Source organism: Bradyrhizobium sp. IC3123 (genome assembly GCF_020193625.1).
Lineage (GTDB): Bacteria > Pseudomonadota > Alphaproteobacteria > Rhizobiales > Xanthobacteraceae > Bradyrhizobium > Bradyrhizobium yuanmingense.
In genome coordinates, this window is sequence record NZ_JADYVF010000004.1 from 168,570 (window position 1) to 612,797 (window position 444,228).

The 444,228-nt window shown below is 64.8% G+C and carries 449 protein-coding genes, 4 tRNA genes, 1 other RNA gene, 4 pseudogenes and 1 riboswitch (1 of these 459 cut by a window edge); of the genes and pseudogenes, 218 read left to right on the forward strand and 240 right to left on the reverse strand.

The window, feature by feature from the left end; translation table 11 throughout:
* Positions 1-72 precede the first annotated feature (72 nt).
* The 7 genes from I6F20_RS15045 to I6F20_RS15075 form a co-directional block, all read right to left on the reverse strand.
* On the reverse strand, positions 73-537 hold the full coding sequence (locus I6F20_RS15045) for a GNAT family N-acetyltransferase (protein WP_225126794.1): 465 nt from the start codon (positions 535-537) through the stop codon (positions 73-75).
* Positions 538-555: 18 nt separating this feature from the next.
* Entirely contained in the window at positions 556-1,146 is a 591-nt protein-coding gene (locus I6F20_RS15050; protein WP_225126796.1) for a glutathione S-transferase family protein, read from the reverse strand.
* Between the two features lie 68 nt (positions 1,147-1,214).
* Positions 1,215-2,102 carry an outer membrane protein gene (locus I6F20_RS15055; protein ID WP_036009512.1) on the reverse strand — a complete coding sequence of 296 codons (888 nt, stop codon included), beginning with the start codon at positions 2,100-2,102 and terminating at the stop codon, positions 1,215-1,217.
* Positions 2,103-2,268: 166 nt separating this feature from the next.
* Complete coding sequence (locus I6F20_RS15060) at positions 2,269-3,099, reverse strand: outer membrane protein (protein WP_036009511.1); 831 nt, start codon at positions 3,097-3,099, stop codon at positions 2,269-2,271.
* A gap of 237 nt (positions 3,100-3,336) precedes the next feature.
* Positions 3,337-4,581, reverse strand: a complete 1,245-nt coding sequence (locus I6F20_RS15065) for an MFS transporter (protein ID WP_275945382.1) — start codon at positions 4,579-4,581, stop codon at positions 3,337-3,339.
* A 247-nt stretch (positions 4,582-4,828) separates the two neighbouring features.
* A complete protein-coding gene (gene glmM / locus I6F20_RS15070; RefSeq protein WP_157286558.1) occupies positions 4,829-6,172 on the reverse strand; it encodes a phosphoglucosamine mutase in 1,344 nt (447 codons plus the stop codon).
* A 221-nt stretch (positions 6,173-6,393) separates the two neighbouring features.
* Positions 6,394-6,561 carry a hypothetical protein gene (locus I6F20_RS15075; RefSeq protein WP_167361667.1) on the reverse strand — a complete coding sequence of 56 codons (168 nt, stop codon included), beginning with the start codon at positions 6,559-6,561 and terminating at the stop codon, positions 6,394-6,396.
* Between the two features lie 129 nt (positions 6,562-6,690).
* On the opposite strand from I6F20_RS15075, the gene I6F20_RS15080 reads away from it, so the two are divergent.
* Positions 6,691-7,827: an alpha-hydroxy acid oxidase gene (locus I6F20_RS15080; protein WP_036009502.1), complete on the forward strand. Its 1,137-nt coding sequence runs from the start codon at positions 6,691-6,693 to the stop codon at positions 7,825-7,827.
* 228 nt (positions 7,828-8,055) lie between these two features.
* Here I6F20_RS15080 and I6F20_RS15085 read toward each other — a convergent pair whose 3' ends face one another.
* The 7 genes from I6F20_RS15085 to I6F20_RS15115 form a co-directional block, all read right to left on the reverse strand.
* Positions 8,056-8,682, reverse strand: coding sequence for a hypothetical protein (locus tag I6F20_RS15085; RefSeq protein ID WP_225126798.1), 627 nt, complete (start codon positions 8,680-8,682; stop codon positions 8,056-8,058).
* A gap of 57 nt (positions 8,683-8,739) precedes the next feature.
* A complete protein-coding gene (locus tag I6F20_RS15090) occupies positions 8,740-9,579 on the reverse strand; it encodes a shikimate dehydrogenase (RefSeq protein ID WP_225126799.1) in 840 nt (279 codons plus the stop codon).
* A gap of 66 nt (positions 9,580-9,645) precedes the next feature.
* Positions 9,646-11,388 (reverse strand): SulP family inorganic anion transporter, encoded by a 1,743-nt coding sequence (locus I6F20_RS15095; protein WP_225126800.1) that lies wholly within the window; start codon positions 11,386-11,388, stop codon positions 9,646-9,648.
* Between the two features lie 105 nt (positions 11,389-11,493).
* Positions 11,494-11,766, reverse strand: coding sequence for a helix-turn-helix domain-containing protein (locus I6F20_RS15100; RefSeq protein ID WP_008566993.1), 273 nt, complete (start codon positions 11,764-11,766; stop codon positions 11,494-11,496).
* Between the two features lie 268 nt (positions 11,767-12,034).
* On the reverse strand, positions 12,035-14,083 hold the full coding sequence (locus I6F20_RS15105; RefSeq protein ID WP_225126801.1) for an elongation factor G: 2,049 nt from the start codon (positions 14,081-14,083) through the stop codon (positions 12,035-12,037).
* A gap of 155 nt (positions 14,084-14,238) precedes the next feature.
* A complete protein-coding gene (locus tag I6F20_RS15110) occupies positions 14,239-14,718 on the reverse strand; it encodes a DUF992 domain-containing protein (protein WP_036030909.1) in 480 nt (159 codons plus the stop codon).
* Between the two features lie 385 nt (positions 14,719-15,103).
* On the reverse strand, positions 15,104-16,306 hold the full coding sequence (locus I6F20_RS15115; protein ID WP_225126802.1) for a pyridoxal phosphate-dependent aminotransferase: 1,203 nt from the start codon (positions 16,304-16,306) through the stop codon (positions 15,104-15,106).
* 592 nt (positions 16,307-16,898) lie between these two features.
* On the opposite strand from I6F20_RS15115, the gene I6F20_RS15120 reads away from it, so the two are divergent.
* The 5 genes from I6F20_RS15120 to I6F20_RS15140 all read left to right on the forward strand — a co-directional run bounded on the left by I6F20_RS15120 (position 16,899) and on the right by I6F20_RS15140 (position 19,687).
* Entirely contained in the window at positions 16,899-17,549 is a 651-nt protein-coding gene (locus tag I6F20_RS15120) for a glutathione S-transferase family protein (RefSeq protein WP_025032208.1), read from the forward strand.
* Positions 17,550-17,703: 154 nt separating this feature from the next.
* Complete coding sequence (locus tag I6F20_RS15125; protein ID WP_162832045.1) at positions 17,704-17,880, forward strand: hypothetical protein; 177 nt, start codon at positions 17,704-17,706, stop codon at positions 17,878-17,880.
* Between the two features lie 73 nt (positions 17,881-17,953).
* Positions 17,954-18,103 carry a hypothetical protein gene (locus tag I6F20_RS15130; protein WP_036009463.1) on the forward strand — a complete coding sequence of 50 codons (150 nt, stop codon included), beginning with the start codon at positions 17,954-17,956 and terminating at the stop codon, positions 18,101-18,103.
* 229 nt (positions 18,104-18,332) lie between these two features.
* Positions 18,333-19,145, forward strand: coding sequence for a PAS-domain containing protein (locus I6F20_RS15135; RefSeq protein WP_225126803.1), 813 nt, complete (start codon positions 18,333-18,335; stop codon positions 19,143-19,145).
* 86 nt (positions 19,146-19,231) lie between these two features.
* Positions 19,232-19,687, forward strand: coding sequence for a GNAT family N-acetyltransferase (locus tag I6F20_RS15140; RefSeq protein ID WP_109145980.1), 456 nt, complete (start codon positions 19,232-19,234; stop codon positions 19,685-19,687).
* Between the two features lie 177 nt (positions 19,688-19,864).
* Here I6F20_RS15140 and hmuQ read toward each other — a convergent pair whose 3' ends face one another.
* Entirely contained in the window at positions 19,865-20,188 is a 324-nt protein-coding gene (hmuQ, locus tag I6F20_RS15145; RefSeq protein WP_036009456.1) for a heme-degrading protein HmuQ, read from the reverse strand.
* Between the two features lie 85 nt (positions 20,189-20,273).
* Complete coding sequence (locus I6F20_RS15150; RefSeq protein ID WP_225127167.1) at positions 20,274-20,480, reverse strand: hypothetical protein; 207 nt, start codon at positions 20,478-20,480, stop codon at positions 20,274-20,276.
* A gap of 30 nt (positions 20,481-20,510) precedes the next feature.
* Here I6F20_RS15150 and I6F20_RS15155 point away from each other — a divergent pair, with 30 nt between their 5' ends.
* Both I6F20_RS15155 and I6F20_RS15160 read left to right on the forward strand, forming a co-directional pair.
* Positions 20,511-20,720, forward strand: coding sequence for a cysteine-rich CWC family protein (locus I6F20_RS15155; RefSeq protein ID WP_225126804.1), 210 nt, complete (start codon positions 20,511-20,513; stop codon positions 20,718-20,720).
* Positions 20,721-20,909: 189 nt separating this feature from the next.
* Positions 20,910-21,971 carry a hypothetical protein gene (locus I6F20_RS15160; RefSeq protein ID WP_225126805.1) on the forward strand — a complete coding sequence of 354 codons (1,062 nt, stop codon included), beginning with the start codon at positions 20,910-20,912 and terminating at the stop codon, positions 21,969-21,971.
* Between the two features lie 18 nt (positions 21,972-21,989).
* Here I6F20_RS15160 and I6F20_RS15165 read toward each other — a convergent pair.
* A pseudogene (locus tag I6F20_RS15165) lies at positions 21,990-22,151 on the reverse strand (glutathione S-transferase family protein); the annotation flags it as partial.
* Positions 22,152-22,233: 82 nt separating this feature from the next.
* On the opposite strand from I6F20_RS15165, the gene I6F20_RS15170 reads away from it, so the two are divergent.
* Both I6F20_RS15170 and I6F20_RS15175 read left to right on the forward strand, forming a co-directional pair.
* Positions 22,234-22,821, forward strand: coding sequence for a hypothetical protein (locus I6F20_RS15170; protein WP_225126807.1), 588 nt, complete (start codon positions 22,234-22,236; stop codon positions 22,819-22,821).
* 187 nt (positions 22,822-23,008) lie between these two features.
* A complete protein-coding gene (locus I6F20_RS15175) occupies positions 23,009-23,539 on the forward strand; it encodes a HEPN domain-containing protein (protein ID WP_225126809.1) in 531 nt (176 codons plus the stop codon).
* A gap of 6 nt (positions 23,540-23,545) precedes the next feature.
* Here I6F20_RS15175 and I6F20_RS15180 read toward each other — a convergent pair whose 3' ends face one another.
* The 3 genes from I6F20_RS15180 to I6F20_RS15190 form a co-directional block, all read right to left on the reverse strand.
* Positions 23,546-24,244 carry a glutathione S-transferase family protein gene (locus tag I6F20_RS15180; RefSeq protein WP_225126811.1) on the reverse strand — a complete coding sequence of 233 codons (699 nt, stop codon included), beginning with the start codon at positions 24,242-24,244 and terminating at the stop codon, positions 23,546-23,548.
* A gap of 115 nt (positions 24,245-24,359) precedes the next feature.
* Entirely contained in the window at positions 24,360-24,590 is a 231-nt protein-coding gene (locus tag I6F20_RS15185) for a hypothetical protein (protein ID WP_225126813.1), read from the reverse strand.
* Positions 24,587-25,366, reverse strand: a complete 780-nt coding sequence (locus I6F20_RS15190) for a TSUP family transporter (protein WP_225126815.1) — start codon at positions 25,364-25,366, stop codon at positions 24,587-24,589. The genes I6F20_RS15185 and I6F20_RS15190 overlap by 4 nt, the downstream gene beginning before the upstream one ends.
* A gap of 189 nt (positions 25,367-25,555) precedes the next feature.
* On the opposite strand from I6F20_RS15190, the gene I6F20_RS15195 reads away from it, so the two are divergent.
* The 4 genes from I6F20_RS15195 to uvrB all read left to right on the forward strand — a co-directional run bounded on the left by I6F20_RS15195 (position 25,556) and on the right by uvrB (position 30,128).
* Positions 25,556-26,470, forward strand: a complete 915-nt coding sequence (locus I6F20_RS15195) for a LysR substrate-binding domain-containing protein (RefSeq protein ID WP_225126816.1) — start codon at positions 25,556-25,558, stop codon at positions 26,468-26,470.
* Between the two features lie 100 nt (positions 26,471-26,570).
* Positions 26,571-26,792: a hypothetical protein gene (locus I6F20_RS15200; RefSeq protein WP_225126817.1), complete on the forward strand. Its 222-nt coding sequence runs from the start codon at positions 26,571-26,573 to the stop codon at positions 26,790-26,792.
* 57 nt (positions 26,793-26,849) lie between these two features.
* Positions 26,850-27,077, forward strand: coding sequence for a hypothetical protein (locus tag I6F20_RS15205; RefSeq protein ID WP_225114102.1), 228 nt, complete (start codon positions 26,850-26,852; stop codon positions 27,075-27,077).
* 93 nt (positions 27,078-27,170) lie between these two features.
* Entirely contained in the window at positions 27,171-30,128 is a 2,958-nt protein-coding gene (uvrB, locus tag I6F20_RS15210; protein ID WP_225126818.1) for an excinuclease ABC subunit UvrB, read from the forward strand.
* 38 nt (positions 30,129-30,166) lie between these two features.
* Here the strand turns inward: uvrB and I6F20_RS15215 are convergent, their stop codons facing one another.
* Entirely contained in the window at positions 30,167-30,553 is a 387-nt protein-coding gene (locus tag I6F20_RS15215) for a hypothetical protein (RefSeq protein ID WP_225126819.1), read from the reverse strand.
* A gap of 479 nt (positions 30,554-31,032) precedes the next feature.
* On the opposite strand from I6F20_RS15215, the gene I6F20_RS15220 reads away from it, so the two are divergent.
* From I6F20_RS15220 to I6F20_RS15240, 5 genes are all read left to right on the forward strand, one after another.
* On the forward strand, positions 31,033-31,473 hold the full coding sequence (locus I6F20_RS15220) for a nuclear transport factor 2 family protein (protein WP_057027692.1): 441 nt from the start codon (positions 31,033-31,035) through the stop codon (positions 31,471-31,473).
* Between the two features lie 200 nt (positions 31,474-31,673).
* A complete protein-coding gene (locus tag I6F20_RS15225) occupies positions 31,674-32,114 on the forward strand; it encodes a nuclear transport factor 2 family protein (protein WP_109145308.1) in 441 nt (146 codons plus the stop codon).
* Positions 32,115-32,486: 372 nt separating this feature from the next.
* On the forward strand, positions 32,487-33,395 hold the full coding sequence (locus I6F20_RS15230; RefSeq protein WP_225126820.1) for a hypothetical protein: 909 nt from the start codon (positions 32,487-32,489) through the stop codon (positions 33,393-33,395).
* A 216-nt stretch (positions 33,396-33,611) separates the two neighbouring features.
* Complete coding sequence (locus tag I6F20_RS15235) at positions 33,612-34,034, forward strand: hypothetical protein (protein ID WP_036009414.1); 423 nt, start codon at positions 33,612-33,614, stop codon at positions 34,032-34,034.
* A gap of 327 nt (positions 34,035-34,361) precedes the next feature.
* Positions 34,362-34,499, forward strand: a complete 138-nt coding sequence (locus tag I6F20_RS15240; RefSeq protein WP_007614812.1) for a hypothetical protein — start codon at positions 34,362-34,364, stop codon at positions 34,497-34,499.
* A 38-nt stretch (positions 34,500-34,537) separates the two neighbouring features.
* On the opposite strand, the gene I6F20_RS15245 is transcribed toward I6F20_RS15240, so the two are convergent.
* The 3 genes from I6F20_RS15245 to I6F20_RS15255 form a co-directional block, all read right to left on the reverse strand.
* A complete protein-coding gene (locus I6F20_RS15245) occupies positions 34,538-34,684 on the reverse strand; it encodes a hypothetical protein (protein ID WP_036009412.1) in 147 nt (48 codons plus the stop codon).
* A gap of 197 nt (positions 34,685-34,881) precedes the next feature.
* Positions 34,882-35,361: a MaoC family dehydratase gene (locus tag I6F20_RS15250; RefSeq protein ID WP_225126821.1), complete on the reverse strand. Its 480-nt coding sequence runs from the start codon at positions 35,359-35,361 to the stop codon at positions 34,882-34,884.
* A complete protein-coding gene (locus tag I6F20_RS15255; RefSeq protein ID WP_036027191.1) occupies positions 35,361-35,813 on the reverse strand; it encodes a MaoC family dehydratase in 453 nt (150 codons plus the stop codon). The genes I6F20_RS15250 and I6F20_RS15255 overlap by 1 nt, the downstream gene beginning before the upstream one ends.
* 179 nt (positions 35,814-35,992) lie before the next feature.
* Here I6F20_RS15255 and I6F20_RS15260 point away from each other — a divergent pair, with 179 nt between their 5' ends.
* Positions 35,993-36,289, forward strand: coding sequence for a DUF4282 domain-containing protein (locus tag I6F20_RS15260; protein WP_028134403.1), 297 nt, complete (start codon positions 35,993-35,995; stop codon positions 36,287-36,289).
* Positions 36,290-36,403: 114 nt separating this feature from the next.
* On the opposite strand, the gene ychF is transcribed toward I6F20_RS15260, so the two are convergent.
* From ychF to I6F20_RS15280, 4 genes are all read right to left on the reverse strand, one after another.
* On the reverse strand, positions 36,404-37,501 hold the full coding sequence (gene ychF, locus I6F20_RS15265; RefSeq protein ID WP_225126822.1) for a redox-regulated ATPase YchF: 1,098 nt from the start codon (positions 37,499-37,501) through the stop codon (positions 36,404-36,406).
* A gap of 171 nt (positions 37,502-37,672) precedes the next feature.
* Positions 37,673-38,284 (reverse strand): aminoacyl-tRNA hydrolase, encoded by a 612-nt coding sequence (gene pth, locus I6F20_RS15270; protein WP_225126823.1) that lies wholly within the window; start codon positions 38,282-38,284, stop codon positions 37,673-37,675.
* A 57-nt stretch (positions 38,285-38,341) separates the two neighbouring features.
* A complete protein-coding gene (locus tag I6F20_RS15275; protein WP_057027685.1) occupies positions 38,342-39,058 on the reverse strand; it encodes a 50S ribosomal protein L25/general stress protein Ctc in 717 nt (238 codons plus the stop codon).
* 338 nt (positions 39,059-39,396) lie between these two features.
* Positions 39,397-39,660 (reverse strand): accessory factor UbiK family protein, encoded by a 264-nt coding sequence (locus I6F20_RS15280; RefSeq protein ID WP_057027684.1) that lies wholly within the window; start codon positions 39,658-39,660, stop codon positions 39,397-39,399.
* 198 nt (positions 39,661-39,858) lie between these two features.
* On the opposite strand from I6F20_RS15280, the gene lgt reads away from it, so the two are divergent.
* The 5 genes from lgt to I6F20_RS15305 all read left to right on the forward strand — a co-directional run bounded on the left by lgt (position 39,859) and on the right by I6F20_RS15305 (position 44,558).
* Positions 39,859-40,704, forward strand: coding sequence for a prolipoprotein diacylglyceryl transferase (gene lgt, locus I6F20_RS15285; protein WP_036027175.1), 846 nt, complete (start codon positions 39,859-39,861; stop codon positions 40,702-40,704).
* 20 nt (positions 40,705-40,724) lie between these two features.
* A complete protein-coding gene (locus I6F20_RS15290) occupies positions 40,725-41,843 on the forward strand; it encodes a class I SAM-dependent methyltransferase (protein WP_036009380.1) in 1,119 nt (372 codons plus the stop codon).
* Positions 41,840-42,607: a peptidoglycan editing factor PgeF gene (gene pgeF, locus I6F20_RS15295; protein ID WP_225126825.1), complete on the forward strand. Its 768-nt coding sequence runs from the start codon at positions 41,840-41,842 to the stop codon at positions 42,605-42,607. Before I6F20_RS15290 ends, pgeF begins: the two co-directional genes overlap by 4 nt.
* Before the next feature lie 185 nt (positions 42,608-42,792).
* Positions 42,793-43,410, forward strand: coding sequence for a hypothetical protein (locus I6F20_RS15300; RefSeq protein ID WP_225126827.1), 618 nt, complete (start codon positions 42,793-42,795; stop codon positions 43,408-43,410).
* Between the two features lie 194 nt (positions 43,411-43,604).
* Positions 43,605-44,558: a ribose-phosphate pyrophosphokinase gene (locus I6F20_RS15305; RefSeq protein WP_036009398.1), complete on the forward strand. Its 954-nt coding sequence runs from the start codon at positions 43,605-43,607 to the stop codon at positions 44,556-44,558.
* A gap of 124 nt (positions 44,559-44,682) precedes the next feature.
* On the opposite strand, the gene I6F20_RS15310 is transcribed toward I6F20_RS15305, so the two are convergent.
* Positions 44,683-45,240 (reverse strand): 6,7-dimethyl-8-ribityllumazine synthase, encoded by a 558-nt coding sequence (locus I6F20_RS15310; protein ID WP_036027167.1) that lies wholly within the window; start codon positions 45,238-45,240, stop codon positions 44,683-44,685.
* 77 nt (positions 45,241-45,317) lie between these two features.
* Positions 45,318-45,476: riboswitch (FMN riboswitch) on the reverse strand.
* 432 nt (positions 45,477-45,908) lie between these two features.
* Here I6F20_RS15310 and I6F20_RS15315 point away from each other — a divergent pair.
* From I6F20_RS15315 to I6F20_RS15325, 3 genes are all read left to right on the forward strand, one after another.
* Complete coding sequence (locus I6F20_RS15315; RefSeq protein WP_036009392.1) at positions 45,909-46,409, forward strand: type III secretion system chaperone family protein; 501 nt, start codon at positions 45,909-45,911, stop codon at positions 46,407-46,409.
* A 248-nt stretch (positions 46,410-46,657) separates the two neighbouring features.
* Positions 46,658-47,482 carry a pyrroline-5-carboxylate reductase gene (gene proC / locus I6F20_RS15320; protein ID WP_225126828.1) on the forward strand — a complete coding sequence of 275 codons (825 nt, stop codon included), beginning with the start codon at positions 46,658-46,660 and terminating at the stop codon, positions 47,480-47,482.
* 67 nt (positions 47,483-47,549) lie between these two features.
* On the forward strand, positions 47,550-48,911 hold the full coding sequence (locus tag I6F20_RS15325; protein ID WP_036027138.1) for an NAD(P)H-dependent oxidoreductase: 1,362 nt from the start codon (positions 47,550-47,552) through the stop codon (positions 48,909-48,911).
* An 18-nt stretch (positions 48,912-48,929) separates the two neighbouring features.
* Here I6F20_RS15325 and I6F20_RS15330 read toward each other — a convergent pair whose 3' ends face one another.
* From I6F20_RS15330 to I6F20_RS15350, 5 genes are all read right to left on the reverse strand, one after another.
* Positions 48,930-49,322, reverse strand: coding sequence for a thioesterase family protein (locus tag I6F20_RS15330; protein WP_036009365.1), 393 nt, complete (start codon positions 49,320-49,322; stop codon positions 48,930-48,932).
* A 185-nt stretch (positions 49,323-49,507) separates the two neighbouring features.
* A complete protein-coding gene (locus tag I6F20_RS15335; RefSeq protein ID WP_276477896.1) occupies positions 49,508-49,762 on the reverse strand; it encodes a tautomerase family protein in 255 nt (84 codons plus the stop codon).
* A 67-nt stretch (positions 49,763-49,829) separates the two neighbouring features.
* Positions 49,830-51,350 (reverse strand): histidine--tRNA ligase, encoded by a 1,521-nt coding sequence (gene hisS / locus I6F20_RS15340; RefSeq protein WP_225126829.1) that lies wholly within the window; start codon positions 51,348-51,350, stop codon positions 49,830-49,832.
* Positions 51,351-51,390: 40 nt separating this feature from the next.
* A complete protein-coding gene (locus I6F20_RS15345; protein WP_225126831.1) occupies positions 51,391-51,915 on the reverse strand; it encodes a YegJ family protein in 525 nt (174 codons plus the stop codon).
* A gap of 304 nt (positions 51,916-52,219) precedes the next feature.
* Positions 52,220-53,302, reverse strand: a complete 1,083-nt coding sequence (locus I6F20_RS15350) for a branched-chain amino acid aminotransferase (RefSeq protein WP_225126833.1) — start codon at positions 53,300-53,302, stop codon at positions 52,220-52,222.
* Positions 53,303-53,639: 337 nt separating this feature from the next.
* Between I6F20_RS15350 and I6F20_RS15355 the strand changes: the two genes are divergently transcribed.
* From I6F20_RS15355 to I6F20_RS15365, 3 genes are read left to right on the forward strand one after another with little or no spacing between them, the layout of a single operon-like run.
* Entirely contained in the window at positions 53,640-54,182 is a 543-nt protein-coding gene (locus I6F20_RS15355; protein ID WP_050991840.1) for a MarR family winged helix-turn-helix transcriptional regulator, read from the forward strand.
* A complete protein-coding gene (locus tag I6F20_RS15360; RefSeq protein ID WP_036009315.1) occupies positions 54,179-54,910 on the forward strand; it encodes a response regulator in 732 nt (243 codons plus the stop codon). The genes I6F20_RS15355 and I6F20_RS15360 overlap by 4 nt, the downstream gene beginning before the upstream one ends.
* A 20-nt stretch (positions 54,911-54,930) precedes the next feature.
* On the forward strand, positions 54,931-56,319 hold the full coding sequence (locus I6F20_RS15365) for an ATP-binding protein (RefSeq protein ID WP_036009312.1): 1,389 nt from the start codon (positions 54,931-54,933) through the stop codon (positions 56,317-56,319).
* Between the two features lie 168 nt (positions 56,320-56,487).
* Here the strand turns inward: I6F20_RS15365 and I6F20_RS15370 are convergent, their stop codons facing one another.
* Positions 56,488-57,018, reverse strand: coding sequence for a DUF3617 domain-containing protein (locus I6F20_RS15370; protein ID WP_036009304.1), 531 nt, complete (start codon positions 57,016-57,018; stop codon positions 56,488-56,490).
* Positions 57,019-57,064: 46 nt separating this feature from the next.
* Entirely contained in the window at positions 57,065-57,370 is a 306-nt protein-coding gene (locus I6F20_RS15375; protein WP_036009301.1) for a hypothetical protein, read from the reverse strand.
* A 184-nt stretch (positions 57,371-57,554) separates the two neighbouring features.
* Here I6F20_RS15375 and I6F20_RS15380 point away from each other — a divergent pair, with 184 nt between their 5' ends.
* The 4 genes from I6F20_RS15380 to I6F20_RS15395 all read left to right on the forward strand — a co-directional run bounded on the left by I6F20_RS15380 (position 57,555) and on the right by I6F20_RS15395 (position 60,292).
* Positions 57,555-58,016 (forward strand): hypothetical protein, encoded by a 462-nt coding sequence (locus I6F20_RS15380; RefSeq protein ID WP_128264812.1) that lies wholly within the window; start codon positions 57,555-57,557, stop codon positions 58,014-58,016.
* A gap of 111 nt (positions 58,017-58,127) precedes the next feature.
* The gene (locus tag I6F20_RS15385) at positions 58,128-58,814 is read left to right on the forward strand and encodes a ribonuclease T2 family protein (RefSeq protein WP_225126834.1); all 687 of its coding nucleotides are present in this window, start codon (positions 58,128-58,130) and stop codon (positions 58,812-58,814) included.
* A 123-nt stretch (positions 58,815-58,937) separates the two neighbouring features.
* Positions 58,938-59,798 (forward strand): 23S rRNA (adenine(2030)-N(6))-methyltransferase RlmJ, encoded by an 861-nt coding sequence (locus tag I6F20_RS15390; RefSeq protein WP_225127153.1) that lies wholly within the window; start codon positions 58,938-58,940, stop codon positions 59,796-59,798.
* A 278-nt stretch (positions 59,799-60,076) separates the two neighbouring features.
* A complete protein-coding gene (locus I6F20_RS15395) occupies positions 60,077-60,292 on the forward strand; it encodes a cold-shock protein (RefSeq protein ID WP_008544396.1) in 216 nt (71 codons plus the stop codon).
* A 69-nt stretch (positions 60,293-60,361) separates the two neighbouring features.
* On the opposite strand, the gene I6F20_RS15400 is transcribed toward I6F20_RS15395, so the two are convergent.
* On the reverse strand, positions 60,362-60,985 hold the full coding sequence (locus I6F20_RS15400; protein WP_193760563.1) for an outer membrane protein: 624 nt from the start codon (positions 60,983-60,985) through the stop codon (positions 60,362-60,364).
* 250 nt (positions 60,986-61,235) lie between these two features.
* On the opposite strand from I6F20_RS15400, the gene uvrC reads away from it, so the two are divergent.
* The 7 genes from uvrC (at position 61,236) to I6F20_RS15435 (ending at position 67,502) form a co-directional block, all read left to right on the forward strand.
* Positions 61,236-63,302, forward strand: coding sequence for an excinuclease ABC subunit UvrC (gene uvrC / locus I6F20_RS15405; RefSeq protein WP_036027115.1), 2,067 nt, complete (start codon positions 61,236-61,238; stop codon positions 63,300-63,302).
* Between the two features lie 97 nt (positions 63,303-63,399).
* Complete coding sequence (pgsA, locus tag I6F20_RS15410; RefSeq protein WP_036009286.1) at positions 63,400-64,017, forward strand: CDP-diacylglycerol--glycerol-3-phosphate 3-phosphatidyltransferase; 618 nt, start codon at positions 63,400-63,402, stop codon at positions 64,015-64,017.
* Positions 64,014-64,265, forward strand: a complete 252-nt coding sequence (gene moaD / locus I6F20_RS15415) for a molybdopterin converting factor subunit 1 (RefSeq protein WP_036009285.1) — start codon at positions 64,014-64,016, stop codon at positions 64,263-64,265. The genes pgsA and moaD overlap by 4 nt, the downstream gene beginning before the upstream one ends.
* A gap of 4 nt (positions 64,266-64,269) precedes the next feature.
* A complete protein-coding gene (locus I6F20_RS15420; protein ID WP_225126836.1) occupies positions 64,270-64,737 on the forward strand; it encodes a molybdenum cofactor biosynthesis protein MoaE in 468 nt (155 codons plus the stop codon).
* Positions 64,737-65,696, forward strand: coding sequence for a 50S ribosomal protein L3 N(5)-glutamine methyltransferase (gene prmB / locus I6F20_RS15425; RefSeq protein WP_225126837.1), 960 nt, complete (start codon positions 64,737-64,739; stop codon positions 65,694-65,696). The genes I6F20_RS15420 and prmB overlap by 1 nt, the downstream gene beginning before the upstream one ends.
* A gap of 91 nt (positions 65,697-65,787) precedes the next feature.
* Positions 65,788-66,372: a phage holin family protein gene (locus I6F20_RS15430; RefSeq protein ID WP_057027666.1), complete on the forward strand. Its 585-nt coding sequence runs from the start codon at positions 65,788-65,790 to the stop codon at positions 66,370-66,372.
* Positions 66,372-67,502, forward strand: coding sequence for a YihY/virulence factor BrkB family protein (locus I6F20_RS15435; protein ID WP_036027106.1), 1,131 nt, complete (start codon positions 66,372-66,374; stop codon positions 67,500-67,502). The genes I6F20_RS15430 and I6F20_RS15435 overlap by 1 nt, the downstream gene beginning before the upstream one ends.
* A 47-nt stretch (positions 67,503-67,549) precedes the next feature.
* Here the strand turns inward: I6F20_RS15435 and I6F20_RS15440 are convergent, their stop codons facing one another.
* Positions 67,550-68,389, reverse strand: coding sequence for a class I SAM-dependent methyltransferase (locus tag I6F20_RS15440; RefSeq protein ID WP_225114838.1), 840 nt, complete (start codon positions 68,387-68,389; stop codon positions 67,550-67,552).
* Positions 68,390-68,684: 295 nt separating this feature from the next.
* Between I6F20_RS15440 and I6F20_RS15445 the strand changes: the two genes are divergently transcribed.
* Together I6F20_RS15445 and I6F20_RS15450 are read left to right on the forward strand one after the other, a co-directional pair.
* The gene (locus I6F20_RS15445) at positions 68,685-70,157 is read left to right on the forward strand and encodes an EAL domain-containing protein (RefSeq protein WP_225126840.1); all 1,473 of its coding nucleotides are present in this window, start codon (positions 68,685-68,687) and stop codon (positions 70,155-70,157) included.
* 15 nt (positions 70,158-70,172) lie between these two features.
* Positions 70,173-71,027 (forward strand): TIGR01459 family HAD-type hydrolase, encoded by an 855-nt coding sequence (locus I6F20_RS15450; protein WP_057027662.1) that lies wholly within the window; start codon positions 70,173-70,175, stop codon positions 71,025-71,027.
* A gap of 217 nt (positions 71,028-71,244) precedes the next feature.
* On the opposite strand, the gene I6F20_RS15455 is transcribed toward I6F20_RS15450, so the two are convergent.
* Complete coding sequence (locus tag I6F20_RS15455) at positions 71,245-71,640, reverse strand: response regulator (protein WP_008567674.1); 396 nt, start codon at positions 71,638-71,640, stop codon at positions 71,245-71,247.
* A gap of 224 nt (positions 71,641-71,864) precedes the next feature.
* Here I6F20_RS15455 and I6F20_RS15460 point away from each other — a divergent pair, with 224 nt between their 5' ends.
* The 7 genes from I6F20_RS15460 (at position 71,865) to arfB (ending at position 80,876) form a co-directional block, all read left to right on the forward strand.
* Positions 71,865-72,836, forward strand: coding sequence for a bifunctional riboflavin kinase/FAD synthetase (locus I6F20_RS15460; RefSeq protein WP_036009264.1), 972 nt, complete (start codon positions 71,865-71,867; stop codon positions 72,834-72,836).
* A 201-nt stretch (positions 72,837-73,037) separates the two neighbouring features.
* A complete protein-coding gene (gene ileS, locus I6F20_RS15465) occupies positions 73,038-76,046 on the forward strand; it encodes an isoleucine--tRNA ligase (RefSeq protein ID WP_225126841.1) in 3,009 nt (1,002 codons plus the stop codon).
* A gap of 10 nt (positions 76,047-76,056) precedes the next feature.
* Positions 76,057-76,551 (forward strand): signal peptidase II, encoded by a 495-nt coding sequence (lspA, locus tag I6F20_RS15470; RefSeq protein ID WP_036027098.1) that lies wholly within the window; start codon positions 76,057-76,059, stop codon positions 76,549-76,551.
* 96 nt (positions 76,552-76,647) lie between these two features.
* On the forward strand, positions 76,648-77,376 hold the full coding sequence (locus tag I6F20_RS15475) for a hypothetical protein (RefSeq protein ID WP_225127155.1): 729 nt from the start codon (positions 76,648-76,650) through the stop codon (positions 77,374-77,376).
* Positions 77,377-77,581: 205 nt separating this feature from the next.
* Positions 77,582-78,976: a M16 family metallopeptidase gene (locus tag I6F20_RS15480; protein WP_502696152.1), complete on the forward strand. Its 1,395-nt coding sequence runs from the start codon at positions 77,582-77,584 to the stop codon at positions 78,974-78,976.
* Positions 78,973-80,340, forward strand: a complete 1,368-nt coding sequence (locus tag I6F20_RS15485; protein WP_036009252.1) for a M16 family metallopeptidase — start codon at positions 78,973-78,975, stop codon at positions 80,338-80,340. The genes I6F20_RS15480 and I6F20_RS15485 overlap by 4 nt, the downstream gene beginning before the upstream one ends.
* 119 nt (positions 80,341-80,459) lie before the next feature.
* The gene (arfB, locus tag I6F20_RS15490) at positions 80,460-80,876 is read left to right on the forward strand and encodes an alternative ribosome rescue aminoacyl-tRNA hydrolase ArfB (protein ID WP_027575820.1); all 417 of its coding nucleotides are present in this window, start codon (positions 80,460-80,462) and stop codon (positions 80,874-80,876) included.
* A 56-nt stretch (positions 80,877-80,932) separates the two neighbouring features.
* On the opposite strand, the gene I6F20_RS15495 is transcribed toward arfB, so the two are convergent.
* Positions 80,933-81,241, reverse strand: coding sequence for a hypothetical protein (locus I6F20_RS15495; RefSeq protein WP_225126843.1), 309 nt, complete (start codon positions 81,239-81,241; stop codon positions 80,933-80,935).
* 316 nt (positions 81,242-81,557) lie between these two features.
* Here I6F20_RS15495 and mutL point away from each other — a divergent pair, with 316 nt between their 5' ends.
* A complete protein-coding gene (gene mutL / locus I6F20_RS15500) occupies positions 81,558-83,372 on the forward strand; it encodes a DNA mismatch repair endonuclease MutL (RefSeq protein WP_225126845.1) in 1,815 nt (604 codons plus the stop codon).
* Positions 83,373-83,454: 82 nt separating this feature from the next.
* Here mutL and rsmD read toward each other — a convergent pair whose 3' ends face one another.
* Together rsmD and I6F20_RS15510 are read right to left on the reverse strand one after the other, a co-directional pair.
* On the reverse strand, positions 83,455-84,012 hold the full coding sequence (gene rsmD / locus I6F20_RS15505) for a 16S rRNA (guanine(966)-N(2))-methyltransferase RsmD (protein WP_225147360.1): 558 nt from the start codon (positions 84,010-84,012) through the stop codon (positions 83,455-83,457).
* Between the two features lie 2 nt (positions 84,013-84,014).
* The gene (locus I6F20_RS15510; protein WP_225126849.1) at positions 84,015-86,042 is read right to left on the reverse strand and encodes a pseudouridine synthase; all 2,028 of its coding nucleotides are present in this window, start codon (positions 86,040-86,042) and stop codon (positions 84,015-84,017) included.
* Positions 86,043-86,159: 117 nt separating this feature from the next.
* On the opposite strand from I6F20_RS15510, the gene tadA reads away from it, so the two are divergent.
* Positions 86,160-86,618, forward strand: coding sequence for a tRNA adenosine(34) deaminase TadA (tadA, locus tag I6F20_RS15515; RefSeq protein WP_225126851.1), 459 nt, complete (start codon positions 86,160-86,162; stop codon positions 86,616-86,618).
* Between the two features lie 104 nt (positions 86,619-86,722).
* On the opposite strand, the gene I6F20_RS15520 is transcribed toward tadA, so the two are convergent.
* Complete coding sequence (locus I6F20_RS15520) at positions 86,723-87,625, reverse strand: alpha/beta fold hydrolase (protein WP_225126853.1); 903 nt, start codon at positions 87,623-87,625, stop codon at positions 86,723-86,725.
* Positions 87,626-87,828: 203 nt separating this feature from the next.
* Positions 87,829-89,112, reverse strand: a complete 1,284-nt coding sequence (gene purD / locus I6F20_RS15525; RefSeq protein ID WP_225126855.1) for a phosphoribosylamine--glycine ligase — start codon at positions 89,110-89,112, stop codon at positions 87,829-87,831.
* A gap of 213 nt (positions 89,113-89,325) precedes the next feature.
* On the opposite strand from purD, the gene I6F20_RS15530 reads away from it, so the two are divergent.
* The 4 genes from I6F20_RS15530 (at position 89,326) to I6F20_RS15545 (ending at position 93,332) form a co-directional block, all read left to right on the forward strand.
* The gene (locus tag I6F20_RS15530; RefSeq protein ID WP_225126857.1) at positions 89,326-90,090 is read left to right on the forward strand and encodes an IclR family transcriptional regulator; all 765 of its coding nucleotides are present in this window, start codon (positions 89,326-89,328) and stop codon (positions 90,088-90,090) included.
* A 425-nt stretch (positions 90,091-90,515) separates the two neighbouring features.
* Positions 90,516-91,454, forward strand: coding sequence for a PhnA-like protein (locus tag I6F20_RS15535; RefSeq protein WP_225126858.1), 939 nt, complete (start codon positions 90,516-90,518; stop codon positions 91,452-91,454).
* 455 nt (positions 91,455-91,909) lie between these two features.
* A complete protein-coding gene (locus I6F20_RS15540) occupies positions 91,910-92,683 on the forward strand; it encodes a YsnF/AvaK domain-containing protein (RefSeq protein ID WP_225126859.1) in 774 nt (257 codons plus the stop codon).
* Positions 92,684-93,062: 379 nt separating this feature from the next.
* Positions 93,063-93,332: a nuclear transport factor 2 family protein gene (locus I6F20_RS15545; protein WP_225126860.1), complete on the forward strand. Its 270-nt coding sequence runs from the start codon at positions 93,063-93,065 to the stop codon at positions 93,330-93,332.
* Here the strand turns inward: I6F20_RS15545 and I6F20_RS15550 are convergent.
* The 3 genes from I6F20_RS15550 to I6F20_RS15560 all read right to left on the reverse strand — a co-directional run bounded on the left by I6F20_RS15550 (position 93,329) and on the right by I6F20_RS15560 (position 96,210).
* Positions 93,329-94,084 carry an SDR family NAD(P)-dependent oxidoreductase gene (locus tag I6F20_RS15550; protein ID WP_225126861.1) on the reverse strand — a complete coding sequence of 252 codons (756 nt, stop codon included), beginning with the start codon at positions 94,082-94,084 and terminating at the stop codon, positions 93,329-93,331. The genes I6F20_RS15545 and I6F20_RS15550 overlap by 4 nt on opposite strands.
* A complete protein-coding gene (locus I6F20_RS15555; protein ID WP_518513058.1) occupies positions 94,081-95,322 on the reverse strand; it encodes an ABC transporter substrate-binding protein in 1,242 nt (413 codons plus the stop codon). The genes I6F20_RS15550 and I6F20_RS15555 overlap by 4 nt, the downstream gene beginning before the upstream one ends.
* An 84-nt stretch (positions 95,323-95,406) precedes the next feature.
* Positions 95,407-96,210 (reverse strand): acetoacetate decarboxylase family protein, encoded by an 804-nt coding sequence (locus I6F20_RS15560; RefSeq protein ID WP_225126862.1) that lies wholly within the window; start codon positions 96,208-96,210, stop codon positions 95,407-95,409.
* Between the two features lie 169 nt (positions 96,211-96,379).
* Between I6F20_RS15560 and xseA the strand changes: the two genes are divergently transcribed.
* Complete coding sequence (gene xseA / locus I6F20_RS15565) at positions 96,380-97,999, forward strand: exodeoxyribonuclease VII large subunit (protein WP_225126863.1); 1,620 nt, start codon at positions 96,380-96,382, stop codon at positions 97,997-97,999.
* A 146-nt stretch (positions 98,000-98,145) separates the two neighbouring features.
* On the opposite strand, the gene I6F20_RS15570 is transcribed toward xseA, so the two are convergent.
* Both I6F20_RS15570 and I6F20_RS15575 read right to left on the reverse strand, forming a co-directional pair.
* Positions 98,146-98,289: a hypothetical protein gene (locus I6F20_RS15570; protein WP_204347664.1), complete on the reverse strand. Its 144-nt coding sequence runs from the start codon at positions 98,287-98,289 to the stop codon at positions 98,146-98,148.
* 64 nt (positions 98,290-98,353) lie between these two features.
* A complete protein-coding gene (locus I6F20_RS15575; protein ID WP_225126864.1) occupies positions 98,354-99,148 on the reverse strand; it encodes a dienelactone hydrolase family protein in 795 nt (264 codons plus the stop codon).
* Between the two features lie 192 nt (positions 99,149-99,340).
* Here I6F20_RS15575 and I6F20_RS15580 point away from each other — a divergent pair, with 192 nt between their 5' ends.
* From I6F20_RS15580 to I6F20_RS15600, 5 genes are all read left to right on the forward strand, one after another.
* The gene (locus I6F20_RS15580) at positions 99,341-99,565 is read left to right on the forward strand and encodes a DUF2093 domain-containing protein (protein WP_036009228.1); all 225 of its coding nucleotides are present in this window, start codon (positions 99,341-99,343) and stop codon (positions 99,563-99,565) included.
* Positions 99,566-99,809: 244 nt separating this feature from the next.
* On the forward strand, positions 99,810-101,105 hold the full coding sequence (locus tag I6F20_RS15585) for a TadE/TadG family type IV pilus assembly protein (protein WP_225126865.1): 1,296 nt from the start codon (positions 99,810-99,812) through the stop codon (positions 101,103-101,105).
* A gap of 11 nt (positions 101,106-101,116) precedes the next feature.
* Positions 101,117-101,620: a TadE/TadG family type IV pilus assembly protein gene (locus I6F20_RS15590; protein WP_081494560.1), complete on the forward strand. Its 504-nt coding sequence runs from the start codon at positions 101,117-101,119 to the stop codon at positions 101,618-101,620.
* Positions 101,617-101,994 carry a TadE/TadG family type IV pilus assembly protein gene (locus I6F20_RS15595; protein ID WP_036009226.1) on the forward strand — a complete coding sequence of 126 codons (378 nt, stop codon included), beginning with the start codon at positions 101,617-101,619 and terminating at the stop codon, positions 101,992-101,994. The genes I6F20_RS15590 and I6F20_RS15595 overlap by 4 nt, the downstream gene beginning before the upstream one ends.
* A gap of 352 nt (positions 101,995-102,346) precedes the next feature.
* Positions 102,347-102,532: a hypothetical protein gene (locus tag I6F20_RS15600; protein ID WP_225124433.1), complete on the forward strand. Its 186-nt coding sequence runs from the start codon at positions 102,347-102,349 to the stop codon at positions 102,530-102,532.
* Positions 102,533-102,849: 317 nt separating this feature from the next.
* Here the strand turns inward: I6F20_RS15600 and lpxK are convergent, their stop codons facing one another.
* The 6 genes from lpxK to I6F20_RS15630 form a co-directional block, all read right to left on the reverse strand.
* Positions 102,850-103,866, reverse strand: a complete 1,017-nt coding sequence (gene lpxK / locus I6F20_RS15605; RefSeq protein WP_225126867.1) for a tetraacyldisaccharide 4'-kinase — start codon at positions 103,864-103,866, stop codon at positions 102,850-102,852.
* The gene (locus I6F20_RS15610) at positions 103,859-105,175 is read right to left on the reverse strand and encodes a 3-deoxy-D-manno-octulosonic acid transferase (RefSeq protein WP_036009218.1); all 1,317 of its coding nucleotides are present in this window, start codon (positions 105,173-105,175) and stop codon (positions 103,859-103,861) included. The genes lpxK and I6F20_RS15610 overlap by 8 nt, the downstream gene beginning before the upstream one ends.
* Positions 105,168-105,887 carry a lysophospholipid acyltransferase family protein gene (locus I6F20_RS15615; RefSeq protein WP_036039958.1) on the reverse strand — a complete coding sequence of 240 codons (720 nt, stop codon included), beginning with the start codon at positions 105,885-105,887 and terminating at the stop codon, positions 105,168-105,170. Before I6F20_RS15615 ends, I6F20_RS15610 begins: the two co-directional genes overlap by 8 nt.
* Positions 105,884-106,126: a DUF4170 domain-containing protein gene (locus I6F20_RS15620; protein ID WP_036039955.1), complete on the reverse strand. Its 243-nt coding sequence runs from the start codon at positions 106,124-106,126 to the stop codon at positions 105,884-105,886. Before I6F20_RS15620 ends, I6F20_RS15615 begins: the two co-directional genes overlap by 4 nt.
* Positions 106,127-106,187: 61 nt before the next feature.
* Positions 106,188-107,006: an inositol monophosphatase family protein gene (locus tag I6F20_RS15625; RefSeq protein ID WP_036009209.1), complete on the reverse strand. Its 819-nt coding sequence runs from the start codon at positions 107,004-107,006 to the stop codon at positions 106,188-106,190.
* The gene (locus I6F20_RS15630; RefSeq protein ID WP_225126869.1) at positions 106,993-108,384 is read right to left on the reverse strand and encodes a TldD/PmbA family protein; all 1,392 of its coding nucleotides are present in this window, start codon (positions 108,382-108,384) and stop codon (positions 106,993-106,995) included. Before I6F20_RS15630 ends, I6F20_RS15625 begins: the two co-directional genes overlap by 14 nt.
* A 264-nt stretch (positions 108,385-108,648) precedes the next feature.
* On the opposite strand from I6F20_RS15630, the gene I6F20_RS15635 reads away from it, so the two are divergent.
* Entirely contained in the window at positions 108,649-109,167 is a 519-nt protein-coding gene (locus I6F20_RS15635) for a DUF6101 family protein (RefSeq protein ID WP_225113345.1), read from the forward strand.
* A gap of 118 nt (positions 109,168-109,285) precedes the next feature.
* On the opposite strand, the gene ubiA is transcribed toward I6F20_RS15635, so the two are convergent.
* Both ubiA and I6F20_RS15645 read right to left on the reverse strand, forming a co-directional pair.
* The gene (gene ubiA / locus I6F20_RS15640; RefSeq protein WP_225126871.1) at positions 109,286-110,218 is read right to left on the reverse strand and encodes a 4-hydroxybenzoate octaprenyltransferase; all 933 of its coding nucleotides are present in this window, start codon (positions 110,216-110,218) and stop codon (positions 109,286-109,288) included.
* Entirely contained in the window at positions 110,215-110,877 is a 663-nt protein-coding gene (locus I6F20_RS15645) for a hypothetical protein (RefSeq protein WP_225126873.1), read from the reverse strand. Before I6F20_RS15645 ends, ubiA begins: the two co-directional genes overlap by 4 nt.
* 208 nt (positions 110,878-111,085) lie before the next feature.
* Here I6F20_RS15645 and I6F20_RS15650 point away from each other — a divergent pair, with 208 nt between their 5' ends.
* From I6F20_RS15650 to I6F20_RS15675, 6 genes are all read left to right on the forward strand, one after another.
* Positions 111,086-111,841, forward strand: a complete 756-nt coding sequence (locus tag I6F20_RS15650) for a 16S rRNA (uracil(1498)-N(3))-methyltransferase (RefSeq protein ID WP_225126875.1) — start codon at positions 111,086-111,088, stop codon at positions 111,839-111,841.
* A 236-nt stretch (positions 111,842-112,077) separates the two neighbouring features.
* On the forward strand, positions 112,078-113,229 hold the full coding sequence (locus I6F20_RS15655; protein ID WP_225126878.1) for an ATP phosphoribosyltransferase regulatory subunit: 1,152 nt from the start codon (positions 112,078-112,080) through the stop codon (positions 113,227-113,229).
* Between the two features lie 3 nt (positions 113,230-113,232).
* Complete coding sequence (gene hisG, locus I6F20_RS15660; RefSeq protein WP_128264856.1) at positions 113,233-114,210, forward strand: ATP phosphoribosyltransferase; 978 nt, start codon at positions 113,233-113,235, stop codon at positions 114,208-114,210.
* Between the two features lie 86 nt (positions 114,211-114,296).
* Positions 114,297-115,334: a glycosyltransferase family 2 protein gene (locus I6F20_RS15665; RefSeq protein ID WP_036014274.1), complete on the forward strand. Its 1,038-nt coding sequence runs from the start codon at positions 114,297-114,299 to the stop codon at positions 115,332-115,334.
* The gene (locus I6F20_RS15670; protein ID WP_109145352.1) at positions 115,331-116,176 is read left to right on the forward strand and encodes a ChbG/HpnK family deacetylase; all 846 of its coding nucleotides are present in this window, start codon (positions 115,331-115,333) and stop codon (positions 116,174-116,176) included. Before I6F20_RS15665 ends, I6F20_RS15670 begins: the two co-directional genes overlap by 4 nt.
* A gap of 124 nt (positions 116,177-116,300) precedes the next feature.
* A complete protein-coding gene (locus I6F20_RS15675; RefSeq protein ID WP_036014279.1) occupies positions 116,301-117,116 on the forward strand; it encodes a DUF2076 domain-containing protein in 816 nt (271 codons plus the stop codon).
* A gap of 417 nt (positions 117,117-117,533) precedes the next feature.
* On the opposite strand, the gene I6F20_RS15680 is transcribed toward I6F20_RS15675, so the two are convergent.
* Both I6F20_RS15680 and I6F20_RS15685 read right to left on the reverse strand, forming a co-directional pair.
* Positions 117,534-117,731 (reverse strand): hypothetical protein, encoded by a 198-nt coding sequence (locus tag I6F20_RS15680; protein ID WP_146207773.1) that lies wholly within the window; start codon positions 117,729-117,731, stop codon positions 117,534-117,536.
* 34 nt (positions 117,732-117,765) lie between these two features.
* Complete coding sequence (locus tag I6F20_RS15685; protein ID WP_225113352.1) at positions 117,766-118,596, reverse strand: L,D-transpeptidase; 831 nt, start codon at positions 118,594-118,596, stop codon at positions 117,766-117,768.
* A 316-nt stretch (positions 118,597-118,912) separates the two neighbouring features.
* On the opposite strand from I6F20_RS15685, the gene I6F20_RS15690 reads away from it, so the two are divergent.
* Positions 118,913-119,698 carry a protein phosphatase CheZ gene (locus I6F20_RS15690; protein ID WP_036014285.1) on the forward strand — a complete coding sequence of 262 codons (786 nt, stop codon included), beginning with the start codon at positions 118,913-118,915 and terminating at the stop codon, positions 119,696-119,698.
* A gap of 233 nt (positions 119,699-119,931) precedes the next feature.
* Here I6F20_RS15690 and I6F20_RS15695 read toward each other — a convergent pair whose 3' ends face one another.
* Positions 119,932-120,453: a hypothetical protein gene (locus I6F20_RS15695; RefSeq protein ID WP_036014287.1), complete on the reverse strand. Its 522-nt coding sequence runs from the start codon at positions 120,451-120,453 to the stop codon at positions 119,932-119,934.
* 314 nt (positions 120,454-120,767) lie between these two features.
* Between I6F20_RS15695 and I6F20_RS15700 the strand changes: the two genes are divergently transcribed.
* From I6F20_RS15700 to I6F20_RS15710, 3 genes are all read left to right on the forward strand, one after another.
* A complete protein-coding gene (locus tag I6F20_RS15700; protein WP_008544107.1) occupies positions 120,768-121,064 on the forward strand; it encodes a co-chaperone GroES in 297 nt (98 codons plus the stop codon).
* 118 nt (positions 121,065-121,182) lie between these two features.
* Positions 121,183-122,814 (forward strand): chaperonin GroEL, encoded by a 1,632-nt coding sequence (gene groL, locus I6F20_RS15705; protein ID WP_036014289.1) that lies wholly within the window; start codon positions 121,183-121,185, stop codon positions 122,812-122,814.
* A 197-nt stretch (positions 122,815-123,011) separates the two neighbouring features.
* Positions 123,012-124,217, forward strand: a complete 1,206-nt coding sequence (locus I6F20_RS15710) for a hypothetical protein (protein WP_057027627.1) — start codon at positions 123,012-123,014, stop codon at positions 124,215-124,217.
* A gap of 125 nt (positions 124,218-124,342) precedes the next feature.
* Here the strand turns inward: I6F20_RS15710 and I6F20_RS15715 are convergent, their stop codons facing one another.
* Entirely contained in the window at positions 124,343-124,741 is a 399-nt protein-coding gene (locus I6F20_RS15715) for an META domain-containing protein (protein ID WP_036014293.1), read from the reverse strand.
* Positions 124,742-125,128: 387 nt separating this feature from the next.
* Here I6F20_RS15715 and I6F20_RS15720 point away from each other — a divergent pair, with 387 nt between their 5' ends.
* Positions 125,129-126,880, forward strand: coding sequence for an ABC transporter ATP-binding protein/permease (locus tag I6F20_RS15720; protein ID WP_036027052.1), 1,752 nt, complete (start codon positions 125,129-125,131; stop codon positions 126,878-126,880).
* 141 nt (positions 126,881-127,021) lie between these two features.
* Here I6F20_RS15720 and I6F20_RS15725 read toward each other — a convergent pair whose 3' ends face one another.
* From I6F20_RS15725 to I6F20_RS15740, 4 genes are all read right to left on the reverse strand, one after another.
* Complete coding sequence (locus tag I6F20_RS15725) at positions 127,022-128,035, reverse strand: TorF family putative porin (protein ID WP_225126879.1); 1,014 nt, start codon at positions 128,033-128,035, stop codon at positions 127,022-127,024.
* 438 nt (positions 128,036-128,473) lie between these two features.
* Positions 128,474-128,833 carry a hypothetical protein gene (locus I6F20_RS15730; protein WP_036039910.1) on the reverse strand — a complete coding sequence of 120 codons (360 nt, stop codon included), beginning with the start codon at positions 128,831-128,833 and terminating at the stop codon, positions 128,474-128,476.
* Between the two features lie 85 nt (positions 128,834-128,918).
* Positions 128,919-130,241 carry a glycolate oxidase subunit GlcF gene (gene glcF, locus I6F20_RS15735; RefSeq protein WP_225126881.1) on the reverse strand — a complete coding sequence of 441 codons (1,323 nt, stop codon included), beginning with the start codon at positions 130,239-130,241 and terminating at the stop codon, positions 128,919-128,921.
* Positions 130,241-131,482 (reverse strand): FAD-binding protein, encoded by a 1,242-nt coding sequence (locus I6F20_RS15740; RefSeq protein ID WP_225126883.1) that lies wholly within the window; start codon positions 131,480-131,482, stop codon positions 130,241-130,243. The genes glcF and I6F20_RS15740 overlap by 1 nt, the downstream gene beginning before the upstream one ends.
* 149 nt (positions 131,483-131,631) lie before the next feature.
* Between I6F20_RS15740 and I6F20_RS15745 the strand changes: the two genes are divergently transcribed.
* Positions 131,632-131,967, forward strand: coding sequence for a putative quinol monooxygenase (locus I6F20_RS15745; protein ID WP_225126886.1), 336 nt, complete (start codon positions 131,632-131,634; stop codon positions 131,965-131,967).
* Positions 131,968-132,045: 78 nt separating this feature from the next.
* On the opposite strand, the gene I6F20_RS15750 is transcribed toward I6F20_RS15745, so the two are convergent.
* From I6F20_RS15750 to I6F20_RS15770, 5 genes are all read right to left on the reverse strand, one after another.
* Positions 132,046-132,852, reverse strand: a complete 807-nt coding sequence (locus tag I6F20_RS15750; protein ID WP_225126888.1) for an SDR family NAD(P)-dependent oxidoreductase — start codon at positions 132,850-132,852, stop codon at positions 132,046-132,048.
* A gap of 96 nt (positions 132,853-132,948) precedes the next feature.
* On the reverse strand, positions 132,949-133,362 hold the full coding sequence (locus I6F20_RS15755; RefSeq protein WP_036039902.1) for a DUF1850 domain-containing protein: 414 nt from the start codon (positions 133,360-133,362) through the stop codon (positions 132,949-132,951).
* Positions 133,323-135,443: a TRAP transporter permease gene (locus I6F20_RS15760; RefSeq protein WP_036039900.1), complete on the reverse strand. Its 2,121-nt coding sequence runs from the start codon at positions 135,441-135,443 to the stop codon at positions 133,323-133,325. The genes I6F20_RS15755 and I6F20_RS15760 overlap by 40 nt, the downstream gene beginning before the upstream one ends.
* Positions 135,444-135,605: 162 nt before the next feature.
* On the reverse strand, positions 135,606-136,553 hold the full coding sequence (locus I6F20_RS15765) for a TAXI family TRAP transporter solute-binding subunit (RefSeq protein ID WP_036027036.1): 948 nt from the start codon (positions 136,551-136,553) through the stop codon (positions 135,606-135,608).
* A 349-nt stretch (positions 136,554-136,902) separates the two neighbouring features.
* Positions 136,903-137,382 (reverse strand): hypothetical protein, encoded by a 480-nt coding sequence (locus I6F20_RS15770; RefSeq protein ID WP_036014322.1) that lies wholly within the window; start codon positions 137,380-137,382, stop codon positions 136,903-136,905.
* Positions 137,383-137,575: 193 nt separating this feature from the next.
* Between I6F20_RS15770 and I6F20_RS15775 the strand changes: the two genes are divergently transcribed.
* A complete protein-coding gene (locus I6F20_RS15775; protein WP_036014324.1) occupies positions 137,576-137,881 on the forward strand; it encodes a hypothetical protein in 306 nt (101 codons plus the stop codon).
* Positions 137,882-138,007: 126 nt separating this feature from the next.
* Here I6F20_RS15775 and I6F20_RS15780 read toward each other — a convergent pair whose 3' ends face one another.
* On the reverse strand, positions 138,008-139,225 hold the full coding sequence (locus I6F20_RS15780) for a hypothetical protein (protein WP_225126889.1): 1,218 nt from the start codon (positions 139,223-139,225) through the stop codon (positions 138,008-138,010).
* A gap of 56 nt (positions 139,226-139,281) precedes the next feature.
* The gene (locus I6F20_RS15785; RefSeq protein WP_225113358.1) at positions 139,282-139,908 is read right to left on the reverse strand and encodes an NUDIX hydrolase; all 627 of its coding nucleotides are present in this window, start codon (positions 139,906-139,908) and stop codon (positions 139,282-139,284) included.
* A 70-nt stretch (positions 139,909-139,978) separates the two neighbouring features.
* On the opposite strand from I6F20_RS15785, the gene I6F20_RS15790 reads away from it, so the two are divergent.
* The 5 genes from I6F20_RS15790 (at position 139,979) to I6F20_RS15810 (ending at position 144,586) form a co-directional block, all read left to right on the forward strand.
* On the forward strand, positions 139,979-140,404 hold the full coding sequence (locus I6F20_RS15790) for a PaaI family thioesterase (protein WP_036014328.1): 426 nt from the start codon (positions 139,979-139,981) through the stop codon (positions 140,402-140,404).
* A 297-nt stretch (positions 140,405-140,701) separates the two neighbouring features.
* Positions 140,702-141,712 (forward strand): aldo/keto reductase, encoded by a 1,011-nt coding sequence (locus I6F20_RS15795; protein WP_225126891.1) that lies wholly within the window; start codon positions 140,702-140,704, stop codon positions 141,710-141,712.
* 12 nt (positions 141,713-141,724) lie between these two features.
* On the forward strand, positions 141,725-143,038 hold the full coding sequence (locus I6F20_RS15800) for a tetratricopeptide repeat protein (RefSeq protein ID WP_225126892.1): 1,314 nt from the start codon (positions 141,725-141,727) through the stop codon (positions 143,036-143,038).
* Positions 143,039-143,289: 251 nt separating this feature from the next.
* On the forward strand, positions 143,290-143,868 hold the full coding sequence (locus I6F20_RS15805) for a hypothetical protein (protein WP_225126893.1): 579 nt from the start codon (positions 143,290-143,292) through the stop codon (positions 143,866-143,868).
* A gap of 415 nt (positions 143,869-144,283) precedes the next feature.
* Complete coding sequence (locus tag I6F20_RS15810) at positions 144,284-144,586, forward strand: hypothetical protein (protein WP_036027019.1); 303 nt, start codon at positions 144,284-144,286, stop codon at positions 144,584-144,586.
* A gap of 50 nt (positions 144,587-144,636) precedes the next feature.
* Here I6F20_RS15810 and I6F20_RS15815 read toward each other — a convergent pair whose 3' ends face one another.
* The 9 genes from I6F20_RS15815 to I6F20_RS15855 all read right to left on the reverse strand — a co-directional run bounded on the left by I6F20_RS15815 (position 144,637) and on the right by I6F20_RS15855 (position 154,695).
* The gene (locus tag I6F20_RS15815; RefSeq protein WP_225126894.1) at positions 144,637-145,911 is read right to left on the reverse strand and encodes a flavin monoamine oxidase family protein; all 1,275 of its coding nucleotides are present in this window, start codon (positions 145,909-145,911) and stop codon (positions 144,637-144,639) included.
* 9 nt (positions 145,912-145,920) lie between these two features.
* Entirely contained in the window at positions 145,921-146,628 is a 708-nt protein-coding gene (locus tag I6F20_RS15820; protein ID WP_225126895.1) for a RibD family protein, read from the reverse strand.
* 19 nt (positions 146,629-146,647) lie between these two features.
* Entirely contained in the window at positions 146,648-147,310 is a 663-nt protein-coding gene (locus I6F20_RS15825; RefSeq protein WP_225126896.1) for an FABP family protein, read from the reverse strand.
* A gap of 189 nt (positions 147,311-147,499) precedes the next feature.
* Entirely contained in the window at positions 147,500-147,748 is a 249-nt protein-coding gene (locus tag I6F20_RS15830; RefSeq protein ID WP_225113365.1) for a hypothetical protein, read from the reverse strand.
* Positions 147,749-147,921: 173 nt separating this feature from the next.
* Positions 147,922-150,489, reverse strand: a complete 2,568-nt coding sequence (locus tag I6F20_RS15835; protein WP_225126897.1) for a bifunctional diguanylate cyclase/phosphodiesterase — start codon at positions 150,487-150,489, stop codon at positions 147,922-147,924.
* A gap of 339 nt (positions 150,490-150,828) precedes the next feature.
* Entirely contained in the window at positions 150,829-151,494 is a 666-nt protein-coding gene (locus I6F20_RS15840; protein ID WP_346276082.1) for a DUF2182 domain-containing protein, read from the reverse strand.
* Positions 151,495-151,668: 174 nt separating this feature from the next.
* The gene (locus tag I6F20_RS15845; protein ID WP_225126899.1) at positions 151,669-152,301 is read right to left on the reverse strand and encodes a DUF1326 domain-containing protein; all 633 of its coding nucleotides are present in this window, start codon (positions 152,299-152,301) and stop codon (positions 151,669-151,671) included.
* Positions 152,302-152,787: 486 nt separating this feature from the next.
* A complete protein-coding gene (locus I6F20_RS15850; protein WP_050996003.1) occupies positions 152,788-153,612 on the reverse strand; it encodes an alpha/beta fold hydrolase in 825 nt (274 codons plus the stop codon).
* Positions 153,613-153,675: 63 nt separating this feature from the next.
* Positions 153,676-154,695 (reverse strand): alcohol dehydrogenase catalytic domain-containing protein, encoded by a 1,020-nt coding sequence (locus I6F20_RS15855; RefSeq protein ID WP_225126901.1) that lies wholly within the window; start codon positions 154,693-154,695, stop codon positions 153,676-153,678.
* Positions 154,696-154,842: 147 nt separating this feature from the next.
* Between I6F20_RS15855 and I6F20_RS15860 the strand changes: the two genes are divergently transcribed.
* Positions 154,843-155,784, forward strand: coding sequence for a GlxA family transcriptional regulator (locus I6F20_RS15860; RefSeq protein WP_225126902.1), 942 nt, complete (start codon positions 154,843-154,845; stop codon positions 155,782-155,784).
* Positions 155,785-155,893: 109 nt separating this feature from the next.
* Here the strand turns inward: I6F20_RS15860 and I6F20_RS15865 are convergent, their stop codons facing one another.
* The 13 genes from I6F20_RS15865 to I6F20_RS15925 all read right to left on the reverse strand — a co-directional run bounded on the left by I6F20_RS15865 (position 155,894) and on the right by I6F20_RS15925 (position 165,280).
* On the reverse strand, positions 155,894-156,613 hold the full coding sequence (locus I6F20_RS15865; protein WP_225126903.1) for a hypothetical protein: 720 nt from the start codon (positions 156,611-156,613) through the stop codon (positions 155,894-155,896).
* 239 nt (positions 156,614-156,852) lie between these two features.
* Positions 156,853-156,928, reverse strand: a tRNA-Phe gene (locus tag I6F20_RS15870).
* A gap of 186 nt (positions 156,929-157,114) precedes the next feature.
* Complete coding sequence (gene yacG, locus I6F20_RS15875) at positions 157,115-157,297, reverse strand: DNA gyrase inhibitor YacG (RefSeq protein WP_225126904.1); 183 nt, start codon at positions 157,295-157,297, stop codon at positions 157,115-157,117.
* A 166-nt stretch (positions 157,298-157,463) separates the two neighbouring features.
* Entirely contained in the window at positions 157,464-158,093 is a 630-nt protein-coding gene (locus I6F20_RS15880; protein ID WP_057027605.1) for a Maf-like protein, read from the reverse strand.
* 154 nt (positions 158,094-158,247) lie between these two features.
* On the reverse strand, positions 158,248-158,715 hold the full coding sequence (locus tag I6F20_RS15885; RefSeq protein ID WP_225126905.1) for an arsenate-mycothiol transferase ArsC: 468 nt from the start codon (positions 158,713-158,715) through the stop codon (positions 158,248-158,250).
* A 5-nt stretch (positions 158,716-158,720) separates the two neighbouring features.
* Complete coding sequence (locus I6F20_RS15890) at positions 158,721-159,218, reverse strand: UPF0262 family protein (protein ID WP_225113371.1); 498 nt, start codon at positions 159,216-159,218, stop codon at positions 158,721-158,723.
* Positions 159,215-160,510 (reverse strand): histidinol dehydrogenase, encoded by a 1,296-nt coding sequence (hisD, locus tag I6F20_RS15895; RefSeq protein ID WP_225126906.1) that lies wholly within the window; start codon positions 160,508-160,510, stop codon positions 159,215-159,217. Before hisD ends, I6F20_RS15890 begins: the two co-directional genes overlap by 4 nt.
* 139 nt (positions 160,511-160,649) lie before the next feature.
* A complete protein-coding gene (locus tag I6F20_RS15900) occupies positions 160,650-161,093 on the reverse strand; it encodes a DUF2948 family protein (RefSeq protein ID WP_036014359.1) in 444 nt (147 codons plus the stop codon).
* A gap of 142 nt (positions 161,094-161,235) precedes the next feature.
* Positions 161,236-162,060 carry an alpha/beta fold hydrolase gene (locus I6F20_RS15905; protein ID WP_036026985.1) on the reverse strand — a complete coding sequence of 275 codons (825 nt, stop codon included), beginning with the start codon at positions 162,058-162,060 and terminating at the stop codon, positions 161,236-161,238.
* A gap of 150 nt (positions 162,061-162,210) precedes the next feature.
* On the reverse strand, positions 162,211-162,720 hold the full coding sequence (locus tag I6F20_RS15910; RefSeq protein WP_036014365.1) for a hypothetical protein: 510 nt from the start codon (positions 162,718-162,720) through the stop codon (positions 162,211-162,213).
* A 191-nt stretch (positions 162,721-162,911) separates the two neighbouring features.
* On the reverse strand, positions 162,912-163,220 hold the full coding sequence (locus I6F20_RS15915) for an EthD family reductase (RefSeq protein ID WP_036014366.1): 309 nt from the start codon (positions 163,218-163,220) through the stop codon (positions 162,912-162,914).
* A gap of 126 nt (positions 163,221-163,346) precedes the next feature.
* The gene (locus I6F20_RS15920; protein ID WP_225127159.1) at positions 163,347-165,053 is read right to left on the reverse strand and encodes an FAD-dependent oxidoreductase; all 1,707 of its coding nucleotides are present in this window, start codon (positions 165,051-165,053) and stop codon (positions 163,347-163,349) included.
* A gap of 38 nt (positions 165,054-165,091) precedes the next feature.
* Complete coding sequence (locus I6F20_RS15925) at positions 165,092-165,280, reverse strand: hypothetical protein (RefSeq protein WP_036014369.1); 189 nt, start codon at positions 165,278-165,280, stop codon at positions 165,092-165,094.
* A 317-nt stretch (positions 165,281-165,597) separates the two neighbouring features.
* Here I6F20_RS15925 and I6F20_RS15930 point away from each other — a divergent pair.
* The 3 genes from I6F20_RS15930 to I6F20_RS15940 all read left to right on the forward strand — a co-directional run bounded on the left by I6F20_RS15930 (position 165,598) and on the right by I6F20_RS15940 (position 166,540).
* A tRNA-Thr gene (locus I6F20_RS15930) sits at positions 165,598-165,672 on the forward strand.
* A gap of 94 nt (positions 165,673-165,766) precedes the next feature.
* The gene (locus tag I6F20_RS15935) at positions 165,767-166,117 is read left to right on the forward strand and encodes a RidA family protein (RefSeq protein WP_156446945.1); all 351 of its coding nucleotides are present in this window, start codon (positions 165,767-165,769) and stop codon (positions 166,115-166,117) included.
* A 219-nt stretch (positions 166,118-166,336) separates the two neighbouring features.
* A complete protein-coding gene (locus I6F20_RS15940; RefSeq protein ID WP_036026980.1) occupies positions 166,337-166,540 on the forward strand; it encodes a hypothetical protein in 204 nt (67 codons plus the stop codon).
* Between the two features lie 126 nt (positions 166,541-166,666).
* On the opposite strand, the gene I6F20_RS15945 is transcribed toward I6F20_RS15940, so the two are convergent.
* The 4 genes from I6F20_RS15945 to I6F20_RS15960 form a co-directional block, all read right to left on the reverse strand.
* Positions 166,667-167,143: a cyclic nucleotide-binding domain-containing protein gene (locus tag I6F20_RS15945; protein WP_036014373.1), complete on the reverse strand. Its 477-nt coding sequence runs from the start codon at positions 167,141-167,143 to the stop codon at positions 166,667-166,669.
* 273 nt (positions 167,144-167,416) lie between these two features.
* Complete coding sequence (locus I6F20_RS15950; protein WP_225113375.1) at positions 167,417-168,205, reverse strand: class I SAM-dependent methyltransferase; 789 nt, start codon at positions 168,203-168,205, stop codon at positions 167,417-167,419.
* Between the two features lie 321 nt (positions 168,206-168,526).
* Positions 168,527-169,165, reverse strand: coding sequence for a ferric reductase-like transmembrane domain-containing protein (locus tag I6F20_RS15955; protein WP_225126907.1), 639 nt, complete (start codon positions 169,163-169,165; stop codon positions 168,527-168,529).
* Between the two features lie 13 nt (positions 169,166-169,178).
* Positions 169,179-169,682: a peptidase associated/transthyretin-like domain-containing protein gene (locus I6F20_RS15960; protein ID WP_225126908.1), complete on the reverse strand. Its 504-nt coding sequence runs from the start codon at positions 169,680-169,682 to the stop codon at positions 169,179-169,181.
* Positions 169,683-169,933: 251 nt separating this feature from the next.
* Here I6F20_RS15960 and I6F20_RS15965 point away from each other — a divergent pair, with 251 nt between their 5' ends.
* Complete coding sequence (locus tag I6F20_RS15965) at positions 169,934-170,941, forward strand: LLM class flavin-dependent oxidoreductase (RefSeq protein WP_036014381.1); 1,008 nt, start codon at positions 169,934-169,936, stop codon at positions 170,939-170,941.
* A 187-nt stretch (positions 170,942-171,128) separates the two neighbouring features.
* Here the strand turns inward: I6F20_RS15965 and I6F20_RS15970 are convergent, their stop codons facing one another.
* The 6 genes from I6F20_RS15970 to I6F20_RS15995 are packed head-to-tail and all read right to left on the reverse strand — an operon-like array spanning position 171,129 to position 175,739.
* Positions 171,129-172,004 (reverse strand): amidohydrolase family protein, encoded by an 876-nt coding sequence (locus I6F20_RS15970; RefSeq protein ID WP_036014382.1) that lies wholly within the window; start codon positions 172,002-172,004, stop codon positions 171,129-171,131.
* A 12-nt stretch (positions 172,005-172,016) separates the two neighbouring features.
* A complete protein-coding gene (locus tag I6F20_RS15975) occupies positions 172,017-172,412 on the reverse strand; it encodes a RidA family protein (RefSeq protein WP_225126910.1) in 396 nt (131 codons plus the stop codon).
* 25 nt (positions 172,413-172,437) lie between these two features.
* Positions 172,438-173,241, reverse strand: coding sequence for a 2-oxo-hept-4-ene-1,7-dioate hydratase (gene hpaH, locus I6F20_RS15980; RefSeq protein ID WP_225126912.1), 804 nt, complete (start codon positions 173,239-173,241; stop codon positions 172,438-172,440).
* A gap of 4 nt (positions 173,242-173,245) precedes the next feature.
* The gene (locus I6F20_RS15985; RefSeq protein ID WP_225126914.1) at positions 173,246-174,106 is read right to left on the reverse strand and encodes a fumarylacetoacetate hydrolase family protein; all 861 of its coding nucleotides are present in this window, start codon (positions 174,104-174,106) and stop codon (positions 173,246-173,248) included.
* A gap of 52 nt (positions 174,107-174,158) precedes the next feature.
* Positions 174,159-174,776, reverse strand: coding sequence for a flavin reductase family protein (locus tag I6F20_RS15990; RefSeq protein WP_036026965.1), 618 nt, complete (start codon positions 174,774-174,776; stop codon positions 174,159-174,161).
* Positions 174,777-174,779: 3 nt separating this feature from the next.
* Positions 174,780-175,739 (reverse strand): Bug family tripartite tricarboxylate transporter substrate binding protein, encoded by a 960-nt coding sequence (locus I6F20_RS15995; protein WP_225126916.1) that lies wholly within the window; start codon positions 175,737-175,739, stop codon positions 174,780-174,782.
* Between the two features lie 129 nt (positions 175,740-175,868).
* On the opposite strand from I6F20_RS15995, the gene I6F20_RS16000 reads away from it, so the two are divergent.
* The 4 genes from I6F20_RS16000 to I6F20_RS16015 all read left to right on the forward strand — a co-directional run bounded on the left by I6F20_RS16000 (position 175,869) and on the right by I6F20_RS16015 (position 179,653).
* Complete coding sequence (locus I6F20_RS16000) at positions 175,869-176,669, forward strand: IclR family transcriptional regulator (protein ID WP_036014389.1); 801 nt, start codon at positions 175,869-175,871, stop codon at positions 176,667-176,669.
* 270 nt (positions 176,670-176,939) lie between these two features.
* Positions 176,940-178,235 carry an O-acetylhomoserine aminocarboxypropyltransferase gene (locus I6F20_RS16005; RefSeq protein WP_225126918.1) on the forward strand — a complete coding sequence of 432 codons (1,296 nt, stop codon included), beginning with the start codon at positions 176,940-176,942 and terminating at the stop codon, positions 178,233-178,235.
* 4 nt (positions 178,236-178,239) lie between these two features.
* A complete protein-coding gene (locus I6F20_RS16010) occupies positions 178,240-179,022 on the forward strand; it encodes an alpha/beta fold hydrolase (protein WP_225126919.1) in 783 nt (260 codons plus the stop codon).
* Positions 179,023-179,149: 127 nt separating this feature from the next.
* Complete coding sequence (locus tag I6F20_RS16015) at positions 179,150-179,653, forward strand: DUF6496 domain-containing protein (protein ID WP_109145391.1); 504 nt, start codon at positions 179,150-179,152, stop codon at positions 179,651-179,653.
* A gap of 14 nt (positions 179,654-179,667) precedes the next feature.
* Here I6F20_RS16015 and I6F20_RS16020 read toward each other — a convergent pair whose 3' ends face one another.
* Both I6F20_RS16020 and I6F20_RS16025 read right to left on the reverse strand, forming a co-directional pair.
* Positions 179,668-180,621, reverse strand: coding sequence for an aliphatic sulfonate ABC transporter substrate-binding protein (locus tag I6F20_RS16020; RefSeq protein ID WP_109145392.1), 954 nt, complete (start codon positions 180,619-180,621; stop codon positions 179,668-179,670).
* 22 nt (positions 180,622-180,643) lie between these two features.
* Positions 180,644-180,865 (reverse strand): hypothetical protein, encoded by a 222-nt coding sequence (locus I6F20_RS16025; RefSeq protein ID WP_109145393.1) that lies wholly within the window; start codon positions 180,863-180,865, stop codon positions 180,644-180,646.
* Positions 180,866-181,257: 392 nt separating this feature from the next.
* On the opposite strand from I6F20_RS16025, the gene I6F20_RS16030 reads away from it, so the two are divergent.
* Positions 181,258-181,989 (forward strand): SDR family NAD(P)-dependent oxidoreductase, encoded by a 732-nt coding sequence (locus I6F20_RS16030; protein ID WP_109145989.1) that lies wholly within the window; start codon positions 181,258-181,260, stop codon positions 181,987-181,989.
* A 184-nt stretch (positions 181,990-182,173) separates the two neighbouring features.
* Here I6F20_RS16030 and I6F20_RS16035 read toward each other — a convergent pair whose 3' ends face one another.
* The 9 genes from I6F20_RS16035 to phnG are packed head-to-tail and all read right to left on the reverse strand — an operon-like array spanning position 182,174 to position 189,157.
* Positions 182,174-182,785: a pyridoxamine 5'-phosphate oxidase family protein gene (locus I6F20_RS16035; RefSeq protein ID WP_109145394.1), complete on the reverse strand. Its 612-nt coding sequence runs from the start codon at positions 182,783-182,785 to the stop codon at positions 182,174-182,176.
* Positions 182,786-182,813: 28 nt separating this feature from the next.
* A complete protein-coding gene (phnN, locus tag I6F20_RS16040; protein ID WP_036026943.1) occupies positions 182,814-183,410 on the reverse strand; it encodes a phosphonate metabolism protein/1,5-bisphosphokinase (PRPP-forming) PhnN in 597 nt (198 codons plus the stop codon).
* The gene (locus I6F20_RS16045) at positions 183,407-184,555 is read right to left on the reverse strand and encodes an alpha-D-ribose 1-methylphosphonate 5-triphosphate diphosphatase (RefSeq protein WP_225126921.1); all 1,149 of its coding nucleotides are present in this window, start codon (positions 184,553-184,555) and stop codon (positions 183,407-183,409) included. Before I6F20_RS16045 ends, phnN begins: the two co-directional genes overlap by 4 nt.
* A 12-nt stretch (positions 184,556-184,567) precedes the next feature.
* Positions 184,568-185,266 carry a phosphonate C-P lyase system protein PhnL gene (phnL, locus tag I6F20_RS16050; protein ID WP_057027587.1) on the reverse strand — a complete coding sequence of 233 codons (699 nt, stop codon included), beginning with the start codon at positions 185,264-185,266 and terminating at the stop codon, positions 184,568-184,570.
* A gap of 22 nt (positions 185,267-185,288) precedes the next feature.
* Positions 185,289-186,086: a phosphonate C-P lyase system protein PhnK gene (phnK, locus tag I6F20_RS16055; RefSeq protein WP_036014398.1), complete on the reverse strand. Its 798-nt coding sequence runs from the start codon at positions 186,084-186,086 to the stop codon at positions 185,289-185,291.
* Complete coding sequence (locus I6F20_RS16060; protein WP_036014400.1) at positions 186,079-186,975, reverse strand: alpha-D-ribose 1-methylphosphonate 5-phosphate C-P-lyase PhnJ; 897 nt, start codon at positions 186,973-186,975, stop codon at positions 186,079-186,081. The genes phnK and I6F20_RS16060 overlap by 8 nt, the downstream gene beginning before the upstream one ends.
* Positions 186,972-188,075 carry a carbon-phosphorus lyase complex subunit gene (locus I6F20_RS16065; RefSeq protein WP_225126923.1) on the reverse strand — a complete coding sequence of 368 codons (1,104 nt, stop codon included), beginning with the start codon at positions 188,073-188,075 and terminating at the stop codon, positions 186,972-186,974. The genes I6F20_RS16060 and I6F20_RS16065 overlap by 4 nt, the downstream gene beginning before the upstream one ends.
* 4 nt (positions 188,076-188,079) lie before the next feature.
* The gene (phnH, locus tag I6F20_RS16070; RefSeq protein ID WP_225126925.1) at positions 188,080-188,688 is read right to left on the reverse strand and encodes a phosphonate C-P lyase system protein PhnH; all 609 of its coding nucleotides are present in this window, start codon (positions 188,686-188,688) and stop codon (positions 188,080-188,082) included.
* A 4-nt stretch (positions 188,689-188,692) separates the two neighbouring features.
* Complete coding sequence (gene phnG, locus I6F20_RS16075) at positions 188,693-189,157, reverse strand: phosphonate C-P lyase system protein PhnG (RefSeq protein ID WP_225126927.1); 465 nt, start codon at positions 189,155-189,157, stop codon at positions 188,693-188,695.
* Between the two features lie 119 nt (positions 189,158-189,276).
* On the opposite strand from phnG, the gene phnF reads away from it, so the two are divergent.
* Positions 189,277-190,008 carry a phosphonate metabolism transcriptional regulator PhnF gene (phnF, locus tag I6F20_RS16080; protein ID WP_225126929.1) on the forward strand — a complete coding sequence of 244 codons (732 nt, stop codon included), beginning with the start codon at positions 189,277-189,279 and terminating at the stop codon, positions 190,006-190,008.
* 136 nt (positions 190,009-190,144) lie between these two features.
* On the opposite strand, the gene phnE (I6F20_RS16085) is transcribed toward phnF, so the two are convergent.
* The 4 genes from phnE (I6F20_RS16085) to phnC all read right to left on the reverse strand — a co-directional run bounded on the left by phnE (I6F20_RS16085) (position 190,145) and on the right by phnC (position 193,749).
* Entirely contained in the window at positions 190,145-190,999 is an 855-nt protein-coding gene (gene phnE, locus I6F20_RS16085) for a phosphonate ABC transporter, permease protein PhnE (RefSeq protein WP_225126931.1), read from the reverse strand.
* Positions 190,996-191,883 carry a phosphonate ABC transporter, permease protein PhnE gene (gene phnE, locus I6F20_RS16090; protein ID WP_225127160.1) on the reverse strand — a complete coding sequence of 296 codons (888 nt, stop codon included), beginning with the start codon at positions 191,881-191,883 and terminating at the stop codon, positions 190,996-190,998. Before phnE (I6F20_RS16090) ends, phnE (I6F20_RS16085) begins: the two co-directional genes overlap by 4 nt.
* A gap of 67 nt (positions 191,884-191,950) precedes the next feature.
* Positions 191,951-192,859 (reverse strand): phosphonate ABC transporter substrate-binding protein, encoded by a 909-nt coding sequence (gene phnD, locus I6F20_RS16095; protein ID WP_225126933.1) that lies wholly within the window; start codon positions 192,857-192,859, stop codon positions 191,951-191,953.
* Positions 192,860-192,933: 74 nt separating this feature from the next.
* A complete protein-coding gene (gene phnC, locus I6F20_RS16100; protein WP_225126935.1) occupies positions 192,934-193,749 on the reverse strand; it encodes a phosphonate ABC transporter ATP-binding protein in 816 nt (271 codons plus the stop codon).
* A 174-nt stretch (positions 193,750-193,923) separates the two neighbouring features.
* Here phnC and I6F20_RS16105 point away from each other — a divergent pair, with 174 nt between their 5' ends.
* From I6F20_RS16105 to I6F20_RS16115, 3 genes are read left to right on the forward strand one after another with little or no spacing between them, the layout of a single operon-like run.
* A complete protein-coding gene (locus I6F20_RS16105) occupies positions 193,924-194,595 on the forward strand; it encodes an LbetaH domain-containing protein (protein WP_036014415.1) in 672 nt (223 codons plus the stop codon).
* Positions 194,592-195,785 carry an alpha-D-ribose 1-methylphosphonate 5-triphosphate diphosphatase gene (locus I6F20_RS16110; protein WP_225126937.1) on the forward strand — a complete coding sequence of 398 codons (1,194 nt, stop codon included), beginning with the start codon at positions 194,592-194,594 and terminating at the stop codon, positions 195,783-195,785. The genes I6F20_RS16105 and I6F20_RS16110 overlap by 4 nt, the downstream gene beginning before the upstream one ends.
* A gap of 18 nt (positions 195,786-195,803) precedes the next feature.
* Positions 195,804-196,502, forward strand: a complete 699-nt coding sequence (locus I6F20_RS16115; RefSeq protein WP_225126939.1) for a DUF1045 domain-containing protein — start codon at positions 195,804-195,806, stop codon at positions 196,500-196,502.
* 3 nt (positions 196,503-196,505) lie between these two features.
* Here the strand turns inward: I6F20_RS16115 and I6F20_RS16120 are convergent, their stop codons facing one another.
* The 14 genes from I6F20_RS16120 to I6F20_RS16185 form a co-directional block, all read right to left on the reverse strand.
* On the reverse strand, positions 196,506-197,099 hold the full coding sequence (locus I6F20_RS16120; protein ID WP_085972252.1) for a hypothetical protein: 594 nt from the start codon (positions 197,097-197,099) through the stop codon (positions 196,506-196,508).
* Between the two features lie 83 nt (positions 197,100-197,182).
* On the reverse strand, positions 197,183-198,583 hold the full coding sequence (locus tag I6F20_RS16125) for a selenium-binding protein SBP56-related protein (protein WP_225126941.1): 1,401 nt from the start codon (positions 198,581-198,583) through the stop codon (positions 197,183-197,185).
* A gap of 356 nt (positions 198,584-198,939) precedes the next feature.
* Positions 198,940-199,878 (reverse strand): dihydrodipicolinate synthase family protein, encoded by a 939-nt coding sequence (locus I6F20_RS16130; protein WP_036026912.1) that lies wholly within the window; start codon positions 199,876-199,878, stop codon positions 198,940-198,942.
* A gap of 127 nt (positions 199,879-200,005) precedes the next feature.
* Positions 200,006-202,087, reverse strand: coding sequence for a methyl-accepting chemotaxis protein (locus I6F20_RS16135; protein ID WP_225126943.1), 2,082 nt, complete (start codon positions 202,085-202,087; stop codon positions 200,006-200,008).
* Positions 202,088-202,199: 112 nt separating this feature from the next.
* Positions 202,200-202,970, reverse strand: coding sequence for an enoyl-CoA hydratase (locus I6F20_RS16140; RefSeq protein ID WP_036014430.1), 771 nt, complete (start codon positions 202,968-202,970; stop codon positions 202,200-202,202).
* A 14-nt stretch (positions 202,971-202,984) separates the two neighbouring features.
* Positions 202,985-203,434: a MarR family winged helix-turn-helix transcriptional regulator gene (locus I6F20_RS16145; protein ID WP_225126944.1), complete on the reverse strand. Its 450-nt coding sequence runs from the start codon at positions 203,432-203,434 to the stop codon at positions 202,985-202,987.
* A gap of 49 nt (positions 203,435-203,483) precedes the next feature.
* Positions 203,484-205,145, reverse strand: coding sequence for a tannase/feruloyl esterase family alpha/beta hydrolase (locus tag I6F20_RS16150; RefSeq protein ID WP_225126945.1), 1,662 nt, complete (start codon positions 205,143-205,145; stop codon positions 203,484-203,486).
* 92 nt (positions 205,146-205,237) lie between these two features.
* Positions 205,238-206,692 carry a GntP family permease gene (locus I6F20_RS16155; protein WP_225126946.1) on the reverse strand — a complete coding sequence of 485 codons (1,455 nt, stop codon included), beginning with the start codon at positions 206,690-206,692 and terminating at the stop codon, positions 205,238-205,240.
* Positions 206,693-206,695: 3 nt separating this feature from the next.
* Positions 206,696-207,715 (reverse strand): patatin-like phospholipase family protein, encoded by a 1,020-nt coding sequence (locus I6F20_RS16160; RefSeq protein WP_225126947.1) that lies wholly within the window; start codon positions 207,713-207,715, stop codon positions 206,696-206,698.
* Between the two features lie 108 nt (positions 207,716-207,823).
* On the reverse strand, positions 207,824-209,068 hold the full coding sequence (gene serA / locus I6F20_RS16165) for a phosphoglycerate dehydrogenase (protein ID WP_225126948.1): 1,245 nt from the start codon (positions 209,066-209,068) through the stop codon (positions 207,824-207,826).
* Between the two features lie 125 nt (positions 209,069-209,193).
* Positions 209,194-210,426 (reverse strand): rhodanese-like domain-containing protein, encoded by a 1,233-nt coding sequence (locus tag I6F20_RS16170; RefSeq protein ID WP_225126949.1) that lies wholly within the window; start codon positions 210,424-210,426, stop codon positions 209,194-209,196.
* 76 nt (positions 210,427-210,502) lie between these two features.
* Positions 210,503-211,699, reverse strand: a complete 1,197-nt coding sequence (locus I6F20_RS16175) for a PepSY-associated TM helix domain-containing protein (RefSeq protein ID WP_225126950.1) — start codon at positions 211,697-211,699, stop codon at positions 210,503-210,505.
* A gap of 2 nt (positions 211,700-211,701) precedes the next feature.
* A complete protein-coding gene (locus tag I6F20_RS16180) occupies positions 211,702-214,035 on the reverse strand; it encodes a TonB-dependent siderophore receptor (protein ID WP_225126951.1) in 2,334 nt (777 codons plus the stop codon).
* 192 nt (positions 214,036-214,227) lie between these two features.
* The gene (locus tag I6F20_RS16185) at positions 214,228-215,112 is read right to left on the reverse strand and encodes a dihydrodipicolinate synthase family protein (protein WP_225126952.1); all 885 of its coding nucleotides are present in this window, start codon (positions 215,110-215,112) and stop codon (positions 214,228-214,230) included.
* Between the two features lie 165 nt (positions 215,113-215,277).
* Here I6F20_RS16185 and I6F20_RS16190 point away from each other — a divergent pair, with 165 nt between their 5' ends.
* Together I6F20_RS16190 and I6F20_RS16195 are read left to right on the forward strand one after the other, a co-directional pair.
* On the forward strand, positions 215,278-216,690 hold the full coding sequence (locus I6F20_RS16190) for an FAD-binding oxidoreductase (protein WP_225126953.1): 1,413 nt from the start codon (positions 215,278-215,280) through the stop codon (positions 216,688-216,690).
* Between the two features lie 7 nt (positions 216,691-216,697).
* Positions 216,698-217,363, forward strand: a complete 666-nt coding sequence (locus I6F20_RS16195) for a GntR family transcriptional regulator (protein WP_225126954.1) — start codon at positions 216,698-216,700, stop codon at positions 217,361-217,363.
* A gap of 6 nt (positions 217,364-217,369) precedes the next feature.
* Here the strand turns inward: I6F20_RS16195 and I6F20_RS16200 are convergent, their stop codons facing one another.
* The 6 genes from I6F20_RS16200 to I6F20_RS16225 all read right to left on the reverse strand — a co-directional run bounded on the left by I6F20_RS16200 (position 217,370) and on the right by I6F20_RS16225 (position 223,119).
* Complete coding sequence (locus tag I6F20_RS16200; protein WP_162130853.1) at positions 217,370-217,507, reverse strand: hypothetical protein; 138 nt, start codon at positions 217,505-217,507, stop codon at positions 217,370-217,372.
* A gap of 160 nt (positions 217,508-217,667) precedes the next feature.
* Positions 217,668-219,233 carry an ABC transporter substrate-binding protein gene (locus tag I6F20_RS16205; RefSeq protein ID WP_036026857.1) on the reverse strand — a complete coding sequence of 522 codons (1,566 nt, stop codon included), beginning with the start codon at positions 219,231-219,233 and terminating at the stop codon, positions 217,668-217,670.
* A 25-nt stretch (positions 219,234-219,258) separates the two neighbouring features.
* Complete coding sequence (locus tag I6F20_RS16210; RefSeq protein ID WP_225126955.1) at positions 219,259-220,287, reverse strand: ABC transporter ATP-binding protein; 1,029 nt, start codon at positions 220,285-220,287, stop codon at positions 219,259-219,261.
* Entirely contained in the window at positions 220,284-221,273 is a 990-nt protein-coding gene (locus tag I6F20_RS16215; protein WP_225126957.1) for an ABC transporter ATP-binding protein, read from the reverse strand. Before I6F20_RS16215 ends, I6F20_RS16210 begins: the two co-directional genes overlap by 4 nt.
* Entirely contained in the window at positions 221,270-222,178 is a 909-nt protein-coding gene (locus I6F20_RS16220; RefSeq protein WP_225126959.1) for an ABC transporter permease, read from the reverse strand. The genes I6F20_RS16215 and I6F20_RS16220 overlap by 4 nt, the downstream gene beginning before the upstream one ends.
* Positions 222,178-223,119, reverse strand: coding sequence for an ABC transporter permease (locus tag I6F20_RS16225; protein WP_036014490.1), 942 nt, complete (start codon positions 223,117-223,119; stop codon positions 222,178-222,180). The genes I6F20_RS16220 and I6F20_RS16225 overlap by 1 nt, the downstream gene beginning before the upstream one ends.
* A 202-nt stretch (positions 223,120-223,321) precedes the next feature.
* Here I6F20_RS16225 and I6F20_RS16230 point away from each other — a divergent pair, with 202 nt between their 5' ends.
* From I6F20_RS16230 to I6F20_RS16240, 3 genes are all read left to right on the forward strand, one after another.
* The gene (locus tag I6F20_RS16230; protein ID WP_225113409.1) at positions 223,322-224,356 is read left to right on the forward strand and encodes a LacI family DNA-binding transcriptional regulator; all 1,035 of its coding nucleotides are present in this window, start codon (positions 223,322-223,324) and stop codon (positions 224,354-224,356) included.
* Positions 224,357-224,358: 2 nt separating this feature from the next.
* Positions 224,359-225,771 carry an amidase gene (locus I6F20_RS16235; RefSeq protein ID WP_225126961.1) on the forward strand — a complete coding sequence of 471 codons (1,413 nt, stop codon included), beginning with the start codon at positions 224,359-224,361 and terminating at the stop codon, positions 225,769-225,771.
* A gap of 84 nt (positions 225,772-225,855) precedes the next feature.
* Positions 225,856-227,877: a YgiQ family radical SAM protein gene (locus tag I6F20_RS16240; protein WP_225126964.1), complete on the forward strand. Its 2,022-nt coding sequence runs from the start codon at positions 225,856-225,858 to the stop codon at positions 227,875-227,877.
* 177 nt (positions 227,878-228,054) lie between these two features.
* Here the strand turns inward: I6F20_RS16240 and I6F20_RS16245 are convergent, their stop codons facing one another.
* Entirely contained in the window at positions 228,055-228,222 is a 168-nt protein-coding gene (locus tag I6F20_RS16245; protein ID WP_225126965.1) for a hypothetical protein, read from the reverse strand.
* 10 nt (positions 228,223-228,232) lie between these two features.
* Between I6F20_RS16245 and I6F20_RS16250 the strand changes: the two genes are divergently transcribed.
* From I6F20_RS16250 to I6F20_RS16260, 3 genes are all read left to right on the forward strand, one after another.
* The gene (locus I6F20_RS16250; RefSeq protein ID WP_225126966.1) at positions 228,233-228,448 is read left to right on the forward strand and encodes a hypothetical protein; all 216 of its coding nucleotides are present in this window, start codon (positions 228,233-228,235) and stop codon (positions 228,446-228,448) included.
* A complete protein-coding gene (locus I6F20_RS16255; RefSeq protein WP_225126967.1) occupies positions 228,445-228,777 on the forward strand; it encodes a DUF3325 family protein in 333 nt (110 codons plus the stop codon). The genes I6F20_RS16250 and I6F20_RS16255 overlap by 4 nt, the downstream gene beginning before the upstream one ends.
* 855 nt (positions 228,778-229,632) lie before the next feature.
* Positions 229,633-230,064, forward strand: a complete 432-nt coding sequence (locus I6F20_RS16260) for a hypothetical protein (protein ID WP_141697658.1) — start codon at positions 229,633-229,635, stop codon at positions 230,062-230,064.
* Positions 230,065-230,884: 820 nt separating this feature from the next.
* Here I6F20_RS16260 and I6F20_RS16265 read toward each other — a convergent pair.
* Together I6F20_RS16265 and I6F20_RS16270 are read right to left on the reverse strand one after the other, a co-directional pair.
* Positions 230,885-231,214, reverse strand: coding sequence for a hypothetical protein (locus I6F20_RS16265; RefSeq protein ID WP_162130854.1), 330 nt, complete (start codon positions 231,212-231,214; stop codon positions 230,885-230,887).
* 467 nt (positions 231,215-231,681) lie between these two features.
* On the reverse strand, positions 231,682-233,472 hold the full coding sequence (locus I6F20_RS16270) for an adenylate/guanylate cyclase domain-containing protein (RefSeq protein ID WP_225126968.1): 1,791 nt from the start codon (positions 233,470-233,472) through the stop codon (positions 231,682-231,684).
* 1,105 nt (positions 233,473-234,577) lie between these two features.
* Between I6F20_RS16270 and I6F20_RS16275 the strand changes: the two genes are divergently transcribed.
* The 3 genes from I6F20_RS16275 (at position 234,578) to I6F20_RS16285 (ending at position 238,293) form a co-directional block, all read left to right on the forward strand.
* Entirely contained in the window at positions 234,578-235,573 is a 996-nt protein-coding gene (locus I6F20_RS16275; protein ID WP_057028272.1) for a methyltransferase, read from the forward strand.
* A gap of 321 nt (positions 235,574-235,894) precedes the next feature.
* Entirely contained in the window at positions 235,895-236,893 is a 999-nt protein-coding gene (locus tag I6F20_RS16280) for a glycosyltransferase (RefSeq protein WP_225126969.1), read from the forward strand.
* Between the two features lie 353 nt (positions 236,894-237,246).
* Positions 237,247-238,293, forward strand: coding sequence for a lysozyme family protein (locus I6F20_RS16285; protein ID WP_225126970.1), 1,047 nt, complete (start codon positions 237,247-237,249; stop codon positions 238,291-238,293).
* A 100-nt stretch (positions 238,294-238,393) separates the two neighbouring features.
* Here the strand turns inward: I6F20_RS16285 and I6F20_RS16290 are convergent, their stop codons facing one another.
* Positions 238,394-239,095, reverse strand: coding sequence for a formylglycine-generating enzyme family protein (locus tag I6F20_RS16290; protein WP_225126971.1), 702 nt, complete (start codon positions 239,093-239,095; stop codon positions 238,394-238,396).
* A 72-nt stretch (positions 239,096-239,167) separates the two neighbouring features.
* Positions 239,168-240,217, reverse strand: coding sequence for an aldo/keto reductase (locus tag I6F20_RS16295; protein WP_225126972.1), 1,050 nt, complete (start codon positions 240,215-240,217; stop codon positions 239,168-239,170).
* A 263-nt stretch (positions 240,218-240,480) separates the two neighbouring features.
* Between I6F20_RS16295 and I6F20_RS16300 the strand changes: the two genes are divergently transcribed.
* Positions 240,481-241,356 carry an AraC family transcriptional regulator gene (locus tag I6F20_RS16300; RefSeq protein ID WP_225126974.1) on the forward strand — a complete coding sequence of 292 codons (876 nt, stop codon included), beginning with the start codon at positions 240,481-240,483 and terminating at the stop codon, positions 241,354-241,356.
* Between the two features lie 170 nt (positions 241,357-241,526).
* Here I6F20_RS16300 and I6F20_RS16305 read toward each other — a convergent pair whose 3' ends face one another.
* Positions 241,527-241,820: an NIPSNAP family protein gene (locus I6F20_RS16305; protein ID WP_036014479.1), complete on the reverse strand. Its 294-nt coding sequence runs from the start codon at positions 241,818-241,820 to the stop codon at positions 241,527-241,529.
* A gap of 139 nt (positions 241,821-241,959) precedes the next feature.
* Here I6F20_RS16305 and I6F20_RS16310 point away from each other — a divergent pair, with 139 nt between their 5' ends.
* The 7 genes from I6F20_RS16310 to I6F20_RS16340 all read left to right on the forward strand — a co-directional run bounded on the left by I6F20_RS16310 (position 241,960) and on the right by I6F20_RS16340 (position 249,205).
* Positions 241,960-244,161 carry a LuxR C-terminal-related transcriptional regulator gene (locus I6F20_RS16310; RefSeq protein WP_225126975.1) on the forward strand — a complete coding sequence of 734 codons (2,202 nt, stop codon included), beginning with the start codon at positions 241,960-241,962 and terminating at the stop codon, positions 244,159-244,161.
* Between the two features lie 188 nt (positions 244,162-244,349).
* Entirely contained in the window at positions 244,350-245,213 is an 864-nt protein-coding gene (locus I6F20_RS16315; protein WP_225126976.1) for a L,D-transpeptidase, read from the forward strand.
* A 286-nt stretch (positions 245,214-245,499) separates the two neighbouring features.
* Positions 245,500-245,916: a hypothetical protein gene (locus I6F20_RS16320; protein ID WP_225126977.1), complete on the forward strand. Its 417-nt coding sequence runs from the start codon at positions 245,500-245,502 to the stop codon at positions 245,914-245,916.
* 54 nt (positions 245,917-245,970) lie between these two features.
* Positions 245,971-246,993 carry an LLM class flavin-dependent oxidoreductase gene (locus I6F20_RS16325; protein WP_225126978.1) on the forward strand — a complete coding sequence of 341 codons (1,023 nt, stop codon included), beginning with the start codon at positions 245,971-245,973 and terminating at the stop codon, positions 246,991-246,993.
* Positions 246,994-247,152: 159 nt separating this feature from the next.
* Positions 247,153-247,551: a DUF2846 domain-containing protein gene (locus I6F20_RS16330; protein ID WP_225126979.1), complete on the forward strand. Its 399-nt coding sequence runs from the start codon at positions 247,153-247,155 to the stop codon at positions 247,549-247,551.
* 28 nt (positions 247,552-247,579) lie between these two features.
* Positions 247,580-248,653, forward strand: coding sequence for a M48 family metallopeptidase (locus tag I6F20_RS16335; protein WP_225126980.1), 1,074 nt, complete (start codon positions 247,580-247,582; stop codon positions 248,651-248,653).
* Between the two features lie 153 nt (positions 248,654-248,806).
* A complete protein-coding gene (locus I6F20_RS16340) occupies positions 248,807-249,205 on the forward strand; it encodes a VOC family protein (protein ID WP_225126981.1) in 399 nt (132 codons plus the stop codon).
* Between the two features lie 27 nt (positions 249,206-249,232).
* Here the strand turns inward: I6F20_RS16340 and I6F20_RS16345 are convergent, their stop codons facing one another.
* Entirely contained in the window at positions 249,233-250,552 is a 1,320-nt protein-coding gene (locus I6F20_RS16345; RefSeq protein ID WP_225126982.1) for an aminotransferase class V-fold PLP-dependent enzyme, read from the reverse strand.
* A 490-nt stretch (positions 250,553-251,042) separates the two neighbouring features.
* Here I6F20_RS16345 and I6F20_RS16350 point away from each other — a divergent pair, with 490 nt between their 5' ends.
* The 3 genes from I6F20_RS16350 (at position 251,043) to I6F20_RS16360 (ending at position 252,559) form a co-directional block, all read left to right on the forward strand.
* Positions 251,043-251,387, forward strand: a complete 345-nt coding sequence (locus tag I6F20_RS16350; protein ID WP_036026829.1) for a DUF1236 domain-containing protein — start codon at positions 251,043-251,045, stop codon at positions 251,385-251,387.
* Positions 251,388-251,459: 72 nt separating this feature from the next.
* Positions 251,460-251,852, forward strand: a complete 393-nt coding sequence (locus I6F20_RS16355) for a hypothetical protein (protein ID WP_225126983.1) — start codon at positions 251,460-251,462, stop codon at positions 251,850-251,852.
* 206 nt (positions 251,853-252,058) lie between these two features.
* Entirely contained in the window at positions 252,059-252,559 is a 501-nt protein-coding gene (locus I6F20_RS16360; RefSeq protein WP_057027814.1) for a hypothetical protein, read from the forward strand.
* 112 nt (positions 252,560-252,671) lie between these two features.
* Here the strand turns inward: I6F20_RS16360 and I6F20_RS16365 are convergent, their stop codons facing one another.
* Positions 252,672-252,950: a hypothetical protein gene (locus tag I6F20_RS16365; RefSeq protein ID WP_192893365.1), complete on the reverse strand. Its 279-nt coding sequence runs from the start codon at positions 252,948-252,950 to the stop codon at positions 252,672-252,674.
* Positions 252,951-252,994: 44 nt separating this feature from the next.
* Here I6F20_RS16365 and I6F20_RS16370 point away from each other — a divergent pair, with 44 nt between their 5' ends.
* Positions 252,995-253,423 carry a hypothetical protein gene (locus I6F20_RS16370; protein ID WP_036026530.1) on the forward strand — a complete coding sequence of 143 codons (429 nt, stop codon included), beginning with the start codon at positions 252,995-252,997 and terminating at the stop codon, positions 253,421-253,423.
* Positions 253,424-253,510: 87 nt separating this feature from the next.
* Here the strand turns inward: I6F20_RS16370 and I6F20_RS16375 are convergent, their stop codons facing one another.
* From I6F20_RS16375 to I6F20_RS16405, 7 genes are all read right to left on the reverse strand, one after another.
* A complete protein-coding gene (locus tag I6F20_RS16375; RefSeq protein ID WP_225126984.1) occupies positions 253,511-253,969 on the reverse strand; it encodes a hypothetical protein in 459 nt (152 codons plus the stop codon).
* A gap of 10 nt (positions 253,970-253,979) precedes the next feature.
* Positions 253,980-254,198, reverse strand: a complete 219-nt coding sequence (locus I6F20_RS16380) for a hypothetical protein (RefSeq protein WP_036026528.1) — start codon at positions 254,196-254,198, stop codon at positions 253,980-253,982.
* A 105-nt stretch (positions 254,199-254,303) separates the two neighbouring features.
* Complete coding sequence (locus tag I6F20_RS16385; protein ID WP_225126985.1) at positions 254,304-255,863, reverse strand: hypothetical protein; 1,560 nt, start codon at positions 255,861-255,863, stop codon at positions 254,304-254,306.
* Positions 255,864-255,919: 56 nt separating this feature from the next.
* Positions 255,920-257,083 (reverse strand): glycoside hydrolase family 5 protein, encoded by a 1,164-nt coding sequence (locus I6F20_RS16390; protein WP_225126986.1) that lies wholly within the window; start codon positions 257,081-257,083, stop codon positions 255,920-255,922.
* Positions 257,084-257,085: 2 nt separating this feature from the next.
* The gene (locus I6F20_RS16395) at positions 257,086-259,245 is read right to left on the reverse strand and encodes a GumC family protein (RefSeq protein ID WP_225126988.1); all 2,160 of its coding nucleotides are present in this window, start codon (positions 259,243-259,245) and stop codon (positions 257,086-257,088) included.
* A 199-nt stretch (positions 259,246-259,444) separates the two neighbouring features.
* On the reverse strand, positions 259,445-261,055 hold the full coding sequence (locus tag I6F20_RS16400) for a gamma-glutamyltransferase family protein (protein ID WP_225126989.1): 1,611 nt from the start codon (positions 261,053-261,055) through the stop codon (positions 259,445-259,447).
* Positions 261,056-261,075: 20 nt separating this feature from the next.
* The gene (locus I6F20_RS16405; RefSeq protein WP_225126990.1) at positions 261,076-262,386 is read right to left on the reverse strand and encodes an aspartate aminotransferase family protein; all 1,311 of its coding nucleotides are present in this window, start codon (positions 262,384-262,386) and stop codon (positions 261,076-261,078) included.
* A gap of 101 nt (positions 262,387-262,487) precedes the next feature.
* On the opposite strand from I6F20_RS16405, the gene I6F20_RS16410 reads away from it, so the two are divergent.
* The gene (locus I6F20_RS16410) at positions 262,488-263,351 is read left to right on the forward strand and encodes a LysR family transcriptional regulator (protein WP_225127161.1); all 864 of its coding nucleotides are present in this window, start codon (positions 262,488-262,490) and stop codon (positions 263,349-263,351) included.
* 30 nt (positions 263,352-263,381) lie between these two features.
* On the opposite strand, the gene I6F20_RS16415 is transcribed toward I6F20_RS16410, so the two are convergent.
* Both I6F20_RS16415 and I6F20_RS16420 read right to left on the reverse strand, forming a co-directional pair.
* Complete coding sequence (locus I6F20_RS16415; protein WP_225126991.1) at positions 263,382-264,425, reverse strand: zinc-binding dehydrogenase; 1,044 nt, start codon at positions 264,423-264,425, stop codon at positions 263,382-263,384.
* 15 nt (positions 264,426-264,440) lie between these two features.
* Entirely contained in the window at positions 264,441-265,106 is a 666-nt protein-coding gene (locus tag I6F20_RS16420) for a class I SAM-dependent methyltransferase (protein ID WP_036014038.1), read from the reverse strand.
* A 275-nt stretch (positions 265,107-265,381) separates the two neighbouring features.
* Between I6F20_RS16420 and I6F20_RS16425 the strand changes: the two genes are divergently transcribed.
* Positions 265,382-265,708 carry a hypothetical protein gene (locus I6F20_RS16425; protein WP_036014049.1) on the forward strand — a complete coding sequence of 109 codons (327 nt, stop codon included), beginning with the start codon at positions 265,382-265,384 and terminating at the stop codon, positions 265,706-265,708.
* Positions 265,709-265,892: 184 nt separating this feature from the next.
* Positions 265,893-266,684: a phytanoyl-CoA dioxygenase family protein gene (locus I6F20_RS16430; protein ID WP_225126992.1), complete on the forward strand. Its 792-nt coding sequence runs from the start codon at positions 265,893-265,895 to the stop codon at positions 266,682-266,684.
* 90 nt (positions 266,685-266,774) lie between these two features.
* Here I6F20_RS16430 and I6F20_RS16435 read toward each other — a convergent pair whose 3' ends face one another.
* From I6F20_RS16435 to I6F20_RS16460, 6 genes are all read right to left on the reverse strand, one after another.
* The gene (locus I6F20_RS16435) at positions 266,775-267,416 is read right to left on the reverse strand and encodes a hypothetical protein (protein ID WP_225126993.1); all 642 of its coding nucleotides are present in this window, start codon (positions 267,414-267,416) and stop codon (positions 266,775-266,777) included.
* Between the two features lie 101 nt (positions 267,417-267,517).
* Positions 267,518-268,420 (reverse strand): hypothetical protein, encoded by a 903-nt coding sequence (locus I6F20_RS16440; protein ID WP_225126994.1) that lies wholly within the window; start codon positions 268,418-268,420, stop codon positions 267,518-267,520.
* Between the two features lie 87 nt (positions 268,421-268,507).
* Positions 268,508-270,373 carry a tetratricopeptide repeat protein gene (locus I6F20_RS16445; RefSeq protein ID WP_225126995.1) on the reverse strand — a complete coding sequence of 622 codons (1,866 nt, stop codon included), beginning with the start codon at positions 270,371-270,373 and terminating at the stop codon, positions 268,508-268,510.
* Positions 270,374-270,610: 237 nt separating this feature from the next.
* Positions 270,611-270,967 (reverse strand): 6-carboxytetrahydropterin synthase QueD, encoded by a 357-nt coding sequence (gene queD, locus I6F20_RS16450; RefSeq protein WP_109145451.1) that lies wholly within the window; start codon positions 270,965-270,967, stop codon positions 270,611-270,613.
* An 84-nt stretch (positions 270,968-271,051) separates the two neighbouring features.
* Positions 271,052-271,128 (reverse strand) — tRNA-Arg (locus I6F20_RS16455).
* Positions 271,129-271,424: 296 nt separating this feature from the next.
* On the reverse strand, positions 271,425-272,924 hold the full coding sequence (locus I6F20_RS16460; RefSeq protein ID WP_036014057.1) for a sensor histidine kinase: 1,500 nt from the start codon (positions 272,922-272,924) through the stop codon (positions 271,425-271,427).
* A 350-nt stretch (positions 272,925-273,274) separates the two neighbouring features.
* Between I6F20_RS16460 and rpmH the strand changes: the two genes are divergently transcribed.
* The 11 genes from rpmH to dapE all read left to right on the forward strand — a co-directional run bounded on the left by rpmH (position 273,275) and on the right by dapE (position 282,907).
* Positions 273,275-273,409, forward strand: coding sequence for a 50S ribosomal protein L34 (gene rpmH, locus I6F20_RS16465; protein WP_008542748.1), 135 nt, complete (start codon positions 273,275-273,277; stop codon positions 273,407-273,409).
* 27 nt (positions 273,410-273,436) lie between these two features.
* Positions 273,437-273,823, forward strand: a complete 387-nt coding sequence (gene rnpA, locus I6F20_RS16470; protein WP_225126996.1) for a ribonuclease P protein component — start codon at positions 273,437-273,439, stop codon at positions 273,821-273,823.
* Positions 273,824-273,839: 16 nt separating this feature from the next.
* Positions 273,840-275,690, forward strand: a complete 1,851-nt coding sequence (yidC, locus tag I6F20_RS16475; RefSeq protein ID WP_036041754.1) for a membrane protein insertase YidC — start codon at positions 273,840-273,842, stop codon at positions 275,688-275,690.
* Positions 275,691-275,804: 114 nt separating this feature from the next.
* Entirely contained in the window at positions 275,805-276,458 is a 654-nt protein-coding gene (gene yihA, locus I6F20_RS16480) for a ribosome biogenesis GTP-binding protein YihA/YsxC (protein ID WP_225126998.1), read from the forward strand.
* Complete coding sequence (locus I6F20_RS16485; protein ID WP_225114333.1) at positions 276,458-276,823, forward strand: DUF423 domain-containing protein; 366 nt, start codon at positions 276,458-276,460, stop codon at positions 276,821-276,823. Before yihA ends, I6F20_RS16485 begins: the two co-directional genes overlap by 1 nt.
* 165 nt (positions 276,824-276,988) lie before the next feature.
* Positions 276,989-277,876 (forward strand): acetylglutamate kinase, encoded by an 888-nt coding sequence (gene argB, locus I6F20_RS16490; protein WP_036014067.1) that lies wholly within the window; start codon positions 276,989-276,991, stop codon positions 277,874-277,876.
* A 161-nt stretch (positions 277,877-278,037) separates the two neighbouring features.
* Complete coding sequence (locus I6F20_RS16495; RefSeq protein ID WP_036026517.1) at positions 278,038-279,024, forward strand: DUF1036 domain-containing protein; 987 nt, start codon at positions 278,038-278,040, stop codon at positions 279,022-279,024.
* 194 nt (positions 279,025-279,218) lie between these two features.
* The gene (locus I6F20_RS16500) at positions 279,219-279,908 is read left to right on the forward strand and encodes a pyrimidine 5'-nucleotidase (RefSeq protein ID WP_057027530.1); all 690 of its coding nucleotides are present in this window, start codon (positions 279,219-279,221) and stop codon (positions 279,906-279,908) included.
* A 199-nt stretch (positions 279,909-280,107) separates the two neighbouring features.
* A complete protein-coding gene (gene dapD / locus I6F20_RS16505; protein ID WP_128264986.1) occupies positions 280,108-280,953 on the forward strand; it encodes a 2,3,4,5-tetrahydropyridine-2,6-dicarboxylate N-succinyltransferase in 846 nt (281 codons plus the stop codon).
* Positions 280,954-281,099: 146 nt separating this feature from the next.
* Entirely contained in the window at positions 281,100-281,744 is a 645-nt protein-coding gene (locus I6F20_RS16510; RefSeq protein WP_036014086.1) for a DUF805 domain-containing protein, read from the forward strand.
* Complete coding sequence (gene dapE, locus I6F20_RS16515; RefSeq protein ID WP_109145454.1) at positions 281,741-282,907, forward strand: succinyl-diaminopimelate desuccinylase; 1,167 nt, start codon at positions 281,741-281,743, stop codon at positions 282,905-282,907. Before I6F20_RS16510 ends, dapE begins: the two co-directional genes overlap by 4 nt.
* Before the next feature lie 173 nt (positions 282,908-283,080).
* Here the strand turns inward: dapE and truA are convergent, their stop codons facing one another.
* The 3 genes from truA to def all read right to left on the reverse strand — a co-directional run bounded on the left by truA (position 283,081) and on the right by def (position 285,543).
* Positions 283,081-283,818, reverse strand: a complete 738-nt coding sequence (gene truA, locus I6F20_RS16520) for a tRNA pseudouridine(38-40) synthase TruA (RefSeq protein WP_225127162.1) — start codon at positions 283,816-283,818, stop codon at positions 283,081-283,083.
* A 137-nt stretch (positions 283,819-283,955) separates the two neighbouring features.
* Entirely contained in the window at positions 283,956-284,879 is a 924-nt protein-coding gene (gene fmt / locus I6F20_RS16525) for a methionyl-tRNA formyltransferase (RefSeq protein WP_225127000.1), read from the reverse strand.
* Positions 284,880-285,015: 136 nt separating this feature from the next.
* Positions 285,016-285,543 carry a peptide deformylase gene (def, locus tag I6F20_RS16530; RefSeq protein ID WP_036026503.1) on the reverse strand — a complete coding sequence of 176 codons (528 nt, stop codon included), beginning with the start codon at positions 285,541-285,543 and terminating at the stop codon, positions 285,016-285,018.
* 169 nt (positions 285,544-285,712) lie between these two features.
* On the opposite strand from def, the gene I6F20_RS16535 reads away from it, so the two are divergent.
* The 3 genes and pseudogenes from I6F20_RS16535 (at position 285,713) to I6F20_RS16545 (ending at position 288,898) form a co-directional block, all read left to right on the forward strand.
* Positions 285,713-286,906 carry a DNA recombination protein RmuC gene (locus tag I6F20_RS16535; protein ID WP_225127001.1) on the forward strand — a complete coding sequence of 398 codons (1,194 nt, stop codon included), beginning with the start codon at positions 285,713-285,715 and terminating at the stop codon, positions 286,904-286,906.
* A gap of 133 nt (positions 286,907-287,039) precedes the next feature.
* Positions 287,040-287,341, forward strand: a pseudogene (locus I6F20_RS16540) (GIY-YIG nuclease family protein).
* Between the two features lie 195 nt (positions 287,342-287,536).
* Positions 287,537-288,898, forward strand: coding sequence for an AmpG family muropeptide MFS transporter (locus I6F20_RS16545; protein WP_225127003.1), 1,362 nt, complete (start codon positions 287,537-287,539; stop codon positions 288,896-288,898).
* 133 nt (positions 288,899-289,031) lie between these two features.
* On the opposite strand, the gene I6F20_RS16550 is transcribed toward I6F20_RS16545, so the two are convergent.
* The 5 genes from I6F20_RS16550 to ffs form a co-directional block, all read right to left on the reverse strand.
* Complete coding sequence (locus I6F20_RS16550) at positions 289,032-289,466, reverse strand: hypothetical protein (RefSeq protein ID WP_036041781.1); 435 nt, start codon at positions 289,464-289,466, stop codon at positions 289,032-289,034.
* 88 nt (positions 289,467-289,554) lie between these two features.
* Positions 289,555-290,157 carry a recombination mediator RecR gene (gene recR, locus I6F20_RS16555; RefSeq protein WP_225127005.1) on the reverse strand — a complete coding sequence of 201 codons (603 nt, stop codon included), beginning with the start codon at positions 290,155-290,157 and terminating at the stop codon, positions 289,555-289,557.
* Between the two features lies 1 nt (position 290,158).
* The gene (locus I6F20_RS16560) at positions 290,159-290,479 is read right to left on the reverse strand and encodes a YbaB/EbfC family nucleoid-associated protein (protein ID WP_157283374.1); all 321 of its coding nucleotides are present in this window, start codon (positions 290,477-290,479) and stop codon (positions 290,159-290,161) included.
* Positions 290,480-290,505: 26 nt separating this feature from the next.
* Positions 290,506-292,341, reverse strand: coding sequence for a DNA polymerase III subunit gamma/tau (locus I6F20_RS16565; protein ID WP_225127007.1), 1,836 nt, complete (start codon positions 292,339-292,341; stop codon positions 290,506-290,508).
* Positions 292,342-292,436: 95 nt separating this feature from the next.
* An RNA gene (ffs, locus tag I6F20_RS16570) (signal recognition particle sRNA small type) lies at positions 292,437-292,533 on the reverse strand.
* 197 nt (positions 292,534-292,730) lie between these two features.
* Between ffs and I6F20_RS16575 the strand changes: the two genes are divergently transcribed.
* Genes I6F20_RS16575 through I6F20_RS16590 form a run of 4 tightly spaced genes read left to right on the forward strand, consistent with a single transcriptional unit; the run spans position 292,731 to position 295,642 of the window.
* Positions 292,731-293,150: an HIT domain-containing protein gene (locus I6F20_RS16575; protein WP_225127008.1), complete on the forward strand. Its 420-nt coding sequence runs from the start codon at positions 292,731-292,733 to the stop codon at positions 293,148-293,150.
* 10 nt (positions 293,151-293,160) lie between these two features.
* A complete protein-coding gene (gene nudC, locus I6F20_RS16580) occupies positions 293,161-294,105 on the forward strand; it encodes an NAD(+) diphosphatase (RefSeq protein ID WP_225127009.1) in 945 nt (314 codons plus the stop codon).
* Between the two features lie 12 nt (positions 294,106-294,117).
* A complete protein-coding gene (locus I6F20_RS16585) occupies positions 294,118-295,140 on the forward strand; it encodes a sugar kinase (protein WP_225127010.1) in 1,023 nt (340 codons plus the stop codon).
* Positions 295,133-295,642 (forward strand): Lrp/AsnC family transcriptional regulator, encoded by a 510-nt coding sequence (locus I6F20_RS16590; protein ID WP_025032510.1) that lies wholly within the window; start codon positions 295,133-295,135, stop codon positions 295,640-295,642. Before I6F20_RS16585 ends, I6F20_RS16590 begins: the two co-directional genes overlap by 8 nt.
* A gap of 162 nt (positions 295,643-295,804) precedes the next feature.
* Here the strand turns inward: I6F20_RS16590 and I6F20_RS16595 are convergent, their stop codons facing one another.
* From I6F20_RS16595 to I6F20_RS16610, 4 genes are all read right to left on the reverse strand, one after another.
* The gene (locus tag I6F20_RS16595) at positions 295,805-297,304 is read right to left on the reverse strand and encodes a phosphomannomutase/phosphoglucomutase (protein ID WP_225127011.1); all 1,500 of its coding nucleotides are present in this window, start codon (positions 297,302-297,304) and stop codon (positions 295,805-295,807) included.
* 192 nt (positions 297,305-297,496) lie between these two features.
* Complete coding sequence (locus I6F20_RS16600) at positions 297,497-298,009, reverse strand: TIGR02281 family clan AA aspartic protease (protein WP_157283378.1); 513 nt, start codon at positions 298,007-298,009, stop codon at positions 297,497-297,499.
* Positions 298,010-298,136: 127 nt separating this feature from the next.
* Positions 298,137-300,611 (reverse strand): ATP-dependent helicase HrpB, encoded by a 2,475-nt coding sequence (hrpB, locus tag I6F20_RS16605; RefSeq protein WP_225127012.1) that lies wholly within the window; start codon positions 300,609-300,611, stop codon positions 298,137-298,139.
* A 118-nt stretch (positions 300,612-300,729) separates the two neighbouring features.
* On the reverse strand, positions 300,730-302,046 hold the full coding sequence (locus I6F20_RS16610) for a UDP-glucose dehydrogenase family protein (protein WP_225127013.1): 1,317 nt from the start codon (positions 302,044-302,046) through the stop codon (positions 300,730-300,732).
* A gap of 203 nt (positions 302,047-302,249) precedes the next feature.
* On the opposite strand from I6F20_RS16610, the gene I6F20_RS16615 reads away from it, so the two are divergent.
* The 3 genes from I6F20_RS16615 to I6F20_RS16625 all read left to right on the forward strand — a co-directional run bounded on the left by I6F20_RS16615 (position 302,250) and on the right by I6F20_RS16625 (position 307,499).
* Positions 302,250-303,317, forward strand: a complete 1,068-nt coding sequence (locus tag I6F20_RS16615) for an acyltransferase family protein (RefSeq protein ID WP_225127014.1) — start codon at positions 302,250-302,252, stop codon at positions 303,315-303,317.
* A 195-nt stretch (positions 303,318-303,512) separates the two neighbouring features.
* Positions 303,513-306,593 (forward strand): DNA polymerase I, encoded by a 3,081-nt coding sequence (gene polA / locus I6F20_RS16620; protein WP_225127015.1) that lies wholly within the window; start codon positions 303,513-303,515, stop codon positions 306,591-306,593.
* A gap of 270 nt (positions 306,594-306,863) precedes the next feature.
* Positions 306,864-307,499, forward strand: a complete 636-nt coding sequence (locus I6F20_RS16625; protein WP_225127017.1) for a LysE family translocator — start codon at positions 306,864-306,866, stop codon at positions 307,497-307,499.
* 6 nt (positions 307,500-307,505) lie between these two features.
* Here I6F20_RS16625 and I6F20_RS16630 read toward each other — a convergent pair whose 3' ends face one another.
* Entirely contained in the window at positions 307,506-308,132 is a 627-nt protein-coding gene (locus I6F20_RS16630; protein ID WP_225127019.1) for a glutathione S-transferase family protein, read from the reverse strand.
* A gap of 184 nt (positions 308,133-308,316) precedes the next feature.
* On the opposite strand from I6F20_RS16630, the gene pyrE reads away from it, so the two are divergent.
* On the forward strand, positions 308,317-308,880 hold the full coding sequence (pyrE, locus tag I6F20_RS16635; RefSeq protein WP_036014130.1) for an orotate phosphoribosyltransferase: 564 nt from the start codon (positions 308,317-308,319) through the stop codon (positions 308,878-308,880).
* A 217-nt stretch (positions 308,881-309,097) separates the two neighbouring features.
* Entirely contained in the window at positions 309,098-309,901 is an 804-nt protein-coding gene (locus I6F20_RS16640) for a DUF2865 domain-containing protein (RefSeq protein ID WP_036014132.1), read from the forward strand.
* Between the two features lie 61 nt (positions 309,902-309,962).
* Here I6F20_RS16640 and I6F20_RS16645 read toward each other — a convergent pair whose 3' ends face one another.
* From I6F20_RS16645 to I6F20_RS16675, 7 genes are all read right to left on the reverse strand, one after another.
* On the reverse strand, positions 309,963-310,394 hold the full coding sequence (locus I6F20_RS16645) for a hypothetical protein (protein WP_036026470.1): 432 nt from the start codon (positions 310,392-310,394) through the stop codon (positions 309,963-309,965).
* Between the two features lie 270 nt (positions 310,395-310,664).
* Complete coding sequence (pdeM, locus tag I6F20_RS16650) at positions 310,665-311,336, reverse strand: ligase-associated DNA damage response endonuclease PdeM (RefSeq protein WP_050995974.1); 672 nt, start codon at positions 311,334-311,336, stop codon at positions 310,665-310,667.
* 42 nt (positions 311,337-311,378) lie between these two features.
* Positions 311,379-313,964: a ligase-associated DNA damage response DEXH box helicase gene (locus I6F20_RS16655; protein ID WP_225127020.1), complete on the reverse strand. Its 2,586-nt coding sequence runs from the start codon at positions 313,962-313,964 to the stop codon at positions 311,379-311,381.
* Between the two features lie 250 nt (positions 313,965-314,214).
* Positions 314,215-314,580, reverse strand: coding sequence for a nuclear transport factor 2 family protein (locus tag I6F20_RS16660; protein WP_036026464.1), 366 nt, complete (start codon positions 314,578-314,580; stop codon positions 314,215-314,217).
* A 113-nt stretch (positions 314,581-314,693) separates the two neighbouring features.
* Positions 314,694-315,044 carry a RidA family protein gene (locus I6F20_RS16665; protein WP_025032572.1) on the reverse strand — a complete coding sequence of 117 codons (351 nt, stop codon included), beginning with the start codon at positions 315,042-315,044 and terminating at the stop codon, positions 314,694-314,696.
* A 134-nt stretch (positions 315,045-315,178) separates the two neighbouring features.
* On the reverse strand, positions 315,179-316,096 hold the full coding sequence (locus I6F20_RS16670; protein ID WP_225127022.1) for a CE1 family esterase: 918 nt from the start codon (positions 316,094-316,096) through the stop codon (positions 315,179-315,181).
* 3 nt (positions 316,097-316,099) lie between these two features.
* On the reverse strand, positions 316,100-317,758 hold the full coding sequence (locus I6F20_RS16675; protein ID WP_225127023.1) for an FAD-binding dehydrogenase: 1,659 nt from the start codon (positions 317,756-317,758) through the stop codon (positions 316,100-316,102).
* A gap of 281 nt (positions 317,759-318,039) precedes the next feature.
* Between I6F20_RS16675 and I6F20_RS16680 the strand changes: the two genes are divergently transcribed.
* The 6 genes from I6F20_RS16680 to I6F20_RS16705 all read left to right on the forward strand — a co-directional run bounded on the left by I6F20_RS16680 (position 318,040) and on the right by I6F20_RS16705 (position 322,422).
* Positions 318,040-318,561 carry a Clp protease/crotonase-like domain-containing protein gene (locus tag I6F20_RS16680; RefSeq protein WP_036014153.1) on the forward strand — a complete coding sequence of 174 codons (522 nt, stop codon included), beginning with the start codon at positions 318,040-318,042 and terminating at the stop codon, positions 318,559-318,561.
* Positions 318,562-318,706: 145 nt separating this feature from the next.
* Positions 318,707-318,901, forward strand: a complete 195-nt coding sequence (locus I6F20_RS16685) for a hypothetical protein (RefSeq protein WP_036014155.1) — start codon at positions 318,707-318,709, stop codon at positions 318,899-318,901.
* Between the two features lie 24 nt (positions 318,902-318,925).
* Entirely contained in the window at positions 318,926-319,516 is a 591-nt protein-coding gene (locus I6F20_RS16690) for an SCO family protein (protein ID WP_036014156.1), read from the forward strand.
* An 89-nt stretch (positions 319,517-319,605) separates the two neighbouring features.
* Positions 319,606-320,541, forward strand: coding sequence for a transporter substrate-binding domain-containing protein (locus I6F20_RS16695; RefSeq protein WP_036014158.1), 936 nt, complete (start codon positions 319,606-319,608; stop codon positions 320,539-320,541).
* Between the two features lie 196 nt (positions 320,542-320,737).
* Positions 320,738-321,655 (forward strand): sulfite exporter TauE/SafE family protein, encoded by a 918-nt coding sequence (locus I6F20_RS16700; RefSeq protein WP_074448058.1) that lies wholly within the window; start codon positions 320,738-320,740, stop codon positions 321,653-321,655.
* Positions 321,652-322,422, forward strand: coding sequence for a TIGR02186 family protein (locus tag I6F20_RS16705; RefSeq protein ID WP_036014162.1), 771 nt, complete (start codon positions 321,652-321,654; stop codon positions 322,420-322,422). The genes I6F20_RS16700 and I6F20_RS16705 overlap by 4 nt, the downstream gene beginning before the upstream one ends.
* Positions 322,423-322,537: 115 nt before the next feature.
* On the opposite strand, the gene I6F20_RS16710 is transcribed toward I6F20_RS16705, so the two are convergent.
* Positions 322,538-323,449: a DMT family transporter gene (locus tag I6F20_RS16710; RefSeq protein ID WP_036014164.1), complete on the reverse strand. Its 912-nt coding sequence runs from the start codon at positions 323,447-323,449 to the stop codon at positions 322,538-322,540.
* A 108-nt stretch (positions 323,450-323,557) separates the two neighbouring features.
* Here I6F20_RS16710 and I6F20_RS16715 point away from each other — a divergent pair, with 108 nt between their 5' ends.
* The gene (locus I6F20_RS16715) at positions 323,558-324,421 is read left to right on the forward strand and encodes a LysR family transcriptional regulator (RefSeq protein ID WP_225127163.1); all 864 of its coding nucleotides are present in this window, start codon (positions 323,558-323,560) and stop codon (positions 324,419-324,421) included.
* 23 nt (positions 324,422-324,444) lie between these two features.
* Here I6F20_RS16715 and I6F20_RS16720 read toward each other — a convergent pair whose 3' ends face one another.
* A complete protein-coding gene (locus tag I6F20_RS16720) occupies positions 324,445-324,678 on the reverse strand; it encodes a hypothetical protein (RefSeq protein ID WP_057027807.1) in 234 nt (77 codons plus the stop codon).
* Between the two features lie 203 nt (positions 324,679-324,881).
* On the opposite strand from I6F20_RS16720, the gene I6F20_RS16725 reads away from it, so the two are divergent.
* Together I6F20_RS16725 and I6F20_RS16730 are read left to right on the forward strand one after the other, a co-directional pair.
* A complete protein-coding gene (locus I6F20_RS16725; protein ID WP_225127025.1) occupies positions 324,882-327,398 on the forward strand; it encodes a glycogen/starch/alpha-glucan phosphorylase in 2,517 nt (838 codons plus the stop codon).
* A 225-nt stretch (positions 327,399-327,623) separates the two neighbouring features.
* Complete coding sequence (locus I6F20_RS16730; RefSeq protein ID WP_225127029.1) at positions 327,624-328,439, forward strand: acyl-CoA thioesterase; 816 nt, start codon at positions 327,624-327,626, stop codon at positions 328,437-328,439.
* A 166-nt stretch (positions 328,440-328,605) separates the two neighbouring features.
* Here I6F20_RS16730 and I6F20_RS16735 read toward each other — a convergent pair whose 3' ends face one another.
* The 3 genes from I6F20_RS16735 to I6F20_RS16745 form a co-directional block, all read right to left on the reverse strand.
* Entirely contained in the window at positions 328,606-330,222 is a 1,617-nt protein-coding gene (locus I6F20_RS16735) for a phosphoenolpyruvate carboxykinase (RefSeq protein WP_225114585.1), read from the reverse strand.
* Positions 330,223-330,508: 286 nt separating this feature from the next.
* Positions 330,509-333,097, reverse strand: coding sequence for a CHAT domain-containing tetratricopeptide repeat protein (locus I6F20_RS16740; RefSeq protein WP_225127031.1), 2,589 nt, complete (start codon positions 333,095-333,097; stop codon positions 330,509-330,511).
* A 64-nt stretch (positions 333,098-333,161) separates the two neighbouring features.
* Positions 333,162-333,911, reverse strand: a complete 750-nt coding sequence (locus I6F20_RS16745) for a HugZ family pyridoxamine 5'-phosphate oxidase (protein ID WP_225127033.1) — start codon at positions 333,909-333,911, stop codon at positions 333,162-333,164.
* Between the two features lie 241 nt (positions 333,912-334,152).
* Between I6F20_RS16745 and I6F20_RS16750 the strand changes: the two genes are divergently transcribed.
* The 5 genes from I6F20_RS16750 (at position 334,153) to I6F20_RS16770 (ending at position 338,134) form a co-directional block, all read left to right on the forward strand.
* Complete coding sequence (locus I6F20_RS16750) at positions 334,153-334,854, forward strand: response regulator transcription factor (RefSeq protein ID WP_008542552.1); 702 nt, start codon at positions 334,153-334,155, stop codon at positions 334,852-334,854.
* A 113-nt stretch (positions 334,855-334,967) separates the two neighbouring features.
* Complete coding sequence (locus I6F20_RS16755) at positions 334,968-336,764, forward strand: sensor histidine kinase (RefSeq protein WP_225127034.1); 1,797 nt, start codon at positions 334,968-334,970, stop codon at positions 336,762-336,764.
* The gene (locus I6F20_RS16760; protein ID WP_225127036.1) at positions 336,761-337,285 is read left to right on the forward strand and encodes an HPr kinase/phosphorylase; all 525 of its coding nucleotides are present in this window, start codon (positions 336,761-336,763) and stop codon (positions 337,283-337,285) included. The genes I6F20_RS16755 and I6F20_RS16760 overlap by 4 nt, the downstream gene beginning before the upstream one ends.
* Positions 337,286-337,418: 133 nt before the next feature.
* Positions 337,419-337,820: a PTS sugar transporter subunit IIA gene (locus tag I6F20_RS16765; RefSeq protein WP_007597752.1), complete on the forward strand. Its 402-nt coding sequence runs from the start codon at positions 337,419-337,421 to the stop codon at positions 337,818-337,820.
* The gene (locus tag I6F20_RS16770; protein ID WP_036014186.1) at positions 337,817-338,134 is read left to right on the forward strand and encodes an HPr family phosphocarrier protein; all 318 of its coding nucleotides are present in this window, start codon (positions 337,817-337,819) and stop codon (positions 338,132-338,134) included. The genes I6F20_RS16765 and I6F20_RS16770 overlap by 4 nt, the downstream gene beginning before the upstream one ends.
* A gap of 64 nt (positions 338,135-338,198) precedes the next feature.
* Here I6F20_RS16770 and I6F20_RS16775 read toward each other — a convergent pair whose 3' ends face one another.
* The gene (locus I6F20_RS16775) at positions 338,199-339,824 is read right to left on the reverse strand and encodes a glycosyltransferase family 39 protein (protein WP_225127037.1); all 1,626 of its coding nucleotides are present in this window, start codon (positions 339,822-339,824) and stop codon (positions 338,199-338,201) included.
* Between the two features lie 112 nt (positions 339,825-339,936).
* Here I6F20_RS16775 and lepA point away from each other — a divergent pair, with 112 nt between their 5' ends.
* Positions 339,937-341,748 carry a translation elongation factor 4 gene (gene lepA, locus I6F20_RS16780; protein ID WP_036041840.1) on the forward strand — a complete coding sequence of 604 codons (1,812 nt, stop codon included), beginning with the start codon at positions 339,937-339,939 and terminating at the stop codon, positions 341,746-341,748.
* A 210-nt stretch (positions 341,749-341,958) separates the two neighbouring features.
* Here the strand turns inward: lepA and I6F20_RS16785 are convergent, their stop codons facing one another.
* From I6F20_RS16785 to I6F20_RS16805, 5 genes are read right to left on the reverse strand one after another with little or no spacing between them, the layout of a single operon-like run.
* Positions 341,959-343,194, reverse strand: coding sequence for an efflux RND transporter periplasmic adaptor subunit (locus I6F20_RS16785; protein WP_036014192.1), 1,236 nt, complete (start codon positions 343,192-343,194; stop codon positions 341,959-341,961).
* A 2-nt stretch (positions 343,195-343,196) separates the two neighbouring features.
* The gene (locus I6F20_RS16790) at positions 343,197-345,560 is read right to left on the reverse strand and encodes an ABC transporter permease (RefSeq protein ID WP_036026435.1); all 2,364 of its coding nucleotides are present in this window, start codon (positions 345,558-345,560) and stop codon (positions 343,197-343,199) included.
* Between the two features lie 4 nt (positions 345,561-345,564).
* Complete coding sequence (locus I6F20_RS16795) at positions 345,565-346,272, reverse strand: ABC transporter ATP-binding protein (RefSeq protein WP_036026433.1); 708 nt, start codon at positions 346,270-346,272, stop codon at positions 345,565-345,567.
* 48 nt (positions 346,273-346,320) lie between these two features.
* Positions 346,321-346,995 carry a methyltransferase family protein gene (locus I6F20_RS16800; protein ID WP_036014198.1) on the reverse strand — a complete coding sequence of 225 codons (675 nt, stop codon included), beginning with the start codon at positions 346,993-346,995 and terminating at the stop codon, positions 346,321-346,323.
* On the reverse strand, positions 346,995-347,249 hold the full coding sequence (locus I6F20_RS16805) for a DUF2933 domain-containing protein (protein WP_036014201.1): 255 nt from the start codon (positions 347,247-347,249) through the stop codon (positions 346,995-346,997). Before I6F20_RS16805 ends, I6F20_RS16800 begins: the two co-directional genes overlap by 1 nt.
* A gap of 181 nt (positions 347,250-347,430) precedes the next feature.
* Here I6F20_RS16805 and I6F20_RS16810 point away from each other — a divergent pair, with 181 nt between their 5' ends.
* Positions 347,431-347,676, forward strand: a complete 246-nt coding sequence (locus I6F20_RS16810) for a hypothetical protein (protein WP_036014203.1) — start codon at positions 347,431-347,433, stop codon at positions 347,674-347,676.
* 147 nt (positions 347,677-347,823) lie between these two features.
* Here the strand turns inward: I6F20_RS16810 and I6F20_RS16815 are convergent, their stop codons facing one another.
* The 3 genes from I6F20_RS16815 to I6F20_RS16825 all read right to left on the reverse strand — a co-directional run bounded on the left by I6F20_RS16815 (position 347,824) and on the right by I6F20_RS16825 (position 351,059).
* Positions 347,824-348,237 carry an SRPBCC family protein gene (locus I6F20_RS16815; RefSeq protein WP_036026452.1) on the reverse strand — a complete coding sequence of 138 codons (414 nt, stop codon included), beginning with the start codon at positions 348,235-348,237 and terminating at the stop codon, positions 347,824-347,826.
* 423 nt (positions 348,238-348,660) lie between these two features.
* Entirely contained in the window at positions 348,661-349,614 is a 954-nt protein-coding gene (locus tag I6F20_RS16820) for a tetratricopeptide repeat protein (RefSeq protein ID WP_225127040.1), read from the reverse strand.
* A gap of 143 nt (positions 349,615-349,757) precedes the next feature.
* On the reverse strand, positions 349,758-351,059 hold the full coding sequence (locus tag I6F20_RS16825; RefSeq protein WP_225127042.1) for a serine hydrolase domain-containing protein: 1,302 nt from the start codon (positions 351,057-351,059) through the stop codon (positions 349,758-349,760).
* A gap of 194 nt (positions 351,060-351,253) precedes the next feature.
* Between I6F20_RS16825 and I6F20_RS16830 the strand changes: the two genes are divergently transcribed.
* The 4 genes and pseudogenes from I6F20_RS16830 to I6F20_RS16845 all read left to right on the forward strand — a co-directional run.
* Positions 351,254-352,474 (forward strand): MFS transporter, encoded by a 1,221-nt coding sequence (locus I6F20_RS16830; RefSeq protein ID WP_036026423.1) that lies wholly within the window; start codon positions 351,254-351,256, stop codon positions 352,472-352,474.
* 190 nt (positions 352,475-352,664) lie between these two features.
* Entirely contained in the window at positions 352,665-353,612 is a 948-nt protein-coding gene (locus I6F20_RS16835) for an ABC transporter substrate-binding protein (RefSeq protein ID WP_225127044.1), read from the forward strand.
* An 82-nt stretch (positions 353,613-353,694) separates the two neighbouring features.
* The gene (locus I6F20_RS16840; RefSeq protein WP_225127046.1) at positions 353,695-353,919 is read left to right on the forward strand and encodes a GNAT family N-acetyltransferase; all 225 of its coding nucleotides are present in this window, start codon (positions 353,695-353,697) and stop codon (positions 353,917-353,919) included.
* 18 nt (positions 353,920-353,937) lie between these two features.
* Positions 353,938-354,156 (forward strand): annotated as a pseudogene (locus I6F20_RS16845) (GNAT family N-acetyltransferase); the annotation flags it as partial.
* Between the two features lie 895 nt (positions 354,157-355,051).
* Here the strand turns inward: I6F20_RS16845 and I6F20_RS16850 are convergent.
* On the reverse strand, positions 355,052-355,216 hold the full coding sequence (locus I6F20_RS16850; protein WP_162130849.1) for a helix-turn-helix domain-containing protein: 165 nt from the start codon (positions 355,214-355,216) through the stop codon (positions 355,052-355,054).
* Positions 355,217-355,462: 246 nt separating this feature from the next.
* Entirely contained in the window at positions 355,463-357,628 is a 2,166-nt protein-coding gene (locus I6F20_RS16855) for an EAL domain-containing protein (protein ID WP_225127047.1), read from the reverse strand.
* Positions 357,629-358,080: 452 nt separating this feature from the next.
* Here I6F20_RS16855 and mepA point away from each other — a divergent pair, with 452 nt between their 5' ends.
* The 4 genes from mepA (at position 358,081) to modC (ending at position 361,606) form a co-directional block, all read left to right on the forward strand.
* Positions 358,081-359,025, forward strand: coding sequence for a penicillin-insensitive murein endopeptidase (gene mepA / locus I6F20_RS16860; protein WP_225127048.1), 945 nt, complete (start codon positions 358,081-358,083; stop codon positions 359,023-359,025).
* 367 nt (positions 359,026-359,392) lie between these two features.
* Positions 359,393-360,178: a molybdate ABC transporter substrate-binding protein gene (modA, locus tag I6F20_RS16865; protein ID WP_225127049.1), complete on the forward strand. Its 786-nt coding sequence runs from the start codon at positions 359,393-359,395 to the stop codon at positions 360,176-360,178.
* A gap of 67 nt (positions 360,179-360,245) precedes the next feature.
* Positions 360,246-360,941 carry a molybdate ABC transporter permease subunit gene (modB, locus tag I6F20_RS16870; protein WP_225114603.1) on the forward strand — a complete coding sequence of 232 codons (696 nt, stop codon included), beginning with the start codon at positions 360,246-360,248 and terminating at the stop codon, positions 360,939-360,941.
* A 2-nt stretch (positions 360,942-360,943) separates the two neighbouring features.
* On the forward strand, positions 360,944-361,606 hold the full coding sequence (modC, locus tag I6F20_RS16875) for a molybdenum ABC transporter ATP-binding protein (RefSeq protein ID WP_036014214.1): 663 nt from the start codon (positions 360,944-360,946) through the stop codon (positions 361,604-361,606).
* A gap of 15 nt (positions 361,607-361,621) precedes the next feature.
* On the opposite strand, the gene I6F20_RS16880 is transcribed toward modC, so the two are convergent.
* Entirely contained in the window at positions 361,622-361,882 is a 261-nt protein-coding gene (locus tag I6F20_RS16880; RefSeq protein WP_036014215.1) for a PepSY domain-containing protein, read from the reverse strand.
* A 136-nt stretch (positions 361,883-362,018) separates the two neighbouring features.
* Positions 362,019-363,812 (reverse strand): potassium/proton antiporter, encoded by a 1,794-nt coding sequence (locus tag I6F20_RS16885; protein ID WP_225127050.1) that lies wholly within the window; start codon positions 363,810-363,812, stop codon positions 362,019-362,021.
* Between the two features lie 208 nt (positions 363,813-364,020).
* Here I6F20_RS16885 and I6F20_RS16890 point away from each other — a divergent pair, with 208 nt between their 5' ends.
* From I6F20_RS16890 to radC, 4 genes are all read left to right on the forward strand, one after another.
* Positions 364,021-365,337, forward strand: a complete 1,317-nt coding sequence (locus I6F20_RS16890; protein ID WP_036014217.1) for a mechanosensitive ion channel family protein — start codon at positions 364,021-364,023, stop codon at positions 365,335-365,337.
* A 120-nt stretch (positions 365,338-365,457) separates the two neighbouring features.
* Positions 365,458-366,276 (forward strand): type I methionyl aminopeptidase, encoded by an 819-nt coding sequence (map, locus tag I6F20_RS16895; RefSeq protein ID WP_036014218.1) that lies wholly within the window; start codon positions 365,458-365,460, stop codon positions 366,274-366,276.
* Between the two features lie 373 nt (positions 366,277-366,649).
* The gene (locus tag I6F20_RS16900) at positions 366,650-367,912 is read left to right on the forward strand and encodes an adenylate/guanylate cyclase domain-containing protein (RefSeq protein WP_051057161.1); all 1,263 of its coding nucleotides are present in this window, start codon (positions 366,650-366,652) and stop codon (positions 367,910-367,912) included.
* Positions 367,913-368,040: 128 nt separating this feature from the next.
* Positions 368,041-368,754 carry a RadC family protein gene (gene radC / locus I6F20_RS16905; RefSeq protein ID WP_225127051.1) on the forward strand — a complete coding sequence of 238 codons (714 nt, stop codon included), beginning with the start codon at positions 368,041-368,043 and terminating at the stop codon, positions 368,752-368,754.
* A gap of 5 nt (positions 368,755-368,759) precedes the next feature.
* On the opposite strand, the gene I6F20_RS16910 is transcribed toward radC, so the two are convergent.
* From I6F20_RS16910 to I6F20_RS16935, 6 genes are all read right to left on the reverse strand, one after another.
* Positions 368,760-369,536, reverse strand: coding sequence for a tetratricopeptide repeat protein (locus I6F20_RS16910; RefSeq protein WP_225127052.1), 777 nt, complete (start codon positions 369,534-369,536; stop codon positions 368,760-368,762).
* A gap of 94 nt (positions 369,537-369,630) precedes the next feature.
* Positions 369,631-370,353 (reverse strand): AprI/Inh family metalloprotease inhibitor, encoded by a 723-nt coding sequence (locus tag I6F20_RS16915; RefSeq protein ID WP_036014220.1) that lies wholly within the window; start codon positions 370,351-370,353, stop codon positions 369,631-369,633.
* Complete coding sequence (locus tag I6F20_RS16920; RefSeq protein WP_057027479.1) at positions 370,353-371,342, reverse strand: 2-hydroxyacid dehydrogenase; 990 nt, start codon at positions 371,340-371,342, stop codon at positions 370,353-370,355. The genes I6F20_RS16915 and I6F20_RS16920 overlap by 1 nt, the downstream gene beginning before the upstream one ends.
* A complete protein-coding gene (locus I6F20_RS16925) occupies positions 371,342-372,160 on the reverse strand; it encodes an ABC transporter permease (RefSeq protein WP_057027478.1) in 819 nt (272 codons plus the stop codon). Before I6F20_RS16925 ends, I6F20_RS16920 begins: the two co-directional genes overlap by 1 nt.
* On the reverse strand, positions 372,157-372,972 hold the full coding sequence (locus I6F20_RS16930) for an ABC transporter ATP-binding protein (RefSeq protein ID WP_225127053.1): 816 nt from the start codon (positions 372,970-372,972) through the stop codon (positions 372,157-372,159). Before I6F20_RS16930 ends, I6F20_RS16925 begins: the two co-directional genes overlap by 4 nt.
* 209 nt (positions 372,973-373,181) lie before the next feature.
* On the reverse strand, positions 373,182-374,204 hold the full coding sequence (locus tag I6F20_RS16935) for an ABC transporter substrate-binding protein (RefSeq protein WP_225127054.1): 1,023 nt from the start codon (positions 374,202-374,204) through the stop codon (positions 373,182-373,184).
* 153 nt (positions 374,205-374,357) lie between these two features.
* Between I6F20_RS16935 and I6F20_RS16940 the strand changes: the two genes are divergently transcribed.
* From I6F20_RS16940 to I6F20_RS16955, 4 genes are all read left to right on the forward strand, one after another.
* Complete coding sequence (locus I6F20_RS16940; RefSeq protein ID WP_225127055.1) at positions 374,358-375,164, forward strand: creatininase family protein; 807 nt, start codon at positions 374,358-374,360, stop codon at positions 375,162-375,164.
* A 140-nt stretch (positions 375,165-375,304) separates the two neighbouring features.
* A complete protein-coding gene (locus I6F20_RS16945; RefSeq protein ID WP_036014244.1) occupies positions 375,305-375,568 on the forward strand; it encodes a hypothetical protein in 264 nt (87 codons plus the stop codon).
* A gap of 206 nt (positions 375,569-375,774) precedes the next feature.
* The gene (locus I6F20_RS16950) at positions 375,775-376,728 is read left to right on the forward strand and encodes a DUF1194 domain-containing protein (protein ID WP_225127056.1); all 954 of its coding nucleotides are present in this window, start codon (positions 375,775-375,777) and stop codon (positions 376,726-376,728) included.
* Between the two features lie 384 nt (positions 376,729-377,112).
* Entirely contained in the window at positions 377,113-379,083 is a 1,971-nt protein-coding gene (locus I6F20_RS16955; RefSeq protein ID WP_109141692.1) for a carbohydrate porin, read from the forward strand.
* A gap of 217 nt (positions 379,084-379,300) precedes the next feature.
* Here the strand turns inward: I6F20_RS16955 and I6F20_RS16960 are convergent, their stop codons facing one another.
* Positions 379,301-381,376, reverse strand: a complete 2,076-nt coding sequence (locus tag I6F20_RS16960) for a methyl-accepting chemotaxis protein (RefSeq protein WP_225127057.1) — start codon at positions 381,374-381,376, stop codon at positions 379,301-379,303.
* Positions 381,377-381,620: 244 nt separating this feature from the next.
* Between I6F20_RS16960 and I6F20_RS16965 the strand changes: the two genes are divergently transcribed.
* Positions 381,621-382,916 carry a hemolysin family protein gene (locus I6F20_RS16965; RefSeq protein ID WP_036026403.1) on the forward strand — a complete coding sequence of 432 codons (1,296 nt, stop codon included), beginning with the start codon at positions 381,621-381,623 and terminating at the stop codon, positions 382,914-382,916.
* A 178-nt stretch (positions 382,917-383,094) separates the two neighbouring features.
* Here I6F20_RS16965 and I6F20_RS16970 read toward each other — a convergent pair whose 3' ends face one another.
* The 3 genes from I6F20_RS16970 to I6F20_RS16980 form a co-directional block, all read right to left on the reverse strand.
* The gene (locus I6F20_RS16970) at positions 383,095-383,334 is read right to left on the reverse strand and encodes a PilZ domain-containing protein (protein WP_036014228.1); all 240 of its coding nucleotides are present in this window, start codon (positions 383,332-383,334) and stop codon (positions 383,095-383,097) included.
* Positions 383,335-383,432: 98 nt separating this feature from the next.
* Entirely contained in the window at positions 383,433-385,121 is a 1,689-nt protein-coding gene (locus tag I6F20_RS16975; protein WP_370129210.1) for an FMN-binding glutamate synthase family protein, read from the reverse strand.
* A 313-nt stretch (positions 385,122-385,434) separates the two neighbouring features.
* Entirely contained in the window at positions 385,435-386,208 is a 774-nt protein-coding gene (locus I6F20_RS16980; RefSeq protein WP_036014229.1) for a ferredoxin--NADP reductase, read from the reverse strand.
* A gap of 371 nt (positions 386,209-386,579) precedes the next feature.
* Between I6F20_RS16980 and I6F20_RS16985 the strand changes: the two genes are divergently transcribed.
* Positions 386,580-387,380, forward strand: a complete 801-nt coding sequence (locus tag I6F20_RS16985) for an ATP-grasp domain-containing protein (protein ID WP_225127058.1) — start codon at positions 386,580-386,582, stop codon at positions 387,378-387,380.
* Positions 387,381-387,557: 177 nt separating this feature from the next.
* Here the strand turns inward: I6F20_RS16985 and I6F20_RS16990 are convergent.
* Positions 387,558-387,680 (reverse strand): annotated as a pseudogene (locus I6F20_RS16990) (amino acid ABC transporter substrate-binding protein); the annotation flags it as partial.
* Between the two features lie 168 nt (positions 387,681-387,848).
* On the opposite strand from I6F20_RS16990, the gene I6F20_RS16995 reads away from it, so the two are divergent.
* The 5 genes from I6F20_RS16995 to I6F20_RS17015 all read left to right on the forward strand — a co-directional run bounded on the left by I6F20_RS16995 (position 387,849) and on the right by I6F20_RS17015 (position 393,147).
* On the forward strand, positions 387,849-388,856 hold the full coding sequence (locus I6F20_RS16995) for an NADP-dependent oxidoreductase (protein ID WP_225127059.1): 1,008 nt from the start codon (positions 387,849-387,851) through the stop codon (positions 388,854-388,856).
* 147 nt (positions 388,857-389,003) lie between these two features.
* Positions 389,004-389,837, forward strand: coding sequence for a cysteine rich repeat-containing protein (locus I6F20_RS17000; RefSeq protein WP_225127060.1), 834 nt, complete (start codon positions 389,004-389,006; stop codon positions 389,835-389,837).
* A 133-nt stretch (positions 389,838-389,970) separates the two neighbouring features.
* The gene (locus I6F20_RS17005) at positions 389,971-390,186 is read left to right on the forward strand and encodes a hypothetical protein (protein ID WP_225127061.1); all 216 of its coding nucleotides are present in this window, start codon (positions 389,971-389,973) and stop codon (positions 390,184-390,186) included.
* Positions 390,187-390,373: 187 nt separating this feature from the next.
* The gene (locus tag I6F20_RS17010) at positions 390,374-391,537 is read left to right on the forward strand and encodes an FAD-dependent monooxygenase (RefSeq protein WP_192893001.1); all 1,164 of its coding nucleotides are present in this window, start codon (positions 390,374-390,376) and stop codon (positions 391,535-391,537) included.
* A complete protein-coding gene (locus tag I6F20_RS17015; RefSeq protein ID WP_225127062.1) occupies positions 391,534-393,147 on the forward strand; it encodes a benzoate-CoA ligase family protein in 1,614 nt (537 codons plus the stop codon). The genes I6F20_RS17010 and I6F20_RS17015 overlap by 4 nt, the downstream gene beginning before the upstream one ends.
* A gap of 153 nt (positions 393,148-393,300) precedes the next feature.
* Here I6F20_RS17015 and I6F20_RS17020 read toward each other — a convergent pair whose 3' ends face one another.
* Positions 393,301-393,813, reverse strand: coding sequence for a MarR family winged helix-turn-helix transcriptional regulator (locus tag I6F20_RS17020; protein ID WP_225113689.1), 513 nt, complete (start codon positions 393,811-393,813; stop codon positions 393,301-393,303).
* Positions 393,803-394,435 carry a maleylacetoacetate isomerase gene (gene maiA / locus I6F20_RS17025; RefSeq protein WP_109145513.1) on the reverse strand — a complete coding sequence of 211 codons (633 nt, stop codon included), beginning with the start codon at positions 394,433-394,435 and terminating at the stop codon, positions 393,803-393,805. Before maiA ends, I6F20_RS17020 begins: the two co-directional genes overlap by 11 nt.
* A gap of 213 nt (positions 394,436-394,648) precedes the next feature.
* Here maiA and gtdA point away from each other — a divergent pair, with 213 nt between their 5' ends.
* Positions 394,649-395,689: a gentisate 1,2-dioxygenase gene (gene gtdA / locus I6F20_RS17030; protein WP_225127063.1), complete on the forward strand. Its 1,041-nt coding sequence runs from the start codon at positions 394,649-394,651 to the stop codon at positions 395,687-395,689.
* A 120-nt stretch (positions 395,690-395,809) separates the two neighbouring features.
* Here the strand turns inward: gtdA and I6F20_RS17035 are convergent, their stop codons facing one another.
* From I6F20_RS17035 to I6F20_RS17060, 6 genes are all read right to left on the reverse strand, one after another.
* Positions 395,810-396,631 (reverse strand): ABC transporter permease, encoded by an 822-nt coding sequence (locus tag I6F20_RS17035; RefSeq protein WP_057027465.1) that lies wholly within the window; start codon positions 396,629-396,631, stop codon positions 395,810-395,812.
* Complete coding sequence (locus I6F20_RS17040) at positions 396,624-397,397, reverse strand: ABC transporter ATP-binding protein (RefSeq protein WP_225127064.1); 774 nt, start codon at positions 397,395-397,397, stop codon at positions 396,624-396,626. The genes I6F20_RS17035 and I6F20_RS17040 overlap by 8 nt, the downstream gene beginning before the upstream one ends.
* Positions 397,398-397,609: 212 nt before the next feature.
* A complete protein-coding gene (locus I6F20_RS17045; RefSeq protein ID WP_225127065.1) occupies positions 397,610-398,170 on the reverse strand; it encodes a hypothetical protein in 561 nt (186 codons plus the stop codon).
* A gap of 24 nt (positions 398,171-398,194) precedes the next feature.
* The gene (locus I6F20_RS17050) at positions 398,195-399,298 is read right to left on the reverse strand and encodes a site-specific integrase (protein WP_225127066.1); all 1,104 of its coding nucleotides are present in this window, start codon (positions 399,296-399,298) and stop codon (positions 398,195-398,197) included.
* 4 nt (positions 399,299-399,302) lie between these two features.
* Positions 399,303-399,590, reverse strand: coding sequence for a hypothetical protein (locus I6F20_RS17055; RefSeq protein ID WP_225127067.1), 288 nt, complete (start codon positions 399,588-399,590; stop codon positions 399,303-399,305).
* Between the two features lie 5 nt (positions 399,591-399,595).
* Positions 399,596-399,892: a hypothetical protein gene (locus tag I6F20_RS17060; RefSeq protein ID WP_225127068.1), complete on the reverse strand. Its 297-nt coding sequence runs from the start codon at positions 399,890-399,892 to the stop codon at positions 399,596-399,598.
* Between the two features lie 527 nt (positions 399,893-400,419).
* Here I6F20_RS17060 and I6F20_RS17065 point away from each other — a divergent pair.
* The 15 genes from I6F20_RS17065 to I6F20_RS17135 all read left to right on the forward strand — a co-directional run bounded on the left by I6F20_RS17065 (position 400,420) and on the right by I6F20_RS17135 (position 409,240).
* Positions 400,420-401,250 (forward strand): helix-turn-helix domain-containing protein, encoded by an 831-nt coding sequence (locus I6F20_RS17065; protein WP_225127069.1) that lies wholly within the window; start codon positions 400,420-400,422, stop codon positions 401,248-401,250.
* 5 nt (positions 401,251-401,255) lie between these two features.
* A complete protein-coding gene (locus tag I6F20_RS17070; protein ID WP_225127070.1) occupies positions 401,256-402,032 on the forward strand; it encodes a hypothetical protein in 777 nt (258 codons plus the stop codon).
* Positions 402,029-402,325 (forward strand): hypothetical protein, encoded by a 297-nt coding sequence (locus I6F20_RS17075; RefSeq protein WP_225127071.1) that lies wholly within the window; start codon positions 402,029-402,031, stop codon positions 402,323-402,325. The genes I6F20_RS17070 and I6F20_RS17075 overlap by 4 nt, the downstream gene beginning before the upstream one ends.
* A complete protein-coding gene (locus I6F20_RS17080) occupies positions 402,322-402,606 on the forward strand; it encodes a hypothetical protein (RefSeq protein ID WP_225127072.1) in 285 nt (94 codons plus the stop codon). Before I6F20_RS17075 ends, I6F20_RS17080 begins: the two co-directional genes overlap by 4 nt.
* Positions 402,607-402,623: 17 nt before the next feature.
* Positions 402,624-402,896: a hypothetical protein gene (locus I6F20_RS17085; RefSeq protein WP_225127073.1), complete on the forward strand. Its 273-nt coding sequence runs from the start codon at positions 402,624-402,626 to the stop codon at positions 402,894-402,896.
* 194 nt (positions 402,897-403,090) lie between these two features.
* Positions 403,091-403,330 (forward strand): hypothetical protein, encoded by a 240-nt coding sequence (locus I6F20_RS17090; protein WP_225127074.1) that lies wholly within the window; start codon positions 403,091-403,093, stop codon positions 403,328-403,330.
* Between the two features lie 159 nt (positions 403,331-403,489).
* Positions 403,490-404,452: a hypothetical protein gene (locus I6F20_RS17095; RefSeq protein ID WP_225127075.1), complete on the forward strand. Its 963-nt coding sequence runs from the start codon at positions 403,490-403,492 to the stop codon at positions 404,450-404,452.
* A 4-nt stretch (positions 404,453-404,456) separates the two neighbouring features.
* Positions 404,457-404,939, forward strand: a complete 483-nt coding sequence (locus I6F20_RS17100; RefSeq protein ID WP_225127076.1) for a hypothetical protein — start codon at positions 404,457-404,459, stop codon at positions 404,937-404,939.
* Positions 404,932-405,165, forward strand: coding sequence for a hypothetical protein (locus I6F20_RS17105; protein ID WP_225127077.1), 234 nt, complete (start codon positions 404,932-404,934; stop codon positions 405,163-405,165). Before I6F20_RS17100 ends, I6F20_RS17105 begins: the two co-directional genes overlap by 8 nt.
* Positions 405,166-405,684: 519 nt before the next feature.
* A complete protein-coding gene (locus I6F20_RS17110; protein WP_225127078.1) occupies positions 405,685-406,101 on the forward strand; it encodes a hypothetical protein in 417 nt (138 codons plus the stop codon).
* Positions 406,088-406,456: a hypothetical protein gene (locus I6F20_RS17115; RefSeq protein ID WP_225127079.1), complete on the forward strand. Its 369-nt coding sequence runs from the start codon at positions 406,088-406,090 to the stop codon at positions 406,454-406,456. Before I6F20_RS17110 ends, I6F20_RS17115 begins: the two co-directional genes overlap by 14 nt.
* Positions 406,453-406,992, forward strand: coding sequence for a hypothetical protein (locus I6F20_RS17120; protein ID WP_225127080.1), 540 nt, complete (start codon positions 406,453-406,455; stop codon positions 406,990-406,992). The genes I6F20_RS17115 and I6F20_RS17120 overlap by 4 nt, the downstream gene beginning before the upstream one ends.
* 277 nt (positions 406,993-407,269) lie before the next feature.
* Complete coding sequence (locus tag I6F20_RS17125) at positions 407,270-408,103, forward strand: hypothetical protein (protein ID WP_225127082.1); 834 nt, start codon at positions 407,270-407,272, stop codon at positions 408,101-408,103.
* 3 nt (positions 408,104-408,106) lie between these two features.
* Positions 408,107-408,628, forward strand: a complete 522-nt coding sequence (locus I6F20_RS17130) for a hypothetical protein (protein WP_225127084.1) — start codon at positions 408,107-408,109, stop codon at positions 408,626-408,628.
* A 6-nt stretch (positions 408,629-408,634) separates the two neighbouring features.
* Entirely contained in the window at positions 408,635-409,240 is a 606-nt protein-coding gene (locus I6F20_RS17135; RefSeq protein WP_225127086.1) for an AbiV family abortive infection protein, read from the forward strand.
* Between the two features lie 113 nt (positions 409,241-409,353).
* Here I6F20_RS17135 and I6F20_RS17140 read toward each other — a convergent pair whose 3' ends face one another.
* A complete protein-coding gene (locus I6F20_RS17140; protein WP_225127088.1) occupies positions 409,354-410,358 on the reverse strand; it encodes an ABC transporter substrate-binding protein in 1,005 nt (334 codons plus the stop codon).
* 30 nt (positions 410,359-410,388) lie between these two features.
* On the reverse strand, positions 410,389-411,756 hold the full coding sequence (locus I6F20_RS17145; RefSeq protein ID WP_225127089.1) for an FAD-dependent oxidoreductase: 1,368 nt from the start codon (positions 411,754-411,756) through the stop codon (positions 410,389-410,391).
* Between the two features lie 112 nt (positions 411,757-411,868).
* Here I6F20_RS17145 and I6F20_RS17150 point away from each other — a divergent pair, with 112 nt between their 5' ends.
* Positions 411,869-412,141, forward strand: a complete 273-nt coding sequence (locus I6F20_RS17150) for a hypothetical protein (RefSeq protein WP_225113683.1) — start codon at positions 411,869-411,871, stop codon at positions 412,139-412,141.
* A 3-nt stretch (positions 412,142-412,144) separates the two neighbouring features.
* On the opposite strand, the gene I6F20_RS17155 is transcribed toward I6F20_RS17150, so the two are convergent.
* Positions 412,145-412,948 carry an enoyl-CoA hydratase-related protein gene (locus tag I6F20_RS17155; protein WP_225127090.1) on the reverse strand — a complete coding sequence of 268 codons (804 nt, stop codon included), beginning with the start codon at positions 412,946-412,948 and terminating at the stop codon, positions 412,145-412,147.
* A 151-nt stretch (positions 412,949-413,099) separates the two neighbouring features.
* On the opposite strand from I6F20_RS17155, the gene I6F20_RS17160 reads away from it, so the two are divergent.
* Positions 413,100-414,074 carry a ketopantoate reductase family protein gene (locus I6F20_RS17160; RefSeq protein WP_036014531.1) on the forward strand — a complete coding sequence of 325 codons (975 nt, stop codon included), beginning with the start codon at positions 413,100-413,102 and terminating at the stop codon, positions 414,072-414,074.
* Positions 414,075-414,077: 3 nt separating this feature from the next.
* Here I6F20_RS17160 and I6F20_RS17165 read toward each other — a convergent pair whose 3' ends face one another.
* The gene (locus tag I6F20_RS17165) at positions 414,078-414,755 is read right to left on the reverse strand and encodes an alpha/beta hydrolase family protein (protein WP_225113679.1); all 678 of its coding nucleotides are present in this window, start codon (positions 414,753-414,755) and stop codon (positions 414,078-414,080) included.
* Between the two features lie 126 nt (positions 414,756-414,881).
* Complete coding sequence (locus I6F20_RS17170; RefSeq protein WP_225127092.1) at positions 414,882-415,538, reverse strand: TetR/AcrR family transcriptional regulator; 657 nt, start codon at positions 415,536-415,538, stop codon at positions 414,882-414,884.
* Between the two features lie 72 nt (positions 415,539-415,610).
* Between I6F20_RS17170 and I6F20_RS17175 the strand changes: the two genes are divergently transcribed.
* Positions 415,611-416,552, forward strand: coding sequence for an SDR family NAD(P)-dependent oxidoreductase (locus I6F20_RS17175; protein WP_225127093.1), 942 nt, complete (start codon positions 415,611-415,613; stop codon positions 416,550-416,552).
* A gap of 122 nt (positions 416,553-416,674) precedes the next feature.
* Here I6F20_RS17175 and I6F20_RS17180 read toward each other — a convergent pair whose 3' ends face one another.
* On the reverse strand, positions 416,675-418,231 hold the full coding sequence (locus I6F20_RS17180) for an acyl-CoA synthetase (RefSeq protein ID WP_225127094.1): 1,557 nt from the start codon (positions 418,229-418,231) through the stop codon (positions 416,675-416,677).
* Positions 418,228-418,965: a TetR/AcrR family transcriptional regulator gene (locus I6F20_RS17185; RefSeq protein ID WP_225127095.1), complete on the reverse strand. Its 738-nt coding sequence runs from the start codon at positions 418,963-418,965 to the stop codon at positions 418,228-418,230. The genes I6F20_RS17180 and I6F20_RS17185 overlap by 4 nt, the downstream gene beginning before the upstream one ends.
* Positions 418,966-419,053: 88 nt before the next feature.
* Between I6F20_RS17185 and I6F20_RS17190 the strand changes: the two genes are divergently transcribed.
* Genes I6F20_RS17190 through I6F20_RS17210 form a run of 5 tightly spaced genes read left to right on the forward strand, consistent with a single transcriptional unit; the run spans position 419,054 to position 423,113 of the window.
* Positions 419,054-420,235: a lipid-transfer protein gene (locus I6F20_RS17190; RefSeq protein ID WP_225127096.1), complete on the forward strand. Its 1,182-nt coding sequence runs from the start codon at positions 419,054-419,056 to the stop codon at positions 420,233-420,235.
* 8 nt (positions 420,236-420,243) lie between these two features.
* The gene (locus tag I6F20_RS17195) at positions 420,244-420,699 is read left to right on the forward strand and encodes a MaoC family dehydratase N-terminal domain-containing protein (protein ID WP_225127097.1); all 456 of its coding nucleotides are present in this window, start codon (positions 420,244-420,246) and stop codon (positions 420,697-420,699) included.
* Positions 420,696-421,106: a MaoC family dehydratase gene (locus tag I6F20_RS17200; RefSeq protein ID WP_225127098.1), complete on the forward strand. Its 411-nt coding sequence runs from the start codon at positions 420,696-420,698 to the stop codon at positions 421,104-421,106. The genes I6F20_RS17195 and I6F20_RS17200 overlap by 4 nt, the downstream gene beginning before the upstream one ends.
* On the forward strand, positions 421,103-421,954 hold the full coding sequence (locus tag I6F20_RS17205; protein ID WP_225127099.1) for an SDR family NAD(P)-dependent oxidoreductase: 852 nt from the start codon (positions 421,103-421,105) through the stop codon (positions 421,952-421,954). Before I6F20_RS17200 ends, I6F20_RS17205 begins: the two co-directional genes overlap by 4 nt.
* Positions 421,955-421,967: 13 nt before the next feature.
* The gene (locus I6F20_RS17210; protein WP_225127100.1) at positions 421,968-423,113 is read left to right on the forward strand and encodes an acyl-CoA dehydrogenase family protein; all 1,146 of its coding nucleotides are present in this window, start codon (positions 421,968-421,970) and stop codon (positions 423,111-423,113) included.
* A 175-nt stretch (positions 423,114-423,288) separates the two neighbouring features.
* On the opposite strand, the gene I6F20_RS17215 is transcribed toward I6F20_RS17210, so the two are convergent.
* Positions 423,289-424,269 carry a helix-turn-helix domain-containing protein gene (locus I6F20_RS17215; RefSeq protein ID WP_225127101.1) on the reverse strand — a complete coding sequence of 327 codons (981 nt, stop codon included), beginning with the start codon at positions 424,267-424,269 and terminating at the stop codon, positions 423,289-423,291.
* Positions 424,270-424,389: 120 nt separating this feature from the next.
* On the opposite strand from I6F20_RS17215, the gene I6F20_RS17220 reads away from it, so the two are divergent.
* Positions 424,390-425,115, forward strand: a complete 726-nt coding sequence (locus tag I6F20_RS17220; RefSeq protein ID WP_225127103.1) for an alpha/beta hydrolase — start codon at positions 424,390-424,392, stop codon at positions 425,113-425,115.
* 44 nt (positions 425,116-425,159) lie between these two features.
* Here I6F20_RS17220 and I6F20_RS17225 read toward each other — a convergent pair whose 3' ends face one another.
* From I6F20_RS17225 to I6F20_RS17235, 3 genes are all read right to left on the reverse strand, one after another.
* Positions 425,160-426,299 carry an amidohydrolase/deacetylase family metallohydrolase gene (locus tag I6F20_RS17225; RefSeq protein WP_225127105.1) on the reverse strand — a complete coding sequence of 380 codons (1,140 nt, stop codon included), beginning with the start codon at positions 426,297-426,299 and terminating at the stop codon, positions 425,160-425,162.
* Between the two features lie 153 nt (positions 426,300-426,452).
* Positions 426,453-427,175: a DUF2569 family protein gene (locus tag I6F20_RS17230; protein WP_225127106.1), complete on the reverse strand. Its 723-nt coding sequence runs from the start codon at positions 427,173-427,175 to the stop codon at positions 426,453-426,455.
* A 118-nt stretch (positions 427,176-427,293) separates the two neighbouring features.
* Positions 427,294-427,370: transfer RNA gene (locus I6F20_RS17235), tRNA-Arg, on the reverse strand.
* Between the two features lie 135 nt (positions 427,371-427,505).
* Here I6F20_RS17235 and I6F20_RS17240 point away from each other — a divergent pair.
* On the forward strand, positions 427,506-427,865 hold the full coding sequence (locus tag I6F20_RS17240; protein ID WP_036014526.1) for a VOC family protein: 360 nt from the start codon (positions 427,506-427,508) through the stop codon (positions 427,863-427,865).
* Positions 427,866-427,872: 7 nt separating this feature from the next.
* Here I6F20_RS17240 and I6F20_RS17245 read toward each other — a convergent pair whose 3' ends face one another.
* The 4 genes from I6F20_RS17245 to I6F20_RS17260 are packed head-to-tail and all read right to left on the reverse strand — an operon-like array spanning position 427,873 to position 431,452.
* Positions 427,873-428,829 carry a tripartite tricarboxylate transporter substrate-binding protein gene (locus I6F20_RS17245; protein WP_074448067.1) on the reverse strand — a complete coding sequence of 319 codons (957 nt, stop codon included), beginning with the start codon at positions 428,827-428,829 and terminating at the stop codon, positions 427,873-427,875.
* Between the two features lie 47 nt (positions 428,830-428,876).
* A complete protein-coding gene (locus tag I6F20_RS17250; protein WP_036014542.1) occupies positions 428,877-429,248 on the reverse strand; it encodes a dimethylsulfonioproprionate lyase family protein in 372 nt (123 codons plus the stop codon).
* 26 nt (positions 429,249-429,274) lie between these two features.
* Positions 429,275-429,913, reverse strand: a complete 639-nt coding sequence (locus I6F20_RS17255; RefSeq protein WP_225127107.1) for an RraA family protein — start codon at positions 429,911-429,913, stop codon at positions 429,275-429,277.
* A gap of 21 nt (positions 429,914-429,934) precedes the next feature.
* Positions 429,935-431,452 (reverse strand): AMP-binding protein, encoded by a 1,518-nt coding sequence (locus tag I6F20_RS17260; RefSeq protein WP_036014546.1) that lies wholly within the window; start codon positions 431,450-431,452, stop codon positions 429,935-429,937.
* Between the two features lie 231 nt (positions 431,453-431,683).
* Here I6F20_RS17260 and I6F20_RS17265 point away from each other — a divergent pair, with 231 nt between their 5' ends.
* Complete coding sequence (locus I6F20_RS17265; RefSeq protein WP_057027447.1) at positions 431,684-432,307, forward strand: hypothetical protein; 624 nt, start codon at positions 431,684-431,686, stop codon at positions 432,305-432,307.
* 163 nt (positions 432,308-432,470) lie between these two features.
* Here the strand turns inward: I6F20_RS17265 and I6F20_RS17270 are convergent, their stop codons facing one another.
* The gene (locus I6F20_RS17270) at positions 432,471-432,686 is read right to left on the reverse strand and encodes a hypothetical protein (protein WP_074448068.1); all 216 of its coding nucleotides are present in this window, start codon (positions 432,684-432,686) and stop codon (positions 432,471-432,473) included.
* Positions 432,687-432,706: 20 nt separating this feature from the next.
* Entirely contained in the window at positions 432,707-433,708 is a 1,002-nt protein-coding gene (locus I6F20_RS17275) for a 2-dehydropantoate 2-reductase (protein WP_057027797.1), read from the reverse strand.
* Positions 433,709-433,869: 161 nt separating this feature from the next.
* On the opposite strand from I6F20_RS17275, the gene I6F20_RS17280 reads away from it, so the two are divergent.
* Complete coding sequence (locus I6F20_RS17280) at positions 433,870-434,436, forward strand: YidB family protein (protein ID WP_036014559.1); 567 nt, start codon at positions 433,870-433,872, stop codon at positions 434,434-434,436.
* A 27-nt stretch (positions 434,437-434,463) separates the two neighbouring features.
* Complete coding sequence (locus tag I6F20_RS17285; protein ID WP_370103030.1) at positions 434,464-434,736, forward strand: GlsB/YeaQ/YmgE family stress response membrane protein; 273 nt, start codon at positions 434,464-434,466, stop codon at positions 434,734-434,736.
* Between the two features lie 147 nt (positions 434,737-434,883).
* Here the strand turns inward: I6F20_RS17285 and I6F20_RS17290 are convergent, their stop codons facing one another.
* Positions 434,884-435,669, reverse strand: coding sequence for an SDR family NAD(P)-dependent oxidoreductase (locus I6F20_RS17290; protein WP_109141716.1), 786 nt, complete (start codon positions 435,667-435,669; stop codon positions 434,884-434,886).
* Positions 435,670-435,915: 246 nt separating this feature from the next.
* On the opposite strand from I6F20_RS17290, the gene I6F20_RS17295 reads away from it, so the two are divergent.
* Genes I6F20_RS17295 through I6F20_RS17305 form a run of 3 tightly spaced genes read left to right on the forward strand, consistent with a single transcriptional unit; the run spans position 435,916 to position 438,988 of the window.
* The gene (locus I6F20_RS17295; RefSeq protein WP_225113660.1) at positions 435,916-436,980 is read left to right on the forward strand and encodes an acyl-CoA dehydrogenase family protein; all 1,065 of its coding nucleotides are present in this window, start codon (positions 435,916-435,918) and stop codon (positions 436,978-436,980) included.
* Positions 436,981-436,997: 17 nt separating this feature from the next.
* Positions 436,998-438,158: an acyl-CoA dehydrogenase family protein gene (locus I6F20_RS17300; protein ID WP_057027444.1), complete on the forward strand. Its 1,161-nt coding sequence runs from the start codon at positions 436,998-437,000 to the stop codon at positions 438,156-438,158.
* Between the two features lie 17 nt (positions 438,159-438,175).
* Positions 438,176-438,988, forward strand: coding sequence for an enoyl-CoA hydratase/isomerase family protein (locus tag I6F20_RS17305; protein ID WP_109141718.1), 813 nt, complete (start codon positions 438,176-438,178; stop codon positions 438,986-438,988).
* Between the two features lie 186 nt (positions 438,989-439,174).
* Here the strand turns inward: I6F20_RS17305 and I6F20_RS17310 are convergent, their stop codons facing one another.
* The 3 genes from I6F20_RS17310 to I6F20_RS17320 form a co-directional block, all read right to left on the reverse strand.
* Positions 439,175-439,921 carry a VOC family protein gene (locus tag I6F20_RS17310; RefSeq protein WP_192893004.1) on the reverse strand — a complete coding sequence of 249 codons (747 nt, stop codon included), beginning with the start codon at positions 439,919-439,921 and terminating at the stop codon, positions 439,175-439,177.
* Between the two features lie 2 nt (positions 439,922-439,923).
* Complete coding sequence (locus tag I6F20_RS17315; protein ID WP_109141720.1) at positions 439,924-440,712, reverse strand: enoyl-CoA hydratase; 789 nt, start codon at positions 440,710-440,712, stop codon at positions 439,924-439,926.
* 194 nt (positions 440,713-440,906) lie between these two features.
* The gene (locus I6F20_RS17320; RefSeq protein WP_128265543.1) at positions 440,907-442,112 is read right to left on the reverse strand and encodes an ABC transporter substrate-binding protein; all 1,206 of its coding nucleotides are present in this window, start codon (positions 442,110-442,112) and stop codon (positions 440,907-440,909) included.
* Positions 442,113-442,497: 385 nt separating this feature from the next.
* On the opposite strand from I6F20_RS17320, the gene I6F20_RS17325 reads away from it, so the two are divergent.
* Positions 442,498-443,268, forward strand: coding sequence for a thermonuclease family protein (locus I6F20_RS17325; protein WP_225127108.1), 771 nt, complete (start codon positions 442,498-442,500; stop codon positions 443,266-443,268).
* 35 nt (positions 443,269-443,303) lie between these two features.
* On the forward strand, positions 443,304-444,228 hold the 5' portion of the coding sequence (locus I6F20_RS17330; protein ID WP_518513059.1) for a M48 family metalloprotease. 566 nt of this gene lie beyond the right edge of the window; 925 of the gene's 1,491 nt are visible here — the first part of the coding sequence; it begins with the start codon at positions 443,304-443,306; the stop codon falls past the right edge of the window.

The following is a 444,228-nucleotide window of genomic DNA, read 5'->3' on the forward strand; positions in this document are numbered from 1 at the left end:
TTACCGGCTCTTAACACGACCGAATGAAAAGCCCGCTTTTCGCCGGCTGCGCAGCGCTCGCGTCGCGCTGCCTCAAAAGCGGACAATCATGCCGACGTGACTCGCCGTGAAGCCGAGCCGCTTGTAGAAGCGCTGCGCATCGACGCGCGTCTGATGCGTGAGCAACTCGACCAGATTGCAGCCGCGCGCCTTTGCTTCCGTCACGGCCCATTGCACCAATTGCTCGCCGATGCCGCGGCTGCGACACTCGGTGGCAACGCGAACGTCCTCGAGCAGTCCGCGGGATCCGCCCTGCGAGCTCAGGCCCGGCAGAATCGCGAGTTGCAGGCAGCCGACCACCCTGCCCTCACTCTCGGCAACCACCAGCGTCAGATTCGGATCGCGCGCGATCCGCGCGAATGCGTCGTAATAGGAGGACGGCAACGGATCCTCCACGCGCTCGCGCGCGCGGCCGAGATGATCGTCGGCGAGCATCGCGACGATCGCGGCGACGTCCTCGCGGCGCGCGGGACGGATAGAGACGGCTTCGGCATTCATGTCAGGCGACTCCGCACCTCAGCGCGCCGGCGGAAGGCCGAGAAACGCTTCGACGTTGCCGATCCAGCGGCGGACGGACGCATGGCGGCCGAGATCGAAGCCGCCTTCATGGGCAACACGCGTATAGGCGAGCAGCGACACGTCGGCTAGCGACACCTCGTCGCCGGCGAAGAAGCGGCTGGCGGCGAGATGCTGCTCCATGCGGTCGAGCGCCGCATAGCCGCGCTTGACCTTTTCAGGATCGAGCTCGGAGGCATCCTTGCCGAGATAGACCATGAGGAAGCGGCACACGGCGATATAGGGCTCGTGGCTGTACTGCTCCCAGAACAGCCATTCGTCCATCTTGGCCGCCGTGAAGGCGTCGCGCGGAACCAGCGCGCTGTCGCGGGCGACATAGCGGATGATGGCGTTGGACTGCGCCAGCGTACGGCCGTCATCGAATGCAACGGTGGGCACCTGGCCGGCGCCGTTCATCTTCAGGAATTGCGGCGTGCGCGTCTCGCCCTTGCGGGTGTCGATCTCGATCCACTGGTAGGGCACAGCGAGCTTGTCGCAGACCCACTTCACCTTGAGACAATTGCCGGAATTGCTGTCGCCGTAGATCTTCATCGCTGCCGCCCACTTTCGGACGACAGAGCATCAGGACGAAGCGAAGCTGTCAACAGGAAGCGGACGGCTCAGAACTTGTAGCCGACGCCGAGGCGCGCGTTGTTCAGCGTCACCTGCGTGTTCATGACGGGAGAGAATCTCACATATTCATATTCGATGCGGGCGAACAAGCCGTCCCAAACGCAGTATTCGAGCCCGAGGCCGGCGGTCCAACCCACCGCGTACGTGTTGGTCCTGTGCTGACCTTGCGTGCCCGACTGCGCAGGAACCGGGCCCCACGTTCCAAGTATCGTCGTGGTGTTGCCGAAGAAATCCGTCGTCGTCGTGTCCTGTCGCATCGAGACGCTGCTGGTCACGGTGCGCGACACGTCCATTCGCCCGACGGCAGCGCCCATGAAGGCATAAGGCATGAAGCTGCCGCCGTCCCAACCCACGCGGCCGCGGAGCGTCACCATGTCTTTGACCTGTGCCGCCGCGGCACCCGTCAGCGTGACGGCATAGTTGTTGGTGACGCCGGGCGCCCGCACCTCACCAGGCGGGTTGACGATGACGAGCGAGTTGGTTCCTGACGTCAATGTCGCCATATCGTTGAAGTAGCTGTAAGTGCCCTCGAGACTGAGAACGGCATCATACCATTGCCAGTTGCGGCCGACGAAGCCACCGAAATTGGTGCTTTGAGTGTTGGTCTTGTTCAGCAGCGACCACGTCGAGGTCGGCCCCTGGAGTACGCTGTCGCGGAAGATGTAGTTGGTCAGTCCGACCACGCTCTGACTGAAATCCGTGGCATCTGCGGTATAACCGCCATGACCGCCGACATAGAAGCCATTCCAATTGACGGAGGTCTTCGACAGACCGTCCGCGAAGCCGCCGCGCAGCACGGGCAGGTCCGGCATGTCGGCCGCTTGCGCGGCAGACACCGTCCCCAACATCGCCGCTGCCAACACCAGCCTACGCATCACCACGCTCCATCGGACTCGAACTGTTGCGATGATCATCGCCTGTTAACCTTAACCAATGGTTGCGCCGGGCGCCTTCGCCGCACCTCGCCATGAAAAATACGCAAAGCAAAACGGCGCGGGATGATCCCGCGCCGTTAAGGAGTCCTAACCGATCAGGTTGCGATCAGCCCTTGGTGACCAGCGGCGGCGGCACGTAGGCCGGCGGGCTGTTGAGATCCCAGCGCACGCCGAGCTTGACGTCGTGCGAGGTGATGTCCCTGACCTTGATCGAGGTCGGGCCGGAAGCGCTGTTGTCGAACAAGCGGTAGTTGCCGGGCGCGGCATCGCCGAGGTTCATGTAGCTGTAGGCCAGTTCGACGGTGAAGCCGGGATTGACCTTGTAGGCAAGACCGGCGTGAGCGGCCCAGGCGAGGTTCCACTTTCCGTTGTCGGCAAAGTAGGCGACGCTGTTGTTGAGCAGCGGGCTGTAGGACACGCCGTCGTCGCGGAAGCCGCTGAGCTTGTTGTAGGAGCCGCCGACGCCCGCGCCGATGAACGGAGTGACGCACCACCAGGTGCCGAGGTCGACATAGGCGTTGGCCATCACGAGCCACTCGGACTTGCTGCCGCTGTAGTTGTTGACGCCGACGAAGCCGGGTCCCACGACATTGTCGCTACCGTGCAAATTGGCCTTGCCCCGGTACTGGCCGATGACGTCGGCGCGGAACCAGTTGTTGAAGCGATAGCCGACGCCGAGGCCGAACAGCGGCGAGGAGTCGAAGCCGAGGCCTTCCGTCGTCTTCGAGTACCCGGCCGGCAGGGCGCTCTCGATGCGCTTCGCGCTCTGGTTGGTCATGCCGATGTCGCCGCGCAGATACCAGCCGCCGAAGTCGGCGGGCGGAGCCGGCGGCGCGTACATCGGAGGGGGGGCGGCGATCGGCATATCGGCGGCGAACGCCATCGACGAGATCAGGGTTGCCGCACCCGCGGCAAGGAGAGACTTAACGCTACGCATTGGCTTCGTCCTTATGGCCGGTGAGGCTGAATACGAGCGCCTCACGTTCTGGAAACTCACGGGGGGACGATGCCAGCAAATGTTTAAGCGCCACTTAACCCTAATTTTTAAGGTTGATTTTTTCTCACCCTACACGCGCGCGCCGTGCGAGCGTTGCAAAAATGCCGCGCCAAATGCGACATCGGCGCCGCATTCCCTAACGATGTGTGAAGCCGCAACGCGGCAAGAGAGGATGCGTTAACGCGCGTTTCGCGGCAGCTTGGGTAGGAACACCGCGAGCAGCCCGATCGCCGGCAGCCAGGCGCAGACCTGGTAGACGAACTCGATCGAGGTGTGGTCGGCGAGCTTGCCGAGCACGGCCGCGCCCAGGCCCCCGATGCCGAAGGCGACGCCGAAGAACACGCCGGAGATCATGCCGAAGCGGTGCGGCACCAGCTCCTGCGCAAACACGATGATCGACGACGTCGTCGAGGAGATGATCAGGCCGATGGCGACGCTGAGCACCGCGCTCGCAACGAGCCCGGCATAGGGCAGCGCCAGCGTGAACGGCAGCGCGCCGAGGATCGAGATCCAGATCACGATCTTGCGGCCGAAGCGGTCGCCCAGCGGACCGCCGAGAAACGCACCCACGGCGTTCGCCGCGAGAAAGACGAAGAGATAGATCTGGGCTGCCTGCGTCGAGACGCCGAAACGGTCGATCAGGTAGAAGATGTAATAGCTCGACAGGCTCGAGACGTAGAGCTGCTTGGAGAACAACAGCACGACGAGCACTGCGAGCGCTACCGCGACACGGCGCGAGCTCGGCGCACCGGGCTGGGTGTGGACGGGCGCCGCTTTCTTCGTCGCGATCTGCGGCGCGTACCAGCGCCCGATGCGCCAGAGAATCAGGATGGCGAGAAACGCGATCGAGGAGAACCAGGCGATGCTGCCCTGCCCGAACGGCACCACGATCAACGCGGCGAGCACCGGCCCCATCGAGGTGCCGAAGCTGCCGCCGAGCTGGAACACCGATTGCGCAAAGCCGTAGCGTCCGCCCGAGGCGAGCCGCGCGATGCGCGCCGATTCCGGGTGAAACACCGCCGAGCCGAGGCCGACCAGCGCGGCGGCGACGAGGATGACGAGATATTGGTGCGCGACGCTAAGCAGCAGCAGGCCGAAGAAGGTCGAGGCCATGCCGACCGCGAGCGAATAGGGCTGCGCCTTCTTGTCGGTGTAGTGCCCGACCACCGGCTGCAGCAGCGAGGCCGTGAACTGGAATGCCAGCGTGATCATGCCGATCTGCGCGAAGTCGAGCGCGTAGGCGTCCTTCAGGATCGGGTACACCGAGGCGATCAGCGACTGCATGGTGTCGTTGAGGAAGTGCGAGACGCTGATGCCGGCGAGCACGATATAGGCCGGCCCCTTGGCGGCGGCCGGCGCCAATTCGGCGACGACGACGGGCTCGGTCAGCGTTTCCTCTGAGACGACGACAGGCTTGTTCAAGGCGGCAATCCGGCGCGGCAGATTGCCGCGAGGTGCTGATTACGACGCAAGCGACGGTGGGACCAGCGTCAATCGCAAATGGCTGGGATGCGCCTCTTACCCTCTCCCCTTGTGGGAGAGGGTGGCTCGCCGCGTTAGCGGCGAGACGGGTGAGGGGTTTCTATCCTCACGAGCTGTGTTGCGAGCGGATAGAACCCCTCATCCGGCGCTTCGCGCCACCTTCTCCCGCAAGGGGAGAAGGAAGGACTCAAGCCGCGGCCTGCCCCAATGCCGAAACAATGGTGTCGACGACGTCCTCGACGAGGTGACGGTCCTCGCCTTCGCCCATGACGCGGATCACGGGCTCGGTGCCGGAGGAGCGGATCAAGAGGCGGCCGTGGCCGTTGAGGCGCTTCTCGCCGTCGGAAATCGCCGACTTGACGTCGGAATCATCGAGCGGCCTGCCGCCCTTGTGGCGGACGTTCTTGAGGATCTGCGGCAGCGGATCGAAGCGGTGGCAGACTTCTGACACCGGGCGGCGCAGCTTCTGCACCACGGCGAGCACCTGCAATGCGGCGACAAAACCGTCGCCGGTCGTGGCGTAGTCGGACAGGATGATGTGGCCGGACTGCTCGCCGCCGAGATTGTAGCCGCCGTTCAGCATCTGCTCGAGCACGTAGCGGTCGCCGACCGGCGTGCGCACCAGCTCGAGCCCCTGCCCTTGCAGGAAGCGCTCCAGCCCGAGATTGGACATCACGGTGGCGACGATGCCGGGACGCGAGAGGCGTCCATCCTCCTTCCAGCTCTGCGCGATCACCGCGAGCAGCTGGTCGCCGTCGACGACATGGCCGCGCTCGTCGACCAGGATGACGCGATCGGCGTCGCCGTCCAGCGCAATGCCGATGTCGGCGCGCATCTCGCGCACCTTCTTCGACAACGCCTCCGGCGAGGTCGAGCCGCAATCCTTGTTGATGTTGAAGCCGTCGGGCTCGACGCCGATCGGCACGACGTCGGCGCCCAGCTCCCACAGCGCTTCGGGCACGACCTTGTACGCGGCGCCGTTGGCGCAGTCGATCACGACGCGAAGGCCCTCGAGCGAAAGGTCGCGCGGCAGCGTGCGCTTGGCGAATTCGATGTAGCGGTCATGCACGCCGTCGATGCGGCGGGCGCGGCCGAGGCTCGCGCTTTGGGCGAGCCGCTTGTCTAGGGATTCGTCGAGCAACTGCTCGATCTGCCGCTCGACGTCGTCGGACAGCTTGAAGCCCTGCGGGCCGAACAGCTTGATGCCGTTGTCCTCGAACAGATTGTGCGAGGCCGAGATCATCACGCCGAGATCGGCGCGCATCGACTTGGTCAGCATCGCGACCGCCGGCGTCGGCATCGGGCCGACCAGCAGCACGTCCATACCGACCGAGGTGAAGCCTGCGACCATGGCGTATTCGATCATGTAGCCGGACAGACGGGTGTCCTTGCCGATCACGACGCGGTGGCGATGGTCGCCGCGCTGAAACGCAAGGCCCGCGGCCTGGCCGACCTTGAGCGCGAGCTCCGGCGTGATCAGTCCGTTGGCGCGGCCCCTAATCCCGTCCGTCCCGAAATATTTCCGGCTCATATCGTCCCCCAAGCAACAACCAGGGACTCCCCTCTACAACCACGGGCTGCCCCAACGGGACCCGCATCCCTGATTTGCCGAGGTCTTATAAAGCTATCGCGGCTAACTTGGCTTCAAAAAATATGATGAATCATTACGGAACCGGCGCCGCGACCGCCCCCGATAACACATTGTTAACATTGCAATTCCGGCGTGACCAGCGAAAAGCGGTGGAACTCGCCTTAATCCGAGCGCTTCACATGGCCGTCCGCGCGGCTCGGCGCCGGCTGGGTGACATTGACGGGATCGGAGCCCGGGAAGGTCTCCTCCAGCCCCTCTTCGAGCGCCTCCTCGAGATCATGCTTCTCCTTGATCTCTTCCGGCGAAGGTCCTGCGTGCGGCTTCGTCATGACGCTCTCCTTGGCACTCTCCTTCCAAAACGTTCTGCAAACGATTTGGCTGTGCATCCAACCATGCTAGATGACCCCGAAATCTTCCGATGCAAGACTGTTTGGTACGTGACGGGCCGGGGAAACGACATGAAGCATATTACCTGTATCGACGATCTTCGCACGCTGCATCGGCGCCGCGTGCCGAAGGCATTCTTCGACTATTGCGACCGCGGCTCCTACGCCGAGGAGACGCTGCGCGCCAACCGCGAGGACATGCAGGCGATCAAGTTCCGCCAGCGCATCCTGGTCGACGTCTCCAAGCGCGACACCTCGACCACGATCCTCGGCGAGCCGTCGACGATGCCGCTGATCCTCGCGCCGGTCGGCCTGCTCGGCATGCAGCACGGCGACGGCGAGATCCACGCCTGCCGCGCCGCGCAGGCCGCCGGCATCCCGTTCACGCAATCGACCATGTCGATCTGCTCGATCGAGGACATCGCCGCCAGTGTCGAGAAGCCGTTCTGGTTCCAGCTCTACGTCATGAAGGACCGCGGCTTCATCAAGGAATTGATCCAGCGCGCGATGGCCGCCAAGTGCAGCGCGCTGGTGCTCACGGTCGACCTGCAGGTGATCGGCCAGCGCCACGCCGACATCAAGAACGGCATGACGGTGCCACCGGAATGGTCGCTGTCGAAGCTGCTGGACTTCGCCAGCAAGCCCGCCTGGGTCTCCGGCGTGCTGCAGGGCAAGCGCCGCACCTTCGGCAATATCGCCGGCCACGTGAAGAACACTGAAGATCTCAACCGCCTCGCCGAATGGACGGCCTCGCAGTTCGACACCTCCTTGAACTGGAAGGACGTCGAGTGGGTCCGCAGCATCTGGCCGGGCAAGCTGATCATCAAGGGCATCCTCGACGTCGAGGACGCCGAGGAAGCCGCCAAGACCGGCGCGCAGGCGCTGGTGGTCTCCAACCACGGCGGCCGCCAGCTCGACGGCGCGCCGTCCTCGATCGAGGTCCTGCCCGAGATCGCGGACGCGGTGGGCGACAGGATGGAGATCATGTTCGACGGCGGCATCCGCTCCGGCCAGGACGTGATGCGCGCGCTGGCGCTCGGCGCAAAGTCGTGCATGATCGGCCGCGCCTATGCCTATGGCCTCGGTGCCGGCGGCCAGGCCGGCGTCGCCAAGGCGATCGACATCATCCAGAAGGAGCTGCTCACCACGATGGGCCTGTGCGGCGTCAACCGGGTGGACGAGATCGACGATCACGTGATTGCGGTGTGAGTGCGTCTGCCGGGATGCCGCAGCAATAATCACTGTCGTCCCGGACAAGCGCGCCCAAGCGCGCGCCGATCCGGGACCCATAGCCACAGAAGGGTGTGGCTATGGGGGCTCGGAGTGGCCTGCTTCGCGCAACAACTTTTCCCTGTGGTTATGGGTCCCGGACCTGCGCTGACGCTTGTCCGGGACGACGGCGGCATTTCAGGCGGCAGGTGCGCGTCTCACAGCCCCTCACATCGGCGGCGTCAGGCCGTCGCGGCCGACGCTGACGCGGTTGGTCTCGAACGAGCCGTCGGGCAATTGCTTCATGAAGGCGATGACCTTGGCGCCGGGCTTCAGCTCGGATTTGTCGCCGGGCACGAAGGTCACGACCGGCGTGTCGTCGGCGACGAACACCTTCTTCTCGCCGTCCTTGTACTTGACCAGCAGCGTGTGACCGTCATTGCCGACGACGCTCTCCGCGACGGTCGCATTGGTCATGCTGGAGTTGGGCTTGAGGTCCCAAGGGCGCGAGCCTTCGCCGGTGCCGCGCATGCTTTCCGGAAACACGTGCACCTCGACGGCGTTCTGGCTGCCATCCGGTCCCGGCACGGTGGTGGCGCCGATGAACGAGCCCGGCTTGATGTCGGCGAGCGAGATCTTGGTAACGCCCGACACGTTCACGTCGGAGGCAAGGCGAAGCTTGACCTCTTCACCGCTGCGCGACTTGACCTGCATGGTGTCGCCATTGACGCTTTCGATGGTGCCGCGCACGCGCGTCGGCACCGGCGCTCTCTGGGCGAAGGCGCAGTAGGTTGAGACGACCACCATTGCGACGGCGATCAGTGGACGTGTGAAGGATGCACGTTGAACAGTCATGACGATCTCCGATGGCCCCCTGGAATGGAGAACTCCGAGAGACCGCGCACTATTCTCTCAAGTCTTTGTGAGATCGGCCTCGACCAATGCGCGCAGCTCGGCCGTGACCTCGGGCCGCCGGCCGAACCACAGCTCGAATCCGCGCACCGCCTGATGCAGCAGCATGCCGAGCCCATCGGCGGTCTTCAGGCCACGCGCCGTCGCCGCGGCGAGCAGCGGCGTCACCAGGGGAACGTAGACGAGGTCGGCGACGACGGCATCTTCCGGCAGGCGCGCGAGGTCGACGTCGAGTGAAGGCTGGCCATGCATGCCGAGCGAGGTGGTGTTCACGAGAAGCTTTGCGCGCGGCAGCACCTCGCCGATCGCGTCCCACGGCAGCGGATGCACGTTCGATCCGAACTGTTGTGCCAGCGTCTCGGCCCGCGCCATGGTGCGATTGGCGACATGCACGCAGCTGATGCCGCGTTCCAGCAACCCAAACACGACCGCGCGCGAGGAGCCGCCGGCCCCCAGCACCAGCGCTTCCTCGGCCATGTCCCAGCCGGGCGCGCTGGCGTCGAGATTGTTGATGAAGCCTTCGACATCGGTGTTGGTGGAGCGCAGCTCGCCGTCGGCAAACCACAGCGTGTTGGCGGCGCCGACCGCCCTGGCGCGCGCGTCGGGCGTTGACAGCGCCAGCACGGCTTCCTTGTGCGGGATGGTGACGTTGGCGCCGACGAAGCCGCGCAGCGACAGCCGCAGCACGAAATCGCGCAGATCCTCGGGCGGCACCGCCTCGATGACATAGCCGCCCTCGATGCCGAGCGTGCGCAGCCAGTGATGGTGGATCAGCGGCGAGCGCGAATGCGCGGCCGGCCATCCGATCAGACAGGCTGCAGGGGGCTTGGGCGCGGTCATCTTTCCCTCGGGTCGTTTCCGAGGCGATCCATTTCGCGTCGCGCCCGCTCTGTCAAGCGCGCGCGGTCAGCTCGCAGCTGTCTCGTCGGCGGCCCGGCCCTTGATGTCGGCGATGGCGCGCTCGAGGCTCGTGCGGTAACGCGCGCGCGGCGGCGTGACGCCATGGGTGAGCAGCGCGCGGCGGACCGCGGGCGAGGCCCCGGTGATGAACAGCCTGATGCCCTGGCGGTGCGCCTTGGCGGCGACGCGGCCGATCACGTTGGCCGCGGTCGAATCCAGGAACGGCACCGCGGCGAAATCGACCACGAAGGCCTTGCGCCGGTCGGCAATGCCGTCGAGCACGCCGCCGATCGCCGAGGCCGCGCCGAAGAAGAACGCGCCGGTGATGCGATAGACCAGCACGTCGCGGTCGACCGCAAGCGCGGGATCGTAACGCACACGGTCGCCGTTGCCGTCGTCGGGGCGATCATCCGCAACCAGCGGCGAGCGCTCCTCGATGCCCGTCATCTCCGCCATGCGATGGATGAACAGCACCGCGCCGAGCGCGAAGCCGACCAGGATGCCCTCGGTGAGATCGCGGAAGATCGTGAGCAGAAAGGTCGCGAGCAGCACCACCGCATCGCCCCATGACGAGCGCAGCAGAGTTGCGAATTCATGCTTCTCCGCCATGGTCCAGGCCACCACGACCAGCACCGCGGCGAGCGCGGCCAGAGGGATGTAGCTTGCAAGCGGCGCCGCGACCAGCATGAACAGCAGCAGGAACACCGAATGCAGCATGCCCGCGAGCGGCCCGCGCGCGCCGGCGCGGATGTTGGTCGCGGTGCGCGCGATCAGCCCGGTGACGCAGATGCCGCCGAACAGCGCCGAGCCGATATTGGCCGCACCTTGCGCCACCAGCTCGCAATTGGAGCGATGACGGCGGCCGGTCATGCCGTCGGCCACCACCGCCGACAGCAGCGATTCGATCGCCGCCAGCAGCGCGAACGCGATCGCATCCGGCAGCACCGCCCTTGCCTTTTCCAGTGAGAACGCGGGCAGCGCCGGCGATGGCAATTCGCGCGGGATGCCGCCGAAGCGCGAACCGATGGTCTCGACCGGCAACGACAGCACCGCGCTGGCGACGGCTGCAAACACGACCGCGATCAGGATCCCGGGCCAGGACGGCCGCCAGCGGCGCAAGGCGGCGATAATGCCGATGCTGACGAGGGCGACCGCGACGGCGGACGGATTGATCGTGTTGAGGCCGCCGGCGAGCGCGACGAGCTTGGGCACGAACTCGCTGGGCTCCTTGCCCGCGAGCGTGATGCCGGAGAGATCGCGGAGCTGGCTGGCAAAGATGATGACGGCGATGCCGGCGGTGAAGCCGACGGTGACGGGATAGGGAATGAACTTGATGTAGGTGCCGACGCGCAGCAGGCCCGCGGCGATCAGGAGCAGGCCGGCCATCATGGTGGCGAGAATGACGCCATCGACGCCGTGCCGCTCCGCGGTCGCCGCGACCAGAACGATGAAGGCACCGGCAGGGCCGCCGATCTGGAACCGGCTGCCGCCGAGCAAGGAGGCGATGAAGCCGCCGGCGACGGCGGTGTAGAGGCCGCGGTCCGGCGTCACGCCCGAGGCAATCGCGATCGCCATCGACAGCGGCAGCGCGACGATCGCGACCGTGAGGCCGGCGAAGACGTCGGCGCGGAAATCCGCAAGGCCGTAGCCTTCGCGAAAGACGGTGACGAGCTTCGGCAGATACAGTTCGGCAAAGGTCGGCTGACGCAGCTGGTGCAGCCGGCCTGCCTGATCGCTCGTGATGCTCATGTCAGCAAAGTGCTCCGCTGGCCCCACAATGCTCCGAAGCATCGTGCGTCCTAAGGTGCGACGATGCGCTAGCCCATCTTGATCCCGGGCATGATCAACGCGCGATCATGCTCCGACACGGCGCGGCGGCCCCGGCTCCTTCAAGCGAACGCCACGTCCGCCGCTGTCGCTGCGGGCCTGCTCGCCGATCAGCTCGACGCCGGCCCGGTCGAACGCCTCGACCACCTTGATCAAGGTCTCGACCACGCCACGAACATTGCCGGTGGAGGCCTCCATCCGCTGGATGGTCGGCAGCGACACGCCGGCGAGCTCGGCCAGGGTTTTCTGGTCGATGCCGAGCAACGCGCGGGCTGCCCGCATCTGGAACGAGGTGATCACCTTGGCCTCACTTACGAGCAGTTATAAGTGATATCTAGAACATATACAACGATGTAAAATACATCATCCCGCGATGAATGCAAGCGACCGCCCGTCTGGCTCCTCCGTCATTGCGAGGAGCCCTTGCGACGAAGCAATGACGAAGGCGAGGAGAGCGCGAGAGTCCAACGTTCACCGCACGTGTAGACACAGCCTCTCACCCCACCCTCTCCCCGTAAGAACGGGGAGAGGAGTGAGAGGGCGTGCGGCCCTTACAGCGGGAGCCGCCTCACGCCGCGTGCTGATGTGCGGCGATGATCTGGTCGGCGGCGCGGCCGGTGACTTCGGCCATGTGGTCGAACTGGCGCGTGAAGCTGCCGGCGCCGGCGGTGGCCGAGCGCAGCTCCACGATCAGCTCACCGATCTCCGCTTCCGGCATCATGGCACGGACACAGTCCCAGCCGGTCCAGCCCTCGCGGGTGTCAAAGCCGAGAATCTGGCCGCGCCGCGCCGACAGGATCGCGTTGATCTTGGCGGTGGCGTCGGTCGGGCAGACGATCTCGACCATGTGGATCGGCTCCAGCAGCACCGGCTGGCATTGCGGCAGGCCTTCGTTGAGCCCGACCCGCGCGGCCGTGCGGAAGGCGAGATCGGAGCTATCGACGCTGTGATAGGAGCCGTCGGTCAGCGTCACCTGCACGTCGGTGACGGGGAAGCCGAGCGGACCGCGCGCCAATCCATCGACGACGCCCTCCTCCACCGCCGGGATGTAGTTGCGCGGCACCGCGCCACCCACCACCTTCTCGGCGAACTTGAATCCGTCGCCGCGCGGCAGCGGCGTGATGTCGAGCACGACATCGCCGAACTGGCCGTGGCCGCCGGACTGCTTCTTGTGACGGCCGCGCTGGGTGATCGGCTTGCGGATGGTCTCCTGATAGCCGATCGCAGGCGGATGCGAGGTGATCTTGACGCCGAAGCGGTCGCGCAAGCGCTCGCTGGCGACGCGCAGATGCATCTCGCCCTGGCCCCACAGCACAGTGTCGTGAGTCTTGGCGTTCTGCACGATCATGAGCGAGGGATCCTCCTCATGCAGGCGCGTCAGCGCCTGGCCGAGCTTGACGTCGTCCTTGCGGTCGGTGGCCGCGACCGAGATCGCGAGCACCGGCGGCGTCGGCTCGATCGTGATCAATGCCGCGGGCGCCGTCTTGCCGCTCGAAACCGTGTCACCGGTCTTGACCGGATCGAGCTTGGCGAGGGCCACGGTCTCGCCGGCTTCGGCCGAGGCGCGCTTGGTGTCGTAGGCGCCGTTGACGGCGAGGATGCCGGAGATGCGCCCGGCACCGCCGGATGAGGATTGCAGCGTGGCGCCGTCGTCGAGATGGCCGGCGAGCAGCCGCGTCAGCGACAACTTTCCGCCGTGCTGCGAATGCAGCGTCTTGAAGACATAGCCGAGGGCGTCCTTGGTCTCGGATACGCCAAGACGTTTTGCGGTCTCCGCAACGCCGGGCGCCTCGTGACGCAACGCCTTCATCAGGCGCAACACGCCGTTTTCGCGCACGGCGGCGCCCAGCAGCACCGGGCAAATCAGCCCTTCCCGCAATTCGCGGGCGAGATCGTCGAAGACGGCATCGCGCGGCGGCTGGATGTCCTCGAGCAGCTGCTCCATCAGCGCATCGTCGTGATCGGCGAGCTTCTCCAGCATCGAGAAGCGGGCTTCCTTCTCGCGATCGAGATCGCCGCCTTCGAGCGCGATCACCTCGGAGGCCTTGTGCTCGCGATAGATGAAGGCGCGCTCCAGCGCGAGATCGACGAAGCCCTCGATCAGCTCGCCCTTCCAGATCGGGATCTGGCGCAGCACCAGCGGCACGCGCGAGGCGGGCTGCAGCATCGCCAGCGTCTCGCGGATGCGCTGACTGGCGCGGTCGATCTTGTTGAGGAACAGGAAACGCGGGATCTTCAGCTCCTCCAGCTCGCGCAGGATGATCTGAAGCTGCGGCAGCTTCTTCTCGTCGGCCTCGCAGACCACGATTGCGGCGTCGACCGCCGGCAACGCGGCGCGCATGTCGTGGGCAAACTCGACGGAACCGGGACAATCGAGAAAGGTGTAGCTGTCGCCCATGAAACTCGTGGTGGCGGCAGTGAGGCCGACGGTCATCTTGTGATGACGGGCCTCGGGCGTGGCGTCGCCGACGGACGTTCCGGCATCGACGCTGCCAGCGCGCGGGATTGCACCCGTTCGCGCCAATATTGCTTCCAGAAGTGTGGTTTTACCGCTTTGGAAAGGGCCCACCAGCGCGATGCACCGTGGACCTCGGGGACTTCTGACGTCTTGTCCCATTTCGCCGCCTCCTTGGTGTGGAGCTCGGCCCGTGATTGGGTCGGCAAACGCCGATGCTCTGCCCCTCCCCGAGATTTGGCAAGCATCAAACGTCGCTGCGGTGCGTCGTCAGCAAAATCGCGCCGCTTCGCGCGGCGCGATCACACGCAGAAGTGTCAACGGCCCGGACGGAGTTCCAGGCTCTCGAGGCCGGCGGCGATGTTGAGGCCGACCTGGCCCTGCACGCTCAGCGGCTGCAGCGCGATCGAATTGTTGGAGCCGCCGACCAGCACGTTGCCCCCCAAGCCGACACCGACCGAGGCGCTGCCCTGCGCGCCGACGTAATTGCCGGAGAGGTCGCCGGGGCCGAGCCGGTCGACCGGCGCGAACACGCCCCAGGCCAAAGCCGTCTCCTGGGTGATGCCGATGTCGAGGCCCACTTTCCGGATGGTCGCGACGTAGCGGTCGTCGGGCAAGCCGTCGGCGCGCAGCACGCAGCCGAGATGAGTCACCGATCCCACGATGAAGCCGACGCTGGCGCCGCCGCGGCATTCGAGAACGCCGACCCGCGCCATCCGCTGCTGCGCGCCGGTGTTCACGACGGAGGCGATGAGGCCGGCAGCGGTGAGTGCGGCGAAGAGGAACGAACGGCGCATGAATGTCTCCGGCAAAAAATGTGATGCGAGCAGAGAGAGCGCCCCACCCGTGTTGCGGGTCTATGCCACAAGAGCCGCGGCCGTGCCAGCTCGCGCGCGTTTAGAATCGAACTTGCGGAGAGACCCCTCACCCCACCCTCTCCCCGTAAGAACGGGGCGAGGGAGTGAGAGAGCCGTGCGTCCCTCACAATGCAACGTCGCCGGCCTTGCTTAACCTCTCCCCGCTCTTCCGCGGGGAGAGGTCGGATCACATCGCAGATGTGATCCGGGTGAGGGGCCGGGCACAACGCCGACCAGAAACAAAAAGTCCATCCGACTCCTCTTATCGAAAAACAACAAAAAAGGCCCGCCGAAGCGGGCCTTTCCGATTCTTGTCGCGACCGTCTTACCGCAGATTGCCGCAGAAGCGCTGGATGCGCTTGCAGGCGTCTTCGAGGTCCGAGGTCTTGGTCGCGTAGGATATGCGGAACGCCGGTCCAAGGCCGAAGGCCGACCCCTGCACCACGGCGACGCCTTCGGTCTCCAGGAGCTCGGTGACGAAGTCCTCGTCATTGGCGATCACCTTGCCCGACGCCGCGGTCTTGCCGATCGTGCCGGCGCACGACGGATAGACGTAGAACGCGCCTTCGGGACGCGGGCACTCGATTCCCTTGGCCTGATTGAGCATGGAGACGACGAGGTCGCGCCGCTCCTTGAACACCTTGTTGTTGGCGGAGATGAAGTCCTGCGGACCGTTCAGCGCCTCGACCGCGGCCCATTGTGCGATCGACGACGGGTTCGAGGTCGACTGCGACTGGATCGTCGACATCGCCTTGATGAGCTGCGCGGGACCGCCGGCGTAGCCGATGCGCCAGCCGGTCATGCAATAGGCCTTCGAGACGCCGTTCACGGTGAGCGTGCGGTCGTAGAGTTTCGGCTCGACCTGCGCGACCGTGGTGAACTGGAAGTCGTCATAGACGAGATGCTCGTACATGTCGTCGGTCATCACCCAGACGTGGGGATGCTTCACCAGCACGTCGGTGAGCGCTTTCAGTTCCGAACGCGTGTAGGCAGCTCCGGTCGGGTTCGACGGCGAGCACAGGATGACCCATTTGGTCTTCGGCGTGATCGCGCGCTCGAGCGCCTCGGCCTGGAGCTTGAAGCCGGTCGCGGCGGTGCAGACCACCGGCACCGGCTCGCCGCCCGCGAGCGCGACCATCTCGGGATAGCTGACCCAATAGGGCGCGGGAATGATCACCTCGTCGCCCGGATTGATGGTCGCCATCAACGCGTTGTAGAGCACCTGCTTGCCGCCGGTGCCGACGATGATCTGGTTCGGCTTGTAGGCGACGCCGTTCTCGCGCTGAAATTTCGCGATGATGGCTTCCTTCAGCTCGGGGATGCCGTCGACCGCGGTGTACTTGGTCTTGCCGGCCTCGATGGCGCGGATCGCCGCCAGCTTGATGTTGGCGGGCGTGTCGAAGTCGGGCTCGCCGGCACCGAGGCCGATGACGTTGCGGCCCGCCGCTTTCAGCGCGCGTGCTTTATCCGTGACCGCGATAGTCGCGGACGGCTTCACACGGTCGAGCGCAGCGGCAAGGAAGGACATCATCATCTCCTGGCGAGCGTCGTGAAGCCCTTCGCCTCACGACTCCAATTGTGGGAATGAGCCACCCTAAAACGTGCGCCGCTGCGCCGCAAGAAACTTCGGCCCGATCCCGGAAAAGTTTACGATTTGGAGCGCTGCGAGGCGCGGTTTCCCGCAATATTCCGTAACTTTTGCCTCCGGAATTGCTCATATCCGACAAGGCCTGTCCTCGGAGCAATTCTGGATGGTGCACGTCTCCAGGAAACCGCTCGTCGTCATGCCCGGGCTTGTCCCGGGCATCCACGTTCTTCGTGCGCCAAGTGAGACGTGGATGGCCGGGTCAAGCCCGGCCATGACGATGCGGAAACACTGGCGTCCTAATCTCGATCGTCTATGCGGTAGCCTACGTAGAGCGATGTGTCCGCAGATTGACGTACATGTGAACTGAACTGCATCGTCGCGAAATGATCTTCCTCTCCATTGCAGTGCGGTAGGGTTTTCGAGTTTTTCTATCGGCCGGCACTTGCGGCGGATTCGCATCGGCATCATTGTTTAGCCGCCTCGCGGGGCAACGGGCGCCGCGTCTTCTCGTCCTCGGATTTCGAACGCCAGAATGTACAAGCTCTATTCGATGCAACGCTCGGGCAACAGCTACAAGGTCCGCCTTGCGCTGGCGCTGCTCAACCTGCCTTACGAAGCGGTGGAGGTGGACATTCTGCGCGGCGAGAGCCGCACGCCGGATTTCCTGTCCAAGAACCCGTCGGGGCAGGTGCCGCTGCTCGAGGTCGGCGAGGACCGCTATCTCGCCGAGTCCAACGCCATCCTCTGGTACGTTGCCGTCGGCACGCCGCTCGCGCCGGAAAACCGCATCGACCGCGCCGAGGCGCTGCAATGGATGTTCTTCGAGCAGCACGCGCTCGAGCCGAACATCGGCGCGGCCTATTTCTGGCTGTCGCTGGTCAAGGGCGGCCGCGACCTGCAGACCCATTCGCTGGAGGACTGGATGGAGCGCGGCTATGGCGCGCTCCAGGTGATGGAGAATCACCTCAAGACCAATTCCTATTTCGCCGCGCGCCAGCTCACGGTCGCCGACATCGCGCTGTACGGCTACACCCACCTCGCCGACCGCTGCGACTTCGACCTCCAGGCCTTCCCGGCGATCCGGGACTGGCTCAAACGCGTCGAAGCCGCGCCCGGCTTCGTGACCATGGACTGGCGCCCGGCCGACATCGACGACCCCGCCAGCATCGCCGCGAGCGCCTGACGGCGCGTCCGCTCCGGCGAATAGCGGGCATAAGGGCCGCCTTTGCCGCAATCCCGCCACTTTCGGCGCGGTCGCCGCCGCAATGTTGCCGGTTGAAACTGGGAAATTCTGGAAAGTCGCGGGTGATTCGCTCGCGTGTTGAAGGATTTAGACCATGATGCGGGCGTCCGGCACAGCGGGGTTTCAGAGCCCATCCGCTACCGTCGCGTCTTCCCGGCTCACCCATGCGGTCGCGGCTTCGCTCGCCGTCGCCGCGCTTTCGCTGTGCCTGATCGTCACCCTGACGGTGTTGTCGACCAAGGCGACCATGGCGATGGGCCTGCCGGTCTGATTCCCGTTTCATCCTGGACCAGCCTTCAGGGCGCCGTGCGGCCCGCGCCGACCGGCATCGCGACAGGACGTCAATGAAATCACCTGTGGTAGTCGTTGCAATCACCCTGACTGCGGCCATCCTGGTCGCGGCCTCGCTGCTGATCATCGTCGGCACGCGCAAGGGCACGGGCACGTCGACGCTGCATGCGCCGACGCTGCAGCAGCGCGCGCACATGGTCTAAAGCGCGATGCGATTAGGATGAATCGTCATCGCGCTTTAGGTTATTGTTTGAGCATGATCTTTTCGGAAAACCGCTTCACACTTTTCCGGATCATGCTTTAAAATCATCCGAAAGCCTTACGCATGCACGCAAGCGCGCCTTAAGCACGCCGCACGAAATCGCATCGCAGTCACGCAACAATCAGCCAGTGTTGCGGCCTTACCTCGTTCGGGAGGAGCGAGACAGGTCCATGCGGTTCGGATGGCGTGCGATCTCCGGTCCGGCGCTGACGGCAGCGACCCTGCTGCTGGCGATGCAGCTCGATCGCTTTGTCCCCGCCCCCTCGCCCGCCCCGCTGTTCGTCGCCATCGTGGCTCTCGCCGGCGCGCTCGCAGGTCTCGCCTCCGCCGTGACGACCGCGATTGTCGCGGTGATCGGCGCGGCGCTGTTCTTCCTCAACCGCCACGGCGTCTCCGGCTATAGTGCCGCCGATCTGGCGCCGCTCGGCCTCCTGGCCGTCACCGTTTTCGGAACCGCCGGCATCACCGGGCTGATGCGCGAGCGGCTGCTCGGCAGTTTCGCGGCCGAGCGCCGCAGCCACGCCATTGCCGCGCGGCTGTCGGCCGCGCTCGACAAGGTCGATATCGGCATCGTGCTGCTCGATGCCGAGACCCGGGCCGAATTCATCAACCGCGCGTTCCGCGACTATTTTGCGGTGCCGGACGAGGTCGCCGAGGCGAAGCCACCCTTCATCGCGCTGATGTATCACGGCCGCGACACCGGCGCGTTCGCGCTGCCCGAGGACGAGCTCGGCACTTTCATCGCGCAGCGCATGGAGATGGTGCGGGTCGGCGATGCCACGCCGATCAACGTCGCGCTGCGCAACGGCGAGGTGCTGCGCTTCGTCTGCGCCGCACTGCCGGACGGCGGGCGGATGCTGAGCTACACGCCCGTGACCGACCTCGTGCGCCACACCGATGCGCCGGCGCGCGCCGACTACTACCGCTCGCTGCGCGATCCGACCGGCCGCAAGCTGATCCAGTACTTGCGCGTTGCGGAGTGAGGCGAGTGTGCGATTGATCGGCAGCAGGATCATCACGTATGAAGGGCATGCCTTCATCGCGCACCTCCGAGATCGCGGAAATTTACATGTCGCTCATCATTCGCGCCGTCACCAGGCAGGATTACGATCAATGGCTGCCGCTGTGGGACGGCTACAACGCCTTTTACGGCCGCTCCGGTCCGACCGCGCTCGCGCCCGAGATCACTGGGATGACGTGGCAGCGCTTCTTCGATGCTTATGAGCCGATGCATGCGCTGGTCGCCGAGGACAACGGCCGCCTGCTCGGGCTGACGCATTATCTGTTCCATCGCAGCACCACCGCGATCGAGCCGTCCTGCTATTTGCAGGACCTGTTCACATCAGAGGCCGCGCGCGGCAAGGGCGTCGGCTCGGCGCTGATCCATGGCGTCTACGAACGGGCGAAGCTGGCGGGATCGCCGCGTGTCTACTGGCAGACGCACGAGACCAATCTCACGGCGCAGCGCCTGTACGACAAGGTCGCGGAGCGCTCCGGCTTCATCGTCTATCGCAAGATCTTCTGAGTCGTGCCGGGAGCCTGTGGATAACTCCACCTGTCACCCGCGCGTAACACAGCAAGGCTAGGCTGCCCCTGCGTCTGGTCAGGCCCCCCGTCACCGATCATGCGCCCCAGCGGTCCCCGTCAGTCGCCGCGTCTGACAGGGGCCGCATTTTTTTGCTGGCAGCGCTACTTGGCAGCGTTACTTGGCGCCGCGCCCCACGGTCTGCATCACCTCGAAACCTTCGAACTGGGGATGGCCGAGATAAAGCGGCTTGTTGTCGCCCGCTTTATGATGCGCCGCGCGAAATGCTTCCGACTTGGTCCAGGCCTCAAACGCCGCATAATTCGCCCACACGGTGTGCGAGGCGTACAGCGTGTGGTCCTCGGCTTCCGGCCCGCGCAGCAGGTGAAACTCGACGAAGCCCGGCACCTTGTCGAGATGGGTGTCGCGCGTGAGCCAGACCTGCTCGAAGGCAGCCTCGGAGCCCTTGGCGACGCGGAAGCGGTTCATGGCGATGTACATGGGGTGGTGTCTCCTGATGCTGCGCCATATCTCGTCATTCCGGGACGCGCCGCAAGGCGCGCCCCGAAATGACAGCGTCTGTGGGTTAGGTAACCAGCCCCTTCATCGGCCTTGCGCTTGCGCTGTCGGGAAACACCGTCTCGGCCAGCACGCGATCGGACAGGCCGAACTGGTCCTGCAGCACGCCTTTTAATCGCGGGCCATGGATGATCTGTCCTTCGCGCGCTGCGAGGTGCTTTCCTTTCGACGCGAACGGCGCGTAATATGCCGCAGCCGCAGATGAACCCGGCATGAAAATGACGGCGAAGCTTCGACGTAGATCATGACACATCCGACCGAAATGCCGTCTGCGCGGGCACTTGGGCGCCGTCTCACCTGCTCCCGTTGCGGCAGCGAATTCGGCTGCGATCTCTCAGGGACCTGCTGGTGCGCGGAGGAGACGGCAAAACTGCCGATGCCGCTCGAGGGCGAGGACTGCCTGTGCCGGGAGTGCTTGCGGAAAGCGGCGGCGGAGGCGGAGGCGGCGAAATAGTCGACGTCGACCGTTGCGTCAGGCGGATGTCGACCGAGGCAGGCGACCGATCACGCAAACACCGCGTAAGAGCAAGATCAGATCGACCTTCTTAGAGCTCCATTTACCTTCGCCCGGGCGGAACCCGTAAAATACCACATCTCTTAACCGGACACGGATAGGTTGCGCATCGTCAATTCGAGTACGCGCATGAGCCGCTTCATTCTCCTGACCTGCATGGCCTTCCTTTCCGCTTTCGTCGGTATCTCCTGGGCACTCCGCGGATTTCCCACCTATTCCTTTTCGCCGATCGGCGAGCTGAGGCCGACGCTCACTGCAACATTCGGCGATGAAAGCTCCAAGGCCCATGCCCGCAAGATTTGGGAAGCGGAGCACACCACGATGAGCGACAAGGATCCGAAGCTCGACGCGGTACGCATGGACGCGTTGCAGGCCGGTACTGCCTACGCCATGTCGCCTTGCGATGACACGATGAAGGCGAATCTCATCGCGGCCACGACGGCCTATGCGCGCGGCTACGCGGAGATCTACGGCTGCCCGAACCCGGCCATGGGAATGTTCTGCAGCGAGAAGAAGCGTGACCAAGCCAACGCGGCATATTCGACGCCGCTCGACGCGCGCGTCAAGGCCGCGCTCGCGGAAGCCTTCGAACAGAAGGGTGTCGTCAAAGAGGATTTCCCCGCGGACATCCGTCCTACGGTTCTGGCGTTCGCGGGTCCAGGCCTGTGGTCCGATCCGTCACCGGTGTGCCTGCCGCGGCAACAGGCGACGGCGAGCCGCATCTGGTTTGTCGTCTGGGCGGTCGTCATCTGGCAGATCGCAGCTTGGGCGTTCGCGCCCGAACCAGAGACCCGGCCACCGGTTCCGATCAATAGCCCGGGATACGGCACCAACGAAAGATATTCGGTGGACGGCAGAGTGAGACAGCGCGAGAGCGCCATCGCCACGCTGGAACGGCCTTATGGCGCCCGCTGCACGGGCGAGGGTCGAAAGCAGTTCATTAGCGGTCTCGACGAATACTACTATCAGCGCCAGAACCAGATGGAGCGCTATCCCGAGACGTTCGGCAAGCCCGGTGCCGACTACATCGCGACACAATGGTCGACGGGTGAGGACAGGCGCATCGAGCGCCTGACTCAAGAAGCCTATGCGCAAGGCTATTTCACGCTCGCTGACCTGAACAGCGTCGCACGCAAGATGGTCGAAACCCTCGTCAGGAACGAGCGCGTCACGGCAAAAGCCTGCGGGTGACGAAAGTCGCGCGCAGGCTCACACGCGATGTCCCGGCGACTTCCGCGCCATGCCATCGAACGCATCCAACAGCTTTTCGCGCCAGGCATAGACCGGATCATCCGCTTCGAGCAGCTTGAACGGGCTGGCCGCGCACGCCCATTGGAATCCGCCGAACGCGATGTAGTCGGCACAGTTCGGTCATGTTAGCTATTGTCGTGTTAAATGCATCGCTGATTCCCGTTCAGCTGATTGATCTCCTCGCGCCATTTGGGCCGGACCGATGCCACTAAACGTTCACCCAGAATGCAAAGAGCGCTTACTGCAAACTTTGACGACTGCAAAAGCCCAACTCTATGTTGAGAATGGGAAGTTCATTTCACGCTCTGACGCGCTGCCAGCGCTTGAATTGCCCGAGAAAGTTCTTCCGGGCAAAGGAGAACTCCGATCGCAGCTTAGCCTCTACATCGACAACGATAGGCCACTCACTGAATTTATCCTCGACACCTTGTCTGAAGAACTATCCCATCTGCCCTTTGATGATGTTGCGAGACAGCGTCTGACTGAACTCGACGGCTATAACGAAAGCGCACTTGTTGCGCAGCGTCTCCTCAATGCGCTGATTGATCTCCCACGGCAATATACGCTTAGCTTCAAACTTCCCACCGAGTTGTCCACCATGTTGGGAGATCAATCCGTCGTAGTGATCTCTCCTCGGTTACGCCTCGTAAGAGTCACAGACGAAATCATTTCCCAGTACCCGCCAAGCAAATCTGAAACGAGCCAAGTTGGCGCTCTCAGTGGACTGCGGACTGAATGGATGGCTGTCGGCAGTACATTGGCAGATGGATGGTATATATCTTCAAGTTGATGCCCAAGGTTTTATCGGGCCGTATGGAGGCTCGCAACCACACTTAGAAGCAATACGGGCGTTGCGGGCCTTCTCTGGCCTTGGTCTAGCCCTCGGTTTGTTCGAGGTAAGCTCAGATTACCTCCCGCAATCCCCTCCATCCGATATCCTGCTACATCGACAAGATGCTGGAGGAGAGTTTGTCGCAGTGCGGACCATCTCCCTGGACGATGGGATAAGCCGGACCATCAAGCGTCTGAGGCTGAGCGGCTTTATCGACTTGCTTGGTGATCCGAAGCGACGCTCCCAGTTCGTTACCAGCACTTTCTTTCTGATCCAAGCAGCCTTATCCGGAGGCAAGAAGGCCGATCTTATCTTTCTTGCATCGCAGTGGTTTTTTGACGGACATAGCCACGGATCTGATCAATTGCTGAAATTCGTTCAGACGATGATCGTTCTCGAAATATTGCTTGGGGACAAAGCATCGTCCGACCAAACCGGTCTGAACGTTTTGCTACGAAACCGCTGCGCGTATCTGATCGGGACAAGCCAGGAAGATCGAGCAGAAGTCCTGGAATGGTTTCGGAAAATATATGACGTTCGATCGGAAATCGTTCACACGGGCAAACATGCGCTCAGCACGTCTGAATTAGAACTTTTTGCTCGGCTACGATGGATATGCCGCCGCGTTATTAGGAAGGAAATCGAGCTGCTTCGAGCAGATCAGGGTAAAGGCTAGTGTGTATTACACCTCATGCCCCGGCGACTTCCGCGCAATGCCGTCGAACGCATCCAGCAGCCTCTCGCGCCAGGCATAGACTGGATCATCCGCTTCGAGCAGCTTGAACGGGCTGACCACGCGCGCCCATTGGAATCCGCCGAACACGATGTAGTCGGCGTAGTTCGGTGCCTGCCCGCCGAGAAAAGGTTGCGTCTTGAGCGTCTGCCGCATGATCTCGAGCGATTTGCGGAACGCGACGATGCCGGTGTCGCGGCCCGCCATGATCTCCTCGAGCGTCTTGCCGCCGAAGCGCGCCTCGCGCGACTTGCGGAAATAGGCGGCATCGACCTCATTCAGATTGTTCGGGATGTCGGCGATGATGAGCGGAAAGATGCCGCCGACGATGGCGATGTCGCCCCACGCATTGATCATGCGCGCCATCGCGCGGCCGCCCTCGCCGCCGAACAGCGACGGGCGATCCGGAAAATGGTCCTCGAGATAGTTCGCGATGGTCCAGGAATCCACCACCGCCCTCTCGTGATGCAGCAGCACCGGGACCTTCTCCGAGCCGTGCGGCGCGATCGCGCTCTTCTCGGTGAAGCGCCAGGGCAGCGATTCCGCCGCAAGGCCCTTGTGCGCCAGTGCCATCCGCGTGCGCCAGCAATACGGGCTGAAGGGGCGCGTGGGATCGGTGCCGACGAGTTCGTAGAGTTTGAGCGACATGGGCCAGTGCTCCATCATTGCGAGCGCAGCGAAGCAATCCAGGCTTCCGCCGCCAAAGACATTCTGGATTGCTTCGCTGGCGCTCGCAATGACGATGTGGAGGCAGATGTGCGCGTCACCGCCCGTTGGCGCGCAACAGCCTCTCGCCGCCTTCCGTCACCGCGATGACCAGCCCGAGACCGGCAATCGTCTCGCGCGCGACATAGCCGCGCTCGGCGGCGTCCTCCCAGATGGTGAGGCGCGGGCACGAGGTCTTCCAGGTCGCGATCACCTCGGCATAGGCGCGCGGCTCGCGCGCGACCCATTCGACGAAGTCCAGCACCAGCGGATCGGCGTTACAGCTCATTGCAAACCTCCCTTGTCGAAGGCGGCCAGAACCGGCGCACGCAGCAACAGCCAGCCGCCGTGGACGATGTAGTAGCAGGCGATGGTGGTGATCAGCTTGTTGGACCAGGCGATGAACTGCTGGTCGGTCATGGCTTCGAGGATGCGCCGCGCCAGCGTGGTGCCGAGCATCGAGGCTGCGATCGCGACGGCAGCGAGCACGGGATCGAGGCCCGCGGCCTGGTCGATGATGCCGCCGAAATAGATCAGCTTGGTGAAATGGCTGACGACCTGGCACATCGCTTTGGTCGCCACCTTCTCGCGCCGGCCGAAATCGCCGCCGAGGAAGAAGGTGTCGAGCAGCGGGCCGGAGACGCCGGTCATCAGCATCAGGCCCATGCAGATCGTGCCGTAGACCGTGCCCTGCCAGAGGCTATCAGGGTCCGGCTTGATGTTCGCCGGCAAAAGCCGCGCCATGAACGGGGTGATGCCGAGCAGCAGCAGCGCGACCGGCTTGTCCGGCACGTAGCGGGTCAGCGACCACGCCGCGAGCGCGAGGGCCGCGCCGACCATGTAGTTCGCAACCGGCCGCCAGCGGATATGCGCCCGCCACAGGAACGCGCGCCAGCCGTTCGAAGCCATCTGCGTGACCGCATGCAGCACCATCGCGGTCGGCAGCGGCATCAGGGCCAGCAGCACGCCGATCAGGATCAGCCCGCCCGCCATGCCGAACAGCCCCGACAGGAATGCCGTGGCCACCATCAGCAATCCAAGGGCAGCGATCATGATGGCCGTCACGAAAGGAATCTCCCGAGGGCGAGTGAGGGACGCAAACTGTTTCACTCCCTCGCCCCGCGAGGAGAGGCGAAGGCACGCGCCTGCTTCAACAAATCAGCACGAATTACGCTGATGTTTGTGCCTCGCTTGCGCCTCTTCCGCAAACTGAGATATCTTGCCCTGGCATCAGCTTTCCTGAGGGTGGGTCATTTGCGGCGGCTGCTGTTTCTCAACGGCATCAAGGCGTTCGAGGCGGCGGCGCGGACCGGCAGCTTTGCTGCGGCCGGGCTGGAGCTGAGCGTATCGGCGGCCGCCGTCAGCCGCATGGTGCACCTGCTCGAAGAGCGGCTCGGCGTCGCCTTGTTCGAGCGCAAGGCCAACAGGCTCGTGCTGACGCAGGCGGGCCGCGCCTATCAAAGCGGGCTGACCCCGATCTTCGATGCGCTGGCGAGCCTCACGGCGCAGGTGACGGCGCCCGCCAGCGTGCGCGTGCTCACCATCGGCGTCGGCCACACCTTTGCGATGCGCTGGCTGATCCCGCGCCTGTCGGAGTTTCGCAGCGAGGAGCCCGACATCGAGGTGCGCTTCACCACCGGCGGCGCCACGGTGCCTTTCGGCGAGGATTGGAACTGCGGCATCAAGCTCGGCACCGGCGACTGGCCCGGCCTCGTCGCCGAGCCGCTGTTCGCCGGCGACCTCACGCCCGTCTGCGTGCCGCGCCTTGCCGGCGGACTGAAGCGCCCGGCCGACCTGAAGGGACCGAGCCTGATCCGCGTCGCGCACTCACCCGAGGACTGGCCGATCTGGTTGAAGGCGGCGGGCACGGCGAGGATCAACGCGCGCGGGCCCGAGTTCCAGTTCTACGGCCAGGCGCTGCAGGCCGCGGCCGACGGGCTCGGCATCGCCATGGGCATCCGCCCCTATATCGACGACGATCTCGCGGCCGGCCGGCTGGTGGCGCCGTTCGACCTGTCAGTGCCCAAGGGCATGCGCTGGTACCTGCTCTATCGCAGCTTCCAGACCGAGCAGCGCGACTTTGCCGCCTTCCGCCGCTGGATCATGCGGGCGGCATCGGAACCCGCCGCCCGGCCGCGCCGGATCGGCCGTGCTGCAGCGCGGAACTGAAGGCGGGCAAAAAAGCCGCCCGCTTGTGAACGGCTTCACATCCCAAAATCCGCAGACGTGGTCTCGTGACCCTCCGAAAAGAAACGTGGGACCTACACTCATGACGACCCTCTACGACGGCTTTGACATCGAATCCTTCGAAGCTGGCAAGGGGCTGTGGCACGCGCGGATCCGCCGGGCCGATCTCAGCCCGGTGGCCATCGACGGCGTGCTGTTTCCGGCCATGGAAGTCGGGTTCGCCTGGCCCGATCGCGATGCCGCGATTGCCGATGCCAAGCACCACATCGATCGTTTCCGGCGGCGGGCTGGCGACGACAAATAGGCGGTCCGCAGGCCGACCAGAGACAGGGCGGCGAAAAAAAGGGGGGGGGAACCGGTCATGTCCATCATCGAAACCGATGCGGTGCAGCCGCGGATCTACGCCCGCGCAGTGCTCTCCAACTGCCCGGAATGCGACGGCGATCTCACGGTGCTCCGTGTGATCGGCGGCCGCGCCGGATGCGAGTACTGGACCATGCGCTGCACCGATTGCGGCGGCATTCATCTCGACATCCTCGAGCCGAATGTCGCGGCCGGAGACGACGAGGGGCCGCTGCCGGCGGCGTGAACCGCAGGGCTGCTGCCAACCTGCTGTCAGCAGCCTGCACGGCCACGGGCATTCACCCTTTATTGCGGGGCGGACTCGTCCCATATTCGCCTCATGGCGAAGAAACCTGCATCCTCCGAAAAATCCGGCAAATCTCCCAAATCCAAAGCTCATCGCCCCGACGTGCAGCCGATCGGGCCGGCGCTGGCCGAACTGCTCAATCCCGCGATCAATCGCGGCGATGCCGGACTTGGCTCGGGCACCGGCCTGCAGCCGCCGCCGGACAATTCGCGCGACCGCCGCGCCGGGGGCGAGGCCGCCGCGCATCGCGCGCGGGCTTCGACACCGAAGGAGTTTCCGCAAGATGCGGCGCGGCCGATGCCGCTGCGGCCCAATCCGCAGCCGCCGGGCGCCCGTCAGTCCAGTGAGCTGGCCGGACTGGAGGAGGCGCCGCAGGCCAATTACGGAACCGCGGCCACGATCCCGACGCTCGATCCGGAACTGGCGCGGCAGCTCGGCTTGCCCACCGAAGAGGACGATGCCGAAGCGCTGGCGCGCCCGCCGCGTTCCAAGATGGAGGCGCTCGGCGTCAAGGCGACCGCCGATGCGCTGGAATCGCTGATCCGCGAGGGCCGGCCGGAGTTCCGCAAGGGCGACGGCTCCATGAAGGTGTGGACTCCGCACCGGCCGCCGCGCCCGGAAAAATCCGAAGGCGGCGTGCGCTTCGAGATCAAGTCGTCCTACGAGCCCAAAGGCGACCAGCCGACCGCAATCGCCGAGCTGGTCGAGGGCATCGAGCGCAACGACCGTTCGCAGGTGCTACTGGGCGTCACCGGCTCCGGCAAGACCTACACCATGGCCAAGGTGATCGAGGCGACGCAGCGCCCGGCCCTGATCCTGGCGCCGAACAAGACGCTGGCCGCCCAGCTCTATGGCGAGTTCAAGAACTTTTTTCCGGACAACGCGGTCGAGTATTTCGTCAGCTATTACGACTACTACCAGCCGGAAGCGTATGTGCCCCGCACGGACACGTACATCGAAAAGGATTCCTCGATCAACGAGCAGATCGACCGAATGCGCCACTCGGCGACGCGCGCGCTGCTCGAGCGTGACGACGTCATCATCGTGGCCTCGGTGTCCTGCATCTACGGTATCGGCTCGGTCGAGACCTACACCGCGATGACCTTCGCGCTGAAGAAGGGCGAGCGCATCGACCAGCGGCAGCTGATCGCGGACCTCGTCGCGCTGCAGTACAAGCGCACCCAGGCCGACTTTACCCGCGGTACCTTCCGGGTCAGGGGCGACGTCATCGACATCTTCCCGGCGCACTATGAAGACCGCGCCTGGCGCGTGAACCTGTTCGGCGACACCATCGAGACTATCGAGGAGTTCGATCCGCTCACCGGCCACAAGCAGGACGAGCTCGAATTCATCAAGATGTACGCCAACTCGCACTACGTGACGCCACGGCCGACGCTGGTGCAGGCGATCAAGTCGATCAAGTTCGAATTGAAGCAGCGGCTCGACCAGCTCAACAACCAGGGCCGCCTGCTGGAAGCGCAGCGGCTGGAGCAGCGCACCACTTTCGACCTCGAAATGATGGAGGCGACGGGCAGCTGCGCCGGCATCGAGAACTATTCGCGCTACCTCACCGGCCGCCGCCCCGGCGAGCCGCCGCCGACGCTGTTCGAATACGTGCCCGACAACGCGCTGATCTTCGCCGACGAAAGCCACGTCACCATCCCGCAGATCGGCGCCATGTTCCGCGGCGACTTCCGTCGCAAGGCGACACTGGCCGAATACGGCTTCCGCCTGCCGTCCTGCATGGACAACCGCCCGCTCCGCTTCGAGGAATGGGACATGATGCGGCCGCAGACCGTCGCGGTGTCGGCAACCCCGGGCAGCTGGGAGCTGAACGAGAGCGGCGGCGTGTTCGTCGAGCAGGTCATTCGCCCCACCGGGCTGATTGATCCTCCCGTTGATATTCGCCCCGCCCGCACGCAGGTCGACGATCTCGTCGGCGAAGTGCGCGCCACCGCGCAGGCGGGCTATCGCTCACTGATCACGGTCCTCACAAAGCGCATGGCGGAGGACCTCACCGAATATCTGCACGAGCAGGGCATTCGCGTCCGCTACATGCACTCGGACATCGACACGATCGAGCGCATCGAGATCATCCGCGACTTGCGTCTCGGTGCCTTCGACGCGCTGGTCGGCATCAACCTCTTGCGCGAGGGCCTCGACATCCCCGAATGCGCCCTGGTCGCCATCCTCGACGCCGACAAGGAAGGTTTTCTGCGCAGCGAGACCTCGCTGATCCAGACCATCGGCCGTGCCGCGCGCAACGTCGACGGCAAGGTGATCCTCTATGCCGACCAGATGACGGGATCGATGGAGCGCGCCATCGCCGAGACCAACCGCCGCCGCGAGAAGCAGGTCGAGTACAACAACGCCAACGGCATCACGCCGGAGAGCGTGAAGAAGCAGATCGGCGACATCCTCAACTCGGTCTACGAGCGCGACCACGTGCTGATCGAGGTCGGCGGCCACGACATGACCGACGACGTCATCTCGATCGGCCACAATTTCGAAGCCGTTCTGGCCGATCTCGAAACGCGAATGCGCGAGGCCGCCGCCGACCTGAACTTCGAGGAAGCCGCCCGCCTGCGCGACGAGGTCAAGCGCCTGCGCGCGACCGAGCTCGCCGTGGTCGACGACCCCACCGCCAAGCAGCGCACCGTCGCGACCAAGGCGGGCGCCTATGCAGGAGCGAAGAAATACGGCGATGCCGCCAACCTCCCCGTCAGCGCCATGAAGAACAAGAGTGCCGCAACCGCGCTGAAGGCCGGCGGCGGCAAAGGCTCCCGCGTGCACAAGCCGCATCTCGACGAGATGCACGGCCCGGAATCGCTGCCCTATCGCGAGGGCCGCGCGCTGCCGTCAAAGCCGTTCGGCAGCACCAGCAGGATCATCCAGCCGACGGATTCGCGGCAGTCAGGGCCGGAGTTCGGGCCGGCGCCGAAGTCGACCGGTGGGGCGCCGGGACGAAGGGGTGGGTGGAAGAAGAGGTAGACGCGTAGGTTTATCGGTGACGTTCGTGGTTACCCCCCTCACCCCACGCTCGCCGTCACCACGGCCATCACCGACAGCAGCAGCACGATCGTCACCAGTTGCAGCGAGGCGACGGGCTGGGTGCGCCAGGCCGTGATTTTGTCGGAGAGCGACAGATGGGCCTCGAAGAATTTCGGCTCGTAGACGGTCTTGAACAGGTGCGGGAAGCTCGGGCCGAGGGTCACGGCGATCAGGGCGTGGGTGAACGAGGCGAAGGCGACGAAGATGGCGACGCCGGGATCGCCGACGAGGTCGTGGTTGCCAACGAGCTTGAGCAGGAAGGCCGCGGTGGCGAAGGTCGGGAAGCTCTGCAGGGTCGCGGTCAGCGCGAGGCCTTCGAGCGCGTTGTGCAGGCGGGACTTTCTGGCATTGGCGATGGCGGCCATGGCACGTCTCCCTGATGACATGCTGATGACGGTAGTCGCGGCGCTGGAAGGGTGATGTGAGATGGGTCACGCGGTGCTTCGCCTCTCCCCGCCTGCGGGGAGAGGCCGGAATCCAAGCGCAGCTTGGATTCCGGGTGAGGGGGAGCCTCCGCGAGTCCAACTATCAGCGTCCCCGCGGAGACTCCCCCTCACCCCAACCCTCTCCCCGCAAGCGGGGCGAGGGAGCAGACCACCGAGGCGGCAGCAAGTTCGTCTTTGCCAGCGTACGCACGGGTCCATGCGCGTTGCGCGCGAGGCAACATCATGCGGTGCGAATTCGTGCAGCCATTCCGTAACTCAACCGATAGTTGCATGTCATGAACCGGACACTGCGATCGCGCGTCAAAACCGCTGCAACGTCCCCGAGATTTTGCAATTGTCGATCGGCGAGGCCGCGCGTTAGCGTTGCTGAACGCAACGGCGGAACGGGACCGGTGGGAATGACGGTGGAGCAGCTGAATCGCCAACGCGTCGTGCACCTGCTCGATGCCTTCGCGCGCGGCGATATCGAGACGGCGCTGGCCTGCTGCACCGATGACGTCTATTTCCTCACCCACGCCCCGATCGACGTGCTGCCACATCTGGTGCCGCGCCACGGCAAGCAGGAGCTGCGCGAGCTGTGGCAGACGGTCTGGTCGCGCTATTCGGAGGTTCGTTACAAGACGCCGCATATCGTCGCCGAGGGCGAGGCCGTCGCGACCTACATGCACGCTTTTTTCAAGAAGCGCAGCAACGACCGCATCGTGCAGTTCGACATGGCGGTGTTCTACACGTTTCGCGGCGGACTGGTGGCGGAGATGCGCGAGATCATCGATTCCTACGACCTGGTGCAGCAGGTGCTGGAACGGGAGATCGGGCCGCTGATTGCCGGGGCGGACTGAGCGCCGGGACCCGGACAATTACGGGGTTGTATTGTAAATCTCACAAAACCCGTTCAAGTGTGCATTGCGAAAACGTGAATTGCGTTTTGGCCGAAATCTGCTAATTTGTTCGTATACAAATGAGTTGAGCCCTGGCGCCTTGGTGCGCATGGGGTTGTTTGCCGTTTTTTTCCGTAAAGCCAGCTTCAGGACTGCCCCAAATGACAGAGCACAGCCTCTGGCGTTTCTCGCGTGCGTTGCACCGCGCGATCAACGACCGGGATTTTAGGGATATCGAGGCCCTGATCGACGAGGACGTCGAGTGGGCGCTCTACGGCCCGATCGACATGTTTCCGTTCCTCGGCGCGCGCCAGGGCAAGGATGCCGTGCTCGACGTCATCCGCCAGCTCGCCGACAATTTCCAGGTCCGCCGCTTCGACCGCGAGAGCATCATGCTGGGCGTGGATTCCGCCGCCTCGATGGTGCGCTATTCGCTGACGGCGCTGGATTCCAACAAGCCGATCAGCCTGCGCGTGGCGCAGTTCGCCCAGTTCAAGGCCGGCAAGCTGATCAGCATGCGGGTGCTGATCGACACCTTCGACCTGGTCGAGCAGGCACTCGGCCGCGCCATTCATCTGCCGAAGATGACCAGCGTCGGCTAACGAATGATCCGGACCTGAAGGGCCGCGTTAGCGCAAAGTACGAAGCGGTTTTCCGAGAAGATCATGCGCAAACAACAACCTGAAGCGCGATGATGATCATCGCGCTTCAGGGGGGACGCCAACGGGCCCCGCTGTTCGGGACCGATGACGAGGCGATCGCGACGTCCTGGCCTCCAGCCCCGCCGGATGCCGTCGCATCACGAACCTGTCATCGGGCGCGCGCCTTTCGCGCGGCCCGTTGGTTCGCCTCCCCTTGCGAACCGCCACAATTCCGCAACGATAAACCGGCACTTTCAGCGCCGGAATGGCGCATGGTCATTGCAACCGCTATAGTGGGGCGGACAGCATGCGCTGGGGTTCGCGGGCAGGACGATGGAATTCTCGACAGGGTTTGGCTGGACCAGGCTGCCGTTGCTGGCGGCCGCATTCATCTTGGGCTCGGTGCTGACGTTACAGGCACAGATCATTCCGCCCTTCTCCTCACCCGCATCCGACGACGAGGCCGAGGCGGCCGAAGCCCCCGACGTCAATGATCCCGACATCATGAAGGGCATCGACGTCGACAAGCTCGACTGGAGCCAGATCGCGGTCGATGCTGGGACCGGCATCGACCCGATGGCCGCCAAGAAGCGCGCGCAGGCCGCCGCCAGGGAAGGCCTCGACTGGTCGTCGAATCCCAATGCCAACGGCTCCTCGGCGGTGACCGTGAAGCAATCGGTGTCCTCGTTCTGGGATACCCGAGTCGGCGCCGACATGACGCTGGCGAGCGAGCCCAGGACGATGTCCGAGCTGCTGGCGCAGAAGGCCACCAACGGCGGCAACCTGCCGCAATCCTCGGGCAGCGCCTGGGCGACGGCAACCGCGCCGGGCGCGGGCGCGATCTGGGACAAGACCGCGGTGGAAGCCAGGGTCGATCCCGGCGCCGAGCACAGCAAGATCGGGGCGTCGCTGACCAAATCGGTGCCGCTGTCAGGCGACACCTCGCTGACGCTGCAGAACGGCTACAGCGTCAATCAGCAGGGCACCAGTGCGGTCCCCGGCATCGGCGGCCACGTCACGCGCAATTACGAGACCGACCAGACCGCCAAGGTCACCGCGACCGACACCGGCACCAGCATCATTGCGGGCCAGACGCTGTCGACCACCGACGACAAATGGCTGCGCAAGCTCGGCGCAGAGCAGAAGCTGTTCGACAACGTCACGGTTTCCGGCTCGGTCGGTGAAACCTCGCAAGGCACGCTGAACAAGAGCGTGACGGCGGGCTTCAAGAAGAGCTGGTGAGCCTTCGCCGCTCCCTGCCTGCGGGGAGAGGGTCATCACCGCGGCAGCATTCACACTTCCCTAACCATGCGCCACGGCAAAACCCCCGAATGGTCCGGCCTTGCCGCATCTCGGCCCATTTGCGGTCAAAATCGGACGCCCTGATACGGCCTGCCTCACAGACGTCGTCGTGCGGGGGACACTCGCGCTGCGCTCAACGCGAACAGGGGAATAACGATGAACGCCATGCGTCCCGAAAAGATCGAAGCCACCGAGACCGAGACGGTCGACACCAACCTCGCCGCCGTGACCGAGGTCGAAGCCGGCATCCGCGACTTCGTCCGCAACGACATCGCCTATCTGCGTCGTCCGGCAGCGACCACCACCGACGCCCCGCCGCTCGACCCGAGCGCGGAAGCCACCGTCAACAACGTCAACTCGCTGATCCAGCGCGTCGCCGGCACCTCGCTCGCCGAGATCGAGAATTTGATCTCCGAGCTCGAGAGCCTGCGCGACCTGCTCCACGCCGAAGGCCAGCGCGTCCAGCGCGAGATCTCCGGCTACGCCCAGCTCAGCCAGGCCGCGATGAAATCGACCCGCATGATCGCCGACAACGTCGCGCAGTGGAAGCGCGCCGCCGACGGCCTGCGCAACAGCTGATCGCCGGCACGAACGCATCATTGGCCGCCGCGTTCCGGAAGGGAGCGCGGCGGTTTTGATTTGTTGGTGGGTCACGCAGCCGTTTCTCCAACACAGGTGTCATCACCCGCCTAGTGCGCAATTGCGCACAGGGGCGGGTGATCCAGTATTCCACCAGCGCCGGTGATTGAATCGATAGGCCGCGGCGTACTGGATGCCCCGGACAAGCCGGGGCACGACAGCGGAGAATGTGGCGCGGCCAACGGCCACCATTGAACCCTCCGGCCCACCCCGGCGACCAACGCCAAGCGCCCGTGCAGCTACGGCCGGGCTCAGGGGACATTTCAGATGGAAAGCATTCGGCCCGACACCACGGACCCGATCCCGTTGCGGCCCGCGCCGAATCAATTCGGCACGATCATGCTGCGCTTTGTCGGGCTGCTGGCGGTTGCGATCGCCATCCTGGCGTTCGTCTATAGCCGCTGAGCTGCGGCCGGATGCCGGCCGCGATCGTTAACGAATTCTTACCGGGCCGCTTCCGCGGTCGAGGCTTCCAGCGTGTAGGCGCCATCGGCGTAGCCCTTCGCCACCATGCCCGCGACCAGCATCACGGCCAGCGTCGCGGTCGCGAAGATGAATCCAACAAATTTGAGTGCGCCGCGATCAGCCATGGTCCTCGTCCCCTGTCGTCTGCCTATTCGTTTCAAATAGACAGCGACAGGTTCATAATTAGTTAGCAACTGACTGGTTCCGCGAAACTGCTTCGCCGTAACCATGTTGCGCAGGCTTATGGCAGCCACCCGGAATCGCGTCCATAGCGCGCGGGCAACACTCGCGCACTCATTTGCCCGTTCATCTTGGAACAGATCTAACCGCCCTTGCGCAGCGGCACGAAGGCGGAGGCGGTGATGGAATAGACCTCCTCGCCGCGCTGGTTGGTGCCGTTGGTGCGGGCCGTCAAAATGCCCCAGCCGGGACGGGAGGCCGAGGTGCGCTTGTCGATGACGACGTTGACGTAAGAGACGGTGTCGCCGGCGAGCACCGGCCTGATCCAGCGCAGGTCGCGAAAGCCCGGCGACGGGCCCCACACGGCGACCTCCTCGCCGCGCGAGGCGGCCTCGCGCGCCAGGCGCTGGCCGTCGGCGACAAGCAGGCTCATGCAGGCCGAGCCGACATGCCAGCCCGAGGCCGCGAGCCCGCCGAACAGCGAGTTCTTGCCCTCCTCCTCGTCGAGGTGAAAGCGTTGCGGATCGAACTTGGCGGCGAAGGTCTTGATCTTTTCCGCGGTGAACGTATAGGCGCCGATCTCGCGGCGCTGACCGATCGCGATGTCTTCGAAGAACCGCATCAGGCCGCTCCCTCGCGCCGCTTGATCAGGATCGGCGAGGTCATCTCGGCGAGCGCCTGCCCCGCCGCATTGCGCGCGGTGCATTTGAACTTGACGATGCCGAGCTCAGGTCGGCTCTTCGAGGCCCGCGCTTCCAGGACATCGACGTCGAGCGTGAGATCGTCGCCAGGCCGCAGTGGCGACAGCCAGCGCACCTCGTCGACGCCGGGAGATCCCAGCGACGCGGCGCGGGTGATGAAGCCGTCGGCCATCATCCGCATCATCAGCGAGCACAGGTGCCAGCCCGAACCGGACAGGCCGCGCAGCATGCTCTCAGCTGCTGCCGCCTCGTCGAGGTGCATCGGCTGCGGATCGAACTCGGCGGCAAAGGCCAATATCTCGTCGCGGGTGACGTGGCGCGGGCCGAACGTTCCGAACCGGCCAGGCGGGAAATCTTCGAAGGTCAGGGTCATCTCGGGAAAGCTTTGCGGGAATGACAGATTGTGGCCGCACTTTGCGGCAATCTCAACCCGCCGGCCCGCATGGCTCGTGCTACATACTTGAGATCGGCGTTGATTTGAGTCGGATCGATCGACGGCCGAAGCCCGATTTGAAGTCCCGATTTGCCTTGCGATTTGCCTTGGGGAGAGCAATGTTCTCATTCAGCGACCTGTTCCAGTGGGACCGCTTCATCACGCCGACGATCATCAAGACCTTCTACTGGCTGGTGATCGCGCTGATCTGCCTGTTCGGGCTCTCCGGCATCTTCTCAGGGTTGGCCGCGATGGCGATCAGCCCATTCGGCGGCTTCCTGGTGCTGCTGTCGTCGATCGCCAGCGTCGTGGTCGGCATCGTGTTCTCGCGCATCGTCGCGGAGCTGATCCTGATCGTCTTCCGCATCAACGAGCATCTCGGCGCGATCAGGGACCAGGGATCAGGGATGCGGTGATTCCCGTCATTCCGGGGCGCCTCGAAGAGGCGAGCCCGGAATCCATTGAGCCACAGAACAAGCGTATAGATGGATTCCGGGCTCGCGCTTCGCGCGCCCCGGAATGACCAGCTCCTACGTATTAAACCTGAAATGCATCACGTCGCCGTCGGCGACGACGTAATCCTTGCCTTCGAGGCGAAGCTTGCCGGCATCGCGCGCGCCGGCTTCGCCGCCGAGCGCGATATAATCCTCAAACGCGATGGTCTCGGCGCGGATAAAACCCTTCTCGAAATCGGTGTGGATCACACCGGCCGCCGCCGGCGCCTTGGTGCCGCGATGGATGGTCCAGGCGCGCGCTTCCTTCGGGCCCACGGTGAAGTAGGTGATGAGGTCGAGCAGGGTGTAGCCGGCACGGATCAGGCGGTCGAGGCCGGCTTCTTCGAGGCCCAAGGTCTCCAGGAAGTCCGCGCGCTCGTCACGCGAGATGGTCGCGATCTCGGATTCGATCTTGGCGGAGATGACGACGGCAACCGCGCCCTCCTGCGCCGCCTGCTCCTCGACCGCCTTGGAGAAGGCGTTGCCTGTCGCGGCCGAACCTTCCTCGACGTTGCAGACATAGAGCACAGGCTTGGACGACAGCAGGCCGAGCATCGAGAAGGCCCGCTCCTCCTCCGCCTTGCGCTCGACGAGGCGCGCGGGCTTGCCTTCGCGCAAGAGCACCAGGGTGCGGTTGACGAGATCGAGCTGCTCCTTGGCGTCCTTGTCGTTGCCCTTGGCCTTCTTGGTGAGATTGTCGACGCGCTTCTCGAGGCTGTCGAGATCGGCGAGCATCAGCTCGGTCTCGATGGTCTCGATATCCGCGAGCGGGGCGATCTTGCCTTCGACATGGGTGATGTCGGAGTCTTCAAAGCAGCGCACGACATGCGCGATGGCGTCGACCTCGCGGATATTAGCGAGGAACTGGTTGCCGAGGCCTTCACCCTTGGAGGCGCCGCGCACGAGGCCTGCGATGTCGACAAAGGTCAGCCGGGTCGGGATGATCTGGCCCGACTTTGCGATGGCCGCGAGCTTGTCGAGCCTGGGATCGGGCACGGCGACCTCGCCGACATTCGGCTCGATGGTGCAGAACGGATAGTTCGCGGCCTGCGCCGCGGCCGTCTCGGTCAGCGCATTGAACAAGGTCGACTTGCCGACATTGGGCAATCCGACGATCCCGCATTTGAATCCCATGGTCTCTTCCAGTCTTCGCGCCGCGGGCGCGTGCGTGCGTTGAAGTCGTCATGCCCGGCCTCGTGCCGGGCATCCACGTCCTTCGCTCCGCGGAGAAAGAAAGACGTGGATGGCCGGGTATCTAGCGCAAAGACGCGCTTCGCGCTTTTGCCCGGCCATGACGGAGAGAGATCAGCTCGATTTCTCTCCGTTCTCGTCCTTGGTCAAAAACCCCTTCGCCTGCATGGCCAGATGCACCCTGTTGGCGAAGGTTGCGTCCGTGCCCTTGGCAAGCAGTGCGGCGTGCTCGGCGACCGCGTCGCAGAGCGTCGTCACCCATTCGTTGTCGGCCTTGGCGAAGTCCGACAGCACATGGCCGTGCACCAGCTCCTTGACGCCGGGATGACCGATGCCGAGGCGCACACGGCGATAATCGTTGCCGATATGCGCCGAGATCGAGCGCAGGCCGTTGTGGCCGGCAATGCCGCCGCCAATCTTCACCCGCACCTTGCCTGGCGGCAGCTCGAGCTCGTCGTGGAACACGGTGGTGTCGCTGGTCGCGATCTTGAAGAAGCTCGCCGCTTCCTGAACGCTGCGTCCGGACTCGTTCATGTAGGTCGTGGGCTTGAGCAGGATCACGCGCTCGGGTCCGAGCGCACCTTCCGAGGTCTCGCCCTGAAAGCGGCGGCGCCACGGCGCAAAACCATGACGCCGCGCGATCTCGTCGACGGCCATGAAGCCGATATTGTGCCGGTTACGTGCGTATTTCGCGCCGGGATTGCCGAGCCCAACAAAGAGTCGCATGACGCGGCGCGCCCCCGCTCGGCGCGCGGTCAAGGACCGCGCGCCAGCTTCGAGAGATTACTTCTTCTTGTCGCCGCCGGCGGGAGCCTTGGCAGCAGCGGCAGGAGCAGCAGCCGGAGCCGCAGCACCAGCGGCCGGAGCAGCCGCAGCGCCCGGGGCCGCACCAGCAGCGGCAGCCGCAGCAGCGGCCTTCTGCTCTTCGGCGTAACCGGACGGCGGCACGATGGTGACGAGGGTCGCGTCCTCGCGGGTCAGCGCCTTGACGCCGGCCGGCAGCTTGACGTCGGCCAGATGCAGGGAGTGACCGATCTCGAGCGAGCCGACATCGGCCTCGATGTACTGCGGGATGCTCTCGACGCCGCATTCGAGCTCGATCGCGTGGGCGACGATGTTGACGGTGCCGCCGCGCTTCACGCCCGGAGAGGTTTCCGCCTTCACCACGTGCAGGGGAACGCTGATGCGGATGGTGGCGCCTTCGCCCAGCCGCATGAAGTCGACATGGATCGGGAAGTCCTTGACCGGGTCGAGGTGGTAGTCGCGCGGAATGACGCGGTGCTTCTTGCCCTCGAGGTCGATGTCGACCAGCGTGGTCAGGAACCGGCCGGCAAGGATGCGCTGGCGCAGTTCACGATCCTCGATCGAGATCGTCAGCGGGGGCTGGTTGTTGCCGTAGATCACTCCGGGCACTCGCCCGGCGCGACGCTCAGCCCGGGCGGCCCCCTTGCCGCTCTTCGGACGCGCGGTCGCCTTCAATTCCTTGACGGTCGTCGCCATGTCGTTAAGTCCTTGTTTTTGCAAAAGTTAATGGGCCGCAAGGCGGCCCATGGCATGGTCCGCAGCAAGCCTCCAGGGGTGCGGGGGCCGCGGACGTGGCGGGCTTTTACCCGGAAGAGGCGGAAATGACAAGGAGAATGGGCTGGTACCCTCCCCTGGAGGCCCGGGTCCTTACCCTCCCTTGGAGGGGGAGGATCGGCTCATATGGAGCGTAGCAAAACGTGAGCCGGGGTGGGGTGACAGTCTCTCGATCGAGGCGGTGCCCGAGTGGAGAGATCACCCCACCCCGGCGCTACGCGCCGACGCTCCCCCTCCAGGGGAGGGTAAGAGACCGCGCTTTACGACGTCGGGGTCCCCCCGAGCTTCGCCTCCAGCGCTGCGAGCCGCGCCTTCAGGGCTTCGTTCTCCTCGCGCGCCAGGCGCGCCATGTCCTTGACCGCCTCGAACTCCTCGCGCTTGACGAGGTCCATGTCGCGCAGGAATTTTTCGGCCTGGCTGCGCATCACGGAATCGAACTCGCGCTTGACGCCCTGGGCAGCACCGGCGGCGTCGTTCATCAGGCGGCCGATCTCGTCGAAAAACCGGTTGTTGGTCTGGGTCATTGTGGGCCTCCGATAAACTTTGCGCGAACACGCAGAATGACAATGGCAATCCGACGGGGCCCGTTCAAGAGCGAAGCGGCGGTATCCTTGTCATGCGCCGGTTTCCTTGCAATCGTATTCAACGTCCCTGCATAAGAGGAATCACGGGGCGTCTGCCGGCGCCGACCGCCGCGATCCCGCTTGGACACAGAAGGCGCGATGCCGTTTCTGCTCATCGACTTCCCCGCCTTCAACCCGATCGCGCTCGAGATCGGTCCGTTCGCGATCAAATGGTATGCCTTGGCCTATATCTGCGGCATCGTGTTCGGCTGGCTTTATGCCCGCGCGCTGCTGAAGAGCGAACGCCTGTGGGGCGGACCCGCGCCGATCTCGCTGCTTCAGATCGACGACTTCATCCTGTGGGTCACGCTCGGCATCATCGTGGGGGGCCGCGCCGGCTACGTGCTGTTCTACAACCTGCCCTTCTTCATCGACCATCCCGCCGCGATCTTCAAATTGTGGGAGGGCGGGATGTCGTTCCACGGCGGCTTCCTCGGCTGCGTCGTCGCGGTGATGTGGTTCGCCTGGCGCAATGGCATCTCGATCCTGTCGCTCGGCGACATCACCACCGCGGTCGCCCCGGTCGGGCTGTTGCTCGGACGCATCGCCAATTTCATCAACGGCGAATTGTGGGGCCGCGCCACCGACCCGACCCTGCCCTGGGCGATCATCTTCCCCAACGATCCGACGCAGTTGCCGCGGCATCCGAGCCAGCTCTACCAAGCCGGCATGGAGGGCATCCTGCTGTTCACGGTGCTCGCGATCATGATCCGGTTCGGTGCCTTGAAGCGCCCCGGCATGATCCTCGGCGCCTTCATTCTGGTCTATGGCCTGGCCCGCATCGCCGGCGAGCATTTCCGGGAGCCGGACGCGCAGCTCGGTTTTCTCTGGGGCGGATTAACCATGGGCATGCTGCTGTCGATCCCGATGCTTATCGTCGGCCTCATTCTTATTGTATTGGCAGTGAGGCGCGGTGCGCCGACGCCCGTCCAGGCCATTCGTTAATTCATTTCGAGAAGATCGCCGTGACCGACCAGCCGCTGCTCAACGAGATCAAGGCGCTGATCAAATCTTCCGGGCCCATGCCGGTCTGGCGGTACATGGAACTGTGCCTGATGCATCCGCGCTACGGCTATTACGTCTCGCGCGATCCGCTCGGGCGCGAGGGCGACTTCACCACGGCGCCCGAAGTCAGCCAGATGTTCGGCGAGCTGTTGGGGTTGTGGACCGCCTCGGTCTGGAAGCAGATGGGCTCGCCGCAGTTCCTTCGGCTGATCGAGCTCGGCCCCGGCCGCGGCACCATGATGGCGGATGCGCTGCGCGCGCTCCGCGTGCTGCCCCCGCTCTACCAGGCGCTCCACATCCACATGGTCGAGGTCAATCCCGTGTTGCGGGACCGGCAGAGCGCGACGCTCGCCAACGTGCGCAACATCGCCTGGCACGACAGCATCGACGAGGTGCCGGAGGGCCCCAGCATCATCCTCGCCAACGAATATTTCGACGTGCTGCCGATCCACCAGATGGTCCGGCTCGAGAACGGCTGGCACGAGCGCGTGATCGAGATCGATCCCAACGGCAAGCTTCAGTTCGGCGCGGCGCCGGAGCCGACGCCTCGCTTCGACGTGCTGCTGCCGCCCCTGGTGCGCGCCGCCCCCATCGGCGCCGTGTTCGAGTGGCGCCCCGACGGCGAGATCATGAAGCTTGCCACGCGCGTGCGCGACCAGGACGGCGCGGCGCTGATCATCGATTACGGCCACCTCCGCAGCGACGCCGGCGACACGTTCCAGGCGATTGCGCGCCACAGCTTCGCCGATCCCTTGAAGGCGCCGGGCCAGGCCGACGTCACCGCCCATGTCGATTTCCAGGCGCTGGCGCGCGCGGCCGAGGATGTCGGCGCGCGCGTGCATGGGCCGGTGACGCAAGGCGACTTCCTCAAGCGGATCGGCATCGACACCCGCGCCGCCGCCCTGATGCAGAAAGCTGCGCCCGACGTTGCCACCGACATTTCGGTGGCGCTCAGGCGCCTGACCGATACCGGGCGTGGCGGCATGGGCTCGATGTTCAAGGTGCTCGGCATCTCCGAGCCGCGGCTGGCAAGCCTTGCCGGCCTCAGCGATCTCGAACAGGCAGGAGAGGCCTCATGACGATAGCTTCGTCGCTGCTGTCGGCCGTGCCCGGCCTGCGCCATGCTTTCTTCACCCGCGAGGGCGGCGTCTCCGGCGGCATCTATTCCGCGCTGAACGGCGGGCTCGGCTCTAACGACGATCAGACCCTGGTCGCCGAGAACCGGCGCCGCATGGCCGAGCATGTCGGCGTTGCGCCCGAGCGCTTCCTCAGCCTGCACCAGATCCATTCGCCCGACGTGCTGGTTGCCGAGGCACCGTGGCCGAGCGGGCCACGGCCGAAGGGCGATGCGCTGGTGACGAAGACGCCAGGCATCGCGCTCGGCGTCTCCACCGCCGATTGCGGGCCGGTGCTGTTCGTCGATCCCCAGGCGCGCGTGATCGGTGGCGCGCATGCGGGGTGGAAGGGCGCATTGACGGGCGTGCTGGAAGCCACCATCGCGGCGATGGAGCAGCTCGGCGCCACGCGCGGCGGCATCATCGCCGCGATCGGCCCCTTAATCCGCCAGGACAGCTACGAGGTCGGCAACGAGTTCGTGGCGCGCTTCATCGAACAGGATGCCGAGAACGCTGTGTTCTTCATCCCCTCGGTGCGCGAGGGCCACGCGATGTTCGATCTCGCCGGCTTCATCCGCAAGCGGCTGGAGGCCGCCGGCATCCTGATGATCGACGATCTCGGTCTCGATACTTACGCCGACGAGCGCTTCTTCAGCTATCGCCGTTCGGTGCATCGCAAGGAGCCGGATTACGGCCGCCACGTTCACGCGATCGCGCTGGAAGGGTGAACACAGGGGCAACCCGTGTCATTCCGGGGCTCGCGAAGCGAGAACCCGGAATCCATCGTGCGGCAATTCACGCGGCGAAATGGATTCCGGGCCCGATGCTTGCGCATCGCCGCGGAATGACAGTGGGGATGTGTCGCGCCTGCCCTAGACCTTAATCGATTTTAACGATATCGCTGCCCTCCATAATGAGGGACGCGTCATTCATCTTCCGCCGCGCGGGTTCGCGCGTGCTGGCGGTCATGCTGCTGGTGGCGGCGGCCGCGCTGGGCGGCTGCGCCGGCGGCGGCGGCAGTGCCGCCAATTCCTATGCGATGGCACCGAGCGCCGGCAGCGGGGCCACTATCGCCTTCGAATCGATCGACGGGCCACCTCCGCAAGTGTTCGACCGCATGGTCGGCGTGCTCGATAGCGAATCCAAGCTGCGCAGCCTGTCCGTGGTCTCCCGCGAAGGTACGGCTGCCTATCGCGTGCGCAGCTACCTCTCCGCCCAGGTGGTGCGCGGCAAGACCGTGATCGCCTGGGTCTGGGACGTCTACGACGCCAATCAGCAGCGCGCGCTGCGTCTCTCCGGCGAGGAACCGACCTCGGCCAAGGGCGGGCGCGACGCGTGGTTGGCTGCCGACGACCTCGTGCTGCGGAAGATCGCCCAGGCCGGATTCAGCGGACTTTCCAACATGATCAACGGAACGCCGGATGCACCCGGCGCGGCTCCGGCATTGCGGGGACCGGCGGTGGCCAGCGTCGTCAAGGACGCTCCCGCGCCGGACATGCCGGCATCAGCGCTCGGCTATGCCGAGCAATAACCCCCGCTAAACCACGGCCTCAACTTGCGGCCAAGCCGTTGGCCCGACTCAGGATTTTCGAAGGGAAAACGTAGCATCCCGGGTTGCCATCGCGGCCTTCCGCCTGATATTTCCTCGCCCGTCGTAACCGTGCTGCCAGCGGGTATTTTCTGATGTTGAAGGTCGTATCCAGCAAAGCGCGGGAGGAAGCGTCCATGTCGGCCAAAAACGGCTCCATCAAGCTCGTCGCCGGCAACTCCAATCCGGCCCTCGCCCAGGCGATCGCGCAAGGGCTCGACCTGCCGCTGACCAAGGCGGTGGTGCGGCGCTTCGCCGACATGGAGATCTTCGTCGAGATCCAGGAGAACGTCCGCGGCTCGGATGCCTTCGTCATCCAGTCGACCTCGTTCCCCGCCAACGACCATCTGATGGAATTGCTCATCATCACCGACGCGCTGCGCCGCTCCTCGGCGCGCCGCATCACCGCAGTGCTGCCCTATTTCGGCTACGCCAGGCAGGACCGTAAATCAGGCTCGCGCACGCCGATCTCGGCCAAGCTCGTCGCCAACATGATCACGCAGGCCGGCGTCGACCGCGTCATGACGCTCGACCTGCATGCCGGCCAGATCCAGGGCTTCTTCGACATCCCGACCGACAACCTGTTCGCCGCGCCGCTGATGGTGCGCGACATCAAGGACAAGTTCGACCTGACCAAGACGATGGTGGTCTCGCCCGACGTCGGCGGCGTCGCCCGCGCGCGCGGCCTCGCCAAGCGCATCAACACCCCGCTCGCCATCGTCGACAAGCGCCGCGAGCGGCCGGGCGAGTCCGAGGTCATGAACGTGATCGGCGACGTCTCCGGCCACACCTGCATCCTCGTCGACGACATCGTCGATTCCGGCGGCACGCTGGTGAACGCGGCCGATGCGCTGCTCGCCAAGGGCGCCAAGGACGTCTACGCCTACATCACCCACGGCGTGCTCTCCGGCGGCGCGGCGGCGCGCATCGCCGGCTCCAGGCTGAAGGAGCTGGTGATCACCGATTCGATCCTGCCGACCGACGCGGTGACCAAGGCGCCGAACATCCGCACCCTGCCGATCGCCAGCCTGATCTCGGATGCGATCGCGCGCACGGCGGCGGAAGAATCGGTGTCGAGCCTGTTCGACTGATTTGATCTAGCACCGTCATTCCGGGGCGGCGCGTCAGCGCCGAACCCGGAATCCATCTTGCAGCAATCCGTGTCGATCAATGGATTCCGGGCTCGCGCTGCGCGCGCCCCGGAATGACCATTGCCTACCCCACGATCCCCGCGGCGACCTGGCCGCGCAGGCGCTCCAGGCCGTGCAACGTCTCCGCGCAGGCGGTCGCGACCTCGACGCCCTTGATCGCAAAGTGCTTGCGGAAGAAATCGTAGTGCACCTCGGTCTCGTGGAATTGCTGCGGCGTCAGCACGGCCGAGAACACCGGCACCTCCGTGCGCAGCTGCACGTCCATCAGCGCCTTGATCACGGTGTCGGCGACGAATTCGTGGCGGTAGATGCCGCCGTCGACGACGAGACCGGCCGCGACGATCGCGGTGTAGCGCCGCGTCTTGGCGAGGACCTGCGCGTGCAGCGGGATCTCGAACGAGCCCGGCACCTCGAACACGTCGACATGGGTGAGGTGGCGGGCTTCCGCCTCCTTCATGAAGGCGATGCGGGCTTCCGCGACCACGTCGCGGTGCCAGCAGGCCTGCACGAAGGCCACCCGCTGCGGCTTGGCGAAACGCGGATGCGCAGGGGCCGGATCCACGGGAACCGGCGGCGGCGTTTGGGACGTTTCGGTTTGGGGGTCTTGCAGCATCTGATTCATGGCTTTCCTCGGTTTAAGGACCAGAATCAGGGCACACGGAACGACAAACAGCCGCACCTTGCGATGCGTCTGCCAGCGACCGTTCTCTTTCATCCGGACTTTAACCGTCGGCTTCGGAGTTGCACCGAATCTGCTGACCCTTCCGTTCGGGATAGCCCTCGCGGAAGGCGCTCGCGGGCTTGGGCCGTTCGGCCCTTACCGCCGGTGGGGACTTTCACCCCGCCCTGAGAACATCGGCCGTCCGGGATGAACGGCCTATCAGGAAATATGCCGCCGCCGGGCAGTCGCGGCAAGCATGTTCCGCATGGGCCAAGCGCATGGTCCCATGCCCGCACGGCGGTCCGGCCCTCGCCTCACGGAATTTGCGGCTAGCTTTTTTGCCGAATCCGATTCCGGTTTGTTCTCGTCCGTTAAGAATTGTGGCGGAGATGAGCTGTGGACGAACGAGTCCTGGCTTGTGGACGGACTCGCGACCCCGTTGCGCAGATTCCGCAAATCACATCACTTGATCCGCGACAGGCCTGCGCTGATCCGAGGGATCGCAACAGCGACTCCGAGGGGATTGCAAAGGCTGATCCGAGGGACGCCGCAGCGACGTTTAGGGAGTGCGCGCCGGGCCCAACCGCGTGCGTATCAAAGACAACAAGAAGGCAAGAGGTCGAGACGGCATGTCCCTGCTCGAAGGCACTATCGATTCCAGAAACCATCCGCTCGCGGTGGTCGAGGACATCGCCGCCAGCAACAACTGGCCGTTCGAACGCTCCGGCGAGGACGAGCTCACGATTGTCTCCAAGGGACAATGGACCGACTACCAGCTCTCCTTTACCTGGATGGGCGAGATCGAGGCGCTGCATCTGGCCTGCGCCTTCGACATGAAGATTCCGCCCGCGCGCCGCGGCGAGGTGCAGCGGCTCGTCGCCGCCGTGAACGAGCAGCTGTGGGTCGGCCATTTCGACCTGTGGACCACCACCGGCATGGTGATGCACCGCCAGGCCCTGGTGCTGCCGGGCGGCCTCACCGCCTCGCCGGCGCAATGCGAGGTCATGCTTGCAGGCGCCATTCATGCCTGCGAGCGCTACTTCCCGGCGTTCCAGTTCGTGGTGTGGGCCGGCAAGAGCACGGCGGAGGCGATGGACGCGGCAATGTTCGATACGGTGGGCGAGGCCTAGGACTCGCAATGCGTGGGGGAGCCGCAGCTCCCTCCCTACGTCATCCCGGACAAGCGCGCCCAAAGCGCGCGCCGATCCGGGATCCATACCGCGTGATGGCCACTTGTGGCACGCGGCTTGTTGCCGACACCTCGATCCACTAGAACCGCCTGTGGTTATGCGACGAGCAATCGCTCGCGCAGGGATCCCCGCCCCCCGTGCGCAATTGCGCACTAGGCGGGGATGACAGCAAACGCGTGGCAACGGCGATGGCAAACAACCCTCTTCAAAACATCACCGGCACAATCCTGCTCGCCGGCGCCGGCAAGATGGGCGGCGCAATGCTGACCGGATGGCTGGGAGGTGGGCTCGATCCGCGCCGCGTCGCGGTGATCGAGCCGCACATTGCGCCCGAGATCTCCGCGCTGGCCGCCAAGGGCGTCGTGCTCAATCCTGATGTAAGCGCCGCCGGCGCCGTCGAGACGCTGGTCGTGGCGGTGAAGCCGCAGATGTTCCGCGAGGCCGGCGCCAGGCTGAAGCCGTTCGTCTCGGAAAAGACGTCGGTGGTCTCGATCATGGCGGGCACCACGATCGCCGCGCTCCAAGAGGTCTGTGGCGGCGCCGTGGTGCGCGCGATGCCGAACACGCCGGCAGCGATCGGCCGCGGCATCACCGTCGCTGTTGCCGCGAACAACGTCAGCGCCGCGCAGCGCGCGGTGGCGGATGCGCTGCTGCGCGCCACCGGCTCGGTCGAATGGGTCGAGGATGAAGGATTGATGGACGCGGTCACCGCCGTGTCCGGCTCGGGCCCGGCCTATGTGTTCCTGCTCGCCGAAGAGCTCGCCCGCGCCGGCGTCGAAGCGGGATTGCCGGAGGCGCTGGCGACCAAGCTCGCCCGCGAGACCGTCGCCGGCTCCGGCGAGCTGCTGCACCGGTCGGAGCAGCCCGCGAGCACGCTGCGCCAGAACGTCACCTCGCCCGGCGGCACCACGGCCGCCGCGCTCAGTGTGCTGATGGGCGAGCCGGGCCTGCGCGATCTCATGATCCGCGCCATCGCCGCGGCCACGCAGCGGTCGAAGGAATTGGCGAAGTAGACGGATCAGAGCGCTTCGGCGGCCGAATGCGCGGCGATCCCGGTCGTTGCCGATAGGGAGAGCAATCGTGAACCTCTACGCGAAACTTCTCGAACGACAGGCCGAGCGGCGCCCCATCAAAATCGGACTGATCGGGGCGGGCAAGTTCGGCGCAATGTATCTCCATCAAGTCCTGCGTACGCCGGGCGTCCATCTCGTTGGAATTGCTGACCTGTCCCCATCGCGTGCCCGCGAAAACCTGTACCGGGTGGGGTGGCGCCCGGAGCAGTTCGCCGCGACCTCACTCGGGGATGCTCTCAAGTACGGCACGACCTTCCTGACCGACGACTGGGAAGCGCTTGTGAAGTGCGAAGGCATCGAGGTGATCGCAGAGTGCACCGGCAATCCTGTCGCGGCGGTCGAGCACTGCCTCGGCGCCTTTTCTGCAGGCAAGGCCGTCATCAACGTGACCGTCGAAGCCGACGCCTTCTGCGGACCGATCCTCGCGCAGAGAGCCAGGCAGGCCGGCGTGATCTACAGCCTGGCCTATGGCGATCAGCCGGCTCTCGCTTGCGACCTCGTAGATTGGGCGAGGGCCTGCGGTTTTCCCGTCGTGGCAGCGGGCCGTGGCCACAAATGGCTGCCGCATTACCGGGAATCGACGCCCGAAACGGTCTGGGATCACTGGGGATTGTCTGCAGAGCAAGCTGCGCGCGGGGGCATGAATCCAAAAATGTTCAACGCGTTCCTCGACGGCTCCAAGCCTGCGATTGAATCTGCCGCGATCGCGAACGCAACCGGCCTGGAGGCGCCCTCGCATGGCCTTGCATTCCCACCGGGATCGGTCGACGACATCCCCACGCTGATGCGCCCCCGTTCGGAGGGCGGCATCCTGGAATCCAAGGGCCAGGTCGAGGTCGTATCCTGCCTGACGGCCGAAGGCAGGCCCATCCCCAACGACATCCGCAAGGGCGTGTGGGTCTGTTTCGAAGGCGACAGCGATTACATCCGCAACTGTTTCCAGGAATACAGCGTCGTCACCGATCCGAGCGGTCGTTACATGAGCTCCTACAAGAAGTGGCATCTCATAGGGCTGGAGCTTGGAATTTCAGTTGCCTCGATCGCTCTGCGCAATGAGGCGACAGGCGTCGCCACGACGTTCAACGCCGATGTTGCTGCCACAGCCAAGAAGGACTTGCGCGAGGGAGACATGCTCGACGGAGAAGGCGGCTACACCGTCTTCGGCAAACTGACGCCCGCCAGCACCTCGCTTGAAAAGCGCTATCTGCCACTCGGGCTTGCGCACAATGTGCGATTGACCAAGGCGGTAGCCAAAGACACCTGCATCACCTGGGCGGATGTGGCGATTGACGAGAGGCTGTCTGCCGTGCGTCTCCGCAGGGAGCAGGAAACGTCGTATTCGTCTCCAAAAGCGCGGAAGGTGGATTAGGCGAAATCCACAGCCGCGTTAAGCCCCGAGCCGCTTGTTGAACATCTCGACATTGACGAGCCCGCGGGCGTGGCGGCCTTCGCCGAGCTTGCGCGGGCCCTCGAATGCCTCGACCTCGAAGCGAATGACGCGGCGCTCGACCGCGACCACCTTTGCGGTGGTCCGCACGGTCGCGCCGACGAGCGCGGCGGCAAGATGGCGGATGTCGACCTCGGTACCGACAGTGACCCAGCCCGGCTGAAGCGCTGAGCGGATCGCATCACCCGATGCCATCTCCATCTCCAGGATCATCATCGGCGTCGCGTAGACAAAAGGCATGCCTGATACGAAATGCCCGACGGTGCGCTCCACCGGGACCACCAGCGTGCGCTCGGCGCTCATGCCTGTTGTGATGAAGTCGCGTGCGTCCATGGACCCCTTACACTCAGTGTCGTCCCGGACAAGCGCGCCTTAAGCGCGCGCCGATCCGGGACCCATAACCACAGGATCAAGTTTGGCGAAGGCTCGGAGTTACCAGCTGGCCCAATACCACTCCCTGTGGTTATGGGTCCCCGCCTTCGCGGGGACGACAGCGGTGAATGCAGAACCGTCGACCGCTACTTCTTCGCCGCCGCCGCACGCTCCACGAAGGTCTTGCCGCCCTTCATCTTGTGGCGGAGCGGGGCTTCGTTGATCTGGATGACGACGGCATCGGCATCGACGCCGAGATTCTTCACCAGCGCCTGGGTGATGTCGCGCATCATGCCGGCCTTCTGCTCGTCGGTACGGCCCTCGGCCATGCTGATGGTGATCTCAGGCATTGTCTTCTCCCTGCTGCTGTCGTCATGCCCGGGCTTGTCCCGGCCATCCACGTTCTCATCTATCAAACAAGACGTGGATGCCCGGGACAAGCCCGGGCACGACGCGGCCTGCGAATAGCTAGCCCCACTTCACGTCATGGCGGGCCAGGACCTCGCGTACTTTTGCGACGAGATCGGCTTCGCTGCACGAGAACTGCGCCGGCCGGGTCTCGCGCCATTCCTGATTGGAGGCGATCGCAGCGGCCGCCTTGGCGCCCTCGATCAGATCCTTGACCTGCACTTCGCCACGCGCCTTTTCATCCGAGCCCTGGATGATGACGCAAGGTGAGTTGCGGCGATCGGCATATTTGAGCTGGTTGCCCATGTTCTTGGGATTGCCCAGATAGAGCTCGGCGCGGATGCCCGCGGTACGCAAGCTCGCGACCATCTTCTGGTAGTCGGCGACGCGGTCGCGGTCGAACACGGTGACGACGACGGGGCCGAATTCGGGCCGCGTGTCGAGCTTGCCGAGCAGCGTCAGCGCGGCCTGCAGCCGCGACACGCCGATCGAGAAGCCGGTTGCCGGCACCGGCTCGCCGCGGAAGCGCGAGACGAGGCCGTCATAACGCCCGCCGCCGCCGACCGAGCCGAAGCGTACCGGGCGGCCCTTCTCGTCCTTGGTATCGAGCAGGAGTTCGACCTCGTAGACGGGACCGGTGTAATATTCGAGGCCGCGCACGACCGAGGGATCGATCTTGATGCGATCCGCACCATAGCCCGAGGCCGTGACCAGTTTTGCAATCTCTTCCAGCTCGCTGACGCCGGCCTGACCGACTTCGCTCTTGGCGAGATAGGTTTCTGCCGCGGCAATTGCTTCTCTCCAATCCTCGCGCGGCTTGGTGATGGCGAGAACAACATCGGCTTCCGCCGCGCTCAAATTGGCGCCTTTGGTGAAGTCGCCCTTGCCTTCCTCGCCGCCATCCCAGCGTCCGGGACCGAGCAGCTTGCGCACTTCATCCGCGGAAAACTTGTCGAGCTTGTCGATCGCACGCAGCACGGTCAGTCGGCGCGCCGCATTCTCTTCACCCGCGAGGCCAATGGCTTCCAGAACGCCGTCGAGCACCTTGCGATTGTTCACCTTCACCAGGTACTGGCCGCGCGCGATCCCGAGCGCCTCCATCGTGTCCGCCGCCATCATGCAGATCTCGGCATCCGCCGCCGGCGTCGCCGAGCCGACCGTGTCGGCATCGAACTGCATGAACTGGCGGAAGCGGCCGGGGCCGGGCTTCTCGTTGCGGAAGACGTAGCCAACGCGGTAGCTGCGATAGGGCAGCACCAGACCGTCGGTGCCGTAGCGCTCACCGACGTAGCGGGCCAGCGGCGCAGTGAGATCGTAGCGCAAGCTGATCCATTGCTCGTCGTCGTCCTGGAACGAGAACACGCCCTCGTTCGGACGATCTTGGTCCGGCAGGAATTTGCCGAGCGCGTCGGTATATTCCATCGCCGGCGTCTCCACCGGCTCGAAACCGTAGAGCTCGTAGACGGCGCGGATCTTCTCGACCATCTCGCGCGTCGCCCGGATCGCGGCAGGGTCGCGATCCTCGAGCCCGCGCGGCAGGCGCGCCTTCAGTTTCTGGGGTTTTTTGGGTTTCTCGGCCATGCGCGGCGTTTACCAGCCGCGGCGCGGGGCGGCAACTGCCCTACGGCTGCTCCATTCGCGCCCGGAGCGCGTCCGCGTCGGCCTTCGGCAGCGATTTCAGCGTCGGCTTGATGGTCTCGCCGCCGACGATCTTGCCGTTGCGCATGAACATCCAGTCCGAGATGTCGGCCTCCGCGAACTTGACCTTATCGCCGGCTCGCTTGCCCGGCAGATCGCGCGGCTCGTTGGCGAAGACGCCGGTCAAGGTCCCGTCGGGCAGCTTCTTCACCTCACCGATCCAGATGTGCTCCCCGCCCTTGCGGGTCGTAAAGCGCACCTTCAAAGCGTGACCAGACTCGGACGGCTTGGGCGATTCATAGGAAGCCCAGAAGGTCGGCAGCGAGCCGCGGGCGCGAGCGATCGCGGTGTTCATCTCGGGATCGCCGGTGCGCACATCGACGATCGGCGAGCGGTCTTGCGCAGCAACCTCGTGCGTCGGGCCGACGGTCAGGATGCCGCAAACGCAAACGCCGGTGATGGCGGCGAGAACGACCCATTTCATGGGTTGGGAGAGCTTTGTTGCCATGATCGCGATGTCCGGGACGCTTGTTGTGTCCTGGCTTTGTCGCACGTCGGCAGCAGCACGTTCAGTGCGCAATAAGCCACAAACGTTGCGCTTTTTACCCTCCCCTGGAGGGGGCCCGGGACGAGCGTAGCTCGCCCGTGGTCGGCTCGCATCTGAGCGTAGCGAAGATGAGAGACGGGGTGGGGTGAGGGTCTCTCCACATCGAACACTGCCCGTGTTGAGAGATCACCCCACCCGCTCGCGCTGCGCGCGATCGACCCACGGGCGAGCTACGCTCGTCCCGGACCCCTCCAGGGGGGGGTGATCAAAACACCTTGCGGATCCAGTTGTGGGGATCGTTGGTGCGGCCGTACTGGATGTCGACGAGCTGCTTGCGGAGGCCCATGGCGACGGGGCCGGCGGCGCCGCCCGAGATGTCGAAATCGCCGCTGACCGAGCGCACCTTGCCGATCGGCGAGATCACCGCGGCGGTGCCGCAGGCGAAGGCTTCCTTCAGCCTGCCTGAGGCCGCGTCCTTGCGCCACTGCTCGAGCGTATAGGGTTCTTCGCGCACCGTCTTGCCGGCGTCGCGGGCGAGCGTGATGATGGAGTCGCGGGTGATGCCGGGCAGGATGGTGCCGAGCGGCGGCGTCGATAGCGAGCCGTCGTCGAACACGAAGAACACGTTCATGCCGCCGAGCTCCTCGATGTAGCGGCGCTCGACCGCGTCAAGGAAGACGACCTGGTCGCAGCCGTGCTGGATCGCTTCGGCCTGGGCGCGCAGGCTCGCGGCATAATTGCCGCCGCATTTGACCGCGCCGGTACCGCCGATCGCGGCGCGCGTGTAGTTCTCCGACACCCAGATCGAGACCGGCGCGGGCCCGCCCTTGAAGTAGGAGCCGACCGGCGAGGCGATCACCGCAAAGATGTATTCGGACGATGGCTTGACGCCGAGGAAGGTCTCGCTCGCGATCATGAACGGCCGCAGGTAAAGGCTGCCCTCGCCGCCCGGCATCCAGGCGCGGTCGATGCGCACGACCTGCTCGACCGCCTCGATGAAGACGTCTTCGGGCAGCTGCGCCATCGCCATGCGATCGGCCGAGTCCTTGAAGCGGCGCGCATTGGCGTCGGGACGGAACAGGTTCACCCCGCCATCGTCGCGCTTGTAGGCCTTCAGGCCTTCGAAGATCTCCTGGGCGTAGTGCAGGACCGCGCCGGCGGGATCGAGCTGGAAGTCGGCGCGCGCCTCGATTTTCGCCTCGTACCAGCCGCCCTTGGCCTGGTTGTAGCGGACGATTGCCATGTGATCGGTGAAGACCCGCCCGAAGCCGGGATCCACCAGCTTGGCGACGCGGTCCTTCTCGGGCGTCGGATTGGATGCGGGCTGGATGTCGAATGTCATGCTCATGTCCTTGCCTCCCGCTGCCGGTGGCGGCGCTGTTTCTCGCGCCCGCCTGCCCGTTCGGGCCCGGCTGGCTTGATTGGTTTCTGGCCGGACCGCCGCCAGCCATGTTACGGCCGGTTTCCGCAGCCAGCATGTCATCGAGGACATGCTTTTGCGGAAGGCGGAAGTCCAGTATGTTTTGCCGAAATGCCGCTCGACAATCGCACGGTAGATCTGCTTCGGCCGTCGCCGCCTGTCCGGCTCTCTCCGGCCGTCCTGCTCCGATGCCACCCGGCGCGAAACGATCTAAAATTTCGTGCGGGTCGATCGTTTTGTAACATTGAACCCAAGATACGTCAATATGCCTGACATAAATTTCGCGACTCCTTCTCAAGACGCTGCCGCGCCCCGGCCGGCCGCAGGCGATGGAGGCAATTTGCGCTGGGATATCATCGAGCTGCTGTTCTTCGCCTATCGCGATTTCGTCGGCGATCCCGACCAGGAGCTGGAGGCGTTCGGCTTCGGCCGGGCCCATCACCGGGTCATGCATTTCGTCTACCGCTATCCCGGGCTCAAGGTCGCCGACCTGCTCGACGTCCTGCGCATCACCAAACAGTCGCTCGGCCGGGTGCTGAAGCAGCTCCTGGACGAGGGTTATATCGTGCAGAAGACCGGCGACAACGATCGTCGCCAGCGCCTGCTCTACGCGACGCCGAAGGGCGAGGCGCTGGTGCAGAAGCTCGCCGGGCTGCAGACCACGCGGATCACCAGGGCGCTCGCGGAGATGGGTCCGCAGGACGCCGAGACGGTCAAGCGCTTCCTGCGCGCGATGATCGACCGCGACGATCCGGACAAGGTGCTGGAGACGATCTTCGCTGCCGTCAAACAAGACGCCAAGGAGTGACCGTGCCGCTCGCAGCCACGCTCGCGCGCCCGCCGGTGCAACCGGCCGACGATGCCCCGCATCTCTTGCTGGTCGACGACGACCGCCGCATCCGCGACCTGCTCTCGCGCTTTCTTGCAAGTGAAGGCTACCGCGTCACCACCGCGGCGAGCGCCGGTGATGCGCGCTCGAAGCTGATGGGCCTGCATTTCGATCTCCTGATCCTCGACGTCATGATGCCCGGCGAGACCGGCTTCGACCTCGCCCGCTTCATCCGCACCTCGTCGTCGGTGCCGATCGTGATGCTGACGGCGCGCCACGAGGCGGAAGCCCGCATCGAGGGCCTGCAGATCGGCGCCGACGATTACGTCGCAAAACCGTTCGAACCGCGCGAGCTGGCGCTGCGCATCAACAACATCCTCAAGCGCGCCGCGCCGCCGCCGCAGGCCACGACGATCGAGAAGATCGCCTTCGGCCCCTATGTCTACCATCTCGAACGCGGCGAATTGCGCCAGGGCGAGGAGGTCATCCACCTCACCGACCGCGAGCGCGAGATGCTGCGGATTCTCGCGGAGACGCCGGGCGAGACCGTGCCGCGCAGCGCACTGACCGGCAATGGCAGCGTCAACGAGCGCGCCGTCGACGTGCAGATCAACCGCCTCCGGCGCAAGATCGAGACCGATCCCGCCAATCCGCTGTTCCTGCAGGCGGTGCGCGGCATCGGCTACCGCCTGGTGGCCTCGCCCTGAACCGCAGTGAAGCGCGCCAGATGAGCACGATAGATACCGGCCTGACGCTGCTGAAGAGCGCCGCCGGCCGCGTCTCCGCCGCGAACGGCTGGATGGGCAACGCGTTCAAGGGCTGGATGCCGACCGGCCTCTACGCCCGCGCGCTCCTCATCATGATCGTGCCGATGGTGGTGCTGCAATCGGTCGTCGCTTTCGTGTTCATGGAGCGGCACTGGAACACGGTGACGCGCCGCCTGTCGGCCGCGGTGGTGCAGGACATCGCCGCGCTGATCGACGTCTACAAGGGCTATCCGCAGGACAAGGACCGCACCGAGATCCGCCGCATCGCGCAGCAGCGACTCGGCCTCGTCGTCGATTTCCTGCCTGCCGGCGACATGCCGCCGCCGGGACCAAAACCGTTCTTCTCGCTGCTCGACCAGACGCTGTCGGTGCAGCTCGGCCGCCAGATCGGCCGCTCGTTCTGGATCGACACGGTCGGCCGCTCCAACCTGGTCGAGATCCGCATCCAGCTCGACGACGCCGTGATGCGCGTGTTCGCGCAGCGCAGCGCCGCCTATGCCTCGAACTCGGAGATCTTCCTGTTCTGGATGGTCGGCACGTCCTCGATCCTGTTGATCGTCGCGGTGCTGTTCCTGCGCAACCAGATCAAGCCGATCCTGCGCCTCGCCGATGCCGCCGAGAGTTTCGGCAAGGGCCGCGAGGCCCCGAATTTCCGGCCGCGCGGCGCGCGCGAGGTGCGGCGCGCGGCCGTCGCCTTCCTGGAGATGAAGTCGCGCATCGAGCGCACGATGGAGCAGCGCACCGCGATGCTCGCCGGCGTCAGCCACGATCTGCGCACCATCCTGACCCGCTTCAAGCTCGAGCTGGCACTGATCGGAGACAGTCCCGAGCTCGAAGGCATGCGCAAGGACGTCGACGAAATGTCGATGATGCTGGAGGATTACCTTGCGTTCGCCCGCGGCGATTCCGGCGAGCAGTCGCAGCCGACCGACATGGCGCAGGCGCTCGAGGAGCTGCGCAGCGATGCCGAGCGTCACGGCCATACCGCGACCGTCGCCTTCAACGGCCTGCCCGTGGTGACGGTGAAGCCGGCTTCGTTCAAGCGCTGCCTCGCCAACCTCGTCACCAACGCAGCGCGCTACGGCAAGAACATCGCCATCACCGGCCAGCGCGATCACCGTTATTTGACCGTCACCGTCGACGATGACGGCCCCGGCATTCCCGCCCACTTGCGCGAAGAGGTATTCAAGCCGTTCCTGCGGCTGGACAACGCCCGCAACCAGGACGAAGGCGGCACCGGCCTGGGGCTCGCGATTGCCCGCGACATCGCCCGCTCGCACGGCGGCGACATCACGCTCGGTGACAGCCCGATGGGAGGATTGAGGGCGAGCGTGCGGATACCGGTGTAGGTGCGGTTTTCCCTTCTCCCCTTGCGGGAGAAGGGCGCGAAGCGCCGGATGAGGGGTATCTCTCCGCGCGTCCAAGTCTCATTGAATTCGCGGAGAGAAACCCCTCACCCGTCTCGCCGCTTTGCGGCGATCCACCCTCTCCCACAAGGGGAGAGGGAAAGAGCACACCTACTTCGGCAGCAGCGCCTTCAGCTTGTCCATGTCGCGCGTGTTCATCTTGAAGCCGCCGGGCATGACGATGTCACCGGGCTTCTGATCCGGCTTGCAGGCCCCGAGCCACTTGGCTTGCAGCGTCGTCGTGCTATCGCGCCCCGCCGCACCAGCAACGCCGCCTTTGGCGTGTGAGGTCGTCTTCACCGTGTAGGCCGAATTGAAATCGCCGGTGATCTCGGCATGCGAGGTCGTGCTGACGCCGGCGACGCTGCACTCGGAATCGCTGACATAGCCGGTCGCGGTCTTCTTGATCTCCTGCTTGGCGCAGATCTGCTTGGCCATCGGGGAGACGTTGTTGCTCATCTCCTTGTCGACGGTCTCGTCGGTGCAGTGCTGCATGGTCATCTCGGGCATGGGCGAGCCCGATGTGACCAGCTTCATCTCCCAAAGACCGGCCTTGCGCAGCGGCAGTTCGTCGGCGCTGGCGCTGCCTGCCGACAACGCGAGGCAAAGCATCGAGCCGAGCAAAGCGAGTTTGCGCGTCATGAGGGAAGCTCCCGGCTGAGAGAGGTGCGGCGCCTACGACAGCGCCTCAGTACAGTGTGCGGATCGGCCGGTCGGCGGCGCCATAGGGCACCCAGCGGCAGGAGAACGAGATGTAGCCGCCCTCATAGGCCTGCACGCCCAGGAATTTCGCGACCTTGCCGTAGCGGGCGCAGTGATCGACGGCGACCTGACGCGCATCGACCTGGGTCGCCATCGAATAGGCGATGATGCCGCCGGTGTCGTTGCCCTTGAACGGCGGCACCAGAGAAAAGATGTCGGCGCGCGCCGACTGGCTCGCCATGCCCGAGACAATCAGGCTGGCAAGAAGGCCCGCGGCCGCAATGATTCGCATTCCCGTCACTCCAATTGGCTGGCGCCAGTCTACGGTGCCGGGACGGACGTGAAAAGAACCGAACCCCTGTTGGCCGCGACATCCTGGTCAAGTCCTGGCGAAGTGTTGCCGCGCTGCACTTGACCCGCCCCAACCTTCGCGGCACCGTCCAGCCTTCGCAAGACCTTAGCTGTCCGGATTGACCATGCGCGCCCCCTCCCTGAAATCGCTCCGCTTTGCCGCCGTGCTCGGCCTCATGTTGGGAGCGCTGTCGCTCGGCGAGGCCAGGGCCGCCAATCCGCTCGAGCTGAATTTCTGGCTGAGCGGGCCGCGCTATGACGGTGCCGTCGCCCCTTGCGACTGGGCTCTGCCGAGGATCGTGCACGAGTTCGCCGAAAAGGAATACACGTTCTGGAATTCTTCGTTGCAGATCACCGGTTTCTCCGCCGTTCGCGAGACCGCGTTCCGGCCCTGGCAGTCCGACAACATTCCGCGGCGCTATTGCACCGGCGAGGCCATGCTCAATGACGGCAAGGCGCGCAAGGTGCATTTCTCGATCATCGAGGATGGCGGCTTTGCCTCCTACGGCAACGGTGTCGAATGGTGCGTCGTCGGCGTCGACCGCAACTGGGCCTACAATCCGGCGTGCCGCGCCGCCAAGCCCTGACTCCGACACCGGCTTATTCGGCTCAGCTAGCCGACGATTGTCCAATTTTGTTCTTGAAATGTTCCCATCGCCTGCTAGGCTGTGTGCACAGTCTAGTTGAGGGGCGTCGCCATGTTTCACTCCAGATTGCGTTCGTTGTCCCGTTTGATGATCTCGCTGATCCTCATTGCGGGGTTGGCCAGCCTCGCCGGCGGTGCGAAGGCACAGGATAAGCGGCAAAACGCACCCGGCGAGTTCGACTTCTATGTGCTGGCGCTATCGTGGTCGCCCTCGTTCTGCGAGGAAGCCGCCGAGCGCGGCGGACGGTCCCAGATGCAATGCAGCGGACGGCCCTACGCCTTCGTGGTGCATGGGCTGTGGCCGCAATATGAAAACGGCTTTCCCGAATATTGCCAGCGGCCGGCGCCGCGGCTGAACCGCAACATCGTCTCCTCGATGCTCGACCTGATGCCGGCGCCGGGCCTGATCTTCAACGAATGGGACAAGCACGGCACCTGCTCCGGGCTGGAGGGCCGCAGCTATTTCGAGATGATCCGCAAAGCGCGCGCCGCAATCAAGATTCCGGCCGAGTATCTCGACCTGTCGCAGGCCAAGACCATCGCGCCGGCGGAGGTCGAAGAAGCCTTCATCAAGGCCAATCCGGGTCTCGGCAATGCCGCCGTCTCGGTCACCTGCAACCGGACTCGGCTGTCCGAGGTCCGCATCTGCCTCAGCAAGGATCTGCAATTCCGCGCCTGCGACGAGCGCCGCGCCTGCCGCCGCGACCAGGTCACGATGCCGCCGATCAGGGGCGGGTAGCTCAGTCATTGCGAGCGCAGCGAAGCAATCCAGAGTGCCTCCGCGGACGCATTTCTGGATTGCTTCGCTGCGCTCGCAATGACAGGGGTTAGGATCGCGCCAGACAACGTAGTCCTCTCCGCCATGAACTACCGCCACGCCTTCCACGCCGGCAGCTTCGCCGATGTCATCAAGCACATCGTGCTGGCGCGCATCCTCACTTATCTGCAGGACAAGCCGGCAGCGTTCCGCGTCATCGACACCCATGCCGGCGCCGGCCTCTACGATCTCGACAGCGACGAGGCTCGCCGCGGCGGCGAATGGCTGACCGGCATTGCGCGGCTGCTGCAGGCCCGCCTGTCGAACGAAAGCGCGGCACTGACGAAGCCCTATCTCGACATCGTCCGCGCCTTCAATCCGAAGGGGGAGCTCAAGGCCTATCCGGGCTCGCCGTTGATCGCGCGCGGCTTGCTCAGGCCGCAAGACCGGCTCGTCGCCTGCGAGCTCGAGCCGAAGGCACGGAAAGCGCTGATCGACGCGCTGCGCCGCGACGAGCAGGCGCGCGTGGTCGATCTCGACGGCTGGGTGGCGCTGCCGGCCTTCGTGCCGCCGAAGGAGCGGCGTGGCCTCGTGCTGATCGATCCGCCCTTCGAGGCCAAGGACGAGTTCGAGCGGCTCGGCGAAGCCTTCTCGGCAGCGTTCGCGAAATGGCCGACCGGTATCTACGTAATCTGGTATCCCGCCAAGAACCGGCGCGCCACCGACACGCTGGCACAAACCGTCGCGCGGCTCGCAGCTGCAGCAAAGCCGCCCGGAAAATGCCTTCGCCTCGAATTCAGCGTCGCGCCGCAAGCCAACAGCGCCGCCCTCACCTCCACCGGTCTCTTGATCGTCAACCCGCCCTACACGCTGCACGGCGAGCTCAAGACCATTCTGCCGGAGCTGGAAATACCGCTCGGCCAGGGCGGTGCTGCCAGATTCCGGCTGGAGGTACCCAAGCCTTAGCGCCAAGCATTGACGCCAAGCCGTAACACTCCGGCATTCTTGGGAAAAATATGCAGGACCGGTAGTCAATCTGCAAAGAAACGTATTATGCTATTTCCGTGACTGGCTTTACGTTCCGCTTCCGCGAATGGTTGCGGCGGAGTGAAGGCCCTAAGAAAGATCCCGCCGGACCGATCAGGTCCGTCCAAGGATGGCCAGCTCCCGGGCTCCGTAAGGCCCGGTCATGTCGCGACGTGAGTCTGCGTCGCGACGGAGGAGCAATGAGGGGGAGTTTCCCGATGGCCATGACGGGAACGGTCAAGTTCTTCAACGGCGAGCGCGGCTACGGCTTCATCAAGCCTGACGACGGCGGTCGCGATGTCTTCGTTCACATCACTGCTGTGGAGCGGGCGGGACTGAAGGACCTTGCCGAAGGACAGCGTATTACTTTCGAAGTCGAACCGGACAAGAAGGGGAAGGGACCGAAGGCGGTCAATCTGGTGATCCTCTCCTAGCGATCCTTGCAAAAAAAATCCCGGCCGCGAGCGGCCGGGAGGCTGGTCCGGTATTTTCTTCTTTGGATGTCAGAAGCGATAGTTCACGCCTGCGCGGACAACGTTGGCGCTATAGCCGTTTGACACGCCCGTGATTGCGAACTGGCTGGTCGACAGATCGATGTAGAGATATTCGAGCTTGGCGCTCCAGTTCGGCGCGAGGCCGACTTCCGCACCGGCGCCGATGGTCCAGCCCGCGGTGGTGTGCGACTCCGACCAGCCGAAGGTCTGCGCGCGCAGCTCGCCGAAGGCGAGACCGGCGGTGCCGTAGAACAGCACGTTGTTGAACGCATAGCCGGCGCGGCCGCGCAGGGTGCCGAACCACGGATTGGAGAACTTCCACGGCGCGAACGTGTCGTCGGCGCCGGCGGCCTGGATGTCGCCCTCGACGCCGAACACCCACGGGCCGTTCTGGAAATTGTAGCCGGCCTGCACACCGCCGACGAAGCCGGACGGCTTGGTGGGGTTGTTGTCGACCGAGCCCCATTCATAGCCGATATTGCCGCCGAGATAGGGACCCGCCCAGCTATAGGCATTGAGCGGCTGATTGACGGTATAGGGCGCGCGCTGCCCGTATTGGAGATCGGCGGCCTCTGCCGAAGCTGTCCAGCCGGCCGCAACCAACGCGGCTGCGCCCACAACGAGCCTCTTCATCACTCACTCCAACGCCACTGTCGCAACCCGAGCGATGCCCGCGCCGCCGCGCGAGCAAAACCGCATGGTTACGGAACCAAGAGCTTTTCGCGTAGGATTTATCGAGAGTTTTAAGTTAAAGGGCTGTTAAGCCGGGTTACCGCCCGCTTAACAGACTTAAGGAAGCGTTACCGGGAGCTGCCCGCCATCCTCTGTGCGTGCCGCATGGCCGGAACTTCAAATCAGTCCCCCCAGCGCCTAAATTCGTCCCATGGTTCACGATTCCCCCGACAATCCGGACGACCGCGCGCGCAAGGCGCCGCCGGCTGCGAGCGACACGCCGCCCGAGCGGCTGGCCGGGCCGGACGTAGATCCCGCGGCGGCAGGGGGCGATGACGAGGACGATGCCCTGCTGCCGGACATCCTGGAAGAGAGCGGCGCCGTCGGCGAAGGCCCGCTCGCGACCGGTCACGAGGCGATCGAGCGCGCGGTCCGCCTCGCACCGACCTCGCCTGGCGTCTATCGTATGCTCAATGCGAACGCCGACGTGCTCTATGTCGGCAAGGCCAAGAACGTCAAAAAGCGCCTGTCCAGTTATGCGCGCCAGAGTGCGCCGCTGCCGGCCCGCATCCTGCGCATGATCGCGGCCACCGTCACGGTGGAGATCGTCTCGACCACGACCGAGACCGAGGCGCTGCTGCTGGAAGCCAACCTGATCAAGCAGCTGCGGCCGCGCTTCAACGTGCAGCTTCGCGACGACAAGTCGTTCCCCTACATCCTGATCACCGGCGACCATTGGGCGCCGCAGATCCTGAAACATCGCGGTGCGCAGACCCGGCCCGGGCGCTATTTCGGCCCGTTTGCCTCCGCCGGCGCGGTCAACCGCACCATCACGGCGCTGCAGCGCGCGTTCTTGATCCGCTCCTGCACTGATTCCTTCTTCGAGAGCCGCACCCGGCCCTGCCTGCTCCACCAGATCCGCCGCTGCGCCGGACCCTGCACCCGGGAGATCGATTTCGGCGGCTATTCGACGCTGGTGCGCGAGGCCAGCGACTTCCTCTCCGGCAAGAGCCATGCGGTGAAGCAGGAGCTCGCCGGCGAGATGGAGAAGGCCTCGAACGAGCTCGAATTCGAGCGCGCCGCACTGTACCGCGATCGCCTCGCCGCGCTATCGGCGATCCAGTCGCAGCAGGGCATCAATCCGCGCACGGTGGAGGAAGCCGACGTGTTCGCCATCCACCAGGAGGGCGGCTTCTCCTGCGTCGAGGTGTTCTTCTTCCGCACCGGACAGAACTGGGGCAACCGCGCCTACTTTCCGCGCGCGGAGAAGAGCTTTACCCCGGAGGAGGTGCTGGGGTCCTTCCTGGCGCAGTTCTACGACGACAAGCCGCCGCCGAGGAACATCCTGCTCTCGCACGATATCGAGGAGAGCGAGCTGCTCGCCAACGCGCTATCGATCAAGGCTGGCCACAAGGTCGAGGTCACCGCGCCCAAGCGCGGCGAGAAGAAGGAGCTGGTCACCCACGCGCTGACCAATGCGCGCGAGGCGCTCGGCCGCAAGCTCGCGGACACCGCGACGCAAAGCCGGCTGCTCGAGGCCATGGCCGCGACGCTGAGCCTGCCACACGTGCCCAAGCGCATCGAGGTCTACGACAACAGCCACATCCAGGGCACCAACGCGGTCGGCGCCATGATCGTCGCGGGCCCAGATGGCTTCGTGAAGAACCAGTACCGCAAGTTCAACATCAAGTCGGAAGGGATCACGCCCGGCGACGACTTCGCCATGATGCGCGAAGTGCTGGAGCGCCGCTTCAAGCGCCTGATCAATCCGCCCGAGGATGCCGCCAAGGAAGGCAACAAGGCTAAGGACGACGATTTCCCGCAATGGCCCGACCTCGTGATCATCGACGGCGGCCGCGGCCAGCTCAACGCCGTGCGCGAGATCTTCGCCAATCTCGGCCTGACCCAGGTGTCGCTGATGTCGGTCGCCAAGGGACCGGACCGGGATGCCGGCCGCGAGACCCTGTTCATGCCGGAGCGCGAGGCGATCAAGCTGGAGCCGCGCGATCCCGTACTCTATTTCATCCAGCGCCTGCGTGACGAAGCCCACCGCTTCGTCATCGGCTCGCACCGCAAGCTGCGCAAGAAGGACATCCGCGAGGCTGGTTTGCAGGAGATTCCGGGCATCGGCCCGTCACGCAAACGTGCCTTGCTGCACCATTTCGGAACCCTGAAGGAGATCGAACGGGCCTCGATCGCCGATCTCGGCAAGGTTCCGGGGGTGAGCGCTGAGAGCGCGCGCAGGATTTTCGAATATTTCCATCCCCAACCGGGATGAACTAAAGGGGGACCGCAGTCATATGATCGTCGTGTCCGCACCTCATTTGGGGCGCGGGACGGTTGACGTTCAGGCAGCAGCGGTATTGGTAGGACGGATGAACATCGCCACCACACGAGGGACGACCAGCCGCGCGATGTCCCTCCCCAACATCCTGACCTATGGCCGGATCGCCGCGATCCCGGTCGTGGTCGGATGCATCTATGCGCAGTCGATTCTGGATCAGCCGCTCTGGCTGCGCTGGCTCGCGGTCGCCCTTTTCATCGCCGCGGGGGTGACGGATTACCTCGATGGCTATTACGCGCGGATCTGGAATCAGCAATCGGCTTTCGGCCGCATGCTCGATCCGATCGCCGACAAGCTACTGGTCGCCTCCTGCCTGTTGATGCTGGCCGCGGACGGCATCATTCACGGCTGGTCGCTATGGGCCGCCATCGTGATCCTGTGCCGCGAGATCCTGGTCTCGGGCCTGCGCGAATATCTGGCTGCGCTCCGTGTCAGCGTGCCCGTGACCAAGCTTGCGAAGTGGAAGACCACGGTCCAGCTGGTTGCGATCGGCTTCCTGATCGCCGGCCCAGCCGGCGATCAGGTGGTGCCGGTGGTCTCGATGATTGGCCTCGCGCTGCTGTGGGCTTCGGCGATCCTCACCATGTACACCGGCTACGACTATTTCCGCGCCGGCATCCATCACCTCATCAAGGAGGACGAGGGATGAAGGTGAAGTATTTCGCCTGGGTGCGCGAGCGCGTCGGCAAGGCCGAAGAGACGATCGAGCCTCCCGCGAGCGTGCGCACCGTCGAGGAGTTGATCGCCTGGCTCTCCGGCCAAAGCGAAGCCTATGCGTACGCGTTCGAGAAGCCGAAGGTGATCCGCGCCGCGATCGACCGCGCTCACGTCAAGCAGGATGCCGCCATCGCAGGCGCCCGCGAGATCGCGTTCTTCCCGCCCATGACCGGCGGCTAGCCTCATGACCTGCCCCGTCACCATCCGTATCCAGGAAGACGATTTCGACATCGCGCGCGAGATCTCGGTCCTGACGAGCAGCCGGACGGATATCGGCGCTGTGGTGACATTTTCCGGCATCTGCCGCGCCGACGAGGACAGCGCCACGGTCGCCGCGCTGACGCTCGAACATTACCCCGGCATGGCGGAGGAAGAGATCAGGCGCCACGCCGACGAGGCCGTCTCGCGCTGGCCGCTCAACGGCATCACGGTGATTCACCGCGTCGGCCGCTTGATGCCGGGCCAGAACATCGTGCTGGTGGTGACCGCCTCGCAGCACCGACAGGCGGCGTTCCAGGCCGCCGAGTTCCTGATGGACTATCTCAAGACCAGCGCGCCGTTCTGGAAGAAGGAAGAGAGCGCCACCGGCACCGGCTGGGTCGAGGCCCATGTCCGTGACGACGAAGCCGCCGCACGCTGGACCAAATCCTGATGGCCAAGCCAACGAAAAAGACCGCGCGCGGCCGCGCCGCGCCTGACCTCGCGAAGGTGGGACCCGGCGAGCTTCTCATGCTGCTCGACTTCGTCCGCTATGCCGTGAGCCGCTTCGTCGAGGCCAAGCTTTCCTTTGCTCATGGCACGACGGATCCCGTCGCGGAAGCCGCGTTCCTGGTCTGCGAGGCGCTGCATCTCAATCCCGACCAGTTCGAGATCTTCGCCAACGCGCGCGTCAGCGCCGCGGAAGGCAAGACCCTCCTTGACCTCATCCATCAGCGCGTCACGACGCGCAAACCGGCCGCCTATCTCGTCAACAAGATCTACATGCGCGGCCTGCCCTTCTATGTCGACGAGCGCGTCATCGTTCCGCGCTCCTTCATCGGCGAGCTCCTGGAGTCGCATTTCGGCGCCGACGGCGAGGCCGGATCGCTGATCGACGACCCGATGGCGGTCGAGCGCGTGCTCGATCTCTGCACGGGCTCGGGATGCCTTGCGATCCTCGCCGCGCATCATTTCCCGAACGCCACCATCGACGCCGTCGACATCTCCAAGGGCGCGCTCGAGGTCGCTGCGCGCAATGTCGGCGAATACGGGCTCGAGGACCGCATCAGCCTGTATCGCGGCGATCTGTTCGCCCCTCTCGGCGGCAATAGATACGACCTGATCATCACCAACCCGCCCTACGTCGACGCCGAGGGCATGGCGGCATTGCCGCCGGAGTGCCGGGCCGAGCCGAAGCTCGCCTTCGATGGTGGCGCCGACGGTCTCGACGTGGTGCGCCGGATCCTACGCGATGCGCCCGACCACCTGACGGCGGATGGCGGGCTGATTTGCGAGATCGGCCGCGGCCGCGAGCTGGTCGACGAGGCCTTTCCGGAACTGCCGCTGCTCTGGCTGGACACCGAAGATTCCGAGGGCGAGGTGTTCTGGATCGCGGCCGCCGATCTCGGCTGATTCATCGCGGCCGATCACGCTCCGTCGGAACAAGTCAAATATCGCCACGTTCATCCCCCGATGAATTTTCTCGTCTTGGGAGGATGTCCGCATGCTCGCGCCATCGGGCGAATTGCTGCGCGCCGGGATGGCGCTCAAGCTCAATCACGTCAAACGCGCTGCTCAATCCTATCTGCGTGACCAGACCAGCCAGGCCACAGGCAAGGTGACATCCTACGCGGTGGCCGGCGGGCTGTTCGCGGTCGCCGGCCTGTTCGTTGTCGCGGCATTCTTCGTCGGCCTGATCGCCTTGTACCGTTGGGTCGGGATCACTTACGGGCAGTTCTGGGGATTTGGCGCCGTCGCCGCAGTGCTGCTGGTGCTGGCTGCGGTCTGTGCCGGGGTGGCCATGGCCCAGATGAAACGCAAGGCCAAGCCGGTCGTGCCGCTCGCGAGCCGTCTGCGCGTGGCGGTCGCCACGCCCCGGATCCCGCGTGGAACGGTCAAGGAGGCGGTGAAGGAGGTCGCAACGACGATTCCCCTCGCGCCGCTCGCACCGGGCGAGCGCGGCGGCATCAAGACCTGGCCGGCTCGCGCCAACCGTCCCGTGCAGCTCGGCCTGATGCTCGCGGCGGTCGGCCTGGTCGGGCTGACGGCCGCCCGGCGGCGACGCAACAGGCATAGTCTGGAGGCGTGATGTTGGCGCGGCGCCCCGAACAGATCGACTCCTGGCTGCTGGTGGCGGCAACGGCCGTGTTCGTGCTGACCGCGGAGCGCTACTTTCAGGATTCCGGCCTGGCGAGGCCCGGGCCTCCGCAACACCACCGCAAGGGCGAAGCGAATTCCCCGGAAACGCACCCGGCCGGTGCGGCGATGCAGCCGGGCCGCGGCCGCCGGGCGAAAAGCCCGTTCGAGATCCCCTGGGCTGGCTGGAAGGACATTTTCTGGCGGACCTATCAACGCATCGACGAGGATCGCCTGCTCGCGACGGCGGGCGGCGTCGTCTTCTTCGGGCTGCTCGCGCTCTTCCCCGCAGTCACCGCGCTCGTCTCCTCTTATGCCCTGTTCGCCGATCCCGCCACGATCAGCGCCAATCTGCACACGCTTGCGACCATGCTGCCGGAGGGCTCGTTCCAGATCGTCGAGGACCAGGTCGCGCGCGTGGTGTCGAACGGCAATGCGACGCTCGGCGTCACCTTCCTGGTCGGCCTGCTGCTTGCGATCTGGAGCGCCAATGCCGGCGTCAAGGCGATCTTCGACGCCCTCAACGTCGCCTATGAGGAACGCGAGAAGCGCAGCTTCATCCGGCTGAACATGGTCTCGCTGGCCTTCACCGTCGGCGGCATCGTGGCGCTGCTGTTGATGGTGGGAGCCGTCGTCGCCTTCCCGCTTGCGCTCAATCATCTCGGCATGGCGCCGGAAAGCAAGCTGATCGTGGCGCTGGCACGATGGCCGCTGCTGTTCATCATCCTGCTGGTCGCACTCGCCATCCTCTATCGCTTCGCGCCGAGCCGCGATGCGCCGCGCTGGCAATGGCTGAGCCTCGGCGCCGTGATTGCCGCGATTCTCTGGATCGCGGGCTCTGCCCTGCTGTCCTGGTATCTCTCGGAATTCGCCAATTACAACGCAACCTACGGCTCGCTGGGCGCGGCGATCGGCCTGATGACGTGGATGTGGATGTCGGCGATCGTCATCATGTTCGGCGCCGAGCTGAATTCGGAGATCGAGCGGCAGACGCTGCGCGATACCACCACCGGGCGGGCGAAGCCGCTCGGCACCCGGGACGCCGTCTCCGCCGACACCGTCGGCGCCACCGCGCCATTTTGATCGGTGGCGGTCGGGCCGAAGCTGGCCCGACCGCATCCCAGGCGCGATCAGCGCTTGGTTATCACGGCTTCCAGATATTCGCTGTGCACCACGATCGTGCCGTCATCGGCGTGGTTGAACTCTTCTAGCAGCGCCAGGAGATCGCGCGCCAGCGCGGCCTGCCCGTTCGCGTCGAGCGCGGCAAACGCCTTCAGCGTGGGGCCATAGAAGGTCTTGAAGATCTCGAGCCAGTGGTCCGGCGAACGATAGCGGAACACGAACATGCGCGGCTCGGCGGCGATCTCCGCGGCCACGCCGCCGAACATCTCCTCGAGCCGTGCCGGTGTGCCCCACATGGCGGGCGATTTCACCCCGGCCGGCGGCGGCAAATGCTTGCCGATGGTCTTGAACAGCTGGCCGATGAAGCCTTGCGGCGTCCAGTTGGCGAGACCGATCTTGCCGCCGGATCTGCAGACCCGCGCGAGCTCGGAGGCCGCCCTGTCCTGATCCGGCGTGAACATCACGCCGAAAGTGGAGAGCACGACGTCGAAGGCGGCATCCGCAAACGGCAGCGCCTCGGCATCCGCCTCGCGGAACTCGACGGCGAGGTGTTCGGCCATGGCGCGCTCGCGCCCGCGCTTGAGCAGCGCCGGCACGTAGTCGGTGGATGTGACGTCACACCAGCGCCGCGCCGCCGCCAGAGTCGCATTGCCGTTGCCGGCTGCGACGTCCAGCACCTTGCTGCCGGCGCGCAGGTCGATGGCCTCGCAGAGCTGTTCCCCGACGATCTGCAAGGTGGTGCCGACCACGGCATAATCGCCGGAAGACCAGGCGCCGTGCTGGCGCTGCTTGACGGCGGCAAGATCAGGTTGGGGGGCGGCTGGCTTGAGCGCGGCGGATGTCGACATGGCAATCTCCTGCGGTTGAAAACGCCGGGACGATAGGGCGCATGCGGCGCGCTGGCCTTGAGGGCGGCATGATTTTCCGCTGAGAGCGTCTTGATTTCCGCACCTGAGCCGGCAGACGTGTGACGAAACGCTTTGGGCGCGCGGGCCTGAATAGGCTCCGACACAGTCCTATCCCCTCGAATCAACAATGATGTTAGGCTGATCGAAGCTTGGGGGAGCATGAGGCGTGACGAGGTCGAGCGACCCGTGTTTTCCCCGGGTGAGGCAGTCAGCTCTTAAAGGCATAACGCGCGGCATGATTCGCATTTCGACGATCTTCATCGCCATCTGCATGGTCCTGGTCGCGGCCTCGCTCGGGCTCGTGCTCTATTCGGTCGCTGGCATCAGCGGAACGGAATCGGCGATCGTGGCGCTGACCGCGCTGACTTTCCTGATCCTCTACAACGCGGTGTCGATGCGGCTGCGCGACCGCAGCGACGTCGGCGGCCAGATCGCCGATCTCTCGCGCGGCACCGCCGACCTCGCCCGCCAGGTGGCCGAGTTCGGCCGCCGGCTGGCTGCGGTCGAGAGCCGCATCGCCGCGTCCAATTCGACCAATTCCGACCGCATCCAGTCGGTCATCGGCGAGATCAACGAACTTGGCGGATTGGTCAGGCAGCTCGCCACCACCGTGGCGGCCCATGAGGATCTGCTCGCCGGCCACGCGTCGGCCCCCGCACCCGCCCCGGTCTCAAGGCCCGAGCCGGAAACGCCGATCGATCTGGCTGCCCCGTTCGAGGAGAAGCCGCTCGCTCCTCCTCCGCTTCCGCAGCCCCCGCTACGGCCGGCGTCGCCGACGGTGCAGGCCGCCCCCCCGGTTCAGACCGCGCATGGACGCAACCAGACCCAATTGCTGGCGACGCTGCGCAATGCGGTCGACGAGAACCGCATCGATATCTTCCTGCAGCCGATGGTCACGCTGCCGCAGCGCAAGGTGCGGTTCTACGAGGCGGTGACGCGCCTGCGCGACGAGCGCGACCAACTGATCGCCGCCGAAGAGTTCATCAGCATCGCGGAAGCCTCGGGCCTGATCGGGCGCATCGACAACATGGTGATGCTGCGATGCGTGCAGGTGCTGCGGCGCCTGATGGTGCGCAACAAGGACGTCGGCGTGTTCTGCAACGTCGCGGCGTCCACGCTGGGCAATTCCACCACCTTCGCGCAATGTCTCGATTTCCTGGAAGCCAACCGCGCGCTGGCACCCTCGCTGGTGCTGGAGTTCAAGCAGTCGACCTTCCGCAATCTCGGCCCCGCCGAGACCGAGAACCTCGCGGCGCTCGCCCAGCGCGGCTTCCGTTTCTCCATCGACCATGTCACGGATTTGCGCATCGAACCGCGCGAGCTGGCCGATCGCGGGGTTCGCTTCATCAAGGTGCCGGCCGCGCTGCTGCTCGATCCCAAGCAGGCCTCCGCCTCCGACATCCACCCTTCCGACCTCTCCGACCTGCTCGGCCGCTTCGGCATCGATCTGATCGCCGAACGGATCGAAGGCGAGCGCGCCGTGGTCGACCTGCTCGACTATGACGTACGTTTCGGCCAAGGGTTCCTGTTCGCACCGCCCCGGCCATTGCGGCCGGAGGGGGCATCTGCTACCGGCGGGGCCTCGCCGAACCAGGCGCAGGACATTCAAGGATCCAATGGCTCCGCCACACCCAACTCAGGCGCGACCTCTTCGGCGCCTCCGCCCCAACGCGTCACCGGCAACGCAGCGCTCGCTCGTCGCATCTGATCGGCCGCGCACGCCATGACCGCGCTGCATTTTGCCGAAGGCCTGCGCGAGCTCGTGGGCGGTGTGGAGGTCGTGCTCAGCGACATCTGGGGCGTGGTCCATAACGGGCTGGAATCCTTCCCCGAAGCCTGCGAGGCGCTGCACACCTATCGCAGCCGCGGCGGTACGGTAATCCTGATCACCAACGCACCGCGCCCTGCCGACTCCGTGCAGCGGCAATTGCGCAAGCTCGGCGTCCCCGATGAGACCTATGACGCGATCGTATCTTCAGGCGACCTGACCCGGCTCTACGTCGCCGAGCATCCCGGCCGCAAGATGTTCTGGCTCGGCCCCGAGCGCGACAACTCGATCTATCGCGGCCTCGATGCGGTGACCGCGCCGCTGGAGCAAGCCGATTACATCGTCTGCACCGGCCTCTACGACGACGAGACCGAGACGGCGGAAGACTATCGCGGCATGATGCTGCAGGCGCGCGAGCGCAAGCTGACGCTGGTCTGCGCCAACCCCGACATCGTGGTGGAACGCGGCGACCGGTTGATCTATTGCGCCGGCGCCATCGCCGAGCTCTACCGTGAGCTCGGCGGCGAGGTGATCTTCTACGGCAAGCCGCACCGGCCGATCTACGAGCGCGCCATGGCGCTCGCCGGCGAACGCCAAGGCTACCAGATCGACCGGAAAAAGGTGCTGGCGATCGGCGATTCCGTCCGCACCGACTTAACCGGCGCCCGCGAATTCGGCATCGACTGCCTGTTCGTCACCCGCGGCATCCATGCCGAGGAGTTCGAGGGCCTCGACCAGCTCGACCCGAATTCGGTCATAGAGCTGTTCGGCCACCCGCCGAAGGCGCTGATGCGCGAATTGAAGTGGTGACGGCGGAGCGCGCGCAGCTGCAATGGACTTAGACCAAAGGGCAAGCCTCAGACGCCGTCATGGCCGGGCATAGCCGTCCGAAGGACGGCGTCGCTTGCGCTCGCCTATGACCCGGCCATCCACGTCTTCCTTTTTTTGCATCCAAGAACGTGGATGCCCGGGACAAGCCCGGGCATGACGTTCCAAACGGAAAATTGTTGTCCGGCGAAGAGCGCCCTTACGCGCTCGCCATGTCCGGGAAGACCGCCTCGATCTTGGTCTTCAGCGTCGCCGCATTGAACGGCTTGACGATGTAGTTGTTCACGCCGGCCTTCTTGGCCGCGATCACGTTCTCGGTCTTGGATTCGGCCGTGATCATGATGAAGGGCGTGGTGGCGAGGTTCGGATCCGCGCGGACTTCGCGCAAGAGGTCGTAGCCCGTCATCGGCTCCATGTTCCAGTCGGAGATCACGAGCCCGTACTTCTTGCCGCGCATCTTGTTCAGCGCTGCCGAACCGTCGCTGGCATCATCGATGTTCTCGAAGCCAAGCTGCTTCAGCAGATTCCGGATGATACGGATCATGGTGCTGTAGTCATCCACCACCAGAACCGGCATCGACAAATCAACCGCCATCTCGACTCCCCCAACGCAAGAATATTACGATCGGACCTGCCAGGCCGGCGCCCGGCAGTTCCACGCCTCAAGGACTAGCACCAAGGCCTTAAACAGCGCGTTAACTGCGGTCAGCTCCGAAGGCTTGAAATCGTTTTCAATGTCTGCCCGCCCCGCCGCTTGACTTCGCGGTGCCGGTCGCGCCACGGTCCGGGCCGGTCCTGCCCGGTTCGAGAATTCCCCTGATGGCTCCGCCTTTTACCGTCATCCGCGATACAACGCCGGATTCCGCGATTCCGAGGGGCGCCGTGGTTGCCATGGGCAATTTCGACGGCGTGCATCTCGGCCATCGCGCCGTCATCGCGGCTGCCCTGGAGATGGGCAGGGCGCATGGCCGGCCTGCGCTGGCCTTGACCTTCGAGCCGCATCCGCGGCGGTTTTTCAGCCCCAACACCCCGCAATTCCGCCTGACAGACGAGCGGGCCAAACTGCGGCTTCTGGCCGGTACCGGGCTTGCCGGCGCCGTGGTCATGACCTTTGACAAGGCCCGTGCCGGAACCAGCGCGCAAGATTTCATTCACCATGACCTGATCGGGCGGCTCGGCGTCAGCGGCATCGCGGTCGGCTACGACTTCCATTTCGGCAAGGGACGGGTCGGCTCCCCGAGCCTCTTGGTCAACGAGGCGCCCCGGCTCGGCATCGAAGTCGACGTCCAGCCGCATGTCGATATCGACGAGCGGCCGGTCTCCTCCAGCGCGATCCGGATCGCCCTCGCCGAGGGCCAGCTCGACGAGGCCACGACCATGCTGGGCGCGCCCTGGTTCATCACCGGCGAGGTCATCCACGGCGAGAAGCGCGGCCGCGAGCTCGGCTATCCCACCGCCAACATCCGCCTGGACGCCAATTGCGGCCTCAAGCACGGCATCTACGCGGTCCGGGTCGGCCGCGGCACCGAGCGGCTGGACGGGGTGGCCAGCTTCGGCCGCCGCCCGACCTTCGACAATGGCGCCCCGCTGCTCGAAATCTTCCTGTTCGACTTCAAGGGCGACCTCTACGGGCAGGCCCTCGACTGCGCCTTCATCGGCTTCATCCGCGATGAGCTGAAATTCGATGGTCTAGAGGCCCTGATCCACCAGATGGACGACGATTCCGCCCGCGCCCGCGCCATGCTCGCCGCCGCCCCGGACGCGTTTCCGCGCCTGGGCGTGATCGATTGAGAGGCGAAACCGGGCCCCCGGACCTTTGCGCTTCCTCCGCCCCCCTGCTATGGAGAGCCCATGTTTGCGCGGCGCATCATAGGGATTAGCGGCCCGGCTTCCGCCTGAGCCTGAAGGCTCGGCGCAAGACCGGGATTTCGTCGTTCACCCGCGATTCCGCATCGCCATCCGTTCCCGCGCCCTTCCGAGCCAGTCAGCCTCATGTCCGAAAAGCCGCAAAAGTCCCAAAAGTCTGAAGCCAAGGACTATTCGAAGACCCTGTTCCTGCCGCAGACCGAATTCCCGATGCGCGCCGGCCTGCCGCAGCGCGAGCCGGAGATCCTCAAGCGCTGGTACGAGATCGGCCTCTACGAGAAGCTGCGCCAGAGTGCGAAGGGCCGCGCCAAGTTCGTGTTGCATGACGGCCCGCCCTACGCCAACGGCAACATCCATATCGGCACGGCGCTGAACAAGATCCTGAAGGATCTCGTCACCAAGAGCCAGCAGATGCTCGGCTTCGATTCCAACTACGTGCCGGGCTGGGACTGCCACGGCCTGCCGATCGAGTGGAAGGTCGAGGAGGAGCATTATCGCAAGAAGGGCAAGCAGAAGCCCGACTTCCGCGACAGCGCCGCGATGATTGATTTCCGCAAGGAGTGCCGCGCCTATGCCACGCACTGGCTCGGCGTGCAGCGCGAGGAGTTCAAGCGCCTCGGCGTGATCGGCGATTGGGACCATCCCTACGCCACCATGAGCTATCCGGCCGAAGCCCAGATCGCGCGCGAGCTGATGAAGTTTGCCGCAAACGGCACGCTCTATCGCGGCTCCAAGCCGGTGATGTGGAGCGTGGTTGAGAAGACCGCGCTGGCCGAAGCCGAGGTGGAGTACGAGGACCACACGTCCGATACGGTCTGGGTGAAATTCCCGGTGACCTCGCCCGCGCACGGTGCGCTCGCCTCGGCGAGCGTCGTGATCTGGACCACCACGCCCTGGACGCTGCCGGGCAATCGCGCCATCTCGTTCTCGCCGAAGATCGCTTATGGCCTCTACAAGGTGACGGACGCCCCCGCCGACAATTGGGCCAGGAACGGCGACCTCCTCATCCTCGCCGATGCGCTCGCGCAAGACGTCTTCAAGCAGGCGCGCGTGACGGCTTATGAGAAGGTCCGCGACGTCCCCGGCGACACCATGGACGCGATCGAGTGTGCCCATCCGCTCAAGGGCGTCGGCGGTGGCTACGACTTCATCGTGCCGCTGCTGCCTGGCGACCATGTCACCGACGACACCGGCACCGGCTTCGTGCACACGGCGCCCGGCCATGGCCGCGAGGACTTCGATGTCTGGATGGCAGAGGCGCGCGATCTCGACGCGCGCGGCATCAACACCGCCATCCCCTACACCGTCGACGAGAACGGCGCCTACACCGATCATGCGCCGGGCTTTGCCGGCAAGCGCGTCATCACCGACAAGGGCGAGAAGGGCGATGCCAACGAGGCCGTGATCAAGGCGCTCGTCGAGAAAGGCATGCTGCTCGCCCGCGGCCGGCTGAAGCATCAATATCCGCACTCCTGGCGCTCCAAGAAGCCGGTGATCTTCCGCAACACACCGCAATGGTTCATTGCGATGGATAAGGACATCGCGGTGGGCGGCAAGACGAAGAGCGGCGACACGCTGCGCGCCCGCGCGCTGCAGGCGATCTCGGTGACGCAATGGGTGCCGCCGTCCGGCGAGAACCGCATCAACGGCATGATCGAGGCGCGGCCCGACTGGGTGATCTCGCGCCAGCGCGCCTGGGGCGTGCCGATCGCCGTGTTCGTGCGCGAGAAGGGTGACGGCTCCGCCGAGATCCTCCAGGACGAGGCCGTCAATGCGCGCATCGGCGACGCCTTCGAGAAGGAAGGCGCCGACGCCTGGTACGCGACCGGCGCCCGCGAGCGCTTCCTCGGGCCCCGCGCGAACGAAGACTGGCAGAAGGTCGACGACATTCTCGACGTCTGGTTCGATTCCGGCTCCACCCACGCTTTCGTGCTCGAAGATCCCGTGCAGTTTCCCGGGCTCGCCGGCATCAAGCGCAAGGTCGACGGCGGCGCCGACACGGTGATGTATCTGGAAGGCTCGGACCAGCATCGCGGCTGGTTCCACTCCTCGCTGCTGGAAAGCTGCGGCACGCGCGGCCGCGCGCCTTACGACATCGTGCTGACCCACGGCTTCACCCAGGCCGAGGACGGCCGCAAGATGTCGAAGTCGCTCGGCAACACCATCGAGCCGCAGGCCGTCATCAAGGAATCTGGCGCCGACATCTTAAGGCTCTGGGTCGCATCCAGCGACTATACCGACGACCAGCGCATCGGCCCCGAGATCCTGAAGAACACCGTCGAAACCTATCGCAAGCTGCGCAACACCGTGCGCTGGATGCTGGGGACGCTGCATCATTACAGGCCGGCCGACGCAATCGCGCCGGCCGAGATGCCCGAACTCGAGCGCTTGATGCTGCACGAGCTCTCAGGTCGCGCCGCCGCGATCGGCAAGGCCTATCGGGAGTTCGACTACAAGACCGTGGTCGCGATCCTGTCCGCGTTCCTGAACAGCGAGCTCTCCGCATTCTATTTCGACGTCCGCAAGGATACGCTGTATTGCGATCCGCCCTCGTCACTGACGCGCAAGGCGGCACTGACGACCATCGACCTGTTGTGCGCCTCGATCCTGAAATGGCTGGCTCCGATCCTCAGCTTCACTGCTGAGGAGGCGTGGCGCATGTACCGGCCCGACGCCGAATCGTCCGTGCACCTGACGCTGTTCCCGACCGATCTCGAAGCCTTGCGCGACGACAAGCTCGCCGCGAAATGGGAGACGATCCGCAACGTGCGTCGCGTCGTCACCGGCGCACTCGAGCTGGAACGCGCCGCCAAGAACATCGGCTCCTCGCTCGAGGCATCGCCGGTGATCTATGTCGCCGATCGCGGCATGCTGGCAACCTTGTTCGACATCGATCTGGCTGAAGTCTGCATCACCTCGAACTACGAGGTGCGGGAGGGCGAGGCGCCGGCCTCGGCGTTCCGCCTCGATGCCGTCCCCGGCGTCGCGGTCGTCGTGGAGAGGGCGATCGGCACCAAATGCGCCCGCTCCTGGAAGATCTCGCCGATGGTCGGCGAGGACCCTGAATACCCCGACGTCACCCCGCGCGATGCCAAGGCACTGCGCGAGTGGAAGGCGCTGGGGGTGAGCGTCTGATCGGTCGGCCATGACCCCGCTCCGTGCCGGCATCCTCGCGGCCATGGTCACGCTCGTGGCCGACCAGGCCTCGAAGCTCTGGCTGTTGAACGTGTTCGACCTCGCCCGTCGCGGCGCAGTGCGGGTGACGCCGTTCTTCGACCTGGTGCTGGCCTGGAACATCGGCATCAGCTTCGGCTGGCTCCAGAACGACAGCCAGGCCGCGCAGCTCGCGCTGATGGCCGTCAAGGTGATCGCGGTGGTTGCGCTGGCGATCTGGATGGCCCGCTCGCACACCATGCTCGCGACCGTCGCGCTCGGTCTGATCATCGGCGGCGCCATCGGCAACGGCATCGACCGCTTGGCCTATGGCGCGGTGGTGGATTTCGCCCTGTTCCACATCGAGATCGCCGGAAATACCTATAATTGGTATGTGTTTAACCTCGCGGACGTGGCCATCGTTGCTGGGGTGGCGGCGCTATTGTATGATTCCTTCCTGGGGGTACCCGCCGCAAAAGCGCCCTGATCCCGGCCGATACGGACCGGCAGCTGGAACCCGGCTTTTGCAAGGGTCAAGCCGCGTGTGGGCGGCAATCTGCTACAATATGAAACAGGTACGGTGATGCGCAGCTCGAAGACCAGCGGTTCGATGGTTCGGGGCTCCCAATCGGGGGGCTGGCGGGCACTGAAATTGGCCGCCGTCGCGCTCGGCATCGGCCTCGTCATGTCGACCGGTGGCGCCCATGCTGCCGACGATGACGACGACGACGACATGACCTTCGAAGAGAAGCTCATCGACAACCTGATGACTGGCCTTGGCGCCCGGAGCATGGAAAAACCCGGCATCGAATACCGCGAGCGTTCGCCGCTGGTCGTGCCGCCCAAGCTCGACCTGCCGCCGCCTGCCGCCGCCGAAGCCGCGGCTGCGCCGAACTGGCCGAAGGACCCCGACGAGAAGCGCCGCAAGGAGGCCATCGCCCAGCGGAAGAAGTCCGGTAACAAGGCAACGGAGTACTGGAAGAACGCCCAGCCGCTGTCGCCCGCCGAGTTGAACGCCCATAGGACGGCCGCCGCCGACAAGACGAGCAATGACCCGGTCCAGCCGGGCACCAACGTGGCCAATCCGACGATGAGCCCTGCCGAACTCGGATATACCGGAGGGCTGTGGAAACTCTTCAAAGGGAACGGGCCCGAGTCCAAGCAGTTTACGTCGGAACCGCCACGCCAATCGCTGGTGGAGCCGCCGCCGGGATATCAGACGCCGTCGCCGAACTACGCCTACGGCGCCGGCCCGGATAATTCGAAGCGGACCTATTTCGACGTCCGATCCGGCAAGGAGAAGGAACAATAGCGTTCCTGTCCTATCGCGACATTCTGACCCAGGCGAAGCGAGGGTCGGGCGGTGCATGTCCGCCCACCGCGTTCAAAATTGCTTATCAGTAACTTGCCTAAGCGTTGAGTTCTCTGCTTCGTGACGCGAAGCCTCAGCCGCACGGTGTAGCCTGCCGTGCCCTCCGAGCCGGAGATCCGGGCTCGGCACCTCACAACCAGGGATCATGATGTCCTCTTACCGATCGGCTGCCTGCCTCCTTGCCGCGCTGCTTTCGACGAGTGTCCTTTCGGCCGGCGCCGCCCTTGCCCAGACCACGGTGACATCGGCTCCGCCCGCCAGCTTCACGCTCGCCAACGGCATGCAGGTCGTGGTGATCCCGGACCGCCGCACCCCCGTTGTCACCGAGATGATCTGGTACAAAGTCGGCTCGGCCGATGAGACGCCCGGCAAGTCCGGCCTCGCGCACTTCCTCGAGCACCTGATGTTCAAGGGCACCGCGAAGCATCCGGCAGGCGAATTCTCCCAGACCGTGCTGCGTGTCGGCGGCAACGAGAACGCTTCGACCTCGGTCGACTACACCAACTACTATCAGCGCGTGCCGAAAGAGCAGCTGCCGACCATGATGGAGTTCGAGGCCGACCGCATGACGGGCCTCGTCCTCAAGGACGAGAACGTGCTGCCCGAGCGCGACGTCGTGCTCGAAGAGTACAACATGCGCGTCGCCAACAATCCGGATGCGCGGTTGAACGAGCAGATCATGGCCGCGCTCTATCTCAACCATCCCTACGGGCGGCCGGTGATCGGCTGGCATCAGGAGATCGAGAAGCTCGATCGCGAGGATGCGCTCGCCTTCTATCGTCGCTTCTACGCGCCGAACAACGCGATCCTGGTGATCGCCGGCGACGTCGACGCCGCCGAAGTCCGCCCGCTGGTCGAGCGCAATTTCGGCTCGATCCCCGCACAGCCCGCGATCCCGGCGCGGCGCGTTCGTCCGCAGGAGCCGGAGCCCGCCGCCCCGCGCACCGTCACGCTGGCCGACCCGCGCGTCGAGCAGCCGAACATGCGGCGCTATTATCTCGTGCCCTCGGCAACCACGGCCGCGGCCGGCGAGAGCGCGGCCCTCGACGTGCTGGCGCAGTTGATCGGCAGCGGCAGCAATTCCTATCTTTACCGTGCCCTCGTGGTCGACAAGCCGCTCGCGGTCTCCGCCAGCGCCAGCTATTCGAGCATCTCGCTCGACCCGACCCAATTCGCGATCTCGGCTGCACCGAAACCCGGCGTCAGTTTTTCGGAGGTCGAGCAGGCGGTCGACGGGGTCCTCGCCAACGTCGCACAGAACCCGATCCGCGCCGAGGATCTGGAGCGGGTCAAAACCCAGCTCATTGCCGAAGCGATCTACGCCCAGGACAACCAGGCTGTGCTGGCGCGCTGGTACGGCGGCGCGCTGACCACCGGCCTGTCGATCGAGGACATCAGGAGCTGGCCCGATCGCATCCGCGCCGTCACCGCCGAGCAGGTTCGCGCCGTTGCGCAGAAATGGCTCGAGAAGAAGCGCTCGGTGACGGGCTACTTGATCAAGGACACTGCAACCGCCAAGCGCGAGGAGAAGCGCTCGTGACCTATTCCTTCGTTCGCCGCATTGCATTCTCCGTTGCCGCCGGCGCGGTCCTCGCATTCTCTGCGGTCTCGCCGTCGCAGGCCGCCGCAAAGATCCAGCACCTGATCTCGCCGGGCGGCATCGAAGCCTGGTTCGTGCAGGACGCAACCGTGCCGCTGATTGCCATGGAATATTCCTTCGCCGGGGGCTCGGCGGAGGACCCCAAGGACAAGCCGGGCGTTGCCAATCTGGTCGGCTCTCTCCTCGACGAAGGCTCAGGCGATCTCGATTCCAAGACGTTCCATGAACGGCTCGACCGCCGCGCCATCGAGCTGTCCTTCAACGCCACCCGCGACACCCTCCGGGGCAGCCTTCGCATGCTGCGCGACAACAAGGACGAGGCCTTCGACCTGCTCAGGATGGCGCTGACCTCGCCGCATTTCGACACGGCCGACGTCGAACGCATCCGCTCGCAGGTCATCTCGGGCCTGCGCCGCGAGACCACCAATCCGACCTCGCTGGCGAGCCGCAAGTTTCTGGAGCTCGCGTTCGGCGATCACCCCTACAGCCGGCAGAGCAACGGCAACCTCGACAGCGTGCCGACCATCACAATTGCCGACCTGAGGAATTATGTCGGCCGTGTCCTCGCCAGGGATGGCCTCAAGATTGCGGTCGTCGGCGACGTCGATCCGGCTACGCTCGGAAAGCTGCTCGACCACACCTTCGGCAGCCTGCCCGCCAAAGCCAATCTGACGCCAGTCCCCGACGTCGAGGCTGCAAAGCCGCCGCAACGCGCCTTCGTGACCCTCGACGTGCCGCAGACGGTGATCACCTTCGGCGGACCCGGCGTGAAGCGGAGTGATCCGAGCTTCATGGCGGCCTACGTCGTCAACCACATCCTCGGCGGCGGCGGCCTATCGTCCCGGCTCTATCGCGAGGTGCGCGAGAAGCGCGGACTGGCCTATTCGGTGTACGAGTCGCTGCTCTGGATGCAGCACTCGGCGATTTTCATCGGCAATACCGGCACCCGCGCCGACCGCGCCGGCGACACCATCGAGGCCATCGAACAGGAGGTGCGCCGCATCGCCGAGGAGGGCCCGACGCAGAAGGAGCTCGATGAGGCCAAGTCCTATCTCAAGGGCTCGCAGATGCTGGCGCTCGACACCTCGTCCAAGCTGGCACAGGCGCTGCTGCAATATCAGCAAGACAAGCTGCCGATCGACTATATCGAGAAGCGCAACGCCATCGTCGACGCCGTGACGCTGGACGATGCCAAGGCGGCCGCCAAGCGGCTCTGGGGCCAGGGGCTGCTGACCGTCGTCGTCGGCCGGGCCCCGCAGGCCGCCGTGCAACCGGCGGCTGCACCGGCGACGAAGTCGAACTGATCTCTTTTCTCGACGTTTCCTGAATGGCCGGGGCCATCCCGGCCATTTGCGTTTCACGGCAGCGCCATTGCTGACGACGGATGTCCGCGGTATGTCCTGACATCACGAATGGTGCCAGCATGCTGCGGATATCCCGCGATCTCGTCATCGACGAGGACGACATCGAGATCGGCTTTGTCCGCGCCTCCGGCCCGGGCGGGCAGAACGTCAACAAGGTCGCGACCTCCGCGCAGCTGCGCTTCGACACGCGCAAGCTGACCTTGCCCGAGGACGCGGCGCTGCGCCTTGCCCGCATTGCCGGCCAGCGCATGACCAAGGACGGCGTGATCGTGATCCACGCTCAGCGCTTTCGCACTCAGGAGCGCAACCGTCAGGATGCCATCGACCGTCTCGTCGAGATCCTCAAGGAGGCCATGGTCCGGCCGACGCCTCGCCGTGCGACGCGGCCGACCTTCGCCTCCAAGCAGCGCCGGCTCGAGGGCAAGAAACGCCGCAGCGACATCAAGGCCGGCCGCGGCCGGAGCTTCGACGATTGATGCGAAAAACCTCCGGTCGCGCGAGCGACCGGAGATTTGCCGTTCGCGAGCTGGCGTCAGTAGCGCTTGCCGGCCGCAGCACCGCCGGTCGCCGCATCGTCCGTGGTGCCCTTGCGCGTCGCGCTGCCGGTGGTCCCGACGGACCCCTTCGTGCCTTTGCCCGACTTCATGCCGACCTTCTCGCCGGCTGCGCCCTGCTGTGCACCGAGATCCTCATCCTCGCTGCCTGACGCGCCTCCTTGCATGGGCTTGCTTTGTACGGTGCCGCCAGGCCTCGTCCCAGACGAGGTGCCTTGGGCGAGAACGGGCGTTGCAACGAGGGCCGCGAGAGCGCAAGCGATCGCAGAGGTCTTCACCAACTTCATCCATTTCTCCTGGAATGTCGCGATGAACCGTCGGTTGCCTTCTGCACCGTTCGCCTGCACCGGACCGGTTCATCGCAAAGAGAGTTCGAACGGCGCGGTGTGATGCAAGCCGCGTCGTGTGGTGATCGTTTAGGGTTTTCGCGGCGCTTTCGCGGAATTGTGCTCCTCATATGCGGCGGCGCGGAACATCCCAAGCATTCCCGACGGACGAGGCGCGCCGAAAATGTCCCCCATTTCGGGTGTGGGAAGCTCGACCTGACCCATGCATTTGTCGCTGCGTGGCACTAGACTTGAGAATATTCGCCGAGTGAGCCTCATGCCCGTCCGCCAGCTGCCAGAACAGGTCGTCAACCGCATCGCCGCCGGCGAGGTGGTCGAACGTCCGGCGAGCGTGGTCAAGGAGCTGGTCGAGAACGCTATCGATGCCGGCGCGAGCCGCATCGACGTCTTCACCGACGGCGGCGGGCGGCGGCGAATCGGCATCACCGACGACGGCAGCGGCATGATCGCAAAAGACCTTGCGCTCGCCGTCGAGCGCCATGCCACCTCCAAGCTCGACGACGAGGACCTGCTGCAGATTCGCACCCTCGGGTTTCGCGGCGAGGCCCTGCCCTCAATCGGCTCGGTGGCGCGCCTCTCCATCACCACGCGGCACGCCAGCGAGCCGCACGCCTGGGCGTTGTCGGTCGAGGGCGGCGAGAAGTCCGGGATCATGCCGGCGGCGCTGGCGCATGGCACGCGCGTCGAGGTTGGCGACCTCTTCTACGCGACGCCGGCGCGGCTCAAGTTTCTGAAAACTGACCGCACCGAAGCGGAAGCCATCCGCGAAGTGGTACGGCGCCTCGCGATGGCGCGGCCCGACATCGCCTTCACGCTCGCCGGCGAGGAGCGCGCACCGGTGACCTGGACCGCGGCGCTGCCCGGCGCGGCCGGACGGCTGACTCGGCTTGGCGACATCCTCGGCGCCGAGTTCCGCAGCCACGCCATCGAGGTCCATGCCGAGCGCGAGGGCGTCGTGGTCGCCGGCTATGCTGCGGCTCCCGCGCTGACCAAGGCCAACGCACTCGGTCAATATCTCTTCGTCAACGGCCGGCCGGTGCGCGACAAGCTCATTCTCGGCGCCGTGCGCGCGGCCTATTCCGACTATCTGCCGCGCGACCGCCATCCGGTGCTTGCGCTGTTCGTCACGCTCGATCCGCGCGAGGTCGATGCCAATGTGCATCCGGCCAAGACCGAGGTGCGCTTCCGCAATGCCGGCCTCGTCCGCGCGCTGATCATGCATGGCTTGAAGGAAGCGCTGGCGCGCGAGGGCCGCCGCACCGCCGCCAATAGCGGCGAGAGCGCGCTGTCCTCGTTCCGCCCAGCCTTCACGCCGCCACGTCCGGCAAGCTGGGACTGGCGCGCCTCGCCAGCCGCCCCGGTGGCGCCGATGCCGTCGTTCGAAGGCGCCGCCGCGCCCGCCTTCGCCGAGCGTGCGCAGGCTGCCTTCGACGTCGGCGCGCCCAGCGCGGACGTTCGGATCGAGACGCAGCCGGTAGCTGATCTCGTCGACCGCCCGCTCGGCGCGGCGCGCACGCAGATCCACGAGACCTACATCGTCTCGCAGACCCGCGACGGCCTGATCATCGTCGACCAGCACGCCGCGCATGAGCGCATCGTCTATGAGCGGCTGAAGGCCTCGCTCGCCGCCAACGGCGTGCAGCGGCAGATCCTGCTGATCCCTGAGATCGTCGAGATGGACGAGGCGACGGTGGAGCGCCTGCTGGAGCGCAGCGAGGAGCTGGCATCGTTCGGCCTTGCCATCGAATCCTTCGGCCCCGGCGCGGTCGCGGTGCGCGAGACGCCGTCGCTGCTCGGCAAGACCAATGCCGGCGGCCTGTTGCGCGATCTTTCCGAGCACATGGCCGAATGGGACGAGGCGCTGCCGCTCGAACGCCGCCTGATGCACGTCGCCGCCACCATGGCCTGCCACGGCTCGGTGCGCGCCGGCCGCCGGCTGCGGCCGGAGGAGATGAACGCGCTGCTCCGCGAGATGGAGGACACGCCGAACTCCGGCCAGTGCAATCACGGCCGGCCGACCTATGTCGAGCTGAAGCTGAGCGACGTGGAGAAGCTGTTCGGGCGGCGGTGACGGTGCCGTAGGGTGGATTAGCCGAAGGCGTAATCCACCTCTTCTGCGTCCGCAGTGAGAGACAGTGGCGGATTACGCTTTGCTAATCCGCCCTACGCAAGAACACAAACTCCGTGTCGTCATAGGCGCGCCGCTCCAGCTCCTCGAAACCTTCAGGCGTCACGAACTGCGCGGCCTTCGCCTCTTCCACCACGAGCAGCGCGCCGGGCGTGAGCCAGCCGCCGTCGCGAAGGCTCGCGAGCGCCTTCTCGGCAAAGCCCTTGCCATAGGGCGGATCGAGGAACACCAGCGAGAACGGCTCGACGGGATGCGCGGGGCCGAGATCGGTCGCATCGCGGCGATACACCTTGGTGACGCCGCCGAGGCCGAGCGCCTCGACATTGTTGCGCAACAGCGCACGCGCCTCCGCGCCGTTGTCCACGAACAGCGTGAACTTCGCCCCGCGCGAGGCCGCCTCGATGCCGAGCGCGCCGGTGCCGGCGAAGAGATCGAGCACGCGCGCATCCGCAATCGGATCGTCATAGGCGTGCACGAGGATGTTGAACACGGACTCGCGCAACCGGTCCGCCGTCGGGCGGATGTCACGCGAAGACGGTGAGGCGAGATTGCGCCCCTTCAAACGACCGCCGACGACGCGCAACTTCAATCCTCCCGCGGCGTCAGGTCGCGTTTGCCGTGATAACCGCGCTTGGGACGGCGCGGCGGGCCGTAGCCGCTCGCCTCCATCTCGTTGCGCTCGCGCGCCTCCTCGCTGCCGGTGCGCTGAACCAGTACGCGGCGACCCTTGCGGTCGCTGATCACCGCGCGCTTGCTGGCGGGCTTCTTCTCGCTGGTCGCGTCGTCGACGCGCGAAGATGACTTGGAGGGCGCGTCGAACTGCGCGCCCGACTTCTCGATCACCTTGTCGCCGAGCTGCTCGCGCAGCACGCGCGCGCGGATCTCCTCGACCTGACCTTCCGGAATCTCGCCGAGCTGGAACGGTCCGTAGGAGACGCGGATCAGCCGGTTCACCTCGAGGCCGAGATGGGCGCAGACATTGCGCACCTCGCGGTTCTTGCCCTCGCGGATCGCGAACACCAGCCAGACATTGGCGCCCTGGTCGCGTTCCAGCGTGGCCTCGATCGGACCATACTTGACGCCCTCGATCTCGATGCCGTTCTTGAGCTGGTCGAGCTGCGCCTGGGTGACGTCGCCATGGGCGCGGACGCGGTAGCGGCGCAGCCAGCCGGTGTCGGGCAGCTCGAGCGTGCGCGCGAGGCCGCCATCGTTGGTGAGCAGCAGCAAGCCCTCGGTGTTGAAGTCGAGCCGGCCGACGCTGATCAGCCGCGGCAGGCCTTCGGGCAGATTGTCGAACACGGTCGGACGGCCCTCGGGGTCGTCATGCGTCGTCATCAGCCCGCGCGGCTTGTGGTAGAGGAACAGCCGCGTGCGTTCACGCTCCGGCAACGGCTTGCCGTCGACCATGACGACGTCGTTCTTGGTGACGTCGAGCGCGGGCGAGTTGATGACCCGGCCATTCACGGTGACGCGCCCCTGCGTGACCATCTCCTCGGCGTCGCGGCGCGAGGCGAGACCGGCGCGGGCCAGCACCTTGGCGATGCGCTCGCCGGCCTTCTTCGGCTTCGGCGCCTCGTCGCGGCGCGGCCGGCCCTCGAAATCACGATCGCGCTCGCGATAGGCGCCGCGGCCGCCGAAGGCGGGACGCTTCTCGAAAATCCTGCTGTCGTCCTCGTTGTCGCGGCGCGGACGATCGCGGAAGCGGCCTTCGTTGCGCGGATGCTCCTGCCAGTCCATGCGGCCTTCGGGGCGCTGGCGCGGCCGATCGAATTTCGGACGGTCACCGCGTTCGCTATCGCGGTCACGGGGCCGATCGAATTTCGGTCGCTCGCGGAACGGGCGGTCACCGGATGCGCGGTCGTCGCGCGAACGAGAGAAACGCGGACGGTCCTCACCGCGACCGCCCTCACGGCGATCGTCGCGCTGACGCCAGGGCTTCTCGTCGCCGCGATCGCGGCCGCCGAAATCCTTGTCGAAGCTCTTGCGTGGGCGATCACCGCGCGGTGCGCGATCACCGCGATCGAAATTCGGGCGGTCGCCGCGCGGCTTGAAGCTGCGTTCGCCACGGTCCTCGCGCGGCCCACGGTCGCGTTCGCGATCCCCATGGCCGCGTTGGCGATCCCCACGGTCGCGTTGGCGATCCGGCCCGCCCCGCGAAAATTTCCGTTCGCCGTCGAACTTGCGCTCTGGACGGTCGCCGCGCGGCGCGTAGGGTTTCTTGTCGCCGAACTTCCTGTCGCTGGAGCGGCCGGCCGAGCGGGCATCGTCGCGATCCCTGCGCGGCGGACGATCGTCGCGGCCAAATGACGGACGATCGCCGCGCGGCTTGAAGCTGCGCTCACCGCGGCCTTCACTGCCGCGATCGTCGCGCTTGAAGCGGGGACGGTCACTGAAATCGCGGCGCGGTGCGTCACCTTCCTCGCGGCGGCGGAATGGGCGGCTGTCGCGGTCGCCACGGGGCGGGCGGCTGTCGCGCTCGCGCTTACCCTCGCCCTTGCCCTCGAAGCCGCGCTTGGCGAATTTCTTCTCTGGCCCGCGCGGCTTGCCGCTACTGCCTTTGGCCGGGCCTCGCCGGCCGCGGGAATCGTTGTCTTTGTCGCTGTCGCGAGGCATGACTAATCTCACTTAAGGGGTGGCGCGAGCATTGTGCGCGCTCGCTGCGAGCCGCATGCTCAGGCAAAATCGGTATCCACTCTTGCTGAAGGCGGAGCTAGTAGCAGGTTTCTGGCGATGATACGAGGCATGAAAGCCCCTTCTTTCATGGATTTGGCGCTTCTGGCGGCCGAAAATGCCGGAAAAGCGGGCGAAGTTCCTGTTGGCTGCGTGGTGGTCCGCGATCACGAGGTGATCGCCACCGGCGCCAACCGGACGCTGACCGACCATGATCCGACCGCCCATGCCGAGATCATCGCGCTGCGCGCGGCCGCCGCGAAGATCGGCAGCGAGCGGCTGGTCGACTGCGACCTCTACGTGACGCTGGAGCCCTGCACCATGTGTGCGGGCGCGATCTCGTTTGCAAGGGTGAGACGGCTCTATTACGGCGCGGCCGACCCCAAGGGCGGCGCGGTGGAGTCAGGCGTGCGGTTCTTTGCCTCGCCGACCTGTCACCACACGCCGGACGTCTATTCCGGCGTCGGCGAGAGCGAGGCGGCGCGGCTGCTGAAGGAGTTCTTTCGGGAGCGGCGGTAGGTCGGAGTCGCGTAGCCCGGATGGAGCGAAGCGCAATCCCGGACAGTGCCGCGGCGAGGAGAGAATCCCGGATTTCGCTGCGCTCCATCCGGGCTACAAGATCGTCAGGCCAAGAAGAACTCGCGCAGCGCCCTCGCTGTCACATCGGGATTCTCCTCCGTGAGGAAGTGGCCGGAATCCACCGGCATGCCGGAGGCGTTCGTGGCCCATTGCTTCCACGTGTCGAGCGGCGTCGCGGCGGCCTGGGCGATGCCGGCATTGCCCCACAGCGCCAGCATCGGAATGGTGATCTTCTTGCCGGCCTCGAAATCGGCCTTGTCGAGGTCGTAGTCGAAATAGGCGCCGGCGCGGTAATCCTCGCACATCGCGTGGATGCGGGCGGGATCGCGGAACGGGGCGAGGTAGTGCTCCAGCGCGCGCGGGTCGATCGCGTCCAGCGTCTTCGACTTGGTCTGGCTCGCCATCTTGAAGCGCAGGAAGAACTCGCCTTGGCCTGCGATCAGCGTCTCCGGCAGCGGATAGGGCTGCGCCAGGAAGGTCCAGTGATAGATCTTCAAGGCATAGGCGCGGTTCATCCGCTCCCAGTAATTATAGGTCGGCAGGATATCGAGCACGGCGAGCTTCGACAGCCGGCCGGGATGATCGAGCGCGAGCCGGTACGACACGCGGCCGCCGCGGTCGTGGCCGGCGAGCGCGAAATGCACGTGGCCGAGGCGCTCCATCACCTCGACCATGGCTTTCGCCATGGCGCGCTTAGAGTAGGGGATGTGCAGCGCATCGCTCGCGGGCATGTCGGACCAGCCGTAGCCCGGCAGGTCGGCGATGATCAGCGTGAAGTGCTCGGCGAGTTCAGGCGCCACCTGGTGCCACATCACGTGGGTCTCGGAGAAGCCGTGCAGGAGCAGCAGCGGCGGGCCCTTGCCGCCGACGCGGGCGAAGATGCGGCCGAACGAGGTATCGATCCATTCGGCGGCGAAGCCCGGATAGAGGTCGGCGAGATCGGACATCTTGTTGCATCCTTGTTGGCCGGTGGCGGGGCCGCTCGACAAAAAGTGTCGAAAACAACCCCATGCACAGTACCGGTATTATCGTCGGGGCAACTAACCCCAACTGACGATTGCATATTCTGGAGTGTAGATGTGGCGGCGCGGTGACGCGAACGTCGCGATTCCGGACCGGCGCTTTTGGGGGCGCCGTCCGCAATGACACGCTAATTTTTGGCCTTTTCCGCCTCCACCGCCTGCCAGCCGATGTCGCGGCGGCAGAAGCCGTCCGGCCAGTCGATGCGGTCGACGGCTTGATAGGCGCGCGCCTGCGCTTCCGTCACGGTCGCCCCTAGCGCGCAGACATTGAGCACGCGGCCGCCATTGGCGAGGACCGCGCCGTCCTTGGCCACCGTGCCGGCGTGGAAGATCTCGACATTGTCGACCTTGGCAGCCTCTTCCAGCCCGCCGATGCGCGTGCCCTTCTGGTAGTCGCCGGGATAGCCCTTCGCCGCCATCACCACGGTCAGCGCGGATTCCTTGTGCCAGCGCAGGTCGAAATGCTTCAGCTCCCCGTCGCAGGCGGCGAGCAGCGCCGGCACGATGTCGCTCATCATGCGCAGCATCAAGACCTGGCACTCGGGATCGCCGAAGCGGACGTTGAACTCGAACAGTTTTGGGCCCTGCGTCGTCAGCATGATCCCGGCATAGAGCACGCCGCGGAACGGCGTGCCGCGCTGCTTCATGCCTGCCACCGTCGGCAGGATGATTTTGGCCATGATCGCGTCGTGGACGGCAGGCGTCACCAGCGGCGTCGGCGAATAAGCGCCCATGCCGCCGGTGTTCGGGCCGACATCGTGGTCGAACACGCGCTTGTGGTCCTGGGCGGAGGCGAGCGGGATCGCCGTCTCACCGTCGCACAGCGCAAAGAAGCTGATCTCGCGGCCGGGCAAAAACTCCTCGATCACGACCTCGGCGCCGGCCTCGCCGAAGGCGCCCTCGAACATCATGGCGATGGCGTCCTCGGCCTCGCGCACGGTTTTTGCGACGACGACGCCCTTGCCGGCGGCAAGGCCATCGGCCTTGACCACGATCGGCGCGCCCTGGCTCTGCACATAGGCGCGGGCGTCATCGGCATTGGTGAAGCGTTTGTAGGCGCCGGTCGGAATGCCGAACTCGGTGCACAGCGCCTTGGTGAACCCCTTGGAGCTTTCGAGCTGGGCCGCCACCCTGCTCGGCCCGAACGCCTTGATGCCGGCTTTGGTGAGATCATCGACGATGCCGGCCGCCAGCGGCGTCTCCGGCCCGACCACCACGAGCGCGACCGCGTTCTTTTTGCAGAAGTCGATCACGGCGGCATGGTCGGCGACATCGAGCGCCACGCACTCCGCCTCCCTGGCGATGCCGGCATTGCCGGGCGCGCACCAGAATTTGGTCACCAGGGGAGAGGCTGCGATCTTCCACGCCAGGGCATGTTCGCGGCCGCCGGAACCAAGCAGGAGAATGTGCATCGAAGGCTCAGGATAAGGGGTTTTGCTGGGGGCGGAGGTCGCATGAATCGGGGTGGGGCTCAAGAGGAAACGGCGCGAACTCCCCGCCATTCGATGTGCTCGATCATTCCAGGCGCTTGCTGGCGAATGACTTTTCGCCATGCGAGCGATCGGCTACACGGGAATTGCATTTCCCCGTGTGCTCGCGGGCGCTGATCCAACAAGGCCCAAAGAATGACTGAGAAGCCGCAAGCGGGCGCGCCCGCCCTGGAGAAAGGGCTGGACCTTCTGGAGGCGCTGGCGGGCGCTGCACGCGGGATGAGCCAGAAGCAACTCGCCGAACGCGTCGGGCGCTCCGTCAGCGAGATCTTCCGGATGCTGGTGGCGCTGGAGCGCCGGGGCTATGTCGCGCGCGACCCCGCGACCGGCGAATACACTTTGACGCTGAAGCTGTTCCGGATCGCTTCGCAATTCCCGCCGACCGAGCGGCTGCTGAAGGCGGCGCTGCCGGTGATGGAGCAGCTCGCCTCGCGCGTCCAACTGTCCTGCCACCTGACGGTGCTGCACGGCGAGCAGTTCATGGTGATCGCCCGGATCGAGCCGGAATGGTTGATGGGCTGGTCGGTCAAGGTCGGCGCGGTGTTTCCGCTCACCCAGCAATACGCGTCGGCGAAGGTTCTGGCGGCCTTTCAGCTCGAGGGCCGGCGCCAGGAGCTGGCGCAGGTCATCGCGACCAATGACCGGATCAGCACCAAGAAGGCGCTTGCGGCGCTCGACCGCATTTCCTCGGAGGGTGGAAACTTCTCCAATGACGATGGCTATACGCGCATCCTTGCCTATAGCTGCCCGATCATCGAAGTCTCCGGCCGGGCAGTGGCCGCGATGACCGTCCCGCTGGTGAGGCAGGATCAAATCCCCGCCGCGGAAGCCAGCGCCATCGCCGCGGAGCTGCGCAGCGCGGCCAGGATCGTATCCGAGAAGATCGGCGGCGTTTCCTAGGACGTGGACGCATAAACGTCGGCTTACCAGTAAAGCGGAAGCTCGGACCTTTGGGCGTGATCGGCAGCTTGTGACCCGATGGCGAAGTTCGGTTTGGTTCAGATATGGTCAGCTGATCGGGGGGACAACGGAAGTGACGCAGGTTCGTTCGAGCCGGCTCTTTTGACCAGAGCGGACATTTGCGCCTGCGTGCTACGGTCGGCTTCGCTCATTGGGAGGTGAATGAAACAGGGCAGTCTTGTGCCTTCACTTCCCCAGTCGGAGAGCCGCTCTGCTCGAACTCGGCGGAGGGACAGTTCGGAGGTGCACGCTAGCGGGCATTTGAGTGGCCGTGCTGCAAGGGCTTGCAGTTGAGGTCTGCGATTTTAGGAACGTCGGACGCAAAAGCAAGTTGCGGCATCAAACAGACTTCAAGGATCAACGTCATGGCCAACTCTCCCGAAATGGTTCATTCAAGCCACCGCACGCCACCTCAGACGAGCGATGTCGTTCCCGCCGACGAAATTCGCACAATCATGTTGAATCAGGTTGCGTGGGGCGCGGTTTTCGCGGGTGCAGCCATCGCGCTTGTGATGCAGATTATTCTAAACATGATCGGCCTTGGCGTGGGTTTATCCACGGTAGACGTTGGGGAAGGTAGCACGCCCAGCGCAAGCTCGATGTCGGTTGGTGCAGGTATCTGGTTTATAGTTTCCGGCATTCTGGCTGCGGCCCTGGGCGGCTACATAGCCGGTCGGCTTTCTGGCAAGGCGTCTGCTTCAACGACGGCTTATCATGGATTAATGTCATGGGCAGTCTCAACGCTGGCGGTGATGTATCTGCTTTCTTCCGCCGCTTCCGGCTTGGCTAGTGGCGCTCTCAGCACAGCATCTTCCGCTTTGGGCGGAGCGGGCAAAGCGCTGGGAGGGTCGGTCCAAACGGCAGTTCAAGCGGCAGCGCCTACGCTGAACAATGTTAGCGACCCGATGGCTGCCATCGAAAGCAAAGTTAAAGGCGCCTCGGGAGGGCAAGATCCCGCCGCGCTTCGTGATGCCGCGGCCACAGCCGTCCGCGCGGCGCTAACGGGTGACGCTTCTCAGCAGGCAGCGGCTAACGACAAGGCGGCCGAGGCTCTAGCCAAGGCTCAGAATATATCTCAGGACGAAGCAAAGGCGCAGATCAGTCAGTACCAACAGCAATATAAGGAAGCGATAGCCAAGACGAAGGAGCAGGCAAAGCAGGCGGCGGATACAGCTGCCAAGCGCGTCTCACAAGGTGCATTGTTCGCGGCAGTGGCATTGTTACTGGGCGCCTTGGCCGCGTTCTTTGCAGGGCAAGCCGGGGCCGTGAATCCAACAGTGTCGGCGCAAGTCGCCCGTCGATGACAACAACGACCCGAGAAATCGACTTCAGCTCGAACAACCAAGTTCGTCAGCTCACCGAAAGGCGTCGCTTCAGCGCTTTGTCCCTCGTTCGTTGAAGCAGGCGACCTGATCATGCATCATCTCTGGCAGATGATCAGGAAGGTGGTCGCGCGCGGACGAGCGGCTCCAAACGATCGTCTTTGGCGACCGTGGCTTCATTCGCGGCATGGATGATTACGCAATCGCTCCGGGTTTTGTCGGACTAAGGACGAGGTGAGTGTTCGATAAGCTGATTTGCAGCCTGTCGCGACAGTATGCTCGCATCGCCGCCGGTCCAAATCTAAGAGCGGTAGCTCCAAGCTCGCGTCGTTGCCCGGCAGCCCCGACTATAGCGAGCGCTTCGCAAACCTTGCGAAAAAAATTAAGAACGATGCGTTGTCTCTGGCGTTGGGCGCATGTCCATAGAGGAGGCAAACATGCAAGGACAATGCGTGGTAGCAGTATACAACTCTCGTAACGATGCAGAGGAAGCGTACCGTGCTGTGGTCGGTTCAGGCGTTCCAGCAGATCATGTGAGGCTGAGCAATCAGCCATCACAGTCAAGCAGCGAAAGAGCAAGCGAAAGCTCGGATGGAGGAAGTTTCTGGGACTGGCTGTTTGGAAGCGATGTACCGGCAGACGAGCGCCGCCTGTATGAAAGCCACATGGAAAGGGGCGGCACCGCATTGTCGGTGCTAGTGGATGCTCCCACCATGGCCGATCTCGAACGCATCGAAGGTGTGCTGCAGGAGTACAATCCGGTCGAGATCCACGAAGAAAATGGGGGCGGCTCGACAGCGGTCGGAAGCGGAGTGTCAGGACCCTCGGTGAGGCAAGAAGGGTATGACTCTCAAGGCGACGAACCCGAGAAGGTTATCCCTCTCCCGGAAGAAGAATTGAAGGTGGGCAAACGGGCCACCGAAACCGTCAAGCATATAAGAACTTACGTAGTCGAGGAGCCTGTACAAAAGGACGTACAACTGCGCGATGAGCGAACTGTCATCGAGCGCCGTCCAGCTACGGGAGCTGCGACAGGGCAACCAACGGAACGGGAGTACGAGGTGCGAGAGCTGCATGAGGAGCCCGTAGTCCAGAAGGAGACTCGAGCCGGTGAAGAACTGGTGGTACGCAAAGAAGCGGCCGAACGTACTGAGAGAGTTGCTGATACGGTGAAGAAAACCAGGGCCGACATTGACAAGACTGAGCGTTGAGCTAGCTGATCAACCGCCGGCATCAAAGATCGGCAGTGGCGAGTGAGGGCGGCTTTGGGCCGCTCTCACTTGCTCGGATATTAAAATAGTCGTGCGTCAGAGCGAAAGCGCCAGCACTTCATCGGCCTTACAGCTGTTGGCTCACATGCACGGTAGATCGGACGCGGGGGCCGTGCTCACTTCGACCGCCGCTTGTGGCCCTTAGGCGAGGTTCAGGCGGCGTACACGTTGGTTGGGACAGAGCGGGAGCGACCGGCCGAGCTTCCAAACGGCGCTGATGACCCGAAGGCGACATCGACCAAACGTCTAATCGGCCCTTCAACTCACCTGTGTGCCCTTATGTTATTGTATCCCTTCCGAGAACTCGATGGAGGGAAGGATGGACATCCGATGGAAATTGACGGCGCCGGGTGAAGCGTTCAACGCGCACGACTTGGATTCCATCATGGAGTTCTTTGCTGACGATTGTATCTTGGAGATACCGAGGGGAAGCAAGCCTTGGGGCTCCCGCTTCGAAGGCAAACGCAACGTACGAGACGGGCTCGCGACGCGCTTTGAAGGCTTGCCGGATGTTCACTACGGCGACGCCGAGCATTTTGCGGATACGATGGCAAACACGGGCATTTCAAAATGGACGCTCACGCTCTAACCGGCGGTCATGCCGGCATCGACGATCCAGGCCGCGCCGTTCACGTGAGCAGCCTCGTCGGATGCGAGGAAGGCAACGATGTTCGCGACGTCCTGCGGTCGTCCGTGCGCGCTCGCAGCATTTCGACGCATTGTGATGGCGCCCTCGCGCGCCTGGCCTTCCAACTCCCGGATCATGCGCGACTCGACCGGACCGGGCAGAACGGCGTTGACCCTGATCTTCGTTCCGGCGACATCGAGCGCTGCCGTGCGCGTCAGTCCGAGCACGGCGTGCTTGGAGGCGACGTAGCCTGCGAGCCCTGCACGTCCGCGGATCGCGGACGTCGATGCGGTGTTGATGATCGCGCCCGTCCCGCGTTGCATCATCCTGGCGATCACGTGCTTGAGGCCGAGAAAAGCGCCCTTGACGTTCACCTGCAGCAATTGATCGAACGTTTCGTCGGGATATTCGTGAAGAGGAGCGACGACGCCCTCAATGCCCGCGTTGTTGGCGAAGATGCCGATCGGCCCGAGACGTGCTTCGGTCGCCTCTACGAATGCGATCGTATCCTGAGCGAGGGAGACATCCGCGCGGATGGCGAGCGCCCTTGCCCCGGCCTTCTCGACCAGCTGTGCGGTGGCGCGTGCAGCCGCTTCGTCGCGGTCGACGATCGCGACCGCAGCGCTCATCTGCCCCAACTTTAGCGCAATGGCGCGCCCGATATCGCCCCCGCCGCCCGTGACCAGCGCGACCGGCCGATCCGTGCCACTCACGACTTCAGGAACTCGCAGCCGCCATCCGCCACAGGCCGCCAGGCCTCGGACGGCGCGATGGTCTTGACCAGCTTGTAATAGTCCCAGGAATATTTGGAATCGCTGGGGGTCTTCACCTCGAACAGATACATGTTGTGCAGCTTGCGACCGTCGGCGCGCACGCTACCCTTGCCGAAAAGAGGATCGTCGGTCGGCAGCTTCTTCATCTGTTCGACCACCGCCTTGCCGTCGCTGGAGGCGCCAAGCGCATCAACGGCCTTCAGATAATGCAGCGTCGTGGCGTAGGCACCCGCATGCAGCGCGGTCGGATAGCGGCCGTTGTTGCGCGGCGCGAATCGCTTGGTCCAGGCACGCGTATCGTCATTCAGATCCCAATAGAAAGCTTCGGTGAACTGCAGCCCCTGCGCAATCTTCAAGCCGAGCGAATGCACGTCGCTGAGATACAGCACCGTCGCCACCACGCGCTGGCCGCCTTGCGGAATCCCGAATTCGACGGCCTGCTTGATGGAGTTGATGGTGTCGCCGCCGGCGTTGATCAACGCGATGATTTCCGCCTTCGAAGACTGCGCCTGCAACAGGAAGGATGAGAAATCCTGCGTGTTGATCGGCGTGCGGACGCCGCCGAGAACCTTGCCGCCGAATTTCTGCACGACGTTCTTAATGTCGCCTTCCATGGCATGGCCGAAGGCATAGTCGGCCGTGAGCAGGAACCAGCTCTTGCCGCCGCTCTCGACGACGGCGCGCGCGACCCCCGACGAGAGCGCGTAGGTGTCGTAGGTCCAGTGCACGAGATTGGGCGAGCAGGACTTGCCGGTCAGGTCCGACGACGAGGCGCCGGAGACCAACAGCGTCTTGTTGTTCTGCTGCACGACGTTGCGCACCGCGAGGGCGACGGCCGAATTCGGCGCATCGACGATGACATCGACGCCTTGCCGGTCGATCCACTCGCGCGCGATGTTGGCGCCGAGATCAGCCTTGTTCATGTGGTCGCCGCTGATGATCTCGACCGGCCGGGTCATCCTGGGAGACGATGCCTGGAAATCCTCGACCGCCATCTTTGCCGCCAGCAGCGAGCCCGGGCCGGTGACATCGGCATAGAGGCTGGACATATCCGTCAGCACGCCGATGCGGAGCGGCTTTGCTTCTTGCGCCCGTGCACTGAGCCCCGTCATGCCCAACGCCAATCCGCCGGCGCCAGCCAGCAGCCGGCGGCGGCTCACTCGAAATCGTGCTGCCATGGGCAGACCCTCCTTTGCCTTGTGCGTGTTTCTTCCCAATTTTCGCCGCCCGCATGTACATCGCACGCAGGCTGATCTTGTCGTTCAGGGCGTGAGGCGCTCGACGAGCCTGCGATCCTCGACCTCGAATCCGCCGCCATAGACGTCCGACACCATGAAATGCGCGCCGAGGATCTCCGGCTCGAGCTCGGCAATCGGATCGTACGCGCTGGCGTGCAGCGTCATCGCGGCGCGACCCGGCACCGGCTTGGAATATTTCAACGGCGTGCGGCGATAGGCGATGTCCGCATAGGCCGTGCCGAGCCGCTCGGGATGCGGCAGACGGCGCACATGGATCTCACCGGCCGGCAGCTTATCGCCGTCGACGATGCGGACGACCGGCGCGGACGGATCCGGCGTGAAGGAGAAATCGGCGAGCGGAATGCCGCGGCGGCGGACCCATCCAGTGATCGATCCATCGGCATGCTCGTCGAACGCGTAATGCGCATCCTTCTTGGTGTAGCCGAACACCTCGCGTCCGGCACAGATCCCCATGGGATCGCTGCAATACATGAAGATATGCGTCTCGGTGAACAGCCCCTTGTAGCGCACGGGCACCGAGATCATCAGGTCGAACATCTCGCCCGCGTGCACGGCGAGGGAATGGCCAGGCGAACGCATGAAACGAAAGGCCACGCGGTCGCTGGCGATCTCGAACGGCGTCTCTGCGAGCAAGGTCGCGACCTTGCCGGGCGCGACACGGGTCATGATCTCGACGGTGCGCAAGGTGCAGCCCCACTCCACCGGATAAGCCGGCGAATAGGGCGGATTGACCCCGCTATTCGGCTTGAGCTGGTACTGCCCGAACATGCGTCCGCGCGGGTCGTCGGGATCGGTGACCACAGCCATGGGGCCGCTTCCTCTGATTTATATATGATTTGTAAATTTCATATATGAAATTTAGGTCGAGTCAAGTTGCCTTCCAAGCTGCGGTTCCTTGGGTCTACCGAATCGATTGGCGCTGCGGCGCGAAAATCCTTAACGTCGGGCCTGACCCCGAAATGCCGAATCGTTTGCTATGCCGCCTGCGGAACAACTGCTCAACGCGCCTGAATTCACCGTCTCCGAACTGTCCCTGTCCCTGAAGCGGACGGTCGAGGACGCCTTCGGCCATGTCCGCGTCCGCGGCGAGATCTCCGGCTTCCGCGGGGCGCATTCCTCCGGCCATTGCTATTTCGCGCTCAAGGACGAGAGCGCCAAGATCGAGGCGGTGATCTGGAAGGGCGTGCACAGCCGCATGCGCTTCAAGCCCCAGGAGGGGCTCGAGGTGATCGCCACCGGCAAGCTGACGACCTATCCCGGCTCCTCGAAATACCAGATCGTGATCGAGGCGCTGGAGCCGGCCGGCATCGGCGCGCTGATGGCGCTGATGGAGGAGCGCAAAAAGAAGCTCGCCGCCGAGGGCCTGTTTGACGAGGCGCGCAAGCAGCTGCTGCCGTGGCTGCCGGAGGTGATCGGCGTCGTGACCTCGCCGACCGGCGCCGTCATCCGCGACATCCTGCATCGGCTGGAGGACCGTTTTCCCCGCCGCGTGCTGGTGTGGCCGGTCAAGGTGCAGGGCGACGGCTCGGCCGAGCAGGTCGCGGCCGCGATCCGCGGCTTCAACGCGCTCTCCGAGGGCGGCCGGATTCCGCGGCCCGATGTGCTCATCGTCGCGCGCGGCGGCGGCTCGCTGGAGGACCTCTGGTCGTTCAACGAGGAGATCGTGGTGCGCGCCGCCGCCGAGAGCATGATCCCGCTGATCTCGGCGGTGGGGCACGAGACCGACATCACGCTGATCGATTTCGTCGCCGACAAGCGCGCGCCGACGCCGACGGCGGCGGCCGAGATGGCGGTGCCGGTGCGCAGCGACCTGTTCGTCGAAGTCGGCGATCTCGGGCGCCGCACCCGCGCCTGTTGGCAGCGCGCCCAGGAGAGCCGCCGCAGCGAGCTGCGCGCCGCCGCGCGCGCGCTGCCGGCGGCCGGCGATCTCCTGGCGATCCCGCGGCAGCGACTGGATTCGGCAGGCGCGTCCCTGCCCCGCTGTCTCAAGGCCAACACGCATGCGCATTTCCGCAGGTTCACCGCGGCCAGCGCGAAGCTGACGCTGCGGGTGCTGCACGGCCAGATCTCGCAGGCCGATCATCGCCTCACCGTTTGCGGCGAGCGGCTTGGTCTCTCCACGCGCTCGCTGCTGCGGCAGCGGCGCGACCGCTTTGCGGGCTTGCAGGTGCGCCTGCGCGCCTCAAAGCTTGCGAATGCGCAGGCGCAGCGCAATGCGATTGCCCGCCAGCGCGAGCGCACGCATCGTCTGACTGAGCGGGCGGAGCGTGCGCTCGTCACGCTGCTGCACCGGCTGGAGGCGCGGGTCGAGAACAGCGGCAAGCTGCTCTCCGCGCTGTCCTATCGCAGCGTGCTCGCGCGCGGCTTTGCGCTGGTGCGCGACGAGGCCGGCCATCCCGTGCATGCGGCTGATGCGATCGGCCCCGGCGCGCGGGTCGAGATCGAGTTCGCGGACGGCCGCGTCGGCGCAACGGCGGATGCAGATCGCGCGGCACCTGCGGAGAGGCGCGCGCCGGCGCAGCCCAAGCCGGCTGCGGAGACGAAGCCGGCGCCGAGGCGATTGGTCAAGCCGGTGGATCAGGGCAGCTTGTTCTGAGGGAGCGAGCACGGGCTCTATCCGCGTCATTGCGAGGAGCCCTTGCGACGAAGCAATCCAGACTGCTTCCGCGGAGGGATTCTGGATTGCTTCGCTGCGCTCGCAATGACGATGTGGCGACAGCGCGTCTACCATTCAAATCTACTTCAGCGACACGACAATCCCGCCTCGATCGTGGTCCAGAAGCCGCAATGGTCCGGCGCGCGATGGGAGGCGTGGGCTTCGAACAGCAGGATCGCGACGGTGAAGACGATCAGGGCGGAGGCGAAGAGCGTGATGCGGCCATGCATGTGAGATGCGTTTAATCGATATCGTGGTCGAACTAAGGCGAGGCCAAGCGCGGCGGCACCACCCTCACCGCGCCAGCCATTGCGCGACGTCCTTCTGCGAGGCGGCGCGGGCCTCGGCATCCCCGTGCTCGGGCGCAGCGGCGGCGTGCAGCGGCGTGCTGGCGCGGTCGAAATCGTGATCGGCGCCGGGATAGACCACGATGCGCGCCAGCGCGCTGCGGCCGCGCGCGCCGTCCACCATCTGGCGGCAGGCCGGCGGCGACGACACCTCGTCATCGGCGCCGATCAAGACCAGCGTCGGCACCCGCGTGCTCCAGCCGAGGCCCGCCGAGATCCGGCAATCCGGATAGAACGCGATGGCGGCGCGGAAGTCCGGACCGGGATCGCGCCCCGCGCTCTGCGGACGCACGGCCCAGAGCAGCGCGCTCGCACCATTGGCCCAGCCGATCAGGCTGACACGGTCCCGCGCCACCCAAGCCTGCTGCATCAGCCAGGCGCGCGCGGCCGCGATATCGCCGACGCGTTCGCGCCGCGCCTTGACGTGCATCTCCTTGACGCGGCATTGCGGGCCGAGCTCGCGCGAGCCGTAGCTGTCGGGCAGCAGCACGGCATTGCCCGCCTTAAGCAGGCGCTCGGCCCAATCGCGATAGCGCGGCAGCACGGGATCGGAATGGCTACCGAGCCCACCGCAGCCGTGCAGCGCGATCACCGCCGGAAACGGCCCCTTGCCCTCGGGCTTGTAGAGCTGCGCATGGAGCACCCCGGAGGCGAGCGGAATCTCGACCGGCTGCGGCGCCGGGGCAGCGTGCGCCGCCGACATCAGCAGCGTCAGGAACAAGGCGGCGAGGCGAAGGCGCATCGGACTCTGCGGCAGGAGCTGCCGGAACCGGCGCCCCTTCGACCGAAGCCTTATCATGCGAAAACGGCGGCAAATCATCACGAACCGGTGGGTTTAACGGGCGGACAAGCCACCCCATCTATGCTACATCCCGTCCAACACATCGTGCCTTCCACGGCGTTCCTGGAGAGGCCCCCACGGAGACTTTCGACCGTGCTGAACAAGTTCGGCCCCTCGGGCCATGGCGAAGCGCAGGTGCAATATCTCGACGGCGATTTCCGCGTGATCTCGCCGGGGACTTTCGTGCGCTGCGCGATCACCGACGTCCGCATCCCGCTCGACGAGCTGAAGTACTGGAGCGTCGATCTGCAGGAGGCCTATGCCACGCCCACCGCGGTGCTGCAGCGGCATTTTCCCGGCGCGCTGAAACAGCCGTGATCCTTCGGCCCTCGCAACTCTCGTAAGGCGGGTAAAACCGGCAGACCTATAATGCTGGCGGTAACAATTGCAGGGTGCAATTCCATCTGACTTCTCCTGGATGCGGCTTCATTCAATAAGATTGCGGCCATGAATGCCGGCTGAATGTTCGCCGATATCTAAAATTGTCAGGCTTCCATTGGGGCCCATTTAAGCCGGCCTGCACCACACTGCCTCGGGATAAAGTGGCAATCGGGCAGGAAGCATGGACCTCCGGAGAACTTTCAGCCGCTCGTTCGGTGCACCTTCGAGCGCAAAGGATCATTTGCTCGAACGGTTCATCCGCGACGAGCAGGGCAGCTACGTGCTCATTTCTGCGCTGCTCATGCCGGTCCTGGTCGGCACCGCCGGCCTCGGAACGGAAGTGGGCTGGTGGTACTACAAGCACAAGAACATGCAGAGCGTTGCAGATTCCGGCGCCGTCAGCGCTGCGACGGCTGTCAGTGCAGGCGGCGACCCCCGGTCCGAAGCCAAGGCGGTCGCGGCAAATTATGGTTACACCGACGGGGCGAACGACGTCACTGTCACGGTGAACCAGCCACCAAAAACAGGCAGTCAGGCGTCGAACGCGCAGGCCATCGAAGTCATCGTCAGTCAACCGCAGCGGCGGCTGCTATCGGCCTTGTTCGGCTCGGATCGCGTACCAATCACCGCGCGCTCGGTCGCCCTGCCCAATTCCGGGACGGGCTGCGTCCTTGCGCTCAACAGGAGCGCAAGCCCCGCTGTCAATGTCAGCGGCGGCAACCAGCTCAACCTGATCAAGTGCAATCTCTACAGCAACTCGAGCGCAAGCCCCTCGCTCAACGTCGCCGGCAGCGCCACGATTGCGGCAAACCAGGTCGGCGTGGTCGGCGACGTCTCCGGCGCGAGCAGCATCACGGCGACCAACGGGGTCAAGACGCACATCACGCCTGTCGCCGATCCCTATGCCGACGTCACTCCGCCGACGCGGCCGAGCTGCAGCAATGCCAAGATCACGGTCAACGCCAACGGAAAGACGAACTCGCTCGACCCCGGCTGCTACATGGGCAGCATCACGGTCAACGCCGGCGCAGTCCTGAACCTCAATCCCGGCATCTACTATCTGGACGGCGCCAGCTTGAGCGTCGCCGGAAATGCCACCATCACCGGCAGCGGCGTCACCCTGGTGTTCACGGGCTCCGGCAGCGACTGGGGCACCGCCTCGATCGGCAGCAACGCGAGCGTCGACCTGACCGGCCCGACCAGCGGCCCGACGAAGGGCATCGTCATGTACGGCGACCGCAACATGCCGGCCGGGACCAATTTCAATCTCACCGGCGGTGCTACGCAGAATTTCGGCGGTGCCATCTACCTGCCAAAGGCCAATCTCAGCTTCAGCGGCGGCAACGGCACCAGCACGTCCTGCACCAAGATCATCGCGGATACGCTGACGTTCAGCGGCACGTCGAACCTGCAGGTCAATTGCACCGCGCTCGGCACCGCGACGATCGGTTCGCAGACCGCGCAGCTCGTCGAATGAGGTTTGGAGCGATGCAGATCCAGAATGTCTCATCCAGGTTTGGCCGTCGATGGCTTGGTTATCTGGCGCGGCACGTGCGCAATGCGGCCGGCGATCAACGGGGCGTCGCGGCAGCCGAATTCGCCATCCTGGTTCCCCTGCTGTCTCTGATGGTCGTCTCGGTCACGGACATCGGGCTTGCGCTCTATCGCAAGATGCAGGTCGAAAATGCCGCGCAAGCAGGAGCCCAGTACGCGATTGCACGCGGCTTCGACACGAGCGGCATCGCGAACGCCGTCGCAAGTGCCACCAGCGCGACGAACATTACCGCTTCACCTCCGCCGGTCCAGTTCTGCGGATGTCCGACGAGTGCGGGCGTGAGCGCCACCAGCTGCGGAACGGTCTGCACCGGCGGTGCGCCGGCCGGGACATATACGACGGTCTCGGCGCAAGCGACGTACTATACGATCATCGACTATCAGATCGTGGCGGCTACCTACACATACACCGCGCAGTCCACCACGAGGCTGCAGTGAAGCTCACCGCATTATGGCGGGACACGCGCGGCACCACAGCGCTGGAATTTGCGCTGACCGCTCCCGTGTTCTTCCTGTTCATATTCGGGATCATCGAATGCGGGCTGCTGTTCTGGACTCAGCTCGGAATCCAGCATGGCAGCGAAATGGCCGCGCGCTGCGCGAGCGTCAACAACACGCTCTGTCCGAGCAGCGGCGCGATCACGACCTACGCTGCCCAGCAGGCCTACGGCCTCACGCTCCCGCCGGGGACATTCACTTTTGCCACGGCCGCATGCGGCAACCAGGTCAGCGCGAGCTATTCATTCGAGTTTCCGCAGATCATCAACCTGTCTCCGATCACGCTGACCGCGCGAGCCTGCTTCCCGAGTTGAGGTCGCCGACAGAAAAATGGATTCTGCCATGCCAATCGCTTGCGTTCTACATTCCTTGCAGCCGTGGGTGAGTCGTTTCGCCCTGTGGTTGGATTCTTTGTTGCAATTCCGCGCCCTAGAGTTGTTTGATGAAGTTCTGCTGAAACAAAGCACTGCTATAGTGCAGGTTAGGTAATTGACCCTGTTCTTTTTTATCGCACAGACGATCCGGTCAACCAAACAGCCATCGAGCGTTGGAACTGGCGCGGTCTGTGAACGGGCTCATATCGAAGAGCCATCTGACGGGCGACGATCACCTTGAAAATTCGCGGTGGAATATCTGTAAATCGACAATCAAGCGATGGGGGTGATCATGCCCGCCATTTTCGACCTGCTCTATCGTGAATATTGCCGCGCCCGTCTCGCTGAAATGCGCAAACAGCTTCTGATCGCAGCTGAGCGCGCTGAAGCTGTCGCAGCGGATCATTATCCCGCGACGCTGAGTGACGATGAGAGAACGGACCCGCACCGCAAGACCGGTCTCGGCCTGCCGAATTGAAGCGGCTCCAAGTCCGGCGATCACTCCCGCGTAGCAGTGACCAAGCAATTGGCAACAGTTTGGGAGACGGCAATGAATACACCCGAATGCTACACTGTCGTCGTCGCCTGCATGTCGTGCCTCACCATCATCGGATTGATGGCCGCCGGCGCGTGGTGAGCATGGCTCGTTGCAGACATGATTCCGACTTCGACATGAGTACAGCCGCCGCGTCGTCCGACGGCGGCGGCTGCGCTTTGGATCCGCAGATCAGCTTCCCGGCGGCGAATACGACACGTTTCGCGACTAGGGCAGAGACATTGCCTCACGTTGCGCGATCAGCGCGCACTGAACCTTCGCTCGCGCGCTCTGTATAGATGATCGCTGATCAATTGCCGCAGCTTCGCCAGGTCATCGAACTCGAGCTGAACGGCGAACGGCACGATGCCGTCAGGCACGCCTGCGCGGCCGCGCAAGCGTGCAAGATCCTTTTCCGTGGTCACCAGCGTGAGCTGCTCGCGCTGCGCCTCCGCTGCGAGCGCTGCGATCTCGCCTTCCGAAAACATGTGGTGGTCGGCGAAGGCGCGCGTGCGCACGACGTCGATCCCGCTTGCACGCAAGGTACGGAAGAAACGCTCGGGATCGCCGATGCCGGCGAAGGCGAACACCCGCTTGCCGAGCAGCTGCGCGAGCGAGGCCGCATCCGGCTTCAGGCGCGCGCGCAGCTCGGGCTTGTTCCGCTTCGCGATCTCCGCCGCGACATCGTTGGCGGCATTGCCGTCGCCGATCAGCACCAGCGCATCGGTGCGCGCGAGCTGCACCGCGAGCGGTGCGCGCAGGGGCCCTGCGGGAAACACCGCGCCGTTGCCAAGGCCGCGCTCGCCGTCGATCACGATCAGCGAGGCGTCCTTGAACAGGCGCGGATTCTGGAAGCCGTCATCCATCAGGATCACGGTGGCGCCTTGCGATTTCGCCAGCGCGACGCCGTCGAGGCGGTCGCGCGCGACCACGACCGGGACGTCGCGCGCCATCATCATGGGTTCGTCGCCGACGTCGGACGCATCGTGACGCTCGCGGTCGACCATCACCGGCCCCTTCAGGCGCCCGCCATAGCCGCGGCTGAGCACGACCGGCGTCTCGCCGAGCTCGCGCAAGAGCTTGGTCAACACCAGCACCGTCGGCGTCTTGCCGGCACCGCCGACATGATAGTTGCCGACACAGATCACGGGGATGCCGGCGTCCACGCCCTGGCGCAGCATGCGCCGTGCAGTGATCGCGCCGTAAAGCGCACCGAGCGGCCATAGCGCGTACGATTGAAGGGAGCGTGGCCGGTACCAAAAGGCCGGCTCACGCATTGGCGGCCCCCATCTCGATCCGCAACTGCAGCAGATACGGCTCGAGCGCGGTCATGGTGCGATCGAGCGCACCGCCAAGCTGCTCGACCACGCCCGTGCCTGCGCGCTGCATCTTGTCGCGCATGATGGGATCGGCCAGCAACTGGCCGAGCTGCTTGACCAGCGCCTCCTGCGTGTCGGCTTGCCGCGCCCCGCCGCTGGTATCGAGCGCTTCATAGACGTCGGCGAAGTTGAACACGTGCGGACCGTGGACGATCGCGGCGCCCAGCTTGATCGCCTCGATCGGGTTCTGCCCGCCATGGTGGATCAGCGATCCGCCCATGAACACGATTCCCGAGAGCCGATAGAACAGGCCGAGCTCGCCCATGGTGTCGGCGACATAGACGTCGGTCGTCGCGGTCGGCAGCTCCTCGCGCGAGCGCAAGCTGGGCTTCAGGCCCGACGCCGTGACGAGGCCTGCGATCGATGAGCCGCGATCCGGGTGCCGCGGCACGATCACGGTGAGAAGCTGCGGGAAGAGGCCGACCAGGCTGCGATGCGCCGCGACCAGCATCTCGTCCTCGCCCGGATGGGTCGAGGCCGCGACGATGATCGGACGCCCGCGCGTCATCGCCATCAGCCGTTCGAGCTTGGCGGGGTCGGCCGGCGGCGCGGGCACGTCGAGCTTGAGATTGCCCGTCGTCGCGACGTCGCGGCCGCCGAGCGCGGCAAAGCGCTCGGCATCTTTCTTCGACTGCGCAAGACAGATGTCGAACCGCGACAGCAGCGCCGAGATGGTGCCGTGCATGCGGCGCCAGCGCGGGAAGGAACGCGGCGACATCCGCCCGTTGATCAGCACCATCGGCACCCGGCGCGCCGCGCCGGCGAGGATCAGGTTCGGCCACAAATCGGATTCAATGAACAGCGCCAGCGACGGCTTCCAATGATCGAGGAAGCGCGCTACGTAGCGCGGCGAGTCATACGGCACGTATTGATGGATGACGTCGGGGGGAAAGCGTTTTGCGACGACCGCGGCCGAGGTGACCGTGCCCGAGGTGAGCAGGATGCGCAGATTGAGATCGCGCAGGCGCTCGATCAGGGCGGCCGCCGCCAGGACCTCGCCGACGCTGGCACCATGAATCCAGACCAACGGGCCGTGCGGCCGCACATCGGCGGACAGGCCGCGCCGCTCGCCGACGCGGGCGGGATCCTCCTTGCCCTGCTTCAGCCGCCGCTTGATCAGCGCAGGCGCGAGAGGCACCAGGCCGGCGGCCAGGCGCCGATACATCCGCAGCGTGATCGGCAGCGCAATGGGCAGCGACTTAGGCATCTTCCGGTCCCGGGCGGCCGAGCTGCGCGTAGGCGCGCCGGGTCGCCTCGTTCAACGTGTCTTCCAGCTCCTGCCGCAACGTCTCCATCATGGCGGCGTCGGCATCTGCGGGAACGTGGATTTCCTTGATGCCGACCAAAGCGCCCCGCCCGAATGGCAAATTGATGGTGGTGCGATCCCAGTTCTTGAGCCGGACGAAGCGGCTGGTCGCCATCGCGAAAGGCATGATCGGCCGTCCCGATTCCCGTGCCAGCATGATAATGCCGAGCCCGACCACGCGCGAGCGCTTGGGGACATCGGCGGTCAACGCGACATTACAACCGGCCTGGAGCGTCCGCACCATTTCCTTGAAGGCGCCTACGCCACCTTTGCGGTGGAACGCGCCGCCATGGTCGCCGGAACCGCGGATCGTGCCGATCCCGAGCCGCTCGGCGGCGATGGCATTGAACTCGCCGTCGCGGTGCCGGGAGATCAGCACCTTGGCCCGATAGGAGGCCTTGTTCTGGTTCTTGATGAAGGGCGTCAGGAAATGCTGGCCGTGCCAGAACGCGAAGATCGCAGGGAGCTGCGGCTCGACGCGCTCGTAGACGTCGGGCGGATCGAAGGTGAAGGTGTTGGTCCGCCAGACCAGACGCAGATATTCGGCCGCCAGGACCCCGACGGCACGCTGAAACCAGCTGCTTCGCAGCGTATTGCGAAGCAGTTTCTTCAACGCGCCGGTTCTTGATTCGGATCGAGCAGCCGATGCAGGTGGACGATGAAGTAGCGCATCTGCGCGTTGTCGACCGTGCTCTGCGCCTTGGCCCGCCAGGCGGCGTGGGCGCTGGCATAGTTCGGATACAGACCGACGATGTCGACCTCGTCCAGATTCTTGAAGGTGTTGTGCTCGAGATCGACGAGCTCGCCGCCGATGACGAGGTGGAGCAGTTGTTGCGGGGCGCTATCTGGCATGAGTTCTGTTCCTAAGGGGCTGCCCGGCAAAGCAGTGTTCGAGAAGCACCACGAATGCGCCTTAGGCTATCGGACGGTTGCGAAAATGCGCGACAATGCCCGCATGACGTTCGCGTCCCGCTGCCACCAGCACCCCGTGCGCCACTTCCCGGCGGTTATAGAGGATGGGTTCTCCGGAGAGGTCGCTCATCCTACCATCCGCTTCCTGCACGATCAAATCGGCCGCCGCAAGATCCCAATCATGGCTGTTGCCGCCCGCAAATGCCGCATCCAGCGCGCCATCGGCGACCCGGCACAGCCGCAGCGCCAGCGAGCCGATCCGCCGGTGCAGCTTGATCTCGCCGAGTGACGGCTTCAGCCGCTCGACCAGCGGCTTCGGGCCGGCGACGCGGGCGAAGTCGAGTTCGGATCCGCCTGTCGCGCGCACCGGCTTGTCGTTGAGCGTCGTGCCCTTGCCGCGCACCGCGAAGAAGAATTCGTCGCTGGCCGGGGCGAATACGGCGGCGAGCACCGGCGAAGCGTCCGCCACCAGCGCGACGCTGACGCACCATTCGTCATGGCCGCCGAGATAATTGCGCGTGCCGTCGATGGGATCGACGATCCAGGTCAGCCGCCGCGACAGCCGCGCCGCATCGTCGGCGCTCTCCTCGGACAGCCAGCCATATTCGGGCGTTGCAGCACGCAGGCGCGATTCGAGCAGATCGTTGACGGCGATGTCGGCCTCCGACACCGGCGAGGACGCGCCCTTGGTCCACTTCCTCAGCTCGGTGCGGAACATCGACTGCGCCAGCGCGCCCGCCTCCCGCACCGTGTCCTTCAGCAGCGCCGCGTCGCGAGTCAGGAGGGTGTGGTCGAGAGAATGCGCGTCAGCGTCCGCCAAGCGTCAAACCCTCGATGCGCACCGTCGGCGCATTGATGCCGTAGCGGAATTCGAGATTGTTCGCAGGCTGCATCGACCTGAAGATCTCGAACAGATGGCCGGCGATCGTCACCTCGCTGACGGGATAGGTGATCTCGCCGTTCTCGATCCAGAAGCCGGAGGCGCCGCGGCTGTAATCGCCGGTGACGCCGTTGACGCCGGAGCCGATCAGGTCGGTGACGTAGAAGCCCTGCTTGATGTCGGCGATCAGCTCGGCCGGCGTTGCAGAGCCGGGCTCGAGATGCAGATTGTACGGCCCCGGCGAAGGCGAGGAGGACACGCCGCGATGGGCGTGACCGGTGGTGGTGAGGCCGAGCTCGCGCGCGGTGGCACAGTCGAGCAGCCAAGTCGTCAACACGCCGTCGTCGACCAGCGCGGTCCGCTTCACCGCGACGCCTTCGGCATCGAAGGTCTGCGAGCGCAGCCCGCGCTTGCGCAGGGGATCGTCGATGATGCGGATGTTCTTCGCAAACAGCTGCTGGCCGAGCTTGTCCTTCAGGAAGCTGGTCTTGCGCGCGATCGAAGCGCCGTTGATGGCGCCGACGAGATGGCCGACCAGGGAGCCGGCGACGCGCGGATCGAACACCACCGGGACCTTGCAGGTCTCGACCTTGCGCGGATTGTAGCGCGCCACGGTGCGCTCGCCGGCGGAGCGGCCGACGACCTCCGGCGACAGCAGATCGGCGCAATGCGGCGCCGAGGTGAAGTCGTAGTCGCGCTCCATGCCGGTGCCTTCGCCCGATATGGCGGTGGCGGAGATGCCCTGGCTGGAGCGCAGATAGGAGCCGTGGAAGCCGGTCGAGGTGACGAGCACCATGCCGCCGATGCCGGATGAGGCCGAGGCGCCGCCGGACTTGGTCACGCCCTTGACGCCGAGCGCGGCAGCTTCGGCCGCGAGCGCGCGGCGCTCGAGCTCGGTCGTCGTGGGCACGGCGGGATCGAGTAGGTCGAGATCGGGAAAGTCGCGCGCGAGCAGCGCGGGATCGGCAAGGCCGACATATTTGTCGTCGGGCGCGACGCGCGCCATCGCAACCGCACGCTCGGCGAGCTTGGTGACGGCATCGCCGCTGACGTCGTTGGTGGAGACCACCGCCTGACGCTGACCGACCAGCACGCGCAGACCGACATCGTCGCCCTCGGATCGCTCGGATTCCTCGACGCGTCCGTCGCGGACCTCGACGCCCTGCGAGACGCCGCGCACCGCGACCGCGTCGGCCGCATCCGCGCCGGCGCGCTTGGCCGCCTCGACCAGCCGCTGCGCGAGATCGGAGAGCGCGGACTGATCGAACAGGTCGCGATTGGCGGAAGGCGAAAGCGTCGGGCTTGGTGAAGAGTTCACGAACGAAATCCTGTTGGGGCGGGGTTCGGGACCGGAACCCACAGATGTGCCCTGATAGCGCGGACTTCAAGCATTTTCAGCCCGCCAAAAGCTCAGATTCGCGACGTCGGCGCAACGTCTCGTCAATCATGCACGCCAACGTCTTGTCAATCATGAGGAGCGAGTGACGGTGGGTTAACCAGCCTTTTTAAGCGGTTTCGGACCGCCCGGCGCTAAGGTCCTCGCATCGACCGGGAACATAATCCTGGCGGGGAGAACAAAGCCGTGAGGCGTCAAACAGCAACATGCGGGGCCCACCCCGCCGGGTCGAGCCGCTCCTTGCGGCTCGACCCTCTTTCCCTTCCGGTCCGCTTCGATGCGCATGATCCGCGCGCCGACGGGCATGTCAGGCAGATCGAGCTTCATCGCGAGCGTGTCGTGCTGCGCCGTGCCGTGCGCGGCATGCAGATGGCGATCAACGTGCGCGTCGCCGACTTCACCGGCGTTGCGCTCCGCGGCAATGACGAGACGCAGACGCTCGTCCTCGTGCATCGCGATCCTTCGCTGTCCATCCCGCTACTGATCAGCGCGGACGCGGACGAGATCGCGCAGGCCTGGGCGATCTGGAGCGAGATCTTTGCGCTGCCGCAGCTCGACGAAGGCGCGCGCAAACCCGCACCGCGCCGCCGCCGCGCCAATGCGATCCGCGCCCGCCGTCCGAAATTCTTGATGCGCCGGCGCACCGCAATGGCGCGCGAGCTGCCGGTTCATCAGGGCGAGCGCGAGATCATCGCGAGGAATTAGGCGGCAATCACAGGTGTCGTAGGGTGGGTTAGCCCGAAGGGCGTAACCCACCTCTTTGCTTTCTGCGCGGATAGAAGTTGGTGGATTACGCTTCGCTAATCCACCCTACGCATTCGCGTCACGCCGTCCGCATCATCGCGTCCGCGAGCAATCCCGCAAACAGCAACAGGCCCGCATGCTTGTTCGACTTGAACAGGCGCAGGCACAGCTCGGGATCGTTGATGCGCAGCCGCACGATCTGCCACACCAGATGCGCGGCGAAGGCGGCGAGCCCAAGCCAGGCCGGCCAGCGCGCTTCGCCAGATGCCAGCGCGACGCCGATCAGCATCACCGCGAGCCCGTAGAACAGGACCAGCACCTGGCGCGTATGCGCGCCGAACAGGCGCGCGGTCGACTTGATGCCGATCAACGCGTCGTCCTCAGTGTCCTGATGCGCGTAGATGGTGTCATAGCCGATCACCCAGGAGATCGCGCCGGCATAGAGCACGAGCGCGGTGGCGTCGATGCGGCCGAAGGTGACGGCAAACCCCATCAACGCGCCCCAGGAGAAGGCGAGCCCGAGCACGATCTGCGGCCACCAGGTGATGCGCTTCATGAAGGGATAGATCGCGACGATCAGGAGTGAGGCGATGCCCGTTGCAATCGCGAAGCGGTTGAACTGCAGCAGCACCGCAAGACCGACCAGCGCCTGCGCGACCATGAAGACCAGCGCCTGCCTGGTGGTCACCTGCCCCGACGGCAGTGGCCGCGAGCGCGTGCGCTCGACCTTGCCGTCGAGGTCGCGATCGGTGATGTCGTTCCAGGTGCAGCCGGCCCCGCGCATGACGAAAGCGCCGATGAAGAACAGCACGATGGTGAGCGGCAGGCCGCGGACGTCGTGCGCCATGGCGGCGGCCAGCGCCGCCGACCACCAGCATGGCATCAGGAGAAGCCAGGAGCCGATCGGGCGATCGAAGCGGGACAGGCGCAGATAAGGCCGCGCCCAATGTGGCGCGAGCGTATCGACCCAGTTGCCGGTGGAATCGGCAACGCGGGCGGATGTATCGCTCATCGGGTCAGGACGTTGCCGTTGAGCGTATCGAAGGTGCTGCCACCCTTCCTGCCGGCATTGGCCTCGGGCGCCGAGCCCGAGCCCAGCACCTCGCTCAGCGACGGTCCGGCGGGCCCGCGCGGCTGGTTCTGCATCTGTTGCGCGACGTTGCAGACCTTCGTCGCCATGGCCTCGGTGTTCTTGTGACCTTCCTTCAGCTGCGCACCGATCTGGGGCGGGATTCCGCATTTGGCGGCATTGGTCTCGATGTACTTGATCATCTTGACTTCAGCCTGGCTGAAATTGCGGATCAGCTTGCAGGCCTCGTCCGGTTGCGCGCGACGATCGCTCGCGGCCTTGATCAGCTTGCCGCGCTTCTCGGCTTCCTCGCGCAGCGGAATGAATGCCTTCATGCAGTCCTCGCCGGGACCGGCCTGCGTCGGGGGAGCCGCGCTGAAGGCGCCGGCGCCACCGATCGGGGCAGCACCGTTCACGGGAAAGGACGATTGCGGCGCCGCACCGAGCGAAGCAGCGGGTGCCGAACCGTTAACCGGAGGAAATGGGGAATTGGCGGCAGGCTGGTTGGGCAGCGGCGCCGGGAACGCGCTTTGCGCAGACGCGCCCGCAGCACCCATGACCACCATGGCGGCAGTGATCGGAACCATCAAATGGCGGATCATCAAGACAGTCTCTCCGGCAGGAGCTTACGGGTTCAGGGCTTCCCAATTGAAGCGCGACCAGCATGTTCGCGTTTTTACGATTCCCGCCGGCGCTTAACAACCCGTGGAATAGGGCGAGAGCGCGGCGCTGGGACGCACCAGTTCGGCAATATTTACCCCCGAAATGGCGCCTTTCGGTTAAGAACGGCCGGTAATCGGATCCCAAGCGATGCCTTCCCACGATTTTCGCGCGCCCCGCCTGTTCGTCGATGCCACCCTGGCCCAGGACGCCAGGGTGCCGCTCGACCGCGACCAGAGCAACTATCTCGGCAATGTGCTGCGGCTGGCGGCCGGGGCCGAGGTCCTGGCCTTCAACGGCAGGGATGGCGAGTGGCAGGCCGCCATCGAGGGCCGCAAGCGGCCGGACGGCCTCGTGATCCTGCAGCAGACCCGGCCCCAGGACCATCTCGCCGACCTCACTTACGTCTTTGCCCCGCTCAAACATGCCCGGCTGGACTACATGGTGCAGAAGGCCATCGAGATGGGCGCCGCCGCCCTGCAGCCGGTGCTGACCCGGTTCACCCAGGCGTCCCGGGTGAACACCGAGCGGATGCGCGCCAATGTGGTCGAGGCGGCCGAGCAATGCGGCATCCTCAGCATCGCCAGCGTGGCCGAGCCGGTGCCGCTGGAGCGCTTCCTGAGCCAGCGGCCCGCCGACCGCCTGCTGATCTTCTGCGACGAGGCGGCGGAGGTCCAGAATCCCGTTCAGAGCCTGCAAGGCGCGCGCGAGGTCGGACGCGGTATCGACGTGCTGATCGGCCCTGAGGGCGGTTTTGCCGAGGAAGAGCGGGCGCTGTTGCTGCGCCAGCCCAAAATCCTGCGGCTGGCGCTCGGCCCCCGCATCATGCGGGCGGACACCGCCGCGGTCGCCGCCCTGGCGCTGGTGCAAGCGGTGCTGGGGGATTGGAGCGGAAAGGCCAGCTAACTTCGTCAGCGGTGCAAACGCATGGCGTCGTCATGCCCGGGCTTGTCCCGGGCATCCACGTCCTTTGCGCCGGTGGGCAAGGCGTGGACGGCCGGGACAAGCCCGGCCATGACGAATTGCCCACCCGTTAAGCGATTGATCCTTTGGAGGTCGAAACCGCTGTCGGGCCATGCTAAGGGCTGCGCCAATTCGCCTCCCCTTGCCTGCCCGGTTCCGCCGGGCGATGGACCGCAGAGATGACCGCGATTGCCACCTCAAATGCTGCCGGCTCCGCCGCCTGGGCGGATACGCTGCTCTTGTCGTTTGCGCAGGCCGGCTATGTGAGGGCCGAACCCGCCATCCTGCAGCCGGCCGAGCCGTTCCTGGACCTCTCCGGCGAGGACATCCGCAAGAGCCTGTACCTGACCACCGACCTCTCCGGCGAGGAGCTCTGCCTGCGCCCGGACCTGACCATTCCTGTCGCGCGCGACTATCTGGCCTCGGGGCGCGCCGGCCAGCCGGCGGGGTTCAGCTATCTCGGTCCGGTGTTCCGCTACCGTAGCGGCCAGGCCCGTGAATTCCTCCAGGCCGGTATCGAATCGTTCGCCCGTCAGGACCGCGCCGCGGCCGATGCCGAGATGCTGGCGCTGGGGCTGGAGGCGACGGCCGCCTTCGGCGTCCGCGACGTCGAGATCCGCACCGGCGATGTCGCCTTGTTCAATGCGCTGCTCGACGCCCTCAATCTCTATCCGGTCTGGCGGCGCCGCCTGGTCAAGGATTTCAACCGCAAGATCAGCCTGGAGCAGGATCTGGAGCGGCTGGCGGCCGCGACCAAAGCGACGCGCAGCGAGTATGAGGGCGTGCTGGCGGCCCTTGCCGGCTCCGACCGCAAGGCGGCGCTCGCCTTCGTCACCGATCTGATGTCGATCGCCGGCACCACCAATGTCGGCGGCCGCACCACGGCAGAGATCGCCGATCGCTTCCTTGAGCAATCGACGCTGAAGGGCGGCGCGCTGCCGCGCGAGGCGATCGCCGTGCTCAAGCGCTTCTTATCGATATCGGGCAATCCAGACGATGCCATCGCCGAGCTGCGCGCACTCACCACCGACGCGAAGCTCGATCTCGCGTCCGCGATCGATCAGTTCGAGAGCCGGGTCGGCTTCATGGCCGCGCGCGGCATCAACGTGAGGCAGATTCGTTTCTCGACCGCGTTCGGGCGCGGGCTCGATTATTACACCGGCTTCGAGTTCGAGCTGCATCACAGCGGCAACGGCACCGAGCCGCTGGTCGCCGGCGGCCGCTACGACGGGCTGATGACCCAGCTCGGATCAGCTGAGCCGATTCCGGCGGTCGGCTTCTCGGTCTGGGTGGAGGCGCTGAACCGGAGCGGCCGCAAGGTGGGAGCTTAAGTCATGAGCGCGCCATTCGTTCTGGCCGTTCCCTCCAAGGGCCGCCTGCAGGAGAACACTGAGGCCTTCTTTGCCCGTGCCGGCCTCAAACTGTCGAAGGCCGGCGGCGCCCGCGACTACCGCGGCACCATCGCAGGCCTCGACAATGTCGAGGTCGCCTATCTCTCGGCGAGCGAGATCGCCGCGCAATTGTCGCGCGGCTTCGCGCATCTCGGCGTCACCGGCGAAGACCTGGTGCGCGAGAACATCGCCGATGCCGACAAGCGCGTGTCGCTGATCGACGGGCTCGGCTTCGGCTATGCCGACGTCGTCGTCGCGGTGCCGCAGGCCTGGATCGACGTCCGCACCATGGCCGACCTTGACGACGTCACCACCGGCTTCCGCGAGCAGCATCACATGCGGATGCGGGTCGCGACCAAATTCGTCAACCTCACCCGCGGCTTCTTCCAGGCTCACGGCATCACCGATTACCGCATCGTCGAAAGCGCGGGCGCTACCGAAGGCGCGCCGGCGGCCGGCAGCGCCGAGCTGATCGTCGACATCACCACGACCGGGGCGACGCTCGCTGCCAACGGCCTGCGGGTGCTCGACGACGGCGTGATCCTGCGCAGCCAGGCCAATCTGGTGGCCGCCAAGGAGGCCGACTGGTCGCCGCAGGCGCGCGAGACGGCGCGTGTCATCCTCGATCACATCGCAGCACGGGCGCGGGCCAACAAGTACCGCGAAGTCCGCACCCGCTTCCGCCAATGCGATGCCGCCCTGCTCGGGGAAGCCCACAGCCGGTTCGGCGTGGAGGCCCCGTTCGGCGGTCCGACCTCGTCAGGCATGCTGACCCTGCACTGCCCACCGGGGCAGCTCTACGCGCTGGCGAGCTTCCTGCGCGAGCATGGCGCCGAGACCGTCTCGGTGGTGTCGCTCGACTACGTGTTCGACCGCGAGAACCCGCTGTTCGCCAGGCTGGAGGCGTTCCTGCGGCGGTGAGCCCAAGGTTTGTTCAGCTTTGCGACAGCAAACGGCAGCTACCATATGCGGTTGAGAAGACCTAAACACCTCCGGAACCTTGATCGATGACGCTGGGCTCTGACGTATCCGGCATGACGACCACCGCAGCCAGCGCAGCCGCGAAGGGGCTGTCGATCGTCATCCCCGTCTACAACGAGGCGGCTGGCCTTGCCGGCCTGCATCAGCGCATCTGCGAGCTCGCCAAGACCCTGCGGCAGCGCTATCGCCTGTCCTGCGAAGTCGTCTATGTCGACGACGGCAGCAAGGATGCGACGCTGTCGATCGCGCGGTCATTGCCGGCCGACGCCATCGACGTCCAGGTGGTGTCGCTGTCGCGCAATTTCGGCAAGGAGGCCGCGCTGATGGCGGGCCTCGACCATGCCCGCCTCGGCGCGGTGATGTTCATGGACGGCGACGGCCAGCATCCGCCGGCGCTGGTGGAACAGCTGGTGCGGCACTGGATCGATGACGGCTATGACGTCGTCTATACCGCCAAGGCGCATCGCGACAACGAGTCCTTCCTGCGCCGGGTCGCGGTGCACGGCTTCTACGCGCTGATCAATTGGGGCGCCCGTCAGAAGATTCCGGAGGACGCCGGCGATTTCCGCCTGCTGTCGCCGCGCGCGGTCGCGGCGCTGAGGCAGCTGCCGGAACGCAACCGCTTCTTCAAGGGCCTCGCCAGCTGGATCGGTTTCCGCCAGATCCGCGTCGACTACGAGCCCGCAGCGCGTGCCCATGGCGTCACCACCTTCAACGCCGCGAGCCTGCTTGGCCTGTCGATCGAGGGCCTGACGTCCTTTTCAGTGGCGCCCTTGCGCTTCGCCAGCCTGCTCGGCGTCATTCTCGCAGGAGGCGCCTTCCTGTTCGGCCTTTCGATCCTCTGGGAAGTGTTCACGACCGGCAAGCAGGTGCCCGGCTATCCCTCGCTCGTGATCGGACTGATGACGATCGGCGGCGTGCAGCTCATCATGATCGGCATCGTCGGCGAATATATCGGCAAGATCCTCTCCGAGCTGAAGGCGCGCCCGATCTACTTCGTCGCCGAGCACAGCGAGAAGCATTCCGAAGCTGATGATGCCGCGAGCAGGACGGCAGCCGAATGAGCGTGGCCGCGAGCCCGCGGCGGATCTGGCTCTGCGCCGACGATTACGGCATCAGCCCGGGCGTCAACCGCGCCATCCGCGACCTGATCGAACGCGGCCGCCTCAATGCGACGTCGGTGATGATGGTGGGGCCCGCGATCGCGCGCGGCGACGTCGAGGCGCTGCAGGCTTCGGCAAAGCAAAGCCCGCGCTGCGCGATCGGGCTGCACGTGACGCTGTCGGCGCCGTTCCGGCCGCTCACCATGCATTTCCGCCCCTTGGACGGCGACATGTTCTTCGCCTTTCCCAAGCTGCTGCGCGCCGGTCTGATGCGCCGGCTCGACCGTGAATTCATCCGCAACGAGGTGAAGGCACAGCTGGCCGCCTTCATGGACGCGTTCGGACGCACCCCCGACTTCGTCGACGGTCACCAGCATGTGCAGCTCTTCCCGCAGGTGCGCGACGGTTTTGTCGATGCGGTCAGCGAAGTCGCGCCGAACGCCTGGGTGCGCCAAGGCGGCCGCGACCTGCCGCTGCGGCAGCGGCTGGCCTCCCCCAAGGCCATGGTGCTCGATATCCTCAGCGCGCAATTCCGCCGCCGCGCCGGCAGCGCCGGCCTCAGCTTCAACCCCGGCTTCGCCGGCGCCTATGATTTCACGCGCGCCGCCGATTTCGGCGCGCTGATGCAGCAATTCCTGGACGGCCTTCCCGATGGCGGCCTCGTGATGTGCCATCCCGGCTTTGTCGATGATGTCCTTACCGGCCTCGACCCCATGACCGACGTGCGCGAGCGCGAGCACGCCTATCTCGCGGGCGATGCCTTCGCGCGCCTGCTGGCCGACAGCAACGTGACACTGCAGTGAACGGCGAAAAGCGGCCCAGAGGCAGCTTGTCGCATACCGAAATTTAATCCGGCCGGCACTGTTGGGGCCATAATGGAACCCTACATCTCCTCTCGCGCTTGGTTTGGCGCGAAGGAGACAGATCATGACGCCGCAGGAACGCCAGCTCGTCGACGACCTTTTTGACCGGCTTTCTAAGCTGGAGAATGCACAGCGCGATCCCGATGCGATCGCCGCGATCTCCGACGGGCTGCGCAAGGCGCCCGGCGCCATCTACGCGCTGGTGCAGACCACGCTGGTCCAGGACGAAGCGCTGAAGCGCGCCAATGCCCGCATCCAGGAGCTGGAAGCGGCCCACGCGCCCGAGCAGGCGCAGTCCGGCGGCTTCCTCGACACCATGCGCGACACATTGTTTGGCGGCGGCCCGTCCCGCGGCTCGGTGCCGAATGTGCCGCAGCGTGAGCAGCGTCCGGCTTGGAATACCGGACAGGCGATGCCGCAAGGCCAGCCGGGTTACGGCGCGCCGCCTTACGGACAGGCTTACGGCCAAGGTCCGGGTCAGGGCGCTCCGCCGATCGGCGGTGGCGGCGGCTCGTTCCTCGGCACGGCGGCGGCGGCCGCAGCCGGCGTCGTCGGCGGCTCGCTGCTGCTCTCGAGCATCCGCGGCATGATGGGCGGATCGCACCAGCAGGGTTTTGGCGACAGCAACGCGCTCGGCGACCGCAGCGCTGGTGGAAGTCCTTGGGGCGGCGGCGATCAGTCCGGCGGCTCGCTGGCGCGCGAGGCCGGCCTCGATGACATTGGCTCGAACCGGGAATCCCGCCAGGGCTTCTTCGACCAGGCGTCGAACGAGCGCGACAACTACGACCAGAACTACGGCAACGATCACGACGACAGCTTCGACACGGCCGACAACAGCGATTTCGGCGGCGACGACGACGGCGGCAGCGATTACGCGTAGGCCATTCGACCGACAGATGTGGAACGGCCGCCTCCGGGCGGCCGATTTCTGTTCAAGCAGAGCTCAACGCACTTCTGCTCTGCCACCACACGCCATGATGCCATTCGATATAATATGACTAGTGCGTGCGTTGTCGGACAGCACCGTGCAGAACGTCACGAGGTGCGCCTGACTTCACCATGCCGGGCGAAATCGTCCTCCGACACACGCCGCCGTAGACTCCCGGATTTCCAAATTTGGACATGGGTGTTCAATTGGAAGAACACACTGCTTATGCCACACATCGTGGCTGCCTCTCTTGGCTACAGTCGGGGGTTTTAAGAATGAGTTCACTTCAACAGCGCATCGCGACCCTGAGCGACGTCACGACCCATCTCATCACCGAATTGTACGAGTTGGAGGGACTGCACGAGCGCCTCAGGAAGGCAGAGCTGTCGGTGCGGCGGCTGAACCGCTCGGCTCGCGCACCGCATTCGGCTTCATCAGCTCGTCCTCGCCGCGCCGCTGTCCCTCGTCGCGGGTCGAGGCACCGTCAGCGGACGTAGGACTATTCAGGCGGACGTTTGGCGGCGGCAGCGTCCCTTCGACGCCGCGCATTTCGAGCCGACGCGGCACCCGGACTTGATCGCTCCATCGAGCGCATGACGCTTCACATCACCACGACCTTGGTGCCGACATTGACGCGGCCGTAGAGATCGATGACGTCCTCGTTGCGCATGCGGATGCAGCCGGAGGAGACGTTGGTGCCGATGGTCCAGGGCTCGTTGGAGCCGTGGATGCGATAGAGCGTCGATCCCAGATACATCGCACGGGCACCGAGCGGATTTTCCGGGCCGCCTTCCATGTGCCTGGGCAGATCGGGCCGGCGCGCGAGCATTTCCGCCGGCGGCGTCCAGTCCGGCCATTCGCGCTTGGCGGTGATCGATTTCACGCCGGACCAGGTGAAGCCGGGACGGCCGACGCCGATGCCGTAGCGCAATGCCCGGCCGTTGCCCTCGACGAGATAGAGGAACTTGTTCGGCGTATCGACCACGATCGTGCCGGGACTTTCCTTGCCGCTATAGTCAACGAGTTGTTTCTCGAATTTCGGATCGAACGGACGCTGCCGCGGATCGACCGCCTCCTGCTGCAGAGACGCGCCCTGCTGATATCCGCCTTGTTGATACCCACCTTGCATCTGCGGCTCGCCCATCGGCGGCAGGCGCCGCTGGTCGTAATAGCCCGGCTGCTGCTGATACACCGGCCGCTCCGGCGCGTAGGCCGGGCCGCGGCCGGGGCCATCGCCGAACAGGAATTCGATGAAGCCGCCGCCCATGTTGGAATGGGACGCCACGCGCACCGGCGCCGGCGGCACGCGCGGCTGGTACAGCACCGCGGGCGGATCGTTCGGCACGCTGTTGTCGAAGGCGCCCGCGTCGTTCGCGCCGGCCATGAAGGTGCAAGCGCTGCCGAGCAGCGCGACAGACATTTTCTTGAACATCGACGTACTCTGTACTGTTTCGTCTAGATCACATGCGTCGTGGAGAGCCGGTGGCTGATCCGCGCTCTTCGACGTGGTCAATAAAAAGCAAAAGCCGTTTTGTTTGGTAAACGGACAGCGCGTTTGGATTCACCACGTCGCGAGCGCGCCTGCAATTTGGCGATCAGCGTTTATTTTCGATGAACGCCGCGCGGTGATGGTTAATCGCTTCTTTGCGCCGCGTCGCGCGCGGCCGATCAGCAGTTCCTGCTGTGAACTTCGTGTTAAATCGCTTCTGCCTACAAAGACGCGTGAGTGAGGTGGGGGGAGTATCCTGATGGCTGTTCACCGCAAGCGTTTTCGCGTCGAAGATATCGTCGGTGGCGAGATGCCCATTGTAGACGTAACTGAAGAGGCACTCCCGATGCATAGCGAGATCATGGCCGAGCTGCGCGCGATCCGCGCCCAGATGGCGAAGGGCATCGTCGCGGCCCCGCTGTCCGGCAGCGCTGCCATGGCGGCGATCGACGCCTCGACCGCGCACGAGCTTGCCGAAGCGCGCACCATGCTCGATACCTACCGGGCGCAGATCGAGCAGTGCGAGAAGCTGAAGGTCGAGCTCGACCTCATCCACGACGCCATCGACCGCACCAAGCGCGAGATCGCGACGCTGCACGGCAAGAGCTTCGACGGCGGCGAGATGGCCAAGGTCAACGGCGAGCTCGGCGCGGTGGTCGGCGGCACCGAGCAGGCGACCCAGCAGATCCTCGAAGCCGCGGAATCGATCGACCAGGCCGCCAGCGCGATGTCGAAGGTGGACTCGATCGATCAGCAGAAGCGCCTTGCCGACGACATCCAGGAACGCGTCATCTCGATCTTCGAAGCCTGCAACTTCCAGGACCTGACCGGCCAGCGCATCAGCAAGGTCATGGGCACGATGAAGTTCATCGAGCAGCACATCAACGCGATGATGGAGATCTGGGGCGGCGTCGACGCGATCAAGTCCCATGTGCCCGCGCAGGTCGACAACCGCAGCGAGGACGAGAAGCTCCTCAACGGCCCCAAGCTCGCCGGCGACGTCGGCCACGCCTCGCAGGACGACATCGACGCGCTGTTCGACTGAGCGGCGACGACATCGGAATAACAAAACGCCGGCCTTGGGCCGGCGTTTTTTGTTTTGGCCGGTGCAGATCGTGAACTCTTCTTCCCTTCTCCCCTTGTGGGAGAAGGTGGCGCGAAGCGCCGGATGAGGGTTCTCTCCACTCGCAAGACCGTTCGTGAGGAGATAGACCCCTCACCCGTCTCGCCGCTACGCGGCGAGCCACCTCTCCCACAAGGGGAGAGGGTAAGAGACCGTCACGCCCTCGGCGCGCAGCGGACGTAGACCATGTTGCCGTAGCGGGTGCCGGCGTCCTTGTCGATGAAGCGGGTGATCATGACGCGACCGTCGAAGGAGACGATTTCGCGGTCCTGGTCGCCGGGGGTCGGGCCGGCCGGCCCGATGTAGTTCTTGCCGCTCGGCGAGCCCTTCAGCCGCAGCTCCTGCGGCGTCGCCTGGTCGGCGAGATGCATGATCACGCCACCGGAGGAACCGGCGGTGATCACGTAGGGGTTCCTGCATTGCTCACGCGCCATCTTCTCGGTGCGGGCGCGATCGGCCGGGTTCTGGAACGAGGCGAGGCCCCAGCGGCCGACGATCTCGTCGGCGCGGATGCTGGCGGGCATTTCCGGAGCGACGCCAGGTTCGGCTTCGGGCGGCGGCGGGGACGACGTGAGGGACGGCAGGTTGAAGCCGCCGCCGCAGGCGCCCAGCAGCAGCGCCAGACAAGAGGCGGCCGCCAGATTGGCAACCGTGCGCGCGTGAGCCGAACTGATCATGGCATTCCCCCGAACAAGACCATGGCCGCACCCCTCCCGCAGCCAAGCGCAAAACCGCTGCCGGAGCAATGACGTCGTTCTTTACGGCGACGCCCCGAGCGAGTTTCCAATGCCACCATCCTATATCCGCCTCAACAATCGCTTAACCACCTTTGCTTGACAGGATCGCGGCCAAGCCATATTTCCGGACCCACTATTAGCACTCGGAAAGCCCGATTGCTAAGCGCGCCGTTCGATCCTCGACGCGAGGCCGGACGGAAGCGCCGCCCCACCGACCCCACAACTTCCGAAGCGAGCCTCCAAAGGGAAACGTCATGGCTAAATCCAAATTTCGTCCGCTGCATGACCGTGTCGTGGTCAAACGTATCGACGCCGAGGAAAAGACCAAGGGCGGCATCATCATTCCGGACACGGCCAAGGAAAAGCCGTCCCAGGGCGAGATCGTCGCCGTCGGCCCCGGCGGCCGCGACGAGACCGGCAAGCTGATCCCGATCGACCTCAAGGTCGGCGACCGCGTGCTGTTCGGCAAGTGGTCGGGCACCGAGGTCAAGATCGACAACGAAGAGCTCCTGATCATGAAGGAGTCGGACATCATGGGCGTGCTGGCCTAAGGCCGTCCGCCTGAACAGCCGCTGAATGTCATGCCCGGATCCAGGCGATCCGGGCATCCATCGTTCCGCCGCACGGCACAAGACAACACACATCACATAACACGAGGGATTGCAGACCATGGCTGCCAAAGACGTCAAGTTTTCCGGAGACGCGCGCGATCGCATGCTGCGCGGCGTCGACGTTCTCGCCAACGCCGTCAAGGTGACGCTCGGCCCGAAGGGCCGCAACGTTGTCATCGAGAAGAGCTTCGGCGCCCCCCGCATCACCAAGGACGGCGTCACGGTCGCCAAGGAGATCGAGCTCGAGGACAAGTTCGAGAACATGGGCGCCCAGATGGTGCGTGAGGTCGCCTCCAAGACCAACGACCTCGCCGGCGACGGCACCACCACCGCGACCGTGCTGGCCCAGGCCATCGTGCGCGAAGGCGCCAAGGCGGTCGCCGCCGGCATGAACCCGATGGATCTCAAGCGCGGCATCGACACCGCGGTTGCCGCCGTCATCAAGGACATCGAGAAGCGCGCCAAGCCGGTCGCCGCCTCCTCCGAGGTCGCCCAGGTCGGCACCATCTCGGCCAACGGCGATGCCGCCATCGGCAAGATGATCGCCCAGGCGATGCAGAAGGTCGGCAACGAGGGCGTCATCACCGTCGAGGAGAACAAGTCGCTCGAGACCGAGGTTGATATCGTCGAGGGCATGAAGTTCGACCGCGGCTATCTCAGCCCCTACTTCGTCACCAATGCCGAGAAGATGACCGCCGAGCTCGAGGACGCCTACATCCTCCTGCACGAGAAGAAGCTCTCGGGCCTGCAGGCCATGCTGCCGGTGCTGGAAGCCGTGGTGCAGTCGGGCAAGCCGCTCGTCATCATCGCCGAGGACGTCGAGGGCGAGGCGCTGGCCACCCTGGTCGTCAACCGGCTCCGCGGCGGCCTCAAGGTCGCGGCCGTCAAGGCGCCGGGCTTCGGTGACCGCCGCAAGGCCATGCTGGAGGACATCGCGATCCTGACCGGCGGCCAGCTGATCTCCGAGGAGCTCGGCATCAAGCTCGAGAACGTCACGGTGAAGATGCTCGGCCGCGCCAAGAAGGTGGTGATCGACAAGGAGAACACCACGATCGTCAACGGCGCCGGCAAGAAGCCCGACATCGAGGCCCGCGTCGGCCAGATCAAGGCGCAGATCGAGGAGACCACCTCGGACTACGACCGCGAGAAGCTCCAGGAGCGCCTCGCCAAGCTCGCCGGCGGCGTCGCGGTGATCCGCGTCGGCGGCGCCACCGAGATCGAGGTCAAGGAGAAGAAGGACCGCGTCGAGGACGCGCTCAACGCCACCCGCGCCGCGGTTCAGGAAGGCATCGTCCCGGGCGGCGGCGTCGCGCTGCTCCGCGCCAAGAAGGCGGTCGGCCGTCTCACCAACGCCAATGACGACGTCCAGGCCGGCATCAACATCGTGCTGAAGGCGCTGGAAGCCCCGATCCGCCAGATCTCCGAGAACGCCGGCGTGGAAGGCTCGATCGTGGTCGGCAAGATCCTGGAGAACAAGTCCGAGACCTTCGGCTTCGACGCCCAGAACGAGGACTATGTCGACATGGTCGAGAAGGGCATCATCGATCCCGCCAAGGTGGTGCGCACCGCGCTGCAGGACGCCTCTTCCGTGGCCGGCCTCTTGGTGACCACCGAGGCCATGGTCGCCGAGATGCCGAAGAAGGAAGCTCCGCCCGCGATGCCCCCCGGCGGCGGCATGGGCGGCTTCTAAGCCTTCCGTTCCGTGACAGAGTTGCGAAGGCCGCCTCCGGGCGGCCTTCTTTTTTGCCGACCCTGCCCGTTTCGCTTTCCGATTCAACCAGCGGCCAAAACCCACTACGGTGGCGCGCCGATTCTGATTGTTCGGGCATGATCCTAGAGACCGCTTCACGCTTTCCGGATCATGGCCGTTGCGCGAGGATGTCATCGATGCGTGCGCTTCTGGTTTGCTCCACGGCCGTTCTGGCCCTGCTCGCCGTTCCACCGCAGGCCTCCGCCCAGATGAAGCTGTCGCCGAAGGCGACCGCGCCGGGGGGAACCGAGACGCGCTATTTCACCGCGATGGACGGGCTGATGGACGGCAATGCCGACGTGATCCTGAAGGAGACGCGCCAGGGCAAGACGCTGAGCGCGGCGGTGCTCGACGTCTGCTACCCCATCGCGAAGAACTCCGACCGCAAGGACCGCTTCGTCGTCAACCTCCAGGTCGCCGGCCAGACGCTGACCGGAACGACGCAGAGCATCAGTGAGAAGTCGCCGGTCAGCGTCAAGCTGACGCGCAAGCAGTCCGGCGACATGTTCGAATTCCGCGGCCAGATCGCGGTCGGCCAGGCGGTGACCGAAGTGACCTCGCCGGACAATTCCGATCTCAGCGAAAAGGAATTCCTGGACAGTCAGACCTCCGACGACGGCATCACGCCGCAGCCGAAGGATTTCACCGACGTCTCGCCGGAAGCGATCGCGGTCAAGGTCAAGCTGGATGCGGCGACCGACTTCCTGAAGAGCCTGAAGGGCCAGGAGGTCGAGGTGACGCTGGCGAGCCTCAATGTCGGCTGCGACGCGCTGCGCGCCGGCGAGCAGACCATCACCATGTCGGTCGATCCCGAGCGCGCCGGCGCGCTGCTGGCGAAGTTCAAGGCAATGCCGGGCGTCACCGCCGCAGGCTGGACCGCGGGCATGACCGAGATGGACCGCACCATCCGCTTCCCTGCGGCCGACTGGCGCGAGGGCGACAAGATCAACAAGGGCAAGCTTGCAACGGCGGTGGCGAGCGTGCTGAGCAGGACGCTCGCGGCAAAGCCGGTCACGCAAAACTTCAACCCGGCCACCGGCAGGCTCAAGCTGGTGTTCAAGCGGCCGAACCAGGACTTCCCGGCGCTCGAGCTCACCGACACGATCGAGGTCGCAGGCCTGGTCTCGCCCGACAAGCCGGGCACCACCGACAAGCTCATGCTCTGGATCGGCAGCCCGGCGACCACGACGGCCGACGAGGGCAGCGGGGCCAGGCTCAATCTGTCCGACGATGCCAGCCTCGACGAAGAAGGCGATCTGCCCGACGACAACGGCTCGATCGAGGCGCTCGTCAAGGAGCTGAAGGGCCAGCGCTGGGACGCCGACAAGTCGGTGTGGAAGTAGGCTGAGACAGCCACCGCTGTCATCGCCCGGCTTGACCGGGCGATCCAGTACTCCGAGACAGCAGCGATGGAATCGATAGACTGCGGCGTACTGGATTCCCCGCCTTTGCGGGGAATGACAGAGACCTAATTCCCCGTCGTCCTGAAGCGCAGCGGCTTCGGGCCGATCAGCGTCAGCACGTCGCCCTGGCGCTTCCAGGTCTCGACGCTGCCGAGGGCTGCGACGAGCTCGTCGTCGGCCTGCGCTCTCGCCGGCGGACAGTTGCGGTTCTGGATCTGGCCGGGCACGAAGATCACGGTGTTGCCGGCGACCGAGAACTGGCCCTTGCCGCCCTTGCACCAGAGCTCCAGCACGACCTCGCCATTGTCGCCGATCTCGATGTTGGGAATCCGCTTCGAGCCTGCCTGCGGCAACGCCTCCAGCGTCATCTCGGTGCCGAACGGAAACCCCTCCTGGGCACGCGCGAGTGTGGACATCGCGAACATTGCAACCGCCGCACACACCAATCGCTGGAACGAAACCATGAGACCTCTCGACCGACCTGACTTGCCGCACCTTCTATGAGACGGCGGGGGCGTTGAGAAGGTTCGCGCATGGTCGATGCAGGCGCACCGGCATGGCGAAGCCCGGGGCGCCTTCGAAGACCACGCCGAACGAGAAAGCGATCGGCAGCCAGTTGCAGCCGCGGCGCGAAGTTCTCGCGCATCCGGCGGTTCCCGTCCGCTCACAAGGTCGCGAAATCCCGGAGCACCCTGCCCCGCGCCGGCGGGCACCATGCTAGGGTTGCTGGCTGCGACAATCCAACGCAAATTGCAGAACTTGCGACTTTAGTCTAAGCGCGCCCATTTCCGCCATCGCCTCAGCTATTTGGCTCTGGGCATCGTGCACATCCCCTGAGGAGATCCAGCTCTGTGAACAACATCCGCGCCACGCTCGCGATCGTCTGGCGAATCGCCATCCCTTATTTCCGGTCAGAGGACAAATGGGCCGGCCGCGGCCTGCTCGCCGCGGTGATCGTGATCGAACTGCTGCTGGTCGCCATCGATGTGCTCGTGAACCAATGGTACAGCCGCTTCTACAACTATCTCCAGGAGCGCGACTGGAACGGCTTCGTCTGGGAGCTGGGCGTCTTCACATTGCTCGCGAGCGCCAGCGTCGCGCTTTCCGTCTACCAGCTCTATCTCAATCAGTGGCTCCAGATTCGCTGGCGGCAATGGCTGACGCGTCACTATCTGGGCGAATGGCTGAATAGCGCGACCCACTATCGGATGCAGCTCAAGGGCGATGCGGCCGACAACCCGGACCAACGCATCACCGACGACGTCAGGAGTTTCGTCGAGCAGACTCTCAATATCGGCATCGGGCTGCTCTCCTCGATCGTCACGCTGCTCTCGTTCGTGGTCATTCTGTGGGGGCTGTCGAACGCGGCACCGCTGCATATCTCGGGCCTCGACTTTCCCATCCCCGGCTATTTGGTGTGGGCGGCGCTCGTCTACGCGATCTTCGGCACCGCGCTCACGCACTGGATCGGTTCGCCTCTGGTCAATCTCAATTTCGAGCAGCAGCGCTACGAGGCCGACTTCCGCTTCAACCTCGTCCGCGTGCGCGAGAACTCCGAACAGATCGCACTGCTCAAGGGCGAAGGCGCCGAACGCGAACGACTGCTGCACCGCTACGGCTATGTCGTCGGCAATTGGTACGCGATCATGAGCCGGACCAAGCGTCTGACTGCTTTCACGGCGAGCTATTCCCAAGCCGCCGTGATCTTCCCCTTCATCCTCACCGCGCCTGCCTATTTTGCCGGTAAGATTCAACTTGGAGGGATGGTGCAGACCGGCTCCGCCTTCGGCAGCGTGCAGAAGGCCCTGTCCTTTTTCGTGAGCGCCTACCGATCCCTGGCCGAATGGCGTGCGGTGGTTGCCCGTCTCGATGGCTTCGAGATGTCGGTCGCCTCGGCGGTCAATCTGCCGGCACATGAGCCTGCCATCGCGCTGGAGGTCGCCGGCCGCCATATCGACCTCGAGCAGCTCTGCGTGAACCTGCCCAACGGCACGCCGCTGGTGGCCGCCAAGGCCTTCACCATTCAGGCCTCGGAGCGCGTGCTGGTGACCGGACCGTCCGGCTCCGGCAAGTCCACGCTGTTCCGGGCCATCGCCGGCATCTGGCCGTTCGGCACCGGCACGGTTGTGGTCCCGGAAAAGGCAAAGCTGATGATGCTGCCGCAGCGGCCCTATTTCTCGGTCGGTGTGTTGCGCGATGCCGTGGTCTATCCGGCAGCGCCGGGCGCGTTCGACGCCGCGCAGGTCCGCGAGGCCCTGATCGCGGTCGGGCTGCCCGATCTCGCCGAGCGGCTGGACGAGGACGGCCACTGGAACAGGATGCTCTCGCTCGGCGAGCAGCAACGTCTCGGGCTAGCGCGCGCGCTGCTGCATGCGCCGGACTATCTGTTCCTGGACGAAGCCACCGCCTCGCTCGACGAGCCGTCGGAAGCCCGGCTCTACCGGCTGCTGGCGGAGAGACTGCCGCAGGCCACCATCGTCTCGATCGGCCACCGCTCGACGCTCGATGCCTTCCACACCCGCAAGGTGGCGCTGGTGAAGGACGGTGCGATCCACGTCGTCGGCGGCGAGCGGACTGCGGCGGAGCCGAGCGCCGCGCGCTGAGGCGAGCGCTGGGTAGCCGCTGATCATCAAGTTCGAGTCGTCACTCCATACACGCGTCAAGCCCGGCCATGACGGCGTGGAGAAAAGCAAAAGGGCGGCAGGTTGCCCTGCCGCCCTCGCGAAGTCGTTTCGGAAAGAAGCTTACTTCAGATTGCTCATCGCCGTCAGGTCGAAAGAGAGCTTGGCCACGCCGGCCGCGCTGCACCAGTTGGAGCCGAAGCCGCCCGGGTTGATGGGGGTGAAGCTTCCGGTGAACTTCGCGGTGTGATCGCTGGTCAAGGCGTTGCAGTCGCCCTTGTTCAGGTCGGTGTCGTGATAACGCAGATCGAGCGTGAACACCTTGTAGGTGAAGCCGACGCCGACGTTCCAGGTGTTATAGCTCGGCTCCTTGATGCCGTTCGCATAAACCGGATCGCCCGCGATGCCGTAGAAGATGTCGGAAGTGCCGAACCACTGCCGGCCGAACTCACCCGACACGTACATGCCGACGCCGCTGGCACCGAAGATTGTGCTCGGGGCGGTCCACTTGGCCGTGATCGAGGCGTAATTGCCCCAGGCGCCGAGGTTCAGGAAGTTCGGCGAGTAGTACTCGTTGAAGCCGACCGTCCACTGGTCGTTGATGACGACGTTCAGCTTGGCGTAGGCTTCGAAGAAGCTGGCGTCCTTCTTGGCGAAGTTGCCGTTGATCGGAAGGCCGATTGCCCCCTGCGAGTAATCGATGTCGCCGCCACAATTGCCCTGAGCCAATGTGTACTGCGAGCCGAAGCATTGTCCGCCCGGATAGAGGTAGCCCCAGAGACCGAAGTCGAAGGCGAACATGCCGAAGGTCGGGCGGATACCGCCGTAGAAGTCGACTTCCGCCGCAGCGCGGTTCGGGAAGGAGATGCTCGAGGCGGACGTACCGACGTAGAGCTGCAAGTCCTTGGTGACGTTGTAGCGAGGCTCGAAATAGGCCGTGACGGCCGGCTTATGGTTCGACTGGGTGATGCCGCGGAAGACGTAATCGCTCATGATGCCGCCGCCGAAGGCGATATCCCAAGGATCGAACGCCGGGGGCGGCGGGGCCTTCAATGCCTTCACGCGCAGATCTGCCGCGAACGCCGAACCCGTCGTCACCATTGCCAGCGTCGTTGCCAACAAAGCCACTTTTTTCATTTCGATCCCCATCTACCCGTTCTTACTTAGCAGTCGCCCCCGGAAGCCCCCCGGGGCATGCGGCCTACCTGCAAAATTGCGTCACTGCGGCAATTTGGATCGATGGACAGGAACCGTGAAGCAAAAAGCACGGGCATCTGCCGACTTTTTAGGCGTTTTGACGAATTCACGAAAGGTTGTCAGGCTGTGTGGCTTCTCGATCACATTATTTGCATTCCAAGGTGCAGTGCAGACCCGTGTAAACCCGGGGATCGCCAGGCGGCGTGACACCTTCGCTACGAATCAGGGTGGGCCCGGAGCGCCAGTTGCCAGGGCGGCTTTCCACGATGCAAAAAGGCCGCAGCACCGGGGTGCCGCGGCCTTCTCGTTACAATCCCAAGTAACAATCCCGAGTAACAGTCCCGAGTGACAGTCCGAAGGCGATGAGAGACCGCCTTCCTACCCCTGCCCCTCCGCCGGCGCCGCTTCCGCAGAAGACGAAGGCATCGCCCAGCTTGTCTCGGCGGGCGCGGGGGTCTCCGCCGGTGCCGACGGCTTCGGAGCAGGCGCTGCCTTCGCCTTCTTCGGTGCCGCCTTCTTCGCGGCCTTCTTCGGAGCAGCCTTCTTGGCCGCCGACTTCTTTGCGGTCGTCTTGGCAGCCTTCTTCGGGGCGGCCTTCTTGGCAGATTTCTTGGCAGACTTCTTGGCGGTCTTCTTGGCCGCCTTCTTCTTCGTCGCCTTCTTCGCGGACTTCTTCGCCGCTACGGCCTTCTTGGCCTTTTTGGCCTTCTTGCTTTTCTTCTTCTTCGCTTTCGCCATCGTGGTCCTCCTGTTGCCGCCGAACAATGCTTGATCGGGCGTCTTCAGTCGTCACCTCGGGAGGACAGTTCGGGCTCCTGAAAGCTCAAACCTGCGCGTTCAGTGCCGGCCGCGCCCCGCCCGTCGCCCAATCGAGAAGCTCAATCGTGTGTACGACCGGAACTGACGTGCCACTGGCAATCTGCACCATGCAGCCGATATTGCCCGCGGCAATCATGTCCGGCTTGACGCTCGCGATGTTGGCGACCTTGCGATCACGCAACCGACCCGCAAGCTCGGGCTGGAGAATGTTGTAGGTCCCCGCCGAACCGCAACACAAATGGCTCTCGGGCACATCTTTCACCACGAATCCATTCTTGGAAAGCAATTCTTTCGGAAGCCCTGTGATTTTCTGTCCATGCTGCAACGAACACGCGGAGTGATAGGCGATGACGATGTCGTCCGCTCGCGCCGCCGTCGCAAGCTCGAGGCCGGAGACGTATTCGGTGATGTCCTTGGCGAGCGCCGAGACCCTCGCAGCATCGGCCGCGAACGCTGTGTCCTCGCGCAGGAGATAGCCATAATCCTTGATCACCGTGCCGCAGCCGGAGGTCGTCACCAGGATGGCATCAAGCCCCTCGCCGGCCATTTCCTTCCGCCACGCCGCGACGTTGGCGCGAGCCCGCGCCAGCGCATCCTCGTCGTTGCCGAGGTGATGGGTCAGCGCGCCACAGCACTGCTCGTCCCTGACAAGGACGACCTCGATGCCGTGGCGGGTCAGGAGACTGATGGCGGCCTGGTTGATGCGCGGCGCCAGCACCTGCTGGGCGCAGCCCTGGAGCAGCGCCACACGCCCGCGCTTCTTGCCCAGCGCCGCGAACACGCTGCCGGCGGCGGGCCCTGCCGGCGGCAGCCGGTCCGGCGCCAGCGCCAGCATCGCCTTGATGCGCTGGATCAAGCCCGGCGTCGCCGCAGGCCGGGGTGTCGGCAGCAAGACGCCGAGCGGACGGGCGAGCCGCGCCAGCCACATACTGACGCGAAAGCGCTGCGGGTCCGGCAGGACGAAGGCCAGCACCTGGCGCAGCAGCCGCTCGGTCAGCGGCCGCCGATAGCGCTGCTCGATTTGCACCCGGGCCTGGTCGACCAGGTGCATGTAGTTCACGCCCGAGGGGCAGGTCGTCATGCAGGCAAGGCACGACAGGCAACGGTCGATATGCTTGACCACGTCGGCGGTCGGCGCCTGGTCCTTCTCCAGCATCTCCTTGATCAGATAGATGCGGCCGCGCGGGCTATCGAGCTCGTCGCCGAGCAGCACATAGGTCGGGCAGGTTGCGGTGCAGAAGCCGCAATGGACGCAGGCGCGCAGGATCTTGTCCGCTTCCGCGATATCGGGGTCGGCGAGCTGCGCGAGTGAGAATTCGGTCTTCATCAGCCAGCGCTCCGCGTGAGCCGCCCCCGGTTGAGAATGATCTTCGGATCGAAGCTGGCGCGCACCCGCTCGCTCAGCGCGGCAATCCCCGGCGCCTGCGGATGGAACACGTCGACCTCGCGCCTGACATCATCAGTCGCCCGGATCAGCGTGGCATGCCCGCCGGCCGCGTTCGCGTGCGCACGCACCGCCGGGGCATGCGCGTCCGGCTTCGGCGGGAGCGCCGCCCAGATCAGGCCGCCGCCCCAATCGTAGATCACATCGCCCCCCGTCTCGCGCGCCAGCTGCGTGCCCAGCGCCGCGCCCGAGGCCGGCGGGCAGACGATCCGCCAGACCGGCCAGGCGCCGAGCGCGCCGCTCGCTGCGAACGGCAGCACGTCGCGGATCGCGCTCCACAGGGCCGCGGATGCCACGTCCTCGATCAGCGTCGCGGTTCCAAACGGCGCCAGCAATTGGCGCAGCGAGCCGGCGCGGTGCGCAGCGGACGCGGTGATGCCCTCGAGCCGCAGCACGGTCAGCGCCTCGGCCTCGCCTTGGCCCGCAATGTCGCCCAGCCCCTCGGTCCCGGCCCGGAGTGCGGATTTCGGCAGATGCGCGGCGGCGGAGACGTCGAAGGGCGAGCCCAGCGCCGCAGTCATGGCCTTGTTGGCGGTAGCATCATCTAACCCGCGCAGCAACAGCGTCCGCTCGGCCTCGGGCTTGGGCATCACCTTGAGAGTGACCTCGGTCATCACCGACAGCGTGCCCCAGGACCCCGCCAGCAGCTTGCAGAGATCGTAGCCGGTGACGTTCTTCACCACCTTGCCGCCGGTCTTGAAGCTGTCGCCGAAGCCCGAGACGGCATGCGCGCCGAGCAGGTGGTCGCGCGCCCCGCCCGCCCGGATCCGCCGCGGCCCGGCGAGCCCGGCCGCGATCGTGCCGCCGATGGTGCCTGTTGCCGGCGTGCCGAGCAGCGGGGCGGTGTTTACAGGCTCGAAGGCGAATTGCTGGTTCTTGGCGTCGATCAGCGCCAGCACGTCGGCCAGCGGCGCGCCGGCCTGGAGCGTGATGATGAGCTCGTTCGGCTCGTAGGCGGTCACGGCATTGAGTGCGGAGACGTCGAGCACGGCGTTGGTCGCCATGGCGTGGCCGATGCCGCGCTTGCCGCCATGGCCGATGATCTCGAGCGGCTGCTCGCTCGCGATCGCCGCGCGCACCACCTCTTCGACGTCTTTGGCGTCTCTGACCTTGAGCGTATCCACGGGAAAAGGCGGTAGCGAAATTCGCGCAGGAAATCAATTCGACCCGCGACGGAACGCTGGGCCGCGGCGACATTCGCACTACGATCTTCATCGAACCATTGCCGCCCAGAGCCGCGCTATCGAATGGAGCATTCTCAGGGAGCTCCATCATGACCGAACGGGCAATGAATCAAGAGGCCGGCCACCCGGCCATCGGCGGCGGACTTCTCGTCGTGGCGCAATGGGAAGCAAAGGCCGAAGAGGCCGACCGCATTGCCGAAATCCTGCGCGGCTTCCTCCCTCAGGCGCAGCGCGAGCCAGGCGTCAAGCTGTTCCTGATCTCGCGCGCCAAGGACAATCCGGCCCAGTTCCTGTTCTACGAGTTGTTCCGCGACGAAGACGCCCTTAGGACGCACCAGGAGAGCGCGCATTTCAAGAGCTACATCGCGGAACAGGCGCTGCCGCTGCTGACCAGGCGCGAACGCGCGCAATACGCCCTGCTGTGAATGATCTGCTTCCTCCTTGCGAGCCAGGGCGATCGCCTATGACTCGCAGCGGCGGGCTGCGTGCAAGCTGGGGTTGGATCAAGCCCCGGCCTTGCACGTGATCCCGCCGTCGACGACGAGCTCGATGCCCGTCACGTATTTCGACTCGTCCGAGGCCAGGAACAGCGCGGCGTTGGCGACGTCGAATGCATCGCCCATATGGCCTATCGGCACCTGGGCGTCGCGCGCGCGCCACATCGCCTCGACATCGCCCTTGGCGTAGCTGGCGGCGAGGCCGGCGGAGTGCTCGACCATCGGCGTCTTCATCAGGCCGGGCAGGATCGCGTTGACCCGGACGTGATGGCGCGCGAACTCGATCGCTGTGGTGCGCGTCATCTGGTTCATCGCCGCTTTCGAGGCGCCGTAGGTAACGTAGGAGATGCCCATGTGGCGGATCGAGGCGATCGAGGAGATGTTGATGATCGAGCCGCCGCCCTGCTTCACCATAACAGGGATCACGTGCTTCATGGCGAGATAGGCGCTCTTGAGGTTGACGCTGAAGACGCGGTCCCAGCTGTCTTCGCTCACCTCGACGACACTGCCCATCTCGGCGATGCCGACATTGTTGTCGAGCACGTCGATGCGGCCATAGGCCTTGAGGCACGCCGCGACCATCACCTCGATCTCGCTCGCGCGCGACACGTCGGCCGTGAACGCAATCGCCTTGCCGCCCTCGCCGCTGATGATCCTGGCGGTCTCCTCGGCCGCGGCACCGTTGCGATCGACGCAGAACACCTGCGCGCCCTCGCGCGCAAAGGTCACCGCGGTCGCCTTGCCGTTGCCCCAGCCTGGACCGATCGAGCCGGCCCCCACCACCATCGCAACCTTGCCCTTGAGCCGATCCATCGCGTGTCTCCCGTGTTGTTGTTCTTCTTGTAGCCCGGATGGAGCGCAGCGCAATCCGGGGCAGTGGTCCCGGATTACGCTTCCGCTCCATCCGGGCTACGGTTCTTTGCAGATGCTCATCGCCATGACGTTAGCACCAATGGGATGCCCGACAATCTCGGACAATGTCCGGCACGTCCCGTCATGGCATAGTCGCCATTCTCCGGCCGCGCCGGAATTGCCGAGCACCAATTCCGGCATCGGCGCACGCTGCGGCCGCCATTGAAACCAGCCGTCGACCAATCGTGCTTCGGCCGGCGGCTCCATGCCGGGGCCGGTGCCCTTGACGCGGGCTTGCACCAGCTCGAGGCCGGCGGGTGTGAGGCGCCAGTCTTCCTGCCATTCGACCTTCGCGATCGAATGCGTCCAGACAAGCGTGAACGCGGACAGCGTCAGCGCTTTCACGCCGCCCGCTGTCGCAAGACAGAGGCTCACACCGCCTCGACCGGCGCCGGCGGACGCTGCCGCCATTGCCACAGCACCAGCGCGGCGGCGAGCACGAAGCCCGCAGTATCGCTGAAGGGGAATTCGCCGAGCAGGCAGAACGCGGCGCCGAGCGCGACCAGGCGCTCGATCAGCGTCAGCCGCGTGAACAGGAAGCCGATCGCGGCCATGCCGAACAGGCCGATCGCCACCAGCGCCTTCAAGCTCGCCAGCGCCACCGCGCCGTAGAAGCCGAGCTTGGCCGCCATGGGATCGCCGGCCTGCAGCATCAAGGCCGGCGAATAGACGAAGATGAAGGGAATGACGTAGCCGGCGAGCGCGATGCGCATCGCCTCCCAGCCGATCTTGTCCGGGTTCTCCTTGGCGATCGGCGCCGCCGCAAGCGCGGCGAGCGCCACCGGCGGCGAGAGGTCGGCCATGATGCCGTAATAGAATGCGAACATGTGGCTCGCGATCAAGGGCACGCCGAGCTTGGCGAGGGCCGGCGCGGCGAGCGCGGCGGTGATGATGTAGGTCGGGATGGTCGGAATGCCGGTGCCGAGCAGGATCGACAGCAGCATGGTCATGACCAGCGCCAGGAACAGGCTCTTCTCGCCGAGCCCGATCACCCAGCCGCCGAAAATGGTGCCGACGCCGGTCTGCGACATCATGCCGATGATGACGCCGACGATCGCGCAGGCCATGCCGACGGTGATGGCGGATTTCGCGCTCTCGGCCAGCGCATCGCGGCAGGCGCGCAAGGCGGCAAAGCCGCCGCGCACGAACGCCGTGATCACGATCAGGCCGACCACGACGGTCGCGACCGGCACGATCTGGAGGCCGTCGCGCGACAATGCCGCGACGACGAGCGCGAGCCCGACCCAGAAGATGGTCCGGATCACGTTCGAGGAGGCGCCCGTCGTGATGGCGGTACCGAGGATCAGCGTCACGGTGAGCGCAAGGCCCATGCTGCCGGCATAGAGCGGCGTAAAACCTTCGAACAGCATGTAGACCAGCGCCGCGAGCGGCAGCACGAGGTACCAGCGCGTCACCAGCGCCTTCCAGGCGCTCGGGATCTCCGAGCGCTTCATGCCGACCAGGCCGTGCTTGCCGGCTTCCAAATGCACCATCCAGAACGCGGAGGCGAAATAGAGGATCGCGGGGATCGCGGCGGCCTTGACGATCTCCGAATATTGCACGCCGAGCGTCTCGGCCATGATGAAGGCGACCGCCCCCATCACCGGCGGCATGATCTGGCCGCCCATCGAGGCCGTCGCCTCGACGCCGGCTGCGAAGGCGCGGCGGTAGCCGAACCTGATCATCAAGGGAATCGTGAACTGGCCGACGGTGACGACGTTGGCGACGCCCGAGCCGGAGATGGTCCCCATCATGCCCGAGGCGAACACCGCGACCTTGGCAGGTCCACCGCGGGTGCGGCCGAACAGGCCGAGCGAGACGTCGGTGAACAGCTGGATCATGCCGGCGCGCTCCAGGAACGAGCCGAACAGGATGAACAGGAAGATGTAGGTCGCGGAGACGTAGACCGGCACGCCGTAAAAGCCTTCGGTGCCGAACGACAAATGCGTGACGATCTGGTCGAAATCATAGCCGCGATGGTTGAGCGGCGACGGCAGGTACTGACCGAAGAACCAATAGACGAGACACGCACCGCACATCAGCGGCAGCGCCGCGCCCATCAGCCGCCGCGTGCCCTCGAAGATCAGCACCGCGAGTAGGGTGCCGACGGCGAGATCGAGCCTGGTCGGATCGCCGTCGCGCGCGATCAGGTCGGCATAGAAGATCCACTGGTAGAGACCGCAGTAGAAGCCGGCGGCGCCGATCGCCCAGCCCAGCGCACGGCCGAAATTGCTCTTCGCGGTGAAGTTGGCGATCAGGCCGAAGGTGAGCAGGAGCAGGAAGCCGACATGGACGCCGCGCACCACCTGACTCGGCAGATAGTTGAAGGCGGCGACGTAGAGCTGGAAGATCGCGAACGCGATGCCGATCCAGTAGGCGAGCCGGCCCCACCAGCCCGGGCCGAAGCCTTCTGGGAAGCCATGCTCGAAATTGTCGAACTCGACCTTGACCTTGTCGGGCGCGATCTCAGTCCCCTCTGCCTTTTCCAGCATCTCAGCCCATCCCCAATCGTCGAGCGCTTGTAGCATTGGCACGGTATGTCCCGAGCCGTCATGCCCGGGCTTGTCCCGGGCATCCACGAAACTTCCATGCACAGCCGCAGAACGTGGATGGCCGGGACAAGCCCGGCCATGACGTCCGACGACAGGAGCTGATTACTTGATCAGCCCCTTTTCCTTGTAATAGCGGATCGCGCCGGGGTGCAGCGGGACCGGGCTGCCGGTGGCGGCGGTCTCGAGCTTGATCTCCTTGCCGGCCGCGTGCGCAGTGACGAGTTCGGGCAGCGATTCATAGACCAGCTTGGTCATCTGATAGGCGAGATCGTCCGAGACGGCGGAGCTGGTGACCAGATAATTGATCACGGCCGCAGTCGGCACGTCCTTGTCCTGGCCGGTATAGGTGTTGGCCGGAATAGTCGCCGCCACGAAGGGCGGGCCGATCTTGTCGACGGTCTCCTTCGGCACCGACACCACCGTGATCGGGCTCGAGGTCGAGAGGTCCTTCAGCGAGGCGACGCCGAGCCCGGCCGATTGCAGCGTGGCGTTGAGCTGCCGGTTCTTCATGAGATCGACGGATTCGGCAAAGGGCAGATATTCGACCTTGCCGAGCTCCTTGTAGCTCATGCCAGCAGCGGCCAGGATCGCGCGGGAGTTCAGCTCCGTGCCCGACTTCGGTGCACCGACCGACAGGCTCTTGCCCTTGAGATCGGCGAGCGTCTTGATGCCGCTGTCGGCGGTCGCGACGATCTGGATGTAGTTCGGGTAGATCGCGCCGATGGTGCGGAGCTTGTCGAGTTTGGTCTTGAAGCCCGCCTCCTCCTCGCCCTCCCAGGCGGCTTTCAGCGAGTCGCCCAGCGTGAACGCCAGCTCGCCGCGGCCCTGCTGCAGCAGGATCAGGTTCTCGACCGACGCCTTGGTGGCCTGCACCTGCGTCTTCACGTTCGGAATCTTTTCGCCGTAGATCTTTCCGATCGCGACCCCGAGCGGATAGTAGACGCCGGAGGTGCCGCCGGTCAGCACGTTGATGAAGGATTGCGCCTGGGCGCAAGGTGCCGACGCCGCCAGAGCCAGAGCCGCGGCCGCGCCGAAAATCGTCCGTTTCATGGTTGTTGTTCTCCCCAAACCGGCGGCGAAATTGGCCGGATGAGGGATGCGGGTCAACCCATCCAAAAGGCAAAACAGGACTGCGGCAAAGGACCGTTCCGGCTGGGCTTTCGGGAACAGGACGGTGCGGCGAGGTGGCGCAGCGTGACTGGGGTCGCGTTAGGTTCGAGCCGGAGCGGCTTGCTCGGTCACCTCTCCCGCTTGCGGGAGAGGTCGGATCGCGCAAGCGATCCGGGTGAGGGCTTTCTCCTCTAGGGGAGTGTCCCGTTGTGGAGACACCTCTCCCCAGCCCTCCCCCGTAGGCGGGGCAGGGAGCGCACCGTCTACGCAGTGGCTATCGAGCGCTCGCTCACTGGAACGTCATGTCCAGGCATTTGGAGATGTCCGAGCCGAGGCCGGAGGAAATGGTGATGCAGCCGCGCACCTTCTGCGCGCCGACGTCGGCGGCCCAGACCGAATAGCCGCCGGGGCCGAAGAACGAATTGGTGTTCGGCGGCTCGGTCTCGGTGGCGTCGAAATCGTACTTGCCGTCGGTCTCGAAAATGCGCGGTTTCTTGGTGCAGCCGCCGTCGGTCTGGACGTTGATGACTTCCTTGTTGTCGCGGGTCAGCGCCAGGGAGACCTGGCAGCGGAAATATTCCGAGGTCCTGGTATTGAAGAGATAGGTGTAGGACTTGCAGGTCGCCGTGTTCAGCTTGCCCGGGGCAAGGCCGCGGCTGCACGAAATCCGCTGGTTGTGGCTGAGCCGGTAGTCATCGGCTTGGGCGGCCGGCGCCAGCGCCGTGAGCAACAGCGCGGCAGCCGAGCAGGCTTTGACGACTAGGTTCATTCGAATCATCCCCACCAATATTTTTGTCGAGTTGCGTTCTAAACGGAAAGCGGAACATAGTCGCGAGGGGACGGAGGGAAAATCACAAACTGCTGGGCAAGACGTGATGCGCTGCGGCGCTATCGCAAGTTGACCGGGACGCATCGTTCGTGATTTGTTCAATCATGGAATGTCCCGATCTTGGGAGGATGGGATGACGGCATTTTCAATCAAGACATTTGCACTCGCAGCCGCGCTCGGCGCATTGGTAGCGCCCGCATTGGCGCAAACCGCAGCGACGCCCTGGGAGCTGAAGACCGACACCGGCTACGCCTACGACAGGGAGGGCAAGACCTATTCCTACAAGATGGGCACCAGCAACGCCGGCGAGCTCTTGAAGGGCGCCAAGAAGGTGCCCAAGGGCACACTGTTCTTCATCGGCCAGAACGGCCAGCTCTACATGCGCACCGGCCCGTATCTGGAGGGTGACGGCAAGTTCAAGTTCGGGCCGGATCAGTAGGGGCCCGCGCTCGCAGGCGACAGAGCGTAGGGTGGGCAAAGGCGCGTTAGTGCCGTGCCCACCATCTCATATTGTCGAATCAACAATGGTGGGCACGCTTCGCTTTGCCCACCCTACGCCAGCGTCCTAGAACGCCCCTGCCAATTCCCTTGCGCCGGGTTTGCCGCTGTTCACGTCCATGCGCTCGTCGGTCACGGCCAGCAGCTTCGCCACCGTGTTGTGGCGGATCGCGACTGGGTTGCGCTCATAGCCGCCGCGCTGGAAGAAATTCGAGGTCGGCACCCGCTCGCGCAGCGCCTGCGGCATCGTCACCATGTCGAGGCCGGTGCCGTCGCCGGTGAGGTTCATCATCTCGAGCTCGGCCGCCGACAGCGGGCGCGAGTGTCCCTTGGCGCGGGCGAAATGCACTGAAGTCAGCAGCTTGTGGGTCTGCAGCATCGGTCCGATGTCAACGTCGAGCACCATCGCATGCATGGCCCAGCCTTGGGGAGTGCTGCCCATTTTCTCGTGCTCCGACCAGGTGTCGGGCACGGACTTGGCGTGGGCCACCATCTTCTTCAGGACAGTGAGCTTGTGCTCGAGCGCATGCCGCGCCGGTCCAGATGTGCGCGTCACCTTCTCGGACAGCGCGCGGATCAGTTCATGGCCCTGCTCGGCGAGCAGCTCGACGCTGTTGGTGGTGAGCAGCTGGTTGTAGCCCATCGCCGTCGAGATCGCGCGCTTGCCGCCATGCTCGATGCCCGCCTGCACGTCGTAACTGCCGGTGCCGCCGGTCTCGAACGAATAGACCCGCACCGCCTGCTCGCGCGTCAGGCCATGGGCCAGAGCGTAGCGCGCATAGGCGCGCTTGAACTCGAGCTCGCTGGACGGGCGTTGCGGCGTGAACTGGTAGAGTTCCTGCGCCGCACGCAGGAAATCGGCGACCACGGGGATCGGTCTTCTCGCGGGGCGATCCGGCGTTTCCTCCGGCTCCGGATTCACCGGCTTCTTCGGCCCGGTATAGAGCGGCGGATGCTCCAGCACGTAATCATCGAGCGTGATCTGCTGCCCATTGCGCCGCTTGGCGTTGCGGGCCTTCCGCTTCTCGGAGATCTGGCTCCAATAGGCGCCGGCCTCGGCATCGAAGGCGGCGCGCGCGGCCTGATATTCCGCGAGCTTGCGGCGATATTCGAGCATGGCCGGCGAAGCCCCCCCGCCTTGCGCGAAAAACTGCGACAGCAGCTGGGCGTTGGCATTGCGAACGGCGGGCGACAGCGCGTCGGCCTCGGCGCCGCGCGCCGCGGGCGAGATCAGGACGAGCGCGAGCGGAACCAGCGCCAATTTGTTTCGAATCGAATGATGCATGCTGCCTTCTTAGCAGGCATCCGGTAACCGTCGCGTTAACGCGCCGTTTACCATCGTCACGTCCAGGCGAATACCGGCTGTTCCAGGTCGGTGACGCGGGTGTGCCGCCCCGCCAGCACCTCGCGGAACTGGTAGATCAGCGCCGCGGTCGGGGCATGGATCAGGCTCATCTGGTGATGGAAGCGGATCACGCGGCGGCTGCTCTCGGGGATCTCAGTGAAATCGAAGGCATCGTCGCGCTCGATCGTGGCCAGCGCGATGCGATGGACGGAGGCGACCTCGTCCGGGTTCGGGCGGATCGCAGCACTGTCGGCCGCCCAGACCACGACCGGCGTGATCAGATAGCCCGAGCGCGTCGGATAATCGTCGAGCAGGCCGAGCACCGCATCGGCTGACAGCGCGAGTGCGAGCTCCTCGTCGAGCTCGCGCAGCGCCGCCTCGACCGGCGTCTCGCCGGCATCGCAGCGTCCGCCGGGCAGCGCCCATTGGCCGCGATGGGCGCGCAGGTGCGAGGCGCGCCTGGTGAGCAGGAAGGCGGTGTCGCCACCGTCGTCGGATTCGGTTAGCGCCAGCACCACCGCGGCGCGCTTCAGCGCCGACGGCTCGGCTGTGTCGGGCAGCCGCGCGAAGGCCGCGCAGACCTCTGCGATATTCCGTCTGGTGGCATCGTCGAACGTTCTCATGATGCTTGACTACACCAGGACTGCATCTGATGAAACGAGGAGACATCGCGTTGCAAGGACGAACGACGACATGACCAGCAAGGCCGCCGCAAGGTTGAAATCAGAGGGCTGGAGCATCCTGGAGACCACGGGCTTCCTGCATCTGATCGGCCCGTTGTGGGAGCGCAAGGTCGACGGCCATTACGAGTTCGCGCTCGCGACCGAGGACAAGCACCACAACCGCCGCGGCATGGTCCAGGGCGGCGTGATGATGACGTTCGCCGATCGCACCTGCGGCATGACGGCCCGTTACGTCTCCGGCAAGGAGTACTTGGCGACGGTGCAGCTCGACACCCATTTCGTCGAGGCCGGCCAGATCGGCGACACCCTGATCTCCCGCCCGCGCGTGGTGCGCTCGACCCGCAGCCTGATCTTCATGAGCACCGAGGTGACCGTGGACGACCGCTGCATCGTGATGGCGAACGGCGTGTTCAAGATCTTGAAGGGGCCGGGGTAGCGGGCGATCAGGCCGGCGCTGCTGCGCGCCACACCCGCAGCCGTCATTCCCCGCGAAGGCGGGGAATCCAGTACGTCGCGGCCCCTCGATCGATCACGACTGTCTCGGCGTACTGGATCGCCCGCCTTCGCGGGCGATGACACTGAATGTGAGGCGCAAACGTGCCCCACCGTCATTGCGAGCGCAGCGAAGCAATCCAGCATCCCTCCGCGGACACATCTCTGGATTGCTTCGCTGCGCTCGCAATGACGGACTTTGCTGGCTATGCTGCCGTCCACCAACATCGAGGACTCGCCCATGCAATACCGCCAGCTCGGCCGCAGCGGCCTCAAGGTCTCGCCGATTTGCCTGGGCACCATGATGTTCGGCGGGCCGACCGATGAGGCCACGTCGAAGCGGATCATCGACAAGGCACGCGATTCCGGGATCAATTTCATCGACACAGCGGACGCTTATTCCAAAGGCGCCTCCGAGGAGGTCGTCGGCCGCGCCATCGCGCGCAATCGTGGTGCCTGGGTGCTTGCCACAAAGCTCGCAAACCCCATGGGGGACGATCCCAATCGCGGCGGGCTGTCGCGGCGCTGGGTGTTGCAGGCGGCGGACGAGAGCTTGATGCGGCTCGGCACCGATCACATCGACATCTACTATCTGCACAAGGAAGACCATGCCACGCCGTTGGAGGAGACGGTGCGCGCCATGAGCGACCTGATCCACGCCGGCAAGGTGCGCTATTTCGGCGTCTCCAACTACCGCGCCTGGCGCGTCGCCGAGATCTGCAACATCTGCGACCGACTCGGCATCGACCGGCCCGCGGTGAGCCAGCCTTATTACAACGCCATGAACCGCATGCCGGAGGTCGAGCACTTTCCGGCCTGCGCCTATTACGGTCTCGGCATCGTGCCCTATAGCCCGTTGGCGCGCGGCGTGCTCACCGGCAAGTACAGGGTGGATGCAGCGCCCGACGAGGAGACGCGCGCGGGGCGCAACGACACCCGCATGATGCAGACCGAATGGCGGCCGGAATCGCTCCAGCTTGCGCAGGAGATCAAGGCTCACGCCGAGAAGAAAGGCATCACCGCCGGCCAGTTCGCGGTCGGCTGGGTGCTCAACTCCGCCTTCGTCTCGTCGGTGATCGCCGGTCCCCGCACCGAGGAGCAATGGGACGGCTACATCAGCGCGCTCGATTATCGTTTCACCGCGGAGGACGAGGCGCTGATCGACCGCCTGGTGACGCCAGGCCATCCCTCGACGCCAGGCTACAATGATCCGGCCTATCCGATCGAAGGCCGCCGCGCGCGGACGGCGTGAGGGGGGCCTTCGATGGCGCTTCAAGACCGCTACGGCCTGCCGCTCTCCACCACCTCGCACGAGGCAGCATCCGCCTATCGCGACGGCGTCGACCTCATGCTCGCGGGCTGGACCGGCACGGCGGAGATGCTGGAGCGCGCGATCGCGGCCGACCCTGATTTCGCGCTGGCCCACATCGCCCGCGGCCGCGTTCATGCCTTCTACCAGCAGGGCGATCTCGCGCGGCAAAAGGCGGCACGCGCGCGCGAGCTCGTGGCCGGGCGCGGCAGCGAGCGCGAGCGCTCGCATGTCGAGACGCTGGCGCTCGCGATCGAGGGCCGGCTGCCGGAGGCGATCGCATCGACGCTGAAGCATATCGACGCATGGCCCCGCGACGCATTGGTGCTGTCGCTGCCGCTTGGCGCGTTCGGCCTGTTCGCCTTCTCAGGCATGGCCGATCACGACCGCGCCCGGCACGAGCTCTGCGAACGCGTCGCCCCACATTACGGCGAGGACTGGTGGTTTCTCACCATGTCCGGCTGGGCGATGACGGAGAATGGCGACGTCGCGCGCGGCCGCGCCGTCACCGAGCGCGGCTTCAATCTGCGCCGGGAAAATGCCCACGCCGCGCACGCGGTGCTGCATGCGATGTTCGAGGATGGATCGACCGAGGACGCCGATCGTCTCGTCGACGAATGGCTGCCGGCTTATGACCGCTCCGGAATCCTCCACGGCCATATCCGTTGGCATCAGGCGCTCGGCGCGCTCGAGCATGGCGATGCGGCGCGGGCGCTCGCGATCTATGCCGACGTGCTTCGGCCCACTGCCACGCAGGCGCCGCCGCTCAACGTCATCACCGACAGCGCTTCGCTGCTGTGGCGCCTGTCGATGTACGGTCATGCGGTACCGAAGGCGCTGTGGCAGGAAGCCGACGCCGCCGCGCAAAAACTGTTTCCGAAATCGAGCCTGTCCTTTGCCGACGTCCACATGGCGCTATTCGCAGCCGCGACGCAGAATCGCGAAGCGCTCGCCGCCCGCCTTGCGGCGATCGAGCAGCGGCTTGCCGACGGCAAGCTGCCGGCGGGCCCTGTGGTGCCGGCGATCTTCCGCGCGCTCGCGGCTTTCACTGATGAGGATTACCGGACTTGCGTGCAGATGCTCGCGCCGGTGCTCGGCGAGGTCGTGCGCATCGGCGGCAGCCACGCCCAGCGCGAGCTGATCGAGGACACCTATATCGTCGCGCTCATGCGCAGCGGTGAGCTGCCCCGCGCCCGCGCCGTGCTGGACGCCCGCCTCCACCGCCGCCCCTCCTTCCGCGACAGGCGCTGGCAGGCGGCGATGGGTTAGGTTATTGTTTGAGCATGAGCCTTTCGGAAAACCGCTACGCACTTTTCCGGATCATGCCACGAAAAAAACACCGCCCTGATGGCATGTGCCCGCCGGGATGGATCGGGCGATTTGAACGAATCGCCGTCGGGGTGGCCGTGGTGGTATTCCAGACGGGATTTGCAGCACAAACGGGATCGCAACCAATTTGCGGCTCGATGGCTATGGTGCGGAACTCTTCCGCCATAGCCCCCTGGCTCATGAGCCCGACGATGCGCCTTCGCCGATTGGTCCTCGCCGCGCTGCTCGTGCTTGCGGCAAGTCCTTGTTTTGCCGAGACTTCCAAACCCGTTCCGGTCAATAATCCGCCCGCGCAGCCGAACGCCTTCATCGATCTCCTGGCGCTGATGTCCGGCCACTGCAAGACGTTCAGGGTCGCCGGCCGCACCTTGCCGTGCAAGACGGTGGCCTATGCCCATGGCGACACGGGCCGGGTCAATTTCGCCGTCGCGGTCGACGATCCCTCCGATGACAGCCACGTGGTGTCGTTCTCCGGCGAGAACGGCAAGCGCGCCGACGACAATTCCTACGAGCTGCGGATCGACCGCGTGCTGCTCAACTCCAAGAACCGCCCCAAGGTCGACGGCCTGCCCGTGCCCGCCGAGCAGACCTCGACCGGCATCTGCCGGCAGACCGGCAACTTCGCCGCCAGAAAGGTGAACGACGTCACCTGCTCGGCGACCGATAGCGAGGGCCGCAAATACGAGCTGCTGTTCGTCTCCGACGGCACCCCGGTCAGCGTGCGCCGCATCCGTCAGTCGGCCCCGTCGATCCAGGACCCGTTCAAGTAGGTCCGTGTCCGCTGGCGTCAACGTGTACGATCGCGCTGATGCCACGGAGCCCTGGCACTGCGCTCAGCTATCACGGTCGTACATTCATCGCAGACAAGGACGCGATCCTCGCTGCGCTCTCCGAGCGACACCGCTTTCCTAATCCGCATCCGCCACAGTTGCGAAAATCTACATGCGCCACTCTCGTGTCCCGGACTCGCACCGCATCGTCGAAGAGAAGCTGCGCCGCGTTCGGGGCGCGAGTCGCAGGCCATGCCTCTTCATGCGACGATAGATCGCGCGGCCTTCGCTCGTTCACAAACGTTAACGTGCGTTCATCGGGGAACTGAAAATCTGCGTCGTTTCGACGCCCGCAGTGGCTGGAACGCGCGGGATACTCATGTGTTGTCACACGACCTTCAACTGGAGTGATGACATGAAATATCTCATTGCCGCGATCGCCCTTGGTGCTGCGGCGTTGGCCGGTGGATCGGCGAGCGCGGCCGGCAATACAAGTGCCAAGCAGACCGCGCAGGAAAGCCAGACCACCGACATCAGCGCGCACCGCAGGCATTACCGCCACCATCATCATTGGCGGCATCATCACGGCTATTACCGGCCGTATTACAGGAGCTACGGCTATTACCCGCGGCACCACGGCTATTACGGCGGCGGGCCCTACGGCTATTACGGCGGAGGCCCCGGCGTGACGTTCAGCTTCGGCGGCGGCCGCTGGTAAGATCTGGAGACACACGCGACGAGAGGCCCGCATCAGATGCGGGCCTCTTTTCATTGTCCCCGAAGGATCATGTTCGCCGTCTCCAGGCCGCTCGCCAGTGCCGCCTCGACCGTGCCCATGTCGCGGCCGCGATAGAGCGCTTCGCCGGAAAACAGCACCAAGCCGTCGCCACGCGCGAGGATCGCCTGTGCCGCTCGGGTGCGCGGCGTCGCCCACGAATAGGCGCCGCGCGCGAACGGATCATGCGCCCAGTTGGTCGCGGCGGACGCCACCAGCTCGCGCGCGATGTGATCGCGCGGCAGGCCGAAGATTGCGGCGAGCGAGCCGAGCCCGGCATCGATCAATGCTCGCGCGTCGAGGCTTTCCAGCTCCGCCGTGCGCGGGCCGCCGAACCAGCCCGTCAGCACGGGATGCTGGTCCGGATAGCGCGTCCACCAGACCGGGATCGCCTCGTCCGAGAGCAGGAATGTCATGTCCGCAAGGTCTTCCTTGCGCTCGCGCCACCATGGCCGCGCGAAGCGCAGCAGGATCTTGATGACGTTGCCAAAGCCGATGTCGTCGACAGCAGCCAGCTTGGCACGCGCGCCTGCCGGTAGCGCGATCTCGCGCAGCAGCGGCAGCGGCACGGTGAGGATCATGCGGTCGCAGGCGTGCACGTCGCCGCCGGCGCAGCGAACGATCACCGCGCCGCCCTCCTCCGCAATCGCCGACACGACGCTGCCGAGGCGGATGGTGACGCCGTGCCTGCGGCAGTCGGCCGTCATCACGTCGATCATCGCGCCGTAGCCGCCTTCGATGCGCGCCTGCGGAGCGTGCCCGCCGTCCATCCATTCCGCGCGCAGCGCCAGCGTGGAGGCGCGTTCGGGATCGGCCGCGTCATAGCCTTCGACCATCCGCTCGATCGAATGGCGCAGCGGCGCGTAATTGTCGCCTGCAAAATGCCGGCGCAGGAAGTCGGCGACCGTGAGGTCGTCCTTCAAGTCCGCCAGCTTGGCCTGAAGCTCCGCTTCATGGGGATCGTCACGCGCCTCGCGTGTGAGCTTCGTCCCGTCAAAGCTCCACTGCTCGCCTTCGATCTCCTGAAGCGACAGGCCGGCCTCGCGCAGCAATGCGCGCGTGACCGGCGCCTCGCCATGGACGAACTCGGCGCCGCCGTCGGCGGCATAGCCGAACTGCGAGGCCGGCAGCGGATGAATGCGGCCGCCGCAGCGCTGACGCGCCTCCAGGATCGTCACCTTGCGGCCGGCACGCGCCAGCTCGCGCGCCGCCATCAGGCCGGCCGCGCCGGCGCCGACGATGACGATGTGCTCGGACGGATCGGACATGGCCGCGCCTTACCGGCTCACGGCTTGCGGATCGTTCTGGATCAGATAGCGCAGCAGCAGGACGTCGCCGCCGAGCTCGCGCGTGCTCTCCAGCGTCATCGCGGCGATCGGCGCGCGCCGGTCGCTGTCCGCTTCGGTGGAATCGAACACGAACGGGGCGCCCTTTGCGCCGTCGATCGCAGGGCTGAGGATCAGGTTGAATTCGTCGATGAGGCCGGCGCGCAGGAACGCGCCGTTGGCGACGCCGCCGCCCTCGACCAGCAGGCGCTTCACGCCGAGCTCGCGGCTGAGAATGTCCAGCGTCAGTGCGAGGTCGATCTCGGATTTGCCGGCAAAGATGTAGGACACGCCCTCGCCGCGGAGGCCAGCGAGATGCGAATCCGGGACATTCTCGGTCAGCACGACGACGATCGGATCGCCGCCGATCTCCGCGCGCCCCCAGCCGATCTTGCCCTCTGCATCGAGCACGACGCCGTAGCTCTTGGCATCGCGCCGGGCGAACCAGTGCTCGCGCGGAAATGTCGCGTTCGTCGCGGGATAGGGCCTGCCCTTGGCGAACTCCGAACCCGTAACGCGGCCGATCACCCAGGCATCGCCGCCGAGCTCATCATGGATCTTCTCGAACCAGTCCGTGCCCGCGCCCTTCGGACGCCAGCGGCTGGGATGCGTGCGCCCGTCGAGGCTGGAGTGCATCAGGCAGATGACATACGGTTTCATGCAATCCTCAGGGCAGCGCTCAGGCCGCGGGTCCACCGCGCGCGGCACGATCGTTCACGATCGCCGCCAGCGGATTGAGCTTGGGTGGCGCTATGAGCTGGAGCGTGTTGGTGTCGTGGTGATTGAACGGCGCGCCGCGCACGAACAACTCGGTCTGAATCAGATAGGTCCAGCTGCCGTCGTCGTTGAAGGTGATGTCGCAGCGGTAAGCATCGGTGCGAAAGGCCTGCTCCAGAAAATCGGTCGAGCAGATCCCGTAGGCGGTGTCGCCGCGCTTGGCAGTGACCGAGATCGTCTTGTCGTCGGGCCCGGCCTTGCCCGAGGCCAGCAGCACCTGCCCGCGCGGGATCGCCAGGGTCTGCATGATCAGCCCGGTCGCCGGCTCCCACAGCCAGTAGCCGACCTGGTCGTGGAAGGTGATGTCTTCCTCGGGCGTGTTGATGTGGATGTGGTACCGCAGCCCGTACAACAGCTGCGGCCCGTTGGCCTGCGGATCGATCGGATCCATGCGGATGTGCTCGATGAAGGTCCGCCGCTCCGGCCCTTCCGCCTTCGGATTGATGTCGATGCCCTTGTCCGCCTGCCAGGTGCCGGCAAGACGCCGAAGCGGGCCGAGATTGGCCAGGCCGTCGGGCGAGACGTCCTCGGGTTCGGTGAAGATATCGGCGGGAATGGGGAGCATGGCGGCCTCGCGGGGGTGCAGAGACCAGCCATAACACGGGCAGGCGGCGGCCTGAATTCAACTGTTAGCGGCACAGCGTCGGAGGCATTCGAGCCATGCGAGGATGCGCATTGCATCCCGCGCCCGCCTCTGGCGCTGCAGCCGGGCCGGTTGACGAAGACGCCGAGGCTGGCGCGCCCCCGCACCGCTTCAAGCCGCTTCCGACACCGATCTCGCACGCTGCTCGAGCACGCCGATCGTCGCGACCAGATTGTCGCGCCGGGCGCGAAGGTTGGCCGCGAGAAGCGGGTAGGTCGGCTGAACCGGGTCGAACACCCCGGCGCGCGCCTCTTCCTCGAGAATGTCGGTATTAATCAGCCGAACGCGCCACCATAAATCGGCGATCAACGCGTCGAGCCGGAGTTCGTCAACAGCACCAGAACGGGACACTTCCTGCATCACTTGCCTCAACCTGAAACGGCCTCTCCACCGAGGCCCGGGCTTGGGTCAGGACTGAGCAAGGGGAGTGCCAGGACGGGCGGGCGCAGGCTTCCGAACCGGCAATTAAGGAACGCTCTTCGGCCCAAGGGGCTGCCGTGGCGGGCATGATGAAAACGCCTGAGGCATTGACCTCACGCCACCCGCCGCTTCCGGCGCGCCGTGGGGGCTTGCCAGGAGAGTTCGGTGAGCGGCACGGGCTTGCTGAAGTGAAATCCCTGGCCGAGCGGGATGCCGAGTGATTGGAGCCGTCTGACCTGTTCGGAGGACTCGACCCCCTCGGCGACGATCGACAGCTTCAGCGTCTTTGCCAGCTGCACGATGGATTTCAGCACGGCGACGGTCTCGCAGCGATCGATCCTGTCGATGAAGGATTTGTCGATCTTGACCTTGTCGAAAGGAAACGCCGTCAAATAGGACAACGACGAGTATCCGACACCGAAATCGTCGAGGGCAATGGAGACGCCGAGCGCCTTGAGGCGCTGGAGCGTCCTGAGGTTCTCCTCGGTGTCGGCGAGAAAAACGCTCTCGGTGATCTCGAGCTCGAGCCGGGTCTGCGGAAGCCCGCTCTGCGTCAACGCAAAGGTCACGGTGTCGACGAGATTGGCGCTGGCAAATTGCAGGGCGGAGAGATTGACAGCGACCTTGATGTCGCCCGGCATGCTCATCGCATCGCGGCAGGCCCTGGCGAGCACCTGGTGGCCGAGCTCGACGATCAGTCCCCCCGCCTCGGCAACCGCAATGAACTCCGCCGGAGGGACGTAGCCCCTGGTGGCGTGATGCCAGCGCGCCAGGGCCTCGACCGATTTTACCCGACCAGTGCCGAGCTCGATCACAGGCTGATAAAACAGCTCTATCTCCTCGCGCCAGATCGCTTCACGCAGCTCGATCTCGAGCACGTTGCGTTGATCCGCTTCCGCCTTGAGCTCCGGTGAATAGACGTGGAAGCAGTTTCTGCTGGCATTCTTCGACCTGTAGAGCGCAAGATCGGCGTTGCGAAGGATCTCGTCGACCCGCGTGCCGTGCTCGGGCACGAGCGCAAGGCCAATGCTACAGCCGCTCACGACGGGGTGGCCATCGATGTGAAAGGGTTCGGCAATGGCCTCGACCAGCCGCGCGGCCAGGCTTTCAGCGCCCTCGCGCATCGCGGCCCCGCCGGGTGCGACGATGACGGCAAATTCGTCGCCGCCGATTCGCGCCGCCGTATCGGCATCACGGATCTGCGCCTTGATCCGGTCGGCAACCTGCTTCAGCAACGCGTCGCCGCATTGATGGCCGAGCGCATCATTGACCGACTTGAACTTGTCGAGATCGAGCAGGAGTACGGCGAACGCGGGCTCCGGCCGGCGCGGGCGGGCCAGCGCCTCGTCGATGCGCTCCTTGAACAGATTGCGATTGGCAAGGCCGGTCAGGCTGTCGTAATGCGCGAGCCGCTCGATGCGGTCCGCCGACGCCTTGCGCTCGGTGATGTCCTCATGCGTGGCAACCCAGCCGCCGTCCTCGCGCCGGCCGTAGGAGATGTAGACGACCCGGCCGTCCGGAAACTGCACGGTGTTCGAGATCTGCTCCGACTGGGCGAGCCGGTTCTTCAAATCGACGAGGTACGCCTCGACGTCGAGCACGGCGGTCTGCTTCGCGAACACCTCCCGGAAGTCCATGCCGATCCGGATGTCTTCCGGCACGAGGTCGTAAAGTTCGAGCCATTGCCGGTTGAACGCGATCAGACGGTCGCGGCCATCGAACATGCTCAAGCCCTGGGGGAGGTTCCTGAGCGCATCCTCGAACTTGCTGGCGAAATCGCGCCGCTCGCGGTGGGCGCGATCCAGCGCCTGCTGCCGTCGCCAATGAAATGTCGTCGCGGCGAGGATGATGAACGTGAGCAGCACCGCGCCGCCGAGATAGACCTTCTGCCTGAAGGCGGAGCGGGAATAGATCTCCTGCTCCGAAATGCCGACGGTGAAGATGAGCGGAAACGCGCGCGACCTGCGCGCCGTGATCAGTCGGTCGCTGCGGTCCGGTCGGTTCTCGTTCCAATATTGCGCATAGAAGCCGTCGCCCAGTTCGCCCGCGACGCGGCTCGGCGCGCTTTGTCCCAGCACTGACCCCTGGTCCACGCCCCGGGCGGCGAGCACCACGTGGCTCGCATTCCTGAGCACCAGCGTTCCCCCGACGCCGAGCTTTGCGGTGTCGTAGAACCTGCCGACGACGTCGACGCTGATCGAGCCGACAACCACGCCGACCCGATTGCCGCCGAGATCGAACAGCTTTCTCGCGAGCTGTATCGTCCACTTTTTGGACGCGCGGCCCAGCACCGGCTTCGCCACGTAAAGGCGATCGTCGACCTGCGACATGGTATGAATGAAGTGCTCGCGATCACCGAGATAAAGTGGCGGACCGGAATAGCCCGCCGTCGTCTCGGTCATGTATCCGTCCGATCCGATCAGAGCGAACTGGACCACGTCGCCGGTGGCGAGGCGGGCCTTGTCGGACCAGAACTTCAGGCTGAAGGCCTGCGGATCCTGGGCGTAGAGTGCCTGTACCACCAGCAACGACTGATCCACGCGCTCGAAGATGCGCTCGGTGTTCTCCTCGAACAATTCGGCGACGCTGTTGCCGTGCGACCGCGCTTGCTGGATCGCGTCCATCCGCTCGGAGGCGGTGATTGCGAAATAGCCGATCCAGACCAGGGGGAGAAAGAACAATGCGATCTGCAGCGGAGCATTCCGCAGGATCGCTCTTCCGGCTTTGCGAACTGCCCCTGCGGGAATCACGACGCGCACCCCCGCTTCGGCCGCCAGGGCAGAACTGCGCTCGCCCGCAGTATTGGCATCGCCTTGTCTCCGCCTCGACTGCACAGGGACACCCGCGCGGGTGCCGTTCATAGCGCGAAGGTAGCCGAAACAGCCTTAAGTTTTTGTTTGGAGGAAGCTCAATTCTTCAGCTCAAAGCCTCCGTATCATCACGGAGGTCGGCTGGTATTGGGCAATCAGGCACATCGCCATGTCGCAAGCGGCACATTTTAACCGTCTTTGGACCGTTTTTCACATCGCGCGCGCAAGGACGATCGTGCCGGACAGGATGAGGAGCGCGCCTGCCGCATAACTCAACCGTTGGCCGAACGGCAGCAGCTTCTCGGCGGCGACATAGAGCGCGATGCCGATGATCCAGGCCAGGTTCATCACGCCGCCGACGAACAGCAATACCATCAGAAACCAGCAGCAGCCGACGCAGTAGCTGCCGTGGCGAAGTCCCATCCGGAATGCGCCGCGCGTGCCGGGCCGCCAATATCGACTGAGAAACAACAGCGGACTGTCGCAGTAGCGCAGGCAGGCCTGTTTGAGCGGCGTGAACTGATAGAGCCCTGCTGCAATCAGCACGCCGCCGCCCAGAATCGCGCTGGTGCTTGCCATCGCCATTGACAGCAACCCGAAGCGTTCGAATGCTGCTTGCACCAGGACCGCAGCGAGACTGAACCCGGCCCACGTCACGAGATAACCGGCGAGAAAGATCCAGCTATCGATTGCGGCGCGGGAGGCAGCCTCCTGCCTTCGCTTGACGGTCGCATACAGGAGAACGGTGGGCACCGCGCTCGGCGCCATCATCGCGACCATCATCACCCACCACATCACGAACAGCAGCGCGCCATAGAACGGCGTCCACGGCATCGGCGCCATGTCCGGCATGTCGGCCATCATCTCGGTGTCCATGCCGGCGCCCGCAGCGAGATAGGCCCAGGCGAGCGCGACCACTGCGGCGGTCCCGATCGCGACGATCAGCCGGTCGCGGTGGAGCAAGTGTTCGAGTATCGAGCGCTCCTGCATCGACTTGTCCATAGCGACGAGGAGCTGACACCGAGATCTTGTGTCGGTGTCAGCGCCGCATCATGCCGCAACGCCCTTAGGCGTCTGCACGACATTGGCGAGCGAGCTATGCGTAGCGCGGGTCTCGAACCGGATCGCGCCGGTCGAGCGGATGTCGGCGGATGCGACCTCGGCCGTCCGATGTTCGAACCCTTCGGGCATGACCACCTGGATGCGGTGCGGATCACCGGTCACCGGATTCTTGATCGGCTCGACATCGGTCTCGAGCACGCCCTTGGCGACGAGTCTTGCGACGCGTCCGTCCTTGTCGAAGGAGAACTCGAACGGCACAAACACGGGATCATGGATCTTGGTGACGATCATGCTGACGATCTGGAACAGCGTGCCTTCGGCCGAATGCTTACCGGAGAAGATATCGAACAACGCCTGTCGCTGCTCCGCCGTGGCGCGTTCGTCGATGATGGGCTGGATTGTCCCGTTGCCCTCATGCAGCGGCCCGGGGAAATCGACCGTGATCGCAAAGCAGAGACCATCGAGCCTGGTCCCTTCGAAATGTCCCTTGGCGATCCGCATGGCGACCAATCCCTTGCAATAGCCTTGGGTCGGCCGTGCGTTGAAATCGCAGGGGCAGCCGAACGCACAGGTGCAGTTCTTCATCCATTCGCCTTCGAGACGCCAGTCCGATGCAGTCATGGCACATCTCCTGATGTGAGCGGGGACGCGGCAGCCGTTGACGAATTTGTTCAGCGTTCTTGTCGAAGCAATGCGAAATGGCGCGAGCGGGATCGAGGTCCGATCAGAAGGCCGGCATCGCAGAAAAGTATGGTGGCGAGCTGCCGTTTACTGTCGGAGGATCATATCAGCGGCGGCCGGCTGCGTATAGCGGACGAGGGTCGTGGCTCGGGGGCAGCTACAGCTCGGGGGATGTCCGACGTCCGGGGCGTGGTGCGCAGGGGCGGGATGCGCTCTCCGACGCTCTTGTAATTGAAATATCGAGAGAATTTCTAGCAAGCAACAAGAACGTATTGGCATGAGTGAGCACGTCCGGCTTTCCCTTCGGATTCCAGAGGATGCCAAATTGGTGAAGCCGCGCCGTGAGGAACGAGAACTGCCGAAACCGATCGAGGCCGCCATGGGCTTCGATCGCCAGTTGCTGAAGATTGGCATCGATCTCTTCCCTCACTCGTCCAGGAAGGTTCGGCAATGGGCGACGAACCTCGCTGGATACTGGAACAGCGCGCCGTGGCCGGAGTCCGGATAGAGAACGAGCTGGGCGTTCTTCATAGCCTTGAACATGTTGTAGGCGTTGATGCTCGGAAACATCGTGTCGTCGCTGCCGTGCACGATGAGCGTAGGCTGCGCGATGGCGCCGAGCGTCGCTTCGCCTTCATGCTTCCTGGCGCACCAGCCAATGATTGCCTTCGCCTGCGCGTTGCTGACATCCTCGCCGCTGTCCGGATCACGATCCTCCTTGCGCATGGTTGCGCGGGCGACGAAAGCGCGGCCGGCGCGCTGACTTTCTTCGGAGGGTGTGAAGAACAGGGGCAACCGCACATCCGTCCCGCTTTGAGCGAAGGCTTCGTCGACTACGGCGAGCAGATGTTCCTCGCCCCCGCGCGGTGCAGCGCCGGCGATGATGAGCTTGCGGATCAAGCCGGGGTGCTGCACGGCAAGCACTTGGGTGAGCATGCCGCCGAGGGAGAAGCCGAGGAGGTCAACCTTTGGCAGATCAAGGCCTCGTATGAATGTCTCGGCATCCGAGGCCATCTGCTCCACCGTGTCGGGCGTCCGGCCGGTGGAGGTGCCTATGCCGAGATTGTTGAACGCAATGACCGGCCGCGTTTCAGCAAGGCTATTCACCACTGCCGGATCCCAGGCATCCATCGTCCCGGTGAAGTGCTGCAGCAGGATGAGCGGCGTCCCGGCCGTCGGGCCGAGCCGCCGGAAGGCGAAGCGCACATCGCCGACGTTCAAAGATTCTGTTCTAGCGGTTTCGAGCGACATGGTTGCTCCTTTGTGAGTTGCATTTGCTTGATGCGGAGTCGATCCTGATGATTGGCAGCGCATCTACATGGTGAGGACGATGCGAAAGCGGGCTTCGCCCGCCATCATCTTGCGATACGCTTCCGGCGCGCGTTCTAGCGGCATCGTCTCGATCATGGCGGCAACGCCAGCGAGCGAGCTGAACCGCAAGGTGGCATCGGCGGTCGCTGGATCGCCGGTCAAGGCGCCTTCGATCGAGCGCTCGCCGAACAGGAGGTCGGACGTCGCGATCTTCGCAGGTTCGGGAGATGCGCCGAGCGCGATGATCCGGCCGCGCGGCCGAAGCCCCTTCACCGCGTCTGCCACAGCGCTACCACCTGACGCGGTGATGACGACGAGCTGCGCGCCGCCCAGATCCTGCAGCGCGGAAGCAACCGCGACGCTCGAGCTGTCGACATAATGGTGGGCGCCAAGCTTTCCGGCGAGACCACCTTTGTCCGGTCCGCGCCCAATCGCCACGACCTCGAAGCCCATGCGCCGGGCGAACTGCACGGCGAGGTGCCCGAGGCCGCCAATGCCGATCACGGCGACCAGATCGCCGGCGCGAGCGGGAGAGTTGCGGAGCGCGCTGAAGGTCGTCAGTCCGGCGCAGAGCAGCGGAGCGGCGTCTTCCGAGGCGAGCCCATCGGGAATCGACACGAGGCCACTTGAGCGCGCGAGCATGTACTGCGCGTAGCCCCCGTCATGATGAACGCCGGTGAACTCCTGGTTCCGGCAATTGACGAGATCGCCGCCGCGGCACTCTGCACAGTGTCCGCAACTACCTCCGAGGAAGCCGATGCCGACGCGCTGCCCGAGCGTCCAACCCTCGACGTTGCTGCCGACCGCGTCGATCACGCCTACAGCCTCGTGGCCCGGCACGCGCGGCCATTGGATCGGAAAAGCCCCTTCGACGGTCGCGGCGTCGGAGTGGCAGACACCGCAGGCCTCGACGCGAAGGCGGACCTGCCCGGGGCCGGGATCGACAAGCGGCTTTTGCGTCAGTTCGAGCTGTCCCGGCGCGACGGCCTGAACAGCGCTGTATGTCGTCGGATCGCTCGACATGAAAGCTCCAAGGTCTGAAAAACCTGTCGGAGCGCTACCAGCGGCCTGCCCAAGCCGACAGGACGTAGATGCCATCATTCCGGCCATGCATGGCGAAACATCGCTGGAACGACCATCTAGGCGATTAGCAACCGTCGCGGAGAAAGCATGAAGATCGGCCTCGTCCTTTGCCCGAGTTTCCAACCCGTCTGCTTCGGAGCCGTCGCAGCGTTCGACGTGGCCAACAAGCAGGCCGGCGAGAAGGTCTATGACGTGCGCGTCCTCTCGGAGGAAGGAGGACTGGTCGCCTCGTCATCCGGCATGCAGGTCATGACGGACCCAATCGACGATGCTCGCTATGACACGCTGATCGTCGCCGCGGGCCTGGAGATACCGACCTCGTCGCCGGGATTGGTTCGGCTGCTTCGCGCTGCTGCTCGCGACGCGCGCCGCGTCGCCGCCATCTGCCTGGGCTCGTTCGTCCTGGGAGATGCGGGCTTGCTGAACGGCCGGCGCGCCACCACGCATTGGCGTTACGCGCAGGCGCTGCAGGACCGTTTCCCCAGCTGCGAGGTCGACATGGACAAGATCTTCATCGCGGACGGACCGATATGGACGTCAGCCGGCATGACCGCGGGAACGGACCTGGTCGTGGGCATGATCGAGCGCGACCACGGCTCCGATATTGCCCGTTCGGTCGCGAAGGGCATGGTCATGTACCATCGCCGCTCAGGCGGACAGTCCCAGCATTCCACTTTGCTGGACCTCGGCGCGAATGAAGATCGGGTCCAGCGCGTGCTGAACTACGCTCGTCAGAACCTTGCCGAAAACCTCACCGTTGACGAGCTTGCCGAGGCCGCGTGCCTCAGCCCCCGGCAGTTCACGCGGCTGTTTCGGGCGGAAACCGGCACCACGCCCGCAAAGGCGGTCGAAGCGTTGCGTGTCGAAGCCGCGAAGTTGATGCTGGAACAAAGTCGGTTGCCGATCGAGGTCATCGCTCGCGAGGTGGGGTTCGCGAACCGAGAGCGGATGCGTCTGGCGTTTGCGCGCGTGCTTGGGGAGGTCCCTAGAGCCATCCGCAATGATGCCGGACCGCTGGCCGCACTATGATCGACGCGCGACCGCGGCAATGCGTGTGAGAAGGCGGCCCATGTCGGATCAATCGTCATAAGGCCACCGGCTTCTCACGCCGTCGAGTTTGGATTCCAAAGGCTCATCGCTAGCTGAGCCGGATGTTGGAAAGATCGATCGAAACGACGAGGGGCTCGGTGCTGAAGCTGCCGTCTGGCTGGCGGGAATAGATCCGGCGTTTCGTCGGGAATTTGATGCCCGAGACTTCCGTGTAGTCTTCGATGATATGCGCGCCGGGCGTGTTGCCGGAGATCTCGACGTTGTAGTCGTGGCGCTTCAGCAGCCCCTCACCGTCGAAATAGAGCGTCTGCACGGTGCTGTGCGTCGCGATCTCTGCCGGAAATCGCACCGCAAGGCGGCGCCAGTCTCCGCTGTCGGTCGGCCAGGGCTCCAGTTCCTCGGTCTCAAGTCTCGGCCAGGCAAGCGGGAACGGCATGTTCAGATAGGTCCACATCGCGCAGCCGGCGAAGTAGGCGAGTTGCAGTTCAGTCCACGGCGTTTGCAACTCATGGCCGGCAAAGCTCGCGCGCGGCTCAAGCAGCTCTTCGAGAACCGTTCCGTTGTCTGCTTCCAGAGCCACCCGGCTCGGCTCAAAGCGCGAGCGGCGATGGTCAGCGCCGAACGGAGCGTGTGACGCCCACTGCCTCTTCAGACCCACGGTGACGTTGGTCCGCTCGAGGGTGACTGCCTGTCCCTTCAAGGACCACAGGACGCCGCCCTGCACAAGATCGGCCGACACCTGCTCGAACTGCCGCCACCGATCGAGGCCTCCATGGGCTTCGATGGCTATATCCTTGAGTTGCTTCATGGTTGGGCTCCTGCGGAAGCCGCGCGGGATCGCGCAGCCTTTAGCGGGAGCCTAGGCGGTCGGCCAAGCCTGCCGAACGACTTAGATGCCTTGATTCCAGACGCCGCCGCGCGCCGGGTTTTCCAGATGCCTCTTGGCAAGCTCCAGGAAGAGAAAAGAAAAACGCGAGCGCGCTTCGCGCCGGTCATCTGGCAAGCGCTATCGTACGAGATCGTGCTTCAGTGTGGAAAAGCGTAGATTGGTGCCCAGGGGCGGAATCGAACCACCGACACTGCGATTTTCAGTCGCATGCTCTACCAACTGAGCTACCTGGGCGTGCTCCAAGAGAGGGGCCAAAGCCCATCGAGCGGGCGGTTTATAGTGGGCTCGAGGCGGCCTGTCCACCCGGCTTCGCCAAGTGGCTGCGCCGGGCGCGGCCCCTCTGTGCACAAGATCGAGCGGGGTTGCTGCGGCTGGTGCTCGGCACCTCAGTGACGCTCTTAGTACATTGAAATAGCTCGATTATTCGACGTCGTCGGTTTCGTCGTCGCGGCCGGGGATGACGTAGGAGCCCTTCAGCCAGCGGTTCAGATCGACGTCGCGACAGCGCGAGGAGCAGAACGGACGGGTGGCCTGCGCCTGCGGCTTGCCGCAGATCGGGCAGGTTTTGAGCGGGCCGGTGGGCTTGGTGACCTGGTCGTCCATGGATGTCGGCAGCTTACACGAGGTAACGGGGTTCAAGCGCCCGCGAGGAAACGGGTTCCCGGTGCAGCCGCGCATGTGCCGCGGCGCGGACCCGGCGGGGCCATTCTACTGTGCATGGGGTTGTTTTCGAGGTTTTTGTCGGCGCGGCCCTTGGGCTCACTTGGGCTCACACCGCGGTGGTATTGAGCCAGCCGAAGCGGATCGGAAAGCCCTCGCCGCCGAGCAGCGTCGTGGTCTCGTACAGCGGCAGGCCGACGACGTTGGTGTAGGACCCCACCATCTTGACCACGAAGGATCCGGCGATGCCCTGCACGGCGTAGCCGCCGGCTTTGCCGCGCCATTCGCCGGAGCCGATATAGGCCTGGATGTCGTCCTCGGACAGGCGCTTGAAGCGCACGCGCGTCTCGACCAGACGCTGGCGGAAAGCCTCGCGCGGCGTGACCAGGCAGATCGCGGTGTAGACGCGGTGGTTGCGGCCGGAGAGGAGACGCAGGCACTGCGCGGCTTCGTCGACCAGATTGGCCTTGGGCAGGATGCGGCGGCCGACCGCCACCACCGTGTCGGCGGCGAGGATGAAGGCGCCGCGCAGTTCGTCGTCGAGCTGCACCGACTTCAGCGCAGCGTCGGCCTTGGCCCTGGCCAGCCGGTTGGCGCAGGCGCGCGGCAGCTCGCCCCGCTTCGGCGTCTCGTCGACGTCGGCCGGCCGGAGCGCATCCGGCTCGATGCCGGCCTGGTTGAGCAGCGACAGCCGACGCGGCGAGCCGGAGGCAAGTACGAATTTGGGGCGGCCAAGCATCAGGTGATTTGGAAGATGAGGCAGGGGTGAATTGCGCGCGGAACCTATCGGAAGGGGGCTGATTTCACAACCCGGGAACCGGAGTTTGGTGATTCGAGGTATCCGCCACGGCTGTGCCTGCTCTCTGTGACGCGGGTGTTACGGCGGGCTGATGCTACCCGTTCGCCGCGCCGACCTTGGCGAAGCGCCGCCGGATGCGCATCAGAAGCTGATCGCAGACCTCGCGATAGGCAGCTAACTTCTGGTCGCGGCTGCCTTCGATGGTGGTGGGATCCTGCGTCGGCCAGTATTCGACCTCGGCCGCGAGCGTTCGCGTCAGCTCCAGCGCCTTGTGATGCGCTTCGGGCGAGAGCGTGATGATGAGGTCGAAATTCAGTCCCTCCCAATCCTCCAGCTCCTCGAAGGTCTGCGGCTTGTGGCCGGAGATGTCCTGGCCGAGCTCGCCCATCACGGCGACGGCGAAGGGATCGAGCTCGCCCTTCTTGGTGCCGGCCGACTTCACATAGAGCCCTTGCGGAAACATGTGCTGCAACAGGCTCGCGGCCATCGGCGAGCGCACGCTGTTCATCGCACAGGCGAACAGCACCGACTGAGGATCGCGTGCGCGTGGCGGATCCGCCATCGCGCTCAGCCCTTCCAGTGCAGGACTGTAATGAGCGTGAACAGCCGGCGCGAGGTCTCGAAGTCGACCCGCACCTTGCCTTTCAGCCGCTCCTGCAGCGTGCGCGATCCTTCGTCGTGGATGCCGCGGCGGCCCATGTCGATGGCCTCGATCTTGTCGGGGGTCGCGGTGCGGATCGCCTGGTAATAGCTGTCGCAGATCATGAAATAGTCCTTCACGATCCGCCGGAACGGCGTCAGCGAGAGCAGATGCGCGACCACGGGCGTGCCGTCCTCGCGGCGAATGTCGAACATCAGCCGGTTGCCGGTGATGCCGATATGCAGCGTGAACGGGCCCTTGCCCTCCGCACCCTCGGGCGCAAACAGGTTCTGCTCGATCAGATCGTAGATCGCGATCGCCCGCTCGTGCTCGATGTCGGGCCCGGAACGGCCGATCGATTCCTCGTCGAGCGAGACGCCGACGATGCGATTGGTCGAGTCGTCCTGTGCGGGCGGCTTTGTCATGACAGATTGAGGCGCAATCCAATCGAGCGGGAATGGGCATCCAGCCCCTCCGCCTTGCCGAGCGTCATCGCGGCCGGACCCAGCGCACGCAATTGATCCGGTCCGCATTTCAGGATCGAGGTGCGCTTCATGAAGTCGTGCACCGAGAGCCCGGAGGAAAACCGCGCCGAGCGCGCCGTCGGCAGCACGTGGTTGGAGCCGCCGACATAATCGCCGATCGCTTCGGGCGTGTGCGGTCCGAGGAACACCGCGCCGGCATTGCGGATCTTCGCCGCGAGCGCGTCGGGATCGACGGTCATGATCTCGAGATGCTCGGCCGCGATGGCGTCGGCAAGCGGGACGGCGTCGCCCAGGTTCTTCACCATGATAACGGCGCCGAAATCGGCCCAGGACGCGCTGGCGATCGCGGCGCGTGGCAGCGTCTTCAGCTGCGCCTCGACCGCCTTTTCGACGTCGGCGGCAAGGCGCGCCGAGTCCGTGATCAGGATCGACTGCGCGCTGGAATCGTGCTCGGCCTGCGCCAAGAGGTCAGCGGCGATCCAATCGGCGTTGCCGGTGTCGTCGGCAATGACGAGCACCTCCGAGGGGCCGGCGATCATGTCGATGCCGACCTTGCCGAACACCAGCCGTTTCGCGGCAGCGACATAGGCATTGCCCGGGCCGACAATCTTGGCGACCGGCGCGATGGTCGCGGTGCCATGCGCCAGCGCGGCCACCGCCTGCGCACCGCCGACACGGTAGATCTCGGTGACGCCGCCGAGATGGGCGGCCGCCAGGACCAGCGGATTGAGCTTGCCGTCCGGCGAGGGCACCACCATCACGAGGCGCGACACGCCGGCGACTTTCGCCGGCACGGCATTCATCAGCACCGAGGACGGATAGGCCGCCGTGCCGCCGGGGACGTAGAGGCCGGCGGATTCGATTGCGGTGTAGCGCCAGCCAAGCTCGACGCCGAGCGGATCGGTGAAGCGCTCGTCCTTCGGCAGCTGGCGGCGGTGATAGGTCTCGATGCGGTCGCGCGCAAGCTCGAGCGCATCCAGCGTCGCAGGCTCGCAGGCCTTCACGGCGGCCTGGATCTCGGCGGCGGAGACGCGCAAGGAGGATGCGTCCAGCCTCAAGCGGTCGAACTTGGCCGTCGCCTCGAGCAGGGCGGCGTCGCCACGCTTGGCCACGTCGTCGACGATCGCGCGCGCGGCGGCCTCGACGTCGGCCGACGCCTCGCGCTTGGCGGCGAGGAAGGCGGCGAATCGCTGGTCGAAATCAGCGCTGCTGCGGTCGAGGCGAACGGGCATGTTTCGCTTGGCTTCCGGCTGGTCTTGAGGGGCGGGTCGGCGCACCAGGTCCCCTGCTCAATGGCGCGGCGGGAAAGCTGCGTCAACCCTCGGCAGATGCCATCCCAGCCAGGGCCCATTCGGCTGGTATACGGCCTCTTCAGCCCTCCCCCTGGACTCCAGTGCCCAGCGTGTCGGCCCCGAGATCGGTCAGCTCGCATTCCAGACACTCGACGTCCAGGCGGATGGCGCCGCCCTGGGCGAACAAAAGCAGGGCGCTGCCGCCGGGCTCCTCGGCGCGGCCGTCCCGGGGGTGAAATTCAATGCCGACGAGATCCAGGATCTTGTCCGGCGCGGCGAGGTCAATGTTGCGCGACTTGCAGGCGAGCACACGGTCGAAACGGAGCGCTGCGACCAGCCGGCGCGGCTCGGTCTCGCCCTCCAAGGTCTGCTCCCAGTCCAGCCGGCTCATTCCGACCACAAGCCGTTTCTCGCCCTGCCGCCAAATGATATCGGAAGCCTGGACGCGGGCGTCCTGGACATGGGTCGAGATCACGGCGAGGTCGTCGGCGTCGAGAGCGATCAGTTTGAGCTGGGGCGACATCGCCGCGCCTCTCCTGGAGTGGACGGGGCTCAACGCGCACGAGCCCCGAAATTTCCACACACAAGTTAAGCCCTCGTCCGGCTCGCCGCTACGCGGCGAGCCACCCATTCCCACAACAAGGGAGGGTGAGAGTCGTGAAACCTCACTCCCTGAAGAACGCCAGGAGATCCGCGTTGATCGTCTCGGCATGCGTGGTCGGCATGCCGTGGGGGAATCCCTTGTAGGTCTTCAGGACGCCTTTCTTGAGCAACTTGGCCGAGAGCGGCGCCGAGTCCGCGTATGGCACGATCTGGTCGTCGTCGCCATGCATCACCAGCACCGGGACGTTGATCTTCTTCAGATCCTCAGTGAAATCGGTTTGCGAGAACGCGACGATGCCGTCGTAATGCGCTTTCGCGCCACCCATCATGCCCTGGCGCCACCAGTTCTCGATCACCGCTTCCAGCGGTTTTGCGCCGGGGCGGTTGTAGCCGTAGAACGGGCCGGCGGCGATGTCGCGGTAGAAGGCCGAGCGGCCGGCGGCAAGCTGGGCCTGGAAATCGTCGAACACGCTCTTCGGCAGGCCGCCGGGATTGGCTGCGGTCTGCACCATCAGCGGCGGCACCGCGGAGAGGATCGCGGCCTTCGCGACGCGGCTCTCGCCGTGACGGGCGATGTAGTGCACGACCTCGCCGCCGCCGGTGGAATGGCCGACATGGAGGGCGTTCTTGAGGTCGAGATGCGCGGTGAGCGCGGCGAGATCGTCGGCATAATGATCCATGTCGTGGCCGTCGGCGACCTGCGCCGAGCGGCCGTGGCCACGGCGGTCATGGGCGATGACGCGATAGCCGCGCGTGACGAAGTACATCATCTGCGCGTCCCAATCGTCCGAGGACAGCGGCCAGCCATGGCTGAACACGATCGGCTGGCCCGAGCCCCAGTCCTTGTAGAAGATCTCGACGCCGTCTTTGGTGGTGATGGTGGGCATGGTGGGGCTCCTTTCAATGAGAGACGTCATTCCGGGACGCGCGTCAGCGCGAACCCGGAATCTGGAGATTGATAAATCGGGATTCTCTGGTGCGCGATTGCGCACCAGACTTTATCGCTGTGCGATGGCCGGAATGACGAGAGGGGCCAATCAGGCAAACGCCAGGGGCTTGTAGCGGCGCCAGGCGCCGATGGTCAGCACGACGAAGAACACCAGCACGATGCCCTGCACCACGGCGAAGACCGGCCCCGATGGCGGCGCCGGGGGCACGGCGGGCGCGAGCGCGGCAAGTGCGGGCACCTTGAGGAACGACTGGATCACCAGCACGAAGACGTTGAAATAGAGCGAGATCATCGCGGTGACGATGTAGACCGGGCGCCAGACGCCGCCGAGCTTCATGCCGTAGAGCGCGAAACAGGCAATCGCGAGCAGCACCAGCGAGATGATGCCAATGATGTGCGAGGGCAGCAGCTCCTTGAATGGAAACAGGAAACCAGTCGCGCTGGTGAGAATGGTGAACAGCAGGAAGATCGCAGTCAGGCCCGGCATCGACTTCGAGCCAAGCAGGCCGAACATCACGACAAGCCCGGCGACGATGGCAATCAGGCTGATGATGACATGGATCAGCGTAAGGGCGGGCAGGCTTAGGCCAAGCACCATGACATCTCTCCTACTCTCGGCGTTGAGGTGACGAGAATAGTATTACGGTCCTCATCGGATTACCACCTGCGTTGTCGTCACATGCATGAGCGCAGCCATGCGTCATCGTGCGAAATCGAAAAACGCATGGCTGAACTTTTTGCAGCGCTGTCACAAACGACGGCAGGCTTTCGACGAAAGTTGAATCGAACTCACACGTTCTTGGTATCGAAGATCAGGATGTCGGCACCGCCGCTGGCGAATTTCGGCACGTCGGCGCCGGTCGCCTTGCCTTCCGGGCTGGCAAAGGCGGCCTGAACGTCGGCCACGCTGTCGAAGGTGAGGATGGCGACGAGATGGATTCCGGAAGGGCCTGCGGGAGATGCGACCGGCCCTTTACTGACGGCGTAGTTCTTCAGGCCGGGAAGTTTCTTGGCGAGTGGAATGTGCGTCTCGGCATAGTACTTGTCGAAGGCGGCAGCATCCTTGGGTGTCTTGTAGAGCACGACGACTTCAGCCATTTGGTCCTCCCGTTGAATCGTTGTTTTTTCCGCGCGCGATTTGCCTCGCGACGAGGGGATAGTCACGCATTGCGCAGCAAGATGACAAGCCGGATTTGGCTTGCCATTGCCTTGCCTTGTCCTTGACTAAAGCGCCGGTTTTGCGGCGTCGCCGAGATAACCATGCAGGGAGGCAACGACCTGCGCGCCCTCGCCGATGGCGCCGCCGACGCGCTTGACCGAGCCGGAGCGGACGTCGCCGACGGCGTAGACGCCGGGCACGGAGGTCTCGAGCGGCGCCACCAGCTTGCCCTGGTTCTGCTCCGACTGCGCGCCCGTGACCACGAAGCCGCCGCGATCGAGCGTCACGCCGCAACCCTCGAGCCAGGACGTGGCGGGATCGGCGCCGACGAACAGGAAGAGATTGCGGATGTCGGCGGAATCCTCGTCATCCGAGAGCCGGCTCTTCCAGCGGATGCGCCGCAGCAGCGAGGCCTCGTCGCCCTCGAGCGCGGTGATCTCGGTGTTGAACATCAGTTCGATGTTCGGGGTCGCTTCGATGCGCTCGATGAGATAGCGCGACATGCTGGCGCCAAGGCCGCCGCCGCGGATGATCATCAGCACTTTTTTCGCATGGCCCGACAGGAACACGGCGGCCTGGCCGGCCGAATTGCCGGCGCCGACCAGAGCCACCTCCTCGCCGGCGCAGAGCCGCGCCTCCACGGGCGATGCCCAGTACCAGACGCCGCGGCCCTCGAACTTCTCGAGGTTGGCAATATCGGGACGGCGATAGCGCGCGCCGCTGGCGACCACCACCGAACGGGAGCGCAAGGTTTCGCCGCAATCCAGCGCCAGCGCGAAGGTGCCGTTGACGCGCGAGCAATCCAGCGAGCTCACCGACATCGGAATCATGATGTCGGCGCCGAACTTCTGCGCCTGCGTGAAGGCGCGGCCCGCCAGCGCCTGGCCGGAGATGCCGGTCGGGAAGCCCAGATAGTTCTCGATGCGCGCGCTGGCGCCGGCTTGGCCGCCGAAGGCGCGGGTGTCGACGACCGCGACCGAGAGACCTTCGGACGCAGCGTAGACCGCAGTCGCGAGCCCCGCCGGCCCGCAGCCGACGATGGCGACATCGTAGATACGGTCGTCCTTGGCCCCGCCAATCATGCCGATGGCGCGGCCGAGCTCGGTCTCGCTGGGATTGCGCAGCACCGTGCCGCCGGCCGTGACGACGAGCGGCCAATCCTCCGGCTTCGGCGAATAGCGCGCGATCAGTTCGGCGGCGTCATGCTCGCTCTCGGGATCGAGCAGATGATGCGGCTGGCCATTGCGGGTGAGAAAGCCCTGCAGGCGCACCACGCCCGCGGAGTTCGAGGGCCCGATCAGCACGGGGCCGCCGATGCCGCCCTGGATCAGATTGACCCGGCGCAGGATCAGCGCGCGCATGATGCGCTCGCCAAGCTCGGCTTCGGCCACCAGCAGCGCGCGCAGCCGGTCCGGCGGGACGAGCAGCACCTCGACATTGCCTTCGGCGCGGCCGTCGACCAGCGCCGGCCTGCCCGAGAGCTGGCCAAGCTCGGCCAGGAATTGCCCCGGCCCCTGATCGATCACGGGCGTGACGTGGCCGAGACCGTCGCGCTGGGTGATGGCGACGTGGCCCGCCAGCACCACGAACATGCCGGGCCCGGGCTTGCCGGTCTCGAACAGCAACTCGCCGTCCGCGTAGGTGCGGATTTCGCCGAAGTGCCTGATCCGTTCGATCTCGGCGGGCGTCAGCGCCGGAAAGGTCTGCTCGGGGCGGGTGAACCGCAACAGCTGCGCATCACGATCGGTTCGTTGTATTTCGTCCTGCCCCATGGCCACTGCTTGCACTCCAAATTTCCAGCCGCCGGCGTTCAACGAGAGGTCTTGCCGGCGGCCCCCTCATTTAGGGAACCATCGTCGTTCTGCGAGGGGTCGGTGCTTGCGGCGCGTTCGCGCGCCTGCAACTTCCGCCGCTTCAGGTTTTCGCGCAGCGCCGATTTCAGCCGGTCGTCCCGGGACGCCCTCGGCTGCCTCGCGCTCTTGTCAGTCTCGTCGCCCATCGCGGCTCCATCACAGCAACCGGCCACAGGATGCCATCGAAGTGTGGCAGCTCAAGAGGGTGAGGCGATAGGACCCTTGCGAAACGCGAGATGGATCGAATCCGGCTCCCCGGCCAACTGACCAGTTGGGCAGGGATATCAGACCCCGAATCGGCATGAAGGCGGTCAGTCCGGACGAAAACGGGCATTTTGGCGCCGATATCGGCCCGATTTTCTCGTTTTGGCGGGGCTAGCAAGCTTGCGCAGGAGGGGGGCTTGTGGCAGATATCGGCCCGCTTGGTAGGCCCCTCGGGCGGCCGATTCTTGTCCCAGCACATGCTGCCGTAGCTCAGTGGTAGAGCACTCCATTGGTAATGGAGAGGTCGACAGTTCAATCCTGTCTGGCAGCACCAGCTTTCCTCACCGACGCGAGCCGCGTTGAACCAAGCCTTGTTGAACCAAGCCTTGTGCCTGGCCAGCGCGCCCGCAACACCCATGGATGCGATCGTGATCACACGCTCCCTGCCCTATGAAGGACTGCTCCACGAGATCGTCGAGCATAATGGCGTGCTCTATCTCGGCGGCATCGTCCCTGAAGATGCCCGGCTCGACATGGCCGGCCAGGCCGACGATGTGCTGCGCCAGTTGAGGACCCTGCTCGAGGGAGCCGGCTCCGATCTCTCCTGCGTTCTGCAGGTGACGATCTTCGTGGCCGACCTCACGGAGAAGGCCGCGTTCAACCAGGTGTGGAAGCGCTATTTCACTGCGGAGCATCTGCCGGCGCGGGCCGCGATCGGCGTTGCGGATCTCGGCCCGGGCGTCAAGCTGGAGCTGACGGCGATCGCCGCGCGCCGCTGATCGCCCTGGCGACTGCTGCGGCGGGCAAGCTCGCTCATTCCTGCGTTCACACATGAAGCAGAATCTCGCAACGCGGCGGTGTTTTGCCCGACGGGCCAGAAGCGTTGCGATCGGTGTCCTTCCGGTTGCGCCTCTTCGAAAGGTTGCGGCCACACGGCACGTTGACCCCTCATTTCATGGTGCTAGTCTTTTCGCTCGCGACCTGTCCGGGAGGACACGATGGGATGGTTCGACCGCCTGTTTGGAAGGATGTCGGAGCCGACGATTCCTCTTCTTGCGAGATTTCGGCGGAAATCAAAAGCACCGACCGATCCTGATCTTTTGAAAATCGCCAAGGACCGGAAGGGACATGTTTCCCGCAGAGCCGTCAGGGACGAGTATAATCGGCTGGTCCTGGAGAAGTACGCACACGACAAGTCGTGATGCGCGTCGAGGATCTCAGTAGCCCGTAGGATGGGTAGAGCGAAGCGAAACCCATCTGCTCCTTGTCGAGCCACGAAACATGATGGGTTTCGCAAGGGCTCTACCCATCGTACGCACTGCGCACCATCAATGGTCGCCATTCATTTGCAGTGCTGCGAAGCGGTCGTCCGAACGGCGCAACCGCCGGCATAGCTCGCGATTGATGTTCTGCAGAACGATCACGTAGGCGTGGATGTCTGCCTTGTAGCAGGCATAGAGCTTTTGGGCCGTCAGCTCGTACAGCACGGTAGGCGCCTCCGCGATAACAGTGGCGGAGCGGTTCTGCATTTCGATCAGCGTCATCTCGCCGAAGAAATCGCCAGGCTCCAAACGCGATATCGGGATGACCCTGCCCGCATGCGTGCGTTTGCTCACCGCCAGCCGGCCGGACTTGACGATGAACATCGAACGTCCCGGCTCGCCCTCGGCCACAACGGTCGCGTCGGCCTCGAAGCGGCGCTCGACTAGCATCGAGATCAAGAGGTCGAGGCCTGCCTCCGAAAGCCCGCCGAAGAACGGCGTCGCCAGCAGGAACGCTTTCAGATCGGGGGACGTGACGAGCATTGCGCGAGGTTACGCCCGGTCGAAGGCTGCGGCAAGCTAAGCGGTGCAGCCAGGTTCCGTCATTGCGAGCGTAGCGAAGCAATCCAGGAATGTGTCCGCGGAAACAGTCTGGATTGCTTCGTCGCAAGGGCTCCTCGCAATGACGCGGCGAGAGATTTCACCTCTCGACTCTGGACCACTGCCGCGCGCAGCGAAACCCATCAGACTCGTGCGGTGGCGAAGATGATGGGTTTCGCAAGTGCTCTATCCATCCTACGGGCCGCACAGTGCGAGCTATTTGGGCCGGCGCCCCCTGATCGCGTGCGCGCGCGCAGTGCAGGTGATGCGGCCGTCCGCATGCGCCGGCAGGCCCGCACGCACCCGCGCGATGAGGGTCTCGACGTCCGCGGGCCTCATGGCGGCAACGGAAGGCCGGAGCGCGGGGGACTTCAGACTGATTGCCCAGAAATCATCGAAACCTGAAAACGTCCGTTGCACCGTAATCTCTCGCGTTTGCACGTCCTCGAGACCTGCTCCTCGCCACAGGTCCCGCAACGCTTCCATGCGAGAGGCATCCATCCGTGGCGGGCGCGTTGCCGGAATGCCCATTGCCTTCATCTCGTCATAGATCGGGTCGAGCGGAAAGCCGCCACCCAACATGTCCCACATATACGTCATGACCGCACCGCCGGGGACAACGACCCGCACCATTTCGCTGACGCCCCTCGCAGGGTCCGGAACGAACACCAGAACCAACGCCATCACAGCGGCATCGAAGCTGGCGTCGGCGAAAGGAAGTGCCATCGCATCGCCCTGGTGAAACTTTGCCACGCGCGCCGCAGGTCGTGTGCGCGCAAAAGCAAGCTGCTCGGCCGAGGGGTCAATGCCCTGGACCTCGGCGGGGTTGCAGCGCTCGACCAGGAGTTCAGTGAAGGCGCCGTTGCCGCAACCGATGTCGATCCACCGCAAGCCTGCAGGAGGTGCCAGCCAATCAAGGAATATCTCGCCTGCGAACCGGCTCCAGATTCCCATCATCTGCTCGTAGGCGGCACCGTCGTCGAAGCGAATGGTCTGCTCTGCCATGTCGAGATCCTCCCGGCCCGATGACGATGCTTGGCGCGCGCCATTCTGCGCACAAGAGATGGGACTGGGGAAGTCCCCAGGTTATCGCAGATGACTCGTACCAGCGGCCAGCGCGCACGCCTCGTCCTTCGAGACGGCGCTGACGCGCCTCCTCAGGATGAGGCTAATCAGCATCAGTGCTCGTTGAAATTTGCTGCCGCGCACTCCACCCTCATCCTGAGGAGCCCGCCCAAAGCGGGCGTCTCGAAGGATGGCCGCGGGGAAAACTCCCAAATGCGATAGCCCCCTGGGGAAGTCCTGGAGCTGACCAGATCCGCCGGATTATTGCCGTGCGACATTCTCCCCGCGCGGCGTCCTTCGCTTGCGCCACACCTGGAGGTCGATCATGACTTTCACGGCCGCCGCGAGGACGAGCGCAGAGAGTGCCACCTTGGAGATCGTCTCCATCGTCCCCTCGATCAGCAGGCAATGGACCACGCTACCTGCGACGATGACGATGGCGAGGGGAATATGGATGATGCGCCAGGTTCGCGGCCGCAATCCCAACCGCCTTCGCAACAGAGCCAGGAATGCAACCGCGAAGATGGCCCACATCGCGATCACGCCGAAGGGAGAGAACGGCGTCGGCGATGAGAAGGTCAGTGCGTCCACCATGTCGGGCGGGCTGGTGATCCAGAGGCCGGCGACGTGGATCAGAATCGCGACAGCAAGCGCGCCGCCGATCCAGTGATGGGCGCGCCTGCCGCGATAGGCCGACAATCGCGGCAGGTAGCCGCCGATCAGCAAGGGCTGCACGAGCACGAGACCGAGGGCGATGATCCCGGCGAAGCCGGCGATAATGTAGACAGGATCGCGCCATGCCAGCTGCTCGCTGGCCGCAGCAAGCGCAACCGGCACGCCGATCGCCAAGCCAAGGGCGCCCCAGATCAGGGGCGCCCGGGCCGATCTCCATCGCGTCATCTGCAAGTCGGGTTCAAGCCGGCTGCAGCACGAAGTGCGCCTCCAGGCTGGTCTCCTTGGCGCTCCGCATCACCGGCCGCAGGAAGACGGTCTTGAACTCGCCGCTGTCATAGGCGAGGTGGCCGTGCGGCTGGCCGAAGATCGGAATGATCTGCGGCATCTCCAGCCGGAACCTGCCGTCCTTGTCGGTGAGCGTTGCGCCGTGGCTCTGCGGCTCGTGCTCCCGCCCTTCGACGGTGTGCGCCCAGATCTGGATGCGCTGCCCGGCCAGCGGAGCCCCGTCGCCGGCGCGGCGCACGGTGCCGCTCATCCAGAAACCGCCCTTGCCGATCCGCTCCACGATCGCCGCGCCCTTGCGGTAATTGTTCGCGCCGCCCGACATCGACTCGGTCGGTGCGAGGCCCGCCGCACGGGCGGGCATCAGGAGGCCGGAATCGCCGGTTGCCAGAAGGCCCGTTGCGAGGACGGAGCCGCCGGCAGCGAGGAGGTTGCGGCGGGTGAAGACGACCGTGGTCATGCCAGTTCCTCCTGGCAGCAGCGCAGCTGCTTCCCGCAAGCTACAATACCAGGTGTAAAACGCCCAGTTGGCGCGAGGTGCGCCAGGGCCTGCAATAACAGTGTTGTGAACGGCCGTCTTCGCGGCGTGCATCTCTCAGATGAGCTGACAAGAGGGCCCGCAAGTGCTCTACCTATTCTGCGCGCTGCCACTACATGTGTGTCCTGCAAGCGCGCACCGTCACGCGGCCCCTCCACACTGGCAGCCCTCCCATGATCCCCTTCTCCGTGCTCGACCTCGCACCCATTCGGCAGGGCGGCGACGCGGCGCAGGCCTTTCGCAATTCGCTCGATCTGGCCCGGCATGCCGAGACGTGGGGCTTCAAGCGGTTCTGGCTGGCCGAGCATCACAACATGACGGGCATCGCGAGCGCGGCGACGTCGGTAGTGATCGGCCACATCGCGGGCGGAACGAAAACGATCCGCGTCGGCTCCGGCGGGATCATGCTGCCGAACCACTCGCCGCTCGTCATCGCCGAGCAGTTCGGCACGCTGGAATCGCTCTATCCCGGACGGATCGACCTCGGGCTCGGCCGGGCGCCGGGCACCGACCAGTTCACCGCGCGGGCGCTGCGGCGCGACCTTGCCACCACGTCCGAGAACTTTCCGCATGACGTGCTGGAGCTGCAGGCGCTGCTCGGCGACGTGCAGCCGAACCAGGCGATCCGCGCCGTGCCCGGCATGGGGACCAAGGTGCCGCTGTGGATCTTGGGATCGAGCACCTTTGGCGCGCAGCTGGCGGCAATGCTCGGCCTGCCCTTCGCGTTCGCCTCGCATTTCGCGCCGCAGATGATGATGCCGGCGCTGCGCGAATATCGTGCGCGCTTCGAGCCCTCGGCGCAGCTCGACAAGCCCTATGCGATGATCGGCGTCAACGTGTTCGCGGCCGACAGCGATGAAGAGGCACAGCGGATGTTCTCCTCGCTGCAGCAGCAATTCATCAACCTGCGCCGCGGCACGCCGGGGCCGCTGCCGCCGCCGGTGGAGGACATGGACGCGTTGTGGTCGCCGGCGGAGAAGGCCGGCGTTGCGCAAGCGCTGTCATGCTCGGCGGTCGGGTCGCCCGATGTGGTCGAAGCGAAGCTGAAGGCGCTGATCACTGAAACCGGCGCGGACGAATTGATGACGACGGGGCAGATCTACGACCACACGGCACGGCTGCGCTCGTTCGAGATCGCAGCGGAGGTGCGGGATAGGCTCGCGAAGCAGCCGGTGGGGTGAGGGCCCGATTGTCGCGGCGATGAAGGTGCGCTCCCTCCCCCGCTTGCGGGGGAGGGTTGGGGAGAGGGTGTCTCCGCAATGGGACAATCCCCTAGAGGAAAGAGCCCTCACCCCGACCCTCTCCCGCACGCGGGAGAGGGAGCGCACCGCGCGCGTGGCGAGCTGCTCAGCCCAATCCTCTCATGCCCTAATCCGCAAAGCCGAACAGCTTGGCCGGATTGTGCACCAGGATCTTCTCCAGCTCCGCCTGGTCGGGCGCGTAACGGTACATCAGCTCTAACAGATCGGCATCGTTCGGCGGCTGCTTCACCGAGACCGGATGCGGCCAGTCGCTGGCCCAGACGCAGCGATCGGGAGCGGCCTCGATATAGGCGCGCGCGATCGGGATCACGTCGTCGTAAGGCGCGCCGGTCTTCGAAGTCTTCTCGCCGAGCGAGAGCATGACCCAGAAATTGCCCTTGGCGAGCAGCTCCAGCATCTTGCGCAGATTCGGATCGTTCCTGCCGGCGTCGGGGTCGGGGCGCGCCATGTGGTCGATCAGCACGGGCACGTCGAGATCTTCGTATTTGGCGACGCTCGACATGATGCCGTCCTTCTCGGGCTGGATCTTGACGTACCAGCCGAGCTCGCGGATGCGGGCGATGGCGCGGGCGAAATCGGCGTCCGACAGCACGGCGCCGAGCTCCTGGCGGAAGCTGAAGCGCGCGCCGCGCACGCCGGCATCATGCAGTTTTGCGAGATAGGCGTCGCTGGCTTCCGCGAACACCAGCGCATTGGCGCAGCCGCGATAGTTCGGGCCCATCGCGGCAAGGCCGTCGAGCACGACGGCGTGGTCGGCGCCGTAGGTCGTGGTCTGCACGATGATGCCGCGCTCGATGCCGAGCGTCTTGTGCATGCGCAGCGCCGCTTCCCAGGTCGCGGTCGGCATCCGATAGGCGGCGCCGGGACGCTCAGGATATTTCTCGATCGGACCCAGCACGTGAAACTGGCTGTCGATGGTCTTCGGCGGCGGCGCCTTGCTTGGGCGGCGCGGGTTGGGGTCGAACGGCAGATAGGTCGGCATGCGAGCGCTCCTTCAGTCGATCACGGCGGTGAAGTCGCATTGGACCAGGGCGCCGCCATCCATGTTGTCCATCGGCAGCGCGTGGCGCGCGGGGCGCGAATGCTCGTCCGGAAACATCTTCAACCACTCGACATTCACAGGGCCGCGCTGCGAGCGGTCCTTCAGCCACACCGTCATCTTGATGATGTCGGAGGTCGAGCCGCCGGCGGCCTCCACCGTCGCCTTCATATGGGCGAACATGTTGGCGCATTGGGCCTCCAGGCTTTCGGGCATCGCATTGGTCGCGGGATCGCGGCCGAGGATGACGCCGGACATCACGAGATTGCCGATGCGGCAGGCGTTCGGAATCGGGTTGACGTGCTTGAAGCCGCCGATGTGGATGCTCCTGCGCCGCGTTTGACCACTCATGGTGCGCTCCCTGCTTGTTATTGCTTCAGACGAACTGGCATGACACCGAGCCGAAGGCGCCGTAATCGGCATGGAAGGTGTCGCCGCGGCGGATGTCGACGGGACGCGTGAACGATCCCGCCAGCACGACCTCGCCGGCTTGGAGATGCTCGTCATGCGGTGCGAGGCGGTTGGCTAGCCAGGCGATGCCGTTGGCGGGGTGATTGAGCACGCCGGCGGCAAGGCCGGTCTCCTCGACCTCGCCGTTGCGGAACAGCAATGCACCGATCCAGCGTAGATCCGCATCCATCGGGCGGATCGGCCGGCCACCGAGGACGAGCGCGGCATTGGCCGCGTTGTCCGAGATCGTGTCCATCACCTTGCGGGTCCTGCCCGTCTCGGGGTCGACGCGGTGCATGCGCGTCTCCAGAATCTCCAGCGCAGGCGTGACGTAGTCGGTGGCGTTGAGCACGTCGAAAATGGTGCAATCGGGCCCGCGCAGCGGCGCCTTCAGCACGAAGGCGAGCTCGACCTCGATGCGCGGCGCGTGGAAGCGGTCGAATGGAACAGGCGTGGCATCGGGGTAAAACATGTCGGCGAACAGCACGCCGTAATCGGGCTCGTTGATGCCGACCGCGTTCTGCATCGCCTTCGAGGTCAGACCGATTTTGTGGCCCTTGATGATTCGGCCGCGGCCGAGCTGGAGTTTCGTCCAGGCGCGCTGGACCGCGTAGGCATCCTCGATGCTGAACTCCGGATAGTCCTTGGTGAACATCGGGATCAGCGTCTTGGTTCGCTCGGCTTCATCGAGCCGGGCGGCGAGGCGTTCGATCGTGGCGGAATCCAGCATCGTTTTACTGCTCCGCCGCCACGGTGTTGCGCAGCACGCCGATGCGGCTGGACTCGACCTCGACGACGTCGCCGTCCCTGAGCCAGCGTGGCGGATCGAACCGGGCGCCCGCGCCGGTCGGTGTGCCCGTCACGATCATGTCGCCAGGCTTGAGGGTCGCGAAGGTCGAGAGATAGGAAATCAGGAAATCGAACGGGAACATCAGCCGCTCGGTGGTGTCCTGCTGGCGCACCTCGCCGTTGACGCGCGTTGTGATGTCGTGCGGCCCGCGCGGATCGAGCTCGTCCGACGTCACAATCCACGGACCGATGCTGCCGGAGCGATCAAAATTCTTGCCCTGCGTGACGTTGAACTTGCCGTGGCGCAGCCAGTCGCGGATCGTGCCCTCATTGCACAGCGTCATGCCGAAGATGTGCGACCACGCTTTTTCGCGCGGAATGTGGCGGCCGCCCTGCCCGATCACGATGACGAGCTCGCCTTCGTAATCGAGCTGGTCCGAAACCTTCGGCTTCTCGATCGGCTGGCCGGAACCCGTCATCGAGGACATGCTGCGCACGAACAGGCTGGGATATTTGGGAAGGTCCGAATTGTCTTTATACTCCGCATTGCGCTCGGCGTAATTGACGCCGATGCACCAGAGCTTCTCCGGCGCCAGCACCGGCGGCAACAGGACGAGCTTGTCCAGCGCATGATCCGGCTTTTGCCCCGCGACGGCCTCGTGCGCTTCGGCGAGTGCGTTGGCCGCGATCAGCGCCTTGACGTCCGAATAGTCGCGGCCGATGCGCCTGGTCAGATCGACCACGCCGCCGTCCACGGCCGCGCCGTAGCGCGCCTCGCCGTCCAGCAGATAGCTCAGCAGTCGCATTGTATGTCCTCCGATGATCTTGGGGCGGCGGCCGGCGATGAGGCCCGCACGCTCAGTCTTTCGACTTGGGAGTCTGGAACACGCTGCCCAGCGTCACGATCTCGCCGAGGCGGGCGTAGCGCGGCCCGCCGATGCGCGCGATCGGGTCGAGCGCCCTGGTCTCGACCTTACCGTCGTTGACGAGACCGTCGCGCAAATGGAACAGCACGACCTCGCCGACGATGAGCCGGCTCTTGGCGTCACCGAATTCGAGGCACTGCCGGAATCGGCACTCCATCGCGACCGGCGCGGCGGCAAGCCGCGGCACCTTGATGCGCTCGCTCGCGAGCGTCTCCAGGCCGAGATGCTCGACCTCGCTGATTTCAGGCGGATGCTCGACGGAGCTGTCGTGCACGGCATTCATCAGCGGCGTATCCGCGATGTGGATCACATATTCCTCGGTATCGAGGATGTTGTGCGCGGTGTCCTTGTAGTCGGCGCCCTTGCGGCCCACGCTGATGGCGAGCATCGGCGGCTTCTGCGAGACGAAGGTGAAGGCGCTGAACGGAGCGAGATTGAGCACGCCCGTAGCTGACAAGCTCGTCACCCAGGCGATCGGGCGCGGCACCACGATGCCGGTCATCAGGCGGTAGATGCGCTCGGCGCCGAGCTCGGTCGGATCGATCCGCATCGATCAGTCCGCCCTGATATTGGCCTTGCGCACCACCGGAATCCACTTGGCGTCCTCGCGCTCGAGATAGGCCCTGAATTCGGCCGGCGTCATCGGCGTGGCTTCGCCGCCGAGCTTTTCGAACTTGTCGACCACGGCGGGGTCTTTGAGAATCGCGACCAGCGTCTCGTGCAGCTTCTCGACGATGGGCGCAGGCGTGCCAGCGGGCGCGAACAGGCCGGTGAAGGTCTGGCCGTCGAAGTCCTTGTAGCCGAGCTCGGCGAAGGTCGGCACGTCGGGCAGCGATTTCAATCGATGCGGTGAGGTGACGGCGAGCGCGCGGAACAGGCCGGCCTTGATGTGCTGGAGGCTGACCGTGAGCTGGTCGAAGGCGAACTGCACCTGACCGCCCAGGAGATCGTTGATGGCCGGCGCATTGCCGCGATAATGCGCCGTGACCCATTGCAGGCCGAGATTCGACTGCATCAGCTCGCTGAGCAGATGGTTGGTGGTGCCGGGACCGGGCGAGGCCATGGTCAGCTTGCCGGGCTCGCGCTTGGCGAGGTCGAGAAACTCCTTGAGCGTGGTCGCCTGCACCGAGGGATGAACCTCGAGCACCAGCGGCGTCATCGAGATCGTCGAGATCGGGAGAAAGTCCTTCTTCCAATTGTAGGCGTCGCGCTTGTTGATCTCGGTCGCGAACAGCACCGGGCCGTTGGCGCCGACGAACAGCGTGTAGCCGTCGGGCGCCGATTTCGCGAAGGCTTCGCCCGCGATCATGCCGCCGGCGCCGGCCTTGTTCTCGATGACGAAGGGTTGGCCGAGCTTTTCCTGGAGCTTGTCGGCGACGATGCGCGCGGCGCTGTCGACATTGCCGCCGGCGGGATAGGGCACGATCAGCTTGACGTTGCGCGCCGGCCATTGCTGGCCGGAGGCGGGTCCCGCCAACATTGCGGCTGCTGCAGCAATCCAGATTAATCTCATGTTAACCTCCCGGCGGCGCTTCCAATTCCATATCGGGCGCAGACTTTCGTGCATGGCATCCCGATCGGAGCGCAATCTCCAGATGCGCGCTTGCCCTGTCGAGCGAATTGTGGCGTTCTTGTCCATATTATGGACAAACGACGCGCAACGAAATCCACCCGCAGCGCCGTGGAGCCGCGACATGGCGCGCAGGCGATCCGGCGCGCGCTCGCGGTGCTGCGCATCCTGGCCGCAGGGCGCGAGGACGGTGTGCCATTGGCCGAGGTGGTCCGCACGACCGGGCTCACCCGCCCCACCGTGCATCGCATCGTCCACGTGCTGATCGAGGAAGGCATCGTCGAGCGGCACGGCCGGAGCGGCCGCTACGCGATCGGCAACCAGGTACCGGAACTGGCGCTGGCGCGTCCGCGGCCATCGCGGCTCTTGGTCGCCGCAAATCCGTCGCTGCAGCGCGCGTCCGCCGCGATCGGCGACACGCTGTTCCTGACGGTGCGCACCGGCAACGACACGCTCTGCGTCGATCGCCGGATCGGCGTCTACCCGATCCAGGTGCTGTCGATCGAGGTCGGCGCGCGCCGGCCGCTCGGCGTCTCCAGCGCCGGCGTTGCCATCCTCGCCGCGATGCCGGCGCAGGAGGCGCGCAAGATCGTCGCGGCGAACGAGAAGCGGTTCGAGGCCTACCGGACCGACGTCGCGACCGTGCTCGGCGAGGTCACCGCCGCCAGGCGGCTGGGATATGGCATGAGAGAGATCGGACTGGTGCAGGGGACGAAATCGATCTCGACCTGGATCAAGACGCCGGACGGGCAACCGGCAGCAGCGATGACCGTCTCCGCCGTTCGCACGAGGCTCGGGCCAAGGCGCGAGCAGGAGGTCGCGGAGATCCTGCTGCGGGAGGCGCGGGTGATCGAGCAGGCGATCGGGGGGTGAAGCGCGGACGGCGCCTCTTCGCCTCTCCCCGCTTGCGGGGAGAGGCCGGAATTTGCGCAGCAAATTCCGGGGGAGCCTCCGCGAGTCCAGCTGCCACCATCTTCGTGGAGAGAGCCCCTCACCCCAACCCTCTCCCCGTAAGAACGGGGCGAGGGAGCGCGCCGCCGGCGCGGCTGGAGCTCGCTTCAAACCCAGCGCTGTCAATGGGCTGACGTACCGCTGCGTTTTATGGCACAACGCTGCATCGCCGACCGACCAACGAGGCCACGCATGCCCGCGCCGAAACCGCCTGCCTTCGAGACCCTGAGCCTGCATGCGGGCCAGCATCCGGATCCCACGACCGGCGCCCGGGCGGTGCCGATCTACCAGACCACGTCCTACGTGTTCCAGGATACCGATCACGCCGCCGCGCTGTTCAATCTGGAGCGCGCCGGCCACATCTATACGCGCATCTCCAATCCGACCACAGGCGTGCTGGAGGAGCGGCTTGCGGCGCTGGAAGGCGGCGTCGGCGCGATCTGCACGGCGAGCGGCCAGGCGGCGCTGCACCTCGCCATCGCCACGCTGCTCAATGCCGGCGACCACATCGTGGCGTCGAGCTCGCTCTATGGCGGCACCATCAATTTGTTGGCGCACACGCTGCCCCGCTTCGGCATCACCACGACGTTTGTGAAACCACGCGATCTCGACGCATTCCGCGCGGCGATCAAACCGAACACGAAGCTCGTGATCGGCGAGACCATCGGCAACCCCGGCCTCGAGGTGCTCGACATCCCGAAGGTTGCGGCGATCGCGCATGAGGCCAAGATTCCGCTTCTGATCGACAACACCTTCGCCACGCCCTATCTCAGCCGTCCGATCGAGCTCGGCGCCGACATCGTGATGCATTCGGCGACCAAATGGATCGGCGGCCACGGCATCGCGATCGGCGGCGCCATCGTCGACGGTGGCCGCTTCGACTGGCGCTCCTCCGGCAAGTTCGGCGTGCTGACCGAGCCCTATGGCGGCTATCACGGCATCGTCTTCGACGAGCAGTTCGGCACCGCCGCCTTCATCATGCGCGCCCGCACCGAAGGCCTGCGCGATTTCGGCGCCTGCCTGTCGCCGACCAACGCGTTCCAGCTGCTCCAGGGCGTCGAGACGCTCGGCGTGCGCATGGACCGGCATATGCAGAACACGCATCTGGTGCTGGAGGCGCTGAAGTCCAACAAGGCCGTGGACTGGGTGCTGCACCCGTCGCTCGAGGACCATACGGACTACCAGCTTGCCAAGACGCTGCTGCCGCGCGGTGCCGGCTCGATCGTCTCCTTCGGCATCAAGGGCGGCCGGCCTGCCGGACGCAAGTTCATCGAGAGCTTACGCATGATCAGCCATCTCGCCAATGTCGGCGACGCCAAGACGCTGGTGATCCATCCGGCCTCGACCACGCATCAGCAGATGGACGCCGAGCAGCTCAAGGCGGCCGGCATCGGCGAAGAGCTGGTGCGGCTCTCGGTCGGCATCGAGACCGCAAGCGACATCATCGACGACCTCAACCAAGCGCTGCGCATCTCGCAAAAGGCCTGACACCATGAAGCTCTCCGTCAACGGCACCGATGTGTTTGTCGCAACCGGTGGCCGCGACTTCGACAAGTCCCTGCCCGCGGTTGTCTTCATCCACGGCGCCGGCTTCGACCATTCGACCTGGGCGTTGCATACGCGCTGGTTCGCCCATCACGGCTTTGCCGTGCTGGCGCCCGACCTGCCCGGCCACGGCCGCTCTACTGGGACTTCGCTCGGCAGCATCGCCGAGATGGCCGACTGGACGGCGGCGCTGCTCGATGCGGCGGGCGCCGCAAAGGCGCATCTGATCGGTCACTCCATGGGCTCGCTGATCTCGCTGGAGACCGCCGCGCGACATCCCGACAAGGTGTCAGCGCTGAGCCTGATCGGCACCGCCGCGACCATGACGGTGGGTCCGGATCTGTTGAAAGCCGCCGAAGCCAACTCGCAGGATGCCAACGACATGGTCTCGATCTGGGGCCTCGGCTTCAACGCGGAGCTCGGCGGCAGCCTGGCGCCGGGCCTGTGGATGCATGGCGGCGCGCAGGCGGTGCTCAGGGGATGCGAGCCGGGCGTGCTGTTCAGGGATCTGTCGGCCTGCAACTCCTATACGAATGCGCTTGCCGCTGCGGCGACCGTGAAGGTGCCGACGACGCTCATCCTCGGCGAGCGGGACATGATGACGCCGGCGAAGGCCGGCAAGGCGCTCGCCGCGGCGATCCCGCATGCAAAGACCGTCGTGGTGCCCGGCGCCGGCCACATGATCATGGCCGAGCGGCCGGACGAGCTGCTGGCGGCGCTGAGGAACTAAAGTTGTCTACGCATGATCTTTCCGGAAAACCGCTTCGCACTTTTCCGGATCATGCTTTAGGCGGATCAATCTTCCGTCTTGCGCGTTGCGGTCAGACATCCCTCTCACTCAAGAAGGGAACTGGACCATGCCGAGACAGGAAGTCATTCGCAAAGCCAGGCAAGACAAGCGCGCCGGCAAGTCGGCCAGCACGCAGGCCGGCGAATTCGTCAAGGACGAGATCGACAGGATCCGGAAAGGCAAGCACGGCGCACGCTCGACCAAGCAGGCCATCGCGATCGGCCTCTCCGAAGCGCGTCGCGCCGGTGTCGATCTGCCGCCGCCGCGCAAAGGGCGCACCAAGAAGGCGACGCGCCGCAGCGCCAAATATGCCTATGAGGTCGGCCAGGGCAAGCGCACGCCGAAGCGGAGGCCGAAAGTATCGCGCGCTGTCGAGCGTGTTCTCAAGAAGGAACCGCGCTCGACCGCGTCGCGCAGTGCGCTGTCGAAACAGGCCAAAGAAGCCGCAAGCCGCCGACCCGCAGCATCCCGTTCAGCCGCCGCGCGCAAGGCAAGCCACACCAAGGGTGCCAAGGTCCGCTCCGCCGCCGGCAAGAAGGCGGCACGCACCCGCGCGCGCCGCCGGAGTTGATCAGTTGCGCCGGTTCAGGAGCCTGGATTCCATTTCCAGACGATGTCGGAGACGCTGACGGGCTTCGGGATCAGGCCGAGCCTTGCAAAACGGTCGGCGACCGCCTGCTGGCTTGCGATGATCTCGGCATCCAGCGGCACCACGCGGAAGTTTGAGCGACCCACGAAGCGCCTGACGGCCTCGATGTCGACGCCGGTCGCGTCCGCCTGGGCTTTGGCGACGTCCTCGTGGTGCTCGTTGGCCCAGACGCCTTCAGAGGCGAAGGTGGTGTTGAGCTTCGCCACCAGCGAGGGGTATTTATCAACGAAATCCGTGTTGGCGATGTAGAACGCATTCGGCTTGTGCACGTCCTTGTCGAAAGCGATGACCCGCGCCTTTTCCTTCAGCTCGGCGAGCGCGAGATAGGGATCCCAGATCGACCAGGCATCGACCGAGCCCTTGACGAAGGCGGCGGTCGCATCGGCGGGCGCGAGCGGCGCCGGCGTGATGTCGGACCAGGACAGGCCGGCCTTTTCGAGCGTGGCAACCAATAGATTATGCGCGCTCGATCCCTTGCCGAAGGCGACGCGCTTGCCCTTGAGATCGGCCAGCGTCTTGATGGCCGAGTCCTTCGGCACGATGATCGCCTGGGTGTTGCCTTCCGATTTCACCGCGGCGACGTAGCGGATCTTGGCGCCGCCGGCCTGCGCGAAGATCGGCGGGGAGTCGCCGACATAACCGAAATCGACGCTGCCGACATTGATGGCCTCCAGCAGCGGCGGACCGAACTGGAAGTCGACCCACTTGATCTCGATGCCGAGCGGCTTGAAGGCGTTCTCGAGCGTCTGGCGCTGGCGCACCGCCGGGAAGAAGCCGCCCTTCTGCGTGCCGATGCGGATTTCGGCCGGCTTGTCCTCGGCGTGAGCGGGTGCAGCAAGGGCGGTTGCAAGCAGGAGCGTCGTTGCCAGAATGTGTCGTCGGGTGATCATGACGCGGGTCCTTTCGGTGGGATCAGTTGGGGAAGAGTTGCGAGCTTGCGCGCCCGCTCCGCGCGGAGAAGACGGCACGGGCGGCACGCTCGGCCTCACGGGCCGAACGGAACTGGCGGCCTTCGAGGCTGTCGAACAGGCGCTCGGAGGAGAAGAAGCGGAAGCCACGCTCGTCGCGCGTGATGATGCCGGCGGCGCGATCCTGGATCTCGATGATGTAAGCGTTCGACTGGGGCTGGGACATGACTGCTCGTCCGCCGGAAATTCGGCGTTCCTGTCTTGGGATTTCGATGTGAGGTGCTGCTAGGAGACGGTCAGCAACAACAACAGGCGCCCGTTGCCGCCGAGAAACAGCGCCGCGTCATGCACGCATGCATGTCGTTCTGATTGCGCTGGTGATCGGTTTTCATCGTGCGGCTTCAGGCTCGAGGAGCAGTTTCGATGGCTCGAATATCAAGCGATCGGCACGATTGGTCAATGAAATGGCTATCCATATTTGGGGCGCGCGCGCTCGGGCGCTTCTCCCACCGCAAGCATTGACAGACGGATTCATCTCGCGATGAGTTCAACGCGCGCGAAAGGCAGGCATGCTACGCTCGACGCATCACAAGGCCCTTGATTTGGGAGGTTCCAGGCATGGCGGATGCTTTGAGGGGGCGCACGGCGCTCGTCACCGGCGGCTCGCGCGGAATTGGCGCGGCCGTCTGTCGCGCGCTGGCCGACTCAGGCGCGGCAGTGGCGATCAATTGCCGCGAGAGAATTGGCCAGGCTGAACAACTCGCAGGCGAGATCGGCAAGCAGGGCGGCCGCGCCATCGTGGTCGCCGCCGATGTCTCGCAGCGCGAGGCCGTGGCCGATATGGTCGAGCGCGTCACCGCCGGGCTCGGGCCGATCGACATCCTGGTCAACAATGCCGGTATCGCCATCACGCGCGGCGTCGACGATCTCACCGAGGACGATTTCGATCGCACCATCCTGGTCAATCTGAAATCCGCCTTCCTGTGCACGCAGGCCGTGCTGCCATCGATGCGCGCGCGGACATGGGGCCGCATCGTCAACATCTCCTCGGGTGCAGCGCGCGGTGCCGGCTCGATCGGGCCGCACTACAATGCGTCCAAGGCCGGCATGGAGGGCCTGACGCGCGGCTATGCGGCGCGGCTCGTAAAGGAGGGTATCACCGTCAACGCGGTGGCGCCGTCGCTGATCGAGACCGACATGATGAGCGGTCAGCCCGCACTCGTCGGCCGCATCCCGCTCGGCCGCTTCGGCACGGCGGATGAAGTAGCCAAGGCCGTGATGCTACTGATCGACAATGCCTACATGACCGGACAGACCATCGCGCTGAGCGGCGGGATGGCTTTTAATTGAGGGCACTGTCATTCATAGCAGGCTCCCTCTTCCTTCTCCCCTTGTGGGAGAAGGTGGCGCGAAGCGCCGGATGAGGGGTTCTCGCCGCACACTACTCTCATTGTGAGGAAAGATACCCCTCGCCCGTCTCGCCGCTGACGCGGCGATCCACCCTCTCCCACAAGGGGAGAGGGGAAGAAAGAACTCACCACATCGTTGCCGCGGCACGCTCGGGCCAGACGCGGTCGTACTCCGCGCCGCCGACCTTGTTGTCGCTCATCTCCGCAAGAATCTGCCCCGGTGTCGGCAGCGTCTTCGGATCGACGCGCTTGTCGGGGTTCCAGAGATCGGCGCGGACGATGGCGCGGGCGCACTGGAAGTAGATCTCGTCCACGTTCATCACCATGACGCTACGCGGCGCCTTACCCTCGACCTTGAACGAGGCCAGCAGCTCCGGATCGATCGACAGATGCGCGCGGCCGTTGGCCCGCACCGCATTGCCCGAGCCGGGGATCAGGAACATCAGCGACACGCGCGGGTCGCGCACGATATTGCGCAAGGAATCGACCCGGTTGTTGCCACGGCGGTCGGGCAGCATCAGCGTCTTGGGGTCGTGGATGCGGACAAAGCCGGGCAGATCGCCGCGCGGCGAGCAGTCGATGCCTTCGGGCCCGATGGTGGCGAGCGCGGCGAACGGCGCCTTCTCGATGAAGATGCGGTAGAGCGGGGTGACGTGGTCGGCAACTTTGACGGTCGAGGCATCGTTCGTGACGCCGTAGATGGCCTCCAGCTGCTCGACCGTTTCAATCACCGTCATTCCACTCTCTCCGTGTTATTGCCCGCAACTAATCTTGCCAGCCTTGATTCCTGATCACGCGCACGAGCTGGCGGCTGTGATAGTCGGCGCTGCCGGCATTGAGGATGGTGACATCGGCGTGTGCCGAGGCGTCATCGACGCTGCGCGACAGCCGCTCGGCGATGTTGCCATCGCTTTTCCGGGCGCGCGCGGCAAGCCGCTGCGCCAATACGTCCGGCGGCGCCGTGATCGCGACCACCACGACGTTGGCATAGGCGCGGCGCAAGGCAGCGATCACGGTGCGTGAGACGTTGGCAACGATGGTGCGGCCCGCGCGGACGTCGTCGTTGATCTCGAGCGGCAGTGCATAGGAATGCCCATGCGCCTCCCAGTGCACGGCAAAGTCGCCGTGCTCGCACGCGCGGCGGAATTCGTCGGGACTGACCGCGATATTGTCTTCATCGGCCGAGGACGCACGCGTCACGATGCGGCGCGGGAAGACGATGTCGGGATCGTCGCTGCAAGCCGCCTGGGCCAGCCGCAGCAAGGTATCCTTGCCGGCGCCGCTGGGGCCGACCACGAGCACGAGCCGGCCGGGGCCGATCGCACCCGTCTCGCCTTCGCCCGTGGCCGCCATCTCGCTCATGCGACGCGGTGTCCTTCGCGCCAGACGCTGCGGACCACGGGAACGTGGCCTGCGACATGGACGCGGATCAGATCGGCGCGCTTGCCGGTCGCGACCTCGCCGCGGTCGGTGAGGCCGACCGCTTCGGCGGGCGCTTTCGTCACGGTGCGGACCGCGGCCGGAAGGCTGATCGCGGGCACATGCTCGGGCAATTGCAACGCGGCCATCAAAAGGCTCGACGGAATGTAATCCGACGACAGGATGTCGAGCAGGCCCTCGCGGGCGAGATCGACCGCGGCGATGTTGCCGGAGTGCGAGCCGCCGCGCACCACGTTCGGCGCGCCCATCAGGATGTCGATGCCGGCCTGGTGCAGGCCGCGCGCGGCCTCCAGCGTGGTCGGGAATTCCGCGACGGAGACGCGGTCGCGCACGGCGTCCGCGACGTTCTCCTCGGTGGTGTCGTCGTGGCTCGCCAGCGGAATGTTGTACTCATGCGCCAGCGCCACGATCTCGCGCATGTTGGCCGCGGCATAGAGCCTTTGATATTCGAACCGCTTTGCGAACAGCTCGTCGAGCTCGGCATCGGTCTTGCCGCCGCCCTTGCCGCGATAATAGTCGCGCAGCTTGACCTCGTCGCGAAACTGGCGCTGGCCCGGCGTGTGGTCCATCAGCGACATCAGCTTGACGTCGGGACGGTCGATCAGCTCCTTGGTCTCCTCGACCACGCTTGGCATCGGGATCTCGCAGCGCAGATGAAGGAAGTGATCGGCGCGCAGCAGGTTGGCCCCGCGCGCGGTGGTGATCGCGGCGGCGAGCACGCCGGCGCGGCCATCGACCTCCTCGGCGCCGTCCTCGCGCCAGACCCGGAGCGAATCGAACACGGTGGTGATGCCCGAGGTCGCGAGCTGGCCGTCATAGGAGATGACGGCGGCGACAGGATTCCAGAACACTTTTGGCCGCGGTACGTAATGCGCCTCGAGATGGTCGGTGTGGAGTTCGATCAGGCCGGGCATGATCAGATCGCCGCCGGCATCCTCGGCACCCGCGGGCGCCCTCCCCTCGCCGATCTCCGCAATGCGGCCGTCGGCAAGCGCGAGCCAGCCCTGCTCGATCACCCGGTCAGCCAGCACGATCCTGGCGTTGGCGATCACGGATTCCTTCTTCATTTCCCCATTCCTTCAGGCCGCGGCGGCAAAGCCGGTGACGTCGACGATGCGGTCGGCAATCAAATGACGGATTTCGTCGTCATGGACAATGGCGACCATGGCGACGCCCTGACGTTTCTTTTCAGCGACCAGCTCGACCACCACGGCGCGATTGGCCGCATCGAGCGAGGCGGTCGGCTCGTCCAGCAGAAGGATCGGCAGGTCGGAGATGAAGCCACGGGCGATGTTCACGCGCTGCTGCTCGCCGCCGGAGAAGGTCGCGGGGGGAAGCTGCCAGAGCCGTTCGGGGATGTTGAGACGATGCAGCAGCTCGCCGGCGCGCGCCTGTGCGTCTGCCCGGCTCATGCCATTCGCGATCAGCGGCTCCGCGACGACGTCGATGGTGGCGACGCGCGGCACCGCGCGCAGGAACTGGCTGACATAGCCGATGGTGGAGCGGCGGATGTTGAGCACCTGGCGTGGCTCGGCGGTGGCTAGATCGACCACTTTGCCGCGATGGCGGATGCCGATGCAGCCGCTATCGCAGCGATAATTGCCGAAGATCATCTTCAGGATGGACGACTTGCCGGCGCCCGACGGCCCCGACAGCACGACGCACTCGCCTGGATTGACCTGGAAGGTCACGCCACGCACGACAGGCAGCTCGATGCCGCCCTGCAGGTGCATCGTAAAGGTCTTGCCGGCGTCAGTGATGTCGATCATGGCGGTCATTGGAAAGCTCATATCGTAAAGTTCATGGCGGCAGGATCGAGGAGACGAGCAGCTGGGTATAGGGCTCGCGCGGGTCGTCGAGCACCTGGTCCGTGAGACCGGTCTCGATGACGCGGCCGCCTTTCATCACCATCACGCGGTGCGACAAGAGGCGCGCCACCGCGAGATCGTGGGTGACGATGATGACGGCGAGGTTCAGCTCGGCGACGAGGCTGCGCAAGAGATCGAGCAGGCGCGCCTGCACCGATACGTCAAGGCCGCCGGTCGGCTCGTCCATGAACACGAGCCGCGGCTCGGTAACGAGGTTGCGGGCGATCTGGAGGCGCTGGCGCATGCCGCCGGAATAGGTGCGCGGCGCATCGTCGATGCGCGCGACGTCGATCTCGACGCGCGTCAGCCAATCCGACGCGGTCTCACGGATGCGGCCGTAGTGATTCCACCCCACCGCCATCAGCCGCTCGCCGACATTGGCGCCGGCCGAGACTGCCATGCGCAGGCCCTGCGCGGGGTCTTGATGCACAAAGCCCCAATCGGTGCGGAACAGGAAGCGGCGCTCGGCCTCGCCGAGCGTCGTGAGATCGCGGGTGACGCCATCACGCATCCGATAGGACACATGGCCTGCACTCGGCGCGAGCTGGCCCGACAGCATTTGCAGCAGCGTCGACTTGCCCGAGCCGGATTCGCCGACGATCGCCAACACCTCGCCGGGATAGAGCGAGAACGACACGTCGCGACAGGCATTGATGCGGCCGAACGACTTGCTGAGGGATTTTGCGACCAGCAGCGGCTCGTCGTTCTCGACCAGATTCTGATCAGCCATTCGCGGCCTCCTGCGCCTTATCCTTGTACGGCGCGGCACTGAGGCTGCCGTGATGGCCGGCGGCCTGGCGGCCCTCGCAATAATCGGTATCCGAGCACACGAACATGCGCCCGCCCTTGTCGTCGGTCACGATCTCGTCGAGATAGGAATTCTCCGCGCCACAGAGCGCGCAGGGCGCGTTGAAGCGGTAGGGCTCGAACGGGTGATCCTCGAAATCGAGCGACACCACTTGCGTGTAGGGCGGGATGGCGTAGATGCGCTTCTCGCGGCCGGCGCCGAACAATTGCAGCGCCGGGGAATTGTCCATCTTGGGATTGTCGAATTTCGGCGTCGGTGACGGGTCCATCACATAGCGCGCGTTGACCTTCACCGGGTAGGCATAGGCCGTGGCGATGTGGCCGAAGCGTGCGATGTCCTCGTAGAGCTTCACATGCATCAGGCCGTATTCGGCGAGCGCGTGCATGCGCCGCGTCTCGGTCTCGCGCGGCTCGAGGAAGCGCAACGGCTCGGGGATCGGCACCTGATAGACCAGCACCTGGTTCTCGTTCAGCGCCGTCTCGGGGATGCGGTGACGGGTCTGGATCACGGTAGCCTCGTCCGTCGCCGTCGTGGTCGCAACGCCCGCGGTCTTGGCGAAGAATTTGCGGATCGAGATCGCGTTGGTGGTGTCGTCCGAGCCCTGGTCGATCACCTTCAGCACGTCCTGCGGCCCCAGGATCGCGGCCGTGACCTGCACGCCGCCGGTGCCCCAGCCATAGGGCATCGGCATTTCCCGGCTGGCGAACGGCACCTGATAGCCGGGGATGGCGATCGCCTTCAGGATCGCGCGGCGGATCATGCGCTTGGTCTGCTCGTCGAGATAGGCGAAATTGTAGGCGGGCGCGTTCATTCCGCGGCCTCCTTCATGGCATCGGGCGCATTGGCACCGGCGAACTCCTGACGCAGCTTTCGGAGCAGGCCGAGCTCGGACTGGAAGTCGACATAGTGCGGCAGCTTCAGGTGCTCGACGAAGCCGGTCGCCTGGACGTTGTCCGAATGCGACATCACGAACTCCTCGTCCTGCGCCGGTGCGAGCGCCTCCTCGCCGAGCTCACGGGCGCGCAATGCGCGGTCGACCAGCGCCATCGACATGGTCTTGCGTTCGCTCTGGCCGAAGGCGAGGCCATAGCCGCGGGTGAAGCACGGCGCCTCGGTCGCCGAGCCCTTGAACTGGTTGACCATCTGGCACTCGGTGAGCTCGATCGCACCGAGCGGCACGGCGAAGCCGACGTCTTCCGCGACGAATTCGACCTCGACCTCGCCGAAGCGGATCTCGCCGACGAAGGGATGGTTGCGGCCGTAGCCGCGCTGGGTGGAATAGCCCATCGCGAGCAGAAAGCCTTCGTCACCGCGCGCGAGGTTTTGCAGGCGCAAATCACGGTCCGCGGGGAAATTCAGCGGCTCGCGGGTGAGATCGCCGACGCTGGCGCCGTCCTCGGCTTCCGGCGATGATTCGATCAGCCCGTCGCGCCCGAGAATGTCTGTCACGCGCGGCGTCGGCGCGGTGGAGGCTTCGGCCGCAGCCGGCCTCTCCGGCACAAAACCTTGGGCGAGCGATGGATCGAGCAGGCGGTGCGTGTAGTCGAAGGTCGGCCCCAGGATCTGGCCGCCGGGAATGTCCTTGAAGGTCGCCGACACCCGCCGCTGCACCCGCATGATGCCGGTGTCGACCGGCTCGCTGGCACCGAAGCGCGGCAGCGTGGCGCGGAAGGCGCGAACCAGGAAGATCGCCTCGATCAAATCGCCGCGCGCCTGCTTGATCGCAAGCGACGCGAGCTCGCGGTCATAGAGCGAGCCTTCGCTCATGACGCGATCGACGGCCAGGCCGAGCTGCTCCGAGATCTGGTCGAGCGTGATTTCCGCAACGCTCTGGTCGCCGCGCCGCTTATGCGCGAGCAGGCGATGGGCGTTCTCGATGGCGCGTTCGCCGCCTTTGACTGCGACATACATGCTTCTAGCCTCCCTTGCTCACGACGCGCGTGGTGCGGGGGATCGCGACCACGGCGTCATCGGCGACCAGCACCACATCGATGCCGCGCGGAAACAGCGCCTCGTTGATATGCAGGCGCTCGAACAGGTCGAAAGGCTTGATCGACGCCTGCAGCGTGGCGACACCGTCAATGCCGGGGCCGCGCAGTTCGAAGCTGCGCCCGGCGGCGAGGCTGTCGACCTGGATGACCACCGTGGTCGAACGGTCCGGATACTCGCTGGTGCCGAACGCGAAGCGCTCGAGCGCAGGCAAGGCGCCGCCGTCACTGATGAGCGCGAAGGAAGCGATCGACGAATCCTGCACGACCGGCGCGCCGGTGTGGAACTTCAGCCACTTCGTCACGTCCGAGCTTTCCGCCATCCGCGCATCGAGCCAGAGCGGCGTGTCGTGATCGAACAGCGTCAGCGCGATCGCTGCGGTGCCGCGCATCATCGGCCCTGGCGCGCCCGCCATCGGCACGATGCGCTGGACCGAGCCCGGCCGCGCCATGGCGTCCATGACCGAGCGAAAGGTCGATTGCGCCGACAGCACCTTGTCGGCGAAACCCGGCGGCAGTTCCGCAATCGTGGTCATGATCTCACCCCTCACCGCGCACCATGGTGTAGAAATCAACCTTCGTCGCGGCGGCCGCTGCCGCCGCCTGCTTGCGCCTGACCATAAGCTGCTCGCGCAACGGCGCGATAACGTCGCGCTCCACCGCTCCGCCGGAATCGCGGGACTGCACCAGCGCATCGCACAGCGCGATCAGCCGCGCCTTCTCACCGTCGCGGCCGAGCGTGTAGCCGAACCCGACCTCGCCGCTCGCAAGCCGCACCGCGGCGCGCGACACCGTCGCTTCGCCGAGATTGAACGGCGCGCCGTCGCCGCCGACCCGGCCGCGCAGCATGACGAGGCCGTTCTCGGGCGTGCGCAGATCCTGATGGCCCGGGAGGGACAAGTTGCGGAGGCGAGCGGCGATCTCGCCCGCCTCCGCGTGCGCCAGCACCGCCATTGCGGCCTTGCGCTGGGCTTGCTGGTCGTTGTGCTGGGTCACCTGGTCCACCGAGCTTTTTGACAGAACTTGCCGCGTCGAAGTTGTCTATGATAATAGACAACTTCATACGGACGCGCCATGACTGTTTCGTGACAATGCCGTGATTTCTGGAGTAGGTTTCCCGCGACATGAGCATGCAGGACACAGCCTCCTCGGGCGTCGCGCTATGGCGCCTCGTGGCCGATGGCATCGAGCGCGGCATCGCCGACGGCCGCTTTGCGGCCGGCGACAAATTGCCGGGCGAGATGGAGATCGCCGAAACCTATCGCGTCAACCGCCACACCGTGCGGCGCGCGTTGGCAGCCCTCGCCGAGCGCGGCCTGGTGCGCGCCGAGCGCGGCAGCGGAACCTATGTCGAGGCGCAAAAGCTCGCTTATCCCTTGCGCTCGCGCACGCGCTTCTCCGAGATCGTCGGCGCCGATGGCCGCGAACCGCATGGCCGGCTGATCGAGGCGACCGATGACGTCGCGACGCGCGAGCTCGCGCGGGAGCTGGGATTAAAGGCCGGCGCGCCGCTGGTGCGGATCGAGGCGATTCGCCTCGCCGACCGCACGCCGATCTGTGTTTCCACCACCTGGCTCTCGGCGGAGCGGTTTCCGGAGGCGGGCGCCGTGTTCGCGGCAACGCGCTCGATGACGAAGCTGCTGGAGCATTTTGGCGTGCGCGACTATCGCCGCGGTGCGACGCGAATCACCGCGGGGATCGTCGACGCGAGCGACGCCGCACGGCTCGACCTGGCGCTGGGGCGGCCGATCCTGGTGGTCGACGCCACCGACCATGATCTCATGGGCAAGCCGCTGGTGACGAAGCACTCGCGCTTTGCGGCAGAGCGGGTGGAGTTTTTGGTGGAGAACGCTTAGATCAGAGCGTTTTCCAGCGAAGCCTGCCCTCGGACTTGATCCGGGGTGGAAACGATTTGCGTCGAGAAAACGCGTCAAAACAAAAATCAGAGCTCCGTTCCGATCCAATCGGAACGGATAAGACTGCAGTACGACGTTAGGCGACCGTCCGCTTGCCGATGATCGCGAAGCGCAGCTTGCCGGAAATCCAGTCGATCGACGATACAGTTACCAGGATCAGCAGGATCAGAAACGATACCTTCTGCCATTCCAGCACCCGGATCTGTTCGGCAAGCTGAAGGCCAATGCCGCCAGCGCCAACGATTCCGATGATCGTCGCCGATCGCGTATTCGACTCGAAATAGTAGAGCACCTGGCTCAGCAAGACCGGGAACACCTGCGGCAGCAATCCGAAGCGGACGCTGTGGAGATGGTTGCCGCCCGATGACCGAACGCCTTCCGCGGGGTTCTTCTCGGCGACCTCGATCGCTTCCGAGAACAGCTTGCCGAACGTTCCGAAATCGCTGCAGATCACGGCCAGGATGCCGGCAAACGGCCCCAGCCCCACGACGCCGACCCAGATCAGTGCCCAGATCAAGGTATCGACTCCACGGATGGTATCGAGGCCACGACGGGTCAATAGGCGGATGATCCGGTTTGCAACCACGTTGCGCGCCGCCAGCAGGGATACCGGCAGCGCGAGCAGCGCGCCACCCAGCGTGCCGAGAAACGCGATCGACACCGTCTCTCCGAGCGCATACAGATATTTCAGGACCTCCGCCCAAGAACCCGGGCTGGGCGGCAACATGAGCTGGACGAATTCGCCCAGCCTGACCATGCCCTGGGAGAGCCGATTAAAGGGAATATCGAGCTGGACGATCCCGAACAGGAACAGCCCGACCGCCCCGCCGACGAGTATTGCGATCCTTCCCCGCTGCCACCAATCGGTCCGGAAGACGTCGGGATACCGTTCGGCAATGCCGGCCCGGTTTTCAAAACTGAAGGAGCTCATCGGGTGCTTCCCTCCAGCCCGAGCAGGCGGTGTCGCAACCGTTCCGTCAGGAAGTCGATCAACATGACGGTAAGGACGATGAGCAGCAGGATGGCGCTGACGTCGGTGAAGTAGAACTTGCGAACCGCCTCGATCAGATCCTGACCGATCCCGCCGGCGCCGACGAAGCCCATCACGGCGGCGCCCCGCACGTTGATCTCGAACCTGAGCAAGGCATAGCTCACGAAGTTCGAGAGGACCTGAGGTAACGCGCCGAACCGAACGACCTGAACCCAGCTGCCCCCGCTTGCCGCCACCCCTTCGACCGGCTTGCTGTCGATGTTCTCGACAACCTCGGCGAATTGCTTGCCCAACGCTCCGGCGGTATGGATTGCAATCGCCAGAACGCCCGGCAGCGGCCCGAGACCAAAGGCCAGCACGAAGATCAGGGCAAACACGATCTCCGGCACGGTCCTGAAAAACTCCAGAACGCGCCGGGTGACGAAAACAGTCGTTCCTGATTTCACGAGATTGGCCGAGGCGAGGAAGCAAAGCGCGAAACCGCACAGCGCACCCGAGAGGGTGCCCATATAGGCTATCAGCAACGTATCCCCGAGAAGCCGTGCCCAGCGCGGCAATCCCCACAGCCACTCCGCCAAATCGCTCCATGCGGTCGCGAACGAAAATTTGGGTGCGATGCTGAGGAAATAGGCCGGGAAGCGCCAGAAATTCTCGACAAAATTTCCGAGACTGACCTCGCCCATCCAGCCCGCGGCAATGGCAACGGCGATCAGGACGGCGGCACCGAGCCATACGCGGCGGCGCTTGGCGGCAATTGCGGCCGCATAGCGATCGCCAAGCTCACGCAGCCTGGCTTCCGGAAATTCGGGAACTGCTGTTCGCATGGGATGTTCGCGAGAGCCGACGGGCAGATCTTGCGATCTGCCCGACTTGTCCAACCCTTCGTTTCCCTCAGGATTTCTGCTTGCGAATGCTGTCGACAAACTTGGTCAGTTCGATCACGGCGTCATACGCCTTGTGGTCGACCTCGACGTAGGGCAATTGCTTCCCCTCGTAAATCTTGTCGAAAGCCGCCTTGTCCTTCACCGCAATTTCCAGCACTGCTTTCTTGATCGCCGCCTTGAGGTCGTCAGGCAGGCTGCTGAGATAGGCCATCGGCGAGTTCACGATCTGCTCGGACTTCATGATGATCTTGAAATCCGCGGCCTTCGCCATGCCCTTCCGTTCCATCCGGAGCAGGTTCGATTCCTTCTCGTCGTTCCACCAGTTGAACGCCGCGTCGCAGGTGCCCTGGGAAAGCCCGATCACCGCGTTTTCATGGCTCCCCGAGTAGACCACCTTGGCGAAGAACTTCTCCGGGTCTATGCCCATCTTGTTCATCGCGAAACGCGGCACGTTGTTGCCGGAAGTCGAGTTGGGATCGACGAGGCAGAGGTTCTTGCCTTGCAGGTCCTTGATGTCCTTGTAGCTCGAATCGCTTTTGACATAGAGAACCGAGTAATAGCCTTTGGTGCCGTCGCCGTTCACCTCGATCGCGAACGGTTCGACCTTCGCGCCAATGATGTAGGCACGCGCGTAGGACGCCGGGCCGTACATCGCAATGTGAATGTTTCCTGCACGCTGACCTTCGATCACCGCGGCGTAGTCGTTGGCGATGCGCAGCGTGACCTTGGTTCCAAGCTCGCGGGACAGGTACTCCGTCAGAGGCGTCCAGCGGTTGGTGGTGCCGGAGGCATTCTCGTCGGGGACTTTTGCGAAGATCAACTCAGGATATTTCACCTTCCAGTCCTGCGCCGCAGCGGCTGAAACTGAAAATGCCAGGGCCGCCGCAGCGGCAACGATCGTACGACGGTCTATCATGACGTCTCCCATTTCAAGGTTATGAAACTGTCGAGTTCCGGCTCTGCGCTAGGCTCGATTTAAAGAAGCAGCGATCAGGCCACGGCAACCGTGCGGAGGGCAGGAACTGCTGTGCCGACCGATGCATCCGCGGGCGCAACATCCATGACTTCATTCGCCTCGAGATCGTACAGCTCGCGCGCGATATGATCGGTCAAGGCCGCCGGCGCGCCGTCGAACACCACGCGTCCGGCCGCCATGCCGATCAGGCGGTCGCAATAGCTGCGGGCGAGATCGAGCGAATGCAGGTTGCAGAGCACGGTGATACCGAAATGCTTGTTGATGCGCAGAAGCGCATCCATCACGATCTTGGTGTTGCGGGGATCGAGCGAGGCGATCGGCTCGTCGGCAAGGATAATGTCGGGCTGCTGAACCAGCGCCCGCGCGATCGCCACGCGCTGCTGCTGACCGCCCGAGAGCTGGTCGGCGCGCTGGGCCGCGATGGCAGCCATGTCGAACTGCTCGAGCGCCGACATCGCGATGGCCTTGTCTTCTTCGGGCCAAAGCTGCAGCAGCGACCGCCATGTCGGCACCGTCGACAGCCGCCCCATCAGCACATTGGTGAGGACGTCGAGCCGGCCGACGAGGTTGAACTGCTGAAAAATCATCGCCGACCGCGCACGCCACTGCCGCAGCTCCTTGCCGCGCAGCGCGGTGACGTCGACGCCTTCGAACAGGATGTGGCCTTCGGAGGGCTCGGTGAGGCGGTTGATGGACCGCAGCAATGTCGACTTGCCGGCGCCGGATCGCCCGATCACCCCGACGAAGCCGCCGGGGGAAACTTGAAACGAAGCATCGTCCACCGCGGCTTTCGCGCCGAAGCGACACGTCAGGCCTTCAACCACCAGCATACAGGAGCTCCAGAGTAGCTGGAGCCAACCGCTAACCCTCGTGCTTAACACTTGTGTGACAGCGCTGCTGCAGTGCGGCCATCCTACGCACATCATCCCCTGTCATCTCGCTGTCATGACATCGTCATCCGGCCGCTCGAAGAGAGACGCCCGCCCTCGCACTTCGGATGCAACATGGCCGCCAAAGCTCTTTCGGTTCAGCCGACCGTCGATCCCTCGGCCAAGCTGCATGAGACCAGGCTTGGCGCCTACACCGAAGTCGGCGCGCGCACGATTCTGCATGAAGTCGCGATGGGCGATTATTCCTATGTCGTGAACGATGCGCAGATCACCTACGCCACCATCGGAAAGTTCTGCTCGATCGCGGCGATGACCCGCATCAATCCCGGCAACCATCCGATGCATCGCGCCACTCAGGCGCATTTCACTTACCGATCCAGCGCCTATTTCGAAGGTGAGAGCGACGATCTCGAGTTCTTCGACTGGCGCCGCCGGCATCACGTTCATATCGGCCATGACGTCTGGATCGGCCATGGCGCGATCGTGCTGCCGGGCCGCAACATCGGCACCGGCGCGGTGATCGCCGCCGGCGCGATCGTCACCAAGGACGTGCCGGCCTACAGCATCGTCGCCGGCAATCCGGCCCGCATCGTGCGGCGGCGATTCTCGGAGGAGATCGCCGGACGGCTCGCAAGGCTTGCTTGGTGGGACTGGGATCACGACAAGTTGCGCGAGGCGCTGCCCAATTTCCGCAAGCTCGGGATTGAAGATTTCCTCTCGGCATACGAAGCAAAAGCGAGCTCACTCGCCAATTCTCCTGCCAGCAAACGAAGCGCGGTCGCGTGACAGACATATTCATCGAAGGCGGCCGGGCCCTGATCGGCGCCGAGCTCGTCGAAACCTCTCTTATCGTCTCCGGAACAGACATTGCAGAGGTCGATGCTTCTCGCGGCCGGGCGCGGCTGGCACTGGATGCCCGTGACCTGCTGGTGCTGCCCGGCATCGTCGATCTGCATGGCGATGCCTTCGAGCGCCAGATGATGCCGCGCGCCGGCGTCGACTTTCCGATCGACGTCGCGCTCGCCGACAGCGACCGCCAGGCGATCAGCAACGGCATCACCACCGTGTTTCACGCCACGACCTGCTCGTGGGAGCCGGGCCTGCGAAGCGCCGACAATGCGCGCGGCCTGATGGAGGCGATCGAGCGGCAGCGTCCGCAGTTCGCTGCCGACACCCGCTTCCACCTGCGGCACGAGACCTTTAATCTCGATGCCGAAGCGGAGATCGCACAGTGGCTCAGCGAGGGCCGCGTCGACCTGTTCGCCTTCAACGATCATATGGACGGCGTCGTTGCCGACATCTCCAACCCACGCAAGCGCAACCGCATGGTGGAGCGCACCGGTCTGTCGAGTGAAGAATTCGACCGGCTGGTCGAGCGCGTGGTCTCGCGCGCCGACGAGGTGCCCGCCTCGGTGTCACGCCTGGCCGCTGCGGCCCGCGGGGCCGAGGTGCGGATGCTCTCGCACGACGATTCGAGCCCGGCGATGCGCCGGGACTTTCGCGAGCTCGGCGCCTTGATCGCGGAGTTTCCGATCAACGAGGAGACGGCGCGCGCAGCGGCCAGCCACGGCGATGCCATCGTCTACGGCGCGCCGAACGTCGTGCGCGGCGGCAGCCACACCGGCTGGACCAGGGCCTCCGACATGATCGCAAAGGGGCTCTGCTCGGTGCTGGCGTCGGACTATTATTATCCCGCGCAGCTGCTCGCCGCGTTCCGCCTGGCCGCCGATGGCGTGATGCCTCTGGCTCAGGCCTGGGATTTGGTCTCCGCCGGCCCGGCGCGGGCAACCGGCCTCACCGATCGCGGCCTGCTCGCGGAGGGACGCCGCGCCGACATTCTCCTCGTCGACGACAGCGTGGAGCTGCGGCCGCGGCTGATCGCGGTGATCTCAGGCGGCAGGCTCGTGCATCTCACCGACGCGACGCGGCTGCTCACCGCAATGGCGGCGCCGCGCGAGACTGTCGTCGCGGCGTAAATTGGTTATGCTGAGGCAATGACAGGTTTCCCCCGCTACGCGATCTATTATGCCGCAGGCCGCGACAGCGCCCTCTCCCGCTTCGGCGCCGAGCTGCTCGGCTATGACGCCTACAGCGGCGGCGAGATTTCGTTTCCAGAGCAGGCGCTGCACGCCGCGCCCGACTGGCGCGAGGTCAGCGCCGATCCCCGCAAGTACGGCTTTCACGCCACGCTGAAGGCGCCGATGGCGCTGGCGCCCGGCAAGACCGAAGCCGAGCTGCTGGCCGCCTGCGCGGCCTTCGCGGGCAAGACACGGCCAATCCCGGCAATCCGACCGATGGTCGATGCCATCAGCGGCTTCATTGCCGTTATTCCGGCCGAGCCGATGGAAGCGCTCCAGCAACTTGCCGCTGATTGCGTTCGCGAGTTCGACCCGTTTCGCGCCGCGCTGACGGCGGAAGATCGCGCTCGGCGCAAGCCGGAGAAGCTCAGCGAGCGGCAGCGCGATTATCTCGACCGCTGGGGCTATCCTTACGTGATGGAAGAATTCCGCTTCCACATGACGCTGACGGGGCGGCTGGATGCGGAGCGGCGCGGGCCGATCCTTCAGATGCTGCGAACACGGTTTGCGGCGCTGGGGATCGAGACGCTCGCGATCGATCGCATTGCGCTGTTCAGGCAGGATGATGCCAAGGCGCGGTTTCGCATCATCGGCGAGTGGGCTTTGGTGCGGTAGACCTCAGCGCGAGGCCGCAAGATTGAAAGCGAGCGCCACTGCGCCAACCAGAACGAGGCTGGTCGCCCAGACTGCATCCAGGTTGAACCAGCTTCGCGAGACGAACCTCAGTCCCAGATGGCGGTAGACCAGCCACGCCAGACATCCGCCGGCGCCGACCATGGCGGCAACGTGCACCAGCGACACCAGCACCGCCATCCCGAGATTTGCCGTCATCAGCGCGCCCGCCGCCTGATGGCCGGCATCGAGCTCGAAGGCCTGGCAGAGCCCGAGATAGATCGGCACGAGCATCAGGGCAGCGCCGTGAGCGATGGCGACGGCAAATGACCAGAGCACCAATTGCGTCGGCGGAATTCGTGCCAGCGCGCGCGGATGACGCCGGTCGATCAGCCGGTAGACGCCAAAGCCGATGACGAGAAGACTCGCACCGATCTGGATTGGACGCTGCCATTCGGCCAGTACGAGCAGGAAGGCGAACGGCAGCAGCACGAGAAGTGTTGCCAGGAGGTGCCCGGCCGCCAGAGCCCACAATGCACGGAAGAGCGCGAGGGGGCTCTTGTCCATGAGCCCGGCCGAAACGGCGAGCGGCCATCCCATTCCCGGATTGACCCCGTGGTAGAGACCGCTCGCAATAAGCGCGAGCCACAGCCAGCCAAAGGCCGGGCTCGCCTGCGTCCCATCTAGACCGACGGGTAGCAAAATGAGTCCGTCGAACAATCGCCGCCCTCGAGCCTGATCTGGTGCGCGCGATATCCGTCGGGGAAGCTCACGAAATAGTCCTTGTCGAGTTCGAGGCCGCCGTTCCGACCGACATTGGCCATGACTTCCACGCCCGGAACCCCGTCGGGATAGAACTGGTCGTCCCAGGTGGAATAGAGCGAATTGGTCCAGTACACGCGCCGGCCGTCGCGGCTGATCTCGACCATCTGCGGACCCGCCGCAAAGGGCTTGCCGTTCGGATGGGGCGTGCGGCGCGCGATGCCGCCGATGTGGACTGAGCCCGCAAGCTTCGGCTTTCTGGGATCGCTGACGTCGTACTGGCGCATCTCACCCGTGCCCCAGCACGAGACATAGAGAAACCGGTCGTCCATCGACAGGTCGATGTCCGTCACCAGCGGCGGCACGGCGCCAAATCCCTGCAGCAGCGGCGGCAGCTTCTCCTTGGGCGCGGGTTCGGGAGGGATCGTCGCCGTCTTCTCGGCATGGAATCTTCCGTCCTCGCGCCACCAGGTCCAGATCGACGCTTCGAGGTTGGTGGTGTCGACCACGACGCCAACGAAGCCGTACTCGCGAACCGGATCGTGCGCGGGGCGCACCTCCAGCGCCATCTGATGATTGGCGCCGAGGTCGATGGTCTGGACGTTGCGACGCGCGCGAAGGTCCCAGAAGTGGAGACGATGGCCATATTTGTTCGCAAGCAGATCTTCCGGGACGATCCCGTTCTCGAACTGCGGCGGTAACGCCCATTCGCTCGTCACCATGTAATCGCGCGGCAGATTCCACCAGAAATCATAATGCAGCGTTTGCGGGCCACGGTCGATCTCCCATCGTCCAAGAACTTCGAACGTCTCGCAATCCATGATGAAGACGCCCGGAGGTCCGTTGGTGCCGTCCTTGCCGCCGCCACCCAGCGTGCTCACGTAAATGCCGTCTGGCCCGCAATGGATCGTGTGCGGTCGCGAGTAGCCGGTCTTCTTGAAGACCTCCTCTGGCTCGATGATCTTGTGGATCTTGGCCTTCGTCGGATCGGGCTTGGTATCGATCACGTAGATCCGCGACGAGCGCAGCCCGGGGATAATGAGATAGCGCCGCTCGATGAAGGCGTGTCCGGCGAGCGGCGACAGGGCGGAGGAGCAAGCATTCCAGCCGAAATGATGAAACTCATCACCCTTGTTGGGCATCGCTACGGTATGGACGATCTGGCTATAGGTCGGCGATCCCGGCTTGACGTCGATGACCGCGAGAGCATCCGGCTTTGAGAAATCCGGACTGAGCAGCAAGGTGTAAGCAAAGTTCTCCGCAGGCGCTTCCATCGCAAGCTTGGGCGAGGCGTGAAAGGTAGGATCCGGCCTCATCGTCATGGCACTGCCTCCCTGTTCTGTCGGTTTGCACCAACCTGGCTCGGGATAGTGGCAAAAGAAGAGCTGTTGCGCGATGTCCTGAGAATCTCCGCAAGGCGCCGGTTGGCGCGCGTACATTATGCCATCGCGGGGCTATGGGGAACGGCCCGGCACGCGCTAATTCGACGCCTTCAGGCGAAATGGGCATCCCTCGTTCATTTCGAGCGAGGGCGCACAAGTCGCTCCTCGCAGCCTTCGTAGGGTGGGCAAAGGCGCAAAGCGCCGTGCCCACCGCTCTTCCCGAGGGCGCGCAAGTTGGTGGGTACGCTTCGCTTTGCCCACCCTACGACAGCTTCACGCAATGACGGGGGAGAGAATTACTTCCCCCACCTGAGCGCCAACGCGTCGCGCTCCTTGGCGAGCTCCAATAGCCCGGCGCGCGTCGCCGGATGCAGCGGCTGCAGCGGATGGCGCACCGCCTCCGACTTGATCACGCCGCCGGCCTGCATCATCACCTTGCAGGCGATCAGGCCGCATTGGCGGTTCTCGTAGTTGATCAGCGGCAGCCAGCGCTCATAGGCGGCCTTCGCCTTTTCGCGATCGCCCGCGAAATAGGGATCGATGATCTGGCGGATGCCGTCGGGATAGCCGCCGCCGGTCATGGCGCCGGTGGCGCCGGCGTCGAGATCGGCGAGCAGCGTGATCGCCTCCTCGCCGTCCCAGGGGCCCTCGATGTCCTTGCCGCCCGCCTCGATCAGGCTGCGGAGCTTCGAGGCCGCGCCCGGCACCTCGATCTTGAAATAGCGGATGTTGGAAAACTCGCGCGACAGCCGCGCGAGCAACTCGACCGACAGCGGCGTGCCGGCAACCGGCGCGTCCTGGATCATGATCGGGATGTTGATCGCGCCGGAGAGCACCTTGAAGAATTCGACGATGCCTTTCTCGGGGACGCGGAAGGTCGCGCCGTGATAGGGCGGCATCACCATCACCATGGCGGCGCCGGCCGCCTCGGCCTGCTTGCTGCGCGCGGCGCATACGGCCGAGCTGAAATGGGTGGTGGTGACGATCACGGGAACCCGGCCGGCCACATGGTCCAGCACCGCATGCATCACCGTGTCGCGCTCGGCATCGGTGAGCACGAACTGCTCGGAGAAATTGGCGAGGATGCAAATGCCGTGCGAGCCGGCATCGATCATGAAATCGATGCAGCGGCGCTGACCCTCGAGGTCGAGCTCGCCGCGCTCGTCGAAGATGGTGGGCGCGACCGGGAACACGCCGCGATAGGGGCGTTGGGCCTTGTGTGGGGTGACCGGCATCGAACTCTCCATCCCTGATGTGTCTTGCGTCTGCCGCCGCGCCCGTGGGAGCGAGGCGGCACAGATGTACCCGCAGTGCCGAGCTGCGGCAATGCCCGCGCGACGTCCGATGGAAAGAGTACGAAAATCAGGCGCTCTTCACGGCGCCCAGGAAACCCTCGACCGCGACGCGAAGACGATCGGCATCCGCCGACATCTTCTTGACGGACTCCGACAGCACCGTCCCGGCATTGCCGGTCTCCTGGTTGAGCCTGGCGACGCTGCCGATGGTATCGGTGACCTCGCGGGTGCCCTGGGCCGCCTGCTGGAAGTTGCGCGAGATCTCCGTCGTGGCCGCGCGCTGCTGTTCGACCGCGGCGGCAATCGCCGTCATCTTCTCGTCGATGCCGCCGATGGCGCCGCCGATCAACCGGATCGCGGCGACCGCCTGGCCGGTCGCGCCTTGGATCTCCTCGACCTGGCGCGAGATCTCTTCCGTCGCCGTCGCGGTCTGCGCCGCAAGGCTCTTGACCTCGCCTGCAACCACCGCGAAGCCGCGGCCGGCCTCGCCGGCGCGCGCGGCTTCGATGGTGGCGTTCAATGCCAGCAGATTGGTCTGGGCCGCGATCGCGTTGATCATCTTCACGACCTCGCCGATGCGACTGGCCGTCTGATCGAGAATCTCGACCGTCGCGTTGGTCTGCTCGGCCTGCGCCACGGCCTCGCGGGCCTCGCGCGCGCTCGACTGCACCTGCGCGGAGATCTCGCCCACGGATGCGGAGAGCTCCTCGGTCGCGGCGGCGATGGTCTCGAGATTGTTGGTGGCCTGCTCGGCTGCCGAGGAGACCGCCGCGGTCTGGCTGCTCGATTCCGAGACCAGCGAGCGCACGCCGCTAGCGGTGCCGTCGAGCTCCCGCGTCGAGGCCGCAACGCTCTGGATCACCGCCTGCACCGTGTCGTCGAAGCTGCGGCAGGCGGCATCGACGGTGCCGGAGCGGGCGAGCTGAAGCGCCTGCTGCGATTCGCGTTCCTTACCCAGCCGCTCCGCGGTCGCCGCGCTCTCGCGCAGGCTTTCGAGCGCAGCCGCCATGGTGCCGAACTCGTCGGGATGCCGCGATTGCGGCACCGGCGTCGCATAGTCGCGGGCGCTGATGCGGGCGATGGCGTCGAGGATGGCGCGCACCGGGCGCATCAGCCGGTTGCGCACCACAAACACGCCCGCGACAGTCACGGCCAGTGCAAGCAGGAAGCCGAAGGATTGCACGATGAGATTGGTGAGGGCCTTGGCCTGAACTGCCTCCGCGTGCGCGATCGACAGGTCGAGCGCCTTGCTCGCGACCGCGACGATGGAGGCGAACGGAGCCTGGCACAACGCGTTCCATTCCGAAGCGGGCATCGCGGGACGGCCGCTGCCATCCAAGCCCTTGGTGAGCTCGCCGATCTGCTTGAGAGCGCCGTCGGTCTTGGCCTTCGCCTCCTTGGCCGTGTTGACGAGGTCGGCCGGCACGTCAGGCGCAGCCAGCAGCTCCTCCATGCCGGTCCAGCCGGCGGTGACGACGCCGTTCCATCCGGCCACGGTCTGCTTCTGGGCATCGTCGAGCGGCTTGCTGGCGTTGACGTTCGGCCGCAGGGTCGAGCACTGGATGCCGTAGCGGTCGCGCACCTGCCAGGCGAGGCGGCGGGCCTGGATCATGCGGGCGATGTAAGGATCGTTCATCCAGGCGCGGTTCGACACCGCGGTGGACGCGAGATTGGCGGTCTCGATCACCTTGGTGACCGCATCGTACCAGGGCGCAGTCCGCTCCAGCTTGCGCTCGGCGCGCGGCAGCTTGGCCTCGTCGTAGAACAACTGGAATTTTGGCGCGGCCTCGCTCCAGCGCTGCTTCAGCGTGCTGGCGAGCTCGTCGCGGCGGGCGAATTCGACGGTAGAGAGCGCCGCGCTGATGGCATCGAAGCCGGCCTGTTCCGCCTTCTCGGCAACGCCGAGCTTAGCGCGCGGATCGTCCTCACCGAGCAGGGCGCTCTGGGCATCGCCACGATTGCTGCGCAGGGCAACCACGCCATGGAAGATCGACTTGTCGGCATTCGCGAGCCGCTCGGTCTCCAGACTGTCGCTGTAGCGGCCGAAAGCCCCGACCATCTGGATGGCCGTGCTGGTCAGCGCGCCGGCCGCCAGCAGCGTCATCAGGACCAGGAGAAGCGTGCTTACCGATTTCTTAAAAATGGACATGGGTCGAGGGACCTAACTCTCAGGAGAGGGCCCACCTTGCAGCGCCACGTGCCAATGTTTCGTTAAGGTTTGAGTTGAATCGAAACGATCCAGCCTGCACGCATTCGGAATACTATCCTATTCTGGTGAAATCCGGCGGGCGGCGCTCCGCAAACGCCGTAAACGCCTCGCGCGCTTCGGCGGTGCGCAGGCGCTGCGCAAACTGCTCGCCTTCGGCCTGCATCTGCGCGACCAGCGCCTCGCCGTTGCGCATCAGCCGCTTGGTCGCGACGAGGGCCCCGGCCGGCTGGCGGGCGAGACGCTGCGCCAGCGCAAGCGCTTCCGCATCCAGCTTGTCGAGCGGCACCACACGGTTGGCGAGGCCCCATTCCAGCGCCGACCTGGCCGGCACGGTTTCGCCAAGCGCGAACATCTCGTAGGCGCGGGCGTAGCCGATGCGCGCCGGCATCAACAGGCTGGAGGCGGCTTCAGGCACCAACGCGAGGCTGACGAACGGCGTCGATAATTGCGCGTTGTCGGCGAGCACGACGAGGTCGCAATGCAGCAGCATCGTGGTGCCGACGCCGACGGCACGGCCCTGCACGGCCGCGACCAGCGGCCGGGTGCAACGCGCCAGCGACTGGATAAAGCGCACCACGTTGCGGCTGCCTTCGGACTTGCCGGCCGCGACCGCCGCAAACTCGCCGACGTCGTTGCCGGCGGTGAACATGTCGCCCTCGCCGCGGATCAGAATCACGCGGGCGGACGGGTCGAACTCGGCGGATTCGATCGCGTCGGCGAGCTTGCCGTACATCGCATCCGTCAGCGCGTTCTTCTTGTCGGGACGTGCCAGCGTGAGGGTGAGGATTCCGCCGCTATTCTCGATCCGGACGTGCTCGGTCATTAGTCTGCTCCGTGTTATTCGTCTGAACGTCTTGGAAACTTGTCCTGAATACTCGTCAGCCAGCGTGCGACGATGTCGATTTCCGCGGCCGTGAAACCTTCCGTCAGCGCCGCATTGACCTCCGCCGCGCTGGTCTTGGCCTGCGCCAGCGCGGTGCGCCCCTTCGGCGTCAGCCAGATGCGAAAGGCGCGGCCGTCCTCGCGATCGGCCCGCCGCTCGACCAGCTTCGCAGCCACCGTCCGGTCGACGAGACCCGACATGCCGGCCGGTCCCATGTCGAGCGCCGCCCCAGCCTCGCCCATCAGGACGCCATCCTGCTTGCCAAGGATGAACAGTAGCCCCGCCTGCGCCGGCGTCACCGCGCTCTCGGGCCGCGCCGCCATCCAGCGCTGCAGCCGGCGCTGGGCGACACTCAGCAAGTAGATCAGCCGATGGTGCTGCGCGCCGGCGCCGTTATTTCGCATGCGAAATAGATAGTGAAACGCAGGCGCGTTGTCAAACGGGCCCTCTTGGTTATGGCGCGCAGGTGAAGCTCGCCGCTTCCGTCACCGGGCCGCTCTTGTAGTGCGGCCAGGCCGGCCAGCGGCACAGCGGCAGCGAGCGCGTCGCGGCAAACGACGGCGCCTCGACCTTCTGCTCCCTGACTTCGAGGTCGCCGGGCGCTTTGCCATTCTCGACCCAGTCGACCAGAACGCTCAGCATATCGACATTGGCGGGCGCGCCGGAGCCGACATGGTCGACGCCGGGCGCGGTGTAGAGGCGCGCGAACTCCGCGGTCTCGGCCTTGCCCATCTTGCGCTCGACGCTCTCGAAGTAGCGGATGCCGGCATAGGGGCTCTGGGCGTAGTCGGCCATGTGCTCGAGCACGATCAGCCGGCCGCCCCGCGCCCGGAACCGACTGAGATCGGGATCGGTGGAATCCATCAGGCTGGACACTTCGAGCAGCCGCGCCTTGTGCTCTTCCACCTTGTAGGTGGTGACGTCGAGCTTCGGATCGCGCGCGAAGACATATTGGATGCCGCCGGCGCCGTAGATCCAGGCGATGCCGTTGTTCGGCGCGGGCGGCTGCGCCGGCGGCGCGGTGCCGAGCCACCAGGAGACCCAGCCGCCGGTCGGCCCGACCGCGGGGATGTCCTCGCCGGAGACGCCCCAGCCCGGATAATCGTCGAGGCCATTGGCGAGCGCGAAGGGGAATTTATAGGTGGAGTGCAGCGTGTTCACCGCCTTGATCTGTGCATCGGTGAGACACTGGTCACCGCTCTGCCCGGCCGCGCAGCGCAGCGTCTCGACCTTGAACGCCGCCTTGCAGCCGACGGGATCCTGCACCAGCGCATCGTCGGAGCCGTCGGCCTTGTCGCAAGCCGCGCGCACGGCCTCGCCTACGAGCTTGACCTGCGCCGGGTTGATCCAGCCCTCGCCCATGGTGACGAGACCCGAGCGCGTGCCGGCATGCTGCAGCCCGACCCAGTTGATCACGGGCACACGGGCGAAGATGCCGTCGAAATCGTCGGGATAGCGCTGCGCCATGGCGAGGCCTTCGCGGCCGCCCTCTGACGAGCCCATGAAGTACAGCTTCTCCGGCTTCCTGCCGTAGGCGCGCTGCATCAGCCCGACCGCGGCGTCGCGCACCTTCTTGTAGGCGCGATGGGCGAAATTCTCGAACGCTTCGTCGTTCAGCGCAAAGACCTGCGGCGGCTCGCCCTGCTTGGTCTCGTGGCCGGAGTCGGTGCCGTAGGTGACGAAGCCGCGCGCCAGCGGCGAGGGCTTGTCGAAGGGGTAGGCCGGCGGCAGCGCAAGGCCGGTGATCAGCACACCATTGAAGCCGCCGCCGCCATATTGCAGCGAGCGACCGTTCCATTCGACGGGAAGGTTGACCTGGAATTTGATCGGAGGCGCCTTGGGATCGGTGGGATCGATATGGCCGAGCACCTTGCAGAAGCGCGGATTGGCCGGCGTGATGCGTCCCGACGGCGTCGGCCCACGCTCGGCGACGGCCAATTGCGATGGCGCCTGCAAGGTCGCGGAATCGATCTTGACGGCGTCAGCGCCGCCGACGAGGCCTTTGCAGACGGTCTCGGCGTCTTCGGCCAGCGTTGCCGCTGAGGCACCACTCGCGCTCATTGCGGCCGCAGTGCCCACCAGCCATGCACACAGCTTCGCTCTGTTGCGCTTCATCGTTTCCACCCGGCTTGTCCTGTTGCGTTCGGCACTTGGCCGCATTCAATGCAACCTTCGCCCGTCCGTCAATCGCTGGCGCCGGCTTTCCGTCAGAACGAGCCCAGCGCAGTGCCCAGGGCGATCACCGCCAGCAGCGCCAGGAGCGAGGTCACGATACCGACCATGACGATATCGAAATAGCTGTCGCGATGGGTCAGGCCGCAGATCGCGAGCAGGCTGACCACCGCACCGTTATGCGGCAGGATGTCCAGCGTTCCCGCGCCGATCACCGCCACGCGATGCATCAGCGCAAGGTCGATGCCGTGGCGCGCGGCAAGTTCGACATAGGTCGGGCCGAGAGCATCGAGGGCGATGGTCAGGCCGCCCGACGCCGACCCGGTCAGCGCGGCCAGGATGTTGGTCGCGACGGCGAGCGAGACCAGCGGTCCCCCTTCGATCGCCAGCACCCAGTCGCGCACGATCGTGAACGCCGGCAGCGAGGCCACGACGGCGCCGAAGCCGACGAGGCTGGCGACGCTGAACGCAGGCAGGACCGACGCATTGGCCCCGGCGTCCATGGTCCGGCGCAGCACCGGCAGGCGCGCCCAGTTCAGCGCGATGGTCGTGACGATGGCGGCAGCCAGCGCCACCGCGACCGACCACACGCCTGCGACCGCCGCAAGCGTCGTGTCGCCAAAGCGCGGCTCGGCGAGATAGCTGACATCGAGCCGCGGCAGCACCACCAGCGACATCACCAGGTTGACGGTCACGACAACGACGAGCGGCGCCATGGCGTTCAGCACGGGCGACGGCCGCTCGCTGCGATGACCGTGCTGTAGCTCCGCCGGATCGAACTCGCGGGCAGTCGTCGCGCGCTCGCGCACGAGCTCGTCAGCAGCGGCCTGCTCGATCGCGCCCTCGGCGTCGTCGCCATAGCCTTCCCCGGCGCGGCGCGCCGCAGCTTCGGCGCGATGCAGCCACCACAATCCCGCGCCGAGCATGATGAGCGAGCCGACGATGCCGAGGCCCGGCGCGGCAAACGGCGTCGTGCCGAAGAACGGCATCGGAATCGCATTCTGGATCGACGGCGTGCCAGGTAGGGCCGACATGGTGAAGGTCGACGTTCCCAGCACGATCGCGGCCGGGATCAGACGACGCGGAATCGAAGCGGCACGAAACAGCGAGCGGGCCATTGGAACGATGACGAAGAACGCAACGAACAGGCTGACACCACCATAGGTGACCAGCGCGCCGGCGAGCACGACCGCCGGGATCACGCGGCGTTCGCCGAGGCGCTCCGCCATGAAGCCGGCGACCGACGTCACCGCGCCACTGTCGTCCATCAACTTGCCGAAGACGGCACCAAGCAGAAAGATCGGAAAGAACTGCGCCAGAAATCCCGCCGCGTTCACCATGAACACCTGGGTCAGGTTCGCGAGCAGCGGCTCACCGCCGAACAACGCAGCAATGAGTGCGGCGAACGGCGCGAGCAGCAGGACGCTCCAACCGCGGAAGGCGAATAGGACGAGCAGACCGAGTCCGACGAGGAGGCCGAGGAGACCCATGCCTCAGCACTCCGACAGCAGGACATCGAGATCGGCGGTCGAGCGGTGGCCGATCTCCGCGCCGTGCTCGGCGAGGAAGTTGTCCGCGGCCATGCGTCCCTCGGCGCGCAGCATCGAGACGAACTCCCACTCCGCGTTGAGCTTCGAGGAGGCCCCGAACTTCGCCAGCATGTCGCTCTTGATCCGGTGCGTGCGCATCTTCGCCCAGCGCGCGCCCTCGCCGCTGCCCGGATCGGCCGCCTGGCGCAGCAGCGCGATCATGCGCAGCTCCTTCATCAGCGGCGAGTTGAAGGAGATTTCGTTGAGACGGTTGAGGATCTCCGCAGCCGTCCGCGGTTGCTCCGGCCGCTCGGTCGGATTGATCTGGACGAGAATGGTGTCATGCGCGTCGCTTTCGCGGACCAGCGGCGTGATGGTCGGGTTGCCGGCATAGCCGCCGTCCCAATAGGGCTCGCCGTCGATCTCGATCGCGCGGAACATGGTTGGAAGACAGGCCGATGCCAGCAGCACGTCGGCCGTGATCTCCGCGTTGCGGAAGATACGTCCGCGCCCGGTGCGTACCCGGGTCGCGGTGATGAATAGCTGGATCGGCGAGCGCACGAGCCGTTCGAAATCGATGCTCTCGGCCAGCACCGCGCGCAGCGGATTGTAACCGATAGGATTGAGGTCGTAGGGCGAGAGCACACGCGACATCAAATCGGTGAGGATGTAGAACGGCGACGTATCGAGGGTCCAGCGCCCCATCAAGCGGTCGAGCGGAGAGCGCTGTAGCGGGCTGAAGGCCGCGGCCTTCGAGATACGACGCCAGTATCGGTCAAGCGCCTCACGCGCCCCCTCGGCGCCGCCGGCCGTCCACCCGTCCGCCAGGACCGCCGCATTCATCGCGCCTGCGGAGGTTCCGGAGATCGCGGCGATCTCCAGCCATTTCTCTTCCAGAAGACGGTCGAGCACACCCCAGGAGAAGGCGCCATGCGAACCGCCGCCCTGCAGCGCGAGATCAATCAGTACGGCGTCCCGTTCCATGGCGGACACTCACGCAACTGAAGCTCAAATTCGGCGTGATTGGAACACGTCGAATTCGACCGCAGTGTGGGAGCACCGGCCGCAAGATGCAACCGGAACGTGGGCGGTTTAGTGCTCAAATACCAGCCGCGCCCCGACCGTTCCCTCGAGGCCGCGGATCTGCCGCAGCAGCTCGCCGGAATCCTGACCGCCGAGATCGGCGTCGAGCACGACGTAGCCGAGGTCGCCGGCGGTCTCCAGATATTGCGCGGCGATGTTGATGTCGCGCTGAAGGAAGACCTCGTTCAGCCGCCGCAACATGCCGGGCACGTTGCGATGGACATGGCTGAAGCGTGCACCGGAGGGACGAAGATGCAGCTGCACCTCCGGGAAGTTGACCGCGCCCATCGTCGAGCCGGTAATGAAATAGTCGACCAGTTTTCGCGCGACCTCGCCGCCGATGCGCTCCTGCGCCTCCTCAGTCGACCCACCGATATGGGGGGTGAGGATGACGTTCTCGATGCCCTGAATGGGACTATTGAAACGATCGGCATTCGACGAAGGCTCGACGGGAAAGACGTCGACGGCCGCACCGGCGAGATGACCGTCGCGCAAGGCACGCGCCAGCGCATCGAGATCGACCACGGTGCCGCGGCTGTTGTTGATCAGAAACGAGCCCGGCTTCATCGCCCGCAGCTCCCTCTCGCCGATCATGCCCGCAGTCTCCGGCGTCTCCGGCACGTGCAGGCTGACGACGTCGCTCTGCGCCAGCAGATCTTCCAGCTTCTCGACCGGCTCGGTGTTGCCGTGGCGAAGCTTGTCGGTGCGGTCGAAATAGATCACGCGCATGCCCATGGCTTCGGCCAACGTCGAAAGCTGCGAGCCGATATTGCCGTAGCCGACGATGCCAAGCGTGCGGCCGCGCACCTCGCGGCTGCCCGCCGCCGATTTGTCCCAGCCCCCGGCATGGGCCGACACCGAGCGCGGAAAGATCCGCCGCAGCAGCATCACGATCTCGCCGATGACGAGCTCGGCGACGCTGCGCGTGTTGGAGAACGGGGCGTTGAAGACGGGAATACCGCGCTTGCGCGCCGCCGAAAGATCGACCTGGTTGGTGCCGACGCTGAAGCAGCCGACCGCGAGAAGCTGGCCGGCCGCCGCCAGAACCTCATCCGTGATCTGCGTGCGCGAACGGATGCCGAGCAGCGACACGCCCTCGAGCGCGCGCCGCAGATCCGCGCCGTCCAGCGCCTTGGTCAGCCGTTCGACATTGGTGAAGCCCGCGCCCCTAAAAAGGTCGACAGCGCTATCATTGACGCCTTCGAGCAGCAGCGCCTTGGCGCTTCGCTCAGGGCTTTGGCCTGGGGCGGACATGGCATCTCCGTAGATGGCAGCTTTGCCTTCGCACATAGACCGCGGGCGGTGCGCAGCACAATAGGGAACGGATACGGGGAGAAGACGGCCGGAGCTGAGGATGCGCTTGGCATCCCAGAGCTCGGTCAAATCACATAGAACCCGTGCGTGCCGTCGCGGCGGAGCTGCTCGACGAGGCCGTATTCCCAATCGAGATAGGCCTGCATCGCAGCTTCGGCCACATCGGTGCCTTCATAGGGACGGCGGTAGCGGTGGGCCGGGTCGGGCCTCGGCAAGACTTGCGGTGGACCGATTTCCAGCGCGCAATCATAGCCGCCCTCGAGCACATAGACTTCCCAACCCATCTGCGCCAGCCAGGACGCCGTCATGTCGGCGCGGACGCATCTGTCATCGGTCAGGACGATGCGCGCGCCGCGCACGGGCGCGGCCATGTCGGTTTCCTGCACGAGCTGGCCGCCAGGATAATGGCGGAAGCCGGGGAGATGCCCTGCTGCATAGTCCTCGGCATCGCGCACGTCGAAGCGATACAGCGTGCGATGGGTCTCTGCGACCAGCGCCGCCATCTCGTTCGCGCCGATATGGCGGGCACCGGCGCGATAGGCGACATCGCGGGCATTGGCCGGACCGCCCTCGAACGGGCCGATCGCCCCGCGCCTGTCGGCGCCGTGATCGAGCCCGTGGCGCGCCAGCGTCCAGCCGATGGTGCCATTGCGCAGCGCCCGCACCTTGTTCGGCACGCCGGCATTGATCAGCGATTGCGTGCCGATGATGGAGCGGGTACGGCCGGCGCAATTGACGATGATCGTGGTTTCAGGATCGGGCGCGGCCTGGCCTGCCCGCAGCACCAGCTCCGCGCCGGGCACGCTGACCGAGCCCGGGATGTTCATGGTCGCGTATTCGTCGAAGCGGCGGACGTCGAGGATGGCGATGTTGGCCTTGTCGGCGATGAGCTTTGCCACCTCGTCGGCGCTCAGCGAGGGCGTGTGGCGACGCGACTCGACCAGCTCGCCGAAAGCCTTGGAATAGGAATTGACGTCCTCGAAAACCTCGAAGCCCGCTTCGCGCCACGCCTTCAGCCCGCCCTCGAGTGCGCTGACATTGCTGTAGCCGAGTGCATCCAGACGCTCGGCGCCGGTCGCAACCAGCCCCTCGCCGTCATCATAAAGCACAATCGCCACGTCCTTACGCGGCAGCCGCACCTCGGCCTCCACTGCGATCCGGTCCGCAGCCATGTTGGCGGCGAACAGCGGATGACCGGTGGCAAAGGCCGCCTCGTATCTGAGATCGAGCAGCGCGATCTCCTCGCGCAGGAGCAGTGCGCGGCGGATGTCGGCGGGGGTGACGGTCGGAAGCTTCATGGCGAAAACCTGACAAGGACGTGCCACAGGCTTTTGAACGATTGTCGAGGTGTTGGCTAGCCTCTTCGGCAGCAACTCACTCGCCGGGAACGAGCCGGCCGAGCGGCGGCTGCGCCGGGCGCCGCAGCTTGCGGCGCGACAGATAGAGCAAAATGCCGGTGACCGAGAACAGCGGCATCAGGGCCGCGGCAATCATGAAGGCGAGCTTGCCGGGCCAGCCCAGGACCGCGCCGCGATGGATATCGAGCATGTTGGCTATGATCTTCTCGCCGAACGTCTTGTCGGCGTAACGTTCGGCGGAGGCGACCTGACCGGTGACGGCATCGATCCGGAATTCATCGCGCTTGGTGTCGAGCGTCGAATCCTTCCCCCACGACCGGATCCGTATCACCGTGCCGGGGCTGGGCGGCAGCGTCAGCAAAGCCCTGGCGAAGCGGTCGCCCTCCTCACGCCGGAACGTCGTCCATGCCGGGTCGAACCCGATCGGCTGGGCCGGCTCGGAACGAGCCGCCGCACGCGGCGCCTTCGCGGACATTCTTGGCTGCATCTTCGCGGCAGAGACTTCTGGACGCGACAGCAGCCAGACGACGCCGTCCTTGTACCAGTCGAACGAGTACCACAGGCCCGTGAGCGTCATCACCAGATAGACCGGAAGAACCCAGGTGCCGATCACCGCATGCAGCGAGCGATGCAGCCCGCGTCCGCCGAGACCGAGATTGGGCTTGAGCCACATCTTCACGCTGCGCACGCGGCGGGGCCAGCGCAGCACGAGGCCCGAGACCAGCATGACGATCAGGCCGAGCGCGGCCACACCGGTGATCTGGCGTCCCCAGCCCTTGGCATCGCCAGGGATCAGCAGCCAGCGATGCAGCTTCCGAACCGTCGCGAAGAACGCCTCGCCGCGCGGCGCACCCAGCACGCGCGCATCATAGGGGTCGACATAGAGCGAATTCGGCCGCTCGCCCTGCTCGTCGCGCGCGAAGCGGACCCGCACGGCCGCAGTCGGATCGCTCGACAACATGACGGCCGAGACCTGGCTGAAACCCTGCTCCGCTTTCAGCCGCGCGACCAGCTCGTCCGGCATCAGCGCCGGCATCTCGCGTGGCACGACATGCATGATGCCGGCGTTGAGATGATCGACGATCTCGTCCTCGAAACTCATGATCGCGCCGGTCAGCGCGATCAAGGCTAGCAGCAGCGCGAGCACCAGGCCTGCGATGGAATGGACCTGGAGCAGGACAGTTTTGATCATGTGCCCGGGCCGCGCGGCCATGGCTAGAACTTCACCGTCGCCGAGAGAGACACCCGGCGCGCGTCGCCGATAGCGACGTTTAAATTATTCACGGCTGAGGGATAGTAGACCGTGTCGAACAGGTTCTTGACGTTCACCTGGTACACCACCGGAAACTGCTCGTGTTTCGTCTCGTAAGTCGCAAAGAGGTCTGCGACGACATACGACGGCAGGAAGAAGCTGTTGATCGAATCGCCGGGACGATCGCCGACATAGCGCGCCCCGCCGCCGAGACGGAGCTGGCCGGGCAATGCGGTGCCGAAGTCGTAGACCAGATAGAGCGAAGCGGTGTTCAAGGCGACGTTTTGCAGCTTCTTGCCGAGCAACGTCAGATCCTCGGAGGCCGTCACGCGGGCGTCGGTATAGCCATAGCTCCCAATCAACGCCCAATCGTCGGTGAGCCTGCCGGTGACGTCGATTTCGAGGCCGCGCGAATGAGCGCGGCCGACGGTGTGAAGCTCCACCACGCCCGCGCTGTTCGTCTTCGTCGTTTGCACATTCTTCTTGTCGAGGTCGTAGAATGCGACGGTTCCGGAGATGCGCTGTTTGATGTCGAACTTCACGCCGGTCTCGTACGACACACCCTCCTCGGGCGCGACCCTGGAGTCGATCACCACGCCGATCGGCGCAATCGTCGAATTCGGCTTCAGCGATTCGGTGTAGCTCGCATAAAGCGAGATCTGGTCGGTCAGCTTGAAAATCGCGCCGCCAAGCGGGAGCACCTTGTCTTGCGACACGTTTGTGTTGGTGTTGAACGGCTTTCCGCGTCCGGCGATCTGATCGTAGTCCATATAGCGCACACCACCGACCAGTGCGAACCGCTCGGTCAGATGCAGCGTGTCCTGGAAGAACAGCGACCACTGGCCAAGCTTGTCGGTCTGGGCGCTGTCGGGGTTCGACACCCTGGTTCCAGGCCCGATCAGCCCATAGACAGGATCGTAGACGTTGAAGGCGGGAGTTGTCTGCCGGATCAAGACGTCGCGGTAGATCGTGCGATACTGACCGTCGCCGCCGAATAGCATCTCGTTGCGCATGTCGCCGAGCCAGAAGCCGCCCGAGACATAGGATGTCCCATAGCTGACATTGCTCAGCGAGCTTCCCGTGCCGTCGTTGCTGCGCGTCTCGACGCCGGTCGTGAAATTGATGCCGGTGATGCGGAGCTGGTTGGCGCTGAAGGTTTCGGTGTTGTAGCTGTAGCCTGCGTAGAGCTTCCAATCCTGGTTGAAGCGGTGCTCGACCGAAGCCTGGATCAGATCGGACGTGCCCCAGGTGTTGTTGAAAGGCTCATCCAGCCGGCGCGTAGCTGGTACGGCCAGCGGCGCCTTCGTCACCGGATTGAACGCGGTGCCGCGGTCGAACGGATAGATGAACTCGCGGTGCTCGTAGTTCAGCTGCACCGTGGTGTCCTGGCCGTACCACGCGAGCGAGGGCGCAACCAGCATCTCGCGGTGACGACCGAAATTCCGCCAATAATCCTCGCTGACGCCGTAGCCGATGAAACGATAGGCGAGCCCCTGGTCGCCGATCGGACCGGTGACGTCGAGCAGGCCGTCGGCACCGGTCTTGGAGGCACTGAAGGCCGAGCCGAGCAGCGTGACCGAGCCGTGCTGATAGAGCTCGGGCCGCTTGCTGATGGTGTTGACGATGCCGCCGGGATCCATGATGCCGTAGAGCAGCGAGGCCGGGCCTTTCAGCACCTCGACGCTTTCGACCGCAGGATTGAGACTGCGGCCCTGCACCAGCGGCATGCCGTTGCGCATGATCGAGCCGTCGCGGTTGTCGCCGAAGCCACGGCGGATCACCGCGTCCTGGCTGCCGGCGAGCGTGTTGGTCTGGGTGACGCCGGAGACGTTGCTCAGCGCGTCGTCGATGTTGCGCGGGAGCTGGTCCTTCAGCACCTGCGCGGGCACGACGTTGACGGCCTGCGAGGTGTCGAGCGGCGAGGCGCCGCTGCGCAGCGTGGTCGCGCTCGGCATCGCGCGGTAGCCGAGCTTTGCGGCTTGCTGTGCGGCGGCTACGGCAGCGGCGCGCTCCGACAGCGTCGGCGCCGCGGGTGCGGGATTGCGGCTGGGCTGGCGGCGCGCCGCCGTTTGCGCGCGGCGTGACGACTGCTCCGATGCACGTGCCGGCTTCGGTCGTGGCGCCGTCGCCTCCACCGTCACCGGCGGCAGAGCCGATTGCGCCTGTGCGCTCGTCGTGGTGAAGGGATATTCGATGAGCAGCACCGCTGCTCCCATGAGAAGACCTGCACGGCTCTTGCCGGCACGGGTTCGATGGCCGTTGTCACGTTGGCCATCCACGAAGGCACGCACTTTCATTCCACTTCAAGTCAGGAGCATTGAAGTGTGCGCCTGTAACAGCCGCCGCGATCAAGGAGAACCGTAGCCGGGCTTGAATCGCTCTAGTGTTGAATTGTTCTAAGAGGAGGCGGATGCTGAACAGCAATCATGAATTGCCGGTGCACCGCGCATGACACGCTGCACGCGAAATCGTGGCCCGATATTTCACGATCACGCGATGGCGGGAGCGATCAACTCGTCGAGCTTCCGCTTGAACGCACTGCCGTCCGACAAAGCGCGGAGCGGCGGACGCACGCGCAACCAACCTGCATCGCCGGTCTGCGCCGCAAGGATCGCCTTCAGCGTTGCGACAAGGGAGGGCGTCTTCAGCACGACGTCGACCGCCGCCTGCATGCGCGCTTCGACGTTCTTGCCGTCAACCATCGCCTTGACCAGCTCCGGCGCAATGTTGGCCATGCCGCAGATGGTGCCGGCGCCGCCGGCGGCGATCGCGCGAGTGATATCGGCTTCGTTGCCGACGGTGATGGCGAGGTCGGGCGCGGCGGCACGGAATGCCTGGAACTGCTTGAAGTCGCCGCTGGAGTCCTTCAGACCGGCAACCACTTGGCCGTAGCGCTTGCGCAGGCTTGCGGCGACTGTCGTCGGGATCGCAACGCCCGAGACTTGCGGAATGTGGTAGAGCGAGGCGCGCAGGCGATCGTCGGCAACACCGTCGATGATGGCGGCAAAGGCGTCCTCGATGCCTTCATGCGTGACACTCCGATCGAAATAGGGCGGCAGCAGCAACACGTGGCGCAGGCCGAGGCCGAGCACGGCGCGCGTCAGCGCAATGCTGTCGGTGATGGCCGGAAAGCCGCCGCCGATTCCGATGCGCTCCGCCGCGACCCCGGCCTTGAGCATCGCTTCGATCGTCGCAATCCGTTCGGCGGCGTTGAATGAGGTCCCCTCGCCGGTGGTGCCGAACAGCACGACGCCGTCGACGCCCTTGCCGAAGAGGTGCTTGGCGTGAGAGGCGAGCTTGGCGGCGTCGACACTGCCGTCCGTCGCCAGCGGCGTCGCCGACGCCACCCAGAACCCGCAAATTGCCTCGGCCATCAAACCACCCTTTGCTGCCGCACCCGGCCAAGCCGCTGATATCCAACGATCTTTCGCGCTTGCCGAGACCTTGTTTTCACTTTACTTTTGCTCTTGTACCTTACATACAACGTTCATGCAAATCCTCCGCGCCATGTGCGCGGCCAGATCTTGAGGAGGTCTCGCATGGACATGGTGACCCCCACCGGACGCCCCGACCAATTGCTCGGCGCGTTGCGCGACAGGCTCGGCGCGCTGGCAGTGCTTGTTGGCACAGATGTGCCGGCGCGCAATTGCAACGACTGGAGCGCGAGCCTGCCGCAGACGCCGCGCGCGGTGATCCGCCCCGTCGATGCGCAGGGCGTCGCCGATGCGATTGCGACCTGCCGGCAGGCGCATCTGCCGTTCGTGCCACAGGGCGGACTGACCGGCCTGTGCCGCGGCGCTTCGCCCGAAGCGGGCTGGGTCGCGATCTCGCTGGAGCGCATGACCGGCATCGAAGAGATCGATCGCGCCTCGATGACGATGACGGTGAAAGCCGGCACGCCGCTGGAGACGATCCAGAAGGCGGCCGACGAAGCCGGCTTCTTCTTTCCGCTCGATCTCGGCTCGCGCGGCTCCTGCGCGATCGGCGGCAATCTCTCGACCAATGCCGGCGGCAACCGCGTGATCCGCTACGGCATGACGCGCGAGCTGGTGCTTGGTCTCGAAGTGGTGCTGCCCGACGGCACCGTCATCACCAGCCTCAACAAGCTGATGAAGAACAATGCCGGCTATGACCTGAAGCATCTGTTCATCGGCTCGGAAGGCACCCTCGGCATCATCACGCGCGTGGTGCTAAAACTGTTCCCGAAGCCGCGCTCGACCATGGCCGCGCTGTGCGCCTTGAAGGATTATGCCGCGGTGATCGCGCTGCTCGACGCGGCGCGCTCAGGGCTCGGCCCGCTGCTGTCCGCCTTCGAGGTGATGTGGCCGGATTATTGGGACGTGATCACGAAGCGCGCCGGCGTGAAGCCGCCGGTCGCCCCAGGCCACGGTCTCTACGTGCTGGTGGAAGCGCAGGGCACCGACGAGAGCATGGATGCGCCGCGCTTCCAGAGCTGGCTCGAGGAGCTGATGGAGCGCGGGCTGCTGGCGGATGCCGCTGTCGCCCAATCGCTGGGGCAGACGCAAGCCTTCTGGCGCGTGCGCGACGTCTGCGCCGAATTCGGTCAGGTGCTGGGGCCGCACATCTCCTACGACATCGGCCTTGCGGTGGCACGGATGGACGAGTTCGTCACACGCTGCAAGGCGGCGCTCGCTGCGGGCATCGAGGGTTGCGAGAGCGTCTATTACGGCCATATCGGCGACGGCAATCTGCATCTCGTCGCCTGGGTCACCGGCCTTTCCGTCGCGCAGCAGCCGAAGGAGGAGATGGACGCGATCATCTACGGTCTGGTCCGCGAGCTCGGCGGCAGCGTCTCCGCCGAGCACGGCATCGGCACCTTGAAGAAGCAATGGCTGGGCCATGCGAGGGGCGAGGCCGAGATCGCGCTGATGCGCACGCTCAAGGCAGCGCTCGACCCCGATCACCTGCTCAATCCCGGCAAGGTGATCTGAACGTACCATGCGATCGCTCAAGCTCGATACGCCGAAATCGCTGTCGCAGCGGGTGATGCTGCGGCTGCGCCAGGCCATCATCGACGGCGAGTTCGCGTTAGGCGCTGCCATCTCCGAGGAGATGGTGGCCAATTCCTTCGGCGTCAGCCGCACACCGGTGCGCGAGGCCATGGGCCAGCTGCAGGCGCAGGGACTCGTGGTGATCCGACCCCAGGTCGGCAGCTTCGTCTTCACGCCGAGTGCGGACGACATCCATGCGCTCTGCACCTTCCGCATTGCGCTCGAACCCAAGGCCGCCGAGCTCGCCTTCCGCAATGACCGCGACGGCGCGATTGCGTCCATGGGCGCGGCGATCGCGGCGATGGAGCCGGCCGTCGCGGCAAAGGACAACATCGCCTATGGCCGCGCCGACACCGCTTTTCACGAGGCGCTGTTCGCCCATTGCGGCAACCGCTATCTCGCCGAATCCTATCAGCTCGTCTCCGGCCGCGTCGCCGCGCTCCGCACCAATCTGACCTCGCCGATCGACGTGCGCACCCGCACGTCCTTCGACGAGCACCGCAAGCTGCTCGATCTGTTCGCGCGCGGCGAGTTCGCCGCCTTCGAAGGCCTGATGACGACGCACATCACGAATTCGGGAATGGTCTATGCTAGGGCGTTGAAGGTGGATTGAGCGCGTCTACCGCTCCTCCTTCGATCCCGGCCTGTCGAGAAAATCGAGCGCGGTGTTGATCTGCTCGAGCTGGTGCTCGATTCGGTCGCGATCCTCCACCGATGGCGCCTGTTCGAGCTGTTCCACCAGCTTCTGCTTCCGCATCAGCAAGTTCTCTATGACCGTACCCACGATTCCCCCATCGCCAGAGGCGACGTCACGGACGCCGAGACGATGGAGGCGCGCGCAACCCGGGCCCGCGTCGAACCCTCCATTTGAATGTTGCTGGGAGCGATTGGTTCCTCCGGCGCCGTGCCGGATTGCACTACTTCTTGGTGATGTTCCAGTAGACCGGGACCGCTCCCTTTACGAGGCCGTCAACGTTGCTGCGTACCGCCCGCACCAGATAGAGCTGTGCAGCCGGCCAATACGGCACATAGTCGACGGCGCGGAGCTGGAGGTCGGCTGCGATCTTCTTTTTCTGCTCGGGATCTGTCGCCAACGCGAATTCGTTGCGCAGCTTTTCGATCTGCTCGTCGCAAGGCCAGCCGAACCAGGCCTTGTCGCAGTTTGCGCGCAGCCCAAGGTGGCCGACCGGCTCGAACATGTCGGCGCCCGTCGGTCCCGACATGAACAGTGACCAGCCGCCCTTGTCGACGGTTTCCTTGGACGCGCGCCGTCCAACCAGCGTGCCCCAGTCCATCGCCTGAGGTTCGACCTTGAGGCCGATCTGACGCATCAACTGCTCGGCAACGAGGCTGAACGTATTCGTGGGCCCGCTTTCGGTCGCATGCAGCACCACGACCGGCGTACCGTCATAACCGCTCTCGGCAATCAGCTTCTTGGCCTTTTCGATATCGGGCTTGGTCCAGCCGGCAGCCGTGAAATAGGGCGATGAGCACATGTAGAAGCTCGGGCAGCTCTTGTAGAGCTTGGGGTCGCTGACATAGGCTCGCGCGAACTTGTCCTGGTCGATCATGTAGCTGATCGCCTGCCGGACCTTTGGATTGTTGAACGGCGGGACCGAAATGTTCATGCGGAACACCATCTGCATGCCGAGCGTGTCCTGCGGCATCGTCTTGATGTCGGGATTGCCGGCAAGCGTCGGCAGGAAGTCCGGCGGCACCTCCTCGAAAATGTCGATCTCGCCGGCCTGGAGTGCATTGAGCGCGGTCTGCGCATCCGGGATGTAATGCCATTCGACCCGGTCGACCTTGGCGAGCTTGCCGCCGGCAAGCCCGCTCGCCGGCTCCGCGCGCGACTTGTAAGACGGGCTCTTGACGTAAACGACCTTGGAGCCCGGAACCCACTCGTCCTTCTTCATGATGAAGGGACCCGAGCCGGTCGCATCCGTGATGGCGGTGTCCGCCGGCGTCGCAGCGATCCCCTTCGGCATGATGAAGGGCACATTGGAGCTCGGCTTGGAGAGCGCCTCGATCACCAGCCCCCACGGGCGCTTGAGCTTCAGTTCGAAGGATTTTTCGTCCTTGACCGTCAGGCTGTCGCTGACGGAGGCAAGCTGTTGGCCAAGGCCATCGCGCTGCCACCAGCGCTTCAGCGATACGACCGCATCCTCCGCGGTGACCGGCTGGCCGTTGCTGAAGGTCAGGCCGCCGCGCAGCGTGAAGGTGTAGGTGAGTTGATCGCTGCCGACCGCAAAGGACTCCAGCATCTGCGGCTGCGCGACGAGCTTCTCGTCCAGTGAGAACAGCGTGTCGTACACCATATAGCCGTGGTTACGAACCATATAGTCGGACGTGATCACGGGATCGATCTGCTTGAGATCGCCGAAGGGGCGGATCTTGAGCACCGTCTCCGCAACGGCAGGCGATATTGCACCCAGCCAGCCTGCCGCCATCATGACCGCAAATATTCCGTTCGGCGATCTCATTTGATACTCCTCCCGTTTTCTGTTTCTAGGCAACTGCGTCGGGGGCTACGGCCCGGCCCGGACCCGGCGCGCCGAAGCGTGGCAGCGATCCTGCGTGATGACAGGCGACGGCATGGCCGGGCGTGACTTCAGTCATCGCCGGCGCCGCTTGCGCGCAAATGTCCGTCGCGAACGGACAGCGCGTGCGAAAGCGGCATCCGGACGGCAGCGAAGCGGCACTCGGCACCTCGCCTTCGAGAGCCGCGCGGCGGCGCCGGTTGCGCGGGTGGACCGCAGGGACGGAATCGATCAACGCCCGCGTATACGGATGCGCCGGTGCAGCGAATACGGCCTTCGCCGGCCCCTGTTCGACGATGGCGCCGAGATACATCACCGCCACGTCGTCCGCGAGATAGCGCACCACGGCGAGATCATGCGAGATGAACAGATAGGAGATCCCGATCTCGCGCTGGACATCCTTCAGGAGATTCAGGATCTGGGAGCGGATCGACACGTCCAGCGCCGCGACCGCCTCGTCCGCGACGATCAGCGCGGGATCCGCCGCGAGCGCCCGCGCGATGCCGAGGCGCTGCCGCTGTCCGCCCGACAGATGATGCGGCAGACGTGCGCGAAAATGTTGGGGCAGTCCGACCTGGTCGAACAGACGCGCGACCTTCCGCCGTCGCGACACCGCATCGCCGATGCCGAAATTCTGCAAGGGCTCTTCGACGATCTCCGCCGCGGTCATGCGCGAGTTGAGGCAGGCGAAGGGATCCTGGAACACCATCTGCACCTGCTGGCGCTTCCTGCGCAGCGTCTCGCCGGAGAGATTGCCGAAGTCCTCGCCATTGATGTGGACCGAGCCGGCCGTCGGCCGCAACAGGCGCACGACCATGCGACCGATCGTGGTCTTGCCGCAGCCGCTTTCACCAACGAGGCAGAAGGTACGTCCGCGCGCGACGACGAAGCTGACGTCGTCGACGGCGCGAAGATCGCGCCGGCCGAACAATCCGAACGGCCCCTGCCGTGAGGTGAAGATCTGGGTCAGACCTGAGACCTCGAGGACGGCGCTCATGCCGGCACCATCGCGCCGGCCTTGCCCAGCCAGCATGCCGTCAGGTGCTCGTCAGCGCCCGACAACAACGGCGGCTCCGAGTGACACACCGGCATCGCCGCGCCGCAGCGCTGGCGAAAGGCGCAGCCCGTGCCGAGCGAGGCCGGGCTCGGCACGCTGCCGGGAATCTCGGCGAGACGATCGCGGGTGCCGCTGTTGAGCTGGCCGATCGCCCCAAGCAGGCCGCGCGTATAGGGATGGGCCGCGGCATCGAAGATGCCGTCGACGCCGGCCTGCTCGACGATGCTGCCGGCGTAGAGCACGACGACTCGGTCGGCCATTTCCGCGACGACCCCGAGATCGTGCGTGATCAGGAGCACGGACGTGCCGAACTCGCGACGCAGATCGTCGATCAGGGTCAAGACCTGGGCCTGGATGGTGACGTCGAGCGCGGTGGTCGGCTCGTCGGCGATCAGCAATGCAGGGCGCAGGGCGAGCGCCATCGCGATCATCACGCGCTGCCGCATGCCACCGGAAAGCTGGTGCGGAAATTCGGAGGCCCGTCGCCGCGCATCCGGAATGCGGACGAGATCGAGCAATCCGACCGCCTGCCGCCGCGCGTCCGCCTCGGACACGCCACGATGCTCGACGATCACCTCCGCGATCTGCTCGCCGACCCGCAGCAGCGGATTGAGCGACGTCATCGGCTCCTGAAACACCATGGCGAGACGGTCGCCCCGGAGCTTCCGCAGATCCTCGGCCCCGAGCGTGACGAGATCGCGCCCCTCGAAGAGGATGCGACCGGAAGCGACCTGCATGACGCTTCGGTTGAGCAGGCCGATGATGGAGAGCGCGGTCAGGCTCTTGCCGCAGCCGCTCTCGCCGACGAGGCACAGCGTTTCACCCGGATCGATCGCAAACGAGACGTTGCGGACGAGCGGCACCGGGGCGCCCCGCGTGTTGAGCGTGATGGAGAGGTTCTCGACGGAGAGCAGCGGCGTACTCATCGCATCTCGCCTCCCGCAAAGCTCGGATCGAGCAGGTCGCGAAGCGCATCGCCGAGCAGGTTGGCGGCGAGCACCGTCATCGCCAGCATCAAGGCTGGGAAGCCGAGGATCCACGGCGCGATCTGCAGGAATTGCCGGCCCTCCGACATCATGTTGCCCCAGCTCGGCACGTCGGGCGGCGTGCCCGCACCGAGAAACGACAGGATCGATTCCAGGATCATCGCGGAGGCAAAGACGTAGGTCGACTGCACCATGATCGGCCCGGCAGCGCCGGGCAGGATGTGACGCCGCAGGATGTTCGTCGTGCGGCCGCCACAAGTGATAGCGGCCTCGACATAGACGCGTTCGCGCAAACTGAGAACGCTGGCGCGCACCACGCGCGCCATGCGGGGAATTTCCGGGAGGCTGATCGCCGTGACGATCACGATGGGCGAAGCGCCAATCAGCGCCACGAGTGCGATCGCGAGCAGGATCGCGGGGATCGCCATCACCGCATCCATCGCGCGCATTACGATCTTGTCGACGCTGCGGAAATAACCGGCGATGACACCGATGCACACGCCGACCAGCGTGGTGAGAACCGCAACGGCAATGCCGACCGACAGCGAAACCCGCGTTCCCACCAGCGCGCGGGCAAACACGGAACGTCCGACTTGATCGGTGCCGAAGGGCTCCGCCGGCGACGGCGGTTGAAGCCGGTTCAGCGGGTCCAGCGCAGCGGGATCCGCGGTGATCCACGGGCTCACGACGGCCGTCACGCCAAAGGCGAGCAGCAGAACGCAACTCAGAGCCAGTATGGGCTGGCGAACCGGCAGGCTCGCGATCTGCGCAAACCGGTTGACACCGATGTCCGGCGCATCGAGCCCTTCTGCTGCGTGGGTCATCGCCATCGGCTCGTCCTGCATCAGTACCGGATCCGCGGATCGACGACAGCGTAGAGAATGTCGACCACGAGATTGACGACGACATAGACGAAGGCGAACAGCAGGATCAGGGCTTGCACCACCGGATAGTCGCGCCGGAGAATGGAGTCTGCGGTCAGCCGGCCGAGGCCGGGAATGGAAAACACGGTCTCGGTAACGACGACGCCGCCAAGCAGCGCGGCAAATCCGATGCCGACGACCGTGATGATCGGGACTGCGGCATTGCTGAGCACGTGCCGTACGATGATTTTGCGGGCCGCGAGCCCCTTGGCATGGGCGGTGCGGACATAATCTTCGCGCAGCACCTCCAGCACCGCAGCGCGCGTCACCCTCGCGATCAAGGCGATATAGAGGAAGCTCAGCGAGATCGCGGGCAGCACGAGCGAATGCAGGCAGGCCAGCACGCCCTGCGACAGCGGCTTATAGCCCTGCACCGGAAACCAGTGCAGGCCGAGTGCGAGCGTATAGACAAGCGCGAAAGCGACGACGAAGACCGGCAATGAGAAGCCGAGCACCGCCCCCGCCATGGTCAGGCGCGCGACGAGCCCCCTCGGACGATAGGCGGCGACGAGGCCGAGCGGCACGGCGACGACGACCGCGATCGTGATCGTCATGAGAGAGAGAAGCAGCGTCGGCTCGATCCGCTGGGCCACGAGCTGCGAGACCGGGATGCGGCTGAACAGCGACAGGCCGAAATCGCCGCTCAGGATGCGGCCGGCCCATGCGAGGAAACGCGGCAGCAGCGGCAGATTGAGTCCGAGCGCCTGGCGCACCGCCTCCACCTGTGGCGGCGAGGCGAAGTCACCGGCGATCAGCACGGCGGGATCACCCGGCACGAGGCTGAGCAGCAGAAAGACGAATACCGCGACGGCGAGCAGCACGGGGATGGCCGCGAACAGCCGACCGACCACATAGCCGGTCATGCCGAGCGCCTGCAAATGCAGACCGGCGATCGCCGGACGCCATCCAGCCCACGCACCATTGCCTCCCTGGTCTTAGTTAAACGTTTTTCTAATGAAGCACGGAAGCTGGTCTATCGCAACGGTATTGTACGCTTCTTATGCTCTTTTGGCTTGCCTCCAGTCAATCCAACCAATACAAAAACGTTTAACAGGAGAATGGTTGATGCCGGCAGGGCCATTGCCCACTATCCACGAGGTCGCCCGGCTCGCCGGTGTCTCCGTGGCCACCGTGTCGAAGACGCTCAACCGGTCGGGCAAGGTCAGCGAGCTCCTCCAGGCGCGCGTCAATGCGGCAGCACGCAAGCTCGGCTATGCACCGCATGCCAGCGCCCGCAGCCTGCGCAGCGGCGCTACGCGCATCCTCGGGCTGCTCGTGGCAGACCTCGCCAATCCCTATTTCCTGAGGCTCGTCGAGAGCATCGAGCGGCTGTCGAGCGCCGCGGGCTATTCCGTCATTCTCTGCAACAGTGCCGAAGACCCCGGGCGCGAAGAGCGGCATCTTGCCATGCTGCTGTCGCAGCGCGCCGACGGCGTCATCGTCATCCCGACCCGGCGCGGCTGGAGCGGACGCCAGGCCGCGCTGGCGGACTTGCCGATGCCGGGCATTCTGGTGGACCGACGCATCGAGGGGCTCGACCTCGATTCCGTCACGACCGACAACGTTGCGCTGGGACGGCTCGCGGCCGAACATCTCGACGATCTCGGCCATCGCCGCATCGCCGTGATCATGGGATCGCCCGAGCATCAAATCGCGCGCCACCGCCTCGATGGCCTCAGAAGCGGCCTGGCCTCGCGCGGCACCACCCTCGACGAACGGCTGATCGAGAAGGACAATTTCTCCGAGGCCGCCGGCCATGCCGCCGCAATGCGGCTCCTGCGGCATGCGCAGCGACCGACCGCGATCTTCGCCACCAACAATCATCTTTCGCTCGGACTGCTTCGTGCCATTGCCGAGAGCGGGCTCACCATTCCCGACGACCTCTCCGTCATCGCGGTTGACGAGCCTCCGTGGGCCGGCCTGGTGCGGCCGGGCATGACCATCGTGACGCAGCCGTCCGAGGCGATTGCCCAAACCACGGTCTCGACCCTGCTGTCGCGAGTTTCGGAGGGACGTTCCGGCGTCGAGGGAGAGGCGAGATCGATCCAGCTTCAGCCGGCGCTGGTGGTGCGCGGGTCCACCGCCGCGATCCGGACCTAGAGATGAGTGATGCGCCCAGCCTTGCGCCTTCCACCGGCATTCTTGCGCTGTCCGCCGTCGACGCCATTGCCGAGATTCGCAAAGGCCATCTGTCGCCGCTCGACGTGGTCGATGCCGCGATCGACAGGATCGAAGCGACGGATGCGGGAATCAACGCGATTCCGGTTCGCTGCTTCGAGGCCGCACGGGGTGAAGCACGGCGGCTTATGGAGAAAAAGGCGGCCGGTGAGGACTGGCCCCTGCTCTGCGGACTTCCGCTCGCGGTCAAGGACAACACCGATGTCGCAGGCGTGCCGACCAGCGGCGGCAGCGCGCTGACGGCCCGCGGCGCCCCCGAGGTATCGAATCCCGCGATCGATCGTCTCCAGCGCAATGGCGCCATCGTCGTGGGCAAGAGCAATCTGTCGGAGCTCGGCGGCGCCAACACCACCAACGCGCTGTTCGGCGCGACGCGCAATCCGTTCTTTCCTGCGCTGACCGCGGGCGGCTCCTCCGGCGGATCGGCAGCGGCGCTGGCCGCGCATCAGGTCTATCTCGCCCATGGCAACGATGTCGGCGGCAGCCTGCGCACGCCGGCCGCATTTTGCGGTGTTGCGGGGCTGAGGCCCACACCGGGCCTCGTGCCGAGAAAGCCGCTCTCCGATCCGTTCGACACCGTTTTCGTCGAGGGACCGATGGCGCGGACGATTCCCGATCTTGCCTTGATGCTGGATGCGATGGCCGGCTTCCATCCGCCCGATCTGTTGTCGCGCAAGCATCCCGCATCGTTCCGCAACGCCGCCGCACGACCCGGATGGGCGGAGCGAATAGCGGTGTCCGAGGATCTCGGCCTGCTGCCGGTCGATCACGACATCCGTTCCGCCTTCCGCGGCGCGATCGACCGGCTCCAACCTGCCGGCTGCAGGATGAGCGAGACCGCCCCTGATCTCGCCGGGCTGCCGCGCGTGATCCGCGCGCTACGTGGTCTCGTCTATCTTGCCACCTGGGGCAGACTTTGGCCGCAATCGCGCGCGGCCTTCACGTCCGAGGTGGCAGGCGACATCGCCCATGGTGAAAGCCTCTCCGCAACAGACATCGCGGCCGCGATAGAGCAGCGCGCGGCCATCTATCGGCGCATGCAGGACTTCTTCGGCGACATCGACATCCTGATCTGCCCGACCGTGCAGGTCGCGCCCTTTCCGGTCGAGATCATGTGGCCGGCCGAGATCGAGGGGACCGCATCGAAGATCTACATCGACTGGATCATGATCACCTATGTCTGGTCGATCCTCGGCTGCCCTGCGCTGGCGGTGCCCGCCGGCCGCGATGGAGCCGGCATGCCCGTCTCCTTGCAGATCGTCGGCCCACCGCACAGCGAGGAGCGCCTGATCTCCTTCGCGGCGCGGATCGAGCAGGCGTTTTCGTCGCAGTCCTGAGGGAAAGGCGATGTCCCGCGGAACCTGATCTTTCACGCGCCCGTCGGTTGAATTCATCGCCTCGGAGCCCTATGCGTAGGCGCCATGGACACCCAGATGATCACCGCCGAAAAGCCGCTGATGGCCCAGGCGCGCCCGCGCAAGCCGGCGCCGTTCCTCCCCATGAGCCGCGCCGAGATGAATGCGCTCGGCTGGGACGCCTGCGACATCGTGCTGGTGACCGGGGATGCCTATGTCGACCATCCGAGCTTCGGCATGGCGATCATCGGCCGGCTGCTGGAGGCGCAAGGGTTTCGGGTCGGCATCATCGCGCAGCCGGACTGGCATTCGGCGGAGCCGTTCAAGGCGCTCGGCAAGCCAAGAGTGTTCTTCGGCGTCACCGGCGGCAACATGGATTCCATGGTGAACCGCTACACCGCCGACCGGCGCATCCGCAGCGACGACGCCTATACGGCGGGCGGCGAAGGCGGCAAGCGGCCGGACCGCTGCACCATCGTCTACGCCCAGCGCTGCCGCGAGGCGTTCAAGGACACCCCGATCGTGCTCGGCGGCATCGAGGCCTCGCTGCGCCGGATCGCGCATTACGATTACTGGTCCGACAAGGTGCGCCGCTCGGTGCTGGCGGACGCCAAGGCGGACTTGCTGCTCTACGGCAACGCCGAGCGCGCCGTGGTCGAAGTGGTGCACCGGCTCGCGGCTGGCGAAGCGCCGCGCGAGCTCGACGACATCAGGGGCGTGGCGCTGTTCCGAAAAGTCCCCGACGGCTACGCCGAGCTGCACGCCGACGATCTCGAGTCCGCCGACGAGGGCGCATCGCGCCAGAAGGGCTTAACCGTGATCCGCCTGCCGGCGCTGGAGCAGGTCGAGCAGGACAAGGAAGCCTATGCGCGCGCCTCGCGCGTGCTGCACCGGGAGAGCAATCCCGGCAATGCGCGGCCGCTGGTGCAGCGCCATGGCGACCGCGACCTCTGGCTCAATCCGCCGCCGATCCCGCTCACGACGGAAGAGATGGACGCGGTCTACGATCTGCCTTACGCGCGCGCGCCGCACCCGTCCTATGGCGATGCCCGCATCCCCGCCTGGGAGATGATCAAGTTCTCGGTGACCATCATGCGCGGCTGCTTCGGCGGCTGCACCTTCTGCTCGATCACCGAGCACGAGGGCCGCATCATCCAGAACCGCTCGGAAGGCTCGATCCTGCGCGAGATCGAGCGCATCCGCGACAAGACGCCCGGCTTCACCGGCGTCATCTCCGACATCGGCGGCCCCACCGCCAACATGTACCGGATGGCGTGCAAGGACCCGAAGGTCGAGGCGGCGTGCCGCCGTCCCTCCTGCGTCTTCCCCGAGATCTGCCCGAACCTCAACACCTCGCATGACGACCTGATCCGGCTCTATCGCAAGGTGCGCGAGACCAAAGGCATCAAGAAGGTGATGGTGGCCTCCGGCGTGCGCTACGACCTCGCGGTCGAGAGCCCCGAATACATCAAGGAGCTCGTCACCCACCACGTCGGCGGCTACTTGAAGATCGCGCCTGAACATACTGAGCGCGGCCCGCTCGACAAGATGATGAAGCCGGGCATCGGCGCCTACAACAAGTTCAAGCGCATGTTCGACGAGGCGGCCGAGCGCGCCGGCAAGAAATATTATCTGATCCCCTACTTCATCGCGGCGCATCCGGGCACGACCGACGAGGACATGATGAACCTCGCGCTGTGGCTGAAGAAGAACCGCTATCGCGCCGACCAGGTGCAGACCTTCCTGCCCTCGCCGATGGCGACCGCGACTGCGATGTATCACACCGGCGTCAACCCCTTGCGCGGCGTGCGCCACGGCGGCAGCGACAAGGTCGAGGCGATCAAGGGCCTGCGCCAGCGCCGCCTGCACAAGGCGTTCCTGCGCTACCACGACCCCGACAATTGGCCGCTGCTGCGCGAGGCCTTGATCGAGATGGGCCGTCGCGACCTGATCGGCTCGCAGCCGCATCAGCTCGTGCCAGCACATCAGCCGCCCGGCACCGGCAAGGCCGCCGGCACCAGGCGGCCAATGCGGCCCGGCGGCAAGACGCAGCGGTTCACGACCAAGGGCCTGCGGGTGATGAAGTAGCGGGCGTGAGCCGGATCTGGCACGGTTTGGTGTGGCGTCTTCGCGTCGTCAAAACGGAAGTTCGAAAACAACCCCATGCACAGTAGCCGGGGGTAGCAAGATCAACGGCTTACGAGCGCGATGAGATCGGCGCGAACATCGACCGCAAATCGAGGCATGATCGGCCCGGGGAAACGGTCAATTTTCTGTTTTTGCGAAATTCGCTTGATCGTCGGGCAAAACAGGCGTATGATGCCACCATCGCGGAACGTGGATGAGACGAACCCGTCCTGCTGCTCCGTATCGATAGCTTGAGCTCACCGCGCCGCGCCCGAATTTCTCCGGCTTGGCTTGCAGGTTCGCCACGAGCGCCCTCTTGCCCGTCCTCAACGCGCTGACGACGCAGCGGCCGCTGTGGCACAGCCTGGCGCAAGGCGACTGGGGGTTCGCCGGCATCGACGTGACGTGCTGGGCACTCGCACTGCTCCATGTTGTTCTGGCTGTTCGCACCGCCCGGAACCGATCCATTGTGCAATCGAAGCGCATGCCGCAGGTGCCGGTCGCCATTGCTTCAAGCGGTGCGGCAGAATGATCCATCTGCTTGCCCTTGGGCTGTGTCTGGCGGGCTTTGCTGCGCTGGCCTTCGCCACGCACCGCCAGCAGCGCGATATTTTCGGCAAGGCGCTGCCGCGGGTGACGACCTATGGACTTCGGGCTGCTGGTGCAGGGGTGCTGCGGCTGTCGCTCGGCATCCTCGTGGCCGCAAAGAGCTGGAGCATGGGCCTCGTGATGTTCAGCGGTCACACCACGATGGCTGCCGCCATCGTGTTTTGTGCGCTGATCGGGTGGGGAAGACTGGCTGCCCGCACGGCGCGACGTCGACAGAATGATGCTCGCGCCCGCTCCATCACTCGACGTTGAAGGTATTCGTTTCGTGATCAAGCTGGCCAGAAACGGTCGTGGATGCGGCAAATAGATGGTCGTGACTTTGTCTGCTTCTGGTCCAAAGCTGACCTTGCCGCGCTGCCCGCCTAGCGTCAGCTTTTGACCCAAAGCAGACACCAAGGTCATTCGATTCATCATTGAACAACCATCTACTAAAACTCTGTGGGCTCGTAGTGGATGATGCTAAAACGCTCAGCACTTATCCTGCCTTTCAAGGGCGGATGAGAGCAATGTATAGGCGGCTTTGGATTATCTTGTTGCTGATGATCGGGATGACCTTATTCGCGGGGTATGTCGGCCTCATCTTTCTGCCGTCCCTGTTGTATGTGTGGCTGGTTGCCGCATGGGCGTTCGCCTCGCCTGTAGTTGTTGTCGCGCCTGTATTGGTTGGGGCGCAAATCGCATGGCCAGCGACTTGCGTTGCGCTTCCGGTAGCTGCGATGGTCATTCGGCCCGCAAGAGCGTGGGCGCCCGCCCTTCTTTCTGTCATTGGTGCAGGATCAGGGTTGATCTGCGGAAAATTATTAGGGCGCACGGTGGGCTACGGGAGGACGGAAGACTTGCTTTGGGCCTGCGTCTTTTCAGCCGCCTTCTTGGGAGCCCTATTTGGATATGTAATGTGGAGGCTCGATCGGCTAAGCCCGATCGAAGTTGAGGCGGGGGGAAGCTTGCAGACGACAATAAGAGCAAACTGGCTAAATATAGCTCTGCCCGTTGTCTTTATAGTGGTCGCCCTAAGTTACTTGGTGCTCAGCGAGCCGACCGTCCAACCATTTTTAGACAGCAACGGTATAAAACGCTGCACCGAAGAAGGAGGGAAATTATCGCCGCGTGAAGCTGGCCTGGGCTTTAGATGCGTTCATCCTCAAAGAAACGGGTCAACGAATGCCTCGAACTAATTCACTGACGCTTTTGCTTGCGTTGGCAGCAGTCCTTGATCCGCTCATCGCTTCTGCGCAGGAGCAGGGCTGTCTCGGAATCGAGTGCCGCCGACATGCCCATTTTCTCACCTGCGATAGGCCGCGGGATGGAGCTACCGGACTTTCGGCGCGTGTGGTCGCGGTATCAAGAGAATGCTCGAACCAAATACTCTCGATGCAGATCGATGATGCGAAAGCGCAGGCTCTGCCGCCGATCATCGAAGTCGATCTTGGCGGTTGCATTTCCTTTACTGGTCAAGTCGGCGATTTAATCCAGGTCGCCTTATATGAGCGACCTAGTCCCGATAGGAAGCGGTATCACTTCGCCTGCAAGGTTTGGTAGGTCAGCTTCTGGCCCATCGGCGAAGATGCGCGTCGGCCCACGGAGGTCCGCTCGTTGCGGCAGAGCGGACGAGATTTGCTGAACTTCAGTTCTTCGTGTTTCGGCCCGAAGCGGAAGGTAGCGAGCGGTCGCCAATGGCGTGGCATTCCCCGAACTTGTCGTCCTTACTGTCCATCAGGTCCCGGCCTGGAATCGTCTATCCGGGCCTTGAGCCGAAAGAAACTCTCGGCCAGGATCCTGTTTTCCGCCGTCTGCAGTCCTTGATTGAGGTAGGACATATGATCCTCGCCCTCGAGCGATTTCGGATCGCTGGTAAATCCCCGCGCGTGGGGACGCGCGAGAGCCGGCGGACGCATGACATATTATCATCAAGCTTTGGCGTGCTCGCGGAGACTGGGTGTTGTTCTCCAAGGAGTTGGGAGCGAAGTCAGCTTGCAGTGAGACCGATAGCTCGGCCTGAAGATAAGGCTCGGCGTTCTCCTGCCGAGCCTTCTTCCTATTTGTCTATCCGTCGATTCCGCTCTCGAAAAAGACAAGACGATCTTTACCTATTTAGCGGCTATCACACGGCAAACGGCCCGTGTTTCTCGGTCATAGTGACCCGGCTGTTTCAGGACAGCTGCACAGCGCCGCAACACCCGCTGCTGCTCTGCGACCTCCAATGTCGCGAAGGCTGTGCCGACGTTGGCAGGATTGAGGCCTGCCAATCCAGAGCTGTTGTTTGCATTGGCAACGCCACTATTTGAAATGCCCACGGCTCCCGCGGCACCAGGACCAATGCCAACAGTGCCAAGCCCGCCGGTGCCGATCCCCCCAGTACCTACGCTGCCAGAACCGACACCAACTCCCGCGCCTGCCCCACCAACTCCTGCAACACTCGCACCTGCGCCAGCTCCCGCCGCGCCTCCGCCGACACCCAGGCCCCCCGTAGCGCCAATTCCGCCAACTCCGGCGCCCGCTCCAGCACCGACGCCAGCACTGCCCACTCCGACGCCAGCACCCGCGCCGACACCACCAACTCCGGCGCCAACGCCGGCACCCACGCCACCATCGCCCACTCCGGCGCCGGCACCCGCGCCAACGCCGCCAACCCCGGCACCAACACCGGCGCCGACGCCACCGCTACCCACTCCCGCACCAGCACCTGCACCGACACCTCCAACACCGGCGCCAACACCCGCGCCCACCTGGGCTTGCACGAGTGGTGCTGCTGCGGACAATGCAACGCAGAGCGTGGCCGCATAGAAAAGCTTCATTCGCATACACGCCTCCATGAATTCCCGGCGCCCGCAAAGGGACGCCTGCAACAAGATTCTTGTCCAGGAGGAAGCGATGATTTGTCGGCCCGTTCCTCAACCGGCTCCAAGTAGGTTAACGGGACGAAAAGAGCATTCTGAGAATTTTGCGATTGCGGAATCAGCGCGCAGTCGCGAGGCTATCGAGTTCGCAATTCATCTCGTCGCTTGTGGGGAAGCGTTCGGTGGCTTACGCGCGGTTTCGTAAGCTCCGCTTTATGGCCCGTGTTAGACCACAGCTCGGGCGCCGCGAGGTCAGCTGTCGGGCGTTGACCCGCCAAAGTTATGACCGGTCAAGGCAGCCTTTGACCCATACCTGACATCATCCCTCTGGAACTCCGGCGATGTGCAATCCCTTAACGATGCGCCGGGCTCCTGTAACGAAAGCCGCATTGCCGTGCGATGGACCGCTCTTAAACCGCCCGATAGTAAACGTTGGATCAAGCGCAAGTCCGGCTTTCGCGGCCACTTGCGCCTCGTCGCGCTTCCCGAGAAGCGCGAGCGCTGAAGCATACCCAAAATGAGCGAGCGGATAGTTCCGATTAGCTTCGATCCCACGAGAAAACCAAGTGGCTGCTTCAGCGTCTGCTGTGATTTGTAATTTGGCAAAGCCCGCGTGCGTCATCCACCGGTAGGCGAAGATGTCGCGTGGAGAAAGGCGCAGTGCTTCGTTGATGTAAGACTCAGTATCGGCACCACTCCCCATGTAAAATCTGGCGACACCCATCAATACGTGCGCATCAGCCAAATTGCGGTCCAAAGCCAAGGTCCGCTCGCACTCAGCTACACCTTGGACCACCCGATTCGTATAAATAAGCACAACGGCTAAAACAAAATGAGCCCAGGCATGGTCCGGTGCAAGGCACAGCGCCTTTAGAACCATTGTCTCCGCAGTTGCCAGATACTGGAGCCGGTTGTCGGTCAAGAGCGAGAGCCCAAGTGCTGCCTCGACCCCCGCCAAGAAGATCATGGCGTGGACGTTTTTAGGATCAATTGCTAGGGCCAGTTCAAAAAGACGGCGAGCTTCTGTCAAATATTCGAATGTAAACCCCTTGTTGCAAAAATGGCGGCCTTGGAAATAGAGATCCATGGCATCAGGATTCAGCATTCCTGCCACGCGCCGCGCCTCGGCCACAATGAGTTGGACGTCTAACGTCCGCGCAATTCTGGCTACGATTTCGTCCTGCATATCGAGTAGATCGGCGATGGGCTTGTCGAAACGGTCGGCCCACAGATGAGTGCCAGTCTTCGCGTCGATCAACTGAACATTTACACGTAGACGACTGCCGCTTCGCTGTACCGAACCTACAAGCGCGTAGCGTACATTCAACTCACGACCAATCTGCCTGACATCGACCAGGTGGTCTCTGTAGGTGAATGCCGTGTGCCGGCCGATAACAAATGAGCCGCTGATGCGCGACAAATCTGTGGTCAGACTCTCGGTCACACCATCGACAAAGTAGTCCTGCTTGGTATCGCCGCTGAGGTTGGCAAAAGGCAACACAACGATGGAAAGACGACGCGCTGAAAGTGCACTCGATTCCGCACTCTGAAACGGTGTCGCTGGACTGGGTTCATCCAAGACCACGGCATAGGCCCTAACCGGATGGTTAATGTTCTTGAGGTTCTGCTCGCCCAATTCAGCGAACGTTACTTTCAATTTGTTTCGAACGTGCTCGTAAACAGACGATGAAATGCAGATGCCGCCGGGCTCTGCGATGCTTTCAAGCCGGGCTGCGATATTGACGCCATCGCCGAATATGTCGTGCGGTTCGACGATTACATCGCCAATGTTGATGCCGACACGAAAGGCGATACGCCTGTCTTCCGGCTCGCCGGCGGTAAGTTCGCGGATGCGCGTTTGGAATTGCGTTGCAGCTCGAACCCCTTTAACGGCACTCGGAAACTCTGCCAGGAAACCGTCGCCGGTGTTCTTCACGATGCGGCCCCCGTGTAAAGCAATCGTGGGGTGGACAGTCTCCATTAGAAGAGAAGTCAATCTGGCGTGTGTAGTCTCCTCGTCAAGATGCATAAGTCGCGAATACCCGGAAACATCGGCCGCCAATATCGCCGATAACCTACGCTCGATCCGAACTGGCCCCTCGTGCACCATGGTCGACAGATCCTGCCTGGCTCATTTGTATGCCGGATTCGAAACGATACCACCTCGGCGAGAAATGACCATTTTGGTTATCGCCTCGAAACGACAGCTGCACTGACGCGCTTTGAGGGACATGCATTCCCTAGCGGTTTAGGACGTCTCGTTCTGGCCCTAAGCGGCGGTTGAAAGATGTCTGCTAGTCCGCCGCTGTCGGGATACAAGCGGACATCTCAAGTCCGGGCCGAAAATGGTGCGATTGACCCGAAGCCGACTCTTCGTGATCATCGCCTCCAGTTCGCTTGGAAATGCCTGCGTCAGTCGATCGATACATTTAGAATGGAAGCGGTTAGCCTTTACGAGATCTGGCGTCGCGTATAGGTTGTGCAAATCCAACATTTAGCGGGATTCGGACGTGCGTGCCTTGTGGTCTTTGGCTTTGATGGCACTGATTGTCGCAGAAATTCTTCTTTTCGCAGCCCAGCCCGATTGCGGCGACGGGCATGTGCCCGTGCCTGGATTGTCGGGATGGCATTGTAGGCTGAAAGGCGATGGTCCGAGACCCTGAGGTCGTGAACCACCTGGTCTCCCAAAGGCGGACCGAACGTCCGCCACAGTGGTCGACTTCGTTAGGCTTTGACCCAAAGCGCTCTCGGTCGAGAGGTGGATAACCACCTTACGCAACCACATAAGTCACACATCCGCAGCGCGAGACCAGATGCCGAAAGGTAAGAAGAAGTTCTGACCATGCACATGCACCTGCGCTTTTCGTCAGCAACTGAATTGCATCAGGTTCAAATTGGGCGAATGCGACCAGAAGCGATTCCGGGGACATTTACTGACCCTAACGCCAGATTTGGACATATCAGGCGCCCATTGCCCGTAGCGAAAAAGAAGCCGCCGCGCACTCAGGACGACGATCCAGCCTAGGTGATCTCTGCCCGATAGAGGATTAGCCGAGTCGATTATTGACCCGAACCGGACATCGACCTGAGCGGGATGTCTACATCGAACGACAAACACTGCACCCTCGGCTAAATTATCATCCCTTACCGGCACTTCAGGTCGTGATATTGAGACCACGGGCGCCGTGAGGCGGCGGCTGTTTGAAAGGAAAGCTATGTATAGTCCTTCTCAACAACTCATTCACCTGGGCCTTGGCTTCATGGTCTCCCAAGCCTTGCGCGTTGCGACAGATCTCAACGTTGCGGATCGCTTGGTCGCCGGAGAGCGGAGCGTCGACGATCTGGCGGAGGAAACGCATTGTCACTGCGATGCGCTCTATAGGATTATGCGGCTTCTCGCCGCCGAGGGGGTCTTTAGCGAAACCTCGGCCCGCCGTTTCCAACTCACCGAATTGGGCGCAGCCTTGCTTTCCGACGCGCCCTCAAGTCCCCGCGACCTGATCCGAATGATGAACAGGGAGCCCTATCTCGCCTTCGCTCAGCTCACTCATTCAGTGCAAACGGGTTTGCCGACGTTCGAAACCGTATTTGGAAAGCCCAGGTTCGATTGGCTGGCGGACCATCCGGACGCGGCTTCGCTATTCCAGCAGGCGATGATCGCGCTTAGCCAAGGCGCCAATGAAGCTGTAGCAGAGGCGTGTGATTTTGGTGCGTTTTCTCAGATTGTCGATGTCGGCGGCGGCCATGGACAGCTGCTTTCGGAGATCCTAAAGAGACACCCTCACCTTTCCGGCATATTGTTTGACCTACCGGCGGGGGTTGAGGCAGCGCGGGCTGATGCGGCAAGTTTCCCGCCACAGACCTCGTTCGTGGCCGGCAATTTCTTTAACGCCGTTCCAGCCGGTGCGGACGTCTATATCATGAAAAAGGTCATTCACGATTGGAATGACGAGCAAGCGGTACGCATCCTGCGCAATTGCCGAGAGGTAATGAAACCCCACGGACGAGTGTTAATTGCGGAGACTATTATTCCCCCGGGAAACGAACGAAATACGATCAAGCTAATCGATGCGAACATGCTTGTCGTTACGGGGGGCGTCGAGCGAACCGAGAGCGAATTTGCCGCTTTGCTTGCCGCCGCAGGTCTGCGGCTTGAGCGGGTCATTTCGACCGCCCGGGCGATCTCAGTTCTTGAGGCAAGCCGAGCCTGAAGTCTTCGAAAATGCATCGGGTCATACATGCGCAACGAACCTTTAGATCGTCGAAACCTCTGCATGTCAGCCTTTGGCCCATCGCTGCGGCATCCCACGACCGAGGATATGTCGGCTGTCAGAGGTAGACCTGGCCTAACCTAAGCCGGGCCGGATCGCCGCGATTGACCCATTGCGGCCTCCGTGTTGCCAAGGAGGGGATGTGCCATCGGCAGCGTTGGAGCGGATGAGCTGGCCGGTGCCAGCCGGCCCGGAACGCTTTCAATAGTATTTTCTTGAACAGATGGATCGAGGCTCGATCGTCGGTGGAATCCGACAAAAATGAGCTCCGTAGACGTCGTTGTTCCCTGCTTCAGGTATGGGCACTTCCTGCGAGAGTGCGTCGAGAGCGTTTTGACGCAATCCGGTCCCGAGTTGCGCGTGCTCATCATCGATGATGCGTCACCTGACAATACCGCGGAAGTTGCGCAAGAGTTACGGTGCTCCGATCCCCGCGTCGATTACCGCAGGCACATCTGGAATCAAGGTCTCATCGCGACCGCCAACGAGGGCATTGCCTGGGCGAGCGCCGACTATATGCTTCTGCTGTCTGCGGACGACTACCTGCTGCCCGGTGCCCTGTCGAGATCGGTCGATCTGATGGACAATCACCCTTCTGTCGCTTTCACCTTCGGAGGCGCGGTTGTTCTAGACCAGCGCGGGGATCATCCATTCTACAGAAGCTATTATGGAACGGAAGTGGATCTCCGAACGCGCATCTTGTCCGGACTCGAGTTCATCACTCTTAGTCGTGCACAATGTATTGTGGTGTCACCGACCGTCGTGGTTCGCACGAGCCTGCAGAAAAAACTGGGCGGGTATCTAGCAGACTTGCCCTACGCCTCCGACATGGAAATGTGGATGCGGCTCGCCGCACATGGCAACGTCGGATTCATTGGTGCGGACCAGGCCGTGTATCGATACCACTCAGTCAACATGTCGAGTGAGCCTTCACCGGAGCTAAACCTGCTCCAACGCAAGGCGGCTATCGAACATTTCCTGAATGGCGGCGCCGCGATGCTGACAAACGATCTCAGGAACTGGTTGACCCGCCAATTGGCACTTGACGCGATCGTCCGCGCAAGCATTGCCTTCAACGAAGGAGCGATAGACACCTCAGCACGCCTTGCCGAACTTGCGTTGAGTATTGACCCAAGCGTTCAACATTCACGTCGTTGGTGGTTTCTTGCCTGCAAGAAGATTCTTGGATTGCGAGGATGGCAGCTGGTGCGGCCTTCAGTTGAGTTGTTCAGATCCATCTTCCGGAACGAGCGGCGCTGAGTAGCCGAGCTCGCTGCGACGCATAGGCTGCCCGCTAAAACCACTGGCGCATCATTTCCGCTTCTGGCCCGTAGCCGACGGTTCCGGTGGCTGTGGGCGCATCGGTTGCGGGGTGTAGCGCGGAAGCCGCTGAGATCGGATCCCATTGGCAGCATATGCGCCCATGGCCGACCCACGAGCGTCCTCCGCCAGGAGCCGCTTGTGGCCCAAGAGGGACATATCGGGTTGCGAAGCAGAATGCCTGCTCTCGTTCACCACATTTAAACCTTAAGATTGTACGAAGAGTGCTCACCCACAGGTCGCAGGAACATGCGAACAGCCTTCCTACAGAAGCCGTCATTGGACTTCGGGCAATGAAGGCCTGGCAGACCAGCTGCATCGTGGCTGTTCTCGCATCCGCGGGACTTTATCTGGCCGCGGGTAACAGACCGGCCGCGACGTTGCCCGATGTTCTGCCGGAAGCGGCAGCGAGCATACCGGCTGCGGCGAGCATGGCGGCTCCTGCGAGCGTGGTGACGCCTGCCATGTACGCAGAGGCAGCCGCCAGACTTTCGGCAGCGCTTCGGGAAGAAAGAGCAGAGCCGGGCTCGGTGACGTCGGCAGGTTCGGCGCCGCTACGCACCGAAGCCGAGATCGTCGATCAACCCGTCGCGCCGAAATTGGCGTCGTTGGGACAGGATGTCGTCCAATCGCTGCCGCCGGAACGCGATGCGTCCAACGGAGCTCCGAAAGCGGCGTCGACGCAGGATTTCCGTCATCTGGCCTACTACGTCTGGTCCGAACTGCCGCCCGCCGAGAAACCGGCGGAGATCGTCCTGCGTGCGTTCAGGAATATTCCGCTGGGAACGCCGACCGAAGAAATCAAGCGCGCTGCCGACGCGTTTGGTCTCGATTTCAATTTCATGATGGCGGTTGCCAAGATCGAATCCGGTTTCAACCCCAATCAACGCACCGGGTCCTATATCGGGCTGTTTCAGCTCAGCTATTATGAATTCGGGAAGTTCGGCTTCGGGCAGATTCGCAGTCCGCGGGATAACGCCGTCGCCGCCGCCTACAAGATCATTACCGAGGGCGTCCTGTTCGAGTGGATCACCCACCGTAAGCCGGACATGAGCGATCTCTACCTGATTCATCAGCAGGGCTGGGAAGGCGCCGCCGAGCACATCAGCCGGCCCGCTCGCGCCGCGTGGAAATCGATGTGCGCCACCAGCGAAGGCAAGGAGAAGGGTGAGCGGTGGTGCAAACGCGCGATTTGGGGCAATGCACTTCCGGCCTTCAAGCGCACCTGGAAATCGGTCGACAACGTGACGTCAGAAGCGTTCGTCGGCATGTGGCGCGGCCGGGTCGCCGAATTCTACACGAAATATGTGGCGACTGCTGCGGCGGCAGCAAACCAATAAGTCGGTCGTCGGCAGCGCCGCGCATGCTTGCTTTGTCTTTAGCGCAACTCGCCGGCCGTCGGCCTTTACCCAGGGTGTGTTGGGCCCTCACCTGAACGGGTTATTGGGCCGTGTAAACGCAACGAAACCCGATATAGACCGCGTGAAAGTCGGCCGATTTCCACTGTACGGCTGACGCTTTTGTCTTGTCCGCACCATACCACCACGATCCGCCGGCCGTCAGTGCCTCATCGCCCCGCCGATCCGCGAGCCATTCCCAGACATTGCCACCCATATCGTACAGACCGTTGACACCCCGCTTGGTGGTACCCACGGCTGCATGCCGCGGCCAGCGATCTCTATCGGATGTGTTCATGCCGTCAGGTCTATCGCCGACAGGATAAGGATAGGTGCGTCCATTTACGAAATCGTCGGTAGGATTCGCACGCGTTTCGGTATAGGCGGCTCTTTCCCATTCTTCCAGGGTCGGCAAGCGTCCGCCCACGGCTAAGCAGTAGTCACGAGCTTCGTTCCACGACACATGCACCGCCGGCTCATCTTCGCCGCCTGGTTCTCCGAACGGAGTCGCCCATGTCCAGCCGCTGCGACGGATCCAGCCGTCCGCGAATTCGTGTCCGCCTCCCTCCTGTTCGGCCGCGGTCTTCAGAGCTTTGTCAGCAGCGAAATTGCGAAACTGGCCGATCGTGACCTCGGTCCGGTCGATGGCAAACTTGCCCAGATTCTCGCGTTGGGCAGGCGCGGCGAATGCAACGCCGGTAACGGCCATCAAGCCACATCGCAAAGCAATCGAGCGCCATTTCATGTATGAACTTCTCCTGTATTGCTTCTAGGTGAGAAGGGCAGGCGTCGACCCTGCGCGCCTGCCATTCATCGATCAACTCATGCGCTGACGCAATGCCGCCTGCGAACGGCGGATGACGCCCTGGTACATGCTCTGCTTGTCAGGATACCATTGCATCGACGCGAGATTGGCGAAGCCGGGAATGCTTTCCATATGCCGTGCCATCCGCTGCCGCATGGATTGATCCGGCTGAGGACCGCGCAGCGCGCCGACATTCTCGGCCGCGTGATCCGGGTTCGATGTCGCGGCAAGAACGGTCGTCACCGCCGGATGGCCCATGACCCATTTGATGAAGAACTGCGACCAGTTCTCCGCAGCGATATCGCGGGCAAAATCGGGCAGCGGCCGGCCCTCGACGATCTTGTGCAAGCGGCCTTTTTCGAGCGGCATATTTGTGAGCACGCCGACGCCCTTGTCGCTCGCCGCGCGAAGGACGCGCTCCTCGGCGTGACGATTGAAGATCGAATAGTTGACCTGGATGATGTCCACCAGATCCTTGTCGATCAACCCTGCGAGAATGTTGTGATAGTCATTCTCGTGGACCGAGGCGCCGACATAGCGAATCCTGCCCTCTCTCTTCCATACGCGCAGCAGTGGCACGATCGCGTCGACATTGACCAGGCTGTGGCAGTGGAGCACGTCGATCTTGTCGCGCCACAGCCGAAGCCTCGATTGCTCCATGCTGGCCAAGGCGTGGCTTTCGTCGGCCAGGTAGTCGCCGGTCGACCAGATCTTGTTGCTGATGAACATCTGGTTCGTTACGCCCATGGCGCTGAGAAAGCCACCGACGCTGACCTCGCCGGTCCCGTAGAGCGGCGATGTATCGATCACCCGGACGCCGGCATCTATATATTTCCTGGTGACCTCTCGCAGCGCGTCGCGATTGCTGCCCGGCAGCAGATCAAACGTCAGAAACGTTCCCAGTCCGAGCGCGGGCAGACTTTCGTTGGTGCGGCCGATCGTTCGGGTGAGTACCGGCCCCGCCGCAGGCGCACGCGGTGCAGTGCCGGCTGGCGCTTGCGCACTGGCGCTCGAAACGCCAACCGCAGTTGCGTGAACAGCTGTCGCCGCGATGGCGCCCATCGCGGTGGCGGCGCCGAGAAACTGGCGGCGATCGGTCGCCGTCGGCCAATCCTGTGGTGTCTTATCCATCGCAAATCTCCGTGATTTCGCCTGCGGCACTTGTCGCCTGCCAATAGAAAAGATCGTCCTCTCGCTTTGTCGCGCGGGATTCTGACCAGATCACTCCGATCCTGACGCGACGATGCTCCCTTTCCGGCCTGCAAGGAATTGCGGTTCCAAGCTTGTATGTGTATTCAGGCAACGTCGCTGCGCAGGAAGTCGCGATGCAACGTGTCCTTGAGAATGCGTCGACAATCGATCGGTTGAGCTCGCGGCCGGATGGCTGGCGGCGCACCCAATGGGCGAACGGCGCATTCGAAACGGCGTATCGGCCGATGACCTCCATCGTCGAAGGACGCATCCTGTCGCCAAATCATCTCATCATGGCGACCCTGTCCGGCGGCGCCGAGCGACATGAAATCTTGGCCGATGGCGGGCATCGCTATGACGGCCCCGATCTGCCGTCGACCGTTTCATTTCTCCCGGCTGGCTGCGAACGACGGCTTCGGCTTCACAATGTGGGTTGGCGATGGGCAGCTATCGCCCTCGACCCCGCCAGGATTTCAGCAATCGCCGGCGCATCGATCGAAGGACTGGGCCCCCTGTCGGGCGCGGAAGACAGCTTTGTCTGGAACATGCTCGCGGAGTTCGAACGAGTTGACGCGCTGGATGGAGGTCTCGACGCGATCTATAGCGACACGATGAGCCTTGCTCTCGTTGTATACCTTGCACGCCGATATGGTGGTGCAAGAGTGAAGGATACATCGATCAAGCTGCCGGCGTGGAGGTTACGGCGCGTCACCGAATTCATCGACGCGCATTTAAGCGCGACAATTCGGATTGCCGATCTCGCTGATCTTGCGCAGCTCTCGGAAGGCCATTTCTATCGCGCATTCAGGGCAGCGACGGGGCAGACGCCGCTGGCATTCGTCCATGCGCGGCGAGTCGCAATGGCAAAACAACTGCTGGCGAGCAGCAAGCTTTCGGTCGCGCAGATGGCGCTACGCGTCGGTTTTCTCAGTCCCGCGCATTTTGCCCGCGTCTTCCGGTCAATGACCGGCCAGAGCCCATCCCAATATCGACGCTCATTCCATCTTTGACGGGGGAAGTAGCGCCTGACTGCCAATGGCGGACAACGGCAGTCGGCAAATAGCTGACGACACGCCTCAACCCTGCGTCATGTTCCGACGAGCCCGTGGCCCCGGCGTCAAGACGCAGCGGTTCACGACCAAGGACCCCTGCGGGTGATGACGTCGCGGCGCTGCCCGCGCTACAGCGCGAGCACGACCTCGCCCGACACCGCGTCCGTCACGCCGCGTCCGTTGCCCTGGTCCTCGAGCACCGGCCTGAAACTGTCGAGGGTCTTGATCATCGCCGAGCGTGCCGCCACCAGCGCGTCCTGGCTGGACCACGTGCCGATGAGGCAGAAGGTCTGATCGCCGGTCCTGATGATGACGCCGTGCTCCAGTCCCGGCCATTTGGCCTTGCCGTCTCGGTGCGCATCGAGAAAGGCGCCTTCCTGGCCCGGCTTCACCTTGAACTTGACGACGTTGTAAACCTGCATGACGCGCCTCCGGAAAATGATTGGATGAAAATGCGAGCGCCGTACCAGATCGGGTTCGGACCGATATCTTTGCACCCCCGCAACAAAAAGTCGAAAACAACCCCACGCACGGGCTTCACACCTCGTGGAACCAACGAGGGTGTCGCGCGTTGCCGCGCTGCTCTTGAAGGTGACGCGGCTGAAGCCGGGTCGCATTTCTGGGCCAATCAAGACGGGAAAGCCGGGCGAGCCAAACCAGATGCGTCGTATCCGACTCGTGATCGCAGATCGCCGTCCGATCGTTTTGCAGGGTTTTGCCACGCTATTTGCGACCGAACGTGACTTCGAGATCGTTGCGTCCTGCATCAATGGAGCCGATTGCCTCGAAGCCGTCCGGACGTTTGCGCCGGACGTCGCGCTTGTCGAGGATGGATTTCCCGATCTGACGGCCTCAGCCATGCTGGCCGCCGTCAACGCCGAAAGCCTTCGCACACGGCTGGTCTTCTACACCGCATCGATCGCACGCGGCGATCTCGCTGCGGCCGTCGCAGCGGGTGCCTGCACCGCCATACCGATGCGCGAGAAGCCCGAAAACCTGTTGCAGTCGCTGCGGCTGGTGGCGCCGAACGCGCACCCGGCGGCCCGCAAGACAGGCAATGGCGCGTCTGGCGAAAATGGCCTGGCAGCGCTGACGGACCAGGAGCGCAGGATCATGCGTCTGGTCGCCAGCGGCATGTCGAACAAGGAGATTGCGCGCGAGCTCAAGGTCGCCCCAGGCACCATTCAGGCGCGGATCGATCACATATCCGCGCGGCTCGACATCAAGGGCCGGACGGAGCTCGCAAGCTTCGCCCTGACGCGCCTTTACGGCGGGGTCGGCGCGCTTGCAGCTCTGATTTGGGCGGCGCTCGAGGACGTTCGATCCGCCGGCGCGACCGAAGTCGATACTGTGGATGCCGACACTGTCACGGTCATGACCGCAGATGGCACCGGCGCGATCGTGACCATCAAGATCACCTCCGCAAAAACGACTCCTGCTCCGGGCAAGATGGCCAGAGCCGTCCGTATCGAGAACTCCCCGACGGACATGCCGACGCGGGCCGCCAAGCTCATCGAATCCCGAGCCGATATTGCTGGCAGCACGATCACAGTGCCGCCACTCAACCCTGCAAGGCCGGGCTTGAGCAGCGCCGGCACGTTCATGATGACGGCAGTCGGAGTCTCGCTCCTGAGCAGTCACGCCCAGGCGTTCACTGCTTGGGAAAGACTGAGCGATGTCTTTGCGTGGGCTGACGCGAACGCCCCCCGCGAGTTGGTCGCCCTCGATAGTCCCGGCAGGCCCGATCTCGACGGCTTCGACAAGCTGCCCTGGCTCGATCCCGACACACACCATGAATCATTCGCGTTGGAAGCTGCCCGAGGCGACGCCATGGCCAGAGCCGACGAGGTTCAGATCATCGATGCGGCCGCGCGCGAGGACGGCTTCGGCGACAACGGCAACCCTCATATCGGATCCGGCGCCATCGACGCTCTGAGTGATCATGGCGGCTTGGAACAGGCGGCCGCAACGGGCGCGAGGAATGCCGAACGCGGCACGACACAGGCAGCGGCGATCGACGCACGCGATCATGGACAAGCGCAGCGCGATTTGCACGCTTCGGAAGACGGCGCAGCAGCCGGCAAGCCGGAGACCGAGCACGGGCCACCCGACCACGCATCAAGCCAGGGAAAATCGCACGCTTCGGAGAAGGATGCAGCAGCCGGCAACAAGCATGCCGAGCTCGGCCCGCCGGAGGGCGATTCCGCTCGTGGACAATCGCAGCGTGATTTGCAGGGTTCGGAAAACGGTGCAGCGGCCGGAAAGCATCAGGACAAGCAGGGCTCGACCTGGCACGACTCCCATCATGGACAATCGGATCACGCTTCGGAACCCGGTTCCGCAGCTGCCAAGCAGCTTGCCGACGATGACGGACCCGCAAGCCATGCCAATTCCGGCCAATCGCAGCGTGACTTGCACCAGGCGCATCCAAACGCTTCTCAAAATCCGCATGCAGAGCCGGGCCAAAAGGCTGACGGCCACAACCCGGCGAACCACGGCGCCGGTGCAGCACAAGCGGCTGCCGCGCCCGGGGCCGGAGATTCCTTTCATTTCAGGAACGATATGCCATCGGCCAAGGGTTCGGATCATCGCGAGAGTGGCTATGGCACCGACACGGCAGAACACGGCCCGCACCGCGCCGGACATCCCGAACTGTCGCTGATCCCACACGCAGACCTGATTGGCCATTCGCACGCGGAGCAAAGTGCCGTTGATCACGCGAGGGGCGTTGAGCATCATCCAGTGCATGATTGGTTTGTGTAGCTGACCAAGCAGAAGCTGCCAAAGCAAGAGGACGAATGACGCCGCTTCGCTCGACGGTCTCCCGCGCGGCCGCCGCGGGCTCAGCCGGCGTTAACCATGGTCGACGGTTCCGGTCCCAGCGAAATCGCTTCGAAGTTTCTTAAATCTTGCTGGGTACTCCTCCTGGGCGTGGCGACCTGGGAGAAGACATGAGCAAGCGGGCCAAACGCCGGAAGGTCGAGACGATCGCACTGCCGATGGCAGCGAGAGTCGGAATTGGCGCCGTGGCCATCGCAGCATTGGGGTATGGCCTGCTGGCTCGCCCGGGAAACGTGCAACCGGTGCGGAAGCCGTCCGCGCCCCAGGCCATGGCATCGTCAACGCCGGTCTACGTGGCACCGCAGGTTCACGCAGCAGCGCCCGCGCCGCCCCCGGTTCCTACTCCGGCGCCGCTGGTCGAACCGCCCAAAGCCGACGCCGAAATTCCCGGAGCCTTGGTCCGGCAGGTGGTCGACTATGCCAGCCGCCAGACGCCGGGCACCGTGATCATCGATACCAACAACACGTTCCTCTATCTCGTCCTGAGCGACACGCAGGCGATGCGCTACGGCATCGGTGTGGGCCGCGAAGGTTTTGCGTGGTCCGGTGAGCAGACCGTGGCGCGCAAGGCAGAATGGCCGGATTGGCGCCCGCCTGCGGAGATGGTCTCGCGTCAGCCCTATCTGCCGCGGTTCATGGCGGGCGGGCCCGGCAATCCGCTCGGCGCCCGCGCGATGTATCTCGGCGAGACCGAATATCGAATTCACGGCACCAACAAGCCCGAGACGATCGGCAAGCGGGTGTCGTCCGGCTGCATCCGCCTGACCAACGAGGACGTCGTCGACCTCTATGAGCGGGTGAAAGTCGGCGCGAAGGTGATCGTGCTTCCGACGAATGCGGCCCGTCGACCGTCCCAGGGTACGCCGCCCGATGCCGCATCCCGATCTCCGGACCCGGCGTCGCCATCGAACCGGCCGTCGGCAACGAGCGCACAGGTGCCGTCACCCGGACCGAAGATCGCCGAGGTGCAGTAGTTCGGTCCTTCCTCCTGGCTCTGCCCCGAGGACAAAGAGCAATTCAAGTCGTCACTTCACGTCGATAGCCACGGCCGAACAGACCATCTTGCGCGACCAAAGCCGGTCTGCGTTGGCAAGATGCGGCACCGAATTAACCCTATCGACAAATGATTGCCGTTAGGCGGCGGCCGCCGGCAAAGTTGCCTCATTGACGCGCAGAATTTTCAGCGGCGCTAACCTGGGTCAGAGGCGCGTTATGCTGAGAATGGCGTTGTTGGGCCTCCTCATCCTGTTGAGTGTGGGAATGCTGTCGGCCATGGAGCTGAGCGCTCCACCGCGTCGCATCGCCGCCACGGTCCAGCCGCCTGCCGAGCAGAACGCAAGCATCCCCGCTTCGCACGATGCGCTGGCGAAGACCGACCGCCTCGAGCTTGCCGCTGAGAGCCGCGCGATGCCGACACAGACCGCTTCGGTGGATAACCCGGTTGCTCCGCAGGACGTGCATGTCCGTTCATTCGCGCCGACGCCGATCGTCCGTCCGCGAAGCAAACCGAAACGGATCGCGACCGCTGAACCTCCCAAGCCGAAGCCAAAGGCATTTGGCGTCAAACGAGCCGCCACTGTTCAGCGCGCAAAGGCCGCCAACGAGACCGAACAGTGTCGCCTCAAGGCGTTCGGCGGCCTACTCAAGGCTTTGAACTTGACCGGCTGCGAAATCTGAGGCCGCCTCCAGGAACGTCTCGCAAACTCTTCCGATCAGCCATATGTTGCCCGCATGAAGAAGATCGGATTTCTCTCCTTCGGGCACTGGACGCCCTCGCCGCAATCCCGGACGCGCTCGGCGGCGGATACGCTGCTGCAATCGATCGAGCTGGCGGTCGCGGCCGAACAGCTCGGGGCCGACGGCGCCTATTTCCGCGTGCATCATTTCGCGCGGCAGCTGGCCTCGCCGTTTCCGCTGCTCGCGGCCGTCGGCGCCAAGACCAGCCGAATCGAGATCGGCACGGCCGTGATCGACATGCGCTACGAGAACCCGCTCTACATGGTGGAGGACGCCGGCAGCGCCGATCTCATCGCCGGCGGACGGCTGCAGCTCGGCATCAGCCGCGGCTCGCCAGAGCAGGTGATCGACGGCTGGCGTTATTTCGGCTATCGGCCGGCCGAGGGCCAGAGCGATGCCGACATGGGGCGGCGCCATGCGGAGGTCTTCCTCGATCTCCTGCGCGGCGAAGGTTTTGCCGAGCCCAACCCGCAGCCGATGTTTCCCAATCCTCCCGGGCTGTTGCGCCTGGAGCCGCATGCGCCGGGCCTGCGCGAGCGGATCTGGTGGGGCGCCGGCTCGAACGCCACCGCGGTGTGGGCGGCGCAGCTCGGCATGAACCTGCAGAGCTCGACGCTGAAGAACGACGAGACCGGCGAGGCCTTTCACGTGCAGCAGGCGGCACAAATTCGCGCCTATCGCGCGGCGTGGAAGGAAGCCGGCCACAGCCGCGAGCCCCGCGTCTCCGTCAGCCGCAGCATCTTCGCGCTAATAGACGAGCGTGACCGCGCCTATTTCGGCGGCGAGCGCGGCAGCGAAGACCAGATCGGCTTCATCGACCCGCGCACGCGCGCGATCTTCGGGCGGAGTTATGCGGCCGAGCCGGACGTTCTGATCGAACAGCTGCGCCAGGACGAGGCGATCACCGAAGCCGATACGCTGCTGCTGACGATCCCGAACCAGCTCGGCGTGGATTATTGCGCGCATGCGATCGAGGCGATCCTGATGCATGTCGCGCCGGCGCTGGGGTGGCGGTGACCTGAAAGGCGTGACACGACCGCAAGTCGTGATTGACTTCATGCACCACCGACGCCAATGATCCCCCGGGGCATTGTTGGACTGATCGGGGGTTGAATGGGCTTGCGTCCAGGAATTTTCGTTGCAGCATTCTTGCTAGCGGGGTGTGCGTCAGGGCCGATGGGCAGCTCGGCGCTGACAGGGAACGTCAAGGCCAACACTGCGCGGCTTGTCATCTATCGCTCGTCCGCCCTCGGTTTTGCGATCCAGCCAAATTATGCGGTCGATGGAAACGTCGTTGGAGGCAGCCAGGCTGCAGGGTTCGTCGCCTGCGAGCTGCCTCCGGGCCGCCACGAGGTTGCGGTCAACAATCTTCCACTGAGTACCAACCTGTTCGGGCAGGGAAGCGAGAAAGTGAGCCTCGATCTGCGCGCCGGCAGCACCACCTACCTCTCCGCCCAGCCACAGGTGGGAATCATCACGCCCGGTGCGATCACGTTGGTTCAGGTCACGGAAAGCCAGGGTCGTGCCGACGTCGCCAGCCTACATCAGAGCAACAGCTCATGTGGCAAGGCGTGATCTGAGGCTCTCCGCGGCCGAAACGCGGATGAAACGCCTTATTCTGCAAATCGTCTTGCGCCTTGGTCGCTATGCGGTGCTTCCCGTCGTCGCGCTGGCATGCACGATTCTCGCCATCTGGCTGATGATCATGGACCGCTACACGATTGCGGCGCTGGCCATGGCACCGATTGTGTTCACAAGCTCCATGGCCACCATAGCACTCGCAATTGGGCTCCTGTTCCTGCCTTCGCGCAAGCATGGCGGTTTCGAAGCCGACGAACAGACCGCCCCGGGGCTTTGGGCCGCATGGAGGGAGCTCGATCGCAGTTTTGTCAGATCGAACCGCACTCTGCTGGTCGACACCGATTTCAACGCTTCGATCTCGGAAGAAAGCCGGTATGCGGGCGTGTTCGGGCAGCATGTCACGATGACCATTGGTCTGCCATTGTTGATGATCCTGGACCAGCGATCGGTTCGTGCCGTTATCGCTCATGAAGTGGCGCACGCCCGGCTTCGGCACACTTCGGGAGGCACCAACCTCGCCGATTTCATGGCGGCCGCGGAGAACGTTTTCTTCTACGCCGATCCGGAGCACACGATTACCGGATACATTGCTCGCATCCTACTCCATTCCCTGCTCGAAAGGCTGGAGAAGGAATACAAGGCATTGTCACGGGAGAACGAGCTTGCCGCCGATCTGGAAGCGGCCGAGCAGGTTGGACGCGAGGAGATGGCACGCGCGCTGGTGATGATGGAGGTTTGTGGAGCACGTCTGGCCGATCTCGTCTTCGCTCCCCTGCAGAAGGAGGTGCTCGGCGCAATCAAGGCGCCATCGCCGCCATTCGCGCGAATCTTAGATCAGATTCCAGCTATAAGAGCGCCCGGATTCATGACCGCCGCCGTCGCCAGTCTGAGCCGCCAGCACGATCCCGATTCGACACATCCGCCTTTTGGCCAACGGTTGGCCAGCCTCGGATACATCGACGTACCTGACGTTGGCGAGATACAAATGTCCGCGGTTGACCAACTTCTCTCACCGGACGCTGCCAACCAACTCACCTTACGATTCGATGAGGAATGGCGGAAGAAGGTCCAGGAGTGGGTCAGCGTCGGCAGATGAACGTGCGGGCTCTGGCCGAGCGAACAATTGCTCGACGATCTTCGTGTGTCCGTGCTAGCTCTTGGGACCGGCGGCAGGATCACGCGAGCTGGACAGTGTTATGCTATCCTGTCTCCTCCACAGCGAGCTTGCCGCCATTCGCCGGGTCGCGCGATGAATCAGCGTCTGTCACTCGTCAGTCTCGTGGTCGCCGACTATGATGAAGCGATCGCCTTCTTCACGCGCGCTCTGGATTTCGAGCTTTGCGAGGACACGCCGCTCGGCGGCGGCAAGCGCTGGGTGGTGGTGCGGCCGCGGGGCAATCCTGGTTCTGGCCTGCTCCTGGCGCGAGCAGACGGGCCGGCGCAGACGGCGCGCATCGGCGACCAGACCGGCGGGCGCGTTTTCCTCTTCCTGGAAACGGATGATTTCGAGCGCGATCATGCGCGCATGGTTGCCGCCGGCGTGCGTTTCGTCCGGCCGCCGCGGCACGAGGCCTATGGCGTCGTCGCGGTTTTCGAGGATCTGTGCGGCAACCGTTGGGACCTCATCCAGCCCTCCAGCCGCAGTTGACGCCCGACGACGCCGCTTCCGCGACGCTCACCCCGTCTTCGTCCCCGTGATGACGGCCAGCGCCTCGACGAGGCGGTCGAGATCGGCCTCGTCGGTGAAGAGCGCCGGAGTCACGCGGATGCACTGGCCTTTGGCGACGCCGGCGCGGCGCACCGTCATGATCCGGTAGCTGTCCCGAAGCTTCGCAACGATGGCCTCGTTGTCGGTCTTGCCGGTCTTGCCGGCGAGGCGGAACGACGTGATCGCGCCATATGAGCCGGCCTCATCCGGCGTCAGGATCTCGATGTCCTTGAAGCCGCGGACGCGGCTCACCCAATAATCGCGCAAGTGGCGCAGGCGCGCTTGCTTCGCCGCCGCGCCGATCTCTTGATGCAGCGCCAGCGCCGTGGGCACCGTCAGCATCGTGGCGAAATTGACCGTGCCGGTATGCACCCGCGAGCGGATGTCGCTTTCCGGAAAATCCTCGTCGCACATGTTGCGGTCGATGGCGGCGAGGTGATCCTTCCTGATGTAGAGGAAGCCGACGCCGAGCGGCGCGCCGAGCCATTTGTGCAGATTGAAGCCGACGAAATCGGCCTCGAGCTCGCTCACCCGGAAATCGAGCTGCCCCCAGGAATGGGCGGCATCGACGATGGTGTCGATGCCCTTGGCCTTGGCCATGCGGGCGATCTCGGCGACCGGCATGACGAAGCCGGTGCGGTGACTGACATGGGTCAGGAGCAGAAGCCTCGTCTTTGGGTTCGCCTCGATGGCGCGGGCATAGGCGTCGAGCACCGCCTGGCGGGTGGCGGGCTCCGGCACGTCGAACTTGACCACGTTGACGCCGCGGCGCGCCTTCAGCGCGTTCATCGCATATTGCATCGAATCATAATCGAGATCGGCATAGAGCACGCTGTCGCCCGGCTTCAGCCTGTTGTAGCCGCCGATGAGGAGCTGAAGCGCTTCGGTGGCGCCGCGGGTGAGCGCGATCTCAGCTGGAAGCGCGCCGACCGCCTCCGCCACCTTGGTGCGCACCGCCTCGAAATCCGTACCCGCACGCAGCCGCGCGTAATAGGTGTTCTGATAATTGACCATGTCGGACTGGCGGATGAACTCGCGCCGCACGGGCTCGGCCATGATGCCCCAATAGCCGTTCTCGAAATTGACGATGTCCGGCGTCACGGCATAGAGCCCTTTCACGGCCGCCCAATAGGACTTGTCGGTGGCGATGGCAGCCACTGAGCCGGTCGGCTGCGGCGGAAGTCCCTCGGCGGCAAAGGCCGGCCCCGCAAGGGGCGCCACGGCTGCTGCCGCGAGGCCCTTGAGCATCGCGCGGCGGTCCGCTGAAAACGTCCTGATCAGTTGCATGTCAGCTCTCCCCAGAGCGTTTTCGAGCGAAGCGGCGTCGGAATCGCATCGCGAAAGCGCCAAACGACGATCCAGAGCTCCGTTCCGACGTCACCGGACGAAGCAGGCTCTGGCGCGCGGGACAAGAGCAACGGACGATGCAGCGGAGATGACCGGAGCGTGACAATGCGATGATCGGAAGCCGAGGGCGACGGCGTGGCCGGAGCACCGGCCTCGAGCGCGCGAGCGGATGTGGGGGTCCGGTTTCTTCCTTTGTCCGGAAACCGGAACCTTCACATTCAGTGCAGATAGCCGATGAGATAGATGCCGCCGCCCAGGACGATGAGCGCGGGGACTGCCCAAAGAATGAACACAGGCATTTTCCTCTCCTCCAGTTGAATCCTCCCGGGAGAGAACGGGAAAAAACGGCAAACGTTCCGGGTTTTGCCGGAACGGCGCAGCTGATGGCGAGTTCATTGCAGCGCCGCATGCAGCGGCGAGGGAGAACGCAATGAAGAAGCTCATGTTGATTTCGGCCGCCGCTCTGCTCGTGTCGACGGGCGCGATGGCACAAACCACCGTCACCACCACGACCGGAGCCGGGCACGGCGCGGCCGTGCAGATCGAACCGGAGTACCGCACCAAGATCCGGTCCTACGTCACCGAGCGCAAGATCCGTCCGGTCGAAACGCGCGAAAAGATCGTCGTCGGTTCGCCCGTGCCGAGCGACGTCGAGCTCGCAGCCGTGCCGAGTGACTGGGGTCCCTCGCTCACCAAGTACCGCTACGTCTACTCGGGCAACCGCGTGATGTTGGTCGATCCCGGCAGCCGCATGGTCGTCCAGGAGATCGACTAAACCGCCGCACGGCGGGTCGTCGCGGCGGCCCGCCCGTGCATTCTTTCGACAGCTCGTTTGCGGTAGCGCCTGATGCCGATCGTCCGATACGTCGTATTTGCGAGCATTTTCGCGGTGGCGCTGCTCTTGTTGCTGGATCGCTCTCTGCCGCAGCCCGCGGAGCGTGCTGCCGGCCCGGAGGCCGCTCGGGCCACCATTCGCATCCACTCCGCACGGGCGCTGCCTGAAAAAATCATCTTCGACACATCCACTCGGATCGCCACCACCGTCTCCACTCCCCTGCTCGCCGCCGACGCGCCTGATCGCGGTACGAGCGGCGCATTGACGATGCTTGAAACGCGAACGCCGGACGTCGCGGCATCTCGGCGCGACACGGCGCGCGCAGCCGGTCTGCATTGGAATCGGAATGGCCGCGCGGCTTCCTCTCGCCTCTCCACGCGTCAGGTGACGGCCGGAGCATTCTGAGAGCCGGCGATCGTAGCGAACGCGACTCCATGGCCGCAGCACCAGATGAACGCTGAATGAATAAAAGCTGTGCGCGTCGCGTCGCGGAACTGTCTCAGGCTGAATCGAAGCGTCAACGTGTCCGATACAAGGAACGTTTCCGCGATTGCCAATTTATCCCGGGCCTGATTGGCGATTTGATTTTTGGAAACCTGGAGGAAATGCACATGAGGATCCTGAAGCTCTCTGCGGCTGCGGCCGCGCTGCTGGCCGGCACGGCGCTCGCCGTTGCGCAATCGAGCTCGACGGTCGGCACCGGCGGTTCATCGGCCGGCGGCGGCACCAGCTCTTCGACGGTGGGCACCGGTGGCTCTTCGGCTGGCGGCAGCGGGTCAGGCTCTGCTTCGACGCTCGGCACCGGCGGCTCTTCGGCCGGCGGCGGCACCAGCTCTTCGACCGTCGGCACCGGCGGATCGGCGGCCGGCAGTGGCTCGGGCAGCGGCTCGGCCTCGACGCTCGGCACCGGTGGTTCATCGGCGGGCGATGGCAAGAGCTCATCCAGCGTCGGCACTGGCGGCTCGGCTGCGGGCGGCTCGACCGTTGGCCAGTCCGGTTCGTCGAAATCGCCCGGCATGGGCGACGGCAAGTCCGGTAGCCACGCCAGCGACATGGGCCTCGAAAAGGGCAAGGGCCATAACAAGGACGAGTGGAAGAAGGACAAGAACTAGTGCCTTGACCAGGAGCGGCAGCGATGCCGCTCCTTCGTCTTTGTTGGAGGAGAACTCGCATGAACAGATCAATCATTGCGATCGCAGCGTTGGCACTGACGTTTAGCGCAGCTCAGGCGGCTACCATGGAAAAGACCGGCAAGACGGCGTCGGGCGAGACGTGCAAGGTGACGGTGGTGAAGCATGCGGACGGCAGCATCACGGCCGCGGGCGCATCGGGTTCAGGCACGACGGGCTCGACCGCATCGAGCGGCTCGCTGTCGAGCTCGAGCTCTGCCGGCGGATCGTCGGTCAATGTGCAAGCGGGCGGCGGCCACGTCTCGAGCTCCTCGTCGACGGCGGGTGGGCCCGGCTCCACCAGCGCCAGCACCATCACCGTCAACGGCTGCACAATCTCGACCTCGTCGCCTTAAGGCATAGAAAGGATTTGAAAACATGAGAACGCTCGTTACGACCTCGGCGGTCGCGCTTCTGCTTGCCGCCACTTCACCATTGCTGGCGCAGACCAGCATCACCGGTGGCAGCGGCGGCTCGGCTGCAGCGGGCGGCACCTCCGCCTCCACCGTCGGCACCGGCGGAACGTCCACCTCGGCGACGGGCCGCACCGGCTCTTCGATCGCGGCCGGCGGAAGCGCCGCTACCGTCGACGGCAAGACCAAGACCGGCGTCAGCATGAACAAGGGCAACGGTCCGGTACTGAACTCCAACGCCCGCGCGCAAGCCCATGATGGCGGCACGTTCAGCCGCTCGCACACCCGCACCAAGGTCAAGGCCGGCGAGCAGGTCGGCTCGACCACCAAGACGATGTCGCATGTGCCGGGCTCGAAGCCGACAATGTCGAGGACGACGACGACGGCCCGCTAGCCTCGCGCGGCTCTATTCCTCACCACCTGCTGCCCGGCTTGGCCCGGGCAGCTTTTCCGTTTTCGACTTTCCGTCTTGCGAGCCGGCTCAGCCACCACGCAGGCTGTGGCTGATCCGGGTGACGACGGCATCCCATCGCCGCTTCTGGGCGGCCGGGTAGTTGATCAGAACGCAGTGCACGTAGCCGCGCGCGAAATTGCAGCGGTTGTACCAGATCTTGTCGCGCTTGATGCTCGAGACCACGAAGAAGTTCGAGCTGATCCGTTTGTAGATGATCCCCGTCGGCGGATTCTTGCTGGCGAGGAATTCGGCCGGCGACAGACCTTGCCGGTTCTCGACGGCCTGAACGGTGAAGTCGGCATTGCCGTCGGAGCTGCGGAAATGCTGCCCACATCCGTCAGGCTTGCCGGCCGGTTCGGTGAAGATCGCGGCGGGAATGTCGACCGACGTTCCGGATTCCGGGATGCGGTAAGTCCTCCAGCCGCTTGCCGAGGCGATCGAGGATGTCGCACAGAGCGCGATGATTGCGGCAAGCAATGTCTTCATGTCCGCCTCGTCATTTGCGCGGCGCCAGTTGCAGCTCCATCAAGGCCATCCTTTGCAGGTTGGAGACGTCCCGCTCGCCAGCGCCGGCGGTGCGCAGGATGGATTCGGCGAGCGCGTTGACATGCGAGGAATGCACGGGATCCGGCAGGGTCGCAACCGCAGCTTCCAGCGCGGTCGTCATGATCTCGATCACCTCGGGAGAAAATTCGGCGTTGGAAAAATTCTTCATCGCGTGCGTCGGCCGCTTGTGCGGGTCGTGTTCAACGCCGGGAAAAACCGGAAGTTCCTGGATGGGCACGGTCCCGAGTACTGGGACCGTCGGCAGGTCGGCAGCTCACGCAGCCGGCTGGTAGCCGGTGAGCCGAGCGGGCTCGGCATGCTCGTTTGCAACGCTCTGCACCCTCGCATGGCTGCCGATGACGAGACCGGCGAGCGAGAGCATCAGGCCCAGCGCGAGCGGCGCGAACAGGGCCTCTTCCTGAAATAATCCGTTGAGCAGAACGACCAGAATTCCGAAGCCGGCGAGGCCCTGCGTCAGATATCCCGACGACGCGTAGAGGCGCCAGGCCTTGAGCGCCATCGCGAAATAGAAGGCCAGCGGCACGAAGGCCGCGATGCCCATCTGGTACAAGAGGACGCCGATCGCGCTTTCGACCGCGCCGTCGATCGTGCCGGCCGCCTGCGCAGCGCTCCAATCGATCGAAAAATAGCTGTCCGACAAATTGCCGCCGATGCCGAGGCCCCGGCCGTAAGGTCTCTGCACGAATCCGTCGAGGCCGCCCATCAGGCCGATGACGTGATAGTCGCCGATCTGCAGGCCGATGCGGATCGCCAGGATCGCAAAGGCGATCATGCCGGCGAACCCCAGCAGCAATGTCGCTACGGCACCGATGAGGCGAGTCCCGATCCAGCCCGCAGCCACGAAGACGACGGTGATGAGCGCTCCCTTCACGCTGCAGAAGACCAGCAGCGGCAGGGCTGCCAGGGCGAGCAGCGGGCGTCCGACCGAGAACAGGAACAGGGCGAGAAAGCCGATCCCGTAGGCGAAGCTGATCGGGTGCATGTTCGGGCCGTGAATGCGCAGCATCTTCGACAGGCCGAAGCCTTCGAGCAAGGGCGTGTTCAGGAAATCGAAGCTGAAACGATCCTTGAGTGTGACGGGCACGTTGCCGGTCTGCCGCATCTGGGTTTCCCAGACGCCGGAATGGGTCGCCTTGAGCTCGTCGAAGCCCCAGAACGTATGGCCGTTGGTGACGGCCAGCCAGACATCGCGCAAGACGAGTTCGACATAGCCGCACAGCATGAGGATGACCGCGAGCGCGACCAGGAACGGCGTGATGCGCACCTCAAAGGTTGCCGCGGTCAGGAGCGACAGCTGAAACAAAAACAGCGGCAGAACGATGTTGCGCAAATAGACCGCCGCCGGCTGTCCGTCCTGGACGAAGCCGATCGCGAAATAGAGCGAGACGACGGCGAGGGTGACGACGCCCCAGCGCATGATCTGATTGATTTCCCTCGACTGGCTCCTCTGGCCCAGCACGTAGAGCGCAAACGTCGCCAGCCACATCACGGAGCAAATCAGGAAATTGTAGCCCTTGATGAAGTCGAGATCGGAGGGGAGCGGGACCAGCGGCGACAGGATGGAGACGAACAGGTTCTGGAAGAACAGGACGAAGATCGCGACCGCCGGGGCCCAGGTCGGGACCGCAACGACGATGGCGATACCGATCAGGACCTCGATGATGATGGCCAGCGCGGGATTGGCGAGGTGCAGAACCGGCGCAGAGCTGATCGTCGCGATGGCGATGCAGAAGGTCGCGGTCAACTCGCGCCAAGTCGGAGGTGGCGGCGCGGCCTGCACGCTCTGGCCTTGCGGTGAGTACCCGGCGCTCATCAATCGTCCTTTGCCATCGCGCCGGACACGATAGCCGCGCGAGGGGTAAGGATCCGTTAACGATCACGGCGCGTGGCGCGAGCCCCTTCAGGCCGGACGGGCGCGCCGAGCAGCGCTTCCATCACGTCGGGATCGGGCTTGCCGGTCGCGGCATCGACAAGGCCAAAGCCTTGCGCCAATTCCCAATGCGCCCAGCCCCAGCAATGCGCGCGGGCATAGGCTGTGACCTCCGCCAGCCAGCGCAACCGGCTCTGCCTGGGCGCGCCGGCTTTCAACACGCCGAACTCATTGACGACGATCGGCCGCGAAAATTGCTGCTGCCATGCGAGCGCGGGCGCGAGCCAGCGATCGGCCCCCGGCTTGTCCCTGGCGGCGGCAATCGCGGTATCGAGCATGGCGAGCGCCTTGACGGCGGCCCTGTCCTGCAAATCCTGCCGAAGCGCCTGAACCTTGGGATCGCCGGCATTGATCGGATAAGGCAGATCCATGATGTCGTGCAGCGGATCGCGCGCGTCCCAGTGCCCCTGATGGGTGAACACCATCGGATCGTAGAAATGGATGGCATAGACGACGTCAGGGTCCGCCAGCGGGCGAAACCGCGGCAGCGAGTCCGCGCGCTGCCAGTTGACCGGACCGACGATGAGCGTGGTGGCGGGCAGCAACCGGCGAACGAAGGCGGCGAGCGCCTCGACCTCCTTTTGCCATCGGTCCGCTTCGATATCGGGTTCGTTGAGCAACTCGGCGAAGACTAGATCGGCTGGATATGACCGAATGACCCCAGCAAGCGCGCGCCAGGCCTCCTGCATCTCGCCCATCGCTGCATCCGGATTATCCTTGTGCAGGCGATTGAAGCGCTCGCCCGGATGAAGGTCGACGGAGCTGGAATAGCCGAGCGAGGTCAGCTGCTTCAACGCGCCGTCTAGCACGCGCAGCGTCGCCTCGCGCTCGTCCTTTGCGGCAAAGCGCGGCATCACGCGCTCCGCCGGCACCGGCAGGCGGACATGGCTCATGCCCGCCTTGCGCAGCTGCTGCAGCAGCGCGCGGCTCGGCGGCGCACCGTTGATCCAGCCGTCGGCGTTGAAGCCGCGCGAGAGGGCGGCAAGCCGCCCGGGCGAAACCGTCGACGGCAGTGGCACGCAATCCTCGGCGAATACCGGACGGCCGACCGCGATCGACAACAGCATCGCCGCAGCCAGCAGACGGCAGCGCAAGGCTGTCATCGTCACACCGCAAGGCCCAAAGCGCCACCGTCGGGCTGAGCCACCATTGAATCAGCGGGCACGTGATTGACGACGAGGCCGGTCGGCACCGCCGCGTATCTTGCCAGCGCCGCGGTCACCCTGCGCATCGCCGACGAACCAAGCTCGCCGGCGCGCGCCACCAGGACGATCAGGTCCGCATGCGCGGCGAGCGCAATGGCGTCGGGCTGCAAGGCGAGATTGCCGGCGTGGACCACGATCAGGTCGAACTCCGAGCGGATATCGTCCTCGGGCCGCGCATCGGGCTTGCGGCCGGCACTCAGCAACTCGTCGATCGACTGAAGTCCCGCCGTGGTCGAGCCGTCCTGCCATTCGGTCACAGGCGGCTGGGAGCCTGCAAATTCCGGCTGGAGCCGGATCAGCACGCTCATCATGCCGCGGTTCACGGCGGCACGATTGAGGGCGCGCGCCACGGTGTTGCCGCCGGCGCTCTTGCCGACCGACAAAACCAGCGCGACCTTGCAGCCGCGCACCGGCACGCGGTCGATGCGTTCGAGCAACGGCCGTAGGTGAGGACCGAGATCGAGCTCGGCCGACGCGCTGACCGGTCTTTGCCAGACCGTGTTGATCCCGCCTCCGTTGATCCCGGCGCCTGGCGCCAGCTCGGGGATGCGAGCCCAGACAGGAAGGCGGGGCATCGCCTCGGCTGGGCGCGCGGCGGCGGCAGGAGGGGAAACTTGCCGGTTGGGCGTCTCCTCCGCTTCACGTGAGACAGGCGCCTCAACGGATTCGGGCTTGTCGGCGGACAGGCTGGTCGTCACCGCAACGGCGGCGGTCGACGTCAGCAGCGAGCCGATCGCCAGCGCCGCGAGCAGCAAGGCGAGCGGCGGACGCGTCGAGCGCAACGGCGGAATGGCAACCGATGCGATCTTGGTCTGGGACGCCTGCAGCTGACGCTGCTCATTGGTGGTCTTGAACCGCGACAGGAACTGCTCGTAGATGTTGCGGTTGGCATCGGCGTCGCGCTGCAGCTCCTGCAGCTTCACCAGCGCCTGGCCGTCGCGCAGCATCTTGGTCTCGACCGCCTTGAGCTGCTTTTCCAGCGCGTTCTGCTGCTCCAGCTGGGCCTCATATTCGGACTTGGCCGTATCGATGTTCTTCTTCCGCTCGATCTCGATCTGCCGGTTGATATCCGCCAGCTGGCTGTAGGAGATCGCAAGGTCGGGATGGCGGTCGCCATAGACCGCCTTCTTCTGCGCGATCTGGTCGTTCAGCGCCGAGCGCTGCGCGCGCAGCATGCTGAGGAGATCCTGCTTCACCGGCCCTTCGACATTGGCCTTGACGTCGCGCTGCACCTGCTCGTAGCGCGCCTTGGCCTCCTCAGTGCGGGCGCGGGCGGCGGAGACCTGCTGGGTCAGATCGGTCACCCGCAATTGCTGCGTGGTGGATTCCTTGCCGGCATTGACGATGTTGTGCTCGAGCCGGAAGGCGGCGACGGCGTCTTCCGACGCGCGCAGGCGCTCGCTCAGCGTTTTCAGCCGGTCCTGGAGCCAGCCGGCCGCCTCGTCCGTCGCCTCGGTGCGGACGCGGCCCTGGCTGGCGACGAAGGCCTCGGCGATGGCATTGGCATAGTAGGCGGCGCGATCCGGCCGGTTGGAGGTGAAGGAAATCGCGATGACGTAGGTCAGCCCGCGCCGGGTGATCTCAAGGCGGTTGCGGAATTTCTCGAGCAGGCGCGTCATGTCGGTATAACCGCCCGCGATGTCCTCGTCGTCCGCGATCTTGAGCTGCTCGATCAGGGGGCGGAGGAAGCCGTCGGACTTGGCGATCTCGATCTGGCTCTGCAGCGCCGCGGCATCCTGGCCGATGCCGGGCAGCACGTCCTGCTCCGAGGTCACGCGCAGCTCGCGCGGATCGAGCACGACCAGGGCCGTCGCGGCATAGCGGACCGGAAGCACCATCAGGGCGACGACGCCGAGGGCGAACAGCGCCAGCGCCAGCGTCAGAATGCGCCGGCCGTTCTCGCGCAGAAAGGACAGCGTCCCGGAGACGGTCAACGATCCCTTGGTCAGTCCCGGCGAGGCGCCGTCAAGCTTCGCCTTCCCAGCGCGCGGCGCTTCCCACGAAGCCGCTTGCTCCGTCGGGGCGATGCTTCGCGGAGATGCGCGGCTACCGAACGCCATGGGTTGGACTCGAAATCAACTGACAGTCATAGCTCTGAGGCTTGCTACACCGTAAATATCCATGGTTAACCGCCGGTTACGGCTCGGCTGGGCTGGGATGATCTTGGGTGGTGAACGATTCGTTAACGCGACGCGGCCAGCCATTCAGGCGCGGCGCACATCGGCGGCGCTGCCTGCGCTCGCCTCGATGTGCGACCGCTCACAAGCCGATGACATACCCGTCCCGCCTCGGATCGGCGGCACCCGTCATCACGCCGGTTACCGGATCGAGCGCGACGGCCTGCATGCCTCCGCAGAGCATGGTCCATCCGGTGTCCAAAATCTCGATCTCGTGGCCGCGGCGCTTCAGTTCGGCGATGGTCTCCGGCGCGATGCGGTTCTCTGCCTGAATGAAGCGGCCGTCCCACAGCCGTGAACGCGGCGCCTCGATCGCCTGCTGCAGCGGAAGGCCGAACTCGATGTGCTGCACATAAGCCTGGGCCTGGGTTTGCGGGATGCCGTAGCTGCCGGGCGTCCCCAGCGCGAGCACCGGACGGCTGCCGCGCGTCGCAATCGACGGTGCCAGCGTCACCGGCAACGCATCGCCCGGCTTGGCGAGGTTCGGGCTTCCCGGCTGCACGTCGGCCCAATGCAGATGATTGTTGAGGCAAACGCCGGTCCCCGGCACCACGACGCCGCTGCCGAACGGGCTGCCGAGACTTTGCGTCATGCAGACCAGATTGCCTTCGGCGTCGGCGATCGAGAACGAGGTGGTGTGGCCGGGATCGGCACGATCCTGCGGCATCCATTGCTCTGTCGGGCCCGTGATCGGCCGGCCGTCGCTCACACGCTGGCGAAGCCGCGCGATCGTCGCCTCGGACATTGCTGCAGCGGCTTGATCCGGTCCCAGATTGCCATGGGCGATGCGCTCGCCGGCGGCGAGACGGATCGCGCGATAGACCGTGTCGAGATGATCGGCACCGTCCTTCGGCAGACGCCCGAGGTCAAAGCCTTCAAGGATCTTGAGGGTCAGGGCGAACTGGAAGCCGCCGCATTGCTGCGCCGGGACGTGAAGCTCGAGCCCCCGATAGGACACGGTCAAGGGATCGAACCAATGCGGCTTGACGGCGATGACATCGTCCAGCGTCAGGCTGCCGCCGAGCGTGGCGAGATGGTCCACGATCCGCCGGCCGAGCTTGCCGCCATACAGATACTCGGGCCCCCATTCGGAGATCTCGGCAAGAGTCTGCGCGAGATCAGGCTGCGCGACGATGCTGCCGAGCTTCACCGGCGTTCCATCCGGGAGATAGTTCCTGACCAGTGCCGCGTGCAGCTCCGGCCAGGGTTCGAGCAGCGGCACCTGCTCGTTGATCTCATCAACACCGAAATCCGAGAGCGCAAAGCCGCCCTGCGCCAGCGTGATCGCCGGCGCAAAGACGTCCGGAAGCGATTTGCGTCCATAGCGCGAGAGCAGCTCGCACCAGCCCGCGAGATTGCCGGGCGTCGAGGCTGCCTGCGGACCGCGCTCGAGCTCGAATCTGCTGGTGTATCTGCCGACCGGGAAGCTTGCGGGCATCGGCGGCGCGAAGTCGAGCACGCGAATGCGCTGCTCGATCGCCACCCAGATCGTGGCCAGTCCAAACCCGGCAAGCCCCGACATGAACGGCTCGACCACGTTGAGGGCGGCCGCCGTGGCGACGGCCGCATCGAACGCATTGCCGCCCTGCATCAGGATTCGTGCACCGGCCTGTGCCGCGAGCGGATGCGCGGCGGCGACCATGCCGTGCCGCGAGAACAGCGTCGGACGCCCATATGTCCTGGCGAGTTGCATCCGGAAAAGGCCTTCCCCGATCAGTGCGTCGTCGCAGCAGCCTGGATCGCCTCCGACATGATCTCGAGACCGCGATCGATTTCGGCCTCGGACACCGTGAGCGGCGGCGCGATGCGGAATACGCCGCCCATGCTGGGCAACTTGACGATGTTCATGCTGAGACCGCGACGCATGGTCTCCTCCATGATCCGCGCGCCGAGTTCAAACCCCGGCGTCTTGGACTGCCGGTCGACGACGATTTCAAGACCAAGCAGAAGCCCGCGGCCCCTGACGTCACCGACGCATTCGAACTTTTGCTGCAGCGACAGCAATCCATCCCGGAGCCTGTTGCCCCTGGCGGTTGCCTGCGCCACTAACCCGTCGCGCGCGACCACGTCGAGCACCGTGACGCCGATCGCGGCGGGCAAGGGATCGGAGACATGCGTGGTGTAGAACAGGAAGCCGCGCTCGAACGCGGTCTGCTCGATGGCCTTTGTCGTCATGACCGCGGCGAGCGGCAGACCGGCGCCGAGCGTCTTCGACAGCGTGAGAATATCAGGCACCACGCCGTCACGCTCGAAGGCAAACATGTGCCCGGTGCGGCCGATTCCGGTCTGAGCTTCGTCGAGGATCAGCAGCATGCCGCGCTGCTCGCATTTTTGCTTCAAGGCCGCGAGATAGCCGAGCGGCAGTTCCAGAATGCCGCCGCTGGAGAGGATCGGCTCGGCGATGAAGGCCGCCAGACTACCGGTCGACTGGCTGTCGATCAGTGCGAACGCATCGTCGAGCTCGGTCTGCCAGTCGTTGCTGCCGTCGACGTTCCTGAAGCGCGGCCGATAGGCGTTCGGCGCGGGAATGACGAACGATCCGACCGCGGCCGGCCCATAACCGCGCCGGCCCGCGCTGTAGGTCGCCGACGCCGCCGCGCCGGTCATGCCGTGCCAGCTTTGCGCGAAGGCGACGATTTCGTGCCGGCCGGTGACGAGCTTGGCCATCCGGATCGCCGCTTCATTGGCTTCCGCGCCTGTCGTCAGCAGCTGCACGCGGTCGAGACCGGGCGCAAGCGCAGCGAGACGCTCGGCCAACGTCACCACCGGACGCGAGAGCATGCCGCTGAAGAGATGAGCGACCGCATCCATTTGCCGTGCGACCGTAGCAACGATGTCGGGATGCGTGTGCCCCAGCACGGCGCTCATCTGACCCGAGGTGAAGTCGAGGATGGCGCGTCCGTCGGCGTCGTAGACGAAACTGCCGGCCGCACGCTCGATGATGACGGGTTCGAAACTCGGCCCATAGCGGGTCAGATGCGTGTTGGCGGACGCCCAGAAATCGGAATCAGCGTTCAAGGTCATGACAGCCACCTCTCGCTTGGGGGACGTCCGACCTCTAGTCAAGAATTTGACTTCAGGCTAATTGATATAATTCAATCTGGATATCAATCTTCCTGATGTCGATGCTGGATCTCACCCTTCTGAGGAATTTCGTCGTCGTGGCCCGCACCGGCTCGATCAGCCTGGCGGCCTTGCAGATTGGCCGGACACAGTCCGCGCTCAGCATGCAGATGCAACGGCTGGAACAGACGATCACGCAGCCGCTGTTTCACCGCAGCGGATCCGGCATGAGACTGACCGCGGCCGGCGAGAAACTGCTCGCCCACGCCGAGATGCTGCTGGCGCAGCACGACGAGATTCTCGCCGACATGAGCGGCGAGAGTCTCAAAGGGACGCTGAGCCTGGGCTGCCCGGAGGACTATTCGATCGCTTTCCTGCCGGCGCTGCTGAAGGGGTTCTGCGCGCTGCATCCCAATGTCGAGCTGCGCATGGTCTGCGCACCGACCTCCGAGCTGCGCCCGATGTTGGCGCGGCGCCAGATCGACATGGCGCTGGTCTCGCTGTCCGATGCCGGAGCGCGCGAGGTGATCCGCGAGGAGCGCTTCGTCTGGGTTGCGAACGAGGCCGAACCGAAAATACTGACGCAGGATGTGCTGCCGCTGGCGCTGGCGGCGCCGATGAGCCTGGACTACCGCGCCGCCTGCGCCGCGATGGACGCGGTCAATCGGCGCTACAGGGTCGCCTACGCGAGCAACAGCCTCGCCGGCCTGATCGCGATCGCGCGGTCCGGTCATGCGATCAGCGTCCTGACACGAACCGCCGTCCCGTTCGATCTACACGTCGTCTCGGCCGGACTGCCCCTGCTTCCGACCATCGGCATCGCGCTCGAATTCTCGGAGGCGAGGCCCTCGCTGCTGGCGACGACGCTGGCCGAGCACGTCCGCACCGTATTGCCCGGACTGAAGACCAAGGCGGAGATCGATTAGTGACCTGCGCGTGTGCGGCGAGCGCAGCGCTCAGCTGATGTTCAGGAGGATCCGTCCCGATGTGCCGCTGCGCATCAGATCCAGGGCGTCGTTGATGTCGTCGAGCGCGAATTGGTGGGTCACGATGCCGCGGTAGCTCACCTTGCCGGCGTCGCTGAGTCGCACCAGGCGCGGGATATCGCGCGCGGGCTGGCATTGCCCGCCTTCCGAGCCCTTCAGCACCTTCTCGAAGTGCAACGGCAGGGTATAGATCTCGGCCTTCTCGCGGGGCACGCCGACGAGGATGCAGCGGCCTTTCTTGGCCGTGATCTCGTAGGCGAGCTCGATCAGGTTCTTGACGCCGGTGGTCTCGACGACCTTGTCGGGGCCGTCGGCCCCCGTGACGGACCGGACCTCGGCGGCCACATCCTTCACGGTCTCGGAATTGATGATGTGGGTGGCGCCGAAATCCTTCGCCATGGCCAGCTTGTTGTCGAGGCGATCGATCGCAATGACCGGCCATGCGCCGACCATCGCGGCGAATTGCACGATGTTCAATCCGACGCCGCCGACACCGAATACGACGACGGCTTCGCCGATGGCGATCTGCGCATCGTTGTTGACGACGCCGAGCGCGGTCGTCACCGCGCAGCCGAGCAGCGGCGCACTGGTGCGGTCGATCGTATCAGGAACGGGCGTGACGCGATTTTCCGACACCACGGCATATTCGTTGAAGGTGGTGACCCAGCCCGCATTGAGGCGCTTGCCGCGCCAGGAATAGACCGGCGTGTTGGACTGGATGCCCTTGCCCGGCCGCCAATGCATGACGACGGTGTCGCCCTGCTTGCAGGAGACGACGCCGGGTCCGGTTTCGACGATGGTCGCCAGCGCCTCGTGCCCCAACAGGTGCGGCAGGAACTTGTCGACGCCCTTGACGGCGTCGATCTCGTTGATCTGCGCGCCGCAAATGCTCGACGTGTGCACATGGGCGAGCACCTGACCGTGCTCGAGCCTGTCGGGCAGATTGAACTCGTCGACGATCAGCGGCTTGCCGGATTCGACGAGGATCGCGGCCTTTGCAGTCTTGATGTCCATGGGTCGCGCGCCCGGTCACTCGAAATAGATGAATTCGTAATCGCCGGTGTAGCCGAGCTTGCCGTAGAGCCAGATCCATTCCGAGGTGTGCAGGATGGATTCTGCCGTTAGCGCCCAGCATTCGAGGTTGTGCAGCTCGGTGACGTTCCGGTAGCCCTCGACCATGACGTATTTGTTCTTGCCGACCCGCTCGATCTCCTTGAGCGCGGCCTCGAGCTCGTAGAGCCTGAGATTGTGCAGGGTGCCGAGCGAGATGACGAGGTCGAAGCTGTCGTCGCCATAGGGATAGACGTCCTGGGCGCGATAGTTGAACAGATACGGCTTCACCTGCTCGTGTGCATTGGCAAGACCATGCTTGGAAATGTCGAAGCCGGTGACCTTCAGACCCGGCAGGATCTTCTGCATCTCGTACAGCAGAAAGCCCTTGCCGCAGCCGACGTCGAGCACGCTCGACCCGTCCTTCAGGCCATAGGTCTCGATCAGCGCCTTGGCGACGGGGGCCCAGCGCCCCTCGATGAAGCGGTAGCCGCCATAACCGAAACGGCGATCGCCGTCCCAGTAATCGGCCTCGTACTCCCGCGCCTTCAGCGAGCAGCCGATCTTGTCGTCGTTCATGCGGCCCATGTAGTCGCGCTTGGTCGCAGTGTGCAGCGGCGTTACGATATTCAGCAGTCGTCCCATTGAGCCCTCGGATTTCATCACGCGCGGAGATTGTCTTGACCGGCCTGGGGAGCCTCGCACGTGACCTGCGACTGGCCCTAGCATTTGTCGCGAAGACCATCATTGTTTCAGATCAATGATGTGGAAATGCTGCCGCGGCGCCGGTCAAGATCCGGCCGATGAATCGCCAGTGCCGACCAAGCGCCAGGTTCCAGCCGCGGCTGCCGGCGGCCGTGACATGGCGACGCTGGAACGAGATGCGCCGCACGGCGTTCGGCAGCGAGGAGAATCCTGCCATGCCGACCAAGCCGACCATCGCCCGCGTCTGGCGCGGCCGTACCCGCCGCGACCTCGCCGACGCCTACCAGGCCTATCTGCAGGCCGAGGGCATCCCGCCGCTGCGAAAGACCGCGCTCGGCGTGCAGCAATTGCGCGAGGACCGCGACGAGGAGACGTGGTTCACCACCATTTCCTATTGGGCGGACATCGCAGCCATGACGGCTTTCACCAAGGGCGAGCCGACCAAGGTCCATCATCTCGCGCGCGACGCGGAGTTCCTGATCGAGCTGCCGGAGCGCATCGAGATCCACCGCATCCTGATCGACGAGCAGGGCCTGCGGTGAAGGCCTCGCTCATCCGCTTGTCCGTGTCTTGATTCCCCGCTCCGCCGCGCTATACGTTCCCGCCATGATGTTCATCTCCACATTCTTCCCGCTGATCTGAACGGCCGAACGTCGTTCCGGCGCTCCTGCGCCACTCAGATCAAACGGCTACGCGCGCTGCGGTAGCCGAACGGAGAGATGTGCAATGCCCAAGACCGAACAGGTTGGCCTGACGCCCCGTCAGGTCCAGACCTTCATCGACGACGGTTTCGTCAAACTCGAGAATGCCTTCAGCACCGACCTTGCCAAGCAATGCAGGGACGAGCTGTGGGCGGATATCGGCCTGTCGCCGGACGAGCCCGAACATTGGACCGAGCCCGTTGTCCGGGTCGGCGCCAAAGCGACGCCCCCCTTCATTGAAGCCGCGAACACGCCGCGTCTGCACAAGGCCTATGATCAGCTCGCCGGCGAAGGGCGCTGGCTTGCGCCCAGGGGCCTCGGAACGTTTCCGATCCGCTTCCCGTCATCGCAATCGCCAGGCGACGATGGCTGGCATGTGGACATGAGCTTTGGCACAGCCCATGCCGACTTCATGGAATGGCGTGCCAATGTGAAGAGCAGCGGCCGTGCGCTGCTGATGCTCTTCCTGTTCTCGGACGTCGGAAACGATGATGCGCCCACGCGAATCCGGAAAGGCTCGCATGCGGCCATCGCGCGGGAGCTACTGCCCCATGGCGAGGCGGGCGCAACGCTCCGGCAACTTGCTGCCGGCGACTGGGCGTCGACAAGGGATCGCGAGGTTGAACTTGCGACCGGCAAGCCAGGCACCGTCTATCTGTGCCACCCGTTCCTGGTTCATGCCGCGCAACCCCACCGCGGGAAAGAGCCGCGCTTCATGGCACAGCCTCCGCTGCTGCCGAAGCGCGAATTCGATCCGGCGCTGCCACCTTCGCCGATTCAGATCGCGATCCGGCGGGCTTGCGGGCTGACGGTGTAGGCGGATGGCATCCGGGGCCGCTGGGCGGTCCCGGATGTTGCTGTCGCCTTGTGTCGTTTGCGAAACCGCATCACGCCGACAGCGGCACGCTCAAAGGCACGGATTTTTCACGGGTGGTCGCTTGACGGACAAGAGCGTGTTCAAAGTTGAAACTCGCAAGTCGTGCGAAGCGGACCGCAATGCAATGCTCATGGGACGAATAGGGTTGGCTTCGCACAGCTTGCGGCGATCGTCGTCGGATTGCCCGCGCACCACGTCCCCGACGTGCTGCTTACGTTGCCGAATGGCATCCTGAAGCTCCGATTTGGTCACGGGAACGATGCTGTTCTCAACGATGAACTCGTTCATGCGAGCTATCGCATCGTCCAGATCGGCTTCAAAGGCTTGATCTTCGCTCGGCTGGCAAACTTCGGTGTAGGCTCGAACCCCGACATAAATCTCCCAACTGCATTGCACGGCTCCGCGTCCGCTGTTGTCGAACCCGGTACTCATGATCCGGTCGCCATCGCGCTCCAAAAAGAAGGACACCCCCGAGGAGAGATCTATACGTCGCGTCGCCTTGCCCTTGTCATTGACGCCATCAACCACCTTTGCGTCGGACCGCTTCGTCAAGGCATCCCACAACGGAGACCACTGTGCCTCCTGGGCATCGGCGGTGAGGGCTGATAGCAGCAGCGCGGCAGCGACACAGATCAAGCCACTGGCTGCGGACCATGTGCGACGCTTAGACATCAAGGGCTTTCCAGCAGACCGTGGGGTGTGGGACGATAGCTGCACCAACGGCAAACGCAATTCAGAACTGCGCGGCGCAAGTGTGACCCCGACCACCGTCGTCACAGTTTCCCATACACCCGCGCGGCAACCGCCTTCAGGCGCTCGACCGAGCCGGACTGCGGATGCGGCTTGACCGGGGCGAACAGGATCGAAGCCTGGCGGCCGTTCTTCCAGACATGGATGTGGACGGCGTTGCCGTTGCCCTTGGTGCAGGAATGCTCGCCGAAGGCTTCGCGGCCGAGCTCGGGGATCGCCACGTGCGTGCATGGCCCTGCACGCTTCATCATGCCGATGGCGGTATCGCGCGAGGTCGTGATCACCGCGACGGTCATGGTGTTGGCCTCACGATCGAACATCATGCAGCTGCCTGCCCCGGTCCGCTGCACCGTCAGCGTGCCGTTGTCGAGAAAGCCGTCGGCATCGGCGGCCGTGAGCCACTCGCAATTGCCGAACCGCTCGCTGCTCCTGCTCACATTGCCGACGGCAACGCGCGCGGCCTCAGTGATCGGCGCGAGCAGCGCATCATCGGCACGCCGGCCGTTCGGATAGACGCTGATCTGCAGAATGTAATCGCCGGACAGGGCGACGACCGAGGCCTCCTGGCGTTCCGCGCCCGCCGCGCTCGTTCCGCCCTGGCCCTCGTCGCCGATTCCGGACACTGCGCTCAGCGGCATGCGTTCGCCAAGCGTCTTGACGAAGGTCGCGTACAATTCCCTGGCGCGGTCCTTGTCGGGATTGCGGAACACGGAGAGCATCATCGTGTCGCCGCGCCCGGCCTGGTAGATGCAGCCGCGGCCGTCCTGGTTCGAAATCAGCGACCATTTCAGCGCCGGCATCGCCCGGGCGAGCTCCTGGGCGCTGATGAACGGGCAGGTTTCGGCCGCGCGCGCGGGAAGCACCGAGGCGGCTGCGATGGCAAGGAATAAAACGAAGCGGGAGAATAGATGATCGATCGTGCGCATCGGACGAACTTACCATCGAAACGGCGCGCGCGACGAGATGAAACTGAGAACTGCTATCTCATTGAATTTCAGCTACACAGAATCCTATTACGCAGCCCCCGGTGCCTTCGCCACCGTCAGGTCCTTCAGGAACTGCTCCATGAGCGGCTTGTTGCCAAACCGGCGATAAGAGCGCTCTGCCTCCAACGAAAATGTCGGTTGGGCCCCTACCAAGCTTGCCATCGTCAGCTGCGCCGCTTCTATATCACCGCGCCGCCCTTGCAGCGCAGCCTGTATGAGCAGGCAGTTGGCATCGCGCGGCGCCCTTACAAGGCATTCGGAGATCACGGTAGCCGACTCATCGCGACGATCAGCGGCGTAAAGAGCCTGGCCATGCACATAGGCGTAATATTCCGGTGCCATGGGATGAAGGCGACGCGCCCGCTCGGCATTGGCAACAGCGTCCGCGTAGTCCCCGAAACGGACTTGTGCTTTTGCCAATGCCATCATGCTATCCGGGTCATTGGGATTCAGTTCGACGGCGCGCTTGGCGGCCTGCAAGCCGCCCGCATAATCGCCCTGCACCGCCAGCCCGAAGCTGATCACCTGATAGCCGAGCGAGAGATTGGGATCGAGGCGCACAGCCTGGCGCGCTTCGCTAAGACCTAGTTCCAGCTCATGCGCTGTCGCCCGACCACTCGACCTCTTGGCCACATCCGCGATGTAAGTGAGGGCCAAGCCCGCACGGGCGGCGGCATAGGCCGGGTCCATTTCCAGCGCGCGCTGATATAGGCCGCGTGCCTCCATAAGTGCTTCCGCATCCTGGACGCCATGCCGGTATCGATGACGGGCCCGCAAGAGAAAATCGTAAGCCTGGAGGTTGTCGGTCGGCCGTTGCGCGGCAGCGATGGCTTCACTTCGGCCGATATACGGCGCGAGCTGGGCGACGATTTCCGTGGTCAGCTCGCTTTGTACGGTGAAGACGTCGGCAACCTGCCTGTCGAAGCTGCGCGACCAAAGGTGCGCGCCCGATTTCACGTCGATCAGCTGCGCCGAGACGCGAAGCCGGTCCCCCTCGCGGCGCGCGCTGCCTTCCACCACGTAGGAAACGCCCAGCTTTGCCCCGAGCTTGCGCATATCGCTTTCTTGCCCGCGCACGGCATAGGTGGAGTCCCGCGCGATGATCTGAAGCTCGGAATTCCTTGCAAGCGCTGTGGTCACATCCTCGGTCAGCCCGTCTGCAAAGTACGACTGGTCCCCGCCCATGGTCGCAAAGGGCATGACCGCAACTGACGGGCGCGGGTCGGCGCGGGTCTGGTCGAAAGATAGCGCGGCCGGGAGCCGGCTGACCATCGCCGCCAGGGAAAGCGGTTGGATTTGGGTGCCGATGAGGACAAGGGCTACGGCGGCGACGCCATATGACCAGCGCGCAGCGGTACCGCGTAGAACGCGCGGGACTTTTCGCCAGCGAGACCACGAGGATTGCGCGCGTCGGACCCGGTAGACGTTAAGACGGTCGGGAATGTTTTTGGCGCGCCTGCGGCCCACACGCGCGAACACATCGCCGCGATTGCGGTCTGCGGCCATGACGACAGCGCCGCTAACAAAGATGCTACCGGGATCGGCCATCGTCTCGAGCCGTGTGGCGACATTAACGCCGTCGCCGTACATATCGCCATTATCCTCGATGACATCACCGAGGTTGATGCCTATGCGCAGCTCAAACGGGGCGTTGTCGAACCCTTGCTGGATGGCAGAGCCCGCATCAACGGCTTCGTTGACGCTGGGAAACATCGCCAGAAACCCGTCGCCGGTCTTCTTGAAGATGCGTCCACCATGCTGCGCGACTGTGGGCTCGATCAGATTGTCGAAGACCGTGCGCAGCTCTTTATAGGTGGAGGCCTCGTTTTCGGCCATCATCAGGCTGTAGCTGACGATGTCGGCGGCCATGATCGCGGCGAGCTTGCGTTCCATCAACGGTTTCCCTGTACAGGGGCCAAGCACAACTGGCATTGCGGACATTCTACGCCAGCTTGAAATTAAACCTTCCAACCCGCATGCGGTTATCAACACAGCTCATATATTCGTGAGCAATGAGACCCGTCCGGCGGCGCGCAAGCAGCACCACTCCGCTCATACGGCTGATCCAGAGTTTCCCTGCGGGTTCCCATATGGCGACGGTGAGGCCGGCGCTGGGTCAGCGGGCCGTCGTCACCGCCCCTGATATTCGGCCCAGCAATCCGCCGTTTCATAGACGCGGACCGCCCACAGCTGCGGCAGGCTGGGCTTCAAGCGGTCCCAGATCCAGACCGCGATATTCTCGGCGGTCGGATTCGCGAGGCCGTCGACCTCGTTCAGGCACTGGTGGTCCAGCGCCGCCATGATGCCGGCGAAGCTTTTCTCGATATCGAAGAAATCAGCGACGAAGCCGGTGTGCGGGTCAACCGGCCCATCCAGCTGGACCTCGACCCGATAGGAATGACCATGCAGCCGGCTGCACCTGTGAGTCTCGGGCACGTTTGGCAGCCGATGCGCCGCCTCGAACTTGAACGCCTGCGATATCCTCATCCAGCTCCCCACACGGCATGGCCATCCGGTCTCGGGCCGGTCTGGCGACCAGATGCTGTCCTGTCCTGACCTTTCGGCAAAGAATGGCGCGCCCGGAACGATTCGAACGTCCGACCCTCAGATTCGTAGTCTGATGCTCTATCCAGCTGAGCTACGGGCGCGTGTTTCGCAAACAGCGCGGGCAGGGCCCGCAAGCAGCCCCCGGCGGAGCCGGAGGGGGTGCGAAAGAGCGCTCTGACTAACCGCTCTTGTCCCGATTGGCAAGGTCCGGCTCGCCGGTATTTTGGGGCATTTCCGCACTTCTCTTCGTCATTCCGGGGCGCGACGAAGTCGCGAGCCCGGAATCCATAACCACCAGCCGGGGTTATGGATTCCGGGCCCGACCCTTCGGGTCGTCCCGGAATGACGGAAGGAATGGCGATGGCCCAGCTCGTTTCAGTCGGCCGCTGGCCTAGCCTTAAGCCCTCTGGCGCTCGTTGCGGATGGAGAGCAGTTCCACGGGACGGTCGGGGATGACGATGCGGAACGTGGCGCCGATGGTGCCTTCGACCAGGTGGATCTCGCCGCCATGGGCGCGGACCAGCTCGGCGGCGATGGCGAGGCCAAGGCCGCTGCCGCCGGGGCGGCCCGAGGTCTGGAAGGCCTCGAACAGGCGCTCCCGGGTCTTCGGGGGAACGCCGGGGCCGGTGTCGGAGACCTCGAGAATGGCGACGGCGCCTTCGCGCTTTCCGGTGATCCGGATCTGCTGCACGCGCCCCTCACCCGCCGCATGGCTTTCGAGCGCCTGGGCGGCGTTGCGGACGAGGTTGAGCAAGACGCGGAACAGCTGGTCGGGGTCGGCGTCGACCGCGAGCCCGCGCTCGATCGCGGCGACCCAGGCGATCGAGGCGTCGTTGGCGAGCCCCGCGGTCTCCCGCACCTCCATCACCACAGGCTCGATCAGGATCATGCGGCGGTCGGGTGCGGCCTCCTGGGCGCGGCCGTAGGACAATGTCGACTGGCAGAAGGCGATGGCGCGCTCGAGCGAGCGCACGAGCTTGGGCGCAAAGCGCTGCACGCGCGGATCCGGCACGCTGGCGAGCTGATCCGACAGCAGCTGGGCCGAGGCGAGCAGATTGCGCAGATCGTGGTTGATCTTGGAGACCGCGAGGCCGAGGGCAGCGAGCCGGCTCTTCTGATTCAGCATCGACATCAGGTCGCGCTGCATGTCGGACAATTCGCGCTCGGCGACCCCGATCTCGTCGCTGCGCTGGCTCGGCACGATGATGCCGGCCGAGCTCTCGGGATTCTCGTGGAAGCCGACCAGGCTCGCGGTCAGCCGCCGCATCGGGCGCACGAAGAGATAATGAAGCGCGAGATAGACGAGGCCCGCGGTCAGCACCGCGATGATCAACGCGACCACGACGAGGTTGCGGGAGAAGCGGTACATCTGCTTCCGCAGCGGCAGCTCGTCGGTGACGATCTCGATGAACTGGGCATTGCCGACCCCGGGGCCGACGATGCGGATGGCCTGGTTGCCGGTCTCCAGCATCATCCGGAACGAGCCGGTGATGGCCTCCCAGGCCGTCATGTCGCGCAGGTCGATGTCGTGCTCGATGGCGGCCGGAATGTTGTCGCTGGCGAGCAGCCGGCGCTGCTGGCCCATCTTGATTGCGACGGCGCGGGCATTGATGCTCTTCAGGATCTGCCGCGACAGCGAATCGGGGACCATGCCGAGCGGCGCCGCATCCAGCACCAGCGCCGCGGTGTTGGCCGCCGCGACGCGATCATTCAGCCGGTTGACCCAGAAATTCGCGATGGCTGGCACGTAGAGCAGCACCGCGGCGATCATCACCAAGGGAATGGTGAGCAGCAGCAGCTTGCCGGACAACCCGAGCCCGCGCGAGCCGCGGGGCCGCGTCGCCGGCTGGTCTGGCTGATCCAGATCCTGGATCGGCTGGCGATCTGTGGCTGGCACGAAACTCGCCCCTGTTGGCCTTGGCTGATGGAGGATGCGACCCGACCGATGTCCGGTCAAATTACGGATCGCTAATCTGCCGAGGTGTGATGTAAGCGCTGATAGCGCGAGTCGCCACCTCAAGGGTTAAAAACGCCGCGCAAACAGCGATATTCACCACAATCGCGCGCTTGTGCGGCGTTGACGAAGACAAGGCGCTCCCTTATAAGCCGCGCGAATTGTCCGCGATGACCCGGTGCGACACCGGGAGCGGCTCTCTTGGGGCCGAAAAAGGGCCCGTTTTGGGCCGCATCTTCCGGACTTTACCATCAATTCTACAGGCAAATTGCCCGGTCAGCGGAGAAAAACCCGTGAAGCGGACTTATCAACCCAGCAAACTGGTGCGCAAGCGCCGTCACGGCTTCCGCGCCCGTCTCGCCACTGCCGGCGGCCGCAAGGTTCTCGCCGCCCGCCGCGCCCGCGGCCGCAAGCGTCTGAGCGCCTGAGCCGGACCCCCTTTTTGGGATTTCATCATGGATCGGCTGAGGCAGCGGGCGGATTTCCTCGCCGTTGCCAATGGCGCGCGGGTGAATAGTCCCGCGTTCGTCCTGCAAAGCCGCCGCCGCGATGATTCCGGCCCTGTCAGGATCGGCTTCACCGTCACCAAGAAGAACGGCAACGCCCCCGAGCGCAATCGCATCCGGCGCCGGTTGCGCGAACTGGTGAAGCTGCTCGATCCGACATCGATGCAGCCCCACCATGATTATGTCCTGGTCGGACGAAAGGACGCGCTCTCGCGCGACTTCGCCACCATGCTCGACGATCTGCGCATAGCGTTCACGAAGCCCGCGCGGCATACGGCCAAAGCGCGCGGCCACAGGCCGGGTCACGCCGCAGCGACCAGCCGCAAACCGGATTGATGACGAGACAATCGAGATGACCGACAATCGCAATACCATCCTCGCCGTCATTCTGTCCGGCCTGGTGCTGATCGCCTGGCAGTACTTCTACAATGTGCCGCAGATGGAGAAGCAGCGCGCCCAGCAGCAGGCGCAGTCCGAGCTCCAGAAGGGCAGCACGCCGCAGCCGGGCGCGTCCCCGACGCCGGGCAGCGCGCCGCAGCCCGGCGCGGCCCAGCCGTCGACGCCGGCCGCGAGCCCGCCCCAAGCGGTCGTTTCGCGCGAGACTGCCATTGCAGCGAGCCCGCGCGTCAAGATCGAGACGCCGCGGATCGCCGGCAGCATCTCGCTGAAGGGCGGCCGCATCGACGACATCGCGCTGGTGCAATATCGCGAGACGGTCGATCCGAAATCGCCGCCGATTGTCCTCTATTCGCCGTCGGGCACGGCGGAGCCCTATTACGCCGAGTTCGGCTGGGTTGCAGCGACGGGCGTGACGGCAAAGATGCCGGATGCCCAGACCGTCTGGCAGCAGGAGGGCAGCGGCAGCCTGACGCCGTCGACGCCCGTGGTGCTGAAATGGGACAATGGCGACGGCCTGACTTTCCGCCGCACCATCGCCGTCGACGACCATTATCTCTTCACCATCAAGGACGAGGTGAGCAATGTCGGCAACGCGCCCGTCACGCTCTATCCGTTCGCGCTGATCTCGCGCCACGGCGCGCCGCATGTCTCCGGCTACTATATCCTGCATGAGGGCCTGATCGGCTATCTCGGCGAACACAGGCTGCAGGAATATGCCTACAGCAAGATCGACGAAGCCAAGCAGGTGAACTTCAAGGCCACCAATGGCTGGCTCGGCATCACCGACAAATACTGGGCCTCCGCGCTGCTGCCGGATACCAACGCCCAGCTCCAGGCGCGCTTCTCGTCCAACCCGGTCGGCAAGGTCCATACCTACCAGACCGACTATCTGCTCGACCCCGTCACCGTCGCGATCGGCGGCACCGCGACGGCCAACGCGCGGCTGTTCGCAGGCGCCAAGGAAGCCGGCGTGGTCGGCATCAACTTCCCGCTCGCGGGCCTCGGCGGCTACAACAAGGCGCTCGGCCTCAACCAGTTCGACCTGCTGATCGACTGGGGCTGGTTCTATTTCCTCACCAAGCCGATGTTCCTCGGCCTCGACTTCTTCTTCCGCTTCTTCGGCAATTTCGGCGTCTCGATCTTGCTCGTCACGGTGATCGTGAAGCTGTTGTTCTTCCCGCTGGCGAACAAGTCCTACGCCTCGATGGCGAAGATGAAGTCGATCCAGCCGCAGCTGCTGGCACTGAAGGAGCGCTATCCCGACGACAAGGTGAAGCAGCAGCAGGAGATGATGGAGATCTACCGCAAGGAGAAGATCAATCCGGTCGCCGGCTGTCTGCCCGTGCTGATCCAGATTCCGGTGTTCTTCGCGCTCTACAAGGTGCTGTTCGTCACCATCGAGATGCGGCACGCGCCGTTCTTCGGCTGGATCAAGGACCTCTCCGCGCCGGACCCGACCAATCTCTTCAACCTGTTCGGGCTCATCCCGTTCGATCCGACCACGATTCCGGTGTTCGGCTATTACCTCGCGCTCGGCATCTGGCCGATCATCATGGGCATCACGATGTGGATCCAGATGAAGCTGAATCCGACGCCGCCGGATCCGACGCAGCAGATCATCTTCAACTGGATGCCGCTGATCTTCACCTTCATGCTGGCGGGATTCCCGGCGGGCCTCGTGATCTACTGGGCCTGGAACAACCTGCTCTCGGTGGTCCAGCAGGGCTACATCATGCGCCGCAACGGCGTGAAGGTGGAATTACTCGACAATCTCAAGGCGACGTTCGCGAGGAAGGCGACGTAAGCGTCGTCATTGCGAGGAGCCCTTGCGACGAAGCAATCCAGAGTCCCTCGGCGGATACATTTCTGGATTGCTTCGCTTCGCTCGCAATGACGCAAGGAAACAGCGAGGCTTCGCATGACCGACGACAAACATGCGAAGCTGATCGAGGCCGGGCGAAAACTGTTCGCTCGTGACTGGCAGTTCATCTGGGCCTCGCCTTCGATCGAAACGCTGCCGCCGATGGCGGGGCTGGAGATCGCCTTTGCCGGGCGCTCCAATGTCGGCAAGTCGAGCCTGATCAACGCGCTCACGGGCCGCAACGCGCTGGCGCGCACCTCGCATACGCCGGGCCGCACCCAGGAGCTGATCTTCTTCGAGGTCCCCGGCAAGAACGACCTGCGCCTCGTCGACATGCCCGGCTACGGCTATGCCAAGGCGCCGAAGAGCCAGGTCGCGTCCTGGACCGAGCTGATCCACAAATTCCTGCTGGGACGCGCCAGTCTCGCGCGCGTCTACGTGCTGATCGATGCGCGGCACGGGATCAAGGATGTCGATCTCGAGGTGCTGAAGACGCTCGACCGCTCCGCCGTCAGCTACCAGATCGTGCTGACCAAGGCCGACCAGGTGAAAGTCGCCGAGCTGCAAGCACGCATCGCCGAGACCGAGGCCGTGCTCGCCAAGCATCCGGCCGCGTTCCCGACCGTGCTCGCGACCTCGTCGCGCAGCGCGACCGGCATGGCCGAGCTTCGCGCCGCGATGGCGAAGCTCCTGGAAGAGCGGGCCTCGTGATGGCAGCGCACCGCCTGCTGATCGGGCTTGCCGGCTTGATGGGCGCCGCCGGCGTCGCGCTGGCCGCCGCGTCCGCCCATGGTGCCGACGCGAGCCGTCTTGCCTCCGCCAGCGCCATGCTGCTGTTTCATGCAAGTGCCATACTTGCGACCATCGCCTTGCTCACGCGCGGCCTTCTGCACGGCGGAATTGGAATCGTGGCGACGTTCGGCTTCGCGATCGGTGCCGCGCTGTTCGCAGGCGACCTCACCTTGCGGCAGTATGCCGGGCACGCGCTGTTTCCGATGGCGGCGCCGACGGGCGGGATGGTGATGATTGCGAGCTGGCTGGCGGTAAGTGTGGCGGCGGTGGTGGCGAAGCGCTGAATCCGTAGCCCGGATGGAGCGAAGCGCAATCCGGGGCCGGTGTCTGCGGCGACGAATCCCGGATTACGCTGCGCTCCATCCGGGCTACATAGCTGCCACACCTTTGCGCTGTCCCCGCCAATCGGATAGAACGCGCACCATTCGACCCGCCAGCGAGACCGCGACATGACCGACATCTCTCCGCTCGACCAGGCCCGCATCCTGTCCGAAGCGCTGCCGCACATGCAGCAATATGACGAGGAAACCATCGTCATCAAATATGGCGGCCATGCCATGGGCGACGAGGAGACCGCGAAGAACTTTGCCCGCGACATCGTGCTCTTGGAGCAGACCGCGATCAATCCGGTGGTGGTGCATGGCGGCGGGCCGCAGATCGCGACCATGCTCAAGCGTCTTGGGATCGTCTCGGAATTCGCCGCGGGCCTGCGCATCACCGATGCCGCGACCATCGAGATCGTCGAGATGGTGCTCGCCGGCTCCGTCAACAAGCAGATCGTCGGCTACATCAACGAGGCCGGCGGCAAGGCGGTGGGCCTGTCGGGCAAGGACGGCAACATGGTGAAGGCGACCAAGACGACGCGCACCATCGTCGATCCCGACTCGAACATCGAGAAGGCGATCGATCTCGGCTTCGTCGGCGACCCCGAGAAGGTCGACCTCACTTTGCTCAACCAGCTGATCGGCTACGAGCTGATCCCGGTGCTGGCGCCGCTCGCAACCTCGAAAGAGGGCCAGACGCTGAACATCAACGCCGACACCTTTGCAGGGGCCGTCGCCGGCGCGCTGAAAGCCAAGCGCCTGCTGCTGCTCACCGACGTGCCCGGCGTGCTCGACAAGTCGAAGAAGCTGATCCCGCAATTGTCGGTGAAGGACGCGCGAAAACTGATCGCCGACGGAACCATCTCCGGCGGCATGATCCCGAAGGTCGAGACCTGCATCTACGCGCTGGAGCAGGGCGTCGAGGGCGTCGTCATCATCGACGGCAAGATGCAGCACGCGGTGCTGCTCGAGCTCTTCACCAACCAGGGCACGGGCACGCTGATCCACAAGTGATGCGGGAACGCGAGCAGCGGAAGAAGGTCGTCATGCCCGGGCTTGTCCCGGGCATCCACGACCTTTCTTCTCGCGGCAAAGACGTGGATGGCCGGGTCAAGCCCGGCCATGACGATTTGAGAGAGCGTCATCCACGCCGCTCCCCCCTCACCCGCTTCCTGATGACGCTGCCTGCCGCAACTGTCTCCTTCTTCTTCTCCTCGGCGCCGGCGATCGCCGACCTCAAGATCTGCAACCGCATGTCCTATGTGGTCGAGGCCGCGATCGGCATCGACGACAAGGCGGCCACCGCGACGCGCGGCTGGTTCAGGATCGATCCCGCCGCCTGCCGCGTGGTGGTGCAGGGCACGCTGACCGCCGACCGCATCCTGCTCAACGCGCGCGCGCTCGGCGTCTACGGCGCGTCCCCGATCCCGCAAAGCGGCAACGACATGCTGTGCGTCGCGCAGGACAATTTCGTCATCGCGGCGGCGCGGCAGTGCCGCAGCGGCCAGACGCAGGTTCCCTTCACGCAGGTGACGCCGACGCAAAGCCCGGACGGCAACCTCGTCGCTTATCTCGCTGAGGATTCCGAATATGACGACGAGCAGGCGCGCCTCGCCGGCATCCAGCGGCTCCTGGTGATCGCAGGCTACGACGCCGCGCCGATCGATGGCGTCGACGGGCCAAAGACGCAGAGCGCGCTGGCCGCATTCCTGAAGAGCCGGGGCTTGTCGTCCGACATCGTGGGCTCGCAGAACTTCTTCAAGACCATGGTCGATGCCGTGCAGACGCCGTCCGCGACCGGCCTCACCTGGTGCAACGACACGCCGCACAAGGTGATGGCGGCGATCGCGACCGACGACGGCAAGGCCGTGACCAGCCGCGGCTGGTATCGCATCGATCCCAAGACCTGCCTGCACCCCGATGTATCAGGCCAGCCGAAGCAGATCTTCAGCTTCGCGGAAGCGGTCGACGCCGACAACCGAATCGTCAAGCTGAAGGACAAGCCGCTGAATTGGGGCGGCGACAGGCAGCTCTGCACACGCGAGACCAAGTTCGAGACCAGCGAGCAGACCGATTGCGGCGCGCGCGGCTTTGCGCCAACGGGCTTCGGCGCGGTAGACATGTCGAGCGGCGGCAAGACGCTGCGCTTTGCCGTGCCGTGAGATTGGCGCAATGATCAGCACGCAAGCATCCACAAGCTCCGCCGTCGTCCCCGCGAAGGCGGGGACCCATAACCCCAGGGAGTGGTTGCGGAGGGAAGCTGGTCACCCCGAGTCTTCGCAAAACTCCTCCCTGGGGTTATGGGTCCCGGGCTCGCGCTTCGCGCGCCCCGGGACGACAAGTTGAGAATGCCGATATGACCTTCCCCCGCAGCTTCAACCATGTCGACACCTGGGTGTTCGACCTCGACAACACGCTCTATCCGCATCACGTCAATCTGTGGCAGCAGGTCGATGCGCGGATCGGGGAGTTCGTCTGCAACTGGCTGAATGTCGGCCCGGAGGAAGCGCGGGCGATCCAGAAAGACTATTATCGCCGCTTCGGCACCACGATGCGCGGCATGATGACCCTGCACGGCGTCTCCGCCGACGACTACCTCGCCTATGTCCACAAGATCGACCACTCTCCGCTGGAGCCGAATCCGGCGCTTGGCGCGGCCATCGCAAAGCTGCCGGGCCGCAAGCTGATCCTCACCAACGGCTCGGTCGACCATGTCGATGCCGTGCTGGCGCGGCTCGGCTTCGCCGGCCATTTCGACGGCGTGTTCGACATCATCGCCGCCGAGTTCGAACCGAAGCCGGCGGAGCAGACCTACCGCAAGTTCCTCGGCCAGCATGCGGTCGATCCGACCCGCGCCGCCATGTTCGAGGACCTCGCCCGCAACCTCACCGTCCCCTACCGGCTCGGCATGACCACCGTGTTGGTGGTGCCCGACGGCACCAAGGAGGTGGTGCGCGAGGACTGGGAGCTGGAAGGCCGCGACGCCGCCCATGTCGACCACGTCACGGATGATCTGGCGGGGTTTTTGGCAAAGTTGTCGGGGTGATTTCGTAGCCTGGATGGAGCGCAGCGTAATCCGGGGCTGGCGTAGCTGCGGAGAGACTGTCCCGGATTGCGCTTCGCTCCATCCGGGCTACGGGTCTTCCCGGGTGGTGATCCAGAACGCAGCCTTGACTCCGCTCCGCCAAATCCCGAAAAAGCGCTCCAATTCTCGCGAAACCACGCGCTTCCCAGAGGAAATCACGATGTCCCTTGCAGCCCTCGAATCCACCATCAACAGCGCCTTCGAGGCGCGTGACGGCATCTCGACCACGACCAAGGGCGAGGTGCGCGAGGCCGTCGACCAGTCGCTGGAGATCCTGGACAAGGGCGAGGCGCGCGTTGCCGAGCGCGGCAGCGACGGCAAGTGGAAGGTCAATCAATGGCTGAAGAAGGCCGTGCTGCTGTCGTTCCGCCTCAACGACATGGACGTCATTGGCGGCGGCCCCGGCAAGGCAAGCTGGTGGGACAAGGTGCCCTCGAAGTTCGAAGGCTGGGGCCCGAACCGCTTCCGCGATGCCGGTTTTCGCGCGGTGCCCGGCGCGATCGTCCGCCGCTCGGCCTTCATCGCCAAGAACGTCGTCTTGATGCCGTCCTTCGTCAATCTCGGCGCCTATGTCGATGAGAGCACGATGGTCGACACCTGGGCCACCGTCGGCTCCTGCGCGCAGATCGGCAAGCGCGTGCACATCTCGGGCGGCGCCGGCATCGGCGGCGTGCTCGAGCCGCTGCAGGCCGAGCCGGTCATCATCGAGGACGATTGCTTCATCGGCGCGCGCTCGGAAGTCGCCGAAGGCGTGATCGTGCGCAAGGGCGCGGTGCTGGCGATGGGCGTGTTCCTGGGCGCCTCGACCAAGATCGTCGACCGCGAGACCGGCGAGGTCTTCATGGGCGAAGTGCCGGAATATTCCGTCGTGGTGCCCGGCGCGCTGCCCGGCAAGCCGATGAAGAACGGCCAGATCGGCCCGAGCACCGCTTGCGCCGTGATCGTCAAGCGCGTCGACGAGCGCACGCGGTCGAAGACCAGCATCAACGAGCTGCTGCGGGATTGATGCAAGGCGAGTAGCGAATGGCCAGTGGCGAATAGGGCGCCAATCCTACTTGCCATTCACCATTCACCATTCGCTGCTAGGATCGAACCCACCCTCCCTCCATCGCGACCAATTTCCGGGCGGCCATTCCGCCCGGAGCCACTCGCATGGACTGGATCTGGTACCTATTCCGCTTCGACGGCCGCATCAATCGCGCCCTGCTGTGGCAGGCGCTGCTGATCGTTGCGCTGCTGGCAGGCTTGCTGGAGGTGATCGGTCAGATCATTCATCTGCCCAATGCCGACGGATCGTTGAAGCTCTCGCTCAAGCTCGATTTCGGCCTTGGCGATCTGTTCAAGCTGGCCGATCCCCGGGAACACCCTTCACTCGCGTCTACCGACCGCGCGCCCCTGATCCTGAGGGCATTCGGCATGTCGCTGTTCCTGTGGGTCTATCTGGCAACGGCGATCAAGCGGCTGCACGACCGTGACAGGAGCGGCTGGTGGCTCGTTCCGTTTTTCCTCGTGCCCGGCCTGTTCAACCAGTTCTCGGACCTGCTCCCCGACACCAGCGTGATGCTTCTTTTCAACCTCGCCGCTTCGATGCTGTGGCTGTGGGGTCTCGTCGAGATGCTCTGCGTGCCCGGCACTGTCGGCGATAACCGGTTCGGGCCTGATCCGCTGGCCGGGATCGCGTATGAGTCCACGCCCGCCTCGCCGCCTGCGAAGAGCTGGGACCAGGGCCGCGAGATCGAAATTGTTCCGCCCAGCGCTAGCCCACCCGGCGGCATGCATGTTAAGCGGGGCGCATGACCGATGCCCTCTCGATCGCCCGCGACCTCATCCGTTGCCCCTCAGTCACTCCGGCCGATGCCGGCGCGCTCGGGGTGCTCGAAAAAATCCTGGGCGCTGCCGGTTTCACCTGTCACCGCGTGACCTTCAGCGAGGAAGGCACCGCCGACGTCGACAATCTCTACGCTCGGATCGGCACCGACGGTCCGCACATCACCTTCGCAGGCCACACCGATGTGGTGCCGCCCGGCGACGAGAGCGCCTGGAGCGTCGGCGCGTTCTCCGGAGAGGTGAAGGACGGCGTGCTGCATGGCCGCGGCGCGGTCGACATGAAAGGCGGCATCGCCTGCTCGGTCGCCGCGGTGCTGGAGCATCTCGCCGCCAACGGCGGCAAGCCGCGCAGCGACGGAAAGGGCTCGATCTCGTTCCTGATCACCGGCGACGAGGAAGACGTCTCGATCAACGGCACCATCAAGCTGCTGAAATGGGTCGCCGAGCGCGGCGAGAAATTCGACCATTGCGTGCTCGGCGAGCCCTCCAACGTCGAGACGCTCGGCGACACCATCAAGATCGGCCGGCGCGGCTCGCAATCCGGCACGCTCGTCGTCGACGGCGTGCAGGGCCACGTCGCCTATCCGCACCGCGCCTCCAATCCGGTGCCTGATATCTCGCGGCTGATCGTCGCGATCTCCGACGAGCCGCTCGACCATGGCAGCGCGCAATTCCAGGCGTCCAATCTCGAATTCGTCTCGGTCGACGTCGGCAACAAGGCCTTCAACGTCATCCCCGGCGAGGCCCGCGCAAGATTCAACATCCGCTACAACGACAACCACACCCAGGCGAGCTTGCGTGAATTGGTGGAGACGCGTCTCGCCAAAGCCTGCGGCAACCGCATCAAGGCCCGCATCGTCTGGGAGCCCTCGAACTCGAACGTGTTCGTGACCAAGCCGGGTCCGTTCACCGATCTCGCGGTCTCCGCGATCGAGGAGGTGACGGGGCGCAAGCCCGAGCTCTCGACCTCAGGCGGCACGTCGGATGCGCGATTCATCTCCTTCTATTGCCCCGTGATCGAGTTCGGCCTGGTCGGGCAGACCATGCACCAGATCGACGAGCGCGTGCCGGTGGCGGATCTGGAGAGGCTGACGAAAGTGTATCGCGGGATTTTGGCGCGGTATTTTGCTTGAGGCAGTGTTGCCTCCATAAACACGACCGTCATCGCCCGGCTTGACCGGGCGATCCAGTATTCCAGAGACGGCAGTGATTGAGCCGAGAGGCCGCGGCGTACTGGATGCCCCTGTCAAGCCGGGGCATGACACCGAGGTTTGGCGAGAGCGTGCCCGCTCTCTGCGCCGCTCGCCTAATAATCCACCTTCATCAAATACAGCCCCTCAGGCGGGGCGACGATGCCGCAGGCGGTGCGGTTGCGGGCTTTGAGTGCGGCGGAGAGATCGTCGGCGGTCCAGCGGCCCTCGCCGACCCAGACCAGGGATCCCACCATCGAGCGCACCTGGCTGTGCAGGAACGAGCGCGCCGAGGTGATGACGTTGATCTCGCGGCCATCGCGGATCACGTCCAGCTGGTCGAGTGTCTTCTCCGGCGATTTGGCCTGGCACTCGGTGTCGCGAAAGGTGGTGAAATCGTGCTTGCCGAGCAGGCGCTGCGCCGCCGCGTGCATTGCGTCGGCATCGAGCTTGCGCGGCACGCGCCAGGCGTGGCCGACATCGAGCGCGAGATTGGCGCGAGTGTTGACGATGCGATAGCGGTAGTGGCGCTTGACCGCCGAGAAGCGCGCCTCGAAATCGTCGGGCACGATCTCGGCCTCGAGCACCGCGATCGGATGCGGGCGCAGATGCGCGTTGAGCCCGTCGCGAAAACGGCCCGGCGGAAACTGCTTGTCGACGTCGACATGGGCGACCTGGCCGCGTGCATGCACGCCGGCATCGGTGCGGCCGGCACCGTGCACGCGCAGATCCGAACCAGTCATTGCCTTCACCGCGGCTTGCAGCGCGCCCTGCACCGATGGCAGCGTGTCCTGCACCTGCCAGCCGAAGAACGGCGCGCCGTCATATTCGATGGTGAGCTTGTAGCGGGGCATCGTGTCCAGTTTCGTCGTCATTGCCCGCCTTGTGCGCTGTTGCGCACTGGGGCGGGCAACCAGTACTCCGCAGCTTATCCGATTGACCGAGAAGCCTCGGCGTACTGGATACCCCGCCTTCGCGGGGTATGACAGTGTCAGGTGAATTTGGATCCCGCCTTTAACGGCACGCCGCGCAGGAAGTCCGCGGCCTGCATGCGGGCCTTGCCCTCGCGCTGCAGCTCGATGATGCGGATGGCGCCGTCGCCGCAGGCGACGGTAAGCTGATCGTCGAGCATTTCGCCAGGCGCGCCGGCGCCTTGCGCCAACTCGCAACGCAGGATTTTGACGCGGGCATCGTCAAGCTCGCTCCAGGCGCCGGGGAACGGCGAGAGGCCATGGACGTGGCGCAGCACTGCGCGCGCCGGCTTTGTCCAGTCGATCCGCGCCTCCGCCTTCTCGATCTTGGCGGCATAGGTGGCGCCGTCCTCGCTCTGCGCCTTGAGCTGGAGCCCGCCGCGTTCGAGCGCGGCCATCGCGCGCACCATCAGGTCGGCGCCAAGGCGGGACAGACGATCGTGCAGGTCGAGCGCGGTCATGTTGTCGGTGATCGTGATGCGCTCGGCCATGGCGACGTCGCCGGTATCTAAGCCGACATCCATCTTCATCACCATCACGCCGCTCTCGGCATCGCCGGCCATGATGGCGCGGTTGATCGGCGCGGCGCCGCGCCAGCGCGGCAACAGCGAGGCATGCAGATTGTAGCAGCCGAGTTTTGGCGCATCGAGGATCGCCTGTGGCAGGATCATGCCATAGGCGACGACGACGGCCGCGTCCGCATCGAAGGCGCGGAACTCCGCCAGCGCCTGCTCGGTCTTCAGCGTCTTCGGCGTCAGCACGGGAATGCCCAGCTTTCGCGCGGCCTCCTCGACCGGGGTCGGCTGCAATTGCAGGCCGCGCCGGCCGCCCGGCTTCGGCGCGCGGGTGTAGGCGGCCGCGATCTCGTGGCCATGCGCGACCAGCTCGAGCAGCGTCGGCACGGAGAAATCGGGCGTGCCCATGAAGATGAGGCGGAGGGGCATGTGACGAGACAATCCTTGAAACGAGCAAGGTACTCGTCATGGCCGGGCTTGTCCCGGCCATCCACGTTCGTCCTGCTCGCGGCGGCAAAGAACGTGGATGCCCGGGACAAGCCCGGGCATGACGGCGGAGGAATTATCACTCCGCCGCGCGCTTGGCGGCTTTCTCGAACTTCTTCATGACGCGGTCGCGCTTGAGCTTGGACAGATAGTCGACGAACAGCACGCCGTTGAGATGGTCGATCTCGTGCTGGATGCAGGTGGCGTAGAGGCCTTCGGCATCCTCCTCGTGCACCTTGCCGTCGAGATCGGTGAAGCGCACGCGCACCTTCGCGGGACGCTCGACCTCCTCGTAATATTCCGGGATCGACAGGCAGCCTTCCTCGTAGACCGACAGTTCCTCGGACGAGGCGATGATTTCAGGATTGATGAAGACGCGCGGCACGTGCTTGGTCTCGCCGCTCTCGTCACGCTTGGCGAGATCCATGGTGATGAGACGCAAGGGTTGCGCGACCTGGATCGCCGCCAGCCCGATGCCGGGCGCGTCGTACATGGTCTCGAACATGTCGTCGGCAAGCTTGCGGATCTCCGCCGTGACCTTCTCGATCGGCTTGGAGACCAGGCGCAGCTGCTTGTCGGGCAGGATGATGATTTCTCTGAGGGCCATGGCCGCGATTTAAGCCGCGCGCCGGATGCGGTCAATGCGGCCCGGAACCCGTTAACCCCTCGCTAACCATAAAACTTCACCTTTCATTAACCATGAAAATTAGGGGGCGGTTAACCCAGAATGTTCCCTCTTCGTTCGCGAGAGCGCAGCGAATCGGCTACAAGGCGGCATGAACGAGATCATTGTCATGCTGGGCGACTGGCCGGTGCGCATCGTCGATGCGCTGATCGGCTTCGGTGCGCTCGTCCTCATCCTGCTGGTTGTGATTGCGGTTGTGATCGCGCGCTCGGGGCGGCGTGGCGCGGAACTCGCCATGGCGAACGCAATCCGTGCCGACGAGCTCGAGGAGCGGCTCGCCCAGGTGCTGCACGCCCAGAGCGAGGCCTCGGGGCGGGTCGACGCCATGACCCAGGCGCTCGCCGGCCGCCAGGCCGAGATGGCGCGTGCGGTCAACGAGCGGCTTGATTCGGTGACGCATCGGGTCGGCCAGTCCATGGAACATTCGACCCGCAACACCATGGAGAGCCTGCGCGCGCTGCATGAACGGCTCGGCATCATCGACAACGCGCACAAGAACCTCACCGACCTCACCACGCAGGTGACCACTCTGCGCGACGTACTCGCCAACAAGCAGTCGCGCGGCGCGTTCGGCCAGGCGCGGATGGAGGCGATCGTCCAGGACGGTCTGCCCAAAGGCTCCTACGAGTTCCAGTTCACGCTCTCGACCGGAAAACGACCGGACTGCGTCGTGTTCCTGCCCGACCAGCGCCCGCTCTGCATCGACGCGAAGTTTCCGCTGGAGGCGATGACGGCGCTGCACGACGCCCGCACCGACGAGGAGCGGCGCGTTGCCACGCAGCGGCTGCGCGGCGACGTGATGAAGCATGTCAGCGACATCGCGGAAAAATACCTCGTCACCGGCGAGACCCAGGAGATGGCGCTGATGTTCGTGCCGTCGGAATCGGTCTATGCCGAGATCCATGACGGCTTCGACGACGTGATCCAGAAGGCCTATCGCGCCCGCGTCGTGCTGGTGTCGCCGTCGCTGCTGATGCTCGCGATCCAGGTGATGCAGCAGATCATGAAAGACGCGCGCATGCGCGACGCCGCCGACCAGATCCGCACCGAGGTGATCAAGCTCGGCGACGATTTGGGGCGCCTGCGCGACCGCGTGCTCAAGCTGCAAAAGCATTTTGCCGACGTGAACGAGGACGTCCGCCAGGTGCTGATCTCCGCCGACAAGATCGAAAAGCGCGCAGGGCGAATCGAGGAGCTCGATTTCAGCAAGAGCGATGCGCCGGAGGCGCCGCGCCTGGTGGCGACGGCGGAGCTGTTTCCGCGGAAGCTCCAGGCGGGGGAGTGAGACTAGGGCACACTGTCGTGCCCCGCGAAGGCGGGGCATCCAGTACGCCGTGACGATCGTTGTTAAGCCGACGTGCCGGCGTTTACTGGATCGCCCGCCTTCGCGGACGATGACGGCGGAATGGAAGGCGAAGATGGATCCACGCCAGTACGACGTGTACATTCTCGCCAGCCGAATTGGCGGCACGCTCTATATCGGCGTGGCGAACGATCTCATCCGCCGGTGGCGCAGCACAGGTTGAAGGTCATCGAAAGCTTCACGGAGAAGTACGACGTTGCCCGACTTGTCTACTTCGAGCAGTTCGACCATCCCGAGAATGCGATCAAGCGGGAGAAGCGGTTGAAGAAGTGGAATAGGGCCTGGAAGGTCCGCTTGATCGAGCAGCATAACCCAAACTGGGATGACCTCTATCCTGGAATAGCCGGACCATCATGATGGCGTCATGCTCGATGTCGTGCCCCGCGAAGGCGGGGCATCCAGTATTCCGCAGCCCGAGTGGTTGAACCGAGACGCCGCGGAGTACTGGATCGTCCGCCTTCGCGGACGATGACACCGAGCGTGTTGGAAGCTCTCCCGTCTCACCAGCTACCGCGAGAGTCTTTTCTCCCAGAATCTGCTAACACGCCCCCCATGACCGCACCCGACGCGACCTCCCCCGCCGCGACTTCCACCGCCTCGCCCTCCTGGCGCGACAGCCTTGCTGTTTACCTGCAGCCGCGGGTGCTGATCGTGCTGTTTCTCGGCTTCTCCTCGGGGCTGCCGCTGGCACTGTCGGGATCGACGCTGCTGGTGTGGATGGCCGAAGCCGGGGTCGATCTTGGAACGATCGGGCTGTTTGCGCTGGTTGGAACGCCATACACGCTCAAATTCCTGTGGGCGCCGCTGGTCGATGCGCTGCATGTGCCGTTCTTCACGCATGCCTTCGGACGTCGCCGTGGGTGGCTGGTGTTTGCGCAGCTGCTGCTGATCGGCGCGATCCTGCTGTTGGCGCTGACCGATCCGGCACGTTCGCCACTGCTTGTCGCGCTCGGCGCGCTGCTGGTCGCGACGATGTCCTCGACGCAGGACATCGTGGTCGACGCGTTCCGCGTCGAGAGCCTGCCCGAAAGCGAGCAGGCCGCCGGCATGGCCGCCTATGTCGCGGCCTATCGCATCGGCATGTTGGTCTCGACTGCAGGCGCCCTGTTCATCGTCACCGGCTTCGAGGCGATCGTCCCGCGTGGCGCCGCCTGGATGTGGGGCTATGTGGTGATGGCGGCTCTGGTGCTGATCGGCACGGCGACTGCGCTCGCCGCCACCGAGCCCGCACAATCCGCGCGCGCCGAGGCCGCCACGCAGGACGAGGGCGCGCTCACGCGGGTGTTCCATGCGGCGCTGGGCGCGTTCTCGGAATTCCTGCGACGCAAGGAAGCATGGGTCGTGCTCGCCTTCGTCGTGCTGTTCAAGTTCACCGACGCGTTCTCCGGCAACATGACCGTGCCGTTCGTCATCGACATCGGCTTCACGCGGAACGATTATGCCGTGATCGTCAAGGGCGTCGGCATCGTCGCGACCCTCGCCGGCGGCTTTGCCGGCGGCTTCGTGGCCCGGCGCTATTCGCTCGCGACCAGCCTGTGGATCGGCGGCATCGTGCAGGCGATGTCCAATTTGTCGTTCTCGTGGCTAGCGCTGGTCGGCGTCAACGAATGGGCGCTGACCCTCGCGATCACCTCCGACAATTTCTGCAACGCCATCGGCACCGTGATCTTCGTCGCCTATCTCTCGGCGCTGTGCCAGAACCCGCTGCACACGGCGACCCAATATGCACTGTTGACGGCGCTCGCCGCGGTGGGACGGACCTATTTGTCGTCGGGCGCAGGCTATCTGGCGAAAGCGACGGGCTGGCCGATGTTCTTCGCGATCTCCGTCCTCGTCGCCATCCCGAGCCTGATGCTGCTTGCGTACTTGCAGAAGCGCGGGCATTTCGAGGCGCTGGGGCCGGTGCGGGTGTAGGCACCCCTGTCATGCCCCGCGAAGGCGGGGCATCCAGTACTCCGAGACAGTCGTGATCGACCGAGAAGCTGCGGCGTACTGGATCGCCGCCTTCGCGGGCGATGACACCGGAATCGGGGAGACGACTCCACCCCTACTGCTTCTTGATCAGGCTCCACTTCGTGATCACGGCCTCGCTCATCTGGCCGGGATCGCTGGCGCAGGCGACCTCGTCCACCTTCACGGAGATCTCCTTGCCGACGAAGGATTTCAGCTGGGCGGCCTGCGCCTCGCTGGAGGTGACGAGCTGGAACGTCTCAGGGCCGGTTTCGAGATTGCACAGCCCGTTCGGCGGCGGCAGGCGGCGCGGTTCCGACGTGATCTGGTAGGTCGCGACGCGCTTGCCGTTCTTGACGTCGCGCACCTTCATCGCGTTGAGCTCGCCGGAGAGCACATCGCCAGTGTTGATCGGCTTCCCGGGCTTGGACGGCGGCAGCGCCGCGTCGCCCTGCTGCGCGGAGATGGCCGGGGTCACCAGCATCAGCATCGTCGCGACCAAAGCCCATCGCGTGGCGAAAAGTTTCGTCATGTCGTCCGTTCCGTAAAGTCTGGATGGAGATTCCTGTTTTGACGCGTTTTCTTCACGCGAACCGGTATCCACTTCGCTCGAAAACGCTCTAGAACAGGGTGCGCTGCCGCATCGCAGCCGATAGCGTACCTTCATCGAGATAATCAAGCTCGCCGCCGACGGGAACCCCGTGGGCGAGCCGCGTCACCTTCACATTGGCGTCCTGAAGCAGGTCGGTGATGTAATGCGCCGTGGTCTGGCCGTCCACCGTCGCATTCAGCGCTAGGATGATTTCATGCACTTGCGAATCATGCGCGCGCGCCACCAGCGCGTCGATGGTGAGGTCCTGCGGGCCGACGCCGTCGAGCGGCGACAATGTCGCGCCGAGTACATGATAGCGACCCTGGGTCGCATTGGCCCGCTCCAGCGCCCAGAGGTCGGCGACATCGGCGACGACGACGATGATGGCAGGATCGCGCTTCGGATCGGTGCAGACGGTGCAGGGGTTTTGCGTGTCGATGTTGCCGCAGGTCTTGCAGACCTGGACCTTGTCCAGCGCCACCTGCAAGGCGCTCGACAACGGGATCATCAGCGCTTCGCGCTTCTTGATCAGATGCAGCGCCGCGCGCCGCGCCGAGCGCGGACCGAGGCCCGGCAGCCGCGCGAGCAGCTGGACCAGCCGCTCGATCTCGGGACCTGCAACAGCGCCCATCTTATTGGCCGAACAGCCCCGGCGGCAGGCCGAGCCCGCCGGTGAGGGCCTGCATCTTCTCCTGCATGGCGGTCTCGGCCTTGCGGCGCGCATCAGCGAGGGCGGTGACGAGCAGGTCTTCCAGCACCTCGCGCTCCTCGGCCTTCATCAGCGAAGGATCGATCTTGATGCCCTTGACGTCCATCTTCGCGGTCATGCGCACGGCGACGAGACCGCCGCCGGAAATGCCTTCGACCTCGACGTTGGCGAGCTGGTCCTGCATCTCCTGCATCTTGGATTGCAGCTGCGCCGCCTGTTTCATCATGCCGAGAAAATCAGCCATGGGTGCGTGTCCTTGGAAAGAATGGTTCAGAGATCGTCGCCGTCGGAACCGTCGGGCGGATCGTCGCTGCCATAGTCGGCGTTAATATCGGTTTCCGGCGTCTCGGGAGCAAGCCTGCGGACCTCGACGACCTTGGCGCCGGGGAAACGCGACAGCACCTCCTGCACGCGCGGATCGGCTTCCGCGGTACGGGCATGCTCCTGCTTGGCCGCCTGGTTCACCGAGCGCAAAGTCGGCTGGCCCTGCTCGTTGGAGACGATCACGGTCCAGCGGCGGCCGGTCCACAGCTCGAACTTCTTCGCAAGTTCCGAGATCATGGTCTTGGAAGCGTTGGGCTCGAGCGCGACTTCCAGCCGCCCCTCCTCGAAACGGACGAGGCGCATGTCGCCTTCGAGCGCGCTCTTGGTCATGATGTCGCGCTTCTGCCCTGCGAGCGCAACCAGCTGGGTGAAGCTCGCGATGCGCAGCTGGGGCGCCGCCCCTTGCGTATCCGGCGCGGGGGCCGCCATCTGCGGCCGGGCGCCACCGCCAAACGCTGGAGCCGAGGCTGTCGGCATGCGCACGGGCGCAGCTGACATCGGCGCTGCGGAGGCAACCGGCGCGGCCGGCGCGCCGTTGCGCGCGCTACTTCCGCCGTTCACGACCGGCGAGCCGCCGCCGTTCTGCTCGAGCATTCTGATCGCTTCGTCGGGTGTCGGCAGGTCGGCGACATAGGCGATGCGCACCAGAACCATTTCGGCCGCGGCTGCGGGACGCGTTGCGGCCTGCACCTCGGCGATGCCCTTAAGCAGCATCTGCCACATCCGCGACAGCACGCGCATCGAGATCTTGGAGGCGAACTCCTTGGCGCGCACCCGCTCGGTCTCGCCATAGGCGACGTTGTCGGCGGTCGCCGGGATGACCTTCACACGGGTGACGAAATTGACGAACTCGGCGAGGTCCGAGAGCACGACGATGGGATCGGCGCCGACATCGTATTGGTCGCGGAACTCCTTGAAGGCGGACGCGATGTCGCCGCGCGCCAGCGACTCGAACAGATCGATGACCCGGGTGCGGTCGGCAAGGCCCAGCATCTGCCTGACGGCATCGGCCTTCACCTGCCCCGCCGCATGCGCGATCGCCTGGTCGAGCAGCGACAGCGAATCGCGCACCGAGCCCTCCGCGGCGCGCGCAATGATGCCGAGCGCTTCCGGCTCGATCTCGACGTTTTCCTTCGCCGCAATGCTGGCGAGGTGCTTCATCAGCACGTCGGCCTCGACGCGGCGCAGGTCGAAGCGCTGGCAACGCGACAGCACGGTGACCGGAACCTTGCGGATCTCGGTCGTCGCGAACACGAACTTGGCGTGCTCGGGCGGTTCCTCCAGCGTCTTCAGGAAGGCGTTGAACGCCGCCGTCGACAGCATGTGGACTTCGTCGATGATGTAGACCTTGTAGCGGGCGCTGGCCGGGGCATAGCGCACGCTGTCATTGATCTGGCGGACGTCGTCGACGCCGGTATGCGAGGCCGCGTCCATCTCCAGCACGTCCATGTGCCGGCTTTCCATGATCGCCTGGCAATGAACTCCCAACGTCGGCATGTGGATGGTCGGCCCCTTCACCGATCCATCCGGCATCTCGTAGTTGAGTGCGCGGGCGAGAATGCGCGCGGTGGTGGTCTTACCGACCCCGCGGACGCCGGTGAGAATCCAGGCCTGCGGAATGCGGCCGGTCTCGAACGCATTGGAGACGGTACGGACCACGGCCTCCTGGCCGATCAGGTCGTCGAACGAGGATGGGCGGTATTTGCGCGCCAGCACCCGGTAGGGCGCATTGCCGGCCTGGCCGGCGCTATCGGGATCGGGAGGGGCGCCAGCGTCGGTCATCGGTCGATCCGCAATGAAATGTCTCTTGGCCGGCTTTTGCGGAAAGGAGCGCGCTGGCGGCTGGTGCCGCCGGCGCTGGTTCGCTCGAAAAACAGGTAGGAGACTGACGAGCGACCCGATCCGGACCTCGTTAGGGCTGCTTCCTTCCGGACCTGACCCGGTTGGCGAGTGGCTCGTCCACCGCCAATCTCCCGGTCCCTATTTGGGGCCAAAGGGAGCGGAAAGCAAGCGGGGTCTGGGGCTGTTCCGACGGCGCTTGGGGACTTCCAGCGCCGAATTCGCCCTCATTCGGCCTGCATCGGGTCCGGCGCATAAGGACCATGGCGCATACGCATGTTGTGTGGGGGCGTGGTCTCTGCGACGGTAAGAATCAATTCAGAGAAGCCTTGATGCCCGAACCCGCCTGGTCGCTGCACTCCCGCCTGAAAGAGGACACCATCGATATCGGCGACCTGCCGCTGTCGAAGGTGCTGGTCATCAAGGACGCGCATTATCCCTGGCTGCTGCTGGTGCCGCGGCGCGCCGACACGGTCGAGATCATCGATCTTGACGAGGTGCAGCAGGCGCAGTTGATGACCGAGATCTCCCGCGTCTCGCGCGCTCTGAAGGAGATCACCGGATGCGACAAGCTCAACATCGCCGCGCTCGGCAACCTCGTGCCGCAGCTGCACGTCCACATCATCGCGCGCCGCACCAGTGACGCGGCCTGGCCGCGGCCGGTGTGGGGCGTGATGCCGCCGCTGGCGCATGACGCCGCGGAGGTTCAGAATTTCATCAGCGCGCTTCGCCGCAAGATCTGGTTGGGTTGAAAGAACGATAATGTCAGCATTCAACGCGTTTCCGCTCGGGCAGCCGGCCTTCGTCACCAACGTCCTCGACCGCGCCGCGCATCTGCGCCGCGACGACGAAAAGCTGTTCGCGCTGGAGCAGAAGCCGTCCTCGCGCGCCTACGTGGTCTATCGCGACTCGCTGCTGGTGAAGCGCGAGGGCGACAAGGTGCGGGCGCTGCTCGGAATCGACGAGGCGCTGAAATGCGGCGCCAATCCCGGCACGGTGTTCCTCGGGCTTCGCGACGGTGCGGCCGTGTTCGGCATGGGCCTGTCGCAGGCCGCCGCCGAGAAGCTGGTCGGCCGCGAGGATTATACCGTGACCGAGCTGCGCGGCATGGCGATGCAGGGCGCGATCCCGCCCGAGGAGCTCTCGGCCGTCGCGATGGCAAAGTCGATGGTGGGATGGCATCAGCGCCACGGCTATTGCGCCAATTGCGGCGTACGCACCAGCATGAAGGAAGGCGGCTGGAAGCGCGACTGCCCGAGTTGCAAGGCCGAGCATTTTCCGCGCACCGATCCGGTCGTGATCATGCTGGTGGCGTCCGGCGACAAGTGCCTGCTCGGACGCCAGAAGCAGTTTCCGGCAGGGATGTATTCGTGCCTCGCCGGCTTCGTCGAAGCGGCCGAGACCATCGAGGACGCGGTGCGCCGAGAAATCTTCGAAGAGTCCGGGATCCGCTGCACCGACGTGCAATATTACATGACCCAGCCCTGGCCCTATCCGTCGTCCCTGATGATCGGCTGCAGCGCGCAGGCGCTGAACGAGGACATCGTCGTCGATCGGATGGAGCTGGAAGACGCGCGCTGGTTCACGCGCGAGGAGGCGGCGAAGATGCTGACGCGGACGCATCCGGACGGGTTGGCCGGCCCGCATCCGTTCGCGATCGCCCATCATCTGCTCGGCCGTTGGGTGCACGACAAGAGCAGCGCCTGAGCCGAGCCGACGATGGCCGGGATCGCGCCGCGCATCCTCTGCATCGGCATGCCGGTGCGCGACCTCATCCTGCGCGTCGAGGCCTTGCCCGAACGTGGCAGCAAGGCGAACGCCGGCCATCTCGCCGAGGTTTGCGGTGGCAACGCGCTCAATGCCGCTATCGCCGTTGCGCGGCTCGGCGGCCGCGTCGCGTTCGCAGGTCCCATGGGCGATGCGCGGGAGACGTCGAGCGCTTTCATCCTCGCGCAGATGGCGCAGGAGGGCGTCGATAGCACACACATCGTGCGCATGCCGGGTCTGACCACACCGGTCTCGGCGATCATGATCGAGCCCTCGGGCGAGCGGACGCTCACCATCTATCGCGATCCCGCCTTGTGGACCGTGAAGCTGCCCGAGGCCGACGCCTTGCTGGCCGATTGTCAGGCGGTGCTCGTCGAAAGCCGCTGCGCGGCGTTCGCGACCTCGCTTTGCGCCGAGGCACGCCGGCGCGGCATTCCCGTCATCGTCGGCGTCGACCGCGCGATGGCGCTGCAGGACGGCCTGCTCACGGCCGCCTCGCATCTGCTGTTCGCCAGCGCCCAGCTGCAGGAGACGGCCGGCATCGCTGACGACGGTGCGGCCTTGAAGCGCCTGGCGGAGCTGACGCCCGCCTTCCTCGCGGCCACAAGGGGCCCGCGCGGCACGATCTGGCTGAACCAGGCGGGCGCGCTGGAGGAAACACCAGCCTTCCCGGTCCAGGCGCTCGATACGCTCGGCGCCGGCGACGTCTTCCATGGCGCGTTCGCGCTCGGCCTCGCTGAGGGTAAGGGGTTGCGGGAAGCGATGCGATTCGCCGCGGCTGCCGCAGCGCTGAAATGCACCCGCCATGGCGGCGGCCTGGCTGCCCCGCAACGCGCTGAAGTTGAAAGGTTTTTGCACGATCGCCCGCAGAGCGATTCCATGGAAGCGCCGAGATTATGGGCTTGCCGTGGAAAGATTTTCTCTATATCAGGGAAATCTGCCCCTGAAATGAAACAAAGTTCTTCAAATGACTGATGTCGCCGTCCAAATTCCCGAGACCAGCCGCCGCCTCGACGCCATCGACCGCAAGATCCTGATGGTGCTCCAGGAAGACGCCTCCCTCTCCGTCGCCGAGATCGGCGACCGAGTCGGCCTGTCCTCGACCCCCTGCTGGAAGCGCATCCAGCGCCTGGAGGCCGACGGCGTGATCATCAAGCGCGTCGCCCTCGTCGACCAGAACAAGATCGGGCTCGGCATCTCCGTGTTCGTGTCGGTCGAGAGCTCCGACCATTCGGATGCCTGGCTGAAGCGATTCGCCGAGGCCGTCAGCGCGATGCCGGAGGTGATGGAGTTCTATCGCATGGCCGGCGACGTCGATTACATGCTGCGCGTCGTGGTCGCGGACATGCAGGCCTATGACGTGTTCTACAAGAAGCTGATCAGCGCCGTGCCGCTGAAGAACGTCACCTCGCGCTTCGCGATGGAGAAGATCAAGTCGGTGACGGCGCTACCGATCCCGGCGGTGGTGGCGGCTTAATTTACGCCACACGGAAAGTGTCATCGCCCGATTTAATCGGGCGATCCAGTATTCCAGAGACGCCGGTGATAGAATCGAGAAGCCGCGAGGTACTGGATGCCCCGGTCAAGCCGGGGCATGACAGCGGAGCGAGAGGGACGGATCGCCTCTCTCAGGTGCTCCTCAAATCTTCTGATTGTACTCGCCGACTTCGGGATGCGTGCGCAGCACGCTGTTCACCATCTCGAACATGTCGTGCATGCGCTGCTCCGAGACCGGGCTTTCGACCACGACGACGAGCTCGGGCTTGTTGGACGAGGCGCGCACCAGGCCCCAGCTGCCGTCCTCGACCGTGACGCGCACGCCGTTGACGGTGACGAGATCGCGGATGGCCTGCCCCCCGATCTTCGCACCCTTTGCTTGCAGGCCTTCGAAGTGCTTCACCACCTTGTCGATGACGCCGTATTTGGTCTCGTCGGCGCAATGCGGCGACATGGTCGGCGACGACCAGGTCTTCGGCAGCGCGTTCTTCAGATCGGCCATCGACTTGCCGGGCGCGCGGTCGAGCATGTCGCAGATCGCGAGCGCCGAGACCAGGCCGTCGTCATAGCCGCGGCCATAGGGCTTGTTGAAGAAGAAGTGGCCGGACTTCTCGAAGCCCGCGAGCGCGCCGGTCTCGTTGGTGCGGCGCTTCATGTAGGAATGACCGGTCTTCCAATAGGCGGTCTTTGCGCCCTGCTTCTGCAGCACGGGATCGGTGATGAACAGGCCGGTGGACTTCACGTCGACGATGAACTGCGCGTCCTTGTGGATCGCCGACATGTCTCGCGCCAGCATCACGCCGACCTTGTCGGCAAAGATCTCCTCACCGGTGTTGTCGACCACGCCGCAGCGGTCGCCGTCACCGTCGAAACCGAGGCCGACATCGGCCTTGTGCTGCAGCACTGCGTCGCGGATCGCGTGGAGCATCGCCATGTCTTCCGGATTCGGGTTGTATTTCGGGAAGGTGTGGTCGAGCTCGGTGTCGAGCGGGATCACCTCGCAGCCGATCGCTTCCAGCACCTGCGGCGCGAACGCGCCGGCGGTGCCGTTGCCGCAGGCCGCGACCACCTTGAGCTTGCGCTTGAGCTTCGGACGAGAGGTGAGGTCGGCGATGTAGCGCGCCGGATAGTTCTCGTGGAACTGGTAGGAGCCCCCGGCCTTGTTCTTGAATTCCGCGTTCAGGACGATCTCCTTCAGCCGCGTCATCTCGTCAGGGCCGAAGGTCAGCGGGCGGTTGGCGCCCATCTTCACGCCGGTCCAGCCATTGTCGTTGTGCGAGGCCGTAACCATCGCAACGGCGGGCACGTCGAGATCGAACTGCGCGAAATAGGCCATCGGCGTCACCGCAAGACCGATATCGTGCACCTTGCAGCCCGCCGCCATCAGGCCGGAGATCAGCGCGTATTTGATCGAGGCCGAGTAGCCGCGGAAATCGTGGCCGGTGATGATCTCCTGTTTGACGCCGAGCTCGGCAATCAGCGCGCCGAGCCCCATGCCGAGCGCCTGCACACCCATCAGGTTGATTTCCTTCTGGAACAACCAGCGCGCGTCGTATTCGCGAAAGCCTGTCGGCTTCACCATCGGCTCGGATTCGAAGGCGTAGGTGTTGGGCAACAATACGGATTTCGGCTTCGGGAACATTGAGTCGGTCTCGTGAAAGGGGGGCGGGAGTTGCTGCAGGCTTAGCGAATGCCAAACCGCAGCGAAAGGCGGGAATAAAGGCTTATGGCCGATAATTGCGGCAGTTTGGTAACGAAGAAACGTTACCGGAAGGGCGGCCGGAGCAAGAATATCTTCTTGAAATTGACGACCGCGCGGTCGCGCGGCTCGCCTCTACTGCTCCAACACCATCTGCCCGTTGGCGTACTCAAAACGCTTCAGGCGGGACAGGAAGGAGAGGCCGAGCAGGTTTTCCGACAGCGCCTCGTCCGGCAGGACCATGGCATCGACATCGCGCACGATGAGACCGCCGACGTCGAGCATGGCGATGCGGGTGCGCGCGGCCTTGATGGTGCCGTTGGCGGTGGAGACCGTGGCGTTGTAGTCGCCGCGCGAGGGACGGAGACCAAACCGGGCGGCCGAGGTCTCGTTCAGCGCAACCACGGACGCGCCGGTATCGATCATGAAGCCGATGCGCTGGCCGTCAATCCGGCCCTCGGTCTGGAAATGACCGCGGGCGTCACGGGCAATGGCCAGGCTGCGGCCGCCGGCCGGCGCTGTGGCCGCGACTGCGACCGTCGTGCGCGGCACTGACGTGGCGGAAGCCGAGCTCATCTTGTCCGCCATCTGCGCCATGAAGGTGCCGAGGCCGATCATGACGGCCGCGATGATCATAATGTTACGCATCACACCACTTCCGAGCCGAAAGCTCGATTTCATCACGCGACGAGGCCGGCGGCGAGCGAAGGCACGCCGGGGCTCCTGTCATTTTGACCAAAAGGATGAGCGGAGGGTTAATGCCGGTTGCGAGTTCTCACGTCCCGCGCGGCTTCGCCCGCCTTGTCGGCACGGCGCTCGCGGGATCGTCGGGCCAGGGGTGACGCGGGTAGCGGCCGCGCAGGTCGGAGCGGACGGCGGCGTAGCTGCCGCGCCAGAAGCCGGGCAGATCGCGCGTCACCTGCACCGGACGCTGGGCCGGCGACAGCAATTCCAGCACCAGCGGCACCTTGCCGGCGGCGATCGAGGGATGGGTGTTGAGGCCGAACAATTCCTGCAGCCGCACCGCGATGGTCGGTCCCTGCTCGGCCTCGTAGTCGATCGCGAGCATAGTGCCGGTCGGCGCCTCGAAATGCGTCGGCGCCTCGCGATCGAGCCGTGCGCGCATCTCCCACGGTAACAGCGCCATCAGGGCATCGGAGAGATCGCCCGCGGAGATGTCCTTGAGCGCGATCTTGTCGTAGAGCGCCGGCACCAGCCAATCATCGCGCCGCGCGATCAGACCGTCGTCCGACAAATCGGGCCAGCTGTCGCCCTCGGCCTTGCGCAGGAACATCACGCGGTCGCGCCATTGCTTGGCGGCTTTCGACCAGGGCAGCCGGTCGAGGCCCGCGGCGATCAGGCCATCTGCGAAGATGCGCGCGGTGTCCTCCGAGGGCGATACTGCAAGCGTCGCCTCGGACAGCGTGATCGCGTGCAGCACGCGCTTGCGGCGCGCCCGCAGCGCCATCGCGCCGCGATCAAAGGAGATCTCGTCGGCGGTCTCGATATGCTCGGCGAAATGTTGCTCGATCTCGTCCTCGGTGATTTGCGCGGCGAGCAGGATGCGTCCGCTCGCCGCCGTCCCGGTCATCTCACCGATCGCGATGTAGGGCGCACGGGCGAGCGAGGAGGTCTGCTCGACAGAGGCGCCGCGACCGTTGGCCAGCACGAAGCTGCCATTGCCGCGATTGCGCGCGACGCGGTCCGGGAACGCATAGGCGAGCATCAGGCCTGTCGACAGATCCTCCTGCTGCGCCACCTTCTCCGACGCCGCGACCTGCGAAGCCCAGCGGTGCGCGAGATCGCGCGCGCTTGCCGCGCGTGGTGAGCGGTCGCGGCGGAACTGGTCGCGGCGGTGCTCGAGATCGACGCTGTCGCCGCCAAGGCCGCGCTCGGTGATGATGGCCGCGATCTCGGCGGCGGCCTGGCCCTCGCCGGCGCGATGCGAATCCACGATCATGCGCGCCAGCCGCGGCGGCAGCGCCAGCGCACGCAGGCTCTTGCCTTCGGCGGTGATGCGACCGTCGCCGTCGAGCGCGTTGAGCTCGCTCAGCAGGCTCTTGGCTTCCTTCCAGGCCGGCTGCGGCGGCGGATCGAGGAACGATAGAGCCGCGGGATCGCTGACGCCCCATTGCGCCAGATCGAGCACCAGCGAGGACAGGTCGGCGCTGAGGATTTCCGGCTGGGTGTACGGCGCGAGCGATGCGGTCTGCGGCTCGTCCCAGAGCCGGTAGCAGACGCCGGGCTCGGTGCGGCCGGCACGGCCGCGGCGCTGGTCCACCGCCGCGCGCGAGGCGCGCACGGTCTCGAGCCGGGTCAGGCCGATATCGGGCTCATAGCGCGGCACGCGGGCAAGACCGCTATCGACGACGATACGCACGCCCTCGATGGTGAGCGAGGTCTCCGCGATCGAGGTTGCCAGCACCACCTTGCGCGTGCCCTTGGGTGCCGGCGCGATGGCGCGATCCTGCACGGCGGCATCGAGCGCGCCGAACAGCGGCACGATCTCGACGGAGGCGTCCTGCACGCGCTCGGAGAGGAAATTCTGCGTGCGGCGGATCTCGGCGGCGCCTGGCAGGAAGGCCAGCACCGAGCCGCTATCGGCGCGCAGCGCAGATGCGATCGCATCCGCCATCTGCCGCTCGATCGGTGCATCCGCCTTGCGGCCGAGATAGCGTGTCTCGACCGGAAACGCACGGCCCTCGCTCTCGACGACGGGGGCATCGCCGAGCAGCCTTGCCACCCGCGCACCGTCGAGCGTCGCCGACATCACCAGGATGCGCAAATCCTCGCGCAAGCCGGTTTGCGCATCACGCGCCAGCGCGAGGCCCATGTCGGCGTCGAGCGAGCGTTCATGGAATTCGTCGAACAGGATCGCGGCAACGCCTGTTAGTTCGGGATCGTCGAGGATCTGGCGGGTGAAGATGCCCTCGGTCACCACCTCGATGCGCGTCGCGCGCGAGATCTTCGAGCCGAAGCGGACACGATAGCCGACGGTTTCGCCGGCGCGCTCGCCGAGCGATTTGGCCATGCGGTCGGCGCTGGCACGCGCAGCGATGCGGCGCGGCTCCAGCACGATGATCTTCTTGTCCTTGGCCCAGGGCGCATCGAGCAAGGCCAGCGGCACGCGCGTGGTCTTGCCGGCGCCGGGAGGGGCCACCAGCACTGCGGCGTTGCTGGCCTCCAGCGTACGCGACAAATCGTCGAGCACGGCATCGATCGGGAGGGGCGTGTCGAAGCTGCGGGGCAAGATCCATCCACTCGTCATGCCCGGGCTTGTCCGGGGCATCCACGTCCTCGACCAGAAAACAGACGTGGATGGCCGGGACAAGCCCGGCCATGACGAATTTATGTGGAGCTGGGAACGATCAGCCCTGCACTGGCGGACGACCGACGCTCTCGTAGACGAAGCCGGCGGCTTCCATGTCTTCGGGGCGGTAGATGTTGCGGAGGTCGACGACGACCGGCTGCGCCATGGTCGCCTTCAACCGGTCGAGATCGAGCGCGCGGAACTGGACCCATTCGGTGACGATGACGAGCGCGTCGGCGCCTTGCGCGCAGGCATAGGCGTCCTCGCAATAGGTGATATCGGGCAATTCGCCCTTGGCCTGCTCCATGCCGACGGGATCGAACGCCTTCACCTTCGCGCCCATGTCGATCAGGCCTGTTACCAGCGGGATCGACGGCGCATCGCGCATGTCGTCGGTGTCGGGCTTGAAGGTGAGGCCGAGCACCGCAACGGTCTTGCCGCGCAGATTGCCGCCGAGCGCCTGGCTCACCTTGCGCGCCATCGCGCGCTTGCGGTTCTCGTTGACCGCCAGCACCGATTCGACGATGCGCAAGGAGACGTCGTAGTCCTGCGCGATCTTGATCAGAGCCTTCGTGTCCTTCGGGAAGCACGAGCCGCCGAAGCCGGGACCGGCATGCAGGAATTTCGTGCCGATGCGGTTGTCGAGCCCGATGCCGCGCGCGACCTCCTGAACGTTGGCGCCGGCCTTCTCGGACAGATCGGCGATCTCGTTGATGAAGGTGATCTTGGTCGCCAGGAACGCGTTGGCGGCGTATTTGATCATCTCGGCGGTGCGGCGCGCGGTGAACATCAGCGGCGCCTGGTTCAGCGACAGCGGACGGTAGATGTCGCCCATCACCTTGCGGCCGCGCTCGTCGGAGGTGCCGACCACGATGCGATCCGGGAATTTGAAATCGCGGATCGCCGCACCCTCGCGCAGGAACTCGGGGTTCGAGGCGACAACCACATCGGCCGACGGATTGGCTTCGCGGATGATGCGCTCGACCTCGTCGCCGGTGCCGACCGGCACGGTCGATTTCGTCACCACCACGGTGAAGCCCTGCAGCGACTGCGCGATCTCTTTCGCGGCGGCGTAGACGTAAGACAGGTCGGCGTGTCCGTCGCCGCGGCGCGAGGGCGTGCCGACCGCGATGAACACGGCATCGGCATCGGCGACCGGCTGCTTCAGGTCGGTGGTGAAGTCGAGCCGCTTGGCTTTCACATTGTTCGCGACCAGCTCGTCGAGGCCAGGCTCGTAGATCGGGATCTCGCCGCGATGGAGTGCCGCGATCTTCCTCTCGTCCTTGTCGACGCAGGTGACGTCGTGGCCGAAATCCGCAAAGCAGGCGCCGGACACCAATCCCACATAGCCCGTGCCGATCATCGCAATTCGCATGAAAAATCCTGTTCCAGCTTGGTTAACGGACGTCCAACTCAGCCCAATCCGGGGCGGTTTAGCATTTTCCCGAGGCCATGGAACAGTCCGCATGCAAAAACCGGCCCGCGATTTGAACCGGTAAAGAAGTCGGAAACTACTGCGCTCCAAACTGCCCCAGGCCCGCACAGGCACGGGCGGAACGCGCCTCGAAAAGGGACACCATGGCACGATCAGGCACAATCGCGGCGGCCAGCCCTTCCACGGCCGCTTCGGGCGCGCGTATCGACTGGGTCGACTACGCCAAGGGCATCTGCATCGTCATGGTGGTGATGATGCATTCGGTGCTGGGGGTGGAGCTTGCCGCCGGGCAGACCGGGTTCATGCACGTGCTCGTAGCCTTCGCAAAGCCGTTCCGGATGCCGGATTTCTTCCTGATTTCGGGCTTGTTCCTGTCTCTGGTGATCGATCGGGACTGGCGAACCTATCTCGACCGCAAGGTGGTGCATTTCGCCTATTTTTATGTCGTCTGGGTGACAATCCAATTTGGCTTCAAGGCCCCGGCCTTTGCGGCCGAGACCAGCTGGCAGCATGTTGGCCTGCTGTATCTCGAATCTTTCATCGAGCCGTTCGGCACGCTGTGGTTCATCTATCTGTTGCCGGTCTTCTTCGTCGTCACGAAACTGACACGCAAGGTCCCATCGCTCGCGGTCTGGCTCGTCGCCGCCGCGCTGGAGACCGCGCACATCACGACCGGCTGGACCGCCATCGACGAGTTCTGCGCACGCTTCGTCTATTTCTATTCGGGCTATTTGTTCGCGCCCTACGTGTTCGCCCTGTCGGACCGGGCGCGGAAGCATCCGGCGCTGGCGCTTGCAGCGCTCGCTGCCTGGGCGCTGATCAATGCCGGCCTCGTCGCAGCGGGCGCCAGCGAGTGGGCGATCGTCTCGCTCGCGCTCGGCTTCGCCGGCGCCTGCGCCATCATCGTCGCGGGCACGCTGCTCGCGCGGGCGCACTGCCTCAACTTCCTCCGCTTCTGCGGCGAGCATTCGATCGTGATCTATCTCGCCTTCTTCCTGCCGATGGCGGCGACCCGCACGCTGCTGCTGCGCACCGGCATCATTCCTGATACCGGCACGGTGTCGCTGCTCGTCACCGTCGTCGGCGTGCTCGGTGCGCTGGCGATCTGGCAGGTCGCGCTCCGCCTCAATGCGCGCTTCCTGTTCGAGCGGCCCGATGCGTTCTGGATCGCGCCGAGGAAGGCGGGCGTGCGGTTACAGGCAGCGGAGTAGCTGCCCTCTCGGTGTCGTCGCCCGGCTTGACCGGGCGACCCAGTACGCGGAGGCGCCAGCGATTGAACCGAGAAGCCGCAGCGTACTGGATTCCCCGCTTTCGCGGGGAATGACAGCGGGGGATAGTCGCGCTACCGGCCCAAAAATCCGCCTCCCAAGGCTGTCAAAGTCCGCAAAAATTCATACATTGCGGCCATGCCCAAGACATCTCCGAAGACCACCGCCAAAGCTGACACCAAGGCCGCGCCGAAAGCTGCCGCAGAGACCAAGCCCGCTGTTGCCAAGGCTGCTGCCAAACCGGTCGCGGCAAAGGCGGCCGGAAAGGGCGACCACGTCTTCCTGGTCGATGGTTCCTCCTACATCTTCCGCGCCTATCACGCGCTGCCGCCGCTGAACCGCAAATCCGACGGGCTCCAGGTCAACGCCGTGCTCGGCTTCTGCAACATGCTATGGAAGCTGCTCCGCGAGATGCCCGAGGACAACCGGCCGACGCATCTGGCCATCATCTTCGATAAATCGGAGATCACCTTCCGCAACAAGATCTATCCGGACTACAAGGCGCATCGGCCGCCGGCCCCCGACGATCTCATTCCGCAATTCGCGCTGATCCGCGAAGCCGTGCGCGCCTTCGACCTGCCCTGCCTGGAACAGATCGGCTTCGAGGCCGACGATCTCATCGCGACCTATGTGCGCCAAGCCTGCGAGCGCGGCGCCAGCGCCACCATCGTGTCGTCCGATAAGGACCTGATGCAGCTCGTCACCGATTGCGTCACGATGTACGACACCATGAAGGACCGCCGCATCGGCATATCAGAGGTGATCGAGAAGTTCGGCGTGCCGCCGAACAAGGTGGTCGAGGTGCAGGCGCTCGCGGGCGATTCCACCGACAACGTGCCGGGCGTACCCGGCATCGGCATCAAGACCGCGGCGCAGCTGATCACCGAATATGGCGATCTCGACCAATTGCTGTTCCGCGCCGGCGAGATCAAGCAGCCCAAGCGGCGCGAGGCGCTGCTCGAGAATGCGGAGAAGGCGCGCATCTCGCGGCAACTCGTGCTGCTCGACGACAAGGTCGAGTTGGAGGTGCCGCTGGACGACCTCGCCGTCCACGAGCCCGACGCGCGCAAGCTGATCGCCTTCCTCAAGGCGATGGAATTCACGACGCTGACGCGGCGCGTCGCCGAATATGCGCAGATCGATCCTGCCAATGTCGATGCCGATCCCGGCTACGCCAGCGGCGCCAGCGTGTTCACGACGCTGCCGCCTTCGGACGTCGTGCCCACACCAGGCACGGGAACTCCGGCGCCAGCCCGGCCGAACCAGCCCAACAAATCGGCAGGCAAGGAGGACAAGGCTGCGAGCCCGAAGGGTGCGCCGATCTCGCTCGCCGTCGCGCGCGAAGAGGCGCTGCGCAAGCTTCCTGTCGATCGCGGCAAATACCAGACCATCAAGACGCTGAAGGAGCTCGACGCCTTCATTGCGCGCATCCATGACGCCGGCCATGTCGCGATCGAGACAAGAGCGAGCTCGATCGATCCGATGCAGGCCGATCTCTGCGGCATCGCGCTGGCACTGGCGCCGAACGAGGCCTGCTACGTGCCGCTGGCGCACAAGCAATCCGGCGGCGGCGCCGGCCTGTTCGATGCCGGCCTTGCGCCGGATCAGGTCAAGCATGACGACGCGCTGCAGGCGCTGCGGCCGGTGCTGGAATCGGCGGGCATCCTCAAGATCGGCTTCGACGTCAAGTTCACGGCCGTGATGCTGGCGCAGCACGGCATCACCCTGCGCAACATCGACGATGCGCTGCTGATCTCCTACGTGCTCGATGCCGGCCGCGGCTCGCATGCGCTCGAATCGTTGTCGGAGCGCTGGTTCGGCCATGCCATGCTGAAGGACAGCGAGCTGCTCGGCAGCGGCAAGGGCAAGATCACCTTCGACCAGGTGCCGATCGACAAGGCCGCACCGCTGTCAGCCGAAGGCGTCGACATCGCGTTGCGGGTGTGGCGCGTGCTGAAGCCGCGCCTGGTTTCCGAGCACATGAGTGCGGTCTACGAGACGCTGGAGCGGCCGCTGGTCTCCGTGCTTGCGCGTATGGAGCGGCGCGGCATCTCGATCGATCGCCAGGTGCTGTCGCGTCTGTCCGGCGACTTCGCCCAGACCGCAGCGCGCGTCGAGGCCGAGATCCAGGAGATCGCGGGCGAGCCGGTCAATGTCGGCAGCCCCAAGCAGATCGGCGACATCCTGTTCGGTAAGATGGGATTGCCTGGCGGCACCAAGACCAAGACCGGCGCGTGGTCGACCACCGCACAGGTGCTCGACGAGCTCGCCGAGCAGGGCCACGACTTCCCGAAGAAGATTCTGGAGTGGCGCCAGGTCTCCAAGCTGAAATCGACCTACACCGACGCGCTGCCGACCTACGTCAACCCGCAGACCCACCGCGTGCACACCACCTACGCGCTGGCTGCGACCACGACGGGGCGCTTGTCGTCGAACGAGCCGAACCTGCAGAACATTCCGGTGCGTACCGAGGACGGCCGCAAGATCCGCCGCGCCTTCATCGCCACGCCCGGGCACAAGCTGGTCTCGGCCGATTATTCACAGATCGAGCTGCGGCTGCTGGCCGAGATCGCCGATATTCCCGTGCTGAAGCAGGCGTTCCGCGATGGGCTCGACATTCACGCCATGACCGCGTCGGAAATGTTCGGTGTGCCGATCAAGGGCATGCCGAGCGAGATCCGCCGCCGCGCGAAAGCGATCAATTTCGGCATCATCTACGGCATCTCCGCCTTCGGCCTCGCCAACCAGCTCGGCATCGCGCGCGAGGAAGCCTCCGCCTACATCAAGAAGTATTTCGAGCGGTTCCCCGGCATCCGCGCCTATATGGACGAGACGCGCGATTTCTGCCGCAACCACGGCTACGTCACCACGCTGTTCGGCCGCAAGTGCCACTACCCCGACATCAAGGCTTCGAATGCCTCGGTGCGCGCCTTCAACGAGCGCGCCGCGATCAACGCGCGGCTTCAGGGCACCGCCGCCGACATCATCCGCCGCGCCATGACCCGCGTGGAGGATGCGCTGGCCGCGAGGAAGCTGTCGGCGCAGATGCTGCTCCAGGTGCACGACGAATTGATCTTCGAGGTGCCGGACGACGAGGTCGAGGCAACGCTCCCCGTCGTGCAGAAGGTGATGCAGGACGCGCCGTTCCCGGCCGTGCTGCTCTCGGTGCCGCTGCATGTCGACGCCCGCGCCGCGAACAATTGGGACGAGGCGCATTAGCGCACTTCCTTACCTCTCCCCGCTTGCGGGGAGAGGTCGGATCGCCCTTCCGATCCGGGTGAGGGGGTGCAGGTCTATCGACGACCGCCCGTGTGGAGAAAGCCCCTCACCCCAACCCTCTCAGGGCGAGCGAAGCTCGTCCCGGCCCCGTAAGAACCGGGGCGAGGGAGCACACCGGCGCAAGACCTCGATTGTCCTCCGAGCAATTGCGCGATGGCCGCGCGATCCCGCGCGTATTAGAACCTTTGCATCTCCCGCACCGGTTCAACCATGCCCCACACCTCCGCCTTGCTCGGCTTCGCCCTCGTCAGCCTCGGCCTCGTGCTCACGCCGGGACCGAACATGATCTACCTGATCTCGCGCTCGATCACGCAAGGCGGCGCGGCCGGCATCGTCTCGCTCGGCGGCGTGGCGCTCGGCTTCGTGTTCTACATGCTGTGCGCGGCGTTCGGTATCACGGCGCTGTTGCTCGCCATTCCTTTCGCCTATGACGCGCTGCGCTTTGCCGGTGCCGGCTATTTGCTGTGGCTCGCCTGGCAGGCGGTAAAGCCGGGCGGACGCTCGCCGTTCCAGGTGAGGAAGCTCGCGGTCGACAGCCCGCGCAAATTGTTCGTGATGGGCTTCATCACCAACCTGCTCAACCCGAAGATCGCGATGCTGTATCTGGCGCTGCTGCCGCAGTTCATCGATCCCACAGCGGGCAGCGTGCTGACGCAGTCTGTGGTGCTGGGCGCGATCCAGATCGCGATCAGCGTCAGCGTCAACGCGATGATCGCGCTCGCCGCCGGATCGATCGCGCTGTTCCTGGCGAAACGGCCGAGCTGGATGCTGGTGCAACGCTGGCTGATGGGCACCGTGCTGGCCGGGCTCGCGGTGCGGATGGCGGTAGAAGCAAAGAGGGTGTGAAGAAGCTCAATCCAGCTTCGCCTCCATCCCCCGCTTCACGGCCGGGCGCGCCATCAGGGCGTCGTACCAGCGCTTGACGTTGGGGAAGTCGGCCAGATCAACCTTGTGGCGAGGATGGCGCCAAGCCCAGCCCAGGATGGCAAAATCGGCAACCGAGAGCTCGCCGGCGACGAAGTCGTGCCCCACGAGGCGGCGGTCGAGCACACCATAGAGCCGGCGCGTCTCGGCCATGAAGCGCTTCAAGCCGTAGGCCCGGTCCTGCTCGTTCTCCAGTGCGATGAAATGGTGTACCTGGCCGGGCATCGGGCCGAAGCCGCCCATCTGCCACATCAGCCATTCGTAGACCGGAATGCGTTGGATAAGCGATTTCGGCAGGAATTTGCCGGTCTTTTCGCCGAGATAGAGCAGGATCGCGCCGGATTCGAAGATGCTGACGGGCTTGCCCTCAGGCCCCTCGGGGTCGACGATCGCGGGGATCTTGTTGTTGGGCGAGAGCTTGAGGAACTCGGGCGCCATCTGCTCGCCCTTGGTGATGTTCACCGGGATCACCTTATAGGGCAGCCCCATCTCCTCCAGCGCGACCGAGATCTTGCGGCCGTTCGGCGTGTTCCAGGTATAGAGCTCGATGGTCATTCCGTGTCCTTCCCCAAGAGGCTTGCCCGAAGGCTTGCCCCCTCACCTACTCCAGAAGGTTGCACCCTCACAACCTTTGGGCCGGGATGGCCGATCCCTGTTGACGGGAGACGCCCCCTCTGGAATGTCGCGTCGGTCGCGGATAAATTCCGCCCCCACCAAAAACGCTGTTTGAGGGACCGCCGTGTCGAAATCCGCCTCCCGCGCCCGCCTGTTCGAGATCATCCGCCGGCGCTCATTCGGCCGCGGCGAGGTGACGCTCGCGTCGGGCCGCAAGAGCGATTTCTACTTCAACCTCAAGCCGACCATGCTCGACCCCGAGGGCGCAACGCTGCTCGCCGAGCTGACTTACGAGGCGCTCAAGGACGACCAGCTCGATTTCATCGGCGGTCTCGAGATGGGCGCGGTGCCGCTCGCCGGCGCGCTGGCGCAGATCTCCTGGATCAAGGGTCATCCGATCGCGGCCTTCTTCGTGCGCAAGAAGCCGAAGGAGCACGGCGCGAAGCTCGCGATCGAGGGCCTGCCCAAGGGCGAGACGCTGGCGGGCAAGCGCGTCGTGATCGTCGAGGACGTCACCACCACGGGCGGCTCGGCGATGAAGGCGGTGGAATCGGTGCGCGAGGCCGGGGCCAATGTCGTGCTGGTGCTGACCATGGTCGATCGCGAGGAAGGCGCCACCGACACGTTCGGTGCGGCTGGCCTGCCGTTCCGCTCGCTGTACAAGGCGTCGGAATTCTTGAAGGGGTGAAGTGGCGGAAATTTCTCCGCCGTCGTGCCTCAATGTGTCCCGGTAGCAACCACCCGTCCAAAGCTGCGCCCGGCCTTAAAGAGGCCACCGCCTCGTCTTGAAACCGCCTACGCTCAACTGCTCATTTACCATCCCGCTTTATGGTGAATCGTGTGCTGAGATCGCTCGGTCCCAGCCGATTCAGTAGCGTCGGGTGGAGTAAGCATTGCGTACAGTCATGTCCCATGCGCGCCGGCGGCGTCGCGCTTCGCTTGTGGCCGCCATGCTGGCAGCGCCGCTGCTGGCGGCGCCGACCTCGGTTGCAGCCGAAGGCCTGTTCGATTTCCTCTTCGGCGGAATGCAGCAGCGGCCGCAGCGCGAGGTGCCGCCGGCGAACTCCCACGTCGATCCCTTCAGCAGCCAGCAGAATGGCGCCACGCCGCAATATGTGCCGCCGACCCGCTCGGCCGCGGCCGGTGGCTCGGGACCGGCCTTCTGCGTACGCAGTTGCGACGGGAAATACTTTCCGCTGATGCGCGGTCTCGTCTCACCCGCGCAGATGTGTCAGGCGTTCTGTCCTGCCAGCGCGACCAAGGTCTATTTCGGCTCGTCGATCGACGGTGCCTATTCACAGACCGGCGAGCGCTATGCCGACAGCGAGAACGCGTTCGCCTACCGCAAGGCGCTGCGCGCCGACTGCACCTGCAACGGCCGTGAACCCGTCGGTCTTGCCCCGGTCGACCTTGCGCTGGATTCCTCCCTGAAGGCCGGCGACGTGATCGCCACCAGCGACGGCCTCGTCGCCTATACCGGCGTCCGCGTCGGCAACGACCAGGCTGCGGACTTCACCCCGGTTGCCTCCTATCCCGGCCTCACCGCGCAGGTTCGAGCGCGGCTCGGCGAGATGAAGGTGGCGCCGGTGCGCGCCGAGACGGTGTCGGCAGATGCGCCAGCGTCAAACGAGATCGTGCGCGAGCCGCTGCCGGACGTGACAGTGCCGAAGACCGCCGCGAAGCCGGCGAAGCGGGCGGGGTTGGAGTAAGCCTCACCTGTAACCACACCGTCATTGCGAGCGTAGCGAAGCAATGACGGAATTTGCGGCACTACCTCCCGATGATCACGCCGATCACATTCGGCGCCGCCAGATATTTCTCCTCGATCGCGGCGCGCGCGGAGGCGCGGTTCTCCGGCGTCAGGAGGCCGCGCTTCTCGGCCAGGATCATCCAGCAGAAGCCCCACCAATCGGTCAGCATGCCCTGATCGCCGACGAGGTCATAGCCCTGCTCCGCCGCGAAGATGCGCGCATGCGCTTCGTCCAGCGTGTCGAGAAACAGATGATCCTCGGACGAGAACAGATCGTCGCTGACATCGTCGATGGTGTAGCCCCAGATCGACTGGCACACCGCGTTGAACTCGCGGTCGAACTGGTCGTCATCGACCCTCTGGCGCCGCGCGGCCTGATGCAGCCGTGACAGCGAGCGCGCGAAATCGGCGATCCGGGTGAGGGCAAACTGGTCGAAGGCAATGGTGGACATGTAGTCCTCGCAAAGTCGGACAGACGCTAGATATTGTATCGGCGAGGCGCCGAATCACAATGATATATCAAAGACTTGCTAAAGTGTTCTTAATTTGTTCTGGGCGCGCGTGGAATCGAAAGGGGCCGCCCGAGGCGACCCCTTTGCCGGTTGCAATCTTGTTCGGGATGAAATCCAGCCCCGGCAAGCGCGGACGTTAATACCGACAGCGGGCTTTGCGCGATTCCGGAAAAATACCGGTCGTAGTGCTGTCCTAATGCAGCCGGCGCCTCAATGGCAGCGCGAGGCCGCAATGGCGTGGACGCGGCGGTCGCCGAGGAGATGGGCGACAAAGCCATTCGCCGGAAAGATCTTTGCGAAGGCTGGATCGCGGACGCTGAGGCCCCCCGCGTAAGCACCGAATGCCGGCATCACCGCCCGCATCCCGTCGCTGGCGAAGCAGCGGCGCTCCATCGAGCGGCCACGCGCCGAGACACGCGCCTTCGGATGCAGATGGCCGGCGATCTCGCCGTGGGCGCCGGTCGGCTCGTGGCGGAAGGTGATCGGGCCGATTGCGACTTCGTCCGCGATGGTGCCGCCAAGATCGCGCGGCAGCATGGGGTCGTGATTGCCGGAAATCCAGATCCAGTCGCGGCCGGTCTGGAGTGCGGCCAAGGCGTCGCGGTCCTCGGCGGACAGGCGCTCATGCGCGCTGCGGTCGTGAAAACTGTCGCCGAGCGCGATGACCACTCGTGGATCATGGCGGGAGATGACAGCAGCGAGCCGGCCGAGCGTCGCAATGGTATCGTAAGGCGGCAGCAGGACGCCGCGCGTGGCGAAGCTCGAGCCTTTCTCGAGATGCAGGTCGGAGACGACGAGCAGGCGCTGCTCGTCCCAGAACAGCGCGCCGGAGAGATCGGCCGCAAAGGTCACATCGCTGATCGTGACTCTGGAAACGCGCATGTCCTCGACATCTCCCGAAATCAGCGCGCCTGCCGTCACGTCTTACCCGCTTCGATCCATCGCCTCTTTGACGAGCTCGTCGGCGGCTTCCGCCAAAAGCTCGTCTGCAGCTTCGCCATAAACTGACTCGCGGCCGATTTCCAGCATCACGGGTACGGCGAGCGGGGAGACGCGGTCGAGTTCCCGGTGCGTGATGCGGCCGTGGATGCGCATCAGCATGTCGCCGAGCCGGCGCAAATCGAGCAGGCCGGTGGCGGCATCGGCGCGCGCAGCGCGGAGCAGGACGTGATCGGCCTGGTGCTTGCGCAACACGTCGTAGACGAGATCGGTCGAGAACAGCACCTGACGGCGGCTCTTCTCCTCCCCGGTGTGGCGGCGCGCGATCAGGCCGGAGATGATGGCGCAGTTGCGGAAGGTTCGCTTCATCAGCGCGGATTCGGCGAGCCAGGCTTCGAGATCATCGCCGAGCATGTCAGGATCGAACAGCGCGTTGAGGTCGATCCGCCCATCGCGGATCATGAAGGAGAGATCACCGAGCCCCCAGATCGCCACGGCATATTCATTGGCGACGAAGCCGAGCGGACGCGCGCGAGCGCGCTCCAGCCGGCGCGTCAGCAGCATGCCCAAGGTCTGATGCGCGAGACGGCCCTCGAAGGGGTAGCAAACGAGATAATGCTTGTTGGCCCGCGGAAAGCTCTCGACCAGCAGCTCGCGGACCGCCGGCACTCTGCTGACATCCTTCTGCAGCGACAGCCAGTCGCGCACCTGCTCCGGCAAGCCGCCCCAGGCGCGGCCATCATCGAGCAGGCGGCGCACGCGCTCGGCGAGATAGGTCGAAAGCGGAAACTTGCCGCCCATGTAGGACGGCACCTTCGGGTCCTTGTCATGCGCGCGCGAGACATAGACCTGGTCCTCGACCAGGGTCTCGTAGCGCACCACTTCGCCCGAGAACACGAATGTGTCGCCGGGGGAGAGGCCCTCGATGAAGGCTTCCTCGATCTCGCCGAGCAGTCGGCCGCCGCGTGCGATCACGCCTGTGGATCCTGCACCGCTGCCGCGCGAACGCACCAGCCGCACCTTCAGCATGTCGTCCTCGACGATGGTGCCGACATTCATGCGGTAGCTCTGCCGCACCTTGGGATTGGCGACGCGCCAGCGTCCCTCCTTGTCCTGCTTGATGCGAGCAAAGCGCTCATAGGTCTTCAGCGCATAGCCGCCGGAGGCGACGAAATCGACGACGTCGTCGAAATCCTGCCGCGACAGGCTTGCGTAGGGCGCGGCGGTGCGAACCTCGCCATAGAGCTCGTCGCTGAAGAACGGCTCGCCACAGGCACAGCCCAGAACATGCTGAGCCAGCACGTCGAGCGCGCCAGTGCGCAAGGGCGGCGTATCCTGCGCATTCTCGGCGATGGCGTCGATGGCGACGCGGCACTCCAGCACTTCAAAACGGTTGGCGGGCACCAGCACCGCGCGGGAAGCCTCGTCGAGGCGGTGATTGGCGCGGCCGATGCGCTGCATCAGACGCGAGGAGCCTTTTGGCGCGCCGATATTGACGACGAGATCGACGTCACCCCAGTCGACGCCGAGGTCGAGCGAGGAGGTGCAGACCACGCCGCGCAGCCGGCCCGCCGACATGGCGTCTTCGACCTTGCGGCGCTGGGCGACGTCGAGCGAGCCGTGATGCAGCGCGATGGCAAGGCCATCGTCGTTCATGCTCCAGAGATTCTGGAACAGCATCTCGGCCTGGCTGCGGGTGTTGACGAAGACCAGCGTGGTCTTGTTGGCCTTGATCAGCTCGTAGATTTCAGGGAGCGCGTGACGCGCGCTGTGACCGGCCCAGGGCAGCCGCTCGCGCGTATCGAGCATCTCGACCACGGGCGGCGCGGCGCCGCCGGCGACGACGATGTCGGCTGCCCGCTCCTTGCCGTCGGGCTGCGGCACCAGGAAGCGCGCGAGCTGCTCTGGCTCGGCTACGGTCGCGGACAAGCCGATCGCGCGCATCTGCGGCGCGAGGCGCCACAATCGCGCCAGCCCGAGGGAGAGCAGATCGCCCCGCTTGGACGTGACCAGCGCGTGCAGCTCGTCGAGCACGATGCGCTTGAGAGAGGAAAACAGGAACGGTGCGTCGTCGGAGGAGAGCAGCAGCGCGAGCTGCTCGGGCGTCGTCAGCAACACGTCGGGCGGATAGCGCCGCTGCCGCTGACGGCGCGACACCGGCGTATCGCCGGTGCGGGTCTCGACCTTGATGGGCAAGTCCATCTCGGCGATCGGTCGCTCGAGATTGCGCGCGATGTCGACGGCGAGCGCCTTGAGCGGCGAGATGTAGAGGGTGTGCAGGCCGCCGCTGCGTTGCACGCTGCGGCCGGTGGAGACGAAGTTCTTCTTCGCGCCCGCGTCGCGTGTCAGCGGCTGCGTCCACAGCTCGACCAGCGTCGGCAGAAATCCGGCCAGCGTCTTGCCGGCGCCGGTCGGCGCAATCAGCAGCGCCGACCGGTCCTCGCCCGCCTTCTCCAGCAGCGCCAATTGATGCGCGCGCGGCGACCAGCCGCGGGCTGCGAACCAGGCCTGGAAGCGATCCGGCAGCAGCGCGGCCGGCTCGGTCGATGTTTGGAGGATACGGGGCGGCACGGCATGACAGGTAAGCCGTAGGGATGGCTTCGTCGAGGGGGGCTATGGCCTGCGACAGGGCGATCGCACACGCGCTGTCCATTTGAGGCACGATAGCCTCGACATCGTCATGGCCGGGCTTGTCCCGGCCATCCACGTCTTACCCGCGGCACGAAGAACGTGGATGCCCGGGACAAGCCCGGGCATGACGACCGCTTGTGAGGTCCAAATTTCGGTCCTCTCCTCGCCTGCGCGACGAGGGCCAGCGCTCTCACGCCCCGGCCGGGACCTGATCGAGAAATCCGGTCACGCTTCTGATCCGGCCGTCCTTCAGCACGGCGAAATCGGTGCCCTTGATCGGGCTGTCGGCGCCGTCAGGGCCAAGTCCCCACGAGAAGCGGATGTGATCGCCGTAGCCGTTGGGCTCGCCGATCAGCTTGAATGTGAAATCGGGAAAGCGCTGCTGCACACCTGCGATCAGCGCCTCGATGCCGTCCTGGCCGTCGCCCTTCATCACGGGGTCGACGTAGCTCGCATCCGTCGTCCAGCTTTCGCTCAGCAGCTCGCGGCGGCGGCCGGCGGTGCGCTCGTTCCAGAGCTCGATGTAGCGACGGGCGATGGTGACGGGGTCGGTCATGGTTCTCTCCTTCGATGGCGCCGTGTTGTCCGGCTGACCGTGACTATCGAAGGTTCACGCGCGTTGATCGATTACCTCGGAGGTCATCAACGCGCGTGAGGTTTTCGCAAAAATTACTTCGCCGCCGTCACCATGATCTCGACGGTGTATTGCGGGGCGGCCAGCTTGGCTTCGACGGTGGCGCGCGCAGGCGTATTGCCGGGCGAGACCCAGGCGTCCCACACAGCGTTCATCTCTGCGAAGGTCTTCATGTCGGTGATGTAGATCGTGGCCGAGAGCAGCTTCGACTTGTCGGTGCCGGCCTTGGCGAGGTGACCGTCGATGGTCGCCAGGATGTCCTGGGTCTGCTTCGTCACGCTTTCGCCGGCCGCCTTGTTGGCGACGACACCGGCGAGATAGACGGTGTTGCCGTGCACGACGACCTGGCTCATGCGCGGGCCGGTTTCAAAACGCTGAATGCTCATCTGGATCTCCTGGCTGGAATGGCGGCCCTGTCTAGCCCAGCGGTTTGCACTGTGCCACCCCTTGGCACGCGTGCGTTGCCTGCCACGCATGCGTTGCCCGGCACGCATGCGTTGGCCAGCAACGCATGCGCCCTTCACGGAAATCGGCTGAAGAACGTCCAGATCGTTTCGGCGCCGTCGATGTCGCCGTTCTGCGATCCGAGCAGGTTCCTGGCGACCTTCGGGAATCGGGCATCCGGAGCGAAGCCTGGCATGCGGTGACCGCCATGGTTGATGCGATAAAGCACGACGTCGTGCCCAGCCGGACAGCGCGAGCTGATCCGCGTCACCGTGGACTGGTCCGCCGGCGCCGCGTCGGGCATGTCGGTGATCCCGGCGTCGTCGGTCTCGCAGCCATTGAGCCTGCGCCAAAACGCCAGCGTCTCGTCCGTCGACCAGAATCCCTCTGCGGCAAAATAGCTCGATCCGCGCCCGCCCTCATAAGGGACCAGCGGATCGGCGGTACCGTTCATGAGCAGCATCGGCAGCGGCCGCGACGGATGACAGGTGACGGCGGCTTCATCGTTGAGGTTCATGATCACACTCGCAGCCGCCGCAAACAGATCGGCCCGCGCGCAGGCCATGGTCATCGCCATGGCACCGCCATTGGAGACGCCGGCGACGTAGACGCGCTTCGCATCGGCCGTGCCGTCGGCCACCAGCTTCTCGACCAGCCTTGCGATGAAGGCGACGTCATCGGTGCCGACCGGTGGTCCGCGCAGGGCCGGCCCCGCCTTGGTGCGCGCGTCCGCCCATGCGTTGTTGAGCCCGTCCGGAAACACAACGGCAAGGCCCTCGCGCTTGGCAACCTGCGGCCAGGCCGTCCGCGTGACCATGTCGGCGCCGCGCTGGGTCTTGCCATGCAGCACGATGACGAGCGGTGCGGGCCGCTTGGCCGGCAGTTGCGCGGTGTAGGAGCGCTTCACCCCGTTGACATCGACCGTATCGGCGGACGCAGTCGAAGCTGCCGTCAAAGCAGCGATCAGCGTGGCGATGCGCATCCGCCGCCGCATGGTCTAGCCCACTGCCTTGGCGGCGGCACGGCCCGCATTGCGGCCCGAGAACAGGCAGCCGCCCAGAAAGGTGCCTTCCAGCGAGCGATAGCCATGCACGCCGCCGCCACCGAAGCCGGCGGCCTCGCCGACGGCGTAAAGGCCGGGAATGACGCGGCCCTCCTCCCCGAACACGCGGGAGTCGAGATCGGTCTCGAAGCCGCCCAGCGTCTTGCGGGTGAGGATGTTGAGCTTCACCGCGATCAGCGGTCCATGCGCGGGATCGAGGATGCGGTGCGGGGAAGCGGTGCGGATCAACTTGTCGCCGATATAGCGGCGCGCATTGTGGATGTTCATGACCTGCGCATCCTTGACGTAGGGATTGGCGATCTCGCGGTCACGCGCCTCGATCTGCATCCTGATGTGCTCGAGCTTGAGGAGATCGCTGCCGGCGAGCTTGTTCATGGCCGCAACGAGCTCATCGAGCTTGTCGCGGACAATGAAGTCGACACCATGGCTCTTGAACGCCTCCACCGGCGCCGGCGCGCCCTTGTTGGTGGCGCGGCGAAGCGTCATGCGCCAGCTCTTGCCGGTCAGGTCCGGGTTCTGCTCCGAGCCCGACAGCGCAAACTCTTTCTTGATGATGCTCTGGGTCAGGATGAACCAGGAATAGTCGTAGCCGGTCGACATGATGTATTTGAGCTGGCCGAGCGTGTCCGAGCCCGGGAATAGCGGCGCCGGCAGCCGCGTGCCTGTGGCGTCGAACCACATCGAGGAAGGACCCGGCAGGATGCGGATGCCGTGGCGCGGCCAGATCGGGTTCCAGTTCTGGATGCCCTCGACGTAGTGCCACATGCGGTCGCGATTGATCAGCCGTGCGCCGGTCTTTTCCGTGATGCCTATCATGCGCCCGTCGACATGCTCGGGCACGCCGGAGATCATGAACTTCGGGGGCTCACCGAGCCGCTCCGGCCAGTTCTGCCGCACCAGCTCGTGGTTGCCGCCGATGCCGCCGGAGGCGACGATCACGGCCTGCGCCTTCAACGCGAAGTCACCGACCACGTTGCGCGAGGAGCTCTTGCCGCGCTCTGCATCATCAGGCGCAAGAACGACGCCGCTGACGCCATCCACCGTGCCATTGGTGACCGAGAGCGCATCGACGCGATGGCGGAATCGGAAGATCAATCGGCCGGTCTTCATCGCCTCGCGCGCGCGGCGCTCGAACGGCTCGACGATGCCCGGGCCGGTGCCCCAGGTGACGTGGAAGCGCGGCACCGAATTGCCGTGGCCCATCGCATCATATCCGCCGCGCTCGGCCCAGCCGACCACGGGAAAGAAGCGATGGCCCATCGCGCGCAGCCAGCCGCGCTTCTCGCCGGCCGCGAAGGCCACATAGGCTTCGGCCCATTGGCGCGGCCAGAAATCCTCGTCGCGGTCGAAGCCGGCGGTGCCGAGCCAGTCCTGCATGGCAAGCTCGTAGGAGTCCTTGATGCCGAGCCGGCGCTGCTCCGGCGAATCGACCAGGAACAATCCGCCGAACGACCAGAACGCCTGGCCCCCCAGCGACTGCTCGCCTTCCTGGTCGACAACCATCACGCGCTTGCCCGCATCGGCAATCTCGGTGGCGGCAACGAGGCCCGACAGTCCCGCGCCGACGACGATGACATCCGTTTCTTGAACCATGCGCTTCCCCCTCCAAGTTCTTCTCCTCCTCAAGGGTTCCCCCCTGTAGTTGCCCGGATTGAAGCCAGCGGTTGCAACTGAGATCAAGGGTATGGCGCGCAAGACCTCGTTAACTTGTTCCACTTTGGGATGGAGACCGGCCGGGTGCAGCGCGGACGCAACACTGGATTTAATTTGTTTTGAGCCAGCAGGCCTGCCTAGACAAAGCCTCGGTTACGACCGACGCTAGCCGTGCATCATCACCTGACACACAGATTCGAATTCGACTGGGGCGGGGGAAAATGAATTTTCTGACGGGGTTGCTTGCGGCGGTTCTCTTGATCGCAGGCATGGGGGCTTCTCACGCGGTGGTTCGGATCGCGGATGACCGCGGCGGCCGGATCGGAACCTACGTCGACAAGTACCAGGACCTCAGGCAATCGGGCGAGACGGTCATCATCGATGGCCTCTGCGCCTCGGCCTGTACCATCGTTCTCGGTGCTATCCCGCACGACCGGATCTGCGTGACCTCGCATGCGACGCTGGGCTTCCATGCCGCCTGGGATTTCGGCGCCAACGGCCGCGCCATCACCAATCCCGAAGCGACCCAGATGCTCTATGCGATGTATCCCTCGCAGATCAGGCGCTGGATCGGCCAGCGGGGCGGCCTCACCCCGCGGATGCTCTTCCTGAGGGGCAAGCAGCTCCAGGCCATGTACAAGCCGTGCTACCTGGACGCGCAGGCCTCGACGACCAGGCCGTCGCGCCGGTCGCTCCCGCAAGCGGAGCCGCTCGAATCCGCCCGGGGCCAGCTCCTCCACTGACATCCACAGGCTGGCGGCGTCCTCTGGCGCCGCCGCGGCGTCTTGCCTGCGGGCGGAGCCTTGCCTGCTGGCGGCGCCTTGCCCGCAGCCGGCGCAAAGCCTATCTGAAAGCCAGGGAACCGGGGCCTTCGTCCCGATCGTTGTCATGGCTCAACCGCTGCACCCGGCACATCGGCTATCGGACAATTCGCCCACTGCCGGGCGGATGCCATCCGTGCTGCTGTGGGCGGGCGCTGCAATCGGCGGTCTCGCCGTGATCGGCGCGCTGGCGCTCTGGTTCCACTATGGCAGCCAGGTGTTCTTCGAAATGATCAGGACCGGCTTTGCCGCCTGCTTCTGACCTGCGACAGGAAGTTTTCCGCCCATGAGCTCCGCCACCCGTCCGCTGGTGATCGCGACCGCCTTCGCTACAAGCCTCGTCGTCGGGCTCCTGATCATGTTCTGGGCCATGGGCGGGGTCGGCAAGGTGGCACAGCCGGCCGCGATCGGCGGCCCGTTCCAGCTGACCGACCAGAACGGCAAGGCCGTCACCGACAAGAGCCTGAAGGGCAAGCCGACCCTGATCTTCTTCGGCTACACCCATTGCCCCGACGTCTGCCCGACCTCGCTGTTCGAGATCTCGGAAGTGCTGCGCGCGCTGGGCAAGGACGCCGACAAGGTCAATGCCATCTTCATTTCGGTCGATCCCGAGCGCGACACGCCGGCGACGATGAAGGATTACCTGTCGAGCTTCGATCCGCACCTCCAAGGCCTGTCCGGCGACCCCGCCGAGACCGCCAAGGTGATCTCCTCCTACCGGGTCTATGCCAAAAAGGTCCCCACCAAGGACGGCGATTACACGATGGACCACACCGCGCTGATCTACCTGATGGACCGCGAGGGCAGGTTCGTCTCGCCGTTCAATTTGAAGCGGACGCCGGAAGAGGCAGCGGTTGATTTGAAGCGGTATCTCTGAGCTTCACGCTGGCCACAATCGGCGCTCGCGTTCCCGGCGGGATGGTCTATAAGGCCCTCCGATCCCGACGAAATTCATTCCTTCGGCCGATGGCTCCATCGCAACAGGCGAAATCGCTCAAATCTGTCCGTGGCTTGCTGGCAGGGCTGGCTGCTGGCCTTTGCCTGCTCGGCGGCCTCACCGAGGCGAACGCGCAAGCTCCCGCCAAGCGGCCTCCGGCTGCGCCACAGACCACCCCTCAGGCGGCGCCCCAGGCCGCCCCGCAGGCGGTGCCCGGGTTCTGGGACCCGCGCCGGCGCCCCGAACGGCCGGACCTGTCCCGCCTGACCGTGATCCGCTTCCTGACCGAGACCGACTATCCGCCGTTCAACTACACCGGTGCGGACGGCAATCCGGCCGGCTTCAACGTCGATTTCGCCCGCGCCCTGTGCGAGGAGATCAAGGTCACCTGCACGGTGCAGATGCGGCGTTTCGAGACGCTGGTCGATGCGCTCACCTCCAACCGGGGCGATGCAATCATCGCCTCCATGGCGGTGAGCCCGCAGCTGCGCGCCCGCGTCGACTTCACCGATCCCTATTACCGCGTGCCGGCGCGCTTCGTCTCGCGCAAGGATGCGGTGATGCCGGAGATCCGCCCCGAATATCTCGAGGGCAAGAAGGTCGGCGCCATCGCCGGCTCGGCGCACGAGGCGTATCTCAAGGCGATGTTCACCGACGCCGAGCTGCACGCCTACCCCAATGACGATGCGATGCGCGCAGCTCTGCGCAGGGGCGAGGTCGACTTCATCTTCGGCGACGCCATCTCGCTGGCGTTCTGGATCAACGGCACGGATTCGGCCGATTGCTGCGCCTTCTCCGGCGGTCCGTTCGTCGAGAGCCGCTTTTTCGGCGAGGGCATCGGCATCGCCGTGCGCAAGGGCAACGACGTGCTGCGCCAGGCCCTGAACTGGGCGATGTTCCGGATCTGGGAAAAAGGCCGCTACACCGATCTCTGGCTACGGTATTTCTCGGTCAGTCCGTTCTGACCTTTCGCCTCTCCGCCTGCAGCGGGAGTGCGGACGATCGCAGAGATCATCACGCGCGCGTCATACCCATTCACCACGCCTGAAATTCCCGGTCCCGCCCGCCCGCGAATTCCGCTATTGAAGGACGCGGCAATCGTTCCGTCCTCTCCGCGAGCATTCCGCGTTCGTCGATCCGTCTCGCCGGTGCGCAGGTTCAATGCAGCTTTACCTCCCGATCGCCGATCTTCCGGTCAACGTCTTCCTGGTGCTCGCCATGGGCGCGGCGGTCGGCTTCGTCTCCGGCATGTTCGGCATCGGCGGCGGCTTCTTGATGACGCCGCTTTTGATCTTCATCGGCATCACGCCGGCGGTCGCGGTGGCCTCCGTGGCGAGCCACATCGCGGCCTCCTCCTTTTCCGGCGCCCTCTCCTATTGGCGGCGGCGCGCGATCGATCCGGCGCTGGCGAGCGTGTTGTTATGCGGCGGCGTGACCGGCACGACGCTCGGCGTCTGGACCTTCACCCAGCTGCGGGCGCTCGGCCAGCTCGACCTGATGATCGCGCTCTCCTACGTCGTGCTGCTCACCACGGTCGGCAGCCTGATGTTCTCGGAAGGATTGCGCGCCTTGATGCGGACCCGGCGCGGGGCGCTGCCGCCGCGCCGCACCCACAACTGGATCCACGGCCTGCCGCTGAAGATGCGGTTCAAGCGCTCGAAGATCTATCTCTCGGTCATCCCCGTGGTGATCGTCGGCATCGTGATCGGTTTCATCGGCGCCATCATGGGTATAGGCGGCGGCTTCATCCTGGTGCCGATCATGATCTATCTCTTGAGGGTGCCGACCTCGACGGTGATCGGGACCTCGATGGTTCTCACCGTCGTCACCATGCTGTTCGCGACCATGCTGCACGCGGCGACCAATCACCTCGTCGATGCCGTGCTGGCGCTGATCCTGATGGTCGGCGGCGTCACCGGCGCGCAGTTCGGCGCCCGTGCCGGCCAGAAGATCCGCGGCGAGCAGCTGCGGCTGCTGCTGGGCTTGCTCATCCTCTCGGTCGGAATCCGCTTCGCGATCGAGCTGGTGATCCAGCCCTCCGATCTCTTCACCATCCGTGAGCTCGGAGTGAGCCGATGAGGCGCATGCTTCTCGCCATCGTCCTCGTCCTGCTGCTCGGCGGCGCTGCGCGGGCCGAGCGGCTGATTGTGTCGGTCTCGAATCACCGGGTCACGGTGACGCCGAACTATTCCGGCGAGGAGCTGGTGCTGTTCGGCTCGGTCGAGAAGGATACGACGACGCCCGCGGACCGCACGGCCTACGACCTCGTCGTCACCGTGATGGGCCCGCGCGCCGACATGGTGACGCGGCGGAAGGAGCGCACCTTCGGCATCTGGATCAACACCGACTACCGCCAATTCCTGCAGGTGCCGAGCTATCTCGCGCTGTTCGCCAACCGCCCGCTCGACGCCATCACCTCGCCCGAGATCGCGCGGCGGCAGCAGATCGGGCTCAACAACGTGCTGCTGACGCAGCGGGTCAGCGGCGACTTTGCCGACGTGGTGCCCAACGATGCGTTCCGCTCGGCCTTCATTCGCCTGCGCACCCAGCGCGGGCTCTACCGCGAAGACGGAAGCGCGGTCACGTTCCTGACGCCGACGCTGTTCCGCACCGGCATTCCGCTGCCTGCGGAGGTGCCGATCGGCACCTATGAGATCGAGATCAAGCTGTTCGCCAACGGCGCGTTCATCGGCAAGACCGAGACCGCGTTCGAGATCGTCAAGGTCGGCTTCGAGCAGTTCGTCGCCACCACTGCCCGCCAGAATGGCCTGATCTACGGCCTCGCCACCGTTGCGATGGCGCTGATGACGGGGTGGATGGCCTCGATCGTGTTCAGGAAGGACTAGCCCCCCGTCATTGCGAGCGCAGCGAAGCAATCCAGACTGCCTCCGCTGCGGCAGTCTGGATTGCTTCGTCGCAAGAGCTCCTCGCAATGACGATAGTGAACAGCGGGGCCTCCACCTACACCACCGCCTTCGCCGGCCGCGTCACCAGATAGATGCCGAGCGCGACCGGAATGATGCCAAGCAGGTCGCGCGCCTCGATGTGCTCGCCGAGGACGAGGAATGCGAACAGCATGCCGAGCGGCGGCATCAGGAAATGATAGGCGCTGGCGGCGGTGGCGCCACACGTCTTCAAGAGACGAAACCAGAGCCAAGAAGCGATGATCGAGCCGCCGAGCACGAGAAAGGCGAAGGCGCCGATCAGGCTCGGCGTATAGTCGATCGCGTCGACATCGGCGAAGGTGAGCGCGACCGGTGTCAGTACGATGCCGGCCGCGAGGTTCTGCACGCCATTGCCGATCCACAGGGATCCCTTCGGCGCCAGCAGCTTGAACAGGATGGTGCCGGCCACGATCGAAGCGAGCGAGGCCAGCGTGAAAACGATGCCGTGCAGCGAATCGGTGCCGACCGACAGGCGGTGCCAGACGATTGCGGTCACGCCGATGATGCCGAGCAAGAGGCCGCTCGCCTTGCGCCAGGTCATGCCTTCGCCGAGCAGCAGCGCGGCAAGGCCCGCGGTGAACACCGGATTGGCTGACACGATCAGGCCGCCGAGGCCGGCGGAGACCGATTGCAGGCCGGTGTAGCCGAGGCCGAGATAGAGCGCATTGTTGGCGATGCCGAGCAACGCGAAGATCGCGGCATCGCGCCACGACAACGACCAGGCTTCGCCGCGGATCAACGTGGCGCCCAGGATCAAGATACCCGCGAGCGAGAAGCGCGCGGCGAGCAGGATCAGCGGCGGGCAATGGGTGACGCCGATCTTGCCAGCGATGAAGGCGTAGCTCCAGAGCAGGCAGAACAGGCCGATCGCGAGCGGCAATGTGTTGAAGCGGCTGCGGGGGGCGGGAAGCGAGCTGGCGAGCGACATGAGGGGCATTCTCGGATGTTTTTTCTGCCCTCGATCTAGGGAGGCCGCTTGCCATTTGGAAATTAAATGATTAACTCGCGCCCAGTGGATTTCTTAATGGAGGCGGCCGTGCTCGATCTCGAGCTGCTGCGCAGCTTTGTCTCGGTGGTCGAGGCCGGCGGCTTCACCCGCGCCGGCGAGCGCGTCCACCGCACGCAATCGACCGTGAGTCAGCAGATCAAGCGGCTGGAGGAGGATGTCGGTCAGGTGCTGCTGCACCGCGACGGCAAGGACGTGCGCCCGACCGAGGCCGGCGAGCGGCTGCTGTCCTATGCGCGGCGATTGCTCTCGCTGGCCGAGGAGGCGCGCGACGTGCTGCGCCAGCCTGATAGCGATGGCGCGATCCGGCTCGGCATCCCCGAGGACTTTGCCGCGTACCGGCTGGCAAAACTGCTGGGCGCGTTCTCGCGCTCGCATCCGGGATTGCGGCTGGACGTGCGCGCCGACCAGAGCAAGCATCTCGCCCGCGATCTCCAACGCGGCGAGCTCGACCTTGCGCTCTACAAGCGCGAGGCTGGCGCGAAGGACGCGATCGCGGTGTGGCCGGAGCGGGTGCACTGGGTCACCAGCAAGAGCCACCCGGTCGACGTCAACGTGCCGTCGGTGCCGCTGATCGGCTTTCCGCTCGGCTGCATCTACCGCGCCGGCGCCATCCACGCGCTGGAAACGGCCGGCCGCGCTTGGCACACCGCCTACACCTCATCGAGCCTCGCCGGCATTCAGGCCGCGGTCGCCGCCGGCATGGGCCTCAGCATCCTGTCGGAGATGGCGATCCAGACCGACCACCGCGTGCTGACGGCGAAGGACGGCTTTGCGCCGATCAACAAGACCGAGGTTGCACTGATGGCTTCGCCGGATGCGAGCCCGGCGACGCTGCGGCTTGCGGACCGTCTCGCGGAGTTTTGCGATACGGTGCAGAGCAAGGCGGCTTGAGCTCACCAAACCTCCTACGGCTCTCAATTCGCTGCGGATATCAGCTTGTCGCCACACGCGCTTGCGTAAAACTTGCCGCCGCATTGGCGCTTGATCGCAGCGCAGCGGGCTGCGGGCGACGCCTTCTGCGGCGCTGTGAAGCCGCAGCTGAGGCCATCGGCGCTGCGACCGGTCGTGCCGGCGGCAAACGCCGCACTGGTGGCGCTGATGCAGACGACGAGCAGGGCCGCAGTGGCGATTTCGATCAGCAGTCTCACGGTCCGCTTCTCCACACTGATGGCTGAATCTTTCGTAATCTAGCACCGAATCTGGGTTTCTCCGTGCTCCTCCGGGTTCCCAATTCGGCCCATTCCTTGCATAAATTTGCGCCAGCGCAGTGCACGACCTCGCGGGCGACAGTTCCGGTGCAAGGGCAGGACGCGTAGAGTTAAGAGTTGTTTCGACCTAGGAAGTAACGGCTTTGCAGGATTCATCGTTCCAGCCCAGTTATCCGGCCCCCGGGCAGCCCATCGACGAACTCGCGCTGGCCGAGATCAAGGGCGCAATCCTGGCGAAGCTGCGCCTTGCCATCGGCAAGGACGCTGGCATGGCGACCAGGCACGATTGGTACCAGGCCGCGGCGCTCGCGCTGCGCGACCGCATCGTGCATCGCTGGCTCACGGCCGAGAAGCACAGCTACGACGCCGGCCGCAAGCGGGTTTACTATCTCTCGCTCGAATTCCTGATCGGCCGGCTCTTCACCGACGCGCTCAACAACATGGGCCTGCTCAAGATCTTCGAGGTCGCGCTCGGCGATCTCGGCGTCTCGCTGCCGGAGCTGCGCAAATGCGAGCCGGATGCGGCGCTCGGCAATGGCGGCCTCGGCCGGCTCGCCGCCTGCTTCATGGAGAGCATGGCGACGCTGTCGATCCCCGCGATCGGCTACGGCATCCGCTACGATTACGGCCTGTTCCGTCAGATCATCAATCAGGGCTGGCAGCAGGAATATCCTGACGAATGGCTGAGCTTCGGCAACCCCTGGGAATTGCAGCGACCCGAGGTGATCTACGACGTCAATTTCGGCGGCGGCGTCGAGCATGTCGACGACAAGGGCCGCGACCGCTCGATCTGGCATCCTGCTGAAACCGTGCAGGCAATCGCCTATGACACGCCAATCGTCGGCTGGCGCGGCCAGCACGTCAACGCGCTGCGGCTGTGGTCGGCGCGCTCGCCCGATCCGCTCAAGTTAGATGCCTTCAACAAAGGCGATTACGTCAGCGCCAGCGCCGAGCAGGCGCGCGCGGAGGCGATCTGCAAGTTCCTCTATCCGAACGACGAGAGCCCGGCGGGCCGCGAGCTGCGGCTGCGCCAGGAATATTTCTTCGTCTCCGCCTCGCTCCAGGACCTGGTGAAGCGGCATCTCGCCTCCGACGGCCAGCTGCGCAACCTCGCCGGCAAGGTCGCGGTGCAGCTCAACGACACCCATCCGAGCCTTGCCGTCACCGAGCTGATGCGCATCCTCGTCGACCTCCACAATTTCCGCTGGGACGAGGCCTGGAAGATCACGGTCGCCACCCTCTCCTACACCAACCACACGCTGCTGCCGGAGGCGCTGGAGACCTGGCCGGTCGAGCTGTTCGAGCGGCTGCTGCCGCGGCATTTGGAGATCATCTACCGCATCAACGTGCAGCATCTGGCGCTCGCCGAAGCGCGCTGCCCGGGCGACATCGACTTCCGCGCCTCGGTGTCGCTGATCGACGAGAAGAGCGGCCGCCGCGTGCGCATGGGCCAACTCGCCTTCGTCGGCTCGCATCGCATCAACGGGGTCTCGGCGATGCATTCGGACCTGATGCGCGAGACCGTGTTCCACGACCTCAACCATCTCTATCCCGGACGGATCACCAACAAGACCAACGGCATCACCTTCCGACGCTGGCTGATGCTGGCGAACCCGAAGCTGACGGATTTGTTGCGCGAGAGCTGCGGCGATGCCGTGCTCGACGATCCGACCCAGCTCTCGCTGATCGAGGCGCGCGCCAGCGACGTCGAGTTCCAGAAGAAGTTCCGCAGCGTCAAACACCACAACAAGGCCCAGCTCGCCCGCCTGATCGGCGAACGGCTCGGCATCAGGGTCGACCCGGGCGCATTGTTCGACGTGCAGATCAAGCGCATCCACGAATACAAGCGCCAGTTGCTCAATGTCATCGAAACGGTCGCGCTGTACCAGGCCATCAAGGACGAGCCCAACGGCAATTGGGTGCCGCGGGTGAAGATCTTCGCCGGCAAGGCGGCCGCGAGCTATCGCTACGCCAAGCTGATCATCAAGCTGATCAACGACGTCGCCGAAATCGTCAATAACGATCCCGCGATCGGCGGCAAGCTCAAGGTCGTGTTCCTGCCCGACTACAATGTCAGCCTCGCGGAGGTGATCATTCCCGCCGCCGATCTGTCCGAGCAGATATCCACCGCCGGCATGGAAGCCTCCGGCACCGGCAACATGAAGCTGGCGCTGAACGGGGCCATCACCATCGGCACGCTCGACGGCGCCAATATCGAGATCCGCGACCATGTCGGCGCGGAGAATATCGCGATCTTCGGCATGGAAGCCGGCGACGTGATGATCCGCCGCAAGCAGGGGTTGGATGCTTCCGACGTGATCCGCCGGTCGCCGAAGCTGCAGCGTGCCATCAACGCGATCGGCGCAGGCGAGTTCTCGCCCGGCGACCCCGGCCGTTTCGAATCCATCGCGCACGCGCTGCGTTATCTCGACCATTACATGGTGAGCGCCGATTTCGATTCCTACTACGAGGCGCAGCGCGCGGTCGATGCGCGCTGGCAGGTGGCGCCGGCCTGGACCCGCGCCTCGATCCTCAATGTCGCGCGCATGGCCTGGTTCTCCTCGGACCGCACCATCCGCGAATATGCCGAGGAGATCTGGAACGTGCCGGTCAATCCGACCACGCCGCTGCTGCCGAACCTGCGCGACGCCGCAGGCTGATTTTTCCGCGGCGTGGAAGCGGCCTTACTTGCGAGGTTATTGCATCCTTCGCGAGGGACGATGATATGATCGTCATCATTCCCTAAGCGGCGTTGTGACACGACGCCGCAACTTCAACCGCCGTCATTGCGAGCGCAGCGAAGCAATCCAGAATCTTTCCGCGGAGACAGTCTGGATTCTTCGCTGCGCTCGCAAGGACGGCTGTGGAGGCATCGAGGACCAACAATGCACGCCAAGCTCCCGCATCCCTTCGACGAGGCCACGCGCGTCACCGCCGGTGACTCGAGCTGGCAGGGACACACCAGCGACGATTACTGGGCCTTTGTCGGCCCGTTCGGCGGCGCCACCGCCGCGACCATTTTGCGGGCGCTGATCGAGCATCCGCAAGCCGCCGGCGATCCGCTCGCCCTCACCGTCAATTATTGCGCGCCGATCGCCAAGGGTCCGTTCGATCTCGACGTGCGCCTCGTCAAGGCCAACCGCTCCAGCCAGCACTGGAGCGTCGAGCTCAGTCAGGGCGGCGGCGAGGTCGCAACGCTCGCCACCGCCGTGCTAGCCGAACGCCGTCCGTCCTGGGAGCACAGGGTGGCGCAATATCCGGATGCCAAGCCGTTCGAGGAGACGCTGCCGTTCCCAAAAATCTCGGCATCCTGGGCCAACCAGTACGAATTCCGCTTCGTCGAGGGCGAGATGCGGATCGGCCCGCCGCAAGCCGAGCCCGCCAGCACCTACTCGAAGATCTGGATCAGCGACCGCACGCCGCGCAAGCTCGACATGCTGTCGCTGATGTCGATGTCGGACGCCTTCTTCGGCCGCATCTTCCACGCCCGGCGGGAGCTGGTGCCGTTCGGCACGGTGTCGCTGACGACCTACTTCCACACCGACGCCGAGGAGCTTGCGGCTGAAGACATCACGCGCGTGCTCGCGACGGCGGATTCCAAGATCATGCACAAGAGCTACGCCGACCAGAACGCCGAGCTGTGGTCGCCGAACGGCCGGCTGCTCGCGACCACGACGCAGATCGCGTATTTCAAGGCGTAGCTGCTTCCACAAACTCGTCATTGCGAGCGCAGCGAAGCAATCCAGACTGTCTCCGCGGAGGGAATTCCTGGATTGCTTCGCTGCGCTCGCAATGACGGTGCAGAGATATGGCGCCAACAAAAAAAGGGCGGCCTCTCGGCCGCCCTTTTGCGTCAAGATAGAGCGTTTACTCCGCCGCGAGCTTCACGTCCGGCGCTGCCGCGCGCACCTCGGCGTCCACCTGTGCTTCGAACTTGGCAAAATTCTTCTGGAACATGCCGACCAGCGCGCGGGCGGTCTTGTCGAACTCGTCCTTGTCCTTCCAGGTGTTGACCGGGTTGAGGATCTCGGCCGGCACGCCCGGCAGCGCGGTCGGGACCGCAAAGCCGAAATACTTGTCGGTGCGGAATTCGACGTTGCGAAGCGAGCCGTCGAGCGCGGCGGTGAGCAGCGCGCGCGTCACCTTGATCGGCATGCGCGAGCCGACACCATACTTGCCGCCGGTCCAGCCCGTGTTGACCAGCCAGCAATCGACATTGTGCTGGGCGATGAGGTCGCGCAGCATGTTGCCGTAGACGGATGGATCGAGCGGCAGGAAGGGCGAGCCGAAGCAGGTCGAGAATTCCGGCTGCGGCTCGTTGCCGAGACCGCGCTCGGTGCCGGCGACCTTGGCGGTGTAGCCGGACAGGAAGTGATACATCGCCTGCGCCGGCGAGAGCTTGGCGATCGGCGGCAGCACGCCGAAGGCGTCGGCGGCCAGCATCACCACGTTCTTCGGCTGCGGCGCGCGGCCGGTGCGCGAGGCGTTCGGGATGAAGTCGAGCGGATAGGCCGAACGCGTGTTCTCGGTCTTGGAGCCGTCGTCGAAATCGACGACGCGGGTGTCCTCATCGAGCACGCAGTTCTCGAGCACCGCGCCGAAGCGGGTCGAGGCGGCATAGATCTCCGGTTCGGCTTCCTTCGACAGCTTGATGCACTTGGCGTAGCAGCCGCCTTCGAAATTGAAGACGCCGTTCGGGCCCCAGCCGTGCTCGTCGTCGCCGATCAGCGTGCGGTTGGGATCGGCCGACAGCGTCGTCTTGCCGGTGCCCGACAGGCCGAAGAAGATCGCGGTGTCGCCCTTGGCGCCGACATTCGCCGAGCAGTGCATCGGCATCACACCGCGCTCGGGCAGATAATAATTCAGCGTCGTGAAGACCGACTTCTTCATCTCGCCGGCATAATAAGACCCGCCGATCAGGACGATCTTGCGGGCGAAATCGATCGCGACCACGTTCTCCGAGCGGCAGCCATGGCGTTTAGGATCGGCGCGGAAGCTCGGCATGTCGATGATGGTGAGCTCCGGCACGAAGGTCGGCAGCTCGATCGCCTCGGGGCGGATCAGCAGCGTGCGGATGAACAGCGAGTGCCAGGCAAGCTCGGTGAAGACGCGCGTCTTGATCCGGTAGGCCGGGTCGGCGCCGCCATAGAGGTCCTGCGCGAACAGGCGCTTGCCTTCGGCGTGCTTGAGGAAGTCCTGGTAGAGCGTCTCGAATTGCTCTGCGGTGATCGACTGGTTGCCGGCCCACCACATCTTCTTGTCGGTGGTGGCGTCGCGCACCGTGAACTTGTCCTTCGGGCTGCGCCCGGTGAACTCGCCGGTGTCGGCGCAGAGCGCGCCGTCGGCGGAGAGCACCGCCTCACCCGCTGCCAGCGAGTATTGATAGAGTTGTGGCGCACCCAGATTCCAGTGAACCTGCTTGAGATTCTTTAAGCCGAATTTGTCGGCGCCGAAGGCACCGTTGCGCACGCCCGTCTCTTGCACGAAAAATCCCTCCTAGAACCCGCGACATCAAGCGCGGCCAAGTTTGGCGCCGTCGCGATCACCGTGAATATGGGCCGTTCGGCCTCGGCTGAACGACCTAATAATGATGAACGCCGGCGTTGCCAAGCTGATCCCGCAGGATTTGGTTTATTCAAGGACCGCGCCAAACGCCGCGCATGTCAGCTCTGAAAGGCCGCATCGAGAAAGTGCGGATGATCGCGCAACCAAATGCAGATCTGCGCGTTATGTCCGGTTATTGCGACGCACAATCACTGCGTCAACACCCCTATCTTACCTCGCCCTCTCCGATCAACGCGAACGGTCCCCACATCGCGGGATAAGCGTTGCGCGGCGACGAGGCGTCGTCGAGATAGGTTAACATCGCGCGGCGCAAGGCTTCGGCGCGGCCGAGCTTTGGCTCGTTCTTCAGCAGCTCGAACGTCGACGTGGTCAAGCGGGTCGCAGCCTCCGAATCCACGGCCCAATGCGACACCAGGAGCGCGCGAGCACCTGCGTAGAAGAACGAGCGCGCCAATCCCGACAACGCCTCGGCACCGGGCTTGTCGCCCGCGATGGTGTTGCAGGCAGACAGCACAACCCAATCGGCATTGAGCTTGAGCTGGGCCACTTCGCTCGCGGTGAGAAGACCATCGTCGAGCTCCGTCGGCTGGTCGGGGATGGAGAGCGCCAGCGAGGGCTCCCCCAATCCCTTGACGTCGCCGGCGACAAGGCCGTGGGTGGCAAAGTAGATGATGCCGTATTGGGCAAGCGCTGCACGCTTGAGCGTCGTTTCGCTGGCGTCGCGGCCGAGATGGATGTCAGCCTCGGCAGCGCCGACGTCCCTCGCCACCGCGTTCAATTCGTCGGCGGTATCGGGCAGCTGCGGCAGCGCCTGGGCCAGCCGCGCACGATCCACGCCCGCGCCGCGCCAGAAGTCGGCATAGGCGATCGTCGCGATGCTGCGTGCGGCGACCTTGCCGTTCGCGGCACGCCGGTCGGCAGGCCCTTCGGCTGCAGGGTTGAACACGGGATCGCCGAAACCGGTCATCGGCTTGACGCTTTGATCCCTGCGGGCAAAAGCGCGCAGCGATTTCAGGCTGATCACCGACGGCAGGACCGAAACGGCCTGACGCCGCAGCAGCCAGGCAGCACTGCGATAGCCCTCGAGCCGGTCCGGGATCGCAACCTGTGGCTTCTCCGTGACCAGCAGATGAAACGGCAATGCGGTCAATGCCGCCGACGGCACGACCAGCAGGTTGCGCTTGTCCTTGGTCAGCGCCTCAACCGGGCCGAGCAGCGCGACATAGAGCTCGTTGGCAAGACCGAGGTCGAACAATCCCGATTTGCCGGATGCATCGCGCGCCTTGCCGACATCGAGCCCCCTGCGGAAGGCCGTGACCTTCTGTGCGACCGCGTCCGCTCCGAGCGGAATCTCCTTCCAGTCGACGCTCTCGCGCGTGATCGCGACGACATAGCTCCGCCTGTCGACGACGGAATAGACCACCATCGCCTCGTCGGACGCCAGCAGCGGCTGGATGTCCTTGACGGTCAGCGGCAGCGGGTTGGATAGCGAGGAATAGTCGGGAAACTCGACGGCGAGCGTCTTCTGCAATCCATTGCGCGCGCCCGCGATCGCCGCGATCCGCACGCGGCTGCGCTGCTCGGCCGCGACGTCGCGCTGCGCCGATGGCTTCGACACCGCAGCGATGATCGCCTTGTCGAGCGCCTCGGACTCGGCCGCGAGATCCTGATCCTTGCGCACGAGCTCGGCGAGCCGGTCGCTGCCGGCGGCGAGCCGCACCGCGAGCTTGTTCACGGCAGAAGCGGCAGAGGATTGCGTGCCGCGCTGGATCGCAGCGAGCGCATCGTCGAGCGCCTTCTCGCTCGCCAGCAGCGATTGCTGCCGTGCCGCGAACAGGATCGGCAGCACGACGCGCAGCTGCGCACGATTGGCCGCGAGCGTCTTCTGCGCCAACGGCAAGGCATCCGCCGTCCGCCCCGTCGCCTGCAGAAATTCGGCAAGATTGCTCGTCGAAGTCGCAACATCAGGGTGATCCGGCCCGAGCGCGCGTTCGCGGATCGCCAGCGCGCGACGATACAGCGGCTCGGCATCGGCAAAACGCTGCTGGTGCTGGTAGAGCCCGGCGAGATTATTGAGCGAGCGCGCGACGTCGGGGTGTTCAGGCCCCAGCACCTTTTCGCGGATCGCGAGCGAGCGCTTGATCGGCGCTTCGGCACCGGCGTCGCGATTGAGGTCGCGCTCGACTTGTCCGATGTTGTTCAGGACCGTGGCGACCGCGGGATGCTCGGGACCGGCAGCCTTCTGATAGATCGCGAGCGCACGGCGGAACAGTGGCTCGGCATCGGCCGGACGCTGCTGCTTGGCGTAGAGCGTGGCGATATTGTTGAGGGATTGACCGACGTCGGGATGCTCGCGCGGCAGCGCCTTCTCGCGCACGGCAAGTGCACGCTTGAACAGCGGCTCGGCCTCTGCGAAGCGACCCTGCCGCTGATAGAGCGCGGCAAGATTGGTCAGCTCGGCCGCAACCAGGGCGTTGTCGGAGCCGAGCGATTTTTCCATGAGTGCGATCGCGCGCTTGTAGAGCGGCTCAGCCAGATCGTCCCGTCCCTGACCGGCATGGACCTGGCCGAGATTGTTCAACGCGCCCGAGAGATCGCGGTCGTTGTCCTTCTCCAGGCTGGCGACCATCGCCTGCGCCAACGGCAGCGCTTCCGAATATTTTCCGGCACCGATGAGCGCGGTGAGCCGCGCGCTCTCGGCGGCGAGACCTTTCTGCGCAAGGGCTGGCGTGGCGAGCAAGGTGGTGATGGCGAGCGCGAGAGCCGCCGTCCATGCCAAACGTTGACGCGTCATGACCCCTCTCGCTGCGAGCCCGAAAACCATCACGGTCATGGGTCGCGGCGATCGGTAGCCGCGTTCAAGCGGTTGCGCCCTGGTCCACCTTCGTGCGCGCTTCGCCAGCGAGACGGACCAGCATCTTGCGAAGCGCCGTGCCATCCGTCACCCGCTCCGGGAAGTCCAGCCGCAGCGTTGCCTGGCCGACCTGCATGTCGAGGCCTTCAGGATCACAGCCGGTACAGCGCCAGTCGCCCTCGGTGGCGCCGAGCAGCTTCGTGGCATAAAGATTGAGGGCGTCGCGATGGTCGGCGTTCATGTGCTCGACGGCGCCCTCCTCCGCCGCCAGCAGGTCCTCGGCGCCGGTGAGGTCCGTCAGGAATTGCTCCGGCTTGAGGTCGACGATCCGGCCAAAGCCGGCGACCAGATGTGTTCCCGTGGGCCGGATCCGGAAGAAGGAGAAATCCTTAAAAGAAACAAAGCCTTCTGCCGAGGGATGAGCACTCAGATACCGTCGCTGGAGCAGATCCTTGTTGGAATCGGCCTCCTCGGCCCGGCCGGACAGCATGATCCGGGCGCCTTCCAGGGGATCCCCGGCCGCGCGCTCGTCCAGCATCAGCGAGACCCTGGAGTCCGCGAGGACGTTCTTGGTGTGCACGGCGAGGCGCGAGATCAGCAGGATCGGCGAGCCGTCGGGATGGCTGGCCAGATTGACCAGGGAACAATAGGGATCGCCGTTGCCGACCATCAGCGTCGCCAGAGCCCCCTGCCGGGACCGCCTCAGCAGCGATTTGGCGAGCTTTGCGGGGTCGAAATCGGGGGTCGGTTGCATTGGCTTTCTCGGCTCAGGTGGTTGCAAGGAGGGCCTTTTTTCGGGTAAACGGGGGCCCGGTTATGGGTCGAGATGCGGCGAATCTGCCGTGTTTCGTGGAACTTGGTCACACTTCAGCCCAGCTTGCATTGCTCGGTGACAAGGTTCGAACGCCACTTCGGCACCCATGTATGCGGCGCATCACTGATTGCTCGCCGTTTCAAGCCACGACCCAAACGGAAAGCAGAAAGCAGAGAGGCTCATGCCCACAATCGCTTTGGTCGACGACGACCGCAACATTCTCACATCCGTCTCGATCGCGCTGGAAGCCGAAGGCTACCGTATCATGACCTACACCGACGGCGCTTCCGCGCTCGACGGTTTCCGCACCACCCAGCCCGATCTCGCCATCCTCGACATCAAGATGCCGCGCATGGACGGCATGGAGACGCTGCGCCGTCTCAGGCAAAAGTCCGACCTGCCGGTGATCTTCCTCACCTCCAAGGACGAGGAGATCGACGAGCTGTTCGGCCTCAAGATGGGCGCCGACGACTTCATCCGCAAACCGTTCTCGCAGCGTTTGCTGGTCGAGCGCGTCAAGGCGGTGCTGCGGCGCTCGGCGCCGAAGGATCCGACCGTCGCGCCGAAGGAGAACGACGCCAAGGCGCTCGACCGCGGTCTGCTGCGCATGGACCCCGAGCGCCATACCTGCACCTGGAAGAACGAGCCGGTGACGCTCACCGTGACCGAATTCCTCATCCTGCAGGCGCTCGCGACCCGGCCCGGCGTGGTGAAGAGCCGCAACGCGCTGATGGACGCCGCCTATGACGACCAGGTCTATGTCGACGACCGCACCATCGACAGCCACATCAAGCGGCTGCGCAAGAAGTTCAAGGTGGTCGACAACGAGTTCGAGATGATCGAGACGCTCTACGGCGTCGGCTACCGTTTCAAGGAAGCCTGAGGGCGCCTCCTCCACGGCGATCGAGAGCATCTCCGGTTCTCGTTCCATCGGGACGAGGATCGCTCTAGGATGCGGGGACCTTCGCACGGGCCGTCCTAACGCGGGCGTAAGCATTGCTTGACCGAACGCAGCCTGACCCTAACCAGAGCGCCGGGGATATCGCATCCGACGGCGTTCAGGAGCACGTTGCCGACAACAAGCCGCAGGGCTTCCGGCCGCTGAACTGGTTGAAACGCGCCGGGCAGTTCTTCTTCGCGCTGTCCTTCTCGAGCCTGACCCGCCGCATCGTCTCGCTCAACCTCGCCGGCCTCGTCGCACTGGTGGCGAGCATCCTGTACCTGTCGCAATTCCGTGCCGGCCTGATCGATGCGCGCGCCCAGAGCCTGCTGGTCCAGGCCGAGATCATCGCCGGCGCGATCGCGGCCTCTGCCACGGTGCAGACCAACGCCATCACCATCGATCCCGACCGGCTGCTCGATCTCAAGCCGGGCGAGACCTATGGCGGCTCGGACGAGTATTCGCCGCTGGACTTCCCGATCAATCCGGAGCGCGTCGCGCCGGTGCTGCGCACCTTGATCTCGCCGACCAAGACGCGCGCCCGCATCTACGATCCGAACGGCAGCCTGCTGCTCGACAGCCGCAACCTGGAAAACGTGCTGCGCTTTCCTCTGCCGCCGCCGGCCGAGCAACCCGGCATCATCGAGCGCGGCAAGGTCGCGGTGCGGACCTGGCTGAACCGCGGCGACCTGCCGCTCTATCGCGAGCTCGGGCCCGAGAACGGCAATGGCTATGCCGAAGTGGGCGACGCCCTCCAGGGCCAGAAACGCTCGATGGTGCGGGTCAACGCACGCGGCGAGGTGATCGTCTCGGTCGCGGTCCCCGTGCTGCGCTCGCGTGCGATCCACGGCGCCTTGATGCTGTCGACGCAAGGCGACGACATCGACCAGATGGTCACCGCCGAGCGCCTCGCCATCCTGAAGGTCGGCGGCGTCGCCGCCGCCGTCATGATCATGCTGTCACTGCTGCTGGCGAGCACGATCGCAGGTCCGGTGCGCCGGCTCGCCGACAGCGCCGAACGCGTCCGCCGCCGCATCAAGGCCCGCATCGAGATTCCCGATTTCACCCGCCGCCGCGACGAGATCGGCCACCTCTCCGGCGCGCTGCGCGACATGACCAGCGCGCTCTACAGCCGCATCGAGGCGATCGAGATGTTCGCTGCCGACGTTGCCCATGAATTGAAGAACCCGCTGACCTCGCTGCGCTCGGCGGTCGAGACGCTGCCGCTGGCGCGCAACGAGAACAGCCGCGCCCGCCTGCTCGAGGTGATCGAGCACGACGTCAAGCGGCTCGACCGGCTGATCTCCGACATCTCCGACGCCAGCCGCCTCGATGCCGAGCTGCAGCGCCAGGATGCGATCCCGGTCGATTTGCGCCGGCTGCTGACGACGCTGGTGTCCGTCGCCAACGAAACCAAGCTCGGCCACGACGTCGCGGTCGAAACGCGCTTCGAGGGCCGCAGCCCGACCGACACCTTCGCCGTGAGCGGCCACGATTCCCGGCTCGGACAGGTCGTCTCCAACCTGCTCTCCAACGCGCAATCCTTCTCCGAACGCGGCAGCAAGGTGCGCCTCAGCTGCCGCCGCGTTCGCTCCGAGATCGAGATCGTGGTCGACGACGACGGCCCCGGCATTCGCGAGGACGCGCTGGAGCGCATCTTCGAGCGCTTCTACACCGACCGCCCGCATCAGGGCTTTGGCCAGAACTCCGGCCTCGGCCTGTCGATCTCCAAGCAGATCGTCGACGCCCATGGCGGACGGATCTGGGCAGAGAACCGCCCTGGCCCGCCGGACGCCGACGGCACTCCGACAATTGCCGGTGCGCGCTTCGTGGTGAGGCTGCCGGCGCTATGAACGAAGGCGGGCCCAGCGTTCACGCCTCTGCCGTCAAGGTCGGGCCTTACGCCGTGCTGATCCGCGGGCCCTCGGGGTCCGGCAAGTCGCGGCTTGCCTTCGATCTGATCATGGCGGGGCGCTCGGGCATCGTGGAAAGGGCCGTTCTGGTCGGTGACGACCGTGTCCATCTGGCGACACTCGGCCACGAAATTGAGGTCCGCCCCGCGCCTCGCCTGGCGGGCCTGATCGAGATCCGGGGCCTCGGAATCCGCCGCTGCGACTTCGTGGAGCATGCGACCGTCGGTCTCGTGGTCGATCTGGCCGCAGTCGACGCGGAGCGCCTGCCGCCGGCTGAAGCCCTGAAAACCAGCATTTTTGGTGTCGAAATACCGCGAATCCCTGTTGCCCGCGACTATTCGCCCCTTCCCCTGGTTGTTGCGGCCTTGACCACTACCAAGAGTTCATCTTCCGTTAACCCATCAGGCGATTGTTTGAAGGGAAATGGTAACCATATGAACCCCACTATCGCGACCGAATAGACCGGCGCAGCTCCCCTCATCCATCCGTCTAGATTCAGGGAGATACGCAACATCCCCTCTTGCGCGGGGGCTCTGGATGGTCAAAGTGGCGCGTTCGTGCGGTGCACCAAAAGCGCCCGCGAGGAGTTTTCCGATGATTGGTCTAGTACTTGTGACCCACGGGCGCCTTGCCGACGAATTCAAGGCAGCGCTTGAGCATGTCATGGGCCCACAAAAGCAAATCGAAGCGATCACGATCGGCGCCGAAGATGATTCCGATCTCTGCCGAAGCGACATCATCGAGGCGGTCAACCGCGTCGATTCCGGCGACGGCGTTGCGATCCTCACCGACATGTTCGGCGGCACGCCGTCGAACCTGGCAATATCCTGCATGAGCCGGCCCAAGGTCGAAGTGCTCGCGGGCATCAACCTGCCCATGCTGGTCAAGCTTGCCAAGGTGCGCGAGGAGCGACCGCTGCCCGACGCGATCGCGATGGCGCAGGAAGCTGGCCGCAAATACGTCACCATCGCCAGCCGGGTGCTCGCCGGCAAATGAGCGAGGAGGCGCCACAAGCCGCGACCGGCGTGCCCGCGGGCGCGATCTCCAAGGATCTCCTGATCATCAACAAGCGCGGCCTGCACGCCCGCGCCTCGGCGAAATTCGTCCAGGCGGTCGAGCGCTTCGATGCGCAGGTGTGGGTGACACGCGGCGGCGAGACCGTCGGCGGCACCTCGATCATGGGCTTGATGATGCTCGCCGCGGGTCCCGGCACGACGATCACGGTGGCGGCGGCAGGGACCGACGCCGAAGCCGCGCTCGCGGCGATCACGGAGCTCGTTGAAAGCAAGTTCAACGAGGAAGGGGTTTAGGCCCTTCTCTCGCCACGCGGCCAGGTGCGCTCCCTCGCCCGTACTTGCGGGAGAGGTGACGAAATCATTTCCCCGGCGGCGCGAAGTAGATGTTCCAGCTCATCGACGGTCCGGCCTTGCCGTTGGTGAAGCGGCGCGTGGCCATCACGATGCGCTCGGCGTTGGGCGCAACCTCCGCCACCCATTTCTCGAACGCGGGCAGGCGGCCGTCGGTCGGATCGAACACGCCGATGAAGCCGTACTTCTTGGCGTCGTCGCGCGAGGTCAGTCCGGAATCCCAGGCCTCCAGCGGCAGCAGCGCGGACGGATGATCCGGGCTGTAGAACACCAGCGGCTGGATCTGCTCCATCGTGCCGGCAACGACGGCCCAGCGCGAGCCGAAGCGGGTGTGCCAGGCCTGGGTCAATTCGCGCGCGAGCTCCGAGCGCGCGCCATAGATCTGGGCATTGCCGGCATTGGCCGCCATCTCGCGCGCGGCGATCCAGGGCGAAGCGGCGAGCGTCGCGGCGCTGAGCACGAGCCAGATCGCAGCGATGTTGAACAGCGCGGCGCTCTGCACGCGCAGCGTCGGGATGGCGACCAGAGCGAGCGGCACCAGGAAGAACAGCGAGATGCCCCAATCCGTCTTCATGTAGATGCTGAAGGCGAGCGCGCCGAGCGGCGGGCCGACTGCGACGATGACCTGGACGATCCAGACATTCAGCGCCTGCGAGACATTGACTCCTGCATTGGTGCCACGCGCCCAGGCGCGCGTGACGATGCGCAACGGCGCAGCCAGCCGCAATCTGCCCCATGGCGGCACCAGCGCCATGGCCAGCGCCGCGAGCGCCACCGGCAATGCCAGCAGCGCGAAGTTGTGCAGCACATAGCCCGCGACGAGCTGATGCACCTGGGCCTTGTCCTGAAGGCTGTAGGTGTCGCCGGCATAGGTCAGCGGCACGAAATGCGCATCCGCCAGCCAGACGAGGTGCGGGATCATCGCCGCGACCATCGTGGCAATCGCGACCCACGGCGCGGGCGACGACAGGAAGCGCAACCGGTTGGGATGGATCAGCGCGGCGAGGCCGATCGCGCCGATCATGGTCAGCACCCAATATTTGGTCATCAGCGCCAGCGCGCCGGCAAGCCCGAGCAGGATTCCGGATTGCCAGCTCCGCTTCTCGAAGGCGTTGAGATAAGCGAGCACCAGGAGCGGCAGCGTGACGAGCTGCAGCAGGTCCGGGTTGTACTTGAAGCCCTTGAAATTGAAGATCGGGTAGAGCGCGATCATCACCACGACCAGGAACGCGCGGCGCGCATCCACCACGCGCAAGGCGATCAGCCAGCAGATCACCATGCCGACGCTCACCGTCGTCATCGCCAGCGCATAGGTCGCCCAGTCCGCCGCCGGGAGCGCCTTGAACCAGAGGCCGGCCACCCAGCCCGACAACGGCGGGTGCTTGCCATAGCCCCAGAGGAATTTCTGGCCCCAGCCCCAGGCTTCTGCGACGTCCATATGAACGTCCTGCGCCGCCTTCAGATTGATCAGGATGAAGGTCCAGAGCACCGCATGCAGGATGGCAAATTGGATCACCAGCCACAGGCGCGCCTCGGGGCGGACCGCACAGGCAACCAGGAAGGCCCGGAAGCGGTTGTAACTCAAGCGGGTCTTTGCCCGCGCTCCGGCAGTGGGAAGAGAGGTCGTGGACATGGCCGTGCGTAGCGCGTTTTGGCCCGTCATGGAATCAGCTTGGCGTGAACAAAGGCCCTGAAAATACAGCAATATGGTTGCCGCACGGGGATGTGAGTGGTATCCCGCGCCCATGACGACCGTCCCTATTTCCAACATCCGCAATTTCTCCATCGTCGCCCATATCGACCATGGCAAATCGACGCTGGCCGACCGCCTGATCCAGATGACCGGCGGCCTCTCCGACCGCGAGATGGCGGGCAAGGAACAGGTGCTCGATTCCATGGACATCGAGCGCGAGCGCGGCATTACGATCAAGGCGCAGACGGTGCGCCTCGCCTACCGCGCCAAGGACGGCAAGGACTACATCTTCAACCTGATGGACACGCCCGGCCATGTCGACTTCGCTTACGAGGTCTCGCGGTCGCTGGCGGCCTGCGAGGGTTCCCTGCTTGTGGTCGACGCCAGCCAGGGCGTCGAGGCGCAGACGCTCGCCAACGTCTACCAGGCGCTCGACAACAATCACGAGATCGTCCCAGTCCTGAACAAGGTCGACCTGCCCGCGGCGGAGCCCGAGAAGGTCAAGCAGCAGATCGAGGACGTCATCGGCATCGACGCCTCGGACGCGGTGATGATCTCGGCCAAGACCGGCCTCGGCATTCCTGATGTGCTGGAAGCCATCGTCACCCGCCTGCCGCCGCCGAAGGGCGACCGCGACGCGACCTTGAAGGCGCTCTTGGTCGACAGCTGGTACGACGTCTATCTCGGCGTCGTCGTGCTGGTGCGCATCGTCGATGGCACGATGAAGAAGGGCCAGCGCGTGCGCATGATGGGCACGGGCGCGGCCTATGACGTCGAGCGCGTCGGCTTCTTCACGCCGAAGATGCAGCAGGTCGAGGAGCTCGGCCCCGGCGAGATCGGCTTCATCACCGCCGCGATCAAGGAGGTCGCCGACACCCGCGTCGGCGACACCATCACCGACGACAGGAAGCCGGTCGCCGAGATGCTGCCGGGCTTCAAGCCGGCGATCCCGGTGGTGTTCTGCGGCCTGTTCCCGGTCGACGCCGACGATTTCGAGACGCTGCGCGCGGCGATGGGCAAGCTGCGCCTCAACGACGCCAGCTTCTCGTTCGAGATGGAGACGTCGGCCGCGCTCGGCTTCGGATTCCGCTGCGGCTTCCTCGGGCTGCTGCACCTCGAGATCATCCAGGAGCGGCTGTCGCGCGAATTCGATCTCAACCTGATCGCGACCGCGCCGAGCGTGATCTACAAGATGAAGCTCACCGACGGCCAGGAGATCGAGATCCACAATCCCGTCGACATGCCCGACGTGGTCAAGATCGCCGAGATCGACGAGCCCTGGATCGAGGCGACGATCCTAACGCCCGACGAATATCTCGGCAGCGTCTTGAAGCTGTGCCAGGACCGCCGCGGCGCGCAGAAGGAGCTCACTTACGTCGGCTCCCGCGCCATGGTGAAGTACGACCTGCCGCTCAACGAGGTCGTGTTCGACTTCTACGACCGCCTCAAATCGGTCTCCAAGGGCTACGCCTCGTTCGACTATCATCTCACCGACTACAAGCCGGCCGATCTCGTCAAGATGCAGATCCTGGTCAATGCCGAGCCGGTCGACGCGCTCTCGATGCTGGTCCACCGCACCCGCGCGGAGGGGCGCGGCCGCGCCATGGTCGAGAAGATGAAGGAGCTGATCCCGCCGCACATGTTCCAGATCCCGATCCAGGCGGCGATCGGCGGCAAGGTGATCGCGCGCGAGACGGTGCGCGCGCTGCGCAAGGACGTCACCGCGAAATGCTACGGCGGCGACATCACGCGTAAACGAAAACTTCTGGAGAAGCAGAAGGAGGGCAAGAAGAAGATGCGGCAGTTCGGCAAGGTCGACATCCCGCAGGAAGCTTTTATTGCCGCGCTGAAGGTCGACAGCTGAGGCTAGGCTCGGGACGGGCCAGCCGGGTCGCCGGGGCCGGCAAACAGGCGCTCTCCCGACGGCAAACAAAAAAGTGCGAAAACAACCCCATGCACAGTAGCCGCCCGCTTGGCGGCATTGCGCTTTTTCGATTTTACGAAGTCGGTTTGACCCGTCGGGCAAAACAGGGGTATGGTGGCATCATCGAACGCTTGCCTCTCAGCCGTGTATCTATTCCTCGCCCCTCTTCGCGATCCTGATGCCCTCGATGATCCGGTCGCTCGGGTGCAACACGACGCGATCACCTGCAGCTAGTCCGGAGAGAACTTCGGCCACTCGGTTATTCCGGTGGCCGATGCGGACCGGGACAGTTCTTGCACGGCCGTTCTCGTCGGCGAAAACCGCCCATTGGTCGCCTTTTCGGAACAAGGCGCTCACCGGCACGGTCAGCGACTCGGTCGCGCTCCATGTCGTCACGTGAACGATAACACGATAGTCGTGCCCGAGCGTGCCCCACTTCTCGGGCGGGTCGGTGAAATCGATGGTCACGCGGACCCGCTGCTCCTCGGTGCCGAGTGCGGAGACTTTCAGGAAACCGGCCGGGTCGACCCGGACCACCTTTCCCGCGATGGGCTGACCGCCCCAGCCATCGATCCGGACCGGCGCGCCGACCTTGATCTGGACCGCGTCAGTCGAGAGCAGGTCGGCCACGACCTCGAGATCGAACGGGTCGCCGATATCAACCAGCGGCGTCCCGGGCAGAACCGTCGTCTCGCTGTCCTGGATGATCTTCAATACCCGTCCGCTTGTCGGCGCCAGCACACGGATGCAGCAGGTCGGCTCCGCGGGAGGGATAGCGCTTGCCGGGTCCATCAGCCGGGCCGCCAGGCTGGTCCGCACTGCGCGGCGCATCTCGACCTGGGCCTTGGCACCTCTCAGGGCGGCCTCGTTGGTGGCGACCTCGAATTTCGCCTTGTCGTAGGCCTGGGCCGAGGTGGATTGCGTCCGCAACAGCGTCTGCACCCGCTGGAACTCGGTCCGCGAAAAATCCAGCGCGGCTTCGATCCGCTGCACTTCAGCTTCCTGCTGCTGGATCGCGGCGTCTGCGGCCAGGACCTCCGCCTGCAGCTGATCGCGCGATCGCGCATCGATGAAGCCGGGCAGCGTCGGTTGCATCAGGGCGACGGTCTGGTTAGCGACGACGTCGTCGCCGACATGGAGCGAAGGCCCCTGCTCGCCGAGCGGATGCGAGATTCTCAAGACCTTGCCCGCGATCGGCGCCGACACCGTGTAGACGTGGCGCACGCGGGTCTTGCCGTCGTCGTCCGCCGTGACCTCGATCGGCCCCTTCGCGACGGCCGCGAGATCGACCAGAACCGGTCGGGGCCAGGCGAACCAAGCGAGCCCTGCGAGGATCGCAGCAGCGAGCGCGGCGCCGATGATGCGTTTGGTCCAGTTGGCGGGCATGGCTAATCTCGCGTCTTGAGGACCGCAACAAGGTCCAATCTGTCGATGCGTTCTCGGATCACGGCGGCGGAAACGATGGCGGCCAGCACCACGACGGACGTGGCGATCACGTAAGTCGAGTGCTCGACGACGAGGCGGACGCGCATCAACTCGCCGGCAAGGTTCGTTTTCATTACCCAGGCGAGGCCGTAGCCCATCAGCCAACCGGGCGGTTGGGCGATCAGGGTGAGGATGGCGAGCTCAAGCAGCAGGATGCGCAGCACCTCGCCGCGCGTGAAGCCGAGCACGCGCAGGCTGGCCAGTTCGCGCGCCCGTTCGGACAGCGAAATGCGCGCATTGTTGTAGACGACGCCGAACGCGATCACGCCGGCAAGGCCCGTATAGATACTCGCCATCGTGGTGACGAGCAGCGCGACGGTCTTGCGGAAGTTCGCCAGCGAAACGCGCTGCAGCGCCACGCCGCCGACCGTCGGTATGGACTTCACCGCCGTGTAGAAGTCCTCCGTCCGGTTCTCGTCGAGGCTGAGATTGACGCTAGTGACGACGGGCGCCTCGCGCATCAGCTTGTGCAACGCCTCGATCTCCATCATGCCCCTAATCCCGAAGTAGTCCTCGACGGTCGCGACGACCGGCACCGTCACGGATCGCCTGGCGCCCTCCAACAGATCGACCTCGACGCTATCGCCTGGTCCGACGCCGAGGATATGCGCGAGCATGCCGGAGATGGCGAGGCCCGTCTCCGGCAGGATGACCGGCCGAAGCTCGACGTCGATGATGCGCCTGAGGTGGGCAGCAGCCGGTCGGCCGCTGATGACAATGCGCCGTTCGACGTTGCCGTGGCGGATCCGGACCGGCACCTCGCGGAACGGCTCGGCGGCGAGAACGCCCGGAAGCCGGCTCACCTGCTCCACGACATTTGCGATCCGCTTCTCGGCAAAGCCGATGGTTGCGTCCTGCCGGTCGGCGAGGAAGTAGGTCACATCGGTCAGATGCTCCATGCTGTCCCGCGTGAACAGCGAGACGACTAGGATCGCGGTGGCCAGCGCCATGCCGAGCGCCGTGAAGAAGGCCCGTACCGGATGCCGGGCGATGTTGCGGATCATCATCAGCGTCGGCTGCGACACGATCCGGTCGAGCTGGATGCGCGCCGAAAGCAGCCGGCGATAGACCGGCGGGGCCGGCGCCTGCATGGCGACGGCCGGGGGCAGCTTCACCACCTCGCGCAACGCACGGAATGCGCCGATCGCCGCAGCCGCCGCGCTAAGCGCACCTGCCGTGAGATAAACGTCCGGTGCCTTCGCGAACACCAGGAACGGAAAGTGGAAGAAGTCGCCGAACAGCGCGGTGACGTGCAAACCGAGCCAGGTGCCCACGATGCCGCCCAACACGATGCCGACCACGACGATGAAGGCAACGAACTTGAAATAGTGCAGCACGATGCTGCCGTCTGAATAACCCAGCGCCTTCAGCAGGCCGATCTGCTCGCGCTCGAGCGCGACCAGCCGGGTCAAGGTGAGATTGACGAGGAAGGCCGCGACCAGCAGGAAGATCGGCGGCAGCGTGCGGCTCATGTTGTTGAGCATGTCGAGTTCATGATCGAGCCAGGCGTGCGAGGTCTGGTCCTTGCGGCCATGCGCCGCCTGCCCGCCATAAGGATCGAGCAGGGCGTCCAGTCGCCGGACCACATCGCGCTCGGAGGCGCCGGGCTGCAGCTTGACCGCGACCGCCGAGAAGGCGCCGTCGAGATCGTAGGCAGCGCTAAGCACCTTCTCCGACATCCAGACGATGGCATAGCGGCGATCGTCCGGCATCAGGTCGCCCGGTCCGACCGTGTAAACGAACTCGGGCGACAGCGCGATGCCGACGATGACGAGCTCGCGCTTCCTGCCGTTGAGGATGGCGGAGAACCGCGCCCCCTCGACGAAACCGTGCGCCCGAGCGAACGGCTCGTTGACGACGACCTCTTCGGTCCGTCCCGGCGCCGGGAACCGCCCGGAGCGCATGTAGAGCCGGTTGAGATGCTGCTCACCCGTGTCGGCCAGCGAAACGAACTGCGCGCTGGCCGGCGCGGAGAAACCGGGAATGTCGAGTAGCGCCGGCTTGGCGATACGGGTGTCGATGGCGGCGACTCCTGGGATCTCGCCGATCCTGTCGGTGAGCGCCTTCGGTGCCCGCTTCGCCTGCGCGAACACATCGGCAAAGCCGTAACGCTCGTAATAAGCGATCCGGGTCTCCTCCAGCGATCGGTGCGAGCCCACCGCGAGCACCAGCGTCGCAACCCCGCCGCCGACGACCAGCGCGACCGCGAGCACCTGCGCCCAGAGCCGTCTGACGTCACGAAGCAGCTTGATGTCTAGCACCTTCATGTCGTCACCAGGTGAGCTCGGCGGCCTCCCGCCGGGCCTCGTTGGTCCGGATGCGGGAGATGCGACCGTCGGCGAAGAACAGCACTCGGTCGGCGACCTCCTGGATGCTGGCGTTGTGGGTGATGATGACTGTAGTGGTCCCGAGCTGCCGGTTGACGCCAAGCAGCGCCTCGATGACGCGGATGCCGGTCTTCGAATCCAACGCCCCGGTCGGCTCGTCGCAGAGCAGCACCGCCGGCCGCTTCGCGATCGCGCGGGCGATGGCGACGCGCTGCTGCTCGCCGCCGGAGAGCTGGGCGGGAAAGTGATGCATCCTCGCTTCGAGTCCGACCAGCGCGAGGGCGTCGGCCGGCCGCATCGGATTCTTGGCGACTTCGGTGACCAGCGCGACGTTTTCGTAGGCCGTGAGGCTGGGCACCAGATTGTAGAACTGGAAGACGAAGCCGACGTGATCGCGGCGGTACTTCGTGAGTTCGCGGTCCTCCAGGTCCGTTAGGTCCAGATCGCGGAAGAACAGCCGGCCGCTGGTCGGACGGTCGAGGCCGCCCATGATGTTGAGCAACGTCGTCTTGCCGCTGCCGGAGGGGCCGAGCAGCACGACCACTTCCTTCTCGGGAATGTCGAGGTCGACCTCGTTGAGGGCATGCACCATCACCTCGCCGGAGACATAGATCTTAGTCAGCGCCTTTGCGGTGAAGACGGGAACGCTCATTGACGTCCTTTAAAGCTAGCGCCGTTTGCAGGCATCTCCTCGCGAAGGTCAGCCGTGACGATAGCCGCCAGAAGAGCTATGACCGGATCGCCGGTTGAGATGGGGAATGAAGGCCGGCACCTGCGCGGCATACCGGGCATAGGCCTCGCCGAACTCGCTCCGGGCCTCACGCTCCTCGTCCCTGGCGAGCTTCACGTACATGACGGTCAACACCGGAAACATCGCCAAGGTCAGAATCGTCGGCCATTGCAACAGGAAGCCGAACATCACCAGCACGAAGCCGACATATTGCGGATGCCGGACGTAGCTGTAAGGACCGGTGGTGGCGAGGCTCCGGGTCTGCTGCGCCTCGTACAGCGTCCTCCAGGCGAGGGAGATCAGGATGAACCCGGCGCCGATGAAGATGAAGCTGACGACATGGAACGGCCCCGTGTGGGGATTGGTCTTCCAGCCGAACATCATCTCGAGCAGATGACCGGCGTCGTGCGAGAACCAGTCGACGTTCGGGTAGCGCGACTGCAGCCAACCCGACAGGAAATAGATGGTGAGCGGAAAACCGTACATCTCCGCGAACAGCGCCACCAGGAACGCGCTGAAGGCGCCGAAGGAGCGCCAGTCGCGCGAGGTCTGCGGCTTGAAGAAGCTGTAGGAAAACAGGATGAACACCGCCGAGTTGACGGTGACGAGGCTCCAGAGGCCGTAAGCAGGCGGAATGTCGTGCATCACGCGCTCCTCGAATCGTTTGGCCGGCCGCCACCGTGACGGTGACCATGGTCGCCATGCATGAAGAAATGCATCAGCGGACAGGCAAGGAGCGGCAGCCAGACCAGAAGCCCCAGCACGTGAGCCCTGTGCTCGCTGAACAGCAGCACGCCGGCGATGGCCAGGAATCCGATCAGGACCAGGCCAGCCTTGGCTCTCATGGACATGCCCGCGGCATGCCGCTGTCGATAAGCGGAATGATCCTGCACCGGCATGGGCGCGCTCCTCTCGATCCCCGCAGCATAGGAGCACCGCCGCCATCGCTTTTGACGCAGATCAAAGGCTCGCGGGAGCTGAGCGCGCGAGACAATTAGCAACCGATCGTACCTTGAGATTCGTCAAGACCGACGTTGCGCCGATGCGTATCGTGGACCTTCGCAACCTGGAGGACCGAACATGATCACCAAGACGCTTCTCGCCACAATCGGCATTGTTTCCCTGCTGGCCGTACCCGCCACGGCTCAATCCACCGACAAGGAAAAGAACGGCCATCACTACAGCGGCGGACCCAAGACAGAAGTTCCGCACCACATGGGCAAGAAAGAAAAGACCGGCACCTCTGCCAACGCTCAATCAGGCGGTCATCACTACACGGGCGGCCCCGGCACGTCGTCGCCTCATCACATGGGCAACAAGAAATAGTTCGATCTTAGCGGCACGCGAAGGCAAGAAGAAGATGCGGCAATTCGGCAAGGTCGACATGCCGCAGGAAGCTTCATGGCCGCGCTGAAGCATGGCACCTGCATCGCAGCGTGTGCGATGCAGGCATCCACGTTCGCTGCTAATCGATCACGATTTCCTCTTTGCCTCGACGTATCGCGCAAAATTGTCGAGGATCGCCTGCCAGCCGCCCTGCTGCTGTTCGACCGAGTGCGTGGTTTCGGCGTCGAAGACGACACGGACGACAACACTCTTCGGGCCGGGCACGAACTCGACCTCGGCCTTTCGATCGCCGAACGCGTATTCGATCCGCTTGTGCTCGACGATCTTGGTGTAGGTGCCGGCGAAGTCGAAGCCCATGCTGCCGTCCTTGGCCTCCATCCGCGACGAGAAGGCGCCGCCGTCCCGCAGGTCGACCGTCGCACTGGTCGTATGCCAGTCGTCGGACGCGGCATTCCACTTCACGATGTCGGCTGGCGTCGTATAGGCGCGCCAGACCTGATCGATCGGGGCGGCTACGCTGGTTTCGACGGTGATCCTCATGGGCATTGCTCCAGTTGCGACTTTGACGCTCGAGTTGACGGAATCTCGCCAGCGTGCCGGGTCCATTTCCTGCACGTCCGGGACGTGTCGACCCGAGGACGATCGAGACCGGCCCATGCCGACATGGTTCGGCGTCAATGTGCCAAAAAAGTTGGAGAAGTTGTGGTGTGGGCAAGCGAAGTGTGCCTGCGCGCACGCCTTCGAGACGACGCTGACGCGTCTCCTCAGGATGAGGCTCATTGGGCGTCGGTGCCTGTTGAAACTGCTGCCGCGGACTCCGCCCTCATCCCTGTGAGGAGACTGCTCAAGCGGGCGTCTCGAAGGATGGCCGCAGGGAAAAACTCTCTAATGCGATAGCCCTGCCCGCCAGCTTCGCTCTTCGGGCTGCGGCGGACAAGTCGCACTACCATCCTGCGCTGCTCGTCAGATCGGCCTCGTCTTCCCTCGGATGGCCATCGACCGCTTCAGGGCCTGCTGGGCATCGGCATAGCGGCCTTGATACTTGTAGAGACCGGCGAGGTTTTCCAGAACGCCGGCGAGATCCGGATGGTCAGGGCCGAGGGTTTTCTCGAAAGTGGCCGCCGACCGCTTGAACAGCCGCTCGGCCTCCGCGTTACGGCCCTGACGCCCATAGAGCGCAGCCAGATTGTTCTGTGCCTGGGCGATGTCGGGATGATCCGGGCCGAACGCCTTCTCGGTCACCGCCATCGACCGCTTCAGCAGCCGCTCGGCATCGGCATAGCGATTGCGATTGATATAAGCGTCGGCCAAATTGTTCATCAGCACCGTGGCTTCGGGGTCGTCGGGACCGAGCGCCTTCTGCAGCACCGCGAGGCCTCGCTTGAACAGCGGTATAGCCTGATCGTATCGGCCCTGATGGCTGTAGACGGCGCCGAGGTTGCTCAACGCCATCACGATCGATGGATCACCGCTTTTCTCGTGAATGGCGATCGACCGCTTGAGCACCGGCTCCGCTTCGGCGTAACGCTCTTCCGCACGGTAGAGATCGCCGAGATTGTTCAGCACCATCGCGACTTCGGCATGATTCGGACCGAGTGTCTTCTCGTCAATGGCCAGCGCGCGCTTGTACAGCGGTTCGGCAACGGCGTATTGGCCGAGATTGTAATGGATCGTGCCGAGGTCGTTCAGCGGCATCGCGACGTGCGCATCATCGGGGCCGAACTCCTTCTCGCGAAGGGCCAGCGACTTCTGGGCCAGAGGCAGTGCTTCCATGTACTTCCCGGCCCGATAAAGCTGCTTCATCTGCCGGGCCAGCGTGCCCGCCTCGTCCTCTTCGGCATGGGACGGCACGCCGAACGACAGGCTCAAGGCGAGCGCTGTGACTGCGACGCAAATCGATGCTGTCAAGGTCCTCATCGCGCCTTCCCTCGTCGCGGCTATTGGGACTTACGCGCCATTGGTGCTCCCGGAAGCCGGACAGGTTCAATGCAACCGCGGCTTTCCGACGCGACCGACCGCGCCAGCGCGGCTGTATGCCATTGGCAGGCATCAGCAATTGATCATTGCCCGAGCTGCTGCAGCACAGCAGACCACAACGCGAGCGGCTCCCTGAAGGCTCCGGGTTCGTTCGGCTTCTGGCGAACGGCCGTGTGCACCATGACGAGCTTGGAGGCGGGATCGACCAGGATGAGCTGACCGCGAATGCCGATGAGGGCAAATCGGCGCTGCTCGCCGGGGAGGAGCCACACCTGATAGCCGTAGCCGAAATAGCGCGTGGCCACGCGCGGAGCGAGATGACCCTCCTCTGGCCTGACGGTCGTGGCATCCAGCAGCCACTGCCGGGGGATCAGCTGCCGGCCTTCCCAGGCGCCGTCATGGGCGAGCAACCGGGCCAAGCGCGCATAATCGCGCAAGGTCGCGTTGAAGCAGCAATAGGCGATCTCCTGCCCGCTGCCGTCGATCACCCAGGAGGCGTCCGCCTCGGTGCCGATGGGGTCCCAGATCCGGTCGCGGAGATAGTCGGCGACCGGCGTGCCCGTGGCGGCGCGCAGGACCAAGCCGAGTATCTCCGTTTCAACGCTGGCATAGTGGAATTTGGTGCCTGGCGGCGCGGTCCGCGTGTTGAACTGCGCGACGATGGCGGCGGGATCTTTCGGCGGGCCGGCGAACAAGGCCCGCCCAAGCCGGGCGATGTCGTCGTTCCCGTCATAGACTTCCGAGAATTCGACGCCCGACGACATGTTCAACAAGGCGCGGATGGACGTGTTGCCATATTCCGTGCCTGCAAGGCCGTCGACATAGGTCGCGACGAGGTCGTCGATCGACTTGATCCGTCCCTCCGAGACCGCGATCCCGACCAGCATGGCTACCAGAGTCTTGGCCATGGACATCGAAACAAAGCGGTGGTGGTCGGTCCGTGCATATTGATAGTGCTCGTACAGGATGGTGTCGTCCCTGGCGATCAGGAGGCCCGTCGCCGGGTTGCGCTTGAGGTAGTCCGCAATGCCGAGCTTTTCGGTGCCAAGACTGTAGGTGACCTGTGGCTCCGGCGCGCGCTTGAATTGCCAGAGCGTCGTCGCGCGAGCGACCCGGCGCGAGGGATAGATCTCGCCGAAATGGCTGTAGCTGCCGACGAGCTTGTCGAGCGGGGGAGCGGCGCCGCGCGTGCCGACCGGATAGCCTTCAGCCGCGCCGTAGAGCTCGGCATCGGGACCGCTATCCGAAAAGACCGGCCCCGGCGCGGCGGGCGCGCTTCGGACGTCCTGCGCGCATGCGAGCGGCGCCGAGAGCGCAGAGGCAAAAATGACGGGCAGGAAAAGCCGGCGGCACCCGCGCGGCCTAAACGACGCTCCCCAGTTCATTGCACTTGCCTCCCCGCACGTTGGTGGGTGTGCGCTTCACGAGAACAACATCGCAGGCTGGTGACGCGCGGCATGCTATCATTGCGGGCGGGCCGTGTCAGCCTGCGGTGGCAACCCGCCTTGCTCTCGCCCCGCGGATCAGTCACCATCCCTGCCGCGCACCATCAACAAGAGCAAAAGCGCCAAGGAAACGCATGAGCAAGCCGTCACGTTTCGACTATGGCTGGGTCGTTGTCGCCGCGGGGGCGCTGATGACCTGCATCGGGTTCGGCACGATGCTGTCGCTGGCGGTGTTCCTGCAGCCGATCTCGGAGGCGATGGGCTGGTCGCGCGCCGGGGTGTCGGCTGCCGCGACGCTGGATTTCCTCTTTATGGGATTCGCCGCATTCCTATGGGGCACGCTGTCGGACCGGTTCGGCACCCGCATCGTGGTGCTCTCGGGAAGCGTTCTGCTGGGACTAGGTCTCGTCACAGCGAGCCAGGCAGCAAGCCTGTGGCAATTCCAGCTTTGCTTCGGCGTGCTGATCGGGATCGCCGTGGGCAGCTTCTACGCACCGATGATGGCGCTCGCGAGCGCCTGGATCGAAAAGAACCGCAGCCTCGCGGTGGCGCTGGTCTCGGCCGGCATGGGCGTGTCCCCGGTGACGGTCGCGCCGGCCGCGAGCTGGCTGATCACGGCGTATGATTGGCGCACCGCGATGCTGACGATCGGCATCGCTTCGTGGGCGCTGTTGATCCCCGCCTGCTTCCTGGTACGTCCGGCGCCGCCAGCCGCGGGCTCCGCAACGACGGACGCGGCGCCAGAGGTCGAGATGGGCGCGGCGCAGGCGCTGCGCACGCCGCAATTCATCGCGCTCGCAGCGGCGCATTTCGCCTGCTGCGCGGCGCATTCCGGCCCGATCTTCCACATGGTGTCCTATGCGATGGTCTGCGGCATCGCTCCGCTCACGGCAGTGACGGTCTATAGCGTCGCCGGCGTCTCAGGCCTCGGCGGACGCCTGCTGCTGGGCGCGCTGGCCGATCGCATCGGCGCGAAACCGGTCCTTGTCGGCGGGCTGTTCGTGCAGGCGATGTGCATTGCGACCTATCTGGCGGTGGCGCAGCTCGGCGAGTTCTACGCGCTCTCGGTCGTGTTCGGCCTCGCCTATGGTGGGGTGATGCCGCTCTATGCGGTGCTGGTCCGCGAGTTCTTCGGCGCGCGCATTATGGGCACGGTGTTCGGTGCCGTGTCGGCCTTCGCCAGCCTCGGCATGGCGCTCGGGCCCTGGGCCGGCGGGATCGTGTTCGATACTTTCCAGCAATACACCTGGCTGCACGCCGGCTCCTTCGCGATCGGGCTTGCGGCGGTCGCGGTGGCGCTGAGTTTTCCGACGCGGCGCAGGCCATCGCTCGATCTTAGCCGCGCGACGGCGTGACACCGGACAGTGGCGAATACCGGATCTGACTTTGCATAAATGTAAGTTTGATGGATTTCGCCTCCCTCGGTCATCCTACTTCCTGCCTTCTGGCACCGATTATCTTCGTGTACCATTGCCCTTGTGATCAGATCGTTCTGGCATCGCGAGAGGCCAAATGAGGCGGCGGACGTTTCTGAGCTTCTTGGGAATGACGGCGATATCGGCGCGCGAAGCCTTGGCCCAAAAGCGCGTTCCGGTCGTGGGATTCGTCGGATTTGCCACGCCGGAAATCGACAATGCGGTGCTCGTTCCGTTCCGGAAGGCGCTGGCCGAGCTGGGTTACGTGGAGGGCCGCACCATCGTCATCGAGGCCCACTCGACGGCCGGCGATGTGTCGCGGGGCCTTGCATTGATCGACGACCTCGTGGCCAGACAGGTGGACGTGCTGCTTTCGCCCGGCCCGGCCGCAGCACGCGCGATCATCAGGAAAACCAATATTCCCGTCGTCGCCGTGGCGCTGCCTGCGGTGCAAAGCGACCCTGAATTGTTTCAGAGCCTCGCGCGGCCGGGCGGCAGTCTCACCGGCTTCGCCGCGTTCGGCGAGGAGATGTCGGCCAAGCGCATCGAGATGATCCGGGAGATCCTGCCCTCGCTGAAGCGGATCGGCGTCTTGAACAATGCGACGGACCCGACCTTCAGCGCCTGGGGCGCGCAAACCATCGAGGAAGCACGACGCGCCGGGCTGGAACCGGTGCGCCTCGGACTGACGAGCGCGTCGCCGGCGGCGGTTGCCGAGCAATTCAACGTGCTCGCGGGCGCCGGCGGCAACGCCGTGATTGTCATTCGCGACTACATGACCGCCGCGATGCAGGACGCAATTTGCCGTATCGGCATCGACATGAAGATCGCCGTCATCGGCCAGCAGAAGGAGTTCGCCCATGCCGGCGCTCTGATCAGCTATGGTGCCGACATCGGCGACCTGTTTCGTCGCGCGGCGGGCTATGTTGATCTGATCCTGAAGGGACAAAAGCCGGCAAATATGCCAATCCAGCTGCCAACCAAATTCGAGCTGGCCGTCAATCTCAAGACTGCGCGTGCGCTTGGCGTGACGATCCCGCCCACCATCCTCGTGCTGACGGACGACTTGATCGAGTGACGGGTCGTTGAAAATCCGCCGATTGCCGCGCCGTGAGGCGGGCTCAAATCCAGTCATTCGCGAAGCTTCGGCGGAGCAGTTCATGGAATGCAGCATCCGGCCCGCGCTCGACGATGACGCCGCGGCCATCAGCGCGGTCATCTTGCGTGCGCTGCGCGAAACTAATGCAAGGGACTATACGGCGGAGATCATCGCGCGGATCGAGCCCAGCTTCGGCCCGGATGCCGTGCGCCGGCTGATCGGGCAGCGCACCGTTTTCGTCGCGACGATCGGCGGCCGCCTGGTCGGAACGGCAAGCCTCGACTGAAGCGTCGTCCGCACAGTCTTCGTTGCTCCGGACGTTCAGGCTCGCGGGATCGGCAAGCTGCTGATGGCCGAGATCGAGCGCACGGCGCGCGAGCGGAACATTCCGTCCTTGACGGTCCGTTCATCGGTCACTGCAGAGACCTTCTATGCGCGACTGGGGTTCAATGCCGTGCGCAACAGCTATTATGGGGACGAACGCACGATCATCATGGAGCGGGTGCTCATCGAGCGGACCTAGACCTGGTCCACACCATGGCAATCGCCGCGGAGAGCCCGACGCGTGGTGGTAGTTCGAGCTCTTGCGGAACCCATCGCCGACGGACGGGCGCGAGTATCTCGCCGTTCTTGCCAGTTCTGATTAGTAAGCACGAAGCCTGATGGTCCGGTCTCGATCTACCGATACGAGCTGAATTGCGCCAGTTGTGTTCGATGCGCGATTTGTAGCCGCAACGAAAGTCGAGTCGCGCTTCGAAAAGTGGAAATTAGTTTTGCGACATAATCGTAATGACTCCGACGCAAAAAAAGAAAATAGGGTGCAATCAACAAGAATATAATGGGAGGAGCAGATGGATACTGCGGGTCGCCTGCGCGCGATGGCATTATTGTGCCGTCAGACAGCCGCGCGTCATCCGGATCGAGGTTGGAAACTACTCGCGGAAGCTGAATATTGGGAGCACTTGGCCAATGATGCGCCGCTCGAGCATGTCGACCATTGCTCGGTTCGCTCACCGCTTCACCGTGAGCACGCTATGATACAATCGGCCACGGCCGACGCGAGGTGAGAGCGAAACAGAATAATTTGTTAGCTTCTGTATGCCTAACCTGAAGAGTGCCGCCCACCGCCGGTGCGGCACATTGGAATGGGAATGCCGGCCCCGGCTGTTACCCCATCCTGCGGCTGGGGCCGTTTTGAACTTTCGCAGCATCGTCCAAACCCGATCCACAACCATGCTCAGAAGCATCGCTATAGCGCTCTTCGGAAAAGGCATCTTGTCTCGGCTCGATCGAGCGCTCTCCCATGGTCGCAATACTGAGGCTGCGCCCAGCCTTGTGCGGGACATCGGCCGAGGCTTCGGGCTGTAGGGCGCCGTCCACGCGCCTCGTCGATCAGGCAGCGCCTGCCCTACCGGCGACTATTTCTTCAACAATATTCCTTTCGCTCGCGCCATTCGCCTGACTGATCCGGCGTGGCGGCCCAGTTCGGCGGCAATCTTCGATACCCCAATGCCCTGCCGGGCCAGCGTGACCAGCCGTCGAACCTCCTGCTCGGCCCATTGCTTCGGCTTCGGTGTCTTCATGGTGCGACCCCACGACCGCACGACTTAACGACGGCAGCTGACGGTCCGCACTTGGGAAATTTACGGGTGGCGCGCCCGGGCCATTAGCCGTCCGAACCTCCAAACGGAAATTGACCGACGCCGCGCTGTCATGCGCCCCGGCCTTTGGCCTCGTTGTTGAGGCAGATCAAGGCTGCTGGCGCCGGGCAAGGCGGGAGAGGCCGATGGGCGAAGCGGTACGTTCTTAGATATCGTGGAGGCGAGCGGTCACGCCACCAGCGCGGCGTCCTCGTTGCGGTCGATGCCGCGCTGTGCGGCCAGCAGGCTGACGATCTCCGCATTCGGCCGGGCCTTGCTGAACAGGAAGCCCTGGCCCTCATGGCAGCCTTCGGCGCGGAGGCAGCTGAGCTCGGCTTCGGTCTCGACGCCTTCGGCGGTGATGGTGACGCCAAGGCCCTTGCCGAGGCTGACGATCGAGCGGATGATCGCCTGGGCCTCGCGGTTGGCCGCGAGATCGCGCACGAAGGACTGGTCGATCTTGATCTTGTCGAACGGGAAGCTGCGTAGGTAGCTGAGGCTGGAATAGCCGGTGCCGAAATCGTCCATGGAGATGCGCACGCCGAGCGCGCGCAGCGCATGCAGTGTCGCCAGCACCTGCGCGCTCTTCTCCAGGAGCAGCGTCTCGGTGATCTCGAGCTCGAGCCGCCGCGGCGCCAGGCCGGAATGTTTCAGCGCGTCAGTAACCATCGAGAGCAGATTGCCGCTGCGGAACTGGAGTGGCGACAGGTTGACCGCGACGCGGACGTCGTCGGGCCAGGCCGCGGCGTCGAGGCAGGCCCGGCGCAGCATCAGCCCGCCGAGCGGATTGATCAGGCCGGTGTCTTCGGCGACCGGAATGAACTCGGCCGGCGACACCATGCCGCGCTCGGCATGCAGCCAGCGCACCAGCGCCTCGAAGCCGGTGATGCGGCCGCTCGCGAGGTCGATCAGCGGCTGGTAGTACGGCCGCAGCACGTCATTCTGGATCGCATCGCGCAGCTCGACCTCGATCTTGCGGCGGCTCTGCGCCTTCGCATCGAGCGCGGCCTCGAAGAAGGCGAAGCTGCCACGCGCATCCAGCTTGGCGCGCGACAGCGCCATGTCGGCGCTCTTGAGCAGCTTTTCGGAATCCTCGCCGTCGCCCGGCGCCATCGCAATGCCGATCGAGGCACCGATCACCACGGAATGACCGTCGAGCAGATAGGGATCGGCAATGGCCGCCAGGAGGCGTTTTGCGAGACCCACCGCATCTTCCGGCCGAGCCAATCCGCTCTGCAGAACCGCGAACTCGTCGGAGTTGAGGCGGGCCAGCCCATCCTCGTCACGCAAGGTGGAGCGTAGTCGCTTGGCGACGCCGCGCAGCAGCTTGTCGCCGACCGCATGCCCCAGCGTGTCGTTGACCGCCTTGAAATTGTCGAGCCCTAGTATCAGCAGCGCGACCTTCTCGGAGCCGCGGCGCGTGTGCAGCAGCATCTCGTCCATCTGCTGCCGCAGCAGGTTGCGATTGGGCAGACCGGTCAGCCCGTCATGCTGGGCCATGAAGGCGAGTCGCGCCTCCGCGCGCTTGCGCTCGGTGATGTCCATCAGCGCGAGCAGCACCGCGGGCCGCTCGGCATAAGTCAATTCGCGGGAATAGATCGCAAGGTCGATCAGCGCGCCGTCGGCCTTGACGTGCTTCCAGGTGCGGCCGGCCTGATCCTCGCCGGTCCCATCGACGGTCCAGGGCGGCACGCTTTCGAACGCCTGCAAGGACCGGATCTTCAATCGCTCGAACTCGGTGCGGCTGTAGCCATAATGCGCGACCGCGGCATCGTTGACGCCGAGGATGCGCTCGTCGTCCAGCGCGCAGACGATCATGGGCACGGGATTGCCGTCGAACAGCAGGCGGAACGAGGCCTCGCGCTGCTTGAGCTCGGTGATGTCGACGCGCAGGCCGACGACGCCGCCGTCATCGGTCAAGCGCTCGTCGATCAGGATGACGCGGCCGTCCGACAGCTTCTGCTCGTGGCGCGCGCCGGGCTTGTAGAGCTTTTGCAGGCGCTCGGCGATCCAGGCTTCTTCATTGCCGATGGCCTCGGGATAGTCGCCGCGGGCGACGCCGATACGCAGCGTGTCCTCGAGCCGCGCGCCTTCCTCGAACAGATCGGCGGTCTTGCTGTAGATCTCGGCGTATTTCTTGTTCCAGAGGACGTAGCGGCCTTCGGCGTCGAGAAACACGATGCCCTGCGGCAGGATGTCGATGGCCTGGCGCAGGCGCTCATGGGATTTGCGCGCCTCCGCGATCGCGGCTTCCGCCTCGGCACGGCTGCGCAGGATTTCGTCGTGTTCGGAAAGGGCACGGTGCGCGCGCGCAAAGCGCGGCTTGCGCGCCTTTTGGCCGGCGCGGGCAAGCACGCTTTGCTTTCGCTTTCTTGTTCTTCGAGACCCCAAACTCAACTTCACTCGTCCCAGTCGCGTCCAGCGGCCGCAAGTTTTGAGGCAAGTGTCTGAAAAAAAAGTAATCTTAGCCAGCCGCGGTCCTCGCGCGGCGCGCTTACTGCCTGTTTGCGCGGCGTGGCGGGCGGCGGCAGGCGCCATCAGACTGAGTGCGGCGCCGCAATCAATGAGCGATCTGGCGCAAAATTGCGCGCGCGCCTGAATCGGTTCCGAAATTGCGCGCGATTGCATGCGAACCGCAAAATTTTCTGCGCGCTGCGCACGAATTTTGGTCAATGCAGGATACGGTTATTACACCCTTAAGAAACGGCGGGTCGAGACGCGATTCGGGGCGCGCTGCGATGAGCCGGCGGCGGGCTCGTCGCCTCGTTCTTAACCCTGGTGCAGCATTGGGTTATAAGAGCGTCAGCATGAGTCGCCGCGGCATCACCCTCCTCCTGCTCTCGTTCGTCTGCCTGGGCGCCGGTGGCGCGCTGGCCCAGGACCGTGGCAGCATCAACCCGAAGCCGCTGCCGTCGCTCGCCAATCCCAACGACCCCGATCTCGCCGCCAAGGAATTGTTCGCGCGCAAGCTGCTGCCATCGAAGGGGCCGGCCCATATCATCGGCTCCTACACCAGGGGCTGCATCGGCGGCGCCGCGCAGATGCCGGTCAACGGCGACAATTGGCAGGTGATGCGGCTGTCGCGCAATCGCAGCTACGGTCATCCCGACATGATCGCGCTGATCAGGCGGCTTGCCGCGAAGGCGCACAAGGACGCAGGCTGGCCCGGCATCCTGGTCGGCGACATCGCCCAGCCGCGCGGCGGGCCGGCGCTGTCAGGCCATGCCAGCCACCAGATCGGTCTCGACGCCGACATCTGGCTGACGCCGATGCCGGACCGCCGGCTCTCGCGCGAGGAGCGCGAGGAAATGTCGGCGGTGATGATGGTGCGCCAGGACCGGCTCGACATCGATCCCAAGGTGTTCACGCCAGGCCACGTCCTGGTGCTGCGCGCCGCGGCGCGAGAGCCCGCCGTGCAGCGCATCTTCGTCAACGCCGCGATCAAGAAGGCGCTGTGCCGCGAGGCCAAGGGCGACCGCGCCTGGCTGTCGAAGATCCGCCCCTGGTGGGGCCACGACTACCACTTCCACATCCGCATGCACTGCCCGGCGGGGGCCGGCGAATGCGAGGGCCAGCCGTCACAGGCCGAGGACGAAGGCTGCAAGCCCGCCGATCTCGCCTACTGGTTCTCCGATGCGGTGCTGCACCCCAAGCCGCCGCCCGAGCCGCCCAAGCCGAAGCCGCCGATGACGCTCGCGCAAATGCCGGCAACCTGCAAGGCGGTGCTGCATGCAGGGGATGCGAAGCCGTAAGGTTCGCTGCCACGGAGGTCGTCCCGGGGCGCGCGGCGAGCCCGGGACCCATAACCACAGGGAGTGATACTTGCGCGAAGCAGGTCACTCCGAGTCTTCGCCCAACGCAATCCTGTGGTTATGGATCCCGGGCTCGCGCTACGCGCGCCCCGGGATGACGAACTCGCCGGCCCGATAGAAGCTGGCCGACAACGGCCGGCTTTGACCTGCGGCCACGGCCTGCTATGTTTGCACTGCGATATCCCCGCCGGCCGTAAGCCGTCGCTAGGGGACCGTGGAACAGCGCGTCCGCTCGTCGCATCTGACCAGCCAACGCCAGATTTCGCGCGTGCAACCTTGCGCGCGCGAGCCCGCACGGAGCGCATCCATGGTTCGTCTATCAGGACTTTTCACCGCCTTCGTCATTCTCGCCGGCACGGCCGTCGCGCCCGCCGCGGCCGAGGACAAGACCATCACCGTGTTCGCCGCCGCCTCGATGAAGAACGCGCTGGACGAGATCGACGCCGCCTACACCGCCAGGACCGGGGTCAAGTTCAGCGTCAGCTATGCCGCTAGCTCGGTGCTGGCCAAGCAGATCGAGCAGGGCGCGCCGGCCGACGTGTTCGTCTCGGCCGACACCGACTGGATGGACTACGCGATCGCCAAGAAGACCATCAACGAGCCTTCCAGAGTGAATCTGCTCGGCAACAGCATCGTGCTGATCGCGCCGAAGGATTCCAAGATCGACAGCGTGACGATCGCGCCAGGTTTCGATCTCGCCAAGCTCGCCGGCGACGGCAGGATCGCGACCGGTGACGTCAGGTCGGTACCGGCAGGCAAATACGCCAAGGCAGCGCTGGAAAAGCTCGGGGCCTGGCAGGCGGCAGAGCCGAAATTCGCCATGGCCGAGAGCGTGCGCGCGGCGCTGACGCTGGTCGCCCGCGGCGAGGCTGTGCTCGGCATCGTCTATTCCACCGACGCCAAGGTCGAGCCGGGCGTGAAGATCGTCGGCACCTTCCCGGCGGATTCGCATCCTGCGATCATCTATCCGGTCGCGGCGACCAGCACTGCCAAGCCGGAGGCGAACGGCTATCTCGCCTTCCTGCGCTCGGCGGCGGCCAAGGCCATCTTGGAAAAATACGGCTTCAAGTTCCTGATCAGCCCCACAACCTGATTGTTGCGACCTGATTCCTGCAAACCTGATTTTGCAACCTGTTTCTGCGACCTGATATGACGGCTTGATGTTCGACATCTCTCCCGCCGAATGGACGGCGATCCTGCTTTCGCTCAGGGTCGCCGTCATTGCCACGCTGGTCGCGACGCCGTTCGGCATTGCGCTGGCGTGGCTGCTCGCGCGGCGTGATTTCTGGGGCAAGTCGGTGCTCGACGCACTCGTGCATCTGCCCCTGGTGCTACCGCCCGTCGTCACCGGTTATCTGCTGCTGCTCAGCTTCGGTCGCAAAGGCCTCATTGGCAGCTTTCTCGCCGACCATCTCGGCATCGTCTTCGCGTTCCGCTGGACCGGTGCTGCGCTCGCCTGCGGCGTGATGGCGTTTCCGCTGCTGGTGCGGCCGATGCGACTGTCGATCGAGGCGATCGACCGCCGGCTTGAGCAGGCTGCGGAGACCCTCGGCGCAGCGCCGTGGAAAGTGTTCTTCACGGTGACGCTGCCGCTGGCGCTGCCGGGCGTGCTCGCCGGCATGGTGCTGGGCTTTGCCAAGGCGATCGGCGAGTTCGGCGCCACCATCACCTTCGTCTCCAACATTCCAGGAGAGACCCAGACGATTTCGTCCGCGATCTATTCGCTGATCCAGACGCCGGACGGCGATGCCGCTGCGGGAAGGCTCGTGATCGTCTCGATCGTGCTCGCGATCGGTGCGCTGATCGCGGCCGAATGGTTCGCCCGCCGCGCCACGCAGCGGCTGCACGGGAATTGACCATGCTGCGCGTCGACGTCGAAAAACAGCTCGGTGAATTCTCGCTGTCCGCTTCCTTCAGCAGCGAGGGGCGCGTCATCGGGCTGTTCGGCGCCTCGGGCGCCGGCAAGAGCTCGCTGGTCAACATGATCGCCGGCCTGCTGCGGCCCGATCGCGGCACCATCGCGATCGACGGCGAGATCGTCGACGACACCGCGGCCGGCATTCACGTGCCCACTTACCGCCGCCGCATCGGCTACGTGTTCCAAGATGCGCGGCTGTTTCCGCATCTGAGCGTGGCGCAGAACCTCGACTACGGACGGCGAATGAACGGGCTTGCGCCCGATCCGGCGCAGCACAAGCGCATCATCGACCTGCTCGACATCGGCGCGCTCAGGGATCGCCGTCCCGGGAAGCTGTCCGGCGGCGAGCGCCAGCGCGTCGCGCTCGGCCGCGCGCTGCTGTCGAAGCCGCGCCTCCTGCTGCTCGACGAGCCGCTCGGCGCGCTCGACGAGGGCCGCAAGCTCGAGATCCTGCCCTACCTGGTGCGACTGCGCGACGAGGCCAATGTGCCGATGGTCTATGTCAGCCACGACGTCGCCGAGCTGCGCCAGCTCGCGACGCAGATCGTGATGCTGAAGCAGGGACGGGTGACGTCGTTCGGCGGGGTGAAGGTGCTGACGTGATCGGGCCAACCCCCGCTACCAGCCGCGGTCGACGTTTCGCACTTCGCCGGTCCGGGCATCCACATCGACCTCGATCCAGCGGCCGGCGCGGTCGCGGCCCTCAATCTGCCATTCGTCGCCGAGGAAGTTCGTGTGCGACACCGTCGCAACGCCAAGATCGGTCGCGACGTCAAGCGCAACCTGCATCGAGATCTGATCGCCGGTGTCGTAGGCCATAGCCGGCGCCGCTGCGCCCAGCACGAGGACAGTCGCGATCGGAAGGGCGAACTTTCGCATTGGCGTACTCCTGTCAGTCCAAACTTCTATACAGCTTAGAACGAGAGGCAATGCGGAGCGTTCCGGATCCGGATGTCACGAAGCCGCGCAAAACTTCGGCGGTTGCGGCGATTTGGTGGCAGTTCCTCTTCGCAAGTCAAACTCCGGCGACCGAAGTCCAGACATCGGCGAGCTTCTTTCTCACCGCCTGCGCGCGGGTCAGCGGCGGCGGCGTTTCGTCTTCTTCCGGCAGACGCAGGCCGACGACGTTGACGCGGCCGCCGGAGATTGATCGTGCGACCAGCACGATCTCGTCCAGCGGCAGCTCGGCGCCCTCTTTCGGCGCGTGGTCGAGATGGACGTCGAAATAATCTGCCAGGGTCAGCTTGCCGTCGTCCTCGCCGACCTTCACACCGTAGATCGCGGCGAGCTCGGCGAGCGTGTGCTCGCCGGAGACCATGAAGTCGCCGAGCAGATGCGGATCGGGCGCGGTGCTCGGCTGCATGTCGACGAAGAAACGGTCCAGCGCTTCGGCCTTTTCCGGCGGCGCCAGCAGATAGATGTAGTCGCCCGGTGCGATTGGATCGGCCTCCGTCGGCGTCAGGATGTGCTCGTTGCGGATCACCAGTGTCGGCTTGGACCAGGACGGGATCAGGCCGCGGCGGAAATACAGGCTCTTGGGCCGCACCGGATAGCCGACCAGCTGCTGCTCGAGCTGGCCGGGCAGATCGAGCTCGACGCGGCGGGGGCCGCGGTCGGCACGGGGCAGCGCCACGTGCAGCTTGCGCGCGGCCGGCGCCAGGGTCCAGCCTTGCAGCAGAAGCGAGATGATGACGACGACAAAGGCCACGTCGAAATAGAGATAGGCCTTGGGCAACCCGACCAGCATCGGGATCGAGGCCAGGAAGATCGCGACCGCACCGCGGAGGCCCGTCCAGGCGATGAAAATCTTCTCACGCCAGTTGAAGCGGAACGGCGACAGGCACACGAACACCGCGAGCGGGCGCGCCACCAGCATCAAGACGAGCGCGACGGCGACCGCTGGCAGCACGCTGGAACCCAACCGACTCGGCGAGACCAGAAGGCCGAGCAGCACGAACATCACGATCTGCGCCAGCCAGGTCGCGGCGTCGAGGAACGTCACCACCGAATTATGCGCGCGGGTCGGCCGGTTGCCGATGATGATGCCGGCGAGATAGACCGCGAGGAAGCCGGAGGCGTGCATGATCTGCGAGCCGCCGAAGATCACGAGCGCGGCCGTGGTCACGAAGGGCGCATGTAGGCCCTGCGGCAGGGCGACCTTGTTGAGCGCGATGACGACGAGGCGGCCGCCGAGCACGCCGACGACGGCACCCAGCACCGCCTCCTGGATGAACTCCATCAGCACATGGCCGGGCGAGCTCGATCCCAGCGATATGTATTCCACCAGCATCAAGGTGAGGAAGATCGCGAAGGGATCGTTGGTGCCGGATTCGGCCTCCAGCGTCGCGCCGACGCGCGGGCGCAGACGCAGGCCCTGGGTGTGCACCAGCAGGAATACGGCGGCAGCGTCGGTCGAGGCCACCACCGCCCCGACCAGCAGCGACTCCGACCAGTTGAGGTCGAGCGCATATTTGGCGAACGGCGCCGTGACCAGCGCGGTCAGCAGCACGCCGACTGTCGCGAGCACCACGGACGGCGCAAGCACGGTGCGGATGCTGGCAAAGCGCGTGCGCAGGCCGCCGTCGAACAGGATCAGGGCGAGCGCGACGGAGCCGACCAGATAGGTGGTGCGGACGTCGTCGAACTGAAGCTGACCTGGGCCGGAATCGCCGGCGAGCATGCCGATGATGAGGAAGACGAGCAGCAAGGGCGCGCCGAAGCGCAGCGCCAGCAAGCTGGAGAGGATGCCGGCCATGACGAGGACGGCGCCGAGCAATATGGCGAGACTGACGGAATCGAGAGAGGCCATCCACCTTCCGGGTAAAAAATCGCTGGAATTTCATCCTTATCGTTGGTGGACTCGCGCGCCAACCCATTTTCGCGCTTCGCGGCAATCTGCCCGTGTTTTACGGCCTTAACGCGCTTCACTTCACGGTGTATCGATGGCCCGGCCGCGTCCTTTGTGGGATTGTCCGGCGCCCTCGAATCAATTCCTCCCCGCTTGCCGACGAGACCCGATGGACATGGACCTCAAAGACTTCATGGAGCTCGTGCAGACCACCGCACGCAGCGTCGGGGCAGAATTCTCCTCACCCTGGTTCTACCTGCAATTCGGCCTCATCCTGGCCGCCGCCGGCATCGCCTATGCCGCGGAGGCCGCTATTCGCAGCCGTGTCGACCTGACCTCGCTGGCGATGCGCTGGCCGCTGCCGCTCCGGCATTTCGTCCGGGTCATGGTCGCCAGCGCCTCGACGGCGGTGTTCACGCTGCTCGTGATCGTCTCGCGCGTGGTGATGTATCACGCGACCTGGCCGAGCCGCTCCTATCTGCTGATGGTCGCAGCCAAGCTGGGTTTCGCCTGGCTGGTGATCCGGCTCGTGACCTCGGTGCTGCGCAACGCCTTCATCGTCAAGCTGGTGTCGATCACGGCATGGTTCATCGCCGCGCTCTCCATCGTCGGCCAGCTCGATGCGACGGTCGACCTATTGGATTCCTTCGCGATCGTGCTCGGCGGCCTCAGGCTGACCCCCCTCCTGGCGCTGAAGGCCGGCGCGCTGCTGCTGATCGCGCTCTGGCTCACCAACATCGCCAGCAATTTCGCCGAGAGCCGGATCAATTCGACCACCGACCTGACGCCGTCGGTGCAGGTGCTGCTGGTCAAGATCATCCGCATCGGGCTGCTCACGGTCGCCATCGTGATCGCGCTCGGCGCGGTCGGAATCGACCTGTCGGCGCTCGCGGTGTTCTCGGGCGCGGTCGGCGTCGGCATCGGTATCGGCCTGCAGAAGATCGTCGCCAATTTCATCTCGGGCATCATCCTGCTCGCCGACAAGTCGGTGAAGCCCGGCGATCTCGTCACCATCGGCGACAATACCGGCCGCATCAGCGCGATGAAGACGCGCTATATTTCCGTCGCTGCCGGAGACGGGCGCGAATTCCTGGTCCCGAACGAGGATCTGGTGACGCAGAAGGTCGTCAACTGGACCTATACCGACAAGAACACGCTGGTGAAGATCGCCTTCGGCACCAATTACGACGCCGACCCCAAGCTGGTTTGTACGCTCGCCGCCGAGACCGCCGCCGCTCATCCGCGCGCGCAGAAGGGCAAGCCGCCGACCTGTCTCCTGACCGAGTTCGCGGAAGCCGGGATGAAGTTCTCGCTGACCTTCTGGATCGCCGACCCCGACGGCATGGACAAGGTCAAGAGCGACGTGATGCTGGAGCTATGGGACGCCTTCAAGCGCGAGGGCATCCGGGTTCCCTATCCCGTCCGCGAAATCCGTATCCGCGGCGGCGCCCTGCCGGTGGAAACCGCCGTGGAAGTGCCGAATTAGGTCACTTTCACCCCCCAAGCAGGCCCTTCGGCTTGCATGAAGCCTGCCAATCATTAGATTGGGGCCTGAAATCAAGCCTTTCCACCGACATCGAGATCAGCCCGAGAAGACCTGACACGCATGAGCTACGTCGACGCCACCGAGACCTCCCTGCGCAAGACCGGACAGATCAAGCTGCACGGGCCTGCCGCCTTTGCCGGCATGCGCAAGGCGGGCGCGCTGGTGGCCAGGTGCCTGGACGAGCTCACCGACATCGTCGGGCCGGGCGTGCCGACCTCCAGAATCGACGAATTCGTCCGCGACTTCGCCTTCAGCCATGGTGCCTATCCGGCGACGCTGATGTATCGCGGCTACCGCTACTCGACCTGCACCTCGCTCAACCATGTTGTCTGCCACGGCATGCCCGGCGACCGTCCGCTGAAGGAGGGTGACATCGTCAACATCGACGTCACCTTCATCGTCGACGGCTGGTATGGCGATTCCAGCCGGATGTATGCGATCGGCCCAATCGCCCGCAAGGCGGAGCGGCTGATCGAGGTGACCTATGAAGCCATGATGCGCGGCATCGCCGCGGTGAAGCCCGGCGCCACCACCGGCGACATCGGCCATGCCATCCAGAGCTTCGTCGAGCCGCAGGGCATGAGCGTGGTGCGCGATTTCTGCGGCCATGGTTTGGGGCGCATGTTCCACGACGAGCCGAACATCATCCATATCGGCCGGCCCGGCGAGGGCGTGCAGCTCAAGCCCGGCATGTTCTTCACCATCGAGCCGATGATCAATCTCGGCAAGCCGCACGTGAAGATCCTGTCCGACGGCTGGACCGCGGTGACCCGCGACCGCTCGCTGTCGGCGCAGTTCGAGCACTCGGTCGGCGTGACGGCGACCGGCGTCGAGATCTTCACGCTATCGGCGCGGCACGGCGAGAAGCAGATCGGGTGAGCCCGGTGCGTCAGCTATTGCTAGCGGCGGCCCCCTTTGGCGGGTGGCGATTCTGCCTTTGCGCACCAACGCGTCGAGGACGCGCTTACTGACCTAGGCCCGAGTCCGGGTCTCGGTTGATCGTCCCAGATCTTGCCTTCGCCAGAAGGCCCCGCACAACAGCGCTGAGACGCACGCGACGGGCAACAGGCGGCCGACGTCGAGGTGAAAGCACGTGCATGATAGGAAAAGCATGACCACAATCACGTCGGTTTCGCTGACTGCGCAGGGAGTCGCACCTTTCCATGATCCGCCTCCGGTGTTCTAATGCAGGCGTCTTGACTGGGCATGGAGATATGGTCATGGCGGGTTCTGTCGAGCGGTGGCGGACGACATGAAGATCTACCTGCCGGACAACGAGCAGGCGCGGCAGCAAGCCCTCGAAACCTATCGCATTCTCGATACGCCGCCGGAGATCGCCTATGATGAACTGGCGGACTTGGCGGCGCAGATCTGCGGCTGCAGCGCCGGGCTGCTGACCTTCCTCGACGACAAGCGACAATGGCTCAAGGCCAAGTGCGGCCTGCCGCCTGACCTTACGCACGTGCCCAAGGAGATCTCGATCTGCCAGGCGACGATCTGCCATGACGATCTCATGTATGTGCCTGACCTCACGAAGGATCCGAGGTTCAGCGATTCGCCGTTGGTCGCCGGCGAGTTCGGGCTGCGCTTCTATTGCGGCATGCCGCTGATCAGCGAGGAGGGATACGCGCTCGGAACGCTGTGCGTCATCGATTTCGAGCCGCGCGAGCTCAGCTTCGAGCAGCAAGAAGCAGTGCGGCGGATCTCGCGTCAGGCCGTGGCTCAGCTCGAGCTCAGACGTAGACTCCGCGAGCGCGACGAGATGCTGGCCGAGCTCGACAAGGCGCGCGCAATGGCGGAGGCGGAGCGGAGCAAATCAGATGCGCTCCTGCTCAACATCCTCCCCCCTGCGATCGCCGAGGAGCTCAAGGCCAACGCGAAGGTGCGGCCGCGCTTCTACCAGTCGGTCAGCATCCTCTTCGTCGATTTCGCCGACTTCACCCGGCACGTCGAGGCGATCGAGCCGGCGCAGGTCGTGCACCAGCTCGACGAGTACTACAGCACGTTCGACGAGATCATTGCGCGCCATCGGCTCGAAAAGATAAAGACCATCGGCGATGCCTATCTCTGTGCCGGCGGCCTGCCCGAGATCAACCGGACGCACGCTGTCGATGCCGCGCTGGCGGCGCTCGAGATTCAGGACCTGCTCGCCAAGGCGAACCGTCAGCGCGAACGGCTGAGGCTGCCGCTCTGGATGGCGCGAATCGGCATCAACACCGGCCCGGTCATCGCTGGCGTCGTCGGAACGCGCAAGTTCAGCTACGATATCTGGGGCAACGCGGTGAACGTCGCCGCGCGTCTGCAGGCGGCCGCCGATCCCGGACGGATCAACATTGCCGAGGCGACCTGGAACCTGGTCAAAGCGCGCTTCACCTGCGAACCGCGCGGCAGCATCGAGGTGAAGGGCAAGGGGCCCACCCCGATGTACTTCCTCGATCGTATCAGGCCGGACCTGGCCGCCGATCCCGCAGGCGTCGTGCCCAACGATAGCTTCTGGCGTCACCAGGGCCCATGATCGCCAGCTGTGACGAAGGGCGGGAAAAACGGCTGATCATCATCCGCTTCATGCCGGAAGCGCACCTATGCAAGGCGCGCGCAATTGACGGTTGCAAAAACCACCATCCCCGGCAATGCTGGCGGCCGATGCCCGCGAAGCCTGACCACGACAAAAGCAAGCCTGACGAGACGCCGCATTATCTCGGCCATCGCGAGCGGCTGCGCGAGCGCTTCTATAGCGCGGGCGCGGATGCGCTCAGCGATTACGAGCTGCTCGAGATGGCGCTGTTTGCCGCGCTGCCGCGGCGCGACACCAAGCCGCTGGCGAAGACGCTGATCAAGACCTTCGGCTCGTTCGCCGAGGTCGTGCATGCGCCAGTGGCGCGCTTGCGGGAGGTCGAGGGGGTCGGCGAGTCCGCGATCAACCAGCTCAAGCTGATCGCCGCGGCCGCGCATCGCGTTGCCAAGGGCGAGGTCAACAGCCGCAACGCGCTGTCATCCTGGAACGAGGTGATCGCCTATTGCCGCACAAGCATGGCGTTTGCCGACAAGGAGCAATTCCGCCTGCTCTTCCTCGACAAGCGCAACCAGCTGATCTCCGACGAGGTGCAGCAGACCGGCACGGTCGACCACACCCCGGTCTACCCGCGCGAGGTGATCAAGCGCGCGCTCGAGCTGTCCGCGACCGCGCTGATCCTGGTGCACAACCACCCCAGCGGCGATCCCTCGCCCTCGCAGGCCGACATCCAGATGACCAGGGCGATCATCGACATCGCAAAACCGCTCGGGATTGCCGTGCACGACCACATCATCGTCGGCAAGAACGGGCATGCGAGCCTGCGCGGAATGCGGTTGATCTAGGCCAATCAGAACGCCTGGTTCTTGGCGGCTTTCAAGTGGTTTTCCGCGGCTGTGATGCCGGCGAATGCCTTCAGCGTCAGAGCGGTCGGTTGCGGCTTCCATTCCGCAACCAGTTTCTCGGCCTTCTCGAGCTCAGGCTTCGATAACATCGAAGCCATCTCGTTGACATTCTTGGCCGGCGCCACCTTCGACAGCTTGAAATAGGCATACGACAGGGACACGTCCCTCGGCGTGCCCTTTCCTGCGGAATATGCGCGGGACAGGCTGAAGAGGGCGCTAGGGAGCCCCTGGTCGCCGGCCATCTTCCACCACTTCAGCGCTTCTTCCGAATTCCCTTGCCGGTCATACATGAGAGCGACATCGTGCTGGGCACGCGCGTAGCCGGCCTTGGCGGACACAAGCTTGTACTTCAATGCCTGATCCGGATCCGTTGCGACGACGCCCACGCCTTGCCCGTCATAATAGCAGCCGAGCTTATAGGCTCCGAGCGGATCGTTGGCCGCGGCCGATTTTTGAAACCACTCGAATGCCTGGCTGCGATCCTGCTGTGTGCCGATGCCGTTATTGTGCATCATGCCGACATGATATTGCGCCTCCGCATCTCCGCGATTGGCCAACGCGACCATCGCATTGAAGGTGCGGCTGTCATTCGCGCTGGCGGGCGCCGCGACAAGCAGAAGGCACGAAAAGGCCAGGGCAACGAATTTCATGTCAAAGCCCGATCGAGTTTGAACGATTCCTGTCTTGGTCTCTCCAGATGCGAGAAAAGTTCGAGCCGGCAATATTCCGGGGTCAAGGCGATTTTTGGCCCATCCGAGTTCGTCCCGTCAGGGCACGACCAAACGCCGCGCGGCCTTAGCGGTCTCGGCCGACGCCCTACTGCCGCAGCATGATCAGGGGATCGGCGGTGTCGGGGACGCGGCGCCACTGCGCGTTGTCGTCGGCCTCGAATTGCCAGGCTTCGCCCGATTTCGACATCAGGATGATCTGGCCGCGCTCGAGGCGCCATTGCGTCGGGTTGAACTGCGCGATCGTGGCGTCGCATCTCGGCTTGAGGAAGACCTGGAAATTGTCCGCATCAGCCTCGGTGTTTGTCAGCGTCAGCCCGCACACCGGCTGGCCGTTGCGGCGCACCATCGACCAATCGCCGATCATCTGGTCCATTGACTTTGCCATCGAGCGCGCGGCGGCGAGATCCTGCAGGATGTAGACGCCCTCGCCCTGGCGCAGGCCCTCGAAGATGCCGGCCTCGACCTCGGTGAAGTCGATCACGGCTTCGCCGGTCGCATCCTGCAGGCGCACGATGTCGAGGCCCCTCACGCTCCAGGCCACGATGTCCTTGGTGAAGGGCAGCGCGGTCTTGCAGGACGGCTCCAGCTCCAGCTTGAAACCCTGGCCTGCGGCGTCAGCCTTCAGCGTGACGACGCAGGTCTTGCTGCGCTCGGTGGTCGAGAGCTCCCATTGTCCGGGCATCTGCTTCTTCAGGCTCGCCGCATCCTGCGCATGCGCGATGCCGATCGCGGCCAAGGAGGCCGCGACGGCGCCGATCGCGGCCAGGCAGGCCGCAACGACATATGCGAGAAGGCGACGAGCGATCATCAGCGTCCCTTGACCGGCGTTTCCGCAACCGGCGTCAGCGGCGCCTTGCCAGCGAACCAGGCCTTGAGATTGTCGACCACGAGCTGGTCCATGGCGTTGCGCGTCACCACCGAGGCCGAGCCGATATGCGGCAGCAGCACGACGTTCTGCATGGTCTTGAGCTCGTCGGGCACGTTCGGCTCGGCCGCAAACACGTCGAGCCCGGCGGCGAGAATGGTGCCGGATTTCAGCGCCTGGATCAGCGCCGGCTCGTCGATCACCGAGCCGCGGGCGACGTTGACCAGCACGCCGCGCGGGCCGAGCGCCTTGAGCACCTCTTCATTGATCATCTTGTTGGTGCTGGCACCGCCGGGCACGATCACAACAAGCGTGTCGACCGCTTTCGCCATCTCGATCAGGTCAGGATAGTGCTTGTACGAGACGTCCTTGGAGGGATTGCGGGAGTGGTAGACCACCGGCACCAGCGAGGCATCTAACCGGCGCGCGATGGCCTGGCCGATCCGGCCCATGCCGACGATGCCGACCTTGCGGTCGCGCAGCGAGCCGACGCTGAGCGGATAGTTCTGGGTCTGCCAGAGCCCGGAGCGGACATAGCGGTCGGCCTTGATGAACTCGCGCAAGGTGGAGATCAGAAGGCCCATCGCGACGTCGGCGACCTCCTCGGTCAAGACGTCGGGCGTGTTGGTCACGATAATGCCGTGCTCGGCCGCATATTTGGCATCGATGTGGTCGTAGCCGACGCCGAAGCTCGCCACCATCTCCAGCTTCGGCAGCTGCGACAGCGAGTCCTTGTCCGCGCGCACGGTGTGGTAGGTCACCGCGACGCCGCGGATCTTGTCGCGGACCGCCGGCGTCAGCCGCTCGAGATCGCCGCGCGTCTCTGCCTTGTGCACGACGAAATGATCGGAAAACCCGTTCTCGAGGATCGGCCGCACCGGCCCATAGATCAGAAGGTCGATCTTTTCGGACGAAATCGAACCGGCAGCCATCAGTTTTCCTTTCCAAGCGCGCTCTCATGCCAGCGCCGTAAAACGAGGTGGGAAACTAGCGCCAGCACCCCATAGATGACAATCCCGGCCAGCGACAACAGAAGCAGCGCGGCGAACATGCGGGGTATGTTCAAGCGATAGCCTGACTCGGCGATCCTGTAGGCGAGCCCGGAGCCGGCGCCGGCCGTTCCGGCCGCGATCTCGGCCACGACCGCGCCGATCAGCGACAGGCCGCCGGCGATGCGCAGGCCCCCGAGAATGTAGGGCAGCGCCGCCGGCAGCTTGAGGAAGCGCAGGGTTTGCGGCTTCGATGCGCCATAGAGCTGGAACAGGCCGGCGAGGTTGCGGTCCACCGAGTTCAGCCCGAGCGTGGTGTTCGACAGCACCGGGAAGAAGGCGACGATGAAGGCGCAGACGACCACCGCGGTCTGCTGCTCCAGATAGATCAGCAAGAGCGGCGCGATCGCGATGACAGGCGTCACCTGCAGCACGATTGCATAGGGGAACAGCGAATATTCCACCCATTTCGACTGGTTGAACAGCAGCGCCAGTGCGATGCCGCCGATGCTGGCGGCGACAAAACCTTCGAGCGTGGTGACAAGCGTGGTCGCCAGCGATTGTGACAGCACCGCCCAGTCCTTGATCAGTGTCAGCACGATGACGGAGGGCGCCGGCAGCACGTAAGGCGGGATCTCCCTGATGCGGACCACGAGTTCCCAGGCAAAGAGGCCGGCTGCGAAGACGATGACGGGCAGCACGAAGCGCATCGCGCGTTGCGCGCCGGACGATTTTGCGGGCACGGGAGCTTGAGCGTTCATAGCGTCGACTGCCCCGAATAGGACGGCGCCAGCGCGGCCGACACGCGTCGGCAATAATCGGAATAGGCCGTCGAGGTGCGAAACTCCTCGCCCCGCGGCTCGACCGTCTCGATGCGGATGTCGGCCTGGATGCGGCCGGGGCGCGCCGTCATGACGACGACGCGCTGCGACAGATAGACGGATTCGAACACCGAATGGGTGACGAAGATGACGGTCTTGCGTAAGCCTCGCCACAGCGCCAGCAGATCGTTGTTGAGGCGGAAGCGCGTGATCTCGTCGAGCGCGGCGAACGGCTCGTCCATCAGCAGGATATCGGGATCGGTGACAAGCGCACGCGCCAGCGACACCCGCATCTTCATGCCGCCGGAGAGCTCGCGCGGAAAGGCATCGGCGAAATCAGCAAGGCCGACGCTGGCCAGCGCCGCGTCGGCACGCGCGCGCCCCTCCCCCTTCGGCACGCCGCCGAGCTTCAGCGGCAGGCGCACGTTCTCGCGGACGTTGGCCCAGGGCATCAGGGTCGGCTCCTGAAACACGAAGCCGATGCCGTGACCTGGCTGCGCCTCGCCCTCATGACGCGCCACCCGCACCGTGCCTGATGACGGCGCTCTGAGGCTTGCGACGAGCCGCAACACCGTCGACTTGCCGCAGCCGGAGGGTCCCAGCAGCGAGATGAACTCGCCCTTGCGGACGGCAAGGTCGAACGGGCCGAGCGCCATCACGCCGTTGTCGTAAACCTTCGTCACGCCGCGCAGGCTGACGGCGAGAGCCGTCAGGCTGGCCTCGACGGTAGATGAGGCCTTGTGGTCGATCATCGATGGCCGGCAGCTGTGGGCATCGGTCGAGCAGCGTCCCTCACCTCTTCCCGACGGGGAGAGGTCGGCGCGTAGCGCCGGGTGAGGGGCTTCAGGTCCCACGAGAGAGCGTAACCCCTCACCCGCATCGCATCTTGTGATGCGATGCGACCTCTCCCGTCGGGAGAGGTGTAGAATGCCGAGCCACCTACGCCTGACCTCACCATGCGTTAGGGCTTGTTCGGGCGCAGCTCGATGCCGACGCCCTTGTTGACGAAGCGCAGCGTGTAGGATTTGCGGTAGTCGAGATCCGCCTTCACGACCCCAGCCTTGACCATCTTGTTGAAGAAGGAGGCGTAGCGCTCGTCGCTCATCGCGCCGATGCCGTTCTTCAAGCTGTCGCCGGAATCGACGATGCCGTGCTCCTTCATCTTGACGACGGAATAGGCCAGGAGATCGTCGGTCATCTCCGGGTTGAGCTGCTTGATCAGGGCATTGCCGGCGGAATTGTCCCGGTAGAGGTAATTGTACCAGCCGATCATGGAGGCATCGACGAAGCGCTGCACGAGGTCGGGCTTCTTCTCGACGATCTCGCGGCGGGTTTCGATCAGCGTCGAATAGGTGTTGAAGCCGTAATCGGCGAGCAACAGCACATTGGGCTTGAAGCCGGCGGCCTTCTCCACCGCAAACGGCTCGGAGGTGACGTAACCCTGCATCGCGCTCTTCGGGTTGGCGATGAAGGGCTGCGGATTGAAATTATAGGGGCGGACGTTCTTGTCGCTGAAGCCGTATTCGGATTTCAGCCACTGGAAGTAGCTGGTCATGCCTTCCTTGGAGACGAACAGCGTCAGCGGCTTGAGGTCCTCGAGCTTGGCGACCTTGGCATCAGGCTGCGTCAGCATCACCTGCGGATCCTTCTGGAAAATCGCGGCGATGGTGATGACGGGAACGTTGTTGGCGACGGCATCGAACGACATCAGCGTGTTCGCGGCCATGAAGAAATCGATCTTGCCGGCGATCAGCAGCATCCGGTTGTTCTCGTTCGGGCCGCCGGGGACGATGGTGACGTCGAGGCCGTATTTCTTGTAGGTGCCGTCGGCGACCGCCTGGAAGAAGCCGCCATGCTCGGCCTCGGCGACCCAGTTGGTGCCGAAGGTGACCTTGTCGAGCGTTTGGGCGCGCGCCGGCGCAAAGGAGGCGAGAGCGGCCAACAAGCCCGCAACTAACGCTCGCCGCAGATGAAAGGGGGTCATAATGGCACTCCGTCGATCGTGGCTGGCCCAATCGCGACTGGTCCGGGTGAAGGCAACGCGATAGAACCGCATGACATCAGGGGATGCGAGCCGCCCGGGCCCGCATCCCCTCATACCGCAAATTACGTGACAAATTCGGGCAAGGAAACCTCGATGACGCCCTCCCGCGACTGGATCGACATCGACTGGGCTGATGCGAGCCCGGACGAGGCGTCGCGCTGGATCGCGGTGCTGCCGCTGGCGGCAACCGAGCAGCACGGCCCGCATCTGCCGCTGACGACGGACGTGCTGATCGCGGACGCCTATCTGGCACGTGTGCGCCAGCTGTTACCCACCAGCATTCCGGCGAGCTTCCTCCCGGTCGAACGGGTCGGGATTTCGACCGAACATATCGACTATCCGGGCACGCAGACGCTGCCGACTGAAATCGCGCTGAGGAAATGGGCAGCGATCGGCGCGGACGTTGCACGCCGCGGCGTTAGGAAGCTCGTCATCGTCACCAGCCATGGTGGCAACAGCGCGGCCATGATGCTGGTTGCGCAGGACCTGCGCGCGCATCACAAGCTGTTCGTGGTGACGACGTCGTGGTCGCGGCTCTCGGGCGCGGACAAATTGTTCCCGGCCGATGAAGTGCGGCACGGCATTCACGGCGGCGCGGTCGAGACCTCGATCATGCTGGCGCGCTATCCGGATCAGGTGCGCAAGGATGCGATCGCCGATTTTCCCGCGAGCAGCATCGCGATCGAGCAGCAATATCGCTGGCTGTCGACGCAGCGGCCGGCGCCGTTCGCCTGGCAGGCGCAGGATCTCAACACCAGCGGTGCCGTCGGCAACGCGACGCTGGCGCAGCCAGAGAAGGGCGAGCAGCTGCTCGATCAGGGCGCGACGGCGTTCTGCGAGCTGCTGGGTGAGGTCGATAACTTCGACGTGAACAGGCTTGCCAAGGGTCCCCTCGGCTAGGGGGCATCTTCCTGGATTCATTCAGGAAAGATCTATTCTTCGCGAGCGCATTTGCAGTCTTCGAACCGGACGCGAGCAGCCTCCGTCCAACTGGGCACGCGGGCCACAACGGACCGCCTCAACCCCGGATGGAGTTTCACATGTCGATCAAGACCAAGATTGCCGCCGCAGCTCTCGCTGCTCTCACTGTTGCCGGCAGCATCGCATCCACCACCACCTCGGCCGAAGCCAAGCAGCCCGGCTGGGTCTGGGGCGTCGGTGCCGGCATCGCCACCGCCGCCGTCGTCGGCTCCGCGATCGCCGCCAGCAACGATCCCTATTACCACGGCTATCACCGCTGCGGCTGGGTCGCCCAGTACAACGCCTTCGGCCAGTACGTCGGCCGCGTTCGCACCTGCTACTGATCTGAGTATCTGAGGCCGATCTCCACGTGGATCCCGCGTCCGACACGGGCGCCTCATCCACCCCGTGTCGTGCCCCCGACCCCGCCCGGCTGTCCCCCCGGGCGGGTCATTCGTGTTGCGGCCAGAACAGCCCATGATGAGTCGGACAACCCTTCCGATTGCACGTTCCGCGTGTCAGGATACGAATGGGTGGCTGGAGGGCGAGCGTGAGTTGGCAGATCTCAATTGGATCGATCCTGATTGCGATCCTGACATCGACACAGGCATGTCCCGAGCCGGCCTCACAGCCGCTAACGGCGACCCAGGGCGACAGCCGCCCTGCCGTAGACCTCGAGCTCGTCATCGCAGTCGACGTTTCTTACTCAATGGAGCCGGATGACCTTGCAGCCCAACGCGAAGGCTATGCCAAGGCCATCGTCTCGCAGGAGTTTCTCCGGGCGGTGCGAGCCGGTCCTGCCGGCAAGATCGCGCTGACCTATTTCGAATGGTCATCGACCAGCGACCAGAAAATTGTCGTTCCCTGGCGACAGATCGACGGGCCGGGAGCGGCTGAGGCGGTCGCAACTGAAATCACCAATGCACCGATCCGCCGCGGTTCGCGCACCTCGATTTCAAGTGCAATTAAGTTCGCCGCCTCGCTATTCGAGCAGAACCCCTACAGTGGTCCGCGCCGTATCATCGACGTCTCGGGCGATGGCCCCAACAGCAATGGCGATCCGGTCACCTCAGCGCGCGACACAGCGTTGCAGCAAGGCCTCGTCATCACAGGCCTGCCGGTCATGACCAACGCGACACCCGCTGCTCCGACAGACTTTCAGCATATCGATCATATCGATTGGTACTATGAGGATTGCGTGATTGGCGGCCCAGGTTCGTTTGTTGTGCCGATCACCAACCGTGAAAATTTCGAGGAGGCGATCCGGACCAAGCTGGCTCTCGAGGTGGCGGGCCTCACGCCGAAACAATCGCCGGCGCCCTCTACGGACAAGGAGCCGCGGGTTCTCTGCACGATCGGCGAGAAACTCTGGCAGGAGCGCTGGGGCGCGATCACACCGGCGAGCAATGGTCCGGCGATGAGCAAACCGGCGGCGAGCAGTCCGTCCAGCAAGGAAGACGCGCTGCTCGACAAGAAGATCAAGGGCATCTGCCGCGGCTGCTAGATGCTTCCGCCGGCCCGGGAGGCCGGCCCGTCGCCCCTCCCATCCGTCCCGGATAGGTCCTCCCGCAGAGGCCGGGCTCTGCTTGAGCTGTCCAGGTTGCTGGCCGAGAAGAGGCGTTGTTGCACCCGTGTCACACAGTGGTGCGAACTCTCCTCTACGACAACGCACGTCAGTTGCTCTTGCGAATTATTCGCAATAAGGCTTGTCGCAGATTCAGGAGCTTGGGACGAAGTCGAGGCGAATCGAGACCATCTCGGCCGGTCGCCTCGAACGCGGAGGCCTGGTGACAGAATCGCCGCGACCCGGCAGGGATATCGCGGCGGGTGGGACACATTCGCGTTTGGGGGCGTGCGTTTGGCGTTGAGAGGTCACAGACACCGGTGCTTGCGAACGGCCGCGGCGATTGCCACGGGCGTGCTGGCTTTTCCGACCGCCGGCCGCGCGGCCGATCTGCCGCTGAAGGAGCCGGCCTTGAGAGCGGTCTATGACTGGACCGGTCTCTATATCGGCGCGCATGCCGGCTACAGCCGCGGCTCGTCGCGCTTCGCGCTGAACGACGGCACCGCACTCGGCGACAGCGGCGTCTTCAGCGGCATGATCGGCGGCGTGCAGGCGGGCTACAATTACCGCCTCAACTCCGGCTGGCTGGTCGGCGTCGAAGGCGATTTTACGTTTCCCAACTACATCACCTCGAACTCGATCGTCTCGTTCCTGGCAACGCCCGCCAACACCGTCACCCAGCAATGGGACTACGCCGCGAGCGTGCGCGGCCGCGTCGGCTACACCAGCGGTCCCTGGCTCATCTATGCCACCGGCGGCTTCGCCTGGATGGGCGAGCGCTATTTCGACGCGCCGGCCTCCGGCGCCGAAATCCCGAAGATCCTGAACACGCGGCCCGGCTGGGTCGCAGGCGCCGGCCTCGAATACGCCTTCGCGCCGCATTGGAGCGCGCGGCTCGAATATCTCTACAGCCGCTTCGACGGCGCCAACGTCGCCTTCTCCACGGGCGCGCAATACACGTCCTCGTCGCTCGACTTCCAGCAGGTCAGGCTCGGCCTCAACCGCAAGGTCGATTGGCCGGGCCTGCCTAGCTATGATCCGAAGAGCTCACTGATCGACACCGAATCGGACCGCTGGGAGATTCACGGCCAGACCACTTATCTTCCGCAAGGCTATCCATCCTTTCCCGCGCTCTATACCGGGCCGAACTCGCTGTCGCCATCGCGGCAGGCCAAAGCGACCTGGAGCAACAGCCTGTTCCTGAACGCGCGGCTGTGGGACGGCGGCGAGGTCTATTACAATCCCGAGCTGCTGCAGGGATTTGGGCTGAATGACACGGTCGGTGCGGCCGGCTTCCCGAACGGCGAAGCGCAGAAGTCGAACTTCCCCTATCCGCACTACAACACCTCGCGCCTGTTCGTGCGCCAGACCTTCGGCTTCGGCGGCGAGCAGGAAGAGCTCGCGAGCGGTCAGCTGCAGCTGGGGCAGAAGGTCGACGTGTCGCGCCTGACGATTCAGGCCGGCAAGTTTCCGGTGATCGACGTGTTCGACGGCAATGCCTACGCCAAGGATACGCGCCGGGATTTCATGAACTGGTCGATCTGGGCGCCCGGCGCCTTCGACTATTCCGCCGACAAGGTCGGTCTCACCTACGGCGTCACCGCCGAGCTCAATCAGAAGCAATGGGCGCTACGCGGCGGCTATTTCCTGATGGTCTCCGAGTCCAACGCCAATCACTTCGACACCAGGGTCGGGGAGCGCGGTCAATATTTGCTCGAGCTCGAGACGCGCTTCTCGCTGTTCGGCCGGCCGGGCAAGCTCAGGACCATCGGCTGGCTCGATAGCGCCAACATGGGCAGCTTCCGCGAGACGCTGGACAATCCCGCGCTCAATCTCGACATCGCGCAGACCCGGCGCGGCCGCCTGAAGTACGGCTACGTGCTCAACCTCGAGCAGGCGATCACCGACGATGTCGGCCTGTTCGGCCGCTGGAGCTGGAACGACGGCAAGACAGAAACGCTGGCCTTCACCGACATTCATCGCAGCCTGTCCGGCGGCGTTTCGATCAAAGGCACGACTTGGGGCCGACCCGACGACGTGATCGGCGTCGGCGGCGCGATCAATGCGATCTCGCAGGATTATCGCGACTTCCTCGCCGCCGGCGGCCTTGGTGTGCTGGTCGGCGACGGCGCGCTGAACTACCGCAAGGAACGTATCCTTGAAACCTATTACGCCTATGCGGTGAACAAGAACATCACCCTCACCGCCGACTACCAGCTCATCGTCAACCCCGCCTACAATGCCGACCGCGGACCGGTGTCGGTGTTTTCGGGGCGGCTGCACGGGGAGTTCTGAGCTCGACGCGACTTCGGTGCGCGCGACGCGTCCTTCGAGACGACCGCGTCGCGGTCTCCTCAGGATGAGGCTAAGCAACACCGGCGCCCGTGGAAATAGCTGCCGCATAGTCCGTCCTCATCCTGAGGAGCCCGCCAGAGGCGGGCGTCTCGAAGGATGGACCGCGGGCACGTCGCTCTTCAATGCGATTGCCTCACCAAGCGGCGAGAGACGCTCGTCACGCCGCGCGGATCGCGTCCAGGAATTTTCCGACCTCGACCTTGAGCCGGCTGCTCTCGCCGGACAGCGATCTCGCCGATGCGAGCACGTTGGAGGAGGCCGATCCGGTCTGGTTGGCACCGCGCTGCACGTCGACGATGCTGGCGGAGACCTGCTGGGTGCCGCGCGCGGCCTGCTGCACATTGCGTGAGATCTCGCGCGTCGCTGCGCCCTGCTCCTCGACCGCCGCGGCGATGGCGGACGCGATCTCGGACATGCGGGAGATGGTGTCGCCGATCGACTTGATGGCGCCGACGGAGTCCTCCGTCGCGGCCTGGATGCCGGAGATCTGCTGGCTGATTTCGCCGGTCGCCTTGGCGGTCTGCTCGGCCAGCGCCTTGACCTCGGACGCGACGACCGCGAAGCCGCGACCGGCCTCGCCGGCGCGCGCCGCCTCGATGGTGGCGTTGAGCGCCAGAAGGTTGGTCTGGCCGGCGATCTGACTGATGAGCTCGACGACGTCGCCGATCCGCCCCGCAGCCCTGGCGAGCTCGCCGACATGCTCGTTGGTCCGCCCGGCCTGCTGCACGGCCTCGCCGGCGATGCGCGCGGAATCCTGAACCTGACGGCTGATCTCGTCGACCGACGAGGCCATCTCCTCGGCCGCGGCGGCAACGGTCTGCACGTTGGTGGAGGCCTGCTCGGATGCGGCGGCAACGGTCGCGGTGACCTTTTCCGATTGCTCGGCCGTGCTCGTCAGCGTTCCCGCGGAGGCTTCCAGCTCCGAGGATGCCGATGAGACGGTGTTGATGACGTCGCCGATCATGGCTTCGAACTCGCGCGCGATCTGATCCATGCGCTGGCTGCGCTTCAGCTTCGCTTCCGCTTCGATCGCGGCCGCCTCGTCGGCGGACTTCTTGGCGAGCAGCGAATCCTTGAAATGCTGGAGCGAGCCTGCGACCTGGCCGATCTCGTCGCTGCGGCCCGTCGCCGGAATCTCGACCTCGTGCTGCCCGGCGGCGAGCGCTCCGATCACGTCGGCGATCCGGCCGAGCGGCGTCACCACACGCCTGCGCAGCATGATGGTTACGCCACCGAGCGTGCCGAGCAGGGCCAGCACGGCGACACCGGCCAGTGCGAGCATCGCCAGCGCGCCGTCGCGCGCGGCCGAGGCACGCTCGGCGGCTTCCGCCAGCGCGGCGTCGCGCACGCCGTAGAACATCTGGATGGCCGGCACGATGACCTTCGCCAGTTCGTCGGCGGTGGCAGCATATTTGCCGTCGCTCCGGGCCGCAGGAAGCTCCTTGTCCACAGCAACTGCAGCTTTTCCGAAATATGATTCCGTCGCAGCCTTCAGCGCGGTGGCGATGCGGACGGGATTTCCGAGTTGCTCGAGACCGGCCTCGATGCGCTCGCGATCGACCTCCACGCGTCCCTGCATGCGGTCCATCAGCGACAATTCGGCCGCGGTGAGCGGACGGCGCGCGGAGAGCGCTGGGGACAGCGTGGCCGCACGGCTGCCGGCCGAAACACGCAGGTCCTGCGCCGTCCGCGCCAGGTTCAACAGCGCCGCAAGCGAGGAATCGGCGTTGATCACCTTGGCCTCGAGCTTGTTCATGACAGGCTCGAGATTGGCGAGGACCTCGGCAACACCGGGCAGGAAGCCCTTTGTCACGGCGCTGTCGCGCGTCGCGAGGGGAACGCTCATCGCACGATCGGCCGCGGCGGTGATGTCTTTCAGCCGCCGCGCTGCACGGTCGAGATTCTCGGCAATCGCGCCGCCGTCATCCAGCACCATGACGGCGCGCGTTGCGGCCTCGAAGCCCGCCTCGGCCGTTTTCGTGGCCTTCGTCGCAGCTTCGAGCTGCGCCTGCGTTGCGGCGCCCTCCTGGAAGATCGGTCCGATATAGGGAGCGCGAAGGCTGGCGACGTGCTGGCTGGCCATCAGCGTCGCGCCAAAGGCATCGACCGTCTTGATCGCGTCGGAGCGGTTCGTGAAGATGCGGGCCTGCGGTATCAGCACCTCGGCGCCGAGAATGACTGCAAATACCGTCACCGTCAGCATCGACAGCGCAAAAAGCTTCCCGATCCGCATCCTCAGGTTCCCCGACTTTACTTCTGCAATGTCGAAAACCTAGCCGGCGGGCCACTAAGGGCTCGTTAAGCAACGATCCGTAGTTCCGCGGGGTGTCAAGTCGTCGCGGACGCCCTTGGGAACGCCGTCGCGCGCGGGTTCCCTTTCGGCATGAACAAGCAGAATCGCCAGCACTTCCGCACTGAATACCTATATCAGTGGCTTGCCGGCATCCCGGCCACACTTGCTTACCTCCGGAACGTCAATGCTTTCGCTCGAACTCGCCATCGTCGTCGTCCTGATCGTCATCAACGGCCTGCTCTCCATGTCGGAGCTGGCCGTGGTGTCATCGCGCCCAGCGCGGCTGTCGCTGCTCGCGGCCAAGGGCGTGCGCGGCGCCGAGCGGGCGCTGACGCTGGCGGCCGATCCCGGCAAGTTCCTCTCGACGGTGCAGATCGGCATCACGCTGGTCGGTGTGCTCTCCGGAGCGTTCTCGGGCGCGACGCTCGGGCAGCGGCTGACGCAATGGCTGCTCGAGCTCGGCCTGTCCCCAGGTATTGCCGACATCGTCGGCGTCGGCATCGTGGTCACGCTCATCACCTACGGCACTCTGATCGTCGGCGAGCTGGTGCCGAAGCAGGTGGCGCTGCGCGACCCCGAGAGCATCGCGGTGCGGGTCGCGCCGGCGATGCACGCGCTCGCGAAAATATCGCTGCCGCTCGTGTTTCTGCTCGACGTCTCCGGCAAGCTGATCCTCACACTGCTCGGCCGCGGCGGCAAGGCCGAGGAGAAGGTCTCGGAGGACGAGATCCATCACCTCGTCAGCGAGGCCGAGAGCGCAGGCGTGCTCGAGCCGGGCGAGAAGGAGATGATCGCCGGCGTGATGCGGCTAGGCGACCGGCCGGTCGGCGCGGTCATGACGCCGCGCACCGAGGTCGACGAGATCGACTTGAACGACGATCCCGCCGCCATCCAGGACATCATCGCCAAGAGCCCGCATTCGCGCTTTCCCGTCTCCGACGGCGACCGCGACAAGCCGATCGGCGTGCTGCAGGCCAAGGATTTGCTGATCGCCTATATGAACGAACGCAGCCCGGACCTGCGCGCGCTCGTGCGCGAGGCGCCCGGCATCCCGGTGTCGGCAGATGCGCGCGACGTGCTGACCATCCTGAAAGCGGCCCCAGTTCACGTCGGGCTCGTCTACGACGAATACGGCGCCTTCGAGGGCATGGTGACCGCCGCCGATATCCTCTACTCGATCGTCGGCGCCTTTCATTCCGAGGAGGGACCGCCCGAGCCGGCCTTCATCAGGCGCGACGACGATTCGCTGCTGGTCTCCGGCTGGATGCCGGTCGACGAGTTCGGCGAACTGCTCGGCATCGAGCTGCCGCCGCATCGCTACAACACGGTCGCAGGCCTCGTGCTGCAACAATTCAACATGCTGCCCGATGTCGGCGATGCCTTCGATTTCGGCGGCTGGCACATCGAGGTGGTCGATCTCGACGGGCGAAGGATCGACAAGATATTGGCGAGCCGATTGACTGAGGTCGAGACGGGGTAGCAGGTGACGGCGCACCCGCTTTTCCTTCTCCCCTTGTGGGAGAAGGTGGCGCGAAGCGCCGGATGAGGGGTTGTCTCCGCACATTCAATCGAAAATTGGATTCGCGGATAGAACCCCTCACCCGTCTCGCCGCTACGCGGCGAGCCACCCTCTCCCACAAGGGGAGAGGGAAACATCATCACCCGAACCTGACCCCGATCCGCTTTTCCTTGCGCCAGACCACCGTGCAGGTCCGATGCGTGCCGTCGGCCTGGACGAACAGGGTGAAATGATCGGGAATGCCGACGGGGCTGGCGACGTCGAGTGCGGCGCCGGTATCGGAGAGATTGCGGACGGTGCAGTCGATCGCGCCGCCGCCGAACTCGATCGTTCCGGCCTTCAGCACGCGATGTCGGGCCTTGTCGCGTCGCTCGTCCATGGGGCGAATCTACACCCAAAGTTGAACCAGCCGTTAAACCCTACCCTCCGCTCTCGGCAATTTGAGGTCCCTGGCCTACGGCAGCCGCAGCCCGCATCTTACAACGCCGGCTGGAACGTCTCGGCGCGCGCCATCTGCCAGGCGTCGCGGAACCGCGGGTCTTCCGTGCCTTCGAGCAGCTCGCCCGGACGCAGCGCCGGATAGAGCTGCGCGAACGACTTCACCTGGGTCGTCGACGTCCGTTGGCTGAAATGGATCGGCCGCAGCTGCTGCGGATGTTCGAGCCCGGCCGCGGCGATCAGCTCGGTCAGCGAGTGCAGCGTGGCGTGGTGATAATTGTGCACGCGGTCGATCTTGAGCGGCACGTAGAGCGCGCGCGCCCGCGTCGGGTCCTGCGTCGCCACGCCGGTCGGGCAGCGGTCGGTGTGGCAGCTCAACGACTGGATGCAGCCGAGCGAGAACATGAAGCCGCGCGCCGAATTGCACCAATCGGCGCCGATCGCCATGGCGCGCGCCATGTCGAAGGCGGTCGCGATCTTGCCGGAGGCGCCGATCTTGATGCGGTCGCGCGCATTGATGCCGACCAGCGCGTTGTGGACGAAATTGACGCCCTCGCGCATCGGCATCCCCAGATGATCCATGAACTCAAGCGGCGCGGCACCGGTGCCGCCCTCATTGCCGTCGACGACGATGAAATCAGGATAGATTCCGGTCTGCAGCATCGCCTTGCAGATCGCCAGGAACTCCCAGGGATGGCCGATGCAGAGCTTGAAGCCGGCCGGCTTGCCGCCCGAAAGGCGGCGCATCTCGGCGATGAACTGCATCATGCCCACGGGCGTCGAGAAGGCGCGGTGCGAGGCCGGCGAGATGCAGTCCTCGCCCATGGCGACGCCGCGGATCTTGGAGATCTCCTCGGAGACCTTGGCCGCCGGCAGCACGCCGCCATGGCCGGGCTTGGCACCCTGGCTGACCTTGAGCTCGACCATCTTGATCTGGTCGTCGCCGGCGACGCGCGCGAACGCTTCGGGATCGAAGCTGCCGTCGAGATGACGGCAGCCGAAATAGCCCGAGCCGATCTCCCAGATGATGTCGCCGCCCATCTCGCGGTGATAGGGGCTGACGCCGCCCTCGCCGGTGTCATGGGCGAAACCACCCTTTTTGGCGCCGGCATTCAGCGCGCGCACGGCGTTGGGGCTGAGCGCGCCAAAACTCATCGCCGAGATGTTGAACACCGAGGCCGAATAGGGCTTTGCGCAGTCCGGCCCGCCGATCACGACGCGGAATTTCTCCGTCGCATGCGCCTTCGGCGAGACCGAGTGATGCATCCACTCATAGCCCTCGCGATAGACGTCCTCCTGGGTGCCGAAAGGACGCTTGTCGAGCTCCATCTTGGCGCGCTGATAGACCACCGCGCGGGTGTCGCGCGAGAACGGCATGCCGTCCTTCTCGCTCTCGAAGAAATATTGCCGCATCTCGGGGCGGATCTCTTCGAGCAGGAAGCGGATATGCGCCGAAATCGGGTAGTTGCGCAGCACCGCGTGGCTCTTCTGCAGGAGATCGCGGACGCCGAGCAGGGTCAGCGCGCCGAAGATCAGGATCGGAATCAGCAGGATGTCGAAGATCTTGCCGTCGGAGATGCCGATGCCGATCAGGAGCGCGGTGACCACCGCGCAGATCGTCAGCACGATGAAGCGCGGCGAGAAGGGCAGCAGCAGGGTTTCCATGATCCCCTCCTCCGCCAGCGGCAGGCGTTTCGGGGATGCATGCGTCTTGTTGTCGTCGGCCACGATTCCGATCCTCTCGCCAGCAGAAGGCGTCACGATACGCCCGCGCCTGTCATACGGATATGACGCCGCCCTTGTTTCAGGCTAGCGAATTCGGCCGAGACAAATCAATCAGCCGGATGGACGGATTTTGCGGTGCAGCAGAGGGGTCGGATGGGGTCAGGCTGGAGGCGGCGCAAGCCATGCAGTGTCCCGAACAAGCGCAAGCTCAGACCCGGGACCCAGAATGCAACAGCATACGATGCGGCGAGATGGACCCCGGCTCTGCAGCGCACCGGCGAAGGGGCGCTGCGTCCGGGACACGAGACCGTGGTGCTTAGCGCTCGACGAAGGCCTTCTCGATCACGAAATGGCCGGGCTTGTTGCCGCTTCCTTCGACGAAGTCGCGGCTCTCGAACATCTGCTTCAGCTCTTCCAGCATCGCCGGGCTGCCGCACATCATGATGCGGTCGGTTGCGATGTCGAGCGGGCCCTGCCCGATGTCGTTGAAGATCTGCTCGGAGCTGATGAGGTCGGTGATGCGGCCGCGATTCCGGAACGGCTCGCGGGTCACGGTCGGATAATAGACGAGCTTATCCGCGAGCAGCTCGCCGAACAGCTCATCCTCGCGCAGGGTCGCGACCAGCTTCTCGCCATAGGCGAGCTCGGAGACCTGACGGCAGCCATGCACCAGCACGATGGACTCGAACTGGTCGTAGACCTCGGGGTCCTTGATCAGGCTGGCGAAGGGCGCAAGGCCGGTGCCGGTCGAGAGCAGCATCAGCCGCTTGCCGGGAAGCAGGTTGTCGGTGATCAACGTGCCGGTCGCCTTGCGGCCGACCAGGATGGTGTCGCCTTCCTTGATCTTCTGCAGGCGCGAGGTCAACGGACCGTCCTGCACCTTGATCGAGAAGAACTCGAGCTCTTCCTCGTGGTTGGCGCTCGCCATGCTGTAGGCCCGCAGCAGCGGCCGGCCATCGACCTCGAGGCCGATCATGGCGAACTGGCCGTTCTGGAACCGGAAGCCGGTATCGCGGGTGGCGCGGAAGCTGAACAGCGTGTCGGTCCAGTGGTGGACGGAAAGAACCTTCTCTCGGTAAAACGCGCTCATGATTTCGATATTCCGAATAACTGCGGTTTTAGGGCAAAAGCGTTGCCCGGCCCTGAAATCGGGCGGTCACCATTTGCCATGGCGGAGGATTTCGCGTGTGTGATCTACGCCATTGAGACCAATAATCAACCTCGTTTCGGATGCAATTGATGCCGGTCAAACCGGCATTTGCGGCAGAACTGGTCACATCATTAAGGAATCTGCTGCCTGGCGCGCGCGGAGGATAATTTCTTTTCCCTCCCGGCCTTCATTGCAGCACTTAATTTCCGGCGCGCTCGCAAGAATTTCATTAAGATAGCTCTGATTTTCAGCCGGTTTGGCGCCGATGCCCGCATTTTTGCGGCTTTTGGCGACAGGAATGACGAAACACCATGGCAAGCGGCGAGCGGATCTTCGTTCAGGCGATCAGGCGGTATTGCGCGGAGAGGGGCATCGCGGTCGATGTCCGCTCCGACGGCTGGCTGATCGCAATGCGCCGTGGGCCGCGGCGCCGTTTCGCCTTCGGCTACGACATCGGCCTCAACAACGCCATCGCCCATCGCCTCGCCAATGACAAATCGGCCACCGCCGAGGCGCTGACGCTGGCGGAGGTGCCCTGCGTTCCGCACCGGCTGTTCCTCAACCCGAAGCTGGGCGTGCATGTCGCCGGCGCCGATTGGCGCGAGGGAATGCTGGCGCAGCTTGCCCAAAACCCGCAGGGCGTGGTGGTGAAGCCGAACGAGGGGACATCAGGGCGATCGGTGTTCAAGGTGACGACGGAGGCGGAGCTCGACCGGGCGGCCAGCGAGGTCTTTTCGATGAGTACGGGGCTCGTGATCTCGCCCTTTGTCGCGATCGAGGAGGAGGTCCGCGTGGTCCTGCTCGATGACATGCCGCTCGTCGTCTACAGCAAGCAGCGCGGCTCAGATTGGCGGCACAATCTCGATGCCGGCGCAAAGCCGGTGTTGCTGGAGGACGGCGAAGTCCGCGCGGCCTGCGCAAAGCTCGCGATCGATGCCGCGTGCGCCATCAGCATCGTCTTTGCTTCGATCGACGTGGTTCGCGTGAACGGCGAATGGAAGGTGCTCGAGATCAATTCCGGCGTGATGATGGAGGCGCTGGGCAAGCTGCATCCGGAGCTGGTGCAGGCGGCGTATGGCGCGGCGCTCGACCGGGTGTTTGATAACAATTAGCTGCGAAGCACACTGCACCCTCTCCCCTTGTGGGAGAGGGTGGCTCACCGCGTAGCGGTGAGACGGGTGAGGGGTCTCTTTCCGCGCGCGAGCCTCTCGCAACAGGACTCGCGGATGCAACCCCTCATCCGGCGCTTCGCGCCACCTTCTCCCACAAGGGGAGAAGGGAAGTAAGCGCTAATTCTTCGCGCCCGGGGAATCGTCCATCGCCTTGAACGCCTCCTCCAACTGCAGCGAGATCGGCACGTTCAGGCGCTCGCCTGTGGGCAGTCGCGCGGTGAACCATTTGTTTGTGGAAGGCGCGCTCGACGCAACACGCCTTGCGTGCGGCCGCGTTGTCGGGATGTTCCCGTTGTGAAATGGAAAGCGGCGATCTAGCCTTCATGCAGCGCACGACGCATGCGGCTTGCACGCTTTCCTTGCGGCGGCTGCATCAATGATCGTCAAGCAAATGAAAAGGGAAACGCCATGAGCGGCAACATCAATCGCCAGATCCTGCTGGTGGAGAAGCCCAGCGGCAAGCTCGGTCCCGAACATTTCAAGATGGTCGAGGGCGCGATGCCGGAGCCGAAGGATGGCGAGGCCTTGCTGCGCGTACGCTACATCTCGCTCGACGCGGCCAACCGCGCCTGGATGCACGGCGCGACCTATCGTTCCGCCGTCGAAGCCAACAGTGTCATGGCCGGCGGCGCCATCGCCGAGGTCGTCAACTCGAAGGCAGCGGGGCTTGCGCCCGGCGATATCGTATTCGGCGACACCGGCTGGCAGGAATTTGCCGCCGTGCCGGCGAAGCATCTGACCAAGATGCCGAAGCTCGAGCCGATGACGCACCTGCTCAGCGTGTTCGGCATCGCCGGCCTCACCGCTTATTTCGGCCTGCTTGAGATCGGCAAGCCCAGGGAGGGCGAGACGGTCGTGGTCTCCGCAGCCGCAGGCTCGGTCGGCTCGATCGTCGGACAGATCGCCAAGATCAGGGGATGCCGCGTCGTCGGCATCGCCGGCGGCGCCGACAAGTGCAACTGGCTGACCTCCGAGCTCGGCTTCGATGCCGCCGTGGACTACAAGGATGGCGCGGTGTTCAAGGCGCTGCGCGCAGCGGCGCCTGATGGCATCGACGTCTATTTCGACAATGCCGGCGGCGACATCCTCGAAGCCTGCCTGCCGCAGATGAACAATTACGGCCGCATCGCCTGTTGTGGCGCGATCTCGCAATATGACGGCGCGCCTGCCGCACATGGCCCGCGCGGCGTGCCCGGCCTGATCGTGGTGAAGCGGCTGACCATGCAGGGCTTCATCGTGATGGACTACATGAAGGACCGCGAGCGCGCGCTCGCCGATCTCCAGGCCTGGGTGAAATCCGGCAAGCTCAAGGTGCAGGAGGACATTCTCGATGGACTTGAGACCACGCCGAAAGCGCTGATCGGATTGCTCGCAGGCGAGAACCGCGGCAAGCGCATGGTGAGACTGACGACGTAGTCGCGCCCCAATTGCGCCGGCACAATTGACTTGCGGTAGAGGCCGAAGCGGCCAAAGATGCCGCTCGCGAGCTGACCCTCGCGACGATTGCGCTTGCATATTTTTTCAGGATGGTCGGCGTTCCCGATCGGGCAGGAATTCATTCAAATGTTCAAAACGTTGAAGCATGCATCGACGCGCACAGCGTTGCTGGCGACGGCACTCTTCGCAACTGCAACAGGAGCGTTCGCGCAGACCGAGGCCCAGAAAAGCGCGATCCGGTCCGCATGCCGCTCGGACTTCATGGCGCATTGCTCGAGCGTGACGCCTGGCGGAGTGGAGGCGTATCAATGCCTCGCCAAGAACATGTCGAGCCTGTCGTCGGGCTGCCAGGCTGCGGTTCGCGCGGTCGAACCGGCCGCCGCGCCGAAGACCGAAGCAGCGCCCGCCAAATCTGAACCGGCCAAATCTGAACCGGCCAAGTCTGAACCGGCAAAAACGGAAGCGGCGCCGGCTGCCGCGCCAGCTTCCAAGCCGGGAGCGGCGGCGGCGCCGAAGGCAGCAGCAGCAAAGCAGCCGAGCCCCGCGCAGGTTTCCGCGATCAAGAGCGCCTGCCGCGGCGATTATCCCAAGGTCTGCGCCAGCGTGCCGCCCGGCGGCGCGCCCGCGCTCGAATGCCTGGAGAAGAACAAGGCGAAGGTGTCGGCCGGTTGCGCCAAGGCGGTGAATGCGGCTTTCGGTGGCGGAGCGGCCGCGCCTGCTTCCGCTGCTGCACCGGCCGCAGAGGCGGCGCCTGCCGCGGCTCCGGCCGCCATCGTGCTGCGGCCATTGCTGCCGCGCGAAGAGCTGTTCATCGTGCGGTCGGCTTGCGGCGCCGACATCCGCACCCTCTGCGCCGGCGTGGCGCCCGGCGGCGGCCGGATGATCCAATGCATTTCCAACCGGGCGGCATCGCTCTCGCCGGCCTGCAAGGAGGTGCTCGCGCCTTTCGCGGCGCGATGAGACCGAGCGGGCTTAATTCGTCCGCGGCATGAATTGCGGTGCGTGACGCGAAGGTTTGCGCGTGCTGAGGCGTAAACTAACCGATCCTTGTTTGAAAGGCCGCTACGACCACGACAAGCCCCGGGAGGACAACATGCGTTCATTGCTGCTCGTTGCTTCTGCGCTTCTGGCCTTCGCCGCCACCATGACCTTCGATGCCACCGACGCCAATGCGGTGGTGTGCGCACGCGGCGTCGTTCGCGCCGACTGCGCCGGCCCGAACGCGGCCGTGGTCGTCCGCAAGCCGGTGCCGGCGGTCCGCTGCACCCGGGTTCTGGTGAACGGGGTCTATGTGAAGCGCTGCGTCTGACCCCCCGGTGGCCAATCCGCCCCGGTTTGGCTATGATTCGCACCTGACAGTTTCGGACGCGCACGAGCGTGTCCGGACACGTGCTTTGGCGTGCCGCGCGCTGGCAATAATTCCGCTGGCGCAGGACACCGGAGCACATTAGTCTACCCCTAGATAGTAAGTATACTGTCAATTAGGGAGGCAGACGTTGCGGATCGCCGTGATTGGCGGGGGGCCCGGTGGGCTCTACTTCGCCTATCTCTGGAAGAAGCGTCACCCCGAGGATCAGGTCGACCTGTTCGAACAGAACCCGGCCGACGCGACCTGGGGCTTTGGCGTCGTGTTCTCCGACCAGGCGCTGGAATTCCTGCGCGCCGACGACCCCGAGACGGTCGATGCGATCGCCCCGCACATGGAGAGCTGGGAGAACATCACGCTGCACCTGCATGGCGACAGCGTCGCCATCGACGGCGTCGGCTTCTCCTCGATCGGCCGGCTGGAGCTGCTCAGATTCCTGCAGCAGCGCGCATTCGCTATCGGCGTCACGCCACGCTTCGACACGCAGATCCAGGCGATCGACCAGCTCAACGGCCACGATCTGATCGTTGCCGCCGACGGGCTGAACTCGCTGGTGCGCCGCGCCTATGAGGGCGATTTCGGCACCTCGCTGTCCTACTCATCCAACAAGTTCGTCTGGTACGGCACCTCGAAACGCTTCGACACGCTGTCGCAGACTTTCGTGAAGACCGAACGCGGCGCCTTCAACGCCCATCACTACCGCTATTCGCCGACCATGAGCACCTTCCTGGTCGAATGCGATTACGCCACCTGGCAGGCCTATGGGTTCGCCTACAAGGACGTCGAGCAGTCCAAGGGCGTCTGCGAGGAGGTGTTCGCCGACACGCTCGGCGGCCATTGCCTCGTCTCCAACAAATCGGTCTGGCGCAATTTTCCCTGGATCTGGAACGAGCACTGGTCGTTCAAGAACATGGTGCTGCTCGGCGACGCCCTGCATTCGGCGCATTTCTCGATCGGCTCGGGCACACGGCTCGCGATCGAGGACGCCATCGCCCTCGTCAAGGCGCTGGAGTCGGATGCGCATCTTGCGACCGCGCTGCATCGCTATCAGGCCGCGCGCAAGCCCATCGTGCAGAAGCTCGTCAACGCGGCGCGCACCAGTGCGTTCTGGTACGAACATTTCGCCGAGCACATGAAGCTTCCCCTGATGGACTTCGCCTACAGCTACATCACCCGCTCCGGCCGCATCGACGATTCCCGGCTGCGTGCGATGTCGCCGGCCTTCATGGCCCGCTACGAGGCGGCCAGGAACGCCGGAGACGGCGCCGAAGACAAGGGCGGAGATGCGGCATGAGCCATGGCATCCGTGACCAGGTGCCGGCGGACAGCGATGGCGCGCGCGAGGTCGGCTTTGCCGTTCCCGACATCTACAATGCCGGCCGCGTGCTGTTCGACAATCTCGGCAAGGGCCGCGGCGACAAGCTCGCTCTCCTGGGGCCGGCAGGCACGCGCACTTATTCCGAGCTCTGCGCGGAGGCCTGCCGCTGGGGCAACGGTTTCGCCTCGCTTGGCCTTGCGCGCGGCGATCGCGTGCTGTTGTTTCTCGACGACACGCCGGCCTACCCCGCCGCCTTCTTCGGCGCCGTGCGCGCCGGCTTCGTGCCGTTGCTGATCAACACGTTGACGCCGCCGGACTTGTTGCAATTCTACCTCGCCGATTCCGGCGCGACCGTCGCGGTGGCGGATGCGGAATTCGCAGCGCGCTTCAATGCCGAGGCTTGCAGGGAGACCAAGCTGCATACGCTGATCGTCGCCAACGGCGCGCCCGGCGAGCACGCAGCGCCGCGGGCGCTCGCGGCGGCGAGCTGGCTCGCGCAATTTTCTGCTGAGCTGGCGGAAGCGCCGACGCAGCGCGACGAAATGGCGTTCTGGATGTACTCCTCCGGCTCGACCGGACGGCCCAAAGGCATCGTTCACCTGCAGCACGACATGGCCTACACCGATGCTGCCTTTGCGCGGAACGTGCTGAAGCTGACGCCTGACGACATCTGCTTCTCGGTGCCAAAAATCTTCTTCGCCTATGGTTTTGGCAATTCCGTCACCTTCCCATTCTCGGCCGGCGCTGCGACGCTGCTGCTGCCGGGCCAGCCGAAGCCGGCAGCGATCTTCGCGGCGATCGAGCAGTACAAGCCGACAATCTTCTTCGGCCTTCCGACACTGTACACCGCGCTAACCAAGGCCGAGGGCGCGGACAAGACGGACTTCTCGTCGCTGCGCATGGCACTCTCCGCCGCCGAGGTGCTTTCGGCCGAGGTCTTCAACGGCTGGAAGACGCTCACGGGGCTCGAAATCGTCGAAGGCCTCGGCTCGACCGAGGTGCTGCACATTTATCTCTCCAACCGGCCCGAGCAGAAGAAGCTCGGTGCTGCGGGCCTGCGCGTTCCCGGCTACGAGGTCGCGCTGCGCGACAAGGACGGGCGCGAGGTCGGCGACAAAGAGGAAGGGATCCTGTGGGTGCGCGGCGATTCCAACACGCCGCTGTACTGGAACCGGCCGGACAAATCCGCCGAGACCATCCGCGAGGGCGGCTGGATCTACACCGGTGATCGCTTCGTGCGGGATGCCGACGGCTTCCACTTCTTCCGTGGCCGCGCCGACGATCTCATCAAGATCTCCGGCCAGTGGGTCTACCCGCTCGAGGTCGAGCTGTGCCTCGCCGATCACCCCGACATCCGCGAATGCGCGGTGTTCGCCGCCGAGCTGCCGGACCGTCGCATGACGCTGAAGGCGGTGGTGGTGATGAACAACCGTGCGGTCGACCAGAGTGAGGCGACGCGCAGGCTGCAGGACTATGTCAAGGGCAGGCTGCTGCCGTACAAATATCCGCGCGAGGTGATCTTCATCGACGAGCTGCCGAAGACCGGCACGGGGAAGATCGATCGGCAGGCGTTGCTGCGGATGTGAGGCGCGCTGTCATCGCCCGGCTTGACCGGGCGATCCAGTACTCCGAGACGGTAGCGGTTGAATCGAGACGCCGCGGGGTACTGGATTCCCCGCCTGCGCGGGGAATGACAGTCGAGATTGAGGGCGACAGTGTCGCTCTACAACTGGAGCCCCTCACCCAGCCTTCCCAAGATGCTCCAGCGCGTCCTCCGCGCGCAGCGGCACGCGGGAGGCTTCGTTGTTGAGATCGACCAGCTGCGCCAGCAGGCCCATCAGCGCCTTGCGGTCGGCGGGCTTGAGCGGCTCCAGCATCCGGGCCTGGGCGCGCTCGACGGCGGGGATGATCTCGCGCAGGATCGCGGCGCCGGACTTCGTCAAGTACAGGAGCTTGATCCGCTTGTCTTCCGGTGCCGGCTTGCGCTCGATATAGGCCTTGGCCTGGAGACGTTCGATCACGCTGCCGAGCGTGGAGCGGTCGAAAGCGATCACCGCCGACAGCCGCGTCGCGTCGATGCCGGGATGGGTGTGGATCGCGACCAGCGCGGCATATTGCACCGGCGTGAGGTCGAACGCCTTGCACTCCTCCATGAAGATCGAGACGGCGATCTGCTGCATGCGCCGGAACAGATAGCCCGGCGCGGCATAGACCGCGTCGATCGTGATCGGAGGGGGCGGCTTACTCGGCATCGGGCTGCTTCTCCGGCGCGGCATCGGCAAATGCCGGCAGTGCCTTGGCGGCGGCCTCGGCCTGGAGCAGGCGCGGATAGGCGGAGACGTCGACGCCGAAGCGGCGCGCATTGCCGAGCTGCGGCACGAGGCAGAGATCGGCCAGCGTCGGCGCATTGCCGAAGCAGAATGGGCCCTTCTCGTCCTTGATCAGCGTCTCGCAGGCCGACAGGCCCTCGCGGTTGACCCAGGCGGCCCAATCCTGGACCTTCTCCTCGGGCAGGCCGAGCTCACGCAGCCGCGCCAGCACTTTCAGGTTCTGCACCGGATGGGTGTCGCAGGCGATCGCCAGCGCAAACGCCCGCACCTTGGCGCGGCGCAGCGGATCCTTCGGCAACAGCGGCGGATTGGGATGGGTCTCGTCGAGCCATTCGATGATGGCGACCGATTGCGTCAGCACTCCGCCCGCATCGTCCTCCAGCGCCGGCACCAGGCCCTGCGGGTTGATGGCGAGATAGCTGGGGGCGCATTGCTCGCCCTTCCGCAAATGATGCGGCAGATGCTCGGCGCCGAGCCCCTTGAGGTTCAGCGCGATCCGCACGCGATAGGCGGCGCTGGAGCGGAAATAGCCGTGCAGCTTCATTGAGACCTCCCTGCTTTTGTCATTCCGGAGCGACGCGCCAGTGTTGAGCCCGGAATCCATACTCCCGATCGTGGTTATGGATTCCGGGCTCGCCGGGCCACGCGTTGCGCGGCCCTTCGCCCCGGAATGACAACCTTGTATGTCATCCGTCACGTTGACGCTACCTAGATCCTCAGTATACTGTCAATCAACAAACGATCGGGAGCAGCAACCATGGAAGCCGTGACCAAGACGCCGGAACGCGAGGCGTTCTACCGGAAGATCGACGGCGAGAATCTCACCGCCCTGTGGACGGTGATGAGCGACCTGATCACGCCGGAGCCGAAAAGCGCGTGCCGGCCGCACCTCTGGAAGTTCGACGTCATCCGAGACTACATGACGGAGGCCGGCAAGCTGATCACCGCCAAGGAAGCCGAGCGGCGCGTGCTGGTGCTGGAGAACCCGGGGCTGCGCGGTCAATCCAAGATCACGACCTCGCTCTATGCCGGCGTGCAGATGGTGGTGCCCGGCGACGTCGCGCCTGCGCACCGGCATAGCCAGTCGGCGCTGCGCTTCGTGCTCGAAGGCAGGGGCGCCCACACCGCGGTGGACGGCGAGCGCACTGCGATGGAGCCCGGGGACTTCATCATCACGCCGTCGATGACCTGGCACGATCATTCCAACGAGACCGATCAGCCGATGTTCTGGCTCGACGGCCTCGACATTCCACTGGTGCAATTCTTCGACTGCTCCTTTGCCGAAGGCGCGAAGGAAGACCAGCAGAAGATCACCAAGCCCGCGGGCGACAGCTTTGCCCGCTACGGCCACAACCTCTTGCCCGTTGATGTGAAGCGGAGCTCGAAGACTTCGCCGATCTTCAGCTATCCCTATGCCTACACCCGCGAGGCGCTGGAGAAGGCCAGGACGAGCCAGGAATGGGACGCCTGCCACGGCCTCAAGCTGAAGTTCAGCAACCCCGAGACCGGCGATTTCGCGATGCCGACCATCGGCACCTTCATTCAGCTGCTGCCGAAGGGTTTCAACACCGCGCGCTATCGTTCGACCGATGCGACGGTGTTCTGCCCGATTGAGGGTAAGGGTCGGAGCCGCGTCGGCGATACAATGTTCGAATGGGGGCCGCGCGATCTGTTCGTGGTGCCGAGCTGGCATTGGGTGACGCACGAGGCGGATGAGGATGCCGTGCTGTTCAGCTTCTCGGATCGGCCGGTGCAGCAGAAGCTGGATCTGTTCAGGGAAGATCGCGGGAACGCGTGACGGTCGCCGGTCTCGTAGGGTGGGCAAAGGCGCCCTTGCGCCGTGCCCACGTCTTCGCGACTCATGAAGGAATGGTGGGCACGCTTCGCTTTGCCCACCCTACGGCGCCGGTGATCGCATCTAGCGCCAGTGCAACAGCCGCATCTCCAGCCAGCCGATCACCTTCCCCACGACGAGGCCGAACACCGACAGGATCACGACGCCGGCGAGCAGCTGATCGGTCTGCATCAGGTTGCCGGCCTGAAGCACGAAGGCGCCGATGCCGTATTGGGCGCCGATCATCTCGGCGCTGACGACCAGCAGCAGCGCGACGGAGGCGGTGATGCGGAAGCCGGCAAGGATCGCCGGCAGCGCGCCCGGCCAGATCACCTTGCGCACGATGGTGGCGAACGGAACGTTGAAGCTCTGCGCCATGCGGATCAGGTTGCGCGGCACGGCATCGACGCCGCTATAGACCGAGATCGCGGTCGAGAAGAACACCCCTAACGCAATGGTCGCGATCTTCGGCTCTTCGCCGATGCCGAGCCAGAGAATGAGCAGCGGCAGCAGCGCGATCTTCGGAATCGGAAACAGCGCCGAGATGAAGGTGATGCCGACGCTGCGCGCAAGGCGCGACAGGCCGATGGCGAAGCCGACGGCGATGCCAGCCGCCGTTCCCAACAGCCAGCCGACGCCGATCCGCAGCAGCGAGGCCGAAACATGCTGCCAGAGTGCGCCGGAAACGGCGAGCTGATAGATCGCGCGAACAATTGCGGAAGGAGTCGGCAGAAACAGCGCATTGACGAGGCCGGCGCTGCCGGCGGCCTGCCAGATCGCGATAAGCAGGCCGAGCGCGATCCAGCCGCCGTACCGGCTCGAGGCAGGCACGAAACCGGCGCCGCGGAAGCGGACGGGCCGCGTCGCTTCGTTCTTGGCCGTGTCCGTTGCCGCGCGATCAAGCATGCTGGAACTCGCGCTCGGCATCGATCGCCTCGTTGCGGATCAGCGACCAGATCTGGTTCTGCAGCACCAGGAGCTTTTCGCGCGCCGCCGCTTCGCCGCGCGTCGCCCGCGCCATCGGCACGGTGACGACCTCGCGGATGCGGCCAGGACGGCGCGACAGCACCACGATGCGGTCGGCGAGCCGCACGGCCTCTTCGAGATTGTGGGTCACATAGACCGCGCCCATGCCGCCATCTGCGAGCAGGCGGATGAAATCCTCCATCAAGAGCTCGCGGGTCTGCGAATCCAGCGCCGAGAGCGGTTCGTCCATCAAGAGGATCGCGGGCCTCACCGCAAGCGCGCGCGAGATGCCGACGCGCTGGCGCATGCCGCCGGAGAGCTGCTTTGGATAGGTCTGGCGAAAATCGGTGAGGCCGGTGCGGCGCAGCGCATCCTCGACCAGCGCGCGGCGCTGCGCGGCCGAGAGCTGGGTGTGCAGCAGCGGGAATTCGACGTTTTCCTCCACCGTCGCCCAGGGCAGCAGCGCGAAGTCCTGGAACACGAAGGTCAGCGGATTGAGACTGTCCGCCGGCGGCGCGCCGCGCAGCTCGGGCGCGCCGGAGGTCGGCTGCAGCAACCCGCCGAGGATCGACAGCAGAGTGCTCTTGCCGCAGCCGGAGGGCCCGACGATCGCCACCACCTCGCCGGCCCCGACGGTGAACGAGACGTCGTCGAGCACAGCGAGATCGCCGAAGCGATGGGAGATGTGGCTGGCGATCAGGTCCATGCGATCTCGTCTATCCCTGCGTCATTCCGGGATGGCCCGACCGACCAGACCCGGAACCTCGAGATTCCGGGTTCGATGCTTCGCATCGCCCCGATGTGAAGACTGTTACCGACTTAGGGGTTTTCTCCGGGAAAATCGAGGGTTTGCCGAAACTGGAGTGTCACATCGATGCGAATGTGACACTTTTGGCTCCCGTTTTGTTCTAGCATGGCTCAAAAATTCTTGTTCTGCCTTACGCTCTTAAATAGCCCCAACCTCTCAGCTCTATCCGAAAACGCCTGACTTACCGCTCCCCATTCTATGCCCAGCCTCTTTTGGCATTTTTCCGTGAGTTCAAGGGCCTCCGCAAACAACTCCCTGCCTGCCTGAGTTTGATCGGCCAGTATCTTCACCATGCCTTCCATATCTTTGGGCCGAAGAGTTTGGCGAGAAGTATGCGCGACAATGCCGCCGAAGCCGAAGCCGTACCAAAACCCATGCACGGTTTTAACGCGCACATCATTGAACGCGCGGGCGCGCTTGATGAACTTTTTCAACCGTGCGCGATCATCCGGATCGTCTTCCAAAATCTCCCCAAACACCGTTTCTATTGCTGTACAGAGCAGCGCAAAGTCGTGCGTGACCACGGGCTTCGCCCAATGAAGGCTTAGTTCTGTCACCTCACAAAGAACATATTGCAGGGCAAGTTCGACGCCCGCGAATTGCAGAATGAATTTGCCGATTGCTCGCTCTGCTTCTTCTGTCCGCCTCCGATATTCTTCGTCGTCTATCATCACTCGGCCCCCAGCAGTTACGTCCTAGACCCGGCCCGCCATCGCGGCGCGAGCATTGCGCGCCCGGTCGGCCATCTTGGTGTAGCGCTCGACCTCCTTCGAGGTGAGGTGACCCGAGATCGCCTGTATCTGGTGAATGGTCTTGCCATCGTTGGCGAGGTCGGTCAGGCAGCGCTTGCGAAGGCCGTGAGGCGTGTATCCGGGTGGCAAGCCAGCCTTGGCCCATTCGTCGGCAAACGAATCGGTGAAGCCCTGCGTCGCGAAGGACCCGCTCCGGGCGCCGACTAGCCACGTCTTGAGGCCGGTGGCCTTCGTCTTCTTGATCACGTCGAGTAGCTCCGCCGGGATGGGCGTATCAACTGTGATCGGCTTGCGCTCGCGATTCTTGTGCTGGGTGTATTTGAGGAAGGTTGCCGAGCGGCCGTCCTCAAGTCTGCCTTCATAGGTGTTCGGCGGTCCGACGCGGATGACGTCGGAGCGCCGGAACGCCAGCGCGTTGATCATCTCGATGGCCAGCCGCATCTTGGTGCCGACCGGGAATTTCTGCCGGGCCTGCTCCAGCAACGTCACGGGCCATGTCAGGTGACCTTCCTCCGACTCGCCATTCTCACCAACGTGCAGCTTTGGCTTGCGCTTCTTGATGTCGAGCGCCGGGTTGACGACCAGCAGCTTCCGCTTGATAGCGTACTTGAACAGGTCGCGCATCGCGTCGAGCCACTGGTTGGCGCGCGACGGCTGGTCAATCATCTTGGCGAAGATCTTCTCGATGGTCTCCTGTTCGATCACCTTGACGATCAGATCGCCGTACTTTTCGCGAAACTCTTCAATGTAGCGCTTGTGCCGGTCCTTCATCGATTGGGGGCGGCCGGTGTAGTCGAGCGAGCCGAGATACTCGCCGCACAGCCAACCCACGGTGCCATAGGTGGCGCGGGCCTCGCCCGGCGCCACGACAGCCACCGGCTCCGCCATCGCGGCCAGATACGCGGTCAGGAAATCCTTGCTGTTGGCGAGCGTCGCCTTGTCGCCGCGATAGCCGGGCGGTACCGGCAACTCGGCCGGCTTGTAGCCGGGCCTGCGGAATCGAATCCGCCAGTTGCCGTCCTGCTTCCACTGCTTCAGGTAACGCATCGTCCTACTGGTCCTTAAGCCTGTCTTCCCAAGCCTGCTTGGCCTTGGCGGTGTCGTCGGTATCGTCGGCGTCGAGCGCTTCGAACGACTGGTCGAGCTGGTACCGATCCCAGATGACGCGGCTGTCAACGTGCTTCGGCTGCGGCATGCGGCCATCCTCGACCATCTCGTTGAACTTGGTCACGCCGACACCGACATAGGCCGATGCCTGATCGCGCGAGAGGCCGCGCGGGCACAGTTGAGGGAATGATCCAACGATCCCTCCGCTCTTTGCTGTGCCGCTGCGCGCCATGACGATCATTCCTTCGCGGTCTTCACCATCGCGGCCCGAAGAACTCGCAGCTTGTCGAGACGCGCTTGCAGTTCGCCATCGGTCTTCGCGGCCAGTAATTCATCTACTGCGCGCAGAAGCGGCTCGCCGAGATCTGCCAGAGTGATGCGAGAGCCGTACCGGGCCAGAATTACTTCCATGTCCCGGATCAGTGAGCCCAGTTTGGCCTGCTCCTCCAAATTAGGAAACGCGGCCAGCTCATTGATCACCACGCGATTGATGGGCCAACCAGTCTCTTTGGTCTTTACATCGATGCGTTTCATGACATCGGCTGGCAACCGCAAAGCCACCGGATGTCCTTCTCCGGGCGCTCTGCGCTTCTTTCGTGGCGGGGCCATTCGGCCAGCTCCTCTGGGATCAACTGAGATGGAATGGCACGAACATAGCACAGCAAGACCGCCTTGTCGATACGGCATATTCGTCGTATCGTATCGTCAGTCTCAAATTGTCTCGTGCGAGGCGGCCCATGCGCTTGAGCCGAAAACTGCGGAAAAAGCTGTTCTACAACGTGCCAGTGGCCGGGAAGCAGATCGGCCATAGCCGCGCAGGGTCGTATCGAGCCGCCCAGCGGGGAGAGATCCCAACGGAGAGGCACGGCAGATTTCTGCTGGTGCCACGCAGCAAGTGGGACCGGATGAAAGGAAAGATTCTGCGGGGGGAGAACGCGGACGCTTGACACGCGACCGCCCCGGAAGGGGGCAACCGGGGCGGCGCATCACTCTCTGTCGCTGATCGTCATCTGTGCCTTGGCAGGCGGTGACGGTTTAGCGCAAAGCCGAGAACCGCGCAAATGCCGGACGCCAACAGCCAGCCAAGCACCATCTTAGAGCTTCACGACTGGCTGTGCGCGATGCTCGCGGTCAGCCCCAAGGTCCTGCCACACGCCGCCGCTCGGCTCGCGACCCGCATCGCGCTGCACCTCAACATGAAAACCGGACGATGTGATGCGTCCCACAAGACGCTGGCGCGCGAGACCGGAATTTCCGAGCGTTCGATCTACCGCCTTGTCGAGTTGTTGGAGCAGCTCGGCTGGCTCGTGGTCGAGCGCGCGACCGGCCGTGCCAACCAATTCCTCCTGCGCACCCCTGCCAACTCAATGGCAGAGGTCACCCCTGCCAACTCTATGGCAGAGGTCGATCCCGAACCTCTGCCAAAATCAGCGCCGACCACTGCCAAAATCGATGCCGACCACTGCCAACAGGTGGCAGACAGAACTACGAGAACTGCGAAGAGAACATTAGTGGCTGACACTAACGTGTCAGCCACAGGGGAGAGAGAGCGCTCGCGCTCGCTCGCGGTCATCCCCGGCGCGCCTGCGCCTCACGGCGGCGCGCCAGAAGTTTTCGACGCCTTGTTGACGATCTGGTCCGTTCGCCCGCATGGCATAGATCAGGCCGCCGCATGGAAGGTCTTCGTCGGGATCTATCCTTCAGGTGTCTCCGCTGAGATCATCGCCTCCGCGCTTAGATGGGTGAGTGCCTACCGGCATGATCCGGGAATGCTCCAGCCGCTGGAAAAGTGGCTGCGTAACGGCGCATGGAAAAAGGAGCCGCCCAAAAGGACGGAGCGCGGCGGCAGCGGCAAGGTCGCCGTAGCCCGGCGGATGATGGATCAGGAGTAGGCGACGTGAACAACATCGTCCCGATCCGTTCGAATGGTGTTTATCGGCAGCTTCGCGGCCTTGCTGATGATGCTGATGTGGTTCTGCGCCGCTATGACGAACTCGAAACGGCTTCCGATAAGGCACAGGCAGAGCTGAGCGAATACGACAAGCAGCTCCTCGCGAGCTGCAAAGAGGCGCTGGAGTTGCTCGACGCGGAATCCAACTATGAAGATGACGACCGCGATTACAGCGAGCTGCGACGTAACGTGATCAAGGCTCGTCTTGCGATGTTGATCGGTGCATTTCCGAATGGCGCTCCGTCCGACCCGGATGTGTATGTCCGTGTGATGCTGGAGCACGTTTGCAGCATGGATAGTTTCTGCCTGCCCGCTCTCGACGCGGCCTGCTACGACATCGTGGCTACTCAACGATTCTTGCCCACGGTCAGCGAGGTGGTAGCTGCAATCACTCAACATCAAGAACGATGGTCGCGTCGGTTCTGGGCGATCTCGCAGCTTGCTGAACGGTCGCGCCGCGCGATTGCGCGGATCGAGAGATTGGAAGAGGCCGCACAATTGCAGGCCGCGCAGCAGCGAGCCGCCGCCAAGACACGCGATGTCGAGCAGGCGCGGCTAAAATTAGAGCAGGCACGACGCGACCTCGCCGATGAAAATGACGCGTACTGCGATGCATGCAGCACGTTGCGGGAGTGCGAGGAGAGGATCGAGCAGGCGCAGCTTCATGTCCACGAATGCGAGAGCGAATTGGCGCAAGCTGAACTAGCTGAGCGGGCGCCATGAACAATCGTCACCGCATAGATCTGCTCGCCGACCTCCGGAGCCAGCTCAAGGCGCTCAAGGAACAGGAAGCTGTCGTACGTGCCGAGGTGCTGGCAAATCCGGACGACATGATCGGCGACGAGCACGAGGCGACGCTGACGCAGACCGTCGTCGAGCGCGTCGATCTTGATCTAATGAAGCTGGAGCTGGGCATGATCTTCTTGCGCCCGTATCTGCGCGAGCAGACCATCACGCGCGTCCAGCTCAAGCCCGTGAGCCGCGCGCGGAAGCCGCGAACCGGGAGGACGTCATGACCTATGACCCCGCATTCGAGCAGCGAGTCTACAGCGCCATCGGCGCCGCGATTAGGCAGGCCTCGATGATTGGCGACGACGTCGCGGCGGTGCGGGTCGCGGAAACCACGCGGGCCCTGATGCGCGCGCTCGGCATGACGACAGCGATGGCCCCGGAGAGTGCCGACGAGGCCATCGTCACCCGCTTGCAGGATGATCTCGCCGACCAGATCGAGCGCGCCCGCCGGAATCCGAAGCTCGCCGAGTTCGTGCGGCGCACGCGACCGATGGGGCGGGCTTAAACCGAGGGAGACGATCAATGGCGACCTATCACGTCTGGGGCCGCAAGCGCACCGAGAGCCGCGTCATGATCAACATCATCGTCGATGCTCACGGGCAACCGGCGCCGCAGATCGCGCGGCGCATCGTCGGCCCCGAATACGTCCTGCATGGGATCGCTCGCCAAATCCCGCACCCTGTGTCCGAACCGATGAAGAACCGGGCGCTGACGATTGACGAGCTGTTCGCGGCGGTGCCTGCGCTGAACCCGCGCCGACCGGACGTCGGCAACTCACACAAGGGAGTCCTATAAATGATGCTGGCGCCTTTCAATCCAGACCTAGATTGTCCCTTCTGCTTGGGATTCGGCTTCATTAGCAACCACGGGGTAGTTGGCCGCTGTGAATGCACAAACTGGAGCAGGTACGAAGAGCTTCTCCGCACCAAGGGCGAACAAGCGCTCGAAGAGCTGCATAACACGCGCGACGACTGGCTCCGCGACGCCTGATGCTCCGTCGCCCACCAACCGATGCCGACCGCAAACGCGAACGCAAGCGCGCGCGTGATCGGCGTCGGTATGTGCGCGAGATCAACGGGCGCAGGGTCGCTCCGGTCGATTACACCAGCGAGATGGTGAACTACCTCGCGAGGTACGAATGGCTGGAAGGAAGCCGCGACGATCCCCGCGCCATTGGCGATGCGATCTTCCGGATGGTGCAGGACGCGGTCGAGGCCGACCGAAAATAATTTCCGACGCGCCGGGAACGGATCAGACCAAAGCCGTGCCATGCTGCCGCCATGAGCACAGCCCTCGCACCCGCCCGACAGGGCATCCCGCTTCGGCCTGATCGCGATGCCATCACGCGCGACTGGCTCCGCAGCTTCATTCGCGCCAGCACTGCCCGCGTGCTCGGCCGCATCCAGAAGACCAGCGCTGAGGCTATTCTCCGCGACAACTGGCGCGAGGACAGCCGGGCCGAGATGATCCTGCGCGGTGCCGTAGAGCCGCTGAAGGTCGCAGGCTTTCCCGGCAGCAGCACCGTCACCAAGCTCATGCTGCTCGCGCCTGATAGCGCGTTCACCGATATCCTCGATCTTGGCGACAAGATCGACCCGACTGGCGTGTCCCAATTCTCGATTGCCTCGCTGAGGAGCTTCAGCGACGCGGTGTTCATCGAGGAGGGATTTCCGATCCCGACAGCGCAAGGCGTGTTCGAAGGCCAGTTGATCGGACCGGTTCGGAAGCTGGCGCTGATCGCGCCGGTCACCAACGAGCTGGAGAACCTGTCAGCCCCAGCCGCCAGCGTGTTGATCTCGCGGCTGCTGAAAAACTCGGTCAGCACGGGCGGCGAGAAGGTTTTGCTCTCGGCTGATCCCGAGACTGCAGCGGCTCCCGCCGGTTTGCGGTTCGGCGTTCCCCCGATTGCCGCTGGCGCGTCGGCGGCCGAAGATCACAAGGCGCTGCTCGCCGCGATTTCGGCCGCTGGCGTCAGTACGCGGTCCGTCGTCCTCATTGTCGCGTCGGATCTGTTTGCGGCGTTCGAAACGCTACAGTGGCCGAATTTCAAGCGTAAGGTGATCGAGGCCAAGACCCTCACCAATGGCACCATCGTCGCACTCGCGGCCGACGGGTTTGTGGTCGCGGGCGAAGGCGAGCCGGTGGTCGATGCCAGCAGTCAATCGACGCTGCACCTCGCTAATCCGGCATCGCAGATCGGAACGCCCGCCACGGCTCCTGATCCCAATGTCGTCGCGGCTCCTACTGTGAGCATGTTTCAGATCGATGCCTTCAGCTTGCGCTGCATTGCTCGCGTGACTTGGAGTGTCGCGCCGGGCTGCATCGCGTGGATTGAGAACGCAACGTGGTGATGGGATGGATGTCGCCGAACTGCTCGCTCTAAAACGCCGCGACCGCGCCGAGCGCGAGGCTGCCGCCGCGAGCGAACCCGAGTTTGTGTTGACCGAGCGCGAATTCGATTACCGCCTCCGCCGTGCGTTTGCCGAACGCGAACGCAGCGTGGAGCGTCAAGTCCGAGAGCTGCAGGCCCAGCACTTGAAGGAAGTCGAGGCCAAGCTCGTCGCTCTGGAGCAGAGGATTGCCGAACAAACGCGCGAGATCGACGAGCGGATCAGCGCCGCACTGGTCGAGCATGACGTCGCACGCGACGACGCTCATGGCATGGTGATCGCGCAGGGCAGGAAGCGGCTCAAAGAGGTGCGCCATGAAATGCAAGAGCAGATCGACCAGCTCCGCGCCGACATCGAGATCGCCACCCACGCCGCTGAGCGTGACCATGGTCGCGGCGAGATCGTGGATCTTCCTGCGTTGCCGCTAAGGAGTCAGCGTTGTGGCTGAGCGGGACCGCGAGATGGCCAGAGCTCTCGCATCAGACATCATGGCGCGGGCGACGATCCATCGGCTGCACGCCGACGCGGACGAACTGGCCGAAGCAGCGCGCGTGATCTTGGCGCCGCTGCCTGCGCTCGACCCGCTTGACCCGCTCGAGCGTGAAGAGGTTCTAGCCAAAGACATGGCCGCGCGACGGCTTCTCGTTCTGGTTGTAGATAGCGAGGCGGGGTAAAAGCCGCCGCTCGCCCGGCTGGACCCGGAAAACTGGCTTTTAGCAAGTTATTCTCCGAGGTTCCGCTCTCTTGTGCTAGGCTTCGGGCCTGTCGTCGCAGCCAAAAGTTCAATTATATCAGTGGCTTAAGTAACGATGTCATCGGCGCCAAAACGCCAATTGGGTCAACGGGTTACGGCTGGCCAGACGTCGAGCCTCTAGGAACGCCGTGGATGCGTTATTCCCCTGCGGGACGATGCGAAGGTCAGCGAGCAGGAATAAGTGCACCAGCGAGGCTGGCTGGCCTGCCAGCGATCAAAGGGGGCCGGGGGGGACCCCGCAGAAAATCCGGAGGTACTATTTCCGAGCGCGGCGGCGCTCGAAAGTTCCAACGTGGGCCTCTAGGCGTTGTGGGTCGGAACCGAGGCCGGTGGATCTCAAGCCCTAGGCGAGAAAATTATGCTAAAATCCGCGCTCAACCGCGTTCGCTACTGCCGTACCGTTTCACAACCGGAGCGATAGTTCAGGGTTCGTCCTAGCATGCCACGCCAAGACGCCAGCGATTTCGCAATCCCCGTCAACCCCAGCCCCGAGCGGGTCAGGCCGCCCGCACATCTCAGCGAGGCCGAGCGGGCCGAATTCCTTACCCTCGTGAACAGCGCAACCGCCAGCCGCTTCAAGGCTGAGGACGTCGCCCTGCTGAGCATGCACGTTCGTCACAGCGTAGCAGAACGCGAGGCATTCGAGCTGTACCGGGAGCGGCCTATTATCGACGGCAAGCTGTCGCACTGGCTCGGCGCTTCCAAGATGCACGCCGCAATCGTGCTCCTAACGTCGCGGCGATTGAACCTGCACCCGGCCGGTCGTCGCGCCGCGCCTACACCGTCAGCGCAAACCTCGCTCCTCTCCGCTTATGACGAGATCCGTGACGCGGAGGACCGCGATGACTATCAATGAGACCCTGACCGGCCTCGACCGCGTGGCCCTTGGCCGGGCCATCGAGATGTACCGCACCACCTTTCCGACATTGCGGCCGCATATCGACCGTCAGCTCGCCGAGGGCAAGGACCGCGACGAGGTCGGGCGATATTGCGCGCACTATCTTCAGGTTTGGAATCTGCGCATCGGGCCGTGGCTGGTGCCGCCGTGCGCCGTCAATCCAGACGCTGCGGCGCGAGGCGAAAACCGTTTAGGCGAAGTGGATGCAATGCGGCTGCAGCGTCGGATGCTCGCTGCGGGCTTGTCGAAATACGAGGGGCACCCGATGGCCGCGCTAGAGCAGGCCGAGCGCTCCACGCGAGCGGCGCCATGATCTCGCTATCCGATTTCGAACTCGCCGCCGTGATGGATGCCGCCGCGCCTATAGACCGCCGCGCACGCGATGCCTTCCTGCGCGAAGTGTTCATCGAGCTGGCCAAGCACGAGGTGATCGGCCCGGCATCATCGGCCGCGTCGTGCGCGACGTTCAGCGTCGGCACCTCGCGCCGCGCACCGGGCACAACGCTGTCGGCAAGTGGGACTAGTGCTGAATCTCAAAGTGAGATTGAGCAGGTTCGACCAGCCCGCCGACGCCGGGCATCAATCGCTGACATCCTGATCCGGCGCGGGATTGCGACCGCGCCGAAACCGAACGACGCGAGGCGAGCTAACTTCGCCTTCAGCGAGATCGCCATCCGATGGCCGGAGACAGTTCAGCGCCTGACGCGCGAAGCATTCCGCCTGCTTGTTTCCGGTCTTCTGAATCTCTTCGATGGCCCAGACCAACATCTGGACCGCACCGTCAGAATTTTCCCGGTTCAATTGCATGCCCTCATCGAGACCCGGACAGCTCAAATGCTATACCTGTAGAAGAGCCGGTCGGTTTAAAATTGTACATTGAACACGCGACGGTGATCGGCCCCGGCATCATCGGCCGCGTCGTTGCCAAGGTGCAGCGTCAGCATCTGGCGCCGCGCACGGGGCACAACGCGGTTGGCAAGTGGGACTGAGGCTCAGATCGAAAACAGCGCCAGCCCGTCAGCGCGGGTTTTGGTCAAACCCGCGCTGACCTCTGGTTCGTTATAGCTTTTTGCGCGTGTGACGAGTATAACGCAACCGGGAAAGTTTGGGAGGGGGAATCGACTTCATGGCGCGACGCAAAGCCGATGCGTTACCGCACATCATTTTGAACATTGAAACCAAGCAACCGATTGAACTCAGCGATTTCGTTTCCGCATTCTCGTCCATCTCAAGCCAGTACGAAAAATTCGTGCGGTCCGATTACCCGGAGCTGGCAGGTGACGCCAAGATCTTCGTTCGCGAGGTGCGCGCTGGCTCCATCGAGGCGGATCTGATTCCATGGGCCATGCAGGGGTTGAGCGCAGTCGTCAATGTGATCGAGCAGATCCAGATCGTCGAGAAGTTTGTGCGCAATTACGGTGCGGTGCTCGGCAAATACCTCGGTGGATCCAAGGCGCCGGAAGCCAGCCGCTCTGATCTCAAAGACTTCATGGGATCTGTCGTCGCCATCGCGAATGACCCGAACGGCCGCGCCACGTTGCAGGCCGTAGCTTTCGAGGACGGCAAGAAGAAAATCAGGGCCGCATTGTCCTTCGACACGACGCAGGCAAGAGAGGCGCAGCGGCAGATCGAGGACCAGAAGTTGCTGCTGGAGGCCTCGACGAGCGCAGATCACCAGCGCGTGCTGATGACGTTCAAGCAATCGAACGTCAAGGATTCTGTGATGGGAAAACGCACCGGTGAGCGCGTTGCCATCGAGGATATATCACCACGCGATCTGCCGCTGATTTATGCGTCGGAGCTGGCCGAGCAGAGGATCAAGCATGAGGTCCGCGAGGCCGACGAAAACGTCTACAAGAAAGGTTTTATAGTTGACGTGAACGTCCAGCTCAACGGTGGCCGTCCTGCTGGTTACCGCGTCACGAACCTACATCAGGTCATCGATCTTCCGGACGAGTGATCCATGATCCTCACCAGAAACGATCTGAAGAAAGAGCTGCTTGGCGCCGTCTGGCAGGGAGCCCTGATCGCTGCGTTATTTTGGTTTCGTGGTGAGTTCGAGCCCCACATTGGCCCCACTGCGACGAGCTGGGCGCTCAACATTCTCTTGTTGCTGTACCTGTTCTCGCTGATCCGCGTCGCTGGGGGTTGGTGGGACATCGTCAGTTGGGAGCGCAACGACCGCAAACTGAGGGAAGAGAATCAACGGGAATTGGCCGCGCTGGAGAGCGAGCGAGAACGCGAACAGGCGGAATACGATGCATTCCTTAAATGGGCGAAGCTAAACCCGAAGACGGTTGACCGCCTGCTCGCCATCGTTGAGCACGAGCAGATTGACGACCCGGAGCGCCTAAGCTGGCTCAGGGAGCGCCGTGAGACGGACGGCCCTGACGCATTGACGGATCTTCCTCGGCTGTTCGACTGGCTCAAGGCGCGTCGCGAACTTCAGAAGTTCGGCATTGAGCCGCCCTTACCTCCGCGCTGAGGGATCATGGCAGACAACAAGCAACTCAGCCTGATACTCGGCAATGCGACGCGCCTACTCGATGACGCGCGGCTGCTGGTCGGCCATCGTCGCTACGCCAGTGCCTTCGCGCTGGCCCTGCTCGGCGTCGATGAGATCGGCAAGGTGCTGCTCAAGAGCTGGGAAGCTGAGAAGCCGTTGCCAAAGCCCAAGGAGCGGCCGACGGCGCATGTGCAGAAGCAGGCGGCGGTCGCAAACCTGCTGGTTGCCGCGCTCCTTGCGCGGACGTTTCCTCAAGGCATCGATTGGAAGACGCTCGACACCGAGGCGCTGACGGAGTCGTTCAACGAAAGCAACGAAGGCCAATTGCTGGCGCTGATCCGTGACGGCCACCTCGACCGCCGAAAGCAGAATGCGCTGTATCAGGACGACGACATGATGACCGCCGTCGATGAGGGATTCGCCGAGATGCAAATCGGCGGGATTCTCGAAATAGCCAACGACGCCCAAGCCGCGCTGGCCAGCCCTTTCAACCGGATGGCAGCACGGTCGTTCTATGAAGCGACCGTGCTGGGCGTTTCAGTCAGCGATAGAGCCGATTCCGGCGCCGCTATTCAGGACGAAAAAATGTGACACTCGCGGGCGAAATCCTGCGATACTCAGCGAGGCAATTGCTCCGGACGTGACAGTGCTAAGTTGCTGAAAACGCTCAATTACGATAGATCGCCCCGGAAGGACAGCAAACATCAATCCACCTTCACGAATTCCTTCGCGATGATCGCTTCCGCATCAAAGCCCTTGTCGACGAAGCCCTGCTCCTGCAGCCATTTGATCTGGTTGTCGACGTTCTTCACGTCGAGCTTGCCGTCGGGATCGATATAGGCGCAGTTGCCGACCACCTGCTCGACCGGCAGGTTGGTGTACTTTGCGATGATCTCCAGCAGCGGCCTGGTCTTGTCGTTGATCGGGGCGACACCGTCCTTCATCGCGGCAAGGATGACGTCGTGATATTCGCGGTCGGCTTTCGCGAGCACCCCGAGGAATTTCGTCACCAGCGCCTTGTTGGCCAACGTCTTCGGCGCGGCGAATACCGCGCCCAGCTGCCACGGCGTCTCGTCACCGACCCAGCCCAGGAATTTCGCGCCGCCCTCGTCCATCAGCTTTCGCGCGGTCGAGATCGGCAGCAAGGCGGCATCCACGGTCTCGCCCTTGAGCGCGGCGGCGGCATTCGACAGCGATTGCAGCGGCACGATCTTCACGTCCGCGAGCTTGAAGCCGTATTTGTCGGCGAGCAGGCCGAGCGAATAATGGAAGCTCGATCCGACCTGCGTCATCGCCACACGCTTGCCCGCAAGGTCCTTCGGCGTCTTCAGGCCGCTCGCATAGGCATTGTTGCTGGCGAAATAGCCGATCAGGGGATAGCCCGGCTTCTCGCGGCTCATGCCGCCGATCACCTTCAGCGTGCCCTTGCCTCCGAGATTGTAGAGCCCGGCGGTGAAGGCGGTGACGCCGAAATCGACGTCGCCCGAGGTGGTGGCGACCGCAATCGGCTGCGCCGCGTCGAAGAACTTCAGCTCGACCTCCAAGCCGGCCTCACGGAAATAACCCTTGTCCTGCGCGATGAAGACCGGCGCCGACGACGACAGGCGGAGCACGCCGATCCTGGCTTTCAGCGGATCCTCGGCCCATGCCGTGCCCATAGCCATGATCGCCATCAGGCCCCCTACCGCGAGCCGCGCAATCCCGATCATCCCGTTTCCTCCGCTTTGTCTTGCAGTGCGTTACAGGCCTTCGGGCACCGCCTGGTCCCGTCCGATGAAGGCGCCCTGTTGTTTCAACGTTTCCTGCAACTTTTCAATGGGGATTTCGCGTGGAATCCGGTTTCCGGACAGCGCCAGCGCGGCGGCGGAACCGGCGGCCTCACCCATCGCGAAGCAGGCACCGGAGACCCGGGCGGCCGACTGGCCCTCGTGGGTCATCGAAGCGCAGCGGCCGGCGACCAGGAGATTGTCGACGCCCTCAGGGACCAGCATCCGGTAAGGCAGCTCATTATAGCCGCGCGATTCCGGGATCGGCGGGAAGGTGAAGACGACGTCGCCGGGCACATGGGCCTCGATCGGCCAGCCGTTGACGCCGATGGAATCCGCGAACGAGGCGCAGCCGAGCACGTCCTCGCCGCTGAGCTGGTAGCCACCCTTGATGCGGCGGGTCTCGCGGATGCCGAGCTGTGGCGGCAGGTCGACAATGTAGGACTTCTCAAATCCGGGCACCGCGCTGCGCAGGAATTCGTACGCAGCGAGCGCCTGCTTGCGGCCCTCGATCTCGCCGCGGGTGAGATCGTCGGGCTCGACGCCGTTGATGGCATGGCCGTCCTCGCGCGCGACCTGGGTGAAGTTCACCCGCCATTCGATGCCGGACTTTTGCGGCCGCACGATCGCGCTTCTGCGCGGGAATGCGTGGGTGCCGGCCGCGACGGCCTTTTCCATCAATTGCGGAATGGTGCGCCAGGCCTCGCCGGCCTTGGCGGGATCGATGCCGTTGAGACGGAGCATCATCGAGGGGTAGAGCGGATGGCCATGCTCGTCGCCGATCTCGAACGGCGCGCCGGCCCACACGGCGAGATCGCCGTCGCCGGAGCAGTCGACGAAGATCTCCGCGCGCACCGCCTGCCGGCCAGCCTTGGTCTCGATCAGCATCGCGTCGATGCGGCGCTCATCGGCCATCACGACGCCGGCGCCGAGGGCGTGGAAGAGCATATTCACCTTATGGCTGGCGAGCAGCTGGTCGGCCGCGATCTTGTAGGCGGCGGTGTCATAGGCCTGGGCAAAAACCTTGCCGAGGATCAGATGCGGCGCGTTGAGGCCGTTCAAGCGATCGATCCGCGCCAGCAGCTCCGAGGCCAGCCCCTGCACCAGCCGCCGGTGCTCGCCATGGACATTGCCGTGCAGGCCGCAGAAATTGGTGACGCCGGCCGCTGTGCCCATGCCGCCGAGAAAGCCGTAACGTTCGATCAGCAGCGTCTTCCGCCCCGCGCGCGCCGCTGCGGCTGCCGCCACGATGCCGGCCGGCCCGCCGCCGAGCACGACGACTTCATATTCGCCATAGAGCGGTACTTTGCGCGCTGGTTCGTCGATCGTCGTGGCCCACATGGCGCGTTCCTTCCCGGAATCTGGTTCGAACTGGATCACGGCTTAGCCGGCGGTCCTCATGCCCGCAAGATCGCGGTTGCTCGCTAACGGTGGACCTGAGACAAGTGCAGGCATGGATTCGATCATCGTCAGATACTGCTTCGCCGCTTCTATCGCCCTCGCGATCTCGGCCGTTCCCGCCTCGGCCGTGGAGCAAAACTGCCGCTTCATCCCCGCCAAGCCCGATCGCGAGGCCTGCTACAAGCGGCAGGAGGAAGACCTGTCGGCTAAGCGCAAGCCGGCCACGCCGGCGGCTGAGAGCACGACGCTCGACACGCTGCGCCAGTTGCGGCAGGACGACGACGCGGTCTATCGCAGCATCAACAACATCTGCCGCGGCTGCTGACGCCTAACCTTTGCCACTGCCCCAATTCGCCGCCCGCTTCTCGGCGAAGGAGGCCAGTCCCTCCGCCGCCTCCGTGCTCTGGCGCTTGAGCGAATGCAGCTCCACGAGCCGGGTGTAAGCGCCATCGTCCACGGCCATGCCGCCGAACGAGCTCTCCAGCGCGAGCCGCTTGGTTTCGGCCATGGCCTCCGGTCCGTTGGCGAGCAGCTGCTCGACCACCTTGGCGCCTGCGGCCTCGAGATCGGCGAGCGGCACCACCTCGTGGACGAGGCCGATGCGGCGGGCGTCTTCGGCGCCAAAGCGCTCGCCGGTCAGCGCGTAGCGGCGGACTTGCCGTACACTAATGGCATCGCAGAGCTGCGGGATGATGATCGCGGCGGTCAGGCCCCAGCGCACCTCGGTGATCGAGAACAGGGCGTTGTCGGCGGCAATCACGACATCGCAAGCCGCGATGACGCCGGTACCGCCCCCGAAACAGCCGCCCTGCACCAGCGCGACGGTGGGGATCGGCAACGTGTTGAGCCGCTGCACGGCTTCGAACGTCGCCCGCGAGGCCGCCTCGTTCGCCTCAGCCGATTGCGGACGCACACTGTTGATCCATTTGAGGTCGGCGCCGGCCTGGAAGTGCTTGCCGTTACCCCGGAGCACGACGACGCGCAAATTGGGCTTGCTGCCGAGGTCGTCCATGGCCGCGAGCACGCCTGAGATCAGCGCGCCGTCATAGGCGTTGTTGACCTCCGGCCGGTTCAACGTGACGGTCGCAACCCCGCGTTCATCGAGGCTCCACAGGACGGGGCTGGTACTCATCGGCGGTCCTCCGGTTGTTTGCCGCACACTATGGCTGAGCGCGCCTGCCCTGATCCATATCTTTCCGGCGTAGGGTGGCCGCGTCCATCGCATGGCGGCTTGTGTCATGCTGGCGCCGGGCGACACCACGGGATGGACACGGGATATCAACATGCGCATCTGCATTTTCGGCGCAGGCGCCGTCGGCAGCCACATTGCGGTACGGCTGGCGCGCGCCGGCCATGAGGTCAGTTGCGTGATGCGGGGGGCGCATCTGGAGGCGGCCCGCGCCAACGGCCTCAAGCTGCGCGTCGGCGATTCCGAGGTCGGCGCCAAGGTGAACGCGTCAGGCGATCCGGCTCAGCTCGGCCCGCAGGACGTCGTGATCTCGACCTTGAAGGCGACGGCGCTTCAGGGGCTGGTTTCCAGCATCAAGCCGCTGCTCCAGGACGACACCGCGATCGTGTTCGCGCAGAACGGCATTCCCTGGTGGTACGGTATCGGCCTGCCGCCGCGGCACCCGACACCGCCCGACATTTCATTCCTCGATCCCGGCGGGCGCCTGCGCGCCTGCATCCCGAAGGAGCGGATCATCGGCGGCGTGATCTTCTCCTCCAACGAGGTGATCGCGCCCGGCGTGGTGCAGAACCTGACGCCGGACCGCAACCGCCTCCTGATCGGCGAATGCGACGACCGCAATTGCGAGCGGATCACGAAACTGCGCGGCGTCTTCAACGATGCGCGGCTGGAATCGCCGCCGGTCGCCGAGATCCGCGAGGCGATCTGGTCAAAGCTGCTGACCAACATGTCGCTGTCGGTGCTGTGCCTGCTCACCGGCCAGACCGCGCGCGGCGTGCGCGACGACCCCGCCTTCACGGAGGTGATTCCGCGTATGCTGAACGAAGCCAACGAGATCGCCCAATACTTCATTCCCGAGGTCAAGCGCGCCAGCCGCAGCGGCCCCGCCCCCAACCACAAGCCGTCGCTGCTGCAGGATTACGAGCTCGGCCGCGCCATGGAGATCGACGTGCTGGTGAAGGCGCCCCAGGCCTTCGCGCGCACCGCCGGCCTGTCGACACCTACGCTCGACCTGATCGCCGCGCTCGCGATCCAGAAGGCGCGCGACAAGGGGCTTTATTCCGCGTGAGCCTCAGGCGAGCGCATCGATCCAGGCCGCGAGCGTATCCAGCACCTCGTTGAGCGCCTCGTCATTGCTACGGCCGGATTTCTTGAGCACCGCAAAGGAATGGTCGCCGCCTGCGACCTCATGCAGCGTCGCCTTACGCCCGAGCCGCTCGATGACCGGCTCGAGATGGGCAAGATCGGCAAGCTCGTCGCGTGTGCCTTGCAGGAACAGCATGGGAATCGCGATTGCAGCGAGGTGCTCGGCGCGCTCGCTCGACGGCTTCTTGGCGGCATGGAGGGGAAAGCCGAGGAAGGCCAGCCCTTTGACATCGGGGAGCGGCGACCTCGACTGCGCCTGCGAGGTCATGCGGCCGCCGAATGATTTTCCACCGGCAACGAGCTTCAGCCCGGGGCAGAGTCGCCCCGCCTCCGCGACCGCTGCGCGCACGCTCGCGTGTGCGATTGCGGGCGGGTCAGGACGTCCCTTCTTCGCTTCCATGTAGGGAAAATTAAAGCGGAACGTCGCAATGCCGCGCTCGGCAAGGCCGGCTGCAACATTCTCCATGAAGGAATGCCGCATGTCTGCGCCGGCGCCGTGCGCCAGGACGTAGCAGGCGCGCGCGTGGGTCGGCTGCGTCAGGATCGCCGAGACCGTGCCGATGCGCTCGATGGCGAGCTTGAGCTCTGTCGTCTTGGCTGTCATGACCTACGCAAGCCTCGATTTGCATCTAAAGCGCGATGAGATCTGGATGAATCGTCATCGCGCTTTGGGTTGTTGTCTGCGCATGATCCTTCCGGAAAACCGCTTCGCACTTTTCCGGATCATGCTCTAGCGGCGCGTGCCGCTCGCGGGCCAGAGATAGTTCAGGACCTGATCGAGCGTCGTCATGATCTCGCGGCGTCCGGCCTCGTTGTTCACAGAGCCGAATTTCTCCTCGAGCGCAAGCTTGGCGAAGCCGTGAACGGTGGACCAGGCTGCCGCAGCCGCCGTCTTCGCCTCCTTCGCGGTGCCGCCGGTCAGCTCGGCGACGACGACCTCGAACGCATGGCCGGCGGCCCTGCTCGCCTGCTTCAGGCGCGCATCGTCGGCAACCAGCCGCTTGTTGGCAAACATCATCTGGAAACGGCCGGGATGCCTCAACGCATAATCGACATAAGCAAGTCCCTGGGCGTGGAGCTTGTCGCGGACGCCCTGCTTGCCGGAGGCCGCCTCGCGCAAGGCGCCGGCAAGCGCGTCGTAGCCGCGGATCGCCACTTCGGTGAGAAGGCCCTGGGCGTTGCCGAAATGATGCGATGGCGCGGCCGGCGAAACGCCGGCGCGGCGTGCGGCTTCGCGCAGCGTGAAGGCTTCCGCGCCCTGCTCGGCGAGAATGGCTTCGCTCGCGGCGATCAGCGCCTCTTGCAATTCGCCGTGATGGTATCCGACCTCCGGCCTTGGCCGGGTCGGGGCGGTGCTGCGCTTGGCGGCGGGGGCCCGTTTCTTCATGTAACTTGACACTGTTCAGATTGCAGCATATCTATCTTAACACTGTTCAGATTGAGCGGATCGGAGTTCGAAATGACCGAAATGCAGAATATCACCGCGAGCAATTCCGTAAAGCGGCGTCATCTGGTTGGGGGCGCGGCCCTCGGCATGCTCGCAGGTGCCGTCGGCGGCCTTGCCGGCGGCGTGGCGCTCGGCCAGGGTGCAGCGCTGCCGCAGCAGAAGCCGAGCGGCAAGCAAAGATTCGCGGGCAAGGTCGTCATCGTCACGGGCGGCACCTCCGGAATCGGGCGGGCCGCAACGCTGATGTTCGCCGCCGAGGGCGGCCGCGTCGCCTTTTGCGGGCGCAACACCGACCGTGGCAGGCAAGTGGAGACCGAGGTGCGCGAGTCCGGCGGCGAGGCCGTCTTCATTCGCGCCGACCTGCGCCATGAATCCGAGGTGAAGGCGCTGGTCGACGCGACCATCGCGCGCTACGGACGGCTCGACGTCGCCTTCAACAATGCCGGCATCTCCATCGAGAAGCCGCTGCATGAATTCAGCGCGGCCGAATTCGACGACGTGATCGGCACGGATCTGCGCGGCGTGTTCCTGTCGATGAAATACCAAATCCCGCACATGCTGGAGAAGGGCGGCTCGATCGTCGTCACCTCCTCGTCGAACGCCATTGCGACCTCGGCCAAGCGCTCGGCCTATTCGGCGGCCAAGCGCGGACTGGTCGGCCTGGTGCAGGCCGCGGCACTCGACTACGCAAAGCACGGCATCCGCATCAACACCTTGATCCCCGGCACCACGGACACCCCGATGATCCGCCGGCTCGCCGGCATGGAGGGCCTGCCCGATGCGGCCTGGCATATCGGCATCGCGCAATGGGCCAAATCCAACGTCCCGGGGTTACAGCGCGTGGCAGCGCCTGAGGAGATCGCGGCTTTTGCGCTGGTGCTGGCCTCCGACGATCATCCCTACACGACCGGCGGCCAGTTCGTGATCGACGGAGGCAAGACGGCTCATGGCTAGATCGGACGCAGCCTGAAAACACAGTTCATGGCGATCCCGGTGGGCGTATCCGCGCGACCACGATCTGGAAAACATCAATCTTCGCGCGTCCTCGGCGCGCAGGCCGTAACGCGCGGAATCCGTCAGCTGACCCGCCGCTCCCGCCCCTCCCAGAACGGCCTGCGCAGCTCGCGCTTCAGCACCTTGCCGGCGCCGGACAGCGGCAACGGCGTCTCGGTGATCTCGATGCTGCGCGGACATTTGTAGCCGGCAATCAACGTCTTCGTGAACTCGATCAGCTCGCCGGTCGAAACCTCTACGCCGCTGCGTTTGACCACGACGGCATGGACCTGCTCTCCCCATTGCTCATTGGGAATTCCGATCACGGCGCATTGCAGCACCGACGGATGCTGGGCCAGCGCGTTCTCGACCTCGACCGAGTACACATTCTCCCCGCCCGAGATGATCATGTCTTTCACCCGGTCGACGACATAGATGAACCCATCTTTGTCCATGTAGCCGCCATCGCCCGTGTGCATCCAGCCGTCGACGACGGCGCGCGCGGTCTCCTCCGGCCGCTCCCAATAGCCCATCATCACTGTGTCCCCGCGCACCACGATCTCGCCGACAGCGCCCGTCGGCACGGGTTGGTCGTTCTCGTCGACGATCTGCACCTCGCAGCCGAGCGTGGCGCGGCCCGCACCGCGATGACGTCCCTTTCTGCGCCCCTCCCCGACATGCTCGTTCGCATGTAGCAGCGTCGCGATCGGCGACAATTCGGTCATGCCATAGGCCTGGGTGAAGCGCACATGCGGCAGTGCGCGCGCGGCACGGTCGAGCACCGCCTCGCTGATCGGCGAGGCCCCGTAGATGATGTTCTTCAGGGACGACAGGTCGTATTTGCCGATCGCGGGGTGATCGACGAACATCTGGATCATCGTGGGCACCAGCAGCACGTCTGTGACGCGCTCGTTCTGCATCGCAGCCATCACGCCTTCGGGCGTGAAGCCCTGAACGATCACGTTCGAGCCGCCGGAGAGCAGCAGCGAATACATCGCCGCCCCGTTGGCAAGGTGAAACATCGGAGCCGCATGCAGATAGATCGCGCTTGCCGGAAACAGGCCTTCGCCGAGTGCGTTGAGCGCATTGGCCATCAGATTCTGGTGACTGAGCATCACGCCTTTGGAACGGCCGGTGGTGCCGCCGGTGTAAAAGATGCCGGCGAGATCGTCGCTTTTGCGCATGGCGTCGGGCACCCGAGCGCTGCCCGCAACCAAAGCCTCATAGCTCTCCATCCCCGCCGGCGCCTCGCCATCGTCGGCATAGATCAGCTTCAGCCCCGGAATGGCGCCGGCGAGCTGCGCGCCGACCTGCGCAAAGGCCTTGTCGACCAGCAGAACGGACGCGCGGCAGTCGCGCAGCGCATCCTCGTTTTCCAGCGCGCTCCAGCGGATGTTGAGCGGCACGATCACGCCTCCCGCCCAGCCGGTCGCCAGATAGAGCTCGAGATAGCGGTCCGAGTTGAAGGACAGCACCGCAACACGGTCGCCGTTCCCGACGCCGCGCGTGCGCAGGCCGCCGGCCAGCCTTGTAACGCGCTCGCCGAGCTCGCCCCAGCTGCGCCGCCGCTGGCCATAAACGGTCGCCAGCCCATTCGGATTGATCTGCAGCGCCCTGCGCAGGCCGTGCGTGATGTTCATCCCGTTCCTCCTCCCGTGCGTTTCTTCCCTGTTGCTTTGCGTCCTGAGTTGCGCCCTTGCGGCGCCCTCGGCGTCTTCTTTGTCATTTGCAGCCGAACCTCGGCCGCTAGGCCGTCCGTCAGCCGCACCGTGAACTCGTCGGCGATCGCGGTCGGCGACAGCTTGCCCTCCCGTCGATACCAATGGCCGATCCAATTGAGCGAACCCGCGATCGCGAAGGCTGCAAGCTTGGGATCGCAAGGCCTGATCGAACCGTCGGCGATGCCCGCGGCAATGTAACGCCGGAAGGTGGCGTCGATCCGCCTCTTGGCGGCGCGTGCGACACCGGCGTTCCGCTCGGCCAGATCGCGCAAGTCGAAACGCACCAGGCTCGCGCCGAAATCGGTTGCCATCAGCGTGGCATAGGCGTGAACCAGCTTGCGCAGCTTGGCGAGACCCGAACCGCCGCCGGCGTTGATCTCCGTGATCACGCCGTCAACGAGTTCGGCGCCCATCGACCAGCATTCGAACAGGATCTCGTCCTTGCCCCGGAAGTAATTGTACAGCGCGGGCTTGGTGATGTTCAGCCGGTCCGCAACCTCGTTCAGCGTTGCGCGATGATAGCCCTGCTCCAGGAACAGCTGCACGGCGGCGCGCAGCACCGCCTCGCGCTTCTCGTCGCGGGCGCGGCGCCGGCTCTCGAACGGCAGCCAGGGCGAAGGCGATGACGGCGGAGCGGGCGGCGCTGAATCCATGGTCGGTCGCTTGACTCTGGTGGAGATCGGACGATATGTTACCCATGGGTAATAAAAAGTCCAATGGGTAATTTATTGGGAGGAATCGATGTCTGACGTGGTCGTCGCCGGGGTCGGCATGATTCCGTTTGCCAAGCCGGGCGCCAGCGCCCCCTATCACGAGATGGGAACGGAAGCCGTCAAGCTCGCGCTCGCCGATGCCGGCCTCGGCTATGAGAAGATCGAGCAGGCCTATGTCGGATACGTCTATGGCGATTCCACCTGCGGGCAGCGCGCGCTCTACCCCGTCGGGATGACCGGCATCCCCATCGTCAACGTCAACAACAATTGCTCGACCGGATCGACCGCGCTGTTCATGGCGCGGCAAATGATCGCAAGCGGGGCGCTGGATTGCGTGCTGGCGGTCGGCTTCGAGCAGATGAAGCCCGGCGCGCTCGGCAGCGTCTATGCCGATCGCCCGAGCGCGTTCGAGGAGTTCGACGCGGCTGCGGACCAGCTGATCGACGCTCCCGGCATTCCGCTGGCGTTGCGCTATTTCGGCGGCGCCGGGCTCAGCCACATGAAGAAATACGGCACGCCGCTCGACGCCTTCGCCAAGGTGCGCGCCAAGGCGAGCCGGCATGCGAAGAACAATCCGCTCGCGCTTTTCCGCAAGGAAGTCACGGCGGACGATGTGATGAACGACCAGGTGATCTGGCCCGGCGTCATGACGCGCCTGATGGCGTGCCCGCCGACCTGCGGCGGCGCCGCCGCCGTGCTGGTCTCCGAGCGGTTTGCGGACAAGCATGGCATCGGCAAAGAAGTACGCATCGCGGCGCAGGCCATGACCACCGATACGCCCTCGACCTTCAAGGCCGGCGACATGATGCAGCTGGTCGGCTACGACATGGCCAAAGAGGCGGCAGGCCGAGTCTATGAAAGCGCCGGCATCGGCCCCGCCGATCTCGATGTGGTGGAGCTGCACGACTGCTTTGCTCATAACGAGCTCATCACCTACGAGGCGCTCGGCCTCTGCGGCGAGGGTGAAGCCGGCAAGTTCATCAATGACGGCGACAATACCTATGGCGGCCGGATCGTGACCAATCCGTCCGGCGGATTGCTGTCCAAGGGACATCCGCTCGGCGCCACCGGGCTTGCGCAGTGCTACGAGCTGACGCGGCAGCTGCGCGGCACCGCAGGCTCGACGCAAGTCGAGGGTGCCAAGGTCGCGCTCCAGCACAATCTGGGCCTCGGCGGGGCCTGCGTCGTCACGCTCTACAAGCGGCACTGATATCGGCCATGGTCGACCAGTCCGCCGTAGGGCGCAGCTTCACGCCGGTCACCGCGCGCGTGGAGCCCGGCCGTCTCCGCTACTTCCTCAGCACGCTGGGTGAACAGAACCCGGTCTACCGCAATGCGGACGCTGCGCGGGCGGCCGGATTCACCGGCATGCCGGTGCCGCCGACCTATTTGTTCTGCCTGGAGATGATGGACGTCGACGACCCATTCGAGATGTTCAGCGCGCTCGGCATCGACCTTGCCCGCGTGCTGCATGGCGAGCAGAGCTTCGTCTATCACGCGCCGGTTCTGGTCGGCGACACCCTGACGTTCCGGCCACGCGTGACCAGCGTGACCGACAAGAAGGGCGGCGCAATGACGCTGATCGGCATCCGGTGCGAGGTGACCAACCAGGACGGCGTGCATGTCGCCGATACCGCGCGCACCATCGTCGTCCGCAACGAGGCGGCGTCATGACGGCATCCGAAGACATAAAGGCCGGCGAGCGCATCGTCCACAAGGTCTTTCCGCCGATCACCCGCCACACGCTCGCGCTCTATTGCGGTGCATCGGGCGATCATAATCCGATCCACGTCGACATCGACTTCGCCAAGGCGGCCGGATTTCCCGATGTGTTCGCCCACGGCATGCTGGTGATGGCCTCTCTTGGGCAGGCGCTGACGGATGTGGTGCCGCCGTCGAAGCTCCGCAGCTTTGCGACCCGGTTCGTCTCGATCACTCAGCTCGGCGCCAAGCTCACTTGCGAAGGCACCGTGACCGAGCTCTTCGTCGAGGACGGCGAGCGTCGCGCAAGGCTCGCGCTCACCACCAAGGACGATCGCGGCGAGGTCAAGCTCGAAGGCAGCGCCGTCGTCGCGCTGTGACAGCAAGAGGACTCATTCAAAGGACAAGACTGCAGGGAAAGGTCGCGCTCGTCACCGGCTCAGGCCGGGGCATCGGACGCGCGATCGCGCTCAAGCTGGCGCGCGAAGGCGCCAGGGTGGTCGTCAACGACCTCGATGCCGAGCCCGGCAACGCCGTGGTCGCGGAGATCGAGGCACTCGGCGGCAATGCCACTGCCGTGAACGGCAGCGTCGCCGAGGCGGGCTTCGCCGATCGCTTCGTCGGCGCCGCGCTGGACAAGTTCGGCGGGCTCGACATCATCGTCAACAATGCCGGCTATACCTGGGACTCCACCATCCAGAAGATGACCGACGAGCAGTTCCAGGCCATGCTCGACGTTCACCTCGTCGCGCCGTTCCGGATCCTGCGCGCGGCCGCCGAGCCGATCCGCGTCTTCTCCAAGAAGGAGGCCGAAGAGGGACGGGAGGTGTTCCGCAAGATCGTGAACATCTCCTCCATCGCAGGTCTCTACGGCAATGCCGGGCAGGCCAGCTATTCCTCGGCCAAGGCTTCGCTGATCGGATTGACCCGAACCATGTGCAAGGAGTGGGGCCGCTACAAGGTCAACGTCAATTGCGTCGCCTTCGGCCTCATCAACACCCGCCTGACCCAGCCGATCGAGGCGCAGCAGAAGACCATCGACGTCGCCGGCCGCGACATCAAGGTCGGCGTGCAGCCGCACATGCTCGAAGCCATGTCGCGCATGATCCCGCTCGGCCGCGGCGGTACGCCGGAAGAGGCAGCCGATGCCGTCTATCTGTTCTGCAGTCCGGAATCCAATTATATCAGCGGTCAGGTGGTCGTCGCCGGCGGCGGCCTGATTGTCTGAGAGCGAGGCGCTGATGCAGTACCGATCGTCGTGGATGACCGAAGAGCTGGACACGTTCCGCGACCAGTTCCGCAAATATCTCGCCAAGGACCTGGCGCCGCATGCCGAGAAATGGCGCGAGCAGAAAATGGTCGACCGCTTCGCCTGGCGCGGGCTCGGCGAGATGGGAGCGCTGCTGGCGAGCGTGCCGGAGGAATATGGCGGTCTCGGCGCCACCTTCGCCTATGACGCCGCCGTGCTCGACGATCTCGAGAGCACGGTGCCAGAGCTGACCACCGGCGTCTCCGTGCACAGCGCCATCGTCGCGCATTACATCCTCAATTACGGTTCGGAGGAGCAGAAGAAACGCTGGCTGCCGAAGATGGCGTCCGGCGAGATGGTCGGCGCCATCGCCATGACCGAGCCCGGCACCGGCTCGGACTTGCAAGCTGTCAAGACCACGGCGAAGAAGCAGGGCAATTCCTACGTCATCAACGGCCAGAAGACCTTCATCACCAACGGCCAGGCCGCCGATCTCGTCATCGTGGTCGCGCGCACCGGCGAGCTAGGTGCCAAAGGCATTTCGCTGATCGTGGTCGAGACCGCGGGCGCGGACGGCTACAAGCGTGGGCGCAACCTCGACAAGATCGGCCTGCACGCCTCCGACACCTCGGAGCTGTTTTTCGACAACGTGACCGTGCCGCCGGAAAACCTGCTCGGCAAGGAGGAGGGCCAGGGTTTTGTCCAGTTGATGCAGCAATTGCCGCAGGAACGCCTTGCGCTCGCGGTCGGCGCCGTCGCCTCGATGGAGCGCGCGGTCAAGCTCACCACCGACTACACCAAGGAGCGCAAGGCGTTCGGCAAGCCGCTGATGGATTTCCAGAACACCGCCTTTACGCTGGCCGAGCGCAAGACCGAGGCGATGATCGCGCGCGTCTTCGTCGACTGGTGCATCGAGCGCCTGATCGCCAAGGACCTCGACACCGTGACGGCCTCGATGGCGAAATATTGGTGCTCGGAGAAGCAGGTCGAGACCGCCGACGAATGCCTGCAGCTATTCGGCGGCTACGGCTACATGCAGGAATACCCGATCTCGCGCATCTTCATCGATTCCCGCATCCAGAAGATCTATGGCGGCACCAACGAGATCATGAAGCTGCTAATCGCGCGGTCGCTGTGAGGCGCTCCACCTCGCCCCGCTTGCGGGGAGAGGTCGATCGCGTAGCGATCGGGTGAGGGGGACTCTCCACAGGTCCGTCTCCCACCGTATTCGCGGAAGCAGCCCCTCACCCCAACCCTCTCCCCGTAAGAACGGGGAGAGGGGGCTCATCGAGCGAGTCGCCGCGCAGTTTCTCTCACCGCGCGCGCCAGTCGCGCGGCCGGCAGCCGAAGCGCTGCTTGAAGCGGCGGGTGAAGTGGGAGAGGTCCGAAAAACCCCAATCGAACGCGATGGCGCCGATCGCGCGCTCCGCCATCGCGGGAGTCCTGAGATCCCTGGCCGCGCCGTCGAGACGATGGTCGATGACGTAGTCGGTGAAGCTGGAGCCCGATCGCGCCAGCAGCTTGTGCACGTAGCGCTCGCTGATGCCGACGGCGGCGGCGACGTCTGCGACCGCAAGTCCCGGCTGGCGGAGCCGCCGGTGGATGGCACGTTTCACCGCCAGCGTGGTTGCATCGGCGAGACTCTCGGCTTCAGCTGCGTGCAGGCGGCTGCTTCGCGACAGGCTCACGGCAACCAATTCGATCAGCGCCCGGAACAGCCGCACACCTTCGTCCTCGCCCATCTGCAGCGCGCCCTCGCTGAGCGTGCGCGCGGTCTCGACAATGAGGTGGCCGACGACGGGATCGTCCGAGAGGCGTGCCGCAACGACGTCGAACGAAGCCGGCAGCCGTTCACGCAAGGCTTCTGCCGGCACCCAGAACGAGGCGACGCGCAGCTGCGGACCACGATCGTGCAGGAGCGCGAACTGGCGGTCGCTGTCGAAGATGCCGACCTGTCCGGGCGACAGGCTGATCTCGCGACCGTCCTGCTGGATGCGGCAGCGGCCGGCCAGCTTCAGGTTGAGGTAGAAGCAGCTGCGATCCGACGCCGCAATATCGGCCGCGGAACGGCGCACCAAATGCTCAGGGAAGCTGACGCGGTTGATCGCGGCATTACCGAGACGGACGTGCTCGACGCTGGCGGGAAAGCCGCTTGCCGCCGCCGGCTCCGGCGTCAGATTCATGAAAGCCTGGCAGATTGCCTCGCGATAATAGGCGAATTGCTCGTGAGGCCGTACACCCACCGTATTCCAGGCCGAGTGGCGCGACGGGACGGGGCGCTCGATCTGCTGCATCGGTTCACTCCGAGACCAATACGGTTCACTTCCAGCCAAGCGGCAAATCGGTCGCCGGTCCACACTTGCCGTGCGGCGACGCTGCGCCGATCTAACCACACCCTCGGGAGGAGCCACAATATGTCGACCTACGTTCTCGTCCATGGCGCCTGGCATACAGGCGCCGAGCTCGAGCCGGTCGCCGCGCCGATCCGCGCCGCCGGCCATCAGGTCCATACCCCCACCATCAAGGGCAACCGTCCGGGCGATGCCAAGACGACCGGGTTGAAGGAAGCGATCCAATCGATCGCCAACTACCTCGCCGAGAACGATCTGAAGGACGTCGTCCTGCTCGGCCATTCCTATGGCGGCATGGTCATCACTGGCGTTGCCGACCTCGTGCCGGAGCGCATCCGCCGCCTGGTCTACTGGAATGCCTTCGTGCCCAATGACGGCGAATGCCTCAACGACATGGTGCCGCCGCATTATGTCGGACTATTCGACGCCATCGCGGCCGAGCGCGGCGACGGCTCGGTGGTGCTGCCCTTCCCGATCTGGCGCGAGGCCTTCATCAACGATGCCGATCTGGAGACGGCGCAGCGCGCTTATGACGTGCTCAATCCGCATCCGCTGGCGACCTTCAGCGACAAGATCGCGCTCAAGAGCAATCCGGCCGAGATGCCGCTGGCCAAATCCTACATCAACTGCACCGAGGATACCGCGATGCCGCACAGCCATGGCTGGCATCCGCGCCTGTCGGAGAAGCTCGGCCTGTTTCGCCTGGTGCAGGTGCCGGGAAGCCACGAACTGTGCTTCTCGGACCCGGCGCGGCTCGCCAAGGCGATCATGGAGGCGGGACGCGACTGATCAGTGCGTCATGCGAGCACGTGGTCACGATCCGCGCGCGCCGCTCAATTCGGATGCCACCAGCGGCCGCCGATGACGACGCCTTCGGACACGATCTTGCGATCGCCGATCAGGTGCTCGCCGACGACGTCTTCATAGTCGAACTGGCCCTGCCGCACCGAGATCAACGTGGCGTCGCCGACGCTGCCCGGCTTGAGGCTGCCGAGCTCAGGACGCCGCAGCGCCATCGCCGCATTCACCGTCGATGCCGCGATCACATCCGGCAGCTCCATGCCCATGCACAGGAACTTCGACATGGTCGTCACCTGGTCATAGGCCGGTCCGTCGATGCAGAGCTGATGGATGTCCGAGGAAATCGTGTCCGGATGGAAACCATTGGCCAGCATGGCGCGCGCGGTCTTGAACGCGAACGAACCCTTGCCGTGGCCGATATCGAACAGCACGCCGCGCTCGCGCGCTTCCAGCACCGCCTTCTTCACAGTGCCTTGCGCCGTCGCCGGCGTGTTCGGGAAGGGGCGGAACGCGTGGGTCAGCACGTCGCCGGGACGCAGCCGCGCCAGCACGTCCTCATAGCTCGGCGGCGGATGATCGATATGCGCCATCAGCGGCATGCCGACCTCGTTCGCGACCTCGAGCGCGATGTCGAGCGGCACCGCGCCCGAGGTGCCCGAGGAATGCAGGCCCACGCGCACCTTGATGCCGACGATGAGATCGCGGTTGGCATCGGCCACTTCGGCCGCCTCGATCGGATTCATCAGGCGCAGCTCCTCGCTCTCGCCGACCATAATCCGGTGCGAGAAGCCGAAGATGCCGGCATGCGAGACGTGCAAATAGGCGAGGATGCGGACTTGGCTCGGCTCGATCACATGCTTGCGGAAGCCGGCGAAATTGCCGGGGCCAGCGCTGCCGGTATCCACCGCCGTGGTGACGCCGGAGAGGCGGCAGAACTCCTCGGCATCAATGCCGAGCGAGGTGCCGCCCCAGTAGACATGGGTGTGGAGATCGATGAGTCCCGGCGTCACGATGAACCGGGAGACGTCACGCACCTCCGTGCCCGGATCCGCCTTGAGCCCTGTGCCAACAGCGGCAACCTTGCCGTTCGAAAATGCGACATCCGTCACGGCATCGAGCTTCTGCGAGGGGTCAATGACCCTTCCGCCGCGAAGGATCAAGTCAAAAGGCATCATGGTCTCCGGGTATGGCAACGGACAGGCATGGACCGGGCTGGAAGGTGCCCCTTCCGGCCCGGCCGCTTCTGTTAGCAATTTTTGCACCAGCCGAGCAAATCAGCGGGCATCCTGTCCGCTCGGCTTGCGGGCCGCCAGATGCATGACGGCTTACTCCGTGAACGTATTCGCGACTCTACGGGAGCGAAGGACATAGGTTATCCAAATCGCGGCACTGATCGCACCGACGACCATTCGTGCGACTTGAAGAGGTTCGATAGTGAAAAAATCACCGAACGGACGGTTCAAGCCGATGGAAAAGATCGATGCAACCCAAACCAGATCGATCAACGGGATCAGTACCGCACAGATCATCTGCACAATGAAGAACGCTGGAAATCTACGGGAATGCATGAACAGGAGCACCGCCGTCCAGATTGCGAGACCGATCAGCGCGACGTTCATCGCAATCTCGCCCCAAAATACGATTGAGAATTGCACCCAGGTCTCGCTGGAGATCGACTGCACATATTGCGCGGTATTGACGACGAGGCGCACGATGCCGATCATTTGGCCGAACGCCAGAAGCCCGAGCCAGCCGCTGATGCCGGTCATCTCTGGCTGGACGTCCTTGAATGAAGCGGCGTCTTCTGCGGGAGCGGCCGCCTCGCGAATGACCTCAACTGGCGGCGATGCTGGGCTTGGCGGCGTCGATTGAAGGAGCTGCTGCGTGATCTCGTGCACCTCCCCGGCCGGCTTCCAATTCTCGAAGCCGTGCCGCCAGACCAGCACACGCCGAGGATCGGCGATACTAGCGAGGAGCGGAAGGAGTTCAGAAATCGAGAACGGGCCGCGCCGCTGCCCGCCCTCAGCGTAGTACCATGAGTCCGCCATGCAAGGCCCCCTGCACCCGCCGTATTTTAGCCGGCTGTCGGCACACGTCACGATGGAATAACGCTTGGGGGGAATACCGGCGTTGCGTGCCCTTGGCGCGGCGCAAACGCGCGGAAAATGGCGATCCCGGGAAGACTCGAACTTCCGACCTACGGTTTAGGAAACCGCCGCTCTATCCGGCTGAGCTACGGGACCGCGGAACCCGTGGGTGCGGGCTCGGCCCCCTCATAGCAGAGCAAAATGCGGTTCGCCAGCCGTCAAGCGGGCGAGATCTCATCAACCTGAACGGGGCGGCTATACTTCCAGGCCCCTCCCAACGGAGCAGCTCACATGATCGAAAGCATCAGCGCCATCACGCTCGGCACGCATGACATGGGGCGCGCCGTGCACTTCTACCGGTCGCTGGGGTTCGAGCTCTTGTATGGTGGCGAAGCCGCCGCATTCACGAGCTTTCGCGTCGGCCCCGGTTATCTCAACCTGACGGCACAGCCGGACGACAAGCGCTGGTCCTGGTGGGGCCGCGTCATCTTCCATGTCGCCGATGTCGACGCAACCTATGAGCAGGCGCGCGCCGCCGGATGGCAGCCGTCAACCACGCCGCGCGACGCCGAATGGGGCGAGCGCTACTTCCATCTCACCGACCCCGATGGCCATGAGCTCAGTTTCGCACGTCCCCTTCGTCGGGCATGACGGGGCCTCACGCCTTGATATTGTTGTCCTTCACGACCTTGCCCCAGGTGGCGACCTGCTTGTCGAAGAAGGTCTTGAAGGCGGCGCCGTCCTGGAGCAGCAGCGTCATGTGTTGCGTCTCCTTCAGCTGGGCGGCGGTCGCGGGCTCGCTCAGGATCTCCTTGGACGCCGCCGCGAAGGCCGCGACGACGTCCGGCGGCGTGCCCGTGGGCGCGAAGATGCCCCACCAGGCCAGCGTCTCGAAGTCCGGGAAGCCGGCCTCGATCGCGGTCTGAGTATCAGGCAGGGCCGGCAGCCGCTCGCGGCCGAGCTGCAGGATCGGACGCAGCATATTGGTGCCGAGCTGGGCGGCGACCAGCGCCGCCGATCCCGCGATGAGATCGACGTGGCCGCCGAGCACGTCGTTCATGGCCGGCCCGCCGCCGCGATAGGGCACGTGCATGATCTCGACGCCGGCCTTGCTGCCGAGCACGGTCATGGCGAGATGGCCGAGCGTGCCGATGCCGACCGAGGCGTATTTCACCGCGCCGGGGCTTGCCTTGCAGGCGGCGACCACGTCGGCGAAGCTCTTGTAGGGGCGGCCGGCGCCGGCCGCGATCACGTAAGGCGCGGTGCCGATCAGCAGCACCGGCATCAGCTCGCGCTCGACATCGACCGGCGGCTTGTCGAGAATCGACGGGATCACCGCGTGGGAATCGAAGGTGACCAGGAAGGTCGAGCCGTCGGCCGGACTCTTGGCGACCTGCGCAGCGCCGAGCGCACCGGCCGCGCCCGACTTGTTCTCGACCACCACGATGCGACCAAGCTTGGTCTGCAGGTTCGTCTGCAGCAGCCGCGCCATGGCGTCGGTCGATCCGCCCGGCGGGAACGGCACCACCAGCGTGATTTTGCCGGCCTGCGCCATCGCCGGCGTCAATGCGAGAATAGCCGGCGCGGCCAGCAGCGCCCGTCGTGTGATCGTCATGGTCCCCTCCCTTTATGTGTAGCGCTTTGCTTTTTTGCTTTTGAGCGCTAGGTCGTGCCGAAGCCTGATCCTGCTTTTCTGTATTCTGGCCGAGGCGGACTGAAGATGTCCAGCACGCGGGCGCCGTCCGGGCCGGCGCGCATGGTGTGCGGCACGTTCCCGGGCGTGCGCCAGAAATCGCCTTTCTTCACCGGGATTTCCTCCTCGCCCTGGACGCGGATGGCGGAGCCGTCGAGCAGCACGCCCCACTGCTCCTCGGGGTGATGATGCAGCGTGCCTTGCGCATGCGGTGCCAGCGTCACCACCGACAGCATCGCCTGCTCGCCTGAGAAGATGCGCGTGGTCACGCCGGCGGCAAGCTCGCGGAAGAGTCCGTCGCTGGCATCATCGAGATTGTGAAATTCTTCCTTCTGGCTCACGCCATTCTCCCTTCACGCTCCTCTGATCAGGACTTGCCGTAGGCGCCCTGGTAGCGGCCCTCGCGGATCGCCTTCAGCGTCTCCTCCTCGCGCGCGACCTGGACACGCACCGCTTCCAACAGGGCGGCCGCGCCGGCAGCGGGAAACGACACCACGCCGTCCTCGTCGCCGACGACGATGTCGCCGGGCGCAATCACGCTGCCGCCGATCGTCACCGGCACGTTGATCTCGCCGGGGCCATTCTTGTAGGGACCGCGATGGATCACTGCGCGGGCGTAGCAGGGGAAGTCGTCGGCCGCGAATGCTGCGACGTCGCGGATCGCGCCGTCGATTACGTAGCCTTCGGCTTTGCGCCATTGCGCGATGTTCTTCATGATCTCGCCGATCAGCGCGCGCGTCTCGTCGCCGCCGCCGTCGACCACGATGACGTCGCCGGGCCCGACCAGATCCAGCGCGCGGTGGATCGCGAGATTGTCGCCGGGACGGGTGCGCACGGTGAAGGCCGTGCCCACCAGCTTGCCGCCGCGGTGATAGGGCCTCAGCCCCACTGCACCGGGTAGCCGGGCGAGATTGTCCGAGATCACCGAGGTCGGCGCGTCCCTGAACCCCTCGATGATATCGGCCGGCGGCTTCTTCACGCTGTTCGCTGCGATGGTGATCGTCATGTCAGTCCTTCCTTGCTTGTCTCATTCGGCATGCGCCCGCGCCTTCGAAGACAAGATCCGGAACGCGCGCCCCTCCTTCATCCACGTCGCACGCTCATCGCGCAACAGGGTGCGCCGAACTTTTCCGGAATCGTCGCGCGGCGGGGCGCTGACGAATTCGAAGCTTTCGGGATGCTTATAGCGGCTGAGCCGGTCCTTGAGAAAATCCGCCATGCCGTCGGCAATGGCCTGCCCGTCCGCATCGGGCTCCGGCTCGATGATGGCATGCACACGCTGGCCCAATTCCGGATCGGGCAGGCCCACCACGACGCAGGAGCGCACACCGGGAGCCTCGGACACCGCGGCCTCGACCTCGGCCGGATAGATGTTGGCGCCGCCGCGCAGCACCATGTCGGCGAGGCGGTCGCCGAGATAGAGATAACCTTCGGCGTCCAGCCGGCCGATATCGCCGAGCGATTCCCAGCCGTCGGCGCGGCGCTTCGGCTCGGCGCCGAGATAATGGTAGGTGGCGTCCTTGCCGTCATTGTTGAGGAAATAGATCTCGCCGGTCTCGCCGGGCGCAACGTCCTTGCCGTCCTCGCCGACGATGCGAAGCTTCGCCATGTCGCCGATCTTGCCAACCGAGCCCTTGTGCGTCAGCCATTCAGTGCCGGAGATGATGCAGGCGCCCTGCCGCTCGGTGCCACCATAGAGCTCCCAAATCCGCTCGGGTCCGAGCCAGCCGATCCAGTTCTCCTTTAGCCACGGCGGCATCGGCGCAGCCATGTGGAAGACCGTCTGCAGGCTCGACAGATCGTAAGAGTTGCGCACGCTCGCAGGCAGCGCCCAGATCCGGTGCATCATGGTCGGCACGAAATTGACCCATTGCACGCGCTCGCGTTCGATCTGCCGCAGCGTCTCCTCGGCGTCGAACTTGGTCAGCCCCGTGAGCTTGCCGCCGACGAACAGCGCATAATGCGACACGATGAACGGCGCGTTGTGGTAGAGCGGACCGGGATTGAGCAGCGATACGCCGAATGGAATATTGAGCGGCGGCGCAGCCGCGGTATCGGTCACGGCCGGCTGGTGATCGAGGATCACTTTGGGTCGGCCGGTCGAGCCGCCTGAGGTCATCGCCTTCCAGTATCGCGCCACCGGCGGCGCCAGCGGCCCATCCGAGAATCCTTCCGGCACGAAGTCGGCGGCCAACCGGTTGGGCGCATTCCAGTCGGCCTCGCCGCCGACCACCAGCGCAGGCTTGAGAATGTCGAGCACGGCGGCGGCTTCGCCGCGCGGCAGCCGCCACGACAGCGAGGTCGGCGTCGCGCCGCATTTCCACACCGCAAAGGAGGTCTCGAAGAACGCGTTGCCGTTCGGCAATCCGATCGCGACGAAATCCCCGGGCTTGACGCCCTTGGCCATGAATGCCCGCGCGCGGCGGTTGGCGCCGCGCTCGAGCTCGTCCCAGGTCAGCGTGTCCTGCCCGTGACGGATCGCAATCGTGCCGTGTGGTTTGCGTTCCGCGTACCAGCGCGGCACATCTGAGAGCGGCAGCAACATCAGGCGTTTCCATTTCGTCTTCTTGGCGTCGCCGCAGGAGTGAGGCGCTCGCGGCACGAGTGTACCAGCCTGCCGTCAGGGCGCTGTGACTCTCGCGCCACGTCAAGCACAAAATGTCAGCATCGCAGCCCTGAATTTCCTGGGTTCCATGGGTGACAAGCCGGCAAGAAAGGGGCAAAAATCCGGCTCGACTCAGTTCGGGTTGAGTTGCGCAAGGAATGCTCTCGTAGAATGTCGTCGGTCGTTACATCGCGTCGTGCGGCGCTGCTCGCCGTAGGTACAGCAGGTTTGTTCCTGCTGACGCACGGGCATGCCGAGGCGCAATGGTGGAAGCGCGCTCCGGTTGATTTCGAGGAATGCGCCGACGCCGCCGAGAAGGCCGCAACCAAAGCGGAGAAGACGGCCGCCCTTGCCGATTGCAACGCCAAGTTCGCCGGCCGCCGCAAGCCGGGCGGCGGCTATTCCTATTACGATTTCCTCCAGGATCGTACCTTCGATATCGCCGGTCCCAATCCGACGCCGGAGGAGCAGAAGAAGATCGACGAAGCCTATACGGCCTATCTCGCCAACCAGCGCCGCAGCAACGAAGCGGCCCAGGCTATCGCCCGGCAGCAGCGCGAACAGCAGGAGCAGCAGTTGCAGCAGCTGCAGCAGGTCGCGCTGCGGACCGAAGTCGCGCGCGTGCCGGTGCCGGTCGAGCGGCCGAAGGTGCAGCAAGCCGCGGGCGCGAAGCCGAAGGCTGCACCTTGCGCCAAGGGCTCGTTCTCCTGCGAATGGCCGCGGCTGTCGGAGAGCTTGAACGACCTGAAGAAGCTGTTCAACCCGACCCCGAGCAAGCCCGCGAAGAAGGGGTGAGTTGCACCCATAACCGTCATTGCGAGGAGCCCTTGCGACGAAGCAATCCAGGGTCTTTCCGCGGTGGGATTCTGGATTGCTTCGCGGAGCCTGTCATCGGGCGACGCTTTGCGCCGACCCGGTGGCTCGCAATGACGAGTTGGATGCAGATCAGCTCCCACCCTCAGTTCGTGCGCTTCTTCTTGCCCTGCTTCGGTTTCGCCAACGGCGCAGTCGCCGGCTCCGTCACCATCGGCGAAGCACCCAACTGCGACCGGCTCTCCTGCAATCGCCTGTCATATCCAGGTGAGTTCATCACCGTCGGCGGCCTCGCATAGGCGAGCGTCGATGTGCCGCAAAAGGCGGTCAGCGCGAGCCCGATCACAAGACCACGTTTCATCGCGCTCCTCCTTTCGGGCGCTACCCCCGAATCTGCTGCGGCGTCATACGGAGCGGACCGTTGCCGGCCGCCTCGGCTTCCTTGATCAGCGCAACAATGCGGCGCATCAGCGGCACGGCGACATGGTTCCGCTCGGCGAGCGCGATCACCGCGCCCTGCAGATAGTCGATCTCGGTCTTGCGGCCCTGCTTCAGATCCTGCCACATCGAGGAGCGCGCCTCGGGATCGATCTTCATGGTCCGGCCCAGGATTGCACCGAAGATCGCATCCGGCAGCCGCAGCAGGGTTGGAGACCAGCTCATCGGGATCGGCGTCGACGACACCGGCACGATGTGGGCGGCCTTCAGCACGGCCAGCCCTTCGGCCATCTGGTCGGCGAACAGCCTGCGCCAGTCGCGGCTGGCCAGTTGCGCGGCAAGCGGCATGTCCGACAGCGCGCTGAGCGCGTTGTTCAGGTTGATGATCAGCTTGCCCCATTGCACGCCCGTGATGTCGCCGCTCGCGCGCATCGTGAGGCCGGCGACCGAGAGCTTCCCGGCCGTGTTCTCCGCATCCTCGCCAACATGAATGTCGCCGGAGGTCGAGCGGTGGAAGCGGCCCTCGCCCATCGCGATCACGTTGAACGGCACCATGCCGGCCAGCACGCGGCGGCCGCCCAGCCGCTCGCGCAGCGCAGCGACATTGCCGACGCCGTTCTGAAGCGAGACGATGACGGCATCCTCAGGCGCATGCTGCGCGATCTGCTCGGCGACAGCAGCGGTATCGGCGCTTTTCACCGTCACCAGCACGATGCCGGCGCTGTGGAAGATCGAGGGATCCTCCGACAGCGCCAGTTGACCCGCGCCGAGCTTGTTCTCGGAGCCGTCGAAATCAGTCAGAAGCAAGCCGAACCGCTCGATCTCGGTCTTTACCCGCGGCCGCACCAGGAGCGCGACGCGGCGGCCGCTGGCGGCCAGCATGCCGCCGACGAAACAGCCGATGGCGCCGGCGCCGGCCACAACGATCGGTCGATCCGCAATCACCGAGCTCACTCCCTGAATGACCGGCCTTCGATAGCAGAGCCGAGCCCGACAACCAATCGCGGCGCATCCGACTTGTAACGGTCATGAGTGCCCCATATCTTCTCGCCCCGGGGGCAGTCAGCGGCGAGCGCTCGCCGAACGAGACGCCAAAGGAGAGCACCATGGGTCTACTCGACGTCCTCAACGGCATGCAGAACGGCCCGCGCGGCCAGAGCACACCGAGCTCCGAGAAATCCTCCGGCGGCATGTCGCCGATGACCATGGCGCTGCTCGGCCTGCTCGCCTGGAAGGCATTCAAGCATTTCACCGGCAACCAGTCCGGCTCAGCGCCCCAACCGTTGCCGACACCCGCGCCTCCGCCGGTGAACGTAGGTCGGGGCGGCGGTCTGAACGACATGCTCAAGGGCGGCCTCGGCGGCCTGCTCGCCGGCGGTGCGGCCGGCAGCATTCTGAGCGGCGGGCTTGGCGATCTCCTCAACCAGCTCCAGCAGAGCGGACACGGTGATGCCGCCAATTCCTGGGTCGGCAAGGGCGAGAACAAGCCAATCGCGCCGGGCGATCTCGCCAGCGCGCTCGGCGCCGACCAGATCGAGAGCCTGTCCGCCCAGAGCGGCCTGTCACGCGAAGAGCTGCTCTCCGGCCTCAGCCAGTATCTGCCCCAGGTAGTCGACCATTTGACGCCGGACGGACGGCTGCCGACCGAGAATGAACTCTCGGATCGGGTCTGATCGGTTCAAAGAGAGGGGAGCACAGTCATGAGCATGGGCGGCCTGTTTTGGATCATCCTGGTCGGCTTCATTGCCGGCCTCATCGCGCGCTGGCTGTCGCCGGGGCCGAACAATCCGAGCGGCTTCATCCTCACCACCATCCTCGGCATTGCCGGTGCGTTTCTGGCCACCTGGATCGGCCAGGCCATCGGCCATTACAGCCCCGACCAGGGCGCCGGCTTCATCACCGCGACCATCGGCGCGGTGGTGGTGCTGTTCATCTGGAATCGGCTGGTAGCGAGCGGCGTGATCAAGGGATAGCGCTTAGAAGCGGTAACGACGAGAGCACGCCACCTCCTCATCGTCATGCCCGGGCTTGACCCGGGCATCCACGTCCTTCGACCCGAGCGGCCTCACGTGGATGGCCGGGTCAAGCCCGGCCATGACGCGGAGAGGGCGTATCGGGTCTCACGTAATCAAATGCATCCCCGCATCCATGCGCACGACCTCGCCGGTCATGTTGCTGGAGGCCGGCGTCGCCAGGAAGCAGACGAGCTGGGCGATGTCCTCCGCGGATGATGCGACCTTCAGCGGCACTTTCGCCACGACGCTGTCGCGCACCTGCTTGGCCTGCGCCTCGCCGCGGCCCTTGGTGAACCAGGGCGTGTCGATATAGCCAGGGCAGACCGTGTTGACGCGGATCAGCGGCGCCAGCGCGCGCGACAGCGACAGCGTCATGGTGTTGAGCGCACCCTTGCTCGCGGCGTACGCAATCGACGAGCCGACGCCGCTGATGCCGGCGACCGAGGACACGTTCACGACCGCAGATGGCCGCCCCGAAGCCTTGGCGGCGGCTTCGAGCAGGCTGCGCGCCGCGCGCACCATCTGGAACGGGCCGATGGTGTTGACGCCATAGACCCGCTGGAAATCTTCCGCCGACAGACCGTCGAGATCGGCGTGAGCCACATGCTTGGTGGTGCCGGCATTGTTGACGAGGATGTCGAGCCGGCCCCAGCCGCTGGCCGCCGCGACGATCTTGCGACAATCCTCATCCTTGGAGACGTCGCCCTGTGCGACCAAAACCTCCGCGGCGCCGGCCTTGCGGCAGGTCTCGGCCGTCGCCTCGGCTTCCTTCTGGCTCGACGAATAGTTGATGACGAGCCGCGCCCCGCTGCGGGCGAGAATCTCCGCAGTCGCTGCACCCAGCCCGGATGCGGACCCCGTCACGATTGCGCACAAGCCGTCTTTTGCCATCCGGATTTCCTTCCCCTGTCTCTGGTGTGGCGTCCTGTTTAGCGAGTTTGCCGCGCCCTGCAAATCGAGCAAACTCCGCTAAGCGGAATTAGCATTTCCTGAAGCCTGGCCCCATGCCCACGCCGCAGATGGACCTGCGATCAACGCTTGTCAGGGCCATGGCTTTTTCCGATCATCGGGCGCAAGAAGAGACTGCGCACTGGCCGATCAGACCGGACGCGCCAATGGCAAGATACGGGGAACGCTGTGGCGGAGAGTGACAATATCGTCGTCGAGACCGCGGAGAAGATCTTCGCCGATCTCGCCGATCCGCAAACCATCAACAACGACAAGAACAATTCCTGGCAGGCGCCGCTGTGGCAGGCGTTGAGCGAAGCCGGCCTGCCGCTGTCCTGGGTGCCGGATGATCTCGGCGGCTCGGGTGCGAGCCTCGCCGACGGCTTTGCGCTGATGAACGCCGCCGGCCGTTTCGCAGTCGCGGTGCCGCTGGCCGAGACCATGCTGGCGGGATGGCTGCTGGCACAGGCCAAGATCACATCACCCGATGGCGAGATGACGGTCGTGCCGGCGTCCCCGAAGGACCGCATCACCCTCGATGCCGACGGTGCGCTCTCCGGCCGCGCGCGCGGCGTGCCCTTTGCCAAGACGGCGAAGCATTTTGCCGTGCTGGCGCACGGCAAGGATGGTGCTTCCATCGCGCTGATCGACGCGGCCAAGGCGCGGATCGAGGCCGGGCTCAATGTCGGCTACGACCACAGCGATACCGTCACGCTCGACAAGGTCCAGCCCGTCGCCATCAAGCCCGCGCCGAAGGGCTTTGAGCAGACCCATCTGATGCTGATGGGCGGCGTCGCGCGCAGCCTCCAGATCGCCGGCGCGCTGGAATCCATGCTCGACATCTCCGTGCGCTATTCCAACGAGCGTGTCGCCTTCGAGAAGAAGATCTCGAAATTCCAGGCCGTGCAGCACAATCTCGCGCGCCTCGCCGGCGAATCCGCCGCGGCGCTTGCGGCGGCGACGTCCGCCGCCGACGCCATCGCCAATGCAAGATCGTTCAACGACGAGATCTATCTCGAAGCCGCCTCCGCAAAGATCCGCTGCGCGGAAGCTGCCGAGAAGGGCGGCGGCATCGCGCATCAGGTCCATGGCGCGATCGGCTTCACCATGGAGCACATCCTGCACCGCTATTCGCTGCGCGCGCTGGCCTGGCGCGACGATTTTGGCTCGGAAAGCTACTGGGCCGTCGAGCTCGGCAAGCTCGTCGCAAACCGCGGCGCCGACGAATTGTGGCCGCTCGTGGCATCGCGCTGATCCGGGAGAGAGACACAATGACTGCTGCCCTCCGTTTCGATCCGATCCGCCTGCCGGAGAAATGCGAGCAATTGCGCAAGGAAGTCCGCGCCTTTCTCGCCGAGGAGATCGCCGCCGGCACTTTCGATCCGCACAAGCCCAATCGCGAGGACACCGACGCGCCGGAATTTTCCCGCCGGGTCGGCGCCAAGGGCTGGCTCGGCATGACCTGGCCGAAAAAGTATGGCGGCCAGGAACGCTCCTTCCTCGAGCGCTACGTGGTGACCGAGGAGATGCGCGTCGCCAATGCGCCGACGCGGCGCTTCTTCGTCGCCGACCGCCAGAGCGGGCCGGTGCTTTTGAAATACGCGCCCGAGCACATCAAGATGGAGATCCTGCCGAGGATCTGCCGCGGCGAGATCTGCTTTGCCATCGGCATGAGCGAGCCGAACTCGGGCTCCGATTTGTTCGCGGCGAAGACGCGCGCGACCAAGACCGACGGCGGCTATCTCATCAACGGCACCAAGATCTGGACCTCGTCGGCGCATATCGCCGACTACATGATCGCGATCTTCCGGACCTCGCCGCCGACCAAGGAGAACCGCCGCCACGGCCTGACCCAGTTCCTGGTCAAGATGAAACAGCCGGGCATCAAGGTGAACCCAATCGGCCAGATCACCGGCCAGTATGAATTCAACGAGGTGGTCTTCACCGATCACTTCATTCCCGATGACCATGTGCTCGGCGAGGTCGACGGCGCCTGGAAACAGGCGACGAGCGAGCTCGCCTATGAACGCTCGGGCCCTGAGCGTTTCCTCGAGACCTATTACGTCCTCACCGAGCTGGTCCGCGCTGTCGGTCCCAATCCCGATACGCGCAGCGCCGAGGGCATCGGCCGCCTGGTCGCGCAGCTCCACACCATGCGGCGGATGTCGGTCTCGGTGGCCGGCATGCTCGAAGCCGGCAAGGAGCCGGTGGTGGAGGCATCCATCGTCAAGGACATCGGCACGGTCTGGGAGCAGCAGCTGCCGCATCGCGTGCGCGATCTCGCCGCCTTCGTCGAGGAGACCGCGAGCAACCGCGAGACCTTGGAGCGGCAGCTCGACTTCGCGATCAAGACCGCGCCGAAACTCACCATCCAGGGCGGCACCACCGAGGTGCTGCGCGGTATCATCGCCCGCGGATTGGGTTTGCGTTAAGTCAATCGAGGATCATCATGAGCACCTATCAAGATATCGGCGTCGAGAAGGTCGGGCATGTCGGCACCATCGAGATCCGCCGTCCGCCGCTCAACTTCTTCGATATCTCGCTGATCAACCAGATCGCGGACGCGCTCGACGAGTTCGACCGCGACATCGAGATCCGTGCCTCCGTGCTCTCCGCGCAGGGCAAGGCGTTCTGCGCCGGCGCCAATTTCGGCGATCCGGCGCGGCAGGCCCAGGAGGCGCGCGAGGCCGAGAAAAAGGGCGATCCGGCCGACAGTCTCGGCCCGATCAATCATCTCTACATCCAGGCCGTGCGCATCTTCCGCGCCAAGAAGCCGATCGTTGCCGCCGTGCAGGGCGCGGCCATCGGTGGCGGACTCGGGCTTGCCGTGTCGGCCGATTTCCGCGTCACCTGTCCCGAAGCGCGCTTCTCCGCAAACTTCACCAAGCTCGGCTTCCACCCCGGCTTCGGCCTGACCGTGACGCTGCCGGAGCTGATCGGCAAGAACAACGCCGAACTGATGTTCTATACCAGCCGCCGCGTCACGGGCGAGGAAGCCTACAAATGGGGCCTCGCCAACGAGCTGGTGCCGCAGGACCAGGTCAAGGTGGCCGCGATGAAGCTCGCCGGCGAGATCGCCGAATGCTCCCCGCTCGGCCTGCTCTCCACCCGCGCCACGATGCGCAATGGCCTTGCCGACCGCGTGATGGCCGCGACCAACCACGAGCTCGCCGAGCAGACGCGGCTGCGCGCGACGGACGATTTCAAGGAAGGCGTGAAGGCCACGGAAGAGCGGCGGGTGGCGAATTTCAAGGGAAGGTAGTTTATTACAAAGCGATCGCTTCTTTCTTCCTTCTCCCCTTGTGGGAGAAGGTGGCGCGAAGCGCCGGATGAGGGGCTGCTTCAGCGCATTCAAACGCAAGTGATTCGCTCGCGGAGAGAGACCCCTCACCCGTTTCGCCGCTCGCGGCGAGCCACCCTCTCCCACAGGGGGAGAGGGTTTGCCCGCTCAACTCACGCGGAACTTCACTCCGCCCAGCAGAAACTCGTTGCCCGCAACCGCGAGCCCTTTTGCCTTGGCTGTATGCAGCACCTGCGCCACGTCAGCCACCCGAAACTCCAGCGCACTCATGATCTCGCTGGCGCCCTTAACGAAGCGGAAGGTCGCGTTGGGCAGCCTCAGTTCGGTGCCTTCAGGCGGGACGCCGATGATCTTGCCCCAATGCTCGGCGAGCCCCGCGGGATCCGGGCTCTGCATCTCCACCGCCGTCAGCGCCTCGGTCACATCCTTGCGGATGAATTTCTGCCAGTCCGGTCCCGCCGGAGGATACGGCCCGAGGATGTCGTCGCTGCCTTCGGTGTGATTGAACTCGATGAAGGCGGCGCGGCAGTCGCGGGGGTGGAGCTGGACGCCGTGATACGGCGCGTGGTCGATGACATTGGCGGTGCGCACGCCGAGCGCATTGGCGTTGCGGCCGCGCTCGTCCGGGTCGTCGCAGCAGAAGATCGCCATGTAACCGCCGCGGCCGCCGGTCTTCTCGATGAAGCGACCGGCCGTGGTGCCGTCCTTGAACGGCGCGACCACCTCCAGCAGGATCGTGTCGACCGGGAGCAGCGCGTTCTCGAGGCCGTATTTGGCGACATTGCCGTCGCGATAGCAGACGGCGAGGCCCATGATCCGACCGATATCCGTGATGACGGGCTCGAGCTGCGGCGCGACCAGGCAGATCTGACGCAGCCGGATATAGGGCGCCATGGTCATGCGCCCCTAAAGGTCGGCTTGCGCTTCTCGACGAAGGCCTTGGCCGCCTCCTTGTGATCCTCGGTGTCGCCGCAACGGGTGTGATGGATCGCCTCACCGTCGAAGCAATCCTCCAGCGCCAGGTGCTCGGCGTTGTTGATGTTGCGCTTGATGAAGCCGAGCGCGATCGACGGCCCTTGCGCCAGCGACAGCGCGAGCTCGTGCGCGGCCGCGTCGATCTCGGCGTCGGGCACGACCTTCGTCACCATGCCGATCGCATGTGCCTCCTTCGCGGTGAGCACCGGCGACATCAGATAGAGCTCGCGCGCCCGCGCGCTGCCGAGCAGCTGAGTCAGGAAATAGGTGCCGCCGTAATCACCGGAGAATCCGACCTTGGCAAAAGCAGTGGTGATCTTGCAGGATTCGGAGGCGATGCGCAGGTCGCAGGACAGCGCCATGGACAGGCCGGCGCCGGCCGCCGCGCCATCGAGCTGGGCCACCACGGGCTTTGGCATCTGATGCAGGATGCGCGAGACCTCCATGCCGCGGCGCAGATTTGCGAGCTTCTGCTCGAACGGCAGCGGCGCGCGCCCCTGCGCCATCGACTTGACGTCGCCGCCGACGCAGAACGAGCCGCCGGCGCCCTTGAACAGCACCGCCCGCACCTCGGGATCATCAGCCGCGCGCCGTGCCGCCTCGACCAGCCCGGCGACCATCTCGGGATTGAGCGCGTTCTTCCGCTCCGGCCGGTTCATCGTGATGGTGAGCAGCCCGCCTTCGAGCTTTTGCAGGACCATGTCGTTCATGGATGTTGGCCTCATTCTGTGGTGCCACTCTCTCACTTTGTCATTCCGGGGCGCGACGAAGTCGCGAACCCGGAATCCATCTCTCAACCGTCAATGCCGCCCAATGGATCCCGGGCTCTCGCTTTCGCGAGCCCCGGGATGACGACCTATTGTTTGGCGCGCCCCGGGATGACGGCGTGACTTACGTCACACCGTCACTTCTTCACCAGCGGGCAGCGCGACAGCTCCAATGACTGGAACGCCTCGTTGCCGGGGACGGTGGCGAGCAGCTTGTAATCGTCCCAGCGGCCCTTGGACTCCGACGGCTTCTTCACCTCGAACAGGTACATGTCGTGGATCATGCGGCCGTCCTCGCGGATCTTGCCGTTCTTGGCGAAGAAGTCGTTGATCGGCGTCTCCTTCATCAGCTTGATCACCGCCGCCGCGTCGGTCGTGCCGGCTGCCTTCACAGCCTTCAGATAATGGGTGACGGAGGAATAGACGCCGGCTTGTGCCGAGGTCGGCACGCGCTTGGTGCGCTCCATGAAGCGCTTCGAGAATGCTCGCGTGTCGTCGTTGAGGTCCCAGTAGAAAGCTTCCGCGAGCAGCAGCCCCTGCGCGGTCTCGAGCCCGATCGAGTCGATATCGGTGACGAAGGCGAGCAGCGGCGAGACTTTCTGGCCGCCCTTGGTGATGCCGAACTCTGCCGCCTGCTTGATGGCGTTGATGGTGTCGCCGCCGGCATTCGCGAGCCCGATCACCTTGGCCTTGGTGGCCTGGGCCTGGAGCAGGAAGGACGAGAAATCCGACGTGTTGAGCGGATGGCGGACGCTGCCAAGCACCTTGCCGCCGGTCTTGGTCACGACCGCGCTGGTGTCCTTCTCCAGATCCTGGCCGAAGGCGTAGTCGGCGGTGAGGAAGAACCAGCTGTCGAGACCAGACTTCACCGCCGCGAGACCGGTTACGTTGGCCTGGCCGTAGGTGTCGAACACGTAGTGGATGGTGTAGGGACCGCAGGCCTCGTTGCTGAGACGGATCGAGCCCGGCCCGTTGAACATGATGATCTTGTTGCGCGCTTTCGCGATCTCGCCGGCGGCAAGCGCGGTCGCGGAGGCCGCGACGTCGTAGATCATCTCGACACCCTGATTGTCGAGCATGTCGCGGGCAATGTTGGCGGAGAGATCGGCCTTGTTGAGATGGTCGGCCGCCAGCACCTGGATCTTGCGTCCCAGCACCTCGCCGCCGAAATCCTCGACCGCCATCTTCGCCGCAGTCTCGCTGCCGGAGCCGGTGATATCTGCATAAAGGCTCGACATGTCGAGGATGCCGCCGATCTTCAGCGGCGGCTTGTCCTGAGCCTGTGCGGCGCTCGCATTGAGGGCAAACGCGGCGGCAAAAATGCCGGACAAAATAGTCTTCATCGAAAACGACCTCCCTTATCGCGCCGTGCTCTGATGGCGGCTTGGTTATTGCTCTTGGCTATTCGCTGTTGCCGCAATCATGCCGCATGCGCAAGAGCGCAGCAAGCGCAGGTGCGATGCAGATGAATGATCAATGCGCGCTTTCCGCAAAGCGGAATGCCGAGAGGACGGAAGCTGTCCCCGCATTGTCATTGCGAGCCAACGGGTCCGCGCGAAGCGCGGCCCGATGACAGGCTCCGCGAAGCAATCCAGAAATGCGTCCGCGGAAACAGTCTGGATTGCTTCGTCGCGAAGAGCTCCTCGCAATGAAGGGTGTGAGAAAGCCCCTTCGCGTCTCACCACGCATGAGTTAAAGTCCGGCCGCAATGCAACCTCTCCGGATCACGTGACGCAACGGCTTCGCTTCATCGTCGCATGTCTTCTCGTCGCAAGTAGCTCGGCATTCGCGGGCCCCTGCCAGTTCGAGTCCCAAGGCGAAGGCCGCGTCGCTGCCATCGTCGATGCGCGCAGCGTGCGGCTCGATGACGGGCGCGAGATCCGCCTCAGCGGCATCGCGCCGACCGCGACCACGAAGCAGGCGCTGACCTCGCTGCTCGCCGGCCACGACGTGATGCTGCGGAGCGCTGACGACACGCCTGATCGCTACGGCCGCCAGAGTGCGCTTGTCTTCATCGGCGAAGGCGACATCTCGGTGCAGGCCATGCTGCTCGCTCGGGGCGATGCCATCACCTCCGCCGAGATCCTGGACAAGGACTGCGCGGCCGCCCTGATGGCGTCCGAAGCTGCGGCGCGGCGCCAAAAAATGGGCAGCTGGGCTGACCCGTCGGCCATAAAAAACGCGGAAAGTCCGGACGATATTTTGGCGGAGATCGGGCGCTTTACGGTGGTCGAAGGCAAAGTCCTGTCGGTCCGGCAAGCTGGGGCAACGACCTACCTCAACTTCGGACGAAACTGGACACGCGGCTTTGCCGTGACTATTTCAAAGCGCACGCTAGCGGCGTTCGAAAGCGCTGGTATGGCCCTTAAGTCCCTGGAGAATCGGCGTATTCGCGTTCGGGGCTGGGTTGAGGGGAATACGGGGCCACGCATCGATGTACGCCTCGTGGGGCAGATCGAGTTGCTGGGCGCAAACGAGCCGACAGGGGTAAGGCCTTAAGACAGGCCGGGCACGGGTTAAACGACGTGAATGGGGTGCTAGAACGGCACGGACTGGGCGATTGCCGCCGCCTGCGGGCTGCGCCGGCCGCGCTTTGCCTTGCGCTGGGCGGACTTCTCGCTGGCTGCGGCGATATGGGCCGGTTCCAGACTGCGGCGACCCCGGCAGCCGTCGCGATGCCGAAGCCGAAGCCCGCCGTCGCCCAAACCCCGGCCACCGAGAAGGAGCACGAGCGCATCCTGGCGACCTATGGCGGGACCTATGACGATCCCAAGCTCGAGGCGCTCGTCAGCAAGACCGTCGACCGGCTGGTCGCGGCCTCCGAGCGGCCCGACCAGGGCTACAAGGTCACCATCCTCAATTCCGGGGCGGTGAACGCCTTCGCGCTGCCCAACGGCCAGCTCTATGTCACGCGCGGCCTGCTCGCGCTCGCCAGCGACACCTCCGAATTGTCCTCCGTGCTCAGCCACGAGATGGCGCATGTGCTGTCCAAGCACGCGGCGATGCGCGAGGACCAGGCCCGCCAGGCCGCTATCGTCACCCGCGTTGTCACCGACATGAGCAACGATCCCGACCTCACCGCGCTGGCGCTGGCCAAGACCAAGCTCACCATGGCGAGCTTCTCGCGCAAGCAGGAGTTCGAGGCCGACGGCATCGGCGTCGGCATCTCCGCCAAGGCGCATTTCGACCCGTACGGCGCGGCGCGCTTCCTGTCCGCGATGGAGCGAAATGCCGAGCTGAAGGCCGGCAAGAGCTCGCTCGATCCGCGCGCGCAGGACTTCACCTCGTCGCATCCGGCAACTCCGGAACGCGTCCAGAACGCGCAGAACATTGCCCGCCAATACACCGCGCCTGAAGGCGCCGAGCGCGATCGCGAAAGCTATCTCGCCGCGATCGACAACCTCGTCTATGGCGAAGACCCGAGCGAAGGTTTTGTCCGCGGCCGGCGCTTCCTGCATC

Excerpts from the sequence above, each read along its gene's own strand:
- I6F20_RS16270 (WP_225126968.1), bottom strand. The coding sequence starts at position 233,472 with ATGGTGCACGAGGGGCCAGTTCGGATCGAGCGTAGGTTATCGGCGATA.
- I6F20_RS15235 (WP_036009414.1), top strand. The coding sequence starts at position 33,612 with ATGAACGCCATGCGTCCCGAAAAGATCGAAGCCACCGAGACCGAGACG.
- I6F20_RS16945 (WP_036014244.1), top strand. The coding sequence starts at position 375,305 with ATGTCGATCAAGACCAAGATTGCCGCCGCAGCTCTCGCTGCTCTCACT.
- I6F20_RS17005 (WP_225127061.1), top strand. The coding sequence starts at position 389,971 with ATGCGTTCATTGCTGCTCGTTGCTTCTGCGCTTCTGGCCTTCGCCGCC.
- I6F20_RS16640 (WP_036014132.1), top strand. The coding sequence starts at position 309,098 with ATGTCCCATGCGCGCCGGCGGCGTCGCGCTTCGCTTGTGGCCGCCATG.
- I6F20_RS15800 (WP_225126892.1), top strand. The coding sequence starts at position 141,725 with ATGGCGCTTCAAGACCGCTACGGCCTGCCGCTCTCCACCACCTCGCAC.
- I6F20_RS15160 (WP_225126805.1), top strand. The coding sequence starts at position 20,910 with ATGAGCCGCTTCATTCTCCTGACCTGCATGGCCTTCCTTTCCGCTTTC.
- I6F20_RS16630 (WP_225127019.1), bottom strand. The coding sequence starts at position 308,132 with ATGACCATCGAGCTCTATACCTGGAACACGCCGAACGGCCGCAAGATC.
- I6F20_RS15450 (WP_057027662.1), top strand. The coding sequence starts at position 70,173 with ATGACCGCGCTGCATTTTGCCGAAGGCCTGCGCGAGCTCGTGGGCGGT.
- I6F20_RS16550 (WP_036041781.1), bottom strand. The coding sequence starts at position 289,466 with ATGACGAAACTTTTCGCCACGCGATGGGCTTTGGTCGCGACGATGCTG.
- I6F20_RS16740 (WP_225127031.1), bottom strand. The coding sequence starts at position 333,097 with ATGACGCGTCAACGTTTGGCATGGACGGCGGCTCTCGCGCTCGCCATC.
- I6F20_RS16300 (WP_225126974.1), top strand. The coding sequence starts at position 240,481 with ATGCAACGTGTCCTTGAGAATGCGTCGACAATCGATCGGTTGAGCTCG.
- I6F20_RS15305 (WP_036009398.1), top strand. The coding sequence starts at position 43,605 with ATGTCGGCCAAAAACGGCTCCATCAAGCTCGTCGCCGGCAACTCCAAT.
- I6F20_RS16835 (WP_225127044.1), top strand. The coding sequence starts at position 352,665 with ATGACGGCGATATCGGCGCGCGAAGCCTTGGCCCAAAAGCGCGTTCCG.
- I6F20_RS15645 (WP_225126873.1), bottom strand. The coding sequence starts at position 110,877 with ATGATCCGCCATTTGATGGTTCCGATCACTGCCGCCATGGTGGTCATG.
- I6F20_RS17150 (WP_225113683.1), top strand. The coding sequence starts at position 411,869 with ATGGATTCGATCATCGTCAGATACTGCTTCGCCGCTTCTATCGCCCTC.
- I6F20_RS15480 (WP_502696152.1), top strand. The coding sequence starts at position 77,582 with ATGATGTCCTCTTACCGATCGGCTGCCTGCCTCCTTGCCGCGCTGCTT.
- I6F20_RS16885 (WP_225127050.1), bottom strand. The coding sequence starts at position 363,812 with ATGGCCTCTCTCGATTCCGTCAGTCTCGCCATATTGCTCGGCGCCGTC.
- I6F20_RS15995 (WP_225126916.1), bottom strand. The coding sequence starts at position 175,739 with ATGAGATTAATCTGGATTGCTGCAGCAGCCGCAATGTTGGCGGGACCC.
- nudC (WP_225127009.1), top strand. The coding sequence starts at position 293,161 with ATGTCAGCATTCAACGCGTTTCCGCTCGGGCAGCCGGCCTTCGTCACC.
- I6F20_RS15545 (WP_225126860.1), top strand. The coding sequence starts at position 93,063 with ATGGACATCCGATGGAAATTGACGGCGCCGGGTGAAGCGTTCAACGCG.
- I6F20_RS17120 (WP_225127080.1), top strand. The coding sequence starts at position 406,453 with ATGATCTCGCTATCCGATTTCGAACTCGCCGCCGTGATGGATGCCGCC.
- I6F20_RS15510 (WP_225126849.1), bottom strand. The coding sequence starts at position 86,042 with ATGCCTCGCGACAGCGACAAAGACAACGATTCCCGCGGCCGGCGAGGC.
- I6F20_RS16210 (WP_225126955.1), bottom strand. The coding sequence starts at position 220,287 with ATGAGCGCCGTCCTCGAGGTCTCAGGTCTGACCCAGATCTTCACCTCA.
- I6F20_RS17200 (WP_225127098.1), top strand. The coding sequence starts at position 420,696 with ATGACGGCATCCGAAGACATAAAGGCCGGCGAGCGCATCGTCCACAAG.
- I6F20_RS17255 (WP_225127107.1), bottom strand. The coding sequence starts at position 429,913 with ATGACGATCACCATCGCAGCGAACAGCGTGAAGAAGCCGCCGGCCGAT.
- I6F20_RS15540 (WP_225126859.1), top strand. The coding sequence starts at position 91,910 with ATGCAAGGACAATGCGTGGTAGCAGTATACAACTCTCGTAACGATGCA.
- I6F20_RS15600 (WP_225124433.1), top strand. The coding sequence starts at position 102,347 with ATGCCCGCCATTTTCGACCTGCTCTATCGTGAATATTGCCGCGCCCGT.
- fmt (WP_225127000.1), bottom strand. The coding sequence starts at position 284,879 with ATGCCCCTCCGCCTCATCTTCATGGGCACGCCCGATTTCTCCGTGCCG.
- I6F20_RS15865 (WP_225126903.1), bottom strand. The coding sequence starts at position 156,613 with ATGAAGCAACTCAAGGATATAGCCATCGAAGCCCATGGAGGCCTCGAT.
- I6F20_RS16900 (WP_051057161.1), top strand. The coding sequence starts at position 366,650 with ATGAAGATCTACCTGCCGGACAACGAGCAGGCGCGGCAGCAAGCCCTC.
- gtdA (WP_225127063.1), top strand. The coding sequence starts at position 394,649 with ATGGAAGCCGTGACCAAGACGCCGGAACGCGAGGCGTTCTACCGGAAG.
- I6F20_RS16965 (WP_036026403.1), top strand. The coding sequence starts at position 381,621 with ATGCTTTCGCTCGAACTCGCCATCGTCGTCGTCCTGATCGTCATCAAC.
- I6F20_RS15855 (WP_225126901.1), bottom strand. The coding sequence starts at position 154,695 with ATGTCGAGCGATCCGACGACATACAGCGCTGTTCAGGCCGTCGCGCCG.
- I6F20_RS15130 (WP_036009463.1), top strand. The coding sequence starts at position 17,954 with ATGAAATCACCTGTGGTAGTCGTTGCAATCACCCTGACTGCGGCCATC.
- I6F20_RS17165 (WP_225113679.1), bottom strand. The coding sequence starts at position 414,755 with ATGACAGCCAAGACGACAGAGCTCAAGCTCGCCATCGAGCGCATCGGC.
- hisD (WP_225126906.1), bottom strand. The coding sequence starts at position 160,510 with ATGCCCGTTCGCCTCGACCGCAGCAGCGCTGATTTCGACCAGCGATTC.
- I6F20_RS15805 (WP_225126893.1), top strand. The coding sequence starts at position 143,290 with ATGCGCCTTCGCCGATTGGTCCTCGCCGCGCTGCTCGTGCTTGCGGCA.
- I6F20_RS15965 (WP_036014381.1), top strand. The coding sequence starts at position 169,934 with ATGATCCCCTTCTCCGTGCTCGACCTCGCACCCATTCGGCAGGGCGGC.
- I6F20_RS16615 (WP_225127014.1), top strand. The coding sequence starts at position 302,250 with ATGGCACGATCAGGCACAATCGCGGCGGCCAGCCCTTCCACGGCCGCT.
- lpxK (WP_225126867.1), bottom strand. The coding sequence starts at position 103,866 with ATGCGTGAGCCGGCCTTTTGGTACCGGCCACGCTCCCTTCAATCGTAC.
- I6F20_RS15815 (WP_225126894.1), bottom strand. The coding sequence starts at position 145,911 with ATGTCCGATCCGTCCGAGCACATCGTCATCGTCGGCGCCGGCGCGGCC.
- I6F20_RS15670 (WP_109145352.1), top strand. The coding sequence starts at position 115,331 with ATGAGCGTGGCCGCGAGCCCGCGGCGGATCTGGCTCTGCGCCGACGAT.
- I6F20_RS15110 (WP_036030909.1), bottom strand. The coding sequence starts at position 14,718 with ATGCGCCGTTCGTTCCTCTTCGCCGCACTCACCGCTGCCGGCCTCATC.
- I6F20_RS15795 (WP_225126891.1), top strand. The coding sequence starts at position 140,702 with ATGCAATACCGCCAGCTCGGCCGCAGCGGCCTCAAGGTCTCGCCGATT.
- I6F20_RS17015 (WP_225127062.1), top strand. The coding sequence starts at position 391,534 with ATGAGCCATGGCATCCGTGACCAGGTGCCGGCGGACAGCGATGGCGCG.
- I6F20_RS16285 (WP_225126970.1), top strand. The coding sequence starts at position 237,247 with ATGAAGGCCTGGCAGACCAGCTGCATCGTGGCTGTTCTCGCATCCGCG.
- I6F20_RS15975 (WP_225126910.1), bottom strand. The coding sequence starts at position 172,412 with ATGAGTGGTCAAACGCGGCGCAGGAGCATCCACATCGGCGGCTTCAAG.
- I6F20_RS15170 (WP_225126807.1), top strand. The coding sequence starts at position 22,234 with ATGCCACTAAACGTTCACCCAGAATGCAAAGAGCGCTTACTGCAAACT.
- I6F20_RS17175 (WP_225127093.1), top strand. The coding sequence starts at position 415,611 with ATGACCGAAATGCAGAATATCACCGCGAGCAATTCCGTAAAGCGGCGT.
- I6F20_RS17265 (WP_057027447.1), top strand. The coding sequence starts at position 431,684 with ATGTCGTCGGTCGTTACATCGCGTCGTGCGGCGCTGCTCGCCGTAGGT.
- I6F20_RS15445 (WP_225126840.1), top strand. The coding sequence starts at position 68,685 with ATGATTCGCATTTCGACGATCTTCATCGCCATCTGCATGGTCCTGGTC.
- glcF (WP_225126881.1), bottom strand. The coding sequence starts at position 130,241 with ATGAAGACCGAATTCTCACTCGCGCAGCTCGCCGACCCCGATATCGCG.
- I6F20_RS16405 (WP_225126990.1), bottom strand. The coding sequence starts at position 262,386 with ATGACCTTGAACGCTGATTCCGATTTCTGGGCGTCCGCCAACACGCAT.
- I6F20_RS16030 (WP_109145989.1), top strand. The coding sequence starts at position 181,258 with ATGGCGGATGCTTTGAGGGGGCGCACGGCGCTCGTCACCGGCGGCTCG.
- I6F20_RS17305 (WP_109141718.1), top strand. The coding sequence starts at position 438,176 with ATGAGCACCTATCAAGATATCGGCGTCGAGAAGGTCGGGCATGTCGGC.
- I6F20_RS17230 (WP_225127106.1), bottom strand. The coding sequence starts at position 427,175 with ATGGCGGACTCATGGTACTACGCTGAGGGCGGGCAGCGGCGCGGCCCG.
- I6F20_RS15590 (WP_081494560.1), top strand. The coding sequence starts at position 101,117 with ATGCAGATCCAGAATGTCTCATCCAGGTTTGGCCGTCGATGGCTTGGT.
- I6F20_RS15905 (WP_036026985.1), bottom strand. The coding sequence starts at position 162,060 with ATGCCCACCATCACCACCAAAGACGGCGTCGAGATCTTCTACAAGGAC.
- I6F20_RS15840 (WP_346276082.1), bottom strand. The coding sequence starts at position 151,494 with ATGGACACCGAGATGATGGCCGACATGCCGGACATGGCGCCGATGCCG.
- I6F20_RS15830 (WP_225113365.1), bottom strand. The coding sequence starts at position 147,748 with ATGCAGGAAGTGTCCCGTTCTGGTGCTGTTGACGAACTCCGGCTCGAC.
- I6F20_RS15215 (WP_225126819.1), bottom strand. The coding sequence starts at position 30,553 with ATGGCCGCCATCGCCAATGCCAGAAAGTCCCGCCTGCACAACGCGCTC.
- I6F20_RS16410 (WP_225127161.1), top strand. The coding sequence starts at position 262,488 with ATGCTGGATCTCACCCTTCTGAGGAATTTCGTCGTCGTGGCCCGCACC.
- I6F20_RS15950 (WP_225113375.1), bottom strand. The coding sequence starts at position 168,205 with ATGGCAGAGCAGACCATTCGCTTCGACGACGGTGCCGCCTACGAGCAG.
- prmB (WP_225126837.1), top strand. The coding sequence starts at position 64,737 with ATGGCCAAGCCAACGAAAAAGACCGCGCGCGGCCGCGCCGCGCCTGAC.
- I6F20_RS16140 (WP_036014430.1), bottom strand. The coding sequence starts at position 202,970 with ATGACCGAGCACGTCCGGATCGAGAATAGCGGCGGAATCCTCACCCTC.
- I6F20_RS15945 (WP_036014373.1), bottom strand. The coding sequence starts at position 167,143 with ATGCTCGTCACGTCCCCCGATCTGAAAGCGTTCCTGCTGGCGACGCCG.
- I6F20_RS16915 (WP_036014220.1), bottom strand. The coding sequence starts at position 370,353 with ATGATCGCTCGTCGCCTTCTCGCATATGTCGTTGCGGCCTGCCTGGCC.
- I6F20_RS15155 (WP_225126804.1), top strand. The coding sequence starts at position 20,511 with ATGACACATCCGACCGAAATGCCGTCTGCGCGGGCACTTGGGCGCCGT.
- I6F20_RS17280 (WP_036014559.1), top strand. The coding sequence starts at position 433,870 with ATGGGTCTACTCGACGTCCTCAACGGCATGCAGAACGGCCCGCGCGGC.
- I6F20_RS15695 (WP_036014287.1), bottom strand. The coding sequence starts at position 120,453 with ATGATCAGTTCGGCTCACGCGCGCACGGTTGCCAATCTGGCGGCCGCC.
- I6F20_RS17100 (WP_225127076.1), top strand. The coding sequence starts at position 404,457 with ATGGATGTCGCCGAACTGCTCGCTCTAAAACGCCGCGACCGCGCCGAG.
- I6F20_RS15790 (WP_036014328.1), top strand. The coding sequence starts at position 139,979 with ATGACCAGCAAGGCCGCCGCAAGGTTGAAATCAGAGGGCTGGAGCATC.
- I6F20_RS15430 (WP_057027666.1), top strand. The coding sequence starts at position 65,788 with ATGCTCGCGCCATCGGGCGAATTGCTGCGCGCCGGGATGGCGCTCAAG.
- I6F20_RS16510 (WP_036014086.1), top strand. The coding sequence starts at position 281,100 with ATGGACTGGATCTGGTACCTATTCCGCTTCGACGGCCGCATCAATCGC.
- I6F20_RS15115 (WP_225126802.1), bottom strand. The coding sequence starts at position 16,306 with ATGTCCTTCCTTGCCGCTGCGCTCGACCGTGTGAAGCCGTCCGCGACT.
- recR (WP_225127005.1), bottom strand. The coding sequence starts at position 290,157 with ATGGGCGCTGTTGCAGGTCCCGAGATCGAGCGGCTGGTCCAGCTGCTC.
- I6F20_RS16995 (WP_225127059.1), top strand. The coding sequence starts at position 387,849 with ATGAGCGGCAACATCAATCGCCAGATCCTGCTGGTGGAGAAGCCCAGC.
- I6F20_RS15570 (WP_204347664.1), bottom strand. The coding sequence starts at position 98,289 with ATGCATGGCCGCATCACGCTCTTCGCCTCCGCCCTGATCGTCTTCACC.
- I6F20_RS15825 (WP_225126896.1), bottom strand. The coding sequence starts at position 147,310 with ATGCTCCCCATTCCCGCCGATATCTTCACCGAACCCGAGGACGTCTCG.
- I6F20_RS17320 (WP_128265543.1), bottom strand. The coding sequence starts at position 442,112 with ATGAAGACTATTTTGTCCGGCATTTTTGCCGCCGCGTTTGCCCTCAAT.
- I6F20_RS16685 (WP_036014155.1), top strand. The coding sequence starts at position 318,707 with ATGGCTCAACCGCTGCACCCGGCACATCGGCTATCGGACAATTCGCCC.
- I6F20_RS16320 (WP_225126977.1), top strand. The coding sequence starts at position 245,500 with ATGCTGTCGGCCATGGAGCTGAGCGCTCCACCGCGTCGCATCGCCGCC.
- I6F20_RS16105 (WP_036014415.1), top strand. The coding sequence starts at position 193,924 with ATGGCCGCCAAAGCTCTTTCGGTTCAGCCGACCGTCGATCCCTCGGCC.
- phnK (WP_036014398.1), bottom strand. The coding sequence starts at position 186,086 with ATGGCTGATCAGAATCTGGTCGAGAACGACGAGCCGCTGCTGGTCGCA.
- I6F20_RS16565 (WP_225127007.1), bottom strand. The coding sequence starts at position 292,341 with ATGACCGACGCTGGCGCCCCTCCCGATCCCGATAGCGCCGGCCAGGCC.
- yihA (WP_225126998.1), top strand. The coding sequence starts at position 275,805 with ATGACCGACGACAAACATGCGAAGCTGATCGAGGCCGGGCGAAAACTG.
- I6F20_RS15180 (WP_225126811.1), bottom strand. The coding sequence starts at position 24,244 with ATGTCGCTCAAACTCTACGAACTCGTCGGCACCGATCCCACGCGCCCC.
- I6F20_RS16190 (WP_225126953.1), top strand. The coding sequence starts at position 215,278 with ATGGACATGGTGACCCCCACCGGACGCCCCGACCAATTGCTCGGCGCG.
- I6F20_RS16120 (WP_085972252.1), bottom strand. The coding sequence starts at position 197,099 with ATGGGATGGCCGCTCGCCGTTTCGGCCGGGCTCATGGACAAGAGCCCC.
- I6F20_RS16215 (WP_225126957.1), bottom strand. The coding sequence starts at position 221,273 with ATGAGTACGCCGCTGCTCTCCGTCGAGAACCTCTCCATCACGCTCAAC.
- I6F20_RS16690 (WP_036014156.1), top strand. The coding sequence starts at position 318,926 with ATGAGCTCCGCCACCCGTCCGCTGGTGATCGCGACCGCCTTCGCTACA.
- I6F20_RS15850 (WP_050996003.1), bottom strand. The coding sequence starts at position 153,612 with ATGTCGCTCGAAACCGCTAGAACAGAATCTTTGAACGTCGGCGATGTG.
- hisS (WP_225126829.1), bottom strand. The coding sequence starts at position 51,350 with ATGGCCGAGAAACCCAAAAAACCCCAGAAACTGAAGGCGCGCCTGCCG.
- I6F20_RS15275 (WP_057027685.1), bottom strand. The coding sequence starts at position 39,058 with ATGGCGACGACCGTCAAGGAATTGAAGGCGACCGCGCGTCCGAAGAGC.
- I6F20_RS17135 (WP_225127086.1), top strand. The coding sequence starts at position 408,635 with ATGGCAGACAACAAGCAACTCAGCCTGATACTCGGCAATGCGACGCGC.
- I6F20_RS16295 (WP_225126972.1), bottom strand. The coding sequence starts at position 240,217 with ATGGGCGCCATCGCGGCGACAGCTGTTCACGCAACTGCGGTTGGCGTT.
- I6F20_RS15970 (WP_036014382.1), bottom strand. The coding sequence starts at position 172,004 with ATGCCGACCTATCTGCCGTTCGACCCCAACCCGCGCCGCCCAAGCAAG.
- I6F20_RS15650 (WP_225126875.1), top strand. The coding sequence starts at position 111,086 with ATGCCTTCCCACGATTTTCGCGCGCCCCGCCTGTTCGTCGATGCCACC.
- I6F20_RS16355 (WP_225126983.1), top strand. The coding sequence starts at position 251,460 with ATGCCGATCGTCCGATACGTCGTATTTGCGAGCATTTTCGCGGTGGCG.
- I6F20_RS15770 (WP_036014322.1), bottom strand. The coding sequence starts at position 137,382 with ATGAACCTAGTCGTCAAAGCCTGCTCGGCTGCCGCGCTGTTGCTCACG.
- I6F20_RS15520 (WP_225126853.1), bottom strand. The coding sequence starts at position 87,625 with ATGTCCGATCTCGCCGACCTCTATCCGGGCTTCGCCGCCGAATGGATC.
- I6F20_RS15915 (WP_036014366.1), bottom strand. The coding sequence starts at position 163,220 with ATGGCTGAAGTCGTCGTGCTCTACAAGACACCCAAGGATGCTGCCGCC.
- I6F20_RS15060 (WP_036009511.1), bottom strand. The coding sequence starts at position 3,099 with ATGCGTAGCGTTAAGTCTCTCCTTGCCGCGGGTGCGGCAACCCTGATC.
- ubiA (WP_225126871.1), bottom strand. The coding sequence starts at position 110,218 with ATGAGCGATACATCCGCCCGCGTTGCCGATTCCACCGGCAACTGGGTC.
- I6F20_RS15380 (WP_128264812.1), top strand. The coding sequence starts at position 57,555 with ATGCGCGCCCCCTCCCTGAAATCGCTCCGCTTTGCCGCCGTGCTCGGC.
- I6F20_RS15890 (WP_225113371.1), bottom strand. The coding sequence starts at position 159,218 with ATGACAAAGCCGCCCGCACAGGACGACTCGACCAATCGCATCGTCGGC.
- I6F20_RS17260 (WP_036014546.1), bottom strand. The coding sequence starts at position 431,452 with ATGTTGCTGCCGCTCTCAGATGTGCCGCGCTGGTACGCGGAACGCAAA.
- I6F20_RS15135 (WP_225126803.1), top strand. The coding sequence starts at position 18,333 with ATGCGGTTCGGATGGCGTGCGATCTCCGGTCCGGCGCTGACGGCAGCG.
- I6F20_RS16840 (WP_225127046.1), top strand. The coding sequence starts at position 353,695 with ATGGAATGCAGCATCCGGCCCGCGCTCGACGATGACGCCGCGGCCATC.
- I6F20_RS15355 (WP_050991840.1), top strand. The coding sequence starts at position 53,640 with ATGCCTGACATAAATTTCGCGACTCCTTCTCAAGACGCTGCCGCGCCC.
- I6F20_RS16980 (WP_036014229.1), bottom strand. The coding sequence starts at position 386,208 with ATGAGCGCGTTTTACCGAGAGAAGGTTCTTTCCGTCCACCACTGGACC.
- I6F20_RS15455 (WP_008567674.1), bottom strand. The coding sequence starts at position 71,640 with ATGGCGGTTGATTTGTCGATGCCGGTTCTGGTGGTGGATGACTACAGC.
- I6F20_RS17190 (WP_225127096.1), top strand. The coding sequence starts at position 419,054 with ATGTCTGACGTGGTCGTCGCCGGGGTCGGCATGATTCCGTTTGCCAAG.
- I6F20_RS16500 (WP_057027530.1), top strand. The coding sequence starts at position 279,219 with ATGACCTTCCCCCGCAGCTTCAACCATGTCGACACCTGGGTGTTCGAC.
- I6F20_RS16785 (WP_036014192.1), bottom strand. The coding sequence starts at position 343,194 with ATGCCCGCCAACTGGACCAAACGCATCATCGGCGCCGCGCTCGCTGCT.
- I6F20_RS16020 (WP_109145392.1), bottom strand. The coding sequence starts at position 180,621 with ATGATCACCCGACGACACATTCTGGCAACGACGCTCCTGCTTGCAACC.
- I6F20_RS15745 (WP_225126886.1), top strand. The coding sequence starts at position 131,632 with ATGACCGAACGGGCAATGAATCAAGAGGCCGGCCACCCGGCCATCGGC.
- I6F20_RS17245 (WP_074448067.1), bottom strand. The coding sequence starts at position 428,829 with ATGACGATCACACGACGGGCGCTGCTGGCCGCGCCGGCTATTCTCGCA.
- I6F20_RS16005 (WP_225126918.1), top strand. The coding sequence starts at position 176,940 with ATGCCCGCGCCGAAACCGCCTGCCTTCGAGACCCTGAGCCTGCATGCG.
- I6F20_RS16390 (WP_225126986.1), bottom strand. The coding sequence starts at position 257,083 with ATGACAGCCTTGCGCTGCCGTCTGCTGGCTGCGGCGATGCTGTTGTCG.
- I6F20_RS15280 (WP_057027684.1), bottom strand. The coding sequence starts at position 39,660 with ATGACCCAGACCAACAACCGGTTTTTCGACGAGATCGGCCGCCTGATG.
- I6F20_RS15725 (WP_225126879.1), bottom strand. The coding sequence starts at position 128,035 with ATGAAAAAAGTGGCTTTGTTGGCAACGACGCTGGCAATGGTGACGACG.
- I6F20_RS15555 (WP_518513058.1), bottom strand. The coding sequence starts at position 95,322 with ATGGCAGCACGATTTCGAGTGAGCCGCCGCCGGCTGCTGGCTGGCGCC.
- maiA (WP_109145513.1), bottom strand. The coding sequence starts at position 394,435 with ATGAAGCTGCACGGCTATTTCCGCTCCAGCGCCGCCTATCGCGTGCGG.
- I6F20_RS15925 (WP_036014369.1), bottom strand. The coding sequence starts at position 165,280 with ATGGGCGACGAGACTGACAAGAGCGCGAGGCAGCCGAGGGCGTCCCGG.
- uvrB (WP_225126818.1), top strand. The coding sequence starts at position 27,171 with ATGGCGAAGAAACCTGCATCCTCCGAAAAATCCGGCAAATCTCCCAAA.
- I6F20_RS15685 (WP_225113352.1), bottom strand. The coding sequence starts at position 118,596 with ATGTTCAAGAAAATGTCTGTCGCGCTGCTCGGCAGCGCTTGCACCTTC.
- pgsA (WP_036009286.1), top strand. The coding sequence starts at position 63,400 with ATGAACATCGCCACCACACGAGGGACGACCAGCCGCGCGATGTCCCTC.
- I6F20_RS16595 (WP_225127011.1), bottom strand. The coding sequence starts at position 297,304 with ATGTTCCCGAAGCCGAAATCCGTATTGTTGCCCAACACCTACGCCTTC.
- I6F20_RS17270 (WP_074448068.1), bottom strand. The coding sequence starts at position 432,686 with ATGAAACGTGGTCTTGTGATCGGGCTCGCGCTGACCGCCTTTTGCGGC.
- I6F20_RS15420 (WP_225126836.1), top strand. The coding sequence starts at position 64,270 with ATGACCTGCCCCGTCACCATCCGTATCCAGGAAGACGATTTCGACATC.
- I6F20_RS16765 (WP_007597752.1), top strand. The coding sequence starts at position 337,419 with ATGATTGGTCTAGTACTTGTGACCCACGGGCGCCTTGCCGACGAATTC.
- I6F20_RS16750 (WP_008542552.1), top strand. The coding sequence starts at position 334,153 with ATGCCCACAATCGCTTTGGTCGACGACGACCGCAACATTCTCACATCC.
- I6F20_RS16535 (WP_225127001.1), top strand. The coding sequence starts at position 285,713 with ATGAACGAGATCATTGTCATGCTGGGCGACTGGCCGGTGCGCATCGTC.
- I6F20_RS16810 (WP_036014203.1), top strand. The coding sequence starts at position 347,431 with ATGATCACCAAGACGCTTCTCGCCACAATCGGCATTGTTTCCCTGCTG.
- I6F20_RS15240 (WP_007614812.1), top strand. The coding sequence starts at position 34,362 with ATGGAAAGCATTCGGCCCGACACCACGGACCCGATCCCGTTGCGGCCC.
- I6F20_RS16375 (WP_225126984.1), bottom strand. The coding sequence starts at position 253,969 with ATGAAGACATTGCTTGCCGCAATCATCGCGCTCTGTGCGACATCCTCG.
- I6F20_RS16275 (WP_057028272.1), top strand. The coding sequence starts at position 234,578 with ATGTATAGTCCTTCTCAACAACTCATTCACCTGGGCCTTGGCTTCATG.
- I6F20_RS16060 (WP_036014400.1), bottom strand. The coding sequence starts at position 186,975 with ATGAACGCGCCCGCCTACAATTTCGCCTATCTCGACGAGCAGACCAAG.
- I6F20_RS15845 (WP_225126899.1), bottom strand. The coding sequence starts at position 152,301 with ATGACTGCATCGGACTGGCGTCTCGAAGGCGAATGGATGAAGAACTGC.
- rnpA (WP_225126996.1), top strand. The coding sequence starts at position 273,437 with ATGGATCGGCTGAGGCAGCGGGCGGATTTCCTCGCCGTTGCCAATGGC.
- pgeF (WP_225126825.1), top strand. The coding sequence starts at position 41,840 with ATGACGATAGCTTCGTCGCTGCTGTCGGCCGTGCCCGGCCTGCGCCAT.
- I6F20_RS16330 (WP_225126979.1), top strand. The coding sequence starts at position 247,153 with ATGGGCAGCTCGGCGCTGACAGGGAACGTCAAGGCCAACACTGCGCGG.
- I6F20_RS17290 (WP_109141716.1), bottom strand. The coding sequence starts at position 435,669 with ATGGCAAAAGACGGCTTGTGCGCAATCGTGACGGGGTCCGCATCCGGG.
- I6F20_RS16440 (WP_225126994.1), bottom strand. The coding sequence starts at position 268,420 with ATGCGCACGATCGATCATCTATTCTCCCGCTTCGTTTTATTCCTTGCC.
- I6F20_RS16280 (WP_225126969.1), top strand. The coding sequence starts at position 235,895 with ATGAGCTCCGTAGACGTCGTTGTTCCCTGCTTCAGGTATGGGCACTTC.
- I6F20_RS17215 (WP_225127101.1), bottom strand. The coding sequence starts at position 424,269 with ATGCAGCAGATCGAGCGCCCCGTCCCGTCGCGCCACTCGGCCTGGAAT.
- I6F20_RS15810 (WP_036027019.1), top strand. The coding sequence starts at position 144,284 with ATGAAATATCTCATTGCCGCGATCGCCCTTGGTGCTGCGGCGTTGGCC.
- phnN (WP_036026943.1), bottom strand. The coding sequence starts at position 183,410 with ATGAGCGAGATGGCGGCCACGGGCGAAGGCGAGACGGGTGCGATCGGC.
- I6F20_RS15300 (WP_225126827.1), top strand. The coding sequence starts at position 42,793 with ATGAGGGACGCGTCATTCATCTTCCGCCGCGCGGGTTCGCGCGTGCTG.
- lspA (WP_036027098.1), top strand. The coding sequence starts at position 76,057 with ATGACCCCGCTCCGTGCCGGCATCCTCGCGGCCATGGTCACGCTCGTG.
- I6F20_RS16350 (WP_036026829.1), top strand. The coding sequence starts at position 251,043 with ATGAAGAAGCTCATGTTGATTTCGGCCGCCGCTCTGCTCGTGTCGACG.
- I6F20_RS16935 (WP_225127054.1), bottom strand. The coding sequence starts at position 374,204 with ATGACCCCCTTTCATCTGCGGCGAGCGTTAGTTGCGGGCTTGTTGGCC.
- I6F20_RS16345 (WP_225126982.1), bottom strand. The coding sequence starts at position 250,552 with ATGCAACTGATCAGGACGTTTTCAGCGGACCGCCGCGCGATGCTCAAG.
- I6F20_RS16150 (WP_225126945.1), bottom strand. The coding sequence starts at position 205,145 with ATGAAGCGCAACAGAGCGAAGCTGTGTGCATGGCTGGTGGGCACTGCG.
- I6F20_RS16335 (WP_225126980.1), top strand. The coding sequence starts at position 247,580 with ATGAAACGCCTTATTCTGCAAATCGTCTTGCGCCTTGGTCGCTATGCG.
- I6F20_RS16000 (WP_036014389.1), top strand. The coding sequence starts at position 175,869 with ATGGACAAACGACGCGCAACGAAATCCACCCGCAGCGCCGTGGAGCCG.
- I6F20_RS15120 (WP_025032208.1), top strand. The coding sequence starts at position 16,899 with ATGTACAAGCTCTATTCGATGCAACGCTCGGGCAACAGCTACAAGGTC.
- I6F20_RS15365 (WP_036009312.1), top strand. The coding sequence starts at position 54,931 with ATGAGCACGATAGATACCGGCCTGACGCTGCTGAAGAGCGCCGCCGGC.
- I6F20_RS16045 (WP_225126921.1), bottom strand. The coding sequence starts at position 184,555 with ATGAAGAAGGAATCCGTGATCGCCAACGCCAGGATCGTGCTGGCTGAC.
- I6F20_RS16695 (WP_036014158.1), top strand. The coding sequence starts at position 319,606 with ATGGCTCCATCGCAACAGGCGAAATCGCTCAAATCTGTCCGTGGCTTG.
- polA (WP_225127015.1), top strand. The coding sequence starts at position 303,513 with ATGCCCAAGACATCTCCGAAGACCACCGCCAAAGCTGACACCAAGGCC.
- phnL (WP_057027587.1), bottom strand. The coding sequence starts at position 185,266 with ATGACCGCCATGATCGACATCACTGACGCCGGCAAGACCTTTACGATG.
- I6F20_RS15310 (WP_036027167.1), bottom strand. The coding sequence starts at position 45,240 with ATGAATCAGATGCTGCAAGACCCCCAAACCGAAACGTCCCAAACGCCG.
- I6F20_RS15460 (WP_036009264.1), top strand. The coding sequence starts at position 71,865 with ATGGCTCCGCCTTTTACCGTCATCCGCGATACAACGCCGGATTCCGCG.
- I6F20_RS16700 (WP_074448058.1), top strand. The coding sequence starts at position 320,738 with ATGCAGCTTTACCTCCCGATCGCCGATCTTCCGGTCAACGTCTTCCTG.
- I6F20_RS16015 (WP_109145391.1), top strand. The coding sequence starts at position 179,150 with ATGCCGAGACAGGAAGTCATTCGCAAAGCCAGGCAAGACAAGCGCGCC.
- lgt (WP_036027175.1), top strand. The coding sequence starts at position 39,859 with ATGCCGTTTCTGCTCATCGACTTCCCCGCCTTCAACCCGATCGCGCTC.
- I6F20_RS16625 (WP_225127017.1), top strand. The coding sequence starts at position 306,864 with ATGCCCCACACCTCCGCCTTGCTCGGCTTCGCCCTCGTCAGCCTCGGC.
- I6F20_RS16815 (WP_036026452.1), bottom strand. The coding sequence starts at position 348,237 with ATGAGGATCACCGTCGAAACCAGCGTAGCCGCCCCGATCGATCAGGTC.
- I6F20_RS16415 (WP_225126991.1), bottom strand. The coding sequence starts at position 264,425 with ATGGACATCAAGACTGCAAAGGCCGCGATCCTCGTCGAATCCGGCAAG.
- I6F20_RS16370 (WP_036026530.1), top strand. The coding sequence starts at position 252,995 with ATGAGAACGCTCGTTACGACCTCGGCGGTCGCGCTTCTGCTTGCCGCC.
- I6F20_RS15535 (WP_225126858.1), top strand. The coding sequence starts at position 90,516 with ATGGCCAACTCTCCCGAAATGGTTCATTCAAGCCACCGCACGCCACCT.
- I6F20_RS17170 (WP_225127092.1), bottom strand. The coding sequence starts at position 415,538 with ATGAAGAAACGGGCCCCCGCCGCCAAGCGCAGCACCGCCCCGACCCGG.
- I6F20_RS15960 (WP_225126908.1), bottom strand. The coding sequence starts at position 169,682 with ATGACCACGGTCGTCTTCACCCGCCGCAACCTCCTCGCTGCCGGCGGC.
- I6F20_RS17085 (WP_225127073.1), top strand. The coding sequence starts at position 402,624 with ATGGCGACCTATCACGTCTGGGGCCGCAAGCGCACCGAGAGCCGCGTC.
- I6F20_RS15655 (WP_225126878.1), top strand. The coding sequence starts at position 112,078 with ATGACCGCGATTGCCACCTCAAATGCTGCCGGCTCCGCCGCCTGGGCG.
- I6F20_RS16010 (WP_225126919.1), top strand. The coding sequence starts at position 178,240 with ATGAAGCTCTCCGTCAACGGCACCGATGTGTTTGTCGCAACCGGTGGC.
- modB (WP_225114603.1), top strand. The coding sequence starts at position 360,246 with ATGTTCGACATCTCTCCCGCCGAATGGACGGCGATCCTGCTTTCGCTC.
- I6F20_RS16770 (WP_036014186.1), top strand. The coding sequence starts at position 337,817 with ATGAGCGAGGAGGCGCCACAAGCCGCGACCGGCGTGCCCGCGGGCGCG.
- def (WP_036026503.1), bottom strand. The coding sequence starts at position 285,543 with ATGGCCCTCAGAGAAATCATCATCCTGCCCGACAAGCAGCTGCGCCTG.
- I6F20_RS15475 (WP_225127155.1), top strand. The coding sequence starts at position 76,648 with ATGCGCAGCTCGAAGACCAGCGGTTCGATGGTTCGGGGCTCCCAATCG.
- I6F20_RS16035 (WP_109145394.1), bottom strand. The coding sequence starts at position 182,785 with ATGACGGTGATTGAAACGGTCGAGCAGCTGGAGGCCATCTACGGCGTC.
- I6F20_RS17115 (WP_225127079.1), top strand. The coding sequence starts at position 406,088 with ATGACTATCAATGAGACCCTGACCGGCCTCGACCGCGTGGCCCTTGGC.
- I6F20_RS16495 (WP_036026517.1), top strand. The coding sequence starts at position 278,038 with ATGACGCTGCCTGCCGCAACTGTCTCCTTCTTCTTCTCCTCGGCGCCG.
- I6F20_RS16705 (WP_036014162.1), top strand. The coding sequence starts at position 321,652 with ATGAGGCGCATGCTTCTCGCCATCGTCCTCGTCCTGCTGCTCGGCGGC.
- I6F20_RS17240 (WP_036014526.1), top strand. The coding sequence starts at position 427,506 with ATGATCGAAAGCATCAGCGCCATCACGCTCGGCACGCATGACATGGGG.
- I6F20_RS15230 (WP_225126820.1), top strand. The coding sequence starts at position 32,487 with ATGGAATTCTCGACAGGGTTTGGCTGGACCAGGCTGCCGTTGCTGGCG.
- I6F20_RS16960 (WP_225127057.1), bottom strand. The coding sequence starts at position 381,376 with ATGCGGATCGGGAAGCTTTTTGCGCTGTCGATGCTGACGGTGACGGTA.
- I6F20_RS15245 (WP_036009412.1), bottom strand. The coding sequence starts at position 34,684 with ATGGCTGATCGCGGCGCACTCAAATTTGTTGGATTCATCTTCGCGACC.
- I6F20_RS17130 (WP_225127084.1), top strand. The coding sequence starts at position 408,107 with ATGATCCTCACCAGAAACGATCTGAAGAAAGAGCTGCTTGGCGCCGTC.
- I6F20_RS17145 (WP_225127089.1), bottom strand. The coding sequence starts at position 411,756 with ATGTGGGCCACGACGATCGACGAACCAGCGCGCAAAGTACCGCTCTAT.
- I6F20_RS15495 (WP_225126843.1), bottom strand. The coding sequence starts at position 81,241 with ATGAAGTTGGTGAAGACCTCTGCGATCGCTTGCGCTCTCGCGGCCCTC.
- phnE (WP_225127160.1), bottom strand. The coding sequence starts at position 191,883 with ATGCGAACAGCAGTTCCCGAATTTCCGGAAGCCAGGCTGCGTGAGCTT.
- I6F20_RS16115 (WP_225126939.1), top strand. The coding sequence starts at position 195,804 with ATGACAGGTTTCCCCCGCTACGCGATCTATTATGCCGCAGGCCGCGAC.
- tadA (WP_225126851.1), top strand. The coding sequence starts at position 86,160 with ATGATACGAGGCATGAAAGCCCCTTCTTTCATGGATTTGGCGCTTCTG.
- I6F20_RS16925 (WP_057027478.1), bottom strand. The coding sequence starts at position 372,160 with ATGAACGCTCAAGCTCCCGTGCCCGCAAAATCGTCCGGCGCGCAACGC.
- I6F20_RS16435 (WP_225126993.1), bottom strand. The coding sequence starts at position 267,416 with ATGTCTAAGCGTCGCACATGGTCCGCAGCCAGTGGCTTGATCTGTGTC.
- I6F20_RS15400 (WP_193760563.1), bottom strand. The coding sequence starts at position 60,985 with ATGAAGAGGCTCGTTGTGGGCGCAGCCGCGTTGGTTGCGGCCGGCTGG.
- I6F20_RS16145 (WP_225126944.1), bottom strand. The coding sequence starts at position 203,434 with ATGCGAAATAACGGCGCCGGCGCGCAGCACCATCGGCTGATCTACTTG.
- I6F20_RS15440 (WP_225114838.1), bottom strand. The coding sequence starts at position 68,389 with ATGTCGACATCCGCCGCGCTCAAGCCAGCCGCCCCCCAACCTGATCTT.
- I6F20_RS16575 (WP_225127008.1), top strand. The coding sequence starts at position 292,731 with ATGCCCGAACCCGCCTGGTCGCTGCACTCCCGCCTGAAAGAGGACACC.
- I6F20_RS15985 (WP_225126914.1), bottom strand. The coding sequence starts at position 174,106 with ATGCGACTGCTGAGCTATCTGCTGGACGGCGAGGCGCGCTACGGCGCG.
- I6F20_RS15255 (WP_036027191.1), bottom strand. The coding sequence starts at position 35,813 with ATGACCCTGACCTTCGAAGATTTCCCGCCTGGCCGGTTCGGAACGTTC.
- I6F20_RS16985 (WP_225127058.1), top strand. The coding sequence starts at position 386,580 with ATGGCAAGCGGCGAGCGGATCTTCGTTCAGGCGATCAGGCGGTATTGC.
- I6F20_RS16160 (WP_225126947.1), bottom strand. The coding sequence starts at position 207,715 with ATGGAACGGGACGCCGTACTGATTGATCTCGCGCTGCAGGGCGGCGGT.
- I6F20_RS15055 (WP_036009512.1), bottom strand. The coding sequence starts at position 2,102 with ATGCGTAGGCTGGTGTTGGCAGCGGCGATGTTGGGGACGGTGTCTGCC.
- I6F20_RS16155 (WP_225126946.1), bottom strand. The coding sequence starts at position 206,692 with ATGGGTCTCCTCGGCCTCCTCGTCGGACTCGGTCTGCTCGTCCTATTC.
- phnE (WP_225126931.1), bottom strand. The coding sequence starts at position 190,999 with ATGAGCTCCTTCAGTTTTGAAAACCGGGCCGGCATTGCCGAACGGTAT.
- I6F20_RS15220 (WP_057027692.1), top strand. The coding sequence starts at position 31,033 with ATGACGGTGGAGCAGCTGAATCGCCAACGCGTCGTGCACCTGCTCGAT.
- I6F20_RS17055 (WP_225127067.1), bottom strand. The coding sequence starts at position 399,590 with ATGGCGCGCAGCGGCACAGCAAAGAGCGGAGGGATCGTTGGATCATTC.
- I6F20_RS16195 (WP_225126954.1), top strand. The coding sequence starts at position 216,698 with ATGCGATCGCTCAAGCTCGATACGCCGAAATCGCTGTCGCAGCGGGTG.
- I6F20_RS17040 (WP_225127064.1), bottom strand. The coding sequence starts at position 397,397 with ATGGACCTGATCGCCAGCCACATCTCCCATCGCTTCGGCGATCTCGCT.
- I6F20_RS17075 (WP_225127071.1), top strand. The coding sequence starts at position 402,029 with ATGAACAATCGTCACCGCATAGATCTGCTCGCCGACCTCCGGAGCCAG.
- serA (WP_225126948.1), bottom strand. The coding sequence starts at position 209,068 with ATGTCCGCCCCAGGCCAAAGCCCTGAGCGAAGCGCCAAGGCGCTGCTG.
- I6F20_RS15095 (WP_225126800.1), bottom strand. The coding sequence starts at position 11,388 with ATGAGCATCACGAGCGATCAGGCAGGCCGGCTGCACCAGCTGCGTCAG.
- groL (WP_036014289.1), top strand. The coding sequence starts at position 121,183 with ATGGCTGCCAAAGACGTCAAGTTTTCCGGAGACGCGCGCGATCGCATG.
- I6F20_RS15990 (WP_036026965.1), bottom strand. The coding sequence starts at position 174,776 with ATGCGGATCGATCCGACCGAGCTCGGCGCCGAGCGCATCTACCGCCTG.
- I6F20_RS17155 (WP_225127090.1), bottom strand. The coding sequence starts at position 412,948 with ATGAGTACCAGCCCCGTCCTGTGGAGCCTCGATGAACGCGGGGTTGCG.
- purD (WP_225126855.1), bottom strand. The coding sequence starts at position 89,112 with ATGCACATTCTCCTGCTTGGTTCCGGCGGCCGCGAACATGCCCTGGCG.
- I6F20_RS15370 (WP_036009304.1), bottom strand. The coding sequence starts at position 57,018 with ATGACGCGCAAACTCGCTTTGCTCGGCTCGATGCTTTGCCTCGCGTTG.
- I6F20_RS16820 (WP_225127040.1), bottom strand. The coding sequence starts at position 349,614 with ATGAGGACCTTGACAGCATCGATTTGCGTCGCAGTCACAGCGCTCGCC.
- I6F20_RS15820 (WP_225126895.1), bottom strand. The coding sequence starts at position 146,628 with ATGAAACCGTATGTCATCTGCCTGATGCACTCCAGCCTCGACGGGCGC.
- I6F20_RS17225 (WP_225127105.1), bottom strand. The coding sequence starts at position 426,299 with ATGCCTTTTGACTTGATCCTTCGCGGCGGAAGGGTCATTGACCCCTCG.
- map (WP_036014218.1), top strand. The coding sequence starts at position 365,458 with ATGAGCTACGTCGACGCCACCGAGACCTCCCTGCGCAAGACCGGACAG.
- I6F20_RS16645 (WP_036026470.1), bottom strand. The coding sequence starts at position 310,394 with ATGTCCACCATTGCCTTCGACCAGTTTGCCCTCACCCGGATCGCCGAT.
- I6F20_RS16340 (WP_225126981.1), top strand. The coding sequence starts at position 248,807 with ATGAATCAGCGTCTGTCACTCGTCAGTCTCGTGGTCGCCGACTATGAT.
- I6F20_RS16730 (WP_225127029.1), top strand. The coding sequence starts at position 327,624 with ATGCACGCCAAGCTCCCGCATCCCTTCGACGAGGCCACGCGCGTCACC.
- I6F20_RS16485 (WP_225114333.1), top strand. The coding sequence starts at position 276,458 with ATGGCAGCGCACCGCCTGCTGATCGGGCTTGCCGGCTTGATGGGCGCC.
- I6F20_RS15435 (WP_036027106.1), top strand. The coding sequence starts at position 66,372 with ATGTTGGCGCGGCGCCCCGAACAGATCGACTCCTGGCTGCTGGTGGCG.
- truA (WP_225127162.1), bottom strand. The coding sequence starts at position 283,818 with ATGCCCCGCTACAAGCTCACCATCGAATATGACGGCGCGCCGTTCTTC.
- I6F20_RS16235 (WP_225126961.1), top strand. The coding sequence starts at position 224,359 with ATGAGTGATGCGCCCAGCCTTGCGCCTTCCACCGGCATTCTTGCGCTG.
- I6F20_RS17185 (WP_225127095.1), bottom strand. The coding sequence starts at position 418,965 with ATGGATTCAGCGCCGCCCGCTCCGCCGTCATCGCCTTCGCCCTGGCTG.
- hisG (WP_128264856.1), top strand. The coding sequence starts at position 113,233 with ATGAGCGCGCCATTCGTTCTGGCCGTTCCCTCCAAGGGCCGCCTGCAG.
- I6F20_RS15105 (WP_225126801.1), bottom strand. The coding sequence starts at position 14,083 with ATGGGACAAGACGTCAGAAGTCCCCGAGGTCCACGGTGCATCGCGCTG.
- I6F20_RS16745 (WP_225127033.1), bottom strand. The coding sequence starts at position 333,911 with ATGCAACCGACCCCCGATTTCGACCCCGCAAAGCTCGCCAAATCGCTG.
- I6F20_RS17080 (WP_225127072.1), top strand. The coding sequence starts at position 402,322 with ATGACCTATGACCCCGCATTCGAGCAGCGAGTCTACAGCGCCATCGGC.
- I6F20_RS16920 (WP_057027479.1), bottom strand. The coding sequence starts at position 371,342 with ATGGCTGCCGGTTCGATTTCGTCCGAAAAGATCGACCTTCTGATCTAT.
- mutL (WP_225126845.1), top strand. The coding sequence starts at position 81,558 with ATGCCCGTCCGCCAGCTGCCAGAACAGGTCGTCAACCGCATCGCCGCC.
- I6F20_RS16790 (WP_036026435.1), bottom strand. The coding sequence starts at position 345,560 with ATGAAGGTGCTAGACATCAAGCTGCTTCGTGACGTCAGACGGCTCTGG.
- yidC (WP_036041754.1), top strand. The coding sequence starts at position 273,840 with ATGACCGACAATCGCAATACCATCCTCGCCGTCATTCTGTCCGGCCTG.
- I6F20_RS16135 (WP_225126943.1), bottom strand. The coding sequence starts at position 202,087 with ATGTCCATTTTTAAGAAATCGGTAAGCACGCTTCTCCTGGTCCTGATG.
- I6F20_RS15755 (WP_036039902.1), bottom strand. The coding sequence starts at position 133,362 with ATGGCGGCAGCGTCCGCCGGCGCCGGTCGAGGCGGTGTGAGCCTCTGT.
- I6F20_RS15330 (WP_036009365.1), bottom strand. The coding sequence starts at position 49,322 with ATGGACGCACGCGACTTCATCACAACAGGCATGAGCGCCGAGCGCACG.
- phnC (WP_225126935.1), bottom strand. The coding sequence starts at position 193,749 with ATGCTGGTGGTTGAAGGCCTGACGTGTCGCTTCGGCGCGAAAGCCGCG.
- I6F20_RS15375 (WP_036009301.1), bottom strand. The coding sequence starts at position 57,370 with ATGCGAATCATTGCGGCCGCGGGCCTTCTTGCCAGCCTGATTGTCTCG.
- I6F20_RS17140 (WP_225127088.1), bottom strand. The coding sequence starts at position 410,358 with ATGATCGGGATTGCGCGGCTCGCGGTAGGGGGCCTGATGGCGATCATG.
- I6F20_RS16220 (WP_225126959.1), bottom strand. The coding sequence starts at position 222,178 with ATGCAGGACGAGCCGATGGCGATGACCCACGCAGCAGAAGGGCTCGAT.
- I6F20_RS16940 (WP_225127055.1), top strand. The coding sequence starts at position 374,358 with ATGACGCCCTCCCGCGACTGGATCGACATCGACTGGGCTGATGCGAGC.
- I6F20_RS17065 (WP_225127069.1), top strand. The coding sequence starts at position 400,420 with ATGCCGGACGCCAACAGCCAGCCAAGCACCATCTTAGAGCTTCACGAC.
- I6F20_RS15760 (WP_036039900.1), bottom strand. The coding sequence starts at position 135,443 with ATGCTGGAAAAGGCAGAGGGGACTGAGATCGCGCCCGACAAGGTCAAG.
- I6F20_RS16805 (WP_036014201.1), bottom strand. The coding sequence starts at position 347,249 with ATGCCGGTGCAGGATCATTCCGCTTATCGACAGCGGCATGCCGCGGGC.
- queD (WP_109145451.1), bottom strand. The coding sequence starts at position 270,967 with ATGAGGATATCGCAGGCGTTCAAGTTCGAGGCGGCGCATCGGCTGCCA.
- I6F20_RS15315 (WP_036009392.1), top strand. The coding sequence starts at position 45,909 with ATGTCCCTGCTCGAAGGCACTATCGATTCCAGAAACCATCCGCTCGCG.
- dapE (WP_109145454.1), top strand. The coding sequence starts at position 281,741 with ATGACCGATGCCCTCTCGATCGCCCGCGACCTCATCCGTTGCCCCTCA.
- I6F20_RS17160 (WP_036014531.1), top strand. The coding sequence starts at position 413,100 with ATGCGCATCTGCATTTTCGGCGCAGGCGCCGTCGGCAGCCACATTGCG.
- I6F20_RS17035 (WP_057027465.1), bottom strand. The coding sequence starts at position 396,631 with ATGCTTGATCGCGCGGCAACGGACACGGCCAAGAACGAAGCGACGCGG.
- I6F20_RS16255 (WP_225126967.1), top strand. The coding sequence starts at position 228,445 with ATGATCCATCTGCTTGCCCTTGGGCTGTGTCTGGCGGGCTTTGCTGCG.
- I6F20_RS15530 (WP_225126857.1), top strand. The coding sequence starts at position 89,326 with ATGACTGAGAAGCCGCAAGCGGGCGCGCCCGCCCTGGAGAAAGGGCTG.
- I6F20_RS15090 (WP_225126799.1), bottom strand. The coding sequence starts at position 9,579 with ATGACCGCGCCCAAGCCCCCTGCAGCCTGTCTGATCGGATGGCCGGCC.
- I6F20_RS16315 (WP_225126976.1), top strand. The coding sequence starts at position 244,350 with ATGAGCAAGCGGGCCAAACGCCGGAAGGTCGAGACGATCGCACTGCCG.
- modC (WP_036014214.1), top strand. The coding sequence starts at position 360,944 with ATGCTGCGCGTCGACGTCGAAAAACAGCTCGGTGAATTCTCGCTGTCC.
- I6F20_RS15750 (WP_225126888.1), bottom strand. The coding sequence starts at position 132,852 with ATGGATCGGCTCAAGGGCAAGGTTGCGATGGTGGTGGGGGCCGGCTCG.
- phnF (WP_225126929.1), top strand. The coding sequence starts at position 189,277 with ATGAGCATGCAGGACACAGCCTCCTCGGGCGTCGCGCTATGGCGCCTC.
- mepA (WP_225127048.1), top strand. The coding sequence starts at position 358,081 with ATGAGTCGCCGCGGCATCACCCTCCTCCTGCTCTCGTTCGTCTGCCTG.
- I6F20_RS17060 (WP_225127068.1), bottom strand. The coding sequence starts at position 399,892 with ATGAAACGCATCGATGTAAAGACCAAAGAGACTGGTTGGCCCATCAAT.
- dapD (WP_128264986.1), top strand. The coding sequence starts at position 280,108 with ATGTCCCTTGCAGCCCTCGAATCCACCATCAACAGCGCCTTCGAGGCG.
- xseA (WP_225126863.1), top strand. The coding sequence starts at position 96,380 with ATGCCGCCTGCGGAACAACTGCTCAACGCGCCTGAATTCACCGTCTCC.
- I6F20_RS16665 (WP_025032572.1), bottom strand. The coding sequence starts at position 315,044 with ATGAGCATTCAGCGTTTTGAAACCGGCCCGCGCATGAGCCAGGTCGTC.
- I6F20_RS17090 (WP_225127074.1), top strand. The coding sequence starts at position 403,091 with ATGCTCCGTCGCCCACCAACCGATGCCGACCGCAAACGCGAACGCAAG.
- I6F20_RS16830 (WP_036026423.1), top strand. The coding sequence starts at position 351,254 with ATGAGCAAGCCGTCACGTTTCGACTATGGCTGGGTCGTTGTCGCCGCG.
- I6F20_RS15250 (WP_225126821.1), bottom strand. The coding sequence starts at position 35,361 with ATGCGGTTCTTCGAAGACATCGCGATCGGTCAGCGCCGCGAGATCGGC.
- argB (WP_036014067.1), top strand. The coding sequence starts at position 276,989 with ATGACCGACATCTCTCCGCTCGACCAGGCCCGCATCCTGTCCGAAGCG.
- I6F20_RS17310 (WP_192893004.1), bottom strand. The coding sequence starts at position 439,921 with ATGGCGCCCTATATCCGGCTGCGTCAGATCTGCCTGGTCGCGCCGCAG.
- I6F20_RS15075 (WP_167361667.1), bottom strand. The coding sequence starts at position 6,561 with ATGACGAAGCCGCACGCAGGACCTTCGCCGGAAGAGATCAAGGAGAAG.
- I6F20_RS17195 (WP_225127097.1), top strand. The coding sequence starts at position 420,244 with ATGGTCGACCAGTCCGCCGTAGGGCGCAGCTTCACGCCGGTCACCGCG.
- I6F20_RS16590 (WP_025032510.1), top strand. The coding sequence starts at position 295,133 with ATGACTGATGTCGCCGTCCAAATTCCCGAGACCAGCCGCCGCCTCGAC.
- I6F20_RS16880 (WP_036014215.1), bottom strand. The coding sequence starts at position 361,882 with ATGCGAAAGTTCGCCCTTCCGATCGCGACTGTCCTCGTGCTGGGCGCA.
- I6F20_RS15700 (WP_008544107.1), top strand. The coding sequence starts at position 120,768 with ATGGCTAAATCCAAATTTCGTCCGCTGCATGACCGTGTCGTGGTCAAA.
- I6F20_RS15885 (WP_225126905.1), bottom strand. The coding sequence starts at position 158,715 with ATGGCGGATCCGCCACGCGCACGCGATCCTCAGTCGGTGCTGTTCGCC.
- I6F20_RS15920 (WP_225127159.1), bottom strand. The coding sequence starts at position 165,053 with ATGGGGCAGGACGAAATACAACGAACCGATCGTGATGCGCAGCTGTTG.
- I6F20_RS15205 (WP_225114102.1), top strand. The coding sequence starts at position 26,850 with ATGTCCATCATCGAAACCGATGCGGTGCAGCCGCGGATCTACGCCCGC.
- I6F20_RS15860 (WP_225126902.1), top strand. The coding sequence starts at position 154,843 with ATGAAGATCGGCCTCGTCCTTTGCCCGAGTTTCCAACCCGTCTGCTTC.
- I6F20_RS17300 (WP_057027444.1), top strand. The coding sequence starts at position 436,998 with ATGACTGCTGCCCTCCGTTTCGATCCGATCCGCCTGCCGGAGAAATGC.
- I6F20_RS16850 (WP_162130849.1), bottom strand. The coding sequence starts at position 355,216 with ATGAAGACACCGAAGCCGAAGCAATGGGCCGAGCAGGAGGTTCGACGG.
- I6F20_RS15225 (WP_109145308.1), top strand. The coding sequence starts at position 31,674 with ATGACAGAGCACAGCCTCTGGCGTTTCTCGCGTGCGTTGCACCGCGCG.
- I6F20_RS16970 (WP_036014228.1), bottom strand. The coding sequence starts at position 383,334 with ATGGACGAGCGACGCGACAAGGCCCGACATCGCGTGCTGAAGGCCGGA.
- I6F20_RS15690 (WP_036014285.1), top strand. The coding sequence starts at position 118,913 with ATGGCTGTTCACCGCAAGCGTTTTCGCGTCGAAGATATCGTCGGTGGC.
- I6F20_RS17285 (WP_370103030.1), top strand. The coding sequence starts at position 434,464 with ATGAGCATGGGCGGCCTGTTTTGGATCATCCTGGTCGGCTTCATTGCC.
- I6F20_RS15080 (WP_036009502.1), top strand. The coding sequence starts at position 6,691 with ATGAAGCATATTACCTGTATCGACGATCTTCGCACGCTGCATCGGCGC.
- I6F20_RS15150 (WP_225127167.1), bottom strand. The coding sequence starts at position 20,480 with ATGCCGGGTTCATCTGCGGCTGCGGCATATTACGCGCCGTTCGCGTCG.
- I6F20_RS16400 (WP_225126989.1), bottom strand. The coding sequence starts at position 261,055 with ATGCAACTCGCCAGGACATATGGGCGTCCGACGCTGTTCTCGCGGCAC.
- I6F20_RS16610 (WP_225127013.1), bottom strand. The coding sequence starts at position 302,046 with ATGCGAATTGCGATGATCGGCACGGGCTATGTGGGATTGGTGTCCGGC.
- I6F20_RS16225 (WP_036014490.1), bottom strand. The coding sequence starts at position 223,119 with ATGACCGGCTATGTGGTCGGTCGGCTGTTCGCGGCCATCCCCGTGCTG.
- hmuQ (WP_036009456.1), bottom strand. The coding sequence starts at position 20,188 with ATGTACATCGCCATGAACCGCTTCCGCGTCGCCAAGGGCTCCGAGGCT.
- I6F20_RS15260 (WP_028134403.1), top strand. The coding sequence starts at position 35,993 with ATGTTCTCATTCAGCGACCTGTTCCAGTGGGACCGCTTCATCACGCCG.
- I6F20_RS16130 (WP_036026912.1), bottom strand. The coding sequence starts at position 199,878 with ATGCCGGTCACCCCACACAAGGCCCAACGCCCCTATCGCGGCGTGTTC.
- I6F20_RS17220 (WP_225127103.1), top strand. The coding sequence starts at position 424,390 with ATGTCGACCTACGTTCTCGTCCATGGCGCCTGGCATACAGGCGCCGAG.
- I6F20_RS16385 (WP_225126985.1), bottom strand. The coding sequence starts at position 255,863 with ATGAGCGCCGGGTACTCACCGCAAGGCCAGAGCGTGCAGGCCGCGCCG.
- hpaH (WP_225126912.1), bottom strand. The coding sequence starts at position 173,241 with ATGCTGGATTCCGCCACGATCGAACGCCTCGCCGCCCGGCTCGATGAA.
- yacG (WP_225126904.1), bottom strand. The coding sequence starts at position 157,297 with ATGGACGACCAGGTCACCAAGCCCACCGGCCCGCTCAAAACCTGCCCG.
- I6F20_RS16025 (WP_109145393.1), bottom strand. The coding sequence starts at position 180,865 with ATGTCCCAGCCCCAGTCGAACGCTTACATCATCGAGATCCAGGATCGC.
- I6F20_RS16170 (WP_225126949.1), bottom strand. The coding sequence starts at position 210,426 with ATGAAGCTTCCGACCGTCACCCCCGCCGACATCCGCCGCGCACTGCTC.
- I6F20_RS16585 (WP_225127010.1), top strand. The coding sequence starts at position 294,118 with ATGGCCGGGATCGCGCCGCGCATCCTCTGCATCGGCATGCCGGTGCGC.
- I6F20_RS17020 (WP_225113689.1), bottom strand. The coding sequence starts at position 393,813 with ATGCCGAGTAAGCCGCCCCCTCCGATCACGATCGACGCGGTCTATGCC.
- I6F20_RS15185 (WP_225126813.1), bottom strand. The coding sequence starts at position 24,590 with ATGAGCTGTAACGCCGATCCGCTGGTGCTGGACTTCGTCGAATGGGTC.
- I6F20_RS16545 (WP_225127003.1), top strand. The coding sequence starts at position 287,537 with ATGACCGCACCCGACGCGACCTCCCCCGCCGCGACTTCCACCGCCTCG.
- modA (WP_225127049.1), top strand. The coding sequence starts at position 359,393 with ATGGTTCGTCTATCAGGACTTTTCACCGCCTTCGTCATTCTCGCCGGC.
- I6F20_RS16445 (WP_225126995.1), bottom strand. The coding sequence starts at position 270,373 with ATGGAACGCAAGCTCGCCGCGATCATGGCCGCCGACATCGTCAGCTAC.
- I6F20_RS15900 (WP_036014359.1), bottom strand. The coding sequence starts at position 161,093 with ATGTCGCCCCAGCTCAAACTGATCGCTCTCGACGCCGACGACCTCGCC.
- I6F20_RS15665 (WP_036014274.1), top strand. The coding sequence starts at position 114,297 with ATGACGCTGGGCTCTGACGTATCCGGCATGACGACCACCGCAGCCAGC.
- proC (WP_225126828.1), top strand. The coding sequence starts at position 46,658 with ATGGCAAACAACCCTCTTCAAAACATCACCGGCACAATCCTGCTCGCC.
- I6F20_RS16325 (WP_225126978.1), top strand. The coding sequence starts at position 245,971 with ATGAAGAAGATCGGATTTCTCTCCTTCGGGCACTGGACGCCCTCGCCG.
- I6F20_RS15910 (WP_036014365.1), bottom strand. The coding sequence starts at position 162,720 with ATGGTGCTTGGCCTAAGCCTGCCCGCCCTTACGCTGATCCATGTCATC.
- I6F20_RS15395 (WP_008544396.1), top strand. The coding sequence starts at position 60,077 with ATGGCCATGACGGGAACGGTCAAGTTCTTCAACGGCGAGCGCGGCTAC.
- pth (WP_225126823.1), bottom strand. The coding sequence starts at position 38,284 with ATGCGACTCTTTGTTGGGCTCGGCAATCCCGGCGCGAAATACGCACGT.
- I6F20_RS15385 (WP_225126834.1), top strand. The coding sequence starts at position 58,128 with ATGTTTCACTCCAGATTGCGTTCGTTGTCCCGTTTGATGATCTCGCTG.
- I6F20_RS16795 (WP_036026433.1), bottom strand. The coding sequence starts at position 346,272 with ATGAGCGTTCCCGTCTTCACCGCAAAGGCGCTGACTAAGATCTATGTC.
- I6F20_RS16395 (WP_225126988.1), bottom strand. The coding sequence starts at position 259,245 with ATGGCGTTCGGTAGCCGCGCATCTCCGCGAAGCATCGCCCCGACGGAG.
- I6F20_RS15880 (WP_057027605.1), bottom strand. The coding sequence starts at position 158,093 with ATGCTTGGCCGCCCCAAATTCGTACTTGCCTCCGGCTCGCCGCGTCGG.
- I6F20_RS16600 (WP_157283378.1), bottom strand. The coding sequence starts at position 298,009 with ATGCGTAACATTATGATCATCGCGGCCGTCATGATCGGCCTCGGCACC.
- I6F20_RS17000 (WP_225127060.1), top strand. The coding sequence starts at position 389,004 with ATGTTCAAAACGTTGAAGCATGCATCGACGCGCACAGCGTTGCTGGCG.
- I6F20_RS16305 (WP_036014479.1), bottom strand. The coding sequence starts at position 241,820 with ATGCAGGTTTACAACGTCGTCAAGTTCAAGGTGAAGCCGGGCCAGGAA.
- I6F20_RS15050 (WP_225126796.1), bottom strand. The coding sequence starts at position 1,146 with ATGAAGATCTACGGCGACAGCAATTCCGGCAATTGTCTCAAGGTGAAG.
- I6F20_RS17045 (WP_225127065.1), bottom strand. The coding sequence starts at position 398,170 with ATGATAGACGACGAAGAATATCGGAGGCGGACAGAAGAAGCAGAGCGA.
- I6F20_RS15620 (WP_036039955.1), bottom strand. The coding sequence starts at position 106,126 with ATGCCAGATAGCGCCCCGCAACAACTGCTCCACCTCGTCATCGGCGGC.
- I6F20_RS16065 (WP_225126923.1), bottom strand. The coding sequence starts at position 188,075 with ATGTATGTCGCAGTCAAAGGCGGCGAACGCGCCATCGAGAACGCCCAT.
- I6F20_RS15955 (WP_225126907.1), bottom strand. The coding sequence starts at position 169,165 with ATGACGCGATGGAGATCGGCCCGGGCGCCCCTGATCTGGGGCGCCCTT.
- I6F20_RS15775 (WP_036014324.1), top strand. The coding sequence starts at position 137,576 with ATGACGGCATTTTCAATCAAGACATTTGCACTCGCAGCCGCGCTCGGC.
- I6F20_RS16360 (WP_057027814.1), top strand. The coding sequence starts at position 252,059 with ATGAGGATCCTGAAGCTCTCTGCGGCTGCGGCCGCGCTGCTGGCCGGC.
- I6F20_RS16800 (WP_036014198.1), bottom strand. The coding sequence starts at position 346,995 with ATGCACGACATTCCGCCTGCTTACGGCCTCTGGAGCCTCGTCACCGTC.
- I6F20_RS17110 (WP_225127078.1), top strand. The coding sequence starts at position 405,685 with ATGCCACGCCAAGACGCCAGCGATTTCGCAATCCCCGTCAACCCCAGC.
- I6F20_RS16175 (WP_225126950.1), bottom strand. The coding sequence starts at position 211,699 with ATGGCCGCGCGGCCCGGGCACATGATCAAAACTGTCCTGCTCCAGGTC.
- I6F20_RS15675 (WP_036014279.1), top strand. The coding sequence starts at position 116,301 with ATGACGCCGCAGGAACGCCAGCTCGTCGACGACCTTTTTGACCGGCTT.
- lepA (WP_036041840.1), top strand. The coding sequence starts at position 339,937 with ATGACGACCGTCCCTATTTCCAACATCCGCAATTTCTCCATCGTCGCC.
- I6F20_RS15785 (WP_225113358.1), bottom strand. The coding sequence starts at position 139,908 with ATGAGAACGTTCGACGATGCCACCAGACGGAATATCGCAGAGGTCTGC.
- I6F20_RS15200 (WP_225126817.1), top strand. The coding sequence starts at position 26,571 with ATGACGACCCTCTACGACGGCTTTGACATCGAATCCTTCGAAGCTGGC.
- I6F20_RS16890 (WP_036014217.1), top strand. The coding sequence starts at position 364,021 with ATGGACATGGACCTCAAAGACTTCATGGAGCTCGTGCAGACCACCGCA.
- I6F20_RS15940 (WP_036026980.1), top strand. The coding sequence starts at position 166,337 with ATGGGATGGTTCGACCGCCTGTTTGGAAGGATGTCGGAGCCGACGATT.
- I6F20_RS16675 (WP_225127023.1), bottom strand. The coding sequence starts at position 317,758 with ATGGTTCAAGAAACGGATGTCATCGTCGTCGGCGCGGGACTGTCGGGC.
- glmM (WP_157286558.1), bottom strand. The coding sequence starts at position 6,172 with ATGAGCCGGAAATATTTCGGGACGGACGGGATTAGGGGCCGCGCCAAC.
- I6F20_RS15610 (WP_036009218.1), bottom strand. The coding sequence starts at position 105,175 with ATGCCTAAGTCGCTGCCCATTGCGCTGCCGATCACGCTGCGGATGTAT.
- I6F20_RS15345 (WP_225126831.1), bottom strand. The coding sequence starts at position 51,915 with ATGGCAACAAAGCTCTCCCAACCCATGAAATGGGTCGTTCTCGCCGCC.
- moaD (WP_036009285.1), top strand. The coding sequence starts at position 64,014 with ATGAAGGTGAAGTATTTCGCCTGGGTGCGCGAGCGCGTCGGCAAGGCC.
- radC (WP_225127051.1), top strand. The coding sequence starts at position 368,041 with ATGCCCGCGAAGCCTGACCACGACAAAAGCAAGCCTGACGAGACGCCG.
- I6F20_RS15390 (WP_225127153.1), top strand. The coding sequence starts at position 58,938 with ATGAACTACCGCCACGCCTTCCACGCCGGCAGCTTCGCCGATGTCATC.
- I6F20_RS16775 (WP_225127037.1), bottom strand. The coding sequence starts at position 339,824 with ATGTCCACGACCTCTCTTCCCACTGCCGGAGCGCGGGCAAAGACCCGC.
- I6F20_RS16710 (WP_036014164.1), bottom strand. The coding sequence starts at position 323,449 with ATGTCGCTCGCCAGCTCGCTTCCCGCCCCCCGCAGCCGCTTCAACACA.
- I6F20_RS16660 (WP_036026464.1), bottom strand. The coding sequence starts at position 314,580 with ATGACCGACCCCGTCACCATCGCCCGTCGCTACATCGAGCTCTGGAAC.
- I6F20_RS16560 (WP_157283374.1), bottom strand. The coding sequence starts at position 290,479 with ATGGCTGATTTTCTCGGCATGATGAAACAGGCGGCGCAGCTGCAATCC.
- I6F20_RS16180 (WP_225126951.1), bottom strand. The coding sequence starts at position 214,035 with ATGAAAGTGCGTGCCTTCGTGGATGGCCAACGTGACAACGGCCATCGA.
- phnD (WP_225126933.1), bottom strand. The coding sequence starts at position 192,859 with ATGATAGACCGTCGTACGATCGTTGCCGCTGCGGCGGCCCTGGCATTT.
- I6F20_RS16290 (WP_225126971.1), bottom strand. The coding sequence starts at position 239,095 with ATGAAATGGCGCTCGATTGCTTTGCGATGTGGCTTGATGGCCGTTACC.
- I6F20_RS16680 (WP_036014153.1), top strand. The coding sequence starts at position 318,040 with ATGAATTTTCTGACGGGGTTGCTTGCGGCGGTTCTCTTGATCGCAGGC.
- I6F20_RS15560 (WP_225126862.1), bottom strand. The coding sequence starts at position 96,210 with ATGGCTGTGGTCACCGATCCCGACGACCCGCGCGGACGCATGTTCGGG.
- I6F20_RS15715 (WP_036014293.1), bottom strand. The coding sequence starts at position 124,741 with ATGGTTTCGTTCCAGCGATTGGTGTGTGCGGCGGTTGCAATGTTCGCG.
- I6F20_RS16930 (WP_225127053.1), bottom strand. The coding sequence starts at position 372,972 with ATGATCGACCACAAGGCCTCATCTACCGTCGAGGCCAGCCTGACGGCT.
- I6F20_RS15085 (WP_225126798.1), bottom strand. The coding sequence starts at position 8,682 with ATGACTGTTCAACGTGCATCCTTCACACGTCCACTGATCGCCGTCGCA.
- ychF (WP_225126822.1), bottom strand. The coding sequence starts at position 37,501 with ATGGGATTCAAATGCGGGATCGTCGGATTGCCCAATGTCGGCAAGTCG.
- I6F20_RS16760 (WP_225127036.1), top strand. The coding sequence starts at position 336,761 with ATGAACGAAGGCGGGCCCAGCGTTCACGCCTCTGCCGTCAAGGTCGGG.
- I6F20_RS15045 (WP_225126794.1), bottom strand. The coding sequence starts at position 537 with ATGAATGCCGAAGCCGTCTCTATCCGTCCCGCGCGCCGCGAGGACGTC.
- I6F20_RS15125 (WP_162832045.1), top strand. The coding sequence starts at position 17,704 with ATGATGCGGGCGTCCGGCACAGCGGGGTTTCAGAGCCCATCCGCTACC.
- I6F20_RS16825 (WP_225127042.1), bottom strand. The coding sequence starts at position 351,059 with ATGAACTGGGGAGCGTCGTTTAGGCCGCGCGGGTGCCGCCGGCTTTTC.
- I6F20_RS16125 (WP_225126941.1), bottom strand. The coding sequence starts at position 198,583 with ATGACGATGAGGCCGGATCCTACCTTTCACGCCTCGCCCAAGCTTGCG.
- I6F20_RS15575 (WP_225126864.1), bottom strand. The coding sequence starts at position 99,148 with ATGCGCCTTCGCCTCGCCGCCTTGTTCCTGACGCTGCTGATGTCGGCG.
- I6F20_RS16240 (WP_225126964.1), top strand. The coding sequence starts at position 225,856 with ATGGACACCCAGATGATCACCGCCGAAAAGCCGCTGATGGCCCAGGCG.
- phnH (WP_225126925.1), bottom strand. The coding sequence starts at position 188,688 with ATGACCACGATTGCGGAACTGCCGCCGGGTTTCGCCGACAAGGTGCTG.
- I6F20_RS15585 (WP_225126865.1), top strand. The coding sequence starts at position 99,810 with ATGGACCTCCGGAGAACTTTCAGCCGCTCGTTCGGTGCACCTTCGAGC.
- uvrC (WP_036027115.1), top strand. The coding sequence starts at position 61,236 with ATGGTTCACGATTCCCCCGACAATCCGGACGACCGCGCGCGCAAGGCG.
- I6F20_RS16670 (WP_225127022.1), bottom strand. The coding sequence starts at position 316,096 with ATGCGGCGGCGGATGCGCATCGCCACGCTGATCGCTGCTTTGACGGCA.
- arfB (WP_027575820.1), top strand. The coding sequence starts at position 80,460 with ATGCTGCGGATATCCCGCGATCTCGTCATCGACGAGGACGACATCGAG.
- I6F20_RS15140 (WP_109145980.1), top strand. The coding sequence starts at position 19,232 with ATGTCGCTCATCATTCGCGCCGTCACCAGGCAGGATTACGATCAATGG.
- I6F20_RS17125 (WP_225127082.1), top strand. The coding sequence starts at position 407,270 with ATGGCGCGACGCAAAGCCGATGCGTTACCGCACATCATTTTGAACATT.
- I6F20_RS17315 (WP_109141720.1), bottom strand. The coding sequence starts at position 440,712 with ATGAACGACATGGTCCTGCAAAAGCTCGAAGGCGGGCTGCTCACCATC.
- I6F20_RS17050 (WP_225127066.1), bottom strand. The coding sequence starts at position 399,298 with ATGCGTTACCTGAAGCAGTGGAAGCAGGACGGCAACTGGCGGATTCGA.
- I6F20_RS17210 (WP_225127100.1), top strand. The coding sequence starts at position 421,968 with ATGCAGTACCGATCGTCGTGGATGACCGAAGAGCTGGACACGTTCCGC.
- I6F20_RS16185 (WP_225126952.1), bottom strand. The coding sequence starts at position 215,112 with ATGGCCGAGGCAATTTGCGGGTTCTGGGTGGCGTCGGCGACGCCGCTG.
- I6F20_RS15710 (WP_057027627.1), top strand. The coding sequence starts at position 123,012 with ATGCGTGCGCTTCTGGTTTGCTCCACGGCCGTTCTGGCCCTGCTCGCC.
- I6F20_RS15350 (WP_225126833.1), bottom strand. The coding sequence starts at position 53,302 with ATGAGCATGACATTCGACATCCAGCCCGCATCCAATCCGACGCCCGAG.
- I6F20_RS16425 (WP_036014049.1), top strand. The coding sequence starts at position 265,382 with ATGCCGACCAAGCCGACCATCGCCCGCGTCTGGCGCGGCCGTACCCGC.
- I6F20_RS17180 (WP_225127094.1), bottom strand. The coding sequence starts at position 418,231 with ATGAACATCACGCACGGCCTGCGCAGGGCGCTGCAGATCAATCCGAAT.
- ileS (WP_225126841.1), top strand. The coding sequence starts at position 73,038 with ATGTCCGAAAAGCCGCAAAAGTCCCAAAAGTCTGAAGCCAAGGACTAT.
- I6F20_RS16420 (WP_036014038.1), bottom strand. The coding sequence starts at position 265,106 with ATGGGACGACTGCTGAATATCGTAACGCCGCTGCACACTGCGACCAAG.
- I6F20_RS15780 (WP_225126889.1), bottom strand. The coding sequence starts at position 139,225 with ATGCATCATTCGATTCGAAACAAATTGGCGCTGGTTCCGCTCGCGCTC.
- I6F20_RS16230 (WP_225113409.1), top strand. The coding sequence starts at position 223,322 with ATGCCGGCAGGGCCATTGCCCACTATCCACGAGGTCGCCCGGCTCGCC.
- I6F20_RS15765 (WP_036027036.1), bottom strand. The coding sequence starts at position 136,553 with ATGAAACGGACGATTTTCGGCGCGGCCGCGGCTCTGGCTCTGGCGGCG.
- I6F20_RS16205 (WP_036026857.1), bottom strand. The coding sequence starts at position 219,233 with ATGAGATCGCCGAACGGAATATTTGCGGTCATGATGGCGGCAGGCTGG.
- I6F20_RS16200 (WP_162130853.1), bottom strand. The coding sequence starts at position 217,507 with ATGCGGAAGCAGAAGCTGGTGGAACAGCTCGAACAGGCGCCATCGGTG.
- pdeM (WP_050995974.1), bottom strand. The coding sequence starts at position 311,336 with ATGCGCGTTTCCAGAGTCACGATCAGCGATGTGACCTTTGCGGCCGAT.
- I6F20_RS16380 (WP_036026528.1), bottom strand. The coding sequence starts at position 254,198 with ATGAAGAATTTTTCCAACGCCGAATTTTCTCCCGAGGTGATCGAGATC.
- I6F20_RS15730 (WP_036039910.1), bottom strand. The coding sequence starts at position 128,833 with ATGGCGAAAGCGAAGAAGAAGAAAAGCAAGAAGGCCAAAAAGGCCAAG.
- I6F20_RS16430 (WP_225126992.1), top strand. The coding sequence starts at position 265,893 with ATGCCCAAGACCGAACAGGTTGGCCTGACGCCCCGTCAGGTCCAGACC.